This is a genomic window from Clostridioides sp. ZZV14-6153, assembly GCF_020657855.1.
Taxonomy (GTDB): Bacteria; Bacillota; Clostridia; order Peptostreptococcales; family Peptostreptococcaceae; genus Clostridioides.
Genome location: NZ_JAGWCZ010000001.1, coordinates 173,014 through 606,840, shown reverse-complemented (window position 1 = coordinate 606,840; position 433,827 = coordinate 173,014). Strand labels below are relative to the sequence as shown.

The window sequence follows — 433,827 nt, the reverse complement described above, 5'->3', positions numbered from 1 at the left end:
TAGCTTTAGGGGTTTCCAGCAATTCAAGTAGTATTGGATAGGTTCTATCCTATCTCTACATATAAGTTTCCCTATATGCTGACTATTTTAGCTACTAACTCATGACTAAAGTCACGAGTGTGCGTAGCTATTTTTTAATCAATTAAATTTCCTGCTTTTATATACTTTTTGCTCATTTTTAAATTCTCCCCCTTTTCAAGTATAATGTATTATTTATCTATTATTTTTAATATTCTAATAATTAATTTTACCACTATATTACTATCATTTCAAATTTAAGTGAATTAAATATCGAATTAAATTAAAGTATATTAGAATATTTATAATATGTAAAAAATATTATTCAGATTGCTTTTATATCAAAGATAAAAATAAGACAAGATAATCAAAATATACGTATAATTATCTTGCCTTATTTTTATTTATTCATTTTTATATAATAAAAGTATACCAATCTAAAGTTATAAGATTAATACTATTATTTAATTTGCTACAAAAAACAACTTGTCTTGTAAACTTACATCTCCATTTATCAATTCAGCTTCATATACTGTTTTTTTAAGACTCATATCAAATACTTGAAATTTTATTGGTTTAGTTCCAACTATATCAGAAGTAACTCCACTTCCTTTTTTCTCTCCTGAAATATTTTCCTTTACACTTGAAATAGAATATATTTTATCATCTAGCAACTTAACTTTTCTAACACCAGATAACGCTTCATCATAATTTACTTTTAAATTAAGCCTTTCATAATCTTCTAAATTAATCTCATTGGAATCAACACTATAAACAAGATTAATTATAGAACGACTTTTATCTGTAACTATAATATTTAGTTTGTTATCTCTAACAATATAGTCTAACTTTGTTTTACTTAATAAACCCCTTTCCCTTTGGTCAGCATTTTTTTCTTTATTTAAATTATCCATAAACTTATTACTTTTATTGAAAGAATTCTCTTCTATATCATATACAATAAAATCTGAATAATTATCATGACCTTCAATGTCACCATTTATATCTTTGTTATTTAACCTCTCCAAATAAAGTTTAGTTCCAATAGAAAATTTAATCTCGTTAATACTCTGTTGGTATTTGCTTTGCGAATTTAAATTAAATCTATTTAATAATTTATAGGATTTATTTTTTATGTCTATCTTTAATATACAAATATTATTGACTGTAGCACCTGAAACATTGGTTTCACTAATCACCATATATAAATTTCCCCTATATATTTGGTTAAAAACAGTTCGCCAGCTATTTTCTTTAAAATCAGATTTTTTTAAATCAATATCAAAATTTTCTTCTAAATCACTTTTTAAATTTTTATTTGAAACTTTTATATAATCATTTAAATTGTTTCTTTCATGTACTGAATTAGACTTAGTAGAAGTATATGCTACACCTATATTCAAATCATCTTTATATATAAATTCGCTTCCTTTATCATCAATAAAATCGCTGTATTTCTTATCAATATGCAAATAATCATTTCCAATTTTAGTTTTAGGATTTGTATCATTTCTTGTCCCATTTTTACTTATGATTACTTCTTCATAAGTATATTTACTTATATTAGGTGTATATACTAAACTCACTCTTCCTATATCCTTTATATTGCCATTTAAAGTTCTTATAGATAATTTATTTTTATTAAGATAACTCAATATCAAAGCCATAATAATCATTGATAAACATACTGTTATAAAACATATTGTATATTTTCCTAATTTCTTTTCTCTCATATATACACCTCCTAAAAGTCAATTTTATTATTTAAAAGTTTATTAGACACAAAACTACATACAAATATACTCACACTTGAATATACTACAGTAAATACATTACTATATTCATAAGGTATAATAAATTCTACAAGAATTATAAATATTAGAATTTCTATAACTAAAAATAGAAAACTCATTAAAGCCCTCATCTTATACACAGATTTATTTATAAGAATTGATGTAAATACTACACATATAACTCCTATTAGTAAAAATACATATTCTACTAATAAGTTCTCAAAGCTGTATGGAAGTAAAATATTTAACTTATATATTGTTTCTTGTACAAAATTATAGTTTGTAATACTACCAAGCATATAATTCGGTAGTATCTTACTTGCAATAAATAAAGTTATAGTAAATAATATCGTGTAGCTATACACTAGAAACAATACATTTAATAATTTAGATATATAAATATTAATTTTATTTTTAGGAAGCATCATAAGTGTATATATAGATTTACTTTTCATATCAAAATCTCTATACCAAATAAAGAAAGCATAACAAATACACACAAATATACCAAACAAAAAACATGATTGTATAGAACCCATTATGTTTCCAAAACTTGAAAATCCCATGACACTTACTGTTTCTATTGTCTTTCCTACTTTTGATAACTGCTCAGTTTTTACTGCATTCTCTATTATATAATTATAATCATTTAAATTTTTCACTAGATTTAAAAATACAATCGAACAGCAACAAATGATTATAAATATATAATTTTTTATGTTTCTTTTTAAATCAAACTCAAATAACTTCATTAAATCTCTCATCAATTCACCTACTTTATTCCAAATTCTAAATTGCTATTTGAACTATTAAACTGTAATTCTCCCTTATACACTATTTCTTTCGAATTTTTATTTATTATATATAGGATAGTCTTATTGTCCCAAGGTAGTACGGGATTTATTTTTGATGTACATACAATGATTTTATTTGAATCAATTTCAATGTTTCTAATGCTTCTTTCTTCTTTTTCATCCAAAACATATTTATCTTCAACTAAACCGCCATCTAGTATGTTATAAGTTATTAAATTTATCTCTTTACTTTTATTGGCATTATCTCTTTCTGACATTATCATATATAATTTACTATCTTTTAGCTTTGCTTTTTCCAAAGACATTCTATCATAACTTTTTAATTCTATTATGTTATCTTTATTCTCTTCAACATTATACTCAAGTAAATTTAGCTTAGAAGCAACATCGTCCCATGTATTTGCATTTATTGCTTCTATCAAAATATACATTTTATCTCCATCTTTACTAGAATAACTTACATCAATACTTTGTATATTGTTGTATTTTTCAAAAAGATACTTGCTTATATTTATACTTTTTATCGTCTCTATTTTTTTATTTTTAGTATTAATCTTTATTATATCTATAGTACTCAAAGCTTCTTCATCTTTTTCTGATGAGTCACTTGGAGCATAAAGCACAGACACATATAAGTCTTTTTTGTATCTTTTTGATGATAGTACTTTTACATGATACTCATCGATATCTTTATCTACTTTATATCTCGTTCTTATAAAGTTGTTCATATCTAGTTTTTCATATTCAATTTTTTTATCACTTCCTTCTGACATAAATACACCTTTTTCTAGGTCTTCTTTTTTCTCATCTATGACAAAATTTATCCCTCTTGAATTAAATTTAGAATCATCATTTATTTCAAAACCAACATGAGCTATTGAATCTAAACCACTAGAGACATCGATTAGATTATTCGTATTCTCACTCTCTTTTATTGATTTTAATAATTCTGTTTTTTTAGTTTTATTACTTCCATTTATTATATATCTTGAATTTATATATCCATTAAAATCATATCCAAAATCTATGTTTATATAGTCCAATTCATCTGGGTCACCTTTTATAGTTTTTATACTTAAATTGTTTTCATTGTTCAATATGTCTATACTAAAATATATTACTACTGCTAAAAATATAATAAGTATAGATACTTTAGATTTTAATTTCATGACACACCTCCTAAACAGACAACTTCTTATTTATTAAAAAATAAGAGATTCCATTTAAAATAAACATTATAACTATAAAACTTAATACATAATTACCTAAAGAATTAAGTTGTGTTCCAACAAATCCATAATACTTTCTAAACAAACTAATTATATTTATATACACTGTTGAAAAATATAGCCCTGCCAAAATTATCAAGGTAATTAAAATCACATAAAGTTTACCTCTGTAAGAAAATGTGAATAATATACAACAATTTAAAAAAGAAATAGCTAAAAGCAGTAAAATCACATAAATTGTTATAAAAGAAACAAAATCGATTGGAATACTTTTTAAATTTAAATAATATAAATCCTGAGCAAAGGACATATTAACTATTGGAATATTTCTAAAAATAAAATTAAATATATATTTACATATAAATAATGTTGCTATCTGACTTATCAAAAAACCATATACCATTGTTATCAAAGCTATTGACTTAGATATGCAAAGCTTAAATTTATCCTGCGGTAACATCATTAAAGTATAAATACTTTGATTTTTAGAAAAGAAATCTCTTTTCCACATAAAAATATAGTATGTAAACATTCCCAATATTCCGTACAGTAAAATTATTTGGATACATCTAAGATTCCCAATTACACCTATTCCATAAAATACACCTCCAAAATCCTCTATTGCTAAGTTTATAATAAATTTAGAGTTCTTAAATTTAATAATTTCAAATAAATTTAAACACAGTGTAATTAAAGATAAAAAAGATATATAAGCTATATAAAATCTCTTATTTCTCCTTAAATCTACATTTATTAGACATAGAAGCTTATTCATTCTTATATACCTCCCTCATTTTATCTAATATAGACTTACCCTCTCTTTCTCTTAAATCTTCTGCATTAAATGATGTTATTATTTTACCTTCATCAAGAATTATAACTTCATCAACTAGGCTTTCTATTTCTACTATCTCATGAGTTGTTATAATAATAGCTTGATTTTCTTTCATATATTGTGCTATTACCCCTATAAATTCTTCTCTTTTAAACAAGTCAATCCCTGTGAATGGTTCATCAAGTAATATATAGTCTGGGTCTTGACAAAATCCAAGTATTAATTTTACTCTTGCAATATTTCCTTTAGATAAATTGTCAATTACTTCATTTTCATTCAGTTTAAATATATCCATCATTTCTTTTGATTTTTCTTTATTCCATCTTGGATAAAAAATTTCCATAAATTCAAATGACTCTTTTATTGTTGTATTACTAAAGTGAGATTCTACATCTGGAACAAATGCAAGTTTATTATATATGTTTTTATTCATTTTTTCTCCATCCATTAAAATCTCTCCACTGTCAATTTTTATAAGTCCTGCTATTGCTTTTAATACTGTTGACTTACCAACACCATTTATCCCAAGTAAAGCTGTTATTTTTCCTTTTTCAATATTGAAGCTTACATTCTTTAAAGCCTCTATTTTTTTTACTTTTAGCCCTTGCATTCTTTTATATGTTTTACTTACATTTTTAATTTCTATCATATTAGTGTCCTCCATATTTAATATGCTTGTACAATTAACCTTATAAGTTAAGTGTTTATATTTATTAAAAAACTAATATCTATCTTCTATTATCTTTAAAACTTCTTCTTTAGTAACATTTATCGCCTTCATATCTTCTATAAATACAACTAAAGATTCATTTATTAGCTCTAGTTTTAGATTTTTTAATATATTTTCATCAACTGTCACGCTACTCTGATAGTTTTTAAAAGTATTTATTATATTCATATCACCCATCTCCTTATATGCTCTTTGAACAGTATTTAAATTTACTTTTAAATTAAGTGCCATTTCTCTTCTTGATGGTATTGTTTCTCCTGGTTTTAATTCTCCGGTTACTATTTGTCTCTTTATATGCTTTATTATTTGCAAATAAATGGGAGATGTATTATCTAATTCAAAATTCATACTTCCTCCTATTCTAGTGTATTAATACGATAATACACTTTTTCTAAAAAAATACATTCCTACTTTAAATTTCATTTTATATTTCATTAAGTGTATTATACGATTAATACACTTGATTTGTAAACACTTTTTTATAAATTCTTTGATTTTAATTTATTAAATCATTGAAATCAAAATTCAAATAATAAGTTTACAAAATCGAGCATCAAATGAGAGGATATATATTTTATGTTATGTTAGACTTGAAAACAAGCAAACAAGGTAAGGTTATCTCATCAACGAATCAAAAATCTTATATTGTACTAATACTTAATGGATTAATGAAACCATTATAAACATACTTAGGGAGGAAAACAAATGAATTATAAAATTGAAATTAAAAACATCGAATCAGTCACAGCAGCTACTATGAGTTACAATGGACCTATGACTGAAGCAACAAAATATTTTCCAAATGTATTTAAATCTATAAAAGGAAAATCAAATGGTGCACCATTCTTCTGCTACCATAATGTTGACCAAGAAACTGGCATAGGAAAAATGGAGTTATGTGTACCAACTGCTGAAACTCCAAATCGTATGGGTGTAACAATAAAAGAGTTTCCTAAAACAAAAGCTTTGTTTTTTACCCACATGGGTTCATATAGTAATTTGCCAAAAACATATGAAATGATATTTAAATATATTCATGAAAATAATCTAACGATACAAACTCCTTGGAGAGAAGTATTTATTAAAGGACCAGGTATGCTAATAAAAGGTAATCCAGATAAATATATTACAGAAATCATATTTCCACTTAAAGAGGAGGAATAATATATGTTGGCAATCGAAATCAACAATTTAGTAAAAGAATATAAAAATGGTGTAAAAGCTTTAAATGGTCTAAGTTTTAGTGTAAAGGCTGGAGAAATCTTTTCTTTGCTTGGTCCAAATGGTGCTGGTAAATCTTCGCTTATCAATATTTTGACCACTTTTTACAAACCTACAGCTGGTAATGTAACAATGTTTGGAAAAGACTTAATAAATAATCCATCTTGGATACGCACTCAAATTGCTTGTGTAGCACAACAAATATCTATTGATGAACACCTGTCTCTTATGGAAAACATGCTATTCCAAAGTAAAATGTATAAAGTGGAACCACAAGTTGCAAAAGAAAGAATAAACTCTTTAATTGAAAAATTTGAGTTAACTAGTTACTTAAAGTATCCTACCTCATCTTATTCTGGTGGAGTAAAACGTAGATTAGATATAGCTATGAATATGGTGTCATCTCCTAAAATTCTATTTTTAGATGAACCTACTGTTGGTATGGATGTAGATTCAAGAAAAGCTATGTGGGATATGCTACTAAAAATTAGAGATGAATATGGTACAACTATTTTTCTAACTACTCATTATCTTGAAGAAGCTGAACAACTAAGTGATAATATCTGTATTATGAAAAATGGAAAAGATTTGGCACAAGGAACACCATCTAGTTTGCGTAGTTATATTAAGCAAAACATACTTCGTATCGTATTTCATGATAATGAAGATATAAAAAAATATAAAAATGATATTAAAAATACTTGCTTAGTTAAATTTATGAATGTACGAGGAAATTCACTTTTTATAAGTGTAGAAGATAGTAGAACTGCACTTACTTCAATAAATAAATTTCTTTTAGAGCATAATATAAAGTTTGATGCAATAGAAATTGTAGAACCAAGTCTTGAAGATGTTTTTTTAGCATTAACAAGTTCTAAAAAGGATTCAAAGGAGGAATGGAAATGTTAAATATCTTATGGCGTAATATGAAATGGCGTTTTAAAAATCCAATTTCATTTGTAGTTACTATATTACAACCTCTTCTTTGGCTTGTACTTTATAGCTCTGTCGCAAACCAAACTATGAGTGATATGAATATTGATAATTATACAGCTTTTATACTTCCAGGTATAATTGTATTGGTTATCTTTTCATCATGTAGTAGTGGTGGTATCATCAATTTTATAATGAAAAATAGCGGAAGTTTTTATAGAGTTTTAATTGCACCTATTAGTAGATATTCCATTGTCTTTGGTCAGTTACTAGAAGCTATCCTAGTGTCTTTTATTGAAGTAGCAATTTTATGCATAGTAAGCATATTCTTTTCAGTAAAAATAGCATCTGGTATTGGTGGAATTGCTATAATGATAGTATTGATATTTATGACAGCCTTTTTTTTATCAAGTCTTGCTTATGCTATAAGCCTATTATTACCAAATGAAATAATTTATGAAACAATTATGACTGCCATTGTACTTCCTATTTTCTTTTTAAGCTCTGCTCTCTTCCCTGTTGAAGATTTATCTGGAGGATTAAAAATAGCAGTTATGCTCAATCCATTTACCCATGTTATTAATACTTTACGTAGCCTAATATTTGGTAAAACTATTCTGGTTGGAGATATACTACCTGTTATAGTGTTATTTTTAATATTATGTTGTGGAAGTTTCGCACTTGCTATGTGGAGACTAAAAAAAGAAATGGTAAGTTAATTTTTGAAGATAATGTGTGTAGATTTGTAAAAAACTAATCTATTATATATACACTAAAGATACACTAAAAAAGGTGGTGTTCCAAAATGATTAATTAAAATCATTTTGAGACACTACCTTTATAATTCATGCTACTTAAGTGTATATTTATAAATTTATACAAGAAACTATAAACTAAAGTACTTATATGTATAATTACTTATTAAACTTCTTACTACCTAACTTCATGTGGAACTTAGTATCTTTTGGAATGCTTGGGTTTATACCTCTTAATGTAGGTATTTCTCCACATATCAATTGTATAGGTACTATGAAGTTAAACGTTTGATAGTAAGGGTTATCTATAATATTTGCCTTTAAATTTTTGTCTTCTTCTGCAACATCTCTACCTATGACAAATACATTGTCTGTCCATCCAGAAAGTACTTCAACCATCTTAGTTACTCTAGGCTCTTTCCCTGTATCTAGTATAAATATAGTAGAATCACTATTTATAGCATTGTACACACCATGTATGAACTCTTCAAACTCATATCCAGTTACAGGTATTCTCATTGTCTCTAATAATTTTAATGCTGACTCTAATGTATCTCCATATATATCAGAGTTGCCTACTATTCTTATTTCTTTAGCGTTAACTAGCTTTTCTTTGTTTCTTTCAATCCATTGTTCAGATGATTTATATACTGATTCAAATCTATCTATTGCATCTAATATCTTATTTATCTCTTCATTGTACTTTTCACTAGATATTATTCCTTTTTCTCTAGCTATTTGAAGACCTAATAACATTAAATTTAACTTTGTGCAATAAAAGCCTTTTGTTTTCGCACCAGATTTTTCTTCACCACAATTCACTGTTAATATATAGTCAGAAATCTCATCTATCAGAGCATTTTTACAACCCGCCATAGATGCTATTTTACAACCTTTGTCTTCAGCTAACTTCATAGCATTATATACAGAATAACTACTTCCACCTTGAGATATTCCTACTACCAAAGTATTTTTATTATCAAATTTAAACGTATCTTCAGTTATCATAAATGGATACTTTTCTACAACATCTATGTCTAATAAATTTTGTAAATATGGTTGTACTTGCAATCCTGAGTGGTAACTAGTACCTGAACCTGTTATTATAATCTTTTTTATATCTTCTTTCTTAATTTCATTAAATAAATTATCTGCATTAGATATCATTTCTCTCATTTTAACTGGTGTTTCTAACATATAATCTTGTATTCTCATTTTGTATGCCTTCCTTATTCATATATTCAATAAATTATAATTTTGTTTCTATAATAATCCTATTGCATGTAAAGCAATTCCTCCCACTATAATGCCTAGAGTTAACTTTGTTACACTTACCTTTCGCTTTAACATGTAATATATTACAAATGCAAAAGTTAAAGGTAACATATTAGGTATTATTTTATCTAATATATCTTGTAAAACCACTTCTGCACCATTTAAATTAAATTTTAATGGAGTGGTTATACTTAACATTGTTGCAACCATTCCTCCTACAACAAATAAACCAACTGTTGTAGCCATAGACATTATTTTCTCCATAAGCCCTTCTCTTTGTATTCTTTCAAGGGAATTTACCCCGACTTTATATCCATATTTAAGTCCAAGTATTCTTAGAGCAAATGCTGGGATATTGTACAATAGTAAGAATAATAGTGGTCCAAATATATTTCCTTCTTTTGCAAGTGATACTCCTATTCCAGCCGCTATAATTCTAAATGTTCCCCAAAACAGCGAATCCCCAATTCCTGCAAGGGGTCCCATAAGAGCTGTTTTAACAGCACTAATTGAACTTTCATCAAATTCTGGATTATTAGCATTTTCCTCTTCCATAGCTGCTGTTATACCTAATATAGCAGGAACTACTACTGTGGTTGTATTAAACATCTCTAAATGTCTTTCTATTGCTTTTGCTTGATTTTCTTTTTTATTATATAACTTCTTTATTGCAGGTAACATTGCATAGCAGTAACCTAAGTTTTGCATTCTTTCATAATTGAATGCACCTTGAAGAGCAAATGAACGCCAAAACATACTTCTTAATTCTTTTTTTGTTAGTTTATTCAAAGTCAATCTCTCCTTCCGTTAAAACATTAGTTGCTACTTGAGGATTTTGACTATTTTCTTTGTTATTAATATAAAAGTTTAATATAACTGCTACACAGACTCCAAACAACGCTATTGCAGTTATATCTAGTCCAACATAAGATGCTAGGAGGAATCCTATAAAGAAAAATACAGACATCTTTTTTGAAAGTAACATATCCATAAGTAGTGCAAATCCTACTGCTGGTAACAATGTTCCTGCAACACCTAATCCGTCTAGTATAACTTTAGGTATTGCATTTATTAATGTTGTAACTTTATCAGCACCAATCATAATTGCTAAAAATGTTGGAACTGATGTACTTAAAAAGAATAATACTACTGGCACCCACATCATTATGGTAACCTTTTTAAAGTCAGCTTGTTTAGCATAGAAAACTGCCTTTTGAGAAAAATATGAGTTTACTATTCTAACTAATACTCCAAGAGATTGTGCTAAGACTGCTACTGGCACTGCTACAGCTAGAGCAACTTCTGCACCATTTCCTGATAATATAGCAAAAGCTGTACCTAATACACCACCTGTTACTACATCTGGAGGAGTAGCTGCACCTATTCCTGCAATTCCCATCCAAATTAATTCAAGTTGTGCACCAATCATAATTCCTGACTTTATATCTCCTAAAACTAATCCTACTAATGCCCCTGTAACTATTGGTCTATCAAACATAGATTGACCAAATATACGTCCATCTAATATACCAAAGCCTGCTATAATAGCTAACATAATAGCTTGTACTAACATAGTGAACCTCCCTCTTAATTTACATTAATTACATCACATTCTTGATTTCATTTTTATTTTCTAATAATTCATTTACATGAACAATTCCATTTCTCGCTTCCTCTAAACCCGATTTAGCTAATAGCTTTACATCCTCTTCTGGTGATAAAAGAATAGCCAAAAGCATTGGTAAATTTACTCCTGTTAATAACTCAAATTTAAACCCCTGCAAAAGTAAATTAGTACATATGTTTGCTACACTTCCACCAAATATATCTGTTAGTATGATAAGTTCTCCATTATCTTTGTTATTTGATAATATACTTATCATTTCTTTCTCAGCATCGTCTGCTGATTTATCTTTTGTCATACAAAAGTACTCAACATTACTTAATGAACCAATTATTAATTTACTTGTCTCAACAAGCTCCTTAGACAATTCTCCATGTGTTGCAATTAAAAAATTTTTCATTTTCTTTCTCCCAAATTATTTTATTAAGTCTGATAATTTTTTCTTTTTGTCTCTAGGTAACATTCTAAATTCTATATCAATTCCTAAATCAGTTATTTCTTTAAAATTGTTTATATCATTATCATCAACAGCAACTAAGTCTGTCAGCTTCTTCTTTCCTTCTTCGTATCTTAATCCACCTACATTTATTTCTTTTAAAACTCCTCCTGAGTTTTTAGCTACATCTAAAGCATCTTTTGTATTTTTTACCAATACTAATACATTACTTTTCTTTGAAGAAGCAAATTTTTCTACTATTTCTCCAGATTCCTCTATCCCCCTTATATATAAAGTTACATTACTAGGCTTAGCTAAATTTAATGACATGGCTTTCATTTGATCGTTTTTTGCTTCATCATTTGCAACTAATATTACATTTATACCTAGTGATGTTGTCCATCCATATGCCACCTGCCCATGTATTAGTCTGTCATCAATCCTCATTAAAGATATCATTTTCCTCAAATCCTCCATTATATATTAAAATTTTTATTTTTTATCCTCTTGTTTACTTATAAAAGCAAAAAGCATGCCAACTAGTGGCATACTTTTTTTAATTTTATTTATTTATTTTTTAATACTGTATTCTACTGAAGTGGTCCATAAATAATATTATAGATGTATCCTATTTCTGAAATAGATATATGCACACTATAACTCTTTTCTAGCACACTAAATGCATTTTTTATTAGTTTAACTTCACTGTGATGGTTTTTAATTAATAAATTCATATCAGTATACTCTTCAATCTCAGCTTGTCTAACTAATCTTTCAATCATACAACTTAAGTGAACATATAAAGCAATTTTTTTATCATTAGGAAGCTTTTTCTTTTGATTATTTTCTATAGCGTTGATTCCTTCTTCTATTCTCTCTATTATTTTTTTTGAGTCTAAAATAGTCAGACTATCTATTACTCTAGTCAAAGAAAAATTCTTTATGATAGAATCATTTATGTTTTTGATTTTTTCACTTTCTACTACTTTACTAAATATTCTAAAGACATCCTCTTCTCCTTTTCCTGATATTATATCCTCTAACAGTATGAAATCTACTCCATTTACATTTGGATTAGCAGTTCCTACTATGGCCAATACATCATACATCTTAAAAATTGGATCTTTACCTCCCATAAAAACAAGACTCTCATAATCATGAGGTATTATCTTAACATCGACTATACCAATTAAACTTTCTGAAAGTAGATGTTGGATTTTTATAGCAGTACCTATCCCAGTAAAACAAGAAGATACTATAGCATACTCCTTATTTTTTTGAGGATAATACAATTGTATATTGGGTTTAATTTCTTCATCCATAATTTCTGCAATATCTTCAATATTTTTACCTTGCATTAATAAGTTGCCTACCTCTAATGCAGAAATAGTGGATATTTGGTCTATAAACAACATTGGACTATTTATTTTGCTCTTTAAATCTTCATATATCAGATTAAGAGAGCCCATATCAAATAACACAACTAGTCCATTTTTTATCCTATCTCCTTCCAAGTATCTAGACATTTGATTTGATACATCAGCAATTGTCGAATCTATTGGCATATCAATAGCTGTAAATACATTTTTACCCAACATACGATTACATACATTTGCCATACTACTAGCAGTAGCATACCCATGTGCTATAATCATTGCATTAACTTTATTAGACTTCATTCTTATAATGGTTGACTTAATAAATATAATCATTATAATTATATCTACATTATTAAGGTACATATCCAATCTATTTGCTATTAATGTCGATACTTTATTTACTATAGAGTATTCTTTGTAATTCTCTTTTTTTAAATATGTTAGTAATTTACTTTGTAAGATTTTACATTCATCAGACAATTGATAAGACTCATCCTTCAAATAAAGATACGAAGAAAATGCTAATACATTATTCCCATCATATTTTATATTGTTGTTAACTTCTAAATTTCTAAATATGTCCTGCATTATAGATATTATAAGCTCCATAAGTACATTTTTATTTTCATCATTATTTGAAAAAACTAAGTTATCCATTAATCTAATCATTAAGTTGGAGCTCTTTTCACTAAATAACTCTTTCGTTATTTCTTTTTTTTCTAGTCTATCAAAATAATCTAAACACTTTATAAGACTTTGATATATTATATTTCTTTTATTTCCTTCATTTGATGTCTCAATATTAAATTGTTTAGGAGAAAACACAATACTTTTGCTTTTAGCACTTTGGAACTGAAATATATCTACATTTTCTATATAAATATTTCTAGGAAGGTCTTGAAGTGTAACAAAAATATTTCCATTTCTTTTTTGATTTTTTGCATATGCCCTTCCACATGCATATTTTATTACATTTTTACATTCACCTATATTACCTTTGAATTTTATCTTTAAAATTGTATTTAATGTAATTTGAGTTATCTCTATGGGTAAACCAAGCACCTTACTTTCCTCATATATAAAATGTTCTATAATCTTCCTTTTTTCAATAGTTCCTCTTTCCTCTATATTTGGAACATAAATATTTATAGGTATTCTTCTTAAAAAAGTCTGCAAAAACTCAGATAAGCTTTCTGTTGTAGCAAATACTAGTCTTACCTTAGCACTTCTATTTACTCCATTCTCTCCAATTCTAGAAAATGTACCTGTATCCATAAATGTAAATAACTTTTCCTGACCTTCACTGTTTAATCTATGTACCTCATCTAAAAATAATATACCACCATCAGATTTCTCTATTAACCCAGCTCTAGATTCATTTGCTCCAGTATAAGCTCCCTTGACATGTCCAAATAGTATACTTGATAATAACTCTGGATTATTATAATATTGTGCACAGTTTAGTACATTATATGGAGAATTTTTTTCTAATATATTACTACTTACACTATATTTATATATTACCTTCGCTAAAAAAGTTTTACCTACACCACTTTCGCCTGTTAGCATTATTGTAAGTCCATCATTTGGATAAAGTACAGCGGTTTTTATTTGTTCTATTGCCTCTTTTAGGCTACTTTCATGACCTATAATACTGTTAAATACAATTTCCTGCTTTAATAATTTACACTCATTATTAAGTTCATCAACACTTTCATAAATACTTTTTTTTGTAGGACCTATTGCATCATTTATCTTATTTTTTGGTAGAAAGATAACAGGTCTACTATTTATCTTTATAAGATTATCAGACTTTACCAAGTCATTTAATAATCGACTTGATTGAGTTCTACTTAAATTAAATTTTTTTACTATATCTTCTGTTACTATACCACTCTGGTTTTTAAGTTCATCAAAATTGTTAAATAATACCTTTTCATTTATAAAACGTAAAATCTCATTCTTCATAATCAACCTCCAATATAAATGTCAATAATACCAATGTATCATTTATATATTAGTGCAAATTTAGGAATAAAGTACATATAAAAACAACTCTATCTTTTTTAAGTAAGAGTAAAATTTTAAAATACTATACACATAAATATTATAGATAATGATAACATCATATTCTCCTTTATTAATTTTTCATCTAGAAATAATTTTTTCTAAGTTAATTATATATTAAGAATCTATAAAGATGAATAATTTAAATCAGCCTTGTTGAAAATAAAAAATTAGAAAAAAATTTCGATATATTTTTTTATTAAGAATATTCTATTAGACTTAAATTAATGATTTTAAATTTTATTTAGTATATAATAAATAAAAAGAATATTAATAGTTGATTAGAAAAAATTTGTAAAATCTTAAATTTTGATAGAAATATAAAAAGCTATGATTTTTATAAGGATAATATTTGTAACCTTAACATTAATAAATTTCAATTCTTCAAATTTTAATTCGAATATTATATCAGGATGTTTAATTTTTTCTGTACTCCTTTCATCATTTATTTTTGCTAAAGAATATAAAAAGTGAACTCTATATCATAGAGTTCACTATAGAAGATTGATTTAACTTAGTATTTCTAGTACTGTATTTAATACAGCATGACCATTACAAGTACCATAGTTTACCATATCTATTATAGCTACTGGAGCTTTATCTCCAACTATAGATTTTACATCATCAAACATAAATCTAAGCTGTGGTCCAAGAAGTAAAATATCAAAATTACCAAGTTCTGATTTTATATTTCCTTCTCCAACTGCCCATATTTTACAGTCTATATCTCTTTTCTTTGCATCTTTCTCCATTTTATTTACTAATAAAGTAGAAGACATACCACCAACACACACTAATAATATCCTAATCATTTACATCTCCTTTTAATCAAATCTACATATATTTTGATTAAAAAGTATATGTAGAAAAGTTTACATTTATAACTTCCTGTATTTTACTTTTAAATTATATCAAATTTTACCAATTTTTTCACTACCATAACTCATTTTATATTTCTAATGTCCACTTTTCTACTTCTTTAGATATATTTTCAGATTTTAATATTGCAGATATTATAGCATATCCATCACTATTTAAACACTTAAGTTTATCTATATTATCTAGTTTTATCCCACCAATCAATACAAATGGTATATCTACCTTTTCTTTAATTTCTTTGACAGTTTCAAATGATGCGGATTTAGCATCCAATTTAGTAGATGTTGTAAATATAGACCCTATACCTAAATAGTCTGCACCATCATTTTTTGCACAGATAGCTTCTTCTAAAGTTCTTGCTGATACACCTAGTATTTTATTCTTCCCTATAAGCTTTCTAACTTCCTTGGCATCAATGTCACTCTGTCCTACATGTACTCCATCTGCATCACAAATAATTGCTATATCTACTCTATCATTTATTATAAACTTAACACCATGTTTTCTAGTTATTTCCCTTAGCCTCATAGCCTTTTTTAAAAATTCTTTTCCAGAAGCATTTTTTTCTCTAAGTTGCACAGTTGTTATTCCAGAAGCTATTGCATCTTCAATACATTTATAAAAATCTCTACCTTCTAGCATTTCAGAATCAGTCACTAAATATAACTTTAAGTCTTTTTTTAAACATTCTTTATCTATCATTTACATCCTCCTGTTGAGCATTTATTCATTTAAAAATTCAATATTAGAGTATTTACTTATAATCTCTTCGTCCATTTGGTAAATAGAATTCATTAGCTTTTCTTTAAATGTACCTATTGGTGGATTATTTAAATTAGCCAACTCTCCACTTAATGACATTGTAAGTACACCCATTGTAGCTGCTTCTAATGTATTTTTAGTCACAGCCATAAAACTTGCAATCAAGCTAGCAGTCATACATCCTGTACCTGTAATACCTTTTAGCTTCTCAGTTCCATTATTTATTTTATATGTATCCTTACTATCAGTTATTATATCTATTTTTCCAGTTGCTGCAACTATACATTCAAGCTTTTCAGAAACTTTTTTTATTATATCAGTAGAATCTTCTTCATCATCAAAGGAATCTACTCCCTTACCCATTACATCAAAACCACCTATAAATTTTATTTCTGCTATATTCCCTTTAACCACGTCAAATTTAACTTCATTTAAAAGCTTATTTGTAAGTTCTGCTCTGGCTTTACTTGCAAAGACTCCCACTGGGTCTAAGATAACAGGTTTATTGTATTTATTTGCAGACTTTCCAGCCAATAAAAACAAATCTAATATATTTGAATTCATGGTTCCTATATTTATAACTACAGCATTTGCTATACTTACCATTTCTTCTACTTCTTCATATGAAAAACTCATAAGAGGGCTTGCACCTATAGCTAAGGTTACATTAGCACAATCATTTATTGTTACATTATTAGTATAGTGAATTACTAATGGGTTTACTTTCTTTGCATCTTCAATTAAATTATACATATTCTACCTCCATAAAATTTTATTTACTATTCAAACTTATAAAAATGATGTACTGGACCTACTCCATGACCTATATCAAAACTATTTTTTATTGCTTCTGTTATATAAATTTTACTTAATTTTACTGCTTCTTTTATTTCATAACCTAATGCAAGGTAAGATGTTATTGCAGAAGATAATGTACATCCTGTTCCATGTGTATTTTTTTTATCAATTCTTTCACTTTTATACACTTCAAATATATTTTTACCAACTAAAATATCCACTGCTTCTCCATCTAAATGTCCGCCTTTCATAAGAACAAATTTAGGTCCAAGCTCTAATATTTTCTTTCCTACACTGTTCATATCATCTACATTATGTATTTTTATTCCTGTAATTTCTTCTGCTTCTGGAATATTTGGTGTAATTATATATGCAAGTGGTATTAAATATTTAATTAGATTCTCCTTTGCTTCTGGTTTTAATAAATAATATCCACTTTTAGATATCATTACGGGGTCTACTACTAAATATTCTGGATTGTATTTTTTTAAATTTTCAACTATTTCAAGTATAATTTCTGGGCTTGAAACCATTCCTATTTTTACTGCTCTTGGAGGTATATCATCAAATACTGCCTCTATTTGTTTTTTTATTATACTTTGACTTAAATCTTCTACCGCAAAAACACCTTGAGTATTTTGTGCCGTTATAGCTGTTATTACACTCATTCCATATGTGCCAATTGCACTAAAAGTTTTCAAATCAGCTTGGATTCCAGCTCCTCCAGATGAATCTGAACCAGCTATTGTAAGTGTTGGTATTTTATAGTTACTCATTTATACCCTCCTAAAAATTTAATTTAAATAAATTAACTAAAAAAGCTATACCTACAATAGGTATAGCTTAGAAATTCGCATATATCACAAATAATACATACTTAAGTTTTATACTAAGCTTTCCTACGCTGGCATTATCCAGTTCAGGTGTAAGGGTCGGTATTCCTCTCAGCTCTTGGCTCCCCTAGCTATTTTAATTTATTATATTTATAACTTCATTATATTACAATAGTATTTATTGTCAAGTTTTTACACTATATACATTTATTTACTATGTAATTAAAGACACTTACTTCAGTTCTTTTATCTGTTCTCCAATAATGTAATTTTCTTTATTGTCAATTGAATCTATAAGTATATTGGGATTTTTTATTATAGATAATTTTTTATCCCTAGTTAATTTTTTTATATAGTATTCTAATTTCATTGCATTACTTTTTGTATTTGTTACAAAGTAAACTTCTAACTTTTTAAATCCCTTTGCTCTTGTATACTTTGAATTAATTCCTAGCTTATGTTCATTCATTCTTCTTGCTATATTGCTAGTATATCCAGTATATAGAGAATCATCTTTACATCTTATAATATATGTAAAATACATCTTAATTCACATCCTTAAATTAAATATATAAACATTATATTATAAAATAAAAAAAACTGCTGTAAATTATATATATTAATCAGCTCTAACAATAACTCAAATGCAAATTAGTAAAGTAGATTCTAAGAGTATTTGACGCTAAATTTTGACATATTAATAACATATTTATTCTTCTAACAAAAAATTCACAAATATAAAAAATAAAATTTTCAAAAAAATTATAATTTTCAAAAAAATAAATTGACATATATAAAAAAATTATGATAACCTAATAAAAAGGGGGCAATGATTATGGAAAACAATTTAATTACAGCTAAAAGCAATAATATTGAATTATCACAAAAGAACTTATTTAAAGTCAATTTACAGATAGGTGTATACTTTACACTTTTGTCAAAATCACTTAAAGCCTTTTACAAAAAAGAAGAAGATTTTTATTGCATTGCTCTTGCACCATGCAATGTGTCTGATGAAAAAGCAAGTAAGAAGATAAATATTTCTGAGATGATAAAAGAAATTAATACTTTAATTGAAAGTGTAACTGATAAAAGCGAACTTTTAAGCGAAGAAATATTTACAAACAATCTATCAGAATTTTTTGACGAATATTTAGATAACATTTATATAGAGTTAAGACAAGCATATCTATATCTTAAGAAGAACACAAACAATCTTGATATAGAAAACTCCATTGAATATGTATTCGATGTCAGTATAAGTAATGAAACAAAAATGAAAGAAAATCCACTGATTAACTTTAATTCACTTTCTTTAGTGGTATGGAGTGGTGAAACAAAAAATATTTTACATCAAATGAACATTTTAGATTTAGAAAATATTCACTCCTATCTTTCAGAAAACAATACAAATATGACTCTTTATCAAGATGATAATCTCAAATATGAAGTTAACGAAAACAGTGAAAATATAGGAGAAAGTAATATAGATATAATTGAACAAATGCTTATACTTCCAGATAATTCAGACTATGATAAAGATGAAGTTGAAAACATGAAAAACAGACTTTCAAACATAAATGGAAAATATCTACAAACACTTAAAGAAAAAGATATAGTTATAAAATTAATAAATTCAAATTTAACTGATGAACCAGAATTTAGTGATTTAAAACACCAATTACCTCCGTGTTGGGTAAGATCAGGTAAAACTTGGAAGGATGTACCTGGGGTATATAGAAACAACTCTATTGTAGCTAAAATAGGTTATAGTAACCCTAGTTATGCAAATGTTCATTCAGCTAAAAATTTGGAATTACATGAAACTGCACATGCCATAGATAAAAATGTCTTAGACAAAAAATCAAATTCAGAAGAATTTATGGAAGTGTTTACTCAAGAAAAATATAAACTTTATGACCCTAAACAAGTTGCACATGCATACATTAGTAAATTCCCAGAAGAATTTTTTGCGGAATCATTTGTGCATTATTATCTTGATGAAGACTCAAAAAATATATTGAAAGAAAATTGTCCTTTAACATATAATTTTCTTGAAGAATTAGAACTAAGCTATGAAATACATTAATACTTAATAATATATTTCTATTTAATAAATTACTCTTTATAAAAGACTTTTTGATATTTATGTTATAATATTTCTAATGGTTATATTTTAAAATAGTTTATGTAGCCCATGATTTAAATAAATAATAAAAGGATGAAGAGTTATGAAATTAAACAGAAATGATGCTTGTTGGTGTGGAAGTACTAAAAAATATAAAAAATGTCATATGGATATAGATAATAAAATAAATTCATTCGCTCAGCTAGGTCATATTGTACCTACTCATGACATCATAAAAAATGCAACACAAATTGAAGAAATAAAAAAAAGTGCTGTAATAAACACAAAGATTTTAGATTATATTTCAGATAAAATTAAAGTTGGAATGTCTACAGAAGATATAAATGAATTAGTCCACAACTTTACATTAGAAAATGGAGCTATTCCTGCACCACTAGATTATAATGGTTTTCCTAAAAGTGTATGTACATCAATAAACAATGAAGTTTGTCATGGTATCCCAAGTAAAGACATCATATTAAAGGATGGAGATATTATAAATGTAGATGTTTCTACTATTTTTAATGGATATTACTCAGACGCTTCAAGAATGTTTATGGTAGGAAATGTTAAAGAGAATGCAAAAAAATTGGTTCAAGTTACTAAAGAATGCATTCAAAAAGGTCTTGAGGCTGCTAAACCATGGGGATTCTTGGGTGATATAGGTGATGCTATTAATTCTTATGCAAAAGAAAATGGATATTCTGTTGTTAGGGAAATTGGTGGGCATGGAGTTGGACTAAATTTTCATGAAGACCCATTTGTAAGTTATGTTTCTAAAAAAGGAACTGAAATGTTATTGGTTCCTGGAATGATATTTACGATAGAACCTATGGTAAACGAAGGAACTCATGAGATTTTTGTTGATGAAGAAAATGATTGGACTATCTACACAAAAGATGGTAAATTATCTGCTCAATGGGAGTGCATGATTTTAGTTACAGAGACAGGAGCTGAAATTTTAACTCAATAAAAAATAAAAGCCTATAAAGATTGAGTTTTCAATCTTTATAGGCTTTTATTTTATTCATGCACATCTATTGCATCAACTGGACAGCTTTCTCTAGCTTCTGCTGCTGATTCTTCAGCATCACTTGGTATTTCATCAACTATAACATGTGATTTTCCATCATCCTTCATATCAAATACTTCTGGACATATTGATGGACATAATCCACAACCTATACAAGTATCTTGATTAACATTTGCTTTCATAATAAAATCCTCCTAAACGTTACAAATTTAAAATTTTGTTTACCAAAGATTGGCGAACTAAAACTTTGACCTTCAGTTCTTTTTTATTATGTCCTCAAATTTGAAAATAATACCTTTTCAAAATAAATTTTATAAAATTTATTTTATAGTTGTATTATGACTATATATAATATACATTGTCTAGCTCTTCGTATTCGTAGGATACTTCTCTTTTATTCTTTTTTACAGGTTCTAGATTTCTTATTTTCACTATTTTTGCTGGTATACCAACAACTGTGGCTCCATTAGGTACATCTTTAACAACAACTGAATTTGCACCAATTTTTGAATTAGAACCGATATTTAAAGGTCCTAGTATTTTTGTTCCAGCTCCAATTAATACATCATCGCCAACAGTTGGATGTCTCTTTCCAGTATCCTTTCCTGTAGCACCCAAAGTAGCTCCTTGATATATTGTTACTCTATTTCCCACTTCAGCTGTTTCACCAATTACAACACCCATTCCATGGTCTATCAAAATACCTTCTCCCATTTTAGCCCCAGGATGTATTTCTATACCAGTCATAAATCTGGATATCTGGGATATTAATCTAGCTGTAAAAAGCATCTTCTTCTTATAAAGAAAATGAGCTATTCTATGCATTATCATTGCATGCACTGATGGATATAGTAAAAAAACTTCTATCTTAGATCTAGCTGCTGGATCATTTTTCATTATATATTCAATATCTTTATTTATTTTTTTAAACAAAGTATTCACTCCCTCAAATAAAATTATTAAAATATTCCCATGGACATATATTTATCTACTCCATCTGGAGCTACTGTTACTATTTTTTTATTTGGATATTTTTTCGCCATTTCCATAGCACCAAATATATTTGCTCCAGAAGATATACCTACCAAAATCCCTTCTTTTGATGCAAGTAATTTAACTGTATCAAAAGCATCTTCATCATCCACTAATATTACTTCATCAACTACACTAGAATCATAATTTTCAGGAACAAAGTTAGCTCCTATTCCTTGTATTTTATGAGGTCCAGTTTTATTTTCTGATATAGCTGGAGATTTTTTTGGCTCAAGTGCAACTACTTTTATGTTTGGATTTTGCTCTTTTAAATATCTTGCAGTCCCTATTAAAGTACCACCTGTTCCAACTCCACATACAAATATATCTAAATCTTTAACATCATTCATAATCTCAACTGCTGTTGTTTTATAATGTGCATTTGGATTGTCTTTATTTTCAAATTGTTTCAAACTTTTATAATTTGGATTTTCTCTCAATAATTCGTTTGCTTTTTCTATAGAACCTGCCATTCCAGCTTTTCCATCTGTAAGTACTAAATTTGCTCCATAAGCCTTCATTAAATCTCGTCTCTCGATACTCATAGTCTCTGGCATTACTATTACTACTTCATATCCTTTTAATCTTCCTATCATGGATAATGCAATGCCAGTGTTTCCACTAGTTGCTTCTACTAGTACATCTCCCTTTTTTAATTCTCCTCTTTTTTCTAATCCTTCTAGCATTTCATAAACTGCTCTATCTTTTATACTTCCAGCTGGATTTACTTTTTCTAATTTTACATATATGTTAGAACACCCGTTAGTACATCCTAAATTATTCAATCTTACTACAGGTGTGTTTCCTATCAACTCTAATGCGTTATTATATAACATACTACTTCCTCCTATATGTCCAAATCTATTATCAAATTGATAACGATAAATATATTATAGTATTATCATTTTGATAATGCAACCTTTTTTTGGATTTTATCCCTACAATTGTTTTATTCCTAATATTAGTAATATTCAAACAAAAAAGTGAAAATCATTATCGATTTTCACTCTTCAAACTTCAAGCTTTATGCTAAGTCATACACAATACTCCACTACAAAAACTCTACAAAATACTATATAAGACCTAATATTTTTGCAACCTCTACATTAACCTTTAACACATTAACTCTATCTTCACCTAAAACTCCGAAAAGTTTTTTTGAAGTATTATCATCTACAATTTTTTGTAATTTACTCTCTGATATTCCTGATACTTTTGCTATAGCAGGTATCTGAACCTTTGCAGAAGCAGGGCTTATATTAGGGTCAAGTCCTGAACCTGATGCTGTAAGTAAATCTGTTGGTATATCTTCTTTTTTTACACCTGGATTATCTTTCAAAAACTTTTCAATATCTTTTTGAACTCTATCATGAAGCTCTGGATTAGTTGCTCCATAATTAAAAGAACCTGATGAAACACCGCCATAAACTGTATTTCCATCCTTATCTGGTATTAAATCTTCTTTTGTATAAGTATTATAGTTTACTGATGAAACTCTTCCCTTAAAAAATCTTGCATCTGTAAAACTTTGACCAATAAGCTCTGAACCAACCTTTACACCATTTACTTCTATCATACTTCCATTAGCTTTATCTTTAAATGCAACTTGACTTACCCCTGTTAAAACAAGTGGATATACAAGTCCGCAAACAAATAACAATACAATACTTACAAGCAATGCTGGTTTTAATGTTTTCATTTTTATATCCTCCATTTATTAACCTAAATTAAGAACCATTACTAAAGGTGTAATTAATAAATCAATTACTTTTATTCCTAAAAATGGTACTATAACCCCACCAAGACCAAAAATCAGCATATTTCTCATTAGCATAGCTTGTGATTTCATAGGTCTATATTTTACCCCTTTCATAGCAAGAGGTATTAAACATGGGATGATTATAGCATTAAATATTAAAGCTGATAATATTGCACTAAATGATGTAGAAAGTTTCATTATATTTAATATCTCCATTTGAGGTATTGCAAGGGTGAATATAGCTGGTATAATTGCAAAGTATTTTGCAACATCATTTGCTATACTGAATGTTGTTAAAGCACCACGTGTTATTAAAAGCTGTTTTCCTATTTCAACCACTTCTAATATTTTAGTTGGGTCTGAATCTAAATCTACCATGTTTGCTGCTTCCTTTGCAGATGTTGTACCACTATTCATAGCAAGACCCACATCCGCTTGAGCAAGTGCAGGAGCATCATTTGTTCCATCCCCTGTCATAGCAACTATTTTTCCTTCAGATTGTTCTTTTTTTATTGCCTCTATCTTATCTTCTGGTTTACATTCTGCAATAAATCCATCCACACCAGCTTCTCTTGCAATTGTAGCTGCTGTTAAAGGATTATCTCCTGTACACATTATCGTCTTTATTCCTATCTCACGAAGTCTAGCAAATCTTTCTACAAGCCCTGATTTTACGGTGTCCTTTAAGTAGATAATACCGTATATCTCATTATTGACACACACTACTAGAGGTGTCCCTCCTAATTTTGCTACTCTATTTACACTTTCTTCTAAATCGTCTGGTACTAATCCACCAGAGGATTTTACTCGATTTATTATACTGTCATAAGCCCCTTTTCTAATAGCTGTTCCATCAGATAAATTTATACCACTCATTCTAGTTTGTGCAGAGAATTCTACAAACTCAGCTTCTTCAGCCTCTTTTGTTTTTCCTGTTGAACCTAGTTTTATCCCTAAATCAACTATAGATTTTCCTTCTGGTGTATCATCTTTTAATGAACAGATAACAGCATAGTTTATTAAATCTTTTGAATCAGCATTTCCAACTGCTATAAATTCTGATGCAAGTCTATTTCCATAAGTAATAGTCCCTGTCTTATCCAAAATCATAGTATCAACATCACCACAAGCTTCTACTGCTTTTCCTGACATTGCAATGACATTGAATCTAGTTACTCTATCCATACCTGCAATTCCAATAGCTGATAATAATCCACCTATAGTAGTTGGTATTAAGCATACTAAAAGTGCTATCATAGTAGAAATTGGAATCTTAACACCTGCATAATTCGCCATTGGATAAAGAGATATTAAAACAACCATAAATATAAGTGTTAACCCCACCAATAAAGTATTTAAAGCAATTTCATTTGGTGTTTTTTGTCTTGAAGCTCCTTCTACAAGAGCTATCATTTTATCTAAGAAGGATTCTCCTGGCTTTGTTGTGATTTTTATTTTTAGCCAATCACTTACAACTGTAGTTCCTCCTGTAACAGAAGCAAAATCTCCTCCAGATTCTCTCATAACAGGTGCAGATTCTCCAGTTATTGCTGACTCATCCACAGAGGCTATCCCTTCTATTACTTCTCCATCATTTGGAATAACTTCTCCTGCATTGACTAAAACAATATCTCCCAGTTTTAGCTCGCTTGCACTTATCATTTTTTCATTTCCTAATTTATCTAAAACTCTTGCCACTGTATCTTTTCTAGTTTTCTTTAATGTATCTGCTTGTGCTTTCCCTCTACCTTCAGCTACAGCTTCAGCAAAATTTGCAAAAAGAACAGTTATAAATAGTATTATTGTTACAATCCCATTATAAACTCTTAAGTTATTGCCTCCATCACCAAATAGACTAGGTACTATTGTAAGTATCAATGTTACTATAAATCCAATCTCTACAACAAACATAACTGGATTTTTCATCATATATTTAGGATTTAATTTTTTAAAAGCTTCTATAATGGAAGTTTTGAAAATATCTTTTGTAATAAACTTTGTTTTTTTAGTTTCCATAAAATTTTACTCCCTCCCAATTTTTTAGTGCCATAATACTAGATGCTCTGAAATAGGTCCAAGCGCTAAGGCTGGGAAAAATGTTAAAGCACCAACAATTAAAACAACCAATACTAAAATTATTGTAAATGTGAAATTATCTGTTCTAAGTGTTCCTATGCTTTCATTTACAGAGTTCTTAGATGCTAATAAACTTGATATTGCAAGTAATATTATAATAGATACATATCTTCCAAAAAACATAACTATACCTGTTGTTATATTCCAGAACATCGTATTATCTCCTAAACCTTCAAACCCTGAGCCATTATTAGCTGCTGAAGATGCAAACTCATATAAAACCTGTGATAATCCATGGAATCCAGGATTTGAAATTCCCTCAAGACCTGCTGGTATCGCTACTGAAAGTCCAGAGAACATAAGTATCAAAAGTGGATGTAATATAATAAGTAAAGCTATAAGCTTCATTTCTTTTCCTTCAATTTTCTTAGTTAAGAATTCTGGAGTTCTTCCTACCATCAATCCACATAAAAATACTGCTATTATAGCGTACATTAGCATATTCATAAGGCCTACACCTTTACCACCAAAAACAACATTAAGCATCATATTTAAAAGTGGTACTAATCCTCCCAAAGGAGTTAAAGTATCATGCATATTGTTAACTGTACCAGTTGTAAATGAAGTCGTCACTGTCGTAAACAATGCTGATTGAGCTATGCCAAATCTAACTTCTTTACCTTCCATACTTCCCATGCTTTGATTAAGTCCTAATTGTGATAAGATAGGATTTCCTGCACTTTCTGCTCTAAAGCAAACCATTAAACCTATTAAAAATATGATTGACATTGCACCAAATACAACCCAACCTTGTTTTTTGTTCTTTATCATATGTCCAAATGCAACAACACAAGCTCCTGGTAATATCATCATAGATAACATCTCTACTATATTTGATACTATTGTTGGATTTTCAAATGGATGTGATGAATTTGAACCAAAAAATCCTCCACCATTTGTTCCTAAGTGTTTGATTGATTCAAGTGCTGCTACAGGACCTTTAGCTATATCTTGAAGTTTTCCTTCTATAGTAGTTACTGTTTCTGTACCAGCAAAAGTCTGTGGTACTCCTTGTGTAACTAATATAATACCAATAATTAAAGCTCCTGGTAAAAGTACTCTTGTTGTTATTCTAATTAAATCTACATAAAAGTTGCCTAATGTTTTCTTTTTACCTACTAACCCTCTTACAAATGCCATGGCAGCTGCATATCCTGTCGCCGCTGATGTAAACATCATGTATATTATCACTGTCATTTGACTAAGATATGAAAGTCCTGATTCACCTGAGTAATGTTGAAGATTCGTGTTTGTCATAAAACTTATTATTGTATTAAATGATAAACTTTGTTCCATACCTTTAATTCCATTAGGATTAAAAATATGCATGCTCTGAGTTCTAAGTATTACATATCCTATAAACACCATGACTGCATTTGTAACTAATAAAGCTAAAGCATATTGCTTCCAATTCATTTCTTTGTTCTTATCTATGCTACATACCTTATATATACAATTATCTATTTTATCAAACACTTTATCTCCAAATGTTTTTTGATTAGTGGATATATGATATAAATATTTACCCATAGGTATTACTAAAATCATAAATATCGCCAATACTATTACTATCTGTACCATAAAAATTTTCCCCCCAATTCAACTTGCTTATTATCTCTATATTATTTAGAATTTTTCAGGATTAATAAGCGCATACACCAAATATACTATCAACATTACAATTACAACTGCCAGAAACCACATAGGTAATCCCTCCATATATTACATTATTTTTTTTCAGTTTGTTTCCCACACCAGCCAGCAAGCAACCTCATGGAAATAAATCCTATGGCCAATGATGCTATCATCACTATATCTAACATTTCGACTCCTCCATTTACTTTAGTTTATTTGATAAGTTTTGGTTTCATATTGCTACTTCATTTATCTTATCATTTTAGGTATAAAGATAGGGTTAAGATACATCTATTATTGATTAGTATTGCATAAATATAAATTTGAGGTTTTTAAATGAAATTCTAAAAATCGTATTCCCAGAAATTTTAATGTAATGTAGTAGTTTAAAATCATAAAAATTAAAATAAAATTATCTCTTCTATACTTAATTTAGACATAAAAAAAGGTGGCAAGTTTGCCACCTTTCAAAAATATTGTTATTTAATTTATATTAACATTCTGGAACTATGTCATTACTCATATCCATATCTAAATTTTTACCATGATAGTAAATAAAATCAATTACTTTACCACTAATCGTAACAGCAATCAAAGAATAAAAAATATCAAACGCTGATAGATAAAATAGTGATAACAACAATACAATAACATCCGTTGCTAGATAAACTTGCCCTATGTTCAAAGATGTAGTCTTAGAAATTACTAATGCTAAAGCATCGTCTCCTCCTGATGCACAACCTGCTTTTACTATTATCCCTACTCCTACTCCTACAGTTACACCTGCCAAAATAGTTGATAAAAGCATATTTTGTGATTGTGGTACAAGAGGTCCTATAGCCTCAAATAAATCATATAATACTGAAAAACTTATAGAAGCTACTATTGAATATATCAGGAATTTTTTACCGAAAAATTTATATCCTACTAAAAGTAGTAAACCATCAATTACAATATTTGCTATTGCTGGTTGTATGTTGAATAAATTTTTTAACAGTAGTAAAATACCTAACACTCCACCTTCTGTTATGTTGTTTAGATAGTAAAAATTATAAACTCCAAATGCTAATATTGCTGAACCTAATAATATAAGTCCAATCCTTTCTAAAAATAACCGCCTGGCCATATATATCCCTTCCTTTTTCTTAATTTATATATATTATATACAAAAGGATTGGCTTTGTATACCGCACTTTTTAAAACTTTAATTATACAAAATTTTTTTATTTTTTTCAATAGTTTTTTTATGTTTTTTCATGTTTTTTTAATAATTCTTTTGAACCTTAGTATTTTCAATGCCTTAAATGTTTTCTCATTTTACATAAGTTTATATTAATTTGACTTATAATTTAGTATAAATAAGTCTTTGTTTACATTAATTTTTTATTTGTTTAGAAATACTATCCAATAACTTATCACTAAGTTGTATTCAAATAAAGAGTTACTTTAGAAACTATATAAAGTAACTCTATAAATTTTGACATATGTAATCTTTTACCATTCACCCTTAAAGTCTGAGATATTATCCTTGTTGACCTCAACTTGTTTAATTTGTGTAACAGGCTCAACTTTTTCGCCTTTAAGGAAATTAGATGCCTTTTCTATGACTAATGCACCTTCTTCAACAGCAGACATATAAGTTGTACCATCTATTAACCCATCAGTTACAGCTTTTAATCCATCTTTACTTCCACCCAAGCCTATAACTTTAACTTTAAGACCAGCATCTTTTAAAGCTTGCCCTGCTCCTGTAGCAGAGTTATCATCTTGACATATTATAACATTAAAATCAGTTTTCTTTTGAATTAAATCTTCTGTTACCTTTAAGGCCTGCTCTTTCTCCCAATTTGAAGTTTGGTTATAAACTAAATGAAAATCCTATGAAATTGTATGAGTAAGAACAAATAAACCACCACCTTAATTTACATAAATAACTTTCTCTTACTATCTTCACTTCTTGTTTCCATAACAACACTCCTTTTATATTTATACTATAAACATACCTATATGCAATGTCAATAAACGTCACATACCCATTGAATTTCACGCTCTCCTTGTCCTTTATAAAAACATAGTCAATCAGTTCTGAATACTAGTCTTAGTTATCACTTCAAAGAAAATTTGCAAAGAAAGGGCATTCTTCAGATAGCTTTTGCTTAGCAAGCTAATCTGAGACGCCCTTTCTTTGATAAATGATATTGAATTTATAAACTGCTAAAAAAAAGCGTACCTTCTGTGGTATTTCACAGTCACAGCTTGCAAATGTTCTAGATATTTCCAGACAGAACCTCAATAAAATTGAAAACAGAAATGACAAAACTGAGCATACAGTAATGAAACGAAGACATACTACACTTTAAAATAATCTAAAATTATTGTGAAATGACTTTTCTATTTAAATAACTAATATATATTGTATTTTTGAATTGTGAATATGTAACTAAAATATTTAATCATAGTCTGGTGCTTTCTTTTCTGTATCACTATTTTTAGCCCAGAAAAAAAATACTACACCAAGAACTGACCATGCTATTAAAATTGCCCACTCATAAGGCCATAATAGAGATGCTGGAGCTCCTGGTAAATACATTAATCCTAAAAAAACACACATACATAATGATACGGCACCTACAAATTTATATCGTTTAACTTTATATGGTCTTATCATATTTGGTTCTTTATGTCTTAAAACAAGAAATGATATTGAAACCATCGAGTATGAAACTACGATTGAAGCTCCCCCAGCATCTGAAAGCCAAATCAACATATTTTCACCTAATAAAGGAACTATTGATGTAATTACTCCTATTAAAATAATTGCATTAGATGGAGTTTTATATTTTGGATGTAATTTAGCTAAAAATTTTGGTAGCATACCACAATTAGCCATGGAATATATGGCTCTGCTACCACCAACATAAAATGAATTCCAACTAGTAAGTATGCCTGCTATTCCACCAAGAATCAATATTTTAGATGCAATTTGGCTTCCTCCGTATACATTTCCCATAGCATCAGCAGTTACAAGTTGAGATGTCTGCATTTGTGAATCTGGCATTGCAAGTGATACTCCAAAAATTATCATTGCATACCACAAAACAGCCATAATCACAGATAGAATAAGTATATTACCTATTTTTTTGAAAGGGACATTCATCTCTTCTGCTGCTTGTGGTATAACATCAAATCCTACATACATAAAAGGTGTCATAACAGCAACTGTAAGTATTCCAGTTATACCATCTTTAAATAGTGGTTGAGCATTACCTAAGTCTCCATGAGTAAATGAACCAAACATAAGTGCTAATCCGATTAATGTAATCATAACAGTAAGTATACCCTGCAAAAATGCTGCTGTTTTTACTCCAAAATAGTTTACAACAGATATTACTATCGAACTTAAAACACCAACTATTACCCAAGTAAAATATACATCAAATCCTGCTACTTCATACAAAAATCCTTTAATATATCCAGGAAATATATATTGCAACACAGTAGGCAATGCGACTGCTTCAAAAGCTATAACAGAAACATAACCCAAAATAATAGCCCATGTACATACAAATGATGCATTTCTTCCTAGTGCTCTATAGCTAAACACTTGTTCTCCTCCACACTTTGGCATAGAAGATGTTAATTCAGCATAAACTTGTCCAACAAATAATACCATTACTCCTCCAATACCAAAAGCTATAATTGCTCCTAATGTACCAGCTCTTTGAATCCACTCACCAGATAAGACAACCCATCCCCACCCAATCATTGCTCCAAACGCTAATACAAAGACATCTCTTTTATTTAAAACCTTATCAAATTTACTATTGCTTTCCATAGGTTTTCCCCCTTTACAAATTAGTCTATAAATCTAATATTAATTTTTCTCAATATCTATCCCTCCAATATCAATTGATATCATTAAAAAATGACATAAAAATTTAGTATAAATACTTTCAAAATTTTCATTAATATTAGTTTAACATAAAATAACAATTCGTAAAACATTTTGAAGTTGTTTCTATGAAAAAGAAATAAATTTAAAGTAGATTATTTCTAAATTTATTTCTTTTAAAATCTAAACTATACATAAATAATTATTCCTAAAATACTATTTTTATCTCAATATCTGTTTTTACATTCATTAACCACTTTCTCTATCTACTTCTTAAATCTAACTTCAGCTGCCTTTGCATGTGCATATAGCCCTTCTTCTTTTGCTAGTTTTTCTGCAACAGGTGCTAATACTTTTATAGCCTTTTCATTCAGTATCTGCTTTGTACAAGTTTTTATAAAAGTACCAACCCAAACACCACCAGTATATCTTGATGCTTTAAGTGTTGGTAATGTATGATTTGTACCTGAAACATAATCACCAAATACCTCAGCAGACAAGTTACCAATAAATAGTGAGCCATAGTTAGTTAATTTATCACAAATTTCTTCGTATTTATTTACTGCTATTTCTAAGTGTTCAGGTGCATAAAAATTACTTATTTTTACTGCTTCATCTATATCATCAACCAGTATTATTTCACCATTATTTTTCCATGAATTATATGCAATATCTTTTGTTGGTAAATCTTCTAACATGATTTTTATATTTTTTTCAACCTCTTGTGCTATTTCTAAACTATCAGTTAATAATATACCCCTTGCATTTAAATCATGCTCACATTGTGCCAACAAGTCAGCCGCAATATAAACTGGATTTGAAGTTTCATCAGCTATTATAAGAACTTCACTTGGACCAGCTACAAAATCAATTCCAACTTGCCCATAACATTGTCTTTTTGCTTCTGTTACAAACTTATTTCCTGGCCCTACGATTATATCAACAGGTTTAATCTTTTCTGTACCATATGTAAATGCTGCTATAGCTTGAACTCCTCCAGTTGCATATATTTCATCAGCTCCTGCTATATCCATAGCTACTAATGTTTTAGGATTTATATTTTTAGTGTTTTTCATCGTTGGTGAACAAGCCACTATTCTTTTTACTCCTGCAATTTTTGCAGGTATTATAAGCATAAGAGCTGTTGAAAATAAAGGATATTGGCCACCTGGAACATATGCAAGGCATGATTCTATAGGAATATTAGTTTGACCTAAAATAACGCCTGGATAGATTTCTTTTTCAAAAGAATTTTCGAAACTAGCCTTTTGGGCTTTTGCAAATTCTCTTATATTTTTAGTAGCAATTTTCAAATTGTTTATAAATTCATCATCTACATGTTTATAGGCTTCTTTTATTTCTTCTTCAGTAATTCTGAATTCATCTCTTGTATTTTTATCAAACATTTCATTATATTTTTTCAAAGCAGTCTCTTTATTATTTCTTATATCTTCTATTATAGAACTTACTTGTTCTCTTAGTATTTTTTCATCTACCTTTTCTTTTATATTTGATTTTTTTATACTCTTCATCTTTTTCCTCCTAGTTTTATAATGTTATCATTCTAGCAATAAATAAAAACTCCCACCCTCTATCAATAACTAGAGGATAGGAGTTTAATCATATTGTACTCACCTCACTGACTGAGCACTATTTGTCTAATAACTATACTTATATTCCCGTTAATCTTTCTGAATTTTCTCTTTATTATACATAATATGATATATTTTAACTATTAATTTGTCAATGAAATTTTTTATCTTCTACAGCAATTGCAATTACATCTATCACATTTGCATCTGTCACAATTACACTTATGACATTTACATCTATCACAATTATGGTTATTATTGTTGTTTCCATTTCTTCTAGCTTCACATTCCATACCTTCGTCAAAGAATCTTCTAGACTCTTCTAGAGATTCTATACCTTGATAATTATAAGCTGAGTGTTCATTCCAAGATTTTTCTGCTTTTTCCCACATTTTTCTAGCTTCATTTTCAAATTTTCTTGCTTCTCTTCCTCTTTCTTCAGCTTCACAGAATGCTTCTCTTGCTTCTCTTTCTCTTTTTTCAGCTTCTCTTCTAAATCTATCACAATTTCTGTTTCTGTCTCTGTCACAGTCTCTATTTCTATCTCTATCACAATCTCTGTCTCTATCTCTGTCTCTATCTCTGTCACAATCTCTGTCTCTATCTCTGTCACAATCTCTGTCTCTATCTCTGTCACAATCTCTATCTCTATCTCTGTCACAATCTCTATCTCTATCTCTGTCACAGTCTCTATTTCTATCTCTATCCCTATCACATGAATTATTCTCATCTTGGAACCATCTTGATGTAGAATAACTTCTTCTATACCAATCTCCTGAACATCTATTATTTCCCATATAGCATATCTCCTTTTAATTTTAATTTTTTATGAGATGTTTTGTTTCATCTCATAGTATATAGTATTAAAATTTTCAAAATATGTTACATAGAAACCTATATTATTTTCTTTTTAGCTTATTTTCAACATTTTATTCATTTTTTCACAATATCCTTTATCTTTTATTAGACATAAACTGTTATTTATTTCATACTCAGAGTCAGCATAAACCATAATAGCAAGCTCATCATCATCATTTAAAATATCATAATTTACTAAGCAATTCCCAACTATATTCAATATTTCATCTTTATTACATTTTTTAAATCTAAGAAGTGCTCCACACTTTTCTCTAACTATTTTATTTACTTGTATTCTATCTTTAGTAAAAGAGTCTATACTAGAAACTCTATTATCTATTATATCAATAACATCTGAGTAAACTGCACTTCCTGTTGCTAGACTTCCAGCTCCCTTACCTACAAAAGAAACTTCTCCTACTGAATCTCCATTTACTATGACAGCATTAAACTCATTGTCTATTCTAGCAAGTATGTTATCTTTTTCCACTAGAACAGGTCTAACAAATGCACTTACTTTGTCATTTTCATATTTGCTTTGACCAATTAATTTTATCTTACAATTTAATTTTTTTGCATATTCTATGTCTTTTTCATCTATATCTGTAATTCCTTCTAAATATACATCTTTCCAGTATACTCTATTATCATAAGCTAGAGTTGACAATATTGATAGTTTTCTAGCAGCATCATATCCTAAGACATCTGACTCTGGGTTTGCTTCAGCAAAACCTAATTCTTGAGCTTGTTTTAATGCCATATCATAAGACAAATCTTCATCATACATTTTAGATAATATAAAGTTAGTAGTTCCATTCAAAATAGCATTTATGCTATCTATATTATTTCCTTCTAATGATTCTATTATAGGCTTTAATACTGGTATACCTCCAGCAACCGAAGCTTCAAATTTAATACTTACTTTATTTTCACTAGCTAATTTTGCAAGCTCATCTCCACATTCAGCTAATAAATCTTTATTTGCTGTAACAACATGAATTTTATTATTTAATGCTTTTTTGATATAAGATAGTGTTGGTTCTAAACCACCCATAACTTCAACTAATATATCTATATCTTTCTCAAATATGTCATCTATATTATTAGTTATTATATTAGAGTATTTTTTTTCTTTATGTTTTTCTAAATTATTAACTAAAATTCCAACTATTTCTATATTTCTTTTCTCTTTATTATTATCTATTATATCTATAAGTCCACTTCCTACAGTTCCATATCCTAGTACTCCAATTTTCACTTTATTTTGCATTTTATTTTCCTCCTAAATTTATAATTTTCCGTTTTTTTTTAATTTTCAATCTTTTATTGTAATAAAAATAGACCCATCCCTATATAAAGGGACGAGTCTATGTTCGCGGTTCCACCCAATTTGATTTTTGTCAATTATTGACAAAATCCACTTTGTACTTTAACGCAGTTAACGGTTAATCTTACTAAAACTCTTTTTAGAGTAACTTCAGATAACAGCTCCTAGGTAGTTTTCAATCCCTCTAATTTAAAAAGTCTTTCAGCCGATGGACTTTTCTCTCTGATAATCGAATTAGATTTACTCTTCCTATTCATCGCTTTTATAATTTTTTATAATTCCTTTTTATACTTTCAAATAATATTTTAAATAACAAAAAACTCCCATCCTTATAACATAAGGACGAGAGTATAATTCCCGCGGTTCCACCTAATTTAGTTTTCATTTTTTATGAAAACCCACTTTAAACTTTAACGTAGTTAACGACTATTCTTACTAAAATCTATTAATATAGATAACTTCAGAAAGTAGCTCCTAGGTAGTTTTCAATCTCTCTAATTTAAAAAGTCTTTCAGCCAGCGGACTTTTCTCTCTGATAATCGAATTAGATTTACTCTTCCTATTCATCGCTTTTTTATTTATTATATTGTAATTCATTTTAAACCCTTACAAATAAATTGTCAATAGTTTTTTTAAATTTTATTTTTTATACTTAATTTATAAATCCGAAAATTCTATTTCTAATTTCTTACTTAGCTCACTACTGATTTCTCTTTTATAATTGCATTTTTCACTATTATTTTTGCTTCTAACTGGCAACGAGACAATAAATTCACTTCCAACACCAAGTTGACTCTTTAAAGATATACTGCCATCATGCAATTCAACTAAAGATTTCACTAGTGAAAGCCCAATTCCACTGCCCTTAACTCTATAAGAAAGTTCATTGTCAATTTGTTCAAACCTATTAAATATTTTATCTATTTTTTCTTTTGGTATACCTATTCCACTATCAGATATTTTCATTTCAAACATATTATCTTTCACATATAAAAATATATTTATTTTCCCATTTTTTTTATTGTACTTAATTCCATTAGAAAGTAAATTCAATATTATTCTTTCCAATTTTTCTGAATCAAATAACATTGAAAATTCCTCTATTTCTGTGTCAAATGTAAGTTGTATATTATTTTGACTTGCAAAATCGGCTACAGACATACATATATCTTCCACAAATGATATTATATCAGACTCTTTTGGCCTAAAATCTAAGTATCCCGACTGCATTTTTGTAAAGTCTAGAACATTATTTACTAATCTCAATATTCTATTTCCATTTTGTTTTACTATACCTAGATTTCTTTTTAGAGTATCATTTGATTCTATTAAGTCTGCCTCTTTCTTTTCTATTACTTGTAATGAAGATGATATTAAATTTATAGGAGTTCTAAGTTCATGAGATAGATTTGCAAAAAACTCCATTCTATTTTTATCCATCTCTTCTTCTAATTTTTTTCTTCTACTTATATCCCTTGCTGTACCAATTATTCCAATGACACTACCATAACTATCAAAATACGGTCTTTTTGTAATCTCAATACACTTGTTTTCGTTATGTATAATCATATTTGATTCAAATGTAACAATCTTTTTATTTTCAACTACATCCTTATCACTTTTACATATCTTGTCTATTAGAGATTCTTCTGTTGATATTTTATGACTATTCTTACCTAGTAATTCTTCTTTATTCATACAGGCTAGATTCAAAAATCCTGAATTAAACCCAATATAATTTCCATATACATCTTTATAAAACATATTCTCTGGTATTGAGTGTTCAATCATTTTCATTAAGTTTTTTGAATCATAGTTTTTATTATTATATCCACTGTATATTACATTATCTATTATTCCTATAGTTCCTAAAAGTTCGTTTTCATCATATAAGAAATATTTTTCAACCATAAAAAATGTTTCTTCGTACTCAAATAATTTTTGTAAAAATCTTTTTTTACTAGATATTCCTTCTAAATAGTCATCCCTAAATAATTTTCCAGTTCGTTCTCCCCATACTTCTATATCATTTTTTCCAAATATATCTTTTGTAGTTTTAATTTTGTTATTTAATATTGATATTAAATTTTCACTACAATCTATATATATTCCTTCTTCATCTTTAACATAAGCTAGTTTTTCTTTTTTATCAAATGAATCGATTATCTGTCTATAATCGAATACAATTTTACTAAAATACAAAACTATGTACGTATCTCCAACTATTTGTTTTCTTATATTTATCCAATTTTTAAGTGCTGGAATATATCTTTTTATACAATCTACATTATCTGAGAACAACTCTTTGGAATATTTTTTTGCTCTAAATATAGGTAATACATCTAATATATTTTTATCACAAATTCCCTCTTCTAGTTTCAATACTTGACTCATACCTTTACTTATATATTCCACTCTATATTCTATATCTTCATGTTCTCTTATAATCTTACAGTATAAAAAAGGCACAGGTATATTTTTTATAAAATTCACATATTTATTATGGATTTCCATATCCTAACCACTACCTCTCAATGTTATTTATAATAATACTTCTTAAGTAATTATATGACATTTTTCTATTAATTATAACATATTTTATAACAAATATTTGTGAATAAATTTAATTTTATGTAATTTATTATTTGTTTATAATTATTTGTGTCGCTTTTTTTTCATCAGTAATGATATGTGTTATGTATCCAGTCTTCAATGCACCTGTTATTGAATCTATACTAGAATCTGAACATATAGCTATTACTTTTTTTGCCTTTTTTAATTTTTCAAGAGGTATTTGTATGACATAATCACTATCACTTTTAATTATTTCTCCATCTTTATTAAAATAATAAGATAAAAAGGAACCTATTGCTTTCTCTTTTGTAAGCTTCTTTCCAAATCTAATCGCAGTAGCTTGGTCTGGAACCTGAGGATAATTATCAACAGATAAAATTATTGTATCTATATTATCCCATTTTTTCTCCATACTTTGATAATTTTCAGTTTTCAAATAGATATTTCGTTCTTCACTACTAGTTGGAAATGCAGGCGCATATAAAAATACAGGACTAAATCCTGTACTATTTGAAAATACAGATATTAATTCATTAGGGTGATATCCTTTGTTTGGTATGTTAGCCATTCCAACCAATGGATATACTTCTCCTTTAAAAGTACAAGTATCCTCACTCTTTTGTATTTCTTCTATTATATTACCTATAGTATATCCCCATCCTATACCGACATTACTAACCTTAGGTAATTCTTCTTTTATATATTTTATTCCATGACTTAGTATAGTTTGTTGAGTTATATATTCGGTTTTAGCTTCTGGTACTATTAGTCCACCCCTAATGTTAAATATCTCTTTCACCTGATTCATCAGCAAATCATTACTAGAAAATAGTTCCCTAATCTCTATCTTTACTATTCCAATTTCTTTTGCTCTATTTAACATTTTACTTATTAATGGTCTTGACACGCCTAAAACTTTTGCAATCTCTGCTTGAGTTTTATTATCTTCATAATACATTTTTGATACTTCTACTAATTTCAACATTTCGTTTTCAATAGTCATATTTTCATCCTTTCAAAGCTGATTTTAAGATAAAATTATCTCATTAGATAAAATTTGTCAAGTTGTATAAAAAATTTAAAAAGCCCAGAAAAATTCTGGACTTTTTAGCTTAAATATTAACATTCTTGCATTAATTCAATTATAAAACCACCATTAATTATAAACGCACATTTTAAGTTATCTCCTACTTTAAAAGGTTCTACAATTACTTCATTCTCATTTAGATATTTGTCCATGTTTTTTACTTTATATGCAACATGAGGATTTTTTTGCATTATTTCTGGAAGTGGGCTTCCCTAAACAAATCTTAAATATTCATATTTGAAATCTGTGTATTTGGGGTCTGTTATATACACCTTCAATTCTTCATTAAACTCTTCATGCTCTTGTGGCTTATCTGTTATCACACCTATATGTACAAATTCCATAAATTCCCCTCCAATTATATTGAAATCTATATATTAAACTTGATTTATACTACTTATATTCTTCTTTTAATTCTTCAAATAACTTGTATGCTTGTTCTGGAGTATTATTTTCATGAACTACAGCCTTTATTGCCTTTATCATAGCTTTTGGGTTTTCTGATTGGAATACATTTCTTCCCATATCAACTCCTGCTGCTCCTTCATTTATAGCTCTATAAGCCATTTCTAACGCTTCTTTTTCTGGAACTTTTTTCCCTCCTGCTATGACTATTGGCACTGGACAAGCAGATGTTATTTTCTCAAAATCCTCACAATAATAAGTCTTTACTATACTTGCTCCAAATTCAGCTAACATCCTAGTGGCTAATAGAAAATATTTCGCAGTTCTTTCCATCTCCTTACCTACTGCAACGACACCCAAAACTGGTATTGAATATCTATTTCCCATATCTATTGTTTTGACTAAATTTTCTATAGCCTTACATTCACCTTCAGCCCCCATAAATGTCTGTATAGCTAAGCATGATGCATTCATTCTTATCGCATCTTCTATATCAACTCCTATAACTTCCCTGCTCATATCCTCTCTAAGTACGGAGCTCCCAGCTGAACATCTAAGTGCTATAGCTTTATCTTGAGCGGGATTTATACACGTTCTTAAAGCCCCTCTTGTAGCCATAAGACAATCTGCATCTTCTATAAGGTCAGGGATTGAAAGGTCTAATCTTTCCAATCCTTGAGTAGGACCCATTATATATCCATGGTCAAAAGCTAGCATCAATGATTTTCCTGTTTTAGGATTAAATATCTTTGATAATCTATTTTTCATTCCCCAATCTACATTGTCCATTCCTTTTAAATAAAAACTCTGTTGAAGTGGTTTTATCCCTATTCCATAATCTTTTGGTAATATTATTCCATCTTTATCTGCCATTTTTTATCTCCCTTTAATTTAGTCTAATTTTTTTTAAAGTAAGGTGTATTGCATGGTGAATTGAAATATCTCAATAATTCATCATCCATTCTAGCTATAAATAGTTGGAATCCAGCTGTTTCTTGAGTAGTCAAAAGTTCTCCAACACAATTTGAAACTATTTCTATATTTTTTTCTTGTAATATTTTATGACACTTTCTATAAACTATTAACATTTCCATTAAAGTAGTAGCTCCTGAACCATTAACTACTAACATTACTTTTTCACCATCTTTGATATCCAAATCCTTTATTAAAGCCTGTGTCATTATTTCAGCAGTTTCATCAGCAGACTTCATTTCCATACGTCCACCTCCACCTTCTCCATGTTGCCCCATTCCTATTTCCATTTCATTTTCTCCAAGTTCAGAAATTACCATACCTGTAGATGGATGAGTTGCTCCTTTACATGCAACAGCTATAGTTGCCATATTATCAGCAAATTTTTGTGCTATTTCTGCAACTTCATCTAAAGATTTTCCTTCTTTAGCAGCCCCTGCAGCTATTTTATATAAAGGTATACATCCGACCAATCCTCTTCTATCATCACTATTTTCTCTTGGTGCATTTGCTATATCTTCTTGAGTAACAACTTTTCTAACATTTAATCCTTCTTTTTTAACTTGTTTCATAACAAGGTTTCCTGTCAACATATCTCCAGCATGATTAAGAACTACAAATAATACACCTTTCCCTTTGTCTGCCATCTTTATAGCCTCTAAACAAGAATTTGGTCCTGGAGCGGCAAATACATCTCCGACTACAGCTATATCAACCATTCCATCCCCAACAAATCCACTTAAAGCTGGTTCATGACCTGCTCCTCCTAAAGTAACTATTGTTACTCTGTCTTCTTCTTCCAACTTTTTGTTTATTACTAAATTTGAATCTGTAACTCTTAGTAAATCCGAATTTGAAAGTTCTAAACCTTCTAAAACTTCTCTAGCTAAATCTTCTGGTTGGTTAATAAATTTTTTCATTGACATGATAAATTCCCCCTATTAAATTTGTTATATTGATTAATTGCTTTGTTAATCTTTTTTATAATGCACTATATAAACCTTTAAACATTAATGATATAGAAACAGCACCTGGGTCCATATGCCCTAAACTTCTTTCTCCTATACTTTTTGCTCGTCCAAATTTTGCTATGTAAGTTTTAGTGTTTTCTGCGCCTTCTACTGCTTTCTCATAACTCACTTTAAAAACATCTTTTATGTTGTCACTTTCAGTATTATACATAGCATCTATTGCTGGGTATAATGCATCTACTAGTGTTTTTTGACCTACTTTAGCAGTAGAAATAAGAGATAAATTTTCTCTTGCTTCAATAAACATCTCTTTTACTTCTTCTATTTTAAGTTCTTTTTTATCTTCTATCCCTTCAGCCATTCCCTCAAATATAGTTCCCCATAAAGGACCTGCTGATCCCCCATTTACATTCATACATAAAGTACTCAAATCTTCATTAATTGATTTTATACTATCATCATCATGTTCTTCTAAAGCTCTTTTTCTCATACAATCCGCTATTCTATCTATAGTAACTCCATGGTCACCATCTCCAACTATACCATCTAGTTCACATAAATATATCTTATTTTCTTTTAATATTTCTGCTGCACTTATTAGCATTTTTCTCCATGTAGCTGTTGACAACATTGAATCATCTCCTTAGCAATATCTTAACTCAATATTATCATATGTAATAACAAATGTAAATTATTTTTAGAAAACGTTTTTACAAAATTTACATTTGCAATATTAAATACCAATTTTTATTTTAATATTTCATTTCTTATCTTTCTAAAATACAATCTTGAATTTAATTCATAGCCTACAACAATAACCCAACTACTAAAATATATCCATGTCATAAGTACAATTATTTCAGCTATACTTCCATATATTACTTCATAGTTAGCATAATAATTTGTATAATAAGAATAGAAAAATGATACTACAAACCAAGCAAATGTAGCAAAAATAGCACCTGGAGCAGATTCTTTCATAGTCAAACTCTTATTAGGTGTATACTTATATAAAAATGTAAATATTACTATTATTGTTGCAATACCTACAGTGTATCTTAGAATATCCCATATTTTTATGAATATCTCATCTAATCCTATAAAGTTAAAAATAAAGTAACCTATCTTCTCTCCATAAACCAAAAATATCATAGATAAAAAAATCAATACCAAAAGCATAATTGTAAATAAAAATGATATAGATAAAATTTTAAAAAAAGACCTAGTTTCTTTAACCTTATAAGCTCTATTCATTCCTTTAATAAGTGCTTTTACTGCTCTTGAAGATGTCCACATAGTAAGTACAAAACTGACAGCTAAAAAATTTAAACTTCTATTGTCTATTGCAGAAACTATAATTGAAGATAATACATCAAAAGCACTCTCTGGCATCATATTTCTAAATAAGGCTATATATTTATTTAAATGAAGAACTGGTATATATGCTATAGAACTTATTGTAAATATCAAAAAAGGAAATATAGACAACATTAAGAAAAAAGATACTTCTGCTGATTTTGAACTTAATTCACTGTAATTAGATTTTGCAACTATATACTCAATTAATTTTTTATCTATCCCAAACATAAATATCCCCTTTTCTCTAATATTAATTTCATTATACAATATTAATTATACTCAGATTCATGCCATAATATAATTATTTAAACAAAAATAACATAAATAAAAACTGAAAATAATAATTCTACTAACATTTTAATTTTCTAGGCAACGAAAGTAAAATTATAATCTTGAATTAAATAGATATTATTAGGTTATAATTATGATTATATACAAGCTTCTAGTGGTATTAATTTAAAAAGATGAAATTAGAGATGTATTTTCTAATTGAATTGACAACATAAAAGAGTTTTTAGCAACAACAAATAAAAATATTAAACAAACTAGTATTATCAGGGTGACTTTTAATTTTATTATCTTTTCTTCTTAAACAATTATTGATTATGTAAAATTATATCAAATCAATATTAATCTTATGTTTATAATTTAAGAAATATATAATAAATGTTAAATATTTATGGTTATAATGTTTATCTTTCGAATAAAATACATTATAATTAAAAGTAAAGTTACAAATTTGCTATAATTTTAACAAATTAATTTTCAGAATTATACAAATTTTACATTAATTGTTAATACAAAATCTATTTAAATAATATTTTTATACTCAAAAATAAATAAAGTGGAGGTCTTAAAATATGAGTAACTTTATAGTATGTAGTTATTGTGGAGAAAAGATGGATAAGTCTAAAAATAAGTATATAACTTACTCTGAAAAAGATAGTTGTAATGAAATAAATATTTGTACTAATTGTGCTTTAGATTTGTTTGAAAAAACTAATGAAAAATCAAAGATTAAATATGCAAAAGCTTTAACAAAACAAATAGGATAAAAACACAATATAAATTGGATAAATAAGAAAAGCACCTTTTAACTATAGGTGCTTTTTCTATGTATAGATAACCTATGTATAGATAACCTATGTATAGATAACCTATGTATAGATAACATCATAAGATATTTAGGTAGATTAATACAGATATTTATACTTATCTCTTTATATTTCCGTATTTTTAAATATTAAACTCAGATTCATAGCAGTAGCACATATACTATATTTTACTTCTGTTGGCAAGTAATCTACTCCATTCATAAAATCTACAACATATTGTTCTTCAACATGTGCAACTTTAGCTATAAATTCAACATTAAGTTCATATGTATCGATTAGTAAACTTAAAATACCTCTAATCCTAGAATCTGAATCAACATCTATAGTATATTCGAGTTGCAAAACAAAATTTATCCATTTTACCCATAAATCTAAATCTGCTGTAAATTCTTTTTCATATTTTTTATAATTTCTTAATTTTTCTGATTCTATTTTAATCAAATTTGATAAAATATTTTCATTTATGTAATATTCATCAATTAATTTATTAAGTAAAGGCTCTATGTAATTACTATCTATCTTTTTTACTTCCATATAAATTAAACTCCTATAAATAAAATTATTAAATGTATTTTTATTGTATCACACTTATATAGTTTTAAGTATAATAAAGCAATTCTAAAACCTTGAAATATAAACTTTTTTATTTCTTTATTTTTCATTGTAATATTTTAGTAACTCTTTATTCTTATTCTCTTGCTATACTTTGATTAAGAAAGTTAAATATAATTTACTGATTATTTTATGAAAAACATTTTGAAATATTAATATTTACGAGGAGGAAATACAATGAATAAAAGAGCAAAACAAGCATTTCTTCAAACAATCCCAAACTTAATAATTGTATTATTAGCAGTCATATTTACATTTTATACTAATACATTTGACCTTGATTTAAAAGTATTACTTTTATTACCTATAGTATATATTGCTTTATTTTTATATTATTATACAAAAACTAAGAGAGATTAATAGTAGGTCTGAAAAATAAATCTATTTTTAAAACAAATGTCTTTAAAGTTTACATACTAAAAAAATATACTGTAAAGGAGGTTACTTTTATTGAATTCACAAGAAAAATTTATAAACTTATTAAATCCAATATATATTGAAAATGAAGTAAAAAGAAAGAAAATCCAAATTATAATATTTTTTTCTATAACTTTTGGACTTACTTATTTACTAGGTTTACTATTGTATTTTATGAAGTTTATTAAACCAGAAAATTTTGCATCATTCATGATGATTTTACCATTATCCTCAGTTGCCATTGCAAAATTTTACACTGAAGGGAAAACTAACGATAAGTATAAGTTTTATTCACTAATAATACTGTTTTTTCTTGCTTATTTTTTGTTATTTATTATTGAATCATTAAATTTAATAAATAATGATAAGTTAGAAATAATGAATCTTATATTAACTTTTTTAAGTAGTTTATGTGTTATTATTTATTCTTTTAAATCAAAAGATTTATATCTTCTAAAAAATTTTAAAATAAGTGCTTTATTAATTATTTACTTTATATTTTCTCAAATCATATTTGGATTGATGATAAGTAAAAACCAACTTAACTATAATGGAATTTTATATTATATGCTTACTCCCTTAACATCATTAATATCTATTTATCATTTTTTATGTGAAGAATATGGTTGGAGATATTATCTACAAAATCTCTTTTTTGATAAATTTTCTAAAAAAACAGGTGTCATAATGGTAGGTATTTGTTGGAGTTTATGGCATTTACCGCTACAATTTACATTATATAGCCCAGAAGCTCCAATAATTGGAAGTACAGTGCATTTGATATATGGAATTGGACTTTCTATATTTTTAGGTTATGTTTACATGAAAACTAAAAATATATGGGTTTGTTCTATAATTCATGTTTTAGTTAATAGCTTATCTCTTATAGTTCTTGACAGCGACGCTGAAACAATTTCTAGCTATTATAATATTGTAGAACGCCTAATATTTATATCTTTATTTTATATCCCGTTTCTGTTTACAAAAGAGTACAAACAAAATATATAAAAATTAATATCAATATATCTTATGACAATAATCTCATATTATTTAATTATCAAAAATATACAGTTGTATAGAATTTAATAAATCATTCATTACAAATATAACAAAAAAATATCAAAACAAATAATTAAAATAATAATTTTCGTAAAATACTTTTTAAATAAAAAACTGACTGTCAATTAAATGTCAGTCAGTTTTTTATAATGCTTTTATTTAAATACAAATAAAATTGCATCTTTTAATACTTATTTATTATTATTCTATGTAGCAATTTAGTCTGTTTTATTTTAATTTTGATACCATAATATCTATATATTCTTTTAAACCTCTAAGCTTTTCATCTGCTTCAACATCACTAGTTCCTTTTACAGCTATATAAAATTTCAGCTTTGGTTCTGTTCCTGATGGTCTTATAGCTACCCAAGACTCATCTTCCAAGAAATATTTTAAAACATCAGACTTAGGAAGATTATCTACACCATTTTTATAGTCTTTTTTATCAATTACCTTTATATTATTTATACAATCAATTTGATTTTCTCTAAAATAAGATATTATCTCTTTTATTTTTTCCACACCTTCTATACCTTTTAAAGTTAAAGATATAGTCTGTTCTTTAAAGAATCCATATTTCTTATACAGTTCTATTAAGCCTTCATATAAGCTCATACCTTTTGAATAGTAAAATGCTGCCATTTCAGATATTAATAATGATGAAACAACACCGTCTTTATCTCTTGCATGAGTTCCAACTAAATAACCATAACTTTCTTCATATCCAAATACATAATTTCTATCTTTATTTTCTTCAAATAATTTTATTTTTTCACCAATAAATTTAAAACCTGTAAGAACATTTAGTACATCAACATTATTTTCTTTTGCTATATCTGCTCCAAATTCTGATGTAACTATAGTTTTTATCATTGTAGGATTTTCTTTTAATTTGTTATTTTCTTTTAAGCCTTCTATTATATAGTGTGTCAACATTCCACCAATTTGATTTCCTGTAAGTAATACATATTCACCTGTAGTAGTTCTTACAGCTACACCTACTCTATCACAATCTGGGTCAGTTGCTATTACAAGGTCTGCTCCTTTTTCTTTTGCAAGTAATATTCCTCTATTTAAAGCTTTTTTTTCTTCTGGATTTGGGTAATCAAGCCCTGCAAAATTTGGGTCTGGATTTTCTTCTTCTGGAACCACTAATATGTTTTCAAATCCTACTTCTTTTAATGCTCTTCTTATTGGAATATTGCCAGTTCCACAAAGAGGTGTATAAACTATTTTAAAATTTTTACCTACGCTTTTTACTAAATCTTTTCTTATAACTTGACTTTTTACAGCTTCTATAAATTCAGTATCCTGTGTTTCGTCCAATAAGACTACTAAATTTTTATTAGCTTCACTTAAAGTTGGTATCATACTATAATCATGTATGCTATTTACTTTTTCTGTTATTGCATTTGCAATATCTGGCATAACTTGTGCCCCATCTTCCCAGTATACTTTGTATCCATTGTATTCAGGTGGATTATGGCTAGCTGTTATAACTATCCCTGCTATTGCATTTAGATTTCTAACAGCAAAAGACAATTCTGGAGTAGTTCTTAAACTATCAAATATATATGCCTTTATACCACACGCTGCTAATGTATTTGCAGATTCTATACAAAATTCTCTAGATTTATGTCTATTATCATGAGCTATTACTACACCCCTATTTTTTTCTTCCTCTGTAGTATTTTCTAGTATATAGTTTGCCAATCCAAAAGTAGCTCTTCTAACTGTGTACTTGTTGATTCTATTAGTCCCTGCTTCAATTACACCTCTAAGACCAGCAGTTCCAAATTCTAAATCCTTATAAAATCTATCTTCTATCTCTTTTTCATTATCTTTTATTTTATCTAATTCTAGTTTTGTATCTTCATCAAAATATGAACTCTTTACCCATTCTTCATAAGTTTTAGTATAATCCATAATAAAATCCTCCCTATTTTATCCATTTATTATAATTGCATAGATAAATCTTTTTTATACAATTATGACTCTTCTATATACTTATTAATTGACTTAATAAAAATATTTGCAATCATTCTATGACCTTCCTTAGTTGGATGTAATCCATCAAAATATAATTTTTTATATCCTTCCTTTTCCATACTTTTATTATATTCAGAATAAAAATCTACAAAATCAGTATTAAATGTCACACTAAATTTTTTTATCCAATAATTGTATGACTCTAACTTTTTTGATACTGTATTAAAATCCGTAAAGCTACTCCAGTCTTCCCTAACATTTGGAATATCTGGTTTAAGTGGTATACCTATTATTGGTATAATATTTTTAGCATATGCTTGATGTACCATAGCCATTATATTAGAATTAATAACTTCATTTCCTGCTCCAGCAATAAAATCATTAGTACCACCCATTATAAAAACTATATCGGGAGAATTCTGTAAAACATCTTCATTAAATCTAACTAACATACCACTTGTTGTATCACCATTTATACCCTTATTTATTATTTCTAATCTAGTCTCTTGACTCACAATGTTTGTCCATGAATTACTTCGTGATACACCAAATCCATATGTTAAACTGTCTCCTAAGCAGACTATTTTCATCTTATCCCCCCCTTAGCTATATTTTTTCTGTTTCAAGAATAATCTAACAGTTTAATTAATTCATATTTTATACTTTTTTTCCTTCTAAGTAAAGTTATTATATTCACTAAATTAATATACATATATATCTAAACTCTGTCTTCCCCAATTAGATGCTTTTCCTTCACTATTCATAAATATATCTATTCTGTTACCTTTAATTGCACCTCCACAGTCTTCTGCAACAAATGTCATGCCTAATCTAGGTATATATACTTTTGTTCCATATGGTATTATATTTGGGTCAACTGCAATTACTCCCCATCTTGGCGTTGTACCAGTAGATGTTATAGTATCTCCTGCATATGCAGTAGCAACCACTCTCATATGTTTTCTTCCTCTTGTATTTGCTCCTCTTGATGCAATTAAGACTTTTTCTTTAGTTCCATTTTTTATAATTTTTGCAGTTGGTTCTTTAGAAATTACTTCTTTTGATAAGACTTTTTTGACTAGCTCCCCATCATGGTAAGTTAAATTATAGACTAGTTTTTTCTCTCCTTCTATTCCCTCCTGATAGACTTTAGATTTTCCTTTTACTAAATTGCTATCATTCACATGTTTTGTGTCAAATGGTATTTTTTCAAATTCTTCTTTTTGATTTTTAGTTACTTTAACAACCTTAATTTTCATATTATCCTTTAATTCTGTATTCAAACTTGGATTAATTTTATCTTCAGAATTGTATTTCACTCCCTGTTCATCCAAAAGTTCTTCAACTGTCTTTTTAAATGAAGATACTTTTTGTTCTTGGCCTTTAACAGTTAGACTTATCTCTTCTTTATTTAATATAGAATATATGCTTACTAAACTCATTAAAATTGATACACTTAATAAAGATGATATTATTATTTTCTTTTCTCTTTTTTCCATAATATTTCCCCTTTCATGTTCAAATTTTAAATTAACTTATTTATTACAGTTTTAATCCTATATTATATATGTATATTATAACTTTCTAAATTTATGTAACTTTTTTGTAACTTCTAAATTTATTTTATTCATAATTTTTTTATATTCTACGGTTAATGACTTATTTCATACAAATTAAATTTCTATGTTTGATAACTTATTTTATAAAATAAAAAGCTAGAAATAAGATATTTACTTTATTAAGTATCCTACTTTCTAGCTTTTTATTTACTAAGTTTAGGTTGTCACACTAAATATTTATTCATTATTTATCTTTTAACATTTTCTCCAATTCTGAAACCCTTTCAATTATAGATTCAAAAATTGGTTCTTCTCTTAATTCATTAAAACTATTATCATTAAACATGATGAGTAAATTAGTATATACATTAAAAGTATATGAATTTTTAGATTTTACTTTATCAAAAAACGTCATTTGACTTGTATCTGAACTTTCATGTAGAGGATATTTTTCTAATATTTCTTTTAGACCATATAAAGCTTCTTTAGCTTCTTCTTTCATATTAAAAAATAAGAGATTTAAAGATAGCTCTATGTAGTCCATGTATATTCCAAAAAAAGCTCCCCTATTTTCACTAAATTTCTTCTTTATTTCTAAAGATACATTTGCATATCCTAATGACTTATTTTTTATATATTCCATTTCTTTCTCTGCTGTTTTTTTGTCATAACTTCCATCATCTAACTCTTTTTTTAATTCTTTATATTTATTTTTACATACATTAATTAATCCTTTACAATCCAGAGTTGTATTAAATACATCGCTAAATAATTTATTTTGAAGTAATGTTTCTGCTTCATCTAGTCTATTTTGACTTAAATATATCATAGCTAAATTAACACTTGTGTCTCCTATTGGTTTATGTATCATATTTAAATATAACTCTGCCTTTTCATAATCATCTAACATATAATATGCATTTGATAAAATAATAAGTGCTGTTTCTTTAATCTGAATATCATCTGTATTTCTCACTATATCTTCAAGAATATTTGTTGTTTCTTTAATTTTACTATTGAATTTATCTTTACCAAATTTATATGAGTACATTTGATATAGCGAACTTATTTTTAACTTTAACAGATAACTTTGAGGATATTTCTCCATATACATATTAGCAAGTCTTTCTACAGATTCTAAATCTTCTTTAAATTCTTCTAGCGCTTCTTCTGTTGATAAATCAATTTCTACTTTAGCAAGAATTGCTTCTAGTTCTTTATAAACTTTCATTGCTTCTTCTTCACTTAAATCTACTTTATAGTTTAAAAGTTTGTCAACAGATACATTAAAAAAATCTGCTAATACTGGCAATAATTCTATATCTGGATAAGAATTTCCACTTTCCCATTTAGATACTGCTGGTGTTGACACTCCTATAAACTTTGCTAATTGTTCTTGTGTTAAACTTTTTTCTTTTCTCAGTGTTTGTATGACTTCACCTATTTTAATTCGCATATATACCTCCTTAATGTATATCTCTTAATTTAAGTATATTAAAAAAGCATTTATTAGTAAATTGAGGTAAAGTTAACAAAAGACTTATAATTTAACTATTGGTTAAATTATAAGTCAAAATCTTATCTTGCTAACCTAAAGTAGGTAAATCTATTAATTAAGTTTGTATAATCATAGCTTAATTAATAGATTTCCTTAGGTAGTCTATTCAAAAACTTAATTTATTTACATGCTTTCATTTATTATATTTAAACTTTCAAAGAAACTTGAGATAAAATAGATTCCATATATGATTAGGACAATACTCATTGTTAATAACATATTTGTGATAATTCCCATTCCTGTCATAATTGGTACTACGATAAATAACACTTTTGATATAAATAGAGCATTTATAATAGCTAACACTAAAGGAGTTGCAAATAATATAAATACTTGTGCAAATATAGCTTTTTTCATATCTTTTTTATTTACACCAAGCTTTCTTAATAATTTAAATCTTTCTTTATTGACTGTTGATTCCATAAGTTGTTGTAGTGCTAATATTGCACCTGCTGATACTAGAAGTATAACACCTATATATATTGCTACAAAGGAAAATGCAGTATTTAAAGCTTTTTTTTCTCCATCTATAACTGATTTATAGTCAATACTATAGTCACCAGAATTATTAACTTTACTTTGGAATTTATAGTATGCTTCCATAAATTTATTTTCTAAACTATTACTTTTTTCTTTATAATTAATATTTAATGTAACCATAATAGGATTTAAGTTTTTTACTACAATATCAGGCACAATTAAAGTACCATTATCCAATGGAACTACATTTGTATTATAAGAATTAGTATATAGATTTGTCTGGTTTAAATTAAGCTTTACTCCATTTACTGTAATATATTTTGATTGACTATTAATATATTTTTCATAAAATGCTCTGTAGTCTTCTACAGCACAGCTTATTGCAAATTCATTTTTATTTAATTTTATTTCTTCTAATCCACTTTGTTTTCTGGTAGCATTATAATCACTAAGTGAAACAATAGCAAGTTTATTATTTTTCAATTCAGTTGTTTTTTCACTCTCATCAATTGCAAAATCATACTGACTTATATCTTTTAAAGAGTATATCCTTAAATCACTTGTACTAGATGAAAATGAAGATAAAGGTAATTTATTTGTTATTAAAGTATCTTTAAGTGAAGGTATTTCACTGTTTATATTACTTTTTTCTGTACTGTATTCAACAATATTATCTCCATCCATAAAAAGTCTAGATAATGTTACATCATAAGGAGTTGCTTCTTGTAAATCAGTTATTAAGTATTTACCAAATGATATACCAAAAGGTATCACTATCATAGAAGAAAATAATAGCAAACAAATTACAGTGATAGACATACTCATTGTCTTAATACGACTACTTATTTGACTTATTACAAATGGATTTAAATTTTTATAATATACACGTCTATGCTTCTTTATTTTTATCATTATAAAATCAGATACTGACATAAAAAAGAAATAAGTACCTACTAACATAAGAATTATACATATCCCTAATATAAATGTAGATGGTTTTACTTTTAATGGTAATATATATGATGTCACAATTAACACAATAGACAAAAAGAATAATATTAAGTTAGATTTTTTCCCTTTAGCAATAGAAACCTCATTCTTTTTATTTGCATTTAATAGGTCTATTAACTTATATTTGTTTATTGTTTTTTTATTAAATTTATTAACCAATAATAATACAATTCCAAAAAATACTACCGTTTTGACAGTTGTAAATATTGAGAAAGAAAATCCTGATGATGATACCCCTAACATTTTCAAAGCAACTATACTGAGTCCTTTTGAAATAAATACTCCAAACATGATGCCTGTTATTAAAGCAAATATACCTATTATCACTGTTTCCTTAAACATTAATTTATTTATATCTCTTTTATCCATTCCAAGAATCGTATATATACCAAACTCTTTTTTACGCTTTTTCATTAAGAAATTATTGGCATATACAATTAAAAAGCCAAATATCATACATACTACAATTGAAAAAACACCCACAATACCTCTAACTAATCCAATACTTGAACTCAGTAAAGCATTGCCACCAAGCATTGCTATATCATTGTCTAGAGAATTAAAAGTATATAAAATAGTAACTCCAAATGTAAGAGTTATAAAGTAAATCAGATAATTTTTCATACTCTTTTTTACATTATTTAGAGCTAATTTTTTAAATGCGCCACTTGATACTCTAGAGACATAGTCATTATTTTTATTAAAAAACATCTTTATCATCACCTCCAAGAAGTGATATTATTTTTATTATCCTATCAAAAAATTCTTGTCTTGTATTATTACCACGAACCAACTCATTGAATATCTTTCCATCTTTTATAAATAATATCCTTTTACAATAACTAGCTGTAAAAGCATCATGCGTAACCATTAATATTGTAGCTTTCAATTCTTCATTTAAAACTTCAAGATTCTCTAAAAACATTTTTGCTGACTTGGAATCCAAAGCACCTGTAGGCTCGTCCGCTAATATTAGTGATGGATTTGTTATTATAGCTCTTGCACATGCTATTCTTTGCTTTTGTCCACCAGACATTTCATATGGGTATTTATTAAGAATTTCATAAACCCCTAATCTATTTGCTATATCTTTTATTTTAGTATCTATTTTTTTTGGGTTAATTCCATTGATAGCCAAAGCCAAAGCTATATTATCATGTGCTGTAAGTGTATCTAATAAGTTAAAATCTTGAAATATAAACCCTAATTCTTCTCTACGAAATTTAGATAATTCATCTTCACCCATAGTAGTTATCTCTTGATTTCCTATATAAATACTACCTTCTGTTGCTTTATCTATGGTAGAAATACAATTCAGTAAAGTAGTCTTACCACTTCCAGAAGCTCCCATAATACCAATATACTCTCCACTTTCAACTTCAAAGCTAATGTTATCAAGAGCTTTTGTAGTATTCCCCCTACTTTTATAGTATTTTTTTATATTTTCTACACTTAATATTTTATTCATATCTACTACCTCCGTTAAACTCTGTTTTATTTCTTAAAAAAATTAAATATTTTTTATTCTTTTTATAGATTAACTTAATTTTCTTAAGAAAATATAGCTTTAAAACAAAAGATTTTCTTAAGATTTCGATATACTCATTACTTTAAAGTAAGAAAATAAAAGAGAGTATTTCATTTATGATAAAAAATCATTTTGAAATACTCTCTTTTTTGTTCTTTATATGCAAAAACTAGCTCATTCAAATAGCTATATAAAACTGAGTCTAATACTAATATTTTATTTATATATCATTCATATATTACTGCACTACAAAATTCCTATTTTTTCATTTAACCAACAAATAACATCTTCAAAAACTTCCTCTTTATTTATCTCATTCAATAATTCATGTCTTCCACCTTTATAGAGTTTACATGTTACATCTTTTACTCCTAGATTTATATATCTATCTCTAAGTCTCAAGACACCCTTACCATTTTTACCTATAGGGTCTTTATCTCCAGATATTATGTAAATAGGAATATCAAGTGGTATCTTTTTTAAGTTTTCTTTATCCTCTATTTCTTTTAATCCTTGTACTAAATCGTAAAAAAAGCCACAAGTACATACAACCCCACAAAATGGGTCATTTATATATTTTTCAACTTGTTCTTTATCTCTACTTAACCAATCAAATTTAGTATTTTTATTTCTTCTTATGCTTTCTCCTCCAAATATTAAATCATTTATTTTATTGCTTCGAGAATTTCTTCCATGCTTTTTAATCTCATGATTAATTATTAGGTGAGCAAAATTTAGAATGATACCTTGTTGTCCATTTGAACCACATAATATAAGACCAGATAAATTATCACTGTAATCCATTATGTATCTTTGGCTAGCAAATGACCCCATACTATGTCCAAACAAATAAATTGGCAAATCTTTATTTTCCTTTTTTATAATACTTGTTAAAGTATTCATATCTTCTACAAGACATCTAAAACCTTCTTCTTCAGCTAGATGCCCAACATTCTCTACTGTCTTTGCAGTTTTTCCATGTCCTCTATGGTCATTTATATACACTATATATCCATTTTTAGTAAGCTCTTTAGCAAAAACTTCATACCTTTGTGCAGTTTCTGCCATTCCATGGGCAATTTGTACAATTGCCTTTGGGTCTTCTATACTTTCATCTTCCCATTTATATGTATATATATCTAAATCTTCTTTTCCTTTGAAAGTAAAATTTGTACACTTCATAATTACTCCTCCAGCCTGAATTTATTCAACATATTAACTTATATACTATATTACTACAATTTTCAAGTCAAAAATGTTCTATATAAGTTTCTTACTTATTAATTATTAGTATAAATTGCTATACAAGTGTTTCTCTAAATAACTATATAATAATTTAGTTATTGAATATTAATTATTTAGAAAGAACATTTAACTATACTTGGACATCATATTGACATTATATTCAATTCGTGATATTCTGTTTTCGTCAAAATAATATCTAAATATAAAGGAGATATTTTATGGATTATTCAAATGAATTGAAAGAATTGTTTCTAATGAATCAAACATACGCAACTCTTTTTACTCTTACAAACAAAATACAAATAGAAGGTGATAAGTATTTTGATGTACTTACTTCAAGACAATATATGACTATTTTATCTATTCTTCACTTGCCAGAAGAAGAAACAACATTAAATAATATTGCACGAAAAATGGGTACAAGTAAACAAAATATAAATAGAATAGTTGCTAACCTTGAAAAAAACGGATATGTTCAAGTAATTCCAAGTCCAAATGATAAAAGAGCGATTAATGTAAAAGTTACAGATTTAGGAAAACAAGTTATGATAAAATGTGGTAAAGTTGGAATAAACTTTATGGCAGATGTATTTCATGAGTTTACTCAAGATGAATTGGAAACTTTGTGGAGTTTACTAAAAAAAATGTATCGTTTTAATGGCGAAGAACAAGATGGATTCGAAGAAGATGCTAACTTTGTAGAAGATGAAGAAATAGATAAAATTAAATCTGAAGCACTTAAAGAATTCTCAAAAAGAAGAAATAGAGTAAATAAAAAGGACTAATAACCTCTATAATTTAAAATAGGTATTAACTTTCTTAAGAGTAAAACAGAGTATTTATTTGTATAAAGTCTAAAAGTTACTTCATATTGATTTAAGGACTAAAGACAATTAAATTAATGCTTATTATTTATTAAAAGAACTCAGTATCAAGTATCAATACTGAGTTCTTTTAACATTACAATTAGTCTCTCATAGAAATTATATCATTTAGTTTTTGTGAATCATTAAATGGTTGACTACAACTATTATTCTGACATACATAGTAAGTAGTTTTGTCATTTTTTAATTTATAATTATTTAAAAAACCTATCTTAGTATTTTCTTCATTGTATTTTTTTACTAAAAAAGTTGCATTTGGTACAAAATTTTCACTTACTAAAGTCTTAAAACCAATCAAATCAGAGTTTTCCTTTAAAATACATATGATTTCCTTTGTAGGATAAAGTTCATACATTAATGAAAGCATATAGAAACTATATCCAGTTGGTGAATTTTTTACACTATCTGAATAAAGTTTTAATTGCTTATATGACAATTCTTCAAGTTTATTATCACCAGTAATCTTTGCAAGTCTTATAAGATTATATAATTGTACAGAGTTACCTGATGGAATAGCTCCATCATACAAATCTTTTGGTCTTGCTATTAAATTTTCACTATCTTTACCATATAGGTAAAATCCACTTTTTTCATAGTCCCAAAAAAGCTCAATACAATTTTCATTTAATTTTAATGCTTCTTCTAAATACTTTATATCAAATGTTGATTCATAAAGTTCTATATATGCCCATATTAAAAATGCATAATCATCCAAATACGCTAAATAATCAGCACTTCCATCTCTATATCTAGCTAATAATCTACCTGCTTTATTCACAAGATTATTATTTATAAAATCAAGACACATATTTGAATACTCCAAATATGTATCATTTTTTAGAGTCTTATAAGCCTTTGCTAAAGCTACTACCATCAATGCATTCCATGATGTCAGTATCTTATCATCTTTATGCAAAGAAGTTCTTTCTTTCCTATATTCAAATACCTTTTTACTCAAATTAGCTATTCTTTCATTATACTTATCGTATTCTTTATTTTTTATAAGATTAGGAATACTTTTTCCCTCAAAATTTCCACTATTAGTTATATCAAAGTAATCATTAAAGAATTTTCCATCTTCTTCACCTAATATATCAATTATTTCAAGTGGATTAAATGTATAAAATTTACCTTCCTCTCCCTCACTATCTGCATCTTGTGCTGAATAAAATCCACCTTCTTTATCTTGCATCTCTCTAATTACATAATCTATAGTTTTTATCGCGATTTCTTTATATAGCTCTTTCTTGGTTATCTTGTATGCATCTAAATAAGCAACTGTAAGCATAGCATTGTCATATAGCATCTTTTCAAAATGAGGTGCTAACCATTTTTTATCAGTGGAATATCTTGAAAAACCAAATCCAATATGGTCAAATAGACCTCCTCTGTACATTCCATCTAAAGTTTTTTCCACCATTTTTAATACATCTTCATCTTTTTCTATACTATAGTATTTCATCAAAAACATAAGATTTTGAGGACTTGGAAATTTAGGTGCATTCCCAAAACCACCATATTTATCATCATAAATAGCTTTAAATATTCCAACTGATGAACTTAACATATCTTTTGATAAATCACCATCTGTATTTTTTACTCCAAAATCATCTTTAAGAGCCTCTACTATTTCATTTCCAGATTTTATAAGCATATCTTTATTTTTATTCCATTTTTCAGATACATTTTCCAATAAATCTATAACGCCTGGTCTATTATATCTTGAGTATTTTGGAAAATAAGTTCCTGCAAAAAAAGGTTTTTTATCAGGAGTCATTATTATGGTCATTGGCCATCCACCACTACCTGTCATTGCTTGACAAACTGTCATATATACACTATCTATATCTGGTCTTTCTTCCTTGTCTACTTTTATTGCTATAAAGTTTTTGTTCATTATTTCAGCAACTTCTTCATCTTCAAAAGATTCATTTTCCATAACATGGCACCAGTGGCAAGTTGAGTATCCAATACTTAAAAATATCGGTTTATCTTCTTCCTTTGCCTTTTTAAAAGTTTCTTCGTTCCAACTGTACCAATTTATTGGATTATATGCATGTTGTAAAAGATATGGAGATTTCTCATTTATTAAATTATTAGGTTTTTTATTAGTTGACATAATACCACCTCATTTATTATTTTGTTATATGTTTTGCAATAAAAAAATAGATATACACTTATAATAAGTGTATACCCACTTTTAACTGTATATATTTAAGTTTTTATCTACTTAATTCCTCTAGGCAAATAATTTTTTAAATACCTACCAAAACAAAACAATACAAGAAATATCAAGCTATTTCTTTAAGGGTTTTTCAAAAGAAGGAGGATTGATATCTATCTTAGTATCATGATTTGGTCCTGGAGTTGATAAATCGAAATATAGCTTAGAATCTTCTGTAACTCCAAAATCCTTGTTTGAACCTGTATCTTTAACCTTATTTAAAGCATCTCTAAATAAAGCATTATGCGCTTCTTCTCTATTAAGCAAAAAGTCAATTGTTTCTTTTACATATTTATCATCAATTTGTCTATATAGATACTCATAAACTACCTTTGCTCTTTGTTCAGAAGCTATATTTGAAAGTAAATCAGCTACTAAATCTCCTGTAACTGTAACATAATCAGCAGTCCATGGAGCTCCTGATGAATTTATTAATACTGGTGATAATCCAGTTAAGACATGCGTTTCTATTTCCCCTGTATCAACTGCTTTGTAATCAACATCATGCCCATTTAATAAATTTATAGTTTGACCTACCATTTCCATATGACTAAGTTCTTCTGCTGCTATATCAAGAAATAAATCTTTTATTTGGGGGTCTTTTATTCTAAAACTTTGAGCTAAATATTGCATTGCTGCTTTTAATTCTCCATTTCCACCACCTAACTGTTCTTGCATCAAAACAGCATATTGAGGGTTTGGTCTTTCTACTTTTACTTCTTTTAATAAAGCTTTATCATGCTTAAACATATGAATACCTCCGTAAATTATTATTCAAAATTATTATTTACTTAAATTACATTATTATTCTAAATTACATTATTAATATTTAATCAATACTTTATCATACATGCATTAAATTATTACAAAACTAAAAAATATTAATCTATACTTAAGATTATTGCAAAATAAAAAACTGAATACCAATAAAATTTTAATAAAAAACTTTATCAATATTCAGTATCAAATTTTAATTACATATCAAATTTTCTAATGCATCATTAGGAGCTACAATAGGATAAACATCATAGTCTTTATCTATATCACATTGTAAAAATACAGGTTTATTAAAATCTATTGCATCCAAAGCTCTTTCTAATCCTTCCATATCACATGCCTTATATCCATCTATATTATAAGCATTTACAAGCTTAACATAGTCTACATTTTCATTAATATCAGTTTGAGAGTATCTTTGATTAGAAAATAATTTCTGCCATTGTCTTACCATTCCTAGAGTTCTGTTATTAAGCAACAAAATAAGCATAGGCACATTATAATTTGCAACTGTAGCTAACTCATTACAGTTCATTCTAAAGCTTCCATCACCAGTGACTAAAACTACATTTTTATCTAAGTTACCAACTTTAGTTCCAATAGCAGCTCCTAAACCAAATCCCATCGTTCCTAGACCTGCTGATGTTATAAAACTTTTATTTCCTTTAAAGTCCCAATACTTAGCAGACCACATTTGATGCTGACCAACATCAGTAACAACTACAGTTGGATTTCCCAATTGTTCATATTTCTCGTTTATTTTTCTAAGTATATTTTGTGGATGGAACTCTTTTTCCTCTACACCCTCACCTTTTCTAAAGGTCTTTATTTCCTCTTTCCAATTGCTATTGTCCTTACTTTCAACCCTTTCTAGTAGTAAACTAAGAACCATCTTTACATCTCCAACTAAAGATACATTGGACTTTATATTTTTACTTATTTCAGATGGGTCTATATCTATGTGTATTATTTTTGCATTTTTAGCAAATTCAGAACTTTTACTTATTACTCTATCACTAAATCTTGCACCTATTGCTATCACTAAATCTGAATTAGAAAGTGCCAAATTACTTTCTCTACTTCCATGCATTCCAACCATACCAAGAGATAGTTCATTTTTTCTATCTATATTTCCAAGCCCCATAAGTGTATTTAATACAGGTGTATCTATCTTCGTTGCAAATTTTACAAGAACTTCTTCACTATCTGAAGATTTAACTCCCCCACCAGCATAGATTATAGTTTTTTTGGACTCTTTTATTATATCTACTGCATCTTTTAAAAGCTTAAGGTTGTTTTCATCATCTAAGTCAAAATCATCCTTATAATCCATATACTCATCTATTTGACATAAATCATAATCCTCATCATTAAAATCCATTTCTGCTAAAAATAAATCCTTTGGAACATCTACAAGTACAGGTCCTTTTCTTCCTGAGTTTGCAACTCTAAAAGCTTCTTTTATTGTAGGTACTAACTCTTTAGTATTTCTAACTAGATAATTGTGCTTTGTCATAGATAGGGTTGCTCCAGTTATATCAATTTCTTGAAAAGAATCTTTACCCAATAAACTAGTTGGAACTTGACCTGAAATTACAACCATAGGAGAAGAATCCATAAAAGCTGTTGCTATACCAGTTATAGCATTCGTTGCTCCTGGCCCAGATGTTGTAAAACAAACCCCCACTGTATTAGTACTTCTTGCATATCCATCTGCTGCATGAACCAAACCTTGTTCATGTGAAGTCCTTATATGTTTAAAATCATCTAGATAATCATATAGAGCATCATAAAGAGGTATTACTGCTCCACCAGGATATCCAAATATTGTGTCAACGCCCTCTTTCTTCAAACATTCTAAAATTACCTTTGCTCCATTAATACGCACTACTATGCACCACTCTTTCCCTCAAACTAATCCATTTAATATATTTATTTCAAGAATGACATCATACTTCTTAGATTTCTACCAACTTCAGCTATTTCTGTAGTATATTCTGTTTCTCTAGTTTTTAGGAAGTTCTCACGCCCTTCTTCATTTTCTTTAATCCATGCCTTAGCAAATTTTCCATTTTGTATATCTTCTAATACATCTTGCATACCTTGTTTTGCTGCATCAGTTATTACTCTTTTACCAGATACATAATCTCCATATTCTGCTGTATCACTTATACTGTATCTCATTCTTTCAAATCCACCTTCATATATAAGGTCAACTATTAGTTTCATTTCATGTAGACATTCAAAATATGCTACTTCTTTTTGATACCCCGCATCTACAAGTGTCTTATATCCTAACTTTATAAGTTCACTTATACCACCACAAAGTACTGATTGCTCTCCAAATAAGTCAGTTTCTGTTTCTTCTTTAAAAGTAGTTTCTAAAACTCCTGCTCTTGTAGCTCCTATTCCTTTTGCATATGCCAAAACTGTCTCTGTGGCTTTTTTAGTGTAATCTTGATATACTGCAAACAATGCTGGAACTCCACTTCCTTTAGTAAATACATTTCTAACTAGGTGACCAGGTCCTTTAGGAGCTACCATTACAACATCAACAAATTCTGGTGGTTGTACTTGATTATAGTGTATATTGAATCCATGAGCAAATGCTAGTGTCTGACCTTCTTTTAAATTATCTCTAACACTTTCTTCATAAACTTTCTTTTGCTTTTCATCAGGCATTAACAACATTGTTAAATCACTTTCTCTCGTAGCTTCTGCCACACTCTTTACTTCAAATCCATCCTCTTTTGCTTTTTGCGCTGACTTACTTCCATCATAAAGCCCTATCACTACATCCACACCATTATCTCTAAGGTTTTGTGCATGTGCATGACCTTGACTACCATATCCTAAAACTGCAACCTTTTTATTTTTTAAAACCTCTAAATTTACATCATTTTCATAATACATCTTTGCCATCTTTACTTCCTCCCAATATTTTCTCTTAATTATTTTATGATATTTATTTTTATTAGAAATTTATACTCATTATCATTAGTTCTATATTACTTAACAAACTTTATTTTCTAATTTATAGAATTTTAATCTTTAGAATCTCAATACTTATAATTTTTAATAATCTTAATATTTATAATTTTAAGTTTTTTAAATTTGTAATTTCTTTATAATTTCAATGATAATCGTATTTTCAATCTAAGATTTTTCTCATTTAATATTTATCTTTAGTTTTTATTTAAACATTAGTTTCTTCATATTTGTTTTTAATTTTTATAAGTCATGTTTGATTAGTGTCTCACCTGTTCAACAGTTATTTCTCTTATATCATGTAGTTTCTTCATATGATTTAAGACACTATCTAGAGATGTCTTTTCTTCGTTTACTATCAATTTTATACCTGAATTATTCATATTATCTACAGTCATACTTATTGATTGTATATCAACTTCTCTTCTTCTCAGTGTCATTGCCACTCTTAAAAAAGAATCTATCCCTTGGTTTAATTTAGCATATACAGTATTTTCCATAAAAAACTCCTCCTTATTTTTTTATTATTATTTTATATGGATTAATCTTTTATATTGCTTAAATTAAAAAAACTTTCGTCTTTATAAGCAATATAAATATTACTTATAAGGACGAAAGTTAAATTCCGCGGTACCACCTTATTTGTAGATATAAAAAATACATCTACCTCTCTTTTTTCAGGTCGGGTAATTGATTACCTTAACCTTAGCCATATAACGTTGGCAGACGTTTGTACTTACTAAAATATATTCAGTACAAAAGCTCCAGAGTGATCATTATACTACTGTTAACACCAATTCTCAGCAACATTGGTTCTCTGTGGATAACTCCATTAGTATTGTTGTCTCTGTCATTGCTTTTATTTATTTAATTTTATTTTTTAACTTTGTTTTGCTGTTAATATAGATTATATTATCTATTTTTTATAATGTCAACGACTTTTTTTAAAATTTTCAGATTATTTATTTTCTTCAAAATAATCATTTTTCTATATTTTAAATCCATATTTTGAAATAATCGTTTTCATATTGTTATCTTATACTCATTTTTTTTAAGCCAATTTTCTTTATCTTTATAATCTGGCATAATATTTTTTACCAAATCATAAAATTTTTTTGAGTGATTCATATGTAATAAATGACTAAATTCATGTATTATTATATAATCAATGACATCTAACCTCGCCATAGATATTTTTGAATTTATATAAATATTTTTTTGAGATGTACAACTCCCCCACCTACTTTTTTGTTCTTTTACTTTTACATTAACTGGTGTTAGTTGCTTCATTATATCACAATTCGATTTAAGATAATCTATTCTTTCTGAGACGATTCTTTGACTTTCTTTTTTGTACCAGTACTTCAAAGATTTTTTAATAAAGTCTTTACTTGTATCGTTGGTTTGAACAATTATTTTAGATTCATCAATATTTATTTTACAATTACTTTTTTTAACACAAGCCTCCAAAGTTTCATTTATAATTAAACAATACTCTTCACCAAGATAGAGAAATTTATCCCCTGTCATGAATGTTTTTTCTCTATATACTTCTTCTCTATCTTTATATTCAGAAGATTTTTTAAGTATCCAATCTCCTTTTTTAAGTATTATGTCTCTTATTGTTTTTTTAGAAACTTTAGGAGGACTTATTACAATTACTTTACCAAATGAGTCTATTTTTATACAAATATTTTTTCTATTCTTATAAAATAAAGCTGCTTCTATTTCTTTATTTTTAAAACTAACATTTAGAATATCATAATCTTTACTTATCATGTTCATTAATTTCTTTTTTCCTTATTTGCCCTGCAATTTATAAGTTCAGCTGCTATACATACAGCTATTTCTGCTGGTGTCTGAGCATCTAATTTTATTCCTATTGGCGCATGTACTTTATTTAGTTCTTCCTTACTGAACCCATTTTTCATAAGTTTTTCATATGTCAATCCGATTTTTGTTCTACTTCCAATCATACCTATATAACAAGGATTCGTTTTAAGAGCCCATTCCAGTGAACTTGAATCATACAAGTGACCTCTTGTTAAAATAATTATATAGCTATTTTCATCAATTGGAAAATCTGGTATATTTTCAAAAGAATCTAAAACTACTACTTCTGAATCTGGAAATCTTTCAGAATTAGCAAATTCCTCTCTATCGTCTATTACTACTGTCCTAAATTCTAAAAGTGATAATATTACTGCTACATCTTTTGAAATATGACCTGCCCCAAATATATATGCTTTACTTATATTTTCTTTTAAGTTTTTATTAAATCTTTCTAAATTGCTCTTCAATTTACTATCAATAAAATCTATCTGTATTTCTCCAGTACCACCACATATCATTCCAAGCTTTGCTATATCAGTTTTATTTAGAGTAAATTTATACAACATTGACTCTCTATTTTTTATAACATTAATTGAATGTTTTATGCATGTTGCTTCTACACTTCCTCCACCTACAGAACCAAATATAGAACCATCACTTTTTACAATCATCATTGCTCCAGTTTCACGTGGTGTTGAACCTGAGTGAGAAGTTATTGTAGCAAATGCAAAGTCCTCGTTATTTTCTATTAACTTTATCGCTTGTTCATATATATTCATATATTTCTCCTTACCTGTCTATTTAAAAATCTTTTATATGTCTACTTTAAATTTTTTATTACTTTGTCTGGTATTACAAACTCAACTGGCCCAATATAACCAGGAGCCACTTCATATTCATCAAAACTAATTACAAGGTTTCCATCTTTATTAAAATAGAAATCTTGATACTTATTTATAGACTCAAAATTTTTTACTGGGGAATCTTTTTCTTGGTCTATAAAATATGATTTTGTATTGTCTTTCTTAATTTGATTTTTCATCTGTTCTTTTATATTATCACTTATAACATCTATATATCTACTATCTTTAAAAAATATTGGTAAATTTAATAGTATTTCTCTATTTTTATCAATAGTATAATGCGTTTTAGTTACATATGAAGAAGCTTCTATCTCTTCTTTTTTAACTTCTATAGATAAAAAATCCTTAGAATTATTTTTTACACTATAACTTACATTTAAGTATCTATGACCTTTATTATTTTCTTTTTTCATTTTATTCTGAAATTCACTATAAAGCTTTTTCCCATTTTCCATAAATTCATTGTTTAATTTATTCTCTAAATCTTTATCTTTTAAACCTTCTATCTTAGGAACTCTAATATTAACTTCATAATTATCTTGTTTTAGACTATAATTTTTAGCATTTATTACTTTTATCTGATTCTTTTTTACAAGTTTATTAGAAGAACTTCCTGCAAATATAGGATGTACATTTACTAATGCTACAAGTAGGCACACTGAAATCACAGCAATTTTAAATATAGATTTTTTAAGTTTTTTATATGTATTCATATTAACCTCCTTAATATATTTATATATAAATTACTATTCTATTTACAAATCTTTTATTACTTTATATGGGATTACAAATTCTACTGAACCCATATAACCAGGTGCTACTTCAAACTGGTCAAAACAAATTACAAGGTCTTCATTCTTATTAAGATAGAAATCTTGATATTTATTTATTGTTTTAAAATCTTTAACAGGAGAATCTTTTCCTTGGTCTATAAAATATGATTTTGTACTGTCATTTTTCATTTGATTTCGCATTTGTTCTTTTATATTATCACTAATAACTTTTATATATTTATCATCCTTAAAAAGCATAGGTAAAGTTAAAACTATTTGTCTTTTTTTATCAACATTATAATGTATTTTACTCACATATGATGATGCTTCTATTTCATTTTTTGTCATTTCTATTGATAGAAAATCTTTAGAATTATTTTTAACACTGTAACTTAAACTTAAGTATTTATGCCCCTTATTTTTTGATAATTCTATTTTTTCCATTCTATTTTGAAATTCATCATAAAGCCTCTTTCCATCTTCCATAAAACTATTATTTAATCTCTTCTCTAAATTTTTATCTTTTAAACCTTGTATTTTAGGAATATCAATTTTAGCTTCATAGTTTTCGTTCTTTAAACTATAATTTTTTATAGTTACTACTTCTACTAATCCTCCGATTATAGGTAATTTAGAAAAGTTATCTGCAAATACAGGACTTATATTTACTAATACTATAAACATACAGGCTGAAGCCATAATAACTTTAAATCTCCATCTATTTATCTTTTTATTTTGTTCGCAATATATATCTTTTATTTTCTTATGATTTATTATAGTATCTAGTTTCTTTGGTATTGGAATTTTATGATACTCATCTCTTAACTTATCTAACCTTTCTTTGTTTGTCATTCTTTTTATCCCTACTCTTCAATTTTTAATTTTAATTTTTTTAAAGCAGTATATAACCTAGTTTTAACAGTATTCACATTTTCATCCAATATTATTGCTACTTCTTCAATCTTTAAATCTTCAAAAAATCTCAATATTATAATAGATTTATATTCAATAGGTAATTCTTCTAACGCTTTTTTTAGGTCTAAATCAGTATACTTGTCATATTCTCCTGTCTCATCTATAAGAGTGATATCTGTCATGTTGTTATATTTACGGTTTTTTCTAATAAAATCTATACTCGTTCTAACTAGAATTTTATAAAACCATGTTTTTATATAATTTACTTCTTTAAGGTTTTCTACTGAATATAAAGCCTTATACATGGCTTCTTGAACCACATCTAAGGCGTCTTCCTCATTTTTTGTATAACTATATGCAATTCTATAAAAAGAGTCTTTATTATCGATAATGTATCTCTCAACTTTCCTTCTCTTTAAACTCTTAAACATTCCTGTAAAATCTCCCTCCGGCTACAGGCTAGGATTGAGTTTTTATAGATTCTATCTCTCTACTTTTGCACTTTCGTTCAATTTTTTTATGTGCTCAATATATTTTTCGTTTAAAATAGATTCTCTTACTAAACTCTGACACTCATTAAGACTTTTTTGTCTTTCTCTTTTATCAGTAACTTTGACTATATGATATCCATAACTAGTTTCAAAAACACCTGAAACCTCATTTTTCTTTAATTTGAATACTTCTTTTGTAAATTCAGCATTTTTATCATTTTTTGAAAAATATCCTAGCTGACCTCCATTTTTTCCAGTCGCTTTGTCATCGGAATATTTTTTAGCTAATGCTTCAAAACTTTCTCCATTTTTGATTTTAGTCAATATACTCTCGGCCTCTTTTTTTAAAGCTTCTTTTTTATCCTTACTTACTTCTTTTTTATTTTTATCTAAAGTTGATATCAATATTTGAGAAGCACTTACTTCTTCTACATTAAAATCTTTTTTATGATTTACATAATAAGATTCCATCTCGGCATCACTTATATTTATTTTATTTTCAAAGGCTTTTTTACTTTTGTCTATGGCTAAATCTCTAGATATTATTTGTTTTAAATATTCCTTATCTACACCTGCTTTGTCCATTTTTTCTTTATAGCTTGTATTCAAATTAATTTCATTTTCTAGTTCTTGATATTTTGAGTCTATATCACTTTTACTTGGAGTTAATCCTTTATCCTTAGCCTCTTGATATAAAAGTTCATTATCCACCATAAACGATATTATAACATTTTCTAGTTTATTTCTACCTTTTTTATCCAAACTTTTTTCCATTTCATCCAAAGATTGACCATTTATATAACTATTAGTAGCAGATAAGACTGCCTTTGTTTTTTCATATTGCGCCTTCGTGATTTCTACATCATTCACTTTAGCTAAACTTTTATTACAACCAGCCATCATTAAAGATAGTATTCCAACCATTCCTATACAAAGTTTTTTATTCAAAACACTTACACCTCACTCATTTTTTATTTTCAATTTTTAAAACTCTTAATCAACATTTTTTTATTTTTACTATTCTAAATTGCGTAACCAATAATTTTTTGGTATTTGATTTTGCTCTACTGCTGCAAATTCATAGCCTTCATCTGATAAAAATTTTAAAATTGAATCTAAAGCTTCTGCACTTTGTTTTTTCTCATGCATTAAAACTACAAGTTGATCTTTATCTTCACCTTTTCTATTCTTAATATGAGTTTTTACATTTTGTACAATTTGTGCAGAATTAGATTTCCAGTCTTCAGTATCTAAATCCCAATCCCAAATTTTATACCCTGCATCAACTAAGGCTTGATATGAAGCTTGTGGAGTATATGGTTTACTTCCATAAGGAATTCTTATTACTTTTGAATGTTTACCAGTTATACTATAAAGAGTCTGATCATTCGTATCAAATTCATCTTTTGCTGATGTACTAGTAACATAAAGTTTATGAATATCATGAGATACACTATGAAAACCTGCTGTGTTCCCATTTTTAATTATATTTTTAACTTGCTGTGGATATTCCTTCATATTTCCATCTATCATAAAAAAAGTTGCTTTAACATTATACTTATTTAAAGTTTTTATCATTTGGTCAGTAAATTTAGATGGACCATCATCTATAGTTATGTATGCTACTTTTCCAGAACTTTTACTAGGCCCTTTACTAACTTCTGCTGATGTATTAGATATTATATCTGTAATAGTAGAACTTGATAGTTTAGCATTTCTACTAATTTCATCTTCTTTTATATTCATATAACTAACTCGTATACCAATTATTATAAATGCTAAACAAACTACTATGGCACTTAAAAGCAAATATAATTTCTTTCTATTTATTTTTTTCTTTTTATTTCTCATCGTTCGACCTCCAATATTACTATATTTTTACATTTATATTTTTGTAGTATTTTAGAATCATAATCTTCACTACATATATATAGACGTTGAACTTCGACAAAAAGTTTTACCTAATTTTTAAAATTTGTTATTTTGATGATTATTATGCTGTATAATTTCTGTATAATTGTATAGAATGTTGAAAATTGAGTATTATATAGTGTTTTTTACAATTAATACTAGTTAAAATGTCGTTTCTAATTTTTAAAATTTATAATTTTTTTTCTATAAAATAGAAATTTTAAATAAGAAATATATTACGAAAACACTATTGTTTCTTGTTTTGACTTCATATGTTATATATTCATATACAATTGTTTTTGTTATTAAATAAAAATTTATAAACTTGTCTACAAAGTGTTATACTTTATAGGCAAATTTTTACATTACAACATAATAATTTGTTACAATGTAAGTATTAGTTGTATAAAAATTCTAAAAATATTATTGGGAGGTATTGTTTATGAAGGTAATTTCTTTAATTGAAAATATTTCTGGCTCCAAAAACTTAAAATCTGAACATGGTTTATCTTTGTTCTTAGAAATTAATGATAAAAGATATATATTAGATACAGGAAAAAGTGGAGATTTTATAGAAAATGCTAAAAATTTAAATGTTGATTTATTAAATTTAGATGCACTTGTAATATCTCATAATCATTCAGACCATATTGGTGGTATAGATAAATTTTTTGAAATTAATAAAGATATTAATGTTTATATAAAATCGCAAGCTAAATTATATGAATATTTCTGCCATAACGAAAATCAGCAAGAAAACTACTATATAGGAAATAGAAAAGGCTTGTTTGAAGATTTTAATAAAAACTTCATTTGGATAGATGATTTTTACAAACTTAGTGAAAATCTTTATATCTGCTCTGATAAAAACAATAATAAAGATTTCTTTTGTAGAGACAAAAATCTGTTAAAATTTAAAGACAATATGTTCATTGAAGATGATTTTAAGCACGAATTATTCTTAATATATGTGGATGGAGACTATGTATCAATAATAAGTAGTTGTAGTCATAGTGGAATTGTAAATATCGCTCATACGGTTAAAAAATACTTTCCAGATAAATCAATTAAGTTTATTATTGGAGGATTTCATATGGATAATTTATCAAAACAGGGTGGACTTAACTGTTCTACAGAATACATAGATGATGTCATAAAGGAACTTAACACAATTGGTTTTCAGAAAATATATACATTCCATTGTACAGGACTAGTTGCATTTGATTACATGAAAGAATTACTTGGAGACAAAATAGAATATTTTAAGACAGGTGACTTTTTAGAAGTGTAATTTTATAAACTAAAAATAAAAAAATAAAATCCCAATCTATCTATAGATAGATTGGGATTTTATTTTTCATATAATCATAAAGTATTTATAAACTAGTTAGACTCATTTTTTGTTCTCTTAGTCATATAAGCATACACTGGTAATCCTATAGCTGTTATTATAAGACCTCCAACAGATATCATAGTAGTTTTCATACCTGCGAAGCATAATTGATTAACTACGACAAATATACCACTCACTATAGCTATTATTGGAACAATTGGATATAGTGGTACTTTGTATTCTCTTGGTATATCTGGGTGAGTTTTTCTAAGCTTCATTACCCCTATAAATGTCAATACATAGAATATCCAAGTAGCAAATACTGCTAAATCAGTTAATAAATTAAATTGACCTGATAAAGCATAAATAGCTGCAAGAACAGATACTAATGCTATAGAATTTGCTGGAACTTGAGCAGAATTTAATTTAGAAAACACCTTATATTTAGGCAAAGTTTTATCTGTTGCCAAAGTATAGGCCACTCTTGAACCAGTTAATAAGAATCCATTTAATGCTCCAAATACTGAAATTAATATACCTACAGATATTATTTTTCCACCTATTGAACCAAATATAACCTCAGCAACTGCTGATGCTGGTGAAGCGTAAGTAGCTAGTTCACTAGCTGGTAATACCCAAAGATATGCCAAGTTTATTACAAAGTAAACAGCCATAACTACTGATAATCCACCTATTATAGCTTTTGGAAGGTCTTTTCCTGGATTTTTCATTTCTCCAGCCAAAGTACCAACATTCATCCATCCATCAAATGCAAATAATATAGCAATTAAAACTTGACCTATTACACTACCTAGACTTAGTCCTTCACCAACCATAGGACTAAGTATTGGATTATCTCCACCACCTTTAATAAATCCAACAATCATTATTAATATAAGTGGTATTAATTTACATATCGTAGAAATTGTTTGTATAGCTCCCCCAGTTTTTGAACCCAACATATTCAACCCTGCAACTATCACTATAATCCCAATTGCTATTGGAAGTAATAATGATGAATTACCAATTAAAGCTGATGCTTGCTCTCCAAATATGACACCTAATGCTGCCATCATCCCAGGATAAAATAATACAATTTGCATCCATCCAGTTAAAAATCCTAATTTATCTCCATAAATCTCTTTTATATATACCATCATTCCACCAGTTTTTGGTATTGCAACTGATACCTCTGCAGCTGTAAGCCCAGCTGTTATAGTTATGATTCCTGCTATTAACCATGCCAATATACCAAGTCCTGGAGCTCCTCCAGTTAATGTATAAACTGCTTGTGGTTTAAAAAATACACCTGCCCCTATTACTGAACCTACAACAGTTGATAATGCTGCAGATACACCAAGAGTCTTTTTTAGCTCACTATTTCCCATTTTTTTCCTCCTACTTCATCTTATTTAATTTTAATTTCATAGTTATATAAGCATCTACTATGCCAATATTATAGAAAAATAGTTTTTATTATTTATTAAAATAAAATAACATATGCTAAGCTTTTGTAAATTTTAATTTTAACTAAAATTAAAATTTTTTTAAAAAAATTATAAAAATTAAAAATCCAAATACGATGATACTTTCTTCATAACAGTTAAATTGTTTTACATTTAAATATCCATTTGCCTCTTAGAATAGCTTACATCCCTAAGTCAAAATTAATTTAAATCTTTTGCAATAAAATTTCACTGTTTTTCAAAACATTTTATTATATTCATATAATTTGTATTTTATTATTAATTTTTTTGACGGAATAATATCATTTTTATTTATTTTATAGCTTGTTTTATAGTAATAAATAATTTAACAATTTATTATAACCCAAATTAAACCATAAATCAAAATTAATATTTTATTTTTTAGTAAAAAATAAAATATTAATTTTGAAAACGTTTACTTTTTATTAAAATTTAGCCTATTCCATCTTAAAATATATCCTTTTTAAGCCCATATTATTCAATATGAAAATTAATTCAAAATCATTCTTCTTAAATATTAATTAGATAATGATGTTTTTTCTAAAACAAATAATGTATTATAATCGTTTTGTAGATAAATTGTATACATAATAAACTTAAGCAAGAAACCTTCGATTTTACTCTACAATATAAAAATAGAAAATAAGAAAGTATACCATTTTTTCTAAAAAACGGTATACTTTCTTATTTTCTATCAATCTATCTTTATTCTATTTTCTTCTTTTAATTAATTCTTTTTTTATTTCATCAATTTCAACATCTTTTTCTATCATTAAAACCAATGTATGATATACTAAATCACTAATTTCATAAATAAGTTCACTTTTATCTTCATTTTTTGAAGCTATAATTACTTCACTGCTTTCCTCTCCAACTTTTTTAAGAATTTTATCCAAACCTTTATCAAAAAGATAGTTAGTATAAGACCCCTCAATAGGATTATTTTTTCTTTCATTTATTAAATCATATAATTCTTTTAATGTATTTTTTTGTACTTCAAAATCAATTTTATCAGTATCATCAAATAAATCTCTATAGAAACAAGAATAATTACCTGTATGGCAAGCTACACCTGTTTGTTCAACTAAAAGTAATATTGTATCTACATCACAATCATAAGAAATTTTGACTACTTTTTGAATATTTCCAGATGTCTCACCTTTAATCCATAATTCTTGTCTACTTCTGCTAAAGTAACAAGCTATTTTTTCTCTTAAAGTTTTCTTTATAGACTCCTCATTCATATATGCTAACATCAATACATCTTTACTTATTACATCCTGAACAACAGCAGGAATTAATCCTTTATCATCAAATTTTACATTTTTTATAAATTCTTCAAATTCTTCACTGCACATATTATTACATTTATCATTCATTTTCCCATTCTCCTTATAGATATTTAATTTATAATCTTACTTCTACACCCATTTCTTTTAAATACTTCTTCAAATCCTTTATTTTTATCTCTCCAAAATGAAAAACAGATGCTGCTAAAATTCCATCTACATTAGATTCTTTGACTGCTTCATAGAAATCTTCCATTTTCCCAGCCCCTCCAGATGCTATAACAGGTACATTTACTAAAGATGTTATTTTTGAAAGTAACTCTATATCATATCCATTTTTCATTCCGTCTTCATCCATACTATTTACAACAATCTCTCCAGCTCCAAGTTCAACACCTTTAACTGCCCATTCAATTACATCTAAATCTGTTTTCTCTCTACCACCTTTTACATATACACTCCATGAACCTTCTTCATTTTTTTTTGCATCTATTGATAAAACTACACATTGTGCACCAAACTTTAATGAGGCTTCTCTTATTAATTCAGGATTTTTTACTGCTGATGAATTTATAGAAACTTTATCAGCACCTTTTCTTAAAATATTAGTAAAATCTTCTAATTTATTTACTCCTCCACCCACACAAAATGGGATATTTATATTTTCTGCAACTTTAGATACAAATTCTAAAGATGTCTTTCTGTCTTCATTTGATGCAGTTATATCATAAAATACAAGTTCATCTGCACCACAGTCACTATAAAATTTTCCAAGGACTTCTGGACTATCAACATCCACTATATCTGTAAATTTTTTCCCCTTTACAACTCTTCCATTTCGTACATCTAGGCATGGTATTATTCTTCTAGTAAGCATAGTTGTTGAGCCTCCTTAAAGTCTATCTTCTTATCATAAAGTGCTTTACCTATTATTGCTCCATATAAGTTCATATTTTTAAGTTTTTTGATGTCTTCAATAGAAGTCACTCCCCCAGAAGCAATAACATTTAAAGATGTCTCTTTTGATATTTTTTCATATATATCAAAGTTTGGACCTTGAAGCATACCATCTTTTGATATGTCTGTATAAACAATCGTCTTTACTCCTGTTTTTTCAAGTTGTTTACATAAAGTAAGAGAATCTACATTACTTACAACTTCCCAACCTCTAACCGCTACCTTTCCATCTTTAGCATCAATTGAAACAACAATTTTTTCTTGATATTCATTAACCAACTCTTCAACTAACTCCATATTTTCAATTGCTATACTCCCAAGTATCACTCTAGTAACACCTGCTTTTATTAAATTTTGAACTTTTTCCTTGTCTCTAACCCCTCCACCTACTTGAATAGGTATTTTTATATTGTCTGCTATATTTTCAATTGTTTTTGTATTTACACCAAATTCACTTCTAGCTCCATTTAAATCTACTATATGTATATATTCTGCACCTTCATTTTTCCATTTATATGCTACCTCTAATGGATTATCATAATATACATTTACTTTATCAAAATCACCTTGAGTTAATCGTACACATTTGTTATCCTTTATATCTATTGCTGGAAATATTATCATTTTATCATCTCCCCATATGCTTTTAATATGTTTAAACCTACTTCTCCACTTTTTTCCGGATGAAATTGTATACCATATACATTATCTTTTCTAACTATAGCTGGAATCTTCTTCTCATACTCTGAAAAAGCAACAAGTTCTTCATTTGATGAATTTGCATAATATGAATGAACAAAGTATACATAGTCATCTTCTTTAATATATTTAAGGATATCATCATTTTTCTTATTAAATTTTAGATTGTTCCATCCCATATGTGGAACTTTTAAACTTATATCCAGTTTATCAATGCTACCTTCTATAAGACCTAACCCTTCATATTCTCCATATTCATAGCTTTTTTCATAAAGTAATTGCATGCCCAGACATATGCCTATTAAAAACTTTCCCTTTGACACATGTTCTTTTATTATTGGTACCAAATCTAGTTTATTTAAGGCATTTATAGAATCTCTAAAAGCTCCAACACCTGGAAGTATTAGTGAATTTGCCTCCTTTATTTCATTTAAATTGTTAGAAATTTTAGTTTCTATTCCAGCCTTTTTAAAACCTCTGGACACAGAATCTATATTTCCTAGACCATAATCTACTATTATATTCATTTTATAAGACCCCCTTTGAAGATGCTATTTCATTGGAAATTACTTCACTACCTTCTTTCAACGCTCTTGCAAATGCTTTAAAAATACTTTCTATTTTGTGATGGTCATTTTCTCCATACAAAAGGTTAATATGTAAAGTTACTCTAGATTCGTTTACAAAAGCTCTAAAAAATTCTTTAAAACACTGTGTACTCATACTACCAATCATTTGAGTATCAAACTTTGCATTAAATACAAGATATGGTCTGTTGCTTATATCAATCGATACCATGGATAAAGATTCATCCATAGGTATGTAGATAGTAGAATATCTTCTTATTCCTTTTTTATCCCCTAAAGCATTTTTAAATGCCTCTCCTATAGCTATACCTATATCCTCAACACTATGATGGTCATCTACATATATATCTCCTTTACAAATAACCTTTAAATCAAACTTACCATGAAATGCCATTAAAGTAAGCATATGGTCTAAAAATCCAATTCCAGTATCTATCTCAACTTTTCCAGTACCATCAATGTTTAGTTCTACTAAAATCTGTGTTTCAAGTGTATTTCTTTCTATCTTCCAAATTCTCATACCTAATTCTCCTTTTGAAAAATATCTTTTATAGTATTTACAAACATAATATTTTCTTCTTTATCACCAATTGTAACTCTATAATAATTTTCTAGTTTTCCACTAAACTTTCTTATTAGTATTCCTCTATCAATCAGCTTTTGTGATAAATTTTCTATCTCAGAATAAAACAATATAAAATTTGCTTGTGATTCATACACTTTGAGACCTATATCAATCATTTCTTTATATAATTTTGCTCTTTCTTTTTTTACTTCCCTTATATAAGATTTCACTACTTCTTTATTTTGCAATGCTCTTGTAGCAATGAAATCTGATAATGAATTTAAGTTATATGGAGGTCTTACCTTCTCAACAGAGTTTATTAAACTACTATTAGATAACATATATCCAGTTCTTATGCCAGCTAATCCAAATGCCTTTGATAGCGTTCTAAGAACGATTAAGTTTTCATACTCAAAAACATTCTCTAACATGCTTTCTTCCCCAAAATCCATATATGCTTCATCTAAGACTACTAAGCTGTTAGTTGAGTTTAAAAGTTTTATTATGTCTTCTCTTTTAAGTATTGTCCCTGTTGGATTATTAGGATTACAAACAATTATTATCTTTGGATTATTTTCTTTTACTTTTTCAATTACATCATCTATATTTATAACTAAATTTTCATCACTCTCAACACCTATAAACTTTGAACCATTTATCTGACTGTATATAGAGTACATGCTAAAACTTGGAGAAAAACTTAATATTGTTTCATCTTTATCTACAAAAGTATGTATTATCAAATCAATTATTTCACTTGACCCATTTCCTACTAAAAGGTTTTTCTTACTTACTCCAGAAACATCTATGTAGTTTATTATAGACTCTTTTAAATCGCTATAAGAGTCTTCAGGATATAAATTTAAATCTATATCACTATCTCCAAGCTCTTTAACAAGATACTTAAACAACTTTTTATTTCCTTCATTTGCATCAAGCTTTACCTTACAATTTACACAATTTGGTTCGTATCCCTTTAGCTCTCTTATACTTTCTTTTTCTCTCAATTTAAACCTCTCCTTGTCAATTTTAATTATATTTTAGTTATCAATTTCCTTAAACAAACGAATTATATTTTGAATTTGTTCATACTTAAATCTATAACTAGCTCTATTTGATATAATCCTAGCACTTATATCGCATATATCTTCTAATATTTCAAGTCCATTTGCTTTAAGTGTATTACCCGTTTCAACTATATCAACAATTACATCTGATAAGCCTACTATTGGAGCTAGTTCAACAGAACCATTTAGTTTTATTATTTCAATTTTTTGACCTTTTTCTTTAAAGTATTTTTTTGCTATGTTTGGGTACTTTGTTGCCACTTTTAGATATTCATCTTTTCTATATATACTATCTCCCTTTAGTCCTGCTACTGCAAATTTACACTTTCCAAAACCTAAATCATATATTTCATATACATCTGTTTCATTTTCTAAAATAGTATCTTTACCTGCTATACCGAGGTCAGCAACTCCTTTTTCAACATACGTAACTACATCTGATGGTTTTACATGTATATATATGATTTTATTTTTTTCATCTTTAAAAATTAGCTTTCTTGTATCAGTATCTATACTATCCCCCAACCCCATTTTTTTAAATTTTTTAAATGATTCCCCTTCTATTCTTCCTTTTGCTAATGCTATAGTTAAATAATCCAAAATAATACCTCCTTTTCAATCTTACTTATATACATACTTCATTAATTCATCAACACTTAATGTAAATCCAATAGCTGGAATTTCTTTTCCATACTCTTTAGTTAGAGAATCATATCTTCCACCGCTTAGAATTTCTTTATATGAGTCTGGATAGTATCCTCTAAACATAACTCCTTCATAATAGTCAAGCATTGTAATCATTGATAAGTCAAATCTAGCTTTATCTAAAAAATTACATTCCTCAATTAAATCGTTTATTTGTTTTAACTCTTCAAGTGCTTGTTTCATCTTATCATTACAATAGAATTTTTGTGCCTTTTCAATAACATTATATAGATTACCTTGAAAACTTAAGATATTTGATAATAATTCTTTTACATCATTTTTAATTTTTAAATCTTCAATATATACTTTTAGTTCATGGTTATTTTTGGTATACAATAAGTTTTTAATTTGATTTTCACAATTCTTGTTCAATTTTAATTCCTCTAATAGTCCATTAATATATTTACTACTACCAACCTCCAAAATAAAATTATTGTTGTACTTTTCAAGTATCTTAAGAGCCAATTTTACCACTTCTCTATCTGCTTCTAAAGAAGATTCTCCTAAGTACTCACAACCTATCTGTCTTATCTCTTTTATTCCAACTGTATTCTTATTTTTATATATAGATGAATTATAAAAAAGTTTAAGTTTTAAACCATCTTCCCATCTTGGTATGAGACTTTTTATTATACTTGTAGTTATATCAGCTCTTAGGACCATTACTCTTCCATTTACAACCTTTACCATAGATTCTTTTGGAATTTTACTATTTATATTTGTAAATTCATCATATTCTTCAAATAATTGTGGTTCTATTTGAAAATATTCTTCATCTAAGAAAAGCCTGTCTATTTCTCTTTTTAATTTGTATCTTTTTTTAGAATAAATAACTTCATCTTCAATCCTTAAAAATTTCATACTCTCACCCTTTTCATTAAAATTACTCTTACATTTGCAAATTTAAAACAATAAAAAAGCCATATAGGCTTTATACCTATATGGCTATAATTTTCTTTTAAAATTACTTCCCATCATAGATACAAGACCAATTACACTAAAAACAGGGCTTGTGTCTATGAATCAATTTCATATTACAATCCCTTTAGTCTATGATGATGGTGATGATTTAATTTTATATTTAATTTTTCTACATTTAATCTCACCATGATAATTTCCTCCCAAATATTTTTTATTAATATTCTAAATTTACAGTTTTTTTATTACTATTAATGATAATATACTTTTCAAAAATTGGCAATAGTTATTTAGAAATTTAAATAAAATATTTTATATGATTTTTTATTTGTACAGTTAGATATTTAATCTTTACTTAATTTGGAAATTTTGTGTATAAAAAATGAAATTTCGGGAAAAATTGTAATAATTTAAAAAAACTTATTAAAATATAGTATAATAAGTATATCTTAATGTAAAGGGATGATTTTATGTATAAATATGATGACTATGTAAATTTAACAAATGATTTAGATTTGCCTGTGGAAATTAGAAATAAATGTGTTAGAATTGTTAGTGTGTCAGAGAATTTAGAGGATATAATTATAGTACATAAATTCAAACTATATGTCGTAAATGAGAAGTACATTAAAGGAATTATGGAATAGACATTTTGAATATGCTATTTTTATAAACAAGTTATTATAAATATAATTTGATATTTATAATAAGGAGCTGTCTTATAATAGAAGATACATTCTATATAAGACAGTTCTTTTTATTTTCTTCATTGTAGAATTTTTAGTATCAATTAACTGGATTTTTAAACTATAAAACATACAATAAAACAGCCAAAAAGTGGAATAAAGAACCTAACATAATAAAAATATGAAATATCTCATGAAATCCAAATTCAGGACTTATATTTGGCTTCTTAATAATGTAAATAACTGCACCTATAGAGTAAGATACACCTTCTATTATTAATAAGTTAAGACAATCCTTAGGAATTGAATTAAATGCATTTATATCAAAGACAATTGCCCACCCCATAAGTAAATATAGACTTGTAGACAACCATCTAGGTGCATCCATCCAAAATATTTTTATTACTATACCAATAAATGCAACTATCCATATTGCTGTAGTAAATATTATTCCCTCTTCTTTTTGCATAAAATACAAGCATATTGGTGTATATGAACCAGCAATCAATACATAAATCATCGCATGGTCTACTTTTCTGAAAAATAATTCTTGTTCTGGTGTACCTTTTAAAAAATGATAATATGAGCTTGCACTATAAAGAGCAATTAAAGATAATCCAAAGACAGACACAGACACTATCATCAAAAAAGAAGTTTGTTGTAAAGATATAGATTGAAAAATTAAAATTATAGTAGCTATAAGAGATAAACAAGCCCCTATAAAATGAGTTAAACTACTTATTGGGTCTCTACCCTTTAAAAAAAATTGATACATTTCGTCCTCCTACAATTATGTATTTTAAAAATTATATTTTATATATAGTTTTTAATACTATATTATACATTTAATTATACCACTTTATATATCTTTTGCAACCATTAATATTGTTTTATTTTCTAAATTAGTGTATTATAGATATTATGGAGGTAACATATGATGAACAATGAATTAAATACCATAATACTAGAAATGCTAAATAATACAGATATAACTTCAAATGATATTCCATCTATTGACCTATATATGGATCAAATTATTTCTCTAATTGACAATAAACTTTCTGCCAATAAAAGATTTGACGATGAAAAAATTCTCACTAAAACAATGATAAATAATTATAGTAAAGAAGGATTAATCAAACCTATTAAGGGAAAAAAATATACCAAAGAACAAATCTTACAAATGATAATCATTTATTCTATGAAAAATACACTTACAATACAAGAGATTAAAAGAATCTTAAATGGTGTATACGAAAAAGAGGATTTCAGTGGAGAAGACTTAGTGGCATGTTATGAAAAGTTTATATCAATAAAAGAAAGGCAAAGAAATAATATGCCAAACTTTATAGAGTCTAATTTTGAAAATATCACTATTAATCCAGAAAATAAAGATGATTTATTGATAGCCTTACTAAGCTTAACTTCAATGGCTGACCAATTAAAAAGTATTTCGGAAAAAATAGTAGATACTTTTTTCAAAGATACTCCCAAAAAATAATTTTAATAAAGTAAGACTGAAAATAAATATTAAAATACAATGTAACTTAAATTAATCATTATTGTATACAATATAATTTTCAGTCTAAATATTAATACTTTCTATTTTTAACTCCTTCAAGAATCTCCATATCTAAAGTTTACAAATTTAATTTTATTCTGTTTAAGTTTTGACAATGTGAACAATTCAAATTAACTTGAATTTGTTTATACCCTATGAAAACGGCTTGTTTAAGTATACCAGTGCCATCATCTATCATCACTACATTGTCTTTTATCTCTACATGGAAATTATTCTCTTGATTACACCAATAACAATCATACTTCTCATTACTTTTTTCTTCTCGCATGATTTTCGCCTCCTTCAATATAAGTTTCTACATTAAGAGAGGTTTTTCCTTTATATTTTCAATAAAATAAAATATTATAACTAAAACTTCAAAGAATCAATTATACCTTCTATTTTTTCAGATGCTTTTTCTATTGCACTTTGTCTTTCTTCTTCACTAGTTCCAGTTCCATCTACTAATAATTCATCAAATTTTTTGATTCCTATAAATTTCATGATACTTTCCACATAATTTAATCCTTTATTCATAACTGGCTTTAGTACCCATGGTATATGTCCACCTGAAGATTGTATATATACCATACTTCTATCAATATCATTTAGTATTCCTTGTGGTTTATCATCACCTTCAAAAGATATAGTTTTTCCATCTTGAATTATACAATCTATATATTCTTTAAGTGGGGCTGGAAAAGATAAACTCCACATAGGAGCTGCTATTACATATACACTTGCACTCACAAATTGGTCACAAAGACTTCTAATTTTTGCAAGTTCTTTTCTATCCTTATCATCTAATTGCTTAGCAGCTTCTTCACTAACTATACTATTTCTTTTTTCAAAGTATTGATATTCCAATCTTGGTATATGTTCTTTATAAAGGTCTACTTCTTCAACTTCAAAATCCTTATTTTTTTCCATAAATTTATTGATAAACTTTCTTGCTACAGTTTTACTTGAAGATAAATCTTCTGGTTTTGAATTCACATTTATATATAATAATTTTTTTTTCATAAGCTCACTCCTAAGATTATTTTTATATTATTATTTCACAAAAATAACCATTCTATTCTGTAGTTAAATTATAAAGTTAATAGAAATATATTTCTTAAATAATCTTAAAAAGTAAATTTATAGAATACAAGAATAAAATATAATTAATTATACAATATAATTTTAAATATATTAAAATTCTAATCAAGCAATTACTTATAATATTTTAGATAAAATAAGTATTCTATGAAGTTATGTAAATTCCTCTTAGAATTTCTAACTTCAATAAAAAATGGTATAGTGCTTTGACACTATACCATTAAAATTATTAAAGTATTTTTTAATACTTCTTCTTCCATTTTGCGCTTCTTCCCCTTGCAACAACCTCTATCTTATCTTGTTTTCTTAGATTATTAAAAACTCTATTTATAGTAGGTTCTGGAATATCAGGACATAGGTCCTTTATATCTTCTTTTGTAAAATATCCAAGAGTAGAATTTATTATTTTTTCTATTCTGCTAGTTTTTGTCTGTCTTTTCTTATCAGATACATTTAAACTGTCATCTAACTTCTTATATGCAGTCAATATAGTTTCTAAAAAATATTCAATCCAAGCATTCATATCTGATTTTTCATTCCCTATAGAGGACTTCAAATAGTTTAAGTTACTATAGTACTCATATGAACTGTCATCAAATATTTTTCCTAAACTTATATATCTTCCAACTTCATATCCACTTTTATTTAACAGCAATAATATAAGTACTCTTGCCATTTTTATATTACCTTCTTTAAATGGATGTATCAATATGAAATCTAACACAAATGCAGAAATTAATATTAATATATCAATTTCATCCTCATCTATCAATGTATTATAAGCTTCACATATTTCTTCTACGGCTTTTTCAACCTTATTAACACTTGCGTCACCATTCATGAAGTCACTATTTTTTAAATTGTATTCAAAAAATCCACTCTCTGATTTATAGCTTCCCCCTCTAGTAGATGAAAATTTATATAAGTATCCATGAAGTTCAAGAATTGTTTGTGAGCTTATTGGGATACTCTCATAAGCACTATTAATAGTTTTTACTACATCTCTGTATTCAACAATACTTAACTCTTCTCTACTTTTAGGTGTGACTTCATTACTTATTAATTTTTCTAAATTAAAAGTATTACTTTCTTTTTGATTTCCAATATATGTAGATTCTGAACAATCTACTAAAGATTTTTTTTCTAGACTTTCTAAAATTTCTTTCGGTTGTTTTTTGTAAAGCAGTTGTCTACCCTTATACTCATTTATCTTAGACAACATTCTAGCTACATTCATGTTTACATACATATTTTTTAATTTGCTTTTTTTTGTAAATTCCATAAAATCACTCCATAATTAGAATTTCTCTTCTTTTTGACAGCGGTTTTATTTTATCATATAATTGTATTTTTTACAATTTTTTACTTATTTATCTGAAATTATACTTTTTATTCGGTCGTTATTTCGCTTAATCGTTCACTTTTAGGTGTATATCTTTTCAATTCTCTAAATACTACTACACCTGTAATTACTGTGGCTATAAAGTCAGATACTGGTTGAGCTGTCCATACACCCTTTAAACCTAAGAATGTAGGAAGAATTATTACTGCTGGTATCAATAAAATTACCTGTCTTAGAAGACTTAATAACATTGCCATTTTTGCTTTACCTATAGATTGTATAAAGTTTGTTCCTGTAATTGATAAACCTACTATTGGTAACATAAGTAGATATATTTTTAAACCATCTACAGATATACTCATAAGTTCAGCGTCTTTATTAAATATTCCTATAATTGCCTCTGGGAAAAGCATAATTACTACCATACCCATACATAAAATTATAGTAGCTACTACCAATGAACCTAAGTATGCTTTTTTAACTCTATCGTATTTTTCAGCCCCATAGTTAAAACCTATAATGGGTTGCGCTCCCTGATTTATTCCAAAGATAGGCATTAAAAATACCATTGCTATAGAAGAAATTGTAGCCATAGCTCCTATAGCTAAATCTCCACCATGAGTTTTAAGAGCAATATTTGATATTACTTGAACTAAGCTTGCTGCAAGTTGCATAGCAAATGGTGACATACCTATCGCAAAGACTGCTCTTACTAATCTTTTATCTAATTTTAAATGAGATTTACTGAATTTTAAATTTGATTTTCCACTTATATAGTAGCCTATAGTTAAAATAGCTGTAAGAGCTTGAGAAGTTACTGTAGCAATTGCAGCTCCTTGTATTCCCATATTGAATCCAAATATTAACATCCAATCTAAAACTATATTAGTTAGGCATCCTATTATCATTATTCCTGCTGAAATCTTAGGGCTACCGTCAGCTCTTATTGAGTGATTTAAAGAAAAGGATAGAAGATTTACTACTGTTCCTAATAAGATGATATTTATATATGTCTTTGCATATATTAGTGTATTTTCACTTGCTCCAAATAACGTAAGTATTTTATTTGCAAATAATATCCCAAGTACCATTATTATAATTCCTGTAACTACAGCTAATGTCATTGCATTTCCTATAAGTCTTCTTGCATCTTCTACTTTACCTTGCCCAAGTTTTATTGATATAGTCGTTGTTGTTCCTATTCCTATCAACATACCAAATGCAAGTATTATTGTCATTATTGGCATCGTAACACCAAGACCTGTTATTGCAAGTGGTCCAACCCCTGGTATGTTCCCAATAAAAATTCTGTCTACCACATTATATAGACTATTTACCAGCATACCTATTATTGCTGGTATAGAGTATTTCAGTAGTAATTTACTGATTCGTTCTGTTCCTAATAATTGTTGATTATCCATCAAGTCTCCTCCTTCTTCTAATATTTAATTTTCCACATATTACAAGGGAGGTGCATATGCCCTCCCTTAATATTAACTACTTTTTAAATATTAATTTTCTATAATATATATTATATACCACTTTAATCAAAAAACCAAACTTTTCTAATATAAAATTTCTTTAGCAAATGAAAATAAAGTGAATATATACCTGAGAGCACTAATAATATACCCACATTTTTTAAGTTAAAACTATTATTTAGTACACTATTTAAAAAGAGTAAAGAAAATATGTTATTTGCAATAGCTATAATAAAAGGTACAAAAAATAGTATGCCTATCTCTATACTAACAATCTTATTCATATTTTTAAAAGATAGACCTATTTTTGATAGATTGTGGTATTTAACCTTATCAAAAGGTTCATCTGTATATAGTCTAAAATACAAAAAACTAAGAACTGCCATAAACAGAATAACACCTATGAAAATACCCATAAAATGAAGAATTTTACTTTGCTGTAACTCAACTAAATACATATCTGGTAAAGTTAAAAAATATGACTTTATATCATTTCTATCTAGGTTAAAATGTTTTTCTTTTAACGCTTCAGTTATATCAGCACTATTTTGCCAGTTTTCATAATCAAATCCATAAAAATTTATTTTTGAAAACTTACTTTGTATATTATTATATAAATTATCATGTATAACTATAATTTTACTAAACATACCTGTAGGAAAAATTATCCTATCTGTTGATTCTTTTATCTTTATGTTTATGTTTACATTTCTTATTTTATAAGATTTAATATCTTTTAAAGAATTTATGTGCTCTTTTGAATTATATCTAGGGACTATAATTCCCTCATTTTTCTTTAGATTAATTTTATCTAATCCCAATTGTTTTGATAATTTATTATAGTTACTTATACTTAATAATACTTCATTATTATATTCAAGCATAGGAAAACTTAATTCCTTATAATCATATTCTTTTATTGTATTTCTAATTTCTTTTAATTCTTCATATTCTTTGTTATTATTATCTTCTGAAAAATATGAGTAAACCATTGGAAAATTCTCTTTAGAGGATTTACCTTGTGAAGTTACAAGCGTTGAAGTTGTTGTAAATGCTACTAAGGTTCCAGATAAAAGTATTGTCATTAAAAACAACAATAGAGAATTATCTTTCATCTTATATACTAAATTACTTATAAGCAACATATTTGTTTTATTTTTATAAAACTTCTCTTTATTTTTCATATGCTTTAATATTAAAATGCTAAACTGAGAAAAAAATAAAAACGTTCCTAGCGTAATCAACAGTGCTATCGTGTACATACCTTCATTTATATTTAACTTATTACCAAATAGTATCATAGCATATCCTATCATAAGACATACTATGCCAAGTATCCCAAATAATCTTGAAGATTTTATATCTTTTTTAGGTTTTTTTGTACCTACTAAAAGTTCAAAAATATTGTTTTTGTTTAACAATTTTAAGCTAAGTGGTCCTGTTATCAAAAACAACAACATAAAAGATATAATTGTCATTAGTATCGCTTTTATTGGAAAGTAACTTTCTGTCAAGTTCATATAAAATATTTTACCTAAATACAATAAAAATAGATTAGAAATAGATAGCCCTAAAAGTATTCCTAATATTATTGCTAATAATCCTATTATTAAATTTTCAATCAATATCAATCTTTTCAGTTGTTTATTACTCATTCCAACTATCATCATAACTCCAAAATCCCTTAATCTAGATTTTAAGAAATTTCCTAAAGAATACAATATAAAAAGTAGACTAAATCCTAATATTATTAATTCTGAAGTCATAAGAGCCATAAATGCAGTAGAGCCACTTTGGATTCCAGAATCAGTTATAATTGGATGAAACATAGATACTGCAAATACAAAGAATATCATTATAGAAAAAATTGAACTTAAAAAATACGCTAAATATGCTCTAAAGTTTCTAATTATATTATTATAAGCAAATCTTCCAAAATTCACTACCTTACACCTCCTATTTGAGACAATACAGATAGTATTTTATTGTAAAAAGAACTATTTGTGCCTGATTTCTTTATCTCTGTATATATGCATCCGTCCTTTATAAAAACGACTCTATCTGAATGGCTTGCACTATATGCTTCATGAGTTACCATAAGTGTAGTTACATTTTGTTCTTTGTTTATCTTAGTAAATAACTCTAAAACATCATCAGTGGATTTCGAATCAAGATTCCCTGTTGGTTCATCTGCAAGAAGTAATGATGGCTTATTTATAATTGCTCTAGCAATTGCACATCTTTGAGCTTGTCCTCCTGAAATCTCATAAGTTCTTCTATCTAAAATTTTATCAATACCTAAAAATTCAGATATATTTTTAGTTTCCCTGTTCATTTTTTTTACATTTCTACCATCTAGTGTAAGTGGCAACATTATATTTTCACCAACTGTCAAAGTGTCAATCAAATTAAAATTCTGAAATACAAAACCAAGTTGTTTTCTTCTAAATTCAGCTAATTTTTCTCCTTCTAATCTACTTGTATCCTGTCCATTTAATATAACTTGACCTTCACTCTGCTTATCAATTGTAGATATTATATTTAAAAGAGTAGATTTCCCACTTCCAGATAGACCCATAACAGCTACAAATTCACCTTTTTCTATACTTAAATTAATACTATCTAATGCTTTATATGGAACTTTTCCATAATATGTTTTTGATATATTTTTAATACTTAATATGTTCATTTTATATTCTCCATTACTTTTTTATTTTTACTATATTAATATACTATCGTGAATATATCATTTTAACCATAAAAATACTCTAACAATTAACTTACATATTTGTAAGTTAATTGTTAGAGTACCAACAAACTAATTAGTATTAATAATTAATTCAACTAAAATTTTAAAAGCTTTTCAAATTCACTAAGTACCATTGGTTTAGCAAATAAATAACCTTGAACCTTATCGCATCCTATTTCTTTTAAAAACTCTACTTGCTCATTGGTTTCTACACCTTCACATATAACTTTAATATTAATCGCTTTTGACATTTCTACTATCTTAGAGATAATAATTTTTCCACGTTTTGTATCTGTTGTCTCAATTAGAAAAACTCTATCTAATTTTAAAATATCAAAAGGAAGGTCCTTTAATAGATTCAAGGATGAATATCCTGAGCCAAAATCATCCATTGATATAAGAAATCCTATCTTTTTAAGCCTCTTAATTATATCAATCAATATATTTAAATTATCAAATACAACACTTTCTGTTAATTCAAGTTCTATAAACTTAGGTGATATATTATACTTATTTATCAATTCAGTAATATTTTCTATAAAATTATCTCTGTGTAAATGAACTCTAGATATATTCACAGAGATTGGCACAGGGTTATAACCTTTGTTTAGCCACTTTCTCAAGGTCTTACATACTTCTTCAAATACAAACATATCAACATTTACAATGAAACCATTTCTTTCAAATAAAGGTACAAAATCTACAGGTGAAATAAATCCCATATCTGGATTATTCCATCTTATTAGAGCTTCTGCTCCTTCAATTTCATTTCCATCATTTAAACTATATTTTGGTTGATAATATACTACAAACTCTCCTTTTTCCAAAGCTTTATTCATATTATCTTCCAATTTCTTTTCTCTATATAATCGATTTCTTGTATCTTCATTAAAAAATGAATATGAATGCTCATACTTATCTTTTTTTGTTTTTGCAGCAATATTCGCTCTATCAATTAACAAGTCAATTTTTTGTATATCATCACTTTTATTTATCTTATATATACCACTTGACATAACAATTTTATATTTTGAGGAATTACTAGTACTTAAACTGCATATTTCATTATTTATTTTAGATAGTCTATTTAAAAGGTCAACATCAGTATTGCAGGAAATTAATAATATAAAGTGGTCATTATCCATTCTAGCACAAAGTTCATATTTGTTTGTATTGTGTCTTAACACATTTGCAATATGTACTAATATCTTATTTCCTTCAGCATAACCAAACATCTCATTTATGTATTTAAATTTATTAACATCTAATTGAACTAAGTAAAAATCATCCTTATAGTAATTATGTAAAATATATATAGAATCTTTTTTAAATTTTTCTTTGTTTTTTATTCCACTTAAGGAATCATAGTAAGCTAATTTTTTAAGTTGTTCTATTAGTGTAACATTACTTAATTTCCACAATATCAAAAATATTAATATATAGAAAAATAACTTGATTATAAAATCAATTATCAAGCTTTTAAAGTTCTTAAAAACATCACAACTTGAGATTAATGTCCAATCAGTTCCTTTGATACTCGTATATCTTGCACTATATAACTTCCAATTATCCCATGATAAAAAACCACCTTGACGTTTCTCATCTATATTTTTTAAAATTTCATTTTTACTGCTCCCTATAATATTTCCTTCTACACTAAACATATTTGTCTTATTATAGACATAGTCTTTATTTTGATGAGAAATAATGGCATAGTTTTTATCTACCATTAAAAATTTAATAGAATCATCAGAATTAGTTCTACTTACTATCTTATTTACATCTTGAAAATAAAAGGAAGCAAAAATAGTTCCACTTACTTCATTATTTTTTATAATAGGTACACATATAATAAATACTTTATCCCCTGTAACCTTACTAACTGTAATATCGGAAATCACCATTTTTTTTGTTTCTAGTACCTTCTGAAAATGCGTTCGGTCTTTTATTGTCCCAACCCTTTCTCTATATGTACTTGAAGTATTTCCTTGTGCATCAGTTATTCCAAGCATAAAAAGATTATATTGTTTTTGATAAGGTCTTAATAACTTACCTTTTTCAATTAGAGAGATTCTGTCATCAGAAAATCTATCGTCTTGACTAAGAGCCTTTAATAAGGATGCATTGACGCTTAAATAATTTTCTAATTCTCTTTTTGAGGCTTCAATCATATTTTTAGAAGTAACCTCCATAGAATTACTTGCATATATAATTGTACTTGTAAAATCAATTAAAATTAATAACATCAATAAAATTAATATATACCTAAAAACTAATCCATCAAATATTTTTTCTCTTTTTCTCATATTTAAACACCATTAATTATACTATTGTAATACATACTCAATCGGCTCTTTAATAACTTGTGACATTACTCTATGTGAATAATCCAAAAGTATTCTTTCTTTAAATTTATATGAATCCCTTATACAAGATTCATAATTTAAAACTGGCACATTTGATTTTTCAATTTTATATAGGAATGGCCTATATTCTAATGATGGGATATTATTTTTTAAGTAATTTATACTTGCTTCATCTAAAATGCTTACATTTTCAATGTCTGTTGTACCAATATATGCAACAGTTATACCCAAAATATTCTTTTTAGATATAAGTTCTAATGTCAAGTTTGATAACTCTGATTCTGCCAACCACACATTATTCCCCCCTTATAAAATCTTTATTCGATATTATTTTACCATAATTAAACAAAATTATGTTGCTTAGTGGTAAATATTACAACAATAACTGTGACTTTATTATATAATTTTCAAAAAAATATACCAAGCTAGAAATTATTCTAACTTGGTATATTTAATTTACAAATTAAGCATTAACTTTTGCTTTTAAATATTCGTCTATTGAAGCTGCCGCAGTTTTACCAGCACCCATTGCAGATATTACTGTTGCTGCTCCAGTAACAGCGTCTCCACCTGCAAACACACCTTCTTTAGAAGTTTGACCACTTTCATCTGTTATTAAGCATCTTCTCTTATTTATATCAAGACTCTTTGTGGTAGAAGATATTAATGGATTTGGACTTGTTCCAAGTGACATTATAACTGTATCTACATCAAGTACAAATTCAGAACCTTCTATTTCTATAGGTCTTCTTCTTCCAGAATCATCTGGTTCTCCTAATTCCATTCTTATACAAACCATACCTTTAACATATCCATTTTCATCTACTAAAATTTCTTTAGGATTTGTCAATGTATTAAATATAATTCCTTCTTCTTTTGCATGATGTACTTCTTCAGCTCTTGCTGGAAGCTCTTTTTCACTTCTTCTATAAACTATATATGATTCTGAACCTAATCTTAATGCAGTTCTAGCAGCATCCATAGCAACATTTCCACCACCAACTACAGCAACTTTTTTACCAGAACTAATAGGTGTATCATAATCATCTCTATAAGCTTTCATTAAGTTTACTCTAGTTAAAAACTCATTTGCAGAAAATACTCCATTTGCATTTTCTCCTGGTATATTCATAAACATAGGAAGACCAGCTCCTGAGCCTATGAATATAGCTTCAAATCCTTCATCTTCTATAAGTTCATCTACTGTAATTGTTTTACCAACAATTACATTAGTTTCTATTTTCACACCTAATTTTCTTATATTATCTATTTCAGGTTGAACAACAGCTTGTTTTGGAAGTCTAAATTCAGGTATTCCATAAGTTAAAACTCCACCTGGTTCATGCATTGCTTCAAATATTGTTACATCATATCCTTTTTTAGCTAAATCACCAGCACAAGCAAGACCTGCTGGACCACTTCCTATTACAGCTACTTTTTGATTTTTCTTAGGTTCTGTATCAGATAAGTTTATATCATTTTCTTTTGACCAATCTGCTACAAATCTTTCTAATTTCCCTATTGATACTGCATCTGATTTTATTCCAAGTATACATACACCTTCACATTGACTTTCTTGTGGGCATACTCTACCACAAACAGCAGGTAGTGAACTACTCTTAGCCATTACTTTAGCAGCACCTTCTATATCATCTTCTTTAATTTTTGTTATAAATCCTGGGATATCAATTCCTACTGGACATCCACCTACACATTTTGGTTTTTTACATCCTAGACATCTATTAGCTTCTGCCATAGCTTCTTCTTTATTGTATCCTAAACATACTTCATCAAAATTTGTTGCTCTTACAGCAGGTTCTTGTTCTCTAACTGGTACTTTTACTTTTTTAGCATCCATTATTTGTTACCTCCACATCCACAATTACTATGATGATGACTGTCGCCTTCTTCAAGTTTTAGCATAGCTCTTCCTTCTTGAGTTTTATACATAGATTGTCTTCTCATCGCTTGGTCAAAGTCAACTAAATGTCCATCAAATTCAGGTCCATCTACACATGCAAACTTAGTCTCATTTCCAACACTAACTCTACAACCGCCACACATACCTGTTCCATCAATCATTATTGTATTTAAACTTACTATAGTAGGTATGTTTAATTCTTTAGTCAATTGACACATAAATTTCATCATTATCATTGGTCCAATTACTATTGCTTGGTCATATTTTTTACCTTGATTATCAACTAAATCTTTTAATAAATCTGTAACTCTTCCATCAAATCCATATGTCCCATCATCTGTTGATATGTATACATTTTTAGCTACTTTTCTCATATCATCTTCTAATATGATTAATTCTTTAGTTCTTGCACCAATTATTACATCTACATCTAATCCATTATCTTTAAACCATTTAACTTGTGGATACACTGGAGCAGAACCTACTCCACCAGCTACAAATAGGATTTTTTTATTTTTTAATTCTTCTATATCTTCATGTATGAATTCACTTGCTTGTCCTAGTGGCCCTACAAAATCCATTACAAAATCGTTTTCTTCAAACATTGCTAATTTCTTAGTTGAAGCACCAACTGTTTGGAATACGATAGTCACTGTTCCTTTTTCTCTATCATAATCAGCTATTGTAAGAGGAATTCTTTCTCCCTTTTCGTCATTTTTAATTATTATAAATTGACCAGGCTGAGAAGATTTTGCAACTCTAGGAGCCTCTATTTCCATCAAATAAATACTATCTGTTAATTGTCTCTTACTAACTATTTTATTACTCATCTCGCTATTCTCCATTCTAACAAATATATTTTTCCCACTTTAAATTTAATTAAAACATAAACACACAACACTATAACTCTAATTATAATACAATATTAGTTCTCGATTAAATGTTTTGTATTGGACATCCCCCCTGTAAAATAATTATAACTGCCCAAATTACAAATAGTTGATATTAACAAATTACTTTTAAATTCCAACAAATATTAAAACCTATATTATACGTATAATTTGTTATAGATTTAACCTAATACACACTTAAAGTATACTATATTATGCTAAATTTGTAACAAAAATTTTATAAATACATAATAAATTTTTTTTATTCAATTATTTGTTTAATAAATTAACCTAGGTTTTCATAATAACTCAGATTTCTTTAAAAACTAAACGTGTATAAGGCTTTAATCTATTGCAATACCAGCTTTTATATAAACTAAAATATACTCTTATTTTATTATATATCTAAAATTTTTAATATTCATTAATTATTTGAATTTTTATATAAAATTTTTATATTTTCTAAAGATTTATTTACTTATGTAATAATTTATAATAATATTAATTTATAAAGTTAATAATTATTATGAATACACATAAAAATAATTAAAAATAGGAGGTTTGTTTTTTGAAAAATATTATTTCTGCAAAAGAACTTATATCTAAATTAGAACATAATGATAATCTAGTTGTTATAGATTGTAGATTTGACCTTATCAATAGAACCTATGGTATTGATTCTTATAAAAAAGGACATATAAAAGGTAGCTTTATCCTGGATATAGACAAGGATTTATCATCTCCTACAGAAGAACATGGTGGTAAAAATCCTTTACAAGACCCTTTTATATTAAAAGAAAAGTTAGAAAAAATGGGTGTTGATAATGACACTACAATCGTAACTTATGATGATGGAGATTTAAATGGTGCTTGTAGACTATTCTTCCAATTAAAACACTTAGGTCTTGAAAATGTCTATGTATTAGATGGTGGAATAACAGCTTTTGTAAAAGAAGGCGGAGAATTAGAAGAAAAAATAAATATTCCAAACTGTATAGACAAAAAAATTAAGCCTAATGTAAATGACAATTTAGTTGTTCCAATGGAATACGTTAAATCTAAATTATATGACAAAGATACTGTGATTATAGATTGTCGTGCTAATGAAAGATACCAAGGTTTAGTTGAACCTGCATATTCAAAAGCTGGCCATATACCTAGTGCAAAAAATTACTTTTGCAAGGATTTAATAAAAGGTGATTTTGAAAATGGCTCACTTAAAGATATGGAATTTTTAAAAGACTTCTTTAAGGATTTAAATAATTATGATGAAATAATTTTATCTTGTGGTTCAGGAATATCTGCTTGTGTTAACAGTCTTGCACTTAGAGAACTTGACATACCTCATAAGATTTATGTTGGTAGCTTTAGTGATTGGATTAGCTATGGTGACAATGAAGTTAAAACTGGACAAGAATAAAGTCAATAATAAGTAAAACTAGAATATGATATCTTAGTTTTTTATAAAGGCGTTAGTCATTGTAGACTTTCGCCTTTTATTATCGTCATTTCATATAGATTCCTTTATTCATTAAATATATCTTTAGTTTGCAATATTAAGGAACTGCAACATGATTAGTAAACTGCAACATGACCATCACATCTTGATTCTGTTGCACAAACATAACTTTCTTGCTCTGTTTTGAAGATTATTTGTCCCCTACCCATATCGACATTATCATGAATTACTTTTATCTCATGCCCTTTTTCAATAAGGGCATCTACCACATGTCTTGACATCTCTGATTCAACTTCTATCTCTTTACCTTTTATCCACTGCCATCTTGGAGCATCTAATGCCTCTTGAGGGTTTAAACCAAAGTCTATAATACTCGTTAATACTTGAAGATGTCCCTGTGGTTGCATAAAAGCACCCATTACACCAAATGGACCTATTGCTTTATCATCTTTACCTAAAAAACCAGGTATTATTGTATGATAAGGTTTTTTAAATGGTTTTACTACATTATGGTGTTTAGGGTCTAAGTTAAAATTATTACCTCTACTATGTAACGCAATGCCAGTGTTTGGTATTACTATCCCAGAGCCAAAATTTATATAATTACTCTGTATATATGAAACCATATTACCATCTTTATCAGCGGTACAAAGATATACAGTTCCACCACAATATGGCTCTCCTTCTTTTGGATATAAAGCTTTTTTATTATCAATCAATAAACTTCTCTTTTTTGCATAATCTTGACTTAATAGTTCTTGAACCTTTACTTTCATATGTTCTATATCAGTTACATAAGTTTTAGAATCTGCAAAAGCCAGTTTTAAGCTTTCTATAATCTTATGTATATCATCTACATTTTCTATATCTCCTTTTATGTCCAATTCTTTTAATATATTTAATGCCATTAAGACTGTTATCCCATGTCCATTTGGTGGAATTTCAAATATTTTATATCCTTTATATTCTGTGCTTATAGGTTCTACCCAAGTTGGATAAAAACTCGCTAAATCACTTTTTCTTATAGCTCCATCAAACTTTCTAGAATACTCATCTATTTTATCTGCTAGTCTACCTCTATAAAAACTTTCAGCTTGTGTATTTGCTATCTCTTCTAATGTATTAGCATGCTCTTCACATACAAATATGTCACCAGCTTCTGGAGCTTTACCATCTTTAGAAAATGTCTCAAACCATGACTTAAATTCTTCTCCAACAAATTCTTTTTCATATAGTTCATAGGACTTTTTCCATACTTTTGATACATTAGGAGAAACAACATATCCTTCTCTTGCATATTCAATTGCTGGAGATAAACATTCTAGTAGACTAAGTTTTCCATACTTTTTATTTAATTCTGCCCAAGCTGCAGGTATCCCAGGTACAGTTACTGCTCCAAATCCATACTTTGGCATCTCTTCCATGTTCTTGTAATTTTTTAATTCCATTCTTTCTGGAGCAAAACCACTAGAATTTAGTCCGTACAATCGTTTTTCTTCTTCTATCCAAACAAGAGCATATGCGTCTCCTCCAATTCCATTACTTGTAGGTTCAACTACCGATAATGTAGCAGCAGTTGCAACTGCTGCATCCACAGCATTCCCACCTTTTTTTAGTATTTCAAGCCCAGCTTGAGAAGCTAATGGTGTTGAAGTTGCAACTGCTCCATTTTTAGCATATATAACATTTCTTATTGATGGATATTTATGTTGATGAGCATCAAACCTCATAATTTTCAACTCCTTGTCATTTTTATTTTATATTTTCCTTAAATTTATTATATAACATTAAGTAATACAACTGATACAAAATACAAACTTTTTCCAAAACTTAATTACATTATTATAATATTTTTTTGTTTTGATTAGATAAACTATCTTACTTTTAGTATCTATTTAATTCTTATTAAGTAAAAAATACTCTACAGCTTAATCTATTATCATATTTTGAGCGTATTTTAATGTTATAAAATAATATATAAAGTAACCTATATAATAAATGGCTAGTGTTATAATAATTGGTATAAACAAAGACCTAGTTATAAATTTTTGAGCAATTGACATAGCAAATAAATTATGAATTGTACCTATAATTAATGGCAATAAAAATACAACTTTTAATTGTTTTGATATTATTTTCTCAATATCTTGATTGTTTGCCCCAAGTTTTTTTAGCATAATATATCGTTCTTTATCATCATATATATTTGATAGTTGTTTAAATAAAATTATACTTCCTGTACACAAAAGAAATACTACAGATAGAAATATACCTATAAATAACATAAGACCACTTAGTCTAATTAAATTATTATAGTTTTCGATACTTGATGTAAAATTAAAGGGATAAGTTGATTTCATATTTTTATCAACAATATTTTTTAATCTTAAAGACATGTCAAACTCTTTTTTTTCATTTTTTATATCAATTAATCTTAATAATCTTGATTTTCCATCTAATTTTAATCTATTAAATACATTATCTTCTACCACAATTAAATCAAATGTTGATTGTGAATTTATTTCTGGTTCTAAGATATTTTTTTGAACTGTAAATAAACTCATATTCTCTTTTTCTTTAAGATATATATCTATTTTTTGAGTACCAGTATTTTTAAGAAACATTTTCTTATATGAATCTGAAACATAATATACATGCTCTTCTGAAGTTAATTCTTCATAATTACTGTTTTGATATTGTCTTAATTTCTTAAAATCACTTTCTTTAATAAAATCTACAAGCACTGTGTTTTCTCTATAAACTCCTCCTTTTTTATAATACAATTTAAAATTTACATCTCTGTTTATAAGCTCTATTGTCTTATCAAAAAATATCTTATCATCTTCTTTATATTTATATAACAACTTGTCAATTTCCTTATTTACAAGATAATTTTCTGCATTTATAGTATAACTATACTTGTAGTTTTCATTTATATTTCTATCTATATCGTAATAAAGGGATATTGTAAATCCTAACATAGTTACACTTGTAGCTATTAGTATCGCTATTATTGCCAATACTCTGCTATTATTCTTCAATTTGAATCCAAGTTCCGAAAATGCAATTAAATTTCTTCCCTTGTAATAAAAACTTTTTTTCTTCTTAGCAACATCTATAATTATCGACATTATTGATGAAAAAAATAAAAAAGTACCTGGTATTATTGTAATTAATATAAAAACTGAAAACATAATGTTTTCAATAATGAAATAACTGCTGGACATTAAATAAGAAAATACTATTAGTAAAATTCCAAGTATTCCCTTTAGCTTTATAAATCTTTTATTTGTATATTTTTCTGGTGACTTCTTAAATAACTCTACAATTTTTTTATTGCTAATGACTATAATATTTCTTATTCCAATTACTACAAATATTACTACAAATATTACTAATGTTTGAATTAAAGCCTTTATACTTAAAGTCATCTTTACTCCTATAATTTCTTTCATTAATTTTACAAGAATCATTGTCATAAGCTTTGAAAATAAAAAACCTAAAGATATCCCTATTAATATTGCAAATATTCCCATCAAAAAAGTTTCATATAAAAATATTCTTCCTATCTGATTTTTTCTCATTCCAATCAAGCTATAAGTACCTATCTCTTGCCTACGTCTATTAAAAAAAAATGAATTTGAATAATATATAAATAAAAAAACAAATACCACTATTACAATTGAACTTGTATTAATGCCTATTTTAGCCCTTCTACCAAGTAAACTTAAAGCTTCATTGTACTCTATTGATTTGAAACTAAAGAATATAAATACACTAAATACAATTGAAACAAAGTACATAAAATAGCTTAAAAAGTTCTTTTTTACATTTTTTATAGCAATTTTAAATAAACTCATTTTTATTAACTCCTCCAATTAAGGAAACTGTATTTAGTATTTTATTATAAAATTCTTTTGTGCTTTCTCCTTTTATAAGTTCTGTAAAAATTATTCCATCCTTTATAAAGAGTATTCTACTACAAAAACTTGCACTTATAGCATCATGCGTTACCATTAATATTGTTGAATCATTATCTCTATTTAATTTTAGTAGAGAATTTAATAAATCCCTTGCAGATTTAGAATCTAATGCTCCTGTAGGCTCGTCTGCAAGTATTAATGATGGTTTTGTTACTATTGCTCTACAAACAGCTCCTCTTTGTTTTTGACCACCTGAGACTTCATTAGGATATTTATCTAATATTGATTCTATATTTAGTGATTTTGAAACTTCTTTTATTCTACTTTCTATTACTGATACTTTTTCATTTTTTAAAGAAAGAGGTAGCATTATATTTTCTTTTATAGTTAATGTATCTAAAAGGTTAGAATCTTGAAATACAAATCCAAGATTATCACGTCTAAAGTCAGCTAATTTATTTTGTTTCATTTTAATAATATTCTTATCCTCTATATAAACATTTCCTGATGAAGGCAAATCTATTGTAGAAATAATGTTTAAAAGAGTTGATTTTCCAGCTCCAGATGAGCCCATAATACCTACAAATTCACCTTTAGAAACTTTAAAACTTATTCCCCTTAAAGCTTCATATTTTGAGCCTTTTCTACCATACTCTTTTTTTATATTTTCAACAATTAATATTTCTTCCATAATTACTTACCACTCCTCAACATAATTGCTCATTTTCCAATTCTTATAAATATATTATATATATTAAGGTAGTTTTTAACCATTTAATTACATTAATATAATGTTACATTTCTGTAAGTATTAACTATATTTCTTCATTTTTAATGAAATTATGTTTAAAATATAATTTGTCAAGCAAAATATAGTTATATTAATATAATTATTTTAAATTATAAGGTAGAAATGTTTGAACTTATCAAGTAAAATATAGTTATGTTAATATAACTATTCTGGATTAGGAGGTAAAAATGTTCAAAATAATGGTAATTGAAGATGATGTTTCATTAAAGCATCAAATAGCAGACTGTCTTTCTAAATGGGGACATATTGTCTATCAAATAGAAAATCTTGAAAACATAATAGAAGAATTTAAGCATTATAAACCACAATTGGTTTTATTAGATATAAATCTTCCATTTTATGATGGATTTCATTGGTGTAATGAGATAAGAAAAATTTCCAAAGTTCCAATAATCTTTATTTCTTCAAGAAACTCTAATATGGATGTAATAATGGGTGTAAATCTAGGTGCAGATGATTATATACAAAAACCATTTTCTATAGATGTTTTAATAGCTAAGGTAAATGCTCTTTTAAGAAGAACTTATAATTTTGCTGATAATAATTCAAATAAAATTGTCCATAATGAAGTTACTTTAGATTTATCAACTGCAACTATATGTTATAAAGATAATACTATTGAGCTAACAAAAAATGAAATTAAAATTCTTCATGAACTTATGAGGAATAAAAGTAAAATAGTTAGTAGAAATAAACTTATGAAAAAATTATGGGATAATGATTGGTTTGTAGATGATAATACTCTCACTGTTAATGTAAACAGAATACGTTCAAAACTAAGTGAAATTGGATTGGAAGACTTTATAGAAACTAAAAGAGGACTAGGTTATATAATCAGTTAAAATAGCTTTAAGTAGGTGAATTTATGAGTTTTAAAGATTTTCTCAAAGATAAACTCGAATTTTTAGTATACAACTTTGCTTTCTTACTTTTTACGATAGCAGTTATTATATTTTCTCCTATCGATACTCTCTTAGTAGACACTATTGTATACATATTAATTGTAAATATAGTATTTTCATTCATATATATACTTACTGGCTACATTAAGAAAAATAGATTTTTAGAGAAAATTAAAAATAATACATTCAAAGTTAGTACTAATGATATAGAATTAATTAAATGTACAAATGAAGAAAAAATATATTTGGATATAATTAAAGATTATCAAAGCCAATGTGATGATATAATAGATATCAATACTAAGAAATTTGAAGAAAATAAAGAAACTATGAGTATGTGGGTACATGATATAAAAATGCCTATAGCAATAATCAAACTAATCCTTGAGCAAAACGAAAATTTAATTGAAGAAAAAATTTCAGATGATATCGATAAAGAGATGTTTAGAATTGAAAATTCTGTTGAAAGGATTTTATATTTATCTAGACTTGAAGATTTTCATAAAGATTTTTTGATTCAAGAAGTAAATATTGAAAAAATTATTAGAAATATTATTAGAAAATATTCGAAATATTTTATCTCAAAAAAAATAATTTTAAACTTAAATAATTTGAATTATACAGTTTTATCAGACGAAAAATGGCTTTACTTCATATTCGAGCAATTATTAAATAATTCCCTAAAATATGCCTCAATAGAAGATAATATATCTATCTATTGCAAAACCCACAAAAATTATTTACAATTAAGGGTGGAAGATACTGGCTGTGGTATAAAAAAGGAAGATTTAAATAGAATATTCAATAAGGGATTTACAGGTAATAATGGAAGAAATAACGCTAAATCTACAGGGCTTGGTCTTTATTTAGTAAAAGAACTTTGTGACAAACTTGGCCATAAAATTGATGTAGATTCAGAGTACAATCAATATACAAAAATTACTATTACATTCAAAGATTATCTATAGTATCTTATATATTGACAGTTTATTTCCATTTGACTTATATTCAACATGCTTCTTATAATGGTTCTATATGTACATCCCAGTATATTAAGTAGTTTTTATACAAAGGAGGAAAACATGTCTTTTCTAAAAAAATTTAAAAATAAAAAATTTAGAAATAGTAGCTTTAAGAGTAATAGCTTTAAAAATACTAGCTTTGGAAGTAGTAATTTCAAAACTAAAAATAAAGGTTTTAAAAATAATCCTTTTAAAAGCAAGAGATTTAAAATCTATGCAGGAATCGTGATAATCATACTTTTAATTTTAGGGGTACTTGCTTATGTCGATTCAAAAAACACTGAGTTACAAGCTAATGAAAACTTCATAGAAACATACACTATTCCAGAAAACGAAAAAATATTTATAAATGGTATGGTTGTACCTAAGCAAACTAAAGACTTTAATATTTCTGGAGATTATGAGTTAAGCGATGTAAATGTTACAAATGGGCAAAAGGTAAATCAGGGAGACCTTCTTTTTACTGCTAAAAATCCAACTATAATAGCAGAAATAGATAGTCTAAAAACACAACTTAGCCAATATAAAAAACAAAAGATATCACTTGCAAATATTGATGAAAATAGAGATGCTATAGCTTCTATAAACGCACAAATAACAACTTTAAACTCTCAGATAGCTTCTTTAGATAAAAAAGCATATGATAGAACTACTGCTCCTTTTGATGGTACTGTATACTTAAATGACCAAACTGGAAATCCAGACCAACCAGCTTCATTTATGACTATTCAAGGTCTAGAGTTTTATATGAAGGGACAAGCAAGTGAACAAGATTTACCTAAGATGAAAATTGACCAAATGGTTAATATATTAGTTTTCTCAACTGACCAAAATCTTACTGGTAGAATAAGTTTTATATCTGATAAGCCCTCTACTCCAAATAGTGAGATGGGAGCTCAACAAAGTACTTTATCTTATTATGATATAAACATAGCATTTGATAACCAAGAAGGGTTGACAAATGGATTCCATCTTCAAGCATCACTTGAAGTAGCTAACTCAAGCTTTAAAATACCAGCATCTTGTGTACTTAAGGATAAAAAACACTCATATGTATTTAAAGACTTAGATGGAATCTTGAAAAAACAAATTGTAGATGTTGCAAGTAAAAACAATGACTTTGCTGTAGTTAGAGGCGGTCTTGAACAAGGTGATATAGTAATAAAATACCCTACTAAAGAAATGAAAGAAGGAGACCCAGTTCAAGGTGATAGTGTAACTGCTGGCTCTAATAATAATGGAGATGCTACTCCAGACAAAAAATTAAAAGAAGTTAATATGGATGTGAATTAATTTACATATGTTAATTAAATTAGAAAATATTCAAAAATATTACAAAGTAGGGAAAGATGAATTACATGTTTTAAAATCCTTAAATTTAGAAATTGAATCTGGAGAATTTGTCATGATAATGGGTAAATCTGGTAGTGGTAAAACCACTTTACTTAATATCTTAGGTTTTCTTGATGTATTTGACGAAGGAAGATATATATTTGATGGCACAGATGTAACTAATCTCAGTGAAAATGAGCGTTCTGTTTTTAGAAATGTCAATATTGGTTTTGTTTTTCAGCAATTTAATTTAATAGAAACTTTAAATATATATCAAAATGTAGAGTTACCTCTAATTTACAATAAAATATTAAAAAAATCTGAAAGAGAAGAAATTGTTAAGAGCAAACTAAAATCTGTTGGGCTTTTAGATAAAATCAAACAAAAACCTCTTCAATTATCTGGTGGCCAGCAACAGCGTGTAGCCATTGCACGTTGTTTGGCAAATGACCCTCAAATAATCTTTGCTGATGAACCAACTGGAGCATTAGATAGTGAAACTAGCAGGGAAATTATGGAGCTTTTGACAGAACTTAATGAACAAGGCAAGACTATAATAATGGTTACACATGATCAGGATTTGACTAAGTATGCAACTAAGGTCATACGACTTAAAGATGGTGTGTTTACTTCGGAGGTGTAATCATGGGCTTATTAAAAAATTCTTTGGCTAATTTAAAGGGGCACAAGCTTCGTGTCTTTGTAGCTTTACTTTGGATTATTATAGGAATAACTTCAGTAATACTTGTTAGTTCTATAGGTAATGGATTTCAAAAAGAAATCAAGAAATCTGTAAATAATGCTAATCCTAATAAAACTACTATTTCATTTGAGTCAGCTGATAACACAGGTCTTACTGATGATATGAGTATATTTTTAAAGCCTTTCAATGCAAAAGATTTAGAAGAATTATCATTTGTTGAAGGAGTAGAAAGAATTGCTCCTACAAGAGATGGATTTAATCTTGATTCAACTTATTCTTCTCAGGCATCTTTTGATAAAAAAACGACTTATGTGGAAGTTGGACCAGTAAAAAAAGATTCTAAAATAAATTTAATCTGTGGTAGAGATTTTTCTTTGGATGATGAAAAAAGAAAGGTAATTATACTTACACAGCAAAGTGCAAGTGAAGTTTTTGAAAATCCAGAAGATGCTTTAGGCCATGGTATTAATGTAAATGGAACTATATTTGAAATAATTGGAGTATTGGATGATTCTTCCAACCAACAACAAGCTGGAGGATTTTTGGGAGGTTATCAAGATATGCAATTTGTAACTTCTCTTATACCTAAAAAAGCTTTTGATAGTCTAATGAGTCAAAATTCTTACTCCAATGAAATTTATCAGTTAGACTTAGTTTGTTCTAAAGGATATAACGTGAATGAAGTTGCAAACAATATTATAGCTAAACTGTATGAAATGCACCCTGGTATCAATGGTTCTTATACTACACCAGACCCAACTGAACAAACAGCTTATCTTGAAAGTATCAATTCTAATGTCAATAAATATGTATCTATAATAACTGTAGTTGCAATGTTTGTTGGTGGTATTGGTGTAATGAATATAATGTATGTATCAGTTATGGAAAGACAAAGAGAGATTGGTATAAGACGTGCTATCGGTGCAAAGCCTAGGTCTATATTATTTCAATTTTTAGTTGAAGCTGTTTTTATAACAGTATGTGGAGGAATTTTAGGAACTATAGTTGGATTTATTGCTACTAACTATGTCTCTAAATACATTGGATTTGAAGCAATTCCTAGCTTAAATAGCTTACTTTATGCTATTCTAGCTACTATATTAACTGGAGTTGTATTTGGTTTAATACCAGCCTTTAAAGCCTCTAAACTAGACCCTATAAAGGCAATTTATAAATAGTATTCCTATTAATAAGTTATGATTTTTAAATTGCTTTTCTAAAATATGCTTAAATATTTAATGCACTATTATATATGATAGATTAAGAATTTAATCTTTTTCAAATCAAATATAATAGTGCATTATTACTTTCAAAATTATTATTGTTACTTTTACAATTACTAATGAATTAGTTGCTTTAAATATTTTTAATATTAATATCTAATCTATTATGCCTCTTATGAAATCTGTTTTGTTATCACAATAAGAGTTAACATCATACCTATAAAGTTTTGCTAGCTTCTTTTTTAAGTCAGAATACTCTTTAACCTTATCTGGATTTAGTCTCAAATACTCCCGAAATTTAATATGTTCTAAATATCCTTTCCCATCTTTAGGACATACATATAAATTATGCTCCATGAAATTAGTTGTCTCATAAGAAAATGCTTCTCTTCCTTCTACTTCTAAATTACCTAGATGTTTATACCCTAATTTTTTTAGTTTACTGACAACATCATTTAAGTAGCTATAGTCTTCAATTATTATATCAACATCTAATCTAGGTTTTGCAGAAAGCCCTTCAACAGATGTGCTACCAACATGTTCTATTTTCAAAATCGAATTACCTAGAGTCTTTTCTAGTATAGATTTTAATTTTTCAAACTCGTACTTCCAATTTGGATTATAATCTACTATTTCAACAATTTTTGTAGTTAATCCTGTTACTTTTAATTGGTAGACATCATGTTTCATTGCTTGTCCTCTATAAATCTTATCATACTCAGATATTTTTTTCATACCTAGTCTTTTTGCCACATTTATAGATGCTATATTTTCAGGTCTGATATCTGCTACTAAAGTATCCACATTTAAGTTTCTAATAGCATAATCTATACATATAGTGGCACCTTCTGTAGCATAACCTTGATTCCAATATTCTTTTTTTACTATATAACCTATTCCCAACCCTATGTCCTGCTTTATAAGACCTATTTGTCCCACTACATCATCTATATACTTATCTATAACAATAAAATATCCATATCCATCATTATTATATCTCTGTATATTTTTATCAATCCATTCTGTAACTTCTTCATCAGAAAAAATATGTTCCCATGCATACATTACTTCTGAATTTTGTAACATTTTACTTATTTCCTTAAAATCACTATGATTCATTTGTCTAATATATAATCTTTTGCTTTCAATCACTGTATTCACCACCCTTAAAACACAATCTTAAGCGTTGTATACAACTTCTCCATTGCATATAGTATAATTAACTTTACCATATAAAGATTTACCTTTAAATGGTGAATTGTCAGCTTTAGAAACAAAATCTTCAACTATCCATTCTTCTTCAGGATTAAATATAACAATATCTGCTACTGCTCCTTCTTCTATAAAACCAACATTTAAATTGTATAGCTTTGCAGGATTTGTAGACATTTTTTCTATTAACTGCATCATACTAAGATGATTTTTATATACTAAGTTTGTTATTCCAAGAGACAACGAAGTTTCAAGCCCTATAATACCACTTGGAGCTTTTATAAACTCTCTGTCTTTTTCTTCTTTACTATGAGGTGCATGGTCTGTTGCTATTATCTCAATAGTGCCATCATTTAATCCTTCTATAATCTTATCTCTATCCCACTTAGTTCTTAAAGGTGGATTCATTTTTGCATTTGTTCCAAACTCTAACACATCTTCCTCAGTCAGTGTAAAGTGATGTGGTGAAGCTTCTGCAACTACGTTTGCTCCAAGATATTTTGCAAATCTAACCATATCAACAGAAACACCAGAACTTATATGTTGTATATCAATCTTAGCACCAGTTTTTAGTGCTAACATACAATCTCTAGCAACCATTACATCTTCTGCTACATTTGATGCACCTTTTAGACCAAGCTCTGAAGCTATCTTTCCTGCATTTACGCCAGGATTTCCAACTAAAGAAGGGTCTTCTTCATGAAAGCTAAGTGGTACATCTAACTCCTTTGCCTTAATCATTGCTTCCATAATTAAACTGCTATCCATTAAAGGCAATCCGTCATCAGTAAATCCTGGAACTCCAGCCTTTTTAAGATTTTCCATATCCACTAACTCTTTACCTTCAAAACCTTTCGTTATGGCTGCTGCTTGTAAAACATTTATACATGCATTTTTTGCTTTTTCCTTTACATAGTTAAAAGTATCTTCATTATCTACAATTGGGTCAGTATTTGCCATACATATAACTGTTGTAAATCCCCCTCTAGCTGCAGATTTAGCTCCACTATCTATATCTTCTTTATATGTAAATCCTGGGTCTCTAAAATGTACATGTACATCTACTAATCCTGGTGCAACTATATTCCCACTAGCATCTATTATTTTTTCAAATTCATCATTTTCATCAAAATTACCTATTTTATAGATTTTATTTTCTTTTATAATTAAATCTATTTTCTCATCTCTTTGACTTTTAGGGTCTATCACTCTACCATTTTTAATTAAAATCATACTATTTCTCCTTTATAATTTACATTTATATAGACTCATATAATATTATACATTATTTTACATACTTAAATACAAAATTACGTTTGACATCAATAGCCTTTTTAGGACAAAGTTCATGACAACAGTAACATCTTATACATTTATTTAAATCTATAAGAGCACCTTTATTCCCCATCTCTATGGTATTTGCAGGACAAGCTTCCTTGCACTTTCCACATTTTATGCAGTCTTTAAATCTAACCACTGGCTTTGGTGTTATAAGTTTTGAAATAGGTTCATTTAAAAATTTTGGCAATTTTACAGAAAATAGCCTTAAATCTTTACTTACATTTGGTACCTTATAATCTTTTATAATTAAATCCTTTATATCTTCTCCTACAATCTCAATATCTGAAAAGTCTTCTTTTATATACTCTCTTTTAATAGCTCCTCTAATTGTAGCAACTTTGTTTGGAAGCAAACCTATAATCTTACATGCAACAACATCTATAGCATATGGATTTTGTGATGCTAATAAAACACCTATTTCTTTAGGATTTCCTGCTGAAGGTCCATCCCCTTCCATCCCTACGATTCCATCCATAATTGTCAGTGTTGGATTTACATAATCACAAATATCTAAAAGTACATTTTCGCAAAATAATTCCTCTGTAGGAAATCTATAATGTATTTCTGCTTTTTTTAATCCAGCTATACATCCATATAAGTTTTTTGTGCCACCAGTAAAAGTTGCCATTACATGTGTTTTTAATTTACAAAGATTTATTACATAATCAGCATCTATTACTGGTTTGATAATGTCCATATATTTAAGAGCATGTGCTTTTTCACTGTGTATCTTAACATCTGAAACATCATAATTCAATTTGATACCTAAATCATTTGCTACCTCTTCAATTCCAGATGTCTTATATATACCTTTAAGAGAACCTTGATTATATGGTCCACCAGGACTATCTGCTATTACTATGTCACAATTTAATTCTAAAAGCTTTTCACATACAACCCTTACTACCATAGGATGGGTAGTTGTAGCTTCTTCAGGCTTTTTTTTCATCAATAGATTTGGTTTTACAAGTACTTTACTTCCTTTTTTTACAAACTTGTTAAGTCCTCCAATGTCATCTAAAATTTTTTCAATAGAAAATCTTACATTTTCATACTCATAATTCTTGCAACTTCTAACAGATACTGATTTCATATTATCTTCACCCTTTTATTACAAAGATTTGTTTATATTTTTTGTATAATTTAAAAAAGGAGAAACCAAAGTTTCTCCTTTTAATCTATATTTTTAATTATTATTTTCCAAAATATCTATTTAATAATCCTAAGAATGCTTTACCATGTCTAGCTTCATCTTTACACATTTCATGTACTGTGTCATGTATAGCATCTAATCCTAATTCTTTAGCTCTCTTAGCTAATTTTAATTTTCCATCAGTTGCACCATATTCAGCGTCAACTCTAACTCTTAAGTTTTCTTTTGTATCTGCAACTACAACTTCTCCAAGAAGTTCTGCAAATTTAGCAGCATGTTCTGCTTCTTCAAAAGCTATTCTCTTATATGCTTCTGCTACTTCTGGGTATCCTTCTCTATCAGCTTGTCTACTCATTGCTAAATACATTCCTACTTCTGTACATTCACCAGTAAAGTTAGCTCTTAATCCTTCGATTATTTCTGCATCCACACCTTGAGCTACTCCTATTCTATGTTCGTCAGCCCAAACCATTTCACCTTTCATTTCTTCGAATTTATCAGCTCCAACTTTACATACTGGACATTGTGCTGGTGCAGCATCTCCTTCATGTATATATCCACATACTGTACAAACAAATTTTTTCATAATTAATTTCCTCCCAATTTTATATTAATTAAATTTTTATTTTTAAAGTTTAATAACTTGCTACAAGAATATATATACCCCCTGTATTATAGTTTAAACACTAAAAATAAAATTTATTTCCTAATTAATTTTATCACTTTGAAACATCGGTATCAACTAAGTTTTGATGTCAAATTTCTACATAATATATACTTTATTTGATTAATTAGGAAACAATTGTCTCTTTAAATACTTTCTAGTGAAGAATCTTTTGACTCTTTAAGTTTTACTTTTTTACTTTTTAAAAATGATAATTTAGTTTCTGCTGTTATAATTGCACCAAATATCAATATACTACCAATAACTAATTTGGCTGTAATAGCTTCTTTTAGAATTATTATAGAAAATATAGTTCCAAATACAGCTTCAGTAGATAGTATTATGGCTGTTCTAGTTCCATCAACTCTCTTTTGACATATAGTTTGGAATAAAAATCCTATTGAAGTACTAAATATAGCTAAATATATAGTTCCCATATATCCAGACAATTCAGCTTCCATTTTCAACTGTCCTGCAAATGTCTGAACTACTAAAGACAGTAAAAATGCTACAGTAAATTGAATAGCTGTTAATGCCATTGGATTGTTATCTTTAGCAAATTCACTAGTAAAGAATATATGAAATGCAAATCCAAATGAACATATAAGCGTTAATAAATCTCCAAAATTAATAGATAAATCAGCCTCTAAAGAAAGTATACCTATACCTACAAGGGCTACTAAACTACTTATTAATCCTATTTTATCAAGTTTTCTTCTATAAAGTATAAATCCTATGAATGGAACTATTACAACATTTGCTGCTGTTATAAATGCATTTTTAGATGGTGTAGTGTACATAAGTCCAATGGTTTGTACTGTAAAGGCTAGAAATAAAAATATTCCTAAAAGCCCTCCTGCTTTTAATAAATTCTTTCCCATATTGGCACGAATTTGTTTAAAAAACAATAAATTCATAATTACAGCTGCCAAGAAAAATCTTATAGTTATTATTTGTAGAGGTGTAAGCCCACCATCTAGTGCAAATTGGGTTGCTACAAAGCCACTTCCCCATATAATTGCTATAAATATTAGTCCTATTTCTCCAAAGTATTTTTTCAATAAAGCCCCCTCCTTTTTATTTTTTTGCAAAATTATAAACCCCCTAAACAGCAAGAGAGTTTTTCTATAAGCATTACTATAAATTTATATAGTTATAGTAAATTTTTTCAGTATTTTAAATCTAGATTTATATCCACTATTTAACATTAATATATTAATCATTTTTTGTAAACACCTTTTTAATAAATTTTTACCTTTTTTATATTTTTTTTACTTATATTAAATTTTTTTATAGATAATTTCAGTATCTAGGATACTTTAATATTATGCAAATAATGTTGTATAAGTTACACTTTAGTTATTTTAGTTACAACTTTGTCGGTTTACTTTTTCTACTTTCTTCGATATAATTATAATATATTTTTGATACAATTCGACAAAAAGGGGGAATGTTGAAATCATGGTAAAAAAAAGAAAAAAGAAAACTATGGCACTTACTATAATTGTCGTAATAGTTATTGGTATTTTTTCTATGGCATGGGCGGATATGTCCAAGAAAAGAGAAATTAAAGAAACTCAAGAAAAGCTTAAAGCTGAAAAATTAGAAAAAGAAAGAATTGAAAAAGAAAAAAATGAACCTATCATTGGTGCAAAAAAAGAAGCTGCAAAAGAATATGGATATGACGCAAAATTAGTTTGGGATAAGCTTAACAAATACGACTATTCAAATAATGGAGAAAAAATAGTATTCCTTACATTTGATGATGGACCATCTACTACTAATACTCCACAAGTTCTAGATATCTTAAAAAGACACGATGTTAAAGGAACTTTCTTTATTAAGGGAGATTCTCTTGAAAGAAAAGGTGCCAACGAAATTTTAAAAAGAACATTTGATGAGGGAAATGCAATAGCTCATCACTCATATTCTCATGACTACAAAAAACTATATCCTGGCAGAAGCCTAAATCTTGATACATTTGTAAATGAGCTTAATAAAACAGATGAAGCCATGAAGAAAGTTCTAGGAAAGAATTTTTCATCACATGTAGTTAGATGCCCAGGTGGGTATATGTCATGGAAAAATATGGAACCTTTGGGCAACTACTTAAAAGAAAAAAATATGGCATCAATCGACTGGAATGCTCTAAATGCTGATGCAGAAGGTAAAAAGAAAAATGCTCAAGAGTTATTTGAACATGCAAAGAAATCTTCTGAAGGTAAAGAAATGGTTGTACTTTTAATGCATGATACTTATGGAAAGCAAGAAACAGTAAATGCACTAGACCAAATTATAACATATTTTAAAGATAATGGTTACCAATTTAAAACCTTAATATAACAAAAAAGCAAGTTCATTGATTGTACTTTTATATAATCAATAAACTTGCTTTTATTTTACTCTATTTTACTAACTCTATTTTTACAAATTTTTTCTTTCCTATTTGAACAACAAGTTCGCTTTCTTTAGCAACTGTACTTAAATCTTCCACTTTTTCACCATTTACTTTTACTCCACCTTGAGATGCTAGTCTTCTAACTTCACTCTTACTTTTAACAAGCTCATTAGAAACTAATACTTCAATTAAATCAAATTCTTCTTGTTTAACTTGAATTGTTTGTATATCTTCAGGTATTTGACCTTTTTGGAATACAGATTTAAATCTTTCCTCAGCTTCTTTAGCAGCTTCTTCTCCATGGTATAAAGTTACTATTTCTCTCGCTAGATTCATTTTTATATCTCTTGGATTTACTGAACCATCTTTTAACTGAGTTTCAATTTTATTAACTTCATCAGGATGAACATCAGTTACTAAATTATAGTATTTAATTATAAGTTCATCAGGAATTTCCATAGATTTTTGGTACATTATTCCAGCTTCTTCATCTATTCCAATATAGTTACCTAAACTCTTACTCATTTTTTCTTTTCCATCTAATCCTTCTATTAAAGGCATCATTATTACTATTTGAGATTCCATACCAAATTCTCTTTGTAATGATCTTCCCATTAATAAGTTAAATCTTTGGTCAGTTCCACCAAGCTCTATATCCGCTTCTAATGCTATTGAATCATATGCTTGCATCAATGGATAGAAAAATTCATGCACTGATATTGGCATTTGTCCTTCATATCTCTTCTTGAAATCTTCTCTTTCTAACATTCTCGCAACAGTAATAGTTGCAGCTAATTTTATTACATCTTCAAAGTTTAATTTAGCTAACCATTCACTATTAAATCTTACAATAGTTTTTTCTTTATCTAAAACCTTAAAAATTTGTTCTTCATAAGTTTTTGCATTTTCAAGAACTTGCTCTGTTGTTAAAGCTTTTCTAGCTTTAGATTTTCCAGTTGGGTCTCCAATTTTACCTGTAAAATCTCCAATTATAATTACTATTTGATGACCTAAGTCTTGTAGTTGTTTCATTTTTCTAAGAACTACTGTATGACCTAAATGTATGTCTGGAGCACTTGGATCTAACCCCAATTTTACTATCATAGGTTTTCCTTCTTTTTCTGATTTGATAAGCTTTTCTCTTAACTCTTTTTCGTCTATTAAATCGTCTACACCTTTCATAATTATTCGTATTTGCTCGTCTATCGATTTCATTTTCATACCTCCTAAAATATTTATATAATCTATGATTTTTATTTTTATAATAAAAAAAGCTCTCATCCTATTAAAAGGACGAAAGCATTGCTTACGTGTTACCACCTTAGTTCATCAATATCTCACGATATTAATCTCTATAGAGTATAATTTATTTACTCATATACTATAACGTGTACTATTCCGATATCTCTTAGTGGTTGTTATCTTTCAGAGACATTGCTCCAAGATGTATTCAAACTAAATCAATTTATTCCATTTCACCAAACTGGAACTCTCTGTTAAATAAAATTCAGCTCTACTTCTTCTCTTCACAGCATTTATATATTCAGATTATTTCATCAATTACAAGAAGTTTTTCTTAACTTACTCATAATATATTATTATTTTTACATTTTGTCAACCTTTTTTATTATTATATACATGTTTTTTTACATTATACTATTTTTTTATATTTTTTACCAATGCATAAAGTTTATTTTTCAATTAAAATATTTATTTGTTTGTTGACAATATTAATTTGAGTCAATCTTACATTCATTTTCTTATTTAAAAATGCATTTATAATTATTAATCCAATAACAGTTATCTTAAACATTAGAAATAAAGATATAACTACTATCAAGAAAGAAATTCTAGCATATGCTACTTTTCTAAATTTAGTTATTATAAAATTTTGCAGTGACATACAAGAATCTCTAATGACAAAATACGTACACAAATACCCAATTGATATAAAACTTGTTTTTAAATAAACTAACTCAGTTTTAATATTCAATATATTTGTAATTTCAAAGATAGTTAAATAAAAGACACACATATAAAAAACTTTCTTTGAACAACATAAAAATTGATTTAAAAGTCTAAAATTTTTAAATACTAAAAACTTTTTTAAAGAATTAGAACTTAAAATATGTAATTTATGTCCTATAACTAAACTTAAAATATATATACAAAAAACCATTCCAAAAGGAAATAGTGCTATCATTAAGTAATAAATAAAATCTGTATATCCATGAAAATAAATCAATTTGCTGTATCCCTGAAATTCGCTCATAAAACTGTATCCTATTAGTGCTGAAGCATATATATCAATAAAAACCATTATAATGACTCCAAGCATTGAACCATATACTAAATCATCCATAACTGTTGATGATTTAGTTATCAAACAACCACATATTATACCAAGTAATACACTCTGACTTGCCCAAATAGCAGTTCCCAAATTTCCAAGCACCAAGGAAATTATTAAAAGTGATGTAATTCCAGATAAAACAGTATACTTTAAATCACACTTTAAACATATTATACAAAAAAATATTGGCACTATAAAATCTAAATAAATGGCATATCCAAATCCAGTACCTACAGCTATAATTGTTATTACTATAAATAAAGACGACAATAAAGCCGCTTCAGTTAATTTTTTAGTAGTATCCAAAACAACTCCTCCACAAACTATAATTTTTCTAACTAATATTTTATTTTTAATACAGTATAACACTTTTTTAAAATATTTTTAACACATACATATTTTAATAAAAGTATTTCTGTTAAAAATTATAAAATGGTATAATATATCTTAATATTAAGTTTTTAATATACTTAGGAGGTAATTATTATGTTTAAAATAAAACACTTTAATGATTTGAGTTTAAATGAATTTTACGAAATAGCCAAATCAAGATATGAAGTATTTGCGTGTGAACAAAAAATATTTTCATTAAATGATTACGATGATATAGACAAAAACTCTTATCATATATTTTTAGAAGACAATGAATTGATTTGTGCTTATGCCAGAATAATTCCTAAAGAATATAGTTCTTATAATGATGTTTCTATTGGTAGGGTTTTAGTTCTTTCTACTCATAGAAAAAAAGGGCTATCAAAGCAAATGATGGACTGTGCTATAGACTTTGTAAAAGTTAATTTGCATGAAAATAACATAACCTTATCAGCACAAGCTTACATAAAAAATCTTTACTTATCTTGTGGTTTTAAAGAAATTTCAGAAGTATATGATGAAGCAGGTATTGAACATATTAAAATGAGATTATAGTGTTGACAAGCTAACATTGTTAATATATAATTAAATCATAAATTAAATATTGAATTGATATCTAGGTATTTGAAAATACCTTATATAAGTCAGAAGGCTTTTGCGCTTTCTGACTTTTTTATTATCAAAATTCAATAATTATATAGATTTAAAATGTTAATTTTTATTCTATATTCTACTTTCCCCAAAAGTAAGAATTATACCCAACTTTGTGATAGGCATATTGCCTATCTTTTTTTTGTGAAAAGTAACAAGGTAATAATGTAATGCATAGTTTAGAATAAGAAGATTAGCTCAGGCTAAATTTCATGCATGGAGGTGCTACTATGAAAAACCTTAATGATATTCAAGTGAAAAAAACTGTTAAAGTTGAAGATATATTATCTAGTGGTAATTTAAGAGAGAGAATGTTGGCACTTGGTCTTACTAGAGGAGCTGTTATAAATGTAGTTAGAAAAGGACCAAAAAATAATTTAACTGTCTACAACATCAGAGGTAGCAAGATAGCTCTACGACAAGAAGAAAGTAGACTAATATTAGTTTCTGACATTTAAAATTTTATATCAGGAGGATATTAATATGGGTTTAACACACAACTCAACTAAAATGAGTTCTTTAAAAGACATGTTTGATATAGATAACAAGGAAGACCAGTTTGTAATTGCACTAGCTGGTAATCCAAATACAGGCAAAAGTACTGTGTTTAATCATCTTACTGGACTTAGACAACACACTGGAAATTGGCCAGGAAAAACTGTAGCTACAGCTCGTGGTAATTTTAAATATCAAAATACAGAATATGCATTAATAGATTTACCAGGAACATATTCTCTATTTGCTTTGTCACAAGAAGAAGTGGTAGCTCGTGATTTTATATGTTTTGGTAATCCAGATGCAGTAATTGTAGTATGTGATGCTACATGTCTTGAAAGAAATTTAAATTTAGTTTTTCAAGTAATGGAACTCACAGATAAAGTCATTTTGTGTATAAATTTGATAGATGAAGCTAGAAAAAAAGGTATTAATATTAATAAAGATTTCTTAGAGGAATCTCTTGGAATTCCAGTTGTTTTAACTGCTGCAAGAAATGGTTCTGGTATGGATGAGCTATTAGAGACTTTAAACGATGTATCTTTTGATAGATATAAATTTAATAATAAGCCAGTAAAATACAGCGAAAATATAGAAAACACAGTAAAATCAATTCAATCAGAGTTAGATGATATCATGCCAAATATAAATTCTAGGTGGTTGGGTCTTAGACTTATTGATGGCGATGAAAGTATTTTTGAATCTATGAGTAATTATATAGATAAAGATTCTATAGATGCTATTAATGAAGTAAAGAAAAAAATTCCAAATGATATAAACAAACAGAAGACTAGAGATGAATTTACTAAAATCAATTATGATTATGCTAAAAAGTTAAGTGATAAGTGTTGTTCTAATAATGCTAAAAAATCAACAGATAGAGAGGAAAAAGTAGATAAAATATTAACATCTAAAATATTTGGATTGCCAATAATGCTCTTATTATTAGGTACTATACTGTGGATTACTATAGAAGGTGCTAACTATCCATCCACTTTACTATCTAATTTATTACTTGGATTTGAGCCAAGTATTTCAAATATATTAAACAGCATTAATTGTCCATCATGGTTAAATGATATGTTAGTGTTGGGATTATATAGGACTTTAGCATGGGTAATCTCTGTAATGTTACCTCCTATGGCAATCTTTTTCCCATTATTCACATTACTTGAGGATTTTGGATATTTGCCAAGAGTTGCATTTAACTTAGACCATCTATTTAAAAAAGCATGTGCTCATGGTAAACAGTGCCTGACTATGTGTATGGGATTTGGATGTAATGCTGCTGGAGTTATTGGTTGTAGAATAATTGACTCTCCAAGAGAAAGACTTATTGCTATACTTACAAATAACTTTGTACCTTGTAATGGTCGTTTTCCTACTTTAATAGCCATATCTACAATATTTTTTAGCTCTGTTATAACTAGCTCTTTTGTATCTAGTATAGCAACTGCATTTTGTATAACATTATTAATAATTTTAGGAGTTATAATAACACTGTTGGTCTCTTATACTCTTTCCAAAACATTATTAAAAGGAGTTCCTTCTACATTTACATTAGAACTTCCTCCTTATAGAGTTCCTCAAATAGGTAGAACTTTATATACTTCTATAATAGATAGAACAATATTTGTTTTAGGAAGAGCTATAATGGTAGCTATACCTGCTGGTGTCATAACTTGGATATTTGCAAATATCTATATAGGAGATTTGAGCATATTATCACATGTTGCAAACTTTTTAGACCCTTTAGCTAAACTAATTGGTCTAGATGGCTTCATATTAATGGCTTTTATTCTTGGATTTCCAGCAAATGAGATAGTTATACCTATACTTTTAATGGCTTATCTAGCAACTGGTTCTATGATAGAATTAGATAGCTTTAGCGCTCTAGGTCAAGTTCTTAGAGAACATGGCTGGACTTATTTAACAGCTTTAAATGTTATGTTATTTAGCTTACTTCATTGGCCTTGTGCAACAACACTTTTGACTATAAAAAGAGAAACTGGAAGTTTAAAATGGACTGCCTTAGGATTTTTAATGCCTACTGTACTTGCTTTTGTTGTTTGTTTTTTAACAACTTTTGTTTATAATTTATTTGTATAACTTAGTATTTAGTTAACATTAAACTTTATCCTATAAGTATTATTTAAAAATTCATATACTTTATTATTAAAATAGAGGTATATTCAAGTGATAAGTAAAATTACTTATTACTTAAATATACCTCTATTTTAATTTTTAATTCTTATATAGATATTTGAATTGAAATCTCAGTCATATAATTTTCTTCATTGCTTTCACAAAAAAAGTCAAGTATACTTTCTTCATATGAATTACCAATAATTTTATAGTTATTATCATATATATATTTTTTTAATTTTTCATAGGACTTATAAGAGTCTTCATATCTTCCAATATGCTTTATACACCCATACATTCCTTCTGGCTTTATATATAGCTTTTTATCTTTTATTTTTTTATCTATTTTTAAATAAAAACTTGATATACTTAAATAGTCTCCGTTTTTTATATTTTCATTACTTACTATTGCTCCTAATTCATACCCCTGATACAGATTTTTTGACTTACAGTAATTTGTAAAATCAATTAATTCCATCATAAAATTACCATCATTTATACTACTCAAATCACTTGATAATACTAAGTATTCTTCACATCTATTGGATATATAGATTTCTTCATTATCTATCTTAGAAATACCTTCAACTGTAGTATTTATCCTGTTTTGTATTTTAGAACTTATTTGTTTTAATTTTTTTATTTTCTCTCTTATCTTTTTTTCTTCTTCTTTAAGCATTTCTACACAAAGTTGAGGGCTTCTATTTTTTATATATTCTTTTATCTCTTCTAAACTCATTCCTATTTCTCTTAATGACTGTAATATATCTAATGTATCGTACTGATATACTGAATAATATCTATAATTGTTTCTATCTTTGTATTCGGGTGAAAAAATACCTATTTTATCATAAAAAATCAATGTCTGCTTAGAAATACCACATAGTTTTGCAAATTCACCTGTAGTAAAATACTGTTTTTCCAAGGTTTGTACGCTCCTTATCTTTTTATAATCTATATAGTTACTATATTCTTTATTATTGGCTAAATCAAGTAGTTATTATTTAATAAAATCAGTATATTTTTAATTTTAAAGGTTAAATGTCAGTTAAAAGTAAAATATATTTACTTGATAGATTATATAAGTAAATGCGAAATTGCAAATTTGACTAGTATCAGATATCTAATTTTAAAATATCTAGAATTTCTCTTGCTGTTTGTGGCTTTCCAAAAAAATATCCCTGTATGTAATCTGGTTTCATTTGCTTAACTAAATCATACTCCTCCTGTGTTTCTACTCCTTCTAAGCACACTCTTATTCCTACATCATGACAAATTGCAACAATAAAGCGTATGAAGGTAGCATCAAACTTACTTTTTAATATGTCTTTGACAAATACTCTATCAATTTTAACTATATCTATTGGGGAAAATTTTCCTCAGATATAATTTTAATTACATCCTCAATAAACGTTTCCTCTAATATTTGTACAGCTGAAATATTTACACTTACTGTAAAAAGAGGATTATAATCAATCCAATCACCACAAGTACGTAATGCCATTCGAAGTACCCATGCTCCCACATCATTTATCATATCATTTTCTTCCAAAATTGGAATAAATTCTAAAGGAGAAATTGCTTCACCTTTCTGGTTAGTCCATCTTAAAAGTGCTTCTACACCTATTATTTTATGACTTTGTGTGTCTACTTGTGGCTGAAATCGAAGACTAAATCTCTGAAAATTATCATTAATTGATGCTTTCAACTCCCACATCATTTCCAATGAATACACTTTATTTTTCAAGATTTTTTCAGAGAAAAAACAAGTTTATTCTTTCCATGCTCTTTAGCATACTGTAAAGAGTAGCTAGCATATTTATAAAGTTCTTTTACTGTATCTCCATGTTTTGGATATATAGCACATCCAGTAGAAATTGTTATATTTAATCCATATTTTCTCCACAATTGAAGATGTATAATCAAATTCTGTATCTGTTCATATAGAATTCGAATGTCATTTTCTTTAACATTATCAACAAGAATTCCCATTTCATCACCATCAAGTTTATAAAGTTCGGCATTACCTGGCAAAATAGACTTTATGGATTGTGCTAAAGTTTTTATTATGTTATCTCCAAAAGATCTATCATACATCTCATTAACATTCTTAAAGTCATCAATATTTAGTAGCATTATGCATAATTTTTCAATCATGGGATTTGAAAGTTTTTCTTCAAATACACTCATAAATTCATAGTAGTTCAATAGCTGTGTTAATGGGCCAATCTTATTTTGCTTACTTAACTGTGTCATAATTCCTGCAAAAATACTTGGCTCTCCAAATTCATCACGCATTAGTTGCCCTCTACACTTTAACCAGATATATTCTCCACTACGATTTTTAGCTCTAAATTCAACTGTATGATAATCCATATAATCTTTACCTATTTCCATATTTGACTTATAAAAACGAGACCAATCTTCTGGATGTACAATTTTTTTCCAATAGACAAGTGGATTTTCCACAATTTCTCCTGGTAAATCAAATAATTCAACTTGTGATGGTGAATATCGAAACACTCCTGTTTTTAAATTACATATATATATATATTCATCTGTACCTCTAATCAGAGCATCATAAAATAAAGTGGAATCATAATCAAATTTATCTCTTGACGTATTTAAATACTTAAAGTTCTCTTTTTTTTCATTGTTATCTGATACTTTACAAAACTCATCAATCTTAACTTGTTTGTTTAAAGCTATAGAATTTGTAATATCTATAGATTGATGTATATGAACAGTTGTCCCATCATACCATGTAATTAAACTATCATAATTCTCAAAGACTCTATTTAACTTATTACATTTTTCATACCATTTTATTGATACTCCTTTTTTATTGCTCTCTAGTAATTCTGAAATCTTACAACAACTACAAGGAATATTTTTTTCAGGATATAATACTTCCCAGCAAACTTTTCCTTCTGGAACTAAATTATGATACTCTTCTTTCATATTTTTATTCATGAAAATAATTTTATTGGTATGAATATCTGTAATATATATATTAATCTTTATCTGATTTAATATAATTTCAAGGTTATGTTTGTTCATATACATGCCTCCTTCATTGTTACTATTATTTATAACAACATTTCCAAAATTATTTTTTATTACAGAGGATTACTTATCATTTTTATATATACATTAAATAGCCTAATTTACTTGGGAAATTTATCACTTCATATTTTAAATTATAGTTGATTAAAAAAAATACATCAATATCCTATTTACCAATTTAAATGATATATAAAAAATATACTTGATAATGGATTTGCACAACCTCTTACTGGACTTCTTATTCGTGAAAATATAATAAAACATCTATCCAGTTTTGCAATTATAACAACCAGTTTTACATACTCACTTGTAAAATACTTTTAGACAATATATCATACTATATAGGTTTTCAAATGAAATAATACATGCCATTTACTGAATATTTTAATTTTTCGTTTTTTAGGGGGATTGATTGTGTTTAAAGATAAAATTGATGAATGTGTCCATATAATGACTGCATATATTGCTAATTTAAAAGAATACTATTCATTTATAGAAACTCAAATTGATGATTTTATTAAAAAATATGGCGAAGATACTGTGGAGTCATGTCTCCATAGAATAATGATTTTATTATGTGAATGTGGTTTGGCATAAAATCAAGTATATTAAATAGGCAAAAAGAATTTTATATAAGATTCTTCTTGCCTACTTTTATATATTTTAGTTTTAATAGTTTTATCCAAAAGTTATACATTCAAAACTAAAATTTAATAATAAATATTAAAATTAATAACAAAAGAATTTAATTAATTTATTTCTAATATACATAAAATCAAATATTAAGAATAAAGTATTATAAACAAGATACTTTCTAAAGGGAGGAAATTATGATAGATAATCAAAAATATGTTATTTTATCACTTGAATTACATTTATTTTTTTCAAGAATTATGAAAGAGCATTCTCTTTTTTTAGAAGCAGGATTTACATCTAAAGATTACAATCTTGCTTTAGAAGCTGACCACTATAAAAACCAATTTGAGGAATTATTATCATACGCTGTTAGTGCTAGCAATGGTGTAATTAGACCTGATATATTATACTCAGAAGAAATTGTCACTAGTCACACATTGGATGCAGAAAAAAAGACAGAGGAATTTACAGGAATCGAAATAAATCAAAACATAACCACAAGAGAATTAAATTTACAGAGTGGTGTAAATCCACAAGTTAGTCAAGACTTAGTAAATTATGTAGCTCAGCTTAACTCAGATTCACTAAAATTACTTGATGGACTTATTAATCTAAAAGAAAGAGTTCTAGATGGAGTGCTATCATGCAATCTATTTACCTCAAATTACCCTCTGCTTATTGAACATATAATACATGAAGCTAACTTATATCGTTCCTATGTAATTGACCTAGAAAATAAAATGGATATTGATTCAAAGGATTTTAAAGAGATAGAATTATTTTGGGACCAAATTATGATGGAACATGCATTGTTTATGAGAGGATTACTTGACCCATCTGAAAATGAACTAATCAATACTTCAAATGAGTTTGCTATAAAATTTAAGGAATTAATAGAAGAGACAAATAAAATGAATGATACTACTATAGATAGTATGACAGATAAAACTCTAGATGAAACAGTTGAGTTTAAAGATTTTAAAGAGGCTGGAGTATCTGGAATAGAACAATGTAAAATAAAATCTATAATATTGCCACTTTTAGCAGACCATGTTTTAAGAGAAGCCAATCATTATATCAGAATATTGGAGAACTACAAAAATATGTAATTAAAAAAGTGTAAGCAAATTTATATAATATAAAATTATATATAAGTCTATATTTTAAAATAAGAATATTATTATTTATAAAGAATAATATAAAATAGAAAAATATTAATTTAATAATTATAGATTAAAATGACTATTTTTTATAAAACAAAATATTCTTTATGAAACTAATTAAAGTAAAGATGCATCTAGACTGCTTCTTTACTTTTTTATTATTCAATAGAGCTTAAGTCATTTATTTATAATAAATATTTGTGACAAAAAATCATATAATCAGCTACAACTTACAACATTATTCTATATAGGTTTTAAAATAAGAACTCTTAACAGAACTATTTTTCCACTTGATTATTTACTAAAAATTAATAACAGTCCTCTTATAATAAAAACTTATTTGTGTTATAACTATATTGTAACTATTTTCATAATTTTAGGAAAATGTTAATAATAAAATTGGTTTTATACAATCATCTATTAGGTAAATTTAATTAGCATAATAGTTACAACCTTAAAATTTAAATACAGGAGTGATTTTAGTATGATAAGACAAACACCATTAGAAAAACGTTATGATAAGTTAGGTCCAAACATAGTTAAAGCTCTTAAAAAACGCTATTTTGATGCTTATTATTGTAAAACCAAAAACGATGCTTTACAACAAATCTTAGATTTAATTCCTCAAAATCACACAGTCTCATGGGGAGGTTCTGAAACGCTTAAGGAAATGGGAGTGCAAATTGCTGTTAAAAATAAAGGATATGAAGTTATTGATAGAGATTTGGCAAAAAGCCCAGAAGAAAGAACAGAAATTATGCGTCAAGCACTTTTATGTGATACTTTTTTAATGAGTAGTAATGCTATTAGTGAGGATGGTCAGCTTTTTAATATTGATGGAAATGGAAATCGAGTAGCTGCAATGATTTTTGGACCAAAAAATGTTATAGTTGTTGCTGGCATGAATAAGATTGTAAAAAATATTGATGATGCAATACAAAGAACTAGAACAATTGCTGCACCAGCAGTTGTACAGCGTTTTCAAGATGTTAATACTCCTTGCTATATTAATGGTAGTTGTATAGATTGTACAAGTCCTGAAAGTATTTGTGCATATATGGTAACTACAAGGATTAGTCGTCCAGCAAATAAGATAAAAGTAATATTGGTTGGAGAAAATCTTGGTCTATAAAATACATCTGTAAACAAAAATAATTACATAAATAATAAAATAATGTTACATAGTCTACTTACATACGTGATAGAGAGAAAATTCTATATGGAATTTTCTCTCTATCACTTTTACCTTATCCTTAAATTTTCTATATTCCAATTTTCTTACATACTATTTACCTTAATAATCAAAATATCTACTACTTTTTTTGTTTAACAATTATAAAAAAATCGTCATTATTTTGAAAAACAAAATTATTTCTTTCTTGACATCATTATGCATATATAGTACTCTTTATGTAAAGTAGTATATATACATATTAATATCAATTATTATTCCTATAAAAAATAGCATCACTAATAAAATAAATTTTCAGGAGGTTCAAGACTATGAATTATAACTTACTTACTCTTTCATGGGAAGATATTTTAAATTTAGACAAAGAAAAACTAGTAGTATTTGTTGGTATAGCTCCAATTGAGGAACATGGTAGACACTTACCAATAGGAGTGGATATTTATGAAACAGATGAGTGGATTAACCTTGCAATTGATAAACTAGACTCAATTTTACCTAGTTATTGTTATGGAAAGCTTCCTATAATACCTTTGGGATTTGCAGATATGGGAACTTTCCCAGGTAATATTCATGTTAGCCGTGAATTAATTTATAAAATAATTTATAGTACATTAGAGAATATAGTCAAATGGGGTGTTAAAAATATCATTGTTATATCTGCTCATGCTGACCCATTACATACAATCGCTGTAGAACAAGCCTGTGAATCAATCAACAAAGAATATGGTATAATTTCCATTGCACCTATGGGCTCAATTTTTAATTATGAGCAAAAAAGAATTTTGAAAAAACTTTCTAATTCTGTTGAAGAAAAAATCAAATTATTTCCAAACGATTTTCACGCAGGCTGGATTGAAACATCAAATATGTTAGCACTATATCCTGAATTAGTAAGTGATAATTATCAAGAGCGACCTGATATATCTATTCAAGATAATGAAATGATGAACATTCAACAAGTTATTAATACAATTAAAAATGAAGGTCATATTGGATTTCCTAAAGAAGCGAGTAAAGAATTAGGAATTGAATTAAACAATGATACTGGAGAACAAATATGCATAGCTACACATAATTTTATTCTTCGTTCTAATTATGAAAAATATATGAATCATCCTTTATACCATGTATCAAGCCTAAAACTTAAAATCTAAAACTTATAATTACTATAGCACTTAATTTTTTAAACCAATACAATCCATTTATAACATATAAAAAAGCTGCATAAACTCTGATAAATAAATATAAATAATATAATAAAAGTGGCACTTATTAAGTGCCACTTTTATTATATTATTTATATTACATATTTACTTGTTTTGATTTTTATATAATTCAAGTAAATATTTATATTGCCAATCATGTTCTTTATTAGCATCTTTATTTTTATAAGAAACAACTTTTACATAATAAATATCTACATATTGACCATAATTTTAATAAATTATTGAGTATATTTTATCTAGAAATTTAATTTTTTTGTTCTCCATCAAGTTTTTTAAAATAATCTTTATTATATTCAGCTAGATAATCTGTACCTCCTCCAGTGATTACATTTAAAAGTTTCATTGCAAACTCAGGACTAGCTTTACATATATAATTATCCCCAGACTTAACAAGTTCTAAAGAGATTGTAAACTCTTTTTTATTTGCAGAATCAATATCTTTCATCGTTGGATTAGGCATCATTTCTCCTAATTTAGGAGGATTCTTTTTTAATATAGAAACCATATCTGTATTATTGACTTTTAAAGCTACAATAACTTTATCGCCTTTTTTCTTTATATCTTCAATTTTCCAAGACATATTTTTAGAATACATTTTAAATCCTTCTTTATCGCTATATATAAGATTACCTAACCCTGATTCGGGAAAATATTTATCTACTTTATCAGAATCTTGAGTCTTTATTGCATTAAACATATTATCTACTTCACTTTTTATTTTATTGTCATTATTACACCCAGTTAATACTAATACTGAGATTGCAAACATTATAATACATATAGTAATTTTCTTCATTAAATTATTTCTCCTTACATTTTTTTAAAAATATTGATTTATCCTTTATATTCTTTGAAAAAGTTGTAGTAATTGCATTTTGAGGGCAAGCTTTTATACAATCACCACATCTAATACATTCTAAACTATTTACATCTTCATATATTGGAATATCAAGTTTACATTTTGCCTGACATGCTGTGCAATTTGTACATTTATCTTTATCAATTTTAAATCTATATATTGAAATAGGATTAAATAAACTATAAATTGCACCTAAAGGACATAAGTACCTACAAAATGGTCTATAAATCATTATTGACATTAATAAAATCAATATCAAAATACTTAATTTCCAGCTAAATAAGAATCCTATGGATTCTTTTAAACTTTCATTTTCTAAAATAAGAGGTACCCCACCTAATAGTGTTCCTGAAGGACAAATCCACTTACAAAACCAAGGATTCCCACCACCTGCTACATTTACAATAGTAATTGGTAAAATAATTACAAAAACTATTAAAACTATGTATTTTAGATATTTTAAATATTTATCACCATAAACTTTTTTTACTTTTAATGGAAATGGTATTTTATATAATAAATCTTGAATAAGTCCAAAAGGACAAAGCCATCCACAAACAAAACGTCCAAAAAAAGCTCCAAATGCCATTAAAAAACCCACAACATAAAATGAAAATTTATAATCCCTACTTGATAAAACGGCTTGTAGTGAACCTATCGGACATGCACCTAGTGCCCCTGGACAAGAATAACAATTTAATCCAGGTACACACAAGTTTTTGCTTTTTCCACCATAAATAGTCCCTTGCAAAAAACCATTTATATATCCATTTGTTAATGCTGTAAATGCAACCTGAGTAATAAGTCTTATATTATTGTTTATTTTTGATAATAACTTCATGATTGCTCTCCTAACCAATACCAATACATTCAAGGCAAATCATAATTGCCTTAGTTAATACTACATTTGCTTCTCCACGATATACGCCCAATACAATAAATGAAATACCAATTACAATAATAGAAATACCTTTTTTATTTTCTTTAATAAAGTTACTCATTACTTTTTACCATCTTTAATCTTTCGTCTATAATTTTTTTCCATTCTTCTTTGCTATTTGCACCTGCAACTTTATCACCTACAAATTTTCCGTTCTTGTCTACAAAATAAGTTGTTGGAAACTCTATAATTCTTTTAAAATCAGTCTTTTTCAAACCTTCAGATACTGTTAATTGTTGATAGGTAGCATTTGATTTTTTCATAATATCTTTAACTAAGTCTCTCTCTTTATCTGAAAGACCAGTTTTCATATCAGCTCCATCAACTTCTACAACTAATCCCTTTATAGCTACATTTGAATTATTACTTTCATATTCTTTTGATAAAGCTTCAAGTTCTGGCATTTCACCTACACATGGACCACACCAAGTAGTCCAAACATTAATAAGTGTAAGGTCTTTACTTGAAAACACCTCCTTTGTTACCTTATTTCCATCTACATCTTTTGTTTCTAGATTAGAGAACCATTCACTATTCTTTTTGCTTGTGTCTATAGGCTTAGACTCTTTTTTACTACAACCAGAAAGTATACCTAAAGCAAAAACACATCCTAAAACTAATACAAAAAACCTTTTCATACTTCACACTCCTAATATCTATATAATATATAAAATTGTTGATTGAAATAAGAGTAACCCATCATCTATACTATAGTTATTATATTTAATAAATAATAGCTAACCTAAAGAAAACTATATTGAAGATATATAGTTACTAAAATATACTTCTTATCAAACAAAATCTTATATATATGATAAACTGTAAAACTTAAGATTATATACCTATATTTCTAAAGATTTTCTTAAGATATAATTATCTTTTCAATACAATATAATTATTCTTTCAATAAAAGTTCATTAATCGCTATTCTATAAATCCTACTTAACATAAGTTATTATTGATTTAAAGCCATTTATAGTATTAACAAAGTTTTTCTTGACTATATAGTTACTATATACTTTATTATATATAGAGAGTAATAAAAGGAGGTAAAATTTATGGAAAATTTATTTACAAGAAAATTCACTACCTTTGAATTTCTAAAATTTGTTTCTCCTGCAATTATATCCATGGTATTTATATCTTTATACACAATAATAGATGGTATATTTGTGTCAACATTAGTTGGCTCAGATGCTCTTGCCAGTATAAATATTGTACTACCCATAATCAACCTTGTTTGTGGTTTTGGAATAATGATGGCAACTGGTGGAGGAGCCATAGTTTCTATACGTATGGGGGAAAATAGACAAGATGAAGCCAATTCTACATTTTCTTTTATAGTTTTATTTTCATTGATTATTGGAATTTTATTCACAGTAATCTCGTATTTTTTTGTCAAAGAAATATCTATTTTACTTGGAGCAACTGATAAACTACTACCTTATTGTATAACTTATGGTAAAGTAATGATTTTATGTACACCTTTTTATATTTTAAAATTTATATTTGAATATTTTGCAAGAACTGATGGAAACTCTAAATTTAGTTTATTTCTATCAGTAATTGGAGGTGTAACAAATATAATATTAGATTACGTGTTTATTAAATATTTTGGAATGGGTCTTCTAGGTGCTGCTGTTGCAACTGCTATAGGTATCATTTTAACTTGTATTTTAGGTGTAGCCTACTTCTTATCAAGTAAGTCTACATTAAAACTAAAAAAACCGAAAATTGATTTTAGACTTATAAGAGATACAATGATAAATGGTTCTTCTGAAATGGTTACAGAATTATCTACAGGAATTACAACATTCTTATTTAATATAGTTGCTTTAAGATTAGCAGGAGAAACTGGACTTGCAGCTCTTACTATAGTACTTTATGCTCACTTTTTGATGACATCGGTTTATCTAGGTTTTGCTGCTGGAGTATCACCATTGATAAGTTATAATTTTGGTGCTGAAAATAGCGATAAGTTAAAAGAAACATTTAAACATTCTTTAAAATTTATATTTGTTTCTTCTATTTTAGTTTTTATTGTAGCGTTAGTTTTTGCACCACTTATTGTTAGAGTTTTTGTAAATCCTGATAATGGAGTATTTGGTTTAGCTTTACAAGGTCTAAAAATATTTGCTTTTGCTTTTTTATTTGTTGGCATAAATATATTTGCATCAGGATTTTTCACATCATTTCACAACGGAAAAATTTCAGCTATTATATCTTTTAGTCGTGCCTTTGTTTTTATAATTATAGGAATTATAATTCTTCCTCCTATATTGCATCTAAATGGATTGTGGCTTACTGTTCCATTTGCTGAAATTATAACTATATTTATATCTATATTGTTTATAAAAAAATATAAGAGTAAATATAAGTATTAGTAAAATATACTTGTTAAAGTTAATAAAGCTAGCTTAAAGTAACCGTATTCAAATTTCACTTTAGAAACTTTATATTTGCAATGAAATTAAAGCCCTTAAAATCCAAAACAAATGGTTTTTAAGGGCTTTTTACTAGTACTATTTAAATCTACTTTTAAGGTAATTTTTATTTTAACTATAATAAATCATTTGCATAATCCTTGATTGGAGCTCTTCTAAGTAGTAATATTATTAAGGCTATACAAATAAATATGGCTCCTACTTTTAACCCTAATAAAACAGAAGGATTTGCAAATAAAATAATAATTTTATCTAAATGTATAAGCATTTTTTGTGTATGTTTAATTGCAAAGTTAACTACATAAATTAATATCAATATTGGTAATCCTATCAATAGAGTAAAGCTAGTAGCTTTTCTAACTCTATATGTAAAAGCACCCAACAAAGCACCTATCAAACCTATACACATTTCACTAATACATAAATTTATAAAATAATTTAAGTAAGCTAGTGGCATATTTGCTGTTGATGATTCTATTATCATGGGTATAGAAGTCCAAAGTAAATCTTGTTTCAGTAAAGATAATATATCCACCTTATAACCAGTTATAAACTCCATAGATAACTTTGATAAAAATATTAAAACTATACTTATAATAGAAAGAACAAAGGACAAAATAATTAAGGTTAGTATAATAGCTTTTATACAATTATTTCTATCTGCCCTTATACTTAAAGCTCCTGAAAAATCTTTATTTACTATGGATATTCCATATACAAATATTAGTATACTTATATAGTTTAAAAGTGGCGTTGTGAAAGATGATAAGTCTTGTTTAGGCAAATTAGCAAAAGTTACAATAATAAGTGGTAAAACATTTAAAAAAGCACCCATTACCAAAAATAAAATTATATATAGTTTTGTATTTTTATTAAAAAATTTCATATATGGTCTTAATTCATTCAATTACAAAACCTCCTTTTTAGTCATACTTACAAACATATCTTGTAATCCTATGTATCCTACATCTATATTTGAATTTTCAATTATATTTTCATCGTTTTTACTAAAGTCACCATAGTAAAAGTAGGCAACTGTATTTCCAAATGATTTCTTAGGCTTTACATTTCTTATTGCTTCTAACTTTTCTACTTCTTCTCTGCTTCCAGTAATATAATGAGCTTTTTGTTTTATAGTATCAATATCTTCATCTATAATAATCTTACCTTCATTTAATATTATTACATGCTCTAATAAATCATCTATTTCATCAATCAAATGAGTTGATATTATTATCGTTCTTGGATTTTTTATATAATTATCTAAGATTACATTATAAAATTCTTGCCTGTTTACTGCATCTAGGCCAATTGTTGGTTCATCAAATATAGTGATGGCTGAATTGGAACAAATTCCTATTATATTTGAAAGTATAGTCTTCATTCCCCTAGACAATTGTCTATACTTTTTCTTTATATTTAAATCAAAATATTTACATAGTTTTTCTTCTAATGCCTTATCATAATTTTTATAGAAGCTAGAAGAAAACTCGAATATTTGACCTACTTTAAAATCTGAATTATAAAATTCTTTTTCTCTTACAATACAAATATCTTCCAATACTTTTAAATCTTCTTTTATATTTTTTCCTGAAATTTCTATCTCTCCTTCATTCTGAATTAATTGATTTACTATTATATTCAATAATGTAGTTTTCCCAGCACCATTTTTTCCTAATAAACCATATATTTTATTTTCTTCAAAATTCAGAGACACGTTATCAAAAATCTTTTGTTTTTTAAAGCTATGAGATAAATTTTTTATCCTAATAGAACTACTCATACATTACTCCCCCTTAAAATTTATTATAATATCGACTAATTCTTCTCTGTTTATTTCTAATTTATCTGCTTCTTGAAGTAGATTTTTTATAAAATTATTTTTAAAGTTTTCTTTCCTAACTTCTTTTATGATACTTCTTGCTCCCTCTGATACAAACATTCCTATCCCTCTCTTCTTATATAAAATATTCTTATCAACTAATGTATTTATTCCTTTCAAGACTGTAGCAGGATTAATTTTATAAAGCTTTGAAAGTTCAGTTGTTGATGGAACCTGTTCTTCTTCTTTTATACCATCTGATAATATTTCATCTTCAATTGCTCGTGCTATTTGAATAAATATGGGTTCTTCATTATTTAATATTAATTTCATAGATTCCTCCTTCCTAAGTTAGTTAATTACTTAAGTAACTAACTATATGACTATAGTATATTATAAAATCTTCTCTGTCAATACTAAATAAAAAAACAGAGGGAAATTTCCCTCTGTTTTTTTATTTTATAAATTTATAATTAAACTAGTATCTAATTGTTATTGATTTATCCATAAATCAATAGTTTTAATAACCTGTTATATCTTCATTTTTTAATATTTTACATATTGAACTAGTACCTAATCTTTCAGCACCTGCCTCTATAAATTTTTCTGCATCAGAAATCGATTTAACACCTCCAGCAGCCTTTATCTTAACATTTTTTCCAACATGCTCTTTCATAAGCTTTATATCTTCCAAAGTAGCTCCACATGTTCCCATTCCAGTAGATGTCTTTATAAAATCTGCACCAGACACTGTTACTATCTCACACATCTTTACTTTTTCACATTCCTCTAAATAACATGTTTCTATAATAACCTTTAATATTTTCTCTCCAATAATTGCTTTTATTTCTTTTATCTCATTTTCTATCTTATCATAGTCTCCATTTTTAATGTCTGAAATATTTACAACCATATCAACTTCATCTGCTCCATTTTTAATTGCATCTTCAGCTTCAAATACCTTTGTTGCAGTAGTTTGATATCCTAGAGGAAATCCTATTACTGTACATACCTTTATTTTACTATTTAAATATTCTGCTGCTCTTTTTACATATGATGGTGGTATACAAACTGATGCTACATTCATATTTATAGCCTCATCACATAAAACCTTAATATCTTCCCATGTCGTTATAGCCTTTAAAATAGTATGGTCTACCGTTTTTAATATGTGTTTCATAAAATCCTCCTAAATATATAATTAATATAGTTAAACTAGTTTTTTAAGTGTAACTTTCTTTTGGCAATATTTAATATCATATCAACTTCTTCAACTTTAAAAATGGTCATTAGTAATGTATAAATTCCACCTCCAACTATTACTGAAATGGTTAATGATACTAATTCGTTAAGTCTACCTACTCCTAAAAGTCCAAATATAAATTTATACGTAAAATATGATAAAATTCCCATAATAACTGATGCTACTAATGATTTTAAGGTTGCTTTTATTATCTTATCTTGTCCAAAATAACCTACTTTCCTTCTTAAATTTAGGAAAAGTAACAATATACATGCAATTGATGATGAACTAGTTGCAAGAGCAAGACCACCATGAACCATAGGTTTTATTAAAATTAAATCTAGCACTATATTTACACAAACAGATATAATACCATTTACCATAGGTGTTTTTGTATCTTGTAATGAATAAAAAACTTTACCTAATATATCTCTAAGTCCGAATGCAGTCATTCCAACTGCATAGAAAACTAAAGCAGTTGCTGTCATTTGAGTTGCTCTAGCATCAAAAGCTCCTCTTTCAAATATAATTCTAACAACTGGATTTGCAAAAACAATAGACCCAACTGAAATAGGAATCATAGAAATTATTATCATATTGACACTAGATTTAACTGAACTTGTAAATTTTTTTTGATTATTCTCTGCACTTAATTTCGACAGCATGGGATACATAACAGACACTATTGAGGCTGTAAATGTCCCTGTAACAAAACCATTTAGCCTATCTGCATAAGTAAGTGCTGGTATGCTACCTTTAACTAATGTAGATGCTAAAGTTGTATCAACTAATGAGTTTACTTGATTAACAGCAACACCTATAAACACTGGTGAAAGTAATGCCAGCAATTTTATAAGACTATCATCTTTAAAGTCTAAGTAAAATGAATATTTGTAATCTGTTTTTTTAACAAAAAACAGGTAAAAAAGTAGCTGAACTATCATAGCAACTACAGCACCAACTGGAAGTACATATGGTCCAAATACGGTACTTATCATTATTGAAATAATTATTACTATATTATAGGGGATACTACCAAATCCAACTATAATAAAATTTTCTTTTATTTGTAAAAATGCTGACATAACACTAGTGATACCTATAAATATTATTCCTGTTATAAGTACTTTAGTAAATTTTACAGTAAGCTCAAATCTTTCGCCTTCAAATCCTATAGCAAATATACTCACAAGTTGTTTTGAAAAAATCACACCCAGTATAGCTACAATTATGCATATACCAACTATTATATTTAAAACATTGTTTAAAAATTTTACTGCTTGTTTTTCACCTTGTTTACTACTTATATCTTGATACATTGGTATAAAAGTAGTAACTATAGCAGTTCCTATTGCTGCAAATATAATATTTGGTATATTCATAGCTGTCAAATAACTTTCTGTATACAAACCTGTTCCATAAATTGACGATAAAACTAATTCTCTACCCATGCCAAGAATCTTAGATATTACAGTAACTATCATCAAGTAAAAAGTTGCTTTAGCTACCTTGCTCATTTTATCACTCCACTTCTAACACACTTCTTTTAGTTCAGTAAAAGCCAGCCTATTATATATAATTTAATATATTATTCCTACATTTTACAAAGATAATAGTAGTTGTTTATTTTTTAATATATCATAAATAATATTACCTTCATGTTTTTTATTTCTACAACATTTTCTATAATTACAATTTAAATCTAATAGTATAAATTTAATTGAGCTCACAGAAATGGAGTTATTATTTTCTAATCTTGGTAAAACAAAAACACTTATATTGGTTATATATTCAAATTTCATTTTATTCATTTCTTATAACTTAATAATCTCCACATAAGGAAAATATATAATCATTTTTAAGTTATATTTTAACATATTTTATCTATTTTGAAAAATTTTAATCACTTTTACTAAATAACTATTCATTTAAAGAAAATTTAAAAAAGTATTCTCCTCAATGAAGAATACTTAACAGAAATATATAAGTGCATTTTAAAGAAAATATATCAATATGATTATTAATAATCGTCACTAAGCTAGTAAAAACTCAACTTTTCTACAAGTTAAAGTAATGTAGAAGTAATTTTTATTTTATTAACTTCATGTTTTCCTATTGAAAAACCATTATTGACTATGCGTAAGTATAACAAAAGAAAAAATAAAAGCAGGAGAATCTTTCTCCTACTTTCTTTTATATTAGCTTTAAAATATTAATAAAAATGCTTTAATTGTTTTAATTTACTTGGATGTCTTAATTTTCTTATTGCTTTAGCTTCTATTTGTCTTATTCTTTCTCTAGTAACTCCAAACACTTTTCCAATCTGTTCTAATGTCTTAGGGTCATCATCATCAATGCCAAATCTCATTCTCAAAACCTGCTGTTCTTGTTCTCCAAGACCTGTAAGTAATTCTTCTATTTTTTCTTTTAAATTATGTTGTTCCACTTCATACATTACAACATCTTTAAAATCAGCATCTGATGGTATAAATTCAACTAAACTACTATCTTCATCTTCTTTTAATGGTGTATCCAAAGATACAACATTTTTATCTCGTTTTAATAATTCCAATACTTTCTCAACCTCAAGACCACAAGCATCTGCAATCTCATCTACAGTTGGTTCTCTTAATAATACATTTAAAAGTTCTTGTTTCTTTTTCTTTACAAAATTTATTCTTTGGTGAAGATGTATAGGTATTCTAATAGTATTTTCGCAATCATCAATATATCTTGTTATGCTTTGTTTTATCCACCATGTGGCATAAGTGCTAAATTTGTATCCTTTTTTATAATCGTACTTCTCTACTGCTTTTATAAGTCCTATATTTCCCGCTTGAATTAAATCTAGCATATCAATACTATCTCTTTTATATCTTTTTGCTATGCTCACTACCAACCTATAATTTGAATTTATAAACTTTTCCTTTGCTACTGAAGATGAGTTGATTATTTCCTTTGCCAGCTCTACCTCTTCTCCCGCTGACAACATTTTGTATTCCTCAATTTCCTTTAAATACATTTTCATCGCATTTGATACATTTGATGAACCCACACAAATATAATTTTCATAATTATTTTCTTTTTTAGTATCCATAATCAAACCCCTTCTATTCATAGAATTTGCTAAAACAAAAATAAATAATTTAAAACTACATAATCTGCAATTACATAATATCCTCTTCTTCAAATAAGTTGTTTTGTATATTATGTATACAAAGTTATAAAAACTATACCTATAATATTATTCTACTTCTAACCCTAATATCCTTCTTATATATATAATTTATTTTATTATATATTGTTATATCCTAAGTTTTTAAATTGATATATGTCTAAAAAAAGACTGTTAATTAAACAGTCTTTTTATATATATATGCTTGTTATTTACTTTTCATGATGATTGCATCCACATCCACAATTTTCATCGTGATGATGATGTTCTTCTTCTAAAGCTTTAACTTGTTGTTCCATCTCATTAAACTCTTTTACCATTATGTCATAAGTTGGAAGTGCTGCCTCAGTATCATACTCTTCGCCTCTCCAATCAGCATACATCATAGCATCACCATTAGTTAAAACCAATCTACCTGACATAGTTATGTTATCTACTTCTTCTAGAAATTCTATTTGTTTTTGTAAAACTTCCCCTTCTAATTCTACATCTTCATCTAAACACTGTACTATCATTACTGGAGCGTAATAATCCTCATCATCTTTAACATTTACAATAATATCTAAAGTTCCCTCTGCACCTTCTTCAAATTCTGCTAATTCAACATTTGTATCAATCATATCCTGAGGTACTAATAAATCTTCTATTAAATATTTTATTACTCTATCTTTTACTAATTCTTTTGACATTTATTTTTTCTCCTTCCGATTCTATAACATTATCATAATCATTTCTATATTATAGTATACTACATTAATTGTTTTTTCAATCTCTTATAAAAATTATTTTTTTATTATTTACCTTATATTACCTTTTTTATTACAAACTTGTAATCGCATTGATTTAAAAAATAGTTTATATTTAGTATAATAGAAATGTAGCACATATTTTTATTCAATATATTGATAAAATATATATTGAAAATGTAATGTATGTTAAATCTAGGAGGATTATTATGAAGTTTAAAAAACAAATTAGCTCTATTATTATATCTACTATGCTTGTGTTTGGAAGTTTAAACCTTGCTTATGCAGATGGTACAAATGTTGTTACACTTGGAGCTAACTTATCAGAGTCTCAAAAGCAACAAATGCTTAATTATTTTGGAGTTAAAAAAGACCAAGTCTTAGTTTTAGATGTAACAAATGCAGAAGAAAGACAATATTTACAAGGTGTTGCAACAGAGAGCCAACTTGGTAAAGTTACTATTTCTTGCTCATATGTTGAGCCTACAACAAAAGGCAATGGCATTAATGTTAAAACAGCAAATTTAACTTGGGTAACTAGCTCAATGATTGCTTCAACACTTACAACAGCTGGCCTTGAAAATGCAAATGTTATTGCTGCTGCTCCATATCCTGTAAGTGGTACTGGTGCATTGACAGGAATTATGAAAGCATTTGAAGATGCATCAGGAAAAAAACTTGACGAAACAAAAAAGGAAATTGCTTCTGAAGAGTTAGTAGTTACAGGTGATTTAGGAGATGATATAGGTCAAGAAAAAGCAACTGGTGTAATGAATGATATAAAAACAGAAATTGTAAAAAATGGTACAAAGGATACTAATCAAATAGCCAACACAATAAATAATGTTGTAAATAATTACAATATTACTATTACACCAGAACAAAAAGAGCAAATTCAAGGTGTAATGAAAAAAATAGCTGACCAGGATTATGATTACAACAACATGAAAAATACATTAGACAATGTATCAAATAATGTAAATGAACAATTAAAAAAATTAGGTGAAAGTGTTAAGGGCTCTGGAATACTAGATACTATAGGTGGATGGTTTAGTGGAATAGGAGATTGGTTCTCTGGTTTATTCTCAGGAGGAGATAAAAAAGATCTAGGAATCTTAAATAACACTAATGATGAGTCTCTTGGCTCAAATGCTGTGATAAACTCTACAGATGGTGTTCAAATAGATCCACAAGATAATACCAACTCTAATGATAATAGCAATACAAATAATTCAGAAAATAATAGTGAAAATAATGGTAGCTCTCAATCAGGTGAAAATAACACAACTAATAATTCTGAAAATCAATCCAATACTGACGACTCAGTTGGTTTCTTTGAAAAAATAAAAAATTGGCTTTCAGGCTTATTTTAAAAATTAAGTAAAAAAAAGAATTGCCTAACATAGAAATTTTCTATAAAAGGCAATTCTTTTTATTTCCAATAAATTCTTAGTTACTCACTCATTTTTTGAGATTTTTCTATACATGCACATATAGCTTTTATAACAGATGCTCTAAAACCTTCCTCTTCAAGGACTTTAACTGCTTCTATAGTAGTCCCTCCAGGTGAGCATACCATATCTTTTAGTTCACCAGGATGTTTTCCTGTTTCAAGTACCATTTTTGCAGAACCCATAACTGCTTGTGCTGCAAATTTATATGCTTGTTGTCTTGGCATTCCTGCAATTACTGCTGCATCTGCAATAGCTTCTATAAACAAAAACACATAGGCTGGTGCAGAACCACTCGCTCCAATCACTGCTTCTATAAGATATTCTGGTACGACTTCAGTGTTTCCAAAAGAACTAAATACTTCTACCACTGCTTCTAAGTCTTCATCTTTTATATTTTTATTTATAGATATTGAAGACATAGCCTCATTTACAAGTGCAGGAGTATTAGGCATAGTTCTAACTATTTTTTTATTTTCACCTATAATTGCCTCTATATCTTTTATAGATTTTCCTGCTGCTATTGTAACTATAATTTTACTATCATCTACAAAATCTTTTATCTCTTCTAAAATATCATCATATATGTCTGGCTTAACAGCTACAATTACTATATCAGAATTTCTAGTAACCTCTTTTGAATCTTTTGTAGTATTTATACCAAAATTTGCATGTATTCTATCAAGAGTTCCTTGAGTATATGCTGATGCTGTTACCATATTAGGTTCAACTAATTTTGAATTTACTATACCACCTATCATAGCACTGGCCATATTTCCTGCACCTATAAATCCAATTTTTTTCACTGTAATACTCCTCCTTAAATAAGTAGTAACTAAATTTTAAGCTTCTTTAACTGTATCAGAATTTTCAAATGGATTTGGTATACTTACCACTAAAATTCTTACCATCTTATTAGTATAGTTAACCCAATTGTGATTGTTCTTTTCACTATTGTAGTGTATTGTATCACCTGGATACATTTCAATTTGCTCATCACCCAAAAACACTGTAAGAGTGCCCTCTAAAACATATACAAATTCTTCACCACTATGTACATAGCAACAAATTTCTTCACTACTTTTACTTGGAAGAATTTCAATTAATCTTGGTAACATAGTTTTTTCTTTTAAATTAGATGATAAATGATAATGTATAAATGTTGAATTTTCTACATCAAAAACTTCTTTTTCATAACTTCTTAATACAGGTCTCTTATGCTCCTTTGGCTTCATAAAAAAGTAAGTCAAATCTACATCCAATACATTTGCTATTTTACCCAATGAATCTGTTGCCACACTTGTTAATCCTCTTTCAAGTTGTGACAAAAATCCAATTGATAAGTTTGTTTTCTCACTCATATCTTTCAGTGTCATTTGTTTTTGAGTTCTAAGTTGCTTTATTTTTGCTCCTATGTCCTTATTCAAAACCATCACCCCTAAATAATTTTAATTTTTTCATAATATAAATATAAGAATATAAATATAGGCTATTATATCTATAATATTTCACCTCGAAAAAACTTTATTAGTATAAATATAATTTATTCACTTTCTTTTGTCTACACATTTATCATTATTTATAATTTATTATTGTATATGTCTCTACCTAATTTAGTAAAAGTTATTAATTATTTCTATATTTTTTAATATATCTGATTATTATTACTTTTTTTATATTATAAAACTATATTATAAAACTTAAGTTATTCATATAATTTGCTTTATTATTTATATAGTTTATAATATATAAATCTTATTAGTATAATTTTTATCAGATTACTATCTTTAATTTGTGTACATTGCATTATATAGTTTATTTGAATTTAACTATTAAAAATTAAACTTATTATATTGCTATTTCTACAGATTCTTACATCCTTTATAATAATTATAACATAATTTTACAATTTAATAGTATCTATTCAATGCCTTTTTTTATTTATACAACATCTTATATTTTATAGTCCAAAACTATACATATTTTTCTAATGTTTATACAGATACAGCCTTGTTATTTCCTAATTTAGCAATCGTTATCAAAATATTTATCATCTTTTTAAATTCCATTTTTAATTTTTCTGTCTAACAATAATTTTCATAACAAAGCATATGAAATCATCTTATAACCTCAATCATACGATTTTAAATATATCTCTATTCTAAAGATACTTTCTTTTTTTGTCAAAATTTTTCTATTTTTTATAAATAATTATTTGTTGTAATAAATAATCTGTTTAATATAAAATAAACCAACTTTATGTATAAACACGACTATTCTTAATAAAATGCGTCCAAAAGTTAATATTCATTTATTTTATAGTATAATATTATCATACTTATTTTATTGAAATATATCTTTGTTTGTATAAACAAAACAATTGAAAATAATTATAAAAATCTACTAAAAATACATCTTCTCCTCTATAAATTTATTTATACTAAAATAAAAATTCTGTAAAAAATAAGATATATATTTATAAAAAATAATTTTTATAAATATATATCTTATTGATATCAGTACTTACTCTATATAAAAACGCCATAAAAAATCTTTTGCTTCTTCTGCATAGTCTATATTTATACGTTTACTAATTTTTATATCCAATTCGCCTTCACTACATACCTTTTTTCCTTCATTATCATAATAAAAGTCACTTATATATAATTCTTCACCCATTATACTCTTACTATTTAAGCTTCTATCTATTTTTAAAGCCTTACAAAGTTTTCCTGGTCCATTAGTAATATTTTTTATTTGATACTTACTCAAATTATCATACAATTTATTATATCTATTTATAGATATCTCATCTAAAGAAGTTATTGGTTCCACACCTCTTATCAACACACACTCTGGTACATTTTCTATATTTGCTGATAGATTTAGACAATTGTACATACCATAAATTAAATAAACATATATATGTCCACCATCTAAATACAGAGGCTTAGTTCTCTCAGTTCTTTTATCACCATATACATGTGCACCTTTGTCATTTATACCCATGTATGCCTCTGTCTCTACTATCTTGGTAACAATTGTTTTATTTTCATACTTTCTTATTAAATATTTACCTAATATAGATTTAGCTAAATCAATTCCATTTTTCCTAAAAAAATCCTTTTCCAAAATTTCACCTCATAAAGTTTATTTATAGTCAGTTAAATACAGCTAAAATTATAAGTAAAATTAGTCTGCTTTTAATTGTATATTAATATATAAAATAATGGATTTCAATATTTACTACTTATATATATCAAAAAATTCTATCTCGAATTTTTCAATATTATCATTGTAATTTGATTTATCATAGACTTCTTCAACTACTTCTTTAATTGGGAATATGATTTTCACCTCTGTTCCTTCTCCTAATTTACTATCTATATAAATTTCTCCATTTTGAATTTCAATTAACGATTTTGCAAGACACAATCCTATTCCACTGCCGAATTCGTTTGATATACCACTATTTTCAATTTGTTTAAATCTATTAAATATGTCATTTAATTTTTCCTTTTCTATACCTATTCCAGTATCTTTTATAAGTATTTCTACATTTGCACCTTCTTTATATATTCCTACAAGTATTTCTCCACCTTCTAAAGTAAACTTTATAGCATTTGATAATATATTCAATATTATCCTTTCTATAGATTCTGGGTCAAGACCTACTCTCATAGTTTCCTCATTTGTATCAAAAACTAAGTCGATTCCCTTAGATTTTGCATAACTGCTAATGGATGTAACTATTCTTTCTGTTATATCGATAATATCAAAGTTAACTGCTTTAATCTTATATATTTCTGATTTAACTTGAGAAATATTTATTATATTATCTATTAATCTTAATAATCTAAACATGTTTTGTTTAGTTATTTTTATGTGTTCTCTTAATATATCTTGACAGTCAATTATCTTGCCTTTTTTATAAAGATTCTCGATAAGCTGAACTGAGCTATAGATATTATTTAAAGGAGTCTTGAGTTCATGAGATATATTAGCATAGAACTCCATCTTCATCTGGTCATACTGTCTTTGTTTTATTAATGCTTTTTTAAGTCTCTCAGACTCTCTTTGTACACTTAAATCTTTAATGATTCTCACTCTACTTCTCTTCTGTCCAAAGTATAAGGTTCTTGATATCATATTTACTTCTTTAATATGATTGTTTTCATTTACTATATGAATACTTTTTTCTCTTTCACCTATATTTAAATTGTTTATGTATTTTTTTACCAAGATATTTCTATATTTTTGTGTTGTTACTCCTAGTACATCACTTGATATTCCAAATAATTCTCTAAAAGCTCTATTTGTATAAAGTACTCTTGATGTACTTAAATCTTCAAGAAAAATAGCCTCTGGTATAGCATCTAATAATTTTTCATATATTATTTTTTGTTCATTTACTGTTCTAAGTATATTTATTTCTTTGGTTATATCTCTAAATGTAAGTAACTTAAATAATTTATTATTTGACCAATAATCTCCAACTCTCACTTCTTCAACATGTTCTTCACCATCTGAATCAGACATTACAAAATTAACTATACAATTTGCTGTATCATTATAACTTACTATTTCAGCTTTCTTTTCTTTTGTTAGATTTAATCTTTTAAAGTCTCTATTATCAAAGAAATCTATGTTAAAAGTTTCAAAATATTTTTCTAATGTCATATTAACTAGCTCTTTTGATGTACATTTAAAACTCTTTTCATATTTTTTATTTATGCTTATTACTTTATTCTTCTTTATACCACCTTCTGCACTTCTTACAAGTATAGGAGAGGGTATATTTAATATTATATTTTCATAATCTTTATTTATAGCCCTTATCTCTTTATCCATTTTTATTTCATTTGTAATATTATTTAAGCTTATTAAATAATTACTTTCTTCTTCATTATTACTTAAACTTAGCAAATATATTTTATTATTTAGCTCTACTTGTTTATCAATTATACTTATATCCTTATCAAATTTTTTTAGCTTTTCAGCTACACACTCATCTTCTTTTATAAAATTTAATATGTGATAAAAGTTTTTCATGTCCTTTGAAAATTCATCTTTAAATGCATTATTTGTATAACTTATATTAAAATCATAATCTGTTATTATCCATACATTTGGTATAGTATCAAGTGCTTGTCTTAATAACTCCTTTCTTTCATCTATGTAATTTTTTAATGTTTTCTGTATAGTCATATCCTTTTCTATTGCTAGATTTATCTTACTTAATTGTTCTGACTTTTTACTTAACTTCTTATTTATTGAATTTAATTCATAATATGGATATACTATTCTATTACTTAGACTGTATACATACACATAGTAAGTATGATTACATAACAATAAATACACTACTCCTATTAATCTATCTGTATCTACTATACTAATTTGACAAGTTGTTATAAAACCTATAATAGTTGCAAATAAAGCAAAGTATGATAAATTTTTTATTAAGCTATAATGTTCAGCTTCACTATTGATTTTGTTTAATACAAACAATAAATTGAACAAAGATATGACAATATTAATTGACATAATAATCATATTCAAATAAAAGTTATTAAAAATACTTCGTAGAAAATAATCTACTATTACAAAAGTACTGTTGAAAATCAACAAATGACTTATTCTCAGTTTTTTTATTTTAGAAATTGTTAAGTATATAAATGTAGATATATTAATTATACTTAAATTGAGTATCATAACTTGGAATTTTTGAATCTCTAATTCTGCTATGCCTAAAATCCCCACAAAAACTAATACAAGGCATCCTAATTTTAGTATATTTATAAATTCATCTTTTTCAAAACTAGTTATATAAACTATAGAATATCCAAATATCCAAAGTAAAATTATCCTATACATATTTATGGAAACTGTATACAAATTTATATTCAAAAGTGCAATAATTAAAAATAACCCATTAGCCAATATATAGACCTTATTCTTCCTTAAAGTTCCCTTAGATTCCATATTCCCCACCACTTCTTCATTTTTATATAGTTTTATCTATAAATATGTTACCACAATTCTCCCAAAAAATTTGTCACTTTCTAGTTATAAAAAAAAATGAGTAAAGTTTTTAAAATTTTACTCATTTTATAGATTTTGTATATTTAATTTAAAAAGCTGGAACGATACTTCCTTTATATTCATCTTGTATAAACTTTTTAACTTCTTTACTATTCATAGCTTCTGATAAAGCTTTAATCTTATCACTATCCTTATTATCTTCTCTACAAGCAATTATATTTACATATGGAGAATCACTTGATTCTATTACTATTGCATCTTTAGTAGGATTTAAATTAGCTGTTAAAGCATAATTAGAATTTATTACTGCTCCATCAACATCTTTTAATACTGTTGGTAATTGTTCTGCATTCATTTCTTTTATTTGTATATTTTTAGGATTTTTAGTTATATCTTTTTTAGTTATAAGTTCGCCATCTTTTACTTCTATTAATTTATGTTTTGCTAATAATTTAAGTGCTCTAGCTCCATTAGTCGCATCATTTGGTACAGCTATAACTGCTCCATCTTTTACTTCATCTAATGATTTAACTTTTTCTGAATAGAATCCCATTGGCTCTATATGAACTTTAGATGTATAAGTAAGTTTATATCCTTTTTCCTTAACAGTCTCCTCTAGAAATGGAATATGTTGAAAGAAGTTAGCATCCAAAGAACCTTCATCTAAGGCTGTATTTGGAAGCACATAATCATCAAATATCTTTACTTCTAAATCATATCCTTTTTCTTTTAATAAAGGTTTTGCAACTTCCAATATTTTTGCATGTGGATTTGATGATGCCCCTACTAATATTTTTTTATCCTCTTTGTTTGAACATCCTACTGCTGATATTGCTATTGCTGACACTAATGCTACTGATAATAATTTTTTTAATTTCATTTTTTACTCCCCCTTTAAAAATGTTTTATTGATTAAATTATTTTAGTTTCTTATACGCTAGATTTCCTAAACCTTGTATTATTTGAACTAGTATTACAAGTGCTATTACTGTATAAACCATTACTGCTGTATCAAATCTTTGGTATCCATAAATAAGTGCTATATTACCTAGTCCACCAGCTCCTACTGCACCTGCCATAGCTGTATAACCAAGTATAGAAATTACTGACAATGTAATTCCAGATACAATTGAAGGCATTGCTTCTTTTATCATAACTTTAAATACTATTTGTTTTTTTGTAGCTCCAAAAGATTTGGCAGCTTCTATTAGTCCCTTATCAACTTCATTTAATGAACTTTCTATAATCCTAGCGATAAATGGTGCTGCACCAATAGTTATTGGTACTATTGCAGCAGTTTCTCCTATACTTGTTCCAACAATTAATCTTGTTATTGGAATCATTGCAACTATAAGTATCATAAACGGGAAACTTCTAAATATGTTTACTATAAATCCTAGTGCACTATTAATCGTGCTATTTGGTTTTAATCCATCTGGTTTTGTCACTACTAATATAATTGCTAGTATAAATCCTAATATTGTTGCCACTACAGTTGGTACTATGACCATATATAAAGTTTGTAGTAATGCATTTGGAAATAGTGTTGTTAAAAAATCAATTAGACTATTCATTTATCATTTCCTCCCATCTTATGTCCTTATCTGTAAGATACTGTTTTACTTTCTCTCCGCTTTTATCTGAAACATTTATAATAAGTGAACCTAAAATATCCTCTTTAAATTGTTCTAATTTCCCAAATATTATAGATACATCTATGTTTAACTCTCTTGCCATTGTTGTAATAATAGCATCATTAGAAATGTCTTTAGGGAATAGTATTTTTATATTTGTTCCTTTTGGTAAAATTATACTTTCTTCACCTATTAATTTTCTAAGTCCCTTAGTATTTCTCAAGAAAATTTCTTCTGTATCTCCTACTTCTAATACCTCTCCATTTTCCATTATTGCCACTCTTCCGCAAATTTGTTTTATAACTTCCATTTGATGAGTTACAACTATTATTGTTATTCCTAGGTTTTTGTTTATATCTTCAAGTAATGAAAGAATTGATTTTGTAGTATTTGGGTCTAGTGCTGAAGTTGCTTCATCACAAAGAAGTACTTGTGGGTTTAGTGCTAAAGCTCTAGCAATTGCAACTCTCTGTTTTTGACCACCACTTAAGTTTCTTGGTTTATCATTTTTCTTTTCAGATATACCAACCACTTCTAGTAACTCTAAAACTCTTTTTTTAATTTCTGCCTTTGTATATCCAAAACACTCTAAAGGTAATGCTACATTATCAAATACTGTTTTTCTTTCAAGTAATGAAAAGTGTTGAAAAATCATTCCTAACTCTTTTCTTAAATCCCTCATTTGCTTTTCATTTAATGACTTTACTTCCTTATCAGATACAAGCACACTACCTTCTTGATATTCTTCTAGCCCATTTATGCATCTAAGTAGTGTTGATTTTCCAGCACCACTATGACCTATTATCCCAAAGATTTCTCCAGATTCTATCTCAATACTTACATCTTTAAGTACTTGAGTCTTTCCATAATACTTATTAACATTTTTTATGCTAACCATAAAATTTCCTCCCCACATATTCTGCTCAATTTGTATGTTTATTTTTATTTATGTATTTTAAATTTGTATCTAACAAAATAAAAGCCTGAGTATAAACTCAGGCTTAAAAAGCTATTTATACTCATCTATCAACTATATCAGTTGCAGGATTTAGCACCAATGTATATAAAATATACTGGTTGCCGGGTTTCAAAGGGCCAGTCCCTCCACCACTCTTGATAAGACGTTATTTAATTTAATTCGATTATCATTTGTTGCTATGTTATATATAATATATTTATTAATAATATTTGTCAATAAATTTATTTAAAATTTTTATTTTTTATTATTCCTAATTAAAGATAAATAACTATTTTTTATTGTTTCCTGTTATTCCTAATCTATCATTCATATCTTTTATCATTTTTCTAAAACCACTACCTATATCATTTCCAACATCTTCTGTTCCATGAACTAATTTCATAAAGTCATTTTGACCTTTTTTCATATCTTCGTCAGATACTTTATCTAATTTTGCTAGTCTAGAATCTATATCCTTTACTAATCTTTCACCTTCAGTTATTAATTCATCATTCATTTTCTTTAATTCAGCATCTTCTGTTTTACCATCTTTTTTAAGAGAATCTACAAATGATTGTATTTTATCTCTACTGTCTTTATATGCTGCCTTTACATCACTTAAATATTTTTCATTTCCTGGATATTCTTTATCCTTAAACTGATTATTTATACTTTCTGGAGTATCATAAATAGAATATCTATTTAAACCTGCTATATAATCATTATAGCTTGTTGAATAATAATTCATATAGCCTTCATTGTTATTTACTGATTCGTTTGGATTTTTTCCTGCATTTTCATCTGGTTGTTCAGTTTTTTTAGTACATGCTGTCATACCTATAGCTAATACTAACGCAAGTCCTACAAATAAAGTTCTTTTTAATTTCATTTTTATTACCCTCCTAGATGTTTTATATTACAAAAAGTTTTAATAATTCTCTTTCTTACATTTAGTATTTCTATATTTTTATTTTTTATTTACTAAAATTAAACAATTTATAATTTATTTTTTGGGAAATTATAATAGATAAGTAATTAAATAAAAAAATATAATTTTATTATTGATATTGATTATCATTCATAGTATAATTTAATTAATTGATATTAGTTTTCATTTGAAGGAGGTTATCTTTTATGCATTGTTGCAATTCACAATTTTGTTGTAAGAATAAAATTGAATCATCATATATAAAATGGCTTTTAGAAGTTTTAGGTCCAGTTTTTTTAGGCTCTAAACCTGCTGAAATAATAAATATTTCATTTACTGACGTAAATAGAGAGGAAAAAATTAGTGATATTTACAAATATTTATATAAGTGTAAAAAGATAGATTTTATAGCTATTGATAAAGAAAAAAAAGGATTAAAAATATTATTTGTAAATAAAACTGCATTGTCAGAAAGATTAAAATGTAAAAAAACAGTAAATTTTTTGAAGTTTTTAGGATACAAACAAAATACTAATGTAAATGCTTATTTAGAGCATCTAGTTGAAAAACTTAAAACTGATACTTTTCCTGATGAAATAGGTATTTTTTTAGGATATCCCCTTAAAGATGTGATTGGATTTATGGGATATAGTAACTGTGAAGTTTCTATGATTAAATATTGGAAAGTTTACGGTGATCCAAAACAATCAGAAGACACATATTCTAAGTTTTTGCTTCATCGTAAAAAAATGAGAAAATTGCTTGACTACATAAGTGTAGATAAAATAGTAAGCTGTTTCTAATTAGATTTAATTCTATAAAATAATTAAAAATAAAAATACATCCTTTTTTATCATGTTATTACCACAATAACTTAAGGATGTATTTTCTATTTTAATATACTAATTTTGATTATATAACATATCTTTAATATTTATTTTCTTTTCTTGCATTCCATTAGACATCAAGAATTCTTGTGTATCCTCTAACTCTTTTATATCCTTATCTGTTATCTTAGAACTAAAATCATACCAAGAATACATTTCCTTTGTTTCATCTAAAGTTAAACCAACTTCTTTTGATACATCTTCCATTACCTTATCTTTATTTTCATCCATATATTTTAAAGTTTCTTCATGAACTTTCATAAATCTTTTTACTAATTCAGGATATTTTTGAGAAAAATCATCACTTACTGCAGTAACTATTATTCCACTAACTAAACCTTCTCCATTTACTATCATTTTGCTACCTGCATTTATTGTTTTTAGAGCTACTGGACCTGCAAGCATTGCAACATCAGCACTTTTACTTTCTAATGCAGAGGCAGCGCTAGGAATATCCATGTTTACATATTCAACATCATCTATAGTATAACCTTCCTTAGCAAGTGCAGCAATCAATAATTGATGAAGTATAGTCCCTTTTGGCCCTACAATTTTCTTACCTTTTAAATCTTTTATAGATTTGATATTTTCATTGTTAGTTATAAGCATATATCCTTTTGGTGATCTGCTATAGATATTTGTAATTTTAAGCCCAACTCCATTAGAAGCAGCTATTATAGCAGATGTTCCACCTAATGCATGCAAAAAGTCTAATTCTCCAGCAGCTAGTGCCTGAGTTTGTTCTGGGCCTGTTGTTAGTTCATGAAAATTAACTTTTATATTATCCTTTTTAAATTCCTTACCAAATGAATCATCCTTCTTTTCCAGTATACTTGGAACATTAAGTGGAGACTTTACATAGGTTAAATTTATTTCCTTAGGTAAACTAGTCTCTTTTTTTGTAGGAACATCTTTATTACCCTCTTCTTTTGTTGAACATCCCACAGTACCAACCAATACCATTACTAAAGATGTCATTACTGCTAAAATTTTTTTGTTTCTTTTAATCACTTAAAACTCCCCCAATTCCCTTAATATTTCTTTTTTTAAGCTTATATAATAGCTTTTAGTTAAATCTCTATTATATTCATCTTCGACACTAAATTGTTTAATCCCTTTATTTTTACTAAAAACAATTATTTTCTTTGCTATTTCCATAGCTTCTTCGATATTATGAGTTACAAATACTACCCCTTTTTTAGTATTTTTATGGATATTTACTACTTCTTTTTGCATTTTTCTTCTTGTAAAATAATCTAATGCAGCAAATGGTTCATCCATCAATAGAATATCTGGGTTAAAAGAAAGAGCTCTTGCAATACTTACTCTATGAGCCATTCCTCCTGAGAGCTCATTTGGATATGAGTTTTTAAACTTTTCAAGTTTCATCATCTTTAAATATCTATCTAAATCAACCTTATTTCTATTATTTTTTTCAGTATGTAAAAGTATATTTTCACTTACATTTAGCCATGGCATTAGTCTACTTTCTTGAAAAACAACCCCTACTTTTGGGATACACTTTTTATCATTATAAAAAAAATATACATTTCCACTAGTAGCACTTTCAAGACCTGCTAAAATTCTAAGCAAAGTTGTCTTCCCACAGCCACTTTCCCCTAATATAACCGTTATTTCTTCGCTAGATATACTCAATGATATATCATCAAGCACTAAATGTTCTTTATTATCAACTAAATACTTTTTATGTATATTCTCTAATAAAAATCCATTTCTAACCATTTAAATCAACCTGCTTCCCTTTGCTAAATTTTGCTATTGCCATTGAAAATAGATAATCTGAAAGTATACCTAAAAAACCAATAACAAAAATTCCAACCAGTACAATATCAGTTCTTGACATATCCTTACCATCAGAAATCAAGTATCCTAAACCAGAAGAAGCCGCAATAAGTTCTGCACCAATTATAGCTCTAAAGCTATACCCAAGACCTAGACTAAGTCCAACAATAATATCTAACATAGAATTAGGAATTATTATTTTGCAAAAAATTCTTTTCTTAGATAAATTAAAAGACTTTCCTACTTCGATTAATTTACTGTCACAATTTTTTATCCCTTTTAGCGTATTTAAAAATATTGGGAAAAACGATGCTAAAACTATAATTATAATTTTAGACTCTTCACCTATACCAAACCATAAAATCAGCATAGGTATTAAAGCTAGTGGAGGTGTACTTCTCATAAATTCAAATAGTGGCTTGAAATACTCATACATTTTTTTATTTACACCAAATACGATTCCAAGTGGTATTGCTATCAATGAACTTATTAAAAAACCTATAAATATCCTCTTAACACTAGCATAAACATTTAAAAAAATAGAACCATCATTTATCATTTTTATAAAAGTTTCGAAAACTCTTTCAGGTGGAGGCAAAATATAGCTACTCCATATACCTAAAACACATACAATTTTCCATAAAATTAAGATTAGTAAGAAAATGTAATATCCTTTAAACTTTTTATGAATTCTCTCCAGCATCTAAAACTCCTTTTTAATATACCTACCCCTGCTACCATTTTTATTCTTTAAATATATTTTAAATCACAATTAAAATGCACTATAAAAATTAATCTATGCCAATTCTTACTCCACCTGACCTCATTCTGTCAGAAGGTGTTGCATCTGTATTCAGACTAGACAATCTCTCCGATGGTTGTATAATAACTATTTGGCCAGGTTCAACAAACTCCATATGATAAGATTCCCCTGAAGTCTGACCAACAAAAGTTTTCCATGATAGTTTTGCTACTTTAGGATATGGTTCCCTTCCAGTCCATGCTACTAACGCATCTGGGTCAACACAACAAGGCCCTTCAAGTATCAGAGGGTTACCATCTGTTATTATGGCAATATCTTGATTTTGGCTTGTTTTATTTATTAAATGTGTAGTAAAAAGTCCTTTTTGAGATATTACTCCTGAACCAATTAATTTTACACTATAATCTAGTTGTTCTGAAAATGCTAATAAGTTTTCGCTCTCAACACAAATCGAGTCACCTGGGTCAATTGATATTACATCTACATGATAAGCATTTTGTGCTAGGTAAATTTCACCTTCACCTTCAACAACCATTATTGGCATTTGTTCTCCTGTCAATGACCTTTGAACATGTCCTAGTAATGCTCTACCTAAACCACCGCCATTGTTTGGGCCTAATATTAATTTTTCAAAGTTAAAATTTCCTTTAAATGCTACCATAGCACCTTTTTTAGCAAAAAATTTACCACTTCCTCTTGCTATACACATAAGTTCGTTTGTCACATCAAATTTAAACATAATAAACATTTATATTGCTGTATTTAGCAATAATCCCTCCTAATCATATATTTGTCTATAATTATACAGTAAAAATATAATATAGTCTAATTGACTTCAAATATGAAATTTATTATTTATATAAAAAATAAAAGCCTGATAATAAAGTAATTTAAACTTTTTATCAGACTCTTATTTTATCTATCTTTTAGTATCATGGCAACTCTTACTACTTGAGCATCCAGAACAAGCACATCCACAACTACTGCCATTCTTTTTTTTGTTATTAACCATATGCATCACAGCCAATGCCATTAATATTACCACAATAGCTGCTATAACAAATGTAGCCATAATCATCACTCCTTATTTATATGAACTAATTTTTCATATAGCTCAAATTACCAATTTTATCTTTTTTTATTGTTCGATTTGAATAAGTTAAAACTCCAAATACTACAGCTATTGCTATAACTATAGATATTATTGCCCCAGCAATACTTCCACCAGTTCCTAAAAGTACACTTCCAACTTGATTGATAAGAAGAGCAACTATATAAGCTGTTAAAGTTTGAAATCCTAATGTAATCCATGTCCATTTCCATGAACCCATTTCTCTTTTTATAGCACCAATAGCTGCAAAACAAGGTGCACAAAGCATGTTAAATGCCATAAATGAAAATGCACTAACTACTGTAAACATACTTGCAACTGAACCAAGAAGTGTTGGGTCTTGTTCTGTTGCATCTGATATACCAAACAAAACACCAAATGTTCCAACTACATTTTCTTTTGCTACTAGACCTGTAACTGTTGCTACTGATGATTGCCAGTTTCCAAATCCAAGAGGCGCAAATATTGGTGCAACTATATTTCCTAGACTAGCCAATATACTATCTCCTGCATCTACCATTTGTAGTGACCAGTTAAATGATTGTAAGAACCATATTACTCCACAAGCAACAAATATAATTGTACCTGCTTTGATTATAAATGCTTTTCCTCTATCCCACATATGAATTAAAACACCTTTTGCACTAGGAACATGATATTGAGGTAGTTCCATAACAAATGGAGATGGTTCTCCAACAAATAAAGAAGTTCTTTTTAATATAATTCCACAAACAATTATCATTACAATTCCTAAGAAATACATTGATGGTGCTACCCATGAAGCCCCTCCAAACAGTGCTCCTGCAAATAAAGCTATTATTGGAATTTTAGCTCCACATGGAATAAATGTAGTCAACATGATAGTCATTTTTCTGTCTCTATCATTTTCTATAGTACGAGTTGACATAACACCTGGAACTCCACAACCTGAACTTATAAGCATTGGTATAAATGACTTTCCTGAAAGACCAAACTTACGGAAGATTCTATCCATTATAAAAGCCACACGTGACATGTATCCACAATCTTCAAGTATTGATAATAGTAAAAATAAAAGCATGATTTGTGGCACAAATCCTAATACAGCTCCAACTCCACCAATTAAGCCATCAACTACAAGACCTTGTAACCAATCAGCTACATTTACGGAAGCTAGGAAATTACTTACATTACCTTGAATAATTTCTCCAAACAATACATCATTTGTCCAATCAGTTGCTATAGCACCCAATGAACTTACCGCTATGTAGTAAACTCCCCACATTATAAGTGCAAAAATAGGTAGTGCTAATATACGGTTTGTTACAATCTTATCTATTTTATCTGAGACAGTTTCTTTACCTTTTCTATTTTTCTTTATTATGCTTGAAATTATTGAACTGATAAATTCATAACGATTTGCTGTGATTATACTTTCACTATCATCATCCAATTCATCTTCACAGCTTCTAGTTATTTCTTCTATATCATTTAATATTCCTTTAGAAATATCAAGCTTTTGTATAACATTTTCATCTCTTTCAAATAACTTGATCGCTAACCAACGTGTTTCCATATCTATATATGGAGTTTTTTCCTCTATTATCTTTTCGATTTTTTCTATTGCTCCTTTGCTTTCATCAACAAAAGGTAACTTAAAATCTAATTTATTGTTACAACTTGCAATTTCAATTGCTTTTTGAGCAGCTTCCATAATTCCTTGCCCTTTAACAGCTGTTACTTCTACTACAGGGCAACCTATAACCTCTGATAATTTTTTAATATTTATCTTATCTCCATTTTTCTTAACAACATCCATCATGTTAAGAGCTATAACAGTAGGTATACCTAATTCCAAAACCTGAGTTGTTAAATATAAATTTCTCTCTATATTTGATGCATCTACAATATTTATTACTGCATCTGGTTTATCATCAAGCATAAAATTACGTGTAACAACTTCCTCTAATGTATATGGTGATAGAGAATAAATCCCTGGTAAATCTACTATTTCTACATCTTTATTTCCTTTTAATTTTCCACCTTTTTTTTCAACTGTTACTCCTGGCCAGTTACCAACATATTGCGATGAACCTGTAAGTCCATTAAACATTGTTGTCTTGCCACAATTAGGATTTCCTATGAGACCTATTTTTATTGACATTTCCATTCCCTCCATTAATATTTAGATACATAATTATTTTTGATACAGAAAATCATTCTCACTATATAATTGCATTAACCCTACTATAATTAAGTTTATTATTCCACAATAATTTTTTCTGCATCTGATTTACGAATTGACAGTTCATAATCTCTAACTGTTATTTCAATTGGGTCTCCAAGAGGAGCTACTTTTCTCACAAACACATCAACACCCCTTGTAATCCCCATATCCATTATACGTCTTCGTGTAGCTCCTTCTCCTTCTAATTTTTTAACTTTTACAGTTTCCCCACACTTAATATCCTTTAGCTTGTTCATGTTACTACCTCCCTATATTATTATCCTACTTGCCATTTTTTTATCTAATGCAATTCTAGTATCCTTTACATCTATTATCAAATTGCCATCTATCTTAGAAATTATTTTAACATTTGTTCCTACTACAAATCCTATGCTATTTAAAAAGGTTCTTGTCTTATCACTTCCTGAAATCTTCTTTATAACTACTTCTTCTCCTATATTTGATAATACTAATGGCATATGATTTTCCTCCTCCTTATACTAATTTAAATTTATGTGTAGACTTTTCATTCTATTTAAATTCTAGTATCTTATTTTTAAGTTGTGACTCATTAAAATGATTACCTATTTTTTTCCTTCTTTTTACAATTCTTAATTTTGATTTAAGTCTATCACAATAGTATAAGTTTTGCAAGTGATTATTGTATTCTTTTGATTTTTTTTCTCAATTAAGCTTCTTCCTCATATAAATATTATTCATTTTAGCATAATTTCTATAAAATAAAGATGCTTTTAGATAGTATCTTTGACTATCTAAAAGCACCTTTATTTTTCATCTATTCTATATTTATTTATATATTTAATTCTTCTTTAGAAACATTTTTTATTATTACTTTCATCTTTTTCTGTAAAAAATGCTCTATCTAATTTTAAAATATCAATAGACAAATATATTTTGACATACTCTTTTCTTCTATGCATGAGTGTGTTACAAACAAAAAATTTTTAAATTCTCTTATAAGTAATTATAGTCTCTATTAACTTGAATGTTTAGATAGAAACTCCATTTGTTGAAGATTAAATGTTTGTGCATGAGTATTAGAATAATTTTTTGAATATGTATCAATAAAACCATGATTTGCCTCTGCAATTTCAATTTGAATGTTTTGTTTTTTAACAAGTTGAGAGGCAACAAAATCAACATCAAATGAATCGTATTTTGCAAATACCAATAAAACAGGACATTTTGGAATTACATCTATATAATCTCTAATTCGAGAACCATAACAGCAAATTATTCCATCACACAATGAATTTTCACTGCATCTCCATGCAATTGTTGCACCTACACTATACCCAATAACTAATACATGCTTATATTTTAATTTTAAATCATTTATAAGTTTTTCTACTTTTTCATAAATATTAAATCCTATATTAGTTATAAAAAAATTATATGCATCTTGGGCTTTTAAATAAGAAAAAACTTTCCCACTACCCAAAAGTTCAGGACAGAATACATCATATCCATCTTGATAGTATTTTTGACAAATATCCTTTATAAAGTTATCAATTCCATAAATTTCATGTAGCACTACAATAGCTATCTTACTTTTATGTGTATACTTAATCAGTTTATCCACCACCTTTATTAAACAGTCAATATTTTTATACTTAGTTTAATGTATTCCTATATGTATGTCAATTTACTGTTTTAGAATCTAATTTACTCTTTAATTCCATATTTTTATATTTGAATACTTCCTATTAGCTTTAATTGACCTAAGGGAAATTCCTAATACCCTAAAAAAAGCACTCATTTTACCACGATTGAATGAGCCTTGACATGACGATAAAGAGACAAGGAAGATAGCACAAAAGCTGTACATTTCCCTTTCTTCATTCATACAACTAGACTATTTTACTTTGATTTCAAACATAAAAATAGCTTTTATCATCTGTGTATGAATTTATCCTTTTAGTTCTTCATCAACTTGCATATTGACCGAACCACTCTCATTGTAACACGGACGTAGGCATAATTTGGATATATAAGTGTTATAGAATTTCAAAATTTCCTTGATTGCTTTTTCATCTCCGTCAGATGCCTTACATATCAACTCATAAGATGGATAATAATAATCATTAAAGCATTAAACTGTAATCTGACGATATGCTCAAAAGAAGATAACCTCGTGTTTATTCACCTTTTAAGATTGTTTCATATCTCTTTTTTTAAAACTTTCATAGCAGTTATATCTCCCTAACTTCATCATTGCCATTATATCAAATATCTTTAGTTGATACATGTTTGCAAACCAGACACCATGAAATTATAAATATAATAATCGAAACTAGAATACTTATTGCCATTGACAAAGTACCGTTATCAATCAATTTACTCATGCCGAATACAAATCCTGCTGCAAGTGGATATGCTATTATTGCACCAACCACACTTTTTTCTTCATCAAGTAAATAAAAGCATGGAAGCATAATTCCGCCAGAAAAGAATGTCATAACTATACTCAAGCATGTAAACAATGGCAAAAAGCTAAAATTCATATCATTTATAACAAAAGATACCATTGTACTGAAAATTATTCCAAACACTATGCCAAGCAAACATAGTAGCACATACATAAGATATTTACTGCTTATAATTGTTCTTTTAGGTGTTGGAAATGTTACAGCTGTTTTTAACCAACCACATTTTTTGTCAATATTAATTATCGTTGCTACACTCATACCTAGTACAGTTGTTGCTATAACAATCAAAACTTGTGGAGTTGCAAAAAAAGATACTCCAAACCCAATAACAGCAAAAGTAATCAGTAGTGTAATAATTGATGACTTGATAATGTAATAATCTTTTAAAAGCAAACCTTTCATACTATTTATCCCCCTTTACATACATAAGCATAATTTCATCTATACTCGCTGGTACAATCATAATTTTCGGATATTTTCTTTCTGTCTGCTGCCTATTAGAAATCAATATTTGCCATTCATAATCTTGTTTTCTATATGCAATAATATCAGCTTTATCTATTTCATTAAATTGCTTTGAATTACATTTTATAATTCCATATTTTTCTAATAACTCGTCTTTTGGTTTTGAAAATAATACTTTTCCTTTATGTATGAATACAATATAATCTGCAATTTTTTCTAAATCACTGGTAATATGAGATGAAACCAATATTGAGTGTTCTTCATCTTGAATAAAATCTAAAAACATTTCTAAAATATCATCTCTTATTATTGGGTCAAGACCACTTGTAGCCTCATCAAGAATTAGCAATTTTGAATTATGAGATAATGCTACCGAAATAGAATACTTCATTTTCATTCCTTTAGAATACTCTTTAAGTTTTTTATTAACTGGAAGTTCAAATTTATTAAGTAGTTCTAAATATTTTTGGCTATCCCATTCTTTGTAAATGTTTTGAAATACCTTTCCTAACTTTTTAGGAGTTAAACTGTCTGGATAATTACTTCCGTCAAAAACAACACCTATATGTTCTTTTGTTTCGGCATTTACACTTTTTCCGTTAAATACAGATACTTCTCCTTGTTCGGTAACAGTCAATCCTAGAATAGCATTGATTGTAGTGCTTTTTCCAGCACCATTTTCGCCAATCAGACCTACGATACTTCCTTGTGGTACTTTAAAAGAAATGTTATCCAGTTTAAAATCCTTGTATTGTTTCGTTATTCCTTTAAGCTCTAATGCAATTTTTTCCATAGTATCATTCCTCCTCGTACAATAATGTTAATAGCAATTGTAATTTATTAAGTTTAATTCCACTTACTTTAGCTATTTCAATGGCTTCTGAAAAATGGCTTTCTATTTTTTTCTGTTGTTCTTCTAAATAAAAATCTTGATTTTGAGCAGAAACAAAGCACCCCTTTCCAGCCGTTGTTTCTATAAAACCGTCTGTTTGAAGTACATCATAAGACTTTTGTACTGTCAAAACACTTATATGCAGAGATTTAGCCAGCCCTCTTATGGATGGCAAAGCTTCTCCAGCTTTCAATTCTCCATTGATAATCAGTGCTTTTATCTGTGAAGAAATTTGTTCATAAATAGGAACACTAGCATGATTATTGATAAATATTTCCACTATTTTTCTCCTTTCGTATTATACTGTATTACTTATGCAAGTACAGTATAATACGAAATAGTACAGTTGTCAATAAATTAAAGACTTGCATAACACTTTATGCTATACAAGCCTTTTATTATTTATCCTATATTATTCTAGTTGCTATCCTTATGCAGTAATAAGCTCAAACTATAATCCATTGTAAAAGAACTGTACAACATACTTTCCCTTTATTCCTCTTGATACCCCTTTAACAGTTCATCACAACGGTCAATACTATGCCATACCTTATAGCATTTCATCAGCCTGTCCATTTTTTGACGCTGAATTAACTTCTTTATCTCCAATAATTCATCAATAGATATTTTTATATCGCTCATATAATTGTTGATATATTCCGACATCTTGACTTTCATATAAAACTGCCACTCCTCATGACTTTGGAAAAATTCATCATGGCCATATTTTCCAGCGTTTCAAAGGTAGGAAAATTCAATCCTCTTTCAATCTTGGAACGGCTCTGCATATTGATACTGATAGCATCTGCAAATTCCTGCTGTTTCATTTTTCTGTGCTTTCTGATTATCTGGATATTCTCTCCCAAAAGTTTGTATTTCATGGCATAACCCTCCACATTGTTTCGTTACTTGTTATTTATAAGCCTGTCGTACTTAATTATTTGTGCAAAATCAAGAAAAATTCATTGACAGATAAGCATGTAATGATTATTATGTATTCGTAAATATAAATAATCACAATAGATTGAAATATACAATCATTTTAAGCTCTATTTGTTGATTATTAAACTTATGAGAATGAATAATGGTTGAAATGGGTGCTGGATAGATACTAAGAATCGCCCTAAGACAGAGCCAATAGTAATAGACGAATGGGGAAATTTCCTATTTGTCAATCAGAATGGTAATCCAAAGGTTGCGATTGATTACAATGGGTTATTTAACCATATTGTGAAGAAATACAACAAGCAACATGGTTACAGCCTTACCACATATCACACCATATATATTACGCCATACATTCTGTGCGAAACTGGCACAACGGAACATGAACCCGAAAGATTTACAGTATTTCATGGGACATTCGAGTATCGGTATCACAACAAACTGGTGCGCTCATTCGTCCATTGACAGTGCCAAGACAGAGGTTAAGCATCTGATTGCATAAAAGTATTTACCACGATATTTACCACGTTTGATGGGAAAAATATAAGAAGATAAACCTAGAAACATGAGTATTGATATAAAGTAAAATGCCCGAATAGCTTATAAAATAAGGCTATTCGGACATATAAGAAGATTAAAAAGATAATCAAAAATCTATATATAATTTTTTATAAATTTATTTTCCAAAATATCTATTTAATAATCCTAAGAATGCTTTACCATGTCTAGCTTCATCTTTACACATTTCATGTACTGTATCATGTATAGCATCTAATCCTAATTCTTTAGCTTTTTTAGCTAATTTTAATTTTCCATCAGTTGCACCATATTCAGCATCAACTCTAACTCTTAAGTTTTCTTTTGTATCTGCAACTACAACTTCTCCAAGAAGTTCTGCAAATTTAGCAGCATGTTCTGCTTCTTCAAAAGCTATTCTCTTATAAGCTTCTCCAACTTCTGGATATCCTTCTCTATCAGCTTGTCTACTCATTGCTAAATACATTCCTACTTCTGTACACTCTCCAACAAAATTAGCTCTTAATCCTTCGATTACTTCTTCATCTACACCTTGAGCTACTCCTATTCTGTGCTCATCAGCCCAATTCTTTTCGCCTTTCATTTCTTCAAACTTATCAGCTCCAACTTTACATACTGGACATTGTGCTGGTGCAGCATCCCCTTCATGTATATATCCACATACTGTACAAACAAATTTTTTCATAATTAATTTCCTCCTAATATTTTATATATCAAATTAAATTTTTTATTTTCTAAGTTAGTCTATATATACCCGCGTCATATACCTTTAAACAATTTTTTTAAAATTTTTTTATTAATTTTTAATTTCGATTTGTTAACAGTATATTTCTGTGATAATGACCTTTTAGCTTTATTAGTTCTTTATGGTTTCCAGACTCTACAATTCGCCCATTTTCTAAAACTATTATATTGTCACAATTTGATATAGTACTTAGTCTATGAGCTATAATTATACTAGTCTTTCCATAAGTTATATTATTTATTGCCTCTTGAATCTTAGCTTCAGTTGCTATATCTATATTACTTGTAGCTTCATCTAAAATAAGTATTGGTGCATTTTTTAATACCGCCCTAGCAATACTAATTAGTTGTTTTTGCCCCTCACTTAAATCCTCACCCCTATCCGATAAAACAGTCTCATATCCTTCACGCATCTTAATTATAAACTTGTGTAAATTTGCTATTTTACTAGCAGATATAACCTGTTCATCAGTTGCTGTTAGATTTCCATATCTTATATTTTCCATAACAGTGTCATTAAATATATAACTTTCTTGTGGAACTACTCCAAAATAATTTCTTAAACAATTCCTATCAACTGAATATATATCATTCCCATCTAAAAATATCTTCCCTTTTTCTACTTGATAGAAATTTGTAATCAGATTTATAATTGTCGTTTTTCCACTACCAGTTTCTCCTATTATGGCATTTGATGTTCCAGCCTTGATTTTTAAGTTTATATCACTTAAAATATTCTTTTTTGAGTCATAAGAAAAACTTACATCTTTAAATTCAATATCTCCATTTATAAAAGATTTTTTTAAATTACTATTTTTATTGTTGTAAATATCACTTTTAGTGCTACTATTTATTTGTGCTTCTTCTTGCTCATCCATAATTTCAAAGACTCTTTCACATCCTGCTACAGCTGAAAGCAGTGTATTAAATAAGTTAGCTAATTCATTTAAAGGTCTTGTAAATTGTCTTACATAACTTAAAAAACTTGCTATAACTCCTATAGTTATAACGTCTTTAGACGCAAGTACTCCACCTATAATACATATAATTGCAAACCCTATGTTACTAATTACGTTCATAATAGGCATTAAAAGAGATGTATAAATCTGTGATTTAAGTGAAATACTCAAAAGCCTATCATTGACTTCTTTGAAGTCACTTACAGATTTTTTCTCATAATTAAAAGCTTTTACTACATTTATATTTGATATCATTTCCTCAATATGAGAATTTAGCTTTCCTAGCTCCACTTGTTGTTGCTTAAAAAAAACTCTAGTCCTCTTTGCAATAAAATTACTCAGAAGCATTACTACTGGTATTAATACAATACTGCAAAAAGTTAAAATAGGACTTAATATAAACATCATAATGAAAGTTAGCAATATGTTTAAAATTCCTGTAATTAATTGTACTAATGAAGTTGAAATACCTGTACTAATATTATCAACATCATTTGTTACTCTACTCATAATATCTCCAGTGGGACTCTTATCAAAGAAAGTTATTGGTAAATTCCTAAATTTTAGAAATAAATTACTTCTCATATCTCTAACTATACTTTGAGATAATCTAGCTGTAAATACCCCCTTGGACAGCTTAACTAAAAATTCAATTATATAAAATAAAAGTAAAATAAGTATTCCTTTTAAGAAAACAGACTTTGAATATATATCAATATTTATTATGTCAACTACTTTTCCAAGAGTATATGGTATTATAGTTGATATAATTGAATCAATTATTACTAGTAAAAAAATCAATCTAGTAATTTTTTTATCTTTTTTAAAGTACATAAAAACTCTTTTAAATGTTTTTTTAAAATCTTTAGGCTTTGCTTTTTTCTTTAGTCTACTCACCTTTTGATTTCCAGTACTCAAATTCAATACACTTCCTCCTTAATTTACATCTTCATTTACTAGATTTTGCAACTCAAAAATCTTTTTATAAGTTGGAGAACTAACCAGTAAATCTTCATGTGCAGCAAATCCAACCACCTCTCCCTCATCTAAAACTAAAATCTTATCACAGTCAATTATAGAACTAATTTTTTGTGAAATAGTTATAATAGTACATTTCTTGTTTTCATTTTCTCTTAAATTATTTATATAATCTTTTATATTTTTCCTTATAACTGTTTCTGTATTGATGTCCATCGCACTAAAACAATCGTCAAGAATTAATATTTGTGGTTTTTTTGCTATAGCTCTAGCTATTGTAACTCTTTGTCTTTGTCCTCCTGATAGGTTTTTACCCCTTTGAAACAAAACTTCATCATAAGAATCTTCAAGCTTTGTTATAAATTGATTTGCATTTGCTATTTCGCATGCTTTTACAACATCTTCCTCACTTATATCTTTATTTCCCATAATTATATTTTCTGATATACTCTTTCCAAACACACTGCTATTTTGAAAAACTACACCTATTTTTTCTCTTAAACTTTCTTTAGATATACTATATATGCTATGCTCTCCTATCTTAATATCTCCTTTATCAACCATATATAATTTTTGGATTAAATTGATTAAAGAAGTCTTTCCTGAACCAGTTTGGCCAATCACGCCAATATTTTGCCCTTCTTTTATTTTAAAAGATATGTCTTTTAATATCTTCTCATCTATATTTTTATTATACGAAAAGTCTACATTTTCAAAAATTATATCACCATTTATAAATTCTAATTCTCTTTCTTTACCATCTAAATCAGTATTTTTGATAATCACTTCTTCATTCTCATCAAGCAAGACTTCACTTATTCTTTCATAAGAAGCTTTTGCTCTCACAAAAACATTAAAAACATGTGAAATCATTATAAGTGATGTTAATATTCTAGTCATGTAGTTTACATAGGCAACTATAATTCCAATTTTAATTTCTCCAGAATAAATTAAATATCTCCCAATCAGCAATATTATTATTATAGCAATATTAATAATTATTGTAATTGTTGGTCTAAAAAATGACATCATTGTTGTAGCTTTTCTACTATTTTGAAAAAGTTCATTATTTAATTCTTCAAAACGTTTATTCTCATAATCATACCTACAAAATAATTTAACTACCTTTATTCCACCTAAAAACTGTCTCAATTTTGAGTTTATTTTATCTGTACTTTCTTGTACTTTTTTAAATAACTTATATCCAATCTTCATATTAAACAATATTATAATAAATATAATTGAAACTGCAATTAAAATAATTATTGACATTTTTAAATTTAATTTTATTGCTATAATTAAACTTCCTATACACATAATTGGTGATTTTATAAAAACTCTCATCATTCCATGAACAAATAATTGTATCTGATTAATATCATTAGTAATTCTTGTTATTAGTGAGGCTCTACCAAACTTATCTACTTGCTTCAACGAATATGTATTTATCTTTTCAAATACATCCTGTCTTAAATCATAAGAAAAACACTGAGAAACTCTTGCTGAGATTATACTCCTTATTATTGAAAATACTGCTCCTAAAAAAGTTATACCTATCATTAAAGCTCCTGTTGATAATATGTAGTCTAAGTCCTTATTTGAAACCCCTATATCAATTATTTTAGCCATTATAGTTGGTTGTGCCAAATCACAAAAAGCTTCCAATGTTAAGAAAAATATTGCTGTTAAAAACAAGACTATATATTTTTTTATATATTTTTTAAAATACCTCATTCAATCATCCCTTCATAGCATTTTCTCACTATTAAAAGTATATCACAATCAATAATTTAATTGATTATATCAATTATAAATATTTGATTTATTCTTAATTTTTATACTATATATTTTATAAATTATTTGTTTTTATTTCCCATATTTTTATATATTTATAGCATACTATTATATATAATATATATGTATTAAAATTAAGACAAAACTTTAACTTTACTATTTGTGTAAAAAGTAATATAATTTAAAATTGATTATAAATCTAACTTTTTTATCTATTAAAATATTCAGGAGGTGAGACATTTGAAAAAAACAAATGCTTTAAAAGAAGTTTTAAACTGGAATAATATGAAAAATTTAAGACCTTCAAAGGGTTTAAAAAATATATTAGAAATTTTTAAAAGCGACCTAAAAGATATACGTGGAAATTATGCAGTACTTATAATAGTTGTAGGACTTGCTTTTTTACCATCTTTATATGCTTGGTTTAATATAAAAGCATCTTGGGACCCATATGGGAGTACTGCTAATATGCTTGTAGCAGTAACAAATGAAGATAAAGGTAATGAGATAGCAGGACAGAAAATTAATATCGGAGACCAGTTAATTGAACAACTTAAAGATAATAAAAGTTTAGGTTGGCAGTTTGTAGATGAGAAAACGGCTCTTGAAGGTGTTAAAAAAGGTACTTATTATGCATCACTTAAGATTCCAAAAAATTTCACAAAAGATTTAACTTCCCTAATTACAGATGATGTTAAAAAGGGTGAGCTTATCTATACAGTAAATGAAAAGATAAATGCAGTTGCACCAAAGATTACTGACAAAGGAGCTTCTGCAATACAGTTACAAGTTAATCAAACAATAATAAAGACAGTGAGTGAAATAGTTCTTGGGGTATCAAATGGAGTTGGTGCAGGAATTGAACATGGGCTTCCAAAACTAACAAAGGTTGAAAGTTCTCTTATCGACCTTCAAAAAAGATTTGACCATATAAATAAGACTGTCGATTTAGCTGCTGATGCTACTTCAAAGCTATCAGGTACAGTTAAAGATATTAAAGCTGATTTACCTACAATTAAAAAGACTTTAAACGATACAAAATTATTATCAAGTGATGTAAAAAAATTCTTAGAGGATACAAATAACAATGTAGATGAACTTTCTCCTCTTATAAAGTCTGATTTAAATTTAATGGTTGACCTTTCATCCTCTGCATCTTCTCTTACATTAAATTTAATAGATGCAGTGAACAGTGGAAGTGAAGATGTACCTAAATTGATAGACAATTTATCAGAAAAACTTTCTAACTTACAATCTTTAAATGATACTTTAGAAGATTTTTTAACTAAATTGAATCAGCTTACATCAAACAATAGACTGGATGATGTAATAAATAGCCTTGAAGATTCCAGCAATAAAATAGATTCTTCTATATCAACATTAAATGATATTAAAGATAAGGTTATATCTGGGCAACAGCCCTCTATAAGTGCCTTAAATAACGTTTTAAGCTTATCAAATGGTATAGGAAGAATTAATTTAAATATTTTAAATAATTTTGACTCAAAAATATCAAAACCTATAAACAGTATATTTGAAAAAAGCATAAATGTGGCAAATGATATAATTACTGTTTTAGATAAAGCAGAAGCAAAACTTCCAAAGGTTGAAGAGATTCTTACTACTTCTTTAAGTCTTTCAGGAAATGCACAAGAAAGTATATCATTAATAAGAGAAAAACTTCCTTTGGCAAAAGGAATGTTAGATGACTTAGTTGATACTTTAAGTAAAATTAGCAATGGTGAGGATATGAAAAAGCTAGTTAACTTACTTGAAAGTGATATATTGACAAAATCAAACTTTTTAAAGGAACCTGTTGAAGTAAAGACAGAAAAATTATATCCAATTGCCAACTATGGTTCTGCAATGACACCATTTTATAGTGTTCTTTCTACATGGGTAGGTATATTACTGCTTTCAGCATTATTATCTACATCTGTACATGGAAACTATAAGCCTTATGAGATTTATTTTGGAAGAGGACTTACTTTTTTAAGTATAGCTCTCGTTCAAGGATTTATAATTGGAACTGGAGATATATTATTATTAGGAGTAACAGCAGAGCATCCAATTTTACTAATAATTCTACTCATGTTTACTAGTATGGTGTTTAATTTTATAGTTTACTCTTTGGTGTCTGTATTTGGAAATATAGGAAAGGCAATTGCAATAGTACTACTAGTCGTACAAATTGGCTCTTCTGGTGGTACATTCCCTATACAAGTTACACCTACATTCTTCCAAAGAATAAATCCTATAATGCCATTTACTTACGCAATAGGTGCCACAAGGGAAGCTGTTGGTGGTATATATCCTCCAAATTTAATTAAAGATATATTAGTATTACTATTATTTATGATTTTGTTCATCTGCTTAAATGTGCTTCTAAAGGGTCCTATAAATAGAGTTATAAAACCATTTAACAAAAAATTTGGTGATAGTAATTTAACTGGACATTAGACACTTTATTATATCTTTAAAAATCCTATAAAAATAATCTATAGTTTAAGTTTATATTAAAGGTAGTAACTTCTCAGTTACTACCTTTTTCTAGTTTCTAGTTAATAAGCTATCCCTCATAATTACTTATAAATGACTGATATTCATTCATTGACTTTCAAAATGCCATATGCTATTATGTACTTGAAATCAGAAGGAGGATGCTATATGCCACGTATTACTAAAGAACCTAATGAGCGTAGACAAGAAATTTTAGATACTGCAATGAAGTTATTTTATGAAAATGGATATGAAAAAACTTCTATTACTGATATTGCAAAATATATGAATGTTGCACAAGGTTTGTGTTATCGTTATTTTCCATCAAAAGAAATCTTATTTGATAGTGCTATAGACCAGTATGCACAAACTTTAGTAGATAAAATGCTACCTACACTAAACAATAAAAATAAAACATTGAAACAAATAATTGAAGAAGCACCAACATTTATTGATATAGAAACTGATGATAATCTTTATTACAAAGTATGTCATGGAGAACAAAACAAAAAAATTCACGACCAGTTATCTTTGAGAGTCTGCGAGAAGCTTGTGCCAATTGTAAAAAAACAAATTGAACTAGCTAATTCTCGAGGAGAAATTAATATTCCTGATTCCGATACAACAGCATACTTTTGTGTATATGGTCAACAAGGTATATTACTACGTAATGACATTTCTAATGATGAAAAGATAGAAAGAATTCGTTCTTTCCTAACTCATCTTATGAATGTTTAAATATATATCTGCTCAACAATCAGAGATACATATATTTTACAAACATAATTTAGCATTACATTCTATCTTTCACTTCTATTCTAAAGATATACAGATTGACACTTTTTATATCACTCTGTATATCTTTAGATGAACTTGCAGTTACATTAATCCTTTGTAGTTCTCTCCCTCTAAAAAATAAATATCACTTTTACAGATATTCTAGCTTTATTTTCTTTATAATTTATAAAAGCATATCATAGAAATTTAATATTAAATTACTTCACCTAACACAACCTAAGCATTTAATTCATATAATCAGTTATTCCAGATTTTAAGTTATACAAATTCTTAAAACCTTCTTCAGCTAACAAATTACATGCAGTAACACTTCTATGGCCACTTCTACAATAAACTATTACCTTTTTATCCTTATAGTCATAAATTTCATCTATACTATTAATTAACTCTTGTAAAGATATGTTTATCGCATTTTCTATTTTACTTTCATTAAATTCATCTTTAGTTCTTACATCTAACAATAAAATATCTTTTTCATTTTTCATCATTTCCTCAAGTTGATTTTTATTTATAGTCTTGTACATAATTTAAGATTCCTCCATTTTATTTATATATTACTTATACCCTTTATTTTTTATCAGATAACAAAATATTATATTTTTATTTTTCTCATATATATAAAATGTATACTTATCATAAATACACTTTTCTCAAACAATAATCTGTTGATTAAAACAATTAAGAATGTTATGCTAATTATAATTATTAAAAGGGAAAAGAGGTAATTTAATATGTTTAAGCAAAGATTATGTAAGTTATTATCTAGCACATTAGTACTTAGTATGCTATTTACAGCTACTCCAAATATTACTTTTGCTGATAATGATACACAAAATAGTTCCAATAAGTATCAAAGCTCTGATATAGAGTTAAATGATTATAGTAAAGGTTCGGAGTCTTACACAAAAACTAGAGCTCTTGCTAAAGAAAAAATTCAAACTTTATTATCTAAATACGGCGCTGTAAGTGCTCAATATGCTTTAATTGATAATGGTAAAATTGAGATTTCTGGAAATGGTGGAGTATACAGCAAACAAGATAATAAAAATTTAACTAAGGATAATATGTACAATATTGCATCTATCAGTAAAGTATTTACTACAACAGCTGTTATGAAGTTGGTTGAAGAGGGAAAATTAAATTTAGACACTCCTGTAGTAAATTATATACCTGAATTTAAAATGGCTGATGATAGATACAAAGAAATCACTCCAAGAATGTTATTAAATCACTCATCAGGGTTAATGGGAAGTAGTTTAAAAAATGCCCTTTTATTAGGAGACAATGATTCTTATGGCCATGATAGTTTCTTAGAAGAATTAAAGAAACAAAGATTAAAAGCTAAGCCAGGAGCTTTTTCTGTTTATTGTAATGATGGATTTACTTTAGCTGAAATTTTAGTAGAAAGAGTATCTGGTATGTCATTTACTAATTTTCTTGATAAATACATAAATAATCCGCTTAACTTACAAAATACAAAAACTCCAGAAAATAGTTTTGACAGTTCAAGACTTGCAAAAGCCTATGTACCTTATTGGGAAGATGCAGTTCCACAAGATAACTTTAATACTATAGGTATGGGTGGTTTATATTCAAGTGCAGAAAACTTATGTACATTTGCACAAACATTTATGAAAAAATCAAATGGGATTCTTTCTCCTACTTCAGTAAAAGCTATGGAAAATAAAGAATATTTAAATGGTCTATGGCCTGAAGGAGAAGACTCTATACTTGGATATGGTTTAGGATGGGATTGTGTCAACACTTATCCATTTAATCAATATAATCTAAAAGCACTTACAAAAGGTGGGGATTCCTTATTATTCCATAGTAATCTTACAGTGCTTCCAGATGAAAATATGGCAGTTGCAGTTGTTTCTTCTGGTGGAAGTAGTCAACTTAACGAAGTAATTGGGCAAGAAATTTTACTATCTGCATTAAAAGAGAAAGGTAAAATTAAGGAAATAAAACCTGATAAAACATTTAGTAAGCCACAACAAGTCAAAATGCCAAGTTATTTAAAAGAAAATAGTGGACTTTATGCTTCTTCAAATATGCTAAAAGTTGATGTTAATGATAATGGTACTCTAACAGTATCTTCTCCTTACATAGAAAATGGACCTGAAGATAAATATGTATACATAGGTCAAGATAGATTTGTATCTGAAAAAGGTAATAGTTGCCTAAAATTTGTAAAAGAAAAAAATAATATCACATATTTAAATATGAGCTCTTATGATGATGTTCCTGGATTAGGTCAGACAGCAAGTTTATACTATGTAGCTCAAAAGGTAGATAGCAATAATATATCAAATAGTGTCAAAGAAGCATGGGAAAAAAGAGGTGAAAAAGGTTACTATCTAGTAGATGAAAAATATACTTCTCAACACTATATGTTTGGTTCTGTTAAAGCAATTCTTGGTATTTCTGATAAAACTCCAGGTTTTTTAGCTAATACTAAAATAGTAGATGAGAATAATTCAAATGCTTTTATAGAAATCCCTGGTGTAATGGGTCGTGACTTGAGTGATATTAAACTGTATAAAGAAAATGGTACAGAATACTTAAAATTCGCAACACAAACATATGTAAGTGAAGATTCCCTAACTAGTTTATCATCAGAAAAATCTTCCACATATCAACTAGATTCAAATGGCTATGCAAAATGGTACAAAATTGGTGATGATATAGCAAACAAAAAAATAGAAGTTAATCTTCCTCAAAATTCATCTTTTGCAGTTTATGATGATAAAGGAACTCCTGTAAACTACTCTTTAGTAACAAAGAATAATAGAGTTAGATTGCCAAAAGGAGGAGTAATAGTTTTCTTAGGAAGTCCAAATGCTAGATTTGAAGTTACATACCAAGATGAAGTAAATGCAAATGCACTAACAGGAACTGATAGATATGAAACTTCTATCAAAATAAGCCAAGCAGGTTGGGAAAATGCTGAAAACGCCGTTTTAATAAATGACTCTGCAATTGCAGATGCTTTGGCTGCAACACCATTCGCATATAAAAAAGATGCTCCTATCTTGTTGACTGGAAGCTCTCAAATAAATGAAAAGACTTTAGCTGAATTAAAGAGATTAAAAGTTAAAAATGTATATGTAATTGGTGGTGAAGCTTCTGTAAACGAAAAATCTTTAGATACTATAAAGTCAGATAATATCTCTGTATCTAGAATTTCAGGAAATGATAGATATGAGACTTCTCTGAATCTTGCTAAAGAATTAAAAGGAATTAGTAATGTATCAAAAATATCAGTAGTTAATGGTGAAAAAGGATTAGCAGATGCAGTAAGTATTGGTGCAGCATCAGCTCAAAATGATATGCCTATAATACTTACTAATGAAAATAGTAATATAACTGAAATAAATAATTTATTCAAAGATAAAAAAATAGATAAGTCTTATATAATTGGTGGAGAATACACAGTTTCTAAAAATATAGAAAGTAAACTTAAAAATCCACAAAGAATATCAGGTAGCACTAGAAATGAAACAAATGCAAAAGTAATAAAAGAGTTTTACAAAGATTCTACTATAAGCAATCTATATGTTGCTAAAAATGGAATCAATAAACAAGATGATTTAATAGACGGTTTATCTGTTGGGGTTTTAGCTGGAAAAACTAAATCGCCTGTAATACTAGTAGGAAATTTACTAGACTATAGTCAAAAAGAACTATTTAAAACTATGAGATTTAAATCAGTAACACAAATCGGTGGAAATGGAAATGAAAATTCATTTAAACAAATTAAAGAAATAGCTTAACATTTTGAAATGGGCTATATTCAAATAAAATTATTTGAATATAGCCCGTTTTTATTTCAATTATAAAATGTATATCTATAAAAATAAAGCTTAAATATTTCATTCTTTTTACTACTGATAATATACCTCATGATAAGTTTCTTTAGTCATAGATAAGTCAAAATACTTTGAGTATTTTTAAATTAATCTTTATTTATCATTCATACTTAGTAATTTATCTAAGTATACTGACTTTAATTGCTTACTAGCCAAAACTTTTTTAGCTGGTTCAAGTTTTAATATGGCTGATAGTATCGCTCCCATAGCTCTGTGACTAGCTAAGGCATTATTATCAAAAATTAAATTTTGTAATTGCCCTTTCTCGATTGCCATGAGAACTGCTCTATGTACTGAATTTGCAGGAGTTATTATTTTTTCATTTCTCTTTAATAGCATAATACTATTTTTGTGACAATTTCTAACACAAACTCCACAACCTAGACATCTATCCTCATCAATTTTTATATATTCTTTATCATTTTCTTTTACTTTACTTATTGCATCTATTGGACATGCAGTTATACATTTACCACACTTTACACAGCTTTCATGGTTTATATTTGGTATAAAACTAGTTGTTTGCACTGGATGAAGATTTCCAAATCTTTTTGCTGCTACTAATGCCTCACAACAGCAACCACAACAATTACATATAAATGTAACTCCTTTTCGAACATTTTCTCCACATTGAACTAAATTATGTTCATATGCTTGATGAAGTAATTCCTTACATTCTACTTTATCTACACGTCTTGCAAATTTATTGTTTATTAAAGAATTAGCTACATTGTCAAATGTCATACATATATCCATAGGAGCATCACAGGCTTTTCCAACATGTTGCATTCTATGTCTACAATAACACATACTTATACCTATCTGAGTCGATTCATCAATTATATGAGTGGCTCTTTCATAATCTAAAATACTTACTTCATTATCATTAGTCAATACTTCTTCTTGAACATAAACTCTTCCAAGTTTTGTTTCTGTTGAATAAAATAAATCTTTAATAAAGTCTTCTTCTACATTCATATACTGATAGTAAAGTTCTGATAAAAGTTTTTGGTCTATATCATGTCTTGTTCTCATCATGGCAAATTCAAAAAAACCAGCCATTGGAGGAGGCATTATATATTTTTTACCTTTTTTATCTTCTATATCTAGTATTAGTGCCCTGCTAGCTAACTTATCTAGCACCCTATATGCTTCACTTTCACTTATACTCCAAATTTTAGCTGCTGTTTTTACTCTAAAAGGCTTTATTGGAAGTTGTGCCACTAATTTTGCCTCTTGCTCTGTAAAAAGTACATTTAATATTTTGTATAATGTATCGGATGGTGGAGCACCCTGTGGAAATTTATTTATTCTCTCTTCTAAGCTTTTATACATGTTTTTAGCAGTTATATGAGAAATATTAATCACCTTCTTTTTCTTTTGTTTTCCAATAGAATCAAATATCTTTCCTTATTATCTAAACTCCTACTTTATATAATACCAATTCTTTCTAAATAGTTAAATACCTCTAGCAATTTATTTATTAGATTTCTTATATAAATAAAAACCGTTTAATCAGCATAATTATAGTTTATACCAATTAAACGGTTTTAATAATAATTTATATACTTTCTTTTCTTATATTATCTATTATATTCTCCTTATTTAATTTATTCATAGGTATATATGCTGCTATAAAGGTTATTATAAAAACACTCACTATACATATGACAATTGCTGTCCATGGTATAACTGTAGAAAATTCAATTACACCTGAAACTAATTTATTCATAATTAATATCATCCCAATACCAATTGGTACGCCAAACAATAAAGATAAAATACCATAGATAAAACTTTCTAAGTATATCATTTTTCTAAAGCCTACAGGAGTAACACCTATTGATTGTATTATCGCTAGTTCTCTTTTTCTTAGATTTATACTTGTACTTACTGTATTTAGTATATTTGTAACACTTACTAGAGATATCACTACTATAAACCCATATACAAAAACTTTAATAGCTTTTAAATTTTGCTTTGCACTTTTGTCACTTGTATTTTCATCATGGAAATTGACATTATTTTTCTTAGCCAAAGACTCTATACTCTTCCTAGTCTGAGCACTCCCCCCTGAGTCAATAAAGACAATACCTTTCTCTAACTTTAAATCCATATTTTCAGCAACCTCATCATAAGTTATAAATTGCAACCCCATATTTTGATAACCCATTCCTAGACGTTCTTCATCTGTTATACCAAGAATTTTTATGTTTACTTTTTTCTTTGAATCATTTTCGCCAGTATATTCACAAATTACAGTATCTCCAACTTTGTAATTAGTTAGCTCTATTACTCCTTTCTTACCCTTTGATTCAAAGTAACTTTTTCTAACAAATATCACTCCATTTTCTTTAATCGCTCTTTCTTTATCAAAAGAGCCTTTTATTAAGTTTTTTGTTTTATTTTGTATTGCAGTTTCTCCAGGAAAAATTAGTTCGTTGTTGTTAAACTCATATACATAACTATCTCCAACCTTACGTTGTTGATAATAATCCTTAATTAGATTTTCTTTAGATTTATTTATTTTATCCTTATCTACTCCTATAGAAATATACTCTCCTACAGCTACTTCAAAGTTTTTTATTCCAGATATATTTTTTAGTTTATTTATAGTATCATCCATAGACTTGGATATTTGTCTTGAACTTAAATATAAATCGTAGTTTCTTTGAGAATTTCTGATTTCTTCACCTTTTAAGAAATTCGCCATAAATCCGCTAAAAGATATAAATATTACTATACTTACTATTAAAGAAAAAAGTGTCACAATAAATTTCTTTCTATTTCTTCTTACACTTTTATATGCAAGTACACCTTCTGTTCCAAAAACTAATCTAATAAGTTTCGAATTTTTAACCTTACCTACTTTGTAATCTCCACTGCTCCTTATTACACTAAGAGGAGAAATATTAGAAGCTGTTATTGCAGGTAGGAGAATTGATATGAAAATTGTAAGCAAAACAATTATTATACTGATAATTATTATTAATGGATTATATATTATTTGTAAACCCATCTGTGATACAACTGATTCCGTAAGATATTTATTTATAGCTTTAAATACTAAATCTATAGCTACTGTTCCAGACAATAGACCTATTGGTATACCAATACAGCTAATTATAATACCTTCAATAAAAACTAATCTTTTAATTTGGTTAGTTGTAGCTCCTATAGAATTTAATATTCCAAACTGCTTTTTTCGTTCAGTTATAGAAATACTAAAAGAATTATATACTGTAGCAATTGTACATATAATTACTAAAATAGTTACCATAGTAATTATAGCTTTTATAGAACTATTTATATTTGCATACTTACTAGCTCCTTGTAATCTCAATAAATGTTCATTGTATTTTATCATTTCAGAGTTTGATGCTTTATCTTTATTTGTATATATATTATTACTTATTTTTCTTGTTATTTCATATATATCTTTAGGATTTTTTGCTGTTATTGATATATTCACTGTCTCTTTCTTATTATCTATAGGATTAAAGTAAGTTAAACCAGTAGCAATTTGGTCAGTGAGTTCAAATCCTGGTCTTTTAATTATACCTACAATTTTAAACGTCTTTTCTTTTTCATTTGCAATATAATCTCCTTCATGAAATACACTCATATCATCAATTTTTTTGTTATTTCTATCAAGCACGTCACCTACTTTTAAGGTTATATTATCTCCTATTTTTAGCTTTTTCTTCATAAGATTAACTATATTTTCACTTAAAATAATTTCTCCACCTTTAGCTGGGAATCTACCTTCTTTTATAGAAACTCTATATCCTTCCATAGCATTTTTATCATATTGTTTAATGCTTAATATACCGTTTACAGTATCTTCTATTCTAGAGTATCCAAGTTGATTAGTAAGTGCATAACTTTTTATCTCAGCTGATTTTGTTACATAGTCTATATTTTTTTTGTTTACATTGTAGAATTTAGCATGATAACTTCCATCATTTTTTATGGTCTCTCTTATTTGATAATCCATAAAACTTTCAAATATGTTACCTATACCACAAATTAATGCAGTTGAAAGTATTATTCCAATTATAGTCACAATAGTTCGTCTTTTATTTTGTTTTAGGTATCTAACAGTTAGGGATGTATATAGATTCATTTACATCACCTCATCACTTTTTATAATTCCATCTTCTATGCCTATAATTCTATCCGCCTGAAGTGCTATGTTTTTGTCATGAGTTATCATTATTAATGTCTGATTGTATTTTTTTACTGATACTTTTAATAGTTCTAGTATTTCTTTTGAGTTTTTGCTATCTAGATTACCTGTTGGCTCATCTGCTAATACTATAGATGGTCTATTAATTAAAGCACGCCCTATAGATGTTCTTTGTTGCTGACCTCCTGATAATTGATTAGGAAGATGATTTTCTCTGTCGCTTAGACCCAATGTTTTCATTAAATCATTCAAGTATTCTTTATCAATCTTTCTATTATCGAGCTCTGCTGGAAGTAATATATTTTCTTTGACATTTAAAACAGGAATCAAATTATAGAATTGATATATAAGACCTATATTTCTTCTTCTAAAGATTGCTAAATCCTTAGTTTTTAGATTATATATATCTACATCATTTATATAAACATTACCACTAGTAGGTCTATCAACACCTCCCAATAAGTGTAATAATGTACTCTTTCCGCTTCCACTTGGCCCTGTTATTGCTATAAACTCACCTTTTTCGATAGACAAGCTTACATTTTTTATTGCATCGACTTTTGTTTCATTTTTACCATAGCTTTTGGTTAGATTTTCTACTCTTAAAATTTCCATAACAACCTCCAATATTTATCTTCTATACTTCATATATTAGACTCAAGCTATTACTATAAAGTGAATTAAATATTACAGATTAGTCACTATTATCACCATATATCTTATGAAATACTATATGAAATTCCGTTCCTTTACCTTTTTCACTATTTACATAAATATCTCCATTTTGGCTTTCTATTATGGATTTTGCCATTGCAAGCCCTATGCCTACACTATCCTTTTTTGAACTACTTTTCCCTCTATAGAAACGTTTAAAAATATGTTGTATATCTTTTTTATCTATTCCTTCACCATCGTCTTTTATTATTAACTCTGAAAATAATGGATTTTCTTTGTAAATTATAATTATATTTCCAAAATCAGGAGTATGTTCTATACAGTTTTTTATTATATTTACTAAAGCCTCCACTGACCAATCAATATCACCAACATAAGATACATTATCATTTCCTTCTATACTTAACTTTTGTTTTTTAATCTCCATAGGTATTTTCATTGGTTGCATTGCTTTATGTATAAGTTCACTAAATTTTATTTTTTCTTTCTTAAACTTTATAACTTTAGCTTCCACTTTTGATAATTTAAGCATACTTTTAATCAACCAGTCCATACGATTTAGTTGATTTTTTATCTTGTCTAAAAAGTCTATTTTTACTTCATATGGTACATCATTATATAATAAATCGCTTAGTATAATTAAGGAAGTCATAGGAGTTTTCAACTGATGTGATATATCTGAAATTGTATTATTTAAAAATATTTTTTCTGATTTTAAAAGTTCAACTTTTTCATTGAGAATTGTTGTCATCTTCAATAACTCTGTTTTTAAAAGACCTATCTGTCCTTCTTGATTTCTATTTTTCATATCAAATTCTTTTCCCTCGGAGCTGTAGTAAACATACTTAGTCATATCTGATAAGTCATTATACATAGCTCTAAAATATTTAAGTATCAACATAAATATCAACATAAAAATTATGCAAACTAAGATTATATTTATTTTTATAGTGTTTGAAAGTAATTTAGAAGTAAGAGGCTCAGAATTTATTTTAATAGTTTTGTCATAGTTATACTTACTTAATATTTTCTCACCAAATTCTACATTTTGCATGGACTTTCCTTGTGTTATTATATCTACGATATCACTTTCTAGTTTGGGATACTTGTTAACTAAGGTTCCTATTATCGCTTGATTATTTTTTACAATCATATTTTTAGTTGTATTTATATTGATTATGCTAAATCCAATTGATATAAGAATTACCATCAGCATTAAAATAATGTATCTATTAAAAAATTTCTTTACTTCAGGATTATATAGAAACATTATTTTCACTTCCTATCCATTTATAACCTAGTCCTCTTACAGTTTCTATGTAAATTGGTTTACATAAATCATCTCCTATTTTTTCTCTAAGTCTTTTTATATAAACAGTTAAAGTATTATCGCTAACAAAATCATAAGTTACATCCCAAAGCTTTTCTAATATTTGAGTTCTACTCAAAACTGTATTTTTATTCTGTATAAGAATTAAAAGAAGCTTATATTCAACAGATGTCAGAAATATTTCTTTGTCATTTTTATATACTCTAGCTTCTAATGTATATATGTTTAAATCTCTAAATTTAAGTATCTTCTTATTTTCTTCTATAGCGTCACCTTTTCTTCTTAAAACAGCTTTTATCCTCGATATTAATTCTCTAATTCTAAAAGGTTTTGTTATATAATCATCTCCACCTATATCAAGCCCCATTACAATATTTACTTCTTCATCACAAGCAGTTAAAAATATTATAGGAATCTGAGAAAACTTTCTTATATACTCACAAAATTCATATCCTGTTCCATCTGGTAACATTACATCCAGTAGTACCATACTATATTCATTAGAAGATATCATTTCTCTTCCACTCGATAAATCCTTTGATATATCTACACTAAATCCCTCTTGCTCTAATGCATACTTTATTCCAAAAGAGATAGTGCTGTCATCCTCAACTATCAATAACTTTAACATAACTATTTCCCTTCTTCACATTTTAATTTTAAACTATTTACATATACAACTTTTATTATACACAATTGTTTTAAATACTAAAATATATTTAGAATTACAAAATAGTCACAAACAATTACTAACAAACATAAAAATAAAAATGCAAGTTGACACTTAACTATTTTAGAAATGATATTTTTTTTCTCAAGCTAAGCTACAACTCACATTTTAGATATTTAATTTTATATAAACTGGTATTCTCCTCTTTTTCACTATTTAAAGCTTACTTTATTCTTCCTCATATTTTTTATATTCTTCTTCTTTATAGATATTATTTTTTTTGTCATCTTCATGTAAATCAATGTCTTTTTTATCATTTTTAACACTATTTACATAATGCATCATTTCTTCTTGAGAAACATGTGGACAATTTTCACAATTTATTCTTCTTGAATTAAATTCTCTTACTTTTTTTTTTAATTCTTCATATTCATAATCTTGTTTTTTATCACTACAATCACATTCATAACCAAATTCATCATATTTATAGTCATTGTATTGATTATTTCCATAATACTCTTTATCAATCATTTGAGACATTTGAGATTTAGACTTAATGTTTTTTATCATCCTATAAGTTGCATATGCACCCACTCCTGTAATCACGGCTCCTGCAAACATCATTGGCTTACTCATTCCATCATCTTTTTTATTCATTTGTCTTTTAATTAAATATGTTAACATATTTTTTCTCCTTTCTGATTTCTATTTATAGATAGTATCTGTATTATTTTGATAAAAATTATGTTATTTTTAAATTACAATTTTTACAAGTAATATATCTCATCTTGTAGAATATAAATTTATATTTTGTACTTGATAACGCTTTTTGTGTTATACTATATATATAACAAGTATTTTTATTTAAACGATATTATGGAGGTTTTTTATGATTTTAAATTTAGATTTTAATAGCGATAAGTCTATTTATGTACAAATTAAAGAAGAGATAACTAAAGCTATAGCTTCAGGAGAATTGAAAATAAATGAATCACTTCCATCTGTAAGAAGTATGGCTGAAAATATTGGTGTAAATCTACATACTGTAAATAAATCTTATAATGAACTAAAAGAAGAAGGATTTTTAAATATTGATAGAAGAAAAGGTGCAATCGTAGCTCAACTGCCAATAGAAACAGAAAACTCAACTCGCCAAAAAAATAGACTTGATTTAGAACTTTTAGTAGCAAAATCTTATTTATCAGGTATTAATAAAGAAGAGTTTTTGACATTAAGTAAAAATCTATTTGATAAGTATGAGGTGAAATACTATGAATAAGATTGAATGTCTATTTACAATATTTTCAGCCTTAATTTTGATGTATGCTACTTTTTATTTTATGCCACATCTTATTGGCAAAAATCATATTTATGGTGTTTCTATAAACCAAGAACATAGAGACTATCCTGATTTTATAACACTTGATAAAAAATTTAAAAAACTTTTATTTATAGGATTTATTGTAATTTTTATTTTAGTTTTAGCTCTAGTTTTTATGTTCGATAAAATAGAATTTTCTTATTCTATTAGTATTATAGGTTTTTTACTATATGAAAGTATATTATATATCTATATTCATAAAAAAGTTAAAATGACTAAATCAAAGTTTTGCACTGAATTAAGCCAGATAAGTGTAGATTCAAAATTGGTAATAGACATGGATTTTATAAATGAAAAAAATAAAATAATAAAAAAATTTAAGATATTGTATTTAATACCAGTATTACTTACTTTTGGAATAAGCATTTTTATATTGCTTAACTATAATCAATTGCCAGATTTAATTACTACACACTCTACTATAACAGGAAAACCTGATGGATTTATGGAAAAATCCTATCTTAGTGTGTTTAAATTAATAGGTCTTGAGTTTTGTATAATGGTTTTATTATATATAACATCTATTGGAGCTATAAAAGCAAGAATTAAAGTAGATACAAATAAAATTGAAGAAAGTAAAACTAAAAACATCAAATATCTAAATAAAATTGGTTATTTATTTTTTATATTGATGATTATGATGATAGTACAATTTTTTATTGTTTTTTTATCATTAAAAATAAATCCAAATTTATTAACTGTTATAAATATAATAATGCTTTTAGTTATAATTTATTTAATGGTAACATATATTAATTCTCCAAATTTAAAATTCAATTCCTCTTATACTCCAGATAACGATGAAAAGTACTGGATAGGAGGTATTATATATAATAATCCAAACGACCCATCATTTATGGTTGATAAAAGATTTGGCATAGGCTGGACTATAAATTTGGGAAATCCTATTGGAAAGATATTATATATTCTTATAGCTATATTTTTAATCTTTTCACTTTTTAGTGTTATAAAATCTCTTTTACTTTAAATACCATAAAAGGTATCTTACTTGTATTATTGGGTATTATATTTTGTAAGATAAGAAATATTTCATATTATCATTGAAATATAGTATTTATATATTACTAGGAATGGAGATTTGCATAATGTTGTCAAAAACTGAAATTAAATACTTTAATGATTGTGCTTCTGAGATACTTTCATCTGAAAAAGTACAACTTATGAGAACATTTCCTCATCATGGCAATGTTTCATGTCTTGAACATAGTTTATCAGTAGCATATTATAGTTATCTATTATGTAAAAAATTACATTTAAATGTTGATATTCAAAGCGTTATTAGAGGGGCTCTACTGCATGATTTTTTTCTTTATGACTGGCATTATAAAGGTGATAGAAAAGGATTACATGGTTTTACTCATCCTAAAGAAGCACTAAAAAACGCAAATTTATTCTTTCAAATAAATGAAAAAGAAACAGACATTATTTTAAAACATATGTGGCCACTTACTGCTAGACCTCCTAGATACAAAGAAGCATTAATTGTTTGCTTATTAGATAAATTTTGTTGTCTAGTTGAGACTCTGAAGATACACTCACTACTATCTCCTTACCACATATAAAATAGTTCTTTGATATTGTTATAATTTAATTTGAAAAGAGGTCTTAAGATTACATTTAACTTAATACCTCTTTATTAATTTATTATTTATTTTTCTCATATGCTTATAAAACATAACCTTAGCCTTGATAACTTACTCTTCTTATAGACATACTTACAACTTTAAATAATAGCATACCAGCTATTAAATTTATCAATATTGCTGGTGCCACTGCTACCATAAATAATGCTGTGAATGAAGCTCCAGGAAGACCTACTATAGCTTGAGCAATTAGTAAAAATAGAGTTCCACTTATAACCGTTCCTACTGGGAATATTATTGTTGCTGCTATTAAATCTTGTTTTTTACTACTTAATCTTTTCATAAATGGTAATTTATAAATTATATACATTATCATGAACATTATATTTATTGTAATAGTCTTGTCAAATATATTTGGAATCTGACCACCTGGAAATTTAGTTGTTAGTGCTGCAAATATTCCTGTTACAATTCCTGCTACCAAACAAATCTTATAATCATCCTTATTTAATATCATTATTATAAACATCATTGCTAGTGATATATCTGGTTGCATTGGAAGTCCTATGGCAGGTGTAAGTTGATGTATTAATAATCCCATAGCTAAAAGTATCGCATTTAAAGTTAATTTTTTTGTATTTGTTTTCATTGTAATATTTCCCCCTAATTTGTTTAATATTTATTTCATTTTCGTGCCAATTTTCCATATCATTCTCTTTAGCTTTAGAAGTTCATAACATCTCTTTCACCACCTTTTACTTTAAATTATATATTTTCTTTATTAATAGTTTTTGCAAAATAAAAAACTCCGTCCTAAATCAATAGGACGGAGATTATCCGCGTTGCCACCTAAATTATATAAAAAATAAGCTTAAAACTTAATTCTTATACATCTCATTATAAGATACTTACATACCCAATTCGCTGTAACGTGCGACTGACGATAAAGTCTACTCTCATAAAAATATGATTTCAATTTATTCCTCTAAGGTCCATTCACTATATTCCTTCTTGCTAAGATTCCACCATCCTCAGCTCTCTATGTTGAAGCTAAACATAATTACTCTTCCTTGTCATAGGATTTTTAATTTGCTGTTGCTATTATAATATTCTAAATTTTTATAATTGTCAACCGCATTTTTTATTTTATTTAAAATTTACAAAAAATGTAGAATAATTTTTATAAATGCTTTAAACTTTTATTTAAATATTAAATTAGGAAGGATGATATTATGTTTAGAGAAATGAGATTAAAAAAGAGAGAAATGACAAAAGAAGATACTATAGAAGTATTAAAAAATGGTGAATTTGGTACTTTTTCTACTATATGTGAAAATGGCTACCCTTATGGAGTTGCTGTAAATTATGTATACTTTAATGATTCTATATATTTTCATTGCGCAAGAAATGGACATAAATTAGATAATATCTCAGCAAACAACAAGGTTTCTTTCTTAGTAGTTGCTAATGAAAGTGTTATTCCAGACAAATTTAGTACTACATATGCTAGTGCTGTAGTGTTTGGAAAAGCGTCAACAGTAGACAATGAGGAAAAGAAAAATGCTCTTGTAGAAATAATAAAAAAATATTCTAAGGGCTTTATTGAAGAAGGTATGAAATACATAGAAAAAGATATAAATTTAACAACTGTAGTTAAAATAGAAATAGACCATATTTCTGGTAAAGCTTCTCGTTTATAATAATATATACAATATAACAAAGTGGCTATAGGTATGGCCATTTTGTTATATTTATTTCTCATTATTTTTATTAATTGAAAATTCTTAAAATATTTTAAAGAACTTCCTCAATACCTATATAAAAATTATTGAAGGAAAGGTTGAAAATAATTATGAAATCCAAGAAAAAACCAAAGTTTTTACTTATTAGTACACTTGTAATAATAACTATGTTATCAACAGGAGCAACAGCTTTAGAAATCCATACATCTTCACAAATACATAATTATAGTGATATCAGCAATAGAGGAAATTTCAATACCTCTGCTAATTCCAAGGTAGGTGCAGACTCACAAAAAAGCAGTGATAGTTTACCTCACAATACACAAAACCTAAATGTTTCTTTGGATATCTGCAATGGAGGTGTAGAAATACTACCAACCTCATCCAACAAAATAATAGCAAATTACAACAGCCAATACTACAATATTAAAATGACAAAACAAAATGGAAAATGGGTTATATCTATATCAGGAAAAACAGCTAAAATGGGCAATTCTAGCTATGTTCAACTCCATATTCCAAATATAAAATGCAATATGGATGTAAATGTGCTTGATGGTAGCTTTAGTTATGATTTCCCCGAAAATTGTATTGATGCAATAAATGTTACTGCCAAAGATTCAAGTATTGAATTTACTTCAAAAAATCAATACAAAAATAGCACTATTTCTCTATCCGCAACAGATAAAGAATTTCTTGAATATGGTCTAATTAATTATCCAGATTATTTTACTAAGACGCATAAAGGATTTGAGTATAAGAATGGTACAAGAAAAAATCAAATTGACATTTCGCTAACAGGATTTACTAATGTTGATTTTAGAGATTAAAACATAAGAAAAAGAGGGCTTTAGCCCTCTTTTTCTTTGCCTTCCTGTATCCATCTTTATATTTTATTGTTTATTTTTCCTTTTGGTCTACTGACTCTTAATCAGAGCCCCATTACTGTTGTTCTTAAATACTGGTTGAAATTACCATACTCAACTTTTGTCAACATTTCTGGATAAGACATCACAATTAATTGATGTCCATTACATTCTTCATAGTATGGAGGGTGAATATGTTCAAAATCATTTGCCTCATATCCAACTCTCTCATAAAAACCTTGTCGCTTGATGGAAATTTTATTAATGGGAGGGTCGATTTCTAGAATAACAGTTTTCCCTCGCTGGTTTAGCAGCTCCAAAGCTCTTTTTCCGTACTTTTTATTGCGCATCTCAGGATTGATACAGAAATGTTCCACATAAATAAAATTCTCTGTTTCCCAACATAAAAGGATACCAACCATGTCATTTTCATCATAAATCAGGTTAAATTGATATTCCTCATGACCCATAATTTCTGCTTGTAAAGACGGTTTTCTCTGTTCATGAAAAGGAAAACTTATGTTGTACAACTCTATTGCCTCTAAATACAATTTATCTTCATATGTTCTTAGCCTCTCAAAGCGCATTTTGCTATCCTCCTATTATAAAACAACCTTCGATTTACCACACTGCATCTTTTTAGCCTAATTCTAATGAAACTCTAATTAGCTCTTATTTAGATTATAATATCTGTCCAAATATCAAATAAATCATAATGTTAAACCATGGCTAAATGTATATCTATTTTTTATATATACTAAGATTGTTTAGATAATCTCTTATACCAAACTTAACATCATCACTTGGTCTTATATCAGAGTTATCTCCTGCTATATGAAGTATTCCATATGCTGGATGACCTCCTCTTACCGTACATGGAACTGATAATAGAGTCATCCCCATATGTTGAGCAAATATATTCATTGATTGTAAAGCCAGTTCTCCTCCTCCACGTTGTGAGCCTGCTGTAGCAAAACAACCAAATATTTTTCCACTTAAAGGGGCTCCTACCCATACATCAGAAAAACTATCCATAAACATCTTCATTTGCCCAGATACATTTCCATAATATGTTGGTGAACCCATAAATATTACATCATAATCTAGTAATTCTTTTCCAGATTTAATTACATTTATACTTTCAAATTCATCTTTATATTCCTTTGAATTTATCAAATAATACTGAGGAAGTGTTTTTGCAACTTCATCACTTACTTTAAATATATCCACCTCTATATTCATTTCTTCAAGTACCTTTTTATACTCCCTTGCTAATAAATATGTACTCCCACAAACGCTATGAAAAATTACTGCTACTTTCATTTTTATCCCCCTAATCAAAATCAAATTTATTTTTTATATAGTACTTTTATTATCAAGTACCATTAAATGATGCTAAATGGATTTAAATATACATTGCTTTTTATTACTTCAATCTCTTCAAATTCATCCAAAAATCTCTTCACAACATGTTTAAATATATCTTCTGTATCAAAATGCCCACAATCAACTATACACATTCCCATATCAAGTGCATCTTGTGCCTCATGATATTTTACATCACCAGTTATTAGAACATCTGCTCCTTGTCTCTTAGCCTTTTTCACAAACTCAGAACCAGCTCCTGTTACAACAGCAACTTTTGTTATCTCTGTATTGAGGTTTCCAACTACCCTTATATGCTTCATATTTAATTTTTCTTTTATTTTATTAGAAAGATTCTCTAATGTCGTACTTTCATCAAGTTTACTTATTCTACCTAATCCAAATGTTTTTCCTTTATTTTCTAGCTTGTACAAATCATAAGCAACTTCTTCATAAGGATGTGCATCTAGCATAGAACTTATCACTCCACCTAAATGCTTCTGTGGTACTACAGTTTCAATTTTAACCTCATTTACACTTTCTATATCATTTATACTTCCAAGGAACGGATTGGAACCTTCTAATGGCTTAAATTGACCTTCTCCTTCTATCGAAAATGTACAGTTACTATAATTTCCTATATGACCTGCTCCTGAATTACTTAGAGCCTTTCTCAATACTTCTGAATAATTACATGGAACATATACTGCAAGTTTGTATAAAGTCTCACTTTCAGTGACATCTAAAACTTTTGAGTTATTAAATTCCATAATTTCCATAAAATAATCATTTAAACCATCAAATGCTATGTCAAAATTGGTATGCATAGAATAAAGGGCTATATCATTTTTAATAAGCTTTTGTATAAGTCTACCTTTTAAGTCTGCACTATTAATCTTATTGATTTTTCCAAATATAAAAGGATGATGTGTAACAATTAAATCAATATTTTGAGATATAGCTTCATTGATTACATTTTCATTGGCTTCTAAGGATACCAGAATCTTCTTTACATCCATATCAAAATCTCCAACTATAAGACCTACATTATCCCAATCTTCAGCTAAGCTTAGAGGATACTTTTTTTCAATTTTTCTAGTAAGACTCTTCAGTAACATATTTACCTCCTATTTATTTTATTAAATTTTCAAGTTTTCTTATTGCCATTTTACTTTCTTCTCTCTTCTTATCTATTTCTTCTCCATTTTTACCTTCTAGTTGATTAACTATAGCACTATATGTTTTTATTTTTTTTTCTATAAAGTCATGAAAAAGAGAATCTTTATTTTCTAAAAGTTTTATCCCAACTTCAAATTGTATCTCATCTTCTATTATAGTATTTTTACCTGTATATTTGGCAACTATTATTTCATATATCCTAAAATCTTCTCTCACTAAAACCTCTTTTAAAATTTCATAACCATTATTCAGAAGATAGCGTCTAAGCTCTTCTTGTGCCTGCATAGGCTGTAATATCAATTTTTCTACACTATGTGCTACTTCTTTTTTAGCCTCTAGAAGTTCACTTATCAATATACCTCCCATACCAGCAATTATTACTTCTTCAATTTCACCTATTTCAAGTATCTCTATACCAGAACCCAATCGTAAATCAACTTTCTTTAAAAGATTGTTCTGTATGACCTCTTTTCGTGCATTGTCAAGAGGTCCTTTATTGACATCTGCTAACACTGCAAATGGGACTCTTCCCTCTTTTAGCAAATAAACTGGTATGTATCCATGGTCCGTTCCTATATCAGCTATCTTTTTACCCTCTGATACCAATGATGCTATTTTTAATAATCTATCTGTTAGTTTCAAAGATATATCTCCTTTCAATTCTTTTATTTGCTCTTGATTTTAGACTAAAACCAAGATAAAAAATAATATAAAATCTCTACCACAAAATAGCCATGAGATATCACTTATCCCATGGCCTTTATTACAAAAACATTAATGATGTATCTTTTTAATCTAAATAATCTCTAAGTTTTTTTGATCTACTTGGATGTCTTAATTTTCTTAGTGCTTTTGCTTCTATTTGTCTTATTCTTTCTCTAGTTACATCAAACTCTTTTCCAACCTCTTCAAGAGTTCTAGCTCTTCCATCTTCAAGACCAAATCTAAGTTTTAATACTTTTTGCTCTCTATCATTTAATGAGCCAAGGACATCTTCTATTTGTTCTTTAAGTAGAGAATATGCTGCTGCCTCAGCTGGAGCTGGTGCATCATCATCTGGAATAAAGTCTCCTAAATGACTGTCCTCTTCTTCGCCTATTGGAGTTTCTAAAGACACTGGGTCTTGAGCTATTTTCATTATCTCTCTTACTTTATCTTCTGTCATTTCCATTTCTTTTGCAATTTCTTCTGGTTTTGGGTCTCTTCCAAGTTCTTGAAGCAGTTGTCTTGATACTCTTATTAATTTATTTATAGTCTCTACCATATGCACTGGTATTCTTATAGTTCTAGCTTGGTCTGCTATAGCACGTGTTATAGCTTGTCTTATCCACCATGTTGCATAAGTACTAAACTTGTAGCCCTTTGTATAATCAAATTTTTCAACAGCTTTTATAAGACCTAAATTTCCTTCTTGTATTAAGTCTAAGAAAAGCATACCTCTACCTACATATCTTTTTGCTATACTTACAACTAGTCTTAAGTTCGCTTCAACTAATCTTTGCTTTGCTATCTCATCGCCTTCATGCATTCTTCTAGCAAATTCTACCTCTTCATGTGGCTTAAGTAGAGGAATTTTTCCTATTTCTTTTAAGTACATTCTAACAGGGTCATCTATACTTATCCCTTTTGGTAATGATAAATCCACAGTTTCTATTTCTATTGCAGAAGAGTCCTCATGTGAAATTACTTCTGCATCTTCATCTATGTGGCTCATATTTAAATCGTCATCAGTAGCCGAAAAGTCTATATCAGCTTTATAGTTCTTTGTTTCTGTTATTTCTATTCCCAAATTACCTAAAGTTTCATAAAGATTTTCTACCTGATCCTTATCAAGTTCAGTTTCAGAAAAAGCTTCCATTATTTCTGCAAGCGTCAATGAACCTTGCTTTTTTCCTTTTTCTATTAATGTCTTAGCGGTAACTTTTTTTAACTCTTTTTTATTCGACTTATTTTCCACACTCAAACCTCCTTTCTCTACAAGCTTTTTAAAATTTTATTTATCTCAACTATTTTTAAAGCAATTTCCATAACTTTACCATCTACCTCTTTCATATCATTATTATTTTCTAATTCTTGTTGTTCTTTCAACAAGTTATTAATTTGTTCTTCTAATGAGTTCTTTCTGATATTTGTTATTATTCCTTCTATTTCTTTTGTGCTCTCTAAGTTTATACTATTCAAAGAAATTGAATTTAATTCTTTTAAGTATTCTTCGGATATGTTTAAACTTTTCAATTTGTCAATAGTTATTTTGTCCAATTCTTGATTTTTAATCATGTAATTTAAAATTTCTTTACTTTCATCCAATAAAAAATCACTTTCTTCTACCTTAAGTAACGCTATTTCTCTAATTTTTTTGTCTTCTAACATTATTTTTATTAGAGTTTCTTCAACTAATTGTTTTCCATCTTGTCTAACTTCGACTTTTTCAATTACTTTTTCTTCTATCTTTTTCTGGTTTTTGTTATTATATGGTTTATTGTAGTTTTTACCATATACTTCCCTTTTTATAGACTCGACATTAATATCTATTTTATTGCTTAAATATTTTGTATAAAAATCAATTTCTACAGGACTTGTCAATTGTTTTATAATCTTAGAAGCTTCTTTTGCAAACTTCACTCGTTCTTCATCTTTTTGAATATTGAATTCTTTTTTAAGATGATCTATTTTATATTTTATGTAGTGAGTAGAAACATCCATTGCCTTTTTATAATCACTAAGTCCGTATTTTCTTACAAATTCATCTGGGTCTTTAGAATCTTTCAAATCCAAAACTTTTACAGTAATACCTAATTTAATAAGTATATCTATAGCTCTTAAAGTCGCTTTTATTCCAGCTTCATCAGAGTCATAAGATATAATAGCAGTATCCGCATATCTTTTTATTAAAATACCTTGTTGTTCAGTCAAGGCTGTTCCAAGGGTTGCTACTACATTTCTTATACCATACTGATAAAGTGAAATTAAATCCATATATCCTTCAACTAAGACTATAGTTTTATTATCTAAATTTTTTCTAGCAAAATTTAATCCATATAAATTTTGTTTTTTATTGAAAATTAATGTGTCTGGAGAATTTAAGTATTTTGGTAAAGAATCATCTAGTACTCTTCCTCCAAATCCAATTATGTTTCCTCTATAATCAAATATAGGAAACATAACTCTATTTCTAAATTTATCATAGCAATTAGTTCCATCTCTATTTCTTGCAATTAGACCGCACTCCAGTAAATCTTGTTTTGTATACCCTTTATTAATAAGAGTATTCATAAGAGAATTCCATGAATCCAAAGAAAATCCTAGACCAAACTTTTTAATTATTTTATCATCTAGCCCTCTAATCCTTAAATATTCATACCCAAGATTTTTACTTCCTAATAAGTTTGAAAGATAAAATCTAGCAGCTTCTGTATGAATATCTTGAAACTTTTTAGATTTCTCTATTTTCATTCTAGTTTCTTCATTCATGTTGGTATTAATTTCTATACCGCATTTATTTGCTAAAATTTTTACAGCATCCATAAAATCTAAATTTTCCATTTTCATGACAAAATTTATCACATCTCCACCTTCACCACAACCAAAACACTTATAAATTTGTTTTGACGTATTTATATAAAAAGATGGAGTTTTTTCCCCATGAAATGGACATAATCCTTTATAATTAGCTCCAGATTGTTTTATACTCATATATTCAGATATTATACTTGCTATATCACATCTAGCTTTTATTTCTTCAATAATGTCTTTTATATCATTCATATTATCACCTTCTGGTGTAATTTTTTGTGTTAACATTTCTATTCTACACTATATTCTAAATTTGTCAATCACTCAATATACAGAATTCGACTTTTTTTATTGATATCCTTCTTATTAATCAAAAAATTTTTATTTTTTATGTTAATTCCATCAATATTAAATTTTTATTTATATCAAATATTCTAACTATTAAATTATATATCTATTATCTTATAAATTCACATCAAAAACTATCACGAATAAAAAAGAGGCTCTTGCCTCTTTTTAATAAACACTAATTGATTTCATCAAATCTTCAAATTCATCAAAGCAGAGAGATTGAATCCCATCTGATAGAGCATTTTCTGGGTCTGGATGAACTTCTATCATTATTCCATCTGCTCCACATGCAAGTGATGCCATTGACATAGGTTTTACTAAATATCTAACTCCAGTAGCATGACTTGGGTCTACTACAACAGGAAGTCCCGTTTCTTTTTGAATAATCGGTACAGCAGCTAGGTCTAATGTATTTCTAGTATAATCATTGTATGTTCTTATACCTCTCTCACACATTATAATATTACTATTTCCTTCTATTGCTATATATTCTGCTGCACCTATCCATTCAGTAATTGTTGATGCGATTCCTCTTTTTAACATAACAGGCTTATTCTGTTTTCCGACTTCACTTAAAAGAGTAAAGTTTTGCATATTTCTTGAGCCAATTTGAATTATATCACTGACACTATATAATTCATCCATATCTCTTATGTCCATAAGTTCTGTAATAACAGCTATACCAACCTCTTCTTTAGCTGCTTTTAATATTTCAAGACCTTCTTTTTTTAATCCTTGAAATGAGTTTGGTGATGTTCTTGGCTTATATGCTCCTCCTCTTAAAATATTTGCACCATGACTTTTTACAAATTTAGCAGTCTTTAAAAGTTGCTCATAACTTTCTATTGCACATGGTCCAGCTATTACAAGTTTATCTTCTTTTACAGTTATTTTTTTATTATTTGTATTTATCACTATCTTTGAATTATCATTAAATAGGTTTTTTCTCATAACCTACAAGCTCCTTTACTTCTTCTATTTCTTTAGCAGATAGGAGGTTTAAATATTCTTTTATTGATTTTTTATTTATTAAAAGTTCCTCATTCAAATCCATAAGTGGTATCAAAACAAAAGCTCTATCTTGAATCCTTGGATGTGGTATTAGTAATCTTTCATCAGTTAAAACTACATCATTAAAAAATAGTATATCTACATCGATAGTTCTTGGACCCCAATGTACTATTCTCTCTCTATGCAATTCTTCCTCTATTTTTTGACAATATTCTAACAACTCATAAGGTTCAAACTCTGTTTCTATCTCTACACACATATTAAGAAAATCTGCTTGTTCTGTATATCCCCATGGCTTTGTTTCATATAATTTTGATTCTTTTACTTCATATATAGAATCACTATCTCTCAAAAGTTCACATGCTTTTGATAAATTATCAAATCTATTGCCCATATTAGTCCCTATTCCCAAATAAGCCTTATTCATCTCTTGTTCTCCTTATCTCAACACCAAAGTAGTCATAAATTCCATTTACAGGAGCTTCTGGCTTTCTAACTCTAACCATAACTCCATTTACAAGGTTAAATTTATTTAGGACTTCTTCAGCAATATTCTCTGCCAAAGCCTCCAAAAGATTAAATTGTTTATTTTCTGTAATATCCTTAACAACACTATAAACTTCAGCATAGTTTACAGATTTATTTATATCATCACTAAGTCCTGCTTCTCTTGAATCAACATAAAGTTCCATGTCGACAAAAAATTTCTGACCTAGAAAATTTTCTTCTTTAAGCACACCATGATATCCATAGAATCCTAGATTACTAAGTAATATTTTATCCATCATACTACACCTACTTTCTATATATTGCATCAGTCATTTTAGCTGCCATTAAATTTTCATAAACATCATGCACTCTAACTATATCTACACCATCTCTTATTCCAAGTACAGTAGTAGCTATTGTGCCTTCCAATCTCTTTTTAGGTTCAACTGGAAGTACTTTTCCTATTACTGATTTTCGAGATGTACCAAGTAAAATAGGATAGTCTAATTCTTTTAATTCTTTTAATCTTCTTAATACTTCTATATTTTGCTCAAATGTCTTCCCAAACCCTATCCCTGGATCAAGAACTATTTTTTCTTTTTTTACTCCACAGCCTATTGCCATTTTTATGCTCTCTTTAAAGAAGTCTTTTATTGACTCCATTATATCTTTGTCATAGTTTGTCCCATCTTGATTATGCATTATACATACTTCTGCATCATATTTTCCCACTACAGAAGCCATATTCTTATCTTTTCTAAGACCCCAAACATCATTTACCATAGTGACACCTAATTTTAGGGCTTCTTCTGCAACATCTGCCTTGTAAGTATCTATTGATATTGGTATATCTAATTCTTTTTTAAGTTTTTTTATCACAGGGATTACTCTTCTTAGTTCTTCCTCCGAATCCACATAGATATGACCTGGACGTGTAGATTCACCACCTAAGTCAATTATATCAGCACCTTGTTCAACCATTTCTTTTGCATGTTTTATTGCTATGTCTAAATTACTAAAGTCTCCTCCATCTGAAAAACTATCTGGAGTTACATTTAATATACCCATTATATAAGTTCTTTTACCATAATCAAACACAGTTAATGACACTCCCTTAAATTAAAATTTATATCTTATCAAGCGATTATTATCTACAATAATTCACTACTTCATAGTAATTAAACTCATAGCTTCAGCTCTTGATGCAATATCTTTTTCAAATATACCTCTAACCGCTGATGTAACAGTTTTTGAACCAGGTTTTTTTACACCTCTCATTGTCATACACATATGTTCAGCTTCTACTACTACTAAAACACCATATGGCTGCAACTCTTCCATTATTATGTCTGCCGCATTTTTAGTAATTCTTTCTTGTAGTTGAGGTCTTTTTGCTAATGTATCTATTACTCTAGCAAGCTTAGAAAGCCCTGTAAGTCTTCCACCTTTTGGTAAATAAGCGATATGTGCCTTTCCAAAAAAAGGAACTAAATGATGCTCACAGCATGAATAAAATGGAATATCTTTTACTAATACTAATTCTTCATGCTTTTCATCTGCAAAAAGAACTTTTAAGTGGTCTCTTGGTTCTTCACTAAGACCAGAGAATATCTCTTCATACATTCTAGCAACTCTATTTGGAGTCTCTATTAGACCTTCTCTATCTGGGTCTTCACCAATTGCTTCTAATATTTCTCTTACTGCATGTTGTATTTTTTCTTTATCTACTTTATTCATTTAAACTCCCCCCATTGACTCGTGACTAGAAGATTAATTTTATAATCTTTTTTATCTCAATTTCTTTAAAAATATAATTATAAACATCTAAAAGTTTTTGATAGTCATAATTTTCACTTACCTTTGATACTAGGTTAAAAAGTTCATTATTTTCTTTTTTCAAAACTTTTAGCAATTTTTTATCTTTTGGTACCCATTTATCATTTATATTAAAGTACCCAATTATTATATCTTTTAAATATAAATTCGTCAAAAAATGATATTCAAAAACATCAAATTTTTCTTTATTTTTCAACTTTGATATCTTTGTTCCAATATCTTGTTTCAAAAAAGACTTTTCTTCTAAAGATAATTTACTAGGACCCTTTAAGTAAATATCTCTACTTATATCTTTTATGGTATCGGATATATTCTCCATATCAAATAGAACCTTAGCATCTTTCATCTCTTTCACAAAGAAGTACTCTCTATCTGATAATAATTTTTTTACACCATCTTTTGAAAAATAATTTATATCAAATTCTATTCCCTTTTGTTCAAACAGTACTCGCTCTTGTTTTTCCCCTTCTTTTACAAAAACAAATACATCAATATCATTAATTTCTAAATCATAAAAACTAAAATCTACATCTTTACTAGAACCCACTAGAAATACTGCTAACGTATTTGGATTGTCTATTATTTTTTTTATATTTTCACTATATACTTTATAAGTATGACTTACCATCTCTTATCTCCAATAAATTGTTAATATTTTAATTTATTACAAACGCTCTATTATTTTATTAAAAATAACATTTTCTTTGTTAAATTCTGTCTTGTCAATTTCTGTAACTTTCATTGCTCCCATAAGACTATTTGTGACAAAAACAAAATCAAAACTACTAATTTCTGATATATTAATTTCATTTTCCACCAACTCTATATGTAATTCGTCACAAATCTTTATAATCCTTTTTTTTATTGTTCCATTTAAAATTGGTAATTTACTACTTGGTGTATATACTTTACTTCCTCCTATAAAGAATATATTGCTCATAGAACACTCTAAAATGACACCATCTGAATTTATAAATATCCCATCATTGTATCCATTCTTATTTGCAATATTTTTAGTATAAATATTTTCAAAATAATTAGTAGTCTTATGTCTATAGATTAGGCTATCACCCCTGACTATAGGCGATATAGTCAATTTCAAACCTTTATTATATGCTTCTTTATTGTATGGAATTTCTCTAATAGATATATTGTAACCTTCATCAAAAACGGTAATCCTAAGTGCTTTATTAATAATATTTTCTTTTTCTATGTATTTAACAATTTCATCTATTAGGAATCGCTTTTCATAATTTATATTCAAATCCAAACATGTTATCGAATTAAGCATCCTATCTATATGTGTATTTAAATCTATAGCTATACCATCTTTAACTTTAATAGTCTCAAATAACCCAATTCCAAATTTACTCAAGCTACTATTAAAGCTTAAATTATTCTTCATAATATCCCCTCAAGGCTTTCATTATAGATTTTGCTTTATCTAGTGTTTCTTGGTATTCTTCATCTGGGTCAGAATCCCAAGTCATACCTCCTCCAACTTGAAAATATACTTTTTTATCTTTTTTTATTATAGTTCTAATTGCTATATTAAAATCCATATCACCATTAAAACCTATATACCCAATTGAACCAGTATATACATTTCTCTGTGTTGGTTCCAGTTCATCTATAATTTCCATTGCTCTAATTTTAGGTGCTCCTGTTATAGAACCACCTGGAAAAGTTGCTTTTATTATATCAGTAGCATCCTTATCATCTTTTAGTTCCCCTACAACTGTTGAAACCAGATGGTTTACATTTGCATAAGGTTCAATTACAAACAACTCTGGAACTTTGACACTTCCAGTTTTAGATATTCTACCAATATCATTTCTTTCTAAATCCACTATCATAAGTAGCTCTGCTCTATCTTTTTCACTATTTTTAAGCTCCTCTTGAAGCTTTAAATCTTCTTCCTTATTTTTACCTCTTGGTCGAGTGCCTTTTATTGGTCTTGCCTCTATTTTTTTATCAATACATCTTATAAATCTCTCTGGAGAATTTGATAAGATATGTGCTTCTTCAAAATTTAAAAATGCTCCAAATGGTGCTGGACTAAATCTTCTTAAATCTCGATATAACTCAAAACTTGTCAGTTCTGTTTCCCCACTAAACCTTTGTGTCAAGTTAGCTTGATATATGTCACCTTGTTTTATGTACTCTCTAACATTTTCAACTGCATTTTTAAATTCTTCCTTTGTAAAATTAGATTTAAGTTGAATAGGTTTTACATCTTTTTCCTGATAACATATACTATCTATTCCTTTTTTCTCTTCTCTTAATATTTTTTCTTCTATATCAGCTATTATTTTTTCTTCTACTTTTATATCTATATCTGGAGTAGCTATGTAAGTTTTTTCCTTTAAATGGTCTATTACTATAACATGGTTATAAAATCCAAAATACATATCAGGTATCTCAATATCATCTATAGCAGTTCTAGGTAATTTTTCTATATAATTTCCCAAATCATAAGACAAATATCCTACAGCTCCACCTATAAATGGCAAATTAGTTTTATTTATAACTTTATATTTATCTAATTCTTTTTTCAAATTTTCTAATGGATTTTCATCAGTATTTTTATATCTTAATACTTTAAATGGCTGGCTACTTATAAAAGAATATCTTCCTAATTTTTCTTTGTCCATAGCACTATCTAATATAAAACTATCATTTTCATTTCTAAAAATAGTAAATATCTCAAAAGAATTTAATTTAGTTTTTATTTCTCTTATCATCTTATATATCCATCCTTTCCCTAGCTTCTTTTATAAAGTTTTTCAGCATTTCATGACCATACTCTGATAAAATAGCTTCTGGATGAAATTGTACTCCTTCTATTAAATACTTCTTATGTCTAATTCCCATTACTTCACCTATATTTGTTGTTGCAGTAACTTCAAGTTCTTCTGGAACTGTATCAGAATCAATTATAAGCGAATGATACCTAGTAACATTTAAAGGATTTTTAAGACCACTAAAAACTCCCTTATTAATATGGTTTATACTATATACTTTTCCATGAACAGGCTGTTGTGCTTTTATTATATTACCCCCAAAAACATGTCCAATAGTTTGGTGCCCTAAACAAATTCCTAGTATAGGCTTCTTACCTTTAAAATATTCAACAATATCTATACAAATCCCAGCTTCTTTTGGAGAACATGGACCTGGAGATAACACAATTACCTCTGGATTTAGTTCTTCAATACCTCTTAATGTTATTTCGTTGTTTCTTTTTACTATAACTGTTTCCCCCAATTCTTCTATATATTGTACTAAGTTATATACAAAAGAATCATAATTGTCTATCATGAGAATCATACTATAAATCTCCCCCCCAAAAAAAATTATTTCATTAATTCAGAAACTGTAACAAACTTAAAGCCTTTTTCTATCATCTTTGGAATAAACATGTCCAAAGCTTTAACTGTATCATTAGTTGCATAGTCATGTAAAAGTATTATATCTCCATTTTGTACTTTATTAATTATTTTATCTGCGATACTATTAGCTCCAGGATTTTTCCAATCCTTCACATCTACTCCTGTCCATAAAACTACTTTATAATCATGCTTTTTTGCAATTTCTAATAAATCCTTTTCTCTGTAACTCCCAAATGGTGGTCTAAATAATGTAGGTTTCTTTCCAGTAACTTTCTTTAAAATTTCTTCACACTTAACAATCTCTTCTTCAATTTGACTAGAAGTTAAATTGCTTATATCAGGATGATTAAAAGTATGATTTCCTATTTCATGCCCTTCTTTACTTGCTCTTACCAATGGTTCTTTATACCACTGTGCATGTTTTCCAGCTATAAAAAAAGTAGCCTTTACGTTATACTTCTTTAACACATCTAAGACTTGACTAGTTTCTTTAGGATGAGGTCCATCATCAAAGGTAATTGCTATTAGTTTCTTTTCCCTTGAACCATGTTTAATTAAAATATTTTCATTTGTGTCCGTCATTAAAGCAGAAACCTTACTAAAATTGGCTATTAGTATTATTCCACAAAACAAGACTACTGCTATTAAGCACTTAAATATTGTCTTTTTTTTCCCTGGTGTCATTTTTAAACTTCCTTTCAAATATTTTAGTTATTTATAAAAATTTTGAGTGTAATACGTTTTATAACTTCCTCCAAATATTACTCCAACTCCAATATTATTATAATTCCCCAAAATATTTTTTCTATGTCCTTCTGAATTCATCCAAGCTTCATGTGCATATATTGCATTAATCTGTCCTGCTGCTATGTTTTCTCCTGCTGAGGTATATATTATTCCTTCTCTTTTCATTCTATCAAATGGAGTTTCATCTTTTTTGTTTATATGGTCAAAAAAATTATTATCTCTCATATCTTCACTGTGTTTTCTTGAACTTAAAGTAGCTTGTTCACTATATCTTAGTGAATTCAATCCTCTTTGATTTCTAACACTGTTTACAAGGTCTATAATTTCAAATTCAAAACATTTTTTAAGCTCTTCTTTATCGGTTGGATATAATTCTTTGAACTCATCTTCTGTAGTTTTATCAATTATTAAATATGAACAAACTCTATTTTTTTCATGAATATCATAGAAAATTGTAATATATTTACCTCCCTTACTTATTATATCATATTGATTTTCTGAATTTATTATATATCTAGTATTTCCTTTTTTCTTATATTTTAATGGCGTAATCTTGTTTCTCACTGTCTGTCTATCTTGATTTATTTTTATATCTTGATTTTCACATGAGTCCATAGAGTTGCTGTAAAGTGCAACTACCTCATCACTTTCAATACCAACCATTGCAAAATCTTTTCCATATTGGTTGTATACATACCAGTCAAATCCATATTCACTAGTATCAATTCTGCCAGGCTTTCCAATATTAGCTAAAACTTGAGTTAAGTTTTCTCCTAAATTTAGTTTTTCAAAATTTTTTATATTAGTCTCGTTTAAATTATTCTCTCCATTATCATCTGGTTGTGAGTTTTGATTTTTCTCATCTTCCTTTTTCTTTGAATTATCACCTAAGTTTATTTTATCTAAAAACTCACTCCATATTTCGCTTTGAAAAAATTCTTCTTTCAAATCATCTACTTCTCTCAATAATTCAGGACTATAAAATAAAACAATAAGTATTACTAATACTAAAGCAATTAATTTTTTCAATATATTCCTCCTTTAAAAAACTTCACTAAAAATTTCTAATATATACATTATCATGTATTAATACTGATAATATATACTGATTAAATCCTATTAACATCTGTTTATATTTTTTTTATTTAATAAGTATTATAAAAAAGCTTTACCTATTAATAGATAAAGCTACAATCTTAATGAAAATATTTCATCTAAAGTTCTGTCAAAGATAGATGGCTTATCAAATTTCCAAGTTCCTTCATAAACTAATTCATTATTTAGATAAAAAGTACCTTGGCCATGCTTTTTACCATGCATAAATTCTCCTACATATTTCTTTCCTTTTGCCCATATGTAAGTTCCTTTTCCATGAATCAAATTATTTTTCCATTCTCCTTCATAAAGTATTTCTCCTTCACTATTATAACAAATACCATATCCCTCCATCTTTCCACCTTTAAATTCTCCTGCATATATACATCCATCATTCCATTTATAGATGCCTTTTCCATCTTTTTTGCCATTCTTCCAAGTTCCAATATATTCATCTTTACTGTTATAGAGCATATTCCCAATGCCATTCATCATGTCTTCCTCAAAATAACCTATATACTCATTACCGTTTGAAAATACAAAATTTCCTTTTCCATTTTTTTTATCTTGTTTAAACTCTCCTATGTACTCCATATCAGTTCCTTCATCCACAAAAAAAGTATATGAACCTTGACCTTCCATCTTTCCTTCTAAAAACTTTCCTACATATACATCTCCATTAGAAAATTTATATATTTTATTTTTTGGCTTTTTTGTGTCTACATCATCTATATCTCGAATTGTTTTTCCTTCTAATTCCAAGACTTCACTTTCTGATGCAAAATCACCTTTTTTTAAAACACGTTTTTTCATATTTTTTATGCTTCTAATCTCTTTGTTTACTTCATTTATATATTTTAAATAATTATCATACAAATCAACATATTCTTTAGATAAATTCATAATGCCATTCCTCCAACGTTATTCATAGATATTTTATTAAATCTATTAAATTTATTATATCCTAATATTGGTCATGTTTTCTACACATTGAGTAATTTTTTCAATTTTAATTTTAAAATAATCTCTTTGAAAGTGATACACAAATAGTAAATAAGCCATAGTTTATTATATTTTAAAATAAATGAAGCTGAGGACTATAATATATAAATTTACATATTACAAACCCTCAGCTTATATTTTTATAGTTTATAAGTCTTTTGCTTTAAATCCTCTTCCTTTTACCTCTGTAACATCATTTACAGATATAAATGCTTTTTTATCATATTTTAAAGCTATATCCTTTATCTTTGGTATCTCATTTGATGAAACTATTGTATATATAATCTTCTTTTTTTGATGAGTGTATGCACCCTCTGCATCCAAGAAAGTTACACCTCTAACTAAACTTCTCATTATGTCTTCTGCTATTAAATCGACTTGAGTTGACATTACCATAACAGATTTTTGATAATTCATTGCATCTTTAATAAAATTCATTGAATATGCATTTAGAAATAATCCTATGAGAGTATATAATGCTAAATCTAAACCAAATAAAAAACTTCCTGTAAGTACTATTAAACCATTGATTGCTAAAGCAGTATCTTTCATTTCTATATTTTTCTTAATTTTCAGTATTGCAGCTATGATGTCTGTACCACCTTGAGAAGACCTAGTTCTAAATACAATACCAACTCCTAAACCAGATAATACACCTCCATACACACTTTGAAGTAATATATCATTGATAGGTATGATATTACTTACTTCCTGAGTTGCACCTAATAATAATGAAAATACAATCATATTGAATAAACTTGAAATACAAAATTCCTTTTCTAGGTATATAAAACCTAAAATAAATATTGGAATATTGATTAAAAATGTTAATAGACCCACATTGATATTTGTCAAATAGTTTATAGATGTTGCTATACCTGTAGCACCTCCACTTAATAGATGTGCTGGTCTTAAGAACCCATTTATTCCTATAGATGTCATCAACATCCCCAGTAGCATTGTTAAATATCTTAAAGCTGGATGTTTCTGTAGGGTATTCTTAACTTCACTCATTTCTTTCTCCCTTCAATTCTTCTAAATCCTTAGAATTTTAAAAACTTACTTATATATATATTATTACTGATGTAATAGATAATATTTCAAGCAAATTTTTTCATAGAATTTCTTGAACTGTCATCTATTACATCATCTATTATAGTATCTTTTTTATATATGTCTAGTGTATTTTTTTATATTCCAAAATTTCAAAGTACTTAAATTCTCTCATTTATGCTTCAAATTAAAATTCTTCTAGCACAATATGATACTATATATTATGTAACTTGCAATATAGTAAATTTATAGTATTTTTTCTTAAATATTTATTTTTATAGTATTTTAGTAAACTTAACCATATAATGCTTTATTCATAATTAATTTTTAAATGAAATTTTTGTTTTTATAATTTCAGCACATGATTTTTTTATTTCATTATTTGCATTTTTTTAATTTAGTTTTTATTTTAAAATTTTTTTATTTTATTTTTGTTTTAAGAATTCAAGATACCTATTGTTATTTTATATTTTTATATAAAATTCATTATAATCGGGATTAATATTACTGTAATTGTACCAGAAACCCCAATAGAAACTCCACTCATCGCTCCTTCCACTTCTCCAAGTTCAAAAGCTTTAGTTGTTCCCAAAGCATGTGCCGATGTCCCAAGTGCAATTCCTTTAGCAATTGGATGATTTATATTTCCAAGTTTAAATACGGTAGAAGCAACCATCCCCCCAAAGATACCTGTAAAAATTATAGCTACTACTGTTATTGACTCTACACCATTTAAAGAATTTGCTAAAGATATTCCCATTGGTGTTGTTATAGATTTTGGAATAAGTGAATTTATTATACTTACATCTGAATTAGCTATTTTACCAATTATTAATACAGATACAAAGGAAATTATTATACCACAACCTATTCCTATAACAATCTCAAGCATATGCTTTTTAAATAATTCAAACTGTTTATAAAGTGGAACTGCAAGCACTACTGTAACAGGTCCTAAAAAGAAATTTATGCTATCTGCTCCTATCTTGTAGTTTTCATAAGGAATTTTTGTTATGCTTAGAAATAATATGATTCCTACAATAGCAATTAACATAGGGTTGCATATAGGATTATTTGTTTTTCTCTGAATGTATCTCCCTAAATTAAAAAACACGATTGTTACTATTATGCCAAATACTGGCGTTTGTAATACATTATACATTCTTTTGCCCTTCTTCCTTCTTTTTTATCATTTTTTCCACTATAATTCCAGTGGTATACATTACCACTAGTGTACTTAGACATATAACTAGCAAAAGTACTAATACATTTTCTTTTATTAGGTCTAATGATTTTATAAGTGATACTCCTGCTGGTATAAAAAATACAGCCATATTATCAAGGAAAAATCTACTTATATTTTCTATACTGCTTAAATCCAACACTTTAAATTGTAGCAATAGGAATAATAATAGCATGCCAACTATACTCCCAGGAATAAGTATAGCACCTTGTATAAATGAGCTTATATACTCTCCTATTACCCATATACATAAAATTATTACTAATTGATTGAAAACTTTCATTTTCCACCTCCAAAAACTAAAGAGATTGTTTCAAACCATATATTTGTAGTTTTATCAACAAGCAAATATCTTTCTTCAAACAGAAAGTTATGATTTAATACAATCTCTCTTTAAATTTATTTTTATTTTAATTTAATAAAATACATACTTGGTTGTTTCAAAAAACTTAATTATATAAATCTATTTTTTGCTTAAAATTTCTTTTATTTTTGAATTGTTATACATACTATCTGGAACTTCACTTCTTAAACTATAAAAAGTTTTTTTTGCATTTTCTAAATCTCCATTATCATAATAAAGCATGCCTAACTCATAGTATGAATCATCATAGTATTGGTCATTTTTAGTATAAGTATTTATATACTTCTTATAATACTTTATGGCTTCATCCTTATTTCCCAATGCTTTATTTGTTATTGCTAATTGATATATTGATTCAGAAATATATTTTTTAGTTTTCCCTGAGGAAACTATACTTTTGAAACTATCTATCGCTTTTTCATATTCTTTATTTTTCTTTAAATCCAAAGCCTCATAGTATAAATCTTCCTCATTAGCTACAGTTATTTCTTTTTCTGGTTCTTTATTTTTAGCTTCATCTAACTCTTTATTTGTTTTTTCTAATTCTTTATTTGTTTCACCCAGTTTTTTATCAGTTTCAGTTAACTTCTCATCTTTCTTACCTATTTGATTATTCAAGGTTTCTATTCTCTTTTTACTTTGAATAAAATATACACCCATTGCAATTACAATACAAGCAAGTACAATATATGGTAAGCTATTTTTCTTCTTTTTAACTCGTTTTTCTTCTTCTTTTTTACTTGTATCTTCTTGTTTTTCTTCTTCTTTTTCAAATACTGGATTATCTTTATCTATCTCTTTGAGTCTGTCCAAATATCCTTCTCTCTTTTTTACATTACCTAGTTTATCATACAATAAAGATAAGATTACATATGGTTCTATTAGTTGTGGTTCTTCCTCTACTATATTCTCCAAAATATGTATTGACTCATAATTCATTTCTTCATTTATAAACCTTATAGAATGATTGTATCTGCCTAAAAATGTTTTGAAATCTTCAGATGAAATTAAATTAACATATTTTCTTGATATATGATTATTTTCATAACATAGAGCAGTATAAAAACTCTCAAATGCTTTAGCAAAGTCACATTTTAATAACTTTAGAAGCCCTCTAAGATTTAATATATCAATATCTTTAGGATTTATTTCTAAAGCTTTATTTACCATATTAATAGCACTAGTTATATAGTCTTTATATGCTAAATCCAATGCATTATTGTATCTCTTATATGATTCTAATTTTAACTCCTTTGATGTTGTGTCTGACTTTGACTTCAAAGCTCCTTGTAAATTTAAAAGAGTCTCTTCTTTATAATTGGTAGTCACATAACTTTGCTTTAATGCTTTTAGTGTCTCATCACCATCTTCTTCTTCTATGTTAAAAAAAGTCAAATCGCTTTTATTTTCTTCTATCAAAGATATATCTAAAATTTTTCTAGGCATGTTTTCTATATCTTGTTTTATATCTTTCACTAAAATAATACTCACCTCCACTTCAAAATATATATTTAAGATAACATATTTAATATGTCAAGTCAAAACTATACATTTTTTACCATTATTCTCATAATAAAAAAGGTAACCCCATTCTTTTTATGAAAAGGTTACCTTTTTTACAATATTACTAACTTTTAATGTTGAACTTTTTTACTTTCCTATAAAGTGTAGCTATGCCTATATTCAATGCTTCTGCTACTTTTTTCATTCCTTCTGTATTACTTCCATATTTTTTGATAGCATTTTCTATAGCTTCTCTTTCAAGGTCATCCATAGTCTTAACCTCTTGTTTGTATAGTTCATCCAATTTAAAAGATATTAAATCAGACATACTCCTTACAAAAGCAGTTAACTCCTTATCTTTTGAAAGTATCTTTTCTTTTTGCTCTTCATTGAATGCAGCTATACCCAAGATTCCAAGTATATGTTCTCCCATTTTAACAGGAGTACATATATCCGCTAACTCTTTACAGTTTTCTCTATTTGCACATTTATTGCAGTTCTCTTCTATTTCCTTATTTATAACATAGGATTTTCCATCTTTTAAAACAAGAGAATACACAGATTTCTCTGATATTGTTTCTCCTATTTTACCTCTGAATATTCCTGTTCCTGCTATCCTAGTTAAATCTTTTGTAACTAAAGTAACATCTACATCTAACACATTAGAAATATTCTCGCAAATACTTTGAACGTAATTAGTTATATTATTTAAATTCAAAGTAATCCCTCCTATTTAGATTTATATTTTTTAATACTCTACATAAATCCTATTCTTGAGAACTTTAAGCTTGTGGTTGTGGTTGTGTCTCACTAGGTTTATTATCAGTTGGTGGTGTTTCTGGTTTTGGTTTATTATCTGTATTTTGGTTATTTGTATTTTGATTATCTTTATTTTCATCTGTCTTTGGCTTTTCTTCTGGTTTTGGTTCCATAGTTCCAACTAATATAATACCTTCCTTCTTAGGATAATATGAATTAGCTATTTTTTCAGTTTTAATTTTCTTGCCATTTGCATCATTAAATGTTCTATATGTTGATACAGAGTATGCATTTCTTCCACTCTTATCTACTTTTTCTTTTCCTTTAGGCATTGAAGAATCATTGACCCTCTTCATTGTAGTTTGTGAGACACCATCTAATTTTGTTGATATTGTTATATTCTGTTTATCCTCTGCACTTCCATATATATTGCAAACAAGTTGATTTCCTGAAACGTAATTTTTTATGTAAATTGGATGCTTAAGATTGTTTTTAAATAGGAAATCTATTCCACTGTCTGCAACAGTAGCATCTCTTCCTTTTGGAACATAACTTGATGGTATCGTATGATTTTTTACATTAGTAATTTCTAAGCCTGCATATAAAACAGAATTATATAGTGTCGATGAAACTTGGCAAACTCCTCCACCATAATCATCTTCCATTTCTCCCTCTACTATAACAGGAGCACTTTTATATCCATTTGCTTTGCTTCTTTTTCCTGTATGTTCATTAAACGAAAAAGTTTCTCCTGGCATAAGTAAAATGTTACTTATACTATCTGTTGCTAATTTTATATTTATACTTCTATTTACTTGAGAAGTTTTAAATGTTGTTGCATATTTACCTAAATTTGTGTCTATATTAGCAAGTTGCTCTTTTTTTATTTTTGCTGAAGTAGCTTTTACTACTAACTTATTTGTATACTTTCCTTTTTTAACCTGACTATCAAAACTATTCATACTCTTAGAAATATCCATTTTAAGTCCATCAGAATCTGGTACAACCTTTACCTTTTCACTACTTATATCAATCGTTGCATCTTTTACCTCTACATCTATTTCTTTAGCTATCTTTTCCATTTCTGCTTTTAATTTATTTTTATCATAATTTGTTACTACTACTAAATCACTCTTTTTACCAAAATTTGCTGAAATAGTTTTTGATAAGTTGCTAAAGAAACCATTCTTTCTATTTAGATTATATGCATTTTCTACAGTTTTATCCAAATCAGCAGATAAATTTAAGTCTTGACTTTTAACTTTCCAATTTCTATTGTTGTAGTTAAATTCAACATTATCTAAATTGTATTTTTTAGCTAACTCCTGCTTAGCCTGCGATTTAGTTAATCCTCCAACACTTATGCCATTAACATATGTGTTTTTTGCTATTTTCTCCCCTTTGAACTGCATGCACATTATACCTACAAATATTACTAATAATAATGCTACAGCTCCAATAGCTATAACTAGCTTTTTGTTCACATTAATCATCCCTTACTTCTCCTTACAATAAAATTATTTATATACACCTACTATTATATTACTACATAATATGCCTTAAAAAACCAAAAACTTTTTAATTATATAATAATTTAACATTATTGATATAAATAACTAATATTCACTTAATCCTTTTTCTGATATGGAATATATTTTTTCATTGTATATGTTGATAGCATAAACTTCTTTTCCTCTAAATAATCCTTTGTTTACTACAGCATAATAATAAATATTTTTTTGTTTTCCAAATAATTCTTCTAAACTTTTTTTACTTTTCACATATTTATCAGCTTTTTCTATATCCAATATATCAACCTTTTTATATTTATTTTCTTTCTCATCAAGGGTATTAGTCAACACAAATTTAGCTTTATCTTTAGTAATACCAAATTGATAACTTCCATCTTCTAATATTCTAAAATATCCTTCTCCATAATCTACCTTATAATCTTTTTTACCATCTTTATATGAATATAAATCTTTAGTTTTTGCACTTATTAAAACTTCATTTATTAATTTATCGTACTCATATACCTCAGCATAATAGTATTTATCGTTTTTTACCATTTGTGGAAGTGAGTTTATAGATAGATTTGCCTTTTCTTTCCCACTTTTTTTAGAGATTATATTTATAATGTCATCAGATGTTAAAGTATACAATGATAAATTCTTTTTATACTTCTTCTCTAAACTTTGTACCTTTTCATCGTCTGAATAGTCTTCTTTTAGATAGTCTATATACTGTAATGCCTTCTCATAATCACCAGAAGTGTTTGCTTCTTCTGCTTTACTTATATAGTAATCATACATTTCTTCAACACATTGTTTTTTAGCGTTTTGAGCTAGATTGTAATATTTTTCGTCTTCTTTTAATACTTTATTATATTTTTCAATAGCATCATAATACTTATATACTTTTTGGTCTTTTATTGCAGAGTCATAAACATCTCTAGATTCTTTAATTGTTTCTACATTTTGCTTGTATACATCTAGGTTACCACCTATACCATTTAAAATTGAAATAGTATTTATGTAAGCAATTGCCACATTGTAAGTAATATTTTCTTCTTTATACATTTCTCCAACTCTATCAGCTTGAGTTATTAAATCATCTACATTTATATTTATTTTATCTAATGATTTTACTGTATTTATTAGTCCAATAAAACTTTCTTGACTTATATCTCCATCTAAATATTTGTCACCACTATTTAATAATAATTTATTTATTTTTTTAGAAACGGATTTATTAAATCTTTCCATTTTTGAATCAGAAAACTTTTTATCTACACTTGCATAGTAATCCACAGCAATAGAGTATTGTCTTTTCTCTACAATTTTTAACAGCTCATTTGCTTCATTTCCTACACTAAATTCATTACTACTTAAGAAAAATACTATGATTAAAACAAGTATGCCTAATGCTGATAATGAAACTGCTACTATAGATTTTCTTTTTTCATCAATAAAATCTACAGTTTTTTCAAATAAATCTCTAAAATTCATTATAGTTCCCTCTCTATTTAGCAATATTTATATTTATGATAAACTAAATTTCTTATTGGTTATTATATCATAATTCCTGAAAAAAAATAAAAACACAAGTTAAATCGTGTTTTTATTTTACCTACCAATCATTATTTTATACATAAATATTTCCTTTACATAAATTATGATATCTTTCTTTTTATATCCCTAGAATGACTTTTTTGTTTTTTATTAGCACTGACATTTTTCATTCTTGTTGTATGTATAGTTTTGTTAGCAAATATTTTTCTAGCATTGCATAAAACAACTCCTGTAGTCAAGCATACTGTAAGCACACTCGCCATTAAAAAGTAATAATCCAATCCTACATGTACTCCCATAACTGAATTTATTAATACTAATGCAAAAGTCATTGCAAAACATATCATCATGGAGATAACTAAAATTCTTAGAATTTTTTTCAATTCAATCACCTCGTATAATCACTAATATTGACACTACCCCTTATCCATTACTATACCAAATTAGTAAAAAAATAGCAATTATTATTGTCATTTATATTACGAAAATATTAAATATTTTTAATAAATATCTTTTTTTGACATTAGTATTCCTTCATTTTAATAAAATAGTAACACTAATCTGTGCTAATTAATAGAATGAAATAAATGATAATTTATTGAGGGGTGATTTACATGCCAAATTTGCCAAGTTTAGGATCCAAGGCGCCTGATTTTAAAGCCAATACAACAGATGGCCCTATTAGACTATCTGATTACAAAGGTAATTGGGTTGTTTTATTTTCACATCCTGGTGATTTTACACCAGTTTGTACTACTGAATTTTTATGCTTTGCTAAATATTATGATGAATTTAAGAAAAGAAATACAGAATTAATCGGCCTAAGTGTTGATAGCAATAGCTCTCATTTAGCTTGGATGTACAATATGTTTTTACTTACAGGTGTAGAAATCCCATTCCCTATCATAGAAGATAGAGATATGAGAATTGCCAAATTATATGGCATGATATCAAAACCAATGAGTGATACATCTACCATCCGTTCTGTCTTTATTATAGATAATAATCAAATATTAAGAACTATTCTTTATTATCCATTGACTACAGGCAGAAATATACCAGAAATACTTAGAATAGTAGATGCTCTTCAAACTAGTGATAGAGATAATGTAGTTACTCCTGCAAACTGGTTCCCTGGAATGCCTGTTATTTTGCCATATCCTAAAAACTATAAAGAGTTAAAAAATAGAGTAAATAGTTGTAATAAAAAGTATTCATGTATGGATTGGTATCTATGCTTTGTGCCAGATAATTACACAGATGAAGAATATACTAAAAATATTGATGATACTTACAATTGTAAAAAAGAACATACTAAAAATATTGAAAATGATTACGAACAAGAAAATGTTAAGTGTATAAACAAATCTCATGACCACAAACAAGAATACAATAAGGATGTTAAAGATAGTTGTGATTGCGAACAAAAACATACTAAAAATACTAACAAAATTCATAACTCCAAACAGAATAAACTTAAAGATAAATCCTGCGATGAAATAAAATACAAATATGATAAATGTAGTAAAGAGGATAATAGCTATGATAAATGCGATAAAGAAGATAGTAGCTATGAGGATTTCTATAAACAAAATTACAAAAATTATGATTATACAAGTGAAAAAAATTCTAAAAAAATAGCTATGAAAACATTAAAAGACTCAAAAAAGTTAGTTAGACCACAAATAAATGACCCATATAATCCAATAGTTGAAAATATAAATTGTCCAGATATAAATCCGATTGTAATGGAATATGTTCTTGGTAATCCAACTAATGTAGATGCACAGCTATTAGATGCAGTTATTTTCGCATTTGCTGAAATAGACCAATATGGTAATTTATTTATTCCTTATCCTAGATTCTTAAACCAATTACTTGCGCTTAAAGCTGAAAAACCTAGCTTAAAAGTAATTGTAGCCATTGGCGGTTGGGGAGCTGAGGGATTCTCTGATGCAGCTTTGACTCCTACATCTAGATATAACTTTGCAAGACAAGTCAATCAAATGATAAATGAATATGCTTTAGATGGAGTAGATATAGACTGGGAATATCCTGGAAGTGGTGCAGCTGGTATAAAATCAAGACCTCAAGATAGAGAAAATTTCACACTTTTACTAACAGCTATAAGAGATGTTATAGGAGATGAAAAATGGCTTAGTGTAGCTGGAACAGGAGATATGGGATATATAAACTCAAGTGCTGAAATAGATAAAATAGCTCCAATAATAGATTATTTTAATCTTATGAGTTATGATTTCACAGCAGGTGAAACAGGACCAAATGGTAGAAAACATCAAGCAAACCTTTTTGATTCAGACTTATCCTTACCAGGATATAGTGTTGATGCAATGGTCAGAAACCTTGAAAATGCTGGAATGCCTTCTGAAAAAATCCTTCTTGGTCTACCATTTTATGGAAGATTAGGTGCTACTATAACAAGAACTTACGATGAACTTAGAAAAGATTATATAAATAAAAATGGATATGAATATAGATTTGATAGAGTTGCTCAGGTTCCATATTTAGTTAAAGATGGAGAATTTGCAATGTCATATGATGATTCATTATCCATATTCCTAAAAACTCAATATGTGCTTAGAAACTGTTTAGGTGGTGTATTCTCTTGGACATCAACTTATGACCAGGCAAATATATTAGCTAGAACTATGTCTATTGGTATAAATGACCCTGAATTGTTAAAAGAAGAACTTGAAGGTCTTTATGGCCAATTCTAATTAGACATAATATAAAATTTTATAATTTTGCCATATAAAAAAGCAGATTGCATTATATTAAATGAGCTTTACTTAATTGATAATAATATCAATTATTTTGAAATCAGAAACTTATCTTATTATAATACAATCCTGCTTTTTTTGTTATAAGTCAATAATTTTTTAACGGTATGCTAATTTCTAATTATATACCAATAGCTTTTTTAGCTAGCTTATCAGCTTCTTCATTGTATTTATTTCCAGAATGAGCTTTAACTTTCATAAATTTGACATTTAACTTAGTTTTGATACTATCATAAAAGTTTTTATATGCTATAGTTCCTTCTTTGTTTGTTTTCCAAACTCCAGTACACCACTTTTCAATACCTTCATAATCAAAATATAAAATCAGGTTTTGAATATTATTATCAATGCAGTACTGCATTGCAATTTTAGAAGCTTCTATCTCACCAGCCACATTTCTCATACCTACTAGAATTTGCTCATTTCCCTTTTTACTATAAGTTTTTATGACTTCATTACTCTTTAGAATTACAACACCTGAACCATACATCTTTATTGAATGCTCATAACTACCATCAACATATGCCTCTATAAATTCTTCATCTTCTTTAAATATTGTTTTTGTTGCTCCATAAACATATTCTTTTGCTTCCTGTAATGTAGCAAAACTCTTGTATTCAGCTCCTGAAAATCCATTTACTTGTTTTTTACACTCATCCCATGTATCATATATTCCAATTTTTTTGCCCTTTTTCACAGCATAAAACTTTTGTTTTGCCAAATATATCACTCCCACCATTAGTTTTTATGTTTTTCTCTCATAAATACATCTAGATTTATCAAATAATTTTTATCGAAATATTTTACTTTCATATCTTTATTTTCAATATCTATATGATATACCTCTCCTTTTACAGCTCTTTGCCTTATATTTTCATTGATATCTTTTTTTATAGTATTTTTATCAACGTCATCATTATCTATTTTAGTATTGACCTGTAATGCTTTTATAGTATCAAATATAACAGATTTTAGTATTAGACTTCTAGATTTATTTAAGTGTTGTTTTGCATAAGTATAGAAGTCGTTACTATTCATCTTTAAAATTTTACAACCATGCAAATCTTGCTCTAGCCTTTTTAATGTGCTTATATTAGTGCCAGCATCAAAAATCACAAAACATCCATAATCATATTTACTTCTTAAAAGTCTTCCCATAGCTTGCTTTACTTTTATAGTCATCTGCGGATAATTTATACTATAATAATCTACATTATACTTCTTCATTATAGTATAATACAAAGGGTCTTTAGGGTTTAAATTAGGAAGTTTGTCCAAAGTTACACATACCAAACCATCGCCTGGAATATCAACTCCTTCAAAACAGCCTTTTGAACCAAGTACTACACACTTTCTATTTAAATCATTAAGATATCTAACGCCTTTTTTATTAGCATAAATTTCTAAATTTAAACCATGCAAATATTTTTTTAATATCTCATAAGTTTTTTCTTGTCTATTTTTACTATTAAACAGAGCTAATGTATGCCCTTCTGTAATGCGTGATATATTCGATATAATTTTACTTATTTCATTTGGAAATTCAGTATTTTTATACTCACAAATATCAGAAAATGCGACTACAGAAACCATATTCTTATAATCAAAAATTGGTTCTATAATTTTTTCTATATTCTTAACCCTATCTATTCCCAATGTATTTTTAAAATAAGACATGTTTTCAGATAAACTTAAGGTTGCTGATAAAAATATTCCTTTCTCTAACTGCGATAAAATATTTTCTTCAAACAAATCTGCTATTTTTAATGGAACTACTCTAAATTCAAAATCATTATAATTCTTTTCAATTTCAACTATTCTTGCATAGTCGTCATTCTCATCATACTCCAAGAAAATTTCAAAAACAATTTTTATATCCTCTAAATCTCTTGTCTTTGCTTTTCCAAACTTATATATATCTGCTTCTTTATCTATACTATCATCATCAATATTCCTATAAATTACAATTATTATTGAAACTAAATTTTTTATTATTTTTTCACAACTTAGTTTTATCTTTTCACTATATAATCTATAGCTAACTTCAGCATCTATATCATCTTTTTTTATTTTTCCTGCTACTTCATCTATTTGTAAATTTAATTCCCATCTTAGGTTATAATTGCTTACATTATTATATTCGCTACAGTTACCAAATGATAATATTGAATCTATTTCTTCAATAATAAGATTTATACTCCTAGCAATCTTTTGTTTATCTTTTCTTTCAATTTTTAATATATGATAGAATTTATCAAAAGCCTTTATTTTCTTCATGTTTCTATTAGTTTTTTTATAAATAAAACTACTCTCTTGTATAAATTCATAAGGATAAATTTCTTGCAATAAGTATCTTAAAGACTTTGAATTTATGATACTTGAAAAAAAATCATATCCTTTTTCAGTTAAATTGTGAGCCTCATCTACTATTATGTTTTCTAAAGGCTTTTCATCTTTATATGGCCATTTAGCCAGTAAAGAGTGGTTTATTACTGTTATATGTTCATCTTTTAACTCTTCTGTCCTATTTTTATATAGACAATCTTTTTTACATTTTTTAGGTTTACACATGTTTGGGTCACAACTTATATTTCTTAAGTGAGTATTTATTTCCTTGAAGTTATCCAACACCCAATAGTTTATTTCTTCTATATCTCCATATTTGCCACCTTCAACTAATCTTTCTAAAAATATTAAAGATAAGATTTCTTCTTTAGTAGGTTCTTGAGACTCATAATCTACTATATATGCTTCTAATCTGTCTATACATATATAGTTGTTTTTTCCCTTTATATATCCATAACCTACTTTACCATTTAACCCTAAAGAATTTAACACATTTGGAATATCTTTATTTATCAATTGTATCTGCAATTCTTTTGTATCGGTAGAAATTAGTAATCTTTTTTTATTAATTCTGGCTTCTAATATAGCTGGCAATAAGTATCCAACACTTTTTCCTATCCCTGTTGGTGCCTCTATGCACGCAATTTTTTCGTCATCTTCATTATTTCTAAACAATTCTCGTATTGCCTTAGTAAGCTCATACTGACCTGGTCTATATTCATATGTAAATCCTTCTTTACTTTCCCAGATATGCTTATATTTTAATAATTCTTCATATTTCTTTTCTTGCTCACGTAAAATTTTTAAAGTTTCTTTTTCCTTTACATTTTCTCCTTTTGGATTAAACTCTTCATGTTCTTTTATAATACTTACATCATGAAATAAATCATAGTTTGCTTCTTCTAAGAATTTACTCCATTCCCATTTTCCAAGATTAAACTTATTTAGATAGGAATTTATTTTAAAACTTAATGGCTCTAGACTAGCTTTCTCATGATTATTAAATCTTATTAAAAGAGAATTTACAATATTTATAGTATCAATAGCATCTGATAAAGCTCTATTCTTGGTCTCAGATTTATCGCTAGTTAAAATACTTTTTAAATACCCCAAACTATAATCCTTATGATATGGCTCTAAAATAACTGCTAACTCAATTGAATCAATCAATTTATTTTTTAGCTTTGGCATATAGTACTCAAAAAACTTTCTTTTAAAACTTAAATCATGACATATAATCAGACTATCTCCTACAAAATTTCTTAACTCCTCTTCTACCATTTCTAGATTAAAAGCGTCTTCTAAATCAATTTTCTTAAGATTATCACATAGAGAGAATACTTCTATAGGCACTTCAGCTTTATTTTTTATTAACGATTGATATGTCTCAGCTTTCCAATCTTCAATTTTAACAGCTCCAACTTCTAAAATTTCTGAATTTAAATAGTCTATTCCACTAACTTCTATATCTAAAAAAACAACATCATTTAATATACTTATTATATTATCCATTTTTATATCCCTTCAAGTTAAACCAATTTAACTTCTACACAATAATTGCTCCTTATATTTTATCATTTATATGTATTTTGTTTAAGATAATTAATATTATTTTATATATCTTAAAAAAACTTCTTTAATTTATTATTTGTATATATGAATATTTTTAACTATAAATATTCAAACTATATTGTAAGAAAGATTTACTTGAAATTTTAAATAAGAGGTGACATTGTGAAAAAAGATAGCCTAAAAAAATACATTATGATAGGGGCATTTGCTCTAATACTTTTTGGAATTGCTAGTATGAACTTTAAATCACTAGATAAAACAAAAACTCAAATTTCTAGTCCAACACTTGATACACATGAATACGATTGGTATTTTAACCCTAGAGAGGATGGTAAACAACCCTCCCCTATAAAAGAAGCCAATTTTTTTAAGAAATATGACTCATATTATGTAGGAAACCCTAATGAAAAAGTTATATACTTATCATTTGATGCTGGATATGAAAGTGGGAACACTCCAAAGTTACTAGATACACTAAAAAAACACAATGCAAAGGCACAGTTTTTCGTAGTTGAAAGTTATATAAAAAGTAATCCAGATTTAATAAAACGTATGGAAAAAGAAGGTCATTTGGTTTGTAATCATTCAAAAAGTCATCCATCAATGGCTGGAATTACAGATTTTGAAAAATTCAAAGAAGAAATTGTAAGTGTAGAAAAAGCATATAAAGATGTTACTGGAAAAGAAATGCCTAAATATTTTAGACCACCAATGGGTAAATTTAGTGAACAATCTCTAAAATACACACAAGACTTGGGTTATAAATCTATATTTTGGAGTTTTGCTTATGTAGATTGGTATGAAAAGAAACAACCTACTCATGAGTTTGCTAAAAACAAAATTTACTCTAGAACACATCCTGGTGCAATAGTTCTATTACATCCAAATTCTTCAACTAATACTGAGATATTGGATGAAGTACTTACACATTGGGAAAAAGAAGGTTACAAGCTTAAAACGCTTGACTATTTAAGCAGTAAAAAATAACATTTTAATTAAAATAAAACTCCCTCATGAATTATAGTAAAAATAAATCTATTTATAAATACTTTAATTCTTGATGGAGTTTTGTGTTTTTAGAATTATTTAAAAAGTATTGTCCATTCATTTGTCTCTTCATATCCTATACTATGATATATTTTTCCTGCTATTTCATTATTATAAAAAAGACATGGTATTTTCCCTTCTGACAATAGTTCTTTACTTAAATTGTACACCATATAACTAGCAAGCCCTTTTTTTCTATGCTCTTTGTCTGTACTTACAGAAACTATCATTGCCAAAAAACTAGTTTCCATACCAGTTGATACAGTACTAATCATAATATTATTATCTTTTATGAAATATCCTCTTACATTACCTTCTTTTAAGTATTCTTTTCTTGCTTCTATGTATTTTGGACTTACCTTATATCCTGATTCATTTAAAAGTTTTCCTACTTCATCAATGTCTTTTTCATATGCCTTTTCTATCCTATATTCATTCATAGTAGAAAAATCCAACTCTTTTATTTTCTTTAATATACAAAATTTATTATCCAATTTTTCATAAAAATCTTTGTATATACTCACTAGTCTATCTATTACACACTTTTTTCCACTTATACTTTCTATATCTAATCCTTTTATATGGCTTTCCATTTCTTCTACATCAAAATTATTTTCTAAACTATAGATTATAAATGTTGATTTATTTTTTAATATTATAGAAGTTATACTTCCTTCTTTTGTCTGAGACCACACTTCTTGAGAATCAGAACTAAATCCATAGTTTTCAACATATCCAATTATAAATAAGTTTAAACTTTCTTCATGTGATACATATTGCCAGAATTTTTTTTCTAAAGTATTATCTATTTTTACAATCAAGTGTACATCCTCCTTTTGTGTTAATAATGATATACCTTATAATTTATAGTATCATTTAAAGTTATTAACTTCTACTAAATATTCTAAATTTTTTAAAATAATTTAAATTTGTAAATTCATAATTTTTTCAGAAAAATCAATCAGTGATTATATGATATTTTCTACTTTACAAAATTGAACTATATTTGTAAATTTCTATGCAATATGTTGGTATTTCTGTTTATATTCTTTTAATGCCTCATCCCAAGCTTCCTCTACTGAGATACCTCTTTTAGTTGCAATCCTTTGTGCTAATTCTATTATTCTCATAGCTTTTCTTGATATATTCATATATTTTCCTCCTCTAAATTATCATAAATTATTTTTAAATTATTTAATTTGTATCAAATATATTACTTACTTATATATTACTAACTATTTATGTACTAAGTGTGAACTATATTAGAAGAAATTTAGAACTTAATAAAACACAAATTTTATATATACTTCATATAGATTTGTCCTATTATAAAAGCAGTGATATAATTTATTATCATTTTATGGAGGTGATATATTATAAAAATAAGAGATGAATATACATGCCCTCTTGAAATTGTACATGATATCATTAAAGGAAAATGGAAGACTATAATTGTATTTAAATTGAGACAATGTAATAAAACATTCTCTGACTTAGAGCATAGTATAGATGGAATAAGTCAAAAAATGTTAATCCAACAGTTAAAAGAACTTCGAGAATTTGGTATTGTTGATAAAATCAGTTCAACTGGATATCCATTACATACTGAATATTTTCTTACTAATCGTGGCAAAAAAATGTTACAAGCCGTAGAGATAATGCAAGAAATAGGTATAGAATATATGCTTGAACATGGACAACAAGAATTTTTAGACAATAAAGGAATCTGTTATAATAAATAGTTCTATACATACCAAAAAGTAAGTAATTTACATTTCATTTAGCAGTATTATAATAAAAACATATAAGGAGGTATAAATATGTCTATAGCTTTAATTTTAATTGATATTCAAAATGATTATTTTAAAAATGGGAAATGTGAATTATTTAATACAGAAAAAACTGCTGAAAATGCTAAAAAAATACTGACACTCTTTAGAAAAAATAACTTACCAATTATTCATGTACAGCATATATCAATGAGTTCAACTGCATCATTCTTTCTACCTGACACTTATGGTTCAAAGATAAATAAAATTGTTTTTCCACTTGAGAATGAAGAAATTATCATTAAACATACACCAGATAGTTTTTTTAAAACGTGTTTACAAAGTTGTCTTGAAGAAAAAAACATAGATAAATTAGTGATTTGTGGAATGATGAGTCATATGTGTATTGATACAAGTGTAAGGACAGCAAAGAAACTTGGATACGATATTACTCTTATAAGCGATGCTTGCACAACAAAAAATTTATTTTGGGATGACAAAGAGATTTCTTCTGAAACTGTACATCAAGTATTTATGGCATCCTTACAACATAGTTTTACAGATATAAAAAATACAGACATTTTTTTGTCTAATTATTGTAAATAAAAATATTTACTATTATAAAGAGTAATCTTAATTAATTTAAGTTTGCTCTTTAATCATATAATCTTATATATCCCTTATACCATTTTTATATACATAAAATACTTTTTCATATTTTAGATTTAGATGCAACAATCATATAATTTTCAAATGTTACTATATCCACATAAAAAATGTAGTGTTATAGTATATATAATATTACATAAAAGGGGGTGCTAGATAGATGAATAATCATATACTTATTCAATTTGAATATATAGCAAGAATCATTATTGCTGGTTTATGTGGAGCTTTGATTGGATATGAAAGAAAGAATAGGCTAAAAGAAGCTGGAATCCGAACTCATTTTATAGTAGCACTAGGATCAGCACTTATAATCATTGTTTCCAAATATGGATTTGATGATGTAGTAGGTACTCCAGGTATTGGTTTAGACCCTGCTCGAGTTGCAGCACAGGTTGTCAGTGGAATAGGTTTTTTAGGAGCAGGATTAATATTTATCAGAAATCAATCAGTAAGCGGACTTACTACAGCTGCTGGTATATGGGCGACAGCAGGTACAGGTCTTGCAATTGGTTGTGGATTATACTTACTTGGTATTGTTTCAAGCATTATTATCGTTATCACTCAAATACTACTTCATAGAGATAGGAAATGGATGAAACTCCCTACAGCAGAACAGGTTTCTCTTAAAATTTCTAACAGCACCGATTCAATCTCATATATTGAAGAAAAATTTAAACAGTCTAAAATTGAAATTATAAATATGAATATTAAACGCATTGATGGAGATTGGCTAGAAGTAATTATCTATACTAAATTACCTAAAGGATATAAAAAGACGAATCTGTTAAAGTTGTTTAGTGATAATCCTCTTATAGAATCTTTAGAGATATAATATAAAAAATAGACTAGCTAAACACTAGTCTATTTCTTTGTTACTAATAACATGTTTTACAAGCTACATATCCATTTGCTTCTGCTTCTTCTCTACTCATTGAAATTGCACCTTCCATATTATGTGCAGTAGGAGAAGAATGATATTTATTTGATTTAGATTTTCCTCCATTTGCATATACAGTTTCAGATGTTTTTTGGTTGGTTGGATTTGATTCTTCAGTCTTAGGATTTGGAGCTTGAGCGTTTTCTGTTGACTTGTCAGCATTTTCTTTAGCAAGTTTTTCTGCTTTTTCCTTTTCATTCTGAGTTAACTCTAAATCCTCTTGTTTTTTCTTTTCTTCTAACTCTTTTTTCTTTTGTTGCTCTAATTTATCTTTTTCTTCTTTTGCTTTTAATTCTTGTTTTTCTTTTACTTCATTGTCTTTTATATCCTGTTCTTCTTCTTTTCTTTTTATTACTTGTTGCTCATTCAAATTAGGTTCTGTTGCTACTTTGAGCGTTGCTCCCCACCATACCCAATTGAACATTAAGAGTATAAATACCACAAATAAGCTTATAACAACTTTTAATGTTTTTACTAATTTATTACTATTTTTATTTATACTTTTTACTAAAAATAAAATAGAAAATAATAATAATGTTAATGGTAATAATAAAATTCCTATAATAACAATTAATATCTTTTGCCAACTTTTTAATACTTTAAACTTCTCAAACATAAATTCCCCTCCAAAACATTAAGTTAACTACTTTATCATCCATAACTATTAATCTAATAAGATTTATGTCTGATAAATGTTGATATTAATTTTTAATAATTCCTTAATTTTCATCCTATATCCCCCTCTTTATACATTACTAATTAAATTATATAGTAAACAAATAATAAATGTTGTCGAAAATCAAAATTATATATTCTTAACTGGATATAAATATAAAGATAATTATTACTAATTTTCAATCTAAGCACTATATACTTATACTTTAACTAATATAAAATATAATTAAGACTTACTCTTATGTCACTCATAAAATGAAAAATGAAACAGTAAATATTTTAGAAGGTCTTAAAATATAATTTGCCACCGATTTTATAATACGGTGGCAAATTAGTGGTAAATTTACATTTTTTTATATTATTTATTGTCTAATCCATTAAAATTTAGCTATTTAGTTATAGGAACTTGAATTTCAGTTACAAATTCATCTACAATTCCAGTTTCATGTATATCTATTTTATATATCTCTATTGGTGCCGCATTTATTTTATAGTTATTTTCTTCTATAAATCTAAATACTTTTTCCATATATATTTTATTATTGGAGTTACTTCCAGTATAATTTAATGTTACATAATACCCTTCATCAAAAACTATATTATATATCTCCTCATTATCTTCCAAAAAACAAAATACAGACTTAAACTCATTAAAGATACCATTATTGATTGCTTCAATAGAAAAAGCAGAACCAATATTATTATTTCCAAGTATATTAAATCTGTCTTCATATTCTTTTTGAAGCTTTTGAATTAAGAAATCAAAATCTTCATCTCTTTCTATATCAGCATTTAATTCTAAGGCTTTCCTTTTTTCTATATATACAACTTCTATCTCGTCTATTTTAGTATTTTGAATCACACTTTCAATTGAACTTAATCTTGTTATGATATTTTCCTTGTGACTTACAAGCTCAAGCATCTTTTTGTCAATTAAATCAAGTTCTTCATTTAATATAGTTTTTGTAGATTCTATACTTCTATCATCTAAATATTCTTTTATCTTTTTCATTGGAAAATTCAAACTTCTAAATTCTTTTATCAAATTCAATTTCCATATATCAGATATATTATACATTCTATATCCATTGGTATCTCTAAATGGTTTTAGAATTCCTATTTCTTCATAGTACATTAAAGAATCTCTACCTATACCATATATTTTAGATATTTCTCCTATTTTATAATAATCTTTCATTTATATAATAAAGTCCTCCATAATTATATTTTTTCTTAAAAATAAATAACTCGTCTATTTTCCTAATTCTATTTTAGAATATACTAAAAAATCTTCTAAAACAAGGTTTCAAAAATAAATTGTATTTAGTTAACTATCTAAATATATCTATACTTTGTTCATTATTCTATTATAATATTGATTATGACATTTCTGACTTTAAGCTTTTTAAAAGATATATTTGACTTTATATTTACACCTATGCCATTATATTTTTATACACTATTTTTTATTTCCGAAATATCGCTTTATAAATTTAATGATATTAATATATTATTTCAGTATATTGTTCAAATATTAATTAACATTTAAATATTTTTAGTATAAACACAGTTATTATCAAAAAATCAAAGTATCTTATGGGGGAATACTATGCCAAATTATGATTATATAAAAATGTTAAATAAAAAAGTAGAACTATTGTCTAAAGATTTAGAGAAAAGAAATTGTAAATTAAAAGTCTCAAACGAAATAGATTTTTTTACTAAAATACCAAATAGAAAATTTATATATCAATATATTGATAATTGTATTTCAAAAAATACTTCTATTGGAATTATGTTATTAAATATTGATAACTTTAAATTATTCAATGATATATATGGATACCTAGTGGGAGAAAATTTATTAATTAATCTTACTCAAAAACTATTGTATTATGTTCCAGAATCTAAAGGAATAGTTGGCCATTTAAAAGGAGAAGGATTTTTAATTGCTATCCCAAATGTATCGAAGGAAGAATTAGATGATATGGGAACATCTATTATAAAATGCGCTAGGGAATTAAAAATACAACTTCCTAATGAAAAAGAAATCTATTCTAATGTTACATTTAGTATTGGTAGTGCAATTTGGGATGGTAAATCAGATATAACTACTTTAATACTTTTAAATCAAGTATATAGCGCTTTAAAGAAAGCTAAAAGTGAAGGTAAGAATAGATACATTTCATTTGATTTTAAAGATAATAATTTTTATAATAAATTAGAAAATGATAAAGAATTTTTATCAGAAATATCATACGCTTTATTAGATAAACAAATTGAGGTATTTTATCAACCACTTTATAATATAAAAAGTAATACTATAGTTGGATGTGAAGCACTTGCACGCTGGAGACATCCTCTTAAAGGGCTTCTCACTCCAGATAAATTTATACCTTTATTTGAACAATCTGGATTGATAATAGAATTAGATTTATATTTATTCGAACAGAACTGTATAAATATAAGAAGATGGATTGATAGCAATGATGTGTTTGTTCCAATTTGTTGTAATTTTTCTCGTCTTCATTTTTTTAGCCCTAATTTTCCAAGCACTTTAAAAAGTATCGCTGAGAAATATAATGTAGCTACATCAAATTTTAGCATTGAAATTACAGAAAATATATTGATAGAAAATACAAATACAATTATTCAACAACTAAATGAATTGCGTTCTTTTGGTTTTTCTGTATCAATGGATGATTTTGGCTCTGGATATTCATCTTTTGGTATGTTACAAAACCTTCCTTTTGATGTAATAAAAATTGATAAAATATTTTTATCTCATAACTTAAACGATTTTAAAAATACAACAATTTTATATTCTATAATAAATATTGCAAGAGCTCTTGGTATACTTACAGTGTGTGAAGGGGTTGAAACAGAACAACAAGTAGAGTTTATCAAAAGCATAAACTGTGACATTGCTCAAGGTTTTTATTATGCAAAACCTATGGAATGTAAGCAATTTGAAAAGTTACTATCTAAAAAAAATACTTCAGGCAAAATGTCTATTGAATATTCTGATATAGGAAAATCTTTAATAGAAAAAATCTTTGATGCATTTTTTATTATGCAAGATATGCAAAAACTAAGAGCAAATGTTATTGAAAATATTAAATGGTTTGATTTTTATAACAAAAAAGAACTTACATCTTTTCCTGAGGTAATAGAATACTTTGAAAAACATATCAAAGGTAAAAAATTTTCTATTCTTTATAAAAGTATAACTCCACATGATGTTAGTTCAGATTCATTACTAATTAGTGGAGAAGCTGTTTTATCTGATGAAACTACAGGTTGTCAAAATTATAGTAATTTCTATTTTAGTGCAAATTGTATTATTTCAAAAAATAAATTAATCTTAACAAAAATACATTTAGATTTAATTAAAACTGCTGGCTATATAAATGAATTTGAATCATATTCAATACCTAAAATGACAAATACTCATCTAGATGAAAGTAGTACTTTATCACAATTTTATTCAATGCTACCTGTAGGTATCATTCGCTATGATTTATTTGGTGATATGATTATTACATATATGAACGAAGAAATGTTTGATATTATAGGTTATACAAAAGAACAATTTTTTGGTGAAATGAGTGGCAACTTAAGAGCAATTGTTCATCCAGATGATTTAGACTTCGTTTATAAAAAAAGCTTAGAAATGATTGATACAAATAAGATTGAACCTTTTTTATACAGATTTATAAAGCGTAATGGTCAAATTGTTACAGTTATGTATAAACAATGTAATCTTTCTGCAATTGATGGAAGGTCTATTGCACAAGGTATGTATATAGATGTTGATAAAATAAAAAATTTAATAGATATTTAATTTTAAATGTGTCAACTATAAATAAATTATAAGTACCTTTATAGATTTATTAAATTAAAACTCCAATTTATGTATAATTAATAACAAGCATTCTACTATATAATTAATCACAATCGTTCGACAAATTGATGATAAAATTCCCACTATGTGCTATAAGTTAATATATAATGCAATAAAATTAATTTAATTTTAGGGCACTAAGCTATTTAGAGTAACTACTTTTAATTTATTTGTGTTTTTATAATAAAATCATTTGATGCTATAAATCAGAGTTAACACAGATAAATTAAGTTTTTATATAAAAAACCTACTTTTACTTAAAATATTGCATAAAATTTTCTTATTTCATAAAAAGGTCATAGTTCAACAAAGTTTTCTAATTTAAAAGTATTAATATATAATATAATTAATTTATATAATAGTAAGAAAGGAGAATATCATGAGCACACTCTCAAAAAAAGCACCAGAATTGGTAAGACATATTTTAATGAGTTTTTATGTAAATCGAGATATTAATGAGGTATTAAGATATATGTCAAAAGATATTACTTGGATTGGTCCAGGAGAACAAGAATTTCTCACTTCTTTTAATGAAATAAAAGACTATTTTTATGCTGGTCAAAATGAAGTTCCTTCTTGTGATATGAATAATGAAACATTTGAAGTTGTAAGTGAAGATAAATATAGATGTATCGTAGTAGGAAAATATACTATTCGTACTAAAGAAAATGACCAAATGATTTTAGAGGTATGTCAGCGTTGTACATTTGAAATAATTGAAAACAATGGACAATTATTGGTGAGACATATGCACATATCAAACCCATACAGTGAAATGCAAGTTGATGAATTCTTCCCTAATAAAATAGGAACACAAAGTTATGATTATTTGCAAAGATTACTAAAGGAAAAGACAGAAGTAATTGAAATGATTACCAATAATATCAATGGTGGATTAAAAGGAAGCAATGATGATGATACATATTCATTTTTCTATGTCAATGAGGGATTACCTAAAATATTAGGATATACATATGATGAGTTTATGGAAATGAGTGGTGGCTCTGCAGTAGGTGCTGTATACCCACCAGATTTACCTAAAGCACTAGAAGATTGTGAACGATGTTTTGCAAAAGGCTCTACCTATTCATCTGAATATAGAATACGTAAAAAAGATGGAACATTAATGTGGGTATTAGATTCTGGAATGAAATCATTAAATAGTGATGGTATTGTAAAAATTAATAGCATTATTACAGATATCACCCAACTAAAAAATATAGAATCTGAATTAAAGTTAGAAAGAGAACGATATCGTATTGCTTTACAAAATATTACAGATATTATGTTTGAATATGATATTGAAAATGATAATTTTGTAAGATATCAACGAGTTGAAATAGACCGAAAAATTGAACTAGAAAATTTTGAAACAAGAAATTATTCCAACATATTAAAAGATGGGAAAAGTATTCATCTTGATGATATTGGTAAATTATTAGAAGTACTTCGTGGAAACCTTCGTGAAACAATTGAAATACGAAAGTTAGAATCATTAATTAAAGATGAGTGGAGATGGATTCGTGTTCAATGTTCAGTTATCTATGATGGTGATCATAATCCAATCAAAACAATTGGTGTTTTGAAAGATATAACTGAAGATAAATCTAAATTAGAAAAATTAATTGCTCAAACTCAACGAGATCCATTAACACAGCTTTATAATCAAAAAGCATCAGAAAATTTTATAGATGAGTATCTCATCAATACTGAACAAAAAAATAGTGAAGCTTTAATGGTTATTGACATTGATGACTTTAAAACTGTAAATGATACTTTTGGACATTTAGAAGGAAATGAAGTTTTAGTTGCTGTTTCAAAAATATTAATGCAAAATACAGATGATAAGGATATAGTTGCTCGTATCGGCGGAGATGAGTTTATGATATTTATGAAATCGCTATCAAATGATTCTGTAATAAAAAGCATTAATGATATTTTAACTGATGTAAGTAAAGTAAAAGCAAAAAACAATCATCAAATAACATTGAGTATTGGCATTGCTTTTGCTACAGATTCAAGTAAATCATATAAAAACTTATTTTCTAAAGCAGATGAAGCTTTGTATTTAGCAAAAGCAAGTGGTAAAAATTGTTACAGAATATGTGAATAATATACTTATTTAGTATATTCCATATTAATATAACCTAACTATTTTTATTACAATATTACATTATAAACTATTCTATTATAATTATATTTTTTTATTATTTTTTTGAAAATGATATTATAATTATAATAATCTCAAATAACAAAAAGGGATTATCTCAAAATGAAAATTTGAATCATCTCCTTTTACTTTTATAAAACCTTTGAAATTACTATTATTTATTATTTGCTGTTGACATTGGTACTATACCATAGTTTATCATCTATATTAGTAATAAATAAAATTATTAATTAATAGTTTCATAATTTTTATAATAGCTTTACAAGGAGTGATAATAAATGGATACAAAAATATCTATAGACGAAAACATAAGTTTGGGCAAGAGGTTTTTTAAATACTTAGCTCCATCTGTAGTTGCAATGTGGGTTTTCTCATTGTATACAATGGTTGATGGAATATTTGTAAGTAAAGGAGTTGGAGAATTAGCCTTAGCTGCTGTTAATATATCTATGCCTTTTATTAATTTTATATTTGCAGTTTCTTTGTTATTTTCAACTGGTGCCTCTACTATAATTGCAATTTATCTGGGCAAAAAAGATATCAAATCTGCAAATGAAGTTTTTTCATTTAACTTAGTATCAATAATTATACTATCATTAATTATATTGGCAGTAACCTTTTTTAACTTAGATAGATTGGCACTATTTTTAGGTGCCACAGAATCTACAATTGGTATGGTTAAAGACTACCTAGGAATAATAATATTTTTTAATGGTTTCTTTATAGTTTCCTATTCTTTAGAAGTTATAATAAAAACTGATGGATTCCCAATATTGGCTACTGTTGGTGTTATAATATCAGCCCTTACAAACATCATACTAGATTATTTATTTGTAATAGAGTTTGGATGGGGCGTAAAGGGTGCTGGGATTGCGACTGGTTTGTCTCAAGTTTTTTCTACTGTTTTTTTCTTAATACACTTTTTGAGAAAAAACTCAACTTTGAATTTTTCTAAATTTAAGGTTAATTTTAAGACACTTAGAAAAATTCTATTTATAGGTTTCCCTGATTCAACTACTGAATTAAGTTGTGGTATAGTTGTTTTACTTTTTAACTTGAGCCTTACTAAATATATAGGAGAAAATGCTCTTATTTATTATAGTGTTATAAACTATATAAACACATTGGTTCTTATGACTATGATGGGTATAACTCAGGGTATGCAACCACTTACTAGTTTTTATTATGGTGCAGGCAACATCGATAATGTAAAGAAATTATTGAAGATGGGAGTAAAAGCTACAATAATAGCTTCAATAGCTGTATTTGCAATCTGTATGACTTTTTCAGAATCAATAGTTTCTCTGTTTATTCACCCAGAAGAGACTCTATTATTCAATGAAGGAGTTCGTGTATTTAAAATATTCTCCATATCATTCTTATTAGTTGGATTTAATGTAATAATTTCAGGATTCTTTGTTTCAGTAGAAAAACCATCAATTTCTACAGTTATATCTCTTGGTAGAGGACTTGTAATTGTCTCTCTAAGTTTAATTGTAATGATACTAATGTTTGGTGGTCAAGGAATATGGATGACTACTATTGTTTCTGAATTTATATGTCTTATTGCATCAATGATTTTCCTAAAAAAGAATTTTTCTACACTAGATTCTAGTCTAAAAAAAATAGCTTAAACAAAAGTAATAATAATATATAAAATAAAGAATACCTATTATACAATCTTGCAAATATCGATACTTTGCATACATTAAGATTGTATAATAGGTATTTTATTTATGTACTTATTTTATTTCTAAATAGCCATAACCATCTTTTATTACATTTCCTTTTACTTCATATTCTACAGGAGTTCTAAATACTGGTCCATCTACTACAAATGTATGATATTCTCCATGCTCTCCACATGGGTCTGACCCTGTTTCTTTTATCTTTTTCACAAGTTCTCTAGTTAATTTTTTTCCTAAAAATTCCTCTCCTAAATGCTTTAAGTTTACTTTTGTTATGACACTACAAAATCCACTATCTATAAATTCATATACCAATTCCTCTCTGCTTTCTTGCCACAATGGTAGTTCTACCTTCATACCAACTGCATCACATCTGTCAGAGTCCCATTTTTTGTGACTTTCTATATCTATATCTCCATATGCACATATTGTTGCTCCCATGTTTTTAGCTTTTATTAAAGCTCTCTCAAAACTCTCTTCATACCCTTCTACTCCACATTCAGCAACTAACAGAGGTAGTCCGATACTATCACTTACTTGTTTAAGCATCTTATGCTCTAAGTTATGAGTCCATGATTTTCCATGTTCTTCACTTATAGTTGTCAAGAGTGCCACAGGCTTATATCCTTTTTCCAACATTCTATTTAATGCTAATATACTATCTTTACCACCACTAAATGACATTACAAATTTTTCATCAGCCATTCCTAACACCTCTTTCTTTTAACTTTACTTGCTATCCTAATTATACCAAATTTTTAAGTTATATAGCAAATTATATGGTATTTTAAATCATTAGTTTACTATAAAGAATGTACCTAAAATTAAAAGTATAACCCCTATGTATTTGTATAAATGCATTGTTTCTTGTCCCAAAATCACGCTATCAATAAAAAAACCGATTAGAACCTGAGACACAAGTGTTAATATAAGTGTATTTGATACCCCTAAGTTTGGAATTGCTTTTACTGTAAAATATATTATTAGCCCTCCAAATACTCCTCCTAACAATAACTTATAATTAAAATCATTTAAAGATACTAAACATTTTAAATCCCCAGCAACTATTATGCTTGCTAAAAAAAATATTGCTCCTACAGTCAAACTTATAAAGGTGGCAACCAATGCTGTTGTACTCTTACCTAGTTCTCCATTTATAAAAGCTTCAAGAGCAGTAGACCCACCTGCCAATAATGCAAATATTATTGCCCATAATTTTGTCATGGACAAACCTCCTCCTGTATAATTCTATTAATAAGAGTTTATGATACAACCTATTAATTAATTACTAAGTAGAGTTTTATTTTTATACTATGTGGCTTTATTTGAATATAAATTTCTGTTATAATTGTTCTATTGATTTTGGAGGTGATTTTATGTATACAAATTTTAATATCAATTTTGATAACTTTAATAAAAAAGAAAATGCTACTAAATTTATGATAATGGGAGTGTTACTTGTTATATTGGGATTCTTGTGCCTTACGTTTAAGACTCTAGGTATAAAATTAATCTCTTGGACTTTTGGGGTTGCACTTTTATTCTTTGCATATTTAAATCTTAAAAACATCAATGAGTTAAAAAGATATGCTACTAAAGAAGAGATTAAACCATCTACCAATGTTCAATGGATTCTAATAGTTACATGTATACTACTTTTTGTATTTCCTCAAAAAATACAAAGTATTTTCTCATTACTTTTGGGATTTTATTTAATTTTTAATCAGCTTGTAGTATTTGTAAATAGTAAAAATAATCCATATTCTAAGTTTACAACTTGGAATATAGTTAAAACTTTATTTGGTATATGCCTTATATTGTCACCACTATTTTTATCTAGATTTATAGTCTCAATAATGTCATTTTTCATAATATTATTTGGACTTGCTCTATTTTTTTCTGGAAACAAATCTAGAAAATATTAATTATTTTATTGCTTTATTTTGCCTTACTTAAAATAGAATTTGTTTAAGTCACCTATTTGTGGTAATATGTTTTTTGTACAAATTTAATGTACAATTTTATTAGAAATAGGTGATTACTTTGGATAAATTTAAATATGCTTTTGATAATAAAAGATATCATACTTGGAATTACTACCTTAGAAATACATTTGGAGAAAAAGTCTTTAAAGTATCAATAAATGCAGGATTTACTTGCCCAAATATTGACGGAAGTATTGGCTATGGTGGTTGTACTTATTGCAGTAAAGAAGGTTCAGGCGACTTTGCTGGAAATCCTAAGGATAATCTTATTAATCAATTTTATAATATAAGAGAAATGATGTTAAAAAAATGGCCTCATGCTAAATATATTGGCTATTTTCAAGCTTATACAAATACTTATGCACCTCTTGAGATTTTAAAAGAGAAATATGAAACTATACTATCTCTTGATGATGTTATAGGTCTTTCAATCTCAACAAGGCCTGACTGTTTGCCAGATGATGTAGTCGATTATCTATCCGAACTTAATGAAAGAACTAATCTATGGGTTGAACTTGGACTTCAGACAATTCATGATTCTACATCTAAAATTATAAATAGAGGACATGATTATAAAGCATTTGTTGAAGGTGTTGAAAAATTAAAGGCTAAAAATATAAAAGTAGTTGTACACATTATAAATGGTCTACCTGGTGAAGATTATAATATGATGATGGAAACTGCTAAGGCAGTCGGCAAAATGAATGTAGATGGTATAAAAATACATCTATTACATGTTATAAAAGATACTCCGATGGAGAAAATGCTTCAAAATGGGATGTTAACTCTTATGAGCCAAGATGAATACATTAATCTTGTTTGTGACCAACTAGAAATATTACCTGAAACTATGATAATTCATAGACTTACTGGTGATGGTAAAAGAGATGAACTTGTTGGACCTTTATGGAGTTTAAAAAAATGGGAGATTTTAAATCAAATTGATGATACATTAAAATCTCGAAAGTCCTATCAGGGATGTAAATTTATTCAAGATTAAATAATGATTAACATATTAAATAGTGATTAAAGATAACATAATAACTATAGATATATTTATAGAAAATATAAATATATCTATAGTTATTTTATTCTATAGTTATTTTATTGTTCACAAATCAAATTTCATATTAAAAATTACAATAAAAAATACTCCTATACAAATGTACAAGGGCAAAATATATAGTCTTAAATACTTTCTGTTTTTTCAGTTTGTTTTAATTTATTAGACTTATAAAACATTTTTATTCCATCATAAGAAAGATTAAGTGCTATTACAGCTGATATCAACATTAGCATCACTCCAAACAGCTTTCCTATAGAAAAATTTTCTCCTAACATAGTGCCTCCAATTATAACAGAACCAACTAATTCTACTGATGCTACAACACCTGCAACAGATAGCTCTACACCTTTAGATATACCTGCTGCATAAAAAATATATGCAAGTGCTGCTGGAACAACTCCTAACATCAACATACAAGATAAAATATTTAAATCTTTAGCATAATTTAATATTTCCCATGGTCTAGCAGAAGGAATCATAAATATCGCTCCAAATAAAAAGCTGTAAACTAATATTGTTGAACTTGAAAATTCCTTTAAAGCATTCTTACTAATAGTTGGCATAAGTGCATACGCTATTGCAGATAATATTCCAAGTAATAAGCCCATAGTACTTAAGTTTTGAAAATTCAAACTTCCACCAGTTACTGCCATAATAGCACCAATAAAGCAAAAAATCAGCGAAAATATTTTACTTTTAGTAATACTCTCTTTATAAAAAAATTTTGAAAATACAGCTAAAAACAATGGCGATGTATACAATAAAACTGCTGATACAGATACACCTACAGTATCAATAGCTTTAAAGTAACATAAATTAAACATAGCTTGACATATAATTCCTATTATTACTGAATAAATAATTCCTTTTTTGTTTATTTTTAAAATATGTGGTGTTCTTATAGCTGAATAAACACCTAAAACTATAAATCCAAAAAATAATCTTGTAAATGCTACTTGTTCTGATGTCAGCCCATTTCCCATCAAAAACTTTCCAAACAACCCAAGTGTAGCCCATAAGATTCCTGCTGTTGCTATAAATACATACCCTTTACTTTTTTCTCCCATCTTAAATACCCCTCTACTATTATTTAGTCAATACACATCATTTTTATCAAGCAAAAAACATGCCACTTTTATTTTATTTATATCGACACTAAAAACTTAGAATTTGCAACAATATTACTAGTTTTTCAACTTTTCTATAGTAATTTCAAGTATATTTTAAGTTGATTTAGACTCGTTTTAACTGTAAAATAAGTTATATATAACTTATTTAAAGTTAAAATAGACTGAAATTTATGTATTATATAAAGATTATACTTTTAATTATATTTAATAAATTAAACCTATTTTAATATATCATTAAAAATTTAGGGGGGAAATAGGGAAAATGAATTTAGATTTAGAGTTTTATAAAAAAATATTAGAGGCTTCTCATGATGAAATATGTGCATCTGATGATAAAGGTATAATAATATATTGTAATAAGGCATTTGAAGAAAATTATGGTCTAAAAAAAGAGGATATTTTAGGGAAAAACGTTTCTTTCTTAGAAGAATCTGGATATTCAACAAAAAGCCCCATACCAGTGGTATTGAGAACAAAGTCTAAATTTTCACTTGAACAAGATACTCAAACAGGAAAAAAACTTATTATAACTGCAAGCCCTGTATTTGATGAAAACGGCGAGCTAGAATTCACTGTTGAAAATTGTAGAGATATAACTGAACTTAATAATATAAAAAATAAACTTGAAGACACAAAAAAACAAGTGAAAAAATACAAATCTGAGGTGGAAACACTATATAGAACAGCTCTTAGGATTGAAGACACAGTAATTATGGATGGTGTAGTCATGAGACCTATTATGAATACAGTCAACCATGTTTCTAAAACTGATGTAAGTGTACTATTATTAGGAGAATCTGGAATAGGAAAGAGTTCACTTGCTAGATATATACATCACAACAGCAACAGGGCAAGCGGTCCATTTATAACTATAAACTGTGCAACCATATCTCCACAACTACTTGAATCTGAACTTTTTGGATATACTTCAGGTGCTTTTACAGGTGCAAGTACCAAAGGTAAAGTTGGTCTTGTAGAATTGGCTAATGGAGGAACTCTTTTTTTAGACGAAATAGGTGATATACCACAAAATCTACAGGCAAAATTTTTACAATTGATACAAGATAGGACTTTTACTCCTGTTGGAAGTTTAAAAAATAAAAAAGTTGACATAAGAATTATATCTGCTACAAATGCTGACTTAATTTCTAAAGTAAAAGAAAAAAAATTTAGAGAAGATTTATATTATAGATTAAATGTTATAGAAATAAAACTCCCTCCACTTAGAGAAAGAAAAGATAATTTAGTAGAGATTATAAAATATTATTTTAATAGATATTCAAGTGACTTTAATCTAAACAAGACAATTTCAAAAGAAGCTATAAATATTATTGCAAACTACAGATTTCCAGGTAATATAAGAGAGTTACAGAATATAATTCAAAAAATCTTACTTACTTGTAGAGATAATCATATAACAACAGACGATTTACCAAATATACTCACTAAAAATGTAAATACTGTCAATAGTGGAAATAATTTTCCAACATATACAACTGACGTAGATAATTCTCTACCTATTGATTATAAAAACAAAAACTTTAACACTTTAATTATGGAGTATGAAAAAAATGTAATTTTAGATGCTTATGAAAAATTGGGCAGTTCTTATAAAGTAGCTAGACTCCTTGAAATTTCCCAATCTAAAGCTAATAGACTGATTAGAAAGTATACTAATACTTAATTTTAAATTTGATAAATAAAAACTTAACATTATTTACATATTGTAAATTTCGCCAATTACTGGTATTATGAATATGGTTGAAATTATTTAAATAAATGTGATTGACTTAATTTCATATATTTACCATTAAACTTTTATCATAAATATCATATCATAATAATATATTTAATAAGTCTAATAAACTATACGAGGTGTAAATATGTTAATGAATACCCATTTTATTATGGCAAAATCGATACTTAATAATATAGATGAAAATAAAACATTCTTTATAAGCGAAAAAAATTTTATATATGGTAATATAAAACCAGATGCTTTTTCTAAATACAAATTAAAAAAACATTATATGGATGAATCATTTAATATGGTTGCTTCTAAAATAAAATATCTGTGCAGTCTTACTATAGACAGCGTTTCTAAATATTTTTCAGTAAGTAGACTTAGTCAAGAGCTTGGTGTTATCTGCCACTTTTTATGCGATTTTTTCTGCTTAGCTCATAGTGAACGCTGGGAATTTAAGCATAGTTTGAACAAACATGTCACTTATGAAAGAGAACTTGGAGCATTTGCAAAGGATGTTGATTTATCTAAAATTAAAGGTAGTACTATAAATAACGGATTTGAAAAATTTTTTGTTAAACTTTACAATGAATACAAAAATAAAAGCGACTATATGAATGATTTAAAATTTTCAGCATATACTTGCAATAGTGTTATAAATTATATATTAGATTCTATTTTAGCTAATACAATAAAATCATACCATATAGCAAATTGTGGTTAACTTAAGAATTTTAAACTGACAATTAATACAATCAAAATGACTGCTCTACAGAATATAAAATCTAGTTTTATAATTCTCTTGAACAGTCATTTTTTATACTGAATAGGTAATACCTTATAAAATTTATTACTTAGTAAATCAACATACAAAAATAACTTACTAGTTTTTTATTACTTAACATCAATCTTATATCTAATTATTTATTTTTATTATAGCATCTATAGCACTTTTTACACTATCTACTACATAATTTGCACTTTGTTTTACTTCTTCTCTTGCCTTTGACATTACAAAACTGTATTTAAAACCTTCTAACATACAAATATCATTTGGAGAATCTCCAATAGTAGCAACTTCATCTGGATTTACATTCAGAGTTTTTATTACATGTTCTATACTACCTCTTTTTGATACACTTTTAGGAACTATGTTTAAAGTATAAGTACTAGAAAAATATATTTCCAACACTTCCCTAAACTCACGTTTTAAATATAACTCTATTCTAGACAACTCTTCTAAATTTTCAGAGCATATACCAATATTACCTATAAGATTATCAAAACTATCTCTTTTCTCAAAATCAGGGTCCACTATAAAATCACTAGAATAATGTCTAAAAGCTGTCGTATCACTATCTACAATTACATCTCCTTTATATTTAAAATACAATTGTGCATCAGTTGATTCAAATCTATCAATAACTTTTTTTACTAATTTATCATCTATAGTTTGCTTAAAAATCACATTATAATCTTTATCATGTATAAATGCGCCATTTTCACATATATAATAGCCATTCATATCTAAGCTCCCTTCAATAATATCACGAGCTTGTTTAAAAACCCTACCTGTAGCAACATTAAACTGTACTCCGCTTTTTTCTATTTCCTCAATTGCTGCTATGTCCTCTTTTGTTATAGCTCCATTTTCATATAAAGTTCCATCTAAATCACAAAATATATGTTTTATCATAAATTAAAAGCCTCCAAAAATGATTTTATATTATATCAATACTTTAAATATACCCAATATCATAATAATTTAAAGTTTTTCTAATTGTATTCTCAGTTCATTAAGTAAATCTCTAGTAGCTCTTAATCTTATCTTTCTTCTATCTCCATTAAATATATTTTTCTTCACTATTGTTTTTCCATTTATATATATTGCAGTATAAACAAGTCCTACAGGCTTTTCCTCGGTCCCTCCACCAGGTCCAGCTACTCCAGTTGTAGATATGCCTATATTAGCTCCAAACCCTTTAGCAATGCCCTCAGCCATTTCTATTGCTGTTTGCTCACTTACTGCTCCAAAGTCTTCTAAAGTTTCTTTTTTTACTCCCAATCTTTTCATTTTGGATTCATTAGAATATGTTACACATCCTTCAAGAAATACAGAAGATATTCCTGGATAGTTTATAAGAGATGAAGATACCAAACCTCCAGTACAAGATTCAGCCACTGCTATTGTTAAGTTTTTTTCTACAAGAAGCTTAGAAACAGCATCCTCTAATGCAGACTCTCCTTCAGATACTGAAATATCTCCTTCAGTATATACATATTTCCCTACTCTATCCTTTATCTTTTCTTCTACTGGTTTTATCAATTCAAAAGCTAGTTCTTCATTTTCAGCTTTTGCAGTTATTCTTATTGTAACTTCTAATTCCTTTGCATACAAAGCAACTGTTGGATTAGTTTGCTCATCAATTATATCTAAAATTTCCAATTCTAGATTTGACTCACCTATTCCATACAATCTTAAAGTTTTTGATACTAGCATTTCCTTTGTAAATTGTTGTAGGTAAGGTTTGACACTCTCATTAAACATTGCCTTCATTTCTCTTGGAGGTCCAGGTAGTACTATTATACTTTTATCATCTTTCTTTAAAATTGCTCCTGGTGCTGTTCCATTATTATTTTTTAATACTATAGCATCCTTTGGAAAATATACCTGTTTCATATTATTTTCAGCCATTTTCTTTCCTGTTTTAACAAAGAATGATTCTAAGACTTCTAATGATGGTTTATGTAATTCTAATTCTTGTCCAAAATACTCTGCTGCAGTTTCTTTTGTCATATCATCACCAGTTGGTCCAAGACCTCCTGTAGTAATTACTAAATCACTTCTTTTTAAGCTTTCATCAAAACATTCTAAGAGTCTCTGCTTATTGTCTCCAACTGTACTTTGATGATATACTTCTATTCCCAATGCTGCAAGTTCTTTAGCTAAAAATTGAGAATTCGTATTTACTATATCTCCCAACAATATCTCTGTTCCTACACTTATTATTTCTGCTTTCAAATTTTATCACTCCTTGATTTATAGCCATTAAGACTAGTCTTAAGTTCATACCACTAATTTTAGCAAAAATAAGAACATAAATAAAGTTAAAAAATCATTCAACTCTATCTGTAAGTTAGATTATCACTCTAAAACCACACATAATATAAACTTAGCATATAGTGGTACTTTCATCATCAACCATTAATTCATATAATTAAGTAAGTAAATTAAAAAATTTAATTTAAAAATAATAAAATTTAAAATAGGAGTGTATAATATGAAAATAGCAGTTATAATGGGTGGAATATCATCAGAGAGAGAAGTTTCTTTAAATTCAGGAAAAGAAATATATAATAACCTTGATAAAAGTAAATACGATGTTGTAAAGGTAATAATAGATGATAAAAGAGATATATTTACAAAAATACCAGAAGATACAGATTTTGCAGTACTAGCACTACATGGAAAATTTGGTGAAGATGGATGCATTCAATCAGTACTTGAGACTATGGATATACCATATTCTGGATGTGGACCTCTTTGTAGTGGAATGTGTATGGACAAAAATATCACTAAAAAAATGCTTAGAGATTCAGACCTTCCTACTGCTCCATGGGCTTTAGTAAAATCAGTTGATGAAATAAATTATGATGAGATAGATAAAATAGGATATCCAGTATTTATAAAACCAAATTCAGGAGGTTCAAGTGTTGCTACATTCTTTATTCATTCCAAAAATGAAGTTGAAGAAGCAGTTCGTAAAGGTTTAGAGGTTGATGAGTTTGTAATGATTGAAAAATATATACCAGGTGGAGAATATACTTCATTTATATTAAATGGCGAAGTATTTCCTACTATATCTATAAAATCAGACTCAGGATTCTTTGATTATGAAGCTAAGTACTCACTTGAAAAAGGAGCAAAAGAAGAAGTTGTTTATTTAGATGATGAACTCCAAAAAAGAGTAAATGAGATTTCTGAGACTTGTTGGAAAATTTTTAATTGCAAAGCATATGTAAGAGTTGATATGATTATAAGTGAAGGTATTCCTTATGTTCTTGAGCTAAATACTCTTCCTGGCATGACTAAAACTAGTTTAATACCTAGAAGTGCTGCTGCTAAAGGTCTTGAGTATAGCCAATTATTAGATAAACTTATAGAATACTCTTTAAATTAGATAATACAATTTGAGGTGGTAATTTGATATTTTCAAATCTAAGATTAAATGATAGTGAACCAATTTATATACAAATTAAAAATTATATAAGTGATATGATATCAAAAGGATTAATTCCAGACAATAGTAAGCTCCCTTCTACAAGGGAGCTTAGTCAGCTTTTACAAGTTAGTAGAAATTCCATAGTCTTAACTTATGAAGAACTAAAATCAGAAGGCTTAATCTACTCTGTTTCAGGAAAAGGTACATTTGTTAATTCAAAAAATAAATCTTCGAACACTACATGGTCTTTAAATTGGGATTGTTTAGAGAATACATACTCTAAAAAAGCTAATGAATTAGATATTATAAAAAGTGAAATACCTTGGAGCTCTAACCTAATATCATTTAAAAGTATATCTCCCGATGGAGATTTATTTGATATGGAGGAATTAAAAAAATCTTTTTTAAATAGAATCTCATTAGAAGGTCACAAACTACTTAACTATGGATATGCACAAGGTTATAAACCTCTTATTGACTATTTGCTGGAATATATGACAAATAAGGGGGTTGATATTAATAACAAAGATATATTAATTACAAATGGATTTACAGAAGGCTTTGATATTATTATGTCCTCTTTCACTCAAGAAAAAGACTATATAATCTGTGAAAATCCTACTCACAACACAGCTATAAAAATTATGAAGTCACACAATCTCAATATTTTAGGTGTGGATATATGTGAAAATGGTTTAGATTTCAATATTCTCGAAAATCGTTTAATTGAGTACAAAAATAAAATAAAATTTGCATATATTACTCCTTCTTATCATAATCCAACGGGAATTGTAATGACTCCTGAAAATAGATATAGATTCTATAACCTTATGAAAAAATACAATATAGCAATTATAGAAGATGGCTTTAATGAAGAGTTACTCTACAATAGTTCTCATATATTTCCCATCTGCTCTCTTGATAATATGAATAATGGCGTTGTGTATATTGGTAGTTTTTCAAAAATTTTATTTCCTGGAATGAGGATTGGATGGATATTTGCAGATAAAAAAGTTATAGATAAGTTAGAAAGTGTAAAAAGGTGCAGAAATATACATGTATCTTTTTTAGACCAAGGTATTTTATTTGATTATTTAAGTAATGGGGGATTTGAAAAATACGTAAAAAAAATACGTAAATTCTATGGGGATAAATTTAACTTCGCCTATGAATGTGTAAAAAAATATATACAAACGGAATATATCTTAGGTGATGGTGGCTTGCATATATTTATAAAGCTTAAGAATATAGATACTAGAAAGTTACTAGAAAAATGTTATAAAAAAAATGTTATCTTCATGCCTGGAGATTTATTCTTTACAGATGGCTCTGGTTCTGACACTTTAAGACTTGGATTTTCGAGACTCTCTTTTGAGGATATTGAAACTGGTATAAAAATAATAGGAGAAACTATATATGAAATGTCCTAGGTTAACTAAATATTGTTAGCCTAGTTTATTTTTATGAGGTATAATATATATAGTTTATATGAATCTAACATGGGGGATAATATGAGTAAAAAGTCAAAACGAAAGAAGATTAATAAATTAAAACTAACAATTGTAATAACTGTATTATTTCTTGCCTTACTATCTATATATGAGATATTTTTCTCTAAATCCAACAAAAAAGATAATATAAAAAATCAAGAAACTATGCAAGATAAAAATAATACAACAGATGATTCTAAAAATAATCAAAACTCTACTAAAAAGCAGGAAGATAACAATATTAAGCCTACTTTTTCATCTTCTTCAATACCAGATAATATAAAAAACAAAATGATTGGTAAATCTATGCCTTCTGATGAACCTATAAGCTTTGATAGTTTATCTTACTTGAAACTTACCTACTACGGATTTGATGAAAAAACTCATCAAGGTGAAATGATAGTAAATAGTGAACTAGCTCCAGAAGTTGTCGATATTTTTAAAGAATTATATGAAAAAAAATATCCAATTGAAAAAATTAAATTAATAGATGATTATGACGCTGTAGATGAAAAATCTATGTCTGATAATAATACATCTGCATTTTGTTATAGAACTGTAGCTGGTACAAATACTGTCTCAAATCATGGTAAAGGACGAGCCATAGATATAAATCCATTGCAAAACCCACATGTTTCTGGAGACAATATTAGCCCTAAGGTAAGCACTGTTTATGCAGATAGGTCTACTTTAAAATTTGGAATGATAAAAAAGGGTGATGATTGTTATAATGCTTTTGTAAGCAGAGGTTGGAGTTGGGGCGGATATTGGAAAAACCCAGATTACCAACATTTTGAAAAATAATAGATTAGAAATAAAGGTGAATTATATGAATTTAATGACATTGGAAAACATAAGTAAAAGCTATTCTGAAAAAAAATTACTTGAAAATATATCTCTTGGTATCAATGATGGAGAAAAAATAGGACTTATTGGTGTAAATGGTACTGGTAAATCTACTTTACTTAAAATTATTGCAGGAGCTGAAGAAAGTGAAACTGGCAATATAACAAAGGCTAATGGTACTAGAGTAGAATATCTTCCTCAAAACCCAACTTATAATGAAAATTCAACTGTTCTAGAACAAGTATTTAATGGGACTTCAGAAGAATTAAAACTACTTGGTAAGTATCAAGAAACTTTAGAAAAACTTAATTCTAATTTTACAGATGAACTAAATAAAAAGTTATTATCTATACATGAGAAGATAGATGCTTTAAATCTTTGGGATTTAGAAAGTGAAGCCAAATCTGTACTTACTAAGCTTGGTATAAATGATTTTAATCAAAAAATAATAGAGCTTTCTGGTGGTCAAAGAAAAAGAGTTTCTCTAGCCTCAGCTCTTATTACTCCTTGTGAGCTTTTAATACTAGATGAACCAACAAACCATCTAGATAATGATACCATCGATTGGCTTGAAGAATACCTAAATTCAAGAAAAGGTTCATTGCTTATGATAACTCATGATAGATATTTTTTAGACCGTGTTACAAATAGAATAATTGAATTAGATAAAGGTAGATTATTTAGCTATGATGGTAATTATTCAATATTTTTAGAAAAGAAAATGGAAAGACTTACATTAGAATCAAGTATGGAAGATAAACGACAGAATTTAATTAGAACAGAGCTTGCTTGGGTTAGACGTGGAGCTCAAGCTCGTAGTACAAAACAAAAAGCTCGTCTACAAAGATTTGATGAACTCGTAAATAGAGACTCTTTCAAACTTGATGAAAATATCGATATATCTGTTGCCTCAAGTAGACTTGGAAATAAAATAATAGAAATACACAATATATCTAAATCTTTTGAAGAAAATACAGTCATAGATAGCTTAGAATATACTTTAGCACGTACAGATAGAATTGGTATAATAGGTAAAAATGGTATGGGTAAATCAACTCTAATAAACATAATAAATGGGAAATTGGCCCCTGATAGTGGATATATCTCAATTGGAGAAACTGTAAAAATAGGTTGCTTTTCTCAAGATGATTCTCATATGGACATTAATATAAGGGCTATAGACTATGTAAAAGAAGCTAGCGATTATATAGAAACTTCTGATGGTACTAGGATTACAGCTTCTCAAATGTGTGAAAGATTCCTTTTTAATGGTACTATGCAGTATACTTTGATAGGTAAACTATCTGGTGGTGAAAGAAGAAGACTACACCTTCTTAGAATTCTTATGACAGCTCCTAATGTACTTCTTTTGGATGAGCCTACAAACGACTTAGATATTGAAACACTAAAAATATTAGAGGAATATCTTGATGAATTTAAAGGTGTAGTAATTACAGTATCACATGATAGATACTTCCTAGATAGAATCTGTAATAAAATATTCGCATATGAAGGAAATGGAAAAATTCATATTTATACAGGTAATTATAGTGACTATCTTATTTATAGAGAAATTCAAGGAATTGAATTTGAAGAGTCTAAAAAAGAATCACTTAAAAATGATGATTCAACTACTCCAAAAAAAGAAAAACCTAAAAATGATAAAAAACTTAAATTCTCATATAATGAGCAAAGAGAGTTTGAAAATATTGATTCTGACATAGAAAAACTTGAATCTAAAATTGCAAAACTTGATGAAAGTACTTCAAAATTTGCAACTGATTTTACTAAACTTCAAGAAATTTTAGATGAAAAATCAAAACTGGAAAAAGAACTTGAGTACAAATATGAAAGATGGGAATATCTAAATAATTTAGCTGACGAAATAGCTAATAATAAATAATATTAAAATATCTAAGTTTAGTGACCTTTACTTTAAGTTTATAAGTTATAAATATTTAAAAGAGCTATATGTCTTTAAAAACATATAGCTCTTTTATAACTATCTTCTAATTTTTATATTCAGATATATCCTATAATAATTCTTTCTTATATGTCTATATCCATTCTTTCAACATAGTGACAATTGACATCAATATGATTTAAAAAAACCAACAACCTTTCATAAAGTGGATGAGATTCTTCTCCATATTTGGATTCTAAGTTTTCACCTATTTCTCTAACAGTCTTTTGACCATCAATTTGTAAAAATACGAAACTAGAATATTCATCTAGCTCTATTTTTTTATATTTAGGTATTCTAGCTTTTAACTTTCTAAAAAATCTTTGAATCTTATGGTCCTGTTTTTCAAGTATAGTTACAATACTATTTTCATCTACTTCATATTCAAGTCCATCAGTAATTTTAAATACAATATCTAAAACATCATTACTCTTGCTCATTATTTTTTACTTTAGATAAAATAATAGGTAATGCTGTAAGTACAACTAGAACTACTAGTAAAGCAATTGCCATTGAATTTGTCGCAGCAAATCCACTTGGTACTTTTGGAGTTATAACTCCAGTTACTTGTAATATTATACCTATTAAACCAATGATAGATCCACCTGCAACAAGACCAGAAGATAAACTTATACCATTAGAAACTTTAGCTTCTTTTTCTTTTTCAGATTTAGATACTAATTCAACAAATAGACGAATTAATGCTCCAACTAATATTATAGAAGTTGTTGCTATTGGTAAATAGAATCCTATAGCTATAGTCATTATTGGTAATTTTAATGCATATAACACAATTGCCATAAATACTCCAACAATAATCATAACCCAAGGTAAACTACCTGACATAATACCAGAAGTTAATGTTGACATTAAGTTTGCTTGTGGTAATGCAAATTGTACATTATCACCAGTAGCTTTAAGTTGGTCAGAAAGTAATAAGATTACTCCTACAACAACTATAACACCAACTATACTTGCAATTGTGAAGTAACGTTGCATTTCGTTTTTACTACCACCAATGATGTAAGTTACTTTTTGAGATTGAGTATATCCTCCAGCTATAGCAATAGCAACAACTATAAATGACCCAAATAAAAGTAATGATTTATTAGCTTCTAAATCAGTCCATCCCATTACAACAAATACTAATGTTACAATAACTAAAGAAGCTATAGTCATACCAGAAACTGGAAGATTTGATGTTCCTATTGTTCCTGTTAAACGTCCAGCTACTATGACGAATAATAAAGATAATAAAAGAGATATGATAGCTCCAATAATTGCCATAGCAATGTTACCAGAAATTAAGAACGCTGCTAAGAATCCAACTACTACTCCACCTAATAAAAGTATCATTTGTATAGATGAACCTTCTTCTGCATCTCCAGTACTTGATTTAGCTTTAAGTGTTTCTTTTATAGAAGCGATTATAGTTGGAATAAGTTTTATTGCACCAATAATACCTCCACAAAGCATCATACCAGCACCTATATATTTTACATAACTACTAGATATAGCTCCAACATCCATTTGATTAAGAGGCATCGCAGGATTATTCCATACCATAGCTCCATCTTTAGCCATATCAGTAAAGTAACCTATTAAAGGTGCAATACCAAAGTTTGATAAGATACTTCCTGCAAACATTGTTAAAGAAACTTCAAGTCCTACTATAAACCCAATTCCTAAAAGTAGAGGGTTTACTTCAATATCAAATTTCCATTTGTAGAATTTACTTCCTACAAGACTCATTACATTGTTTGCTACATTTAAAAATGAACCAGTTAATACAGTGATAAATCCACTTATTACAAATCCAATTCCCATGTATTTAATTGAGTCTCCACCAGCCTCTGAAGCAACAAGTGTTTCAGATATAGCCATTGATTCTGGGTACATAAGTTTACCATGTTCTTCAACTATTAAATAATTGTGAACTATTGCTGCAACTCCTATACCAAAGAAAACACCACCAACTCCAACAGCTAAGCCTTCTAAAAATGTAATTTGGCTTCCAATTAAGATAACTGCTGGTAATACGAAAATGAATCCACTTGCAACAGATTCTCCACCACTTGACATACCTTGGATTAAATTCTTACCAAGAATACCCTTTTGACGAGCAAATGCTCCAACAAAAGCAGAACCTATTATAGCTCCTGGAATACCTGCTGCAACTGTAAGACCAGCTTTCATTCCAGAATAAGTTGTAGATGCGGCAAAAATGGCAGCTAAAATAATACCGATAATCAGTACAGCTACATTTCCACCGGTTCTGGACTTATCTGTGATGTATGGAACGTAATCTTTTCCACTAACCTCACCATAAGCTCCCTTAGGTAATTTTTTGTTCATAAAATTTTCACCCCTTTTCAGTTTGTATATATTATAACATATATACATATAAAACTTAACTTTTTATTATTTTACAAATAGCGAGTAAAAACTACTAAAATTTAATACCATATTATTAATTTCTACTTTTAGATATTTTTATGCTAATTTTCTTTTTATTTTTCGATTATACTAAAAATAATTAAGATAAAAAGTAAAAAAAAATTTTATATTAAAATTAAATTTGTTATAAAAACACTTTAAAACACGGAAAAGTATAAAAAATACAATAATCATCCCTATAAACAGATTTTCACCACAGTAAAAATGTACAGAAAATTCTTTCTTTTATGTCAATTGATTAATTCTTAAAAATAGGTGTCATAAAGAAATTTTTATAGTCCCTTTATAACACCTGTCATAATACAAAATCACTCTGGCAATGCCCTTTTATTTACTTTTCCAATTGGGGTAACTGGTATTTTATCTATCCTCATTATTATCGTTGGAATCATATATGGAGGTAAATGCTCATTTAAATATTCTCTAACTGTTATGTCATTTATTTTTTCGCTATCATCATCATCAATCACATAATATGCACATATATACATATCTCCGTCCTCATTTGTTCTTGATATACAGACAACACTTTTAATTTCTGCAATATTGTTTATTATGTTTTCAATCTCATACAACTCTATTCTAAATTCATCAATTTTTACTTGATTATCCATCCTACCAATATAATCTAAGTTTCCATCATCTAACCATCTTACCAAATCACCAGTCCTATACATTAATTTATTGTGTTCACAAGTTTTGTAAGGATTTTCTACAAATACTTGCTCTGTTAACCCTTTTTTATTTAAATAGCCTCTTGATATTTGGATTCCTGATAAACAGAGTTCTCCTGGAACTCCAATTGGACATAGTTTATTTTTTTTATCTAATACATATGCATAAGTATTAAAGATTGGCTTACCTATTGGTATTTTCCCATACTCTTTATCCACATGAAAAGAAGTTGATACAACAGTAAATTCTGTTGGGCCATACTCATTATATAACTCATAGTTACGTTTTCTATATCCTTTTAATCTTTCTCCTCCAGTCTGCACAACCCTAAGTGAACTATTGTTACAGTTTTGTATAAATAATCTTGCAAACGCTGTTGGTAATGCTAATATAGTTATATCATTTTCCTCACAATACTCATTTACTGTATATTCATCAAATTTTGCTTCTTCTGGCATAATGTTTATTGAAGCACCCATCAATAGATATGGAAATAGTTGTTTCATTACAGCATCAAAACTAAAACTTAAATATATTCCACATCTATCATTTTCTGTAGCACTTATAGCTTCTATACTATAATAACACATGTTTACTAAACTCTTATGCTCTATAGCTATAGTCTTTGGCCTACCAGTTGACCCTGATGTAGATATTGTATATGCACAGTTTGATGGTGTTATTTTTTCAGTTAAGTCATATCTGTTTTTAAATATGTCTTCATCATTTATATCAATTACTATTGTGTTTTCATTTATAACCTTACATCTAAGTTCGTCTGTAGTTATTACTACTTTTGCATTACTGTCTTCAAGAAGGTAATTTAATCTTTCTTCTGGATTACTTGTGTCTATCGGAAAGAATGCTCCTCCTGATTTCATAATTCCTATGGCTGTAACAATTATATTAATGTCTCTTGGCAACATTACAGCTACTATATCTTCACTTTTTACCCCTATATGATTTAAATAACCTGCAAGTCTATCAGTTAATTCATCAAGTTCTCTATATGTCAAATTTCTATTTTCATCTCTAGCACCTACATTATTAGGTGTTCTCTCAACTTGTTCCCTAAATAAATCAATATAACTTCTGTCATATGGTATCTCACATTTATTATCATTAAAATCTTTCAATAATATTCTTTCTTCTTTTTTACATACAAATTCCAAATCTTCTATTAAAATATTGTTATTCCTTATTATCTGTTCTATTATATAATCAAATTGATTTAATATTCTTCTAATAGTTTCTCTTTTATATATAGATGGCTTATATTTTATTTTTATTTTTAATGCCCTTTTAGTATAAACTATTACAGATAAATCATATCCTTTTTTTTCTATGTCATAGTCATATGATAAATCAAAACTTTTAGCTACAAATATTGTATTTATAAGTTTAGTGTTCAAATGATTTTTATTCTCTATATCTGATAGTAAATAATATCCATATTCTAAAGACCTACTCCATTGCCTTTTCAATTTTTTTACAACATCTATAAATTTTTCGCTTTGTCTAACCTTAACTCTTATTGGAATTATATTTATTGTTTTTCCAAAAACTACATCATCTTCATATGTATACTTTTGTAATATCAGTCCATAGATAGTTTCTATAATAGAACTTATGCTTATATTATTCATTTTAGAATACTGAATTAATTTTTCATGTTTTTCAATATCAATCTTAAAAATTTCATCTACAACTTCGTCAGAACAATCTTTATAAAAAAAATCATTTGGAATTTTTGCTAGATTGGTATAATCATCTAGCAAATCCATCCAATAATTCATAGCTCGTTCTAAATTAACTTCATACATATCAAAATTCCCCCTTACTACTAAATCTATAGAAAAAATTCTTTTGGAATTTTATTTTTTTAAGTACAGAAATATATTAATAATACATATGCAAGCTCTAAACACATGAGCTTGCATAAACTTATACTTATATATTATGACTATTAAATTCGTAATATTTATAATGTTTAAAATATATTATAACACATATATGATTTTATTTTCTTACATTTATATAATATATAAATTGTTATTTAATTAATGTATAATTATATTGTTTAGAATATGATATATTATATTAATTAAAATTTTATAAGAAGAAGTTATATTTATTGAAAGGAGCTTTACAAATGAACATTTATGCTCACAGAGGTTTTAGTGGAAAATATCCAGAAAACACTATTCTCGCTTTTAAAAAATGCTTAGATATGGATATATACGGAATAGAACTTGATGTTCACAAGACTAAAGATGGAAAAATTGTAGTTATTCATGATGAAACAGTCGATAGAACTTTTAATGGACATGGTTTTGTAAAAGACCTTACTTTAAGAAAACTAAAAACATTAAACTCATCCTTTGAAGGTTACCAAAACAATAAAGAATGTAAAATTCCAACTTTAGAAGAAGTCTTAATTTTAATTTCGCCTACAGACCTAATCTTAAATATAGAACTAAAAACTGATAAAGTAAATTACACTAATATAGAAAAGGATGTTTTGAAACTTATTTTAAAATACAATATGAAAAATAGAGTTCTTATATCTAGTTTTAATAGTAATAGCTTAAAAAATTTTCATAAATTAGACCCCAGTATAAAAACAGCTTTATTGTGCTACTTGCCCATAAACAATGTAGTTGAATTTGCTAAATTTCTAGGAAATAGCTATCTTCATCCTCCTTTAATTCTAGCAAATGAATCTCTAGTTGAACTTTGTCACAAAAACTTACTAGGTGTCAATGTATATACTGTAAACGAAGAAGAAGATATGCTACACTGCCTAGCCCTTAATGTAGATGGTATTTTTACTAACTATCCAGATATAGCTTTAAAACTTTTACAATCAAAGCAATACAGCTAGTTATATAGTAGTTTATACTCCTTGACTTTTATATGATTAATATGTACAATTTTATTAAATTTAGCTTGGAGGTATACTTATGGATAACTTATTAAATGAACTTGAAGCTTTAAAAAGTAATTTAGATAATTTACCAATAGAAAAAATAGAAAATTACGATTTGAGTAAGACAGCTTTATTTATAATTGATGTAAATAATGGTTTTGCAAAACAAGGTGCCTTATACTCCCCTAGAGTAGAATCTTTGATAAAGCCAATTGAAATTTTCACAAAAAAAATATCAAATAAACTAAATAAAGTAATTGCATTTACTGATTGTCATACCCCCAAATCTATAGAACTTTTAAGTTATCCAGTTCACTGTTTAGAAAATGATGTGGAAAGTGAATTGGTTGATGAACTTAAATCTATAGAAAATCTACAAGTTCTACCTAAAAACTCTACTAACGGATTTTTCGCACTAGAAAATCTGAACTTTGATGGTATAGATAATATAATTATAGTTGGTGATTGCACAGATATATGTATATATCAATTTGCAATAACACTAAAATCTTATTTTAATCAATATGATATGAAAAAAAACATAGTTGTTCCTATGAATTTAGTAGACACTTATGACATTCCCAATGTTCATCCTGCGGAGATTTTAAACCTAGTATTTTTTAATAGTATGCTTCAAAATGGAGTTAATGTATTAAAAGAAATTCGTTTATAATAAATACTTTATATATTTGTATAGAGATACAGTTTTGATAATAAGATTATTCTATACAAATATTACTTAATACAATTAATTTAACATAACTAAAGTATGTAAATATAGAAATCGCAATTTAAATGTTCTTCTACATGTCTTCTGTAAGAGAAATTAAATTGCGATTTCTATTTTTTACATAATACTAATCAACTATACTGCTTCAATAGTTAAATTTATTTTTTAATAATCGTATTTATTTGTAGTTTCACACATAACTACTTTTATCTTTTTATTAAACATATTCTTATATTCTAATAAAAACTCATTTAATTCTGAGTCCATAAGATTTATTTTTTTATCACTACAAAGCATTATTTTTTCTTGATCTATTATTACATTAATATCATTTAAATCATTTTTTATGAATGTTGTTATACAACTCTTAGGTTGAATTTTTTCACCATATTTCTCATAAAATCCTGCACTCTTTTTAAACGATTCTAAATCTTCTGTAGATACTTTGCTGGAAGTATTATTACTCATAAAACCTGCTGTAGAAGGGTCGATTCCAAAGTTTCTAAGTTGTTTTTCTACTTCTTCAGTGTCCATACCATATCTTTCCATGAACTGTTTTTGTATTTTCATAAACTTTTCTTGAGATATGTCATTATCTTTCATATAATCAAATATTTTTCTTGAAAATTCAGCCATCGACATCTTTCCATCCATAACAGAAAAATATAAGTTATATATGTATTGCTCAAATTTATCTACATCAGAATCTTTAACTTTGTTTTTTAATTCGTTAAAGTCAATTATTCTATCATCAGACATTTTTTATCCTCCTAGCTAAATTTTTACTTGTATAAGATTATACCATACTTCTAATATATTTATATACACACTATTTTTTTAATTTAACCATTTTTTCTGTTGCATCTAATTCACACATTCTTCCTAAAGGAATAGTTATCATTGGTATACAGTGCCCAGATTGTAGATTATATATAGCTGGCTTATTAACCTTCTGTGCAAATTCCTCCAATAGTTCTATTAAATCATCTTCTTTGATACAGTTTTTAAAATCTCCAAAAATTATACCATTACATTCATCCAGTTTTCCTAAAGAATACAATTGAGTTAACATCCTGTCTAATTTATATTGACATTCTCCAATTTCCTCAATAAATAAAATTTTATCCTTTGCATCTATTTCATATTTAGTTCCTATTGTAGAAATTATTAGAGATAAGTTTCCTCCCATTATTATTCCCTCTGCTTTGCCTTCACATACAGTATAAATCTTTTCTTCTTTTGGATTTTCTAAATATAGCTCATCTTTAAATTCTAAAGCATCTACTAGAGATTTATAAGTAAATTCATCCCATTTTGCTACATCTGCTGCCATTATTCCATGATATGGTAAAAGACCACAATTTTTATAAAAAGCTAGATTTAAACCTGTTATATCAGAAAAACCTATAAATGGTTTAGGATTTTGTTTTATTATTTCATAATTTATTTTATCTAGTATTCTTGTTGTTCCATAACCTCCTCTTAAACACATAATCATATCTACTTCTTCATCTAGGAACATCTCTTCTATATCTCTTACTCTAATATCATCATTCCCAGCTAAATAACCTTTATAATTTAGTCCACAACTTTCAGAAAATTTAACTTCATAACCATACTTCTCTAAATTAAATTTTATTTCTTCTAGACTTGTATTTCTCAATGGTCCAGAAGGCGCAATTACTCCTAACATCTAAACACCTCTTATTCTAAAATGATATATTCTAATTTATGCTAAACCTCTCTACTATAATTATAAGACATTTTATTTATACTTGATACAGAATAATGATTTATATAGAATAATATAATTATAATAATGAAGAAAAATAAATTTTTAATATAGTTAGGATGTGTTTTATGATTAATATTAAAGCTCTTTGCCATGATATAAATGATTGGGTTATAGATATTAGAAGAGATTTACACAAAACTCCAGAACTTGGATTAGAAGAATTTCAAACTAAGAAAAAAATTATTAAGTATTTGGATGAAATAGGTATAAGTTATATTGAATATGGAAATCACACAGGAGTGACTGCATATATAAATATAAATCCAAACTTTGAGACAGTTGCTATAAGAGCTGATATAGATGCTTTGCCTATAACAGAAGAACTCAACCCGCCTTATAAATCCATTAATCTAGGCAAAATGCACGCATGTGGCCATGATGCACATACTGCTATTTTACTCGGTACTTGTAATATACTATTTAAATTAAAGGATTATTTAAATGTAAATGTAAAGTTTTTTTTCCAACCTGCTGAAGAAACTATTGGTGGTGCCAAACTTATGATAGAAGATGGATGTATGAAAAATCCAGATGTAAATTATATATTTGGTCTTCATGTAAATCCCAATATTGATAAAAGTTTAATTGAACTAAAATACAATACTTTAAATGCATCAACAGATACACTTTGTATAACTGTATATGGCTTAAAATGTCATGGAGCTTATCCACATCAAGGTGTTGATGCCATAGTTATCTCTGCTCATATCATAACTGCTTTGCAAACAATTGTTAGCCGAAATACAAACCCTACTGATTCTGTAGTTATTTCTTTAGGAAAAATTGAAGGCGGAATTAAAGAAAATATAGTTTGTGATAAAGTTGTTATAAAAGGAACCTTAAGGACTTTAACCCAAGAAACCAGGGACTTTTCAAAAAAACGAATCAAAGAAGTTTGTGATTTTACTTGCAAAACATTTGGAGGAAAGATTGATGTTGAAATTGAAGAAGGTTATCCTGCCCTTATAAATTCAAATTCTCTTGTGAATTATGTTAAACAAAATGCAGTAGAATTATTTGGAAAAGAAAATATTTTGATTAAAGATACACCTACTCTTGGTGCTGAAGATTTTTCATATTTTTTGAAGTATTGTGAAGGTGCTTTTTATCACCTTGGTTGTGCAAATCAGGAAAAAAATATTAATTCTCCTCTTCATACAGCTACCTTTGATATTGATGAAGATTGTCTTATCACTGGCGTTATGCTTCATGCGAAAAATGTATTATCCTTTTAATCATATACTTCTATCTCCTTTTTATATTGACTCTCACATGGTGTTAGGGTTTACTCTAAAATTACAAATGACAAACCAAATAATTGGAGGTAATATTATGAAACAAAGTTTAGTAAATCCTATAGGAAAAATACGTGTTCAAGGTGAAGAAATTTCTATCGAATTGGATAAAAAGTATATACCTGCATTAAAAGAGCTTGATGAATTTAGTCATTTAAATGTAATCTGGTGGTTTGATGGATTTGATAACGTTGAAGCAAGAAGTATCTTAGAAACTCCAAAACCTTATAAAAAAGCACCTGATGTTATGGGAATATTTGCAACAAGGTCACCTATTAGACCTAATCCAATAGCATTAACTACTGTACAAATTATTAGCATCGACCATGAGCATGGTACAATAAAAATTCCATATATTGATGCTAATGATAATAGCCCTGTTATCGACTTAAAACCATATACTCCAAGTATTGATAGAATTGAAAATCCATCAGTTCCTGAATGGTGCAATCATTGGCCTAAATGTGTAGAAAAATCAGAAGAATTTGATTGGGAAAATGAATTTGAATTTTAGTTTATTTAAAGTAGAGTATTAAATTAAGAGATTTTAATTTAATACTCTACTTTATTATATTTTAATTATATAAAGTATTCGTTGTATTTAATTTTCTTGAATTATATAATTGCTTTTATCCACTTTCATATTGGCAAATTATCTTGTATACTTAATGTAAATAATTATAAAGGAGAATACTCATGACAATATTTAGTCTACAAGCAGCAAATTTATTTGGATGGATAGCTATGGTTCTTGGCGTTATTATGTCAATTAATGATAGTAAAAAGCATTTGCCAAAATTTAAGAACTTAAACTATATTTTCTTTGCTTTTATGAGCTTATTCTATGCATTTACTTTATTTGCACTTGCCCAAAGTTTTACATCACATATATTTAGAATAGTAAATTGTATCATTTATATAATAGTTTTAATTGCATGCAATAAAGTTTCTACAAATAAAAATCTCAACAGTAGTTTTTGGACATTAGTAGGATTTTCAATAAATCCTATTTTAGCAATAATCATTGTATTTTTTATAAAAAACAAAAAATATAATTAGAACAAAATATTTTATTAAGGGTTATTTGATAACTACAAAATATACTTGAGTATATATTATTAGTTTATTATAACCCCCTAAATATCTTCTTTCTTACTAATTCTATAGAATGATTCTATAACTCAACTCTTTCTACTAATGTTAAAACGCTACAATCATTAAACAAGCTTAAAAATAATATCTATCAATGTTTTAAGTATGTTAAACTAGTAAATGTAGCTACTTCTATGTTACAATCTTATATAAATATTGTATATAGCAAAACTGGTCTAATAGATACTAATAGCGTTATATTTTTAATATCAGTTATTTTTCAGTTACAGATTTAATAATAATTAATAATGAGACATAATATTTTTCTGCCTTTTATTAATTGTATATTTACTGTTATCTATTGTTATCATTAATAATAAATTTAAGGGGGATTATATTATGAAGTTATATTTAAGTGCCGATATAGAAGGTACTTGTGGCATTGTAAATTGGGATGAAACAAAGCTTGAATGCGAATTTTCAGAGCACTATAGAACACAAATGAGTAAAGAAATAGCTTCTGCATGTAATGGAGCTACTCAGTCTGGTATGCAAGAAATACTTGTTAAAGATGCACATGATAGTGGCAGAAATATTAATCCAGATATTTTGCCTGAAAATGTCAAAATACTTAGAGGATGGACTAAAGACCCACTAGTTATGATGGCTGGGATTGATGAAAGTTTTGATGCATGTGTATTTACTGGTTATCATTCTGGAGCTACTTGTAATGGTAATCCACTTTCTCATACTATGGATATTGACTATGACTACTTTAAAATAAATGATGAGATAGCATCTGAATTTACTATAAATGCTTATGCTGCTGCATACTATAATGTTCCTGTGGCATTTTTAAGTGGAGATGAAATGCTTTGTGAAAGTGCAAAAAAACTAAACCCAAATATAATCACTGTTCCTGTTTCAAAAGGAATTGGAAATGGCTCAATTTCAATTCATCCAAATCTTGCACTAAAAAAAATAGAAGAAGGTGTTAGAGAATCTTTATCTGGAGATTTATCTAGACATTTAATAAAATTACCAAACAAGTTTAAAATTGAAATAAAGTTTAGAGAACATTACAAGGCTTTTAAAGCTTCTTTCTACCCAAATATGAAGAAAATAGATTCTCAAACAATACTATTTGAAACAGAAGATTATTATGAATTTTTAAGAATGTTGTTATTTATATAAATTTCATGTTATACATAAGGAGTTGATTGAGATAAGTAATAAAAGAAGGATTCCTTTAGGCGAATTTATTTCTGTATTTTTATTTTTTGCTGTTTTTTTTGGTATAACTTTTTGTATTTTCACTGTTATAGGAATTGGCTTCTTATCATTCTTAGGTTTTGAATATAAATCTCTTGGGTCTGTACTAATTTTCTTTTTAATATATTTTTGTATAACTATGCCAATTGATTTTCTATGCACTACCATTTTAGATATATTTAGATACGTAAACAAATTGCCGTATTCAATTTACAAATTTTGCGAATTTATAATTGATTTTATACTAACTTTTTTAGCTATGAACATAATTGATACATTTATGGGTTCAATAACGATTCCTTTAAGTACAGAAATTTTATTTGCCTTACTTTCTTATCTCTTATCTGAATGCATGGATTTTTTTGATAAAGATAAGAAAAAATCTTAATAAAAAGATAGATTACTTAATAGAAGATTTATATATTCCTATTATCTAATCTATCTTTATTTGTGTAATCTTTTATATTTAAAATATAGTTTCTTCTATTTCTTTAGTCATCTTTATAGCATCATCGAAAAATTTATCTATATGCACCACTTCATCACTCACTCTTGAATACTCTGCTGCAAATGCCATTATATGACTTTCTATAGCATCTTTTGCTGCTACTTTTCCTTTTTCTAAGTTTTTACTTGAAACTAATTTAATGAACTCAGCTATGAGATTTCTATCATATTCTTCTACCATATTTTTCTTATTTGATGGATTTATAACTACTTCTTCATTTTTTCCAAATTCTTTAATTCTTATCTCATTTTTATTTAAATCTCCACCAACTTCTCCATGACTAAACATCATCTTTATAGTTCTTCCATTTTCTTTAGTAAATGCACATAGATTAAAAGTAGCTGTTACTCCATTTTCAAATTGTAATATATTTACCATGTTATCTACAACATTATTATCACATCTGTAAACACATCTTCCATATGGGCTTGTTTCAAGTATCTTTAAAAGATTCTCTTTTGTAGGATTTATATGTACAGCTCTATTTATATTTCTGTCATTTTCTAGATAAATTTGTTTTGCAGAATATGGACATTTCTTTTCTACTAAACATTGAAGGCAATTCTGTGCCATTTCTCCCCCAGCATTTTCATTATTAAGATGCTTTAAACTTCCAAATGCAGAGATTTTTTTACATCTACTACCTACCAAATATAATAGAATATCCATATCATGACAACTCTTCGCCAAAATCAAAGGGCTTGTCTCATTACTATTTCTCCAATTTCCTCTAGTAAAACTATGAGCAAAATGCCAATATCCTATATTCTCATTATATTGTATACTAACTAACTCTCCTAATTTTTTGCTTTCTACAATTTCTCTTAATTTATTGTAAAATGGAGAGTATCTAAGTACATGACAAATCATAAAAATCTTATCTTTATATTTATCACACAGGTCATTTATATGTACTAATCCATCTAAACTATTAGACATTGGTTTTTCCAATAATATATGATAACCCTTTTGAAGAGCTAAACTTGCTACGTCATAATGTCTATCATCATTTGTAGCTATTATGACTGCATCTGCCATTTTATCCTGTTTAAAGAATTCTTCTAGACTTTCAAATACATTTTTGCTATTTAAGTTATACTTTTGTGCAAACAATTCACGTCTTCCTTCTTTAGGTTCTGCTACAGCAACTATCTCACATATATCAGAATTTTCATAAACATATGGAGCATACGCATATGTACCTCTATTACCTGCTCCAATCACAGCAACTTTTACTTTTTCCATACTTTAAATTATCCCCTTTATATTATTTCTACTACTTTATTATATTCTATTTTTATATATATTTGGATATTTTTGATAAAAGAAACAGCAGTTATAGTTTTTTACTTTTAACTGCTGTTTTGACTTAATATGCTATACCTTTTTAGCTTAATATTATTTATTTTTAATATAAACTTTGATACTATTTGTTCATTTATTTTGCTTGTCAATTTCTTTATCCAATTTGTCTAATTTTTTATTGTATAAAAACATATAAAATGCTGCTGAAAATACTATTACATATCCCACAATACTTAGTGTATCTGGATAAACATTAAACAAGAATATACTCAAGATTGCTGAAAATATTATATTACTATAGTCAAATATAGAAATTTCTTTGGCTGGCGCATACTTATATGCTAAAGTTATACCAAATTGACCTAAACTTGCAAATACTCCACCCAATAACAAATACACAAGTTGCATAAGAGTCATTGGTTCATACACTGCAAAAGCTATTGGTCCTACAGTAACTAATGAAAAAACTGAAAAGAAAAACACAATTGTATAATAATCTTCTCTATCTCCAAGAATTCTTAAACAAGTATATGCCATTGCTGCAAATACAGCTCCTGCGACTCCTCCTAGATATGGAATTACTTCAACACTAAATGTTGGTTTTATTATAAATAAAGCTCCTATAAATGCAATTATAATTGCCCCTATCTGTTTTATGTTTATTTTTTCTTTTAGAATAATTGCACAAAATATAACTACGAGAAAAGGACTCATTTTATTTAGCATATTAGCATCTGAAAGCATCAACTTATCAATTGCATAATAATTAAATATAACTCCTAAAGTTCCAAAGATTGACCTATATAAAAGAACCTTCATATTTTCTTTTTTACCTGTTAAACTTCCTTTATGTTTTATAATAAGCCAAAACGCTATTATAGCCGATACCAAGTTTCTAAAAAATACTTTTTGAAAACTTGGCAAATCGCCTGCCAGTTTTACAAATGCAGACATCATTGCAAAACCAAGAGCTGATGCCATTATAAACATTATACCTTTTATTCGATTTGATTTGATTGTACTACTCATATTTACCTCTTTTCTATAAAAATACATAAACCTATATTTAAAAACTACTTAAAAACTAAAATTTATAAATTGAAATAATAATTATCTAAATATTCCAATTTATACTATAATTAAAAGTATAAATTATGTCAAGTAACTAATAAACCTTTTCAATTAATAACAATAATAATTATAAGTAAAAAGTTATATCTTTTTATAGATTATTCTCCAAATATATAATATAATTCTATATAGTATAGACTTTTTTTAATTTATTATTTAGATTTTTAGTGGATTTTTTAATTATGGAGGTATTTAAAATATGGAAATAAAAAGATATGAAGGAACTGGAAGAATGAGTAGAGCTGTAGTTCACAACAATACAGTTTATTTATGTGGACAAACTCATGCTGAAGGAGGAGTAGTTGAGCAAACTACTGAAGTTTTAAATAAAATAGAAGATTTATTAAACAAATACGGTTCAGACAAACAACATTTACTATCTGTTACTATTTATTTAAGAGATATGAAAGACTTTGAAGCTATGAACTCTGTATGGGATGCTTGGGTTGAAAAAGGATTTGAACCTGCTAGAGCTTGTGTTGAAGCTAGACTTGCTAGAGAGCACTTATTAGTTGAAATGAGCGTTGTTGCGGCTACAAAATAATTTCTTTGACTTTAATAAGTAAATATAATCACTTTAACCTATAAGGAGATATAGTATTGATTTATACTATATCTCCTTATTATTTAATTTATTAATTTAATTATTTTCTATTGGCACTATCAATCTAGATGGGTATTTACCTCCATGATAAATTGTATTTTTTGCTTTTATATACTCAATACTGTTATAACCATCTTTAGTGTTACTATTTTGGAATATAAAGTTTTTTGCACTAGATGTTATATCTAACCTAATTCGATGTCCAATTTTAAATGTATTTGATATTTTTGAAGTTGTTATTGTGAACTTATAAATTTCTCCTTCTTCCATAAATTCTGACTTATAAAAACTATTTCTGAATCTAGCACTTAGTATACCATCAGCTAATTTAATTGAGTTTCCATCTGAATCCACATCCATAATTTTTATGACCCAATCAGTATCTTTTGCAGAACTTGATGCAAAGAATTCCAACTTTATATCACCTGTTATAGTAAATTCTTCACTAAAAGCATCTGATGTATAACACAACATATCACTTCTTTTCTCCAAATCTTTATAATTATTTGGAACTCCCACTTCATTTTCTGACATATCAATCAACTGTATTGAAGGGTCTTTTGGATTATATATGTAGCTATCATAACTATATTTTGAACATTCTTCAAAAGATAGTTTTCCATCCCCTAAAGATGTATTAGCATTTCCACCACTTATTAAATAGATGCTTTTATCTATTTTATTTTCTATTGGCCAATTTTCTGCCATCTTCCATTCATTCGAACCTACTGAATAATACTCTATTGGAGCAGTCTTATCTATATCATTTTCTATTCCTTTTAAGTATTTATCAAACCATAATAGATAGTTATAGTCTACATCATACCTCAATGAATTATCTCCAAAAGGAATATCATTTATATCCCTTATAGTGTTTGAATTATGCATCCATGGACCTAATATAGCCTTTCTCTTTCCTCTTTCATAATTTTTTATTACATCCAAAGCTTCTGTAGTACCCATACCATTATCATCATACCATCCAGATATGACTAATGCAGGCACATTTATTTTATCTTTTTTTAGATGCCAATCCATCCTATCCCAATATTCATCCTTTTCTACTCTTTTTATCCACTCTTCTAAAAATTCTATTCTATATCCAAGTGCTTCAATAGGTATATTTTGTATTGGTCTTATATTTAAAACATCATCCCAGTCATCTCTTATCATTTTACTTCTATCAACTTTATTTCTTGATACCATAAATGCCCATGCAAGCATTCCAGATACAAAAGCTCCACCTTTTCTTGGTATATCAATGAAAGGGCTACCTGCTGTAACTATACTAATTAAAGCTTTTAGGTGTTTGTTTCCTGAAGATGCAGCTGCCCATTGAACATAACCAAGGTATGATGCTCCCAGCATTCCAACAACTTCATTTGACCATTCTTGTGCTACTATCCAATTTATAGTACTATCTCCATCTTCTCTTTCATATATCATAGGCTCCCACTTACCTTCTGATTCATTTCTTCCCCTGACATCTTGTATTACAACAGCATATCCCCTTTGTACATACTTATAATATATTTCTTTATCATTTTCTTTTCCATATGGAGTTCTCATAAGAATTGTGGGTACTTTTTTAGTAGAGTCTTCAAACTTAGGAAGATATACATCTGTAGAAAGTTTTATTCCATCTTTCATATCAATCATGTAATTTCCATCAAATTTTATAGGATATATCTCTTCATTTTCATGTGTTTTTTTCCACTCTTTTAATATCGTATAATCCTCATATCCATCCATAATTAATATAGTACAAGTTTCCCTAGACAAACATATAAATCCAACTACTTTATTATCCAAAACAATTACATCTAAAGGAAATTTTTTATTTCTTTGAACCCAGATATAGTCATTAAACTTAGAATATGTTTCTCCTAACTCATTTACAACTATACTTTTGTCTGTGTTTATTAAACTATTGCTATAAACATTAAATTTTTCAAATAAAAATTTCAAATCTATTTTTGTAAGATTTAAATAATATGTGCCTTCCTCTTTACTCATAGGTTTTATTTCTTCTATTTCATTTGTAAAAGGATTCAGCTTTTCAATAAGTAAAACTTCGTCAAATACTACATTACCACTATATAAACCAGATATATATAACTTAAACTTTCTCAATAAAGTCACCTCCTATAGACCAAGAAACATTTTTATTGCATATGCCACCGATATGCCTGCATAATTTCCTAATACTCCACCAATTACCCCCATAACTACAGCTACACTTACAAGCGAATTCCATTTTGCTGAAGCAGCTACTAAAGCTGATGTTGGACCATCAGCAATTGCTCCTACTATAGAAAGTATTACATATTGGTACTTTATCTTTAACATTCTAGTTACAAATAGATGGAAGGCAAATGAAGCAAATATTATGCTAAAGCAGTAAAACGTTATAGTAAAAGTTGAACCTAAAAACTCTTTTATATCTACTGAAAATCCTATTGTACATAAAAAGAATAATGCAACAAATAATCCTAAATCTAAATTACCCTTTAATTTTTTTACTGGTTTTAACTGAGCAATTATAATCGAAATTGTTGTAACTAAAAGAATTCTTGCTGCACTACTAAAACTTGAACTAAAATATCCTGAAAGTATTGTTGCAATCTCTGTAACAACAAAACCTATAGCCAACATCCAAGCAATATCTTTTATACTCCACTCTTTTGATTGCATAAATTCTTCGTTCTGGCAATCTTCTAATTCCGATTCTTCTACATGATATGGCCAAAACTTTTGAAATTTCTTCGAATTTTTTAATACTGCTGGAAGTGCAAACATAAATATTAATGTTGGAACTCCAATTACATAATCTGCTGCATTTGCTGCTGCTAGAGTCTGCCTACTTACATTAAGACCAGTTCCAATAGCTGTAAGATTAGCGCTTCCTCCAGTATATGTACCTACAAACATCCCTGCGACTTTCCATCCTTCTGATATTTCGCCTGCAAATACCAATCCAAATAAAAACGCCATTATGCTTACTGTCAATACTGCCACAAAAATTGCTATTAAAGGCTCTCTTGATAGCTTTGTCATTTCTTTTAAGTCAACACTCATCAACATTATAGTCATGGAAACTGGTATAGCATATGTAGAAATAGTTCCATATAATTCTGTACTTACTGGAACTACTTTTAAATTTGAAAGTATTATTCCCATTATGATTATTGTAAGTGCTGGTCCTAAGCTTTTAGTTACTTTATATTTTTGTAAGTAAAGTCCAAATGCAATCATAGCTGTCATTATTGCAAGTATACTACCTGTACTTGAAAAAAGTGTATTCATATTTAACCCCCTAATTTCATCATAAGTTCACTTCTATTCCTAAACCTGGTTTATTTACAAGATTCATAATATCTCCATCCATTTCAAATCCTCCAGATATACTTTCTAATTCTTCACAAAACATAAAACTATCAAGGTCAGCTTCTGTTATATTCTTCTTAGATGCTATTAAATTGGCTGCTGCTGTTATACCAATCCTTGTTTCAAGCATACATCCTAACATACAATTAACCCCACTTGCTTCAGCTATATTGTTGATTTTTATTGCAGGATAAATTCCGCCAGATTTCATTAACTTGATATTAAACGTATCAACTGCATTTTTCTTTATAGCTTTAATTGCATCTATTGGTGAATGTAATGACTCATCTATCATAATCTTGGTATTACTCTTATTTCTTATGTAGGCAGTTCCATCTAAATCCCAATGTGGAAGTGCTTGTTCAATCGCATCAACACCAAATTTTTCTAGTTTTTTGATAGTATTTATACTACTATTTACATTCCAACCTTGATTTGCATCTATTCTAATTCTTATATTATCTCCAACAGCTTCTCTAATTAATTTTACAGCTTCAATATCTTCTTCAGGTCTTATTCCAGCTTTAAGCTTCAATATTCTAAAACCTTCTCTAACTCTTCCCAGTGCTTCTTCCGCCATTTTCTCTGGTTTATCTATACCTATAGTTACATCTGTTTGAACTTTGTTATCATATCCTCCAAGAACCTTATAAAGAGGTACATTCATAATTTTACCTTTAAGGTCATACAAAGCTATATCAATTGCTGCTTTAGCAGAAGTATTACCTATTATGATTCCATCCATAATTGTATGTATAGTTTCAATATCCAATGGGTCTTTACCTATAAGTTCCTTCTTAAACATAATTAATATAGAAAGTACAGTATCTAAAGCTTCACCTGTAACTGCTGCAAGAGGAGCAGCTTCTCCAAATCCATAGTAACCTTCATCAGTCTCAATTTTTAAGATTATGCTCTCTCCATATTCAATTGTTCCAAACGAAACTACAACAGGCTTTCTTAATTTAATTCTTAATTTCTCAAATTTAATATCTGTTATTTTCATGTTAACCTCCTTATTTTTGAAGTAATAATTTAATTTTTTTACTTTTACACTTCAAATTATATTATTACTTCAATACTTCTGTCAATATAATTTACTGAAAATTTACTTTTTTCTAAAATATTCTACAATACCACCCTTTAAATTAATAATCATAAATTAAATTCTTCTGCATTATATTAATTCATCAATAATTTATTTTTATAAGATTTTATTTGCATCTCACTAATTGCTAATTCTTAAAATCTTCCATGCATCTTTCTTGCTACTACTTCTATGTTATGCTATAATTACTTTGTTTTAATCGAATATTTTGTATAAATTTTATTATTTGGAGGTTCTTATGCTAGGGGAAAAAATGAGAAATATAAGAAAAAACAAGAAAAAAACACTAAGTGATGTTTCCAAATTGACAGACTTATCTATAAGTTATATATCTCAAATCGAAAGAGATGCTATCGAACCATCCCTGTCTTCATTAAGAAAAATCGCTGAAGTTTTAGATACTCCTTTATATATGTTTATGGATGATAATAATACTGATGATTTAGTCATCAGAAAAGAAGATAGAGTTATGATGAAGTTTCCAAAAAGTGAAATGTTTTATGAGATAGTATCTCCAATGCCAACAGCTGATTTTGCACCTTCAATTTTACTTGTAGAATTTGAACTTAATCCAGAAAGTGAAGATGCTAAAGATTGTATCTATCATGCATCAGAGGAAATCATGGTAGTAACAAGTGGTATAGTTGATATTTGTATGGGTGAAAAAATAGTAAGATTAAATCCAGGGGACTCAACATTTATAAAAGCCAATGTACCTCATAAAATCATCAATCCAAGTAAAGATACAATAGCTCGTGGATATGGTGTTATATCACCTCCCATTTGGCCGATAAAGTCCAAGTAAATATCTATAATACAATTGTTTAATACTTAAAATGTTTAATACATAGAACCAAAACGTAAGCTCTTTTAAAATTAATGTATCTACTCAAATAAAAATAGCTATTTGACTAATTCAAACCATTTTAATAATGGCAAATAGTAAATAGCTATTTCTAAATTGTATTTTAAATTGTAACAAAAATTAATATTAATTAAATTTAAATTAAACCGCTATATCATTTAATACTTTGGCTTTAACAACTCTTATATTTTTCATACTTTTATATATATCTTGAATCTTATCTTCTTGTTCTCTCAATAATCTATGAGCTTCATATATATCTACAAACTCAAACTTTACTACATCATTTGGTTTTGCTTGTGACAACTTATATAAATCTACACTTATAACATTCCCTATTTTAGTATAGCCACCACTAGTCTGTCTATCTGATAGCATTATAATAGGTTTCCCATGTCCAGGTACTTGTATAGCTCCATAAGAAATACCATCAGAGATAATATCTGCTCCATTAAGGTGCTTTATACTCTCTCCATCTAGTCTACAACCCATTCTATCTATTTCATTTGTAACTTTGTATTCATTTGATAAGAATTTTTCTACTTCATCTTTAGAAAAAGCATCAAATTGAGGGCCTTTTACAATTCTCAGTACTATTTCTGAACTATAATTTGGAATATATTTTGAATTTAATTTTTTATTTATTGTAAAATCTTTTTCCTGAGCAAAAGTATTTATATAATCGCCTTTTTTAAGTGCTCTACCTTCAAATCCACCAATCTTAGCTCTTGTATAAGTTGATTTACTTCCCATTGCAAGTGGCACATCTATTCCACCAGCTATTGATACATATGCTCTAGCTCCTGATTTTACACCTCTAAATGATAATATGTCACCAGGATTTATTTGATATGACCTCCAATTTTGAATCTCTTTTCCATTTATTCTAGCTCCTAAATCTCCGCCAGTTACTGCTATTTGTGTATATTCATCAAAGGTAATTGTAGGACCTAACATTAGAACCTCCAAAGAAGCTTCATCTTCAGAATTTCCAACTAATATATTTCCTACTCTATGTGCATATTCGTCCATTGCTCCACACCCAGATACACCATATTGTCCATATCCAACTCTACCTCTGTCTTGTATTAATGTTTGGAAACCTCCTAATTCTACTTTAAATCCCATATATACCACTCCCTGCATTATCACTATTTTTAAACACTTAAATTATTTTTTTCAATTTCTATAAATTCATCTAAAGTTATTGGAACAAACTTTATAAAATCTCCAGCTCGAAGTAAAATTTGCTCTTCTCTATTTTCATCATATAGTTTTAAAGGTGTTCTCCCAATTATTTGCCATCCACCAGGGCTATCTATAGGATATACACCTGTCTGAGAACCAGCTATTCCCACACTTCCACCGTAAATTTTAATTCTTGGTACTTCTAATCTAGGTGTAGCTATTCTTTCATCCATTCCACCTAGATATGGAAATCCAGGAGTAAATCCTAACATATATATTAAATACTCTCTGCCTGTGTGTATATTTATGACTTCATCTACAGTCAGATTATTGTAGCTTGCAACAGTTTCAATATCTATACCAAATACCTTATCATAACATACTGGAATTTCATGCATTTTAGGTTTTGGTAGCTCTATACTTTCTAAATTATTTTCTATTTTTTTTAAACTCTCAATTAAACTATCAAAATCTATTTTCAAGGGATTGTAACTTATCATAAGTGACCTGTATGTTGGCACCATTTCTGTAACAATACCTTTAAGATTTGATATTTCTATCGCTCTCATAAACGAAATTACTTTTTTATTTATATCTTCTGATATCTCATTTCCAAATTCAGCAACTACTGCTTTGTCTCCTGATAGCAAGTATCTAGTTTCCATAAATGTCACCTCTTCTAAATTAAGCAAATAAAGTACTTAGACTACTAAGAGAAGTTATTCCTGCATAAGCAGATATTAAAACTACTATTAATCCAAATATCAAAAGCCATGTAGGATGTTTATAATCACCAACAATATCTTTTCTCTTAGATGCTATAAGCATTATTCCTAAAGTTATTGGAAGTATTAAACCATTTAAAGCACCTGCTAAAATTAATAGAGTTGCTGGTTTACCTATAAATGCCATTATAAGTGTTGATATAGCTATAAATGCTATTATAAAGTACTTTTCATTTTTTGCTATAAAAGGATTTAACGTCTTTAAGAAGGAAACTGATGTATAAGCAGCTCCTATAACTGATGTAATTGCAGCAGACCATAATACAAGCCCAAAGAATTTATATCCTATCGCTCCTGCACTAAACTTGAAAGCTGAAGCTGCTGGATTTTCTGGGTCAAGTTGAAGCCCTTTTGAAACTACTGCTAATATTGCTAAAAATAGAAGTACCCTCATCATAGTTGCAACCAATATCCCTAAAAGAGATGATTTAGTTATTTCTTTTATATTTTCTTCACCTGTTATTCCAGCATCTATTAATCTATGTCCTCCAGCAAATGTTATATATCCTCCAACACTTCCTCCAAGTAGAGTTATTATTGGAAATATCAATGTCTTTGGATTTTCTGGTTTTACCATTCTATAAACTGCTTCTCCAACAGGAGGATGATTTGATATTGCTACATATCCAACTATAATTATCATGCCTAATGCTAAAAACTTAGTTATCTTATCTACTAAAGAATTTGAATTCTTTGACATAAATACAAATATTGCTATTAACCCACTTAATATAGTTCCTAATGTCATATTCATATTAAACATTACATTCATACCAAGTGCAGCTCCACCAACATTTCCTATATTAAAAGCTAATCCACCAAGGCCTACTAAAAAAGCTACAAAGTAACCCAAGCCAGGTACTATTTTATTTGCTATATCTTGACCTCTAAGCCCTGATACACCAATTACTCTCCATACATTTACTTGAGCTCCTATAAAAAGGATAGTTGTAATTAATACTACAAATGAAAAACTTGGCCCAAAATCTTGAGTAAACTGTGCTGTCTGAGTTAAAAACCCTGGCCCAATTGCTGATGTTGCCATTATAAATGCGGCTCCTATAAGTGCCCCAACGTCTTTTTTACCTTTTTCTTTATCAGTAATATTTTTTGTACTCATATTTTATTTCCCCCTCATATTATCAACCTTACAATATGTCCTCTGATGAACAAACTTCCATATTTTCTAATGGACAAACTTCTATACTTTCTAATTCAAAACGTTTTCTTATTTCTTTAACAAACTCTATTGCCTTTGGATTGTCTCCATGCACACATATAGAGTCTGCTTTAATATGTATAATTTCACCAGTTATAGTTTCCACTGTTCCTTCTTTTACCATCTTAACAACTCTATCTATTGCAGTTTCTGTATCATGTATAACGGCTCCTTCTACATTTCTTGGAACCAAAAAACCGTTGCTATCATAGGCTCTATCTGCAAATACTTCATTTGCAAACTTAAGTCCAATCTCTTTAGCTGAACTTATCATTTCACTATTATATAGCCCTAACAAAGTAATATCTTTATTAACTTCATATATAGCTTCACAAATAGCCATGGCTAAATTTTTATCTTTTGCAGCCATATTGTATAAAGCTCCATGTGGCTTTACATGCTGTATATTACATCCATTTGAACTTGCAAATGCCATTAATGCTCCCAATTGATACTTTGTATAATCTTTAGCTTCTTGTTTTGTTATTTTCATCTCACGTCTTCCAAATCCTATTAAATCTAAAAAACCTGGATGTGCTCCTATTTTAACTCCATTTTCTTTGGCAAGTTTTACTGTTTTATCCATGTGACTAGGATCTCCTGCATGAAATCCACAGGCTATATTAGCTGATGAAATATATTTTAAGACTTCTTCATCTAAACCAATCTTATATGTTCCAAAACTTTCTCCTAAATCGCTATTTAAATCTACTTTATACAATTTATGACCCCCCTTGCTAACATTTTGATAGAATAAGTAGTTTTAATTTTTAAATTTTGTTTATTATATATATTGCATGAAATATTTTATTACTTGTATGCATTTTTATTTTTCCAACTATTTCAATACATTTAATTAATATAATTTTACCATTTAAGGAATTTTTTTGCAATTATTTTAAATCGACATTCATTTGTAGTTCTTTTTCAAAAAACATTTTTCCTATTTTTTAGTTAATAATTAATTATTTATAGATAAATTATAGCTTTTGACTTTCATTTTTAAAGCATTTTTCAATTTTAATAACTTTATATGCAAGACAGAAGTGTTTTTTTTCATTCATTTGTTTATTTCATCTATATAATTATTTATTTTTCTCCATAGAATGTCTTTACATTCCCTTAAATACTTCATTACATACTTTGAAGAGCAAAATAAAAATATGTATACTAAATGCACGTTAAAATATTATTTTAAAAAAACGACAATATTTGTACATAATGTAGACATATAAATTTATAAATTATACAATAGTATTATTAAGATTATATATTTTTTAACATAAATTTTATATTGGAGGAAAAACAATGGAAAAAAACTATACTATGCCAATATACCAAAAGATAGCTTTGGATATTGCAAATAAAATATATACAGGTGAAATACAGGAAGATTCAGTATTGTTTGGACGCTCTGTTTTGGCTGGTAAATACAACGTATCACCAGAAACTATAAGGAGAGCTGTTAAAATTTTAGAAGATATTGGTGTTGTTAAAAGCATAAAAGGTAAAGGTGTTATTGTATTATCACCAGGCAAAGCTTCTTCTTTTATAAAAAAATATAGAGACATTACAAATATATCATCATATAAATCAACACTTTACAATTTAATAGATACTAAATCAAATCTAGAAAATGAAATCTTAGATACTATAAATAAAATTATAGATTATTCTAATAGACTCGAAATAATAAACCCCTTAGTGCCCGTTCAGTTCACAATAAATTCTAATTGTAAGTACATTGGCCAAACAGCTGCACAAACTAAGTTTTGGCAAAATACAGGGGCTACAATCGTTGCAATTAAAAGAGGTGAGGAACTTATAATCTCTCCTGGTCCATATATTGAATTTTTAGAAGGAGATATTCTTTTGGTTGTTGGAGACCAGCATATTTATAATTCTATACCAATGTTTTTATACGAAAATGAAAAATAGATTATACTACTTGGTTACAACTATACAAAAATATAAATTTGAGAATAAAAAAGTAAAAATAAAAAAGTAGAGCTTTACAAAAGCCCTACTTTTAAATTCAAATGCATCTAACCTTTAAAGGTCTTGCTCATCTTCTTTTTCCCAACTTAAAGCTCTTGACACAGCTTTCTTCCAACCTTTATATAATCTAATTCTATTCTCTTCACTCATATTTGGATTAAACTCTTTTTCGACTGACCATTTTGATGTAATTTCATTTCTTCCAATATAGAATCCTACACACAATCCTGCTAAATAAGCAGCTCCCAAAGCTGTAGTTTCTACTATTTTAGGTCTATCTATATCTACATTTAGTATATCTGACTGGAATTGCATTAAGAAATTATTATTACTTGCTCCTCCATCAACCTTTAATGACTTTAATTTTAATTTTGAATCGTGTTGCATTGCTTCTAATACATCTTTTGTTTGGTACGCAATTGATTCCAATGTTGCTCTAATTATATGCTCTTTTTTTGCACCTCTTGTAATACCCAATATTGACCCTCTAGCATACATATCCCAATATGGAGCACCAAGACCTGTAAATGCAGGTACTACATACACACCATTAGTATCTTCTACTCTATTTGCATAAATTTCACTATCGCTTGCAGATTCAATCATTTTAAGTTCATCTCTAAGCCATTGGATAGATGCCCCTCCAATAAATATACTTCCTTCTAATGCATAAGTTACTTTTCCATCAACACCCCAAGCAATTGTTGTAAGCAAACCATGTTTAGATTTAACTATATTGCTCCCTGTGTTCATAAGTAAAAAGCAACCTGTTCCATAAGTATTTTTTGCAGTACCTTCTTCAATACAATTTTGACCAAACAATGCTGCTTGTTGGTCTCCTGCGCATCCAGCAATAGGTATTTTAGCGCCTGATAGCATACGTTCATCTGTATGACCATAGACATAGCTAGAAGGTTTTACTACTGGTAACATACTTATTGGTATATCTAGTTCTCGTAGTATGTCTTTATCCCACTCTAAGTTATTTATATTGTACATCATCGTTCTAGATGCATTTGAATAATCTGTTATATGTACTTTTCCACGCGTTAAGTTCCATATTAACCATGTATCTATAGTACCAAATAATAATTCGCCTTGTTCTGCTTTTTCTCTAGCACCTTCTACATTATCTAGTATCCACTTTATTTTTGTTGCTGAAAAGTATGCATCTATCAAAAGACCCGTTTTTTCCTTTATCGATTCCTCTAATCCTTTACTTTTGAGTACATCACAGATTTCTGATGTTCTTCTACATTGCCATACTATTGCGTTATAAATCGGTTTCCCAGTATACCTACTCCAAACAATGGTAGTCTCTCTTTGATTAGTTATACCTATTGAAGCAATTTCTTCTGGTCTTATACCTGCTGTTTCTATGACCTCTCTCATTACCCCACTTTGTGAACCCCATATTTCCATAGGGTCATGTTCTACCCAGCCAGCTTTTGGATAAATCTGTTTAAATTCCTTTTGCGCAATTTTTACTATTTCACCTTTTTTATTAAATAATATAGCTCTTGAACTAGTTGTTCCTTGGTCTAGTGCCATTACATACTTCTTTTCCATCATTTTATTCTCCTTATCATATAATAATATTATTAACTTATTAAAAAGAAAAATCTAATATTACATAATTTTAGTACATATTCCTGTTTAAATATAAAAAATATAAATTTAATTAGATTAAATACTTATATAATAAGACATTTATTTTACACCATATCTATATATTAATATTATACATTATAGCTTTCATATTGATTAATAAATTTTAAAGGTTTATAATAAACAGTGTTCATAATAATTTTAATAGAAGAGGTGGTCAGATGCCTAAGATTTTAGAAAACGTTAAGGAAGATATACTAAAAGTGTCTCGAGATATGATTTTGGAAGAAGATTACTCAAATATTAGTATAAGAAAAATAGCTCAAAGGTGTGGTATAAGCGCAGGTACAGTATATAATTACTTCAAATCAAAACAAGAAATAATAGAATATATTACAAAATCAGAATGGGATTTATTGATAAGGCGAATTGAATACTCTAATAAAAATAGTGATAATTACATTGAAAAACTAAATATTATCTTTACAGAAATAAGAAATTTTATAAACAAGGTTCATAATATTCAATATGATGATTTTTTAGATACTTTTGGAGTGGAAAGATTTATCGAAATGAAAAAACATAAAAATGATTTTCATGAGCAACTTTCAAATAAAGTATATGAAGCTTTAGAACAAGAAAATTTCTTTAATAATGATAAATTAGTATGTAATATCATAATCAAAATGTTTTTTTCATACTCAACATATCTTCATATAGAATTTGAAGATTTAAAGCCATATATTGAAAAATTAATACATTAAGGTGGTGTTTACCTTGAATTCTAATACTAGTGTTCAAAGCAAAGATAATAATCCAAAGTTATTTTTAGTACTCACTCTCTATCTTCTAGGTATATTTATGGGAGCTATTGATACTGGAATAGTATCACCAGCAAGAACAATTATACAAAATAGCCTAGGTGTAAATGAAAAAACAGGAATTTGGATGATTACTATATATACACTAACATATGCGTCTGTAATCCCTATTTCTGGTAAATTAGCAGATAAAATAGGAAGAAAATATGTATATTTAGTTAGTATATTTCTATTTGGTAGTGGTTCATTAATCTGTGGATTATCATCATTATTTTCCAACTTTTATATTTTACTAATTGGCCGTGTTATACAAGCTATTGGTGGAGGCGGAATTATGCCAATTGCTACAGCAGAATTTGGAACCACTTTCCCAGAAAACAAAAGAGGCATGGCTTTAGGTTTAGTTGGAGCAACCTATGGTATTGCAAATATTTTAGGCTCAAGTATAGGTAGTACAATACTAAGTATATTTGGAACTCAAAATTGGAAATGGTTGTTTTTTGTTAATCTTCCAATATGCTTGGTTATAATTATTGGAGGAATACTATTTATTAAAAATAATAAGTCTCCATCTACAGAGAAAATAGATAAATTAGGAACATTAATGTTGATATGTATAATAGTATCTTTGTTATATGGTCTTATGAATATAGACTTTTTTAATTTTAAAAATTCTATACAAGATACATCAGTTTATCCTTATTTATTGACATTTATAATACTTATACCTATTTTTATATTTGTTGAAAATAAAGCTAAAGACCCTATTTTGAATTTCGAATATTTTTTAAATCCAAGAATACTAATAGTACTCATTCTATCTTTAATTGTTGGCATTGGAATGATGGGTATGGTATTTGTTCCACAATATGCTGAAAATGCATTAAAAATAAATGCTGGTTCTGGTGGATATTTTGTTGCCATATTAGGATTATTTGCAGGTATCGCTGCCCCTCTGAGTGGAAGACTTATCGATAAATTTGGTGCAAAAAAGATACTATTACTTGGATTTTCAGTATCTATGATAGGCTCTCTTTATCTAGTTTTAATTGCACTAAAAACCAATACAGTATTTAGTGTATGTGTAAGTCTAATATTTATGGGATTAGGAATGGGATTTACTATGGGAACACCTTTAAATTACATGATGCTTTCAAATACAAAAATAGAAGAATCTAATTCTGCACTTGCAACATTATCTCTGATACGCTCAATTGGAACTTCAATTTCGCCTGCAATAATGATTGGATTTATAGCACATGCGGGATTATCTGTACAGGATAATATTATGGATATAGTTGGTAAGCCATCAACACCTAAAATAGTTCAACTTGAAGAACTTGAAACTATGATAGATGATTTAAAGTCAGACCCAGAAATGGCTAAGAATTTAAAAAATATTTCTATACCAAATATGAACGATTCATCAAGTATTAATATGGATATGACAGATGGCAAACTACCAAAATACTTACTAGACAAAGTTCAATCATCAGATACAACCAATATTACCAACATCACAAAAGAAATATCAACAACAATGTTTGATGAAAAAGTTCCTTCTGTAATTACAAAAATAGAATCAAATGTTCAAAAAGGAATAAATGGTACTCAAAGTGGAATAAATGGTATTGAGAAAGGTGAAAACAAACTAAACAGTGGCATCAAAGGAATTCAAACTGGTATTGACAATATGGTAAAAGCTAGAACTGGTATTAATCAAGGAATAGCTGGAATAAAAAAAGGTATCGCTGGAACTGATAAAGGCATAAAAGGTATGGAACAAGGTATAAAAAAACAAGATAAAGCTATAAATGAAATGACACTTGCTTATAATAAAATACCTACAATACCACAAGGTACTACTCCTCCTGATAACGAAAATTCATCAAATAATCAAGAACAAAATAACACTAGTAATTCTGACTCAAACAGTAATAAAAATGATTCTACAGAAAATAAAAATAATAATTCTAGTGAGAATAAACCAAATTTAAATGAAAAAAAAGAAGCTCTAAATGCTCAAATACAACAACTTAAAAAAGCAAGAGCTGAGTTAAATACCAAATTACAAAAAACTAAGTCTCAAAGAAAACAATTACGTAAAAAACTTAAAAACATGGAATCTCAAAAGAAAGAACTTCAGACAAAATTAAATGATTCCATGAATAAAAAACAAGACATGGAAAAAGGTTTTGACACAATGGAGCAACAAAAAAAATCGCTTCAATTAGTTCTAGCAAAGACACAGGAAGTAAAAGATGAAATACCAAAAGCTTTTAATAAGTCAAAACTCGATTATATAAATTCTATAGAAAACAATAAAATAAAAATAGAAAATACACTACAATCTACTCTAAATTTAGGATTTAGACAGATGTATATAACAGTTTTTTGTGTAAATTTACTTGCATTCATAATATTGTTATTCTATAAAGAAAACAAAACTAGATAAACAAGTCCAATAGTATTATATTGTAAGCTTATGCTATATTTTAAATATTTGAAATTCTTTATCTTTAACTAATATAAACTACAATATAATACTATTCTCTTCCTAATATCTATTCTTAATATAATTTTTATATATTCTTCATTATTAGAAAATTATATTTTCATATCCAAGTATACTTTAAAAGTAATCTATAAAATATATTATTAAAACTACTTTATTTTCAATATCTACTTTTGCCTATTAAAAGATATCTATAAATCAAAATAAACCATATATTTTCAATTATAATATGTTAAAATCATAGTATGAGTATATTAATTTAAGCAAAATGTCATTTAGACTTTATTTTAGTAATTTTATAGAACAAAAGGAATATATCTCGATTTTTAATGTCATTTAGACTTTTATTTATGAAAAGAAAGGAGTGTGTTCATGGATACTTTAGGAAAAAGAATTGCTTATTTGAGAAACTCCAGAAAACTTACCCAGCGTAAACTTATGGATATTTTAAAATTTGAAAACTTAGGTAAGTTTGAAACTGGAGGTAGGAAGCCTAATTGCGATATATTAATGTCAATAGCTGATTATTTTGATGTTAGCACTGACTGGCTTCTATATGGAAAAGAAAAAGTAAACTCCAATAATAGTGTTGAAGAAAATAAGGAAGATTATTTGTATAATCTACATGTAACTGATGACGAAATGATGATATTAAATCTCTATAGGCAATTGAATGAACGTGATAAAATAAAAATAGAAGGAATGCTAGAGTTTAAGATATCTGAATATAATGAATTAGAAAAACATTCTCCTTCTGATAGTAACGATAAACCAGTTTAAACATACATAACTTGATACGAATTTACATCATTTATAAAGATTCTTTTTTTGTGCTAAATTGACAACTAAAATATGGATATTAAGTTGCTCAAATAAACTATAATTTAATTACAAACACATTTATTGTAGTTAGATTAACATATCCATATTTTAGTTTATATGTTTTTTATATGTTTTTAAAAATATTCTATCTCACTATGTAATTCTTTCTATCTCTAATTAATATATTATTTATGTCTTTAATTCTTCCAACATCTTTTTATATACAATTGTACATCCTTTGTAATTTTCCTCTCTAAGAAGGATTGAACATGAAGTAGAATATTTAGTTAAAATATCCAGTTTTTCCATGTTTAAACTTCGTACACCATTGAGAGCTGTAATAAAATCATCAATTGCTCTACAGCACTCTATTACCCCTTCTGAATCTAATTTACACATAATAATATGCCCCTTCTTCATATATTAGTTATTAATATTAATCTTCTTCTGAATATTCTATATTAAGCAATTGATAAATTGATGATTTATATTTTTTTCCTGTTCTTCTGCCATTTAAAATAGCTGACAAATAGTTTTCATTAACACCGACTTTTTTTGCTAATTCTCTTTGAGTCATGTTTAATTCAATAAGCCTTTGCTTGACCTGTATTCCCAAAAAAGGTATCCATTTTTTTCGAGTATCCATTTAATCAAGTTTCCTTTCTAAGTGGATTTATATTTAATTTTATTATTAAATTTATACACCTCCCTCTGTTTAGTATATTTTTTAAATATGTACAAATATTAAGTACATGAATTTATTTAATACTAAATAAGATTTTTTGATTACTTTGTGCTAAAATTAGGATGTAATTTCGTATCATTAAATTAATTATAAGGTCACTTTGACCTTAAGTCAATATTTTTATGTCATTTTGACCTTAATTTTGCAACTATTTATATTTTAAAAAGTCTTTCTGACATTAATTGAATGGAGAGTGTTTATGGATACTTTAGGAGAAAGAATTGTTTATTTAAGAAAAACAAAAAAACTTAAGCAATATGAATTAGAAGAAATGTTAAACTGTGATAATTTGAGTAAATTTGAAAGAAATATTAGAAAACCAAATTATGAGATATTAAAATCCATAGCTGATATATTTAATGTTTCTGTAGACTGGCTATTAAATGGAGATAATATATCACAAGAATCAAATTTAATTTGCGATTCCTCACCAAACTATCCATTTAATAGCATAAGTTCTGATGAAATAAAACTTTTAAAAAACTTTAGAAAACTAAGTGATTATGATAGAGCAAAAATAGAAGGTATGATTGAATTAAAACTTCATGAATATGAAAAAGAGAAAGACTTTGAAAAAACTGAGTATAATAAAAATAAAGATAAAAAAATAGATGAATAATTTTTATGTTGCTTTTGATACGATTTTACATCATTTCTTTGCTCTAATATTTTTATTTCATTTATTTTCTTTTTTATAGTTTTATGATAAAATAATTAGTATATTTTGCTTTACTTGAATGTAATTATTTATACAAAAGTCAAACATAATATAAATGTAGTAAATTTTTAGTTTCAAGTAATCTCTCGTTATTATAACTAAATATTTATTAAAATTAGGAGGATAAAATGGGCTTAAAAGACAAATTCGCGCAATCATTTGCTAGATCAAAAACTATGAGTGGCCCTGAGAAAAAGGCTAATGAAATAATGGGTAAATTACTTCTTAAGAAGGCTATATTACCTATCGTTTTAATGTTCGTGATAATAATCGCTGGAGCTATGCTGAAAATCAATTCTTGGGTTACACTTGGCATAAATTTAGTTATTGCTGTTGGTGCTTTCTTCTACATAAGAAATTCTAGTAAAAAGTATCAAAACTTTAAACCTTATGTTGGCAATTTGATTAGTTTAGAGAAAAAAGGTAAAAAAGAGTATGTTGCTATCATAAAACAAGGTAAATTACCAGTTAAATTACAAATTGCTTATGGTGGTGAAGACCTTGAACATATTAAGAAAAATCAAATGGTTCAAATAAGTTATAATCCAGATGCTAAGATAGCTATTTTAGTTAACAGACAATAATTTTATAGTTTAATTATAAAAAGAGGTAGCATTTAATGCTACCTCTTTTATATTTGTTCATTTTTTCAATTTGTTTCGTTTTATTTAGTTTTCTAATTAAGCTAATTTATTCAAGTTTCCTATCTATTTGTTTTACACATTTATTTATATATATTTCTTTATTTGTATTTTAATTATGCTTTTCTAAGTACTTTAACACAAGCTCAAAAGTTTCTTTTCTATCATGCCCAACAAATTCAATATATTTATCAGAATAATTTTTTACGACTTCAGTAGATTTTCCACCTATAGAAAAAATATTTTTTGCCATTTTATTTTTATAGTCCTTTATATCAATTAATAAGCTTTTTTCTATATAAAATGACATTATGGTTGCAATTGCTTTATCAACTTCTCCAGAATATACTATTACATTTTCATAAGATTCCTGTAAGTTATCTTCTTCTTTTATATTTTTATTTAAAATTCCCTCTGCTATTAGTTTTGCAATTGTGTGTTTGCTTCTAATATAATAATCAGTGTCTACTTTACTGTCTACAAAACAAGTTTCGATTAGTATTGCTGGTGCTTTTGTATGATTAAGCCAGTATAGGTTTCTTATATCTTCTTTCGCTCCTCTATTTTTAAACACAGTTGAAAGTTTTGAGTTTACTCTTTTTGCATATATTTCTCCGTTATTTGTTTTATATATTGTTTCTGTTCCCATAGGATTTAGAGTTGTTTTATTTGCATTAAAATGGATTTGTACTGCTAGGTCTACATCTTGTTTGTTGGCTATTTGGCATTGTTCTGATAGATATTCATTTGATTTGTCTATTTTACCAGTATATGTTGTTGCTCCTCCTAGTTTTAGCCATTTTACTATTAGGTCTGTTAGGATTCTGTTTTCTTTTCCTTCGTCTATATAGCCAACTGCCCCAGTTCCTTTTCCTGACAATGTGTGACCTGGTACTATTGCTACTTTCATATTATACATCTTCTTTTTGTAACATATCTTTTATATCAGTTACATTTTCTTTAATTTCCTCTACATCTATCTTCATTATTCCCATCTGTACAAGTATATTTTTATTTATTTCTTGTTGTTGAGTAGATAATTCTATAAAATTCTCTACAGTTTTTTTGTACATATCTCTATCTTCTTTTTTCTCTTCCATAGTGTTTTTAAATAGAAGAGCACATAATATCCCTATTGCCCCTAGACTACTCAATTCGGTTACTAACTTATCCATTATAGTCTCCTATCATCTAATTTTTTTATACTTACATCTTGAATTTTTACTATATTTTAATATCATATAGTACTCTATATTTTGACACTGCTACTTATATATTTAGTGTTTTAATTTTTTATTTCTTTTATAAATTAATTAAATCTATAAAATATTAATATAGCAAAAAATAAGTACAAGGTCTTGACTTTAGTAAGTAAGACCTTGTACTTTGCATAAAAAAAATAACTACTATATAGTTATTCTAAGTTTACTATTCAACTGGTATTTCTAGTTCTTCACATCTAATTCTAACTTGTTCTCTAATTATTGTTGGTACCTCTTCTATAGTTTTCTTTCCTCTTAAAATTAATGCTACATATACTTCTACCATTCCACTTTCACCTCCAGATTTTGATGTGTTAAATGTGCTTATACTGCGAACTTCATTGACAAGACTTTGACTTAATAACATCTCATATATTTCTGCATTTGCTATAAAGTTACTTGTTATATCATCATCTTGCTTTACTTGACCTGCACTTATGTCTGAAATATCTTTATATTGCATTTCTACTTTTCTACCTTGTTTGATTTGCTCTATTTTGTTTTTATCAAATTTAAACAATTTTTAACACCTCCATTTTAAGCTTCTGATTCGTTGTTTTCTGCATCATATCTAAAAATCATAGATGGACGTTTTATAGCTGTCCATTTATCTCCTTTTTCTACTATGATTTTAGGTTGAGCACTTTTTATGTTGGCTTCTTCTAATTCATAGATTTCTTGATAGCTTGAATCTGATTTTTTAATTTCAACTAGTTTCATGTCTTTAAATAAATCAGATTTATTTATTTTTACTTGAACCTTAGTCTTATTTATTAATTGATATATAGGGTCTCCAAGGTTTAAATCTTCTTCAAGACCTCTATCTAGTGTAATTGTAATATCTTGCTCATTAGATGTTGTATTGACTACTTTGTACATTCTATTGCCTATCATAACATAAGAGTCTTTAATTATAGAATTTCCAGTACTCTCTTTAAAAATAAATAAAGATGCATATAAATCATCACCTTTACAGTAAGCTCTAAATAGTATCTTATTCTCTCCTATCTTAATTTTATCTGGTGGTACTTCAAATGATATTTTTTCAGTAGTTAAGTCACTTATAGATTTTATACTTTCTCCATTTATAAGCATTTCTATTCTGCTTATATCTTTATTAGGGTCTTGTATTTTTATCTTAATTGATGAAATTGACTTTTCAGTAATTTCTATAGCAGCATTTGTTGTTCCTACTTCTGATATAATATATAATGTATTGTCTGTTGCAAGCACATCCTTTACTGTATTTACATCTTCAGAAATAGGTACTATAGTAAATTCTTTTAAAAATTCTACTGGTTGTTCAATTTTATATACATCTCTATTTTTCCCAGTAACCCATACTGAATTATCATTTTTAAGTACTAATATATGGTCACTTCCAAAAGATTTTATTTCTCTTATGTCTGTTAATGCTTTTGTAAAGAACTTAATTATAGTATTTTCACTATCACTTCCTAATCCTAAAGTACCTTTATCATTATACCCTTGTACAAATAATTCATTGCTTGTAGTTACTACTAATGTATAGTTTTTACCACAATGTACTTCTTTACAGCTAGATACAGTTGTAATTCTTTGTAATTCAGTAACTGGATTATTATGACCTATACCTAATTGGTACTCTGAGTTTTTACCAATAGACCAAAGACTATCATCAGATTTTATAAAGTAAGTAAAGTTATCTCCACATGAAACATGTTTTACATCTGATATATTAATCTGCACAAATTCATCTACTTGATTTATAGACAAGTCTTGTAATAGTTCTCCATGGTAGTTTGTACCACATCCATACATTGTTCCATCATTAAGCAATACAATAATATGAGTTTTAGAAATAGATACTTCTTTTATATTTTCATATGGAAGTTCAGTATAAAGGTCTCCTTTATATAAGTTTCCTAATACTAAGCCATAGTCTATATCTTTTGTAGTAGGTATAACTATCTTATTGTTTAGAAGTATAAAATTATGTCTATTTTTAATAGATGTTAAATCTCCCATTACAAAATTCATATGCTTATAATTAAATATTCTATTATCATTATTTCTACTATCATATCTATTACCAACACCTAATTGCCCATAATTATTTAATCCACAAATATATATATCATTAGTATCTTTTATTGCTATATTAGCATACTCTAGAGGAAGTATTTTCTTTACTCTTGTATTGGTTTTTATAAATGTATCTCTTTTTGCTACATCACCAAGACCTAATTGTCCATAATCATTAAAACCTGTGCCATATAAGTCACCATTATCACTTACATAATATCCACATCTACAACTCATACTTATGTCTTTTGCCTTTGATGCTATTTTTTTAATCTTCTCTGGAGTCTCACTTCCTGTACCTGAACCATTACTACATTTACCTGCAGTATATACATCACCTTCACTTGTAAGTAAAAGTACTGCATTATTTCTGTTTGGAGCTACTTTTACTACATTTGAAATTGGAATTTCAGAAAATGAACTTTGATTACTATTACTATTTAGACCTAAGCAATAATCAGTATTTAATCCTGTACTATATGCCGTATTATAGATTGTTATTATATAAGTATTTATTTCATTTGGTATAACTTCTTTTACATTTTCCATACACTTTATAAAACTGTATTGGTCAGTAGTATTTCCCATACCTAGCTGTGAATTATTATTGTATCCACAACAATATGCAATATTCGTATCCTTTACAATGAATGTTGTTGTATCTGAGCAGTATACATCTCTTACATTGGTTATATTGTTCACTGTAAATGTCAATACATCTGGATGGTTACTTTCACTTCCTAAGCCCAGTTGCCCATGAGTATTTTCTCCACATGAATATAGTGTGTTATCATCTTTGATTGCATGTGAGTGAGTAGTTCCTAAAACAACATCTCTTACATTTTGTATATTTACTTTGGTAAAGGTATTTCTGTTTACTATATCACCTAGTCCCAACTGTCCTTTAGTATTTAATCCTGTAGAATATAGTGTTCCATCATTTCTAATTGCAAATGTTGTGTTACCATCTATACTTGTTGATATTTTCTTTATATTATCAAGGTTTATTTGAGTAAACTTATTTCTATTTATTGTATCTCCCAAACCTAATTGTCCATAGTTATTATTTCCTGTGGCGTAGGCTGTACCATCATTTTTGACTATAAACATTGTATTTCTTGATGTTGTAATTTCTTTTATATCATCCATAAATATAAATGAGTTTGATTGTTCAGTTATATTTGTGAATTTTCTTATTGGTTCATTATTATATTCTCCTATACCTAGTTTGTTAAATTGATTTGCTCCTGTTACGTATATATTATTCTTTTTATCTACTACTACTACAGTATTTCCTTTTACAATTATATCTTTTATGTCTTTTAATCCTGTATCATAATTACTTGCACCCTCTATATTTGTTGAATTCCCAAATTGCCCACTATTAGCAATCCCTTTTCCATATAACTTGGAATTACTATGATATATTATAAAATTACTTCCTAAATTAGAAATCTCAGAATTAATACTAGTGTAACTTTTATATCCAGTAATGGTTGAGCCAAATGTTTTTGGATATCCAGTAATATATGAACTTCCTTTCTTAAAAAATAATATATTATTTGACATCCCTATTACTTTTTCAATTCCACTAAAATCAGTCTCTTGTATAAAATAAGTATTATGATTTGAATTTGTAGCTTCAATAAAAATTCCATATCTTGAATAATCAGATATACTTGGACTACTATTTGATGTTCTTAAATATCCATGATATCCTGTTAAATAAACATAACCTCTTTCGTCAATTATTGCACAGCCATCATAAAAAGGAAAAACATCAGTTATTTTAGGTAACGTTCTAATGCCATTTGATGTAGAAGATGTTGAGTTTGTTCTACATTGAGATACTAGTGCTTTGCTTTGGTTATTATTATTTCCTGTACCTAATTGATAACTATAATTGTATCCAGAAACATATAGTTTCCCTTCACTGTTTATCATATATACAGAATAATCATATACTGCTATCTTTTCAATATTACTTATTCCCTGCTTATATGGATAATTAGAAGCTCTTTCTATATTATTATAAGAACTATTCCCCCAACCATATACTTCTTTTGAATGATTTAAGGCTATTACATAACTGCTTTCTACACAAAACTCCTTTATATTTTCTATTTCTATTTTTGTAAATATATTTCTATTAACTTCATCTCTTAAACCCAATTGTCCACTATTATTTAAACCACAAGAATATAAAGTTCCATTATTCTTAAGCACAAAAGTAGAACTTCCACTTCCCTTTATATCCAAAACATTATCTATATCTACCTTAGTCATAACTGACCTATTAATAGTATCTCCCAGTCCTAACTGTCCATTATTATTTAACCCACAAGCATACAATGTACCATCATTCATAACAATAAACATATTGTTATTTGTCAACTCTATCTTCTTATAATCTTGAAAATTATCACTTAACTTTACATTTAAAAATTCACTATTATCCTTTGTAACATACAAATAATCATCATTGACCAATAGACCTGAATAATTATCTAAATTTGAAGATTGTACCTTTGAAAACTCATACAGAAAAGTTGTATGAAAAAATGAACCAAGTTGACCTGCTAAATTACAGCCAGATACAAATATCTCTTTTGAACCATTTATTAAAAAATTAAATTGAGAACCACACTTAATATCTTTTATATTTTCTACATTAACTTTAACAAAAGTATTTCTTGCTGCTACATCTTTGTTGGCATTTGCTAGTTGACCATAATTATTTTGTCCTGTACTAAATAGTGTATTATCATATTTTAATATCATAGTATGACCATTTCCACAAGAAGCATACTTAACATTATTTATACTAGAAAGAGTAAATACAATTGAATTATTATTATTTCCTGTACCAAGTTGACCAACACTATTAGCACCTGTAGTATACATAGTTCCATCATTCTTAATAAGGATTGTATGACTACTACCACACGCTATCTGTTTTACATTATCCATACCTTCTATTTTATTAAAAACACTCTTATTTAAAGTACTATTAATTCCCAACTGCCCACTTGAATTTAATCCACATGCATGTGCTGTCCCATCCATTTTTATGATAAATACAGATTGATTATAAGTTACTACATCCTTTACACTATCTATATTCACCTTAGTGAAAGTGGCTCTGTTGTTAGTATCACCTAGTCCAAGTTGACCACTTGAATTTAAACCTGCTGAATATAATGTTCCATCATTTTTAAGTATAAAAGTAAAGTCATAACCACATGCAACAGTTTTTACATCATCTATCGGTAACTTAGTAAATTCATAATATACTGTAGACTCAATTACACCTAATTGACCTACATTACTCGTTCCTGCTCCATATGCAAATCCATCTTTAGTTACTGCTACACTATGCTTTGAACCACAAGATACGTATTTTACATTATCAATTTTTACTTTACTAAACATCCTTCTCTCTGACGAATCCTTTCCAAGTCCTAATTGAAAACCTGTATTATCACCACAAGCATATAAATTCCCATCTGATTTTAAACCAAAGGTACTATTACTTATACCAGTAAAAAATGCTACAAAATCATAATCATTATATCTTTTATCAAAATCATCAATCAATATATTCTTATCGTTAAAATAAGCACCACGTTGTAAAAGTTTATTTTGCTTCATTATCAGAACTCCCCCCTTTATTTATCTTATTTCATATGAATACTTATTTAGAGTTATATCTTTTTGTTCTTTTAAATAAGTATTACTAGATTTTGTCTCAACAAAGTTATTATCCATCTCATGTATATATCTAACTCTATTTGCACTAAATGGCAATACCACATCTCTAAAAATCACATTACCCATTTCACCTGTTATACATTTTCTATTTAAATCTAACTTAAGTCCTTCTATAGCTACTATGTTATTTCCATTTGCTAATGTATCATACCAATAACCAGCCTCATCTACAGTTACTTCTGACTCTAATTCTAGGTATATTAATATATCTAGCACTTTTTCAGATAATTTGTTATAGCTATTTTTTAATACTGATATATCAGTTTGTATTTGACCACTTATAACATCATCAAAAGATATGTTTTCTATTTTTTTAACTACCTCATTTATAGCTCCTGATAAATCTTTGGAATCTGTAGTTAATATATTTACATCACCAATGTTTACTTTTATTTCTTTTATATTCTTATCAAACTTATCATCTAAATCTTGAATATCCTTTTGAGTTACAAAAACCAATGTAGGGTCTACTTCTAATGTAATATTTGAAGTATTAGACAGCTGTAAAATCATCTTTACAACTAAATCTTTAATACTTCCATCTTCAGCACGTGGCTTATACGTCTCTGGATATTTGCCTATAGCTATTATATTATTTTCACTATCCAAAACAGCAGCTTCTCTTATCATAAATCCACCAACTGTTCCTGGTAAAATAGTCTCTATAACTATCCAATTAGGATTCTTCTCATCAATTCTTAGAGAATTTATATTTCCTTCCCAAACTACATTCTTTAAAGCAGTTTGCTCTTCTGTCGGCTCATAATATTCTCCATTACTATCTCCAACTTGAAACTTGGTTAATCCTACAAGCTCTCCTAGTGCAGTCGCATTTGCTATTTTTTCTCTACCAATTTTGGTTAATATTATATAAAACTTTTCTTCCAACTATACCACCTCCGATTTAGGATAAACTATTACATTTTCTACACCAGTATTATTTGCAATAGCTATATTAATCTTACAATTACTCTCAATACATTTAATACTTAAAGGATAGACCTTTATTTCTTCTCTACTTATCATTCCAGCTCCGCAATTTACAACAGCGCTACACTTTATAATTGGTTCAAAGTATGGATGAACTTTTACCTCTTCACTGCACACCATACCTCCACCACAATAAACCATACTTTCATCTAATATTATAGGCTCTAGATAATGTAACAAGTGCGCAGGCTTTACCTTTTCAATCATATCACTACAATCTAAAAGAGTTTTATAGTCACAATTATTTGCTATAAAACTCAGTACGAATGTAAACTTATCACTATAAACTTTTATATCTGTTTCTGATTTTGTATATGCCTCACAGATACTTTTTATAACATCAATAGTACTAGTACCTCTGCTTCTCATTTTAGCTTTTATATTGCTACGTCTTGTGTCAAAATCAAGTTCTTTTTTTTCAATGCAGAGTATATCTTCCCACATATCTAATCCCCATGTTGCTGTATCAACAAATAATTGGTTAAAAGTATCATCAATATCTTCTTTAAGAATATTTAATTCTGTATCGTATGCACCTTGTATCTCTTCTACAATGTAATTTCTATCAAATGATGGTAGTTTATCAATTAGCTTCATTGATTTTCCACCTCACTAAAATTAACAGTTGTTACACTAGGTATTTTATCTTCATTAATAGTTATATTGTCTGTACTTCCATTTATAAGTAGGTTACTTAAATCATGTACACCAGCAGTATTTATAAGTATTCCCATGACTTTTGTATAGATTATCTCTCCTCTAATATCTCTAAAGTATGTATTTATACTTTCTAAGAAAGATTCTTTGACATTGTCTAATGTATATCCATCTTCTAGTTTCATTACTGCACTTATATTTATTTCTATTGGTAATGGTGTCACAACTGTTATAGTTGGTCCAATAGGCTTCTCTTCATCTATATGTTGCTGACACCTTTCAATCGTTTCTGTATCAACGGCTTGATTATTTTTCCCAAATATCAAGACCTTAACTGTTCCTGGACCATCCCATCTTGGATAAACCTTAACATTATAGACTCCATCTACTTCCAAAGCCCATTCTTCATAGTGAGCTTTATTTCCACTTGTAGCTTGATTTCTTTGGATTTTATAAAATCTTTCCTTTAGTTCTTCATCCGTCTCTATATCTGTACCACCTTCAAAACTTCTTGTGTTAGTAATCTTTGTAACTCCAGATATATTATCAACTAATTTAAATTCACAATTTGTAGGTAAATTATATTTCTTACCAACTTCTAGAGCTTGAACTGGGCTATTGTCACCTTCTTCACTACCAATAGTTACATCTTTTATTACTACAAATAGTAAATCTCTATATGATATTACTGTGCCATTACTTATTACAGTTCCTTTCTCTCCAATAAATTCAACTTCTCCATTTGACTCTGTACCCAACTTTCTATATACACCAAATTCATTGACTCTTTTATCGAGAAACTGGTTATATGTGTCTTGTATAAAAGCCATTTTATGTATCTTAAAAAGTTCTAGATATATCTTTGAAAGTTCTAGATTATTTCCAGATACCATGTTGCTTAGAAAAGAACCTTCACCCTTATAAATATCAAGCTTAATATTTTCAAGAGTTCTATTTTTTATTACTTCATATGTCTGGTCACTATACATTTATTTCCACCTCCCCATAGATAGTGGATACTTTTACATTTGCACTCAATATGTCTCTGTTAAAGTTAGCACTTTTTACATTTACTTCTAATATATATGGATTTATTAGAAGGGCCTCTTTTATGAATCTACTAGCTTCACTTTCTGTAAGGCCTTTTGTATATTTTTGTCCTATTAGTTCTGAAAGCTCTGTCCCATATTCTAAAGAGTATATCTCATGTTCATATCTATTTGTCTTTATACACTTGTATATCCAAACTTTTAAGGCCTCTTTTTTTTCAATTATTTTAAAGTCACCTTTTTCTAAAACAGGTTCATCTTTTTCAAAATCCCAGGCCACTTCACGAAAGATTGGCAATTCTTCCGTTTTAGGCAAGATATAATCTTCTGGGACACCTATAAAGGGAAATATTGTACTCATTATAAGCTCACCAACTTACTTACAACAGCAAATTTTTCGCCTATTCTAAACATTATTACCATATCTCCAGATTCAAAAGTATCTATAAATGGATTTTTTACTTCATGTTTGTGTTCTTGATTGGTTTCTGTATCAAATGATTCTATCTGTCTATCAAGCATCCAACTATCTATCAAAATATCTTCTTTTTCTAATATGATGTTATTTGTCTCTATTTTTAAATCTGGTAATTTATTTTCAATTTTTCCAATAAAAAAAGAAGGTTGGTTATGATACTTTCCTTCTTCTCTTATTATTCCTATAAATTCATTTATTGGATTAGCCATTATATCACCATCCTTTTATAATACTCTCCTAGCTGTATTAAAATCTTTTCTACTGCTTAACTTACTTATTTTAACTACATCACCTTTTTTTGGAGCATGTAAAAACTCTCCATTGCCTATATATAGTCCAACATGGCTGACTGGATTATGAAAAAATACTAAATCTCCTGCTTGAAGATTTTTTTGTTCTACTTTCTTGCCTTTTTTAGATTGTTGATTTGACGTTCTTGGTAAACTAACATTAACTTTTTTAAAACAATAGACCATTAAACCAGAACAGTCAAAACTACTTGGTCCATTTCCACCCCATTTATAAGGTTTACCTAGATGTTTTTTTGCTTCTGATATTACTATTTTAGCTTTATCAGATACATTACCAGAATAACCACCAATAATAATTTTTCCTTTTCTTCTTCCAAATTTACTAGCTTCTTCAACATTTCCAAATAAAATATCTATGTGGTATGTTCCATTCTTTTCTATGGTTATTGCAGGTCCTACATCATTTACTTTATAGACTCCATCACGACCAGAAACTCCTGTAATTACCTGTATTTCATCTCCATAGTTCAATAGAGGATGTTTATTTAAAAACTCTTTTGTATAATAAGTTTGCTCATATTTACCAACCATAGGAGCAGCACAAGTTTTTTTAGATGGGTCAAGTTTTTTCTTTCTACAATCTGTATCTCCACCTTCTTCTTTTCTAGGACAGTAAGCTGTAAATTCTGCTGTAAACTCTTTTCCCCCTGTATAACCTTCTCCTCCTAAATTACTTTCTTCCTTAGGTTCATCCTGTCCTGCTGATTTTTCATCCATAAGATTTTGAAAATTAAGTTCAAGTTCAATTTGATACTCTCCATTTTGCCAGGTATGCTTATCTGTATCTATATAAAATAGTCCTACAAGCTTTGTATAAGAATCTTTAACTTTTACCCCTCTACCAGTTATACAACTTACATCTCCATAACCTTTAAGAGAACAGCTTTTTTCTATACCTTTAAACTCACTATCCACATCTACATCTTGATTCTCTTGTTGCTGAATTACTTTTTGCATTATTACATTTACTTCTTTAAAAATCTCATTGTCTACTTTTTCGCTAATCTTACTTCCATACTGGTCTACCACTATCACCTTATTTTTTACATTTTCCATGCTTTCCGAAAAAGTAGTATTTATAATATTGAATCCCTCTTCAAACGTAACGCTTAATGTAACAGTTCCTTTTTCAATAACATTAAACTTATCTAAATTGGCTTCTATCATATACTTTTTCTTTGTCTTTTTACTTGCCTCTGTATATGCACTCATTATCGTGTCATATCCATTTACTCCTATAAACATCTTAGTATACTTAACATTAGTCTTTGCTATTGTACCAACTGCAAGCTTATTTTCAGCAAATACTTGCTTTGCTATATCTTCAACTAACTTGTCTTTAAAATTGTATGACACTTCACTTTGTGTAAGTAGAAATCCCATATCTTTGGATACAAAACTAATTTCATTACTACTTGAATCTTTAGACCTATTAATTATCATTCCTCTAAAAAGCTCTTTCTCATCTAAATAAAAACAAATCGTACTAGCTATTGGTATATCTATTTGTTGAAAATTCACATCAAAAGAGGATTGGATTATTGAAAACTCTAGAGTTCTTGATGGAGATTTATAATCACCTGACCAAGAAACTTTATCTACTATATCAGTTATATCATATATACTTCCATTTTTTATGTGTACCCAAATTTTAATAATAAAAAATCACCTGCCTTTTCATTTAACTCTATCAGCAGTTATTTACAACTTATTACCCATAATAGCTATTTTTTTGGAGTTACCTTTGGTATTTTTATTCTTTTATACTCTTTTAAGTCTAATGTGAAATACACATCTCGAGTCCCATCTCTTTCTTCATAGTTAAATCCCTCAATTATGACCTCCATATTTATATTTGTTTCTGTAATTGTAAACCTTAATATAAGCCCTTCATTCATCCATTTTTCAATCTTATTTACACAGTCATATGGCGATGGAAAACCTGTATAATCACAGAAAGTATAGTCTTTATTTGGAAAAAAACTTGACATTGAAATACTTTTAAGAGCTACACCTCCAAAAGTCGCTATCTCACCTATTTTGAGTATACTAGAAGAGTTTACAGCAGCTTTTCCATTAATACTAAAGGAAGATGGAAATACTGGAAATCTAAATCTATCTTCTGCTTGTCTAAGCCACATTTCCATTATAATACACCTCCCAATTGTGCCATTTTTATACTTGAAACTAATTTTGATGTAACTTTTTCTATGTCAGCTTCTTCTCTAATTACTATTGTATCAGCTAACTTGGCTATGCTTATATTTCCACCACTTTTTCCGCTTCTATATTGATTGGCTTCTTGTTTAGTTAGAACCATTTCCCCCTCATGAAGCCTTGTTGGGTAGTCATTATAAGGTACATAATTTAATCCAAAGGCATTTCCAAACAATGCATTTATATCAGGATTTGTACCTGAATCATGAGCTAATCCACTGTCCATACCTTCTTTTTCATATTTCTTTCTTCTCTCTGTAATATATTTACCTATTTTAGCAGTTATAGGGCTTTCATTTATAGACTTAACCATCTTCTTCCATGAATCGCAAATTAAATTTATAAAATCAGATAAGTTTTTTAATGCATCAAGAAAAGAATCTAAAAGTGGCTCCAAAAACTTCCATGCCTCTTCTAAAATTGGACCTAATGTTTCCCATACAGTTTTCCATACATTACCCATAGTTTCAATAAAATAATTTATTTGTGGAGCATGCTCTCCTAAAAAGGTAAAGATTCTCGTAATAATGGGACTAACAGCCTCAACTACAGGTCCTATCAACTGAAATGCTGTAGTTACTATCGTACCAAATATGCTTATTAACCCTTGTGCAATTGGTGATTTATTGTTTATACTGTCTAGTAAATTATTTACTAAGTTTACTACTGGTAATAATGAATCTATCAGTGCAGTAAAGTCAATATTTTGTAATAGGGTACTTCCTGTGTTAACAATTGCTTTTGGAGCATTCCCTATCATTCTTGCTGCACTATTTTCAAAATTTTCTTGTTTATTTTCAGCCATCATTTTACGTTTTTCAACTTCACTAGAAAGTCTAAATTGAGTAGAATCAGGAATCCTTTTTTTATTCTTTATACTTCTAAATTGCATTTGTTCATCTTTATTACTAGTAATTCCTCTACCATTCACTACATTACCTATCTTTTCAGCCATTCTTTTAGATAGACTAGCTAAATTTGATAACCCACTTTCTATAAAAGTTTTTATTTTCTTTATTCCTTGACCTAAAATATCATCGAAAGGTTTAACAATACTCTTCAAACCATTATTAATACTTGTTTGAGCAGCAGCTATTATACCTGGTATTGTTTCACTCATTTCTTTAGCTAGTCCCATTTGCTTTATACTTATACCTTCCAATGCTTCATCAAAAGTTTTATAATTTTCTCCTACCAAAGTATTAAGAGATTCCATATTACCCTTTGCTGCACTTAAAAAAGCTGCTGATACATCTTGTGTGCTACTTGTATCCATATTTAAAGCTCTAACATCTACCATAGCCTGAGTTATATCTTCTTCTTTTTTACCCCCAGTAATATTACTAATCATTTTAGCTTTAGTTCCCATTGCAACAACATCTTCAGGATCAAAAGGTGTATCATTTGCCATATCTACTAAACGATCATAATACTTATCAACATCTTTTTTACTAGTACTCCCAGTATTTCTTTTCATTACACTTTCTAGGACAACTTTCTGATTTTGCTCTTGACCAAGTAAGTCAACACCCTTTTTCACAGCAACACTTATAGTAGCACCATTTGTTAAATCTGATATCTTCCCCTTTATAGAACTAAGTATTCCACTCGCCATATCCTTTACAGCTATTGCACCTGTCCATACCTTCCCTGCAAACAATCTCAACTTAGGAAATACCTTACTTATAATACTACTTGCCATATCTTTAAGATTAACAATTCCTTGCCAGCTATTTTTAATAAAGTATTTCAATTTTTCCAAGAGATTACTTACAACACCCTTAGCTGTATCCTTTATTTTTATTACAACTGGCCATGCTTTGTCACTAATCTTTTTTAACTTTTCAAGTACTTTACCAAGTGCCTTTTTTGCACTTGAATTTTCTATCTTTAGCCTTATATTAGAAGCAAGGCTTCTTAAGAAACTTATTTTTGAATTAGCTTTTTCAATCTCTTTAGCTTTAAAATCAAATATTATTATAATTTTGGCATTTGAGTTCAATTCATTTTTCTTTTGAATCAGCTTACTGAAATAATCAATAATCATAGCTATAGTTACTGCTAGTCTCATAATACTTCCATTTAAACTTCCAATCGTTCCTGAAGTAGCATTTATACTAGAACTTAACTTTGTCATAGTGGAACTTGCACTACTAGCAGTAGTCTGAACTTTTCTTAAAGAAGAATTCAAACTATTTAATCTACTACTTGCACTTCCAATAGAATTTTTTATACTACTAGCCATCACATTAGTTGAAAGTGAAACCGCCACAGTTGCTCTTCTAAAAGTATCCGTTACTGATATAATTTGATTCATCTTTGGAGTGTAATTATCTGTAAGATACATATTTATACCTTCTTCTCTTACATTACCCACTATATACCACCTCCCGTCAAAGGACAAACTCCATATCCATGCTTCATTTTCTCAACTTCTTCCTCAATTTCTAAGGCGAAAAAAGCTTCAATAAGCTTTAATTCGCCTTTATCCATTGCATAAAAAAGGGACGGTCTAATACCTTTTTTCTTCCAATAATAATACATTATTGTCGTTTTAGTATCCGTCCCTATTAGTTTTTTACCTCTTCTATTACTGCATTTTTACCATAACCCATTACATCTTGAAGGATTCTGTATAAATTAGTAATTTCGCCTGGTAACAATAGCTTTCTCGCTAATTCCTTTGGAGTTGGAGCCTTAAATTTATCCATTAACTCCTTATTTTTAAATAAAAGATTTCCATCTAAATCACATATACCTTCTATAACTGTAAGCATCTGCATTTCTGGTAAATCTATATCTGTTTTCATATTCTCATCAATTTTAAGACATATATTTTGTATCTCTTCATCTTTACTTATTGTCAATGCTCTACACATTACTTTAAACTCTTGGCCAAATATATTAGATAATCTTTTTAGTTCAACTATAGTACTTGGTCTTTCTAAATTTTCTGTATCTGCATTTAAAAGTAAGTCTACTATATTTACATTTTTTGGTAATCCATTTTCACTCATTATTATTTACTCCTTTATCAATCAATTTCTATTCACTGACTGTCTATGTTTATTAACTACATTTATATATATTAACTATCCATACAAAACTAAATTATATCAAGGAAGTCATACTCAGTAAATGTAAAAGGAGCTTCTATTTCTCCTTTTACTCCAACTTCCCAATCAGCTAAAGTTAAATCATCAAAAGCTATGTTTTTTACTGCTATTCTTTCCGCTCCATAAGAATCTGGGTCATTTAGCTTAGATATAGCTACAAATCTAGGTTCAGAACCTCTTTTTATTTTCTCTCCAATTAACTTATGCATTCTTGAGCTAACATGATATAAAGTTATTGAACCTTTCCCTTTGTATCCCATATACTTCGTATCAGTTCCCATTTGACCTGCTATTATAATATCTTCTTTTGTAAATTCCATCTTTGCTTGAAATTTCTTTACTTCCGCTACTTTATCTCCATCAAGCCAAAGTTCTCCCCAAGTACCACTCATTACATTTCTAGCTTCCATATTTGCCATATTAACAATCCTCCTATATTTCTATTGATAAATCTATATCTTCCATAGCATCTAGTGCTTTTATTGTTGCTTTTAAAAATACTTTAGAGCCAGTATTAGCTTCTTTTATTTCTTGTGAAGTCATATAAGATAAATCTATTCCCTTTGATTTCAGATACGATTTTTGTGCTTCAAAATCTATTTCAACAGTAGAATTGGACTCTATAAGAGCAGATTTTTCTAGTTCTTCTAAATAACTTTTTATAGATACTATTAATAGACATTTATTATCGTAACTATTAGTAACTTTTCCTATATAGTCATCTATAATTACCTTTCTTATATCACTATGTATAATATCCAAAGTGTCAACTATCTTGATTTTTTGGAACATCTCTCCTTTTTCTTCAGTTAAATCAGTTAAAGAATTTATTCCTCTAGCAATTCTTATAGCTCCAGCTTCTTTAATAAGAATAAGCTCTCCATTATTAACTTTTGACTCTGCATCGGCTTTAGTAATTTTAGGTATATCAACAACATCACTAAGCTTAGTATAAGTTATTGATTGACTTAAAGGTGTCCCTGTTATAATACCAGCTATCCTACTCGTAAACTCATCAGCACTATACTTCTTTGTTCCAACTAGTGCATCTTCTGTAGTAAAATTAATTATTCCCTCATGATTTCCTGCAACTTTGCCCAATATAGCTTTAACTTTAACTTTGTCTGTATCTCTAAGTTTAATTATCCAGCTTTTGATAACAGTCTTATCAGCTTCTATTGCTTTAGGCATGCATAAATAATTAAATTCTTTAGTTTCTAAAAAGTCTAAGGCACTTTGAACCTCTTCCTCTTCTCCTAGCACATAAACTAATACTTTATTTGGTGCATTGACATTTCCCATCAAAGCCATATTTATATAGTCTTTATTTTCAACAGATAAATCAGCTGGTATATCTTCTTTTTCATGTATTTCATTGAATCCTAGTGCTTTGGTATCTTTAAGCACTATTGCAATTATTCCTCTAGCTGAACGCTCTTTAACAGTTGTAGCTAGCTCCTTAAATGATATATTGATACTTGGTAATCCCATAGCCATACTATCACTCTCCTAAGTTTAAATTTATTTCTTCCATATTTTCATATACTTCTTCTTCCTCATATATACTATCAAGAAAGTTTAATGTAATTGAAAAGTTCAATGTATAAATTGACTCTTCTTTTTTAATACTTTGTTCAATTTTAGTTATATTTAATTTTCTATTTCTTACATTTACAGTTCTATTAAATAGTTTATCAAGTTCATCTGAAACTTCATACATTCTTATATTATTTGATTGTGGTCTTGGTAAATATTTTATAGACATAACAACATCTTTGTTGTTTGTCTTTAACATTATGGGTGTACAAATAGCTGATACCATACTTACAAAAAAACAAGACCCTTCAGAGCCTTGCACACTTTCATCATCAATAAAAATACTTTCATCAAAACTTTTTTTAAGTATATCAATAATTGTTTCTAATATTTCTTTGTATTTAAGCAAATAATCACCACTCTATCACTAAATATTTTTTTACTTAATGTGACAATCTTCTTATGAGTAGCATAAGTAATTTTTAAAGATACATCTAATTTCTCTATTGTTATGCTCCCTCTATATTTTTAGGTAATATCATATTTTTCAATTCCTCACCTCCCTCACTGTAGATTTCTTTCACAATAACATTATCTCACATATTTTAGGGGCTGTTGTTGCTATAGTGTGTATAAAGTGTTGTAAAAGTGTTATGTTTTTTATAATATTTCACTTAGCTTACAAATCATCTTTTTCTTTAAGTTGTAGCAAGAAGTTCTATCTAAATGCAATTTCATAGAAATATATGTCATGTTATTTTTTGTCTTACTATTATAGAATAGATTAAAAAATTCCATTTCCATATCATTTAGACAAGTTAGAGCATTTTCTATTTTTTCCTTTTCTATTTCTATATCATCTTTTTCCATTTTTAATTTTCTTAATCTCTCCTCTTTTTTTACAACTTCATTTTCAACAGAAGAGCTTATATTATATGTAGTACTAGTCTTTTCAGTATAAACTACAGCTCCACATCCAAAGTATTCATTTTCACATCTTTTTATATCTAGGTTAATATTCTTTATTTTTACATCCAAATACTTGTAGTTATGTAATCTTTCATCTATTTCCTTAAGTAATATATCTTTTTTATTATCCATTATATTTCTCCTTTTTATATTTTATTGTCTTTAGCTTTAACTTTATAATGATAGTTTCTAATCAATAGTCTTATTGCAAATTCCACAACCTTTAAAGAACATTTTGTTCTATATATATTTAAAAAATTTTATCTATATTTTGTTCTAAAATAACAGAATTTTTTTATGCAAAATGAATCATAAATTTTTATGTTTCTTTCTATTCTTGATACATAATTATTTGTAATTCCTACTTTTTTCAAGTTTAGCTTGTGCCAGACTCATAGACTCTCTGTAATCTTTTAAATTATTTTTAAACATGCTTTTCTCCTCCTAGTATAATTAAGAATATTTTGTTCTTATCTATTACCATTATATAGAATTGTTTGTTCTTTATCAATATTTTTTTAGAAAAAATTATTCTTTTTTATTTTATCAGTTTTAATTTTTAGAACAATTTGTTATAATTTATACATAAGGTGGTGTTATAATGTTTGCCAAAAGATTAAGAGAACTTAGAAAGGAATTTGGATTTACTCAAAGAGAACTTGGTGAAAAAGTAGGAGTTTCTCAAAGAGTTTTAGGATACTATGAAACAGAAAACAGATTTCCTGATGAACATATTTTAAATAAATTGGCTGATGTATTTAATGTATCAGTTGATTACCTTCTTGGAAGAACCTTGGTTAAGGAAAATATTGACACTGTTGCGGCACATAGAAAAAATCCACATGAAGACTTGCCTGAAGAAGCTCAAGAACAACTTAATGATTATATAGAATTTTTACTAAATAAATATAAAAAAAAATAAACTATATAATGAGCAGATTTATTTCTCTGCTCTTTTAATATAACTTTTCATCAAACATACATTCTATATTAGGGGGATTTTTATGAATAATTTGGATAAACTTTTTGAATTAGCTTCTCAAGAAGAGATAGTAATTCATTATACCACTCATATTGCAGGTGACTTAGAAGGATTATATATAAACAGGCATGGTATAAAAGTTATATCATTACTCAATAACTTAAAACAAAATACCAATAAACTTACATCCATATTAGCAGAGGAGCTTGGACATCATTTCACTAGTTTTGGATACTATATATCCTCTTATAACGATTATTACACAAAAATCATTATAGACAAATGTGAAAATAAAGCTTTAAAATGGGCTTGTGAATTTTTAATTACAGAAGAAGATATAATAAATATAATTAATTCTGGTATTACTTGCGTTTATGAAATGGCTGACATACTTAATGTAGATATCAAATTTTTTCAAAAAAGATTGGAATTCTTATCATTAAAAAAACAAGCTTTACCACTTGGTAATAATAAATATCTTGTATTAACTAATTTGCCATATTTCTACATATTTGATCCAATTTCATAATAAAATGGTAGTAATTTTAATTGACTTAATAGCAAAAATCTATATATTTATTTTAGCAAATTTTGGTTTCTATAAACTCAATATTAATATATAATAATGATAGCACATTATTTAAAATTCTAAAAACAAATACATGCTTTTTTAAGAAAGGTTGTTTGATGAATGTATAAAGAAAAGTTTTTTGATAATTATTTTAAGTTCTTAGCACTATTTTTTTGGCCAATTATGTGGTATAAGTGGATAGTAATTTCAAATGGTACTCTTGAAAATACATTATTTACTGCTTATACAATTGTTGCAATTATTTACATCATTTTATACTCAATATTTATAATAAAATATAAAGACATTACACAAATAGATTTCTTTTACAGGATAAGCACTTTACTTGCATTTATATTTACTCTTTTTAGTTTCTTGATATATCCAAAGAGTTTATTTTTCTTGTATCTAAAGATAGTTTTTACTGGAATATATTTTTATTATTCAATAGTAAAAACACTTAAATTTAAACATGAAGAAGGAATAGTGGGAATTATGGCCTCAATTCTATTGATTGTAATCACCTTGTTCTATTAAATCTAAGTCTATTTGACTTAATATGACTTTAAATGTTAGACATATACATCGTTTTCTGATATTATTTAAGTTGGTAGCTTTATATTAATAATGAAATACACTATAAAAGGAGTTAACTATTATGGAAAATATGGAAAAACAAGTTTTAGTAACAGTTGGAGAAAAAGAGATAACTAATATCGATATTGAAAATGCATTAAAATCATTAGACCCTTATCAAGCAATGCAATTTAAAACTGAAGAAGGAAAAAAACATTTATTAAATGATTTAGTAAACCAAGAACTATTCTTCTTAGATGCTAAGGAAGAAAAATTAGATGAAGAAGAAGTATTTAAATTAGAAATGAAAAAGATAGAAGCAAATGTATTAAAGCAATTTGCTATAAATAAAGTTTTATCTAGTGTTGATGTAACAGAAGATGAAAAAGTAAAATTCTTTGAAGCTAATAAGAGCTCTTTTTCTAAACCAGAAAGCGCAACTGCTAAACATATACTAGTAGATAGTGATGAAAAAGCTAAAGAAATACTTGCTCAAATAAAATCAGAAGAAATATCTTTTGAAGATGCTGCTATTAAACATTCTTCTTGCCCATCTAAAGATATGGGTGGTGATTTAGGAACATTCGGTAGAGGACAAATGGTTCCTGAGTTTGAAGAAGCTGTATTCTCTATGGCTAAAGGTGAAGTAAGTGAGCCAGTTAAAACTCAATTTGGATACCATATAATAAAGTTAGAAGACCTTCAAGAAAGTACAGAATCTACATTTGATGAAGTTGAAGCTGAAGTTGAAAAAAGTTTATTATACCAAAAACAAAATGAAGTTTATGGAAATAAAATAAATGCTCTTAACGCTAAATATGGAAATCTTGTAAAATACAACGACTAATAATAAAACAACAGATAAAAAAAGCTGTCTTATCTATAATTCTTAGAAAAGACAGCTTTTATATTAAAGTTTAAGAATTTAATTTCATATTATTATTCTTTTATTACAAAGAATAGAAGTAGAAACTTGAAAAGTTTCAAAAAATTTTCTAATTATCATCTGCTAAATTTTTATATCCACGTATTATCTCATAACAATAACCTATTACATCTCTTCTTTTTATTATTCCAATAAATGTATCTTGGTCATCTATAACAGGAATAAAATTTTGATTTAAAGATTTTATTACTAAATCTTCAATGTCTGCATTGATGGAAACAGGAGAATTATCCATTTTTCTATTGATATCTGTTACTGGAACATCTTCCAATCCTTTTAGGTCCAGATTTAAGTCGTTTTTTAATGTCCATAAAAAATCACCTTCTGTTATAGTTCCAATATATTTACCCTCTTTGCTTATTATTGGAATCGCAGAGTATTTGTGATATTCCATTTTTTCTAGGGCTTGCCTTATAGTGTAGTCTTCATATATATATGCTACTTCACTTTTTGGTGTTAGAAAGAATAATATGTTCATTACACTACCCACCGTTACCGAAAACTTACAAATATTATCCAATATTTATAATGTTACTTTTTTGCAGTAACTTTCTCCTTTCTCATTTTCTAAGTATTTTTTAGATACTATACGCTGTAACAAGCGTTTTTCTTTTAATAGCTTTAAATGTCTATGCTTTATTAATATTTTTGTATGGTCTATCAGCGTCACTTATTCTTTTTATAGAAAATTAACTAGAGATTAATTGACTTAAACTTAGCCATAATAATTTTACTCTACACTATTAATTTTAACATATTTATCTTATTATTAATGCCTTTATTTTAATAATTTTAATTTATTTTGAAATTAATTTAGTTTCCAAAAAACTGAAAAAACCGCTAAACGATTAGCGGCTTATCTGTCATATTACTAGAATACTAATATATATGAATTTTTAATTATAATCTAACTACATTAGCAGCTTGAGGACCTTTAGCTCCATCTACTACTTCGAATTCAACACTTTGTCCTTCTTCTAATGATTTGTATCCATCTCCTGTTATAGCTGAGAAATGTACGAAAACATCTCCTTCACCTTCTACAGATATAAATCCAAATCCTTTTTCATTGTTAAACCATTTAACTACACCAGTTTTCATTAATAAATCCTCCTAAAAAAACACAATTATTTAGCTACTATTTCCTGTAACCTTATTACTACTTTATCACATATAGCTATGTTTGTCAATTATTATTATTTTTATACATTAATAAGCATTTTTTTTAATTTATAATATTAAATCATTGTTATCTTTTATACTTTATTTTTCTTTATACATTTTTAATAGTTTATTTTTATTATATGGAATCTTATAGATTTATCACTCCAACCTAAATCCCATGGCACAAGCATTCTATCAGTATTATGACAGGTTACCAAAGGATATCCTCTTGAATCCAATCCTGTTACAGTTGAAACATGTGTTATTCTACCTTTTTTTTCATATCCTACAAAATCTCCAGGACGTAGATTATAAGCTTCTTTGTAAACATCTTCGTAAGAACCTTTAGCTATTAATGAGCCTCTTCCACTATAGAGAGCATAATTTTTAAAAGCTTGTGCATTTACCCATGCTTTTGTTCCTGCTCTTTCACTATAATTCCAAATTGAATTTTTCTTAAACTTTCCACTTTCAAACATTATCTGTGATGCAAAGTTGGCACAATCTCCACCTTCTGGATTATAATCTCTATAATTTGGATTAAACTTCATACCATGTTCTTCGTCTGCTGCTGCTCCACAGTATTTATGTGCATAATCTATAGCCTTCTTTTGCTCCTCTGTGAGCTGTAGCTCTACAGCATTTTGTTGACCAATATAGCTTCTTATATCATCAGATTTTATATTTTCTAAATTTAAAGAATCTGCAAAAGGGTCTGTATACCACTCTTTAGTTATGACATATTGATTATCTATGATTTTTACATTTAGATAATGATATGTACCTATTCTAAATGCATTTTCTTTGTCCTTTTGATTTTCATATGAGTACTTATACTCAGTTGATACAGAACATATTATGCCATATAAGTCTTTTTCTTTTTCTTTTATTTTTTTAACTTTGACTCTTGTTTTTATATCTTTAAACTTTACACCTTGTTTACTAGACCAATTTTCTAAATACTTCATCTTTTTTACTTCATTTTCATAAGCCCAAAGACCAAACTTTTTTTCTGTCTCATAAAGGCCTTTTAAAATATTTTCATTTTTCTCCAATATTGCCTTATTTCTGTAGTCAAATAAATTTTCAAGCAATAGCTTATACTGGTCTTTTACATCATCACCTTCAACAGTAGCAGATTCTATAACTTTTTCTTTCATATTTTTCATACTTAAATCATTAATTAAAAATACACCTGCTGTAGTAGCTAAAGATAAAAATACAAATGCCATTATACCTTTGATGTACTTATTTTTATTTTTCAGTATTTTCAAAGCTACACCTCCCAAATAGTACACCTTACGAATAAATTCACAAAAAAGCTGTTATTATATATAATAATTTTCATATTTAATAATTCTCTATCTTATTATGTCCAATATTAAAAATTAATTGTATTGATACACTGTTTTTTTTACAAATTTTTATTTTATAATCTACTTTTTTCTTTTTTTTATAGTAATATATATGTATATAAATATTTTGTTATCATTATGATTAATACATACTAATGGAGGGTTTTTTATGCAAAAAAAAGTCGCAGCAATTAATGACTTATCTGGAATAGGAAAATGTTCATTATCAGTTGCTATACCTATACTTTCAGCATTAAAGGTTCAATGTTGTCCATTTCCAACAGCTATACTTTCAAGTCAAACTGGTTATCCTGAGTTTACATTTTTAGATTGTACTGATGAGATGGTAAAATATTCAACTGTTTGGAAAAATTTAAAAGTCAACTTTGACAGTATATATAGTGGTTTTTTAGGTTCAAAACATCAAATTGAAATAGTGGCAAATTTTATAAATGATTATCCAAATGCTTTTATTGTAGTTGACCCTGTAATGGGTGATAATGGAATTATGTATCCAATCTTTACAGAAGAAATGAGACATGAAATTAAAGAATTAGTTAGACATTCAGATTTAACTACTCCTAATTTAACAGAAGCCTGTTTCTTAACTGGAAATGACTATACAAAAAAGGATTATAATAGAGATGAACTTATAAATATTGCAAAGTCTGTATCTTCTTTAGGACCTAGTAAGGTTGTAATCACAGGCATATTAGAAGATGATAATATATTAAATTTAGCTTATGATAGAGATACTGACCATGTATTTTTTACATCAGTTAAATACAATAATTGCTCTTATAGTGGAACAGGAGACATATTTACATCTATACTTTGTGGTATGTTAGTGAATAAATATGATTTGGGAATGGCTGTTAATATAGCAACTGACTTTATATATAAAACTATAAATTACACATCTCAATTTGATACCAATAGAAATGATGGGGTTATGTTTGAAAACTTTTTATCAGATTTAACTAGTATATAAAATTCAAAAAAATTATCCATTTTGCAAATACCTATAATATAAAATTTAGGTATTTAAAAAATGGATATTATTTATTAAATTATTGGTATTTCAATTGTTACCATGGCACCACCAGTTTTTATAGAGTTTTCAATATACAAAGTCCCATCATGTTTTTGGACAATATTATTTACAATGTATAGACCCATACCGTAATGAGATTTAGAGTTCCTACTTAAATCACCTGTATAAAATTGTTCTTTAGCTTTTGATAAATCTTCCTTAGAAAAACCTCTTCCACAATCTGTAATTACAAATTTTAAGTATCTTTGATTTACTAATACATCAAAATATAAATTACTTTGATTTGTTGAATAATCAATAGCATTTGAAATTATATTCATAATAGCTCTAAATAATAATTCTCTATCTATTATTATATTCTTAGGTAAATCATCTTGCTTATAAAATTCCACACTTAAACTTTTTGTACTGGAGAGTGCTTCTATTTGCACCAAAACATCCTCTATAAATTTATCAATATTAATACTTTCTTTATTAATCATATAACCTTTATCTGCTTTAGATATGTATATTAGAGTATTAATATATTTTTCTATCTGAGTAGCGCTATTTGCTATATATTCCATATATTCTAATAGCTCAGCATTTTCATTTATTTCAATTAATAAATCAGTATTTCCATGTATAATGGTTAATGGTGTCTTTATATCATGTGCTAATGCAGATATCTGTTCTTTTCGAGTTTCTTCCAGTCTCCACTGCTTTTCTAAAGAATCTTTTAATGCTAACTTCATTTTTTCTATAGAAAAAAGAACATTGTCAATTTCATAAATATCACTAGACTCTATTGTAAAATCTAAATCTTGCTGTTGTATTTTTTCTGTAGCATTTTTCAAAAGGTCCATTTTTGCATTAATTTTTTTACCAAAGGATTTTGATAGTATAACCATTTCAATAAAAAATGCTATAACAAAAATAATAATCCCTAATACTTCTGGTTTTGGTAAATATTTTCTTAAAGCTGGAGAATTAAATTCTGATACTATATCATATCTTATTATACATACTTCATTTGGTCTAAAAAGTTTTATATAATTGTCTGACGAATGGCCGCTTTTTACTTCGATACCTTTCATTAAATTCCAGGTTTCTTTTGCTTCTTCATTATTAAAAGTTCCTGAAGTTAATCTACCATCTAAAGTATAGATTCCATAATCACAAAAATCTGGTATTATATCTTTAGTTACTTTTTCACTTGAAATAATTTCATCTTTATATTTATAGATTTGCTTTTCTGCATAATTGGATGGCAATACTACTCCTAATGATAATAACACAGAAAACAAAAATACTAAAAGAATTCCCAAAGTAATTGTTATAACAAAGAATACAGATAAATATCTTACAAAAATAGTTCTTAACTTTACAACTTTTTTATTATTAAACTTTTTTTCCCAAAACATTCGTATCATATCCTCCAAACAGTTTAATTAACAAATAAACAACTATGTATCTGATTATTTTTATCTCTTTTATGCTATCAAATTATACTATAATATAATAATACAAATAATCTAAATAAACAATTAGTTATTTTATTCTTCAGATTTCTTACCTTCCCATTTAGAAAACCAAATACATAAAATTACAAATGCAAAAATAGTTGCAAAACCACAAATTAAACCTATTAACTGAAACTCTTGAATGGATTCAATTTCTTTAGAACTTGAAAAAGATGCCCAAACACTTACAAATCTAACGCCCCATGCACAAGGAATATATTGCCATATACCATCTCCTAGTCCAGTTAGTAATAGTGCTGAGAGTAAAGTTTCCACTATACCTACTCCAATTGATGCTCCTTTTCCAAATCTCAAACTTAAGAATAAATGTAATATATATTCAAATAGATTACTTCCAACTAAAATTAAAATTGAAATCATATAAAAACTTAGTGTAAAAAGATTATCATTAAAAATAGTATTTATACCAAATTTAAAACCTAAAACAGAAACTAATGTTGCTCCAAAACCAAGGCATATTAAAATTATATATTTACTCATGAGTGTAAGGTATTTTGGATTAGATGCTGTTAGTATATGCTTATAATTTCCTGAGTAATATTCTTGTTCAACACACATTGAACACATAATACTTGATAATAAAGGAAAAGCTATAGCTATAACTTGTAAATATACTACTATCTTTGATATACTATCATAACCTGAAATATTGTAATATCCTAAAAATAAGCCTATTCCTACTAATACAATACAAAAGTGTATTAGTACTATGTAAGTTCTTTTTAGTTTTATCAAGTCAGAATTAAATAGTCTTATTAGTTGTGCCATATTATTTCACCTCTCTATTTTTAAACCAAACACTTGTAGCTAAAGTAAATAATATAAATAAAACAATAGATATTAATATCCCTGGTAAAATAACATTAGTACTTAAAAGTTCATTCCCTTCTGGTACAGGAAGCCCATTTGGTAAAATATGCAATACCGCAGCCATTAATCTTGATGGAATTGAATATGGAAATAAGTACCATGAACTTGTAGTTGAAAAAACAGCTACTCCAAGCACAGTGAAAAACATATTTATTAAAACTGTAATAAACAAACCAAATTTTGAAGCTAAAAACATACAAAGTGGAATTTGCCACATAAATAGTAAGATAAGTACTATAGTTCCAATAATATTTTGATTTATTAAAATAGTTTTCTTATAAACTACTCCAATAAAAACTATCCCTATCATGAAAATAATTGAAGATATACAAAGTATAATGGTACAATAAAGTATTTTTCCAGTCCAGATATTTTTTTTGTCAACTGGCAATGACAAGACACCTTGATACTTCTTTTTTTCATCTTTTTGTACTACTAAAGAACAAATTAAAGTTATTGCTCCTGGAAGAAACATAGTATACCACCAATTGTAAGTACCATTTTGTCCTCCACCTAGTCCAAAACAGATAAGTATAGAAAATATTGGGGCTATCCAAGACAATCTCATTCCAAAAGTTCTTTTCATCTTTTGGAACTCTGCTCTAACAAATCTTTCCATCTTACTTACCTCTCTTTCTATTTTCAGCTACAACTTTCATAAAAAGTTCTTCTAAATTTTGTTCTTTTGATACTTCTCCTTGATACCCTATTACTCCATTAGAAATTATTCCAATTTCATCTACAACTTGCTCAACCTCAGACAAAATATGACTTGATAAAATAACTGTAATTCCTTGCTTTGGAAAAGAACGAATCAATTCTCTAAGTTCTTCAATTCCAATAGGGTCAAGTCCATTTGTAGGCTCATCTAAGATTAAAAGTTTTGGGTGATTTAATAATGCGATAGCAATACCAAGACGCTGCTTCATACCTAGAGAAAACTGACCTGAACGCTTTTTAAAAGTATCTCTTAAATCAACAATCTCTAAAACTTCTTCAATGCGAGAGTCAGGAAGACCAAGTAATGTAGTATGAACTTTTAGATTCTCTCTTGCTGTTAAATTCTCATATATAGCAGGTGATTCAATAAGAGACCCAATGTTTGCTAAGTCTTTTCTAGTCCATCTATGACCTTCAAATAATATCTTTCCAGAAGTGGGGTTTAAAATCCCTGTTATCATTTTTAATAAAGTAGATTTCCCTGCTCCATTTGGTCCTAATAATCCATAAATAGAATTATGTTTAATTGCAATTGAAATATTATTAACTGCAGCCTGCTCCTTAAATTTTTTAGAAACTCCTTTTACCTCCAAAATATAATTACTCATAATTTTCATCCTTTCTTTTGTCAAACTTATTTACAAGAATCATTTTAAATCATAAATATAAGGATTTTATAAGGATTAAAAAATTATAAAAAAAAATGATGTGCTTTTAAATAAAACACATCATTTCTTATGTTAACTCTATTAATTCTCCATTGTAGTATATCTCTACTTCTTCAACCCAAATACTATTATCATCTTCTTGAATGACATTTTTGATAATATTATTTATAGTATATATTATATTTTGTTCATTTAAATAATCCTCTTTCCAAGAAACTCTCCCCTTTTCATCAGGTTCAACTAAGTTTATCTTTACTAGACTATCTTTTTCCTGAACTTCAACTTCCATATCTAAACCATTAAAATACTCATGTGATAAAGTATCTAAGATTAACTGTAGTTTATCTTTTAATGTACTTTCTTCATCTATTTGCAAGTATTTTACTATCTTTTCATCCTTTGAAACTATCTCTATAGGTATTTTAGCTGTTTTTTTAGGATTAATTGTATCAGTTTCTTCTTTGATGTCTTCACCTTTCTTTACAACTGCAGAATCTCTAGAATCAACCAATTCTACTTTGTCAACTTTATAATCCATACATGCTGTACTCAATAAAGTAGTAGCAATTATTAAAAAACTTACTGCTATTTTATTCATAAGTATCCCTCTCCCAATTCTATTTCGATACTTATTATACCATAGTATAGACTATATTTTTATACTTTTAGGTCAATTTATTAATTATAGTAATAAATTATTTACATTTCTAATTTATTTGAATTTATTTTTATAGTATACTCTTGTTCTAAATTCGACAAGTTTTCATTTAAAAGCCCTTTTATTTCTCTTATATTTTTATATGAGTTATGATTTTCTTCACTGTGTTCATATCCATCTGAACTATCACTGTATTCTTCTGCTTCATCATTAATATCTTCTATTCTTTCTTTAGACTTTATGTCGCAATTAAACTTATACTTATTTACTGGTAGAGTAAGACTTACTTTAGAATTTGGAACATCTATATCTAAATTTTTAGCAATTGGAAAATCACAATATATGCTAAAGTTGTTATCATAATGCGAATTCCTACCTATTTTTTCCTTTATGTTTATATTTTCAGGTATATATTGTTCTACATTATTGACAAATATGTCTTCATATTCTGAAGATATATCTAATGATTCTGATTCTATATTTACGTTTTTAACACCTAAAACTGATTTTGTAGATAATTCAAGATTATTACTAGATATTAAATTTAATGTATCTAGCTTATTTATATTATTTTCAGTTATAACTCTCTCAAATCTTCCATAAGAACTCTTATATGTTATATTATTTGAAGCTACATTATCATATACTAATAGAGATGAATCTACACTTGATACATTTATATCTACATTATTTGGTACATAGATTACTATTTCCCTATAATCTCCTGAAAACATACTATTTATAGATGTATTAAATAATTGGTCAAAATTTTTAATTTTTTTAACACGATTTTCATATTTTCGTTCACCTTTTACAACTAATGTCTTATCCTTTAAAGTTACATTATATTTGTAAAACTCATTATTTCCCCTTGTTGTCACACGTACATCTTCACTTGAGTGTCTCTTTATCATAACATTTATATTGTCAACAGATACATCTAACTTGTCAATATTTACTTTTTCTTGATAAAGTTTATTTTCTTTTTTAAATTCAGCTTCTTTTTCGAGTCCAAAGTTTATTAAACTTGGCATAACTAAAATCCCTGACCATGTTGTTCCAATTATACCTATTACTAATAAAACCGCAGCAAATATGGCAAGTTTCTTATTCATGTTTATCTTCTCCTTTCTTATCATCTATCTCTTCAAAATCTTTATACATTGACTCAAAATTTATGCTATCATCATTGTAATTATCAGATTCCTTTATATCTTCTTTTTCTATATTGTAATAATCATCATATAAATCTTCATCACTATCTTTATTCAAATCTTTCTCACTTAAAGTATCTTTATTTCTTTTTTCCATCTTTTCATTTGCATTTATATAAATGTTTTTTCTCTTTATCCAATTTATATAACTACTTAACAATTGTTTGCCTAACTTTATAACAAACAGTAAAATTTGCCATGCCAGTATCTCTAAACCTATAAATGCTATAGTCGCAAATATACAAAACATTGTAACATCTGGAACCATTGAAATAAATTTAATTACAAATGGAATTGATATGACAAAAGCAATCAATGTACATACTAACCCAATAGCAACTGAAATAATAGCACATACAAATGCAAATGCTGGAATAATCAATAATAAGGATAAAAATACTAATAAAATCTTTATAGCTTCTCTAGATACTCCTACAACACCTTCTTCTATACTTGGAGTAAGTTTATCATTTACTCTTTCTTTCGATTTATTGTATTTTTCTTTAGCTTCATCTTTTAAAATAGAATATCCCTTTTTCATATCTAACTTGAATTTACTAAACTTATCATTTAAAATATCTGTGTTTATTATTTTTTCATCTTCAATGTTTTTTTCTTTCGTCTGTAGAATAAGTTCTCTTGCTATAGATTTTGGTGAACCAAGTGATGATATTATCTCCATATCACTCTTTCCTTCTATAATCCCATCTACAAAATATTCTTCATAATCTCTCAATATATCATTAACTTCGCTCTCAGAAAAATCCTTTCTTAGATAATCCTTTAAAATTTCCAGAAACTCAGTTTTATTCAAGTTCATTACCTCCCTCATCTTCACTTATTAAAATCTCAACAGCCTTTACAAATTCTCTCCATTCTTCCATCAAATTGGATAAGTTTTCTTTTCCTAGTGAAGTTATTCTATAGTATTTTCTAGCAGGACCCTCATTAGATTCTAGTATATATGTTTCAAAATACAAATCTTTTGTCAGTCTTCTTAGAATAGGATATATCGTTCCTTCATTTACATCTATTACTTTAGAAATATTATGTACTATTTCATATCCATACATATCTTTTTTAGATATTAGCGCGAGTACACAAATTTCTAAGACACCCTTTCTAAATTGTGTGTTCATATACTCCATCCTTTCTTTAAATACACAGTATTGTGTTTTACAAGGTACTATGTTAAAACTTCTTATGCTTTCATAATAACACAGTACTATGTTTTACACAATAGTTATTTTTTAATATTATTATTGATTAAATTCTTCTGTAAATGTATAATACTCTAATCAGATATATTTTATGAAAGTGGTGATAAATTGTCTAAAACAAAAGAAGATAAAACTATATTAATCTTAACAGCTCAATTTGGTGCTGGTCATATAAGTGCTGCAAAAGCAGTTAAGGAATGTATCATTGAAAAATATAGTAATTACAATGTTGTTATACAAAACTTTATAAATGCAAGTATCCCTATGATGAATAAGCCTATGGTGAAGCTTTATGAAAACAATACAAAATATACTCCTGGATTATATAATTATTATTACTATTTTAAGAAATCGTTTGACTCAAGACATGATTTCTCTCATAAATTATATACACCTAAACTTTCTGAGTATATTTCTGATATAAATCCAGATTTGATTATCTCTACATTTCCACTAGCAGCTGCTTGTGTAAATAATTTTAAGATAAAAAATCCTGACATAAATATACCCACATTGACAGTTATTACAGATGTTGTAGACAGTATGGAATGGGTTTTTGAAAATACAGATTTATATTTTGTTCCATCTCCAGAGATAAAAAATAGATTTTTTCAAAAAGGAATAAACCCAGATTCCATAAAAGTTACTGGAGTTCCTGTAGATAAGAGATTCCAGATTGAAAGTAAAGAACCTTGTTATGGAAAATATAGATTATTGCTTTTAGGAGGAGGAAGAGGTCTATTTGATATAGATGAGGATTTTATGCATTGGATAGATGACTTTATTGAAGAACATATTAATTCCATAGAGATTACAATAGTTACAGGTAAAAATAAAAAACTATATGATAATTTAACTCATAAAAAACCTCTAAAAAATATAAAAGTACTTGGATTTGTAAATGATATGTACAATCTAATAGAAGAATGTGACTTAATGTTGACTAAACCTGGAGGAGCAACTATATTTGAAGCAATCCAGTCTCAAACTCCAGTGCTCGTAAAAATGCCAAAAGTTGGTCAAGAAATTGAAAATGCCAAATTTATAATAGATAAGGGTCTTGGAATGATTTACAGCGATGACCTAGACCTAAAAAATATATTTTATAAGTTAGTGTCAAATGAATTTGATTCTATAATAAATTTTATGAAAAAGAATCTAGAAGAATTTAAAACAGTCATTCATCCAGATGAAATTGCTGATTATATATCAGAATTAATAGATAATCAATATAATTAATTTAGATTAATTTTATTGTAAAACTTAAAATCAAAAATTAAAGGCAATTGAGTATGGTTTTTACATTTGAGATTTAACTCAAAATGATTTAATCATACTTAATTGCCTTTATAATATCAAAATCAAATTATTATCATTTTATCTTAGTATATATTTTTCTTGTATTGCATATATAATTGTTGTATTTCTTCCATGCTTCTCTTTAGTTCTATTTGTAAATCCGAAGCAGTTTGATAATCTTTATTTTCTACAGCTTCTCTTACTCTAGTAAATAGTGATTCTCTAGTTAAAGTGTCTTTCATAATATTAAACTTTAAGTCTGATATTGAATTCCAAACTACTTCATCAAGTGCATCCATATTTTCTTTTGTGTGTACTTTTACAATACTTCTTATCTTTTGAATTCCCGCTTCTATTATTCTAGTTTTTAATTTTTTTTGCCACTTATCTATTGCCCCAACTTTAAATGATTCTATTATGCTATCAGTAAATACATCGCCTTGTTTTAAAGATTTTAATTTAGAAGCATATATCTCTAGATTTTTCATATTTTCATAAACTGTTGCTGGAGGTGTTCCAAATCTTGCATTTCTTTCTTCTAAATTATAATGTTCAAATACATCATTTTCATCTCTATATGCTCTGTCTTTTTCTAAATAGAAACTTTCTTCTCCCACATTTTTAGATAATTCTTTTTCTAGTTCTTTAGTACTAAGTCCACTCTTAGCTGCTGCTTTTATACCATCTAACATTGTTTGATAACATCCTGCTATTACTAGATAAGTATTAGATAGAGGACTTGGTGATCTTAACTCAAATCTTACAGTCTTTGGATTCTTTATATCTCTTATTAACCCAACAAGTACTGACCTATTTCTAGATGGCATTTCATAACTATGACCTAAAGATGTAACTATACATACAGGTGCTTCAAATCCAGGAACTAGTCTATTAAATCCATCATTAGAAGCTGTTACAATTGGATTTAATACTTCATAATTATAAAGAAGTCCCATAAGAGCTCCATACCCTAATTCACTTAGATAATCTTCTTTTAAATCTTTTGGAGCAAATAAGTTTTTGCTACTTCCATCTTTTAATTTTGCACTTACTCCTACATGTGTATGACCACCACTTCCTGCAACTCCATGAATTGGCTTTGCTTTAAATGTGACTTCTAATCCATGTGATGTAAATACATCTTCTATAACATCTCTTACTAATAATTCATTATCTGCCGCTTGTAATGGTGTAGAAAACTTCCAAGAAACCTCTAATTGCTCCATAGCATGGTTTGTCTTTCCATCTATACTTATAGAACTTTGAATTCCACCAACCTCTTTATGAGCCATTTCAGGGCTTACACCTAGCTTTTGAAGTATTATTAAACTTTGTTCTAGACAAGTTCTTATAATACCATGAGTTCTTTTCCAGTATTGTTCTTTTAAGCTTTGTGATACATATAATTTTTCTAAGTCAGCCTTATCTTCAGGAGTATTAACCCAAAATTCAAGTTCTGTAGCTGCTGTTAACATTATTTCTTCTATATCATCTACTGAGTTTATTCCTATATTGTTTATTACATGTGGATATTCTCTAAATATTTCAAACATAGATTTCTTAAAATATTTATCTGCTTTTTGAAGAATTCCCCTAGAACATACTTTTTTATTATCATGTATTAGAAATGCAGGTATCTTTAATGTTCCTACAGGTAATCCTGCTTCTTCATCTATGTATTCCATATTGTAATCTACATACCAATGACAACTTTTATCTGGCATTAAGTCTACTTTTGCATTATTTAGTGTTGCTATATTATAAAGCTCAACACTTGAACCATCAGTTTGTATAGCTGATTCTAAGAATTTATCTATATCCTCTAAAAATAATTCTACAGGAATTTTTTCGTCTGTTGCATTTCCTCCTAAGTCAACACCCATTAAAGAAACGAATCTTATGTTTTTATTGCTCTTTAGGATTTCTCTTATCTCTTCATTGGTATGCTTATCTTTCTCTATTACATATAATAAACTCTCCATCTTTTCACTCTCCTATGATTTTTGTGTAAATTTTATTTTATTAAATATACAAGATAAAATTCATTTTTCCTTATGTTTATGAATTTTTCTTGCAAAACATTCGTGTTTTATTCGTGTTTTTATTTATATTATTATATATCAAGTACAAAAAGTTCGCAATATTTTTTCTTGGAAAAATATTATACATACAATAGTTTAACATTTTTATAAATATGGGGTATACTAAAATAAAAGTATTTTTGTTTAAAAATTTAATTTAGCTTATAATATAATCTATACTAGTAATAATACAAAAATTTAGGAGATAAACTTTATGGAATACATAATTTTCGATTTGGAATTCAACCAAGGCTTTGACAAAAAACTCAATAAAACTGTGTCCAATGAAAAATGTCCTTTTGAAATTATACAAATAGGAGCAATTAAACTGGATTCTAAATTTAATATAGTAGATACATTTAATAGCTATATTAAACCTACACTATACAAGGCAATGCACCCTTTTATTAGTCGTATGACTAATATTAAAGACTCTGATTTTAACAATTCGCCTACTTTTCCTGAGGTTTACAACAATTTCATAAAATTTATAGCATCACACGACCCTATACTATGTGTTTGGGGAGTTGGAGATTTAAAGGAATTATACAGAAATATCAATTATCATAAGCTAGCATCAGATATTTTACCTAAGTCTTATATTAATATTCAACAACATGCATCTAAATATTTTAATAATCCAGCAGGAAAAAGTATTGGCTTGCAAAATGCTATTTCTATATTGGAACTTGATGAAAAAATGTCTTATCACAATGCTTTAAATGATGCATACTATACATCGAAGGTTTTTATTAAGATATACAATCCAAGTATAGTACCTGATATATATGTATATACAAATATTAAATCTAAATCTATAAAGTATTCTAATAAAAAAAGAGTTGACTATGATAAATTGTTTGATGAGTTCAAGAAAATTCTAAATCGCGATTTGACTAAAGATGAGAAAAAAATTATTAATTTAGCTTACAACATGGGAAAAACAAATCAATTTGAATTAGAAAATTGTAAACAAGGAAAAAATAAGTGAAATTTATCTAGGTTAAAAACAGGCATGTAGATTAAAAGAATAATTAACTTTAAATTTACATCTACAGCCCAATTTTTATCCTTATGAAACTTCTATCTTATCTCTAATTCTACTGGACAATGGTCTGACCCCAATACCTCAGTGTGTATATTTACATTTGTCAATCTATCTTCTAATTTTTTAGATGCACAAAAATAATCTATTCTCCATCCAGCGTTATTTTTTCTTGCATTAAATCTATATGACCACCAACTATACACTCCTTCTTTATCAGGATTAAAGTATCTATATGTGTCTATAAATCCACTATCTAATAATTTAGAGAATTTTTCTCTTTCTTCCTTTGTAAAACCTGCGTTCTTTGTGTTGTTTTTAGGATTTTTCAAGTCTATTTCTTTATGTGCCACATTCATATCTCCACACACTATTACAGGCTTATAATTATCTAATTTAACCAAATAATCTATAAAGTCATCTTCCCATCTAGTTCTATATTCTAATCTCTTTAACTCAGATTGAGAATTTGGAGTATATACAGTAACAAAATAAAAATCTTCAAATTCTAAAGTTATAACTCTACCTTCTTTATCATGTTCTTCTATATTTATTCCATACATTACTTTTAAAGGCTCTTTTTTGGTAAATATAGCAGTACCTGAATAACCTTTTCGCTCTGCATAATTCCAGTATTGAAAATAACCCGGCAAATCTAACTCTATTTGCCCTTCCTGTAATTTAGTCTCTTGTAGACAAAATATATCTGCATCAATATCTCTAAAAAAGTCTAAAAATCCTTTCCCTACACATGCTCTTATCCCATTAACATTCCACGATATAAATTTCATATTCCACTCCTCATCTAAATAGTAATTTTCTATTAGTTTTTTCATTTATTTTTCTATTTGTTTTTATTTTAACATTGATATACTATAATTTTATTTTAAAATTATTATTTCTTTAATACCTAAAAAGTACATCCTTTAATCAAATTTTAATTTTTTTGTTAATTCTTCAGGATTCATTGAAGAAACATACATATTTGTTCCAAGTTCAAATCCTCCAAGGTTATATTTTCTTGGTATTATGTGCATATGAACATTAAAGTATGATTTTGTTTCAATTTTTGTTGGATGAGTATGGATACACAAGTTAAATGGCATATATCCATTTATATTATATAATTTTTTAAATAACTTTTCGAATATCATAGAAAGCTCTTTTATATTGTTATCTGTTAATTCATCAAACTTTATGCTGTCTTTAAATATTACTCTTACTTCTCCACTGTACTTAGTTGCATATGGTATAATTACTAAAAAAGCATCTCCATTATAAACCACTCTTTTATTTAAACTTATTTCATTTTCTACCAAGTCATTATACAAAGAGCTTTTATTGCTATCATAATACTCTTTTGAAACCAACAACTCATTTGTAATTTCAGGTGGAATAAAAGACATAGATAGTATTTGAGCATGTGGATGCATCAAAGATGCTCCAGCCTTTCTCAAGAAATTTTTAAAAATACTCACATATTCTACTTTGTCATCTTTCGACAAACGTTTAAATCTATTTCTATACATAAAAAAAACATCTTCAAATTCTTTTTGATTCATATTGTAAAAACTGCTGTTATGTTTATTACTTTCTATCATTACCTCATGAATACCATATATATCTCTTGCCAAATCATCAATTATAGGAAATTTATTATATATGGATTTTACAAGCCAACCTTCATCACCTTTTATTTCAAATAGTGTATCCGTTGCATAAACTTCATTTCCCTTACAAAATGGGCATCCTTCATCGTATTCATTAGTTTCTTCTTCATCATTTGGTACATCAATTGTATCTAATGGCCTTTTCAACCTATCAGTAGCAAATATAACAACATCATTAGTAATTGGATCTATTCTTAATTCTCTCATAATTAACACCTCTTAGTTAATAGCCTTTAATATAATTATATGATATTTATTGTATCTGTTAAATAAATTTATAATATTTTTTATAATTTTACATATTTAGTATTATGTATTTTAATTTTGTAATACAAAAAAATTATAACTAATATATACATATATTATCATACTATAAATAAGTTTATGTACATATAATTTATTAGTATAAATACGAGTATTTCACTCTAATTTGTTAAAAGTTTATTTTAAAGCTATATTAATTTTTTTTGATGATTTTTACCTATAAGTATGTTATTATTATCTTGTAAAGATGTCTTGTATTCCAATATACAATTTACATAATACAATATACGTATTTAAATTAAATAGGGGGTATTAAAATGAATTATTCAAACAGAGTTAGTGCAATGCAAGCCTCTCCAATCAGAAAACTTGTTCCATTTGCACAAGCAGCAAAAGATAAAGGAATCAAAGTATATCACTTAAATATAGGTCAACCAGACATAAAAACTCCTCAAGGGTTTTTTGATGCTGTTAAAAACTTTGATAGCGAAGTTTTAGAATATGCTACTTCTGAAGGTATTCCAGAATTATTAGAAGCACTTCAAAATTACTACAAAACTTACAATATGGATTTTGAAAAAGATGAATTATTAGTAACTAATGGTGGTAGTGAAGCTTTACTTTTCACTATGATGGCTGTTTGTGACCCAGGAGATAATTTATTAGTTCCAGAACCATTCTATACTAACTACAATGGATTTGGTCAATGTGTAAACGTAGAAGTTAATGCTGTTACAACAAAAGCAGAAAACGGTTTCCACCTTCCATCAAAAGAAGAAATAGCTTCTAAGGTAGATGATAGAACTAAAGCTATAATTCTTTCTAACCCAGGAAATCCAACTGGTGCAATTTATACAAAAGAAGAACTTAATATCCTAGCTGAAATAGCTAAAGAAAAAAATCTATGGATAATAGCAGACGAAGTTTATAGAGAATTTGTTTATGATGGACTTGAATACACTAGCTGTGGTAACTTAGAAGGTGTACAAGACAGAGTTATAATAATAGACAGTGTTTCTAAGAGATACAGTGCTTGTGGTGCTAGAATTGGTTCTATCGCTTGTAAAAATAAAGGTCTTATCGCTCAAATACTTAAATTATGCCAAGGAAGACTTTGTGTTCCTACATTAGAACAAATAGGAGCTGTTGAATTATACAAAACTCCAGTTTCTTACTTCAAAGAAGTTAATGAAGAATACAAAAAAAGAAGAGATGTATTATACAATGAATTAATGAAAGTTGAAGGTGTTATCTGTAAAAAACCAACTGGTGCATTCTATATAGTTGCTAAATTACCAGTTGAAAATGCAGAAGATTTCACAATCTGGATGTTAAAAGAGTTCAGTAAAAATAATGAAACTGTTATGGTTTGCCCTGCTGAAGGATTCTATGCTACTCCAGGTTTAGGACGTGACGAAATAAGATTAGCTTACATCTTAAATGAAACTGACCTTCATAGAGCTGCTACATTATTAAAAGAAGGTTTAGAGCAATATGTAGCTTTACACAAATAAATTTTAAAAGTTTACCTTATGTAAATTTTATTAGATAAAAAATCCCCTTTTCAACCAATATTTGAAAAGGGGATTTTTCATAGTTTCCTATTTAAATTCATCTTTATTTAATATATACTGAAGAGTATTTATTGCTCCTAGATAGTTCTTTCTATCTTCTTCAGTTAGTCTAGAAAGCTTTTCTTCCAATCCATCACTTAATTTATCCATAAAATCAGAAGCTATCTTATCTCCTTCTTCTGTAATGTCAATTAAATACTTTCTTCTATCAACTAAATCTCTTTCTCTTGTTACATATTTTTTTTCTGTTAAATCATCTACCATACTAGTTAGACTGCCTTTTTCTATATTTAATTTAGAGCATAAATCAGTCATGCTTATTACTCCATAATTTCTTATAAATACTAATGCTCTCAATTGTGTTTTATTTACATTATAGTCTGGTGCGAATTTTTTTAGGTCTTCTAAATATAAACTAGAATAAATCTTAGGAAATGTTTTTACCAAAAAACTTATAGTATCTTTTACTACGTATTTCATACAATCACCTCGGTTGTTTTAAAATTTATTAAATTATCTAACTAACTTTATTTCAGTTTACATTAAAAATATTGCAAGTACAATAGTTTTTGAATAATGATTAAATTTAATTAGTAATCTTATTATTTTTCTTGTTTTTAATTATATTTTTCTGATTAAATATTATTTATATAGCTATTTTATTGAATTCATGATATAGTAAATAAGGAAGAACTCTTCACAGCGGTGAAGAGCAGACGCTAGCCCATTAAAATGGCTATCTTATTTATAAATAAGATAGCCGTTTTTAATTATATTTTATCTATAAAACTTACACTCTTAAATCCACATCTACTTTTCCTAAATCTTCTTTATAATCTTTTATAGTTGGTTCTACAACTTCATTTACAAATTCTACAACTTGTTCTGGAGCTCTACCTATAAATTTTTTTGGGTCCATTATAGATAATATTTCTTCCTTGCTCATTTTAAATGAATCATCATTCATTATAAGCTCAATTAAATTATTATCTTTTCCTTCATGTTTAACTCTATAAGCAGCTTTCATAGAATATTCTCTTATTATCTCATGTAATTCCTGTCTATCTCCACCTCTTTTTACAGCTTCCATAAGTATTGTTTCTGTAGCCATAAAAGGAAGTTCTTCATTTACACGTTTATTTATCATATTTTCATACACTACTAACCCATCAGTTACATTTATACCTATTTCAAGTATAGCATCTGCTGCCATAAAAGCTTGAGGTATAGCTAATCTTTTATTGGCTGAGTCATCTAATGTTCTCTCTAACCATTGAGTAGCCTGTACCATTGCAGGGCTTATAGATTCAGATATTATATATTTAGATAAAGAAGCTATTCTTTCACTTCTCATTGGATTTCTTTTATAGGCCATTGCTGATGAACCTATTTGATTTTTTTCAAATGGCTCTTCTAATTCTTTTAGACTTTGTAAAAGTCTTATATCATTAGTCATTTTATGCATACTTTGAGCTATTCCTGATAATACACTTATTACTTGATAGTCTAGCTTTCTAGTATATGTTTGTCCACTTACTGCATAAGAAGAACTATATCCCATTTTTTTACAAATTTTCTTATCTAACTCTTTTACTTTTTCATGGTCTCCTTCAAATAAACTTAAAAAACTTGCTTGAGTCCCAGTAGTCCCTTTAACTCCTCTTAATTTCATATTATCTATTCTATAATTTAAGTCTTCTAAATCAAGGATTAAATCTTGAGCCCACAAACAAGCTCTTTTCCCTACTGTTGTAAGTTGTGCTGCTTGAAAGTGCGTAAAACCAAGAGCTGGCATATCCTTATACTTAAGTGCAAATTCTTTTAAGTTATTTATTAAATTTACAAGCTTTACTCTTAGAAGTTTTAAGGCTTCATTCATTTGTACAACGTCTGTATTATCTCCAACATAAGCAGATGTTGCTCCTAGATGGATGATTCCTTTAGCTTTTTCACATTGTAAACCATACGCTTTTACATGAGACATTACATCATGTCTTACTTCTTTTTCTATTTTTCTAGCTTCATCAAAATTTATATTATCTATATTAGCTCTTAACTCATCTAATTGTTCTTCAGTTATATTGATTCCTAACTCATGCTCACCTTCAGCAAGAGCAACCCATAATCTTCTCCATGTAGAAAATTTAAATTGTGGAGAAAATATATAACTCATATCTTTACTACAGTATCTATCTGTAAGCGGATTTGAGTACGTAGTATATTTGTTATCTATCATTATATTAGCACCTTCCTTAAATCTTTTGTTGTATAGTTATTATGTACATATTAGTACATAAATAATTATATATAATTTTACGAACTATAACAAGACTTTTTTATTTTTTGTTCATATTTATATAGAGTATTTTTTACGTGCTAATACTTTTTATTTATATCTAGATTATCTTTCTCAATTAAATAATCCACAATCTCGCTATCAACAAAATTCAATACATATTTATATCTAATTGCATAGTATTTATCACTCCAGCCAAGTTGATTTTTTACGTCACTCTCATCCGCCCCAAGTCTTAAACTTATTGCTGCAAATGAATGTCTAAAGTCTCTTGCTGAATATTGAGAAAGCCCTGCTAAATCTAATGCTTTTTTTACTATCAATCTGACATTTCTATCTGTTATAGAATTGCTTTTTTGAGTTGTAAAAATAAAATCATCATTAGGTATTATTACTTCTGGAAGTCCAGAATAATTTCTGTAGTCTTCTAAAAGCCTAAAAAAGTATGGATGTAACTTTACTACTCTCTCTTTTCTTCCCTTTCCTAGTCTAACATACGAGTTATCGTTTTCATCTACCATAAGGTCTTTCCACTTTAAGCTAACTAATTCATTTAATAAACACCCAGTAGTAACTAGACAGACTATTATCACTCTATCTCTTATATTCAGTTTTGGTAAAATACCTATAAGCTTATTTATTTCCTGTATGCTTAAAACATCATCCTTTGTCTTTATTCTAGTTACTGTTGGTTTTTCTACATGCCTAAATGGATTTATATCTATATATCCTTCTTTTTTTAAAAAGTTATAAAAACTATGTAAATAACTATATATCTTTTCACAAGTTGATTTTGCATATTTGGTTTGTATATAGTCCACAAAATTTTTACAATCTTCTTTTGTTACATAAATTAATTCTTTTCCTTTTAGAAACTCTTTAAATAACATAACCTTTGATAAATAATCGTGTTTTGTACTTGGGTTTAATTTTGTAGAAAAAACATTAAAAGTTTCATACTCATAATCATCCAATATTTTCGTAATATACATAATAACTCCTTTCCTTTTCATAAAATAAAATAGTTATACTTTTACTATACCATATATTTCCCCTTCATATATACCCCTTATTCAATAGACAAGTTTCAAGTTTATTTTTTTAAATTATGAAGGTTTTATGAAAATATCAATCTTCCATTGTGCACTACACAGTACTGTGGTATTATAAGTTAGTAAAAGGTGGCATATTTTATTAATATTTGAGTAAAATATGCTACTATAAATTTGTATTGGAGGTATTTAAATTTGGAAACATTTAGTTTGCTTGAAGTTTTTAAAGCAGTCATTTTGGGAATAGTTCAAGGAATTACAGAATGGCTACCAGTAAGTAGTACAGGGCATATGATATTAGTTGATGAATTTATAAAATTGAATTTTTCATCTACATTTATAAATACATTTTTAGTTGTAATTCAATTTGGTTCAATATTAGCTGTACTTGTTATATTTTTTAGGAAGTTAAATCCTTTTGATAGTGCAAAGAATACTAAACAAAAAAAAGAAACAGTTCGCTTATGGCTTAAGGTTATAATTGCAGTTATACCATCTGGAGTTATTGGTATACTGTTTGAGGATGATATAGACAGATTATTCTTCAATTCAACAGTAGTTGCAATTGCTCTTATTGTATATGGTATAATAATGATAGGACTTGAAAGTAGAAATAAAAGACCAAAATATAAAGATTTTTCTCAAGTTACATATAAACTAGCTCTTTGTATAGGTTTATTCCAATGTCTAGCTCTTATTCCAGGTACATCTAGATCTGGTTCAACTATAATTGGTGCAGTATTACTTGGTACTTCTAGATATGTAGCAGCAGAATTTTCATTCTTCTTAGCTATTCCTACAATGCTTGGAGCTAGTGCATTAAAACTTTTAAAAGCTGGATTTGGATTTACTGGATTTGAATGGCTTATTTTGGGTGTTGGCTCTGTAGTAGCTTTTATAGTTTCAATCGTAGTTATTAAGTTTTTTATGGATTATATCAAAAAACACGATTTCAAAGTCTTTGGTTATTATAGAATAATTTTGGGTATAGTTGTTCTTGGTTATTTCTTTTTATTCTAAAGTATTTTAATTTAATGACAAATGATAAGGAGAAAAATTATGAGTGTTAAAAAGGAAATATTTGATTGGATTAAGTCAATAGCCATGGCTATTGTACTTGCATTTGTAATATTACAATTTATAAGACCTTCTATTGTTAGTGGAGAATCAATGTATCCTACTTTAGACGATAAAGACTATTTAATTTTAAATAGAATATCATATAAAGTTGGTAAACCTGAAAAAGGTGATATTGTAGTTTTTAAAACTGATTTAGTTGATGGAGATACTGGAAAGAAAAAAGATTTAATAAAGAGAGTTATAGCTACTGAAGGTGATAGTATAAAAATATCCAATTCTAAAGTATATGTAAATGGCAAATTAATAACTGAACCATATATACATAATAATTATACTTCTGGAGATGTAGACACAGTCGTTCCAAAAGGAAAGTTATTTGCAATGGGTGATAATAGAGAAAATAGTAATGATAGTAGATTCCCAGATGTAGGTATGGTTGATGAAGATGAAATTATTGGTAAGGTCATGGTAAGATTATTACCTTTTGATAATATTGGAAAAGTAAGTTAAAAAAATAAGAGACTGAATTGGTAATATTTATTCTACACAATTCAGTCTCTTTTAATTTTTTGAATTCAAAATACGTTTTATTCCCTATCCTCTTTTGATTCTGTAATAATTCTTATTATATCACTTGCATCTTCATTAAAGGTTGTTACTATACTTAGATAGTCAGTGGCCCTACTCATAGCCAAATAAACCTTATTTAAATCACCTACAAAGTCATTTACTTGATAATCTTGCTCTGTATCATTTATTGTTTGATTATATAACATTTCTAACTCACATATTATTATCGCTTTATATTCTAAATTCTTTATTGTATATATATTTGCTATTGTCGTTCCTACCTTCTTACTTATGTTTGTTAAGTTATCTTCTGCACATATATAAGGAATTTGTGCTTCTTCTAATGCCTTTTTTAACATGTATTGAAAATAAATAGTTTTTCCACTTTTTAATTTCTTCTTATTATAAGGATATACAATAGCAACTTCAGAATAATCAAGACCTTTTTGGCTTATCAAATATTCGATTTCCCATATTACAGAACTTATTTGGTCATCTAAATCACTTACTTTTATTATATCAACCGACTTATTACCACCTCTAAGTGCTTTTGTATTAAAAAAAGTATTAAACTTTGTATTAGGTCTTAATTCATTAATATAAGCATTAGAATTATTTGAAAAATTATTTGTAAAATCAACAATTTCTTTAGCTTGCCTATAATTTTTATTTAATATGATTTTATCATCAAACTCTATATTACTATATAGTTTCCTAAATATATTTAATCTATTAAAGATATTTAAAGAGTTACAAGAATACACATTAAATATGAATTTTGTTTTATATAAAAACTCTCTTATAAAATCTATTTCATAATCTAAAAAACTTTCTGCTTCATCAATAAAAATAGCCTTAAACATGTTTTTATTCTTTATAATGTTTTGTGCTTGCTTTACAAGATTATTAAATGTTTTTTCATAATCATTTTTTAACATATTGTAGTCAATGATTAGATTATATTTTTTAGCTAATTTAAATATAAAAGAGCTAAATGTATGAACTTCTAAATTGTTGTTATCTTTATATAATAATTCAATTCTTTCTCGAAGTTCATTACATAGTTGTTTTGTATGTGTAAATATTAGTAATTTATGATGTGGATATACTTTTGCCAGTTTTATAGCTCTAGAAAGCATATTTGCCGTTTTCCCTATACCAGAACCGCCTTCAATAAGTGTATTTCCATATTTAATAGAAATAGCATCTTTAATTTGAATTTCTTCCATCATAGTTGCTGTATATTTATAGTCATCATTGTAGAAGGAAATTTTTTTAAATTTTTCGTTTAGGTGAAGTGTGTCATTTATTATATAGTATTCTGAACATATATCTAATAAAAATAAATTTAAATTTATTTCATCATTTTTTTCCTTAAGATATTCATCCAGTGAAGCACTAGCCATTATATCTTGAAGCTTATTTTTATCTATTATATTATTATTCACAAATTCTTCAAACTCATAAGCTTCGTCTACTTCAACATATGGCATAATATAAACATAATTATAGCTTATATTTCTATTCTTTTGTCCCATTTTTAGTTTCAAAAGCTCATATTCCTCATGCATAACTTCAAGTAACTCTTCTTCCAAAATAAAATATATATCTTCTGTTGTATCCATAAATTTTATAAATAAAATTTTTCCATCTTTTACATACAACAAGTCAGTATTTATTCCTTTAAAAGGAGTAACTTTTGGCACTACTTTAACGTCCTCATTGATATTTTCGTAAAATACTTTCTCGAATTCTTTCAATTTCAGGGCGTCTAACTGAGAGTTTATATTTATGTATTGGCTCACTTACATTACCTCCTTCTGTTATAATTAATTATACCATTTTAAACTATATTTTTATATATACTTTTTATAGGCAAATTTAGCAAACAAATTCAAAATAAGTACAAATAAATACAAAACTATTAAAGAAAATTTGCAATAACTATAGATATTTATTGTTATAAAATATTTTATGTAGATAATAAATTGATAAATTTCATAATTAATGTTTAAAATAATAAGTAAAATCTTTAAAATGGCGAATCTTCTCGTCTAGAAACATAAAAACTTAGTATTAAAAAATTTAAAAACCTGCTAATAAAATAGATTGATTTTTAGCAGGTTTTATTTATAATCTTCGTATATTGATGCTATTATATTAAATTTTATATTTTACTGTAACATTTAATTTTTATTTTCTGATATGATACTAAGACTTGATATATCTGTATAAATCGCATAAAAAACAGGATAACGATTTTGATATAACTCGTTTACAAATGTACCTTGCATTCTTACAGGAAAAATATGACCATCTGTATGACACAAACGGAAAACCACTTCAAAAGTCTCTCTCTTAGAAATTGCTTCTCGTAATGTATTAAGTACTATTTGTAAGTCATCTTGTAATACTGGTGAAAGAACATCAAAGTTTGCAGATGAAACAACGTGTGCAGAATATCCAGTGAATTCAAGCATTTTTTGATTAAAATAAAGTAATTTCAAATTTTCCATACAAGCAAATTTGACAATACCATCAGTAGCCATTTCCAATAATACTTTTATATCTCTAGGATTTATGTGAAATGACATACTATCCATAGAATCATCCGAAAATACATGATAAGAATTTTTCCCATGGCTTTTTGCATAATAAAGTGCTTGGTCTGCTTTTTCATATAACTCAGAATATACGCAACCATGTTCAGGATACATTGCTACACCAATACTACATGTAATAGAAAACTCCGCTTGCTCAGCAAATTTCTTCTGATTAATTTTAGAACATAAACGCTCTAATTTATCTATAAGTACATAGTTATTGCTATTAAAATTTTTTATCAATACTACAAACTCATCTCCACCAATACGTCCTACAATATCATCCTCTCGAAATTGAGATTTCAATTCTAATGCAAATTCATTTATAATAAAATCTCCAAATGCATGACCATATTTATCATTTACATTTTTAAAATCATCAATATCAAATATTAGAAAAACATGTTCTGAATCTTGATTGTTCTTGTTTTCTAGAAATGAACTAATAAATTCCTCTGTTACCCCCTTATTGTAAAGGCCAGTAAGAGAATCAAGTTGTGAGCGTTCAAGTAGTAATAATTCTCTATTTTTTTCCTCATCTATATTTTTACGATAAGATATCATACGAACAGATTCATCTGATGTCCAAAAGAAAATTCGTGCATTAATTCTAATCCAGTGATAATTTTCCCCATCTTTCTTAATTAAAAAATCATAGCTTATATTATTAATTCCGCTATTATAACACTTAAGAACATTTTCTGGTAAGAACGTCTCTAAATAACCCTGTGCATACTCTCCTTTGATTTGTTCTTTAGCAATTGTATATAGTGCTTCATCATAGGGTGTATTAAGCCCTAAGCCAAACTCATGAAAATATCTATTTGAATCTTCACAACCAGCTCTATTATTAGTAACATCAATCTCAAAAATATTTTCATAAAGTTCTTCAGTAGATTGACTTAACAACTTTTGATATTCTAATTTCTGAGAAACACTAAGCTTCATTATTTGACTTTTATACTTCTTAAGTACACGTGTAATTGTAAAAAGTACAAATATTATAATCAAAATTATAACTGCAATTCCTTTTAAAAATTGTATCTGAAGTTGCTTACTCATTACAGTCAAATCAGTCTCTAAAACAAGATGCCATTTTAAACTAGGTATATACTGACATACAACATAACTTTTTGATTTTTCAGATGAATGCCAAAAACTCCTCTGCTCTTTTTTATTATTTAATATTAACTCCTTTGAATCAGATAAATCACTACTAGAATTTTCAAAGAAATTTATATGCTCATAACCAGTTTTTTCTGATGTTAATTGTACAAATCCCTTATCATCAATTAAATGTGCTACAACATCAAATTTATCATCATATTCTTTAAGCAACATTTGTAATGAATTAACCTTTAATCCAACTCCTATAATTCCCATAGTTGATCCATCATCATCTTTTATCTTACAATTTACAAATACTGTAATACTATTATTGCTTGCTTCATCATTATCAACATTTAATGAATATTCATCATTACTCTTTAAGAAATTATAATACCATTGATTCTCTGAATTATTAACACTAAGATTTCTATCAAGCCCATTAAAATGATAATAGTTATTTGTTTTAGCAGATACTAGAAAAATAGAATCATATGAGTATTTATTCTTGTATGCATTCAAGTAATCTTGTAATTTATAAGTAAATTCCTCATCATTTATATGTTCTTTCTCACCATCTAAAAAGTTTTTTAATAAACTATCATTTGCCATGGTAAGAGATACATTTATAGGTTCTGAAAGGAGTTTATCTATCTGATAATAGATACCTTCAGCAGCCAATGTGGATACATGCTCAATATCATTTTTAAAAATATTAGTATTAGATTGGTATCCAATTACAGAAGTAGCTACAAAACCAAGAGTAATAATAGTGCAAACAATAACATTTGTATGTAAAAGTGTATTTTTTTTCATAGTATGTCCCCTCTTTAACCCTCACTTTGGCTTCATTGTATTTTCACCTTCTTTAAATATAATTATTTCAAGTAGTAAACTCTTTAAAACTTTAAATTTTTATATTCATCTGTTACTTTTTATAAAACAACAGAAATATACAAATACATCATATAAAGAACATCATCAAAATTAAAAGTCTAAAAAGATTTATATTTTTTTCAAATATATTATTTATCGTTCACAATAACGTTGATTAAAAGTTTTTTGATATGACATTCCTGTAGTCAATTCTGCCTAACTATAATTTGTCATATAATAGATTATTTTATCACTTCATTATATCAAACAAACTTAAATAATTATACAAACAATGTGTATATAAGGATTAATTTTATTAATTCTTTATAATTAATTAATCTTTATCCCCTTTATACTTATTTCAAATTGTATCATTTTAAGCCCTAAAAATTAAAAAACCACAGGATAAATCATTCTATCCTGTGGCAAATTTAAATTTTTAAAAATATTTTTGTTATCATTTAGATATTTATATTTTATTTTGCATATTCTATAGCTCTTGTTTCTCTTATTATACTTACTTTTATTTGTCCAGGATATTCAAGCTCATCCTCTATTTTCTTAGTCATATCTCTCGCTAATAAGTGTATTTCTTCATCATTTATGGCTTCTGGTTTTACCATTATTCTAATCTCTCTACCAGCTTGTATAGCAAATGATTTTTCTACACCTTCGTATGAATTAGCTATTTCTTCTAATTTTTCAAGTCTCTTAATATAAGCTTCTAAAGTCTCTCTTCTAGCACCAGGTCTAGCAGCTGATATCGCATCTGCTGCTGTAACTAATACAGCTTCTACGGTCTGAGGCTCATAATCTCCATGATGTGTACTCATAGCATGTATAACTTCTTTAGATTCCTTATAACGTCTAAGTAAATCCATACCTATTTCAACATGTGTACCTTCCATTTCATGGTCTACAGCCTTACCTATATCATGTAATAAACCAGCTCTCTTAGCTAATCTAATGTCTGCACCTATCTCAGCAGCCATTATACCAGCTATATGAGCAACTTCTATAGAATGTTTAAGAACATTTTGTCCATAACTAGTTCTATAATTAAGTCTACCTAATAATCTTATTAATTCTGGATGAATTCCATGTACACTAGTTTCAAATGCAGCTTGTTCACCATATTCTTTTATAATATTGTCAACTTCTTTTCTCGCTTTTTCAACCATTTCTTCAATTCTAGCTGGATGTATTCTTCCATCTGCTATTAATTTCTCTAGAGCAATTCTTGCAATTTCTCTTCTTATTGGATCAAATCCTGATAAAATTACTGCTTCTGGAGTGTCATCTATTATAAGGTCTATCCCTGTTAAAGTTTCTAGAGTCCTTATATTTCTACCTTCTCTACCTATTATTCTACCCTTCATTTCATCATTAGGTAAGCTTACTACTGTAACAGTAGTTTCAGCTACGTGATCTGCTGCACATTTTTGAATTGCATATCCTATAATTTCTCTTGATTTCTTATCAGCTTCTTCTTTAGCTTGACCTTCTATCTCTTTTATCATTATAGACATTTCACGTCTTACATCTCTCTCAGCATTTGTTAAAATAATTTCTTTAGCCTTATCAGATGTAATTCCTGATATGCTTTCTAATTTTTCCAATTGTTGAGTTTTTATTACTTCGACTTCTTCTTCTTTCTTTTCAACTGTCTTTAATTTTTCACTTAGATTTACTTCTTTAGATTCTAAATTTTGTAATTTTCTATCTAAGACTTCTTCTTTTTGTACTACTCTTTTTTCATACTTTTGTACTTCTGTTCTTCTTTCTTTGTTTTCTCTTTCAGCTTCTGTTCTCCACTTATGGATCTCTTCTTTAGCTTCTAATAACTTTTCTTTCTGTACTGTTTCTGAGTCGTGGTGTGCTTTATCTATTATTTCTTTGGCCAAGTTTTCAGCTTGTCCAAGTTTTGCTTCAGATATATTTTTTCTAACAAAATATCCAGCTATAATACCAACAGCTGCACCTATTACAATCATTACTACACTATCTATGACATCCACCTCCTTCGTTAATAATCCCAAAATGTCATCACTATGATTAAAAAATATTCCTAATAATTAAAATTAAATTTAGATATTTTATCCTCACTTAATTTTATAATTTTTTCAACATTGTGTCAAGCTAATAGGGAGCGTGGTATGTCCTTATTTAATAGTTATTTTTTTATATTTTCACTTATTTTTCAACAACGTCTTCTGATACCAAAGTACCGGCTTCTTCACTAACCTCATTTAAATTGTAAAATGTTCTAACTTTTTCATCTATTTCATTAGTTAAATCCATATTATCCTCTAGGAATTTTTTTACATTTTCCCTTCCTTGTCCAAGTTTAGTATCATTGTAACTATACCATGAACCTGATTTTTTAACTATATCTATGTCAGCAGCTATATCTAAAAGATCTCCAATTTTTGATATACCTTCTCCATACATTATATCAAATTCAGATTGTTTAAATGGTGGTGCTACTTTGTTTTTAACAACCTTAACTCTTGTTCTGCTTCCTATAACCTTGTCACCTTGTTTTATTGTGTCTATTTTTCTAACATCCAATCTAACTGATGAGTAGAACTTTAATGCACGTCCTCCAGTAGTCGTTTCTGGATTTCCAAACATTATTCCTACTTTCTCTCTTAATTGGTTTATAAATATAGCAACACAATTTGATTTTTTAATCGAACCAGTTAATTTTCTAAGTGCTTGAGACATAAGTCTAGCTTGTAAACCTACATGAGAATCACCCATATCTCCGTCTATTTCTGCTTTTGGAACCAATGCTGCAACTGAATCTATTACTATTATATCAATTGCACCACTTCTTATTAATGCCTCTGCTATTTCTAAGGCTTGTTCTCCTGTATCTGGTTGAGATATGATTAGATTATCAACATCCACACCTAATGCTTTTGCATATACTGGGTCAAGTGCATGTTCAGCATCTATAAATGCAGCTATTCCTCCATTTTTTTGAGCTGATGCTACACAACTAAGTGCAACAGTCGTCTTACCAGAAGATTCTGGACCATATATTTCAACTATTCTCCCTCTAGGTAGACCTCCTATACCAATAGCTATATCTAAACCGATTGCTCCTGTTGATATAACATCTATAGACATAGACGTTGCTTCTCCCAATTTCATTACTGAACCTTTACCAAAATCTTTTTCAATTTTACCTAAAGCTTCATTCAACGCTTTTAATTTTTCTTGATCTACACTCATCTCTATACCATCCCTTCATTTATCTACAAACATTTGTTCTCTTGTTATATATTAATTATATAACATAAATCAAACCTAGTCAATTTAAAAACGCTCCTAATGATTATATTTTTATTTGCTACATTTTATTTATAAACCATTATCAATAATTATATACACAAAAGAAAATATTACCGAAAAAGAAAAGAGGTATACTATAATAGTATACCCTTTTTTACATTTTTAAAGTTTTAAGTTGCTATTTTTTATTTATTAATCAATCAATTTATGTTTTTTAAATGATAATATTCTATTTTGAAGACATGAAAAGTTCTTTATTTTTATATAGGTATTCCCATCCAGAATATAAAGTAAGCAGTGTTGCTATAAGTATAAGAATTCCACCTATATTTAGTATTAATTCATTTTCAAACTGAGCTCCTAACAATAAAATCACTACTGATACCATTTGAGTTATAGTTTTAAGTTTTCCACTGCCACCAGCTGCTATTACTTTTCCATCAGCAGCTGCTATAGCCCTCAATATACTAACTGTAAGTTCTCTAGCTACTATTATAATTACCATCCAACTACTTACTAGACCATCTTCTATCATACATGTAAGTGCTGAGATTACTAATAATTTGTCTGCTAATGGGTCCATAAACTTCCCAAAATCAGTGACTAAGTTATACTTTCTAGCTATTTTTCCATCTAGTGCATCAGTAATTGAAGCTACTATAAAAATAATACAAGCTAATAAAAACTTGTTTGGTACATTAAATAACATTATTAAAACAAATACTGGAATTAAAAATATTCTAAACAAAGTTAATTTGTTAGGCAAGTTCATATACAACATCTCCCATTAAATCGTATTCCATTGCATCATTTATTTGAACACTTACGAATTCTCCTACTTCAAGATTATCTACACTTTTTACATATACTATACTATCAATTTCTTCTGCATCGCCCTGTGTTCTTCCTGTATATACATTATCTTCTATTTGCTCTTCTATTAGTACTTCATATGTTTTTCCTATTTTTTTATCATTAAGTTCTTCAGATATTTTTTGTTGAATCATCATTAAAGTATCTCTTCTTTGTATTTTTACTTCTTCATCTATATGATTTGGTAATTTATCTGCTGGTGTATCTTCTTCTCTTGAATATGCAAATGCACCTAACCTATCAAATTTAACTTCTTTGACAAAATTTACAAGCTGTTTAAAATCTTCTTCTGTTTCACCAGGAAAACCTACTATTATTGTAGTTCTAAGTATAGCATCTGGTATATTCTTTCTTATAAGTTTAATTTTATTTAATATATCCTCTTTACTAGTTTTTCTATTCATTAACTTTAAAATACTGTTACTTGCATGTTGTATTGGCATATCAAAATAGCTACATATATTATCATGTTCTTTTATAACTTTAATCAATTCTTCTGTTATTGATTCTGGATATGAGTACATGACTCTTATCCATTTAAGCCCATTTATCTTTGCAAGTTCTTCTAAAAGTTCTGGTAATCTCTCTTTACCATATAAATCAAAACCATACTTTGTAGTATCTTGAGCTATAACTACAAGTTCTTTTACTCCAGATTCAGCCAATTTATTTGCTTCTTTAATTATATCTTCAAATCTTCTACTTCTATATTTACCTCTAAGCTTAGGTATTATACAATAAGTACAATTATTGGAACATCCTTCTCCAATTTTTAAGTATGCCATATAGCTAGGCGTAGATAGATATCTTGGTAAGTCCTCATTAAATACAAACTCTATATCATCAAGACTTACAATTTGATGTTTCTCACTCAAATCTTTAAGTATATCATCTATATTTTGGTAGCTTCCTGTACCAACTATTGCATCTATTTCTGGAATTTCAGTTTTTAATTCCTCAGAGTATCTTTGAGCTAAACATCCTGTTACTATCAACAGCTTTAGATTCCCAGTCTGTTTTAATTCTGCAAATTCTATTATAGTATCAATTGATTCTTGCTTAGCTGACTCTATAAACCCACAAGTATTTACTATAATTACATCAGCTTCTGCAAAATCTCCTATCAATTTATAACCTTTTTTATTTAAAATTCCCATCATTATTTCTGCATCCACCAAATTTTTTGAGCATCCTAATGATTCTAATGCTATCTTTAACATTTTTTCTCTCCTTCCAATATGCTCTCATATAAGCCTATAACATATTCTAGGGCTTTTTGTGTGTCATCAAAATTTACAATTTTATTGTACTTATATTTTTCCACTGAATGCATATAAAGTGGGTCGTAATATTCTATAAGATATTTTTTTACAAGTTCTTCATATTTGCCTAATTCTAATAAATCAATATATTCATCTACTGCTTTATGACCCAATCTTTTTCTGAATTTATTTATACACTCTTTTAAAACCAATATATTATCTTCATCTTTACCATAAATATAATCTCTACAAAGTCTATTGACTCTATTATCAATATCACATTCCAGTAGTATATGATACCCATCTCGTATCATTGCATCGAAGATTTCATTAGGAACTGTGACACTTCCAACTCGCTTACTTTCACTTTCAACAAATATATAATCCTTTTTTGAGAAAAATATACTTTCAAATAATTTAGTTTCAAAGTTCTTTTGAGATGGTGGCTTCTCATCAAATGTTATAAAACCAAAAGTTGAACCACTATTTTTAGCTATTCCTTCTAAATCTAATACATCTATTTCTTTTTTCTTCAATAAATGCAATAAATCAGTCTTTCCTGAGCCAGTTAATCCATGCACAGATATAAAGTTCTTTGTATTCATTATATTTCTTAAGTAATCCAATACAAAGTTTCTATAAGCCTTATATCCACCTTCAAGTTGATAAACATTTACACCTAATGATGACAATACATTTACTATACTTCCACTTCTCATTCCGCCTCTTGCACAATATATGACAATATTATCATAATTTGCTGTAAGCTCTGCTGCTTGTAAATATATATCCTTTAGCTTATACGATACATAATCAAATCCCTTTTGTATTGCTTCATGCTTTCCCTGCATCTTATAAATAGTTCCAACTTCATTATGCTCATTGTTTTTAAAAAGGGGCATATTAAAAGCATTTAATATATGGTCTTCTTCATATTCCCCTTCTGTTCTTACATCTACAAAAACTACTTTTTCTAGCTTAAGTGCCTTTTCTATTTCTATAACCGACAATTCTATTCACCTTCTAAATTCTGCAAATCTTGTTTGCTTATTAGTACCTTTCTTGGCTTACTTCCCTCGCTAGCTCCAATTATACCTCTTTCTTCCATAGAGTCAATAAGTCTAGCTGCTCTATTAAATCCTATTTTAAATCTTCTTTGCAACATAGAAGCAGATGCTTGACCACTTTCTACAACAAATTCTATTGCCTCACTTAAAAATTCATCCTCATCGCTAGATTTTGATGTATTAACTTTAGATATAGTTTCAATTATATCTTCCTCATACTTTATTCCATCCTTAACCTGGTCTTTTACAAAATCAATTACTCTTTCTGACTCACTTTCTGATATAAATGCACCTTGAAGTCTAACTGGTTTTGCCGCTCCAAGTGGATAAAATAGCATATCACCTTTACCTAAAAGTTTCTCTGCCCCACCCATATCAAGTATTGTTCTTGAATCAGTTTGAGATGACACTGCAAATGCTATTCTAGACGGTATATTAGCTTTTATAACACCTGTTATGACATCAACGGATGGTCTTTGTGTAGCTACAATCAGGTGCATTCCAGCAGCTCTGGCCATCTGAGCTAATCTACAAATATAATCCTCTACATCATTTGCGCTTGCCATCATTAAATCTGCTAACTCATCTATTATTATTACTATTTTAGGTAATTTTTCCTCTGATTTTTCATTATAACTTGTTACATCTTTTACTTGAGCATCTGCAAATAGTTTATATCTTCTATTCATCTCTGTCACTGCCCAGTTTAAGGCATTAGCAGCTTTTTTAGGGTCTGTAACTACAGGTATCAGAAGATGTGGTATTCCATTATAATTTGCAAGTTCAACCACTTTTGGGTCTATTAAAAGTAATTTTACTTCATCAGGGTTTGCCTTATATAATATACTACTTATCAAAGTGTTTACACAGACACTCTTTCCTGAACCTGTAGAACCAGCTATAAGTAAATGTGGCATCTTACCTATATCTCCAATTATAATTTTGCCTGCTACATCTTTCCCAAGCCCCATTGCAAGAGGAGAATCAAAATTATTAAACTCTTCACTTTCTAGAACTTCTCTTACTCCAACCATTTGAGCTTCCTCATTTGGAACTTCTATTCCAATTGCACTTTTCCCAGGAATTGGCGCTTCAATTCTTATACTTTTAGCTGCTAAACTTAAAGCTATATCATCAGTTAAGTTTACAATTTTACTTACTTTAACCCCTGGACTTGGCTGTATCTCATATCTTGTTATAGTTGGACCAACTGTAACTTGATTAATCTTTGCTTCTACTCCAAAATCTGAAAGTGTCTTTTCTAAAAGAGAGGCATTTTTTAAAACCTTCTTTTTGCCATTTTCATCAGATTTTTTATTTACTTTATTTAAAAGTTCAACACTAGGTTTTTTATAATTTGAATAGTCTTCATTATTTGACTCTGATACAATGCTTATTGGTTGAGTTTTTTCTACATCTAAATTAGATTTGCTTATATCAACTTTCTTTTCTGGTTTAGTCTCCACAACTGAATTTTCATTTGTAGCTTTCTGTAACTCTTTTAAAACATCTAGTTCTGGCATACTTTGAGTTCCTTCTAATATTTCTAAATATTCATCTTCTGCCTTGTTAAAACCAACTATTTTAATAGTCTTATCGTCTACACCATCACCATTTTCTTCTTCTAAATATTCATCTTCTTCATCTTCATTGTCACGGCCTTTTGACATTAACCCTTTAAAAAATCCAGGCTTCTTATTTACAGTAGTATCGTCCACTTCATCAGTTATCATATCTATTGCAGATTTTTTCATATTTGAAATTTTATCTTTAAAAGTTAAATTACTGTCTTTTGATGCTTTAGATTTTGACTTTGCATTTGATACCAAATCTTTTATAGAAATATTAAATATAAACATTATAGAAAGTATAAGAGCAAATATACTTATTAGCCATCCACCTGCTATACCAAATATTTTACTCATATAATACGCAATGGTTGTTGCTATTAAGCCACTACCTTGTCCACTTACACCCAATTTCATAACATCATCAAACATATTACCTTTTAGTGGGCTATCTACAGGAAGAGTTCCTGCATTTAACAATCCATAAAATACAAAAATAAATAAAATAATTATGTAGTATAATTTAGTCTTTCTCAATCTATATATATATTCATTTCCATCAAAAAACCCTAGAAGTCCTGTTATAATTACTATAAATGGTATTGCTATGGAAAGTCCTCCAAATAATCCTTTAAAGAGATTTTGCATTATCACAGGTATCCATCCCATAGAATTAGAATTTAAACTATATAATAAAAATACACCTATAAATATTGTTATCAAATTATGATATTCTGCATTAAAGCTTAAGGTATTTACCTTCTTTTTTTTCTTCTTTTTCGTGGCCATTAATATCACTCCTTATTTTTAGCAAGTTTTACCCCTTCATAGCAAAAAGTGCTAATGCCTTAACACTAACACTCCTACTTTATTACATCATTATATCATAAATTTTATTATTTAAACAAATTTTAATCATTATTTTTTTCTTCCTCTGATTCTTTTATAAGCTCTTTTAATTTTTTAATAGCATCTTTTAATCCACCAACTTCATCTATAATCCCGTAATCTACAGCTTCTTTTCCTATTAAAACACTACCAACATCACTTATAAGCTCATCTTTCTCATGCATAAGTTTATCAAGTATATCTCTTTCGATATTAGATGTTCTTATGATAAATTGAATTATTCTCTCTTGCATCTTTTTAAAATACTCGAAAGTTTCATTTATACCTATTACAAGTCCAGTTGTTCTTACAGGATGTATAATCATTGTTGCAGTTGGAGCTATAAATGAGTAATCACCTGCAGTAGCAAGAGGAACACCTATACTATGACTTCCCCCTAATACAAGAGTAACTACTTTTTTGGATGTACTATTTAAAAGTTCTGCAATAGCTAGACCTGCCTCAATATCTCCTCCAACAGTATTTAAAACAACTAGTACTCCTTTAACATCATTACTTTCCTCAATTGAATAAAGCATTGGAATTATATGTTCATACTTTGTAGCTTTTTTCTGAGGATTTCCTATAAAATGACCTTCAATTTCTCCAATTATAGTTATACATTGGGTATCTTTAGGAGGCTGAGGAGGCATCTCACTAGTGCCAAATTGTTTTATACATTCTCTTTCCTCACAGCTAGAATCTCTTCTACAATTATCTTTATCAAATGTTTCATTATCATCTTTATAATCTTTCATAAAAAAACTCCTATCAAAATATATTTAACTTAGTTTTGCCAAATAAATCAAATATATTAAGATATACGAAAAATTATTAAATTTTGAATAAAAGTAATTGCATTACGATTCTTATTTTACATAAAATTGTTGGTGTATTGCATGTACTGCTGTATGCATATCTTCTTCACTAACTAAACAAGATATAGTCATATTTGAATCTGATGTTTGTAAAAGAGATACTCCTGCTTTTGATAAACCTCTAACTACTTTTGACATGATACCAGACATTTCATCAGCTATTCTTGAACATATCAATGTTACTTTAGCACAATCTCTATTTACTTCATAATCTAATTCAAATTTATCTAGTATTTCTTTTAATTCTTTTATATCAGCATCTTCAATAACAAAGGCTTTTTCTGATATAAAGAAATTTATCATATCTATATTTATAAGTTTCTTTTCTATTTCATTTAATACTTCTGTAAACACTTCTTCTGCTGATTTAATCTTAACTTGAGCAACACTATCTTTATTTGCAACAGCAACTTTAAGGTCTTTTTCTTGTTCATATTCTATATTTTGTTCTAAATGCTTACATAAAGAACCTATTTTTGTACCTTCAAAAGTTGGATTCATTGTATTTTTTATTGCTAGAGTTATATTTCCACTTTTAGCTAACTGTACTGCTCTTGGATGTATTACCTTAGCTCCTTTATCTGCCATTTGAAATACTTCTTCATAATCTATAAAACTCAATACTTTAGCATTTGGTTCTACTCTAGGGTCTGCAGTCATTATACCATCTACATCAGTGTAAATTTCAACTGTCTCACATTCCAAAGATTTACCAATAGCAACTGCTGATGTATCACTTCCACCTCTTCCAAGAGTAGTTACTTCACCATCATCTGTTACACCTTGAAATCCAGCTATAACAACAACTTTGCCATCATCTAATGCTCTTTTTACCTTTTTAGGGTTTATATATTTTATTTTAGCATTAGAATACTCATCACTTGTAATTATACCTGCTTGTTGACCAGTAAAGAAAACAGATTCTATACCTTTTGCATTTAATAAATTAGCAAGAATTGTCCCTGATATTATTTCACCACAAGACATTATTAAATCAAGTTCTCTTTTATTTGGTTCATCATTTACTGAATTACACAGATTTATAAGTGTATCTGTTGCATATGGAGCGCCCTTTCTACCCATTGCTGAAACTACTAATACTAATTGTAACTCTTCATCATTATCTCTGTATGCTTTTACTATCTTACATACTTCATTCATTTTTTCATATGATTCTACTGATGTCCCACCAAACTTTTGCACTAAAATACTCATTTTTTCCTCCTAAATATATCCCTCATATTCTATAATTATCATATCATTGCCTATTTTTTTTACATTTCTCCATGGAACTTCTAAAAATGACTTATCTTTTCTTCTGGCAAAAAAGCCTTTTTCTTTTGGAATTAAAAGCGCCAATATCCCGCCTGTAGTTTCATCTAGTATAAGGTCACACTCTCCAATAACTCCTAATCTTTCTCCTGTGACTAAGTTAACTATTTCCTTACCTGCTATTTCAGATAAATTCATATTTTATACCTCCAGAGATTCACTTTTTAAAATATTAATCCAAATGCAGAATATCTTCTACATCTCTTCCAACTATACATGTACCAATATTTTCTATATTGAATACCTTATCAACAACTTTTTTTACTGAATTAATATCAACATTATTTATACATTCAAGTATTTCATCTGTAGTTTTTACTTTTTTACTCAACAACATAGATTTACCAGTAGACATCATTCTACTGCTAGTACTTTCTAAATCCAATATATAATTACCTTTTAGTTGTTCCTTACTTTCAAATATTTCTTTTTCTGTAAGATAATTTTTTCTTATATTTTCAATTTCTTCTTTTATTAAATTATAAACATCTTGCAAATTTTCTGTACTCATACTTGCGAATATACCTAATTCACCACATTTTCTGTATAGTGTTTGTGACGAGTATATTGAATATACTAAACCTTTTTCCTCCCTTATCTTCTGAAAAAGTCTTGAGCTTATACTTCCACCAAAAATATTGTTTACCACCGCCATTGAATAAACTTCATCATCATTTTCAAATGGAATACCTTTTAGACACATAGCTAAGTTTACCTGTTCAGTATCTTTGTTTTTTGATATAAAACAAGGATTAAACTTGGCCTCAGTTATGTCTATACTTAAGCTTCTCTTTTTCCAGTTTCCAAATTTAGATTTAAGTTTATCTACCATATCATCAAAATCAAAGTTTCCAACTATAGAAATAACAGCATTATTTGGAATATAATATTTGTTTAAGTACTCTAACATAGACTCCTTAGTTATATTGTATAGAGAATCTTTTGTCCCAATTATATTCATCCCTAAACCATCATTAGCATATATATTTTCGACTAATAAATCATAAGATAAATCGTCTGGAGAATCTTCATACATCTTAAGTTCCTCCAATATTATAAGTCTTTCCTTATCTATATCATTTTTATCAAATCTAGAATTTAGTATCATATCACTTAATACATCTATTCCTGTATCTATATGCTCATCTATTAATTTTACATAATAACATGTACATTCTTTACTTGTAAATGCATTGATTTGCCCACCTAAATTGTCAATTGTGCTAGCAATCTCTTTTGAGGTTCTATTTTTGGTTCCTTTAAACATCATATGTTCTATAAAATGAGAAGTTCCACTTACCTCTTCTTCTTCTATTCTAGACCCTGCATTTATCCAAATACCTAACGTTATTGACTTTAGATATGGTATTTCTTCCCCAATTATTGTAAGCCCATTTTCCAGTATTTTTGTCTTATACATTACATTCTCCTAAAAATTTATTCTTTATGTTACATTGGATTATTGAAAACACTATGTTCTAATTCTATTTATTTTTATATGTATTACATTATAAGTCAGTCTTTTAATTAATTCAACTACAACTTATACAATCTTAATCAAATATTTATACTTTGTCTACTTAAATACATCACTAAGTTTACCTGGTTTTAATCCTTTTTCTCTTACAATTGCTATAATATCATCTATACATTTTGTCGTTGCATCAGTTGGGTGCATTAAGATTATACTACTATCTTTAATATCTTTTTTCTTCATTCTATCTATAATTACTTCTGGTTGATCTTTATATTTCCAGTCTATAGTGTCAGCATCCCATTTAATTGAAGTATATCCTAATTCTTTAGCAGCCTTTACTGTTTCTGCTCCAAAAGAACCTGCTGGAGCTTGAAAAAACTTAGTCTTCTCATTTATAATTTCTTCAATTATCTTTTTAGAGGTTTCTATTTGTTCATAGTTATCCTCATATGATAGTGTCGAATAATCTAAATGTTTGTATCCATGATTGCCTATTTCATGCCCTTGTTTCTTTATCTTCAATAATTCGTCTTTATTTTTTTCTGCCCACTTCCCAGTTACATTAAAAGTAATCTTTACATTCTCTTTTTTAAGAGTTTCCAAAATAGATTCTATGTACTCTGTTTCCCATCCAAGGTCTACGTTGCATGTTAATGCAACGTATCCACTTTTATCTTTTGTACCTCTCTCATATGGTAAATCTACTCCATTAAACAAGTTAAAAACGGGCTTATTGTTAAACAATTTTAATACCATTACCCCTCCTGATAATCCTAATAATATCACTAAAATTAGTATTATAATTTTTTTGAGCTTACTCTTATTAAGTACCATCATTATCATTAAAACTCCCCCTAATTATGTACAAATTGTTTCTTATTTAATACTATTAAAGGAAAGCTCTATTTATGCACTAAATATAACATAAACCTTTCTCTGTATATCAATAAAAAATTCTATTAAAAATCTCTTAAATAAACCTATATTATTAAACAGCTTTTTAATTAGCTCTTTACTTTTCCTATCATTTTAGAATTTCCTACAGTACTTTCTACTGTTACTTTTAATACAAGAGTATGTAATACATTTTATATAAAAAGCCTCTGTTAGAAAGAGTAACAGAGGCTTTTTATTTCATGTTCAAAAGTTTAATTTCATACTTGAAAATATATTATAATAACTAGAATATGTTTATGTAATTGTACTTTTGAAATCTATAAATAATCTTTAATTTGTTGATTTCTTTAAACTTTTTCTTTCTATAAAAAAGAGAGCCACTAAAAGCTGAACTACTGCAACAATTGAAATACAAATAAATGCAACATCTATTCCAAATACATTTGCTGTAGTATTTGTCATACCTCGTGATGTTACTGTAGCAGTTGTCATTACTGCAACAAAAACTGCTGAGCCAATAGCACCAGCTATTGTACGCAATGAAGTAAGTAATGCTGTTCCATGAGCAATATTTTTTTCCCCAAGCACACTCATTCCCCAAGTAACAATAGGCATCATAATTAATCCAATAGCTATCAGACGTATAATATAAAAAACAGAGATATACAATACTGAAGTATCTTTTCCTACAAAAGATACACCAAGACAACTTATTGCCAAGAATATACTTCCACATACAACTAGCTTTCGTATTCCAAACCTATCATAAAATCTACCTGCAAAAGGACTTATAAGTGCCATTACAAGAGAACCTGGCATCATAATGAGACCACACTTAGTTGCTGAAAATCCTCTTACTGTCTGGATATATATTGGAATTAAAGTGGAACCTGCCATCATTACAACATATAGAAGCATACTTATAATTACAGCAAGTCTATAACTTTTATTCTTAAGAATACGAAGTTCTAGAAATGGCTCTTTTGAGTGAATCTGACGCAAAGAAAATGCTATAATTGATACTATACCTACAAATAATGGCAAAGCAATATTTATACTGAAAAACTCAGTTGTTCCAATATTCCCAAGTCCAAGCAAAAGGCCACTAAATCCCACTGCACATAAAATCATAGAAAACGTATCAAATGATTGTTTTTTTGTCTCTATTACATTTTGTAACACTCTAGATGCTATAATAATGTCAATAATACTTATAACTAAAGAAAACCAAAAAATAGCTTGCCAATTAAAAATATCAATGACAATTCCTGCTAGAGTTGGCGCAAATATTGGAGCAGCACCAGCAGCCAAACCGTATATACCCATTATGGAGCCCATTTGCTCTGCAGGATAAATTGTTAAAATTATTACTTGTGTCATAGATAGCAACACTCCATTACCCATTGCTTGCAATATACGTCCAAACAAGAGAGGTGTAAATGAAGATGCACTAGCAGAAAGCAACAATCCTACCGCAAAAAGACTCATAGCACTAATGAAAAGTGGTTTTGTTGGAAATCTCCTAATCAAAAATGCAGTTGCAGGAACCATAATTCCCATAGCAAGTGTATATGCACTAGTAAGCCATTGAGCTGTTGTGGCTGATATATTTAAATCCCCCATCATAACTGGCAATGCAGTAGTAAGAGATGTCTGAAGTAATGAGCCAACTATAGATCCAATCAATAGTACAGCAAAAATCATATTTCTAGATTGCTTATTTAAATTCATGTCTTTACCTTCTTTCTGTTTTTATTAGCAACGCTTAAGAAATATCTCTATTTTTTATCTTCAAAAAACTTTATAATCTTTTTTTGAATACGTATGTAAGCAATAGCATCTTCTGGACCTAGTGCTTTTAAAAATTTAACTGTATACTCTAAAAATTCTTTTTCATTTATTTTCTGCTGTTGTATTCCCTTAGGCATTAATTGAACTAGTGTCTGTCTACCATTTTGTGGGTCAACACAGCGCTCAATCATTTCCTTTGATTCTAACTGATTAAGAATAGCAGACATTCTAGCAGTACTAACATTCATAGTACTACTTATTTCTTTTGGGTTTACTTTTTTATTGTTTTTAGATAAATAACCCAATACAAATTTTTCACCACTTTGTATATCTGCAATTTTATCTTTATGTGGTATTTTTACCATCAACGTCTTAACCTTTCCAAGTTCAAGTGCTAATTCCATATAGTCCACATTATCACCTCCTTAATCGCTAACACTATTAGTAATTTACCATATATTGTCAATAAAATCAATATTAACATGATGTTTAATAGTCATTATCACATTAGCAATAAAATATTATAATAAGAGATTATATATTCGTAATGATACTTAATTATTTAGCACTTAAACTTCTCAAATATTTGTACTAAGTATATTTATACAATAAAAAAGCAAAACCCTAAGATTTTGCCTTTAATTATTTAATACATTATTTATTTTTATGCTCTGGTTTTGGTAAAAGAACTTTTCTAGATAAGTTAACTCTTCCTTTTTCATCTATTTCTGTAACTTTAACTTCAACTTCATCTCCTATATTTAATACATCTTCAACCTTAGCAACTCTTTCATGAGCTATATGAGATATATGAAGTAATCCTTCTTTTCCTGGAAGTATTTCAATAAATGCTCCAAAATTCATTATTCTACTTACTTTACCTTTGTAAGTTTTTCCTACTTCTGGTTCAATAACTATATTATTTATAAGTTCTTGAGCTCTATTAATCATATCAATTTCAATACCTGATATGAATACTTCTCCAGTTTGTTCAATATCTATCTTAACTCCAGTTTCATCTATTATCTTAGTTATTATCTTTCCACCAGGTCCTATTACATCTTTTATTTTGTCAGGATTTATTTGCATTTTAACAATCTTAGGTGCATATGGTGAAAGCTCTGGTTTTGGTTGAGATATAGTTTTTCTCATTTCTCCTAGTATATGAATTCTACCTTCCTTAGCTTGTTTTAAAGCACGTTGTAGAACTTCTTTATCTATACCATCTATTTTTATATCCATTTGTATTGCAGTTATACCATGTTCTGTCCCAGCCACTTTAAAGTCCATGTCTCCTAAGTGGTCTTCCATACCTTGTATATCTGAAAGCACTGCTACCTTGCCATCATGCTTTATAAGTCCCATTGCTATACCTGCAACCATGTCTCTTATAGGCACACCTGCATCAAGCAGAGATAATGTTGAACCACATACACTCGCTTGAGATGTAGAACCATTTGAACTCAATACTTCAGAAACTAATCTAATAGCATAAGGGAAGTCTTCTTGAGATGGTATCACTGGTAATAAAGCTCTCTCAGCTAAAGCACCATGTCCTATTTCTCTTCTACCTGGACCTCTTGATGGTCTAGCTTCTCCAACACTATATGCTGGGAAATTATAGTGATGCATATATCTTTTGTTTTCTTCTTCATCTAATCCATCTAACTTTTGAACATCTCCTAAAGCACCTAAAGTAGCTACATTAAGTACTTGAGTTTGTCCTCTAGTAAATATAGCTGAACCATGAGCTCTAGGTATCATACCAGTTTCACACCATATAGGTCTGATTTCTTCTAATTTTCTATTATCTGGTCTTACATTTTCATGCACTATAAGTTTTCTTACTTCTTCTTTTATTATATCTTGTAATACTTCCTCTATATCACCAATAAGTTCTTCAAAATTTTCAATAGTTTCTTCAAAATGAGCTAGAGTTTCTTCTTTAACTCTATCCATCTTTTCCATTCTTTCTAATTTTTCAAAAGTTTGAACTGCATCTTTCATCTTAGCAGTTGCAAATTCACGAACCAATTGAGTTATTTCTTCTCCTGCATGGTATAATTCAACAACAATTTTTTCTTTTCCAACTTCTGCAACTATACCATCTATAAATTCAACCACTTTTTTTATTTCTTGATGAGCAAATAAAATAGCATCTAGCATTATATCATCTGGAACTTCATCTGCTCCAGCTTCAACCATCATTATTGCTTCTTTTGTACCTGAAACAACTAGATGCATTGAACTTTTCTCTCTTTGCTCTGCATTTGGATTTACAACGAATGCACCATCTACAAGACCAATACATACTGAACCTGTTGGGCCATTAAATGGTATATCTGATATAGAAAGTGCTATAGATGAACCTATCATTGCTACTATATCTGGTGTGCAGTCTTGATCTACTGATAAAACTGTTGCAACTACCTGAACATCATTTCTAAATCCTTTTGGAAATAATGGTCTTATTGGTCTATCTATCAATCTTGATGTAAGTATCGCTTTTTCTGAAGGCTTACCTTCTCTCTTTAAAAAACCTCCAGGTATTTTACCTACAGAGTATAATTTTTCTTCATAATCTACACTTAAAGGGAAAAAGTCTATTCCGTCTCTAGGCTTAGCTGACTTAGTTGTATTTACCATTACCATACTGTCGCTGTATCTAACTATACAGCTACCGTTAGTCATTTCACAAATTTTTCCTATTTCTACAGAAAGTTCTCTCCCTGCGAAATCCATTTTAAATATTTTATGTTCAAACATTAATGCTTGTCCTCCTCTTATTAAAAACACGTATATCACTCTATTTACTATATTATCAAAAATACTATAAATTAACAATATAAAAATTATCTTTGCCTATATATGCAAGAAGCTTATATTTCTGCTAATTAGAACAACTTATAGCTAATATATCTGGCCCTGTATGAGAACAAATAGAAACTCCACCTCTAGTAAACAAGACTCTTCTTGCTTTTATTCTTTTATTTACTTCTTCTTTTAATATTTCACAATCATGTAGATTATCTCCACAACCTATTGTTACTATTTTCCCTTCTAAAGACCCTTCATTCATTTCTAAAATTATATCTACTAGTTTACTTGCTATATTTTTTACTCCTCTAACCTTGTTTACCAACTTAGCTTCCCCATTATCAAAGAAAAATATAGGTTTTATATTCAACATATTTCCTATTAAAGCAGTTGCTACTGGAACCCTTCCACTTTGTTTTAAGAAATCAAGGGTATATGGAGCAAAAAGTAATCTTATACTGCTACGAATGTTTTCTAACTCATTTATTATTTCTTCAAACCCTAAACCTTCTTCAACAAGTTCACAAGCCTTTATAACATATTGCCCACTACCAAGTGATAAGTTTCGAGTATCAAATATATGTATTTTTTCTTTTTCATTCATATCATTTTTAGCTATTACGGCACTTTGAAAAGTTCCTGAAGCATTTGATGCACCTGTTAAACAGATTATATGGTATCCATCTTCTATAAACTTATCAAATACTTCTTTAAACTCCATATATGTAGCTTGTGAAGTCTTAGGTATTTGTTTTATTTCTTTTACTTTCTTGTAAAACTCTTCTTTATCTATATCCACTCCTTCTATATATTCTCTATCATTAAAAATAACTGTAAGTGGAACTATTTCTATACAATCTTTCTCTGATATTTCATCTGGAATATCGCACAAACTATCACATACTAACTTTATTTTCAAAATAATTTCCTCCTTATTCTAACTAAATATTATAGTATAAAATTTCTATATTTATCTTGTCTTTCCTTTTTAATTGATTATGTATTTATATATTACCTTATATTCTTACCCAATATTATTCATTTTATAATTTTTTATAATGTATAAATTACTTTTATTATTAACTATTTTACTCTATAATAAATTAACTATAAAAAAGCAGGTATACACTATACCTGCTTTTTTATAAAGAATGAAATTACTTTCTTAATCCTAATTTAGCTATTAATGCTCTATATCCTTCAAGATCTTTTTCTTTTAAGTAAGCTAATAAGTTTCTTCTTCTACCAACCATTTTTAATAGTCCTCTTCTTGAATGGTGGTCTTTCTTATGAGTTTTTAAATGTCCATTTAGATCATTTATTCTAGCTGTTAATAAAGCTATTTGTACTTCTGGAGAACCAGTATCTCCTTCAACTCTTCCATATTCTTTGATTATTTCTGTTTTGTTTATCATTTAGATTACCTCCGTATTTTTTTAGAAACGCCTATTACTAAGCATTGATTGGAGTATTCAAAAGCTGAGTAATGGTTATTTTCCTTAATCATTTTATCATACATTACTTGTTTTTGCAAACATAGTTTTCATATACATAGTTTGTGTCATTAGACAATTGATTTTTTAAGTCATTTATTGAATTAAATTTTCTCTCATCCCTTATTCTTTCCAAAAATTCAACAATTATATTTTTACCATAAATATCTCTGTCAAATTCTAAAATGTTTGTTTCAATAGACAAAGATTTTCCATTAACTGTTGGGTTATAACCTACATTTGTAGCACCAAAATAAACCTCATCTCCAATATGTACAATAGAAGCATAGATACCTCTCTTTGGAACGAGCATATTATTCTTAAGGTCAATATTTGCTGTTGGGAATCCCATAGTTCTTCCAAGGTGTTTAGAATGTATAACACACCCTTCTAACTTGTAATTACGACCTAAATACTCTTTAACATTAGTCATATCACCTTGGGATACTAAACTTCTAATATAAGTACTACTCACTCTTACATCATTTATTTTGATTGGTTTTATTACTTCCACCTCAAAACCAAATTCATTTTCTAAGCTCTTTAATAGATTGACATTCCCTTCTTTAGCTCTGGCAAACGTAAAGTCATGTCCAATCACTATTTTTTTAGCCTTTAATTTTTTTACTAGTATCTCCTCTACAAAATCATTTGCAGGTATTTTAGTCATATACTCATCAAATGGTATAATTACAACTATATCTATTCCCAATTCTTCTAATAATTTTATTTTGTCCTCATTACTTATAATATTTTTTGTTGAGTTTGGTCTAAAGTAGTTTACAGGATGATTTGCAAATGTAAATACAATACTCTGTATATTTTCTTTTTTTGCATATTCAACTGCTTTTTTTATAAGAACTTGATGTCCTTTGTGTATGCCATCAAAATTCCCTATGGTAATGACACTTTCTTTTATGTTTGCTATTTCTGCTATAGATTTTATAATCACCATAATAAATTTTCCCCACTAAAATTATAATTTACTCTTAACTTATTCACAAACTATTATAGCATAAGTAAAAGAGATAGACTATAGAAGTTATTATAGCACTATCTCTTTTGGTGTTTTTTCAAATACATTGATTATATAAACATCTTATCACTTTTAACACTTACTGTATTATTATGTTTTGATAATTTTCCTAATCCTAAGAAGTTATCTTTACTATATACTCTTACAAATTCATCATCTTTACTGAGATTGTTCTTTAAAAATCTCTTATCATCTATTGAACCACCATTACTATAATATTTTATAGCATTAGGGTTTAATACAATATAATTAAACGAATCTAATACATAATCTATATCATATAAGTGTTTATCCAGAGTTTCATTTGCATAAAATAATTCTAATTCTTCTAGCGTTATCGAATTTTCCAAGTTAAATTTACCAGAAGATGTTCTATTTAAAAATGACATATGTCCTCCACATCCTAGATATTCTCCTATATCATGGCAAATGCTTCTCACATAAGTCCCTTTAGAACATTCAACATAAAACATTACTTTATTACCTTTTATACTAAGGATTTTTATATCTTTTATGTTTATTCTTCTAGTTTTTAAAGTAATCTCAGAGCCTCTACCACTTCTTACTAAATCACACATTCTCTTTCCATTTACTTTTAAAGCTGAGTAAATTGGAGGAAGTTGATCTATTTCACCTTTTTGTGTATCAAAAGCTCTTTCTATATCTTCATTACTTAACTTAAAATCATCAATTTTTTTTATAATTTCTCCAGATGAATCATAGGTATCTGTACTTATACCTAAAGTAAGTTCACATATATACGATTTATCTTTGTTTAAAATAAGTTCACATACTTTTGTAGCTTTTCCTGTACATATTGGTAAAACACCTGATGCATCTGGGTCAAGAGTACCTGTATGCCCAACTTTTTTCATATTTAAAATCTTTCTTACCCTACTTACAACATCATGAGATGTCATACCTGTGGGTTTCAATATATTTATAATCTTATTCATTTTATTGTCACCTTAAATTGATTTTAACACTGCCTCTAATACCATTTGTTTAGCATTATCAATACTATCTTTGATAGTACATCCAGCAGCTCTTATATGACCACCGCCACCAAATACTTTAGCTATTTCACTTACATCAACATAATTTTTTGACCTAAAACTCACTTTAATTTCATCTTGTTTTTTTTCTTTAAATAAAATTCCAACTTCAATACCTTTTATATCTCTAGTATATGTTGTTATACCATCAACATCATTGAAACTCATGTTATTTCTATTCATCATATCCTGAGTTAAAATTATACTAGATACCTTTGAATCAAATATCTCCAAAGATTTTAAAGCTTCACCTAATAATTTGTAATAATCAGAAGAATTACTTTGATATATATTTTGTATTATAATATTTTTTTCTGCACCTAAAACAAGTAAATTCTTTGCCATTTCAAAACTACTTGCATGCACATTTGAATAGGAAAAATTTCCAGTATCAGTCACAAGACCTGTATATAAACATGTTGCTATATCTTTATTTATAATCTTAATGTCTTTTATTTCTTGAAATCTAACCAATAAATTATACACTAGTTCACAAGTAGAAGATGCATCAATATCTACATAGTTTAAATCTCCATATGAATCATTACTAGCATGATGGTCAATACAGATTACTTTTGATGCATTATTTTTGATTTCATCACTTACACATATTCTCATCTTATCTCCGCAGTCAAGTGCAATTAGAGAATACTTATTTATATCAAATTCATGAGACTTATAAATTTCTACACCTTCAACTAAAAATTTTAAATTCAATGGGGCTTCATCATCAAGTACATAATATACATTTTTCCCTAAACTTTTTAGTGTATAATACATTGAAAGTGTTGAACCAATATTATCTCCATCTGGACTAATATGAGAGGTAACTATAAAATAGTCACCCTCATATATATAATTTATAATACTATCAATATTATTCATCATAATTTTCATCCTCATTTTTTTGAGTATTTTTTTCATTTACTCTCTTTATAAGACTATCCATATACATTCCTTTTTCTATTGAATCATCAAGTTTAAATATTATCTCAGGAATATATCTAAGCTTTATATTTTTTCCTACTTCTCTTCTTATATACCCTCCAGCACTCTTAAGTCCTGCTAATGTAGATTCTTCATCTCCACCTAGAATACTTACATATACATAAGCATATCTTAGGTCATTTGTAACTTCTACATCAGTTACACTTACCAAAGATGTTATTCTAGGGTCTTTTACTCCATTTATAAGCATAGTGCTTACTACTTTTCTTATTTCTTCTGCAATTCTTCTTGTTCTATTATATGATGCCATACCATCGACCTTCTTTACTAACTGATTTTCTTTGATACGAATTTATAATTTTCTTTCTACTTCTTTAGTTATATAAGCTTCTACTATGTCGCCTTCTTTTATGTCATTATAATTTACAAAACTCATACCACATTCGTATCCAGAATTAACTTCTTTTACATCATCTTTAAATCTCTTAAGTGCTGCAAGTTCACCTTCATGTATTATTATACTATCTCTAACTAATCTTATTTTACAGTTTCTAAATATTTTACCATTAGTTACATAACATCCAGCTACTGTTCCAATACCAGATATTTTATATATTTCTCTTATTTCAGCTTTTCCTGTTTCTTCATCAACATATTCAGGATCTAACATACCAGTCATAGCAGCTTGTATATCTTCTATAGCCTTGTATATTATAGTATATGTTCTTATATCAACATTTTCCTTTTCTCCTAGAGATTCTGCGCCTGGAACTGGTCTTACATTGAATCCTATTATTATTGCATTAGAAGCTGCTGCAAGTAATATATCTGATTCTGTTACAGCTCCAACACCTCCATGTATTACTTTAACTTGTACTTCTTCATTTGATAATTTTTCTAAAGATTGTTTAACTGCTTGTACTGAACCTTGTACATCTGCTTTTATAACTATGTTAAGGTCTTTTATAGCACCTTCACTCATTTGACTAAATAAAGCATCTAGTGATAATCTTTGAGTTGATTTTAACATCTCATCTCTAGCTAATTGTTGTCTTCTTGCTGCTACACTTCTAGCAATTTTATCTGTTGGAACCTCAACGAATTGGTCTCCACCTTGTGGAACTTCTGATAGCCCTAATATTTCTACTGCTGTAGATGGTCCTGCTGTCTTAACTCTTTTACCTTTTGCATTTATCATAGCTCTAACTTTACCACATGCAACACCTGCAACGATTGGATCACCTACTGTTAGAGTACCACCTTGAACAAGTACTGTTGCAACTGGACCTCTTCCCTTATCAAGCTCAGCTTCTATAACAGTTCCTACTGCTCTTTTATTTGGATTTGCTCTTAATTCTTCTATTTCAGCAACCAACAATACCATTTCTAAAAGTGTATCTATTCCTTCTTTTTTCTTAGCCGATACTGGAACTGCTATTACTTCTCCACCCCAGTCTTCAACTAATAATCCTTGGTCTGCTAATTCTTGTTTAACTTTATCTGGGTTTGCACCTGGTTTATCTATTTTATTTATAGCAACTATTAAAGGAACTCCTGCTGCTTTAACATGGTTTATTGCTTCTACTGTTTGAGGCATTATACCATCATCTGCTGCAACAACTAATATTGCTATATCTGTAACTTGTGCTCCTCTTGCTCTCATTGATGTGAAAGCCTCATGTCCTGGTGTATCTAAAAATACTATTTTTTGGTCATTGATTTTAACTTCTGAAGCGCCTATATGCTGAGTTATTCCTCCAGCTTCACCTGAAATTACATCAGTTTTTCTTATTGCATCTAGTAAAGATGTTTTACCATGGTCAACATGTCCCATAACCGTAACAACTGGTGGTCTAGATTTTAAATCCTCTTCATTATCTTCTTCAATTTCCATTAAAGCTTCTATTTCTAAAGCTTCTGTATCATCACTTTCTGCTACTGTTAATTCAAATCCATAGTCTTTGGCAGCTAAAGCAGCAATCTCAAAATTTATCTCTTGATTTATTGTTGCCATAGTTCCCATTTTCATAAGCTTCATAATTATTTCTGATGGAGATTTATCTAATTTAGTTGCTAATACTTGTACTGTCAACTGTCCATCTATTTCTATAACATTTCCATTTTCTTGAGATGAATCTTCACTTAACACTTCAAGTGCTAATTCTAACGCTTCACCTTCTAATACTGAATCTTTGTCAGTTACATTAATATCTAATTCAGCTAACTTATTTATAAGCTCTTCATTTGATATATTTAATTTTTCTGCTATTTGGTATACTCTTGTTTTTGACACAAGATCACCCCCTATTTTATTTTAAATTTCTATTAGTTCAATTATCTTTTTAGCGAAATTTTCATCTTTTATTCCTACGACTGCTCTTGGAGATTTTCCTATTGCAAATCCTATTTCATCTTTTGTTGAAAAAAATAGATATGGAATATTTCTAAAAGTTGATTTATCTTTAAAAAGTTTTTTTGTGTTATTTGATGCATCTTCTGCAATTAAAATTAATTTTACTTTTCCTTTTTTTAAGTCAAGCAAAGTTGAATCATCACCAGACACTATTTTCCCTGCACGAGTTGCGAGTCCTAAGAACGAGTGTATCTTTTCTTTATTATTTTTCATATTCTTCTAACTCCATAAGTAGATTATCATAGACTTCATCAGGAACATCAATTTTAAAAGCTTTATTTAATGCTTTGCTTTTTATAGCTTTTTTTAGACATTCAGAGCTTTTGCATACATATGCTCCTCTTCCATTAGCTCTTCCTGTTGGGTCTAAAAATATTTTTCCTTCTTTATTTTTAACTATTCTTATAAGCTCTTTTTTAGAGTCTCTATCTTGACATGCTATGCATTTTCTTTGAGGCACTTTTTTTACTTTTTTCAAAGCCATCCCTCCTTACTCTTCTTCTTTGAAATTATCATCTGAGACATCTAACTCATCTTGATTGATAAATTCAACTTTAATACCCTCATCTTCTATTTCTTTGGATTTTTCAAGATTTATCATTTCTTGTTCTGCTTGAGATTCGCTCTTAATATCTATCTTCCAGTTTGTCAATTTTGCTGCAAGTCTTGCATTTTGACCTTCTTTACCTATAGCAAGTGATAACTGATAATCTGGAACAATAACTAAGGCAGATTTTTCATCTTCATTTATATCTACTTTAACAACTTTTGATGGGCTAAGTGCTGCTGATATAAACTCTGCTGGATTTTCACTATATTTTATTATATCTATTTTTTCATCACCAAGTTCATCCACTATATTTTTTACTCTAAGTCCTTTTGGACCTACACAAGCTCCAATTGGGTCTATTTTTTCATCTATAGATCTTACTGCCATTTTAGTTCTTGACCCAGCTTCTCTTGCCACTGATTTTATTTGAACTATACCCTCATATATTTCAGGAACTTCTTCTTCAAATAATCTCTTTACTAGACCTGGATGACTTCTTGATACAACTATTTGAGGTCCTTTGTTAGTCTTTTTAACTTCAAGTATATAGAATTTTATTTTTTGACCTGCTTTGTAATTTTCAAATGGGATTTGCTCACTTTGAGTCATTATCCCTTCTATTCTTCCAAGATTTACATAAACAATATTTTTATTTGCTCTAGCAACCTCTCCTGTAACTATTTCATTTTCTTTTTCTATAAATTCATTATACACTATTTCTCTCTCAGCTTCTCTTATTCTTTGAACAACTACTTGTTTTGCTGTCTGAGCTGCAATTCTTCCAAAGTTTTTAGGTGTAACTTCATGCTCTATAATATCACCCAATTCATAATTAGGGTTTATCTCTCTAGCATCTGCTAACTCTATTTCTAAGAAAGTATCATATAGGTCTGATTCATCGACAACTACTCTTTGAGAAAATACTTTTATATCTCCTTTGTCTCTATCAAACTCAACTCTAACATTTTGTGCTGAACCAAAGTTTTTTTTGTATGCAGTTAAAAGAGCTTGCTCTATAGTATCTATAAGTATTTCTTTATCTATACCTCTATCAACTACTAATTCGTTTAGTGCTTCCATAAATTCATGATTCATTTTTTATTTCCTCCCTATTTAATATACCACTAAAACTTTATTGCTAATCTAACAATAGCAACATCTTTTCTATTAAATTCCATTTCTTCACCATTTATAATGATTTTTATATTATTATCTTCTGTTAATCCTACAAGTTCACCTTCAAATTGTTTACATCCATTTAATGGTTTATATAATTTTAAATCTACATCTCTACCTTGGTATCTAACAAAATCTCTGTCTTTTTTTAATGCTCTATCAAGCCCTGGAGAAGATACTTCTAAAAAATAATTCTCTTTTATAGGGTCTTTTTCGTCTAATATTGGGCTTAGTTCTCTACTAACTAATTCACATTCGTTTAAAGATATTCCTTCTTCTTTATCTATGTATACTCTTAAGTAGTATTCTCCCGCTTCTTTTACATATTCAACATCAACCATTTCAAATCCATGTTCATCCGTTATTTTAGTTACAATTTCTTCAATTGCTGCTTCTAAATCTTTTTTCATTAAATTACCTCCTATTCAATTGTAAATGACTAGTTTAATTTTATTAAATAATTTTTAAATTAAATGTATTCAATAAAATTAAACTAGTTCTTAATAATATATTTAAAATAAAAGAGTGAGAACAGCTGTCTCACTCTTAGTTTCTGCAAAGTATACTATTTTCTATACTATGATATCATAAAATTCTTTTATTTGCAACTTTTTGAACTAACCTAAAACAGAGACAATTGGTTTTCATCGCTCATATTTTCAAGTGAGCCATGATTAGTAAGTGTTTCTATTACTGTTTTTGATACTTTTGCTCTCTTTCTTAAATCTTCTTTTGATATAAATTCACCATTTTTTCTTTCATTTTGAATATTTAAAGCTGCATTTCCTCCAAGGCCTTGTATTGCTGCCATTGGTGGAAGTAATGTTTTTTCTCCAACAACTATAAAGTCACTTGCATCTGATTTATATATATCAACTGGTAACAACTTTATCCCCCTTGCATACATTTCAAGAGCAACTTCTAATACAGTCAACATACCTTTTTCCTTTGTAGTTGCATCATTTCCCAATGATTCAATCTCATTTATTTTTGATTTTATAGTATCCAAACCCTTAACAATTAAATCTGCATCAAAATCTTCCACCTTTGTAGTAAAGTAAGTTGCATAAAAGGCTTCTGGGTAATGTACTTTACAATATGCAATTCTAAATGAGGTCATAACATAAGCAACAGCATGTGCTTTGGGGAACATATATTTAATCTTTTTACATGAACCTATATACCATTCTGGAACATTATTTTTCTTCATTTCTTCAATATGTTCTGGTTTCAAACCTTTCCCTTTTCTTACACTCTCCATTATTGTAAAACTCATCTTAGGAGGTAAGCCTTTAAATATTAAGTAGTTCATTATGTCATCTCGTGTAGATATAACATCTTTTAATCCCACTATATCTTCTCTAACTAAATCTTGTGCATTGTTTACCCAAACATCCGTACCATGAGAAAGACCAGATATACGTACGAGCTCTGCAAATGTAGTGGGTTTTGTGTCAAGAAGCATTTGTCGTACAAACTTAGTTCCAAATTCAGGTACAGCAAGACATCCTATAGGACAATTTATCTCTTCTGGTGTAACTCCTAACGCTTCTGTAGATGTAAATAAAGACATAGTTTCTTCATCGTCTAGAGGAATTTCTGTTATATTTATTCCAGTAATATCTTCAAGCATTCTTATGATAGTAGGACCGTCGTGTCCAAGTATATCAAGTTTAAGTATCCTACCACTTATTGAATGATAATCAAAGTGAGTAGTTATAACACCACAAGAAGTATCATTTGCTGGATATTGTATAGGTGTAAAATCATATACATCTTTATAGTCTGGTATAACCATAACTCCACCAGGATGCTGTCCTGAAGTTCTTTTTACACCAGTACACCCATTTGAAAGTCTAAGTACCTCTGCATTTGGTACACTTATATTATTTTCTTCTACATATTTTCTTGCATATCCAAAAGCTGTTTTTTCTGCTACAGTACCTATAGTTCCTGCTCTATATACATATCCCTCTCCAAATAATTCTTCAGTGTATTTGTGGATTGTAGGCTGATAATTTCCTGAGAAATTTAGGTCTATATCTGGTTCTTTATCACCTTCAAAACCTAAGAAGACCTCAAATGGAATATCATGACCATTTTTAGCAAGTTTTCTTCCACATTTTGGACAATCCTTATCTGGCAAGTCAACACCTGACCCCCATTCACCTATTTCATAAAAAAAGGAATATTTACAATCTTCATTTTCACAAATATAGTGAGCTGGTAGAGGATTAACTTCTGTTATATCACTCATAGTAGCTGCAAATGATGAACCAACAGAACCTCTTGAACCAACTAAATATCCATCTGAGAGAGATTTTGCAACTAGTTTTTGAGCTATGATATACATAACTGCATATCCATTACTTATTATTGAATTTAATTCTCTATCCAATCTCTTTTGAACTATTTCTGGTATTGGCTCTCCATAAATCCGTTTAGCTTTTTCATAGCACATTTCCCTTAATTCTACATCTGAACCTTCTATAATTGGTGGATATGTATCATCTGGTATAGGTTTTATATTTTCAACCATATCAGCAATCAAATTACTATTTTCAACCACAACTTCATATGCTAACTCTTCTCCAAGATAACTAAACTCCTCCAACATTTCATCTGTTGTTCTAAAATGTAAATAAGTCTCTTCTTCATCTACCTTAAATCCTTGAGAATACTTTAGAACTTTTCTTAAAACAGCTTCATGTTTATCTAAAAAATGAACATCTCCAGTAGCTACTGGAATTTTATTAAACCTCTTAGCTGTATCAATTAATTTTCTATTTAATTCTCTTAACTCTTCTTCATCCTTTACTTCTCCTTTATCAATCATAAACCTATTGTTATCTATAGGCATCACTTCTATATAATCATATAAATCTATTATTTTTTTCATTTCTTCATCAGGTACATTTTTCTTTACAGCTTGAAAAACAACCCCGGCTTCACAAGCTGAACCAATTATGAGACCTTCCTTATACTCATTTAAAATACTTCTAAGGATTCTTGGTGCTCTAAAAAAATGATTTACATGTGCATCTGAAATTATCTTATATAAGTTTTTTATACCTACAGAATTTTTTGCTATCAAAGTTATATGGTTTGTACTAAGCTTTGTATAATCAATTTTTCCAAGAATATTATTCACATCACTTAAAGTTTTTGCACCTTTTTCTGTAAGCATCTGTAAAAATTTATTAAATATAAGTGCAGTTGCCTCTGCATCATCAACTGCTCTATGATGGTTTAAAAGAGGTATACCAAGCTCTTTAGCAACAACATTTAACCTATGTCTTTTTAACTTTGGAAGCATTACTCTGGCTAACATAAGTGTATCTACCTTTTTGTGATTATACATTATCCCCTGTTCTCTACACTTCTGTGATATAAACCCAGTATCAAACTCTGCATTATGTGCAACTAGTACACTATCTCCAACAAACTCCATAAATCTTGGAAGAACTTCTTCAATAGTTGGCTTGTCTTTAATCAATTCATTAGTTATTCCCGTTAATTCTTGTATCTTATACGAAATATCTTTTTCAGGATTTATCAGTTCACTAAATCTATCTACAATTTTAAAATTTTCTATTTTTACAGCGCCAATTTCAGTTATTTTATCATTTGTATTAGAAAAACCAGTAGTCTCTATATCAAATACAACAAACGTCTGAGAAAGTTCTTTATCATTTGCATCTTCTATAATAAGAGAATCATCTTCAACTAAATACCCTTCTACTCCATAAAGTATTTTTATGTTGTTTGCCTTACCAGCATTCATAGCATCTGGGAATCCCTGTACAACACCATGGTCTGTTATAGCAATCGCTGGATGTCCCCATTGGGCTGCACGTTCTACAAGTTTTTTAACAGAACAAATAGCATCCATAGAGGACATCTGAGTATGTGCATGAAGTTCTACCCTTTTTTCTTCTGAAATATCTTTTCTCTCTGGTCTATTTTCTTGTCTAATTCCACTAATCATCATACTAATTTCTCTTTGATATGTATCATAAACTATGTCACCTTTAAGTTTTAAATAAGCTCCTTTTTTAACATTTTCAAGTACTCCATCTTTATTGGTATCTGTTAAAAATAGCTTACAACTTATTGAACTAGTATAATCTGTAATCGATGCTATCATAAGTATTTTTCCATTTTTAAGTTCTTTAGTCTCAACATCAAATATATCCCCAACAACTGCAACTGTTCCAGAAGATGCATTTAATCCAGATATATTTTCAATCATAGCATTTGCATTATCTCCATAGACTAAATTTTCATCAACTTCTGATTTAATAACATAACCTTCTTCTTCATTTTCTTCACACTTATTAATTTGTCCAATTTCCAATGCTCTAATTTTTTCTTCCATTTCCCTATCATTTATTCTTATGAGTCTTTCTACATTTACCTTTTCATCAACAGCTTTTTCAATAGTTATATCTAAGTCCAATCCCAATTCTTCACTAAGAACAGTTTTAAGTACATGAACTACATTTTTTCTTATTAATCTCTCATAAAATATACCCTTTGGGAGTTTTATTTTTAATTCTTCATCTAAACAAAGAAATTCAACTTGCTTATACCATCCTGCAATGGACGGACACAAGTACTTTAATATATACAAGATATTATTCCAATATTTTTTTATAACATCTTTGTTAGATTTTCTTTCAAACCCAGTAAATCTTATTTTCATCTTTATATCTTTAAAATAATCAAGCTTATACATCAATTCTTCTCTAAATTTATCTAAAAGTTCATGGGAAACAATCTCTTTAGACGTTAGGTAAAAGTAAACAATTTTATTTTCTTTAAAATAAACTACTCTATTTATGTAAACTTCTTTAAGTTGTTTTCCAAGGCCACTGTTATTAATTTCTAATTTATCTAAATATTCCTTAACACTTTCCATTTATATCCTCCTTTCCTAACATTATATATATATTATTACCACTTTTTCTCTATTTCTATCTATTACTCACTTATATTTACTTAGAATTAATATTATAACATAAAAATTTTACTAATATTAAGGTTTATATCTAGTAAATTATATACAAAAAGACTACAGATAATTTAAACAAAATGAAAAACTACCCATAGTCTATATTTTTTACTTATGTATTACTTATATTGTGGTACTTCAAAGACTAAACTACTTCCACCACCATAAAGTCCAATTAAATTTTCCATAATTCCAGAAATTCCATTAGCCCAATTTACATCAGTTGCATATTGGTGCCATGTATAATCATAATTCCACTTCATCTTGTAAATAGTATTTTGATTGTACTTAGAACTATTTACATAGTTTTGAGATATCCATTTTGCAGAACCATCTATTGTAGCTTCAATACTAGTCCATCCATTAGAATATGCTGCCTCTGCTCCTGAAACATTAGCACTTTTATCTATTGCTCCTATTCCAAAAAAATTATACACTTTAACTGGCTTGCTAAGAGCTTGACCTTTATAAGAAGTCAATGTCTGGCCTTGTGCAAGTGTAGATTTACCATAAGCAGTTTCCCACATAGCATGAGATACTAGATATACTACATCTATATTATACTTCTTAGCAGCATTTATAAATGCAGCTCCTTGATTCTTAAATACACTAGAAGATAATCCGTTAAGGTACGAATTTAAACTTGACTCTGATATACCACTTCTATAACTATTAATCTTCAAAAATTGCATCATACCTTTTGTAGTATTTGTAAAGTTTTTAGGATTTAAATAATATTCTATATCACTTGAACTAGCATTTACAAATGAACTTGTTCTTTGTGCTGAAAATGTACTAAATTCAGGACTTGGAGTACTTTTTCTATTACCTGGAGCTATTACATTCCCTCCTGCTGTTGCTTTCTCAACTTGTTTACTTATATGAGAAGCTAACGTATAGCTTAGAGATTTGTAATCAATCTTAGCCCCACTTATATTTGCCATACCATTTACTTGTCCTGATGTTGTAGAATCATTATTTCCATTATTGTTAGAATTGTTATTTGAGTTATTATTATTTGATGTATCTGTTGAATCAGATAGATAATTTCCCACAACAAATGCTTCTTTATTATTAAAATTAATTTTAGCCCATCCACTACTTTCTGATATCACAGTTACTTTGCTTCCCTTATAGACCTTTCCTAATTTACTATATGTAGAACCTGGACCACTTCGTACATTTAAAGAAGCTGTATTTACAAATTTATTAGTATCTTTTTTATCAGTACCTTGGCTAGAATCATTTGTATCGCTCTGACCTGCATTTGATAAATACATACTAGATACATATCCATCTTTTCCATTATACTTTATTTTTGACCATCCATTAGATTCTGATATTACTTCTACCTTACTTCCTTTTTGTAACTTACCTAATACACCATAGCTTGTATTTGGACCACTTCTTACATTTAGTGAAGTTGTATTTACCTGCTTAGTTTTTGATTTATTAGTTGAGCTTGATACATCTCCTAGATAAGAACTCGATACATAACCTAGTCTTCCATCATATTTGATTTTTGACCAGCCATTACTTTCTGATATTACTTCTACTTTTTGTCCCTTTTTTAATACAGTTATAACTCTATAGCTTGTTCCTGCTCCATTTCTCATATTTAAACTATTTGAAGTAACTTGTTTTTCTTTATTTGTAGATGTTCTTAAAAAATCACCATTAGATTTTGCTATATATTTTGATGAAGCCCAACCTTCTTGTCCAGATTCAGCTTTTATTTTATACCATCCATTAGAAGAGTCTTTTATTAAAACTTTATCATCTTTTTTAGCAACAAAAGATATACTACTTTCGGCAGTTGGTTCATTTCTTACATTTAAATAATTTATAGTCACTATACCTATTTCTCCATCAGCATGTGCATTTACCATAGTTAATGGTAATACAGCTAATGTTGCTAAAGCTGCTCTTTTCTTCACTTACTTCCCCCGCCCTTCTTTTAACACTAAAACAATTTTAATATAATTATACGACAACTTATGATTTTAGTAAATATTGTCTATTTATATTATGTATACATTTTATTTATACTTTCTTTATTTTTATTTCTGATTTTAATCTATATATTTATATATTGAAAAATATAAATTTTTTTAGCTCGTATAATTTTATTTATGCCCACTCTTTAAATTGATTTTTAAAACATTAAGAAAATACTCAGAATCTAATAAAGTAACATAAACTTTATATTATGTAGTACAATCTATATATAATAATTTTGGAGGTGTAGACTATGGATGCAAATAACCTAAAAGACTTAATATCTAATCATAATAATATAGTATTTTTTGGTGGAGCAGGTGTTTCAACTGAATCTAATATACCAGATTTTAGAAGCTCTACTGGACTTTTTAATCAAAAACTTAATAAACAATTTACTGCTGAGCAATTAGTTTCACATACTTTCTTTGTTAAATATCCAGAAGAGTTCTTTGAATTCTACAAAGATAAACTAATATATCCTAATGCAAAACCTAATAATGCCCACATAGCTTTGGCAAAGCTAGAAGAAATGGGTAAACTTAAAGCTGTTATAACTCAAAATATTGATGGGCTTCATCAAATGGCTGGAAGTAAAAATGTTTTAGAACTTCACGGTTCTGTACATAGAAATTATTGTACTAACTGTGGTAAATTTTTTGATTTAGAAGCTATGCTAAATCTAGGAGGTAATATTCCTCATTGTGATGATTGTGGCTCTATAGTAAAACCTGATGTAGTGCTTTATGAAGAAGCTCTTGACAGTGATGTTATTACTAAGACAATTTCTGCTATAAGTAATGCTGATTTACTGATTATAGGAGGTACATCATTAGCTGTATATCCAGCAGCTAGTTTTATAGATTATTACAAAGGTAAATATATTGCTCTTATTAATAAGGCAAACACAGTTTATGATAAATCTGCATCTCTTGTAATTAATAGACCTATTGGAGAAGTTCTATATGAAGCTGTATTAAGACAAATATAGATTTATTTTACTATTTTTATTATATATATGAGTTTTTATGTTGAATTTAAAGTTTCTTTTTAGCATTATTTTTGTTATAGTATTTTAGTATAAATATATAATTTGAAAGGAGCTTTTTATGAAACTAAAAACTATATCTTTACCAGAACTTAATAATTTAGACCCAACACTGGAGTCTACATTTATCAAAATGGGTGAAGAACAAGGCGAATTAGCTGAATGTATAGGCAAATTCAGAAATCTAAGTGGAGAAAATAATGACTTAGATGAAGTTGATATCATAAAGAAAACTGCTAAAGAATTGATGGATGTGGCTCAAACATGTGTAACTATGATGTTTAAACTAGAAGAGCAATATGGTATTAATCTTGATGAAATACGCAAAGAACATATAAAAAAACTAGAAAAAAGAGGTTACATAAAAAACATAGATAAGTAAACCTTCTATCTCTAAATATTTATTAAAATAAATTTAAAGTATGAAATATTTAATTTCTGTGTAAATTTGCTATTAAATGGTATCTCAAAATGATTTTTTTAGATTGTAATTGAGATACCATTTTTTGTTTTATTTGCATATATTATTTAATATTTTCATAAACGATTAAATTTTATCCAGTATAACGAGTTTTTTGTCAGCAAAATTTTATTTTTAACTTCTATATTGTTCTCTCTTATTTTCATAAATTTTACTATATTCTTCTACTGCTTCCTCCCATGCTTCTATATCTGTTATCCCCTTTTCAATTGCTAATAAATGAACTATCTCAGCTAACTTTGATGCTGATTCTATTATTCCCATTTGTTACACCCTCTCTATTGTCAAATACTTACAAAAACTGTTAATTAGTTCTAATATTTGTTATTATTATTCCCAAAAACTTTAATAAATAAAAATATTTTTATTTTTTGACATGATTCCAATATGCCCACTAAATTTAAAAATTTTTATCTCTTTAAAATTTCTATATAAAATCTTAACTTTATTAAATTTTTTATATATTAAATTGATAGAGGATGAATATATTTATATAGGTACATATTAATTTATTATAGGAGAGAATGCTCTATGTTTAAAATTTTTCTTTTTTCTAGTGAACAGTTTGTAAGTCTTTTTATATTCGGATTATTTCTATATCATTGTCCAAAGCTAACAAAAAATATTTTACCCTATAGTTACACAGTTGAAAAAATACTTTGTACCTTAATGGTAATAGTCGTTGCCTTAGAACAAATTTCAATTATTTCTTCAGGGAATTATAGCACCTTAAATTCCTTACCAATTGGAATTAGCCATATTTGTCTATACATATGTATAGCTATATTAGCTTTTAAACAGTATCATTTTTTTAACATATTTTTTTCTTGGAGTTTAGTCTGTTCTGTTGGAGAACTTATTTTTTCTAAAAACTTAGGATACGAATTCCCTAGCTTCATATATTTTCTATTTATCTTCTCTAAATGTTTGATAATATATGCAAATATTTATATGGTTGATGTAAGAAAATTTAAAGTTAACAGACATGCATTTAGAGATAATTTTGGAATTTGTCTTATTTACTTTTCATTTATATTTTTACTAAATACATTTACTGATTCACAATATTACTATAGCTTTTTAAGTTACAATACAACTACCATTTTCATATTTATTTTTGCTACTAGCATTGTGTACATACTTCCTCTTTTATCTAATATAGATACCTTTATCCTTGAAAAAAAGAAAAAGAGTAAATAATTTATTTAAATTTATAAATAAAGCCACTTGGACATTTTTTAAGTTTTAAAAATATCCAAGTGGCTTTACACGTTAAACTATAGTTTTTGTATTATATAATTTTATATCTCTGCTAAATAATACAATGTCCTAACAGGCTCTCCTGTCGCTCCTTTTGATTTATATCCCTTTGATTTTGATGATGTACTTGTACCTGCTATATCCATATGTATCCATGGAGTACTGCCAACAAATTCTCCAATAAAGGCTCCTGCTGTTATGCATCCAGCATTTTTACCTCCAGTATTTTTAAGGTCTGCTTCTTCTCCCTTTACCATATTTTTAAACTCATCATAAAGTGGCATCTTCCAGACTCTTTCTCCAGATAAAGTAGATGCTTTTTCCAACTCACAATAAAAATCCTCATTATTTGTTACTACAGGAGTTGCAACATTACCTAATAATGTTAGAGCTGCACCAGTCAATGTTGCTACATCAACAACTTTTGTCACTTTTTCATTATTTATAATGTAATATATTGCATCAGCTAATGTAAGTCTACCTTCTGCATCTGTATTTAAAACTTCAATAGTTTTTCTTGCCATAGAATTAATTATATCTCCTGGCTTATATGAACCTCCTGATAAAGCATTTTCACATGCAGCTACTACTGCTATAACATTTTTCTTTAATTTACTCTGAGATATGGCACACATAGCTCCTATTACACTTGCCGCTCCAGCCATGTCTGTTTTCATATCTAGCATAGATGCATTTGATTTTAAAGAATATCCACCAGTATCATAAGTCAATCCTTTACCCACTAGACCTAGTATATCTGTATTTTCTTCATCTCCAAAATAGCGCATTACTATAAATCTTGGTTTATTAACTGAACCTCTTGATACAGCAAAAAAAGCTTCCATACCCAATGCTTTTATTTTTTCTTCTTCATAAATCTCAACATTAAATCCATACTCTGCCCCAAGTCTAACTGCCTCTATTGCCAATGTCTTTGGGTATATTATATTTGATGGTTCGTTAACTAAATCTCTAGCTATTATAGTTGAATTAGATAGTATTTTAGCTTTTTCTATTTCATACTCTGCTTCTTTTTCAGTAAATATAATTATATTATCTATTTCTCTTTCTTCAAAAGCTTCACTTTTTGTCTTATATTTATCAAATTTATAGTTGCCAAGCAATATTCCTTCTGAAAAAGCACCTATCTGCTCTATGTCTAAATTAACATTTATTATGTTAATATCATTATTTTTACATACTTTATTTCTAAATACCCCTTTTATTTTTTTACACAAGTTGCCACCTATGATTCTAAGTTTTTCCTTATCTAAAGATTCTTTCTTACCAAGACCAACTAAGCAAAGGTCTACTAGATTGTCATTTTCAAGCAATGTCACAATTTCTATGTTATTTTCTTTAGCACTGAAGTTTTTACTTACAATATTTAATTTATCAAACATTGTAGAAACATTCTCATCTTCAAACACAGTAACTACAGTTATAGCATCATCCAAACTTTTTAATATTTCTTTAGAACATTTTATATGCATATTAAATTCTCCTTTTTAAAATAATTGTTCAATTATATTTCTAGAGTCTTCCAAAGAAGCAGATAATTTATCTTTGTTTTCTATATCTAAACAGTTCATTTTATCACTTATTATAGATATAAATTTTAATATTTCATCATCTAGTATTTTTTCTCCACTTTCAGTTATTCCATAAAAAGTATTTCGTCTATCTCTACTATCTTCTTCCCTATATACATACTCTTGCTCAACTAACTTATTAAGTAATATACACAAACTAGAAGTAGATACATGTAAATCTCTACTTAAATTTTTAAGTTCCATTTTATTATGTTTTCTTATACTTACTAAAGCAAAAAATTGCCTTTCTGTAAGTACTTTACCTTTTTTATATCTTTCATTATTAATAATCTTTATTAAATTATGAAAGTTATTCATACTCTCCAACAACAAAATAGATAACTCTTTATCACTCATAAAATTCACCTCAAAATTAATAATTGGGACTCCCTCTTATCCCCCAAATATGTTTATATATCTCTAATATAATACTTCTTTTCTTTTTATAATTATACTATAGATAAACTTTATTATCCATTTAAATTGTTTTAAACTAAAATATTATTAGGTATAAAGTAAAAAACATTTAAATTACATTATAAAATAGTGAGACTTATATCAATCTCACTATTTTATTCAATGATATATTTTATTTTCAAAACTATTCTAATCTTATACTACATATTGTTCTTGTCTGTATTTTTATTATTTTGAGATATATTCTGAATTTTTTCTAATACTCTAGGAGTTATAGACAAGATATTATCCACTAGATTAATATTACTATCTAAGCTCATTATTCTAGTCTCTCCACTTTCAACTACTACAAATGCTACTGGTTGTACAGATATAGCTCCTGCACTACCTCCTGCAAAATTTGTATCTGCTTTTTCACTTTTTATTTCAATATTTTTATCTTTCTCATCATATCCTTTTGAATACTCTCCTCCACCTATACCAAATCCAATTGTTACTTTTGATATAGGAACAACTACTGTAGTATCTGTTTTTATAGGGTCTCCTATAATAGTATTTGCATCTATAGAACCTTTAATAGTTTCAAGAGTTGTTTCCATAAGACTTTGTATCGAACTTGTTGCTCTCATTACTATCACCTCCCTTATAATTTCCTTTATTTTTATTCATAACTTTATTAACCATTATTATAAAATGAAATAAATCTTTTATTCTTGACCTTATATGTATCCTTACATTTCCCAAAAAGTAATCTTTTGTAAAATTTGGATTTACATTTAAATATATTTTTTCTGCATCAATTATATTAAATAAATTTCCATATAGGGTATTTATTAATACATACACAGAAGATGTCAAACTTATATTTTTAGTTCCAAAATCAATGTTTGAATAAAATTCATGTATTTTTATCTTTTTTAATAGTCTATAAACACTTAAAAGGTCATCAGCTAATAATATACTAGAGTCTATATTATTCTTCATCCCCTCTTTTTTATCATTATTGTTACTATTTTCAGCTGGATAGAGTTGTCTATTTATATTTATTAAATCAAACATGTATTTTATATTAAGTTTTAAACAAACATCTTTATTGTTTATATCTGCTATTAATAAGATATTTATATGAGACATTAAAAACAATATAATTATACTTATTATAAAAATTATTGCTACTATTAAGTATTTAAAATTAAGTAATTCATTAATCTCCATGTTTATATTATCATCAAAAAATTACTATTTATACTTAATTAACCATATTTATTTTACCAAAACCATTTTTTTATATTCACAAAAAAAACACAATAACTTAGATTATTTTAAACCGTCTAAAAAATTTAAAACTATAAACTAAATTACTGTGTTCTTCATATTTTTATTTTAAAATTAACATTATCTTTGTATAACACTTTATTCATTTGTTACTGCTTCTTGATAAGTTTCTATAGCAGGCAACTCTTCAAGGCTTTCTATATTTAACAGCTTTAAAAATTCATCTGTTGTCTTATAAATTATTGGTTTTCCTATTTTATTAAGTCTACCAGCCTCTCTTATAAGTTGATTTTCAAATAGAGTTTGTAACACCTTATCACATTTTACTCCCCTTATATCTTCTATCTCTACTTTTGTTATTGGTTGTTTATATGCAATTATAGTAAGAGTCTCTAGTGTAGCTTGACTCAAACTTTTCTTTTTCTTTGGTTCAATAATTTTTTTTATATATTCTGCATAATCTTCATTTGTACACATTTGATATTTGTTTTCCAATTTGATTATCTGAATACCTCTATTTTTTTCTCTATACTCATCAATAAGCAAATTTAACATAATCTCTATCTCTTTTGATGAAAGTTCTTTATTTATTATATAATTTAATTCTTTTATACTTATTGGGTCACCATATGCAAACATAATAGATTCTATAATACACTTTATATCTTCTCTTTTCATTTTAACACTCCGAACTTTTTCTTATTAAAATATCATCAAAAAATATATCTTGTACCACTACTATTTCTTTTTCTTTTATAAGCTCCAATATAGATAAAAAAGTAGCAATTATTTCATCATTTTCATATGATTTTATGATATTTGTAAAAGTAACTTCTATTTTCTCTTTTATAACATTTCTTATATACACTATTTTTTCTTCCACAGATATTATCTTTTTTCTCACTATTTTATCCAATTTTTCATCATTAGTATTTTCAATTTGTGATGTTTTAACCTTAAATATATATGGAAGTATATTTTTTATTGCCTCTATTGATATATCTTCTAAATCTACATTATCATCAATAACTATTTCTTCTTTTGTTCTATAAAATCTTTCATTAATATAAGTTATATTTTCCCTTATATCTTGTGATGCTATTTTAAATTTTCTATATTCTTCTAATTTCTCCATAAGTTCTATTCTTGGGTCTTCTTCTTCATCCTTTTGTTTGTAAAGTAAGTATTTAGATTTTATCTCTAAAAGCTTAGATGCCATAGTTATAAATTCGCTAGTTATCTCTAAATCCATTTTATCTAACATTTTTAGATAATTAAGATATTGCTTAGTTATATCTATAATTGATATATCTTTTATATCTATCTTATGTTTAGTTATCAAGTCATACAGCAAATCTAATGGTCCCTCATAGACTTGTAATTGTATATTATACTTCATATTAACCCCTCTTTAAGTTGTTTATTTTATTAAACAAATAAATATACTATTCTTAGTAATACGGTATATATTGGTGTTAATATTATTTGATATATACCTGTAAATAAAGCAATCAACAAAATTATATAACTCATATTTTCAAATTTATACACATATTCATTCCATTTATATGGAACAAGTGTAGATATAACTCCCCATCCATCAAGTGGAGGTATAGGAAGTAAATTAAAAGCAGCAAATCCCATACTATATAAGAATACATATTCAGCTATTGTATTTATCGCATACATGTGCACATATTTATTTATAATGACACAGACTATAGCAGTCAGAACATTACAGAAAACACCTGCAAGTGAAACTATCAAATTGCCTATCTTGTAATTTTTAAAGTTATTAGGATTTACTGGGACTGGTTTTGCCCATCCTATTCTAAGAATAAACATAGCCAAAAGACCAATTGGGTCGACATGTCTTACAGGATTTAATGTCATTCTTCCATAAGCCTTAGCTGTATCATCACCTAATAAATGTGCCGAGTATGCATGACCAAACTCATGTATTGATATTGCCATGGCTATACCAACCAAACTTGCTACGATTTCTCCTATATTCATACTTAACATTAATGTACATCTCCTAAATTGAATTTTTAATACTATTATAACAATTAAATAACTTATAATCAAAATTATTTTATATTATAATAATTGTGTATACAGGCATAAAATTAAAATTCATTTTTTATTTTATAACTTTTATTATTATATCATATTAGCTGTAAAAATATAATAATTACACTTATTGGTAGTATAATATTATATTGACATAAACTGACATTGTTGTTATCTTATCCGTGTATTACAAATAAAGAGAGTAACAAAATGAATAGTACTGTAGAAAATAATGAACTGAAATTTATATACACAATTGAATCAGATACAGCCCTTGTATTAAAATTTATAAAAGAATTTGCTTCTTATGGGAACATGTTAGACGAAGTTATTGCAACTGAATAAATACTTAATAACTAGCTATTTGTAAAGAAAAAGGCAGAAGCTTTAATCGGTTAGCAAAATAAATTACATATAAATATTATTTAATTTGACAACTAAAAAAATTAAGTTGTCATTTTTTTAGTTGTTATTAGTTTTTAGTCAATATCATACAAGAAGTACAAAAAAATATATGTTACACTTTATACAATATGAAAGGAGGTTGTTCAGGTGAAACAAGAAAAACGCACAGTATGTTTTGATAGTGAATTAGAAGTTGAAGCATATAGATTCAAAGGTATCATGCAAAATTTTCCAAACCATTTTCATGAACACTATGTAATTGGTTTTATAGAGAAAGGTCAAAGATATTTATCATGCAAAAACAAAAAGTATACTACAAGCACAGGAGATTTATTACTTTTTAATCCTTTTGATAGTCATACTTGTGAACAAATAGATAATGAAGTTCTTGATTATAGATGTATTAATATTAAACCAGAAATAATGCAAAAAGCTGTCTTAGAAATTACAGGGAAAAATTATTTACCTAAGTTTAATCAGCAGGTAATATTTCGTAGCGAATTAGTACCTTTACTACAAGAACTACATCATATAATTATGGAAGAACAATTAGATTTTAAAAAAGAAGAAATATTCTTTTTCCTAATTGAACAAGTAATAAATGAATATACAGAACCAGTTTTGCAGTCTAACTCAGAAAAAATAAGTACAGAAATTCAAATAGTCTGTGATTATTTAGAAAATAATTATGCTGAACGTATAGCACTTGATGAGTTAAGTTATCTAGCAAAAATGAATAAGTACTCATTACTTCGTAATTTTACAAAATTAAAAGGCATTACACCTTACAGATACCTTGAAAATATACGAGTAAATAAAGCTAAGAAACTTTTAGAAAATGGAATAGAACCCATAGATGCTGCTATACAAACAGGATTTGTAGACCAAAGTCACTTTACAAATTTCTTTAAAAACTTTATTGGTCTTACACCTAAACAATATCAAAATATATTTATAAACAATGATAAAAATAACTCTAAAGAAGATGAAAAGGAGAATTAAAAAATGGAAAATAAAAATGTGAAATGTGTTATGGTAATAGATGAAAATTTACCAATGGGAATTATATCAAATACAGCAGCGGTAATGGGAGTTACACTAGGTAAGTATACTCCAGAAATAGTAGGTCCAGATGTAGTTGACAAAACAGGTAATAATCATTTAGGAATTGTTGCTATACCTGTACCTATCTTAAAAGGAAACAAAGAAATTATAAAGAATTTACGTAAAAAATTATATACTCCTGAATTTGAAGGATTAACTGTTGTAGATTTTTCAGATGTTGCACAAGGTTGTAATATTTATGAGGAATTCACACAAAAAATTGCCACTGTCCAAGAAGACGAACTACAGTATTTTGGTATAGGAATATATGGAAATAAAAAGCAAGTAAATAAACTTACAGGTAGCATGCCTTTACTTAGATAATCATTGTAAGCATATGATTATAACAACTTTTAATAGACTAAATAAAAATACCCATATAGTACTTCTATACGGGCATTTTTTATGTGAATTATAGTTTTATCTTATCACAAGTGATTATATCATATTATCAATTATTCTTTGAAGCATTTGTAGGTAACTTGCCTTATTTATATCTTTATTATTTATTAATTCTACTTCACCTATTACTTTTTTATCTTTACATATCTTTATCTTTCCTAAAACAGTACCTTTTTTAATTGGCATTTTAGGATTTTTTACTATTTCTATTTTCTTTTCAAACTTTTTAGAACTTCCTTTTTTAATAAGAGCATTTAAGTCTTCTTTAGCAACTAATTTGACTTTATTTTCATCAGCTTTATCTAATGTAAGTGTAGCAATATTATCTCCCTTACTACATAGCTTAACGCTTTCATAATTTGCAAATCCATAATTTAAAAGACTAGATGCATCATTAAATCTTTCGGGAGAAGTTTCTGCACCTAAAGTTGCCGCAACTAAATGAGTATTACCTCTTTTTGCTGATGCTGATAGACAATATTTAGCTTCTTGAGTAAATCCAGTTTTAACACCAGTAGCTCCTTGATAATGCTTTATAAGCTTATTAGTATTTGCAAGACCTACTGTAACTTGTTTTTTACCTACTACAACCTTATCCATCCATGTAGTTAAGTATTTGCTTATCATTTCATGTTTTAATAATTCTCTAGACATTAAAGCTATATCATGAGCAGATGTATAGTGATTTGCTACTGGAAGTCCATTTGTATTTGCAAAATGAGTATCATTCATATTTAACTCTTTTGCTTTAGAATTCATCCTATCAACAAATCCTTCAACACTTCCAGCCAAGTGTTCAGCCATAGCTACACAGGCATCATTTGCAGAAGCAACAGCTATACCTTTTAATAAAGTATCAACTTTTTGAGTTTCTCCTGGCTCTAAAAATATTTGACTACCACCCATACTAGATGCAGTTTCACTCACTTGTACTTCATCATCAAGTTTAATATCACCTGAATCCAAAGCTTCTACAATAAGTAACATTGTCATTACCTTTGTTACACTGGCAGGAGGAAGCTTTTTATGAGCATCCTTTTCATATAAAATTTGTCCACTACCAACATCCATCAAAATTGCCGATTTTGAAGATATATTTAGTTGGTTGGCATCAGCATTGTCCTTACTATTTGCAAAAGAAAAACTCAAAGGAGTAAATGCAAGTAATATAGCCAAAGCAGTACTAGCTAATTTTTTCATAGATGTCACCTCTTAAAGTTTATTTAAACTTATTTTCTCACAATTAACTTTTTTTATTCTAAATGCCTAGATATACCTTGACCTAAATTTTTTTTCTTTTCAAGCTTTTTAAAATAACCTTCTAAAACACCTTTATTAGATGCATTTTCTATTATTTCAAAGGCATCTTCATAATTCATTCCATATTCTCCTGCTATTTCCATCTTAGTTTGTTTTAAAGCTTTTCTAGCATTTTGTTTTGAAATATTATCCATAAATATCCTCCTATTAATAAAATTTATATATAAGTAGTTTTTACTAATAAAAGATTGTTATAATTGGTATTTTATGTAATATGTAAATTTTTCAATATTAAAAAGACCCCTTGTAATTCTTAAGATGATATCAATTTAATTTTTTGATATCATTTTAAAAATTACAAGAGGTCTACTTTTCAATTTTATAAACTTTATATCCTATACTTCCATTATTATAGGAAGTATCATTGGATTTCGCTTAGTTTTTTGATATAAATATTCTTTTAGGTTTTCTTTAATGTTATTCTTTAAATAAGCCCATTCTTTAATATTTTTCTCTTCACACTCGTTTAGAACGTTTTTGATTATATCCTTTGCTCCATCCATTAAATCTTCAGACTCTCTTACATACACAAAGCCTCTAGATATTATATCTGGACCTGCTAAAACTTTACCTTCATCTTTAGAAATAGTTACTACAACTATCATAAGACCATCTTCTGATAAATGCTTTCTATCTCTTAAGACTATATTACCTACATCTCCTACACCTAATCCATCAACTAGTATGTTTCCTGTTTGTATACGATTTGCTACTTTAGCAGAGTTCTTATCTAACTCTAAAACATCTCCTGTTTGCATGACAAAAATATTTTCCTTGTCCATACCAAGTTGTTCAGCTATTTCAGCATGTCTTTTTAACATTCTATATTCACCATGAGCTGGCATAAAAAACTTTGGTCTAACTAATGCATGTATAAGCTTTAATTCTTCTTGACAGGCATGTCCAGAAACGTGTATATCCGCTATATCACTATATACTACTTCTGCTCCTTTTTCAAATAAGAAGTTTATTACTCTTGATATTAATTTTTCATTTCCTGGTATTGGATGAGCGGATATTATCACTAAATCGCCACTCTTTATTTCTACTTTTTTGTGCTCTGAAAAAGCCATTCTAGCAAGAGCTGACATAGGTTCACCTTGTGAACCAGTCGTTATTATCACTAACTCGCCATCTTCATACTTGTATATATCATTTAAATCTATTAGCATATCATCAGAAATATCTAAATATCCTAATTCCTTGGCAACTCCAACTACATTTACCATTGAACGACCTGATATAGCAACCTTCCTATTAAACTTTTCAGCGGTATTTATTATTTGTTGTAATCTGTGTATGTTAGATGCAAACGTAGCAACTATAATTCTTCTACCATTTCCCTTTGCAAATAACTCATCAAGACCTACTCCAACAGTTTTTTCAGACATAGTAAATCCTGGTTTTTCTGCATTAGTACTATCTGCTAACATTAAAAGAACTCCTTTTTTGCTTAACTCACAGATTCTATGCATATCCATAACATCACCATCAATTGGAGTTAAATCAATCTTAAAGTCTCCTGTATGGTATATTATCCCTTGGTCTGTGTGTACTGCAATAGAGTAAGCATCTGGTATACTATGGTTATTTTTCAAAAACTCTACTTCCATATTATCAAGCTTTATAACTTGTCTTGGAGTTATGACATTTAACTTAACATTATTCATCTTATGTTCTTTCAATTTTACTTGTATAAGACCTATACTAAGTCTCGCTCCATATACAGGAACATTTATCTTTTTTAGTATATATGGAAGAGCTCCTATATGGTCTTCATGTCCATGTGTAATAAATATACCCTTTATTTTATCCCTGTTTTTGACTAAATAAGTTATGTCTGGTATAACTATATCTACCCCTAACATTTCATCTTCTGGAAAACTAAGTCCAGCATCTATAACAATTATTTCATCTTTATACTCAACAACAGTCATATTTTTTCCAACTTCGTTAAGTCCACCTAAAGCCATTACCTTTATCTTGTTGGTGTTCTTTTTGAACAATTGCATCATCTCCTTCTGTCTATTTAATTTTTTAACACGTTCTACAATCTTAAATAATATCAAATCACGCACTCGCTACCAGTTATTCTTATTGTACCATAATTCGTATCATATTTTAAGCTATATTTAAAATACATTTAACGTATTATTTTGACAAACCTATTTTATTTTGATATCCTCTAAATATTATATGATTTAATATCTGATATTTTAGGAGGATTTATGCGTGGTAAAACTCATTGTGCAATAGGAATTTTAACAGCTATCCAGACATCTTTAATTTTTAAAATTCCTATATCTCTAGTAGATATTTTAGTTTCAGCTACTTTTGCAGTACTGCCCGATTTGGATAAATCTAATTCTATGGTCTCAAATTTCATTCTAAAAAACAATATATCCAAATACATATATAGAATTTTTATATACGCTATTAATATTATTATTTTCTTTATTTCAATAAATATAAATGATAATTTTTATTTAAGTGCAATAATTACATTTGTTGCAATTATAATTATTGAGGCAAAACTAACCCATACATTTCTGAGAAAAATCTTTCTATCATTAATATTTATACTATTAGCTATATGCTTATACATCGTAGAAGTTGAAATATATTTTATAATTTTTTGTCTAATGTTGTCAATTTTCCCCTGGCTAAAGCACAGAAGCTTTTCTCATAGTATATTTGCAACCATCATAATATATTTTTTACTAAAACAAATAGAATTAATCACTAGTATTAATAATTTATCTTTTTATGGAACACTTGGCTATGCAAGCCATATGTTTTTAGGGGATTTATTTACAAAACAAGGAATACCACTTTTTTATCCACTAAGTGAAAAAAAGATTTCCTTAGGATTTTTAACAGTCGGAGGACCATTTAGTAATTTTATAGAAAAATCATTTATTTTCATACTTATAGGATTAATTATATTTTCAATATTAAAATTATAAAAAGCTTTAAAGCTATTTATCTTTATACTATATATCCAAATTTATAATAAAAAATGGAAGAATAGCATAGAATATAAAAGTTCTATACTATTCTTCCATCGACATTAAATTACAGAAGAACTATTCTTCTGAATCACTTATTTTATTACACTCATCACATAATCCATAAAATTTAACATCATGATCAAGTATTTTAAATTTGTACAATGATTGTATTTCTTTTTCTATATTGTCTAAAAGGTCTTCTTTAGCTTCCATTATCTTTCCACAATTTTTACAAATAAGATGATGATGATTATGACAGTCTTCTTTATGTAGACTAATCTCATATCTTATACACCCATCATCTAAGTTTAGTTTTGATATTAATCCTATTTCGTCTAATAACTGCATTGTTCTGTATACAGTAGCTAGACCTATTTCAGGACAGTCAACCCTAACTAAATCATAGATTTCTTCACTACTTAAATGTGAATGGTCATGTTGAAGCAATATCTCAACTATTGCTCTTCTTTGTGGCGTAATCTTAAAACCAGTTTCTTTTAACTTGTCTTTTAATAAATCCATTGTGTTTGCCATAACATCACCCTTACTATTTTCAATTGATAATCTTTATTAAGTAATATTGTAATTGATAATTCTTTTTTTGTCAAGACATTTGAAAAAATTTAATTTCTTCTCATAATATAAATATATACCCATAAAAGATATATTATTCACCAAAATCTATAAATTTTTTAATAAAAAATAAAAAAACAGATATATACTATAAATACTTTTTACAATTAATAATTCTTAATTAAAGTAAATACAGTAAAATACCTGATTTTTTATATACAAACTTAATTATTTACTTAGTTAAGTCCATTTGATTCATCTTCATCGTAATTTAAACCTTCTTCTTCCATTATAGCAGTATATACAGCTACAACAGTTTCATACTCTTCATCACTTTCTAAAGGTATTAGTATTTCTCCTTCTTCATCTTCATCAATTCTAAATATTAAAGCTTCTTCAGCCTCTTCATCATCTAAAGGCATTAATATTGCATATTCTTTTCCTTCTGCTTCTAATGTTAATATTATTTCAAATTGGCTTTCTACACCATTTTCATCAATTAAATTTATTATATTTTCTTCCATAATGTCATTCACCTCAAATTTATTTTTATTTTTATTATTTATATTATATATCATAAGTATTCAATTTTATAGTTCTTTTATGAATTTCTTTTAAAATCTAAATATCCTTGTAAAATTATTACTGCTGCTAACATATCTATAACCTTTTTTCTTTTTTGTCTGCTAACATCTGCTTCTAACAAAGACCTCTCTGCTGCTACTGTAGAAAGTCTCTCATCCCAAAAATCTACATCAATTCCTGTTTCTTCTTTCAATAATTCACAAAACTTAATTACCTTTTCTCCTTGTGGTCCTAAAGTACCATTCATATTTTTTGGTAATCCTGACACAATTTTATTTACTTGTTTTTCTTTTATTATAGCTTTTAATTCTTCAATATCCTTCTTCTTGCCAACTCTTCTTACCGTTTTTATACCTTGTGCAGTTAATCCCATTAAATCACTTACAGCAACTCCAATAGTTTTATCTCCAACATCAAGACCCATTATTCTTCCATCTAACATATTTTCTCCTTTTATTTACCTTATTTTATAAACCATATACATTTCATTAATTATAAAAATTGCAATATGAATTTTTGATGTAAGCTGTTTGGTTTACATTAATAATCATATTGCAATTTTTTATTCAAAGCATATATGCATTAAAAAATTTTTAGTTATTTTTTTCAAATATTATCATGTTTATGCTTATTATTATAAGTGGTATAAGTATATATATAGATGCTGTAGATGCAGCAACTATACCAGAATCATTAACTAAAAGAGTAATTATACAACCAACCATAGATGCAATGAATCCTTTGAACAAAATTGGGAAATTATTCATTATCTTTCTAAAATGTCTAGATGGTTTAAATATAAGTACTGCAATCACACCAATTCCCACAAGTAAAATATTTACCCATACACTTGTCTGTGCTAATTGCATATTCATTTGAATTTTTCTTCCAAATGTCTGTAATATCTCCCCTGGTCCATTTAAGAAAATTCGTTGTACAAACATCCCTAAATGAGATTCACTACCAGAGATTATATCTAGAGCTGCAAATGCACAAACAACAACTACAGCTGAAATAGCTAATAATGCAATTTTTTTAATGTCTAGTTTAACATCATATATAAGCATTATAAACAACAAATATGCTACACATTCTGATATCGCTCCACCAACATTTGCCCCCATAGAAGGATATGCACTAGTTATAAGTATTATTAATGAAAATATTACAACAAGTGGCTTAGAAACCTTCTTGTAATGTAATAAAACTGCTAAACCAAATACTGCACTTGCTATGGTTACACCTTCATACTCATTTCCTACACCATAGTATCTGGCACCAATAACAGCATCATAACTCATTATATTATTTTGCATTAAGTACGTTCCAAATACAGAATCTATAACTATTACTAAAATAGTCAGTGTTGCAAAAAATCCCATATGTTTTATATCATTGTCTTTAAATAACTTTCGACCTAATAAGTATAACACTAGTGTAGTTACAAATATTCCCAAAGATATTGTGATTGGGGTCTTAAAATTCATTAAAGGAGCCAACATAAATGACAGAGGCATTATTATACCCAATTTTATAAACTCCTTAAGTACTTTGAATACACGCTCTTTATGTGGCATATAATTTCTAAAGAATATTGCAAACATTGCAATTACCCAAGAAGCAGATATTACACCTACAAATCCATTTATAATACTTGACCTTATAGATGATATAGATACTATCTTTTTATAAAGTGATTGTAGGTAATTAGCATTATCTTCTCTGTCAACCAAAGAATAACTTCTACCTACCATTTCATCATTTTTAAGACCAAATTCATTTAATATGTCCACTCCAACATCTAAGTTTGCAACAATACCAGCTTTTCTTGTCGTAGCAGACTCCAATAGACCTTTTCCTTCTCCATTAAATTTTATTATTGGAGAAAGTCTTCTCTTATTTTTATAATCTAAATCACTTGGAAAAGCACTTGATATATAAACAGTATCATTTTCTCCAGCCATAGAAAATACTTCTTTAAGGTATTTATCTATATTTTTTACAATATTTTTCTTCATTGCAGCATAAGTATTATCATTTAGATTCAATCTATACATATCTAATCTATATGTATCTCCAAGCTCTACAAATATAGCATCACTATTTTTATAAGACTTTTTAGTTTCATCTAATAACTTATTGTAGTCCGTAGCTATTCCAAACGGCATCTTAGAATCTTTTTTGTTAATATCATCAATATTACCAGAATCAATTCTTCCATATTGATCCATAGCAACTAAACATAAATTTCTATTTTTAACCAATTGATTATTTTCAATTATATCAGCATTTCCAATTACTGAGGTTTTTAGCCCATTTTCTGATAAAGTTTTTCCTAATGAACCTAAGCTTGCTCCATATTCTCCATACTCTAGATTTTCATTTATTGACCTATTAATACTTAAATTATTTATCTCTTTAGCTTTTTGACCTGTTGCAACTTCAAAAGTTTTAGCAGTATCTTGGTCTACTTTTTGAAAATTGATATAGTCTTCAGTAGTTACATCAGCTCTTGTTCCTGCACCCATACTAGCATAAGACCTTCTATCATCAGTACCTTGATCCCCTCTTATATTCATAAGAGCTATATGGCCTCTTTTTTCTAGCTCACTCTTTAAGATTGGAACCTTCAACATACTTCCAAGATTGGTCCTATTCATATCAATAAATATGACTTTGCCCTTTTCTTCAGCAGAACTGTAGCTAGCAATTGATACAAAAATCATAATAACTACTGCCAACAATGACATAATCTTTTTTCTCATTTATTTGACCTACTTTCTATTCAGATAGTGCGTGATTACTTCTTCAAGTATCTCATCTCTTTCAAATTTTTTAATTATAGCTCTTGCATTTTTATGACTAGTTATATAACTAGAATCACCAGAAAGGAGATACCCTATAATTTGATTTATAGGGTTATATCCTTTTTCAACTAGTGCTTTATATACAAAATCTATTGTGTCTCCCACACTCATTCTATCTTCTGGTATTCCTTCAAATTTCATAGTATAGTCTAAATCTTTTTCCAAACTAAAACCCTCCTTAAGTGAATGTTATTTAACTTGTGTCTTAATAACCTCACTTGCATAGCTTAGAGCTTGGTCAACCTTAGATATGTCACTAGCTCCTGCCTGTGCCATATTAGGTCTTCCTCCACCTTTTCCTCCAGCTATTTTTGCAACTTCTCTAACTATATTACCTGAATGTATTCCTTTATCTAATACATCTTTAGTAGCAGTAACTACAAAGTTAACTTTATCATCTACTATATTTGCCAATACTACTACACCAGATCCAAGCTTATCTCTTAAATTATCTGCTGTTTCTCTTAGTGTATCCATATCCATACCTTCAAATTTATTAGTTATTAAGTTAACTCCATTTACTTCAAGCTTAGAATCAAAAATAGAATCAGCCGATTGTAAACTCATTTTAGTCTTTATATCATGTAATTCTTTAGATAAATTTTTATTTTCTTCTAATAAAGAACTTATTCTTTGAATTAAATTATCTTCTTTAGATTTTAAATTTACACAAACTTCAGATATAATTCCTTCTTTTTCTTTTAAGTATTCATAAACAGCTTTTCCTGTTATTGCTTCTATTCTTCTTACTCCTGCTGCTACTCCACCTTCAGACAAGATTTTAAACATTCCTATTTGAGAAGTATTTGTCAAGTGAGTTCCTCCACAAAGTTCTGTAGAATAATCTCCCATAGAAACTACTCTTACTTCATCACCATATTTTTCACCAAATAGTGCTGTAGCTCCTTTTTCTTTTGCTTCTTTTATATTCATAATATCACATTTTATGTCTAAAGATGATAAAATAACATTATTTACTTTTTCTTCTATCACTTTTAATTCTTCATTTGATATAGCTTCAAAATGAGTAATATCAAATCTTAATCTATCTGGAGTAACTAAAGAACCAGCTTGATTAACATGCTCTCCTAATACTTCTTTTAATGCCTTATGAAGTAAATGTGTAGCACTATGGTTTCTTGCAGCAGACATTCTAACATCTCTATCTACTAATGTCTTTACTCTATCTCCATTGCTTGTTTTTCCTGATTTTATTATACCTATATGTTTTATACTATTATTAGCACCTTTTTTAGTATTTAATACTTCCACTACTAAATTTTCATTAGTTATTAATCCACAATCACCAACTTGTCCTCCACCTTCAGGATAGAAAGTGGTATTGTCTAGTACTATGGATACTTTATCACCTTCTTTTGCATTTTGAACTAACTCATCATCTTTAACTATAGCTTCAATAGTTCCTTCACCATATAATTCACTATATCCATTAAACATACTATCTATAGTAGATTCTAATTTTGATAGAGGGTCTTCCTTCCAACTTTCTCCATCCATATTTCCTCTAGCATTTCTAGCTCTTTCTTTTTGTTTTTCCATTTCTTCATTGAAAGACTCTTCATCTACAGATAAATGTTCTTCTTCTAAAATTTCTTTAGTTAAGTCTATAGGGAATCCATAAGTATCATACAGTTTAAAGGCTTCTTGACCACTTAAAACAGCTTTTCCTTCATTCTTTAATACTTCTATATATGAGTTCAATATTTCTGTTCCTTGGTCTATAGTTTCATTGAATTTTTCTTCTTCTATTCCAACAACCTTTTTAATATAACTTTCTTTTTCAACTAAAACTGGATATGCTTTATCATTTACCTTTATAACTTCATCTATTAGTTTTTGTAAGAATAATTCTTTTACACCTAATAGTTTACCATGACGAGCAGCACGTCTAAGAAGTCTTCTAAGAACATAGCCTCTTCCTTCATTTGATGGAAGTACTCCATCACTAACTAAAAATGTTACAGCTCTTATATGGTCAGTTATTATTCTTATTGATATATCATTTTTTGGATTTTCTCCATATTTTACTCCTGTTAACTTTTCAACTGCTTCTAATATAGACTTAATCGTATCTACTTCAAAGATAGTATCCACACCTTGCATGATACATCCCATTCTTTCAAGACCCATACCTGTATCTATATTTTTACTTTCTAATAGACTGTAGTTTCCTTCTTCATCTCTATCAAACTGAGTAAATACATGGTTCCAGAATTCTAGGTAACGGTCACAATCACAGCCTGGTTTACAGTCTGGATTATCACATCCATATTCTTCTCCTCTATCAAAATATATTTCTGAACAAGGACCACAAGGACCTGTACCTATCTCCCAGAAGTTATCATCTTTACCAAGTCTAACCATTCTATCTTCTGGGAAATTCATTTCTTTTGCCCATATATCATAAGAGTCATCATCTTCTTCATATACAGTTACCCATATTTTATCTTCTGGTATACTTAGCCATTCTGTGATAAATTCCCATCCCCATTTAATTGATTCTCTTTTAAAGTAATCTCCAAATGAGAAGTTACCCATCATTTCAAAGAAAGTAGCATGTCTTGCAGTTATACCTACATTTTCTATATCTCCTGTTCTTATACATTTTTGAGATGTACACATTCTTAAACTTGGAGGTACTTCTACACCTGAAAAATAGTTTTTTAAAGGTGCCATACCTGAGTTTATAAGCAATAAACTCTTGTCATTGTTTGGTACTAAAGAATAGCTGTCTGCTACATAGTGACCTTTTGACTCAAAAAATTCTAAAAACTTACTTCTTATCTCGTTTAGTCCCATCTTTTCCATATTATGTTCCTCCTAATAAATTATATTTTTTCGTTTAAATAAAAAACCTCGTCCCTATAAATAAATTTATAGGGGCGAGGACAATCGCGGTACCACCCTAATTATCATAAAAAATTATGATATCTTCGGAAAACCTTAGCTATAACGTAACTACCGTCAATCTCTACTTAAATCTACCTTTTAATTCAAGGTACATTGTTCAAAATTGCTACTAAAAGGCTGCTTCAAATATTTTATTCTAAGGGCTTTCAGCATGTTCCCTCTCTCTGTAAGACATCAAATACTTTACTATTCCTTATCACTGTATTTATTTTTAATTAATATAATAATTATATTACTAAATTTTACAAAATTAATCAATACTATATTTTCATATACAATAAATTTATTTTATAAACTTTGTTTTAGATTTATAGACTATATTACTTATTTTATAAGTTTCTTAGAGATTTTTATAAACTTTTCTCTATTATTCCTCCACCTACGACAATATCTCCATCGTACATTACAACAGATTGACCTTTTGTAATAGCCCTTTGAGCTTCATCAAATACTATTTTAATAGTATTTTCTCCTACCTTATAAATAGTAGCTGGCGATGGTTTTGCTGAGTATCTTATTTTGGCTTGAACTCTTAATGGTTCTTCTAATTTATCTATTGATATAAAGTTAACATCTTTTGCAATAAGTTCTTTTTTAAATAATTCTTCATTGTCTCCAAGAACGATAGTATTATTTATTGGATTTATATCTACTACAAACATTGGCTTGCCAAAAGTAATTCCAAGACCTTTTCTTTGTCCTATTGTATAGTATAGTATACCTTTATGTTTTCCAAGTATATTTCCTTTAGTATCTACAAAAAAACCTTCTTCAATACGCTTTTCAGAATGTTTTTTTACATAATTTGCATAGTCATTATCTTTAACAAAACAAATTTCTTGACTATCAGGTTTATTGTGAACTGCCATTCCCATTTCTTTAGCAATTTCTCTTACTCTGTCCTTTTCATAATCACCTATTGGTAGTAGTGTATGTTTTAATTGTTCTTGTGTAAGATTATAAAGTGCATAAGTCTGGTCTTTTTTATCTGTAACAGATTTTTTTAATAAATATCTTCCTGTATCTTCATCTTTTTCTATTTTTGCATAGTGACCTGTAGCCACATAATCGCACCCTATTTGTCTAGCTCTTTTATAAAAATCATCAAATTTTATATGTTTATTGCAAGCTATACAAGGATTAGGAGTTTTTCCTTCTAAATATTCATCTATAAAATAATCTATTACTTTTTCTTTAAATACTTCTCTAAAATTTAGAACATAAAATGGTATTCCTATTTTATTTGCCACTCTTCTAGCATCTTCAACTGCTGATAAAGAGCAACAACCACCTTCATTTTCAACTTCGTCATCGTCTTGCCATAATTTCATAGTAACACCAATGACATCATATCCTTGTTGTTTTAAAAGATATGCAGCTACAGAGCTATCCACTCCACCACTCATACCTATCATTACTTTTTTATTCATAAACAAATTTCACCTCATCTTTTGCATTACTTATTATTATACCATATAGAGCAAGCATTGTATTTATTTAAAATATAGCTTGCTCTATTTTCTAAAAAAAATAATGTTATTAAGTAATTTTAAAAGATTTAAGAATGATTTTATATTTATTTAACTACTACTACTGACGCTGTTGTTTCTGTTATTATATTATTAGAATTACTAACATCAACTAGTTCTATTTTCACCTTATAAGTACCTTCTTTATTTCCAACTAGATAAACAGGTGTTGTTGCATCTTGTAATAAAAAACCTTCCATTGGTCCCCATCCTGTTTTTACTATGTTAAACCAATTTTCGTTGCTATCTTTAGCAATTAGTTGTATTCCATCTAAATCTGCTGAATCATCTTCTGGTTTTATTTGAACTCTTACATTGTTATAATCATTTTTGCCTTTATTTAGTGTAATATCTACAGGTATTCTACCCTCTACACTTTCAAATTTAGGTATGCTACCATTTTCACCCTCATCTATTTTATTTTCTTCCGTTATATTAGCTATATCATTATTTTCATTTATAGTGATAGAAGCTTTACCCCAAGTAGCAATTTTTGAATCTTGTGATAATGTACAATCCCCATATCCATTAACAATCACTTTATCTTTATCATAGTTATCAGTTTTTATTGGAGTATATTCACTTATCTTGCAATCACCTATTAAATCTAGTCTTGCATTAGTTTCATTTACAATTCCATCATCTTTTACATATTCTACATTGACTCCATACCATCCGTTTCCACTTGTTACAAGGTTTGAAGCTATTACTGCTGAACCATTTACTATTAAACCTGCTCCTTTATTATTATTTAAAGTTACATTGTTTAATTCAACATTTTGTGATAAATAAACATGCATTCCTGATTTGTTTAATTTATCTGAATCTAAGCCTGTTACTTTTAGATTGTTTATTTTTACACCATCTTTTCTGTCTATTGTTACTATATTTTCGTAGCCTGGTTTAGTATCAGTAAATTCTACAGCTTTTTTCAATTCAGCATCATTAATACCATTTATAATTATTTTTTTATCTATAACAACTGGCTTTTTAACATCTATTTGTCCACTTATTTCCCACACTTGACCATCTTCTTGTAAAGCAAGTGCTTTTTCTAATGTATCGGTATCAGTAACCTTTATTGTCTCCACTTTAACAGGTTCAGATACTGTTACTGTAATACTTGGAATTGATACTCCTTCTGCAAGCTTATATCCACTTGATAAGCTTGCACTAAATATATACTTTCCTGCTACTTGGCTAGCATATTCTGGTGTACTTTTCCAAGTTACTCCTACTTTTGTATTCGCTACTCCAGACACAGTTGCTGATAACTCTTTTGGTAAGTTTAATTTACTTAATTCCGTTCCATTTTCTACATTTTGTACTTTTATTGAATTATCAAGTGCTGTTATTGATGTTATCAGTTTATCTTTTACAGATGAACCACCACTTGAACTTCCTCCACTTGATGAAGAGCCTCCAGATGAACTTCCACCTGGTTTAGTGCCATCTACACTTGGAGTCTGAGAACCTTCTACTTTGTCAGTTATTGTTCCTTCATTTTTTATATTTGTTCCTGTAGCATCATTTTTTATGTTTGTTATTTTTCCATTGTTTTTAACTACAACATTGCTAGAATTATTTTGTATTTCTACTTTTTCTATTTTTGCTCCACTTTCATTTATTATTGTTCCACCTTTACTATCCTTAACCAAAACTTTATTTATTGTACCTTTATTTACTATATCTGCATTTGGAGCAGTTACTACTATTGTACCTGTATATGTACCATTTAAATTTACAGAAATTGAATTATTTGTACTCAATGACAAATCATTTGACATAGTTCCTGATGGCTTAATATTTATAACATCATTTGCATCCGCTTTAGCTAAAGCTATTTTTAACTCTTCTACATTTTTAACTTCATATGTTGTTGTAGATTGTGATTTTTTTATCTCAGAGAAAGCAGTCTCATTGCCTGAACCACCAACTTGTGTAACTGTTTTTAAGCTCTTAGTATTTAATACTTTTTCTTGTTCTTTATTTAATTTATTTCCAACTAAAACTACTGGTGAATTATTTTTTGCCGCCAATGAACCCACTGCTAATGAATCTATAAGGTCTCCTTGTTTATTCATACCATCTTTTGTTATATACGCATTTTTCAGCTCTTTTGAACTATATAATCCACTTATAACAGCCGCATTAGTTTCATTTCTATCATTTCCTGATAATCTCTTAGGACTAGGTAAAGTATTTTTTGTAACTTCCGAAATTGACTGCACTCCTCCTATTACATAAGATGTCTTTATACCTTTATCTTTTATAAATTGACTTGATTGTTTTATTCCATCTTTTGGACTAGAAAGAATTATTGGCATTTTATTTTGAGCTGCAATAGCTCCTACACTTACTGCATCAGCAAGACCTTTTTCTCCATTAACTACAACTATCTCTGAAATATTACTACTTGCTTTTCTTCCAAGAGACTCATCTAATTTTTTAGCTATTTCTAAAGAAGTTTGATATCTGTCATTTCCTGAGATTCTTTCTGTATCAATTTTTAATGATTTTAATTGTGTCTCTACCTCTGAACCTAAAGTTTTTGTCCCACCTATTAAATATACTTTTTCTGCTTTTAACCTTATTATTTCTGCTTTAGTCCTATCATCTAATTTATTATTTTGTGTCAAAAGAATTGGTGCATTTTTAGAACCAGCAAAAGGAGTTGCAGTCAATGCATCTACTATAGTATTGTCATTAACTAATATTACATTTTTAGATGTATCCCATCCTTTTTTACTTATTTGTATAGCAGTTTCCCATCGACCTGAACCTTTAAGTGTATCACTGTTTGTTTGAGCACTTGACATGCCTGCTGTCGCACTGCTAACTACTAATGATATAGTAAGTATTGCTGCTATCCTCTTTGGTATTTTCATAACTGTTCCCCCTAATATTGTATTTAGTTGAAATGTGCCTTTTTAAAGAAAATAGCATTTTTAAGTAAAATTTTTTAAAAGTATATTTGTATATGAAATCCTTGTAAACAATTGATTTGTTGAGATTTTTTATATTTTTTAATGTTTAAATATTATGGATGTGTATATTTTTTTATTATTTGATTGATTTTCAAAACGGGCTAGAATGGTAGTTTGTACAATAAAAAATAGCCGTTTTCTTTAAAACGGCTATTTTTCATCTTACTATACCATTATACACTTTTTTAAAATGATTTTAAACTTTTTTTGGAAAATTATTCCTTATTTTATTCTTCTTCCTCAATATCATGGTCATGAGCATCATCTATAACATATCCATCTAATTCTGGTATATGGATACTATTCTTTTTAGCATAGTCTATAAGTGCTGCTTTTACAGCTTGTTCTGCTAAAACTGAACAGTGCATTTTTACTGGTGGTAAACCATCTAAAGCTTCAGCAACAGCTTTATTTGTAAGGTCTAATGCATCTTTTATAGTTCTTCCTTTTATCATTTCAGTTGCCATAGAAGAACTTGCTATAGCTGAACCACAGCCAAATGTTTTAAACTTAACATCTTTTATTATGTCTCCTTCTATGTCTAAAAATATCTTCATTATATCTCCACATGTAGGATTTCCAACTTCACCTACACCACTTGCATCTTCAATTTCTCCCATATTTCTTGGGTTCATAAAATGTTCCATAACTTTATCACTATATTGCATTGTTTTTTTCCTCCTACATTAATTTATGCCTACTTTTTGTGTCTTATCTTCTTTGTCTATTTTACTAATCCTTGCTTCTTTGCATCATCGTAAAGTGGTGACATACTTCTAAGTCTTTCTATAACTTTTGGTAAATTCTCTAATATATAATCTATATCATCATCTGTTGTAAAATCTCCAACTGTAAGTCTCAATGAACCATGTGCTATTTCATGTGGTAAACCTATTGCAAGAAGTACATGTGAAGGGTCTAATGAACCAGAAGTACATGCAGAACCACTTGAACCAGCTATTCCTAACATATCTAATAATAAAAGTATTCCTTCACCTTCTATGAATTGGAATGCAAAGTTTGCATTTCCTGGCAATCTATTTTCTAAACTACCATTTATTCTTGTATAAGGTATTCTTTCTAAAACACCATCTATTAACTTATTTCTAAGACGAGTTAAAGTCTCAACATGGTTTTGCATATTTGCTTTAGCTAATTCTGCTGCCTTTCCATATCCAACTATTGCAGGTATATTTTCTGTACCTGCTCTTTTGCTTTTTTCTTGTGCTCCACCATGAACAAAGTTATGAAGTCTTACACCTTTTCTTATGTATAAAGCTCCAACACCTTTTGGTCCATATATTTTATGTGAAGACATACTCATTAAATCTATTCCTAGTTCTTTAACATCTACTGGAATATTACCTGAAGCTTGTACTGCATCAGTATGGAATAATATATTGTGTTTTTTAGCTATTTCAGATATTTCTTTAATAGGTTGTATAGTTCCTATTTCATTATTTGCGAACATTATACTTATTAGTATAGTAGTATCTTTTATTGAATCTTCTAATTGTTTTAAATCAATTTTTCCTTCGCTATCAACATCTAAATAAGTTATTTCAAATCCATGATGTTTTGCTAAATATTCACATGTATGAAGTATCGCATGGTGTTCTATTTTTGAAGTTATTATATGATTACCTTTATTTTTATTAGCATAAGCTACACCCTCTAATGTCCAGTTATCACTTTCTGAACCACCTGCTGTAAAATATATTTCACTAGGTTCAGCATTTATAAGGGCTGCTACTTGTTCTCTTGCTTTATCTAAAGCATCTTTTGCTTCTCTTCCGAATGTGTGAAAACTAGATGCATTACCAAAATAATCAGTTAGGTATGGCATCATTGCATCTAATACTTCTTTTTTAACAGGTGTTGTTGCAGAATAATCCATATACAATCTTCTTTTTTCCATTACATTCATCTCCAAATCTATTTTATAGTTATATTTGTTATATCATTTTCTAATTTATTTTTGTTATAGTCATTTATCATATCTTTAAGAGTAATCGAATCTATAACATCTTCTATACCCTTTTTCATCTTTTCCCAAACTATTTTTGTTACACACATGTTTGAGTTTTCACAGACATCTTCATCTAGTACACAGTCAGATAATGCAACTGGACCTTCCAATACTACAAGTATATCTCCTACTGTTATATCCTCAGCATTTTTTGAGAGCAAATACCCTCCTTGAGCACCTCTTACACTTTTTACTAGACCCGATTTTTTTAAAGATGAAAATATTTGTTCTAAGTACTGGTCCGATATTTTTTGCTTTTTAGCAATAAATTTTAATGACACTGGACCATTATCTTGATTTAATGCTAATTCAAACATTGCCTTTAGTCCATATCTACCTTTAGTAGACAACTTCATACATTATCACCTCTATATAGAAATCTAATTCATACTGTTTTAGTAGGAATTACTTTCAACATAATTTTATTATACCCTACTAATTTTGTCAAGATTAATTTTATTTTTTTTATTTTGAATAAATCCCCCATTTTCCAATGTCTTCAAATCCTAATTTTTTATATATCTTTCCAGCTTCTTCATTATCATAAAACAAACAAGGCATTTTATTCTCTCTTAAAAGTTCTGAACATAGTTTAATTAAACATTTTGTAGCAAGCCCTCTAGCTCTATATTTAGGATGTGTACCTACGCCAATTATCATTGCATGAGTCCTATTTTCTGATGTACTCTTTGCCATTGATACCACTTCTTTGTTAATCTCTATACAATATCCTCTACCTGTTCTTAAACCATTTTTTAAACTATCTAAAGTTGTACTGTGGAATTCATCTATCAAATCATAAAGCCTAACTGTTTTCTTTAGATTTCCAAGTCTAATTCTTTTGACCTTTTCATTACAATTATTATCAACTAAAAATTTTTTAGTTTGAAGCTTACAAAAATCAACTATTTTTAAATTATTAAGTCCTAATCGCTTTGCTAAAGCATCTACAGCACTTATTTTTCCAGAAATTTCTTCGTAATCAGTATCACAAAGCAATTCATAAAATCCTTCAACATCATACTCTCCATCTGAATAAAACATCATAAATTCAAAGTATTTGAGTAGTACTGCTCTGATTTCACCATTTAAACCTATATCTGCCCATAAATTTAAAAAGTTATTTCCATATCCATATCTTTCAATATCCCCTATTATAAATAAATTGTACTCAGGTTCTTTTTTTAAATATTTCATAACTCTACTATGATAACTTGAGTTAAGTTTTATAATCATAATATCTACCCCCGATACATAAAATTCAACTTAAAAATCGCTATCTAAATACTCTAGATATTTTTTTATATTTTTCTCAGTTTTGTTTTCTTGTGGTATGTAGTAAATACTATCTTTTATGCTATCTGGTAAATACTGTTGTTTTACATAATGATTTTTAAAGTTATGAGGATATTTATATCCACATCCCCTACCTATATCTTTAGAACCAGAGTAATGAGCATCTTTTATACTATTTGGTATGTCTTTAACAAATTCTCTATCTAATTCATCTAATGCTTTCATTATTGCCATACATGCAGAATTAGATTTTGGTGATGTAGCTAAAAGAATAGTAGCTTCTGCTAATGGTATTTTTGCTTCAGGAAATCCAAGTTGCATAGCTGAATCTACACACGCTTTTACAATGACAACTGCATTTGGATAAGCTAAACCTATATCTTCACTAGCTATTACTAAAAGTCTCCTACAGATACTTATTAAATCTCCACCTTTTATAAGTCTTGCTAAATAGTGTATGGATGCCTGTGGGTCACTTCCCCTTATAGATTTTTGAAATGCACTTAAAATATCATAGTGACTATCACCATTTTTATCATAGTTTATAATTTTATTAAATGTAGATTTTTTTACTACATCTGAATCTATATAGATTATGTTATCTTTATTTGGTTTAGTTGAATAAACTACTACTTCTAAAGCATTTAAGGCTCTTCTCATATCTCCATCAGATATAATAGCTATATCCTCAATAGCATCATTATTACATTCAATATCCATATAACTATCTTCATTTAAAACTTCAATTGCCCTTTTTAATCCTTTTTCTATATCTAATTTTTCTAAAGGCTTAAATTCAAATATAGTCGACCTACTTAGAAGAGCTTTATATACATAATGATATGGATTTTCTGTAGTACTAGCAATCAAAGTTATACTACCATTTTCCATAAATTCTAATATCGACTGCTGTTGTTTTTTATTAAAACTTTGTATCTCATCTATATATAGTAAAACCCCATTTATATTATTTATACTTCCAAGTTCTGCTATTACCTTTTTTATATCTTCTAGTGATGAATTAGTGGCATTTATTTTATAAAAATTTTTATTGCTTTTTTCTGCGATAATTTCTGCTACAGTAGTTTTTCCAACACCAGGTGGACCAAAAAATATCATATTTGGTAAAAAATTAGTCTGTAATATCTTAGACAGTATTTTTCCATTACCAATTATATGACTTTGACCTATTACATCATTCATTGTTTTTGGTCTTATTTTATCTGCTAAAGGCATATTCCCACTCCTATTCTAAAAAAAGTATTTAATGATTATTATCCCAATAATCCGTCTAAAAAAGGTATCTATTTGAAATAGATACCTTTTCTAATCACAATCTATAAAATTTAGATTATTGATTGTTTTTTAATTTTTTTAATTCATCTGTAAGTTTATCATTAAGTATTCTTATATGAGTTCCTTTCATACCTAATGATCTTGATTCTATCACACCTGCACTTTCAAATTTTCTAAGTGCATTTACTATAACTGACCTAGTTATACCAACTCTATCAGCTATTTTACTTGCTACAAGTAAGCCTTCTTTACCGTCTAATTCAGCAAAAATATGTTCAACTGCTTCAAGCTCGGAGTAGGACAGAGTGCCTATTGCCATTTGAACTACAGCTTTTTTTCTCATTTCTTCTTCTAATTCTTCACCTATTGCTCTTAATATCTCAAGACCAACAACAGTTGCACTGTATTCAGCTATCACTAAATCATCATCATTAAATGACATTGAATATCTTGAAAGTACTAATGTTCCAAGTCTTTGTCCACTTCCTAGTATTGGTACTACAGTAGTATATTTTTGTAATCTTCCTTGCTCTTCAGGGAAAATCTCCAATATCTTCTCACCATTTAAGTTTTCTAGTGTCTCATCAATTTTTAATAAGTTTTGAGTATATTCTTCTGAGAATTTTTTTTGCTTAGTATATTCGTCTTCTATAACTGAGCTATCTTCAATGTCATTTAAATGAAGCCCTAGAATTTTACCTTTTGCACTTACTACATAAACATTAGAATTTAATACATCTCCTAATGCTCCGGCCAGTAAATCAAAAGAGACACTACTTCCACCACTTGTTTGTAATGTTTTATTTATTTTTCTTGTTTTTTGTAATACTTCACTTGCCATTTAATCATCTCCTCATGAAATTTAGGCCTTTTAATAACCTTTATATTTTCTAATATTATTCTCACTCTTAATGAAAATTTATTTTTATATTAGTTGTTTACACTTGAAAGATTATCATAGTTTGGAACCTTTTTCAAGAGAATTATGTGATTTTTTTCAATTTTCACTCTTTTCCGTCATTATGCTCTTTTGACTCTTTGTTGCATTCTTTATTGGAGCATACTGTTTTCGTTTCAGATTTAGTCACTTTTTCAACCATATATGAACCACACTTTTCACAAAACTCTCCTGTTGGCTTATTCCAAGCTACAAAGTCACAGTTTGGATAATTAGAACATCCATAAAAAGCTTTCCCTCTTTTAGATTTTCTAAGGATAATTTCTCCTTCTTCACATTTTGGACATTTAACACCAATTTTATTCATAATTGGTCTAGTCGTTTTGCAATCAGGATAGTTTTTACAAGCCATAAACTTTCCAAACCTACCATATTTTATAACCATATTAGAACCACAGTTTTCACAGATTTCATCAGTTTCTTCATCCATATTTATTTTTTCTATATTCTCAAGTGCTTCTTCAATCGCTTCCTTAAGTGGTGCATATGCTTCAGATACAATTTCTTTCCAATCTGTATTTCCTTCTTCTATAACATCAAGCTTGCTTTCCATATCAGCAGTAAAATCTACATCTATAAATTTATGAAAATTATTTTCTAAAATATCAGTAACTATTATTCCAAGTTCTGTTGGACATAGACTTGTGCCTTGCTTTTCAACATATTCTCTATTTAATATAGTAGCTATTGTTGGAGCATACGTACTTGGTCTACCTATTCCCAGCTCTTCCAATGTTTTTACCAAACTAGCTTCTGTATATCTTGCTGGTGGTTGTGTAAAATGTTGGTCTGGCAATATATTTTCTATACTTAATATATCTCCTTTTTCTATACTTGGTAGAATCTTATCTTCTCTTTCTGAAAAATTGTATACCTTAGTATATCCATCAAATTTCATTTTTGAACCAGTAGCTTTAAATACAATATCTCCAGCCTTACATTCTACATTTAGTATATCGAATACTGAATCCTCCATTTGACTTGCTATAAATCTTCTCCAAATTAAATTGTATAGCTTATATTGGTCTTTACTCAATGAAGCTTTTATACTATCAGGAGTTCTATCAACGGAAGTTGGTCTTATTGCCTCATGTGCATCTTGAACCTTTTTAGTATCTGGTTTCTCTTTTTTCTCTACAGGATTTTTATAGTAATTCTCACCTAAGTCACTTATTATATAATCCTTAGCTTTTTCTTTTGCTTCATCAGATATTCTCTTAGAGTCAGTTCTTATATATGATATAAGACCAACAGTGCCTTCACCTTCTATATCTATACCTTCATATAATTCTTGTGCTATCATCATTGTTTTTTTAGTAGTAAAAAACAACTTATTTGCACCTTCTTGTTGAAGCATACTTGTTGTAAATGGTTTTGGAGCTGATTTACGTCTTGATTTAGATTCTATCTTTTCAACTTTTAAATCCTTTCCTTCCATTTCTTTTAGTATTTCATTAACAGCATCTTCATTTTCTAATTCAATTTTTTCATCATTCTTGCCATAAAATTTTAAAGTTATATCTTTATCTTTTAATGTCTTTGCTTCAACATCTATTGTCCAATATTCTTTTGGAATAAACGCTTTTATCTCTTTTTCTCTATCGCAAATTAATTTTGTTGTTACTGATTGTACTCTACCTGCACTAAGCCCTTTTCTAACCTTTTGCCATAATATAGGGCTTATTTGATATCCTAAAAGTCTATCCAATACTCTTCTAGCTTGTTGTGCATCTACTAAGTTTATATCAATATTTCTAGGATGCTTAATTGCTTTTTTAATTGCATCTTTAGTTATTTCATTAAACTCAATTCTACAATCATCAGATTCATCTAAATTTAGTATATGAGCTAAATGCCATGATATAGCTTCACCTTCTCTATCGGGGTCAGTTGCTAGATACACTTGTTTAGATTTTTTAGCTTCTTTTTTTAATTCTTTTATTACGTCGCCTTTTCCTCGTATGTTTATATATTGAGGTTCAAAATTATTTTCTATATCTACACCTAATTTACTTTTAGGCAAATCTCTGACATGACCAACTGATGCTTTCACTGTATAATGACTTTTACCTAAAAATTTTTCTATAGTCTTAGCTTTTGCAGGCGATTCTACGATGACTAATGTTTTGGCCATAAAACCACACACCCCCACTACCTAATCTTAATTTATACATTTAAACTGTACGTTTTATTATTCATCTCTACTACTAACTCATTTAGTACTAATTCATTGATTATTGAATTTACATACTTTATTTCTATACCAGTATAATCACAAATACTATCTATATGCAAGCTTCCTTCTCTTTTTATAGCTTCAATTATTTGCTTAGACTTGGCATTTAAACTTATATTATCATATTTTTGATTTATTTTTTTATCAATAATATTAAATATGTTATACTCATTCAAAATATCATCTATATTTTCAATTAATTTCGCACCTTCTTTTATAATTTTATGACATCCTCTACTCATTTGAGAATTTATATTACCAGGTATCGCAAAAACATTTTTCCCATGTTCAAGAGCAAACTCTACTGTTATTAATGCACCACTTCGTATTGCGGCTTCTACAACCACTACTCCATCACTTAATCCACTAATAATTCTATTTCTATTAGAAAAATGGTATGGAGCTACTGTTGAATTAATATTATACTCTGATAATAATAGTCCCCCATTTTCTAATATTTTATTTGATAAATGTAAATTTTGTTTTGGAAGAGGGTTGTCTACTCCTGACCCAAGCACTGCTATAGTCTTAGATTTTCCATTCATACAACCTATATGTGAATATGCATCTATTCCTATGGCTAATCCACTTACTATATTAACTCCATATTGGGACAATTGACAACTCATTGTTTTTGCACAACTAATTCCATAAGCTGTAGGCTTTCTTGAACCTACTATAGCTATATTAAAATTATTATTAACTAAACTTATGTCACCTTTGTAAAATAATAACTTTGGAGCATTGTATATATTCTTCAAATTTTCAGGATATTCTTCATCATATTGGCAAATATATTTAATTGATTTTTTGTAAAGTAGTTCTTTTATATTTTCTAAATAAGCGTGACCTCTATATTTTACTATATTTTTTCTAATATTCAAGCTTATATTTTTTAAATTATATATTTCTTTTTCAGAAAAATCAAATATATCTTCAATATTTACTATATCATTTTCTATTATTTCAATTGTTTTTGTTGTTATTCCACTAATTGATTTTAACCATAAATAGATATCTTTTTTCTTCATAAAATACACCTCAAAAACCTATTTAAAATAACTATAATAAGCTCTTCTAAATGAAAAAGCTTCTATAATACATTGTGAATTTATCAACTCTATTCCTTCTAAATCAGCTATTGTTCTTGCCATCTTTAAAAGTTTTGTATAACTTCTACTACTTAAGTTATATTTATTAAATATTACTTTAGCCATTTTTGAAGCTTCTTTTTCTAATTTACAATATTTTAATAAATTAGAGGCCTTAATTTCACTATTATTTTTTATATTATCTTTTTTAAATCTATTTATTTGTATTTTTCTAGCATTTTCTACTCTTATCTTTATTTTTTGAGAACTTTCTTCTTGTTTTGATGAATTTAAATCATCATATTTTACAGTATTTACTTCTACAAAAATATCAAACCTATCTAATAATGGTCCTGATATTTTATTTATGTATTTATTAATTTCATTACTCCTACATCTACACTCTGTATTTGACATATAATAACCACATGGACATGGATTCATAGCTGCAATTAGTAATACTCTACAAGGATATTTTGTACTGTACTTTACTCTAGATATATTTACATATCCATCTTCTATAGGTTGTCTCAAAGTCTCAAGGATTTTCCTATCAAACTCAGCGATTTCATCTAAAAACAAAATACCTCTATGTGCTAGTGCTACTTCTCCAGGTCTTGCATCTGTTCCTCCTCCAATTAAAGACTGCTTTGTAGTCGTATGATGAGGAGCCCTAAAAGGTCTCTTATCAATTATGCCTTTATTTTCATCTATCATACCCAATACACTATAAACCTTACTTACCTCTATCATCTCTTCTACACTTATATCTGGTAAAATTGTTATTACTCTTTTTGCAATCATTGTTTTACCTGAGCCTGGAGGCCCAATCATAAGCATATTATGATTTCCAGCAGCAGCTATCTCTGCGCTTCTCTTTATAAAATAATTTCCTCTAACATCATTAAAATCTTCATCATATTTGCTTTCTTTTGTATCATAAAATTCAGGATATTTACAATATGTATAGTTACTATTTGTTTCTATTTCTTCATTTAAAAAAGACATTATTTTTTCTTTATCGACTTTTATTTCTCCGTTTAAAAAACCTATACATTCTTTTAAACTTTTAATAGGTATTATATCAATTTCTTCTATAAATAGACTTTCTTTTATATTGTCAACTGGTATAAAAATACGTTTTATATTTTGAGTCTTTGCACCTATAATTATGGGTAATATACCTCTTACTTTTCTTATTTTTCCATCTAATGATAATTCTCCTATAAACATACTTTCTCTTATATAATTTTCATCCTTTTTTATTAATCCTCTTAAAAGACCTATACTTATTGATAAATCTAAAAAAGCACCTTCTTTTTTTATATCTGCTGGTGATAAATTTACAACAATTCTTGTATTTGGAAATTTATATCCACTGTTGATAATAGCTGATTTAACTCTCTCTCTCGCCTCTTTAATTTCTTTACTTGGAAGCCCGACAATATTGAAGCTAGGTATACCATTACTTGTATCCACCTCAACCTTTACTAGAAAACTCTCAATTCCTATTAAATTACTCGAATTAATAATACTTAACATATAGTAATCCTTTCCAAAACTTTATCTTTCTTAAAAAGCATTCATTATGTGATTTACTCTTTTTTCTGATAAATAAACTTCTACAACATCAAACCTTATGGGAATATTATGTAAATTATTTTTTGTGATATAGTATTTAGCAATCTCAACTATCTTTTTTCTCTTCTTGAAATTTACAGATTCACAAGGATAACCATACCTTAAATTAGACCTTGATTTTACTTCTACAAATACAATCTCATCATCCATCCTTACTATTATATCTACTTCTCCAATCTTTAATCTGTAGTTTTTTTCTAGTAGTTTTGCACCTTTTGACAATAAATAATTAATTGCTACTTCTTCTCCAAAATCACCTTTTTCTTTGTTATTCATTTTTTACTCCAATACATTAGATTTTTACTTTTTGATTATGGTCAGTATACAATTTAACTATTCAAATTTTTTAGATTGATTTTATTTTCATTAATATTAATAGATACCTCTATTGACTTTATTCTTTTATGATATTATTCTAGTTTTCATAAGGAAAGTTTATTTTTATGGAGGAATGTTTTTAATGAACAGAAAAAAATTAGTTACTTTTATACGATATTTATCCCTATTTATATTGATTGTAAGTTATCTAAACAATGCTGAAAATACAATGTATTCAATTATGACAATAATAATATTATTTCTAATTATAATAAATAATCAAGTCAGATTTTTTTCTTTATCAAACAAGAATAGAATTGTACTTATTTCTTATTTTTTAGAGCTTATCTTAATTTTTATATTGTATAATTATACAAAGACTTTTAATTCACTTTACTTTGTTCCTTTAATTTTGGACATATCATTTTTTATAAATGAAAAATACAAATACATATTATTGTTTTTCATTATAGTATCTTCCTTTATTATTAGTTTAGATAAAAACTTGTATCTAGCTTTGGAATCAAGTTCAATATTATTGATTATATCTATACTTTCTATATATATAGAAAGTGAAAATATATCTAAACTATACAATCAAAGCCTTTATGATAAACTTAGAATTTCTAAAGATAAATTAAAAAAATCTAATTCTGATTTAGAAATTTATGCAAGTTCTATAGAAGAACTAGCCATTTTAAAAGAGAGAAACCGAATATCTAGAGAAATACACGATAGTGTTGGACATTCTCTTTCTACAACAATAATACAGTTAAGTGCCATAGAAAAGCTCTTAAATGATAAGCCCGAAGTATCTGATTTAGTACATGAACTTAGAGAATTCGTAAATGAAAGTTTTCAAGATGTTAGAAGAGCTATCTCTGAGTTAAAGCCTATTGAATATGAAAATTATCAAAATTTGTTTAAAATTAAAGAACTAATTAAAAGCTTTATTAAGCTTACAAATATTAATGTAAGACTAACTATATCAAGAAACACTTGGAGCCTATCTAGAGCTCAGTCTATAGCTTTATATAGACTTATTCAAGAATCGCTTTCCAATGCATCAAGACATGGAAAAGCAAGTGAAATCAAAATTTTTATAACATTTAATCCTTCAAATCTTATAATTACGATTAGTGATAATGGTATAGGATGTGAAAATATAAAAAAAGGAAATGGAATTAACAGTATTAGCGAAAGAATATATGAACTAAATGGAAAAGTTGAATTTGATAATCACAATGATGGATTTACAATTAGAGCTTCTTTTCCCAAATTTTTAGGGGGTGATTTTTTTGAGTAAAATTAAAGTTCTTATAGTTGATGATGAAAAATTAATTAGGAAAGGTCTTAAGATTATATTGTCATCTTATGATGATTTGGAGATAATTGGAGATGCCTCTAATGGATATGAGGCTTTAGAATTTTGTAAGTCAAATGATGTAGATGTTGTTCTTATGGACATTAGAATGAATATTTGTGATGGTGTTTTAGGCACAAGACTTATAAAAGAATATGATGAGTCAATAGCACTATTAATTTTAACTACCTTTAATGATGATGAGTATATAAAAGATGCAATGAAGTTTGGAGCTTCAGGTTACCTTCTAAAAGACAGCTCTGATGAAGTATTGCATGAGGGGATACGCTCTTCATTTTTTGGCAATGTTGTACTTGACAAAAATGTAGCTGAAAAAATCATGTCATCTGAAAAAACTGTTGAACATGAGCATATTTCTAATATATATAATTTAACTGAAAAAGAAATATCCATAATTAAATTAATTGCACATGGACTTAGTAATAAAGAAATAAGTCAAGAATTATTTTTATCTGAGGGTACCATAAAAAATAATATAACTAATATTTTAGGCAAATTGGAGCTTAGAGATAGGACTCAATTGGCTATATTTGCTTTCAAAACTAAAATTGTAATATAGTATGTCAATAAAAAGTCTAAACTATAAACAAAATTTTCAAAAACTTAACTTATAATAAAGCTAAAACTATAAAGTGACTTAAGTCACTTTTTTTAGTGACTTATAGTAATAGAAATACACCTAATAATTCTTTATTATAATATTATAGATTTTTAAATTACACAAAAACATTTTGGGAGGGATTTTTATGGATATAGTTAAAGTAAATAATATAACAAAAAGATTTAATGATAAGTTAGCACTTGATAACATTAGTTTTTCTGTTAAAAAGGGGGAAATATTTGGGCTTATTGGTCCAAATGGTGCTGGTAAATCTACACTTATAAATATAATTACCAATCTTACTTTACCAAATAGCGGTAATATTCAAATAAATGGTGTAGATTTGTCAGCAAATCCTATGAGTGCAAAATCCATAATAGGATTAGTTCCACAAGAGTTAGCAGTTATGGAAACACTAACTCCTTTTGATAACTTAGAATACTTTGGAGCTTTTTATGGATTAAAGGGTAAGTTGCTTCAAGAGAGAATCAATGAAGCCTTGGAAGTTACAGGTCTAGCTGAAGTTAAAAAGAAAAAAGTAAAAAAACTATCTGGTGGTATGCAAAGAAGATTAAATATTGGGATAGCACTTTTAAATCATCCTAAAATATTAATATTAGATGAACCAACTGTAGGTGTTGACCCTCAATCAAGAAATCACATTTTTAATTTTATAAAAGATATATCTGAAAAACAAAAAACTACTATTATATATACATCCCATTATATGGAAGAAGTTGAACATCTTTGTTCTAAAATCTTTATTATGGATGAAGGTAAAGAAGTTGCTTTTGGGGATAATAATTACCTAAAATCAATAGTGTCTACAAATACAAAATTAATTATGGAAATAAAAAATATAAATGCTCAACTTATATTTGATTTAAAAAATATTAAAGGTGTTATATCTGTTTTAGAAAATACTTCAGTAATAACATTAGATGTAGATAAAAACTTTCAGTTAACAGATGTACTTTCTGCTGTTGACAAAAACAATTCAAAAGTAATACGTATCTCTTATGAAGAACCTAGTTTAGAAGATGTATTCTTAAATCTAACAGGTAAAAACTTAAGGGACTAATGGGGGTGATTTTATGAAATTATATATAAGTGTAAAAACTATGTTAAAAGGTCTGAAAAGCTCATTCATGCTTAATTTGATATATTTCTTAGCTCTACCTCTACTTTTAGCTGGGTTCCTTGGAATGGTAACAGAAGATATGTTTCAAAATCCTATAAAAACAGAACCTATGTCAATTGTTGTATATGATAAAGATAACTCCAAATTATCAAATAATTTGACAAATTATTTAAAAGATGATTTATCTTCTGTATTAAAAATACAGAAAGATTATTCTGATGCAGATTTAAAACTTACAATACCTAAAGGATACGAAAACAATATTTTAAAGGAAAAATCAAATACTTTAAGTATAGAAAAACTTGGAACTAGAGATGACATAGCAGTACTACTTCAAAATATATTAAATACTTATCATGAAAAATTATATTTAAATAATTCTCAAAAACTAAGTTCAGAAGAGTTTTCTAAGTTGTTTAATAAGAGTTCTATTGCCAATTCTATAATAAAAAGTGATACTGAACAAAACTCATATGAATACTTTGCTTTAGTTTCATTAGGATTCCTTGTAATAATTTTTATAATGAATAATATTTTATCGAATTATATAAGTGAATCAAAAGGGCTTTCAAAAAGACTTTATTCTATGCCTATAACTAGAGTGCAGTTTTTAATTTACGACTTTGTAGGTTTATGGATTTATTCATTTATATTTCTATTATTATATGTTTTATTCTTTAGGATACTTGGAATAACATTTAAAGGTAATCTTGCCACATTAACCTTAATATGTGCTATATCATCATATTTTATGACTTCTATATCTACTTTTGTAACTAGTTTTTTTAGTAAAAAATATGGTACATTCATAGTCTATATATTACTTTTCTTACAAACAATTTTTGGAGGTATTTTTAACATGATAAGTGAAGCTTTTAGTAAGTTTGTAAGTTTATCTCCAACTTATTTAATAGGAACTCTGTATAGTGATTATGAAAGTTTCAAGACTTTAAATTCAATAAGTAATTTAATTGTAACATGCTTAATTATTTCTACAATATTGATTATACTCTCTATTGTAAAAGAAAAATATAAATGGAGGGAGATTTAATAATGATTAGACTAATTCTTGCAAATATAAAAAGATATATAAAAAATCCTTCTCTTTTAGCTAGTATGGTCATGATTCCTATTATATTAATTGTTTCTCTTAACCTTTTTTCTAGTAAATCAGACAATCAATCAATGTATTTTTCTCCAGTAGCAGTTGTCTCTAACTCTTCAGGAAAATATGAACATAAATTGATAAATAATTCAAAGCTAAAGGAAAACACATTTAGATTAAATGAAGAAGATAAGGCTATGAACTTACTAAAAAATAATAAAGTTTCTGCAGTATTTGTTTTGGACAAAAACTTTTCAACTGATATAGATAACTTAAAACGACCTGCTGTTAAATGTTTCAAAACTGAAAATGGTGGTGGTAGTCTTTGGGCAGAATCAGAAATAGAATCTTTTATCAATAATTCTTTAAAATCAAAAATAGATAAAAATATGGATGAAAAATTAACTAAAACAAGTATAGTTGATAATAAGCCTGATAAAAACACAGATTCATTTTTAACAGTTTTCTTAATATGTTATTTTATGTATATTAACGCAGCGTATCTTGCCTCTGACTTATTTACATTAAAAAAATCAAATGTTTTAAGGAGACTTATTTCTACAAAACATAAAGATATAAAAATAATTTTTAGTATACTCTTAGGGTTATTTTTTATTCAAGCAATTTTATACACTGTAATACTTGGATGCCTTACATTTGTTGGAGATTTTAAATTAACCCCAAATATATTAATGATTGTACTAGCAAATAGTTTTGTTTCCACTGGATTTGTATTTTGGATAGCTAGAGTATTTAAAAATGAAAGTTCTATAAGCCTTGTAACTACATTTTATTCTTTAATAGGTTTAGCTATATCTATATCTAGTCTGATACCATCAATGAGTGAATTATCATTTATGACTAATCTATCAAAGCTTACACCTTTTTACTGGACTATAAATGCCCTTAGAATCAATGATAGTATCTTAATAAATGTAATCGTTCTAATACTTATTGGAATAGTATTTGTAACAGCTGGAAGTTTTAAATTAAGAGATTTTGCAAAAAACTAATAATTACTAAATATAGTTAGTATATAATTTTATACAATACTAACATAATATTTCAATATTTTAAATCATTTTATATTATATTTTTATAGTCAGTTTTATCTATCTTTGATGATAAACTTATTATTATATATTAATACCTTTGACTTGTCAATAGTTTTATGATATAATATTAATTATTAGATAATTAAAGCATTGTACCCCAATTGCAATATCTAAAATTCAGTTTGGAGGTATAACTAACATATGTATAATATTGGTGAAAGTGTGATGTATCCAAAAGAAGGAGCCTGTTATGTAAGTGATATTGTAACAAAGGAAATAAATAAACATATGCAGAAATACTATGAATTAACTGTCATTTTCAATAGCACTCTTAAAATTTCGATTCCCGTTTTGAATGCTGACAAGATTGGTGTACGTCCAATTATGAACGAAAATGAAGTTAATAATTTTATCCAATCAATTGATAAAATAGATGGTATATGGATTTTTGATAGAAAGCAACGGCTTAAATTATACCATGATAAATTTCATTCAGGAGATGTCTTTGAGATTGTAAAATTAATTAAGATGCTTATGATACAAGATTGTTCAAAACAATTATGTAGTACAGATAAGGACTTTCTAAATAAAGCTCAGAGATTTGCTTTGTCGGAATTAGCTGCTGCTCAATGTAAATCTTATACAATCGTATTGGAAGAAATGAAAAAACATATTCTAAATCCGAAAAGTAATAATTAAACCAGTCTTAAAGACTGGTTTTATTTTTTAGATTAATCATATTTATTACCATACTTTACCTTAGATTTCCTAAAAAAACCAAGTGTAAATCATATTACTGATTTACACTTGGTCAACAAAACCTAATCTTCCTCAAGTTCCTTTTTTTCTTTTAATAATACATTTAATTCATTTGCTTCTAAAATCTGTGCTTCTAGAGTGTCCAGTAACTCTTGTTGCCATTCCACACATTTATCTTTGTAATCAAAAGGTAGCGTTCTGTCAACTATGTACTTATCAATACATTCCTCCGCACTTTTAACTATTTGTTTTCTTTCATCAATAAATTTTTCCAATTCTACTAAGGCTTCTTCATAAGCTTTTTTACTCATATAAATTCCCCCTTTGTACAATTATTCTACATTAAAATGATTTTTCCTCTTTTTTGTATAAAAATTTATTTGTATATAACTTTTCCATCAATATCTTTTATAGTTTGACATCCAGTTAATATCATAGAACCACTTAATTCTGATTGAAGTTTATTTACATAAGTTTCTACACCATCAGTTGCTCCACCAAATGAAGCTGTTACAAAAGGTCTTCCTATTAATACTGCATCTGCCCCTAGGCCTATCATTTTTAATACATCCAATCCTGTTCTAACTCCACCATCTGCAAGTATTGTAACTTTACCTTTAACAGCCTCAGCAATCTTTGGTAAAACTTCACATGCTCCTGGTGTACAGTCAAGTACTCTTCCTCCATGATTTGATACAACTATTGCATCTACACCTGCTTCAACTGCCATTAATGCATCTTCTACAGTCATTATTCCCTTTAATATAAATGGTAATTTAGTAGAGTTAACTAGTTCTTTTATTTGCTCAATATTTTTAGGAAGCACTGGTTTTCCATGTAGCGATAAAGTTACTAAACCACAAGCATCTATATCAACTCCAACTGCAAACGCTCCAGCTTCTTCAGCTAGTCTTATCTTTTTTATAATATTTTCATTGTCCCAAGGTTTAATAAATACAATTCCAGCACCATTATACTTTTTAACTACATCTAAATTTTCCATTAAAAATGCATCTACTGCTGTATCTCCAACCATTGCATAGATACCACTATTGGCACATCCTGCAACTACTGGTTCTATGTAATCTCTTTCATTTATTTTTCCACCCATATTTAAAGTAGTTCCTGTTACTGGAGCTGCAAATATAGGAGCACTCATTTTTTTACCAAATATTTCTATAGATGTATCAGGATTTGAAACATCATGTATTACTCTCATATTTACTTTTACTTTTTCTAAGCTCTTACTATTTTCTATAAAAGAAGAACCACTTCCTTTACCTCCCATACCAGGTACTTCACCTGCACAGACAACTCCATTACAAACTTTACAAACTTTACAACTTCCATTTAAATTTTCTCTAGCATTTTTTAATAGTTCATTATAATCCATCTCTAATCCCCCATTAATTATAGTAATTTATATCGTACATATTATATCACATTATGTTTACAGTATATTTTTCAAGAAGCTTTTTCTATGTATAGGAGTTATCCCATGTTTTTCAATAGCTTCATAGTGTTCTTTTGTTCCATATCCCTTATGAGATTTAAATCCATATTCTGGATATACTCTATCATATTGATACATTATACTATCCCTAGTAACCTTCGCCAATATACTTGCTGCTGCTATTGATATAGATTTTGAATCTCCTTTTATAATTGGATTTTGAACTATATCAATTCCTGGTATTGTCGCTGCATCAACAAGTAAATAATCTGGTGTTTGTTTTAAACAATTTATTGCTTTTTTCATTGCCATATATGTGGCATTTAATATGTTAAATTCATCTATTTCTTCGTTATTTACTATCCCTATTCCATAATCTAATGCTTCTTTTTTTATTACTTCAAAAAGCTCATCTCTTTTTGCTTCACTTAGTTTCTTAGAATCATTTACGCCTTCTATTTTTGTATTTTGCTTAAACACTACAACTGAAGCTACAACAGGACCTGCAAGTGGTCCTCTTCCAGCTTCATCAATTCCTCCAATATATAAATAGCCTTTACTATATCCTTCATTTTCAAACACATTTATAGTTTCTAATCTTTCTGCTTCTTTTCTAATATTGTCCAGCTTCTTGGCAAGCTTTATAGCGAGACTTTGAACAGATTTTCTTTCATCCACTCTTAATATTTCTATATATTCCATATACTTTTCAACTTCTAAAGTCTCAATTATTTCTTTAATCTCCCTCACACTTTTGTTCTGCATACTATCCCCTCATCTTTCACCTGTAAAAATATTATTGTCTTAAACATATTAAGAATCCACTAACTTAGAATTTAATTGCATCCACTATATCCACATTTTAAACATATACTACATCCACCTGTGTGTGCAATTCCTTCACTTCCACACTCAGGGCATACAAACTTTTCATCTTCTTCAAAATTTTTATTTTTTAATTCTTTGGCTTTTTCTTTTTTATTATCTTTTTCTTCTTTATTATTTTTATAAGATTCTTTTTTATTATCTTCTTTTTTGTTATTTTCTTTATTATTTTCTTCTTTTTTTTCATTTATTAAGATTCCACTCCTTTTGCATCCATCTCTAAATATTGTCACTCCCTTAAGACCAGCTTGCCATGCCATAACATATATGTTAAAAACATCTTCAATTGTAGTTTCAAAAGGTATATTTATTGTAGATGATATAGAAGCATCAATATACTTTTGCCATACTTTTTGCATATTTATTCTTTCTTCATATCCTATATTCATAGCAGTAACAAAAAAATCTGGTAAACATTCTTCATCTGTAATACCTTTTTTATCCATATATTCTTTAACTATTGGAGTATATACTTTATAATACACATCTTCATCATGTAAGCTTTCAGTTTTTCTTATATATGAAAGATTAAATATAGGTTCTATTCCTCCACTAATACCTATCATTGTAGATATAGAACCTGTAGGAGGTATAGTTAAGAGTTGTGAGTTTCTAAGCCCATACTTTTTAACCATCTCTTTAGTATCATCATTTAAGTTTTCTATAAAAAATCTAGATTTAGAAATATTTTCATATTTATACTCACTAAATGTCCCGTATTCTTTAGCAATTAAAGCTGATTGTTTTACAGCTTCGTTAAGCATAGTTTTACCAATTAAATCACACAATTCTAAAGATTTATCAGAACCATATCTTATCCCCATCTTTATAAGCATGTCAGCAATACCCATTACACCTAAGCCTATCTGTCTATATTTGTAGACACTATCCCTTTGTTCTTGTAATGGATGTAAATTTAATCCCTCATCTAATACATCATTTAAAGCTACCACAGCTTCTCTAACACAAGATTTTAACTTATTAATATCAAAGGTAGCATGTTCCCCAAATGGTTGTATTACAAACTCTGATAAGTTTATTGAGCCAAGCAAACAGCTTCCTCCACTTGGAAGTGGCTCTTCTGCACAAGGATTTACCCCTGAAAAACAAAAGTCCTTATCTTCACTCATAAGGTTATATGTTTTTATTTTATCCCAAAATAATATGCCTGGTTCTGCATAATCCCAGTTATTTTTAACAAACTTATTAAACAAATCATATGCATTTACTATCTTAACTATTTTTTCTCCAGTAGTTTCAACTTCAAACGTACAATTATACAATTTTTTTTCCTTTACAGCTTGCATAAACTCATCTGTTACTCTTACAGAAATATTTGCTTTAGTAACCTTCTCCAAATCGGTTTTTATATCTATAAATTCCTCTATTTCTGGATGATTTACATCCATAGAAATCATAAGAGCTCCCCTTCTACCTCTTTGACCAATCAAACCTGTTGTCATGCTATAAAGTTCCATAAAAGACACTGCTCCAGTTGTATATTTTGCAGCATTATTTACTTTTGCACCTTTGGGTCTTAATTTTGAAATATCAATTCCAACCCCTCCACCATAACTAAAAGTTCTAGCAAGTTTTTTTGCGGTGTCAAAAATATCTTCTATACTGTCTTTTGGTGGCTCTATCACATAACAATTAGAATAAGTTACTTTTTTACCTTCTTTATGTAAACCTCTATTTGCTAAAATTCTACCTGCAAATAAAAATCTCTTTTGTCTTATTAACTTTGATATCCTTGGACTATTATTTGAAATTCTCTTTATCCATTCATCAAAACTTTCTCCATTATGTCTATACTTATTTTTCCATATTGATTTTTGTAATTCATCAAACTCCCAAGCCTTATGTCTTATTTCTGAACGTCTTTCTCTATATAATATGTAGTGTTTTGCTATATCTTTTCTATTTGATTCCATAAGTAATACTTCCACTATATCTTGGATTTCTTCTACAGATAAGCATTCCTCCATAGAATTATAATCATTAGCGATTTTTCTAGATATATCATATGCTAAATCTCTGTCTACTCCACCTTCACTATTTATACTAGCCTTATAGACAGCATCTTCAATCTTACTTTTACTAAAAAGTTCTTTTGTCCCATCTCTCTTTATTATGTACTTCATTTTTAGACCTCCAATAAATTAGTATTACATTAATACACCTATTAGTTGTAATTCTAAACAAACTTTTTTCTATATTTGTATGTTCTCATATTAATTATCTCACACAATATATATTATACTATTTTATATTCAATATAACACGCTTTATAGTTTTCTCAGTTAAGTAAATGAACTTTCTATATTCTAAATATCTTCTATTAAAAACTTAAAAATAATATAAAAAAGTATATAAAAGTGTAATTATACTCTTATATACTTTATTTTTTTATAAATTTTATCATTTTTTACTCCATTATTTACCATTAAAATTAACAATAAATTCTTTATATTTTACATATAAATATGTTACATATCATAAATATTATTTGTAAATATATATAACAAAGTTCAACCTAACAATAATCTATCTTTAAACTACTGTATTTAATATTCATTTACATATAAAGTTTTACATATCAAAAAGGAATTGCCTCCTAAATGATTTTAATCACTTTAAGGCAATTCCTATATGTATTAATTATTCTTTATTATTGTACAGCTTTACTACTTTGAGATGGAATAAAGTTTCCTATTATTCCTGCTATTAAAACTGGAACTACCCAGTTAAATCCTAATGAAGCTAATGGTAAGCTATTAACTAGAGGAATATTTACACCAAAGCTTGTTGCAACTGTTAATACACTTACTAACAATGCCATATATGCAGCGCATTTGAATACATTGTCATTTTTAATTTGATTACTAAATAATGCTAGTATAACTAGAGTTATAGTTGCTGGATATACCATACTTAATATAGGAGAAGAGAATTTTATTATTGTACTTACTCCAAAGTTTGATATGATTGCACTAAACACACAAACTACTATAACTATATGCTCATATTTTAATTTTCCATTTGTAAGTGTTGAGAAATACTGACCTGCTGCTGAAGAAAGACCTATAGCTGTTGTTAAACATGCTAATGCAACTATAATAGCCAATAGAATCTTACCTGTATTTCCAAGTAATGCTGCTGTTATTGAAACTATTAAAGCTGTTTGTTGAACATCTTGTCCATATATTTCAGATACAGTTGCTCCAAGGTAACATAATCCACCATAAACTAGTGCCATACCTATTACCGCTATAACACCTGCACTTACTGTAGCTTTCATCTTTTCTTTTTCACCTGTATATCCTTTAGATATTACTGACATGATTATAATTGATGCAAATACACTAGCTGCTAATGCATCCATTGTTTGATATCCTTGAGTTATACCTTCTGAAAACACATTTTGTATTAAAGAAGCATCTCTTATGTCTCCTAATGGAGATACAATACCTTTAACTATCAATACTGCTAAAGCTATAAGTAAAGCTGGAGTTAAAATTGATCCAACTATATCTACAACTTTTGATGGTCTTATTGTTAAAACCAATACTATAGCAAAGAATACTATAGAGAATATTACTGGGCTTATTCCTGAACCTATTGTAGGTAGTATACCCATTTCATAAGTTGTTGCTGCTGTTCTAGGTATTGCCAAAAGTGGCCCTATACAGATTACCATTGCACATCCTAGTACAATACTTAATCCTTTACCAGCTCTTGAAAACATTTTTGATGTGTCTCCATTGAACTTAGTTGCTGCTATAACTGCTAATAATGCCAAACCACCATCTGCGAAAAGGAATCCTATGAAAGCTACTAGCCAGCTACTTCCAGATAAAACTCCTAGATATGGAGGGAATATTAAGTTCCCAGCACCAAAAAACATTGCAAATAGTGCAAATCCAATTACAATTACATCTTTAAACTTGATTTGTTTCTCACCCATTTAAAGCACCCCCATTTGAATTTTACTACTTTTTATTACATTTTACCAAAAAATAAGTCCAATCTCTTCTTAAATGAAAACCTTTTGACGAGATTTTATTTAATTATACATTTTTGACTTAAACTTGTCAATTATGTTTCATAATTTATAAAATCTTCGCAATATTTAGTACAACTTTCTTAATTAAATAAAATTAACATGTATACTTTAAACATAGCTGTTTTTTTTATTTTTATTTAATTTTTCTTGACAAAATTAAAACTTTTAAATCATCTTAATTGTGCGACTTTTTGAATTATTTGCATTATTTCCAATTTATATTGCTTTATAGACAATATTAATGTATGCATCACTCTCCTTTTTATTTGTGTATAATCTTTTGAGTTCAATTTAAATTTTAAATATTTTGTGTTTATTATATAATCTGAAAAAAAAGCAGTCAATATGATTTTTAATTTTTTTAATTTTCAAAATTATGATACTTAGAAAATCGTTTTCCTTTTGTCATAACTTCTATTTACGTTAATTCTTGTAGTATTTTGTATTTATTTTGCTAAACTCACTATTAATTTTACTGAATTTCAATTCTACACTTATAAACTTTTTACTTACTTGAGTACCTTCAAATCATTTTTTCTGAAAATTTTTTATTATGATTTATTGATTTATTTTTCTTCATAGAAACTATATTATAAGTTCCAACTTACTAAAACTTTGCAGTTGCTAGTATTCAAGTTATTCTACTTATTTTTTAGAATTTAATGAATAATCTTAATATAAACTAATTAGAAAACAATTTAGTAATTTACATAAGTTATTTATACGTTCAAATGCCTTAAATTTCATTTTATTATTTTATTATTGTCACAATTTTATTTATATAATATTTTTGTAAAAGTCAACTAATACACATATCTTAACTTGTAATATTCTTTTAAATATCTTTTATAAAGACTCAATATTGTTAAAAAATAAACATATCTTTTTTTAATACTTTTATCTAATTTTACTATATTAAATACAAGGAATTAGTATATACTCAAAAAATAAAAAGAGTTATCTATATAAATAGTTTCATTTATTATAGATAACTCTCCTTATTTATAAATATCTATATTTCAATTAAATAAGATTTAATTTGTTCCAAGTGTATTAGATTGACTCTTTGATGGTATAAAGTTACCAATTATTCCAGCTATTACAACTGGAATTACCCAGTTAAATCCTAATGAAGCAAGAGGTAGAGAATTTACTACTGGAACGCTTACTCCATAACTAGATATAACAGTTAATATACTTACAAGCAGTGACATATATACTGCTCCTTTGTATACATTATCATTCTTAATTTTTTCATTAAAGAAAGCTAAAATTATTAAAACAATTGATGGTGGATAAACTATACTTAGTATAGGAGATGCTATCTTTATTATAGTTCCAACACCAAAAGATGCTACTACTGCACTAAATACAGATACGGCTAATACTATTTTTTCATAACTTAACTTACCTTTTGTAAGTCTAGAAAAATATTGCCCTGTTGCAGATGTAAGACCTATAGATGTAGTTAAACATGCTAGAGATACCACTATTGCTAAAATCGCTTTCCCAACATTTCCAAGCAATCCTTGTGTTATATTTACTATTACTTGTGATTGTACTGCATCTGTTCCATACATTGTTGATACAGTTGCTCCAAGGAAACATAATCCCCCATAAACTAATGCTAAGCCACCACAAGCAAGAACACCTGCTTTACCAATCATCTTTAACTTTTCACTAATACTAGTATATCCTTTTTCATTTAAGGATACTATCAGTACTGATGCAAGTGCTATTGCTGCAAATGCATCCATTGTCTGGTAACCTTGACCAATACCTTCTGCAAATACATTAGGTATCATAGGTTTATCTATTATCTCTCCAAGAGGAGATACAACACCTTTTATAATTATGAATGCTAAAGCTATTAGAAGAGCTGGAGTTAAAAATTGTCCAACTATATCTACGACCTTAGATGGTCTTATTGTTAATACATATGATATCGCAAAATAAACTATACAGAATAATAACACTGGAATTGAGCTTCCAAATAAAGGCATCATACCCATTTCATAAGTTGTTGCACCTGTTCTTGGTATAGCTAAGAATGGCCCTATACATAAAATATCTACACAACCTATAAGAATCCCTAATTTCATACCACATCTTTTAAACATTTCTACTACGTTTCCATCGAATTTAGCTGTAGCCATTACTGCTAGAAGTGCCAAACCAGCATCGGCAAATGTAAATCCTAAGAAGGCAATTAACCATTCTGGACCTGTAATTATTCCCAAATATGGTGGAAATATTAAGTTACCTGCTCCAAAGAACATTGCGAATAATGCAAATCCAAATACTATCATATCTTTGGTCTTACCCATTATAAAATCCCCCTTTTTAACCTTATTAAATTAATAAAGTTTCTCAGTTGTTCACGTTTGCATAAATAAATTAACTAAAACAATAAGAATTCATTATTAAATTAATAAAATTAAATAAATTAAATTTTTAATATATTGTATTTATTTGTGCTTATTATATATTATATGAAACAAGCAAGTCAATATGCCAAAATTGCAAATTATCACACTGATTTTAATTTTCAAAAAATTAGGTGTATTTGTCTTAAATTAATATTTTTTAAAGTTTTCTAATCTAATTTATACTTTTATGTGACAGTTTTTGTCTATATTTCAGAAAAGTAAAAAAAACCTTTTTAAAAAGGCTTTTTTTTACTTAATAATATTAATTTTTTAACCTAGCTTTAAAATCTATCTTTTAACACTCTCTGGTACTTCTAGTGTTATATTACCTATTTTTCCATCTCTAAATTCATTTAAAACAGTAGTAGCTATACGTGTATAATCAAGCTCTTTCCCACCTGTTATGAATCCTCTTTTGTGGCCAATCATATCCATTGTTTCAATTGGAGTTTCTCCTAAAGAGTCTAATTTATATCTAGCTTTCAACTTTTCTGGCTCTATTATCATAAGTTTTTCTATAAGTCTTAAAGCTAAAGTCTCAACATCTAAAATCTCATCTTTTATAGCTCTACTAAATGCTAAGTTTAAGGCAACTTCTTGGTCTTCAAACTTTGGCCAAAGTATTCCAGGTGTATCTAAAAGTTCAAGATTTCCCTTTAATCTAACCCATTGCTTACCTTTAGTTACTCCTGGCTTATCTCCTGTCTGAGTACTTTTTCTACCTGTTAATTTGTTTATAAGAGATGATTTACCTACATTTGGTACACCAACTATCATTATTCTTATAGCTCTTTCTTTTCTTCCTTTATCTTTTAAAGAACTCATTTTTTCTCTAGTTACATTCTTACATTCTTCCACTATCTTATTTATACCTACACCTTTTAGTGTATCTACTGGTATAGCTTTTATGTTATTCTTTTTATAGTACTCAATCCATTGATTTAACTTATCTCTATCTGCCATATCGCTTTTATTTAATACAACTACCCTAGGCTTATCTCCTACAAGCATATCTATATCTGGATTTTTGCTACTAAATGGGATTCTAGCATCTAAAAGTTCAACCACTACATCAATTAGTTTTAAGTTATTTTTTACTAATTCTTTTGTTTTCTTCATATGACCTGGATACCAGTTTATATGTAGATTATTATCCATAAGATACTCTTCATATTCATTTGACACATATATCACTCCTTTAAAATAGTATGTTATTATTACCTAATTTTACTTAAAAATATATCTACTTAAGACCTTACATTGTCACCCTTTTAACATCATACTTTACATAATATTATCTTCTTATTTTTAGTATTATTTCAAAATATAATCCAATATTTATTGATTTTATTTTCAATTTTAAAATTCCTAAATCTATCAATAAATAGTATATTTTCAACAAATAATCATATCTACTTACAATTTAATTATTTGTTATGATTTCAATTAAAATAGAAAGAGGACTGATAAATCAGCCCCCCATTTATAAGTAAAGTTTTTAATTATCTATTTCTAGCTTCTTTTATCTTAGCAGCTTTACCTACTCTACCTCTTAAGTAGTTTAGTTTAGCTCTTCTTACTTTACCTTTTCTAGTTACTTCTATTTTTTCTATTTTTGGAGAGTGAACTGGGAAAGTTCTTTCTACACCAACATTGAAAGACATTTTTCTAACTGTAAAAGTCTCTCTTGCTCCTCCACCTTGTCTCTTTAATACTACACCTTCGAATATTTGTATTCTTTCTCTTTTTCCTTCTATAATTCTAACGTGTACTTTAACTGTGTCCCCAGGTCCAAAATTAGGAACTTCATTTTTTAATTGTTCTTGCTCAATTGCTCTTAGCATTTCATTCATCTTTCTTCCTCCTAGATATCATAGACGTTCTTAACTACCCGACCAGTGTAAACAGAGGAACGCCCGTATTTTCAACATTTTATATTATACTATACTTCTATAGTTATTACAAGCACTTTTATATTTTTAATTCCATTTATAGCCACTTTATTGTATACATGTATATTAAGTTTTTATTGTATATGTTTTTATTTTTCTTGAGATTTTTTATATAAGTCTAATCGTCTTTCCTTAGTTATCCTTATAGATTCTTCTCGTCTCCACTCATCTATCTTTTTATGATTTCCTGATAAAAGCACTTCTGGTACCTTTAACTCTTCAAACTCTCTAGGTCTTGTGTAATGAGGATACTCCAATAGATTATCTTTAAATGACTCCTCTTCAAATGACTCGTCCTGATTTAATACTCCTGGAATTAACCTTGATATAGAATCTATCATTATAAGTGCAGGCAGTTCTCCTCCGGTTAGTACATAATCTCCAATTGAAATTTCATCAGTTACTATTAAATCAATAATTCTTTCATCTATTCCTTCATAGTGACCGCATAGAAGTATTATATCTTCTTCAATAGACATCTCCTTGACTATAGATTGATTGTATACCTTACCTTTGGGAGTTAAATAAATTACTCTTGGATTGTTTATATTATGGGTTTTTATTATATGCTTATATGTGTCATATATAGGTTGAGGAGTCATCACCATACCAGCTCCTCCTCCAAATGGATAATCATCTACTTTTTTATGTTTATTATTAGAAAAATCTCTTATGTTATATATATGCACGTCAATTATACCTTTTTCAACTGCTCTTTTCATTATACTTTCATTCATGTATGAATTAAATATTTCTGGGAAAAGCGTCATTATATGAAATCTCATATTACCACCTAATCTATCATACCCTTAATAGGGTCTATAATCATTTTTCTTTCATTTATATCTATAGTAGGTACAAATTTTTTTATAGCTGGTATCATAAATTCCTTATCTTCTTCACCTTTTATTACATAAACATCATTTGCAGAATATTGAAGTACATCCTCCAAGACCCCTACATACTTTCCTTCTATAGTTAAAACTTCCATACCAATCATATCTGCTATAAAAAACTCACCTTCTTCAAGTTCTCTACTCTCTTCTCTAGACACATACATAAATTTATTTTTTAGCTTTTCTGCTTTTTCTATAGTGTCTATACCTTTTATCTTCATTATAACCATAGAGCCTTTATATCTTACATTTTCTACAGTCCACTTGTTGTTTAAATCTTTTCCTAAATAAAAATCTTTCAATTCATCAAATCTATCTATATCATCAGTAAGTGGATAAACTCTTACTTCACCTTTTAGACCTTGTGTGTTTACTATTTGCCCTACCTTAAAATGGGTTAATTTTTCTTTCATGTTATCACCTTCTTAAAAAAATTTAATCTTATGTTACCATATCATCATAAATTCTTAAAACTGTACACAGTTATACAAAAAGGACTAGGCACTATACCTAATCCTCCTCTTTATACTATCTCAAGAGAAACTTTTATGTTTTCTCTATTTGCAACAGATCTTACGACAGTTCTTATAGCTTTAGCTATTCTTCCCTGCTTCCCAATAACCTTACCCATGTCATCCTGAGCAACTGTAAGCTTTAAGACGATACCGTCATTGTCTTTAAATTCCTCAACAACAACTGAGTCAGGATTATCAACTAGAGCCTTAGCTATATCTACAACTAGCTCTTTCATATATTTCATCTCCTAAAAGTAACCTCAACAATAAGTATTTACTTATACTAGTTGCTAAGAGAAAATTATTTTGCTTGTTTAGAAGCTTCGAATTTTTCTATTACTCCGTTTTTTACAAGTAATTTTTTAACTACTTCTGTTGGTTGAGCACCAGTAGCTAACCATTTTATAGCTTTTTCATCATTTATTCTTACTTGTTTAGGTTCAGAAATTGGATTATAGTATCCTATTTCTTCTATAAATTTTCCATCTCTTGGAGCTCTTGAATCAGCTACTACTATTCTGTAGAAAGGTTTTTTATTAGCTCCCATTCTTTTTAATCTTATTTTAACTGCCATTACAGTCACCTCCGAATAATTTTTACTATTTTTTATATTTTATTTAAAAAAAGGTAAACCGCCTAAGCCGCCCCTTTTCTTCATACTTTTTTGTGAACCAGCAAACATCTTCATCATTTTTTTCATTTCATTAAGTTGTTTTATAAGTCTATTTACATCTTGTACAGTAGTTCCACTACCTCTAGCTATTCTTTTTTTCCTAGAAGCATTTAATATTCCTGGGTTACGTCTCTCATATGTAGTCATTGATTGAATTATGGCTTTAGTTCTATTCATTTCTTTACCATTCAAATCTACATCTCCAAGTTGGTCTTTTATATTTCCCATACCAGGCATCATACCAAGTATCTTGTCTAGAGGTCCCATATTTTGTATTTGTTCCATTTGTTGTAAAAAATCTTCAAAATCTAGTTCTTGTTTTTTGATTTTTTGTTCTAATTCCTTAGCTTTTTCTAAGTCCATACTTTCTTGTGCTTTTTCTATTAGGCTTAATACATCTCCCATACCTAATATCCTTGATGCCATCCTGTCTGGGTGGAAAGGTTCTATATCATCTAGTTTCTCTCCCATCCCCATAAACTTTATAGGTTTTTGTGTTACTGCTCTTATTGAAAGTGCAGCTCCACCTCTAGTATCTCCATCTAACTTAGTTAATACTACTCCATCAACACCAAGTGCTTCATTGAAGCTTTCTGCAACATTCACTGCATCTTGCCCTGTCATAGAGTCTACAACTAAAAGTATTTCATGTGGCTTAACTTCTGACTTAATTGACTTTAACTCATCCATAAGCACTTCATCTATATGAAGTCTACCAGCAGTATCTATAATAACCAAATCGTTAGCATTTTTAATTGCATGACTTAAACCTGCCTTGGCAATATTTACTGGACTTTCTTTATCTCCCATATTGAATACAGGTATATCCAATTTTTCACCAACAACTTGAAGTTGCTTTATAGCTGCTGGTCTATAAATATCACAAGCTACCAATAGAGGCTTCTTGCCTTGCTTTTTAAAATATCCTCCAAGTTTTCCTGCTGTTGTAGTTTTACCTGCACCTTGCAATCCAACCATCATTAAAATCGTAGGAGGTTTTGAGGAAATCATTACTTTACTTTGTACATCCCCCATTAAACTTGTAAGTTCTTCATTTACAATTTTTATTACATGTTGAGCTGGTGTCAAACTTTGCATAACCTCTTGTCCAACACATCTCTCTTGAACTTTTTTTATAAAATCTTTAACTACCTTAAAGTTAACATCTGCTTCAAGAAGAGCAAGTTTAACTTCTCTCATAGCATTTTTTACATCTGCTTCTGTAAGCTTTCCTTTTGACTTTAACTTACTAAATGCCCCTTGTAGTTTATCAGACAATCCTTCAAATATCATTTTATCATCTCCCTACATACATCTTCTATATTTTCTAGCTTAGGGATTAAATTAGCACAATCTCTATTGTGCAATAAATCTTCTTTAATGTCAATAATTTTATTTCTTATAAATTTAATATTTTTTTCCTGTTCTTGAAGCTTAGATACTAAATGTAGCTTTTCTTCATAATCTCTTAGTATCTTTTCTGAACGTTTCAATGTATCATATATACCTTGTCTTGATACACTTAGATTCTCACTGATTTCACCTAAAGAGTAATCCTCTTCATAGTATAGAGCTACTATCTCTTTTTGCTTATCAGTTAGTAATTCTTTATACTGTTCAAATAACAATCCAATTTCGACCATTTTTTCTATATTCATATCTTACACTTCCTAGCAGTATACTGTAAAGGTTATTTACTTTACACTATTGTATTTTATATCATATAAACACTCTTGTCAACCATTATTTTTAAAAGAATACTAGTTACCAAATAATGCATCTGAAAATGATTTTGCATCAAAATCCTGTAAGTCTTCTACTCTTTCTCCAACTCCAATAAGTTTTACAGGTACATCTACTTCTGACTTTACTGCAAGCACTACTCCACCTTTTGCTGTTCCATCAAGTTTTGTAAGTACTATACCTGTTATATCTGCAACTTCTTTAAATGTTTTAGCTTGAACAACTGCATTTTGACCTGTTGTGGCATCTACTACAAGAAGTACCTCACGCTTTGCTTCTGGAAATTCTCTATCTACTATTTTAAATACTTTTCCAAGTTCATTCATAAGATTAGCTTTGTTGTGTAATCTCCCAGCTGTGTCACATATTAATAAATCTGCCTTTCTAGCTTTTGCTGCCTTTATAGCATCAAACACTACTGCTCCTGGGTCTGCTCCTTCTTGATGCTTTATTATATCTACATTAGTTCTATTTGCCCATATTTCTAATTGCTCTGTTGCTGCTGCTCTAAATGTATCTGCTGCCGCTAATAAAACTTTTTTTCCATCTTTTTTATATCTATTTGCTAATTTTCCTATCGTAGTAGTTTTACCCACTCCATTTACACCTACCATTAGAATTATACATGGAGCTGGTTCTATGTCTAATGTAGAGTTTTCATTCGTAAGGATATCTTCAACTATAGATTTAAGTTCTTCTCTTACCTTTATTGGTTCAGTAATTCCCTTTTGCTTTATCTTATCTCTTAGTTTCTCAATTATGTCCATAGTTGTATTTACACCAACATCTGCTGTTATTAAAATTTCCTCTAAATCCTCAAGCAATTCTTCATCTATTTTTGTATATGATTTTAAAACCTCATCTATTCTATCAGTTATTCCTTGTTTTGCCTTTGTTAATCCTTGTTTTAATCTTTCAAACAAATTAACTTTCTTTTCTTCATATTTCTCTTCTTTATTTTCATAATCTTCATGTTCAGTTTCTTCATCATTATTATCATTGTTTAATTCTTCTATTTCACTATCTAGAGAATCATTATTTATTATCTCTTCTACCTTTTGTTCATTAATATCTATCTCATCTTCTATCTCTCTATTTTCTTCAGTACTTTCATCAACAACTTCTTCTTCAGTTTTTTCTGGAATATCTTCTACTTTATCTATAACTTCTTCCTCAAACCCTGAAAAAATTGTTTCTTCTATGTTTTCTAAATTGTCAGCACCACTTTCTATTTCTTCTTCTGAGTCAACGTCTTTTTTTTCTAATTCCTTATCCTTGTCTTTGCCAAAACCAAATAATTTTTTTAACACTATTCTTCCTCCTATGTCAATCTAAGTTATATAATATCAGTTATATCTTGAGCTTCTTTTAGTTTTAAACTAATAACTTTTGAAATAGCTTTTTCTTGCATTGTAACTCCATAGATATAATCAGCAGCTTCCATAGTTCCTCTTCTATGAGTTACTGATATAAATTGTGTTTCTTTAGATAAATCTTTTAAAAATTCTCCAAATCTAAATATATTTGCGTCATCAAGTGGAGCCTCAATTTCATCTAATATACAAAATGGTGTTGGTTTTGTAATTAATATTGCAAATAATATGCTTATTGCAGTTAAAGCTTTCTCTCCACCAGACAGTAGATTTAAATTCTTCATCTTTTTACCAGGTGGTTGAGCTGTTATTAGGATATCACTTTCTAATAAATTTTCTTTATCTAAGATAGTTAATTCTCCACAACCACCACCAAAAAGTCTTTTGTACACATACTTAAAGTTTTTACTTATTTCTTCAAATTTAATCTCAAATTCAGATTTCATATTTTCTTCTAATGTATGTATAAGTTTTTCTATCTCCTCCATAGATTCTTCTAAATCTTGTTTTTGTTCACTATAAAAATCATATCTTTCTTTTATTTCTTCATATTCTTTGATAGAATCTATATTTATATTCCCAAGACTTCTTATTTCTCTCTTTAGATTTTCTAAGAATTTTCTATCTATCTCTAGATTTTCATCCTTGATTTCCAATGCCTGTACTAAAGTCATTTCATATTGTTCAAATAACTTATTTATATATGTGTCTTGACTAGTTTTTAATCTTTCTAATCTTCCACCAACCTTAAATAAACTCTCTTTAAGTTCTATATGTTGTCTATCTATAATTTTTAACTCTTTACTAATTTCATCAAAATTATTTTTCAAGTCATCTTTAGCTATTTTTCTAGTTTCAAGATTTCTATTGCTGTCTCCTAATTGTTTAGTTAAGTTTTCTTTTTCTTTTTCTTCAATAGATATAGAATCTTGTAACTTAACTATTTCTTGTTCTTCATAATTTAATGATTCATCTAATTGTTTAGTTTTTTCTTCTAACTCACAATTTTCACCAGATATTCTTTTTATATCTCTAACTATGCTATTATAAGCTTCTGTTTTCTTTACTAAAGTTAGGTTTAATTCATCAAATTCAGCTTTTTCTTTATCATACAAATCATTATATTTTTTTATTTCATCACTTAATATATCAATTTTTTCTTTATTTTGATTGTATGTATTTTCTAATGCTTCCATGTCTTTTTTAACAATGTCACTTTTTTCGAGTGTATAATTTAAGTTAGAACCCAAATCACTTTTCTCATTACCTAGCCTAGCAATACTAGATTTTAAAGATTCAATCTCAGATTCGATATTTTCTATACTTGTACTCTTTATTATAATACTTTTTTCTAAATCTTTTACTTCATTTTCAACTAAGCCAATTTCACTTTTTATATTTTTTATACTTTTATCTAAGGATTCTTTTGTAAGTTCTAGACCTGAAATCTCAACCTTAACATCATTTATTTTTTCTGTATACTCGTTAATGAATCTTTTTCTTGATAATATATTTCCGTTAGTTTTTAAACTACCTCCAGTTAAAGAACCTCCTGGATTTAAGATTTCACCATCTAAAGTTACTATTTTAAATCTATGACCAGTTTCTTTTGCAAATTTTATCCCTTCATCTATATTGTTTATAAATATAGTTCTTCCAAGTATATTTTCAATTATATTTCTATATTTTTCATCAAACGTAATTAAATCACTCGCTATTCCTATAAATTTAGTATTTGCTTTTAAATTACCCAAACTTATTTTATTTGATTTAATTATATTTAATGGCAGAAACGTTACTCTTCCTAAATTATTCTTCTTCAAATAGTTTATTGCAGATTTAGCACTAAACTCATCATCAGTTATTATATTTTGCATATAGGCACCAAGTGCTGCTTCTACAGATTTCTCATATTTTTCAGGAACATTTATAATCTGTCCTAGTGCTCCATGAATACCTTTTAAATCCTTATTTTTTAATACTTCTTTTACACCTCTATTAAATCCCTCATAATGATTTTCCATATCTATATAAACATTTAACTTTGAGTTATATCCATTTAGATTGTATTTACTTTTCTGTATTTCATCTTCTACCTTATTGAGTTCATTAATAGAATATTGTAAATCAGCAGTTAATTTTTTATTTCTGTTATTCACATTATTTAAATTTTCTTTTTTCATATTAAATTCTTTATTTATACTATCTAATTCAGAAGATTTTGTTTGGACATTTTGGTTTAATTCTGATATTTCTGAGTTTATGTTCTCATCTCTAATATTCATATTTTCTTTATTTGCATTTAAAGCAGATAACTTATTACTAAGTTCTTGTTTCTTATTTAATATATCTATTATATTTTCTTTAAATAATTCTATATCATTATTTAAAGATTCCAACTTCATCCTTTGATTTTCTTTACTAGATTCTAACTTTTTTATATTCTCTTGTAATATCAATAACTCTTCACTATTTGAAGACTTATTACTTTCTAATTCTTTTATGTATACCTTATTTTCATTTAGCTTTTCTTTTATATTGTTTATTTCAGAATTTTTTCTATGAATTTCATTTGTAAAGTTTTTTATTCTTTCTTTAATTAAATTTATCTGTGACTCTTTTTTTGATATAACACCTTTAATTGAATTTATATAATCCACAGACTTTTCAATTACATCTTGTAGTACCTCTATCTCCTTATCAACATCTTCTTGTTTTTTCTCTACAACATTTTTTTGCTCTTCTTTTTCTTTAAGCTCTTTTTCAAGAACTTTACTATGCTCATCAACCTCACTCAGTTCTTTTTCTATTCCTTCAATTTCTCTTATAAAATTATTCACTTCTAGTATTTTTAATTTTTCACTTATTTCTAAATACTTTTTTGCTTTTGTTTGTTGATTAAAAAGAGGTTTTAATTGATTTTCAATTTCTATATATATATCATCTATTCTTTCCAAATTTTCTTTTGTATTACTTAAATTTCTTTCTGCTTCCTGTTTTTTATATCTATATTTTGATATACCACAAGCTTCATCAAAAACTTTTCTTCTACTTAAAGGATTATTACTCAATATTTCATCTACTTTTCCTTGCTCTATGATTGAATAACCATCTTTTCCAATACCAGTATCTAAAAAGACTTCTTTTATATCCTTTAATCTGCAACTCTTATTATTTAGAAAAAATTCACTTTCTCCATTTCTATAAGCTCTTCTTCTTATAGTCACTTCTGTAAAGTCTAATTCTAATTGATTCTCAGAATTATCAATAGTAAGAGCTACTTCACAGTAATTCATGGGTTTTTTTGTATCTGTACCTGCAAATATTACATCTTCAAGTTTATCTCCTCTAAGACTCTTGATACTTTGTTCTCCTAATACCCATCTTACGGCATCAGATATGTTACTTTTTCCACTTCCATTTGGTCCTACTATCGCTGTTATTCCTTCTTTAAAAATAATATCTGTCTTTACTGGAAAGGATTTAAATCCCTTTAACTCTAGTCTCTTTAAATACAAATCGTTTCTCTCCCTTCATCGTTAAAACTAAAGGTTATAAATGTCATACAATTTTCTATGGATGTCTCTCATATTAGCAATAATTAAACTTTTCCCATCTAACACAATTTCTAATTGATTTATATCTAAATCGGATTCTTGTGTTTTTAAAATCACACTAAAATTTTCTTTCATATATTTAATATTTGTTTTTTTATTTCCTATTATTTTAGAAATATTCTTTTTATTAGACTTCACCAACATGTTCTTTATATTTTTATTTTGTGAAATAAGAAATTCTAAATAATCCTTTATCATCTCAGCTTCTACCAATTCTCTAAAAGCAGGGTGATACGGACCTGCTAAGACAGCTTTTCCCATTTGTATATCATCAGTAGCTTGAAGCCCAACTCTTATTACATTTATATTGTTAACATAAAATAATACAAGTACTTTTTTTACTATTCTTACACTCTCGTCAAGTGTAAATGGCTTATATTCATTTTGCTCCATCAATTTTTCCAGACCAGTCTCTTTTACCACTAAAGTTGGATAAATTCTTACACAATCTGGTTTAAGCTCTACAAATTTTTTGGCTGTAAATATACATTTTTCTTCTGTATCAGCTGGAAGTCCAACCATCATTTGTAAGCCAAGTTTAATTCCACTATTTTTTATCAACTTCGAACTCTTGTATACAACTTCTGACTGATGACCTCTAATACTATCTAATAATACTTTTTCATCTAAGGATTGTACTCCAAGCTCTATTATACTTGTCTTATATTCTTTTAACATTTCTAATATTTCTTCACTAATACAATCTGGCCTTGTGGACATTCTAATATCTTTTATAAAACCTTTTTCTACATACTCTTTGGCAACAGATAATAAACTTTTTTGTATATCTACATCTATAGCAGTAAAACTTCCACCAAAAAATGCTATTTCTACATCAGCATCCTTATCTATAGTCTTTAGACATTCTTCAATTATATTTCTTGCATCTTCACTAGTAACATCAGTACTCACACCTGTTATTTTTTTTTGATTACAAAATATACAATCATGAGGACATCCTTTGTGAGGAACAAATATAGGTATAATTCTCTTTTTCATCTACAACATCCTTCTAATCTAAATATTTCTTTTTATATTTTTACATATTATATTTATTTTTCCCATAATTTTTTCTTTAGAGCTACTTTAGCAGCCAATTGTTCTGCTTCTTTTTTGCTTTTACCTTCTCCTATACCCAAAACATCTCCATTAATTCCAACTTCCATAACAAACCTTTTATTATGGTCTGGTCCCTTTTCTTCTATAAGCCTATACCAAATATTATTTTCTCCATTTCCTTGTAATACTTCTTGAAGATGTGTTTTATAGTCTCTAAATATATTTCCCTTTCTTGAATCGTAAATTATATTTTCCATATGGTGTAATATAAATTGTCTTGCACTTTCAAATCCTCCATCAAGATATATTGCTGCTATTACAGCCTCAAATGCATCTGCTAATATTGAAGTTCTATGTCTACCTCCAGTAGATTCTTCACCTCTACCCAATAGCATATGAATCCCTAAATTTATATCATTTGCAACTTCACTTAATGAATCTTCACAAACTATGTTTGCTCTAAGTTTAGTCAATTCCCCTTCGGGCAGATTGGATTCTTCATTAAATAAATAATCACTTATCACTATTCCTAAAACTGAATCTCCTAAAAATTCTAATCTTTCATTAAAATTATATCTCTTATTTTCATTAGAATATGAACTATGTGTAAGAGCTTCTAGTATATATTCTTTATTTTTAAATTTATAATTTATAACATCTTCAAATCTTTGTATATTATCTAGTAATTTTTTACTTATCTTCATTATTACATCCCTCCAAAATCCTATTCTATAAATTCTAGTGTACTATTTTTGTGCAACTATTGCAAAACCAAAATCCAAAATACTTGTCCTCATAAAAATAAAACTACCTATGAAACAAAATATCTCATAGGCATCATAGGCAGTTTTATTTCTTATGAATTTTTATTCTCTATCATCACAATTTGAACAACCACCACATGTACAATCATCATCATCTTCATAATCATCTTCTGATGATAATATTACAGCCTTACAATCAGGACAAACAACATCTACTTCATCATCATATAACAAATCTTCGTCTATTTCTACTAATTCTCCACAATTTGGGCATTCCATTTCTATATAGCTGAAGTCCTCATCGTCATCATCTTCTTCATCTTCTTCGTAAAGATCCTCTTCCATGTCAGCAATATCTTCTTCTAAATCTGCTAAATCTTCGTCTATAGATTCAACAAAATCTTGAAGTTCTTCTTGTTGTTCATCCAATGTTACAACAGCTTCTGCAAATACTTCTAATGCATCAACTATTTTATGTATCATTTTCCCTTCTTTACTCTCAGTGCTTATTTCTAAACCTTCTGCTAAACCTTTTAAGTATGCAACTTCTTCATATAAATGTTTCATGTAACACCCCTCGCTTTCTTTTTAATATATAAACTAAAAGCTCATATATCTTATATTATTAAGACATATAAGCTTTTATATACATAAATTTTTATACTCTTGATAAATATTCACCTGTTCTAGTATCTATCTTTACTTTATCTCCAGTATTTATAAATAATGGAACTTGAACAACTGCACCAGTTTCAACTGTAGCTGCTTTAGTTACATTACTTGCTGTATCACCCTTTATTCCTGGCTCTGTATCTACAACCTCTAGCTCTGCAAAGTTTGGAGCTTCCACTTGGAATGGTTGTCCTTGATAAAATCTTATTGTCGCAACTTCATTTTCTTTTAAGAATTTAATTGCTTCTTCAACTTGTTCATAGTTTAATGGTATTTGTTCAAAATTTTCTTGGTCCATAAAATAATATAACTCACCATCATTGTATAGATATTGCATTTGTCTTGTATCTATTACAGCTTTAGGGAATTTTTCACTTGGATTAAAAGTTTCTTCTCTTATAGCTCCTGTTTTTAAGTTTCTGTATTTAGTTCTAACGAAAGCAGCTCCTTTACCTGGCTTAACGTGTTGAAAATCAACTACTAAACATGGTTGTCCATCTTTTTCAAATGTAACACCTTTTCTAAAATCACCTGCTGATACCATTTTTTGTTCCTCCATATTAAAATAAATTTCTTATTTTTTAGTAAATTTTACATTACTATGCCTTTAAAATTATATCTCTTACTTGAATTCTGTCAAGTCAGGATTACAAATTTTTACTAATATCATAATATCATAAGTTATACAATATAAACAAGTATTTGGCAGATTACTTATCCTATATTTTTATTATTTACATCTATAATCATACTTTATACATTTTATATATTGATATTATTTATCTCTACGACTACACTTTCCACTATTACTCGTTACTTTTTATTTAAAAGTAACAGATAAACATAATTTTTTAGATTTTTACAGAATAACTTTCATAAAAAATTAAAACAATTATCTTCATTAATAATACTTCTATTTAAAATTATACATTTTTAATAAAATTCCATACTTTTACTTTAAACTCAGTTTCATATTTTTGATTACGTTTTGATAATTTCAATATTATATTAATATATTCTCCATTATTAGACATTGAGACATACATTTCATCTACATAATCACCAATTTCATATCCACCAGCTTGGCTACTTTCACCATTTAAAGAATTCACAAACAACTTATTTCGTCTCTCATTTAATATAATTTCTTTGTTGCTTGTATATTCTTCATTATCAGTTGTATTTTCATCTACATATCTACATTTTATAGATGTCATTTTTTTAAAACCTTTATCATTAGAAGATAAGTTTATTATCCCCCTAGAATTACTAATGATTCCTTCTATAGATTTTGTGATTTCAATACTTTGTTGCTGTAACTCCATTTTATCTTCTATTTTAACTTTTAAATTCATTGTAAGTATAAATATAGAATATAAAGTTATCACCAGTACTACAATTACAGTTAAAGATACTGCACCTTCTAAAAGTAAATATCCACATTTACGTTTCATATTTTCCCTCTTTCAAAAGTACTCTTCCACTTACAGGTGTTATTGTTATAGTTTTATTTAATCTATCATTATATATCTCTATTGTAGTTGCTTTTTGAGGTGAGCCATCAGATTTAAATTTTATAGTTTCAATACTTCTTGCGATTCTTACATTTCTAGGCAGTACTATGGATTTAATATTTTTGCCATCTTTCCTCAATACATATCCTTCTTGTTCTTTTTGCTTTATATAGTATATATATGTATTGTAGTTGCTAAACATATTAATTCGTCTAACATATCTTATATCTGAACAAAGTTGACGTGCAAATAAATTTATTTTATGATTTTCAAGATTATCTTTTGGAAAACATATTGTAGCTATCAATAGTATTATACCTATGGATACTACTAATTCTATTACAGTCACATTCCTTCTTTTTTCAAAGTTATACACCCCTATACTTATATACATATACTAAATTTTTCTCATCAAAGTTCTTTTTTATATTTTCTATTATCTCTTGGTCTATTTCTTCTTCATCTCCATTAGTGTTTTGATTATCAAAATCTTTACTTTCAGACTCAAATACAGTTGAAAGTTCTATTTGGTCAAACGATTTAGACTCCTTAGATGTTTCAATAGAATCTTTATTACTATAATCATCATCTATATAATCTTTAATATCAATTCCTACCCATGGATTTTTAATTTTTACTCTCACTTTTATTACTTTTAAAAAGTCTTTATCTCTGGCTGTACTTGTTATATCAAACTCAAAAAAATCTCCTTTGTCATATATAGTATTGTTTTCTATTTTTAAATGAACTTCTTCTAAATTACTATAAGATGTATCTTTTATTTTTTTTATACAATCAATCGTATTATTTCCTAAGAAATAGTCTCTAAATTCTTCCTCATTATTAGATATATTAATGGCTTCCTCAACACAACAAAGTACATTACTTATTGATATTTCTATACCACTTAAAGAAGCTTCCCTTAACTTAGCATCTTTATATTCTAATTCAAATATATTATCATTACTATAAATTAAACCTATACACATAATACATACAGTGCTTATAATAGAAAATATTATCAATGTTGCTATTAATATAGAACCTTTATTATTTCGTAACATAACTGTTAAATCTTAATTGTTTTAAATCACTCTTAATTTCCATATTTATCTCATAACATTGATAATAGTTTAAAATTTGTTTCACTGTGCTATTAATCTCATAACCCTTTATGTAATTTTTATTTATTTCATCCTCAGTCAGTTGATATTCATTATTTTTTATTTTATATTTCTCATCTTCCAAGTATTTCTTTGCAATATTTAACATTTCTCTATTAGATGCATTTTTACTAATAAAACTATAGCAGCTATATAAAGATGTAGATACCAAATACACAGCTACATATAATATGGCAATACTCATTATACATTCAATTGATATAAAACCATTCTTTTTCGTTTTCAATAATAAAAACCTCTCATTAATATTTTATATTCTATAGATTAAAGCTTAAGGAATTAGTTATAAATTCTTTTCATAAATATCTTTTATACAATCATTTTCATTACTGTCTAACCTTATTCCAGTCCATATACAAAATGAACTTAGACCTTGATTTATTAACATATCAATTCCATACATAACATCTAAATTGTATTTTCTCGCCCATTTTATAAGGCTTGTTTCATGAGGCTTGTACACTATATCACATACTAGTATTTTTTTGTTTGGAATCAATGATTCATCGATTGGACATAAGTTATTCCCCATACCTATTGGTGTAGTATTTATAAGTATATCAATTTTACTTAAATCATTTTTATCAACTTCTTTAGTGCTATAGTCTACATCTAATTTAAAACTAGACTTTATTATATTTGATATTTCCCTTGCTTTATCTATACTTCTATTTCTTATTTCTATAGATTTTACATTATTAAATGCAAGTTCAATAGAAATGCTTCTACACGCACCTCCACAGCCTAATATCATGACCTTTTTGTCTTTTAGGTCAAACCCATTTTCAATTACAGATTTTACAAATCCAACTCCATCAGTATTATATCCTTTTAATACACCTCCCTCATTCTTAATAGTATTAACTGCTCCTACTAATTTTGCTTTGTAATCAATACAATCCAAGTATTTAATTATATTTACCTTATGAGGTATTGTCACATTACAACCCTCTATACCCATACTTTTTATGGACTCTACTGTTTTTCCTAAATCTTTTGGCTCTACATCAAAACATACATAAACATTATTTTGTTTGTATTTTTCAAATAAATAATTATGCATGATTGGTGAAAAGCTTTGTTTCACTGGATGTCCTAAAAGACATATAAGCTTTGTTTCGCTATTTACAATCATATCTTCCTCCCTTTTATTTATTGACATCTAAAATTCAATTTATACCAAATAAACTAATAATTTATCTGTCTTATTTTTTATATATTCAACAAAAAATTAAACTTAAGTTCTTCTTTTTAATGTTATATTACAGCCAAAAGTTTGTAAATATATGTTTTAAATTCTAACAGTATACATATTATTTTATTGAATAACAGTCAACTTGGATAAGTCTCCTTCATATAATTTAAAGTGACCGTTAAAAAGGGGGGTGACTTATTGGCAGCGCTTAAATCTTTTGAAAAACCCTTAACCCCTGAAGAAGAGATTAAGTATTTAACTAAATTTAAAATAGAAAATGATAAAAGTGCAAAAGATACATTGATTGAAAGAAACATGAGATTAGTAGCTTATATCGCAAAAAAATACAACAATTCGACAGAAGATCAGGATGATTTAATATCTATAGGTACAATAGGATTAATAAAAGCTATAGAAACTTATAATATAGATAAAGGAACTCGACTGGCAACATATGCTTCTAGATGTATTGAAAATGAAATTTTAATGAATATCAGATCTAACAAAAAAAACAAATCACAAGTATCTCTACAAGACCCTATCGGAACAGATAAAGAAGGTAATGAAATAAGTCTTTTAGATATACTTGGTACAGATGTCAATTATGTTCTTGATGAAGTGGAGTTAAAAGTTCAGGTTGGAAAACTATATGAACAACTTAATAAAATCCTTACTCCTCGAGAAAGAGAAATTGTCCAGTTAAGATACGGGTTAACTCCTTATGGGTATAAAACTCAAAGAGAAATAGCACAAAGACTTGATATCTCTAGATCATATGTGTCCAGAATCGAAAAAAAAGCTCTTAAAAAACTAGAAAAAGAGCTTGTTCAAGAAAATTAATATTATATTTTTAAAAGGATATATCGTATAACATTAGTCAAAACAACTTACTTAAAAATTAAAATTACGATATATCCTTAAATTTTATAATACATGACTTTATTTTATACTTTCACATATTTCTTTAAATATAGGTATTGCTGATTTACTTTCCTTTTGAGTCCCTTCTACTAGCACAGTTATTACGTACTTAGGTCTTTTCTCTGGATAAAATCCGGTTATCCAACCATGATCTATTGGCTTTTTATTCAGATTACTTTGAGCTGTACCAGTTTTTACCCCACATCCTCCTTCTAAATCCTTTAAGACTTTAGCTGTCCCAACTTTAGAAACAGACTTCATAATTTCTTTTACTTGTGTACACACATAAGGAGAAATAATTTCTTCCTTTTTTGAAGACTTATAAGTTTTTATTGTCTTCATATCATTATTTACAAGACTTTTATATAAATATAATGGTTCAAATGTTCCATTATTAGCTATTATCTGGGTCATTTGATTTATTTGGAGTGGTGTAAATTCTATATTTTCTTGCCCTATAGCTAAATTACGTATTGATATATTTTTTGGAGCTTCTCTAATTCGTTCTTCATCAAGACCAATATCAACCTTTTCAAATAAATGCAATTTCTCAGCAGATTTTAATATCTTCTCTTTACCAACTTTCATTGCTATATCTAAAAATGCTGGATTACATGAATTAGAAAAAGTTTGCTGTAAGGATTGAAGACCATGCCCATCTAGTTTATTGCATCGTAATATTTCATTACTATTTCCGACTTTAGTTTTCCCTTTACAATTATAGGTATAGTTCTCATCTACAACTCCATTTTCAAGTGCAGAAAATAGGACTACCATCTTAAACACAGAACCTGGCGGATATGTCGATTTTATGACTCTATTTTCAAATTCTCCATTTTTACTCTTTAAACTCTTTGCTATGTTATTTTGGTCAAAATTAGGTCTAGAACACATAGCAATAATTTCACCTGTAGATACATCTGAAATCACTGCTGCTGTTGGATTTTCTTCTTTATTTAGTATTTGCTCTAAATTTTTTTGAATATCATAATCAATAGTAGTTTTTAAATGTTTATCTTTATCTTTTTCATCAACTGTTTTTACACTTCCCTTTAAAATATTTAGAGATTTTTCGTTTCCTGCATCCCCTGCTTTAAAAGCACTTATATATTTTTCATTTGAGTTTCTAAGTACACTATCCATACTTTTTTCTATTCCCAATTGACCTGATTTATCATCATCTTTTATATAACCTATTGTATGTGATAACAAACCATCCTGTGAATATCGCATAGTCTTTTCTTCTAGCATTATCCCATTTTTCTCAAGCTGTTTTTTCATGCTATTATCAATATTTTCAGTCTGAATTTGTATTATGGGATTCGCCAATTGTTCTTGTATAATTTTATATATTTCCAAATCATCCATCTTAGTAGCCTTCTTAACAAGTTCTAGTATTTTATAGTTGTTATTTAATTTTTCTTTCTCAACAACTAAAAGCTGAACTTTACTTGTATCTGTAAGTTTCTTATTATTTCTATCATAAATTATGCCTCGTCCACTATTTAACTCTACTTTCTCAACACTCTGTGATTCAACATTTCTTTTGTACTTATCACCTTTTAATACCTGTATATCAACTAGCCTATAGATTAAACCACTATAAATTATTAAAATTACAGTAAATATATACCAGCTTCTCTTTCCCACTTTTTTCAAAAATGGAGTCTTTTTTTTTGACATGAAATCACCCCTTAGATAATTTCATTATTGACAATTTCTAAGGGGCTAATACTATTTTTATTAAATTTTTATTACTCTTCAACTTTTTCTTCTATAACTTTTCTAAGCATATAATCTTTCTCAATTTTTACAGATAGTTTTAACTTAACTATCTGTCTAGGGTGAGGAGCTGATTCTATAGGCTCTCCTTCTTCATTGTACATTTCTTCTATTTTAGTAAACATAGTTTCTTTATATGGTCCCATAACTTCTATTTCATCACCAACACACATTTTATTTCTCTGTTCAACTACAATAAGCCCATTTTCATCCTCTGTCTCTCTAACTATACCTATAAAATCATAGTTTCTAACATATGATGCTGATTGATAATTTTGGTCTTCTGTTGTTGGTTTATTCAAGTAAAAACCTGATGTGAAATGTCTATGGCTACCTTTCTTTAACTCTTCCATCCAAATAGGATTAAATTTCCAGTTCTCAGGGTCCTTATAAAATTCATCTATTGCCATTCTATATGCTCTTACAACTGTTGCAACATAATATGATGTCTTCATTCTTCCTTCTATTTTTAAGCTTGTTATACCAGATTTAATTAATTCTGGTATGTATTCTATCATGCACAAATCTTTTGAGTTAAAAAAGAATGTGCCTCTTTCATCTTCATATATAGGGAAATATTCTCCTGGTCTTTTTTCTTCAACTAAATGATATTGCCATCTACAAGATTGAGCACAAGAACCTTTGTTTGCATCTCTTCCAGTCATATAATTACTTATCAAACATCTTCCTGAATAAGAAATACACATAGCTCCATGCATAAAAGCTTCTATATCCATATCTAAAGGTGTCTTAGCTCTTATTTCAGATATTTCATCAAATGATAATTCTCTTGCCACTACAACTCTTTTTATTCCATGTTCATACCAAAAATTGGCACTAAGATAATTAGTTGTATTTGCTTGTGTACTTAAATGTATTTCCATATTTGGAATTACTTTTTTAATTACACTAAGAACACCTGGGTCAGCTATTATAACTGCATCTATTCCTATCTCTTCTAACTCCAATAAATAAGCTTCTAATTGTAGAAAATCTTCATTGTGAGGGATTATATTTACTGTTACAAATACCTTTTTCCCTCTCTCATGTGCAAAAGCTACACCTTCTGCCATATCTTCTTTACTAAAGTTTTTTGCAGCAGACCTCATTCCAAAGATTTCTCCACCTATATAAACAGCATCTGCTCCATATGTTATAGCTATTTTTAATCTCTCCAAATCACCTGCTGGAGCTAAAAGTTCAACTTTATTTAATTCCATCTACGTCACCTCTTTTACTTTCTTTATAACTTAATGCTACACCATCTCCTATTGGTATCAATGATGTACTCAAATAATCACAATTACATATATAATCTAAATAATTTCTCATTCTTTTTACTATGGTTTTCTTTCTTCTTACAACAAAATCATCATGTGCAACCATTCCTTTATATAAAATATTATCAGAAACTAATAATCCGCCATCTTTTAGTTTATCTATAACTAAATCAAAGAATAGCTTGTATTGACCTTTTGCTGCATCTATAAATATAAGGTCAAATTCACCTTGGATTTGACTCAATTTTTCTTCTGCATCTCCTTCTAGTATAGTTATGTTATTTTCAAAACCAGCTAATTTTATATTTTCTTTTGCTTTTTCTATCATTTTTTCGCTTCTTTCAACAGTTATTATATCTGCATCTTTTCCTATGATTGTTGCAAAGAAAATAGAGGAATAACCAATTGCACACCCTACTTCTAAAACTCTTTTTGGCTTTTGAATCTTTAATAAAACTTTTAATAAATCTGAAACTTCTTTGTGTATTATAGGAACACTATTTTCCTCAGCATAAATTTCCAAATCTTTTAAAAGTCCTTCTTTTTCCTTTAATGTTACTCTTATATAATCTTCAACCAAGTCATTAACTATATTACTCATAAAAACACTCCCTAAAATAATAAACATTAAAATTTTGTCTTAATTTATTATTTTTTAAATTCATATTGCTCTGTATATTTACACTTTCTTTATTATAAATCTAAGAATAACAATTTTCAATAAAAAAGCCCAACATTATTCTTACCCTGTTAGACTTTTTATAATCATTGTTTATTTTTTGGTATTTTCATTATTTGTTGTTTTTGTATCTTTACCTTGTTTATCTCTCGCTTCCTTGTACTCTTTAACATATTTTAAATGGTCTTGATAGTTTGTACTATAGTTATTTCCTCCATCAATCTTTGCTACAAAATACAAGTAATCTGTTTTATCTGGGTAAAGTGCTGCCTCAATAGATTTTATACCAGGATTTGATATTGGTGTAGGAGGTAATCCTTTGTTTTTGTAACTATTATATGGTGAATCAATTTTTAAATCATTATAAGTTACAATTTTCTTTCTTTCTTCAAATATATATTGTATTGTTGCATCTGATTGAAGAGGCATACCTACTTTAAGTCTATTGTAAAATACACTTGCTATTATTGGTCTATCTTTATCAAGTACAGCTTCTTTTTCAATTATTGAAGCCATCTCCATTACTTCTTGAAGAGTCATCTTTGAGTCTTTTTGTTTCTTTTTAAATTTGTCTGTATATTTACTATCAAACACCCTCAACATTTCACTTAAAATATCTTCCTCTGATTGTTTCTTTGAATTAAAATAATAAGTTTCTGGATACAAAAATCCCTCTAAAGAAGTTATTCCATCTTCTTTCAAGAATTCAAACTTGTCATAAAACTCTTTAGGTTTTTTTATTAGATTTTCAAAAGTGGTTTTATCTCCTAAATTTTTATTTACTAATATTGATATAATTTCTTTAGATGTAGAACCTTCTGGAATAGTTACTTTTACACCATCATGATATATTTTTCCTGAAGCTAAAAGGCTTATTATATCATTATTTGAATACGATTGATTAAGTAAATATGTTCCTGATTTTATAGATGGAGCCTTATTACTCACTTTTACTATCAATTTAAACAATAATTCATTTTTTATTAATTTATTTTCATATAGTATGTCAGATATTTTTCCAACTGATGCTCCACTTGGAATTTCAATAATTACATCTTCTTTGTTATTTTTATCATAAGGACCTATTTGCATAGACACAAATATACCTACCACAACAATTAAAATAACAACTATTAATGCTACTATTTTCAATCTATTTTTTTTAAAATTCATAATATAATCTACTCCTTATGTATATTTGTCCATTTTCTATTATAAAGCTAAGCACTGTAATTTTCAATCATCTTGTCGAATAAACTTATTTATATTATAAAAAAATACTTTAAAATATATTTTTATTATTATATATTTATTACTTCTCAAGCTTTTCAAAAAAATAAAAAGCCTAACACTATTTTTGACATGTTAGGCTTTTTATAATCACTTTTTCTAAAATTTTCTAAAACTTTTTAATTTCATCTTTAGTTACAATACCATATACTAATTTATTTTTTTCTATTTTTTCATCTACAATAGAATATGAATTGACGAATCTATCCTTTGCTAATGTAAGTTTTTTATCATCATCATAGTACATATATGCTAAAACTTCACCTTCTTTTACATAATCTCCAACTTTTTTTTCTAAAATTATTCCTGCTGATAAATCTAGAATATCATCTTTAGTTTCTCTACCAGCTCCAAGAATCATAGCTGATATGCCTATATCTTCTGCTTTAATCTTACTTATATATCCAGATTTATCTGATTTGATTGGATACTTATACTTTGATTCTTTAAATAAAGAATAATCATCAACTATATCTTTATTTCCACCTTGATTTTCTATGAACTCTTTAAGTTTATCTATGGCTCTACCAGATTTTATTGATTCTCGTATCTTTTCAATGCCATCATCAAAATTACATGCAACTTTTGCTAAAACTAGCATATATGCTCCTAAAACTTCACATAATTCAACAAGGTCTTTTGGTCCATTTCCTTTTAAAGTTTCAATTGCTTCTATAACCTCTAAAGA

General features: G+C 27.7%; 402 protein-coding genes, 3 pseudogenes, 2 riboswitches and 6 other annotated features (1 of these 413 only partly in view). Of the genes and pseudogenes, 92 read left to right on the top strand and 313 right to left on the bottom strand.

What is annotated here, in order from left to right; translation table 11 throughout:
* Positions 1-482: 482 nt before the first annotated feature.
* The 6 genes from KGF46_RS02830 to KGF46_RS02805 form a co-directional block, all read right to left on the bottom strand.
* Positions 483-1,751 (bottom strand): hypothetical protein, encoded by a 1,269-nt coding sequence (locus KGF46_RS02830; RefSeq protein ID WP_227861787.1) that lies wholly within the window; start codon positions 1,749-1,751, stop codon positions 483-485.
* Positions 1,752-1,762: 11 nt separating this feature from the next.
* The gene (locus tag KGF46_RS02825) at positions 1,763-2,575 is read right to left on the bottom strand and encodes a hypothetical protein (protein ID WP_227827467.1); all 813 of its coding nucleotides are present in this window, start codon (positions 2,573-2,575) and stop codon (positions 1,763-1,765) included.
* Positions 2,576-2,583: 8 nt separating this feature from the next.
* A complete protein-coding gene (locus KGF46_RS02820; protein WP_227861786.1) occupies positions 2,584-3,795 on the bottom strand; it encodes a hypothetical protein in 1,212 nt (403 codons plus the stop codon).
* A gap of 10 nt (positions 3,796-3,805) precedes the next feature.
* Positions 3,806-4,630, bottom strand: a complete 825-nt coding sequence (locus KGF46_RS02815) for an ABC transporter permease (protein ID WP_227827465.1) — start codon at positions 4,628-4,630, stop codon at positions 3,806-3,808.
* Positions 4,623-5,339 (bottom strand): ABC transporter ATP-binding protein, encoded by a 717-nt coding sequence (locus KGF46_RS02810; protein WP_227861785.1) that lies wholly within the window; start codon positions 5,337-5,339, stop codon positions 4,623-4,625. The genes KGF46_RS02815 and KGF46_RS02810 overlap by 8 nt, the downstream gene beginning before the upstream one ends.
* Positions 5,340-5,411: 72 nt before the next feature.
* Positions 5,412-5,768, bottom strand: coding sequence for a GntR family transcriptional regulator (locus KGF46_RS02805; protein WP_227433053.1), 357 nt, complete (start codon positions 5,766-5,768; stop codon positions 5,412-5,414).
* A gap of 357 nt (positions 5,769-6,125) precedes the next feature.
* Here KGF46_RS02805 and KGF46_RS02800 point away from each other — a divergent pair, with 357 nt between their 5' ends.
* The 3 genes from KGF46_RS02800 to KGF46_RS02790 are packed head-to-tail and all read left to right on the top strand — an operon-like array spanning position 6,126 to position 8,293.
* Complete coding sequence (locus tag KGF46_RS02800; protein ID WP_227827463.1) at positions 6,126-6,584, top strand: GyrI-like domain-containing protein; 459 nt, start codon at positions 6,126-6,128, stop codon at positions 6,582-6,584.
* Positions 6,585-6,587: 3 nt separating this feature from the next.
* Positions 6,588-7,550 carry an ABC transporter ATP-binding protein gene (locus KGF46_RS02795; protein ID WP_227840905.1) on the top strand — a complete coding sequence of 321 codons (963 nt, stop codon included), beginning with the start codon at positions 6,588-6,590 and terminating at the stop codon, positions 7,548-7,550.
* Entirely contained in the window at positions 7,544-8,293 is a 750-nt protein-coding gene (locus KGF46_RS02790; RefSeq protein WP_227840906.1) for an ABC transporter permease, read from the top strand. Before KGF46_RS02795 ends, KGF46_RS02790 begins: the two co-directional genes overlap by 7 nt.
* Before the next feature lie 195 nt (positions 8,294-8,488).
* On the opposite strand, the gene KGF46_RS02785 is transcribed toward KGF46_RS02790, so the two are convergent.
* From KGF46_RS02785 to KGF46_RS02735, 11 genes are all read right to left on the bottom strand, one after another.
* Positions 8,489-9,544, bottom strand: coding sequence for an SIS domain-containing protein (locus KGF46_RS02785; RefSeq protein ID WP_227827460.1), 1,056 nt, complete (start codon positions 9,542-9,544; stop codon positions 8,489-8,491).
* A gap of 48 nt (positions 9,545-9,592) precedes the next feature.
* Positions 9,593-10,393 (bottom strand): PTS system mannose/fructose/sorbose family transporter subunit IID, encoded by an 801-nt coding sequence (locus tag KGF46_RS02780; RefSeq protein WP_227827459.1) that lies wholly within the window; start codon positions 10,391-10,393, stop codon positions 9,593-9,595.
* The gene (locus KGF46_RS02775) at positions 10,386-11,177 is read right to left on the bottom strand and encodes a PTS sugar transporter subunit IIC (RefSeq protein ID WP_227861293.1); all 792 of its coding nucleotides are present in this window, start codon (positions 11,175-11,177) and stop codon (positions 10,386-10,388) included. Before KGF46_RS02775 ends, KGF46_RS02780 begins: the two co-directional genes overlap by 8 nt.
* Before the next feature lie 28 nt (positions 11,178-11,205).
* Positions 11,206-11,628, bottom strand: a complete 423-nt coding sequence (locus KGF46_RS02770) for a PTS sugar transporter subunit IIA (RefSeq protein WP_227827457.1) — start codon at positions 11,626-11,628, stop codon at positions 11,206-11,208.
* Between the two features lie 15 nt (positions 11,629-11,643).
* Positions 11,644-12,123, bottom strand: a complete 480-nt coding sequence (locus KGF46_RS02765; protein ID WP_227850814.1) for a PTS sugar transporter subunit IIB — start codon at positions 12,121-12,123, stop codon at positions 11,644-11,646.
* A gap of 131 nt (positions 12,124-12,254) precedes the next feature.
* Positions 12,255-15,011 (bottom strand): sigma 54-interacting transcriptional regulator, encoded by a 2,757-nt coding sequence (locus KGF46_RS02760; RefSeq protein WP_227861784.1) that lies wholly within the window; start codon positions 15,009-15,011, stop codon positions 12,255-12,257.
* Positions 15,012-15,619: 608 nt separating this feature from the next.
* Positions 15,620-15,922, bottom strand: coding sequence for a PTS sugar transporter subunit IIB (locus KGF46_RS02755; protein WP_227850816.1), 303 nt, complete (start codon positions 15,920-15,922; stop codon positions 15,620-15,622).
* Between the two features lie 136 nt (positions 15,923-16,058).
* On the bottom strand, positions 16,059-16,691 hold the full coding sequence (gene thiE / locus KGF46_RS02750) for a thiamine phosphate synthase (RefSeq protein ID WP_227850817.1): 633 nt from the start codon (positions 16,689-16,691) through the stop codon (positions 16,059-16,061).
* 21 nt (positions 16,692-16,712) lie between these two features.
* The gene (thiM, locus tag KGF46_RS02745; RefSeq protein ID WP_227850818.1) at positions 16,713-17,504 is read right to left on the bottom strand and encodes a hydroxyethylthiazole kinase; all 792 of its coding nucleotides are present in this window, start codon (positions 17,502-17,504) and stop codon (positions 16,713-16,715) included.
* Between the two features lie 26 nt (positions 17,505-17,530).
* Complete coding sequence (thiD, locus tag KGF46_RS02740) at positions 17,531-18,325, bottom strand: bifunctional hydroxymethylpyrimidine kinase/phosphomethylpyrimidine kinase (RefSeq protein ID WP_227827451.1); 795 nt, start codon at positions 18,323-18,325, stop codon at positions 17,531-17,533.
* A gap of 103 nt (positions 18,326-18,428) precedes the next feature.
* Positions 18,429-18,521, bottom strand: a riboswitch (TPP riboswitch).
* Positions 18,522-18,614: 93 nt separating this feature from the next.
* Positions 18,615-18,926, bottom strand: a complete 312-nt coding sequence (locus KGF46_RS02735) for a GIY-YIG nuclease family protein (RefSeq protein ID WP_227827450.1) — start codon at positions 18,924-18,926, stop codon at positions 18,615-18,617.
* Between the two features lie 291 nt (positions 18,927-19,217).
* Between KGF46_RS02735 and KGF46_RS02730 the strand changes: the two genes are divergently transcribed.
* Together KGF46_RS02730 and KGF46_RS02725 are read left to right on the top strand one after the other, a co-directional pair.
* Positions 19,218-20,471 carry an anthrax toxin lethal factor-related metalloendopeptidase gene (locus tag KGF46_RS02730; protein WP_227854561.1) on the top strand — a complete coding sequence of 418 codons (1,254 nt, stop codon included), beginning with the start codon at positions 19,218-19,220 and terminating at the stop codon, positions 20,469-20,471.
* A gap of 142 nt (positions 20,472-20,613) precedes the next feature.
* Positions 20,614-21,483: a methionyl aminopeptidase gene (locus tag KGF46_RS02725; RefSeq protein WP_227840285.1), complete on the top strand. Its 870-nt coding sequence runs from the start codon at positions 20,614-20,616 to the stop codon at positions 21,481-21,483.
* Positions 21,484-21,533: 50 nt separating this feature from the next.
* Here the strand turns inward: KGF46_RS02725 and KGF46_RS02720 are convergent, their stop codons facing one another.
* From KGF46_RS02720 to KGF46_RS02680, 9 genes and pseudogenes are all read right to left on the bottom strand, one after another.
* Complete coding sequence (locus tag KGF46_RS02720; protein WP_227827447.1) at positions 21,534-21,725, bottom strand: ferredoxin; 192 nt, start codon at positions 21,723-21,725, stop codon at positions 21,534-21,536.
* Positions 21,726-21,885: 160 nt separating this feature from the next.
* Complete coding sequence (gene epsC, locus KGF46_RS02715) at positions 21,886-22,476, bottom strand: serine O-acetyltransferase EpsC (protein ID WP_227827446.1); 591 nt, start codon at positions 22,474-22,476, stop codon at positions 21,886-21,888.
* 26 nt (positions 22,477-22,502) lie between these two features.
* The gene (gene cysK, locus KGF46_RS02710; protein WP_227827445.1) at positions 22,503-23,411 is read right to left on the bottom strand and encodes a cysteine synthase A; all 909 of its coding nucleotides are present in this window, start codon (positions 23,409-23,411) and stop codon (positions 22,503-22,505) included.
* A gap of 236 nt (positions 23,412-23,647) precedes the next feature.
* Entirely contained in the window at positions 23,648-24,274 is a 627-nt protein-coding gene (locus KGF46_RS02705; RefSeq protein WP_227827444.1) for a K(+)-transporting ATPase subunit C, read from the bottom strand.
* 18 nt (positions 24,275-24,292) lie between these two features.
* Positions 24,293-26,350 carry a potassium-transporting ATPase subunit KdpB gene (kdpB, locus tag KGF46_RS02700; RefSeq protein WP_227827443.1) on the bottom strand — a complete coding sequence of 686 codons (2,058 nt, stop codon included), beginning with the start codon at positions 26,348-26,350 and terminating at the stop codon, positions 24,293-24,295.
* 24 nt (positions 26,351-26,374) lie between these two features.
* Positions 26,375-28,051, bottom strand: a complete 1,677-nt coding sequence (kdpA, locus tag KGF46_RS02695) for a potassium-transporting ATPase subunit KdpA (RefSeq protein ID WP_255287884.1) — start codon at positions 28,049-28,051, stop codon at positions 26,375-26,377.
* Between the two features lie 45 nt (positions 28,052-28,096).
* Positions 28,097-28,174, bottom strand: a complete 78-nt coding sequence (kdpF, locus tag KGF46_RS20260; protein WP_227433307.1) for a K(+)-transporting ATPase subunit F — start codon at positions 28,172-28,174, stop codon at positions 28,097-28,099.
* A 424-nt stretch (positions 28,175-28,598) separates the two neighbouring features.
* Positions 28,599-29,231 carry a YitT family protein gene (locus KGF46_RS02685; RefSeq protein ID WP_227827442.1) on the bottom strand — a complete coding sequence of 211 codons (633 nt, stop codon included), beginning with the start codon at positions 29,229-29,231 and terminating at the stop codon, positions 28,599-28,601.
* Positions 29,232-29,599: 368 nt separating this feature from the next.
* Positions 29,600-29,959 (bottom strand): annotated as a pseudogene (locus KGF46_RS02680) (sugar ABC transporter substrate-binding protein); the annotation flags it as partial.
* Positions 29,960-30,336: 377 nt separating this feature from the next.
* Here KGF46_RS02680 and KGF46_RS02675 point away from each other — a divergent pair.
* Positions 30,337-30,465: pseudogene (locus KGF46_RS02675) on the top strand (helix-turn-helix domain-containing protein); the annotation flags it as partial.
* An 89-nt stretch (positions 30,466-30,554) separates the two neighbouring features.
* On the opposite strand, the gene KGF46_RS02670 reads toward KGF46_RS02675, so the two are convergent.
* The 11 genes from KGF46_RS02670 to KGF46_RS02625 form a co-directional block, all read right to left on the bottom strand.
* Positions 30,555-31,940, bottom strand: coding sequence for an APC family permease (locus KGF46_RS02670; RefSeq protein WP_227827441.1), 1,386 nt, complete (start codon positions 31,938-31,940; stop codon positions 30,555-30,557).
* Positions 31,941-32,263: 323 nt separating this feature from the next.
* Positions 32,264-33,529 (bottom strand): histidinol dehydrogenase, encoded by a 1,266-nt coding sequence (gene hisD / locus KGF46_RS02665; RefSeq protein WP_227827440.1) that lies wholly within the window; start codon positions 33,527-33,529, stop codon positions 32,264-32,266.
* Between the two features lie 224 nt (positions 33,530-33,753).
* Positions 33,754-34,386 carry a hypothetical protein gene (locus KGF46_RS20215; protein ID WP_285894654.1) on the bottom strand — a complete coding sequence of 211 codons (633 nt, stop codon included), beginning with the start codon at positions 34,384-34,386 and terminating at the stop codon, positions 33,754-33,756.
* Positions 34,387-34,499: 113 nt separating this feature from the next.
* Positions 34,500-35,717 carry a homoserine dehydrogenase gene (locus KGF46_RS02655; protein WP_227433002.1) on the bottom strand — a complete coding sequence of 406 codons (1,218 nt, stop codon included), beginning with the start codon at positions 35,715-35,717 and terminating at the stop codon, positions 34,500-34,502.
* Positions 35,718-35,801: 84 nt separating this feature from the next.
* Positions 35,802-36,040: a binding site (T-box leader), on the bottom strand.
* 69 nt (positions 36,041-36,109) lie between these two features.
* Positions 36,110-36,350 (bottom strand) — a binding site (T-box leader).
* Positions 36,351-36,431: 81 nt separating this feature from the next.
* Entirely contained in the window at positions 36,432-38,288 is a 1,857-nt protein-coding gene (locus KGF46_RS02650) for an ATP-binding protein (protein WP_227840298.1), read from the bottom strand.
* A 127-nt stretch (positions 38,289-38,415) separates the two neighbouring features.
* Entirely contained in the window at positions 38,416-39,351 is a 936-nt protein-coding gene (locus KGF46_RS02645) for a sugar-binding transcriptional regulator (protein WP_227827437.1), read from the bottom strand.
* A 296-nt stretch (positions 39,352-39,647) separates the two neighbouring features.
* Positions 39,648-39,779, bottom strand: a complete 132-nt coding sequence (locus tag KGF46_RS19970) for a hypothetical protein (RefSeq protein ID WP_255640438.1) — start codon at positions 39,777-39,779, stop codon at positions 39,648-39,650.
* Positions 39,780-39,828: 49 nt separating this feature from the next.
* Complete coding sequence (gene lsrF, locus KGF46_RS02640; RefSeq protein ID WP_227861783.1) at positions 39,829-40,713, bottom strand: 3-hydroxy-5-phosphonooxypentane-2,4-dione thiolase; 885 nt, start codon at positions 40,711-40,713, stop codon at positions 39,829-39,831.
* 23 nt (positions 40,714-40,736) lie between these two features.
* Positions 40,737-41,738 carry a dihydroxyacetone kinase subunit DhaK gene (locus tag KGF46_RS02635; RefSeq protein ID WP_227827434.1) on the bottom strand — a complete coding sequence of 334 codons (1,002 nt, stop codon included), beginning with the start codon at positions 41,736-41,738 and terminating at the stop codon, positions 40,737-40,739.
* 55 nt (positions 41,739-41,793) lie between these two features.
* Positions 41,794-42,414: a dihydroxyacetone kinase subunit DhaL gene (gene dhaL, locus KGF46_RS02630; protein WP_227827433.1), complete on the bottom strand. Its 621-nt coding sequence runs from the start codon at positions 42,412-42,414 to the stop codon at positions 41,794-41,796.
* 116 nt (positions 42,415-42,530) lie between these two features.
* Positions 42,531-43,370 carry a YihY/virulence factor BrkB family protein gene (locus KGF46_RS02625; protein ID WP_227827432.1) on the bottom strand — a complete coding sequence of 280 codons (840 nt, stop codon included), beginning with the start codon at positions 43,368-43,370 and terminating at the stop codon, positions 42,531-42,533.
* Between the two features lie 632 nt (positions 43,371-44,002).
* Between KGF46_RS02625 and KGF46_RS02620 the strand changes: the two genes are divergently transcribed.
* Positions 44,003-44,197 carry a DNA-directed RNA polymerase gene (locus KGF46_RS02620; protein ID WP_227827431.1) on the top strand — a complete coding sequence of 65 codons (195 nt, stop codon included), beginning with the start codon at positions 44,003-44,005 and terminating at the stop codon, positions 44,195-44,197.
* A 165-nt stretch (positions 44,198-44,362) separates the two neighbouring features.
* Here KGF46_RS02620 and KGF46_RS02615 read toward each other — a convergent pair whose 3' ends face one another.
* A complete protein-coding gene (locus KGF46_RS02615; RefSeq protein WP_227841883.1) occupies positions 44,363-44,791 on the bottom strand; it encodes an HTH domain-containing protein in 429 nt (142 codons plus the stop codon).
* A 255-nt stretch (positions 44,792-45,046) separates the two neighbouring features.
* On the opposite strand from KGF46_RS02615, the gene KGF46_RS02610 reads away from it, so the two are divergent.
* Entirely contained in the window at positions 45,047-45,229 is a 183-nt protein-coding gene (locus KGF46_RS02610) for a hypothetical protein (RefSeq protein ID WP_227827429.1), read from the top strand.
* Between the two features lie 90 nt (positions 45,230-45,319).
* Entirely contained in the window at positions 45,320-46,294 is a 975-nt protein-coding gene (locus tag KGF46_RS02605) for a type II CAAX endopeptidase family protein (RefSeq protein ID WP_227841885.1), read from the top strand.
* A gap of 279 nt (positions 46,295-46,573) precedes the next feature.
* Here KGF46_RS02605 and KGF46_RS02600 read toward each other — a convergent pair whose 3' ends face one another.
* The 7 genes from KGF46_RS02600 to KGF46_RS02570 form a co-directional block, all read right to left on the bottom strand.
* Positions 46,574-48,271 (bottom strand): phospho-sugar mutase, encoded by a 1,698-nt coding sequence (locus tag KGF46_RS02600; protein WP_227827427.1) that lies wholly within the window; start codon positions 48,269-48,271, stop codon positions 46,574-46,576.
* A 62-nt stretch (positions 48,272-48,333) separates the two neighbouring features.
* On the bottom strand, positions 48,334-48,924 hold the full coding sequence (locus KGF46_RS02595) for an SGNH/GDSL hydrolase family protein (RefSeq protein WP_227827426.1): 591 nt from the start codon (positions 48,922-48,924) through the stop codon (positions 48,334-48,336).
* Between the two features lie 111 nt (positions 48,925-49,035).
* A complete protein-coding gene (locus KGF46_RS02590; protein ID WP_227827425.1) occupies positions 49,036-49,833 on the bottom strand; it encodes a 3D domain-containing protein in 798 nt (265 codons plus the stop codon).
* A gap of 304 nt (positions 49,834-50,137) precedes the next feature.
* Positions 50,138-51,349 carry a helix-turn-helix transcriptional regulator gene (locus KGF46_RS02585; RefSeq protein WP_227861782.1) on the bottom strand — a complete coding sequence of 404 codons (1,212 nt, stop codon included), beginning with the start codon at positions 51,347-51,349 and terminating at the stop codon, positions 50,138-50,140.
* 225 nt (positions 51,350-51,574) lie between these two features.
* Positions 51,575-53,653, bottom strand: coding sequence for an FtsX-like permease family protein (locus KGF46_RS02580; protein ID WP_227861781.1), 2,079 nt, complete (start codon positions 53,651-53,653; stop codon positions 51,575-51,577).
* Complete coding sequence (locus KGF46_RS02575; RefSeq protein WP_227827422.1) at positions 53,643-54,410, bottom strand: ABC transporter ATP-binding protein; 768 nt, start codon at positions 54,408-54,410, stop codon at positions 53,643-53,645. The genes KGF46_RS02580 and KGF46_RS02575 overlap by 11 nt, the downstream gene beginning before the upstream one ends.
* A 306-nt stretch (positions 54,411-54,716) precedes the next feature.
* On the bottom strand, positions 54,717-55,652 hold the full coding sequence (locus KGF46_RS02570; protein ID WP_227827421.1) for an alpha/beta hydrolase: 936 nt from the start codon (positions 55,650-55,652) through the stop codon (positions 54,717-54,719).
* Positions 55,653-55,933: 281 nt separating this feature from the next.
* Here KGF46_RS02570 and KGF46_RS02565 point away from each other — a divergent pair, with 281 nt between their 5' ends.
* Positions 55,934-56,500, top strand: coding sequence for a MarR family winged helix-turn-helix transcriptional regulator (locus KGF46_RS02565; RefSeq protein WP_227827420.1), 567 nt, complete (start codon positions 55,934-55,936; stop codon positions 56,498-56,500).
* A gap of 181 nt (positions 56,501-56,681) precedes the next feature.
* Here KGF46_RS02565 and KGF46_RS02560 read toward each other — a convergent pair whose 3' ends face one another.
* The 12 genes from KGF46_RS02560 to KGF46_RS02505 all read right to left on the bottom strand — a co-directional run bounded on the left by KGF46_RS02560 (position 56,682) and on the right by KGF46_RS02505 (position 69,314).
* On the bottom strand, positions 56,682-58,718 hold the full coding sequence (locus KGF46_RS02560) for a thioredoxin domain-containing protein (protein WP_227841887.1): 2,037 nt from the start codon (positions 58,716-58,718) through the stop codon (positions 56,682-56,684).
* Positions 58,719-58,895: 177 nt separating this feature from the next.
* Complete coding sequence (locus tag KGF46_RS02555) at positions 58,896-59,573, bottom strand: manganese catalase family protein (RefSeq protein WP_227827418.1); 678 nt, start codon at positions 59,571-59,573, stop codon at positions 58,896-58,898.
* Between the two features lie 220 nt (positions 59,574-59,793).
* Positions 59,794-61,482, bottom strand: a complete 1,689-nt coding sequence (gene ilvB / locus KGF46_RS02550; RefSeq protein ID WP_227842012.1) for a biosynthetic-type acetolactate synthase large subunit — start codon at positions 61,480-61,482, stop codon at positions 59,794-59,796.
* A 50-nt stretch (positions 61,483-61,532) separates the two neighbouring features.
* Positions 61,533-62,552 carry a ketol-acid reductoisomerase gene (gene ilvC, locus KGF46_RS02545; protein WP_304521577.1) on the bottom strand — a complete coding sequence of 340 codons (1,020 nt, stop codon included), beginning with the start codon at positions 62,550-62,552 and terminating at the stop codon, positions 61,533-61,535.
* 296 nt (positions 62,553-62,848) lie between these two features.
* Positions 62,849-63,088: an ACT domain-containing protein gene (locus tag KGF46_RS02540; RefSeq protein WP_227432962.1), complete on the bottom strand. Its 240-nt coding sequence runs from the start codon at positions 63,086-63,088 to the stop codon at positions 62,849-62,851.
* A gap of 104 nt (positions 63,089-63,192) precedes the next feature.
* Positions 63,193-63,451, bottom strand: a binding site (T-box leader).
* Between the two features lie 160 nt (positions 63,452-63,611).
* On the bottom strand, positions 63,612-64,373 hold the full coding sequence (locus KGF46_RS02535; RefSeq protein ID WP_227841888.1) for a SprT family zinc-dependent metalloprotease: 762 nt from the start codon (positions 64,371-64,373) through the stop codon (positions 63,612-63,614).
* Positions 64,373-65,200 (bottom strand): XdhC family protein, encoded by an 828-nt coding sequence (locus KGF46_RS02530; RefSeq protein ID WP_227827415.1) that lies wholly within the window; start codon positions 65,198-65,200, stop codon positions 64,373-64,375. The genes KGF46_RS02535 and KGF46_RS02530 overlap by 1 nt, the downstream gene beginning before the upstream one ends.
* A 41-nt stretch (positions 65,201-65,241) precedes the next feature.
* The gene (locus KGF46_RS02525) at positions 65,242-65,997 is read right to left on the bottom strand and encodes a DUF3298 and DUF4163 domain-containing protein (protein ID WP_227841889.1); all 756 of its coding nucleotides are present in this window, start codon (positions 65,995-65,997) and stop codon (positions 65,242-65,244) included.
* Positions 65,998-66,039: 42 nt separating this feature from the next.
* Entirely contained in the window at positions 66,040-66,909 is an 870-nt protein-coding gene (locus KGF46_RS02520) for an anti-sigma-V factor rsiV (protein ID WP_227827413.1), read from the bottom strand.
* 11 nt (positions 66,910-66,920) lie between these two features.
* Positions 66,921-67,403 carry an RNA polymerase sigma factor gene (locus KGF46_RS02515; RefSeq protein WP_227827412.1) on the bottom strand — a complete coding sequence of 161 codons (483 nt, stop codon included), beginning with the start codon at positions 67,401-67,403 and terminating at the stop codon, positions 66,921-66,923.
* A 51-nt stretch (positions 67,404-67,454) separates the two neighbouring features.
* Positions 67,455-68,411, bottom strand: a complete 957-nt coding sequence (locus KGF46_RS02510; RefSeq protein ID WP_227827411.1) for a peptidylprolyl isomerase — start codon at positions 68,409-68,411, stop codon at positions 67,455-67,457.
* A 69-nt stretch (positions 68,412-68,480) separates the two neighbouring features.
* A complete protein-coding gene (locus tag KGF46_RS02505; RefSeq protein WP_227827410.1) occupies positions 68,481-69,314 on the bottom strand; it encodes a polysaccharide deacetylase family protein in 834 nt (277 codons plus the stop codon).
* 502 nt (positions 69,315-69,816) lie between these two features.
* Here KGF46_RS02505 and KGF46_RS02500 point away from each other — a divergent pair.
* Entirely contained in the window at positions 69,817-70,665 is an 849-nt protein-coding gene (locus KGF46_RS02500) for an MBL fold metallo-hydrolase (RefSeq protein ID WP_227827409.1), read from the top strand.
* A gap of 92 nt (positions 70,666-70,757) precedes the next feature.
* Here KGF46_RS02500 and KGF46_RS02495 read toward each other — a convergent pair whose 3' ends face one another.
* The 9 genes from KGF46_RS02495 to KGF46_RS02455 all read right to left on the bottom strand — a co-directional run bounded on the left by KGF46_RS02495 (position 70,758) and on the right by KGF46_RS02455 (position 78,924).
* Positions 70,758-72,095: an APC family permease gene (locus KGF46_RS02495; protein WP_227827408.1), complete on the bottom strand. Its 1,338-nt coding sequence runs from the start codon at positions 72,093-72,095 to the stop codon at positions 70,758-70,760.
* 809 nt (positions 72,096-72,904) lie between these two features.
* Positions 72,905-73,573 (bottom strand): bifunctional phosphoribosyl-AMP cyclohydrolase/phosphoribosyl-ATP diphosphatase HisIE, encoded by a 669-nt coding sequence (gene hisIE, locus KGF46_RS02490; RefSeq protein ID WP_227827407.1) that lies wholly within the window; start codon positions 73,571-73,573, stop codon positions 72,905-72,907.
* A 28-nt stretch (positions 73,574-73,601) separates the two neighbouring features.
* A complete protein-coding gene (hisF, locus tag KGF46_RS02485) occupies positions 73,602-74,360 on the bottom strand; it encodes an imidazole glycerol phosphate synthase subunit HisF (RefSeq protein WP_227827406.1) in 759 nt (252 codons plus the stop codon).
* Positions 74,342-75,064 carry a 1-(5-phosphoribosyl)-5-[(5-phosphoribosylamino)methylideneamino]imidazole-4-carboxamide isomerase gene (hisA, locus tag KGF46_RS02480; protein WP_227827405.1) on the bottom strand — a complete coding sequence of 241 codons (723 nt, stop codon included), beginning with the start codon at positions 75,062-75,064 and terminating at the stop codon, positions 74,342-74,344. Before hisA ends, hisF begins: the two co-directional genes overlap by 19 nt.
* Positions 75,061-75,666, bottom strand: coding sequence for an imidazole glycerol phosphate synthase subunit HisH (hisH, locus tag KGF46_RS02475; RefSeq protein WP_227827404.1), 606 nt, complete (start codon positions 75,664-75,666; stop codon positions 75,061-75,063). The genes hisA and hisH overlap by 4 nt, the downstream gene beginning before the upstream one ends.
* Position 75,667: 1 nt before the next feature.
* Positions 75,668-76,246, bottom strand: coding sequence for an imidazoleglycerol-phosphate dehydratase HisB (gene hisB / locus KGF46_RS02470; protein WP_227827403.1), 579 nt, complete (start codon positions 76,244-76,246; stop codon positions 75,668-75,670).
* A gap of 2 nt (positions 76,247-76,248) precedes the next feature.
* Positions 76,249-77,298, bottom strand: a complete 1,050-nt coding sequence (gene hisC, locus KGF46_RS02465) for a histidinol-phosphate transaminase (RefSeq protein ID WP_227827402.1) — start codon at positions 77,296-77,298, stop codon at positions 76,249-76,251.
* Positions 77,299-77,331: 33 nt separating this feature from the next.
* Positions 77,332-77,958, bottom strand: coding sequence for an ATP phosphoribosyltransferase (gene hisG, locus KGF46_RS02460; protein ID WP_227432938.1), 627 nt, complete (start codon positions 77,956-77,958; stop codon positions 77,332-77,334).
* 21 nt (positions 77,959-77,979) lie between these two features.
* Entirely contained in the window at positions 77,980-78,924 is a 945-nt protein-coding gene (locus KGF46_RS02455) for an ATP phosphoribosyltransferase regulatory subunit (protein ID WP_227827401.1), read from the bottom strand.
* A gap of 527 nt (positions 78,925-79,451) precedes the next feature.
* On the opposite strand from KGF46_RS02455, the gene KGF46_RS02450 reads away from it, so the two are divergent.
* The gene (locus KGF46_RS02450; RefSeq protein WP_003420092.1) at positions 79,452-79,628 is read left to right on the top strand and encodes a hypothetical protein; all 177 of its coding nucleotides are present in this window, start codon (positions 79,452-79,454) and stop codon (positions 79,626-79,628) included.
* Between the two features lie 160 nt (positions 79,629-79,788).
* Here the strand turns inward: KGF46_RS02450 and trhA are convergent, their stop codons facing one another.
* Positions 79,789-80,442 carry a PAQR family membrane homeostasis protein TrhA gene (trhA, locus tag KGF46_RS02445; protein WP_227432934.1) on the bottom strand — a complete coding sequence of 218 codons (654 nt, stop codon included), beginning with the start codon at positions 80,440-80,442 and terminating at the stop codon, positions 79,789-79,791.
* Positions 80,443-80,601: 159 nt separating this feature from the next.
* On the opposite strand from trhA, the gene KGF46_RS02440 reads away from it, so the two are divergent.
* Positions 80,602-81,168, top strand: a complete 567-nt coding sequence (locus tag KGF46_RS02440) for a DUF1836 domain-containing protein (RefSeq protein ID WP_227856580.1) — start codon at positions 80,602-80,604, stop codon at positions 81,166-81,168.
* 139 nt (positions 81,169-81,307) lie between these two features.
* Here the strand turns inward: KGF46_RS02440 and KGF46_RS02435 are convergent, their stop codons facing one another.
* The 10 genes from KGF46_RS02435 to KGF46_RS02390 all read right to left on the bottom strand — a co-directional run bounded on the left by KGF46_RS02435 (position 81,308) and on the right by KGF46_RS02390 (position 93,018).
* A complete protein-coding gene (locus KGF46_RS02435; RefSeq protein WP_227432931.1) occupies positions 81,308-81,517 on the bottom strand; it encodes a hypothetical protein in 210 nt (69 codons plus the stop codon).
* A gap of 80 nt (positions 81,518-81,597) precedes the next feature.
* Entirely contained in the window at positions 81,598-82,251 is a 654-nt protein-coding gene (locus KGF46_RS02430; protein WP_227827399.1) for an FMN-dependent NADH-azoreductase, read from the bottom strand.
* Between the two features lie 319 nt (positions 82,252-82,570).
* A complete protein-coding gene (locus KGF46_RS02425; RefSeq protein WP_227827398.1) occupies positions 82,571-83,611 on the bottom strand; it encodes a Fic family protein in 1,041 nt (346 codons plus the stop codon).
* 107 nt (positions 83,612-83,718) lie between these two features.
* Positions 83,719-85,092 carry an MATE family efflux transporter gene (locus KGF46_RS02420; protein ID WP_227827397.1) on the bottom strand — a complete coding sequence of 458 codons (1,374 nt, stop codon included), beginning with the start codon at positions 85,090-85,092 and terminating at the stop codon, positions 83,719-83,721.
* Positions 85,093-85,214: 122 nt separating this feature from the next.
* Positions 85,215-87,095: an FtsX-like permease family protein gene (locus KGF46_RS02415; RefSeq protein WP_227827396.1), complete on the bottom strand. Its 1,881-nt coding sequence runs from the start codon at positions 87,093-87,095 to the stop codon at positions 85,215-85,217.
* Positions 87,095-87,841 (bottom strand): ABC transporter ATP-binding protein, encoded by a 747-nt coding sequence (locus KGF46_RS02410; protein WP_227827395.1) that lies wholly within the window; start codon positions 87,839-87,841, stop codon positions 87,095-87,097. Before KGF46_RS02410 ends, KGF46_RS02415 begins: the two co-directional genes overlap by 1 nt.
* Before the next feature lie 155 nt (positions 87,842-87,996).
* Positions 87,997-90,207, bottom strand: coding sequence for an EAL domain-containing protein (locus KGF46_RS02405; RefSeq protein WP_227841896.1), 2,211 nt, complete (start codon positions 90,205-90,207; stop codon positions 87,997-87,999).
* Between the two features lie 21 nt (positions 90,208-90,228).
* Positions 90,229-90,561 (bottom strand): hypothetical protein, encoded by a 333-nt coding sequence (locus tag KGF46_RS02400; protein ID WP_227827393.1) that lies wholly within the window; start codon positions 90,559-90,561, stop codon positions 90,229-90,231.
* 169 nt (positions 90,562-90,730) lie between these two features.
* Entirely contained in the window at positions 90,731-92,125 is a 1,395-nt protein-coding gene (gltA, locus tag KGF46_RS02395) for an NADPH-dependent glutamate synthase (RefSeq protein WP_227861780.1), read from the bottom strand.
* Positions 92,125-93,018 carry a sulfide/dihydroorotate dehydrogenase-like FAD/NAD-binding protein gene (locus tag KGF46_RS02390; RefSeq protein WP_227432921.1) on the bottom strand — a complete coding sequence of 298 codons (894 nt, stop codon included), beginning with the start codon at positions 93,016-93,018 and terminating at the stop codon, positions 92,125-92,127. The genes gltA and KGF46_RS02390 overlap by 1 nt, the downstream gene beginning before the upstream one ends.
* Before the next feature lie 628 nt (positions 93,019-93,646).
* Here KGF46_RS02390 and KGF46_RS02385 point away from each other — a divergent pair.
* Complete coding sequence (locus tag KGF46_RS02385; RefSeq protein ID WP_227841038.1) at positions 93,647-94,498, top strand: sulfurtransferase; 852 nt, start codon at positions 93,647-93,649, stop codon at positions 94,496-94,498.
* Positions 94,499-94,653: 155 nt separating this feature from the next.
* On the opposite strand, the gene ggt is transcribed toward KGF46_RS02385, so the two are convergent.
* From ggt to KGF46_RS02370, 3 genes are all read right to left on the bottom strand, one after another.
* A complete protein-coding gene (ggt, locus tag KGF46_RS02380) occupies positions 94,654-96,267 on the bottom strand; it encodes a gamma-glutamyltransferase (protein WP_227861779.1) in 1,614 nt (537 codons plus the stop codon).
* A 198-nt stretch (positions 96,268-96,465) separates the two neighbouring features.
* The gene (locus KGF46_RS02375; RefSeq protein ID WP_227861778.1) at positions 96,466-98,397 is read right to left on the bottom strand and encodes an ABC transporter permease; all 1,932 of its coding nucleotides are present in this window, start codon (positions 98,395-98,397) and stop codon (positions 96,466-96,468) included.
* Positions 98,384-99,151: an ABC transporter ATP-binding protein gene (locus tag KGF46_RS02370; protein ID WP_227841041.1), complete on the bottom strand. Its 768-nt coding sequence runs from the start codon at positions 99,149-99,151 to the stop codon at positions 98,384-98,386. Before KGF46_RS02370 ends, KGF46_RS02375 begins: the two co-directional genes overlap by 14 nt.
* 287 nt (positions 99,152-99,438) lie before the next feature.
* Here KGF46_RS02370 and KGF46_RS02365 point away from each other — a divergent pair, with 287 nt between their 5' ends.
* From KGF46_RS02365 to KGF46_RS02345, 5 genes are all read left to right on the top strand, one after another.
* Complete coding sequence (locus tag KGF46_RS02365; protein ID WP_227827387.1) at positions 99,439-100,113, top strand: response regulator transcription factor; 675 nt, start codon at positions 99,439-99,441, stop codon at positions 100,111-100,113.
* Between the two features lie 23 nt (positions 100,114-100,136).
* Positions 100,137-101,141, top strand: coding sequence for a HAMP domain-containing histidine kinase (locus KGF46_RS02360; protein ID WP_227850657.1), 1,005 nt, complete (start codon positions 100,137-100,139; stop codon positions 101,139-101,141).
* 114 nt (positions 101,142-101,255) lie between these two features.
* Positions 101,256-102,488, top strand: coding sequence for an efflux RND transporter periplasmic adaptor subunit (locus tag KGF46_RS02355; RefSeq protein ID WP_227850656.1), 1,233 nt, complete (start codon positions 101,256-101,258; stop codon positions 102,486-102,488).
* 7 nt (positions 102,489-102,495) lie between these two features.
* Positions 102,496-103,170, top strand: a complete 675-nt coding sequence (locus KGF46_RS02350) for an ABC transporter ATP-binding protein (RefSeq protein WP_227827384.1) — start codon at positions 102,496-102,498, stop codon at positions 103,168-103,170.
* 2 nt (positions 103,171-103,172) lie between these two features.
* A complete protein-coding gene (locus tag KGF46_RS02345) occupies positions 103,173-104,408 on the top strand; it encodes an ABC transporter permease (RefSeq protein ID WP_227850655.1) in 1,236 nt (411 codons plus the stop codon).
* 201 nt (positions 104,409-104,609) lie between these two features.
* Here KGF46_RS02345 and KGF46_RS20255 read toward each other — a convergent pair whose 3' ends face one another.
* From KGF46_RS20255 to KGF46_RS02320, 5 genes are all read right to left on the bottom strand, one after another.
* Positions 104,610-105,605: a GNAT family N-acetyltransferase gene (locus tag KGF46_RS20255; RefSeq protein ID WP_227850654.1), complete on the bottom strand. Its 996-nt coding sequence runs from the start codon at positions 105,603-105,605 to the stop codon at positions 104,610-104,612.
* 27 nt (positions 105,606-105,632) lie between these two features.
* Positions 105,633-106,898: a dihydroorotase gene (locus tag KGF46_RS02335; RefSeq protein ID WP_227827381.1), complete on the bottom strand. Its 1,266-nt coding sequence runs from the start codon at positions 106,896-106,898 to the stop codon at positions 105,633-105,635.
* A gap of 52 nt (positions 106,899-106,950) precedes the next feature.
* Positions 106,951-108,099 (bottom strand): DUF362 domain-containing protein, encoded by a 1,149-nt coding sequence (locus tag KGF46_RS02330; RefSeq protein WP_227827380.1) that lies wholly within the window; start codon positions 108,097-108,099, stop codon positions 106,951-106,953.
* A gap of 100 nt (positions 108,100-108,199) precedes the next feature.
* Positions 108,200-108,745 carry an NADH peroxidase gene (locus KGF46_RS02325; protein ID WP_003420048.1) on the bottom strand — a complete coding sequence of 182 codons (546 nt, stop codon included), beginning with the start codon at positions 108,743-108,745 and terminating at the stop codon, positions 108,200-108,202.
* A 224-nt stretch (positions 108,746-108,969) separates the two neighbouring features.
* Positions 108,970-109,914, bottom strand: coding sequence for a DMT family transporter (locus tag KGF46_RS02320; RefSeq protein ID WP_227850653.1), 945 nt, complete (start codon positions 109,912-109,914; stop codon positions 108,970-108,972).
* Positions 109,915-110,284: 370 nt separating this feature from the next.
* On the opposite strand from KGF46_RS02320, the gene KGF46_RS02315 reads away from it, so the two are divergent.
* Positions 110,285-111,166, top strand: a complete 882-nt coding sequence (locus KGF46_RS02315; RefSeq protein ID WP_227827378.1) for a polysaccharide deacetylase family protein — start codon at positions 110,285-110,287, stop codon at positions 111,164-111,166.
* Between the two features lie 61 nt (positions 111,167-111,227).
* Here the strand turns inward: KGF46_RS02315 and tyrS are convergent, their stop codons facing one another.
* Positions 111,228-112,436 (bottom strand): tyrosine--tRNA ligase, encoded by a 1,209-nt coding sequence (gene tyrS, locus KGF46_RS02310; protein ID WP_227827377.1) that lies wholly within the window; start codon positions 112,434-112,436, stop codon positions 111,228-111,230.
* A gap of 71 nt (positions 112,437-112,507) precedes the next feature.
* Positions 112,508-112,760 (bottom strand) — a binding site (T-box leader).
* Positions 112,761-112,911: 151 nt separating this feature from the next.
* The gene (locus tag KGF46_RS02305) at positions 112,912-113,880 is read right to left on the bottom strand and encodes a DUF2232 domain-containing protein (RefSeq protein ID WP_227827376.1); all 969 of its coding nucleotides are present in this window, start codon (positions 113,878-113,880) and stop codon (positions 112,912-112,914) included.
* A gap of 180 nt (positions 113,881-114,060) precedes the next feature.
* Between KGF46_RS02305 and KGF46_RS02300 the strand changes: the two genes are divergently transcribed.
* From KGF46_RS02300 to feoB (KGF46_RS02290), 3 genes are all read left to right on the top strand, one after another.
* Positions 114,061-114,501 carry a GNAT family N-acetyltransferase gene (locus KGF46_RS02300; protein WP_227827375.1) on the top strand — a complete coding sequence of 147 codons (441 nt, stop codon included), beginning with the start codon at positions 114,061-114,063 and terminating at the stop codon, positions 114,499-114,501.
* A 326-nt stretch (positions 114,502-114,827) separates the two neighbouring features.
* Complete coding sequence (locus KGF46_RS02295) at positions 114,828-115,055, top strand: FeoA family protein (RefSeq protein WP_227827374.1); 228 nt, start codon at positions 114,828-114,830, stop codon at positions 115,053-115,055.
* Between the two features lie 25 nt (positions 115,056-115,080).
* On the top strand, positions 115,081-117,201 hold the full coding sequence (gene feoB, locus KGF46_RS02290; protein WP_227827373.1) for a ferrous iron transport protein B: 2,121 nt from the start codon (positions 115,081-115,083) through the stop codon (positions 117,199-117,201).
* A gap of 142 nt (positions 117,202-117,343) precedes the next feature.
* Here the strand turns inward: feoB (KGF46_RS02290) and KGF46_RS02285 are convergent, their stop codons facing one another.
* The 4 genes from KGF46_RS02285 to KGF46_RS02280 all read right to left on the bottom strand — a co-directional run bounded on the left by KGF46_RS02285 (position 117,344) and on the right by KGF46_RS02280 (position 120,297).
* Positions 117,344-118,162: a MerR family transcriptional regulator gene (locus KGF46_RS02285; protein ID WP_227827372.1), complete on the bottom strand. Its 819-nt coding sequence runs from the start codon at positions 118,160-118,162 to the stop codon at positions 117,344-117,346.
* A 190-nt stretch (positions 118,163-118,352) separates the two neighbouring features.
* A complete protein-coding gene (locus tag KGF46_RS20210) occupies positions 118,353-118,562 on the bottom strand; it encodes an EAL domain-containing protein (RefSeq protein WP_304521576.1) in 210 nt (69 codons plus the stop codon).
* Between the two features lie 35 nt (positions 118,563-118,597).
* On the bottom strand, positions 118,598-118,957 hold the full coding sequence (locus KGF46_RS20205; RefSeq protein ID WP_285894655.1) for an EAL domain-containing protein: 360 nt from the start codon (positions 118,955-118,957) through the stop codon (positions 118,598-118,600).
* A 23-nt stretch (positions 118,958-118,980) separates the two neighbouring features.
* On the bottom strand, positions 118,981-120,297 hold the full coding sequence (locus KGF46_RS02280) for a sensor domain-containing diguanylate cyclase (protein ID WP_285894653.1): 1,317 nt from the start codon (positions 120,295-120,297) through the stop codon (positions 118,981-118,983).
* Between the two features lie 420 nt (positions 120,298-120,717).
* On the opposite strand from KGF46_RS02280, the gene KGF46_RS02275 reads away from it, so the two are divergent.
* The 4 genes from KGF46_RS02275 (at position 120,718) to KGF46_RS02260 (ending at position 124,448) form a co-directional block, all read left to right on the top strand.
* On the top strand, positions 120,718-120,900 hold the full coding sequence (locus KGF46_RS02275; RefSeq protein ID WP_227432883.1) for a hypothetical protein: 183 nt from the start codon (positions 120,718-120,720) through the stop codon (positions 120,898-120,900).
* A 233-nt stretch (positions 120,901-121,133) separates the two neighbouring features.
* Complete coding sequence (locus tag KGF46_RS02270; RefSeq protein ID WP_227827371.1) at positions 121,134-122,048, top strand: DUF2935 domain-containing protein; 915 nt, start codon at positions 121,134-121,136, stop codon at positions 122,046-122,048.
* A 538-nt stretch (positions 122,049-122,586) separates the two neighbouring features.
* Complete coding sequence (locus tag KGF46_RS02265; RefSeq protein ID WP_227841899.1) at positions 122,587-123,234, top strand: lactate utilization protein; 648 nt, start codon at positions 122,587-122,589, stop codon at positions 123,232-123,234.
* A 371-nt stretch (positions 123,235-123,605) separates the two neighbouring features.
* A complete protein-coding gene (locus KGF46_RS02260; protein WP_227827369.1) occupies positions 123,606-124,448 on the top strand; it encodes a creatininase family protein in 843 nt (280 codons plus the stop codon).
* Between the two features lie 316 nt (positions 124,449-124,764).
* Here the strand turns inward: KGF46_RS02260 and KGF46_RS02255 are convergent, their stop codons facing one another.
* The 4 genes from KGF46_RS02255 to KGF46_RS02240 are packed head-to-tail and all read right to left on the bottom strand — an operon-like array spanning position 124,765 to position 126,957.
* Positions 124,765-125,316, bottom strand: a complete 552-nt coding sequence (locus KGF46_RS02255) for a hypothetical protein (RefSeq protein WP_227827368.1) — start codon at positions 125,314-125,316, stop codon at positions 124,765-124,767.
* 4 nt (positions 125,317-125,320) lie between these two features.
* Positions 125,321-126,220, bottom strand: coding sequence for a 4Fe-4S binding protein (locus KGF46_RS02250; RefSeq protein ID WP_227861310.1), 900 nt, complete (start codon positions 126,218-126,220; stop codon positions 125,321-125,323).
* A 10-nt stretch (positions 126,221-126,230) separates the two neighbouring features.
* Positions 126,231-126,380, bottom strand: a complete 150-nt coding sequence (locus tag KGF46_RS02245) for a CD1871A family CXXC motif-containing protein (protein WP_227827366.1) — start codon at positions 126,378-126,380, stop codon at positions 126,231-126,233.
* Positions 126,373-126,957, bottom strand: a complete 585-nt coding sequence (locus KGF46_RS02240; protein ID WP_227827365.1) for a TlpA family protein disulfide reductase — start codon at positions 126,955-126,957, stop codon at positions 126,373-126,375. The genes KGF46_RS02245 and KGF46_RS02240 overlap by 8 nt, the downstream gene beginning before the upstream one ends.
* 420 nt (positions 126,958-127,377) lie before the next feature.
* On the opposite strand from KGF46_RS02240, the gene cdeA reads away from it, so the two are divergent.
* Positions 127,378-128,703: a multidrug efflux MATE transporter CdeA gene (gene cdeA / locus KGF46_RS02235; protein ID WP_227861777.1), complete on the top strand. Its 1,326-nt coding sequence runs from the start codon at positions 127,378-127,380 to the stop codon at positions 128,701-128,703.
* Positions 128,704-128,878: 175 nt separating this feature from the next.
* Here cdeA and KGF46_RS02230 read toward each other — a convergent pair whose 3' ends face one another.
* The 7 genes from KGF46_RS02230 to KGF46_RS02200 all read right to left on the bottom strand — a co-directional run bounded on the left by KGF46_RS02230 (position 128,879) and on the right by KGF46_RS02200 (position 135,692).
* The gene (locus tag KGF46_RS02230; RefSeq protein WP_227856591.1) at positions 128,879-129,670 is read right to left on the bottom strand and encodes an ABC transporter permease; all 792 of its coding nucleotides are present in this window, start codon (positions 129,668-129,670) and stop codon (positions 128,879-128,881) included.
* Positions 129,671-130,546: an ATP-binding cassette domain-containing protein gene (locus KGF46_RS02225; RefSeq protein ID WP_227827362.1), complete on the bottom strand. Its 876-nt coding sequence runs from the start codon at positions 130,544-130,546 to the stop codon at positions 129,671-129,673. It abuts the gene before it with no gap.
* Positions 130,547-130,549: 3 nt separating this feature from the next.
* Complete coding sequence (locus KGF46_RS02220; RefSeq protein WP_227432872.1) at positions 130,550-130,918, bottom strand: GntR family transcriptional regulator; 369 nt, start codon at positions 130,916-130,918, stop codon at positions 130,550-130,552.
* A 187-nt stretch (positions 130,919-131,105) separates the two neighbouring features.
* The gene (gene deoC, locus KGF46_RS02215) at positions 131,106-131,765 is read right to left on the bottom strand and encodes a deoxyribose-phosphate aldolase (protein WP_227841903.1); all 660 of its coding nucleotides are present in this window, start codon (positions 131,763-131,765) and stop codon (positions 131,106-131,108) included.
* 35 nt (positions 131,766-131,800) lie between these two features.
* Positions 131,801-133,345: a murein biosynthesis integral membrane protein MurJ gene (murJ, locus tag KGF46_RS02210; protein ID WP_227861776.1), complete on the bottom strand. Its 1,545-nt coding sequence runs from the start codon at positions 133,343-133,345 to the stop codon at positions 131,801-131,803.
* A gap of 695 nt (positions 133,346-134,040) precedes the next feature.
* Positions 134,041-134,925, bottom strand: a complete 885-nt coding sequence (locus KGF46_RS02205) for an RNA polymerase sigma factor RpoD/SigA (RefSeq protein ID WP_227841904.1) — start codon at positions 134,923-134,925, stop codon at positions 134,041-134,043.
* A gap of 290 nt (positions 134,926-135,215) precedes the next feature.
* Complete coding sequence (locus KGF46_RS02200) at positions 135,216-135,692, bottom strand: type I restriction enzyme HsdR N-terminal domain-containing protein (RefSeq protein WP_227841905.1); 477 nt, start codon at positions 135,690-135,692, stop codon at positions 135,216-135,218.
* A gap of 266 nt (positions 135,693-135,958) precedes the next feature.
* Between KGF46_RS02200 and KGF46_RS02195 the strand changes: the two genes are divergently transcribed.
* Complete coding sequence (locus tag KGF46_RS02195; RefSeq protein ID WP_227827358.1) at positions 135,959-137,122, top strand: DUF1002 domain-containing protein; 1,164 nt, start codon at positions 135,959-135,961, stop codon at positions 137,120-137,122.
* A gap of 80 nt (positions 137,123-137,202) precedes the next feature.
* On the opposite strand, the gene proC is transcribed toward KGF46_RS02195, so the two are convergent.
* The 8 genes from proC to KGF46_RS02155 form a co-directional block, all read right to left on the bottom strand.
* Complete coding sequence (proC, locus tag KGF46_RS02190) at positions 137,203-138,006, bottom strand: pyrroline-5-carboxylate reductase (protein ID WP_227856595.1); 804 nt, start codon at positions 138,004-138,006, stop codon at positions 137,203-137,205.
* Positions 138,007-138,042: 36 nt separating this feature from the next.
* The gene (locus KGF46_RS02185; RefSeq protein ID WP_413840640.1) at positions 138,043-138,633 is read right to left on the bottom strand and encodes a helix-turn-helix domain-containing protein; all 591 of its coding nucleotides are present in this window, start codon (positions 138,631-138,633) and stop codon (positions 138,043-138,045) included.
* A 1,090-nt stretch (positions 138,634-139,723) separates the two neighbouring features.
* The gene (locus tag KGF46_RS02180) at positions 139,724-140,332 is read right to left on the bottom strand and encodes a DNA-3-methyladenine glycosylase (protein ID WP_227827356.1); all 609 of its coding nucleotides are present in this window, start codon (positions 140,330-140,332) and stop codon (positions 139,724-139,726) included.
* A 114-nt stretch (positions 140,333-140,446) separates the two neighbouring features.
* Complete coding sequence (locus KGF46_RS02175) at positions 140,447-143,185, bottom strand: PAS domain-containing sensor histidine kinase (protein WP_227827355.1); 2,739 nt, start codon at positions 143,183-143,185, stop codon at positions 140,447-140,449.
* A 148-nt stretch (positions 143,186-143,333) separates the two neighbouring features.
* Complete coding sequence (locus tag KGF46_RS02170) at positions 143,334-144,125, bottom strand: MetQ/NlpA family ABC transporter substrate-binding protein (RefSeq protein ID WP_227827354.1); 792 nt, start codon at positions 144,123-144,125, stop codon at positions 143,334-143,336.
* Positions 144,126-144,162: 37 nt separating this feature from the next.
* Complete coding sequence (locus KGF46_RS02165; protein WP_227432857.1) at positions 144,163-144,819, bottom strand: methionine ABC transporter permease; 657 nt, start codon at positions 144,817-144,819, stop codon at positions 144,163-144,165.
* The gene (locus KGF46_RS02160; RefSeq protein ID WP_227827353.1) at positions 144,812-145,777 is read right to left on the bottom strand and encodes a methionine ABC transporter ATP-binding protein; all 966 of its coding nucleotides are present in this window, start codon (positions 145,775-145,777) and stop codon (positions 144,812-144,814) included. The genes KGF46_RS02165 and KGF46_RS02160 overlap by 8 nt, the downstream gene beginning before the upstream one ends.
* Positions 145,778-145,895: 118 nt before the next feature.
* A riboswitch (SAM riboswitch) is annotated at positions 145,896-146,002 on the bottom strand.
* A gap of 124 nt (positions 146,003-146,126) precedes the next feature.
* Positions 146,127-146,726: a hypothetical protein gene (locus tag KGF46_RS02155; RefSeq protein WP_227840996.1), complete on the bottom strand. Its 600-nt coding sequence runs from the start codon at positions 146,724-146,726 to the stop codon at positions 146,127-146,129.
* A gap of 245 nt (positions 146,727-146,971) precedes the next feature.
* Between KGF46_RS02155 and KGF46_RS02150 the strand changes: the two genes are divergently transcribed.
* Positions 146,972-147,568, top strand: a complete 597-nt coding sequence (locus tag KGF46_RS02150) for a DUF3793 family protein (RefSeq protein WP_227827351.1) — start codon at positions 146,972-146,974, stop codon at positions 147,566-147,568.
* Between the two features lie 99 nt (positions 147,569-147,667).
* On the opposite strand, the gene KGF46_RS02145 is transcribed toward KGF46_RS02150, so the two are convergent.
* The 15 genes from KGF46_RS02145 to KGF46_RS02075 form a co-directional block, all read right to left on the bottom strand.
* Positions 147,668-148,630, bottom strand: coding sequence for an NrtA/SsuA/CpmA family ABC transporter substrate-binding protein (locus KGF46_RS02145; RefSeq protein WP_255611362.1), 963 nt, complete (start codon positions 148,628-148,630; stop codon positions 147,668-147,670).
* 33 nt (positions 148,631-148,663) lie between these two features.
* A complete protein-coding gene (locus tag KGF46_RS02140; RefSeq protein WP_227827349.1) occupies positions 148,664-149,395 on the bottom strand; it encodes an ABC transporter ATP-binding protein in 732 nt (243 codons plus the stop codon).
* Positions 149,388-150,158, bottom strand: coding sequence for an ABC transporter permease (locus KGF46_RS02135; RefSeq protein WP_227827348.1), 771 nt, complete (start codon positions 150,156-150,158; stop codon positions 149,388-149,390). Before KGF46_RS02135 ends, KGF46_RS02140 begins: the two co-directional genes overlap by 8 nt.
* 88 nt (positions 150,159-150,246) lie before the next feature.
* On the bottom strand, positions 150,247-150,957 hold the full coding sequence (locus tag KGF46_RS02130) for an AIM24 family protein (RefSeq protein WP_227827347.1): 711 nt from the start codon (positions 150,955-150,957) through the stop codon (positions 150,247-150,249).
* Positions 150,958-151,137: 180 nt separating this feature from the next.
* On the bottom strand, positions 151,138-151,290 hold the full coding sequence (locus KGF46_RS02125) for a FeoB-associated Cys-rich membrane protein (RefSeq protein WP_227861775.1): 153 nt from the start codon (positions 151,288-151,290) through the stop codon (positions 151,138-151,140).
* Positions 151,291-151,315: 25 nt separating this feature from the next.
* The gene (feoB, locus tag KGF46_RS02120; protein WP_227827345.1) at positions 151,316-153,472 is read right to left on the bottom strand and encodes a ferrous iron transport protein B; all 2,157 of its coding nucleotides are present in this window, start codon (positions 153,470-153,472) and stop codon (positions 151,316-151,318) included.
* Between the two features lie 98 nt (positions 153,473-153,570).
* A complete protein-coding gene (locus KGF46_RS02115; protein WP_227432844.1) occupies positions 153,571-153,792 on the bottom strand; it encodes a FeoA family protein in 222 nt (73 codons plus the stop codon).
* Positions 153,793-153,804: 12 nt separating this feature from the next.
* Positions 153,805-154,014 (bottom strand): FeoA family protein, encoded by a 210-nt coding sequence (locus KGF46_RS02110; RefSeq protein ID WP_227432843.1) that lies wholly within the window; start codon positions 154,012-154,014, stop codon positions 153,805-153,807.
* Positions 154,015-154,532: 518 nt separating this feature from the next.
* Positions 154,533-155,141: a dienelactone hydrolase family protein gene (locus KGF46_RS02105; protein ID WP_227861774.1), complete on the bottom strand. Its 609-nt coding sequence runs from the start codon at positions 155,139-155,141 to the stop codon at positions 154,533-154,535.
* Positions 155,142-155,465: 324 nt separating this feature from the next.
* The gene (locus KGF46_RS02100; protein ID WP_227841911.1) at positions 155,466-155,615 is read right to left on the bottom strand and encodes a helix-turn-helix domain-containing protein; all 150 of its coding nucleotides are present in this window, start codon (positions 155,613-155,615) and stop codon (positions 155,466-155,468) included.
* A gap of 166 nt (positions 155,616-155,781) precedes the next feature.
* On the bottom strand, positions 155,782-156,387 hold the full coding sequence (locus KGF46_RS02095) for an ABC-2 transporter permease (protein WP_227861773.1): 606 nt from the start codon (positions 156,385-156,387) through the stop codon (positions 155,782-155,784).
* Position 156,388: 1 nt separating this feature from the next.
* Complete coding sequence (locus KGF46_RS02090; RefSeq protein ID WP_227841913.1) at positions 156,389-157,243, bottom strand: ABC transporter ATP-binding protein; 855 nt, start codon at positions 157,241-157,243, stop codon at positions 156,389-156,391.
* A 4-nt stretch (positions 157,244-157,247) separates the two neighbouring features.
* Positions 157,248-157,622 carry a GntR family transcriptional regulator gene (locus KGF46_RS02085; protein ID WP_227841244.1) on the bottom strand — a complete coding sequence of 125 codons (375 nt, stop codon included), beginning with the start codon at positions 157,620-157,622 and terminating at the stop codon, positions 157,248-157,250.
* A 212-nt stretch (positions 157,623-157,834) separates the two neighbouring features.
* Entirely contained in the window at positions 157,835-158,020 is a 186-nt protein-coding gene (locus KGF46_RS02080) for a hypothetical protein (RefSeq protein WP_227827339.1), read from the bottom strand.
* Positions 158,017-158,223 carry a helix-turn-helix domain-containing protein gene (locus KGF46_RS02075; protein ID WP_227850189.1) on the bottom strand — a complete coding sequence of 69 codons (207 nt, stop codon included), beginning with the start codon at positions 158,221-158,223 and terminating at the stop codon, positions 158,017-158,019. Before KGF46_RS02075 ends, KGF46_RS02080 begins: the two co-directional genes overlap by 4 nt.
* 232 nt (positions 158,224-158,455) lie before the next feature.
* Between KGF46_RS02075 and KGF46_RS02070 the strand changes: the two are divergent.
* Positions 158,456-158,789, top strand: a pseudogene (locus KGF46_RS02070) (tyrosine-type recombinase/integrase); the annotation flags it as partial.
* 174 nt (positions 158,790-158,963) lie between these two features.
* Here the strand turns inward: KGF46_RS02070 and KGF46_RS02065 are convergent.
* The 3 genes from KGF46_RS02065 to KGF46_RS02055 all read right to left on the bottom strand — a co-directional run bounded on the left by KGF46_RS02065 (position 158,964) and on the right by KGF46_RS02055 (position 163,239).
* Positions 158,964-159,509, bottom strand: coding sequence for an NADH peroxidase (locus KGF46_RS02065; protein ID WP_107594844.1), 546 nt, complete (start codon positions 159,507-159,509; stop codon positions 158,964-158,966).
* A 118-nt stretch (positions 159,510-159,627) separates the two neighbouring features.
* Entirely contained in the window at positions 159,628-161,451 is a 1,824-nt protein-coding gene (locus KGF46_RS02060; RefSeq protein ID WP_227827337.1) for an ABC transporter ATP-binding protein, read from the bottom strand.
* Between the two features lie 12 nt (positions 161,452-161,463).
* Entirely contained in the window at positions 161,464-163,239 is a 1,776-nt protein-coding gene (locus tag KGF46_RS02055; protein WP_227827336.1) for an ABC transporter ATP-binding protein, read from the bottom strand.
* 291 nt (positions 163,240-163,530) lie between these two features.
* Here KGF46_RS02055 and KGF46_RS02050 point away from each other — a divergent pair, with 291 nt between their 5' ends.
* Together KGF46_RS02050 and KGF46_RS02045 are read left to right on the top strand one after the other, a co-directional pair.
* Complete coding sequence (locus tag KGF46_RS02050; protein ID WP_227841917.1) at positions 163,531-165,759, top strand: YhgE/Pip domain-containing protein; 2,229 nt, start codon at positions 163,531-163,533, stop codon at positions 165,757-165,759.
* A 207-nt stretch (positions 165,760-165,966) separates the two neighbouring features.
* Positions 165,967-166,536 (top strand): TetR/AcrR family transcriptional regulator, encoded by a 570-nt coding sequence (locus tag KGF46_RS02045; RefSeq protein WP_227841919.1) that lies wholly within the window; start codon positions 165,967-165,969, stop codon positions 166,534-166,536.
* 284 nt (positions 166,537-166,820) lie between these two features.
* Here KGF46_RS02045 and KGF46_RS02040 read toward each other — a convergent pair whose 3' ends face one another.
* Positions 166,821-167,120 (bottom strand): rhodanese-like domain-containing protein, encoded by a 300-nt coding sequence (locus KGF46_RS02040; protein ID WP_227827333.1) that lies wholly within the window; start codon positions 167,118-167,120, stop codon positions 166,821-166,823.
* Positions 167,121-167,327: 207 nt separating this feature from the next.
* On the opposite strand from KGF46_RS02040, the gene KGF46_RS02035 reads away from it, so the two are divergent.
* Entirely contained in the window at positions 167,328-170,372 is a 3,045-nt protein-coding gene (locus KGF46_RS02035) for a serine hydrolase (RefSeq protein ID WP_227841920.1), read from the top strand.
* Between the two features lie 189 nt (positions 170,373-170,561).
* On the opposite strand, the gene KGF46_RS02030 is transcribed toward KGF46_RS02035, so the two are convergent.
* The 6 genes from KGF46_RS02030 to KGF46_RS02005 all read right to left on the bottom strand — a co-directional run bounded on the left by KGF46_RS02030 (position 170,562) and on the right by KGF46_RS02005 (position 178,016).
* Entirely contained in the window at positions 170,562-171,836 is a 1,275-nt protein-coding gene (locus tag KGF46_RS02030) for a 4Fe-4S dicluster-binding protein (RefSeq protein ID WP_227861772.1), read from the bottom strand.
* A 193-nt stretch (positions 171,837-172,029) separates the two neighbouring features.
* Positions 172,030-174,594 carry an ABC transporter permease gene (locus KGF46_RS02025; protein WP_227861771.1) on the bottom strand — a complete coding sequence of 855 codons (2,565 nt, stop codon included), beginning with the start codon at positions 174,592-174,594 and terminating at the stop codon, positions 172,030-172,032.
* The gene (locus tag KGF46_RS02020; protein WP_227827329.1) at positions 174,595-175,272 is read right to left on the bottom strand and encodes an ABC transporter ATP-binding protein; all 678 of its coding nucleotides are present in this window, start codon (positions 175,270-175,272) and stop codon (positions 174,595-174,597) included.
* A gap of 79 nt (positions 175,273-175,351) precedes the next feature.
* Positions 175,352-176,602 (bottom strand): sensor histidine kinase, encoded by a 1,251-nt coding sequence (locus tag KGF46_RS02015; protein ID WP_227850185.1) that lies wholly within the window; start codon positions 176,600-176,602, stop codon positions 175,352-175,354.
* On the bottom strand, positions 176,589-177,293 hold the full coding sequence (locus tag KGF46_RS02010) for a response regulator transcription factor (RefSeq protein ID WP_227827327.1): 705 nt from the start codon (positions 177,291-177,293) through the stop codon (positions 176,589-176,591). Before KGF46_RS02010 ends, KGF46_RS02015 begins: the two co-directional genes overlap by 14 nt.
* A 267-nt stretch (positions 177,294-177,560) precedes the next feature.
* Positions 177,561-178,016, bottom strand: coding sequence for a hypothetical protein (locus KGF46_RS02005; RefSeq protein WP_227861770.1), 456 nt, complete (start codon positions 178,014-178,016; stop codon positions 177,561-177,563).
* A gap of 205 nt (positions 178,017-178,221) precedes the next feature.
* Between KGF46_RS02005 and KGF46_RS02000 the strand changes: the two genes are divergently transcribed.
* The 3 genes from KGF46_RS02000 to KGF46_RS01990 all read left to right on the top strand — a co-directional run bounded on the left by KGF46_RS02000 (position 178,222) and on the right by KGF46_RS01990 (position 180,296).
* The gene (locus KGF46_RS02000; RefSeq protein WP_227827326.1) at positions 178,222-178,611 is read left to right on the top strand and encodes a GntR family transcriptional regulator; all 390 of its coding nucleotides are present in this window, start codon (positions 178,222-178,224) and stop codon (positions 178,609-178,611) included.
* Entirely contained in the window at positions 178,604-179,701 is a 1,098-nt protein-coding gene (locus tag KGF46_RS01995) for a DUF5808 domain-containing protein (RefSeq protein ID WP_227827325.1), read from the top strand. Before KGF46_RS02000 ends, KGF46_RS01995 begins: the two co-directional genes overlap by 8 nt.
* Positions 179,702-179,819: 118 nt before the next feature.
* A complete protein-coding gene (locus tag KGF46_RS01990; RefSeq protein WP_227827324.1) occupies positions 179,820-180,296 on the top strand; it encodes an HD domain-containing protein in 477 nt (158 codons plus the stop codon).
* A 118-nt stretch (positions 180,297-180,414) separates the two neighbouring features.
* On the opposite strand, the gene KGF46_RS01985 is transcribed toward KGF46_RS01990, so the two are convergent.
* Positions 180,415-180,966: a tryptophan transporter gene (locus KGF46_RS01985; RefSeq protein WP_227840144.1), complete on the bottom strand. Its 552-nt coding sequence runs from the start codon at positions 180,964-180,966 to the stop codon at positions 180,415-180,417.
* 170 nt (positions 180,967-181,136) lie between these two features.
* Positions 181,137-181,403 (bottom strand) — a binding site (T-box leader).
* 146 nt (positions 181,404-181,549) lie between these two features.
* On the opposite strand from KGF46_RS01985, the gene KGF46_RS01980 reads away from it, so the two are divergent.
* Positions 181,550-182,017: a pyridoxamine 5'-phosphate oxidase family protein gene (locus tag KGF46_RS01980; protein WP_227827322.1), complete on the top strand. Its 468-nt coding sequence runs from the start codon at positions 181,550-181,552 to the stop codon at positions 182,015-182,017.
* A 152-nt stretch (positions 182,018-182,169) separates the two neighbouring features.
* Complete coding sequence (locus tag KGF46_RS01975; protein WP_227827321.1) at positions 182,170-182,889, top strand: hypothetical protein; 720 nt, start codon at positions 182,170-182,172, stop codon at positions 182,887-182,889.
* A gap of 101 nt (positions 182,890-182,990) precedes the next feature.
* Here the strand turns inward: KGF46_RS01975 and KGF46_RS01970 are convergent, their stop codons facing one another.
* From KGF46_RS01970 to KGF46_RS01845, 26 genes are all read right to left on the bottom strand, one after another.
* Complete coding sequence (locus KGF46_RS01970) at positions 182,991-183,512, bottom strand: GNAT family N-acetyltransferase (RefSeq protein WP_227861769.1); 522 nt, start codon at positions 183,510-183,512, stop codon at positions 182,991-182,993.
* A 154-nt stretch (positions 183,513-183,666) separates the two neighbouring features.
* Positions 183,667-184,248 carry a flavodoxin family protein gene (locus tag KGF46_RS01965; protein ID WP_227827319.1) on the bottom strand — a complete coding sequence of 194 codons (582 nt, stop codon included), beginning with the start codon at positions 184,246-184,248 and terminating at the stop codon, positions 183,667-183,669.
* A 62-nt stretch (positions 184,249-184,310) separates the two neighbouring features.
* Entirely contained in the window at positions 184,311-185,408 is a 1,098-nt protein-coding gene (locus tag KGF46_RS01960; protein ID WP_227861768.1) for a Nif3-like dinuclear metal center hexameric protein, read from the bottom strand.
* Positions 185,409-185,421: 13 nt separating this feature from the next.
* Positions 185,422-186,111, bottom strand: coding sequence for a tRNA (adenine(22)-N(1))-methyltransferase (locus KGF46_RS01955; RefSeq protein ID WP_227827317.1), 690 nt, complete (start codon positions 186,109-186,111; stop codon positions 185,422-185,424).
* Positions 186,112-186,259: 148 nt separating this feature from the next.
* Complete coding sequence (gene rpoD / locus KGF46_RS01950; protein ID WP_227432810.1) at positions 186,260-187,426, bottom strand: RNA polymerase sigma factor RpoD; 1,167 nt, start codon at positions 187,424-187,426, stop codon at positions 186,260-186,262.
* Positions 187,427-187,443: 17 nt separating this feature from the next.
* Positions 187,444-189,234 carry a DNA primase gene (gene dnaG / locus KGF46_RS01945; protein WP_227861767.1) on the bottom strand — a complete coding sequence of 597 codons (1,791 nt, stop codon included), beginning with the start codon at positions 189,232-189,234 and terminating at the stop codon, positions 187,444-187,446.
* Positions 189,235-189,498: 264 nt separating this feature from the next.
* The gene (aroF, locus tag KGF46_RS01940; RefSeq protein ID WP_227861766.1) at positions 189,499-190,284 is read right to left on the bottom strand and encodes a 3-deoxy-7-phosphoheptulonate synthase; all 786 of its coding nucleotides are present in this window, start codon (positions 190,282-190,284) and stop codon (positions 189,499-189,501) included.
* Complete coding sequence (gene folK, locus KGF46_RS01935; protein WP_227827314.1) at positions 190,265-190,771, bottom strand: 2-amino-4-hydroxy-6-hydroxymethyldihydropteridine diphosphokinase; 507 nt, start codon at positions 190,769-190,771, stop codon at positions 190,265-190,267. The genes aroF and folK overlap by 20 nt, the downstream gene beginning before the upstream one ends.
* Complete coding sequence (folB, locus tag KGF46_RS01930) at positions 190,764-191,129, bottom strand: dihydroneopterin aldolase (RefSeq protein ID WP_227432804.1); 366 nt, start codon at positions 191,127-191,129, stop codon at positions 190,764-190,766. Before folB ends, folK begins: the two co-directional genes overlap by 8 nt.
* 10 nt (positions 191,130-191,139) lie before the next feature.
* A complete protein-coding gene (gene folP, locus KGF46_RS01925; RefSeq protein WP_227827313.1) occupies positions 191,140-191,931 on the bottom strand; it encodes a dihydropteroate synthase in 792 nt (263 codons plus the stop codon).
* 66 nt (positions 191,932-191,997) lie between these two features.
* Positions 191,998-192,570, bottom strand: a complete 573-nt coding sequence (gene folE / locus KGF46_RS01920) for a GTP cyclohydrolase I FolE (RefSeq protein WP_003429416.1) — start codon at positions 192,568-192,570, stop codon at positions 191,998-192,000.
* 25 nt (positions 192,571-192,595) lie between these two features.
* Positions 192,596-193,297 carry a hypothetical protein gene (locus KGF46_RS01915; protein WP_227861765.1) on the bottom strand — a complete coding sequence of 234 codons (702 nt, stop codon included), beginning with the start codon at positions 193,295-193,297 and terminating at the stop codon, positions 192,596-192,598.
* 36 nt (positions 193,298-193,333) lie between these two features.
* Positions 193,334-194,074, bottom strand: coding sequence for an aminotransferase class IV (locus KGF46_RS01910; protein WP_227841928.1), 741 nt, complete (start codon positions 194,072-194,074; stop codon positions 193,334-193,336).
* Positions 194,064-195,413, bottom strand: coding sequence for an aminodeoxychorismate synthase component I (pabB, locus tag KGF46_RS01905; RefSeq protein ID WP_227827310.1), 1,350 nt, complete (start codon positions 195,411-195,413; stop codon positions 194,064-194,066). Before pabB ends, KGF46_RS01910 begins: the two co-directional genes overlap by 11 nt.
* 1 nt (position 195,414) lies before the next feature.
* Positions 195,415-195,999: an anthranilate synthase component II gene (locus KGF46_RS01900; RefSeq protein WP_227827309.1), complete on the bottom strand. Its 585-nt coding sequence runs from the start codon at positions 195,997-195,999 to the stop codon at positions 195,415-195,417.
* A gap of 26 nt (positions 196,000-196,025) precedes the next feature.
* Positions 196,026-196,745 carry a polysaccharide deacetylase family protein gene (locus KGF46_RS01895; RefSeq protein WP_227827308.1) on the bottom strand — a complete coding sequence of 240 codons (720 nt, stop codon included), beginning with the start codon at positions 196,743-196,745 and terminating at the stop codon, positions 196,026-196,028.
* Positions 196,746-196,772: 27 nt separating this feature from the next.
* A complete protein-coding gene (locus tag KGF46_RS01890; protein WP_227827307.1) occupies positions 196,773-197,837 on the bottom strand; it encodes a CAP domain-containing protein in 1,065 nt (354 codons plus the stop codon).
* 159 nt (positions 197,838-197,996) lie between these two features.
* Positions 197,997-198,806, bottom strand: coding sequence for an MORN repeat-containing protein (locus KGF46_RS01885; protein WP_227827306.1), 810 nt, complete (start codon positions 198,804-198,806; stop codon positions 197,997-197,999).
* A 246-nt stretch (positions 198,807-199,052) separates the two neighbouring features.
* Entirely contained in the window at positions 199,053-199,919 is an 867-nt protein-coding gene (locus KGF46_RS01880; RefSeq protein WP_227827305.1) for a YitT family protein, read from the bottom strand.
* Positions 199,920-200,430: 511 nt separating this feature from the next.
* Positions 200,431-201,120 carry an LrgB family protein gene (locus KGF46_RS01875; protein ID WP_227827304.1) on the bottom strand — a complete coding sequence of 230 codons (690 nt, stop codon included), beginning with the start codon at positions 201,118-201,120 and terminating at the stop codon, positions 200,431-200,433.
* Positions 201,113-201,484 carry a CidA/LrgA family protein gene (locus KGF46_RS01870; RefSeq protein ID WP_227861434.1) on the bottom strand — a complete coding sequence of 124 codons (372 nt, stop codon included), beginning with the start codon at positions 201,482-201,484 and terminating at the stop codon, positions 201,113-201,115. The genes KGF46_RS01875 and KGF46_RS01870 overlap by 8 nt, the downstream gene beginning before the upstream one ends.
* Positions 201,485-201,664: 180 nt before the next feature.
* Positions 201,665-203,011: a tetratricopeptide repeat protein gene (locus KGF46_RS01865; protein WP_255614687.1), complete on the bottom strand. Its 1,347-nt coding sequence runs from the start codon at positions 203,009-203,011 to the stop codon at positions 201,665-201,667.
* A 181-nt stretch (positions 203,012-203,192) separates the two neighbouring features.
* Positions 203,193-203,786 carry a GAF domain-containing protein gene (locus KGF46_RS01860; RefSeq protein ID WP_227432784.1) on the bottom strand — a complete coding sequence of 198 codons (594 nt, stop codon included), beginning with the start codon at positions 203,784-203,786 and terminating at the stop codon, positions 203,193-203,195.
* A 64-nt stretch (positions 203,787-203,850) separates the two neighbouring features.
* Entirely contained in the window at positions 203,851-205,320 is a 1,470-nt protein-coding gene (locus KGF46_RS01855; RefSeq protein WP_227827301.1) for a VanW family protein, read from the bottom strand.
* Between the two features lie 123 nt (positions 205,321-205,443).
* Positions 205,444-206,835: a UbiD family decarboxylase gene (locus tag KGF46_RS01850; RefSeq protein ID WP_227827300.1), complete on the bottom strand. Its 1,392-nt coding sequence runs from the start codon at positions 206,833-206,835 to the stop codon at positions 205,444-205,446.
* A 164-nt stretch (positions 206,836-206,999) separates the two neighbouring features.
* Entirely contained in the window at positions 207,000-207,248 is a 249-nt protein-coding gene (locus KGF46_RS01845) for a hypothetical protein (RefSeq protein ID WP_255612780.1), read from the bottom strand.
* A 264-nt stretch (positions 207,249-207,512) separates the two neighbouring features.
* On the opposite strand from KGF46_RS01845, the gene KGF46_RS01840 reads away from it, so the two are divergent.
* Complete coding sequence (locus tag KGF46_RS01840; protein WP_227827298.1) at positions 207,513-209,636, top strand: peroxiredoxin; 2,124 nt, start codon at positions 207,513-207,515, stop codon at positions 209,634-209,636.
* Positions 209,637-209,820: 184 nt separating this feature from the next.
* Here the strand turns inward: KGF46_RS01840 and KGF46_RS01835 are convergent, their stop codons facing one another.
* On the bottom strand, positions 209,821-210,420 hold the full coding sequence (locus KGF46_RS01835) for a ribonuclease H family protein (protein WP_227827297.1): 600 nt from the start codon (positions 210,418-210,420) through the stop codon (positions 209,821-209,823).
* Positions 210,421-210,437: 17 nt separating this feature from the next.
* On the bottom strand, positions 210,438-213,557 hold the full coding sequence (locus KGF46_RS01830) for a helicase C-terminal domain-containing protein (protein WP_227827296.1): 3,120 nt from the start codon (positions 213,555-213,557) through the stop codon (positions 210,438-210,440).
* Between the two features lie 222 nt (positions 213,558-213,779).
* Here KGF46_RS01830 and pdaA point away from each other — a divergent pair, with 222 nt between their 5' ends.
* A complete protein-coding gene (gene pdaA, locus KGF46_RS01825) occupies positions 213,780-214,604 on the top strand; it encodes a delta-lactam-biosynthetic de-N-acetylase (protein WP_227827295.1) in 825 nt (274 codons plus the stop codon).
* Positions 214,605-214,699: 95 nt separating this feature from the next.
* Here pdaA and KGF46_RS01820 read toward each other — a convergent pair whose 3' ends face one another.
* On the bottom strand, positions 214,700-215,485 hold the full coding sequence (locus KGF46_RS01820) for a GNAT family N-acetyltransferase (RefSeq protein WP_227827294.1): 786 nt from the start codon (positions 215,483-215,485) through the stop codon (positions 214,700-214,702).
* Between the two features lie 195 nt (positions 215,486-215,680).
* Entirely contained in the window at positions 215,681-215,815 is a 135-nt protein-coding gene (locus tag KGF46_RS19955; RefSeq protein WP_255287760.1) for a hypothetical protein, read from the bottom strand.
* A 312-nt stretch (positions 215,816-216,127) separates the two neighbouring features.
* Here KGF46_RS19955 and KGF46_RS01815 point away from each other — a divergent pair, with 312 nt between their 5' ends.
* The 3 genes from KGF46_RS01815 (at position 216,128) to KGF46_RS01805 (ending at position 217,934) form a co-directional block, all read left to right on the top strand.
* The gene (locus KGF46_RS01815; protein ID WP_413926581.1) at positions 216,128-216,406 is read left to right on the top strand and encodes a winged helix-turn-helix transcriptional regulator; all 279 of its coding nucleotides are present in this window, start codon (positions 216,128-216,130) and stop codon (positions 216,404-216,406) included.
* Between the two features lie 78 nt (positions 216,407-216,484).
* Entirely contained in the window at positions 216,485-217,039 is a 555-nt protein-coding gene (locus tag KGF46_RS01810; protein ID WP_227850176.1) for a cysteine hydrolase family protein, read from the top strand.
* A gap of 220 nt (positions 217,040-217,259) precedes the next feature.
* A complete protein-coding gene (locus KGF46_RS01805; protein WP_227432770.1) occupies positions 217,260-217,934 on the top strand; it encodes an MgtC/SapB family protein in 675 nt (224 codons plus the stop codon).
* Between the two features lie 43 nt (positions 217,935-217,977).
* Here the strand turns inward: KGF46_RS01805 and KGF46_RS01800 are convergent, their stop codons facing one another.
* Together KGF46_RS01800 and KGF46_RS01795 are read right to left on the bottom strand one after the other, a co-directional pair.
* The gene (locus tag KGF46_RS01800) at positions 217,978-218,655 is read right to left on the bottom strand and encodes a hypothetical protein (RefSeq protein ID WP_227850175.1); all 678 of its coding nucleotides are present in this window, start codon (positions 218,653-218,655) and stop codon (positions 217,978-217,980) included.
* Positions 218,656-219,102: 447 nt separating this feature from the next.
* Positions 219,103-219,912: a MerR family transcriptional regulator gene (locus KGF46_RS01795; protein ID WP_227827291.1), complete on the bottom strand. Its 810-nt coding sequence runs from the start codon at positions 219,910-219,912 to the stop codon at positions 219,103-219,105.
* Between the two features lie 411 nt (positions 219,913-220,323).
* On the opposite strand from KGF46_RS01795, the gene KGF46_RS01790 reads away from it, so the two are divergent.
* The 3 genes from KGF46_RS01790 to KGF46_RS01780 all read left to right on the top strand — a co-directional run bounded on the left by KGF46_RS01790 (position 220,324) and on the right by KGF46_RS01780 (position 226,422).
* The gene (locus KGF46_RS01790) at positions 220,324-222,558 is read left to right on the top strand and encodes an EAL domain-containing protein (protein ID WP_227827290.1); all 2,235 of its coding nucleotides are present in this window, start codon (positions 220,324-220,326) and stop codon (positions 222,556-222,558) included.
* A 439-nt stretch (positions 222,559-222,997) separates the two neighbouring features.
* The gene (locus tag KGF46_RS01785) at positions 222,998-224,731 is read left to right on the top strand and encodes a sensor domain-containing diguanylate cyclase (protein ID WP_227841934.1); all 1,734 of its coding nucleotides are present in this window, start codon (positions 222,998-223,000) and stop codon (positions 224,729-224,731) included.
* A 335-nt stretch (positions 224,732-225,066) separates the two neighbouring features.
* Positions 225,067-226,422, top strand: coding sequence for an MATE family efflux transporter (locus KGF46_RS01780; RefSeq protein ID WP_227839557.1), 1,356 nt, complete (start codon positions 225,067-225,069; stop codon positions 226,420-226,422).
* 108 nt (positions 226,423-226,530) lie between these two features.
* Here the strand turns inward: KGF46_RS01780 and KGF46_RS01775 are convergent, their stop codons facing one another.
* Both KGF46_RS01775 and KGF46_RS01770 read right to left on the bottom strand, forming a co-directional pair.
* Positions 226,531-227,181 carry a diphthine--ammonia ligase gene (locus KGF46_RS01775; protein WP_227434322.1) on the bottom strand — a complete coding sequence of 217 codons (651 nt, stop codon included), beginning with the start codon at positions 227,179-227,181 and terminating at the stop codon, positions 226,531-226,533.
* 90 nt (positions 227,182-227,271) lie between these two features.
* Positions 227,272-227,700 carry a DMT family transporter gene (locus tag KGF46_RS01770; RefSeq protein ID WP_227827286.1) on the bottom strand — a complete coding sequence of 143 codons (429 nt, stop codon included), beginning with the start codon at positions 227,698-227,700 and terminating at the stop codon, positions 227,272-227,274.
* 152 nt (positions 227,701-227,852) lie between these two features.
* On the opposite strand from KGF46_RS01770, the gene KGF46_RS01765 reads away from it, so the two are divergent.
* Together KGF46_RS01765 and KGF46_RS01760 are read left to right on the top strand one after the other, a co-directional pair.
* Complete coding sequence (locus KGF46_RS01765) at positions 227,853-228,401, top strand: DUF308 domain-containing protein (RefSeq protein WP_227827285.1); 549 nt, start codon at positions 227,853-227,855, stop codon at positions 228,399-228,401.
* A 118-nt stretch (positions 228,402-228,519) separates the two neighbouring features.
* Complete coding sequence (locus KGF46_RS01760; protein ID WP_227827284.1) at positions 228,520-229,461, top strand: TIGR01212 family radical SAM protein; 942 nt, start codon at positions 228,520-228,522, stop codon at positions 229,459-229,461.
* A 188-nt stretch (positions 229,462-229,649) separates the two neighbouring features.
* Here KGF46_RS01760 and KGF46_RS01755 read toward each other — a convergent pair whose 3' ends face one another.
* Positions 229,650-230,594, bottom strand: a complete 945-nt coding sequence (locus tag KGF46_RS01755; RefSeq protein ID WP_227850174.1) for a DMT family transporter — start codon at positions 230,592-230,594, stop codon at positions 229,650-229,652.
* Between the two features lie 325 nt (positions 230,595-230,919).
* Here KGF46_RS01755 and KGF46_RS01750 point away from each other — a divergent pair, with 325 nt between their 5' ends.
* Together KGF46_RS01750 and KGF46_RS01745 are read left to right on the top strand one after the other, a co-directional pair.
* Positions 230,920-232,341 (top strand): sigma 54-interacting transcriptional regulator, encoded by a 1,422-nt coding sequence (locus KGF46_RS01750; RefSeq protein WP_227861764.1) that lies wholly within the window; start codon positions 230,920-230,922, stop codon positions 232,339-232,341.
* Positions 232,342-232,540: 199 nt separating this feature from the next.
* The gene (locus KGF46_RS01745) at positions 232,541-233,125 is read left to right on the top strand and encodes a zinc dependent phospholipase C family protein (RefSeq protein ID WP_227827281.1); all 585 of its coding nucleotides are present in this window, start codon (positions 232,541-232,543) and stop codon (positions 233,123-233,125) included.
* A gap of 192 nt (positions 233,126-233,317) precedes the next feature.
* Here the strand turns inward: KGF46_RS01745 and KGF46_RS01740 are convergent, their stop codons facing one another.
* Positions 233,318-234,097, bottom strand: coding sequence for an HAD family hydrolase (locus tag KGF46_RS01740; RefSeq protein WP_227827280.1), 780 nt, complete (start codon positions 234,095-234,097; stop codon positions 233,318-233,320).
* A 69-nt stretch (positions 234,098-234,166) separates the two neighbouring features.
* Entirely contained in the window at positions 234,167-235,423 is a 1,257-nt protein-coding gene (locus tag KGF46_RS01735; RefSeq protein ID WP_227827279.1) for a competence/damage-inducible protein A, read from the bottom strand.
* 259 nt (positions 235,424-235,682) lie between these two features.
* Between KGF46_RS01735 and KGF46_RS01730 the strand changes: the two genes are divergently transcribed.
* The 4 genes from KGF46_RS01730 to KGF46_RS01715 all read left to right on the top strand — a co-directional run bounded on the left by KGF46_RS01730 (position 235,683) and on the right by KGF46_RS01715 (position 240,863).
* A complete protein-coding gene (locus KGF46_RS01730) occupies positions 235,683-236,582 on the top strand; it encodes a D-alanine--D-alanine ligase (RefSeq protein ID WP_227827278.1) in 900 nt (299 codons plus the stop codon).
* Positions 236,583-236,605: 23 nt separating this feature from the next.
* Complete coding sequence (gene ddlR, locus KGF46_RS01725) at positions 236,606-238,054, top strand: transcriptional regulator DdlR (RefSeq protein ID WP_227827277.1); 1,449 nt, start codon at positions 236,606-236,608, stop codon at positions 238,052-238,054.
* An 81-nt stretch (positions 238,055-238,135) separates the two neighbouring features.
* Positions 238,136-238,918 (top strand): M15 family metallopeptidase, encoded by a 783-nt coding sequence (locus KGF46_RS01720; protein WP_227861763.1) that lies wholly within the window; start codon positions 238,136-238,138, stop codon positions 238,916-238,918.
* A gap of 25 nt (positions 238,919-238,943) precedes the next feature.
* On the top strand, positions 238,944-240,863 hold the full coding sequence (locus KGF46_RS01715; RefSeq protein ID WP_227827480.1) for an ABC-F family ATP-binding cassette domain-containing protein: 1,920 nt from the start codon (positions 238,944-238,946) through the stop codon (positions 240,861-240,863).
* Between the two features lie 146 nt (positions 240,864-241,009).
* On the opposite strand, the gene KGF46_RS01710 is transcribed toward KGF46_RS01715, so the two are convergent.
* The 3 genes from KGF46_RS01710 to KGF46_RS01700 all read right to left on the bottom strand — a co-directional run bounded on the left by KGF46_RS01710 (position 241,010) and on the right by KGF46_RS01700 (position 245,878).
* On the bottom strand, positions 241,010-241,363 hold the full coding sequence (locus KGF46_RS01710) for a PqqD family protein (protein ID WP_227827275.1): 354 nt from the start codon (positions 241,361-241,363) through the stop codon (positions 241,010-241,012).
* On the bottom strand, positions 241,350-243,278 hold the full coding sequence (locus tag KGF46_RS01705; protein ID WP_227827274.1) for an OPT family oligopeptide transporter: 1,929 nt from the start codon (positions 243,276-243,278) through the stop codon (positions 241,350-241,352). The genes KGF46_RS01710 and KGF46_RS01705 overlap by 14 nt, the downstream gene beginning before the upstream one ends.
* Positions 243,279-243,688: 410 nt before the next feature.
* Positions 243,689-245,878, bottom strand: coding sequence for an amino acid adenylation domain-containing protein (locus KGF46_RS01700; RefSeq protein WP_227861268.1), 2,190 nt, complete (start codon positions 245,876-245,878; stop codon positions 243,689-243,691).
* Between the two features lie 329 nt (positions 245,879-246,207).
* Between KGF46_RS01700 and KGF46_RS01695 the strand changes: the two genes are divergently transcribed.
* Both KGF46_RS01695 and KGF46_RS01690 read left to right on the top strand, forming a co-directional pair.
* A complete protein-coding gene (locus KGF46_RS01695) occupies positions 246,208-246,939 on the top strand; it encodes a glycerophosphodiester phosphodiesterase (RefSeq protein ID WP_227861762.1) in 732 nt (243 codons plus the stop codon).
* A gap of 79 nt (positions 246,940-247,018) precedes the next feature.
* Positions 247,019-247,657, top strand: coding sequence for an isochorismatase family cysteine hydrolase (locus tag KGF46_RS01690; RefSeq protein ID WP_227856513.1), 639 nt, complete (start codon positions 247,019-247,021; stop codon positions 247,655-247,657).
* A 222-nt stretch (positions 247,658-247,879) separates the two neighbouring features.
* Here KGF46_RS01690 and KGF46_RS01685 read toward each other — a convergent pair whose 3' ends face one another.
* Both KGF46_RS01685 and KGF46_RS01680 read right to left on the bottom strand, forming a co-directional pair.
* Entirely contained in the window at positions 247,880-248,473 is a 594-nt protein-coding gene (locus tag KGF46_RS01685; protein WP_227434304.1) for a DUF3867 domain-containing protein, read from the bottom strand.
* A gap of 70 nt (positions 248,474-248,543) precedes the next feature.
* Positions 248,544-249,407 carry a S66 peptidase family protein gene (locus KGF46_RS01680; RefSeq protein ID WP_227827270.1) on the bottom strand — a complete coding sequence of 288 codons (864 nt, stop codon included), beginning with the start codon at positions 249,405-249,407 and terminating at the stop codon, positions 248,544-248,546.
* A 167-nt stretch (positions 249,408-249,574) separates the two neighbouring features.
* Here KGF46_RS01680 and KGF46_RS01675 point away from each other — a divergent pair, with 167 nt between their 5' ends.
* The 5 genes from KGF46_RS01675 (at position 249,575) to KGF46_RS01655 (ending at position 253,556) form a co-directional block, all read left to right on the top strand.
* Positions 249,575-250,744, top strand: a complete 1,170-nt coding sequence (locus KGF46_RS01675; protein WP_227861761.1) for a M20 family metallopeptidase — start codon at positions 249,575-249,577, stop codon at positions 250,742-250,744.
* Positions 250,745-250,841: 97 nt separating this feature from the next.
* Positions 250,842-251,318, top strand: coding sequence for an SAM-dependent methyltransferase (locus KGF46_RS01670; protein WP_227827268.1), 477 nt, complete (start codon positions 250,842-250,844; stop codon positions 251,316-251,318).
* A gap of 182 nt (positions 251,319-251,500) precedes the next feature.
* Entirely contained in the window at positions 251,501-251,863 is a 363-nt protein-coding gene (locus KGF46_RS01665) for a hypothetical protein (protein ID WP_227861760.1), read from the top strand.
* 432 nt (positions 251,864-252,295) lie between these two features.
* Positions 252,296-253,090 carry a M55 family metallopeptidase gene (locus KGF46_RS01660; protein WP_227827266.1) on the top strand — a complete coding sequence of 265 codons (795 nt, stop codon included), beginning with the start codon at positions 252,296-252,298 and terminating at the stop codon, positions 253,088-253,090.
* A gap of 22 nt (positions 253,091-253,112) precedes the next feature.
* Positions 253,113-253,556 carry a regulatory YrvL family protein gene (locus KGF46_RS01655; protein ID WP_227839541.1) on the top strand — a complete coding sequence of 148 codons (444 nt, stop codon included), beginning with the start codon at positions 253,113-253,115 and terminating at the stop codon, positions 253,554-253,556.
* Between the two features lie 78 nt (positions 253,557-253,634).
* Here the strand turns inward: KGF46_RS01655 and KGF46_RS01650 are convergent, their stop codons facing one another.
* On the bottom strand, positions 253,635-254,921 hold the full coding sequence (locus tag KGF46_RS01650) for a Gfo/Idh/MocA family protein (protein ID WP_227861759.1): 1,287 nt from the start codon (positions 254,919-254,921) through the stop codon (positions 253,635-253,637).
* A 189-nt stretch (positions 254,922-255,110) separates the two neighbouring features.
* Positions 255,111-256,010, bottom strand: coding sequence for a DMT family transporter (locus KGF46_RS01645; RefSeq protein WP_227827263.1), 900 nt, complete (start codon positions 256,008-256,010; stop codon positions 255,111-255,113).
* Positions 256,011-256,311: 301 nt separating this feature from the next.
* Here KGF46_RS01645 and KGF46_RS01640 point away from each other — a divergent pair, with 301 nt between their 5' ends.
* Complete coding sequence (locus KGF46_RS01640) at positions 256,312-256,656, top strand: RidA family protein (RefSeq protein WP_227434296.1); 345 nt, start codon at positions 256,312-256,314, stop codon at positions 256,654-256,656.
* Positions 256,657-256,752: 96 nt separating this feature from the next.
* Here KGF46_RS01640 and KGF46_RS01635 read toward each other — a convergent pair whose 3' ends face one another.
* From KGF46_RS01635 to KGF46_RS01625, 3 genes are read right to left on the bottom strand one after another with little or no spacing between them, the layout of a single operon-like run.
* The gene (locus KGF46_RS01635; protein WP_413927271.1) at positions 256,753-258,858 is read right to left on the bottom strand and encodes a CocE/NonD family hydrolase; all 2,106 of its coding nucleotides are present in this window, start codon (positions 258,856-258,858) and stop codon (positions 256,753-256,755) included.
* A gap of 3 nt (positions 258,859-258,861) precedes the next feature.
* The gene (locus tag KGF46_RS01630) at positions 258,862-260,022 is read right to left on the bottom strand and encodes a DUF819 family protein (protein ID WP_227841942.1); all 1,161 of its coding nucleotides are present in this window, start codon (positions 260,020-260,022) and stop codon (positions 258,862-258,864) included.
* A 19-nt stretch (positions 260,023-260,041) separates the two neighbouring features.
* Entirely contained in the window at positions 260,042-261,109 is a 1,068-nt protein-coding gene (locus tag KGF46_RS01625) for a dipeptide epimerase (RefSeq protein WP_227841943.1), read from the bottom strand.
* Between the two features lie 340 nt (positions 261,110-261,449).
* Between KGF46_RS01625 and KGF46_RS01620 the strand changes: the two genes are divergently transcribed.
* Positions 261,450-262,016, top strand: a complete 567-nt coding sequence (locus KGF46_RS01620; RefSeq protein ID WP_227841944.1) for a helix-turn-helix domain-containing protein — start codon at positions 261,450-261,452, stop codon at positions 262,014-262,016.
* A 201-nt stretch (positions 262,017-262,217) separates the two neighbouring features.
* Here KGF46_RS01620 and KGF46_RS01615 read toward each other — a convergent pair whose 3' ends face one another.
* The 4 genes from KGF46_RS01615 to KGF46_RS01600 are packed head-to-tail and all read right to left on the bottom strand — an operon-like array spanning position 262,218 to position 265,989.
* On the bottom strand, positions 262,218-263,204 hold the full coding sequence (locus KGF46_RS01615) for a biotin-dependent carboxyltransferase family protein (protein ID WP_227841945.1): 987 nt from the start codon (positions 263,202-263,204) through the stop codon (positions 262,218-262,220).
* A gap of 29 nt (positions 263,205-263,233) precedes the next feature.
* Positions 263,234-263,929, bottom strand: a complete 696-nt coding sequence (pxpB, locus tag KGF46_RS01610; protein ID WP_227854573.1) for a 5-oxoprolinase subunit PxpB — start codon at positions 263,927-263,929, stop codon at positions 263,234-263,236.
* Between the two features lie 19 nt (positions 263,930-263,948).
* Positions 263,949-265,169, bottom strand: coding sequence for an NRAMP family divalent metal transporter (locus tag KGF46_RS01605; RefSeq protein WP_227827256.1), 1,221 nt, complete (start codon positions 265,167-265,169; stop codon positions 263,949-263,951).
* Positions 265,170-265,197: 28 nt separating this feature from the next.
* Entirely contained in the window at positions 265,198-265,989 is a 792-nt protein-coding gene (locus KGF46_RS01600; RefSeq protein WP_227827255.1) for a LamB/YcsF family protein, read from the bottom strand.
* A gap of 587 nt (positions 265,990-266,576) precedes the next feature.
* Between KGF46_RS01600 and KGF46_RS01595 the strand changes: the two genes are divergently transcribed.
* The gene (locus tag KGF46_RS01595; RefSeq protein WP_227827254.1) at positions 266,577-267,206 is read left to right on the top strand and encodes a TrkA C-terminal domain-containing protein; all 630 of its coding nucleotides are present in this window, start codon (positions 266,577-266,579) and stop codon (positions 267,204-267,206) included.
* 114 nt (positions 267,207-267,320) lie between these two features.
* On the opposite strand, the gene glpK is transcribed toward KGF46_RS01595, so the two are convergent.
* On the bottom strand, positions 267,321-268,835 hold the full coding sequence (glpK, locus tag KGF46_RS01590; RefSeq protein ID WP_227827253.1) for a glycerol kinase GlpK: 1,515 nt from the start codon (positions 268,833-268,835) through the stop codon (positions 267,321-267,323).
* Positions 268,836-269,095: 260 nt separating this feature from the next.
* Here glpK and KGF46_RS01585 point away from each other — a divergent pair, with 260 nt between their 5' ends.
* The 3 genes from KGF46_RS01585 (at position 269,096) to KGF46_RS01575 (ending at position 272,990) form a co-directional block, all read left to right on the top strand.
* The gene (locus KGF46_RS01585; protein ID WP_227827252.1) at positions 269,096-269,638 is read left to right on the top strand and encodes a TetR/AcrR family transcriptional regulator; all 543 of its coding nucleotides are present in this window, start codon (positions 269,096-269,098) and stop codon (positions 269,636-269,638) included.
* Between the two features lie 4 nt (positions 269,639-269,642).
* Positions 269,643-272,150 (top strand): MDR family MFS transporter, encoded by a 2,508-nt coding sequence (locus KGF46_RS01580; RefSeq protein ID WP_227861757.1) that lies wholly within the window; start codon positions 269,643-269,645, stop codon positions 272,148-272,150.
* A gap of 432 nt (positions 272,151-272,582) precedes the next feature.
* Positions 272,583-272,990: a helix-turn-helix domain-containing protein gene (locus KGF46_RS01575; protein WP_227827250.1), complete on the top strand. Its 408-nt coding sequence runs from the start codon at positions 272,583-272,585 to the stop codon at positions 272,988-272,990.
* A 231-nt stretch (positions 272,991-273,221) separates the two neighbouring features.
* Here the strand turns inward: KGF46_RS01575 and KGF46_RS01570 are convergent, their stop codons facing one another.
* The gene (locus tag KGF46_RS01570; RefSeq protein ID WP_227827249.1) at positions 273,222-273,431 is read right to left on the bottom strand and encodes a hypothetical protein; all 210 of its coding nucleotides are present in this window, start codon (positions 273,429-273,431) and stop codon (positions 273,222-273,224) included.
* A 37-nt stretch (positions 273,432-273,468) separates the two neighbouring features.
* Positions 273,469-273,678: a helix-turn-helix transcriptional regulator gene (locus KGF46_RS01565; RefSeq protein WP_227434281.1), complete on the bottom strand. Its 210-nt coding sequence runs from the start codon at positions 273,676-273,678 to the stop codon at positions 273,469-273,471.
* 298 nt (positions 273,679-273,976) lie between these two features.
* Here KGF46_RS01565 and KGF46_RS01560 point away from each other — a divergent pair, with 298 nt between their 5' ends.
* Together KGF46_RS01560 and KGF46_RS01555 are read left to right on the top strand one after the other, a co-directional pair.
* Entirely contained in the window at positions 273,977-274,396 is a 420-nt protein-coding gene (locus tag KGF46_RS01560) for a helix-turn-helix domain-containing protein (RefSeq protein WP_227827248.1), read from the top strand.
* Positions 274,397-274,623: 227 nt separating this feature from the next.
* On the top strand, positions 274,624-275,079 hold the full coding sequence (locus KGF46_RS01555; protein WP_227434279.1) for a hypothetical protein: 456 nt from the start codon (positions 274,624-274,626) through the stop codon (positions 275,077-275,079).
* Positions 275,080-275,248: 169 nt separating this feature from the next.
* Here the strand turns inward: KGF46_RS01555 and KGF46_RS01550 are convergent, their stop codons facing one another.
* The 18 genes from KGF46_RS01550 to KGF46_RS01465 form a co-directional block, all read right to left on the bottom strand.
* A complete protein-coding gene (locus KGF46_RS01550) occupies positions 275,249-276,046 on the bottom strand; it encodes an N-acetylmuramoyl-L-alanine amidase (protein WP_227827247.1) in 798 nt (265 codons plus the stop codon).
* 1 nt (position 276,047) lies between these two features.
* Positions 276,048-276,311 carry a hypothetical protein gene (locus tag KGF46_RS01545; RefSeq protein WP_227827246.1) on the bottom strand — a complete coding sequence of 88 codons (264 nt, stop codon included), beginning with the start codon at positions 276,309-276,311 and terminating at the stop codon, positions 276,048-276,050.
* 253 nt (positions 276,312-276,564) lie between these two features.
* The gene (locus tag KGF46_RS01540) at positions 276,565-276,918 is read right to left on the bottom strand and encodes a CD1375 family protein (protein ID WP_227827245.1); all 354 of its coding nucleotides are present in this window, start codon (positions 276,916-276,918) and stop codon (positions 276,565-276,567) included.
* Between the two features lie 17 nt (positions 276,919-276,935).
* On the bottom strand, positions 276,936-282,113 hold the full coding sequence (locus tag KGF46_RS01535) for a chromosome condensation regulator (RefSeq protein WP_227827244.1): 5,178 nt from the start codon (positions 282,111-282,113) through the stop codon (positions 276,936-276,938).
* Positions 282,114-282,134: 21 nt separating this feature from the next.
* Positions 282,135-283,121, bottom strand: a complete 987-nt coding sequence (locus KGF46_RS01530) for a phage tail protein (RefSeq protein WP_227827243.1) — start codon at positions 283,119-283,121, stop codon at positions 282,135-282,137.
* Positions 283,122-283,820: a putative phage tail protein gene (locus KGF46_RS01525; protein WP_227827242.1), complete on the bottom strand. Its 699-nt coding sequence runs from the start codon at positions 283,818-283,820 to the stop codon at positions 283,122-283,124.
* On the bottom strand, positions 283,817-284,869 hold the full coding sequence (locus KGF46_RS01520; RefSeq protein WP_227827241.1) for a baseplate J/gp47 family protein: 1,053 nt from the start codon (positions 284,867-284,869) through the stop codon (positions 283,817-283,819). Before KGF46_RS01520 ends, KGF46_RS01525 begins: the two co-directional genes overlap by 4 nt.
* Positions 284,862-285,290 (bottom strand): DUF2634 domain-containing protein, encoded by a 429-nt coding sequence (locus KGF46_RS01515; protein WP_227861756.1) that lies wholly within the window; start codon positions 285,288-285,290, stop codon positions 284,862-284,864. The genes KGF46_RS01520 and KGF46_RS01515 overlap by 8 nt, the downstream gene beginning before the upstream one ends.
* The gene (locus KGF46_RS01510) at positions 285,290-285,616 is read right to left on the bottom strand and encodes a DUF2577 family protein (RefSeq protein WP_227827239.1); all 327 of its coding nucleotides are present in this window, start codon (positions 285,614-285,616) and stop codon (positions 285,290-285,292) included. The genes KGF46_RS01515 and KGF46_RS01510 overlap by 1 nt, the downstream gene beginning before the upstream one ends.
* Before the next feature lie 15 nt (positions 285,617-285,631).
* Positions 285,632-287,161, bottom strand: coding sequence for an NlpC/P60 family protein (locus KGF46_RS01505; protein ID WP_227861755.1), 1,530 nt, complete (start codon positions 287,159-287,161; stop codon positions 285,632-285,634).
* A 281-nt stretch (positions 287,162-287,442) separates the two neighbouring features.
* Entirely contained in the window at positions 287,443-287,865 is a 423-nt protein-coding gene (locus KGF46_RS01500; protein ID WP_227827237.1) for a phage baseplate protein, read from the bottom strand.
* Entirely contained in the window at positions 287,865-290,312 is a 2,448-nt protein-coding gene (locus KGF46_RS01495) for a hypothetical protein (RefSeq protein WP_227827236.1), read from the bottom strand. The genes KGF46_RS01500 and KGF46_RS01495 overlap by 1 nt, the downstream gene beginning before the upstream one ends.
* Positions 290,312-290,479, bottom strand: a complete 168-nt coding sequence (locus tag KGF46_RS01490; RefSeq protein WP_074080522.1) for a hypothetical protein — start codon at positions 290,477-290,479, stop codon at positions 290,312-290,314. The genes KGF46_RS01495 and KGF46_RS01490 overlap by 1 nt, the downstream gene beginning before the upstream one ends.
* A 26-nt stretch (positions 290,480-290,505) precedes the next feature.
* Positions 290,506-290,952: a phage tail assembly chaperone gene (locus KGF46_RS01485; RefSeq protein WP_227827235.1), complete on the bottom strand. Its 447-nt coding sequence runs from the start codon at positions 290,950-290,952 to the stop codon at positions 290,506-290,508.
* 89 nt (positions 290,953-291,041) lie between these two features.
* Positions 291,042-291,470, bottom strand: coding sequence for a phage tail tube protein (locus KGF46_RS01480; protein ID WP_009896262.1), 429 nt, complete (start codon positions 291,468-291,470; stop codon positions 291,042-291,044).
* 13 nt (positions 291,471-291,483) lie between these two features.
* Positions 291,484-292,548 (bottom strand): phage tail sheath subtilisin-like domain-containing protein, encoded by a 1,065-nt coding sequence (locus KGF46_RS01475; protein WP_227854577.1) that lies wholly within the window; start codon positions 292,546-292,548, stop codon positions 291,484-291,486.
* Positions 292,549-292,552: 4 nt separating this feature from the next.
* Positions 292,553-292,996 (bottom strand): DUF6838 family protein, encoded by a 444-nt coding sequence (locus KGF46_RS01470; RefSeq protein ID WP_227850162.1) that lies wholly within the window; start codon positions 292,994-292,996, stop codon positions 292,553-292,555.
* 251 nt (positions 292,997-293,247) lie between these two features.
* On the bottom strand, positions 293,248-293,688 hold the full coding sequence (locus KGF46_RS01465; RefSeq protein WP_227841959.1) for a hypothetical protein: 441 nt from the start codon (positions 293,686-293,688) through the stop codon (positions 293,248-293,250).
* 469 nt (positions 293,689-294,157) lie between these two features.
* Here KGF46_RS01465 and KGF46_RS01460 point away from each other — a divergent pair, with 469 nt between their 5' ends.
* The 3 genes from KGF46_RS01460 to KGF46_RS01450 all read left to right on the top strand — a co-directional run bounded on the left by KGF46_RS01460 (position 294,158) and on the right by KGF46_RS01450 (position 296,532).
* Positions 294,158-294,478, top strand: a complete 321-nt coding sequence (locus tag KGF46_RS01460) for an XRE family transcriptional regulator (RefSeq protein ID WP_227434265.1) — start codon at positions 294,158-294,160, stop codon at positions 294,476-294,478.
* Positions 294,479-294,560: 82 nt separating this feature from the next.
* Positions 294,561-295,067 (top strand): hypothetical protein, encoded by a 507-nt coding sequence (locus tag KGF46_RS01455; RefSeq protein WP_227850161.1) that lies wholly within the window; start codon positions 294,561-294,563, stop codon positions 295,065-295,067.
* Between the two features lie 709 nt (positions 295,068-295,776).
* Positions 295,777-296,532, top strand: a complete 756-nt coding sequence (locus tag KGF46_RS01450; RefSeq protein WP_227827479.1) for a peptidylprolyl isomerase — start codon at positions 295,777-295,779, stop codon at positions 296,530-296,532.
* A 148-nt stretch (positions 296,533-296,680) separates the two neighbouring features.
* On the opposite strand, the gene KGF46_RS01445 is transcribed toward KGF46_RS01450, so the two are convergent.
* The 3 genes from KGF46_RS01445 to KGF46_RS01435 all read right to left on the bottom strand — a co-directional run bounded on the left by KGF46_RS01445 (position 296,681) and on the right by KGF46_RS01435 (position 299,069).
* A complete protein-coding gene (locus KGF46_RS01445) occupies positions 296,681-297,109 on the bottom strand; it encodes a CBS domain-containing protein (protein ID WP_227434263.1) in 429 nt (142 codons plus the stop codon).
* A 422-nt stretch (positions 297,110-297,531) separates the two neighbouring features.
* Positions 297,532-297,732 (bottom strand): cold-shock protein, encoded by a 201-nt coding sequence (locus tag KGF46_RS01440; RefSeq protein WP_227434262.1) that lies wholly within the window; start codon positions 297,730-297,732, stop codon positions 297,532-297,534.
* A gap of 182 nt (positions 297,733-297,914) precedes the next feature.
* The gene (locus KGF46_RS01435; protein ID WP_227827229.1) at positions 297,915-299,069 is read right to left on the bottom strand and encodes an amidase domain-containing protein; all 1,155 of its coding nucleotides are present in this window, start codon (positions 299,067-299,069) and stop codon (positions 297,915-297,917) included.
* 250 nt (positions 299,070-299,319) lie between these two features.
* On the opposite strand from KGF46_RS01435, the gene KGF46_RS01430 reads away from it, so the two are divergent.
* A complete protein-coding gene (locus KGF46_RS01430) occupies positions 299,320-300,141 on the top strand; it encodes a pyridoxamine kinase (protein ID WP_227850160.1) in 822 nt (273 codons plus the stop codon).
* Between the two features lie 74 nt (positions 300,142-300,215).
* On the opposite strand, the gene KGF46_RS01425 is transcribed toward KGF46_RS01430, so the two are convergent.
* The 8 genes from KGF46_RS01425 to KGF46_RS01390 all read right to left on the bottom strand — a co-directional run bounded on the left by KGF46_RS01425 (position 300,216) and on the right by KGF46_RS01390 (position 306,996).
* Positions 300,216-301,607 carry a sensor histidine kinase gene (locus KGF46_RS01425; protein ID WP_227827227.1) on the bottom strand — a complete coding sequence of 464 codons (1,392 nt, stop codon included), beginning with the start codon at positions 301,605-301,607 and terminating at the stop codon, positions 300,216-300,218.
* Positions 301,608-301,739: 132 nt separating this feature from the next.
* Positions 301,740-302,495 (bottom strand): lantibiotic immunity ABC transporter MutG family permease subunit, encoded by a 756-nt coding sequence (locus KGF46_RS01420; RefSeq protein WP_227827226.1) that lies wholly within the window; start codon positions 302,493-302,495, stop codon positions 301,740-301,742.
* Between the two features lies 1 nt (position 302,496).
* Positions 302,497-303,216: a lantibiotic immunity ABC transporter MutE/EpiE family permease subunit gene (locus tag KGF46_RS01415; protein WP_227827225.1), complete on the bottom strand. Its 720-nt coding sequence runs from the start codon at positions 303,214-303,216 to the stop codon at positions 302,497-302,499.
* 1 nt (position 303,217) lies between these two features.
* Complete coding sequence (locus KGF46_RS01410) at positions 303,218-303,925, bottom strand: lantibiotic protection ABC transporter ATP-binding protein (RefSeq protein ID WP_227827224.1); 708 nt, start codon at positions 303,923-303,925, stop codon at positions 303,218-303,220.
* A 127-nt stretch (positions 303,926-304,052) separates the two neighbouring features.
* Positions 304,053-304,583 (bottom strand): hypothetical protein, encoded by a 531-nt coding sequence (locus tag KGF46_RS01405; protein ID WP_227827223.1) that lies wholly within the window; start codon positions 304,581-304,583, stop codon positions 304,053-304,055.
* 101 nt (positions 304,584-304,684) lie between these two features.
* Positions 304,685-305,758: a DUF4097 family beta strand repeat-containing protein gene (locus KGF46_RS01400; RefSeq protein ID WP_227827222.1), complete on the bottom strand. Its 1,074-nt coding sequence runs from the start codon at positions 305,756-305,758 to the stop codon at positions 304,685-304,687.
* Complete coding sequence (locus tag KGF46_RS01395) at positions 305,751-306,677, bottom strand: DUF1700 domain-containing protein (protein WP_227827221.1); 927 nt, start codon at positions 306,675-306,677, stop codon at positions 305,751-305,753. Before KGF46_RS01395 ends, KGF46_RS01400 begins: the two co-directional genes overlap by 8 nt.
* Entirely contained in the window at positions 306,664-306,996 is a 333-nt protein-coding gene (locus KGF46_RS01390; RefSeq protein ID WP_009889116.1) for a PadR family transcriptional regulator, read from the bottom strand. Before KGF46_RS01390 ends, KGF46_RS01395 begins: the two co-directional genes overlap by 14 nt.
* Before the next feature lie 189 nt (positions 306,997-307,185).
* On the opposite strand from KGF46_RS01390, the gene KGF46_RS01385 reads away from it, so the two are divergent.
* Positions 307,186-308,316, top strand: coding sequence for an MGDG synthase family glycosyltransferase (locus KGF46_RS01385; protein WP_227827220.1), 1,131 nt, complete (start codon positions 307,186-307,188; stop codon positions 308,314-308,316).
* 143 nt (positions 308,317-308,459) lie between these two features.
* Here the strand turns inward: KGF46_RS01385 and KGF46_RS01380 are convergent, their stop codons facing one another.
* Positions 308,460-310,358, bottom strand: a complete 1,899-nt coding sequence (locus KGF46_RS01380) for a glutamine synthetase (protein WP_227827219.1) — start codon at positions 310,356-310,358, stop codon at positions 308,460-308,462.
* 313 nt (positions 310,359-310,671) lie between these two features.
* On the opposite strand from KGF46_RS01380, the gene KGF46_RS01375 reads away from it, so the two are divergent.
* On the top strand, positions 310,672-311,448 hold the full coding sequence (locus KGF46_RS01375) for a 3'-5' exonuclease (RefSeq protein ID WP_227827218.1): 777 nt from the start codon (positions 310,672-310,674) through the stop codon (positions 311,446-311,448).
* Between the two features lie 92 nt (positions 311,449-311,540).
* Here the strand turns inward: KGF46_RS01375 and KGF46_RS01370 are convergent, their stop codons facing one another.
* Positions 311,541-312,293 carry an exodeoxyribonuclease III gene (locus KGF46_RS01370; protein WP_227827478.1) on the bottom strand — a complete coding sequence of 251 codons (753 nt, stop codon included), beginning with the start codon at positions 312,291-312,293 and terminating at the stop codon, positions 311,541-311,543.
* 135 nt (positions 312,294-312,428) lie between these two features.
* The gene (gene galT / locus KGF46_RS01365) at positions 312,429-313,379 is read right to left on the bottom strand and encodes a galactose-1-phosphate uridylyltransferase (protein ID WP_227827217.1); all 951 of its coding nucleotides are present in this window, start codon (positions 313,377-313,379) and stop codon (positions 312,429-312,431) included.
* A gap of 374 nt (positions 313,380-313,753) precedes the next feature.
* Between galT and KGF46_RS01360 the strand changes: the two genes are divergently transcribed.
* On the top strand, positions 313,754-314,950 hold the full coding sequence (locus KGF46_RS01360; protein ID WP_227827216.1) for a pyridoxal phosphate-dependent aminotransferase: 1,197 nt from the start codon (positions 313,754-313,756) through the stop codon (positions 314,948-314,950).
* An 87-nt stretch (positions 314,951-315,037) separates the two neighbouring features.
* Here the strand turns inward: KGF46_RS01360 and KGF46_RS01355 are convergent, their stop codons facing one another.
* From KGF46_RS01355 to KGF46_RS01345, 3 genes are all read right to left on the bottom strand, one after another.
* The gene (locus KGF46_RS01355) at positions 315,038-315,490 is read right to left on the bottom strand and encodes a MarR family winged helix-turn-helix transcriptional regulator (RefSeq protein ID WP_227827215.1); all 453 of its coding nucleotides are present in this window, start codon (positions 315,488-315,490) and stop codon (positions 315,038-315,040) included.
* 310 nt (positions 315,491-315,800) lie between these two features.
* Entirely contained in the window at positions 315,801-317,246 is a 1,446-nt protein-coding gene (gene purB / locus KGF46_RS01350) for an adenylosuccinate lyase (RefSeq protein ID WP_227827214.1), read from the bottom strand.
* A gap of 140 nt (positions 317,247-317,386) precedes the next feature.
* Complete coding sequence (locus KGF46_RS01345; protein ID WP_227827477.1) at positions 317,387-318,298, bottom strand: tyrosine-type recombinase/integrase; 912 nt, start codon at positions 318,296-318,298, stop codon at positions 317,387-317,389.
* A gap of 255 nt (positions 318,299-318,553) precedes the next feature.
* On the opposite strand from KGF46_RS01345, the gene KGF46_RS01340 reads away from it, so the two are divergent.
* Complete coding sequence (locus KGF46_RS01340; protein WP_227827213.1) at positions 318,554-319,378, top strand: undecaprenyl-diphosphate phosphatase; 825 nt, start codon at positions 318,554-318,556, stop codon at positions 319,376-319,378.
* Between the two features lie 39 nt (positions 319,379-319,417).
* The gene (gene lepB, locus KGF46_RS01335; RefSeq protein ID WP_227827212.1) at positions 319,418-319,948 is read left to right on the top strand and encodes a signal peptidase I; all 531 of its coding nucleotides are present in this window, start codon (positions 319,418-319,420) and stop codon (positions 319,946-319,948) included.
* Positions 319,949-320,025: 77 nt separating this feature from the next.
* Here lepB and KGF46_RS01330 read toward each other — a convergent pair whose 3' ends face one another.
* From KGF46_RS01330 to KGF46_RS01190, 29 genes are all read right to left on the bottom strand, one after another.
* A complete protein-coding gene (locus KGF46_RS01330; RefSeq protein ID WP_227827211.1) occupies positions 320,026-321,813 on the bottom strand; it encodes a UvrD-helicase domain-containing protein in 1,788 nt (595 codons plus the stop codon).
* Positions 321,814-322,194: 381 nt separating this feature from the next.
* Positions 322,195-324,534, bottom strand: coding sequence for a diguanylate cyclase (locus KGF46_RS01325; RefSeq protein ID WP_227827210.1), 2,340 nt, complete (start codon positions 324,532-324,534; stop codon positions 322,195-322,197).
* 536 nt (positions 324,535-325,070) lie between these two features.
* Positions 325,071-326,612, bottom strand: a complete 1,542-nt coding sequence (gene rny / locus KGF46_RS01320; protein ID WP_227827476.1) for a ribonuclease Y — start codon at positions 326,610-326,612, stop codon at positions 325,071-325,073.
* Positions 326,613-326,787: 175 nt separating this feature from the next.
* Entirely contained in the window at positions 326,788-327,834 is a 1,047-nt protein-coding gene (recA, locus tag KGF46_RS01315) for a recombinase RecA (RefSeq protein ID WP_227827209.1), read from the bottom strand.
* 289 nt (positions 327,835-328,123) lie between these two features.
* Positions 328,124-328,666, bottom strand: a complete 543-nt coding sequence (pgsA, locus tag KGF46_RS01310) for a CDP-diacylglycerol--glycerol-3-phosphate 3-phosphatidyltransferase (RefSeq protein ID WP_227827208.1) — start codon at positions 328,664-328,666, stop codon at positions 328,124-328,126.
* Positions 328,653-329,987, bottom strand: coding sequence for a 30S ribosomal protein S12 methylthiotransferase RimO (rimO, locus tag KGF46_RS01305; protein WP_227854579.1), 1,335 nt, complete (start codon positions 329,985-329,987; stop codon positions 328,653-328,655). Before rimO ends, pgsA begins: the two co-directional genes overlap by 14 nt.
* Positions 329,981-331,039: a tRNA 2-selenouridine(34) synthase MnmH gene (gene mnmH, locus KGF46_RS01300; RefSeq protein ID WP_227839909.1), complete on the bottom strand. Its 1,059-nt coding sequence runs from the start codon at positions 331,037-331,039 to the stop codon at positions 329,981-329,983. Before mnmH ends, rimO begins: the two co-directional genes overlap by 7 nt.
* A gap of 2 nt (positions 331,040-331,041) precedes the next feature.
* Positions 331,042-333,453 (bottom strand): FtsK/SpoIIIE family DNA translocase, encoded by a 2,412-nt coding sequence (locus tag KGF46_RS01295; RefSeq protein ID WP_227827205.1) that lies wholly within the window; start codon positions 333,451-333,453, stop codon positions 331,042-331,044.
* A gap of 122 nt (positions 333,454-333,575) precedes the next feature.
* Positions 333,576-334,310 carry an ATP-dependent Clp protease proteolytic subunit gene (locus KGF46_RS01290; RefSeq protein WP_227854580.1) on the bottom strand — a complete coding sequence of 245 codons (735 nt, stop codon included), beginning with the start codon at positions 334,308-334,310 and terminating at the stop codon, positions 333,576-333,578.
* 111 nt (positions 334,311-334,421) lie between these two features.
* Positions 334,422-335,645, bottom strand: a complete 1,224-nt coding sequence (dapG, locus tag KGF46_RS01285) for an aspartate kinase (RefSeq protein WP_227827203.1) — start codon at positions 335,643-335,645, stop codon at positions 334,422-334,424.
* Positions 335,646-335,654: 9 nt separating this feature from the next.
* Positions 335,655-335,900 carry a YlmC/YmxH family sporulation protein gene (locus KGF46_RS01280; RefSeq protein ID WP_003419503.1) on the bottom strand — a complete coding sequence of 82 codons (246 nt, stop codon included), beginning with the start codon at positions 335,898-335,900 and terminating at the stop codon, positions 335,655-335,657.
* 34 nt (positions 335,901-335,934) lie between these two features.
* The gene (locus KGF46_RS01275; protein ID WP_227856518.1) at positions 335,935-337,182 is read right to left on the bottom strand and encodes a M16 family metallopeptidase; all 1,248 of its coding nucleotides are present in this window, start codon (positions 337,180-337,182) and stop codon (positions 335,935-335,937) included.
* Positions 337,183-337,338: 156 nt separating this feature from the next.
* Complete coding sequence (locus tag KGF46_RS01270) at positions 337,339-338,082, bottom strand: polysaccharide deacetylase family protein (protein WP_227827201.1); 744 nt, start codon at positions 338,080-338,082, stop codon at positions 337,339-337,341.
* A gap of 384 nt (positions 338,083-338,466) precedes the next feature.
* The gene (locus tag KGF46_RS01265) at positions 338,467-339,867 is read right to left on the bottom strand and encodes an MDR family MFS transporter (RefSeq protein WP_227850158.1); all 1,401 of its coding nucleotides are present in this window, start codon (positions 339,865-339,867) and stop codon (positions 338,467-338,469) included.
* A gap of 47 nt (positions 339,868-339,914) precedes the next feature.
* Complete coding sequence (locus KGF46_RS01260; RefSeq protein ID WP_227854606.1) at positions 339,915-340,331, bottom strand: MarR family transcriptional regulator; 417 nt, start codon at positions 340,329-340,331, stop codon at positions 339,915-339,917.
* Positions 340,332-340,581: 250 nt separating this feature from the next.
* Positions 340,582-342,693: a polyribonucleotide nucleotidyltransferase gene (pnp, locus tag KGF46_RS01255; protein WP_227836148.1), complete on the bottom strand. Its 2,112-nt coding sequence runs from the start codon at positions 342,691-342,693 to the stop codon at positions 340,582-340,584.
* Positions 342,694-342,817: 124 nt separating this feature from the next.
* The gene (locus KGF46_RS01250) at positions 342,818-343,663 is read right to left on the bottom strand and encodes a DegV family protein (protein WP_227854582.1); all 846 of its coding nucleotides are present in this window, start codon (positions 343,661-343,663) and stop codon (positions 342,818-342,820) included.
* A 238-nt stretch (positions 343,664-343,901) separates the two neighbouring features.
* Entirely contained in the window at positions 343,902-344,159 is a 258-nt protein-coding gene (rpsO, locus tag KGF46_RS01245) for a 30S ribosomal protein S15 (RefSeq protein WP_227434225.1), read from the bottom strand.
* A 103-nt stretch (positions 344,160-344,262) separates the two neighbouring features.
* Positions 344,263-345,192 carry a bifunctional riboflavin kinase/FAD synthetase gene (locus tag KGF46_RS01240; protein WP_227854583.1) on the bottom strand — a complete coding sequence of 310 codons (930 nt, stop codon included), beginning with the start codon at positions 345,190-345,192 and terminating at the stop codon, positions 344,263-344,265.
* Positions 345,193-345,323: 131 nt separating this feature from the next.
* Positions 345,324-346,229: a tRNA pseudouridine(55) synthase TruB gene (gene truB / locus KGF46_RS01235; RefSeq protein ID WP_227827196.1), complete on the bottom strand. Its 906-nt coding sequence runs from the start codon at positions 346,227-346,229 to the stop codon at positions 345,324-345,326.
* A 12-nt stretch (positions 346,230-346,241) separates the two neighbouring features.
* Positions 346,242-347,225 carry a DHH family phosphoesterase gene (locus KGF46_RS01230; protein ID WP_227854584.1) on the bottom strand — a complete coding sequence of 328 codons (984 nt, stop codon included), beginning with the start codon at positions 347,223-347,225 and terminating at the stop codon, positions 346,242-346,244.
* Complete coding sequence (rbfA, locus tag KGF46_RS01225; protein ID WP_227434221.1) at positions 347,206-347,586, bottom strand: 30S ribosome-binding factor RbfA; 381 nt, start codon at positions 347,584-347,586, stop codon at positions 347,206-347,208. The genes KGF46_RS01230 and rbfA overlap by 20 nt, the downstream gene beginning before the upstream one ends.
* 42 nt (positions 347,587-347,628) lie before the next feature.
* Positions 347,629-349,569: a translation initiation factor IF-2 gene (gene infB, locus KGF46_RS01220; protein WP_227850156.1), complete on the bottom strand. Its 1,941-nt coding sequence runs from the start codon at positions 349,567-349,569 to the stop codon at positions 347,629-347,631.
* Between the two features lie 21 nt (positions 349,570-349,590).
* Positions 349,591-349,902 (bottom strand): L7Ae/L30e/S12e/Gadd45 family ribosomal protein, encoded by a 312-nt coding sequence (locus KGF46_RS01215; protein ID WP_227434219.1) that lies wholly within the window; start codon positions 349,900-349,902, stop codon positions 349,591-349,593.
* A complete protein-coding gene (rnpM, locus tag KGF46_RS01210; RefSeq protein WP_227434218.1) occupies positions 349,892-350,173 on the bottom strand; it encodes an RNase P modulator RnpM in 282 nt (93 codons plus the stop codon). Before rnpM ends, KGF46_RS01215 begins: the two co-directional genes overlap by 11 nt.
* Positions 350,174-350,179: 6 nt before the next feature.
* Positions 350,180-351,334, bottom strand: coding sequence for a transcription termination factor NusA (gene nusA, locus KGF46_RS01205; protein WP_227827193.1), 1,155 nt, complete (start codon positions 351,332-351,334; stop codon positions 350,180-350,182).
* A 29-nt stretch (positions 351,335-351,363) separates the two neighbouring features.
* Positions 351,364-351,825 (bottom strand): ribosome maturation factor RimP, encoded by a 462-nt coding sequence (gene rimP, locus KGF46_RS01200; protein ID WP_227827192.1) that lies wholly within the window; start codon positions 351,823-351,825, stop codon positions 351,364-351,366.
* A gap of 212 nt (positions 351,826-352,037) precedes the next feature.
* Positions 352,038-356,336, bottom strand: coding sequence for a PolC-type DNA polymerase III (locus KGF46_RS01195; RefSeq protein WP_227850155.1), 4,299 nt, complete (start codon positions 356,334-356,336; stop codon positions 352,038-352,040).
* A 212-nt stretch (positions 356,337-356,548) separates the two neighbouring features.
* Positions 356,549-358,366: an SH3 domain-containing protein gene (locus KGF46_RS01190; protein ID WP_227841964.1), complete on the bottom strand. Its 1,818-nt coding sequence runs from the start codon at positions 358,364-358,366 to the stop codon at positions 356,549-356,551.
* 314 nt (positions 358,367-358,680) lie between these two features.
* Between KGF46_RS01190 and KGF46_RS01185 the strand changes: the two genes are divergently transcribed.
* Positions 358,681-359,418: an NAD-dependent protein deacylase gene (locus KGF46_RS01185; RefSeq protein WP_227827189.1), complete on the top strand. Its 738-nt coding sequence runs from the start codon at positions 358,681-358,683 to the stop codon at positions 359,416-359,418.
* A gap of 118 nt (positions 359,419-359,536) precedes the next feature.
* Complete coding sequence (locus KGF46_RS01180; protein ID WP_009905401.1) at positions 359,537-359,857, top strand: MazG-like family protein; 321 nt, start codon at positions 359,537-359,539, stop codon at positions 359,855-359,857.
* A 213-nt stretch (positions 359,858-360,070) separates the two neighbouring features.
* On the opposite strand, the gene KGF46_RS01175 is transcribed toward KGF46_RS01180, so the two are convergent.
* The 8 genes from KGF46_RS01175 to KGF46_RS01135 all read right to left on the bottom strand — a co-directional run bounded on the left by KGF46_RS01175 (position 360,071) and on the right by KGF46_RS01135 (position 366,525).
* Positions 360,071-360,220 (bottom strand): hypothetical protein, encoded by a 150-nt coding sequence (locus tag KGF46_RS01175; RefSeq protein WP_227827188.1) that lies wholly within the window; start codon positions 360,218-360,220, stop codon positions 360,071-360,073.
* Between the two features lie 1,037 nt (positions 360,221-361,257).
* On the bottom strand, positions 361,258-362,709 hold the full coding sequence (locus KGF46_RS01165) for a leucyl aminopeptidase (protein ID WP_227850154.1): 1,452 nt from the start codon (positions 362,707-362,709) through the stop codon (positions 361,258-361,260).
* A gap of 15 nt (positions 362,710-362,724) precedes the next feature.
* Positions 362,725-363,165, bottom strand: coding sequence for a MarR family winged helix-turn-helix transcriptional regulator (locus KGF46_RS01160; RefSeq protein ID WP_227827474.1), 441 nt, complete (start codon positions 363,163-363,165; stop codon positions 362,725-362,727).
* A gap of 260 nt (positions 363,166-363,425) precedes the next feature.
* On the bottom strand, positions 363,426-363,854 hold the full coding sequence (gene ytfJ, locus KGF46_RS01155) for a GerW family sporulation protein (protein WP_227850153.1): 429 nt from the start codon (positions 363,852-363,854) through the stop codon (positions 363,426-363,428).
* Positions 363,808-364,440 carry a DUF2953 domain-containing protein gene (locus tag KGF46_RS01150; protein ID WP_227850152.1) on the bottom strand — a complete coding sequence of 211 codons (633 nt, stop codon included), beginning with the start codon at positions 364,438-364,440 and terminating at the stop codon, positions 363,808-363,810. Before KGF46_RS01150 ends, ytfJ begins: the two co-directional genes overlap by 47 nt.
* Positions 364,441-364,638: 198 nt before the next feature.
* Positions 364,639-365,178, bottom strand: a complete 540-nt coding sequence (scpB, locus tag KGF46_RS01145; RefSeq protein ID WP_227827184.1) for an SMC-Scp complex subunit ScpB — start codon at positions 365,176-365,178, stop codon at positions 364,639-364,641.
* Between the two features lies 1 nt (position 365,179).
* Entirely contained in the window at positions 365,180-365,899 is a 720-nt protein-coding gene (locus tag KGF46_RS01140; protein ID WP_227827183.1) for a segregation/condensation protein A, read from the bottom strand.
* Positions 365,900-365,928: 29 nt separating this feature from the next.
* On the bottom strand, positions 365,929-366,525 hold the full coding sequence (locus KGF46_RS01135; protein ID WP_227434204.1) for a site-2 protease family protein: 597 nt from the start codon (positions 366,523-366,525) through the stop codon (positions 365,929-365,931).
* Between the two features lie 258 nt (positions 366,526-366,783).
* Between KGF46_RS01135 and KGF46_RS19950 the strand changes: the two genes are divergently transcribed.
* The 3 genes from KGF46_RS19950 (at position 366,784) to KGF46_RS01125 (ending at position 368,406) form a co-directional block, all read left to right on the top strand.
* Entirely contained in the window at positions 366,784-366,918 is a 135-nt protein-coding gene (locus KGF46_RS19950) for a hypothetical protein (protein ID WP_255287758.1), read from the top strand.
* 207 nt (positions 366,919-367,125) lie between these two features.
* The gene (locus KGF46_RS01130) at positions 367,126-367,980 is read left to right on the top strand and encodes an AraC family transcriptional regulator (RefSeq protein WP_227854585.1); all 855 of its coding nucleotides are present in this window, start codon (positions 367,126-367,128) and stop codon (positions 367,978-367,980) included.
* 3 nt (positions 367,981-367,983) lie between these two features.
* The gene (locus KGF46_RS01125; RefSeq protein WP_227434201.1) at positions 367,984-368,406 is read left to right on the top strand and encodes a DUF2000 domain-containing protein; all 423 of its coding nucleotides are present in this window, start codon (positions 367,984-367,986) and stop codon (positions 368,404-368,406) included.
* A 114-nt stretch (positions 368,407-368,520) separates the two neighbouring features.
* On the opposite strand, the gene KGF46_RS01120 is transcribed toward KGF46_RS01125, so the two are convergent.
* The 3 genes from KGF46_RS01120 to KGF46_RS01110 all read right to left on the bottom strand — a co-directional run bounded on the left by KGF46_RS01120 (position 368,521) and on the right by KGF46_RS01110 (position 371,816).
* Positions 368,521-369,684, bottom strand: a complete 1,164-nt coding sequence (locus tag KGF46_RS01120) for a D-alanyl-D-alanine carboxypeptidase family protein (RefSeq protein WP_227434200.1) — start codon at positions 369,682-369,684, stop codon at positions 368,521-368,523.
* A gap of 53 nt (positions 369,685-369,737) precedes the next feature.
* Complete coding sequence (locus KGF46_RS01115) at positions 369,738-369,938, bottom strand: CD1290 family small acid-soluble spore protein (protein ID WP_227434199.1); 201 nt, start codon at positions 369,936-369,938, stop codon at positions 369,738-369,740.
* Positions 369,939-370,139: 201 nt separating this feature from the next.
* Positions 370,140-371,816, bottom strand: a complete 1,677-nt coding sequence (locus KGF46_RS01110; protein WP_227827473.1) for a ribonuclease J — start codon at positions 371,814-371,816, stop codon at positions 370,140-370,142.
* Positions 371,817-372,032: 216 nt separating this feature from the next.
* On the opposite strand from KGF46_RS01110, the gene KGF46_RS01105 reads away from it, so the two are divergent.
* Positions 372,033-372,770 carry a metal-dependent hydrolase gene (locus tag KGF46_RS01105; protein ID WP_227827181.1) on the top strand — a complete coding sequence of 246 codons (738 nt, stop codon included), beginning with the start codon at positions 372,033-372,035 and terminating at the stop codon, positions 372,768-372,770.
* Between the two features lie 120 nt (positions 372,771-372,890).
* Here the strand turns inward: KGF46_RS01105 and KGF46_RS01100 are convergent, their stop codons facing one another.
* The 18 genes from KGF46_RS01100 to KGF46_RS01015 all read right to left on the bottom strand — a co-directional run bounded on the left by KGF46_RS01100 (position 372,891) and on the right by KGF46_RS01015 (position 395,110).
* Positions 372,891-373,349, bottom strand: a complete 459-nt coding sequence (locus KGF46_RS01100; protein ID WP_227434196.1) for a Fur family transcriptional regulator — start codon at positions 373,347-373,349, stop codon at positions 372,891-372,893.
* Positions 373,350-373,624: 275 nt separating this feature from the next.
* Positions 373,625-373,912 carry a DUF1292 domain-containing protein gene (locus KGF46_RS01095; RefSeq protein ID WP_009889069.1) on the bottom strand — a complete coding sequence of 96 codons (288 nt, stop codon included), beginning with the start codon at positions 373,910-373,912 and terminating at the stop codon, positions 373,625-373,627.
* 77 nt (positions 373,913-373,989) lie between these two features.
* Positions 373,990-374,415 carry a Holliday junction resolvase RuvX gene (gene ruvX, locus KGF46_RS01090; protein WP_227827180.1) on the bottom strand — a complete coding sequence of 142 codons (426 nt, stop codon included), beginning with the start codon at positions 374,413-374,415 and terminating at the stop codon, positions 373,990-373,992.
* A gap of 151 nt (positions 374,416-374,566) precedes the next feature.
* Positions 374,567-376,738, bottom strand: coding sequence for a hypothetical protein (locus tag KGF46_RS01085; protein WP_227827179.1), 2,172 nt, complete (start codon positions 376,736-376,738; stop codon positions 374,567-374,569).
* Positions 376,739-376,747: 9 nt separating this feature from the next.
* Entirely contained in the window at positions 376,748-377,005 is a 258-nt protein-coding gene (locus tag KGF46_RS01080) for an IreB family regulatory phosphoprotein (protein ID WP_003419418.1), read from the bottom strand.
* 24 nt (positions 377,006-377,029) lie between these two features.
* Positions 377,030-379,669, bottom strand: coding sequence for an alanine--tRNA ligase (gene alaS, locus KGF46_RS01075; protein WP_227856524.1), 2,640 nt, complete (start codon positions 379,667-379,669; stop codon positions 377,030-377,032).
* Between the two features lie 67 nt (positions 379,670-379,736).
* Positions 379,737-379,980, bottom strand: a binding site (T-box leader).
* Between the two features lie 141 nt (positions 379,981-380,121).
* Positions 380,122-381,201, bottom strand: a complete 1,080-nt coding sequence (gene mnmA / locus KGF46_RS01070; RefSeq protein WP_227827177.1) for a tRNA 2-thiouridine(34) synthase MnmA — start codon at positions 381,199-381,201, stop codon at positions 380,122-380,124.
* A gap of 146 nt (positions 381,202-381,347) precedes the next feature.
* On the bottom strand, positions 381,348-384,188 hold the full coding sequence (locus tag KGF46_RS01065; protein ID WP_227861753.1) for a cell wall-binding repeat-containing protein: 2,841 nt from the start codon (positions 384,186-384,188) through the stop codon (positions 381,348-381,350).
* A 326-nt stretch (positions 384,189-384,514) separates the two neighbouring features.
* The gene (gene nifU / locus KGF46_RS01060; protein WP_227840395.1) at positions 384,515-384,955 is read right to left on the bottom strand and encodes a Fe-S cluster assembly scaffold protein NifU; all 441 of its coding nucleotides are present in this window, start codon (positions 384,953-384,955) and stop codon (positions 384,515-384,517) included.
* A 56-nt stretch (positions 384,956-385,011) separates the two neighbouring features.
* Complete coding sequence (gene nifS, locus KGF46_RS01055) at positions 385,012-386,205, bottom strand: cysteine desulfurase NifS (protein ID WP_227827174.1); 1,194 nt, start codon at positions 386,203-386,205, stop codon at positions 385,012-385,014.
* A gap of 17 nt (positions 386,206-386,222) precedes the next feature.
* Positions 386,223-386,672 carry an RrF2 family transcriptional regulator gene (locus KGF46_RS01050; protein ID WP_227827173.1) on the bottom strand — a complete coding sequence of 150 codons (450 nt, stop codon included), beginning with the start codon at positions 386,670-386,672 and terminating at the stop codon, positions 386,223-386,225.
* A gap of 109 nt (positions 386,673-386,781) precedes the next feature.
* A complete protein-coding gene (locus KGF46_RS01045; RefSeq protein WP_227850150.1) occupies positions 386,782-387,552 on the bottom strand; it encodes a GNAT family N-acetyltransferase in 771 nt (256 codons plus the stop codon).
* A gap of 30 nt (positions 387,553-387,582) precedes the next feature.
* A complete protein-coding gene (locus tag KGF46_RS01040; protein ID WP_227827171.1) occupies positions 387,583-388,848 on the bottom strand; it encodes a replication-associated recombination protein A in 1,266 nt (421 codons plus the stop codon).
* Between the two features lie 115 nt (positions 388,849-388,963).
* Positions 388,964-389,749, bottom strand: a complete 786-nt coding sequence (gene codY, locus KGF46_RS01035; protein WP_227827170.1) for a GTP-sensing pleiotropic transcriptional regulator CodY — start codon at positions 389,747-389,749, stop codon at positions 388,964-388,966.
* A 163-nt stretch (positions 389,750-389,912) separates the two neighbouring features.
* A complete protein-coding gene (gene topA / locus KGF46_RS01030; protein ID WP_227827169.1) occupies positions 389,913-392,000 on the bottom strand; it encodes a type I DNA topoisomerase in 2,088 nt (695 codons plus the stop codon).
* Positions 392,001-392,032: 32 nt separating this feature from the next.
* Positions 392,033-393,133: a DNA-processing protein DprA gene (gene dprA, locus KGF46_RS01025; RefSeq protein WP_227827168.1), complete on the bottom strand. Its 1,101-nt coding sequence runs from the start codon at positions 393,131-393,133 to the stop codon at positions 392,033-392,035.
* A gap of 18 nt (positions 393,134-393,151) precedes the next feature.
* Positions 393,152-394,735 (bottom strand): YifB family Mg chelatase-like AAA ATPase, encoded by a 1,584-nt coding sequence (locus KGF46_RS01020; protein ID WP_227827167.1) that lies wholly within the window; start codon positions 394,733-394,735, stop codon positions 393,152-393,154.
* Between the two features lie 30 nt (positions 394,736-394,765).
* Entirely contained in the window at positions 394,766-395,110 is a 345-nt protein-coding gene (locus tag KGF46_RS01015; RefSeq protein WP_227827166.1) for a YraN family protein, read from the bottom strand.
* Between the two features lie 184 nt (positions 395,111-395,294).
* Here KGF46_RS01015 and KGF46_RS01010 point away from each other — a divergent pair, with 184 nt between their 5' ends.
* From KGF46_RS01010 to KGF46_RS00985, 6 genes are all read left to right on the top strand, one after another.
* Positions 395,295-396,458, top strand: coding sequence for a sensor histidine kinase (locus KGF46_RS01010; protein ID WP_227827165.1), 1,164 nt, complete (start codon positions 395,295-395,297; stop codon positions 396,456-396,458).
* Positions 396,451-397,095 carry a response regulator transcription factor gene (locus tag KGF46_RS01005; RefSeq protein ID WP_227827164.1) on the top strand — a complete coding sequence of 215 codons (645 nt, stop codon included), beginning with the start codon at positions 396,451-396,453 and terminating at the stop codon, positions 397,093-397,095. Before KGF46_RS01010 ends, KGF46_RS01005 begins: the two co-directional genes overlap by 8 nt.
* A 187-nt stretch (positions 397,096-397,282) precedes the next feature.
* Positions 397,283-398,218: an ATP-binding cassette domain-containing protein gene (locus tag KGF46_RS01000; RefSeq protein ID WP_227827163.1), complete on the top strand. Its 936-nt coding sequence runs from the start codon at positions 397,283-397,285 to the stop codon at positions 398,216-398,218.
* A 13-nt stretch (positions 398,219-398,231) separates the two neighbouring features.
* On the top strand, positions 398,232-399,329 hold the full coding sequence (locus KGF46_RS00995; RefSeq protein WP_227827162.1) for an ABC transporter permease: 1,098 nt from the start codon (positions 398,232-398,234) through the stop codon (positions 399,327-399,329).
* A 2-nt stretch (positions 399,330-399,331) separates the two neighbouring features.
* Positions 399,332-400,396 (top strand): ABC transporter permease, encoded by a 1,065-nt coding sequence (locus KGF46_RS00990; protein WP_227827161.1) that lies wholly within the window; start codon positions 399,332-399,334, stop codon positions 400,394-400,396.
* 243 nt (positions 400,397-400,639) lie between these two features.
* Entirely contained in the window at positions 400,640-401,137 is a 498-nt protein-coding gene (locus KGF46_RS00985; RefSeq protein ID WP_227827160.1) for a CarD family transcriptional regulator, read from the top strand.
* A 122-nt stretch (positions 401,138-401,259) separates the two neighbouring features.
* Here the strand turns inward: KGF46_RS00985 and KGF46_RS00980 are convergent, their stop codons facing one another.
* The 25 genes from KGF46_RS00980 to aroE all read right to left on the bottom strand — a co-directional run bounded on the left by KGF46_RS00980 (position 401,260) and on the right by aroE (position 427,127).
* Positions 401,260-401,508 carry a hypothetical protein gene (locus KGF46_RS00980; protein ID WP_227827159.1) on the bottom strand — a complete coding sequence of 83 codons (249 nt, stop codon included), beginning with the start codon at positions 401,506-401,508 and terminating at the stop codon, positions 401,260-401,262.
* Positions 401,509-401,573: 65 nt separating this feature from the next.
* Entirely contained in the window at positions 401,574-402,590 is a 1,017-nt protein-coding gene (locus KGF46_RS00975) for an alpha-hydroxy-acid oxidizing protein (RefSeq protein WP_227827158.1), read from the bottom strand.
* A gap of 57 nt (positions 402,591-402,647) precedes the next feature.
* Positions 402,648-403,415, bottom strand: coding sequence for a ribonuclease HII (locus tag KGF46_RS00970; protein ID WP_227841973.1), 768 nt, complete (start codon positions 403,413-403,415; stop codon positions 402,648-402,650).
* Positions 403,416-403,486: 71 nt separating this feature from the next.
* On the bottom strand, positions 403,487-405,679 hold the full coding sequence (locus tag KGF46_RS00965; protein WP_227841974.1) for an adenosylcobalamin-dependent ribonucleoside-diphosphate reductase: 2,193 nt from the start codon (positions 405,677-405,679) through the stop codon (positions 403,487-403,489).
* Between the two features lie 527 nt (positions 405,680-406,206).
* Complete coding sequence (gene brnQ, locus KGF46_RS00960; protein WP_227827155.1) at positions 406,207-407,502, bottom strand: branched-chain amino acid transport system II carrier protein; 1,296 nt, start codon at positions 407,500-407,502, stop codon at positions 406,207-406,209.
* A gap of 1,133 nt (positions 407,503-408,635) precedes the next feature.
* Complete coding sequence (brnQ, locus tag KGF46_RS00955; protein ID WP_227827154.1) at positions 408,636-409,928, bottom strand: branched-chain amino acid transport system II carrier protein; 1,293 nt, start codon at positions 409,926-409,928, stop codon at positions 408,636-408,638.
* Between the two features lie 390 nt (positions 409,929-410,318).
* The gene (gene ylqF / locus KGF46_RS00950) at positions 410,319-411,215 is read right to left on the bottom strand and encodes a ribosome biogenesis GTPase YlqF (protein ID WP_227827153.1); all 897 of its coding nucleotides are present in this window, start codon (positions 411,213-411,215) and stop codon (positions 410,319-410,321) included.
* Between the two features lie 317 nt (positions 411,216-411,532).
* A complete protein-coding gene (gene rplS / locus KGF46_RS00945) occupies positions 411,533-411,883 on the bottom strand; it encodes a 50S ribosomal protein L19 (protein WP_227434167.1) in 351 nt (116 codons plus the stop codon).
* Positions 411,884-412,071: 188 nt separating this feature from the next.
* Positions 412,072-412,767: a tRNA (guanosine(37)-N1)-methyltransferase TrmD gene (trmD, locus tag KGF46_RS00940; protein ID WP_227827152.1), complete on the bottom strand. Its 696-nt coding sequence runs from the start codon at positions 412,765-412,767 to the stop codon at positions 412,072-412,074.
* 8 nt (positions 412,768-412,775) lie between these two features.
* The gene (gene rimM, locus KGF46_RS00935) at positions 412,776-413,291 is read right to left on the bottom strand and encodes a ribosome maturation factor RimM (protein ID WP_227827151.1); all 516 of its coding nucleotides are present in this window, start codon (positions 413,289-413,291) and stop codon (positions 412,776-412,778) included.
* 110 nt (positions 413,292-413,401) lie between these two features.
* Positions 413,402-413,629, bottom strand: coding sequence for a KH domain-containing protein (locus KGF46_RS00930; protein ID WP_227434164.1), 228 nt, complete (start codon positions 413,627-413,629; stop codon positions 413,402-413,404).
* Positions 413,630-413,694: 65 nt separating this feature from the next.
* Positions 413,695-413,967, bottom strand: coding sequence for a 30S ribosomal protein S16 (gene rpsP / locus KGF46_RS00925; protein WP_003419338.1), 273 nt, complete (start codon positions 413,965-413,967; stop codon positions 413,695-413,697).
* 39 nt (positions 413,968-414,006) lie between these two features.
* The gene (ffh, locus tag KGF46_RS00920) at positions 414,007-415,359 is read right to left on the bottom strand and encodes a signal recognition particle protein (protein ID WP_227434163.1); all 1,353 of its coding nucleotides are present in this window, start codon (positions 415,357-415,359) and stop codon (positions 414,007-414,009) included.
* On the bottom strand, positions 415,356-415,724 hold the full coding sequence (gene ylxM, locus KGF46_RS00915) for a YlxM family DNA-binding protein (RefSeq protein ID WP_227827150.1): 369 nt from the start codon (positions 415,722-415,724) through the stop codon (positions 415,356-415,358). The genes ffh and ylxM overlap by 4 nt, the downstream gene beginning before the upstream one ends.
* Positions 415,725-415,826: 102 nt before the next feature.
* Entirely contained in the window at positions 415,827-417,119 is a 1,293-nt protein-coding gene (gene ftsY, locus KGF46_RS00910; RefSeq protein WP_227827149.1) for a signal recognition particle-docking protein FtsY, read from the bottom strand.
* 26 nt (positions 417,120-417,145) lie between these two features.
* Positions 417,146-420,700, bottom strand: a complete 3,555-nt coding sequence (smc, locus tag KGF46_RS00905) for a chromosome segregation protein SMC (RefSeq protein WP_227827148.1) — start codon at positions 420,698-420,700, stop codon at positions 417,146-417,148.
* 27 nt (positions 420,701-420,727) lie between these two features.
* Positions 420,728-421,798: an elongator complex protein 3 gene (locus KGF46_RS00900; RefSeq protein ID WP_227827147.1), complete on the bottom strand. Its 1,071-nt coding sequence runs from the start codon at positions 421,796-421,798 to the stop codon at positions 420,728-420,730.
* Between the two features lie 53 nt (positions 421,799-421,851).
* Complete coding sequence (gene rnc / locus KGF46_RS00895) at positions 421,852-422,562, bottom strand: ribonuclease III (protein WP_227827146.1); 711 nt, start codon at positions 422,560-422,562, stop codon at positions 421,852-421,854.
* Between the two features lie 162 nt (positions 422,563-422,724).
* Entirely contained in the window at positions 422,725-423,189 is a 465-nt protein-coding gene (locus tag KGF46_RS00890) for a CD1247 N-terminal domain-containing protein (protein WP_227827145.1), read from the bottom strand.
* Positions 423,190-423,280: 91 nt separating this feature from the next.
* Positions 423,281-423,838, bottom strand: coding sequence for an elongation factor P (efp, locus tag KGF46_RS00885; RefSeq protein WP_227827144.1), 558 nt, complete (start codon positions 423,836-423,838; stop codon positions 423,281-423,283).
* A 379-nt stretch (positions 423,839-424,217) separates the two neighbouring features.
* A complete protein-coding gene (locus tag KGF46_RS00880; RefSeq protein WP_227827143.1) occupies positions 424,218-424,748 on the bottom strand; it encodes a hypothetical protein in 531 nt (176 codons plus the stop codon).
* Complete coding sequence (locus KGF46_RS00875) at positions 424,738-425,202, bottom strand: Tfp pilus assembly protein FimT/FimU (RefSeq protein WP_227854589.1); 465 nt, start codon at positions 425,200-425,202, stop codon at positions 424,738-424,740. The genes KGF46_RS00880 and KGF46_RS00875 overlap by 11 nt, the downstream gene beginning before the upstream one ends.
* Positions 425,177-425,872: a hypothetical protein gene (locus tag KGF46_RS00870; RefSeq protein WP_227827141.1), complete on the bottom strand. Its 696-nt coding sequence runs from the start codon at positions 425,870-425,872 to the stop codon at positions 425,177-425,179. The genes KGF46_RS00875 and KGF46_RS00870 overlap by 26 nt, the downstream gene beginning before the upstream one ends.
* A complete protein-coding gene (locus tag KGF46_RS00865; RefSeq protein WP_227827140.1) occupies positions 425,859-426,218 on the bottom strand; it encodes a hypothetical protein in 360 nt (119 codons plus the stop codon). The genes KGF46_RS00870 and KGF46_RS00865 overlap by 14 nt, the downstream gene beginning before the upstream one ends.
* Positions 426,219-426,275: 57 nt before the next feature.
* Positions 426,276-427,127 (bottom strand): shikimate dehydrogenase, encoded by an 852-nt coding sequence (gene aroE / locus KGF46_RS00860; RefSeq protein WP_227827139.1) that lies wholly within the window; start codon positions 427,125-427,127, stop codon positions 426,276-426,278.
* A gap of 258 nt (positions 427,128-427,385) precedes the next feature.
* Between aroE and sigK the strand changes: the two genes are divergently transcribed.
* Positions 427,386-428,027 (top strand): RNA polymerase sporulation sigma factor SigK, encoded by a 642-nt coding sequence (gene sigK / locus KGF46_RS00855; protein WP_227861752.1) that lies wholly within the window; start codon positions 427,386-427,388, stop codon positions 428,025-428,027.
* 99 nt (positions 428,028-428,126) lie between these two features.
* On the opposite strand, the gene KGF46_RS00850 is transcribed toward sigK, so the two are convergent.
* The 5 genes from KGF46_RS00850 to KGF46_RS00830 all read right to left on the bottom strand — a co-directional run.
* Positions 428,127-429,791, bottom strand: coding sequence for a peptidoglycan D,D-transpeptidase FtsI family protein (locus KGF46_RS00850; RefSeq protein WP_227861751.1), 1,665 nt, complete (start codon positions 429,789-429,791; stop codon positions 428,127-428,129).
* A 71-nt stretch (positions 429,792-429,862) separates the two neighbouring features.
* Entirely contained in the window at positions 429,863-431,110 is a 1,248-nt protein-coding gene (locus tag KGF46_RS00845) for a peptidase U32 family protein (protein WP_227861750.1), read from the bottom strand.
* A complete protein-coding gene (locus tag KGF46_RS00840) occupies positions 431,097-431,771 on the bottom strand; it encodes an O-methyltransferase (protein ID WP_227827135.1) in 675 nt (224 codons plus the stop codon). The genes KGF46_RS00845 and KGF46_RS00840 overlap by 14 nt, the downstream gene beginning before the upstream one ends.
* A gap of 171 nt (positions 431,772-431,942) precedes the next feature.
* Positions 431,943-433,022, bottom strand: coding sequence for an endolytic transglycosylase MltG (mltG, locus tag KGF46_RS00835; RefSeq protein ID WP_227827134.1), 1,080 nt, complete (start codon positions 433,020-433,022; stop codon positions 431,943-431,945).
* 226 nt (positions 433,023-433,248) lie between these two features.
* A protein-coding gene (locus KGF46_RS00830) for a pyrimidine-nucleoside phosphorylase (RefSeq protein ID WP_227856620.1) crosses the window boundary here: on the bottom strand, positions 433,249-433,827 show its end. It continues 747 nt past the right edge of the window; the window shows 579 of its 1,326 coding nt (coding positions 748-1,326); the start codon falls outside the window, past its right edge — the gene reads right to left on this strand; its stop codon occupies positions 433,249-433,251.

Bases quoted from the DNA above. Each gene is read 5' to 3' on its own strand.
- KGF46_RS02830 (WP_227861787.1), bottom strand. From the start codon at position 1,751: ATGAGAGAAAAGAAATTAGGAAAATATACAATATGTTTTATAACAGTA.
- KGF46_RS02825 (WP_227827467.1), bottom strand. From the start codon at position 2,575: ATGAGAGATTTAATGAAGTTATTTGAGTTTGATTTAAAAAGAAACATA.
- KGF46_RS02820 (WP_227861786.1), bottom strand. From the start codon at position 3,795: ATGAAATTAAAATCTAAAGTATCTATACTTATTATATTTTTAGCAGTA.
- KGF46_RS02815 (WP_227827465.1), bottom strand. From the start codon at position 4,630: ATGAATAAGCTTCTATGTCTAATAAATGTAGATTTAAGGAGAAATAAG.
- KGF46_RS02810 (WP_227861785.1), bottom strand. From the start codon at position 5,339: ATGATAGAAATTAAAAATGTAAGTAAAACATATAAAAGAATGCAAGGG.
- KGF46_RS02805 (WP_227433053.1), bottom strand. From the start codon at position 5,768: ATGAATTTTGAATTAGATAATACATCTCCCATTTATTTGCAAATAATA.
- KGF46_RS02800 (WP_227827463.1), top strand. From the start codon at position 6,126: ATGAATTATAAAATTGAAATTAAAAACATCGAATCAGTCACAGCAGCT.
- KGF46_RS02795 (WP_227840905.1), top strand. From the start codon at position 6,588: ATGTTGGCAATCGAAATCAACAATTTAGTAAAAGAATATAAAAATGGT.
- KGF46_RS02790 (WP_227840906.1), top strand. From the start codon at position 7,544: ATGTTAAATATCTTATGGCGTAATATGAAATGGCGTTTTAAAAATCCA.
- KGF46_RS02785 (WP_227827460.1), bottom strand. From the start codon at position 9,544: ATGAGAATACAAGATTATATGTTAGAAACACCAGTTAAAATGAGAGAA.
- KGF46_RS02775 (WP_227861293.1), bottom strand. From the start codon at position 11,177: ATGTTAGTACAAGCTATTATGTTAGCTATTATAGCAGGCTTTGGTATA.
- KGF46_RS02770 (WP_227827457.1), bottom strand. From the start codon at position 11,628: ATGAAAAATTTTTTAATTGCAACACATGGAGAATTGTCTAAGGAGCTT.
- KGF46_RS02765 (WP_227850814.1), bottom strand. From the start codon at position 12,123: ATGATATCTTTAATGAGGATTGATGACAGACTAATACATGGGCAGGTG.
- KGF46_RS02760 (WP_227861784.1), bottom strand. From the start codon at position 15,011: ATGAAGAATGAGATTTTACGTTTTATAAATGAAAAGGTATTATTTAAC.
- KGF46_RS02755 (WP_227850816.1), bottom strand. From the start codon at position 15,922: ATGATTAGGATATTATTAGTGTGTGTTGGTGGTATGTCTTCTACTTTA.
- thiE (WP_227850817.1), bottom strand. From the start codon at position 16,691: ATGATAGATAAAGAATGTTTAAAAAAAGACTTAAAGTTATATTTAGTG.
- thiM (WP_227850818.1), bottom strand. From the start codon at position 17,504: ATGTATAATTTAATTGAAGATGCAAAGAAAGTAAACCCATTAGTAATT.
- thiD (WP_227827451.1), bottom strand. From the start codon at position 18,325: ATGAGTAACTATAAAATACCAACACTTACAATAGCTGGTTCAGATTCA.
- KGF46_RS02735 (WP_227827450.1), bottom strand. From the start codon at position 18,926: ATGTATTTTACATATATTATAAGATGTAAAGATGATTCTCTATATACT.
- KGF46_RS02730 (WP_227854561.1), top strand. From the start codon at position 19,218: ATGGAAAACAATTTAATTACAGCTAAAAGCAATAATATTGAATTATCA.
- KGF46_RS02725 (WP_227840285.1), top strand. From the start codon at position 20,614: ATGAAATTAAACAGAAATGATGCTTGTTGGTGTGGAAGTACTAAAAAA.
- KGF46_RS02720 (WP_227827447.1), bottom strand. From the start codon at position 21,725: ATGAAAGCAAATGTTAATCAAGATACTTGTATAGGTTGTGGATTATGT.
- cysK (WP_227827445.1), bottom strand. From the start codon at position 23,411: ATGTTATATAATAACGCATTAGAGTTGATAGGAAACACACCTGTAGTA.
- KGF46_RS02705 (WP_227827444.1), bottom strand. From the start codon at position 24,274: ATGAAAACATTAAAACCAGCATTGCTTGTAAGTATTGTATTGTTATTT.
- kdpB (WP_227827443.1), bottom strand. From the start codon at position 26,350: ATGGAAACTAAAAAAACAAAGTTTATTACAAAAGATATTTTCAAAACT.
- kdpA (WP_255287884.1), bottom strand. From the start codon at position 28,051: ATGGTACAGATAGTAATAGTATTGGCGATATTTATGATTTTAGTAATA.
- kdpF (WP_227433307.1), bottom strand. From the start codon at position 28,174: ATGTGGTTTCTGGCAGTTGTAATTGTAATGTTGATAGTATATTTGGTG.
- KGF46_RS02685 (WP_227827442.1), bottom strand. From the start codon at position 29,231: ATGGCCAGGCGGTTATTTTTAGAAAGGATTGGACTTATATTATTAGGT.
- KGF46_RS02670 (WP_227827441.1), bottom strand. From the start codon at position 31,940: ATGGAAAGCAATAGTAAATTTGATAAGGTTTTAAATAAAAGAGATGTC.
- hisD (WP_227827440.1), bottom strand. From the start codon at position 33,529: ATGAAGAGTATAAAAAAATCAAATATAAAAGAAAAGGTAGATGAAAAA.
- KGF46_RS20215 (WP_285894654.1), bottom strand. From the start codon at position 34,386: ATGGGAAATAATAGATGTTCAGGAGATTGGTATAGAAGAAGTTATTCT.
- KGF46_RS02655 (WP_227433002.1), bottom strand. From the start codon at position 35,717: ATGCAAAATAAAGTGAAAATTGGAGTACTAGGATATGGAACTGTAGGA.
- KGF46_RS02650 (WP_227840298.1), bottom strand. From the start codon at position 38,288: ATGGAAATCCATAATAAATATGTGAATTTTATAAAAAATATACCTGTG.
- KGF46_RS02645 (WP_227827437.1), bottom strand. From the start codon at position 39,351: ATGACTATTGAAAACGAAATGTTGAAATTAGTAGAAGTATCAAAAATG.
- KGF46_RS19970 (WP_255640438.1), bottom strand. From the start codon at position 39,779: ATGGAATTTGTACATATAGGTGTGATAACAGATAAGCCACAAGAGCAT.
- lsrF (WP_227861783.1), bottom strand. From the start codon at position 40,713: ATGGCAGATAAAGATGGAATAATATTACCAAAAGATTATGGAATAGGG.
- KGF46_RS02635 (WP_227827434.1), bottom strand. From the start codon at position 41,738: ATGTCAATGAAAAAATTTATTAACCAACCAGAAGATTTAGCTAGAGAA.
- dhaL (WP_227827433.1), bottom strand. From the start codon at position 42,414: ATGTTGTCAACAGCTACATGGAGAAAAATGCTAATAAGTGCAGCAGAA.
- KGF46_RS02625 (WP_227827432.1), bottom strand. From the start codon at position 43,370: ATGTTTGGGATAGATAAAAAATTAATTGAGTATATAGTTGCAAAATCT.
- KGF46_RS02620 (WP_227827431.1), top strand. From the start codon at position 44,003: ATGAGTAACTTTATAGTATGTAGTTATTGTGGAGAAAAGATGGATAAG.
- KGF46_RS02615 (WP_227841883.1), bottom strand. From the start codon at position 44,791: ATGGAAGTAAAAAAGATAGATAGTAATTACATAGAGCCTTTACTTAAT.
- KGF46_RS02610 (WP_227827429.1), top strand. From the start codon at position 45,047: ATGAATAAAAGAGCAAAACAAGCATTTCTTCAAACAATCCCAAACTTA.
- KGF46_RS02600 (WP_227827427.1), bottom strand. From the start codon at position 48,271: ATGGATTATACTAAAACTTATGAAGAATGGGTAAAGAGTTCATATTTT.
- KGF46_RS02595 (WP_227827426.1), bottom strand. From the start codon at position 48,924: ATGAAAATAGTCTGCTTAGGAGACAGTTTAACATATGGATTTGGTGTA.
- KGF46_RS02590 (WP_227827425.1), bottom strand. From the start codon at position 49,833: ATGGAAAAAAGAGAAAAGAAAATAATAATATCATCTTTATTAAGTGTA.
- KGF46_RS02585 (WP_227861782.1), bottom strand. From the start codon at position 51,349: ATGCGAATTAAAATAGGTGAAGTCATACAAACACTGAGAAAAGAAAAA.
- KGF46_RS02580 (WP_227861781.1), bottom strand. From the start codon at position 53,653: ATGTTTTTTAATAAAAATAATGACTATGTCTCTAGAGTATCAAGTGGC.
- KGF46_RS02575 (WP_227827422.1), bottom strand. From the start codon at position 54,410: ATGAATAAAATATTAAGTGTAGAAAATATAAAAAAATACTATAAAAGT.
- KGF46_RS02570 (WP_227827421.1), bottom strand. From the start codon at position 55,652: ATGAAGTGTACAAATTTTACTTTCAAAGGAAAAGAAGATTTAGATATA.
- KGF46_RS02565 (WP_227827420.1), top strand. From the start codon at position 55,934: ATGGATTATTCAAATGAATTGAAAGAATTGTTTCTAATGAATCAAACA.
- KGF46_RS02560 (WP_227841887.1), bottom strand. From the start codon at position 58,718: ATGTCAACTAATAAAAAACCTAATAATTTAATAAATGAGAAATCTCCA.
- KGF46_RS02555 (WP_227827418.1), bottom strand. From the start codon at position 59,573: ATGTTTAAGCATGATAAAGCTTTATTAAAAGAAGTAAAAGTAGAAAGA.
- KGF46_RS02540 (WP_227432962.1), bottom strand. From the start codon at position 63,088: ATGGAAAATACTGTATATGCTAAATTAAACCAAGGGATAGATTCTTTT.
- KGF46_RS02535 (WP_227841888.1), bottom strand. From the start codon at position 64,373: ATGAACATGATAAGTAAAGATTATGATATTCTAAATGTTAGTTTTAAA.
- KGF46_RS02530 (WP_227827415.1), bottom strand. From the start codon at position 65,200: ATGAATATATATGAACAAGCGATAAAGTTAATAGAAAATAACGAGGAC.
- KGF46_RS02525 (WP_227841889.1), bottom strand. From the start codon at position 65,997: ATGAATACATATAAAAAACTTAAAAAATCTATATTTAAAATTGCTGTG.
- KGF46_RS02520 (WP_227827413.1), bottom strand. From the start codon at position 66,909: ATGACAAACAAAGAAAGGTTAGATAAGTTAAGAGATGAGTATCATAAA.
- KGF46_RS02515 (WP_227827412.1), bottom strand. From the start codon at position 67,403: ATGTTTAAGAGTTTAAAGAGAAGGAAAGTTGAGAGATACATTATCGAT.
- KGF46_RS02505 (WP_227827410.1), bottom strand. From the start codon at position 69,314: ATGAGAAATAAAAAGAAAAAAATAAATAGAAAGAAATTATATTTGCTT.
- KGF46_RS02500 (WP_227827409.1), top strand. From the start codon at position 69,817: ATGAAGGTAATTTCTTTAATTGAAAATATTTCTGGCTCCAAAAACTTA.
- KGF46_RS02495 (WP_227827408.1), bottom strand. From the start codon at position 72,095: ATGGGAAATAGTGAGCTAAAAAAGACTCTTGGTGTATCTGCAGCATTA.
- hisIE (WP_227827407.1), bottom strand. From the start codon at position 73,573: ATGAATGATAAATGTAATAATATGTGCAGTGAAGAATTTGAAGAATTT.
- hisF (WP_227827406.1), bottom strand. From the start codon at position 74,360: ATGCTTACTAGAAGAATAATACCATGCCTAGATGTACGAAATGGAAGA.
- hisA (WP_227827405.1), bottom strand. From the start codon at position 75,064: ATGATAATATTTCCAGCAATAGATATAAAGGATAACAAATGTGTACGA.
- hisH (WP_227827404.1), bottom strand. From the start codon at position 75,666: ATGAATATAATAGTAGATTATGGTCTAGGAAATATAGATTCTGTGTCC.
- hisB (WP_227827403.1), bottom strand. From the start codon at position 76,246: ATGAGAATTTGGAAGATAGAAAGAAATACACTTGAAACACAGATTTTA.
- KGF46_RS02455 (WP_227827401.1), bottom strand. From the start codon at position 78,924: ATGAAATTTTTAAGGATTGAAGATGAAGTTATTTATTCTAAAAAAAGA.
- KGF46_RS02450 (WP_003420092.1), top strand. From the start codon at position 79,452: ATGTATAAATATGATGACTATGTAAATTTAACAAATGATTTAGATTTG.
- trhA (WP_227432934.1), bottom strand. From the start codon at position 80,442: ATGTATCAATTTTTTTTAAAGGGTAGAGACCCAATAAGTAGTTTAACT.
- KGF46_RS02440 (WP_227856580.1), top strand. From the start codon at position 80,602: ATGATGAACAATGAATTAAATACCATAATACTAGAAATGCTAAATAAT.
- KGF46_RS02435 (WP_227432931.1), bottom strand. From the start codon at position 81,517: ATGCGAGAAGAAAAAAGTAATGAGAAGTATGATTGTTATTGGTGTAAT.
- KGF46_RS02430 (WP_227827399.1), bottom strand. From the start codon at position 82,251: ATGAAAAAAAAATTATTATATATAAATGTGAATTCAAAACCAGAAGAT.
- KGF46_RS02425 (WP_227827398.1), bottom strand. From the start codon at position 83,611: ATGGAATTTACAAAAAAAAGCAAATTAAAAAATATGTATGTAAACATG.
- KGF46_RS02420 (WP_227827397.1), bottom strand. From the start codon at position 85,092: ATGGATAATCAACAATTATTAGGAACAGAACGAATCAGTAAATTACTA.
- KGF46_RS02410 (WP_227827395.1), bottom strand. From the start codon at position 87,841: ATGAACATATTAAGTATTAAAAATATATCAAAAACATATTATGGAAAA.
- KGF46_RS02405 (WP_227841896.1), bottom strand. From the start codon at position 90,207: ATGAGAAAAAGAGAAAAAATATTTGATGGATTAGTTTTTAGGTATATA.
- gltA (WP_227861780.1), bottom strand. From the start codon at position 92,125: ATGGATGCTAAAAAAGTAAAAGTACCAGTTAGAGAACAAGAACCTGCT.
- KGF46_RS02390 (WP_227432921.1), bottom strand. From the start codon at position 93,018: ATGAGTAATAAAATAGTTAGTAAGAGACAATTAACAGATAGTATTTAT.
- ggt (WP_227861779.1), bottom strand. From the start codon at position 96,267: ATGAGGTTTGATGCTCATCAACATAAATATCCATCAATAAGAAATGTT.
- KGF46_RS02375 (WP_227861778.1), bottom strand. From the start codon at position 98,397: ATGAGTTTATTTAAAATTGCTATAAAAAATGTAAAAAAGAACTTTTTA.
- KGF46_RS02370 (WP_227841041.1), bottom strand. From the start codon at position 99,151: ATGGAAGAAATATTAATTGTTGAAAATATAAAAAAAGAGTATGGTAGA.
- KGF46_RS02365 (WP_227827387.1), top strand. From the start codon at position 99,439: ATGTTCAAAATAATGGTAATTGAAGATGATGTTTCATTAAAGCATCAA.
- KGF46_RS02360 (WP_227850657.1), top strand. From the start codon at position 100,137: ATGAGTTTTAAAGATTTTCTCAAAGATAAACTCGAATTTTTAGTATAC.
- KGF46_RS02355 (WP_227850656.1), top strand. From the start codon at position 101,256: ATGTCTTTTCTAAAAAAATTTAAAAATAAAAAATTTAGAAATAGTAGC.
- KGF46_RS02350 (WP_227827384.1), top strand. From the start codon at position 102,496: ATGTTAATTAAATTAGAAAATATTCAAAAATATTACAAAGTAGGGAAA.
- KGF46_RS02345 (WP_227850655.1), top strand. From the start codon at position 103,173: ATGGGCTTATTAAAAAATTCTTTGGCTAATTTAAAGGGGCACAAGCTT.
- KGF46_RS02335 (WP_227827381.1), bottom strand. From the start codon at position 106,898: ATGATTTTAATTAAAAATGGTAGAGTGATAGACCCTAAAAGTCAAAGA.
- KGF46_RS02330 (WP_227827380.1), bottom strand. From the start codon at position 108,099: ATGAAATCAGTATCTGTTAGAAGTTGCAAGAATTATGAGTATGAAAAT.
- KGF46_RS02325 (WP_003420048.1), bottom strand. From the start codon at position 108,745: ATGAAAAAATTTGTTTGTACAGTATGTGGATATATACATGAAGGAGAT.
- KGF46_RS02315 (WP_227827378.1), top strand. From the start codon at position 110,285: ATGGTAAAAAAAAGAAAAAAGAAAACTATGGCACTTACTATAATTGTC.
- tyrS (WP_227827377.1), bottom strand. From the start codon at position 112,436: ATGAAATCGATAGACGAGCAAATACGAATAATTATGAAAGGTGTAGAC.
- KGF46_RS02300 (WP_227827375.1), top strand. From the start codon at position 114,061: ATGTTTAAAATAAAACACTTTAATGATTTGAGTTTAAATGAATTTTAC.
- KGF46_RS02295 (WP_227827374.1), top strand. From the start codon at position 114,828: ATGAAAAACCTTAATGATATTCAAGTGAAAAAAACTGTTAAAGTTGAA.
- feoB (WP_227827373.1), top strand. From the start codon at position 115,081: ATGGGTTTAACACACAACTCAACTAAAATGAGTTCTTTAAAAGACATG.
- KGF46_RS20205 (WP_285894655.1), bottom strand. From the start codon at position 118,957: ATGATGTGGGAGTTGAAAGCATCAATTAATGATAATTTTCAGAGATTT.
- KGF46_RS02280 (WP_285894653.1), bottom strand. From the start codon at position 120,297: ATGAACAAACATAACCTTGAAATTATATTAAATCAGATAAAGATTAAT.
- KGF46_RS02270 (WP_227827371.1), top strand. From the start codon at position 121,134: ATGATAGATAATCAAAAATATGTTATTTTATCACTTGAATTACATTTA.
- KGF46_RS02265 (WP_227841899.1), top strand. From the start codon at position 122,587: ATGATAAGACAAACACCATTAGAAAAACGTTATGATAAGTTAGGTCCA.
- KGF46_RS02260 (WP_227827369.1), top strand. From the start codon at position 123,606: ATGAATTATAACTTACTTACTCTTTCATGGGAAGATATTTTAAATTTA.
- KGF46_RS02255 (WP_227827368.1), bottom strand. From the start codon at position 125,316: ATGAAGAAAATTACTATATGTATTATAATGTTTGCAATCTCAGTATTA.
- KGF46_RS02250 (WP_227861310.1), bottom strand. From the start codon at position 126,220: ATGAAGTTATTATCAAAAATAAACAATAATATAAGACTTATTACTCAG.
- KGF46_RS02245 (WP_227827366.1), bottom strand. From the start codon at position 126,380: ATGAGTAACTTTATTAAAGAAAATAAAAAAGGTATTTCTATTATTGTA.
- KGF46_RS02240 (WP_227827365.1), bottom strand. From the start codon at position 126,957: ATGAAAAGGTTTTTTGTATTAGTTTTAGGATGTGTTTTTGCTTTAGGT.
- cdeA (WP_227861777.1), top strand. From the start codon at position 127,378: ATGGAAAATTTATTTACAAGAAAATTCACTACCTTTGAATTTCTAAAA.
- KGF46_RS02225 (WP_227827362.1), bottom strand. From the start codon at position 130,546: ATGAGTAGTTCTATTAGGATAAAAAATTTATCTCATAGCTTTAAAAAA.
- KGF46_RS02220 (WP_227432872.1), bottom strand. From the start codon at position 130,918: ATGAAATTAATATTAAATAATGAAGAACCCATATTTATTCAAATAGCA.
- deoC (WP_227841903.1), bottom strand. From the start codon at position 131,765: ATGAAACACATATTAAAAACGGTAGACCATACTATTTTAAAGGCTATA.
- murJ (WP_227861776.1), bottom strand. From the start codon at position 133,345: ATGAGCAAGGTAGCTAAAGCAACTTTTTACTTGATGATAGTTACTGTA.
- KGF46_RS02205 (WP_227841904.1), bottom strand. From the start codon at position 134,925: ATGGATACTAAAAAAGAAAATAATTATGAAAATTATATTTGTGTGGGT.
- KGF46_RS02200 (WP_227841905.1), bottom strand. From the start codon at position 135,692: ATGTCAAAAGAATTAGTAAAAGATAGAGTAATAAAATATTTAATAGAA.
- KGF46_RS02195 (WP_227827358.1), top strand. From the start codon at position 135,959: ATGAAGTTTAAAAAACAAATTAGCTCTATTATTATATCTACTATGCTT.
- KGF46_RS02185 (WP_413840640.1), bottom strand. From the start codon at position 138,633: ATGGTTTTGAATAAGGACATAGGAGCAAAAATAAAGCAACTTAGAACT.
- KGF46_RS02175 (WP_227827355.1), bottom strand. From the start codon at position 143,185: ATGGAATCTAAGGGAACTTTAAGGAAGAATAAGGTCTATATATTGGCT.
- KGF46_RS02170 (WP_227827354.1), bottom strand. From the start codon at position 144,125: ATGAAATTAAAAAAATTATTATCAGTAGCATTAGTGTCAGCAATAGCA.
- KGF46_RS02165 (WP_227432857.1), bottom strand. From the start codon at position 144,819: ATGAATAGTCTAATTGATTTTTTAACAACACTATTTCCAAATGCATTA.
- KGF46_RS02160 (WP_227827353.1), bottom strand. From the start codon at position 145,777: ATGGTTAGCATAAAAAATGTTAATAAGTATTATGGAAAGACTCAAGTA.
- KGF46_RS02155 (WP_227840996.1), bottom strand. From the start codon at position 146,726: ATGAAATTAAAAAGAACTTTATTTGTAGGACTTGCGTTAGTATTAGCT.
- KGF46_RS02150 (WP_227827351.1), top strand. From the start codon at position 146,972: ATGCATTGTTGCAATTCACAATTTTGTTGTAAGAATAAAATTGAATCA.
- KGF46_RS02145 (WP_255611362.1), bottom strand. From the start codon at position 148,630: ATGACATCTTTAGTAATGGTATTGGTTGGTACTGTGGGATGTTCAACA.
- KGF46_RS02140 (WP_227827349.1), bottom strand. From the start codon at position 149,395: ATGGTTAGAAATGGATTTTTATTAGAGAATATACATAAAAAGTATTTA.
- KGF46_RS02135 (WP_227827348.1), bottom strand. From the start codon at position 150,158: ATGCTGGAGAGAATTCATAAAAAGTTTAAAGGATATTACATTTTCTTA.
- KGF46_RS02130 (WP_227827347.1), bottom strand. From the start codon at position 150,957: ATGTTTAAATTTGATGTGACAAACGAACTTATGTGTATAGCAAGAGGA.
- KGF46_RS02125 (WP_227861775.1), bottom strand. From the start codon at position 151,290: ATGGCTACATTTGTTATAGCAGCTATTGTGGTAATATTAATGGCATTG.
- feoB (WP_227827345.1), bottom strand. From the start codon at position 153,472: ATGTCAATAAAAATAGGTCTCATAGGAAATCCTAATTGTGGCAAGACA.
- KGF46_RS02115 (WP_227432844.1), bottom strand. From the start codon at position 153,792: ATGAACAAGCTAAAGGATATTAAGTGTGGGGAAACTGTAAAAGTTAAA.
- KGF46_RS02110 (WP_227432843.1), bottom strand. From the start codon at position 154,014: ATGCCATTAGTATTATCAAATATAGGAGAAGAAGTAGTTATAAAGAAG.
- KGF46_RS02095 (WP_227861773.1), bottom strand. From the start codon at position 156,387: ATGAAAGGTTTGCTTTTAAAAGATTATTACATTATCAAGTCATCAATT.
- KGF46_RS02090 (WP_227841913.1), bottom strand. From the start codon at position 157,243: ATGGAAAAAATTGCATTAGAGCTTAAAGGAATAACGAAACAATACAAG.
- KGF46_RS02080 (WP_227827339.1), bottom strand. From the start codon at position 158,020: ATGAAAGTCAAGATGTCGGAATATATCAACAATTATATGAGCGATATA.
- KGF46_RS02075 (WP_227850189.1), bottom strand. From the start codon at position 158,223: ATGAAATACAAACTTTTGGGAGAGAATATCCAGATAATCAGAAAGCAC.
- KGF46_RS02065 (WP_107594844.1), bottom strand. From the start codon at position 159,509: ATGAAAAAATTTGTTTGTACAGTATGTGGATATATACATGAAGGGGAT.
- KGF46_RS02055 (WP_227827336.1), bottom strand. From the start codon at position 163,239: ATGAGGTATTTTAAAAAATATATAAAAAAATATATAGTCTTGTTTTTA.
- KGF46_RS02045 (WP_227841919.1), top strand. From the start codon at position 165,967: ATGCCACGTATTACTAAAGAACCTAATGAGCGTAGACAAGAAATTTTA.
- KGF46_RS02040 (WP_227827333.1), bottom strand. From the start codon at position 167,120: ATGTACAAGACTATAAATAAAAATCAACTTGAGGAAATGATGAAAAAT.
- KGF46_RS02035 (WP_227841920.1), top strand. From the start codon at position 167,328: ATGTTTAAGCAAAGATTATGTAAGTTATTATCTAGCACATTAGTACTT.
- KGF46_RS02025 (WP_227861771.1), bottom strand. From the start codon at position 174,594: ATGAATCTATATACATCCCTAACTGTTAGATACCTAAAACAAAATAAA.
- KGF46_RS02020 (WP_227827329.1), bottom strand. From the start codon at position 175,272: ATGGAAATTTTAAGAGTAGAAAATCTAACCAAAAGCTATGGTAAAAAT.
- KGF46_RS02015 (WP_227850185.1), bottom strand. From the start codon at position 176,602: ATGTTTCTATATAATCCTGAAGTAAAGAAATTTTTTAATAGATACATT.
- KGF46_RS02010 (WP_227827327.1), bottom strand. From the start codon at position 177,293: ATGTTAAAGTTATTGATAGTTGAGGATGACAGCACTATCTCTTTTGGA.
- KGF46_RS02005 (WP_227861770.1), bottom strand. From the start codon at position 178,016: ATGTTAACATATTTAATTAAAAGACAAATGAATAAAAAAGATGATGGA.
- KGF46_RS02000 (WP_227827326.1), top strand. From the start codon at position 178,222: ATGATTTTAAATTTAGATTTTAATAGCGATAAGTCTATTTATGTACAA.
- KGF46_RS01995 (WP_227827325.1), top strand. From the start codon at position 178,604: ATGAATAAGATTGAATGTCTATTTACAATATTTTCAGCCTTAATTTTG.
- KGF46_RS01990 (WP_227827324.1), top strand. From the start codon at position 179,820: ATGTTGTCAAAAACTGAAATTAAATACTTTAATGATTGTGCTTCTGAG.
- KGF46_RS01985 (WP_227840144.1), bottom strand. From the start codon at position 180,966: ATGAAAACAAATACAAAAAAATTAACTTTAAATGCGATACTTTTAGCT.
- KGF46_RS01980 (WP_227827322.1), top strand. From the start codon at position 181,550: ATGTTTAGAGAAATGAGATTAAAAAAGAGAGAAATGACAAAAGAAGAT.
- KGF46_RS01975 (WP_227827321.1), top strand. From the start codon at position 182,170: ATGAAATCCAAGAAAAAACCAAAGTTTTTACTTATTAGTACACTTGTA.
- KGF46_RS01970 (WP_227861769.1), bottom strand. From the start codon at position 183,512: ATGCGCTTTGAGAGGCTAAGAACATATGAAGATAAATTGTATTTAGAG.
- KGF46_RS01965 (WP_227827319.1), bottom strand. From the start codon at position 184,248: ATGAAAGTAGCAGTAATTTTTCATAGCGTTTGTGGGAGTACATATTTA.
- KGF46_RS01960 (WP_227861768.1), bottom strand. From the start codon at position 185,408: ATGTTACTGAAGAGTCTTACTAGAAAAATTGAAAAAAAGTATCCTCTA.
- dnaG (WP_227861767.1), bottom strand. From the start codon at position 189,234: ATGAATGATATAAAAGACATTATTGAAGAAATAAAAGCTAGATGTGAT.
- aroF (WP_227861766.1), bottom strand. From the start codon at position 190,284: ATGAGAAAAAACCTATTTAATGATAATTCAAAGATAGTGATAAATACA.
- folK (WP_227827314.1), bottom strand. From the start codon at position 190,771: ATGAATAAGGCTTATTTGGGAATAGGGACTAATATGGGCAATAGATTT.
- folB (WP_227432804.1), bottom strand. From the start codon at position 191,129: ATGGATAAAATATTACTTAGTAATCTAGGATTCTATGGATATCATGGT.
- folE (WP_003429416.1), bottom strand. From the start codon at position 192,570: ATGAATAAAGTAGATAAAGAAAAAATACAACATGCAGTAAGAGAAATA.
- KGF46_RS01915 (WP_227861765.1), bottom strand. From the start codon at position 193,297: ATGGTAAGTCATACTTATAAAGTATATAGTGAAAATATAAAAAAAATA.
- KGF46_RS01910 (WP_227841928.1), bottom strand. From the start codon at position 194,074: ATGAAGAATAATTTAAGCTTTAATAGTAGCTTGAGTAAATTTGGAATT.
- pabB (WP_227827310.1), bottom strand. From the start codon at position 195,413: ATGATAAGAGAAATAAAAACTAAATTAAATTCTTTTGAGATATTTACT.
- KGF46_RS01900 (WP_227827309.1), bottom strand. From the start codon at position 195,999: ATGATTCTCATGATAGACAATTATGATTCTTTTGTATATAACTTAGTA.
- KGF46_RS01895 (WP_227827308.1), bottom strand. From the start codon at position 196,745: ATGACACCAGGGAAAAAAAAGACAATATTTAAGTGCTTAATAGCAGTA.
- KGF46_RS01885 (WP_227827306.1), bottom strand. From the start codon at position 198,806: ATGAATTTATCTAAAGAATATGTTGATTTGTATGATAATTATTTAAAA.
- KGF46_RS01880 (WP_227827305.1), bottom strand. From the start codon at position 199,919: ATGAGTGAAGTTAAGAATACCCTACAGAAACATCCAGCTTTAAGATAT.
- KGF46_RS01875 (WP_227827304.1), bottom strand. From the start codon at position 201,120: ATGTATAATGTATTACAAACGCCAGTATTTGGCATAATAGTAACAATC.
- KGF46_RS01870 (WP_227861434.1), bottom strand. From the start codon at position 201,484: ATGAAAGTTTTCAATCAATTAGTAATAATTTTATGTATATGGGTAATA.
- KGF46_RS01865 (WP_255614687.1), bottom strand. From the start codon at position 203,011: ATGCCTAGAAAAATTTTAGATATATCTTTGATAGAAGAAAATAAAAGC.
- KGF46_RS01855 (WP_227827301.1), bottom strand. From the start codon at position 205,320: ATGATTAATGTGAACAAAAAGCTAGTTATAGCTATTGGAGCTGTAGCA.
- KGF46_RS01850 (WP_227827300.1), bottom strand. From the start codon at position 206,835: ATGAATTTTAGAGATTTATTTGAAAAAACTGTAGATTTTATTGATGAA.
- KGF46_RS01845 (WP_255612780.1), bottom strand. From the start codon at position 207,248: ATGATGATATGTTTTGCAATGACTTTTGCATTAGTATTAATAAATTCA.
- KGF46_RS01840 (WP_227827298.1), top strand. From the start codon at position 207,513: ATGCCAAATTTGCCAAGTTTAGGATCCAAGGCGCCTGATTTTAAAGCC.
- KGF46_RS01830 (WP_227827296.1), bottom strand. From the start codon at position 213,557: ATGGATAATATAATAAGTATATTAAATGATGTTGTTTTTTTAGATATA.
- KGF46_RS19955 (WP_255287760.1), bottom strand. From the start codon at position 215,815: ATGAATATATCAAGAAAAGCTATGAGAATAATAGAATTAGCACAAAGG.
- KGF46_RS01810 (WP_227850176.1), top strand. From the start codon at position 216,485: ATGTCTATAGCTTTAATTTTAATTGATATTCAAAATGATTATTTTAAA.
- KGF46_RS01805 (WP_227432770.1), top strand. From the start codon at position 217,260: ATGAATAATCATATACTTATTCAATTTGAATATATAGCAAGAATCATT.
- KGF46_RS01800 (WP_227850175.1), bottom strand. From the start codon at position 218,655: ATGTTTGAGAAGTTTAAAGTATTAAAAAGTTGGCAAAAGATATTAATT.
- KGF46_RS01795 (WP_227827291.1), bottom strand. From the start codon at position 219,912: ATGAAAGATTATTATAAAATAGGAGAAATATCTAAAATATATGGTATA.
- KGF46_RS01790 (WP_227827290.1), top strand. From the start codon at position 220,324: ATGCCAAATTATGATTATATAAAAATGTTAAATAAAAAAGTAGAACTA.
- KGF46_RS01785 (WP_227841934.1), top strand. From the start codon at position 222,998: ATGAGCACACTCTCAAAAAAAGCACCAGAATTGGTAAGACATATTTTA.
- KGF46_RS01780 (WP_227839557.1), top strand. From the start codon at position 225,067: ATGGATACAAAAATATCTATAGACGAAAACATAAGTTTGGGCAAGAGG.
- KGF46_RS01775 (WP_227434322.1), bottom strand. From the start codon at position 227,181: ATGGCTGATGAAAAATTTGTAATGTCATTTAGTGGTGGTAAAGATAGT.
- KGF46_RS01770 (WP_227827286.1), bottom strand. From the start codon at position 227,700: ATGACAAAATTATGGGCAATAATATTTGCATTATTGGCAGGTGGGTCT.
- KGF46_RS01765 (WP_227827285.1), top strand. From the start codon at position 227,853: ATGTATACAAATTTTAATATCAATTTTGATAACTTTAATAAAAAAGAA.
- KGF46_RS01755 (WP_227850174.1), bottom strand. From the start codon at position 230,594: ATGGGAGAAAAAAGTAAAGGGTATGTATTTATAGCAACAGCAGGAATC.
- KGF46_RS01750 (WP_227861764.1), top strand. From the start codon at position 230,920: ATGAATTTAGATTTAGAGTTTTATAAAAAAATATTAGAGGCTTCTCAT.
- KGF46_RS01745 (WP_227827281.1), top strand. From the start codon at position 232,541: ATGTTAATGAATACCCATTTTATTATGGCAAAATCGATACTTAATAAT.
- KGF46_RS01740 (WP_227827280.1), bottom strand. From the start codon at position 234,097: ATGATAAAACATATATTTTGTGATTTAGATGGAACTTTATATGAAAAT.
- KGF46_RS01730 (WP_227827278.1), top strand. From the start codon at position 235,683: ATGAAAATAGCAGTTATAATGGGTGGAATATCATCAGAGAGAGAAGTT.
- KGF46_RS01720 (WP_227861763.1), top strand. From the start codon at position 238,136: ATGAGTAAAAAGTCAAAACGAAAGAAGATTAATAAATTAAAACTAACA.
- KGF46_RS01715 (WP_227827480.1), top strand. From the start codon at position 238,944: ATGAATTTAATGACATTGGAAAACATAAGTAAAAGCTATTCTGAAAAA.
- KGF46_RS01710 (WP_227827275.1), bottom strand. From the start codon at position 241,363: ATGAGCAAGAGTAATGATGTTTTAGATATTGTATTTAAAATTACTGAT.
- KGF46_RS01705 (WP_227827274.1), bottom strand. From the start codon at position 243,278: ATGAACAAAAAATTACCTAAGGGAGCTTATGGTGAGGTTAGTGGAAAA.
- KGF46_RS01700 (WP_227861268.1), bottom strand. From the start codon at position 245,878: ATGTATGAAGTTAATTTAGAACGAGCTATGAATTATTGGATGGATTTG.
- KGF46_RS01695 (WP_227861762.1), top strand. From the start codon at position 246,208: ATGAACATTTATGCTCACAGAGGTTTTAGTGGAAAATATCCAGAAAAC.
- KGF46_RS01690 (WP_227856513.1), top strand. From the start codon at position 247,019: ATGGATAACTTATTAAATGAACTTGAAGCTTTAAAAAGTAATTTAGAT.
- KGF46_RS01685 (WP_227434304.1), bottom strand. From the start codon at position 248,473: ATGTCTGATGATAGAATAATTGACTTTAACGAATTAAAAAACAAAGTT.
- KGF46_RS01680 (WP_227827270.1), bottom strand. From the start codon at position 249,407: ATGTTAGGAGTAATTGCGCCTTCTGGACCATTGAGAAATACAAGTCTA.
- KGF46_RS01675 (WP_227861761.1), top strand. From the start codon at position 249,575: ATGATTAATATTAAAGCTCTTTGCCATGATATAAATGATTGGGTTATA.
- KGF46_RS01670 (WP_227827268.1), top strand. From the start codon at position 250,842: ATGAAACAAAGTTTAGTAAATCCTATAGGAAAAATACGTGTTCAAGGT.
- KGF46_RS01665 (WP_227861760.1), top strand. From the start codon at position 251,501: ATGACAATATTTAGTCTACAAGCAGCAAATTTATTTGGATGGATAGCT.
- KGF46_RS01660 (WP_227827266.1), top strand. From the start codon at position 252,296: ATGAAGTTATATTTAAGTGCCGATATAGAAGGTACTTGTGGCATTGTA.
- KGF46_RS01650 (WP_227861759.1), bottom strand. From the start codon at position 254,921: ATGGAAAAAGTAAAAGTTGCTGTGATTGGAGCAGGTAATAGAGGTACA.
- KGF46_RS01645 (WP_227827263.1), bottom strand. From the start codon at position 256,010: ATGAGTAGTACAATCAAATCAAATCGAATAAAAGGTATAATGTTTATA.
- KGF46_RS01640 (WP_227434296.1), top strand. From the start codon at position 256,312: ATGGAAATAAAAAGATATGAAGGAACTGGAAGAATGAGTAGAGCTGTA.
- KGF46_RS01630 (WP_227841942.1), bottom strand. From the start codon at position 260,022: ATGAATACACTTTTTTCAAGTACAGGTAGTATACTTGCAATAATGACA.
- KGF46_RS01625 (WP_227841943.1), bottom strand. From the start codon at position 261,109: ATGAAAATAACAGATATTAAATTTGAGAAATTAAGAATTAAATTAAGA.
- KGF46_RS01620 (WP_227841944.1), top strand. From the start codon at position 261,450: ATGCTAGGGGAAAAAATGAGAAATATAAGAAAAAACAAGAAAAAAACA.
- KGF46_RS01615 (WP_227841945.1), bottom strand. From the start codon at position 263,204: ATGGGATTTAAAGTAGAATTAGGAGGTTTCCAAACATTAATACAAGAC.
- pxpB (WP_227854573.1), bottom strand. From the start codon at position 263,929: ATGGAAACTAGATACTTGCTATCAGGAGACAAAGCAGTAGTTGCTGAA.
- KGF46_RS01605 (WP_227827256.1), bottom strand. From the start codon at position 265,169: ATGAGTACAAAAAATATTACTGATAAAGAAAAAGGTAAAAAAGACGTT.
- KGF46_RS01595 (WP_227827254.1), top strand. From the start codon at position 266,577: ATGGAAAAAAACTATACTATGCCAATATACCAAAAGATAGCTTTGGAT.
- glpK (WP_227827253.1), bottom strand. From the start codon at position 268,835: ATGGAAAAGAAGTATGTAATGGCACTAGACCAAGGAACAACTAGTTCA.
- KGF46_RS01585 (WP_227827252.1), top strand. From the start codon at position 269,096: ATGCCTAAGATTTTAGAAAACGTTAAGGAAGATATACTAAAAGTGTCT.
- KGF46_RS01575 (WP_227827250.1), top strand. From the start codon at position 272,583: ATGGATACTTTAGGAAAAAGAATTGCTTATTTGAGAAACTCCAGAAAA.
- KGF46_RS01570 (WP_227827249.1), bottom strand. From the start codon at position 273,431: ATGTGTAAATTAGATTCAGAAGGGGTAATAGAGTGCTGTAGAGCAATT.
- KGF46_RS01565 (WP_227434281.1), bottom strand. From the start codon at position 273,678: ATGGATACTCGAAAAAAATGGATACCTTTTTTGGGAATACAGGTCAAG.
- KGF46_RS01560 (WP_227827248.1), top strand. From the start codon at position 273,977: ATGGATACTTTAGGAGAAAGAATTGTTTATTTAAGAAAAACAAAAAAA.
- KGF46_RS01555 (WP_227434279.1), top strand. From the start codon at position 274,624: ATGGGCTTAAAAGACAAATTCGCGCAATCATTTGCTAGATCAAAAACT.
- KGF46_RS01550 (WP_227827247.1), bottom strand. From the start codon at position 276,046: ATGAAAGTAGCAATAGTACCAGGTCACACATTGTCAGGAAAAGGAACT.
- KGF46_RS01545 (WP_227827246.1), bottom strand. From the start codon at position 276,311: ATGGATAAGTTAGTAACCGAATTGAGTAGTCTAGGGGCAATAGGGATA.
- KGF46_RS01535 (WP_227827244.1), bottom strand. From the start codon at position 282,113: ATGAAGCAAAATAAACTTTTACAACGTGGTGCTTATTTTAACGATAAG.
- KGF46_RS01525 (WP_227827242.1), bottom strand. From the start codon at position 283,820: ATGAAGCTAATTGATAAACTACCATCATTTGATAGAAATTACATTGTA.
- KGF46_RS01520 (WP_227827241.1), bottom strand. From the start codon at position 284,869: ATGTATAGTGACCAGACATATGAAGTAATAAAAAATAGAACTCTTGAA.
- KGF46_RS01515 (WP_227861756.1), bottom strand. From the start codon at position 285,290: ATGAGTACAATATTTCCCTTTATAGGTGTCCCAGAAGATTATATCTTG.
- KGF46_RS01510 (WP_227827239.1), bottom strand. From the start codon at position 285,616: ATGGCTAATCCAATAAATGAATTTATAGGAATAATAAGAGAAGAAGGA.
- KGF46_RS01505 (WP_227861755.1), bottom strand. From the start codon at position 287,161: ATGATAATTAATAGGTCTAAAGATTCAAGTAGTAATGAAATTAGTTTT.
- KGF46_RS01500 (WP_227827237.1), bottom strand. From the start codon at position 287,865: ATGGAAATGTGGCTTAGACAAGCAGAAGATAGATTTAGATTTCCAGTA.
- KGF46_RS01490 (WP_074080522.1), bottom strand. From the start codon at position 290,479: ATGTATTATTATTGGAAGAAAAAAGGTATTAGACCGTCCCTTTTTTAT.
- KGF46_RS01485 (WP_227827235.1), bottom strand. From the start codon at position 290,952: ATGAGTGAAAATGGATTACCAAAAAATGTAAATATAGTAGACTTACTT.
- KGF46_RS01480 (WP_009896262.1), bottom strand. From the start codon at position 291,470: ATGGCAAATATGGAAGCTAGAAATGTAATGAGTGGTACTTGGGGAGAA.
- KGF46_RS01475 (WP_227854577.1), bottom strand. From the start codon at position 292,548: ATGGCTATGGGATTACCAAGTATCAATATATCATTTAAGGAGCTAGCT.
- KGF46_RS01465 (WP_227841959.1), bottom strand. From the start codon at position 293,688: ATGGATAATAAAAAAGATATATTACTTAAGGAAATAGATGAAAGATTA.
- KGF46_RS01460 (WP_227434265.1), top strand. From the start codon at position 294,158: ATGTTTGCCAAAAGATTAAGAGAACTTAGAAAGGAATTTGGATTTACT.
- KGF46_RS01455 (WP_227850161.1), top strand. From the start codon at position 294,561: ATGAATAATTTGGATAAACTTTTTGAATTAGCTTCTCAAGAAGAGATA.
- KGF46_RS01450 (WP_227827479.1), top strand. From the start codon at position 295,777: ATGGAAAAACAAGTTTTAGTAACAGTTGGAGAAAAAGAGATAACTAAT.
- KGF46_RS01445 (WP_227434263.1), bottom strand. From the start codon at position 297,109: ATGAACATATTATTCTTTCTAACACCAAAAAGTGAAGTAGCATATATA.
- KGF46_RS01440 (WP_227434262.1), bottom strand. From the start codon at position 297,732: ATGAAAACTGGTGTAGTTAAATGGTTTAACAATGAAAAAGGATTTGGA.
- KGF46_RS01430 (WP_227850160.1), top strand. From the start codon at position 299,320: ATGCAAAAAAAAGTCGCAGCAATTAATGACTTATCTGGAATAGGAAAA.
- KGF46_RS01425 (WP_227827227.1), bottom strand. From the start codon at position 301,607: ATGTTTTGGGAAAAAAAGTTTAATAATAAAAAAGTTGTAAAGTTAAGA.
- KGF46_RS01420 (WP_227827226.1), bottom strand. From the start codon at position 302,495: ATGGCACAACTAATAAGACTATTTAATTCTGACTTGATAAAACTAAAA.
- KGF46_RS01415 (WP_227827225.1), bottom strand. From the start codon at position 303,216: ATGGAAAGATTTGTTAGAGCAGAGTTCCAAAAGATGAAAAGAACTTTT.
- KGF46_RS01410 (WP_227827224.1), bottom strand. From the start codon at position 303,925: ATGAGTAATTATATTTTGGAGGTAAAAGGAGTTTCTAAAAAATTTAAG.
- KGF46_RS01405 (WP_227827223.1), bottom strand. From the start codon at position 304,583: ATGAATAAAATAGCAGTAAGTTTTTTAATAATTGCTACTACTTTATTG.
- KGF46_RS01400 (WP_227827222.1), bottom strand. From the start codon at position 305,758: ATGAATAAGAAACTTGCCATATTTGCTGCGGTTTTATTAGTAATAGGT.
- KGF46_RS01395 (WP_227827221.1), bottom strand. From the start codon at position 306,677: ATGAACTTGAATAAAACTGAGTTTCTGGAAATTTTAAAGGATTATCTA.
- KGF46_RS01390 (WP_009889116.1), bottom strand. From the start codon at position 306,996: ATGAACACACAATTTAGAAAGGGTGTCTTAGAAATTTGTGTACTCGCG.
- KGF46_RS01380 (WP_227827219.1), bottom strand. From the start codon at position 310,358: ATGGAGAGTTTATTATATGTAATAGAGAAAGATAAGCATACCAATGAA.
- KGF46_RS01375 (WP_227827218.1), top strand. From the start codon at position 310,672: ATGGAATACATAATTTTCGATTTGGAATTCAACCAAGGCTTTGACAAA.
- KGF46_RS01370 (WP_227827478.1), bottom strand. From the start codon at position 312,293: ATGAAATTTATATCGTGGAATGTTAATGGGATAAGAGCATGTGTAGGG.
- galT (WP_227827217.1), bottom strand. From the start codon at position 313,379: ATGAGAGAATTAAGAATAGATCCAATTACTAATGATGTTGTTATATTT.
- KGF46_RS01360 (WP_227827216.1), top strand. From the start codon at position 313,754: ATGAATTATTCAAACAGAGTTAGTGCAATGCAAGCCTCTCCAATCAGA.
- KGF46_RS01355 (WP_227827215.1), bottom strand. From the start codon at position 315,490: ATGAAATACGTAGTAAAAGATACTATAAGTTTTTTGGTAAAAACATTT.
- purB (WP_227827214.1), bottom strand. From the start codon at position 317,246: ATGATAGATAACAAATATACTACGTACTCAAATCCGCTTACAGATAGA.
- KGF46_RS01345 (WP_227827477.1), bottom strand. From the start codon at position 318,298: ATGTATATTACGAAAATATTGGATGATTATGAGTATGAAACTTTTAAT.
- lepB (WP_227827212.1), top strand. From the start codon at position 319,418: ATGAGTGTTAAAAAGGAAATATTTGATTGGATTAAGTCAATAGCCATG.
- KGF46_RS01325 (WP_227827210.1), bottom strand. From the start codon at position 324,534: ATGAAAAAAAATACACTTTTACATACAAATGTTATTGTTTGCACTATT.
- recA (WP_227827209.1), bottom strand. From the start codon at position 327,834: ATGAGTGTAGATCAAGAAAAATTAAAAGCGTTGAATGAAGCTTTAGGT.
- pgsA (WP_227827208.1), bottom strand. From the start codon at position 328,666: ATGAACTTGCCTAACAAATTAACTTTGTTTAGAATATTTTTAATTCCA.
- rimO (WP_227854579.1), bottom strand. From the start codon at position 329,987: ATGTTAAAGATAGCATTAGAATCATTAGGATGCTCAAAAAATTTGGTG.
- KGF46_RS01295 (WP_227827205.1), bottom strand. From the start codon at position 333,453: ATGGCCACGAAAAAGAAGAAAAAAAAGAAGGTAAATACCTTAAGCTTT.
- KGF46_RS01290 (WP_227854580.1), bottom strand. From the start codon at position 334,310: ATGAAAGATTATAAAGATGATAATGAAACATTTGATAAAGATAATTGT.
- dapG (WP_227827203.1), bottom strand. From the start codon at position 335,645: ATGAGTATTTTAGTGCAAAAGTTTGGTGGGACATCAGTAGAATCATAT.
- KGF46_RS01280 (WP_003419503.1), bottom strand. From the start codon at position 335,900: ATGAATTTATCTGAAATAGCAGGTAAGGAAATAGTTAACTTAGTCACA.
- KGF46_RS01275 (WP_227856518.1), bottom strand. From the start codon at position 337,182: ATGTATAAGACAAAAATACTGGAAAATGGGCTTACAATAATTGGGGAA.
- KGF46_RS01270 (WP_227827201.1), bottom strand. From the start codon at position 338,082: ATGATAATGATGGTACTTAATAAGAGTAAGCTCAAAAAAATTATAATA.
- KGF46_RS01265 (WP_227850158.1), bottom strand. From the start codon at position 339,867: ATGAATTTAAATAAGCAATCTAGAAATATGATTTTTGCTGTACTATTG.
- KGF46_RS01260 (WP_227854606.1), bottom strand. From the start codon at position 340,331: ATGGAATTAGCACTTGAACTTGGAAAGGTTAAGACGTTGATGGTAAAA.
- pnp (WP_227836148.1), bottom strand. From the start codon at position 342,693: ATGTTTGAACATAAAATATTTAAAATGGATTTCGCAGGGAGAGAACTT.
- rpsO (WP_227434225.1), bottom strand. From the start codon at position 344,159: ATGATAAACAAAACAGAAATAATCAAAGAATATGGAAGAGTTGAAGGA.
- KGF46_RS01240 (WP_227854583.1), bottom strand. From the start codon at position 345,192: ATGGTGATTATAAAATCTATAGCAGAAATAGCAAACATAAAAGAAAGT.
- truB (WP_227827196.1), bottom strand. From the start codon at position 346,229: ATGAATAAGATTATAAATATATTGAAACCCACAGGTATGACATCTCAT.
- KGF46_RS01230 (WP_227854584.1), bottom strand. From the start codon at position 347,225: ATGAAAATTATGATGAATAATATTGATAGTATTATAAATTATATATAT.
- rbfA (WP_227434221.1), bottom strand. From the start codon at position 347,586: ATGGCATCATATAATAGAACAAGAAGAATTGCAGAAGAAATAAGAAAA.
- KGF46_RS01215 (WP_227434219.1), bottom strand. From the start codon at position 349,902: ATGAAAAATAATAAAGAAAAGATACACTCGTTCTTAGGACTCGCAACT.
- rnpM (WP_227434218.1), bottom strand. From the start codon at position 350,173: ATGGCTTTGAAAAAAGTAAAAAAAGTGCCTCAAAGAAAATGCATAGCA.
- nusA (WP_227827193.1), bottom strand. From the start codon at position 351,334: ATGAATCATGAATTTATGGAAGCACTAAACGAATTAGTAGTTGATAGA.
- rimP (WP_227827192.1), bottom strand. From the start codon at position 351,825: ATGAAAAAAGATTTAGAAGCAGCAATTGAAGAAATTGTAACTAAAATA.
- KGF46_RS01195 (WP_227850155.1), bottom strand. From the start codon at position 356,336: ATGGAAAGTGTTAAGGAATATTTAGATAAATTAGAAATTAATAACAGT.
- KGF46_RS01185 (WP_227827189.1), top strand. From the start codon at position 358,681: ATGGATGCAAATAACCTAAAAGACTTAATATCTAATCATAATAATATA.
- KGF46_RS01180 (WP_009905401.1), top strand. From the start codon at position 359,537: ATGAAACTAAAAACTATATCTTTACCAGAACTTAATAATTTAGACCCA.
- KGF46_RS01175 (WP_227827188.1), bottom strand. From the start codon at position 360,220: ATGGGAATAATAGAATCAGCATCAAAGTTAGCTGAGATAGTTCATTTA.
- KGF46_RS01165 (WP_227850154.1), bottom strand. From the start codon at position 362,709: ATGCATATAAAATGTTCTAAAGAAATATTAAAAAGTTTGGATGATGCT.
- KGF46_RS01160 (WP_227827474.1), bottom strand. From the start codon at position 363,165: ATGAGTGATAAAGAGTTATCTATTTTGTTGTTGGAGAGTATGAATAAC.
- ytfJ (WP_227850153.1), bottom strand. From the start codon at position 363,854: ATGAGAGCAACAAGTTCGATACAAAGTCTTATGGAAACAACTCTTGAA.
- KGF46_RS01150 (WP_227850152.1), bottom strand. From the start codon at position 364,440: ATGGAGATTAATGAATTACTTAATTTTAAATACTTAATAGTAGCAATA.
- scpB (WP_227827184.1), bottom strand. From the start codon at position 365,178: ATGAAAAGAGAAGATATAAAGTGTATTATAGAATCTATTATGTTTGCA.
- KGF46_RS01140 (WP_227827183.1), bottom strand. From the start codon at position 365,899: ATGAAGTATAATATACAATTACAAGTCTATGAGGGACCATTAGATTTG.
- KGF46_RS01135 (WP_227434204.1), bottom strand. From the start codon at position 366,525: ATGTTAAGTATGAATATAGGAGAAATCGTAGCAAGTTTGGTTGGTATA.
- KGF46_RS19950 (WP_255287758.1), top strand. From the start codon at position 366,784: ATGAATAGTACTGTAGAAAATAATGAACTGAAATTTATATACACAATT.
- KGF46_RS01125 (WP_227434201.1), top strand. From the start codon at position 367,984: ATGGAAAATAAAAATGTGAAATGTGTTATGGTAATAGATGAAAATTTA.
- KGF46_RS01120 (WP_227434200.1), bottom strand. From the start codon at position 369,684: ATGAAAAAATTAGCTAGTACTGCTTTGGCTATATTACTTGCATTTACT.
- KGF46_RS01115 (WP_227434199.1), bottom strand. From the start codon at position 369,938: ATGGATAATATTTCAAAACAAAATGCTAGAAAAGCTTTAAAACAAACT.
- KGF46_RS01110 (WP_227827473.1), bottom strand. From the start codon at position 371,816: ATGCAATTGTTCAAAAAGAACACCAACAAGATAAAGGTAATGGCTTTA.
- KGF46_RS01105 (WP_227827181.1), top strand. From the start codon at position 372,033: ATGCGTGGTAAAACTCATTGTGCAATAGGAATTTTAACAGCTATCCAG.
- KGF46_RS01100 (WP_227434196.1), bottom strand. From the start codon at position 373,349: ATGGCAAACACAATGGATTTATTAAAAGACAAGTTAAAAGAAACTGGT.
- KGF46_RS01095 (WP_009889069.1), bottom strand. From the start codon at position 373,912: ATGGAAGAAAATATAATAAATTTAATTGATGAAAATGGTGTAGAAAGC.
- ruvX (WP_227827180.1), bottom strand. From the start codon at position 374,415: ATGTTAGATGGAAGAATAATGGGTCTTGATGTTGGAGATAAAACTATT.
- KGF46_RS01085 (WP_227827179.1), bottom strand. From the start codon at position 376,738: ATGAGAAAAAAGATTATGTCATTGTTGGCAGTAGTTATTATGATTTTT.
- alaS (WP_227856524.1), bottom strand. From the start codon at position 379,669: ATGGAAAAGATGGGACTAAACGAGATAAGAAGTAAGTTTTTAGAATTT.
- mnmA (WP_227827177.1), bottom strand. From the start codon at position 381,201: ATGAATAAAAAAGTAATGATAGGTATGAGTGGTGGAGTGGATAGCTCT.
- KGF46_RS01065 (WP_227861753.1), bottom strand. From the start codon at position 384,188: ATGAAAATACCAAAGAGGATAGCAGCAATACTTACTATATCATTAGTA.
- nifU (WP_227840395.1), bottom strand. From the start codon at position 384,955: ATGCAATATAGTGATAAAGTTATGGAACATTTTATGAACCCAAGAAAT.
- nifS (WP_227827174.1), bottom strand. From the start codon at position 386,205: ATGGAAAAAAGAAGATTGTATATGGATTATTCTGCAACAACACCTGTT.
- KGF46_RS01050 (WP_227827173.1), bottom strand. From the start codon at position 386,672: ATGAAGTTGTCTACTAAAGGTAGATATGGACTAAAGGCAATGTTTGAA.
- KGF46_RS01045 (WP_227850150.1), bottom strand. From the start codon at position 387,552: ATGATTATAAAACTTAACTCAAGTTATCATAGTAGAGTTATGAAATAT.
- KGF46_RS01040 (WP_227827171.1), bottom strand. From the start codon at position 388,848: ATGCCTTTAGCAGATAAAATAAGACCAAAAACAATGAATGATGTAATA.
- codY (WP_227827170.1), bottom strand. From the start codon at position 389,749: ATGGCAAGTGAAGTATTACAAAAAACAAGAAAAATAAATAAAACATTA.
- topA (WP_227827169.1), bottom strand. From the start codon at position 392,000: ATGGCCAAAACATTAGTCATCGTAGAATCGCCTGCAAAAGCTAAGACT.
- dprA (WP_227827168.1), bottom strand. From the start codon at position 393,133: ATGAAGAAAAAAGATATCTATTTATGGTTAAAATCAATTAGTGGAATA.
- KGF46_RS01020 (WP_227827167.1), bottom strand. From the start codon at position 394,735: ATGTTAAGTATTATTAATTCGAGTAATTTAATAGGAATTGAGAGTTTT.
- KGF46_RS01015 (WP_227827166.1), bottom strand. From the start codon at position 395,110: ATGAATAACAAAGAAAAAGGTGATTTTGGAGAAGAAGTAGCAATTAAT.
- KGF46_RS01010 (WP_227827165.1), top strand. From the start codon at position 395,295: ATGAACAGAAAAAAATTAGTTACTTTTATACGATATTTATCCCTATTT.
- KGF46_RS01000 (WP_227827163.1), top strand. From the start codon at position 397,283: ATGGATATAGTTAAAGTAAATAATATAACAAAAAGATTTAATGATAAG.
- KGF46_RS00995 (WP_227827162.1), top strand. From the start codon at position 398,232: ATGAAATTATATATAAGTGTAAAAACTATGTTAAAAGGTCTGAAAAGC.
- KGF46_RS00990 (WP_227827161.1), top strand. From the start codon at position 399,332: ATGATTAGACTAATTCTTGCAAATATAAAAAGATATATAAAAAATCCT.
- KGF46_RS00985 (WP_227827160.1), top strand. From the start codon at position 400,640: ATGTATAATATTGGTGAAAGTGTGATGTATCCAAAAGAAGGAGCCTGT.
- KGF46_RS00980 (WP_227827159.1), bottom strand. From the start codon at position 401,508: ATGAGTAAAAAAGCTTATGAAGAAGCCTTAGTAGAATTGGAAAAATTT.
- KGF46_RS00975 (WP_227827158.1), bottom strand. From the start codon at position 402,590: ATGGATTATAATGAACTATTAAAAAATGCTAGAGAAAATTTAAATGGA.
- KGF46_RS00970 (WP_227841973.1), bottom strand. From the start codon at position 403,415: ATGCAGAACAAAAGTGTGAGGGAGATTAAAGAAATAATTGAGACTTTA.
- KGF46_RS00965 (WP_227841974.1), bottom strand. From the start codon at position 405,679: ATGAAGTACATAATAAAGAGAGATGGGACAAAAGAACTTTTTAGTAAA.
- brnQ (WP_227827155.1), bottom strand. From the start codon at position 407,502: ATGGGTGAGAAACAAATCAAGTTTAAAGATGTAATTGTAATTGGATTT.
- brnQ (WP_227827154.1), bottom strand. From the start codon at position 409,928: ATGGGTAAGACCAAAGATATGATAGTATTTGGATTTGCATTATTCGCA.
- rplS (WP_227434167.1), bottom strand. From the start codon at position 411,883: ATGAATGAAATGCTAAGAGCAATTGAGCAAGAACAATTAAAAAATGAA.
- trmD (WP_227827152.1), bottom strand. From the start codon at position 412,767: ATGAGATTTCATATAATGACGCTTTTCCCAGAAATATTTAATTCATAC.
- rimM (WP_227827151.1), bottom strand. From the start codon at position 413,291: ATGAAAGAAAAATTAACCCATTTTAAGGTAGGGCAAATAGTAAACACA.
- KGF46_RS00930 (WP_227434164.1), bottom strand. From the start codon at position 413,629: ATGAAAGAGCTAGTTGTAGATATAGCTAAGGCTCTAGTTGATAATCCT.
- rpsP (WP_003419338.1), bottom strand. From the start codon at position 413,967: ATGGCAGTTAAAATAAGATTAAAAAGAATGGGAGCTAATAAAAAACCT.
- ffh (WP_227434163.1), bottom strand. From the start codon at position 415,359: ATGATATTTGAAGGATTGTCTGATAAACTACAAGGGGCATTTAGTAAG.
- ylxM (WP_227827150.1), bottom strand. From the start codon at position 415,724: ATGAATATAGAAAAAATGGTCGAAATTGGATTGTTATTTGAACAGTAT.
- KGF46_RS00900 (WP_227827147.1), bottom strand. From the start codon at position 421,798: ATGAAAAAGAGAATTATACCTATATTTGTTCCTCACAAAGGATGTCCT.
- rnc (WP_227827146.1), bottom strand. From the start codon at position 422,562: ATGAAGATAAGTAAAAAATTACTAGATAATATACAAAGATTTGAAGAT.
- KGF46_RS00890 (WP_227827145.1), bottom strand. From the start codon at position 423,189: ATGAAACATTTATATGAAGAAGTTGCATACTTAAAAGGTTTAGCAGAA.
- efp (WP_227827144.1), bottom strand. From the start codon at position 423,838: ATGGTATCAGCAGGTGATTTTAGAAAAGGTGTTACATTTGAAAAAGAT.
- KGF46_RS00880 (WP_227827143.1), bottom strand. From the start codon at position 424,748: ATGAAACGTAAATGTGGATATTTACTTTTAGAAGGTGCAGTATCTTTA.
- KGF46_RS00875 (WP_227854589.1), bottom strand. From the start codon at position 425,202: ATGTATATAAGTATAGGGGTGTATAACTTTGAAAAAAGAAGGAATGTG.
- KGF46_RS00870 (WP_227827141.1), bottom strand. From the start codon at position 425,872: ATGTTACGAAATAATAAAGGTTCTATATTAATAGCAACATTGATAATA.
- aroE (WP_227827139.1), bottom strand. From the start codon at position 427,127: ATGATTGTAAATAGCGAAACAAAGCTTATATGTCTTTTAGGACATCCA.
- KGF46_RS00850 (WP_227861751.1), bottom strand. From the start codon at position 429,791: ATGTCAAAAAAAAAGACTCCATTTTTGAAAAAAGTGGGAAAGAGAAGC.
- KGF46_RS00845 (WP_227861750.1), bottom strand. From the start codon at position 431,110: ATGGAATTAAATAAAGTTGAACTTTTAGCTCCAGCAGGTGATTTGGAG.
- KGF46_RS00840 (WP_227827135.1), bottom strand. From the start codon at position 431,771: ATGAGTAATATAGTTAATGACTTGGTTGAAGATTATATAAGAGTAACA.
- mltG (WP_227827134.1), bottom strand. From the start codon at position 433,022: ATGAATTTTAAAAAAAATAGATTGAAAATAGTAGCATTAATAGTTGTT.